This window comes from Shewanella loihica PV-4 (assembly GCF_000016065.1).
Lineage (GTDB): Bacteria > Pseudomonadota > Gammaproteobacteria > Enterobacterales > Shewanellaceae > Shewanella > Shewanella loihica.
The window spans coordinates 4,206,502-4,602,594 of record NC_009092.1; the positions used below are offsets into that span (position 1 = coordinate 4,206,502).

354 protein-coding genes, 1 tRNA gene, 6 rRNA genes and 3 pseudogenes (1 of these 364 only partly in view) are annotated in these 396,093 nt (G+C 53.9%); 158 read left to right on the forward strand and 206 right to left on the reverse strand.

The window, feature by feature from the left end:
- The 10 genes from SHEW_RS18240 to SHEW_RS18285 form a co-directional block, all read left to right on the forward strand.
- A protein-coding gene (locus tag SHEW_RS18240; protein ID WP_011867315.1) for an MMPL family transporter crosses the window boundary here: on the forward strand, positions 1-1,947 show its 3' portion. 579 nt of this gene lie to the left of the window's left edge; the window shows 1,947 of its 2,526 coding nt (coding positions 580-2,526); the start codon falls outside the window, past its left edge; its stop codon occupies positions 1,945-1,947.
- A complete protein-coding gene (locus tag SHEW_RS18245) occupies positions 1,944-3,218 on the forward strand; it encodes an NAD(P)/FAD-dependent oxidoreductase (RefSeq protein ID WP_011867316.1) in 1,275 nt (424 codons plus the stop codon). The genes SHEW_RS18240 and SHEW_RS18245 overlap by 4 nt, the downstream gene beginning before the upstream one ends.
- On the forward strand, positions 3,209-3,781 hold the full coding sequence (locus SHEW_RS18250) for a DUF3261 domain-containing protein (RefSeq protein WP_011867317.1): 573 nt from the start codon (positions 3,209-3,211) through the stop codon (positions 3,779-3,781). The genes SHEW_RS18245 and SHEW_RS18250 overlap by 10 nt, the downstream gene beginning before the upstream one ends.
- 32 nt (positions 3,782-3,813) lie before the next feature.
- A complete protein-coding gene (locus tag SHEW_RS18255; RefSeq protein WP_011867318.1) occupies positions 3,814-5,019 on the forward strand; it encodes a beta-ketoacyl-[acyl-carrier-protein] synthase family protein in 1,206 nt (401 codons plus the stop codon).
- A 53-nt stretch (positions 5,020-5,072) separates the two neighbouring features.
- Positions 5,073-5,612: a hotdog family protein gene (locus SHEW_RS18260; protein ID WP_041406768.1), complete on the forward strand. Its 540-nt coding sequence runs from the start codon at positions 5,073-5,075 to the stop codon at positions 5,610-5,612.
- Entirely contained in the window at positions 5,609-6,334 is a 726-nt protein-coding gene (locus SHEW_RS18265; RefSeq protein WP_011867320.1) for a 3-ketoacyl-ACP reductase FabG2, read from the forward strand. Before SHEW_RS18260 ends, SHEW_RS18265 begins: the two co-directional genes overlap by 4 nt.
- Entirely contained in the window at positions 6,334-7,575 is a 1,242-nt protein-coding gene (locus tag SHEW_RS18270) for a beta-ketoacyl-ACP synthase (RefSeq protein ID WP_011867321.1), read from the forward strand. Before SHEW_RS18265 ends, SHEW_RS18270 begins: the two co-directional genes overlap by 1 nt.
- Positions 7,576-7,692: 117 nt before the next feature.
- The gene (locus tag SHEW_RS18275; protein WP_011867322.1) at positions 7,693-8,148 is read left to right on the forward strand and encodes a GNAT family N-acetyltransferase; all 456 of its coding nucleotides are present in this window, start codon (positions 7,693-7,695) and stop codon (positions 8,146-8,148) included.
- A 143-nt stretch (positions 8,149-8,291) separates the two neighbouring features.
- The gene (locus SHEW_RS18280) at positions 8,292-8,630 is read left to right on the forward strand and encodes a rhodanese-like domain-containing protein (protein ID WP_011867323.1); all 339 of its coding nucleotides are present in this window, start codon (positions 8,292-8,294) and stop codon (positions 8,628-8,630) included.
- Complete coding sequence (locus SHEW_RS18285) at positions 8,623-8,808, forward strand: hypothetical protein (protein ID WP_041406770.1); 186 nt, start codon at positions 8,623-8,625, stop codon at positions 8,806-8,808. Before SHEW_RS18280 ends, SHEW_RS18285 begins: the two co-directional genes overlap by 8 nt.
- A gap of 103 nt (positions 8,809-8,911) precedes the next feature.
- Here the strand turns inward: SHEW_RS18285 and SHEW_RS18290 are convergent, their stop codons facing one another.
- Complete coding sequence (locus tag SHEW_RS18290) at positions 8,912-9,505, reverse strand: FMN-dependent NADH-azoreductase (protein WP_011867324.1); 594 nt, start codon at positions 9,503-9,505, stop codon at positions 8,912-8,914.
- Positions 9,506-9,828: 323 nt separating this feature from the next.
- On the opposite strand from SHEW_RS18290, the gene plsB reads away from it, so the two are divergent.
- Positions 9,829-12,252, forward strand: coding sequence for a glycerol-3-phosphate 1-O-acyltransferase PlsB (gene plsB, locus SHEW_RS18295; protein ID WP_011867325.1), 2,424 nt, complete (start codon positions 9,829-9,831; stop codon positions 12,250-12,252).
- Positions 12,252-13,508, forward strand: a complete 1,257-nt coding sequence (gene mtr / locus SHEW_RS18300) for a tryptophan permease (protein WP_011867326.1) — start codon at positions 12,252-12,254, stop codon at positions 13,506-13,508. The genes plsB and mtr overlap by 1 nt, the downstream gene beginning before the upstream one ends.
- Positions 13,509-13,577: 69 nt before the next feature.
- Here mtr and SHEW_RS18305 read toward each other — a convergent pair whose 3' ends face one another.
- Positions 13,578-13,991, reverse strand: coding sequence for a globin family protein (locus SHEW_RS18305; RefSeq protein ID WP_011867327.1), 414 nt, complete (start codon positions 13,989-13,991; stop codon positions 13,578-13,580).
- Positions 13,992-14,151: 160 nt separating this feature from the next.
- On the opposite strand from SHEW_RS18305, the gene SHEW_RS18310 reads away from it, so the two are divergent.
- A complete protein-coding gene (locus SHEW_RS18310) occupies positions 14,152-14,931 on the forward strand; it encodes a VOC family protein (RefSeq protein WP_011867328.1) in 780 nt (259 codons plus the stop codon).
- Between the two features lie 159 nt (positions 14,932-15,090).
- Entirely contained in the window at positions 15,091-15,243 is a 153-nt protein-coding gene (locus SHEW_RS20870; RefSeq protein WP_186300602.1) for a hypothetical protein, read from the forward strand.
- A 72-nt stretch (positions 15,244-15,315) separates the two neighbouring features.
- Here SHEW_RS20870 and SHEW_RS18315 read toward each other — a convergent pair whose 3' ends face one another.
- The 6 genes from SHEW_RS18315 to SHEW_RS18340 all read right to left on the reverse strand — a co-directional run bounded on the left by SHEW_RS18315 (position 15,316) and on the right by SHEW_RS18340 (position 22,423).
- Positions 15,316-18,459 carry an efflux RND transporter permease subunit gene (locus SHEW_RS18315; protein ID WP_011867329.1) on the reverse strand — a complete coding sequence of 1,048 codons (3,144 nt, stop codon included), beginning with the start codon at positions 18,457-18,459 and terminating at the stop codon, positions 15,316-15,318.
- Between the two features lie 8 nt (positions 18,460-18,467).
- Positions 18,468-20,057 (reverse strand): efflux RND transporter periplasmic adaptor subunit, encoded by a 1,590-nt coding sequence (locus SHEW_RS18320; protein ID WP_011867330.1) that lies wholly within the window; start codon positions 20,055-20,057, stop codon positions 18,468-18,470.
- Positions 20,058-20,080: 23 nt separating this feature from the next.
- Positions 20,081-20,614, reverse strand: coding sequence for a heavy metal-binding domain-containing protein (locus SHEW_RS18325; RefSeq protein ID WP_011867331.1), 534 nt, complete (start codon positions 20,612-20,614; stop codon positions 20,081-20,083).
- A 269-nt stretch (positions 20,615-20,883) separates the two neighbouring features.
- Complete coding sequence (locus SHEW_RS18330; RefSeq protein ID WP_011867332.1) at positions 20,884-21,291, reverse strand: hypothetical protein; 408 nt, start codon at positions 21,289-21,291, stop codon at positions 20,884-20,886.
- Between the two features lie 105 nt (positions 21,292-21,396).
- Positions 21,397-21,834, reverse strand: a complete 438-nt coding sequence (locus tag SHEW_RS18335) for a DUF2057 family protein (protein WP_011867333.1) — start codon at positions 21,832-21,834, stop codon at positions 21,397-21,399.
- A gap of 118 nt (positions 21,835-21,952) precedes the next feature.
- Entirely contained in the window at positions 21,953-22,423 is a 471-nt protein-coding gene (locus SHEW_RS18340; RefSeq protein WP_150099989.1) for a hypothetical protein, read from the reverse strand.
- A 394-nt stretch (positions 22,424-22,817) separates the two neighbouring features.
- On the opposite strand from SHEW_RS18340, the gene SHEW_RS18345 reads away from it, so the two are divergent.
- Positions 22,818-23,381, forward strand: a complete 564-nt coding sequence (locus tag SHEW_RS18345) for a NapC/NirT family cytochrome c (RefSeq protein WP_011867335.1) — start codon at positions 22,818-22,820, stop codon at positions 23,379-23,381.
- Between the two features lie 146 nt (positions 23,382-23,527).
- Here SHEW_RS18345 and SHEW_RS18350 read toward each other — a convergent pair whose 3' ends face one another.
- From SHEW_RS18350 to SHEW_RS18370, 5 genes are all read right to left on the reverse strand, one after another.
- Positions 23,528-23,998 (reverse strand): thioesterase domain-containing protein, encoded by a 471-nt coding sequence (locus SHEW_RS18350; protein WP_011867336.1) that lies wholly within the window; start codon positions 23,996-23,998, stop codon positions 23,528-23,530.
- Between the two features lie 2 nt (positions 23,999-24,000).
- Complete coding sequence (gene dtd / locus SHEW_RS18355) at positions 24,001-24,438, reverse strand: D-aminoacyl-tRNA deacylase (RefSeq protein WP_011867337.1); 438 nt, start codon at positions 24,436-24,438, stop codon at positions 24,001-24,003.
- 29 nt (positions 24,439-24,467) lie between these two features.
- Positions 24,468-25,031, reverse strand: a complete 564-nt coding sequence (locus SHEW_RS18360) for a hypothetical protein (RefSeq protein ID WP_011867338.1) — start codon at positions 25,029-25,031, stop codon at positions 24,468-24,470.
- Between the two features lie 148 nt (positions 25,032-25,179).
- Positions 25,180-26,130 (reverse strand): alpha/beta fold hydrolase, encoded by a 951-nt coding sequence (locus SHEW_RS18365; protein WP_011867339.1) that lies wholly within the window; start codon positions 26,128-26,130, stop codon positions 25,180-25,182.
- Positions 26,127-27,005: a virulence factor BrkB family protein gene (locus SHEW_RS18370; RefSeq protein WP_083764388.1), complete on the reverse strand. Its 879-nt coding sequence runs from the start codon at positions 27,003-27,005 to the stop codon at positions 26,127-26,129. The genes SHEW_RS18365 and SHEW_RS18370 overlap by 4 nt, the downstream gene beginning before the upstream one ends.
- Before the next feature lie 134 nt (positions 27,006-27,139).
- Between SHEW_RS18370 and SHEW_RS18375 the strand changes: the two genes are divergently transcribed.
- From SHEW_RS18375 to SHEW_RS18390, 4 genes are all read left to right on the forward strand, one after another.
- Entirely contained in the window at positions 27,140-27,361 is a 222-nt protein-coding gene (locus SHEW_RS18375) for a hypothetical protein (RefSeq protein WP_011867341.1), read from the forward strand.
- Between the two features lie 24 nt (positions 27,362-27,385).
- On the forward strand, positions 27,386-28,036 hold the full coding sequence (locus SHEW_RS18380; RefSeq protein WP_011867342.1) for a DUF2959 domain-containing protein: 651 nt from the start codon (positions 27,386-27,388) through the stop codon (positions 28,034-28,036).
- A 300-nt stretch (positions 28,037-28,336) separates the two neighbouring features.
- Complete coding sequence (locus tag SHEW_RS18385; protein WP_011867343.1) at positions 28,337-28,954, forward strand: hypothetical protein; 618 nt, start codon at positions 28,337-28,339, stop codon at positions 28,952-28,954.
- Positions 28,955-29,176: 222 nt separating this feature from the next.
- Positions 29,177-30,391 carry a 4Fe-4S binding protein gene (locus SHEW_RS18390; protein WP_011867344.1) on the forward strand — a complete coding sequence of 405 codons (1,215 nt, stop codon included), beginning with the start codon at positions 29,177-29,179 and terminating at the stop codon, positions 30,389-30,391.
- Between the two features lie 1,084 nt (positions 30,392-31,475).
- Here the strand turns inward: SHEW_RS18390 and SHEW_RS18395 are convergent.
- Positions 31,476-32,252 carry an AraC family transcriptional regulator gene (locus SHEW_RS18395; RefSeq protein WP_011867345.1) on the reverse strand — a complete coding sequence of 259 codons (777 nt, stop codon included), beginning with the start codon at positions 32,250-32,252 and terminating at the stop codon, positions 31,476-31,478.
- Between the two features lie 99 nt (positions 32,253-32,351).
- Here SHEW_RS18395 and SHEW_RS18400 point away from each other — a divergent pair, with 99 nt between their 5' ends.
- Together SHEW_RS18400 and SHEW_RS18405 are read left to right on the forward strand one after the other, a co-directional pair.
- A complete protein-coding gene (locus SHEW_RS18400; protein WP_011867346.1) occupies positions 32,352-33,491 on the forward strand; it encodes a multidrug effflux MFS transporter in 1,140 nt (379 codons plus the stop codon).
- Positions 33,492-34,192: 701 nt separating this feature from the next.
- Positions 34,193-35,206, forward strand: a complete 1,014-nt coding sequence (locus tag SHEW_RS18405) for an IS110-like element ISSlo1 family transposase (protein WP_011864733.1) — start codon at positions 34,193-34,195, stop codon at positions 35,204-35,206.
- Positions 35,207-35,793: 587 nt separating this feature from the next.
- On the opposite strand, the gene typA is transcribed toward SHEW_RS18405, so the two are convergent.
- Positions 35,794-37,617 (reverse strand): translational GTPase TypA, encoded by a 1,824-nt coding sequence (typA, locus tag SHEW_RS18410; protein WP_011867347.1) that lies wholly within the window; start codon positions 37,615-37,617, stop codon positions 35,794-35,796.
- A 368-nt stretch (positions 37,618-37,985) separates the two neighbouring features.
- Between typA and glnA the strand changes: the two genes are divergently transcribed.
- Both glnA and SHEW_RS18420 read left to right on the forward strand, forming a co-directional pair.
- Complete coding sequence (gene glnA / locus SHEW_RS18415) at positions 37,986-39,395, forward strand: glutamate--ammonia ligase (protein WP_011867348.1); 1,410 nt, start codon at positions 37,986-37,988, stop codon at positions 39,393-39,395.
- Positions 39,396-39,756: 361 nt separating this feature from the next.
- Positions 39,757-40,581, forward strand: coding sequence for an N-acetyl-ornithine deacetylase (locus SHEW_RS18420; protein ID WP_011867349.1), 825 nt, complete (start codon positions 39,757-39,759; stop codon positions 40,579-40,581).
- 168 nt (positions 40,582-40,749) lie between these two features.
- On the opposite strand, the gene SHEW_RS18425 is transcribed toward SHEW_RS18420, so the two are convergent.
- Together SHEW_RS18425 and SHEW_RS18430 are read right to left on the reverse strand one after the other, a co-directional pair.
- Complete coding sequence (locus SHEW_RS18425; protein WP_011867350.1) at positions 40,750-41,862, reverse strand: aminotransferase class V-fold PLP-dependent enzyme; 1,113 nt, start codon at positions 41,860-41,862, stop codon at positions 40,750-40,752.
- 3 nt (positions 41,863-41,865) lie between these two features.
- Positions 41,866-43,038: a PrnB family protein gene (locus SHEW_RS18430; protein WP_011867351.1), complete on the reverse strand. Its 1,173-nt coding sequence runs from the start codon at positions 43,036-43,038 to the stop codon at positions 41,866-41,868.
- Between the two features lie 187 nt (positions 43,039-43,225).
- Between SHEW_RS18430 and SHEW_RS18435 the strand changes: the two genes are divergently transcribed.
- From SHEW_RS18435 to SHEW_RS18465, 7 genes are all read left to right on the forward strand, one after another.
- Positions 43,226-43,687, forward strand: a complete 462-nt coding sequence (locus tag SHEW_RS18435; RefSeq protein ID WP_011867352.1) for an Lrp/AsnC family transcriptional regulator — start codon at positions 43,226-43,228, stop codon at positions 43,685-43,687.
- Positions 43,688-43,753: 66 nt separating this feature from the next.
- Positions 43,754-44,296: a DUF4124 domain-containing protein gene (locus SHEW_RS18440; RefSeq protein ID WP_041406773.1), complete on the forward strand. Its 543-nt coding sequence runs from the start codon at positions 43,754-43,756 to the stop codon at positions 44,294-44,296.
- A 126-nt stretch (positions 44,297-44,422) separates the two neighbouring features.
- A complete protein-coding gene (gene glnL, locus SHEW_RS18445; protein WP_011867354.1) occupies positions 44,423-45,478 on the forward strand; it encodes a nitrogen regulation protein NR(II) in 1,056 nt (351 codons plus the stop codon).
- 41 nt (positions 45,479-45,519) lie between these two features.
- Positions 45,520-46,929, forward strand: a complete 1,410-nt coding sequence (gene glnG / locus SHEW_RS18450; protein ID WP_011867355.1) for a nitrogen regulation protein NR(I) — start codon at positions 45,520-45,522, stop codon at positions 46,927-46,929.
- A 256-nt stretch (positions 46,930-47,185) separates the two neighbouring features.
- Positions 47,186-48,076, forward strand: a complete 891-nt coding sequence (locus tag SHEW_RS18455) for a LysR family transcriptional regulator (protein ID WP_011867356.1) — start codon at positions 47,186-47,188, stop codon at positions 48,074-48,076.
- A gap of 466 nt (positions 48,077-48,542) precedes the next feature.
- The gene (locus tag SHEW_RS18460; RefSeq protein WP_011867357.1) at positions 48,543-49,400 is read left to right on the forward strand and encodes a lipase family protein; all 858 of its coding nucleotides are present in this window, start codon (positions 48,543-48,545) and stop codon (positions 49,398-49,400) included.
- 10 nt (positions 49,401-49,410) lie between these two features.
- Positions 49,411-50,697, forward strand: a complete 1,287-nt coding sequence (locus SHEW_RS18465) for a DUF4785 domain-containing protein (RefSeq protein WP_011867358.1) — start codon at positions 49,411-49,413, stop codon at positions 50,695-50,697.
- A 70-nt stretch (positions 50,698-50,767) separates the two neighbouring features.
- On the opposite strand, the gene SHEW_RS18470 is transcribed toward SHEW_RS18465, so the two are convergent.
- The 5 genes from SHEW_RS18470 to SHEW_RS18490 form a co-directional block, all read right to left on the reverse strand.
- Positions 50,768-53,878 carry an efflux RND transporter permease subunit gene (locus SHEW_RS18470; protein ID WP_011867359.1) on the reverse strand — a complete coding sequence of 1,037 codons (3,111 nt, stop codon included), beginning with the start codon at positions 53,876-53,878 and terminating at the stop codon, positions 50,768-50,770.
- Entirely contained in the window at positions 53,875-55,182 is a 1,308-nt protein-coding gene (locus SHEW_RS18475; RefSeq protein ID WP_011867360.1) for an efflux RND transporter periplasmic adaptor subunit, read from the reverse strand. The genes SHEW_RS18470 and SHEW_RS18475 overlap by 4 nt, the downstream gene beginning before the upstream one ends.
- Positions 55,175-55,828: a TetR/AcrR family transcriptional regulator gene (locus SHEW_RS18480; RefSeq protein ID WP_011867361.1), complete on the reverse strand. Its 654-nt coding sequence runs from the start codon at positions 55,826-55,828 to the stop codon at positions 55,175-55,177. The genes SHEW_RS18475 and SHEW_RS18480 overlap by 8 nt, the downstream gene beginning before the upstream one ends.
- Positions 55,829-55,961: 133 nt before the next feature.
- Complete coding sequence (fieF, locus tag SHEW_RS18485) at positions 55,962-56,831, reverse strand: cation efflux pump FieF (RefSeq protein ID WP_011867362.1); 870 nt, start codon at positions 56,829-56,831, stop codon at positions 55,962-55,964.
- Between the two features lie 65 nt (positions 56,832-56,896).
- Complete coding sequence (locus SHEW_RS18490; protein ID WP_223294741.1) at positions 56,897-57,379, reverse strand: Spy/CpxP family protein refolding chaperone; 483 nt, start codon at positions 57,377-57,379, stop codon at positions 56,897-56,899.
- 235 nt (positions 57,380-57,614) lie between these two features.
- Here SHEW_RS18490 and SHEW_RS18495 point away from each other — a divergent pair, with 235 nt between their 5' ends.
- Together SHEW_RS18495 and SHEW_RS18500 are read left to right on the forward strand one after the other, a co-directional pair.
- Positions 57,615-58,298, forward strand: coding sequence for a response regulator (locus SHEW_RS18495; RefSeq protein ID WP_011867364.1), 684 nt, complete (start codon positions 57,615-57,617; stop codon positions 58,296-58,298).
- Positions 58,298-59,665 carry an ATP-binding protein gene (locus SHEW_RS18500; RefSeq protein ID WP_011867365.1) on the forward strand — a complete coding sequence of 456 codons (1,368 nt, stop codon included), beginning with the start codon at positions 58,298-58,300 and terminating at the stop codon, positions 59,663-59,665. Before SHEW_RS18495 ends, SHEW_RS18500 begins: the two co-directional genes overlap by 1 nt.
- Before the next feature lie 83 nt (positions 59,666-59,748).
- On the opposite strand, the gene acuI is transcribed toward SHEW_RS18500, so the two are convergent.
- Both acuI and SHEW_RS18510 read right to left on the reverse strand, forming a co-directional pair.
- On the reverse strand, positions 59,749-60,729 hold the full coding sequence (acuI, locus tag SHEW_RS18505; protein WP_011867366.1) for an acrylyl-CoA reductase (NADPH): 981 nt from the start codon (positions 60,727-60,729) through the stop codon (positions 59,749-59,751).
- Between the two features lie 103 nt (positions 60,730-60,832).
- Positions 60,833-62,608, reverse strand: coding sequence for a sigma-54-dependent Fis family transcriptional regulator (locus tag SHEW_RS18510; RefSeq protein ID WP_011867367.1), 1,776 nt, complete (start codon positions 62,606-62,608; stop codon positions 60,833-60,835).
- A 338-nt stretch (positions 62,609-62,946) separates the two neighbouring features.
- On the opposite strand from SHEW_RS18510, the gene exaC reads away from it, so the two are divergent.
- Entirely contained in the window at positions 62,947-64,467 is a 1,521-nt protein-coding gene (gene exaC / locus SHEW_RS18515; protein ID WP_011867368.1) for an acetaldehyde dehydrogenase ExaC, read from the forward strand.
- A 725-nt stretch (positions 64,468-65,192) separates the two neighbouring features.
- Here the strand turns inward: exaC and SHEW_RS18525 are convergent.
- The 4 genes from SHEW_RS18525 to SHEW_RS18540 form a co-directional block, all read right to left on the reverse strand.
- Positions 65,193-65,642: a DUF6174 domain-containing protein gene (locus SHEW_RS18525; protein WP_011867369.1), complete on the reverse strand. Its 450-nt coding sequence runs from the start codon at positions 65,640-65,642 to the stop codon at positions 65,193-65,195.
- A gap of 95 nt (positions 65,643-65,737) precedes the next feature.
- Positions 65,738-66,145: a hypothetical protein gene (locus tag SHEW_RS18530; protein WP_041406781.1), complete on the reverse strand. Its 408-nt coding sequence runs from the start codon at positions 66,143-66,145 to the stop codon at positions 65,738-65,740.
- Between the two features lie 111 nt (positions 66,146-66,256).
- Positions 66,257-66,571, reverse strand: a complete 315-nt coding sequence (locus SHEW_RS18535) for a hypothetical protein (RefSeq protein ID WP_041406783.1) — start codon at positions 66,569-66,571, stop codon at positions 66,257-66,259.
- An 867-nt stretch (positions 66,572-67,438) separates the two neighbouring features.
- A complete protein-coding gene (locus SHEW_RS18540) occupies positions 67,439-68,020 on the reverse strand; it encodes a cysteine dioxygenase family protein (protein WP_041407513.1) in 582 nt (193 codons plus the stop codon).
- Between the two features lie 397 nt (positions 68,021-68,417).
- On the opposite strand from SHEW_RS18540, the gene trmL reads away from it, so the two are divergent.
- Complete coding sequence (trmL, locus tag SHEW_RS18545) at positions 68,418-68,882, forward strand: tRNA (uridine(34)/cytosine(34)/5-carboxymethylaminomethyluridine(34)-2'-O)-methyltransferase TrmL (RefSeq protein WP_011867371.1); 465 nt, start codon at positions 68,418-68,420, stop codon at positions 68,880-68,882.
- Between the two features lie 16 nt (positions 68,883-68,898).
- Here trmL and SHEW_RS18550 read toward each other — a convergent pair whose 3' ends face one another.
- From SHEW_RS18550 to SHEW_RS18565, 4 genes are all read right to left on the reverse strand, one after another.
- On the reverse strand, positions 68,899-69,408 hold the full coding sequence (locus SHEW_RS18550) for a hypothetical protein (protein WP_011867372.1): 510 nt from the start codon (positions 69,406-69,408) through the stop codon (positions 68,899-68,901).
- The gene (locus tag SHEW_RS18555; RefSeq protein WP_011867373.1) at positions 69,392-69,943 is read right to left on the reverse strand and encodes a protein-tyrosine phosphatase family protein; all 552 of its coding nucleotides are present in this window, start codon (positions 69,941-69,943) and stop codon (positions 69,392-69,394) included. The genes SHEW_RS18550 and SHEW_RS18555 overlap by 17 nt, the downstream gene beginning before the upstream one ends.
- Before the next feature lie 211 nt (positions 69,944-70,154).
- On the reverse strand, positions 70,155-71,546 hold the full coding sequence (locus SHEW_RS18560) for a M16 family metallopeptidase (protein WP_398351676.1): 1,392 nt from the start codon (positions 71,544-71,546) through the stop codon (positions 70,155-70,157).
- A gap of 53 nt (positions 71,547-71,599) precedes the next feature.
- Positions 71,600-72,931 (reverse strand): M16 family metallopeptidase, encoded by a 1,332-nt coding sequence (locus tag SHEW_RS18565; RefSeq protein ID WP_041406786.1) that lies wholly within the window; start codon positions 72,929-72,931, stop codon positions 71,600-71,602.
- A gap of 213 nt (positions 72,932-73,144) precedes the next feature.
- Between SHEW_RS18565 and SHEW_RS18570 the strand changes: the two genes are divergently transcribed.
- Positions 73,145-73,855, forward strand: coding sequence for a flagellar brake domain-containing protein (locus SHEW_RS18570; protein ID WP_011867376.1), 711 nt, complete (start codon positions 73,145-73,147; stop codon positions 73,853-73,855).
- A gap of 60 nt (positions 73,856-73,915) precedes the next feature.
- Here SHEW_RS18570 and SHEW_RS18575 read toward each other — a convergent pair whose 3' ends face one another.
- On the reverse strand, positions 73,916-74,551 hold the full coding sequence (locus SHEW_RS18575) for a class I SAM-dependent methyltransferase (RefSeq protein ID WP_011867377.1): 636 nt from the start codon (positions 74,549-74,551) through the stop codon (positions 73,916-73,918).
- Positions 74,552-74,562: 11 nt separating this feature from the next.
- Complete coding sequence (locus tag SHEW_RS18580) at positions 74,563-74,910, reverse strand: hypothetical protein (RefSeq protein ID WP_011867378.1); 348 nt, start codon at positions 74,908-74,910, stop codon at positions 74,563-74,565.
- Between the two features lie 268 nt (positions 74,911-75,178).
- On the opposite strand from SHEW_RS18580, the gene SHEW_RS18585 reads away from it, so the two are divergent.
- The gene (locus SHEW_RS18585) at positions 75,179-77,284 is read left to right on the forward strand and encodes a putative bifunctional diguanylate cyclase/phosphodiesterase (protein WP_011867379.1); all 2,106 of its coding nucleotides are present in this window, start codon (positions 75,179-75,181) and stop codon (positions 77,282-77,284) included.
- A 187-nt stretch (positions 77,285-77,471) separates the two neighbouring features.
- Here the strand turns inward: SHEW_RS18585 and SHEW_RS18590 are convergent, their stop codons facing one another.
- Positions 77,472-78,074 (reverse strand): tRNA-uridine aminocarboxypropyltransferase, encoded by a 603-nt coding sequence (locus SHEW_RS18590; protein WP_011867380.1) that lies wholly within the window; start codon positions 78,072-78,074, stop codon positions 77,472-77,474.
- A 224-nt stretch (positions 78,075-78,298) separates the two neighbouring features.
- Here SHEW_RS18590 and SHEW_RS18595 point away from each other — a divergent pair, with 224 nt between their 5' ends.
- Positions 78,299-79,252 carry a hypothetical protein gene (locus tag SHEW_RS18595; protein WP_011867381.1) on the forward strand — a complete coding sequence of 318 codons (954 nt, stop codon included), beginning with the start codon at positions 78,299-78,301 and terminating at the stop codon, positions 79,250-79,252.
- 79 nt (positions 79,253-79,331) lie between these two features.
- Here SHEW_RS18595 and SHEW_RS18600 read toward each other — a convergent pair whose 3' ends face one another.
- Positions 79,332-80,534: a multidrug effflux MFS transporter gene (locus SHEW_RS18600; RefSeq protein ID WP_011867382.1), complete on the reverse strand. Its 1,203-nt coding sequence runs from the start codon at positions 80,532-80,534 to the stop codon at positions 79,332-79,334.
- Positions 80,535-80,644: 110 nt separating this feature from the next.
- Here SHEW_RS18600 and SHEW_RS18605 point away from each other — a divergent pair, with 110 nt between their 5' ends.
- Both SHEW_RS18605 and SHEW_RS18610 read left to right on the forward strand, forming a co-directional pair.
- On the forward strand, positions 80,645-81,637 hold the full coding sequence (locus SHEW_RS18605) for a LysR substrate-binding domain-containing protein (protein WP_011867383.1): 993 nt from the start codon (positions 80,645-80,647) through the stop codon (positions 81,635-81,637).
- A gap of 141 nt (positions 81,638-81,778) precedes the next feature.
- The gene (locus SHEW_RS18610) at positions 81,779-82,129 is read left to right on the forward strand and encodes a hypothetical protein (protein WP_011867384.1); all 351 of its coding nucleotides are present in this window, start codon (positions 81,779-81,781) and stop codon (positions 82,127-82,129) included.
- Here SHEW_RS18610 and SHEW_RS18615 read toward each other — a convergent pair.
- The 3 genes from SHEW_RS18615 to SHEW_RS18625 all read right to left on the reverse strand — a co-directional run bounded on the left by SHEW_RS18615 (position 82,119) and on the right by SHEW_RS18625 (position 85,659).
- On the reverse strand, positions 82,119-83,402 hold the full coding sequence (locus tag SHEW_RS18615) for a hypothetical protein (protein WP_223294742.1): 1,284 nt from the start codon (positions 83,400-83,402) through the stop codon (positions 82,119-82,121). The genes SHEW_RS18610 and SHEW_RS18615 overlap by 11 nt on opposite strands.
- A gap of 76 nt (positions 83,403-83,478) precedes the next feature.
- Entirely contained in the window at positions 83,479-84,897 is a 1,419-nt protein-coding gene (locus SHEW_RS18620) for a tetratricopeptide repeat protein (protein ID WP_011867386.1), read from the reverse strand.
- Positions 84,898-84,945: 48 nt separating this feature from the next.
- A complete protein-coding gene (locus tag SHEW_RS18625; protein ID WP_041406790.1) occupies positions 84,946-85,659 on the reverse strand; it encodes a hypothetical protein in 714 nt (237 codons plus the stop codon).
- A 165-nt stretch (positions 85,660-85,824) separates the two neighbouring features.
- Here SHEW_RS18625 and SHEW_RS18630 point away from each other — a divergent pair, with 165 nt between their 5' ends.
- Both SHEW_RS18630 and SHEW_RS18635 read left to right on the forward strand, forming a co-directional pair.
- Complete coding sequence (locus tag SHEW_RS18630; protein ID WP_011867388.1) at positions 85,825-86,343, forward strand: DUF2780 domain-containing protein; 519 nt, start codon at positions 85,825-85,827, stop codon at positions 86,341-86,343.
- Positions 86,344-86,434: 91 nt separating this feature from the next.
- On the forward strand, positions 86,435-86,887 hold the full coding sequence (locus SHEW_RS18635; protein ID WP_011867389.1) for a tellurite resistance TerB family protein: 453 nt from the start codon (positions 86,435-86,437) through the stop codon (positions 86,885-86,887).
- 112 nt (positions 86,888-86,999) lie between these two features.
- Here the strand turns inward: SHEW_RS18635 and SHEW_RS18640 are convergent, their stop codons facing one another.
- Entirely contained in the window at positions 87,000-87,725 is a 726-nt protein-coding gene (locus SHEW_RS18640; RefSeq protein WP_011867390.1) for a class I SAM-dependent methyltransferase, read from the reverse strand.
- 156 nt (positions 87,726-87,881) lie between these two features.
- Positions 87,882-89,141 (reverse strand): L-methionine/branched-chain amino acid transporter, encoded by a 1,260-nt coding sequence (yjeH, locus tag SHEW_RS18645; RefSeq protein ID WP_011867391.1) that lies wholly within the window; start codon positions 89,139-89,141, stop codon positions 87,882-87,884.
- Between the two features lie 169 nt (positions 89,142-89,310).
- Here yjeH and SHEW_RS18650 point away from each other — a divergent pair, with 169 nt between their 5' ends.
- The 5 genes from SHEW_RS18650 (at position 89,311) to menE (ending at position 94,905) form a co-directional block, all read left to right on the forward strand.
- A complete protein-coding gene (locus SHEW_RS18650; RefSeq protein WP_011867392.1) occupies positions 89,311-89,739 on the forward strand; it encodes an Lrp/AsnC family transcriptional regulator in 429 nt (142 codons plus the stop codon).
- Positions 89,740-89,838: 99 nt separating this feature from the next.
- Positions 89,839-91,542, forward strand: coding sequence for a 2-succinyl-5-enolpyruvyl-6-hydroxy-3-cyclohexene-1-carboxylic-acid synthase (gene menD / locus SHEW_RS18655; RefSeq protein WP_011867393.1), 1,704 nt, complete (start codon positions 89,839-89,841; stop codon positions 91,540-91,542).
- Positions 91,542-92,339, forward strand: coding sequence for a 2-succinyl-6-hydroxy-2,4-cyclohexadiene-1-carboxylate synthase (menH, locus tag SHEW_RS18660; protein WP_011867394.1), 798 nt, complete (start codon positions 91,542-91,544; stop codon positions 92,337-92,339). Before menD ends, menH begins: the two co-directional genes overlap by 1 nt.
- Positions 92,336-93,394 carry an o-succinylbenzoate synthase gene (gene menC, locus SHEW_RS18665; protein ID WP_011867395.1) on the forward strand — a complete coding sequence of 353 codons (1,059 nt, stop codon included), beginning with the start codon at positions 92,336-92,338 and terminating at the stop codon, positions 93,392-93,394. The genes menH and menC overlap by 4 nt, the downstream gene beginning before the upstream one ends.
- The gene (gene menE / locus SHEW_RS18670) at positions 93,391-94,905 is read left to right on the forward strand and encodes an o-succinylbenzoate--CoA ligase (RefSeq protein ID WP_011867396.1); all 1,515 of its coding nucleotides are present in this window, start codon (positions 93,391-93,393) and stop codon (positions 94,903-94,905) included. The genes menC and menE overlap by 4 nt, the downstream gene beginning before the upstream one ends.
- Positions 94,906-94,944: 39 nt before the next feature.
- Here the strand turns inward: menE and rpoH are convergent, their stop codons facing one another.
- The 4 genes from rpoH to ftsY form a co-directional block, all read right to left on the reverse strand.
- Positions 94,945-95,802, reverse strand: a complete 858-nt coding sequence (rpoH, locus tag SHEW_RS18675; protein ID WP_011867397.1) for an RNA polymerase sigma factor RpoH — start codon at positions 95,800-95,802, stop codon at positions 94,945-94,947.
- Between the two features lie 294 nt (positions 95,803-96,096).
- A complete protein-coding gene (gene ftsX / locus SHEW_RS18680) occupies positions 96,097-97,062 on the reverse strand; it encodes a permease-like cell division protein FtsX (protein WP_011867398.1) in 966 nt (321 codons plus the stop codon).
- A 14-nt stretch (positions 97,063-97,076) separates the two neighbouring features.
- Positions 97,077-97,778, reverse strand: a complete 702-nt coding sequence (gene ftsE / locus SHEW_RS18685) for a cell division ATP-binding protein FtsE (RefSeq protein ID WP_011867399.1) — start codon at positions 97,776-97,778, stop codon at positions 97,077-97,079.
- An 83-nt stretch (positions 97,779-97,861) separates the two neighbouring features.
- On the reverse strand, positions 97,862-99,547 hold the full coding sequence (gene ftsY, locus SHEW_RS18690; RefSeq protein ID WP_011867400.1) for a signal recognition particle-docking protein FtsY: 1,686 nt from the start codon (positions 99,545-99,547) through the stop codon (positions 97,862-97,864).
- A 248-nt stretch (positions 99,548-99,795) separates the two neighbouring features.
- Between ftsY and rsmD the strand changes: the two genes are divergently transcribed.
- Positions 99,796-100,383, forward strand: coding sequence for a 16S rRNA (guanine(966)-N(2))-methyltransferase RsmD (gene rsmD, locus SHEW_RS18695; protein ID WP_011867401.1), 588 nt, complete (start codon positions 99,796-99,798; stop codon positions 100,381-100,383).
- On the forward strand, positions 100,383-100,673 hold the full coding sequence (locus tag SHEW_RS18700) for a DUF1145 domain-containing protein (protein WP_011867402.1): 291 nt from the start codon (positions 100,383-100,385) through the stop codon (positions 100,671-100,673). The genes rsmD and SHEW_RS18700 overlap by 1 nt, the downstream gene beginning before the upstream one ends.
- Before the next feature lie 78 nt (positions 100,674-100,751).
- On the opposite strand, the gene SHEW_RS18705 is transcribed toward SHEW_RS18700, so the two are convergent.
- The 12 genes from SHEW_RS18705 to gspC form a co-directional block, all read right to left on the reverse strand.
- Positions 100,752-101,513, reverse strand: coding sequence for a type II secretion system protein N (locus SHEW_RS18705; RefSeq protein ID WP_011867403.1), 762 nt, complete (start codon positions 101,511-101,513; stop codon positions 100,752-100,754).
- Between the two features lie 20 nt (positions 101,514-101,533).
- On the reverse strand, positions 101,534-102,010 hold the full coding sequence (locus SHEW_RS18710; protein WP_011867404.1) for a type II secretion system protein M: 477 nt from the start codon (positions 102,008-102,010) through the stop codon (positions 101,534-101,536).
- A 1-nt stretch (position 102,011) separates the two neighbouring features.
- Entirely contained in the window at positions 102,012-103,202 is a 1,191-nt protein-coding gene (gene gspL, locus SHEW_RS18715) for a type II secretion system protein GspL (protein WP_011867405.1), read from the reverse strand.
- An 84-nt stretch (positions 103,203-103,286) separates the two neighbouring features.
- Positions 103,287-104,285 (reverse strand): type II secretion system minor pseudopilin GspK, encoded by a 999-nt coding sequence (gspK, locus tag SHEW_RS18720; protein ID WP_011867406.1) that lies wholly within the window; start codon positions 104,283-104,285, stop codon positions 103,287-103,289.
- Positions 104,278-105,057 (reverse strand): type II secretion system minor pseudopilin GspJ, encoded by a 780-nt coding sequence (gspJ, locus tag SHEW_RS18725; protein ID WP_011867407.1) that lies wholly within the window; start codon positions 105,055-105,057, stop codon positions 104,278-104,280. Before gspJ ends, gspK begins: the two co-directional genes overlap by 8 nt.
- The gene (gene gspI / locus SHEW_RS18730; RefSeq protein WP_011867408.1) at positions 105,038-105,442 is read right to left on the reverse strand and encodes a type II secretion system minor pseudopilin GspI; all 405 of its coding nucleotides are present in this window, start codon (positions 105,440-105,442) and stop codon (positions 105,038-105,040) included. Before gspI ends, gspJ begins: the two co-directional genes overlap by 20 nt.
- Complete coding sequence (gene gspH / locus SHEW_RS18735) at positions 105,435-106,013, reverse strand: type II secretion system minor pseudopilin GspH (protein WP_011867409.1); 579 nt, start codon at positions 106,011-106,013, stop codon at positions 105,435-105,437. The genes gspI and gspH overlap by 8 nt, the downstream gene beginning before the upstream one ends.
- Positions 106,014-106,033: 20 nt before the next feature.
- Positions 106,034-106,468: a type II secretion system major pseudopilin GspG gene (gene gspG, locus SHEW_RS18740; protein WP_011867410.1), complete on the reverse strand. Its 435-nt coding sequence runs from the start codon at positions 106,466-106,468 to the stop codon at positions 106,034-106,036.
- 71 nt (positions 106,469-106,539) lie between these two features.
- On the reverse strand, positions 106,540-107,760 hold the full coding sequence (gene gspF, locus SHEW_RS18745; RefSeq protein WP_011867411.1) for a type II secretion system inner membrane protein GspF: 1,221 nt from the start codon (positions 107,758-107,760) through the stop codon (positions 106,540-106,542).
- Positions 107,761-107,762: 2 nt separating this feature from the next.
- Entirely contained in the window at positions 107,763-109,334 is a 1,572-nt protein-coding gene (gene gspE / locus SHEW_RS18750) for a type II secretion system ATPase GspE (protein ID WP_011867412.1), read from the reverse strand.
- Positions 109,327-111,450 (reverse strand): type II secretion system secretin GspD, encoded by a 2,124-nt coding sequence (gene gspD / locus SHEW_RS18755; RefSeq protein ID WP_011867413.1) that lies wholly within the window; start codon positions 111,448-111,450, stop codon positions 109,327-109,329. Before gspD ends, gspE begins: the two co-directional genes overlap by 8 nt.
- Positions 111,451-111,472: 22 nt before the next feature.
- Positions 111,473-112,390: a type II secretion system protein GspC gene (gene gspC, locus SHEW_RS18760; RefSeq protein ID WP_011867414.1), complete on the reverse strand. Its 918-nt coding sequence runs from the start codon at positions 112,388-112,390 to the stop codon at positions 111,473-111,475.
- 262 nt (positions 112,391-112,652) lie between these two features.
- Here gspC and hslR point away from each other — a divergent pair, with 262 nt between their 5' ends.
- The 8 genes from hslR to SHEW_RS18800 all read left to right on the forward strand — a co-directional run bounded on the left by hslR (position 112,653) and on the right by SHEW_RS18800 (position 120,794).
- A complete protein-coding gene (hslR, locus tag SHEW_RS18765) occupies positions 112,653-113,045 on the forward strand; it encodes a ribosome-associated heat shock protein Hsp15 (protein WP_011867415.1) in 393 nt (130 codons plus the stop codon).
- Positions 113,046-113,058: 13 nt separating this feature from the next.
- Positions 113,059-113,919 carry an Hsp33 family molecular chaperone HslO gene (gene hslO / locus SHEW_RS18770; protein ID WP_011867416.1) on the forward strand — a complete coding sequence of 287 codons (861 nt, stop codon included), beginning with the start codon at positions 113,059-113,061 and terminating at the stop codon, positions 113,917-113,919.
- A 190-nt stretch (positions 113,920-114,109) separates the two neighbouring features.
- Positions 114,110-115,651: a phosphoenolpyruvate carboxykinase gene (locus SHEW_RS18775; RefSeq protein ID WP_011867417.1), complete on the forward strand. Its 1,542-nt coding sequence runs from the start codon at positions 114,110-114,112 to the stop codon at positions 115,649-115,651.
- A 208-nt stretch (positions 115,652-115,859) separates the two neighbouring features.
- A complete protein-coding gene (locus tag SHEW_RS18780; protein WP_011867418.1) occupies positions 115,860-117,665 on the forward strand; it encodes a hypothetical protein in 1,806 nt (601 codons plus the stop codon).
- 341 nt (positions 117,666-118,006) lie between these two features.
- Complete coding sequence (locus SHEW_RS18785) at positions 118,007-119,233, forward strand: dicarboxylate/amino acid:cation symporter (protein ID WP_011867419.1); 1,227 nt, start codon at positions 118,007-118,009, stop codon at positions 119,231-119,233.
- 302 nt (positions 119,234-119,535) lie between these two features.
- Complete coding sequence (locus SHEW_RS18790; protein WP_011867420.1) at positions 119,536-119,961, forward strand: hypothetical protein; 426 nt, start codon at positions 119,536-119,538, stop codon at positions 119,959-119,961.
- A complete protein-coding gene (locus tag SHEW_RS18795) occupies positions 119,958-120,155 on the forward strand; it encodes a helix-turn-helix transcriptional regulator (RefSeq protein ID WP_011867421.1) in 198 nt (65 codons plus the stop codon). Before SHEW_RS18790 ends, SHEW_RS18795 begins: the two co-directional genes overlap by 4 nt.
- 156 nt (positions 120,156-120,311) lie before the next feature.
- Positions 120,312-120,794: an MgtC/SapB family protein gene (locus SHEW_RS18800; protein WP_011867422.1), complete on the forward strand. Its 483-nt coding sequence runs from the start codon at positions 120,312-120,314 to the stop codon at positions 120,792-120,794.
- Here the strand turns inward: SHEW_RS18800 and SHEW_RS18805 are convergent.
- Positions 120,788-121,546 (reverse strand): ComFC family protein, encoded by a 759-nt coding sequence (locus tag SHEW_RS18805; RefSeq protein WP_011867423.1) that lies wholly within the window; start codon positions 121,544-121,546, stop codon positions 120,788-120,790. The genes SHEW_RS18800 and SHEW_RS18805 overlap by 7 nt on opposite strands.
- A gap of 31 nt (positions 121,547-121,577) precedes the next feature.
- Between SHEW_RS18805 and bioH the strand changes: the two genes are divergently transcribed.
- Both bioH and SHEW_RS18815 read left to right on the forward strand, forming a co-directional pair.
- Positions 121,578-122,357, forward strand: a complete 780-nt coding sequence (bioH, locus tag SHEW_RS18810) for a pimeloyl-ACP methyl ester esterase BioH (protein ID WP_011867424.1) — start codon at positions 121,578-121,580, stop codon at positions 122,355-122,357.
- Positions 122,358-122,415: 58 nt separating this feature from the next.
- Complete coding sequence (locus SHEW_RS18815) at positions 122,416-122,910, forward strand: hypothetical protein (RefSeq protein ID WP_011867425.1); 495 nt, start codon at positions 122,416-122,418, stop codon at positions 122,908-122,910.
- Here the strand turns inward: SHEW_RS18815 and SHEW_RS18820 are convergent.
- A complete protein-coding gene (locus tag SHEW_RS18820) occupies positions 122,903-124,891 on the reverse strand; it encodes an LTA synthase family protein (protein ID WP_011867426.1) in 1,989 nt (662 codons plus the stop codon). The genes SHEW_RS18815 and SHEW_RS18820 overlap by 8 nt on opposite strands.
- A 492-nt stretch (positions 124,892-125,383) precedes the next feature.
- Here SHEW_RS18820 and SHEW_RS18825 point away from each other — a divergent pair, with 492 nt between their 5' ends.
- Complete coding sequence (locus SHEW_RS18825; RefSeq protein ID WP_011867427.1) at positions 125,384-125,602, forward strand: hypothetical protein; 219 nt, start codon at positions 125,384-125,386, stop codon at positions 125,600-125,602.
- Between the two features lie 87 nt (positions 125,603-125,689).
- Here SHEW_RS18825 and SHEW_RS18830 read toward each other — a convergent pair whose 3' ends face one another.
- The 3 genes from SHEW_RS18830 to greB all read right to left on the reverse strand — a co-directional run bounded on the left by SHEW_RS18830 (position 125,690) and on the right by greB (position 130,709).
- Positions 125,690-128,053, reverse strand: coding sequence for a Tex family protein (locus SHEW_RS18830; RefSeq protein ID WP_011867428.1), 2,364 nt, complete (start codon positions 128,051-128,053; stop codon positions 125,690-125,692).
- A 127-nt stretch (positions 128,054-128,180) separates the two neighbouring features.
- The gene (locus SHEW_RS18835) at positions 128,181-129,992 is read right to left on the reverse strand and encodes a thiamine pyrophosphate-binding protein (protein WP_011867429.1); all 1,812 of its coding nucleotides are present in this window, start codon (positions 129,990-129,992) and stop codon (positions 128,181-128,183) included.
- A 234-nt stretch (positions 129,993-130,226) separates the two neighbouring features.
- The gene (gene greB, locus SHEW_RS18840; RefSeq protein ID WP_011867430.1) at positions 130,227-130,709 is read right to left on the reverse strand and encodes a transcription elongation factor GreB; all 483 of its coding nucleotides are present in this window, start codon (positions 130,707-130,709) and stop codon (positions 130,227-130,229) included.
- A gap of 406 nt (positions 130,710-131,115) precedes the next feature.
- Between greB and ompR the strand changes: the two genes are divergently transcribed.
- The 4 genes from ompR (at position 131,116) to SHEW_RS18860 (ending at position 136,232) form a co-directional block, all read left to right on the forward strand.
- Positions 131,116-131,841 (forward strand): osmolarity response regulator transcription factor OmpR, encoded by a 726-nt coding sequence (gene ompR / locus SHEW_RS18845; protein WP_011867431.1) that lies wholly within the window; start codon positions 131,116-131,118, stop codon positions 131,839-131,841.
- A gap of 21 nt (positions 131,842-131,862) precedes the next feature.
- Complete coding sequence (gene envZ, locus SHEW_RS18850) at positions 131,863-133,173, forward strand: two-component system sensor histidine kinase EnvZ (protein ID WP_011867432.1); 1,311 nt, start codon at positions 131,863-131,865, stop codon at positions 133,171-133,173.
- Between the two features lie 150 nt (positions 133,174-133,323).
- A complete protein-coding gene (locus tag SHEW_RS18855; RefSeq protein ID WP_011867433.1) occupies positions 133,324-135,282 on the forward strand; it encodes a methyl-accepting chemotaxis protein in 1,959 nt (652 codons plus the stop codon).
- A 104-nt stretch (positions 135,283-135,386) separates the two neighbouring features.
- The gene (locus SHEW_RS18860; protein WP_011867434.1) at positions 135,387-136,232 is read left to right on the forward strand and encodes a hypothetical protein; all 846 of its coding nucleotides are present in this window, start codon (positions 135,387-135,389) and stop codon (positions 136,230-136,232) included.
- A gap of 128 nt (positions 136,233-136,360) precedes the next feature.
- Here SHEW_RS18860 and SHEW_RS18865 read toward each other — a convergent pair whose 3' ends face one another.
- The 9 genes from SHEW_RS18865 to SHEW_RS18895 all read right to left on the reverse strand — a co-directional run bounded on the left by SHEW_RS18865 (position 136,361) and on the right by SHEW_RS18895 (position 143,152).
- A complete protein-coding gene (locus tag SHEW_RS18865) occupies positions 136,361-136,834 on the reverse strand; it encodes a peroxiredoxin (protein WP_041406793.1) in 474 nt (157 codons plus the stop codon).
- Between the two features lie 132 nt (positions 136,835-136,966).
- On the reverse strand, positions 136,967-137,512 hold the full coding sequence (locus SHEW_RS18870; RefSeq protein ID WP_011867436.1) for a DUF2937 family protein: 546 nt from the start codon (positions 137,510-137,512) through the stop codon (positions 136,967-136,969).
- 26 nt (positions 137,513-137,538) lie between these two features.
- Positions 137,539-137,808 (reverse strand): DUF7661 family protein, encoded by a 270-nt coding sequence (locus tag SHEW_RS18875; RefSeq protein ID WP_223294743.1) that lies wholly within the window; start codon positions 137,806-137,808, stop codon positions 137,539-137,541.
- Between the two features lie 442 nt (positions 137,809-138,250).
- Positions 138,251-138,844, reverse strand: coding sequence for a hypothetical protein (locus tag SHEW_RS18880; protein ID WP_150099990.1), 594 nt, complete (start codon positions 138,842-138,844; stop codon positions 138,251-138,253).
- Positions 138,845-138,886: 42 nt separating this feature from the next.
- Positions 138,887-139,381 (reverse strand): hypothetical protein, encoded by a 495-nt coding sequence (locus tag SHEW_RS18885; protein ID WP_011867439.1) that lies wholly within the window; start codon positions 139,379-139,381, stop codon positions 138,887-138,889.
- A gap of 168 nt (positions 139,382-139,549) precedes the next feature.
- Positions 139,550-139,900, reverse strand: coding sequence for a hypothetical protein (locus tag SHEW_RS20760; RefSeq protein ID WP_150099991.1), 351 nt, complete (start codon positions 139,898-139,900; stop codon positions 139,550-139,552).
- A 593-nt stretch (positions 139,901-140,493) separates the two neighbouring features.
- The gene (locus tag SHEW_RS20765) at positions 140,494-140,964 is read right to left on the reverse strand and encodes a hypothetical protein (RefSeq protein WP_150099992.1); all 471 of its coding nucleotides are present in this window, start codon (positions 140,962-140,964) and stop codon (positions 140,494-140,496) included.
- 884 nt (positions 140,965-141,848) lie between these two features.
- Positions 141,849-142,199, reverse strand: coding sequence for a hypothetical protein (locus SHEW_RS18890; protein WP_011867440.1), 351 nt, complete (start codon positions 142,197-142,199; stop codon positions 141,849-141,851).
- Positions 142,200-142,372: 173 nt separating this feature from the next.
- Complete coding sequence (locus tag SHEW_RS18895) at positions 142,373-143,152, reverse strand: class I SAM-dependent methyltransferase (RefSeq protein WP_011867441.1); 780 nt, start codon at positions 143,150-143,152, stop codon at positions 142,373-142,375.
- 162 nt (positions 143,153-143,314) lie between these two features.
- On the opposite strand from SHEW_RS18895, the gene SHEW_RS18900 reads away from it, so the two are divergent.
- Positions 143,315-144,154 (forward strand): 23S rRNA (adenine(2030)-N(6))-methyltransferase RlmJ, encoded by an 840-nt coding sequence (locus SHEW_RS18900; RefSeq protein WP_011867442.1) that lies wholly within the window; start codon positions 143,315-143,317, stop codon positions 144,152-144,154.
- Positions 144,155-144,182: 28 nt separating this feature from the next.
- Here SHEW_RS18900 and SHEW_RS18905 read toward each other — a convergent pair whose 3' ends face one another.
- The 5 genes from SHEW_RS18905 to SHEW_RS20770 form a co-directional block, all read right to left on the reverse strand.
- Entirely contained in the window at positions 144,183-144,545 is a 363-nt protein-coding gene (locus SHEW_RS18905) for a nuclear transport factor 2 family protein (RefSeq protein ID WP_011867443.1), read from the reverse strand.
- 5 nt (positions 144,546-144,550) lie between these two features.
- The gene (locus tag SHEW_RS18910; protein ID WP_011867444.1) at positions 144,551-145,282 is read right to left on the reverse strand and encodes a lytic transglycosylase domain-containing protein; all 732 of its coding nucleotides are present in this window, start codon (positions 145,280-145,282) and stop codon (positions 144,551-144,553) included.
- Positions 145,282-146,292 carry a DUF3137 domain-containing protein gene (locus SHEW_RS18915; protein ID WP_011867445.1) on the reverse strand — a complete coding sequence of 337 codons (1,011 nt, stop codon included), beginning with the start codon at positions 146,290-146,292 and terminating at the stop codon, positions 145,282-145,284. Before SHEW_RS18915 ends, SHEW_RS18910 begins: the two co-directional genes overlap by 1 nt.
- A gap of 16 nt (positions 146,293-146,308) precedes the next feature.
- Positions 146,309-146,878 (reverse strand): LemA family protein, encoded by a 570-nt coding sequence (locus tag SHEW_RS18920; protein ID WP_011867446.1) that lies wholly within the window; start codon positions 146,876-146,878, stop codon positions 146,309-146,311.
- Positions 146,879-147,070: 192 nt separating this feature from the next.
- Complete coding sequence (locus SHEW_RS20770; RefSeq protein WP_150099993.1) at positions 147,071-147,274, reverse strand: hypothetical protein; 204 nt, start codon at positions 147,272-147,274, stop codon at positions 147,071-147,073.
- A gap of 479 nt (positions 147,275-147,753) precedes the next feature.
- Here SHEW_RS20770 and SHEW_RS18925 point away from each other — a divergent pair, with 479 nt between their 5' ends.
- Positions 147,754-149,367: an AbgT family transporter gene (locus SHEW_RS18925; protein WP_011867448.1), complete on the forward strand. Its 1,614-nt coding sequence runs from the start codon at positions 147,754-147,756 to the stop codon at positions 149,365-149,367.
- A gap of 86 nt (positions 149,368-149,453) precedes the next feature.
- On the opposite strand, the gene SHEW_RS18930 is transcribed toward SHEW_RS18925, so the two are convergent.
- On the reverse strand, positions 149,454-150,326 hold the full coding sequence (locus SHEW_RS18930; RefSeq protein ID WP_011867449.1) for a LysR family transcriptional regulator: 873 nt from the start codon (positions 150,324-150,326) through the stop codon (positions 149,454-149,456).
- A gap of 93 nt (positions 150,327-150,419) precedes the next feature.
- On the opposite strand from SHEW_RS18930, the gene SHEW_RS18935 reads away from it, so the two are divergent.
- The gene (locus tag SHEW_RS18935; protein ID WP_011867450.1) at positions 150,420-150,923 is read left to right on the forward strand and encodes a lactoylglutathione lyase family protein; all 504 of its coding nucleotides are present in this window, start codon (positions 150,420-150,422) and stop codon (positions 150,921-150,923) included.
- Between the two features lie 85 nt (positions 150,924-151,008).
- Here SHEW_RS18935 and prlC read toward each other — a convergent pair whose 3' ends face one another.
- The gene (gene prlC, locus SHEW_RS18940; protein WP_011867451.1) at positions 151,009-153,048 is read right to left on the reverse strand and encodes an oligopeptidase A; all 2,040 of its coding nucleotides are present in this window, start codon (positions 153,046-153,048) and stop codon (positions 151,009-151,011) included.
- A 326-nt stretch (positions 153,049-153,374) separates the two neighbouring features.
- Here prlC and SHEW_RS18945 point away from each other — a divergent pair, with 326 nt between their 5' ends.
- The 3 genes from SHEW_RS18945 (at position 153,375) to gorA (ending at position 156,301) form a co-directional block, all read left to right on the forward strand.
- Positions 153,375-154,151 (forward strand): hypothetical protein, encoded by a 777-nt coding sequence (locus SHEW_RS18945; protein WP_011867452.1) that lies wholly within the window; start codon positions 153,375-153,377, stop codon positions 154,149-154,151.
- Positions 154,152-154,271: 120 nt separating this feature from the next.
- Entirely contained in the window at positions 154,272-154,814 is a 543-nt protein-coding gene (locus SHEW_RS18950) for a hypothetical protein (protein ID WP_011867453.1), read from the forward strand.
- A gap of 131 nt (positions 154,815-154,945) precedes the next feature.
- Positions 154,946-156,301, forward strand: a complete 1,356-nt coding sequence (gene gorA / locus SHEW_RS18955; RefSeq protein WP_011867454.1) for a glutathione-disulfide reductase — start codon at positions 154,946-154,948, stop codon at positions 156,299-156,301.
- A 238-nt stretch (positions 156,302-156,539) separates the two neighbouring features.
- Here the strand turns inward: gorA and SHEW_RS18960 are convergent, their stop codons facing one another.
- The 4 genes from SHEW_RS18960 to SHEW_RS18975 form a co-directional block, all read right to left on the reverse strand.
- Positions 156,540-156,908 carry a hypothetical protein gene (locus SHEW_RS18960; RefSeq protein ID WP_011867455.1) on the reverse strand — a complete coding sequence of 123 codons (369 nt, stop codon included), beginning with the start codon at positions 156,906-156,908 and terminating at the stop codon, positions 156,540-156,542.
- 146 nt (positions 156,909-157,054) lie between these two features.
- Entirely contained in the window at positions 157,055-157,297 is a 243-nt protein-coding gene (locus SHEW_RS18965; protein WP_041406797.1) for a hypothetical protein, read from the reverse strand.
- 155 nt (positions 157,298-157,452) lie between these two features.
- Positions 157,453-158,142: an HNH endonuclease gene (locus tag SHEW_RS18970; protein WP_150099994.1), complete on the reverse strand. Its 690-nt coding sequence runs from the start codon at positions 158,140-158,142 to the stop codon at positions 157,453-157,455.
- A gap of 98 nt (positions 158,143-158,240) precedes the next feature.
- Positions 158,241-159,233 carry a hypothetical protein gene (locus SHEW_RS18975; protein ID WP_011867457.1) on the reverse strand — a complete coding sequence of 331 codons (993 nt, stop codon included), beginning with the start codon at positions 159,231-159,233 and terminating at the stop codon, positions 158,241-158,243.
- 751 nt (positions 159,234-159,984) lie between these two features.
- Between SHEW_RS18975 and rimK the strand changes: the two genes are divergently transcribed.
- The 5 genes from rimK (at position 159,985) to SHEW_RS19000 (ending at position 164,982) form a co-directional block, all read left to right on the forward strand.
- Positions 159,985-160,890 carry a 30S ribosomal protein S6--L-glutamate ligase gene (gene rimK / locus SHEW_RS18980; RefSeq protein WP_011867458.1) on the forward strand — a complete coding sequence of 302 codons (906 nt, stop codon included), beginning with the start codon at positions 159,985-159,987 and terminating at the stop codon, positions 160,888-160,890.
- On the forward strand, positions 160,891-161,913 hold the full coding sequence (locus tag SHEW_RS18985; RefSeq protein ID WP_011867459.1) for a succinylglutamate desuccinylase/aspartoacylase family protein: 1,023 nt from the start codon (positions 160,891-160,893) through the stop codon (positions 161,911-161,913). It abuts the gene before it with no gap.
- Between the two features lie 30 nt (positions 161,914-161,943).
- Positions 161,944-162,369: an ATP-dependent zinc protease family protein gene (locus SHEW_RS18990; RefSeq protein WP_011867460.1), complete on the forward strand. Its 426-nt coding sequence runs from the start codon at positions 161,944-161,946 to the stop codon at positions 162,367-162,369.
- Positions 162,370-162,492: 123 nt separating this feature from the next.
- Positions 162,493-163,863 carry a magnesium transporter gene (locus tag SHEW_RS18995; protein ID WP_011867461.1) on the forward strand — a complete coding sequence of 457 codons (1,371 nt, stop codon included), beginning with the start codon at positions 162,493-162,495 and terminating at the stop codon, positions 163,861-163,863.
- 171 nt (positions 163,864-164,034) lie between these two features.
- Positions 164,035-164,982: a YeiH family protein gene (locus tag SHEW_RS19000; protein ID WP_049766549.1), complete on the forward strand. Its 948-nt coding sequence runs from the start codon at positions 164,035-164,037 to the stop codon at positions 164,980-164,982.
- Here the strand turns inward: SHEW_RS19000 and SHEW_RS20780 are convergent.
- The 9 genes from SHEW_RS20780 to SHEW_RS19045 all read right to left on the reverse strand — a co-directional run bounded on the left by SHEW_RS20780 (position 164,923) and on the right by SHEW_RS19045 (position 173,304).
- Positions 164,923-165,114 carry a hypothetical protein gene (locus SHEW_RS20780; RefSeq protein ID WP_150099995.1) on the reverse strand — a complete coding sequence of 64 codons (192 nt, stop codon included), beginning with the start codon at positions 165,112-165,114 and terminating at the stop codon, positions 164,923-164,925. The two genes, SHEW_RS19000 and SHEW_RS20780, sit on opposite strands and share 60 nt — an antisense overlap.
- 129 nt (positions 165,115-165,243) lie before the next feature.
- Positions 165,244-165,969, reverse strand: a complete 726-nt coding sequence (locus SHEW_RS19010) for a DJ-1/PfpI family protein (protein WP_011867463.1) — start codon at positions 165,967-165,969, stop codon at positions 165,244-165,246.
- A 129-nt stretch (positions 165,970-166,098) separates the two neighbouring features.
- On the reverse strand, positions 166,099-167,271 hold the full coding sequence (locus SHEW_RS19015) for an HD-GYP domain-containing protein (protein WP_041406802.1): 1,173 nt from the start codon (positions 167,269-167,271) through the stop codon (positions 166,099-166,101).
- Positions 167,272-167,510: 239 nt separating this feature from the next.
- The gene (locus SHEW_RS19020; RefSeq protein ID WP_011867465.1) at positions 167,511-167,717 is read right to left on the reverse strand and encodes a hypothetical protein; all 207 of its coding nucleotides are present in this window, start codon (positions 167,715-167,717) and stop codon (positions 167,511-167,513) included.
- 32 nt (positions 167,718-167,749) lie between these two features.
- Positions 167,750-168,487, reverse strand: a complete 738-nt coding sequence (locus tag SHEW_RS19025; protein ID WP_041407528.1) for a DNA-binding protein — start codon at positions 168,485-168,487, stop codon at positions 167,750-167,752.
- Positions 168,488-168,507: 20 nt separating this feature from the next.
- On the reverse strand, positions 168,508-169,047 hold the full coding sequence (locus SHEW_RS19030) for a hypothetical protein (RefSeq protein WP_011867467.1): 540 nt from the start codon (positions 169,045-169,047) through the stop codon (positions 168,508-168,510).
- 14 nt (positions 169,048-169,061) lie between these two features.
- Positions 169,062-169,733, reverse strand: coding sequence for an energy-coupling factor transporter transmembrane component T (locus SHEW_RS19035; RefSeq protein WP_223294744.1), 672 nt, complete (start codon positions 169,731-169,733; stop codon positions 169,062-169,064).
- Positions 169,723-171,087, reverse strand: coding sequence for an ATP-binding cassette domain-containing protein (locus SHEW_RS19040; protein WP_011867469.1), 1,365 nt, complete (start codon positions 171,085-171,087; stop codon positions 169,723-169,725). The genes SHEW_RS19035 and SHEW_RS19040 overlap by 11 nt, the downstream gene beginning before the upstream one ends.
- Positions 171,088-171,096: 9 nt before the next feature.
- A complete protein-coding gene (locus tag SHEW_RS19045) occupies positions 171,097-173,304 on the reverse strand; it encodes a TonB-dependent receptor (protein WP_011867470.1) in 2,208 nt (735 codons plus the stop codon).
- 390 nt (positions 173,305-173,694) lie between these two features.
- On the opposite strand from SHEW_RS19045, the gene SHEW_RS19050 reads away from it, so the two are divergent.
- Complete coding sequence (locus SHEW_RS19050) at positions 173,695-175,053, forward strand: isochorismate synthase (protein ID WP_011867471.1); 1,359 nt, start codon at positions 173,695-173,697, stop codon at positions 175,051-175,053.
- A gap of 1 nt (position 175,054) precedes the next feature.
- On the opposite strand, the gene SHEW_RS19055 is transcribed toward SHEW_RS19050, so the two are convergent.
- Positions 175,055-175,810: a transporter substrate-binding domain-containing protein gene (locus SHEW_RS19055; RefSeq protein WP_011867472.1), complete on the reverse strand. Its 756-nt coding sequence runs from the start codon at positions 175,808-175,810 to the stop codon at positions 175,055-175,057.
- A 237-nt stretch (positions 175,811-176,047) separates the two neighbouring features.
- On the opposite strand from SHEW_RS19055, the gene SHEW_RS19060 reads away from it, so the two are divergent.
- Both SHEW_RS19060 and SHEW_RS19065 read left to right on the forward strand, forming a co-directional pair.
- Positions 176,048-176,716 carry a 7-cyano-7-deazaguanine/7-aminomethyl-7-deazaguanine transporter gene (locus SHEW_RS19060; protein WP_011867473.1) on the forward strand — a complete coding sequence of 223 codons (669 nt, stop codon included), beginning with the start codon at positions 176,048-176,050 and terminating at the stop codon, positions 176,714-176,716.
- An 80-nt stretch (positions 176,717-176,796) separates the two neighbouring features.
- Positions 176,797-177,258 carry a GNAT family N-acetyltransferase gene (locus tag SHEW_RS19065; protein WP_011867474.1) on the forward strand — a complete coding sequence of 154 codons (462 nt, stop codon included), beginning with the start codon at positions 176,797-176,799 and terminating at the stop codon, positions 177,256-177,258.
- Positions 177,259-177,520: 262 nt separating this feature from the next.
- Here the strand turns inward: SHEW_RS19065 and SHEW_RS19070 are convergent, their stop codons facing one another.
- Together SHEW_RS19070 and SHEW_RS19075 are read right to left on the reverse strand one after the other, a co-directional pair.
- Positions 177,521-179,662, reverse strand: coding sequence for a sensor histidine kinase (locus SHEW_RS19070; RefSeq protein ID WP_011867475.1), 2,142 nt, complete (start codon positions 179,660-179,662; stop codon positions 177,521-177,523).
- A gap of 2 nt (positions 179,663-179,664) precedes the next feature.
- Positions 179,665-181,095, reverse strand: a complete 1,431-nt coding sequence (locus SHEW_RS19075) for a sigma-54-dependent transcriptional regulator (protein WP_011867476.1) — start codon at positions 181,093-181,095, stop codon at positions 179,665-179,667.
- Between the two features lie 229 nt (positions 181,096-181,324).
- On the opposite strand from SHEW_RS19075, the gene SHEW_RS19080 reads away from it, so the two are divergent.
- From SHEW_RS19080 to mutM, 8 genes are all read left to right on the forward strand, one after another.
- On the forward strand, positions 181,325-182,137 hold the full coding sequence (locus SHEW_RS19080; protein WP_011867477.1) for an ABC transporter substrate-binding protein: 813 nt from the start codon (positions 181,325-181,327) through the stop codon (positions 182,135-182,137).
- Positions 182,134-182,841, forward strand: coding sequence for an ABC transporter permease (locus SHEW_RS19085; protein ID WP_011867478.1), 708 nt, complete (start codon positions 182,134-182,136; stop codon positions 182,839-182,841). The genes SHEW_RS19080 and SHEW_RS19085 overlap by 4 nt, the downstream gene beginning before the upstream one ends.
- Positions 182,838-183,560: an ABC transporter ATP-binding protein gene (locus SHEW_RS19090; RefSeq protein ID WP_190272437.1), complete on the forward strand. Its 723-nt coding sequence runs from the start codon at positions 182,838-182,840 to the stop codon at positions 183,558-183,560. Before SHEW_RS19085 ends, SHEW_RS19090 begins: the two co-directional genes overlap by 4 nt.
- Complete coding sequence (mobA, locus tag SHEW_RS19095; protein ID WP_011867480.1) at positions 183,544-184,134, forward strand: molybdenum cofactor guanylyltransferase MobA; 591 nt, start codon at positions 183,544-183,546, stop codon at positions 184,132-184,134. The genes SHEW_RS19090 and mobA overlap by 17 nt, the downstream gene beginning before the upstream one ends.
- 14 nt (positions 184,135-184,148) lie before the next feature.
- Complete coding sequence (locus tag SHEW_RS19100; RefSeq protein ID WP_011867481.1) at positions 184,149-185,948, forward strand: bifunctional molybdopterin-guanine dinucleotide biosynthesis adaptor protein MobB/molybdopterin molybdotransferase MoeA; 1,800 nt, start codon at positions 184,149-184,151, stop codon at positions 185,946-185,948.
- A 59-nt stretch (positions 185,949-186,007) separates the two neighbouring features.
- Positions 186,008-186,994 (forward strand): GTP 3',8-cyclase MoaA, encoded by a 987-nt coding sequence (moaA, locus tag SHEW_RS19105; protein WP_011867482.1) that lies wholly within the window; start codon positions 186,008-186,010, stop codon positions 186,992-186,994.
- A 63-nt stretch (positions 186,995-187,057) separates the two neighbouring features.
- Positions 187,058-187,510, forward strand: coding sequence for a hypothetical protein (locus tag SHEW_RS19110; protein ID WP_011867483.1), 453 nt, complete (start codon positions 187,058-187,060; stop codon positions 187,508-187,510).
- Positions 187,511-187,533: 23 nt separating this feature from the next.
- Entirely contained in the window at positions 187,534-188,349 is an 816-nt protein-coding gene (gene mutM, locus SHEW_RS19115) for a bifunctional DNA-formamidopyrimidine glycosylase/DNA-(apurinic or apyrimidinic site) lyase (protein ID WP_011867484.1), read from the forward strand.
- 151 nt (positions 188,350-188,500) lie between these two features.
- On the opposite strand, the gene SHEW_RS19120 is transcribed toward mutM, so the two are convergent.
- Together SHEW_RS19120 and coaD are read right to left on the reverse strand one after the other, a co-directional pair.
- Positions 188,501-190,006: a capsule assembly Wzi family protein gene (locus tag SHEW_RS19120; RefSeq protein WP_011867485.1), complete on the reverse strand. Its 1,506-nt coding sequence runs from the start codon at positions 190,004-190,006 to the stop codon at positions 188,501-188,503.
- A gap of 10 nt (positions 190,007-190,016) precedes the next feature.
- Positions 190,017-190,493, reverse strand: coding sequence for a pantetheine-phosphate adenylyltransferase (gene coaD, locus SHEW_RS19125; protein ID WP_011867486.1), 477 nt, complete (start codon positions 190,491-190,493; stop codon positions 190,017-190,019).
- A gap of 290 nt (positions 190,494-190,783) precedes the next feature.
- On the opposite strand from coaD, the gene SHEW_RS19130 reads away from it, so the two are divergent.
- Positions 190,784-191,809, forward strand: coding sequence for a glycosyltransferase family 9 protein (locus SHEW_RS19130; RefSeq protein WP_011867487.1), 1,026 nt, complete (start codon positions 190,784-190,786; stop codon positions 191,807-191,809).
- A 45-nt stretch (positions 191,810-191,854) separates the two neighbouring features.
- The gene (gene rfaD / locus SHEW_RS19135; protein WP_011867488.1) at positions 191,855-192,808 is read left to right on the forward strand and encodes an ADP-glyceromanno-heptose 6-epimerase; all 954 of its coding nucleotides are present in this window, start codon (positions 191,855-191,857) and stop codon (positions 192,806-192,808) included.
- Between the two features lie 61 nt (positions 192,809-192,869).
- On the opposite strand, the gene SHEW_RS19140 is transcribed toward rfaD, so the two are convergent.
- Positions 192,870-193,262 carry an FAD synthase family protein gene (locus tag SHEW_RS19140; RefSeq protein ID WP_011867489.1) on the reverse strand — a complete coding sequence of 131 codons (393 nt, stop codon included), beginning with the start codon at positions 193,260-193,262 and terminating at the stop codon, positions 192,870-192,872.
- Complete coding sequence (locus SHEW_RS19145; protein ID WP_150099996.1) at positions 193,259-194,329, reverse strand: CDP-glycerol glycerophosphotransferase family protein; 1,071 nt, start codon at positions 194,327-194,329, stop codon at positions 193,259-193,261. Before SHEW_RS19145 ends, SHEW_RS19140 begins: the two co-directional genes overlap by 4 nt.
- A gap of 315 nt (positions 194,330-194,644) precedes the next feature.
- Between SHEW_RS19145 and SHEW_RS19150 the strand changes: the two genes are divergently transcribed.
- From SHEW_RS19150 to SHEW_RS19160, 3 genes are all read left to right on the forward strand, one after another.
- Positions 194,645-195,817 carry a glycosyltransferase family 9 protein gene (locus tag SHEW_RS19150; protein ID WP_011867491.1) on the forward strand — a complete coding sequence of 391 codons (1,173 nt, stop codon included), beginning with the start codon at positions 194,645-194,647 and terminating at the stop codon, positions 195,815-195,817.
- A 16-nt stretch (positions 195,818-195,833) separates the two neighbouring features.
- On the forward strand, positions 195,834-196,688 hold the full coding sequence (locus SHEW_RS19155; protein ID WP_011867492.1) for a glycosyltransferase: 855 nt from the start codon (positions 195,834-195,836) through the stop codon (positions 196,686-196,688).
- Between the two features lie 249 nt (positions 196,689-196,937).
- Positions 196,938-197,729, forward strand: coding sequence for a glycosyltransferase family 2 protein (locus SHEW_RS19160; RefSeq protein ID WP_011867493.1), 792 nt, complete (start codon positions 196,938-196,940; stop codon positions 197,727-197,729).
- On the opposite strand, the gene SHEW_RS19165 is transcribed toward SHEW_RS19160, so the two are convergent.
- The 3 genes from SHEW_RS19165 to SHEW_RS19175 all read right to left on the reverse strand — a co-directional run bounded on the left by SHEW_RS19165 (position 197,726) and on the right by SHEW_RS19175 (position 201,090).
- Positions 197,726-198,850, reverse strand: coding sequence for a glycosyltransferase (locus tag SHEW_RS19165; RefSeq protein WP_223294745.1), 1,125 nt, complete (start codon positions 198,848-198,850; stop codon positions 197,726-197,728). The two genes, SHEW_RS19160 and SHEW_RS19165, sit on opposite strands and share 4 nt — an antisense overlap.
- Positions 198,816-199,892 (reverse strand): hypothetical protein, encoded by a 1,077-nt coding sequence (locus SHEW_RS19170; protein ID WP_011867495.1) that lies wholly within the window; start codon positions 199,890-199,892, stop codon positions 198,816-198,818. The genes SHEW_RS19165 and SHEW_RS19170 overlap by 35 nt, the downstream gene beginning before the upstream one ends.
- A 118-nt stretch (positions 199,893-200,010) precedes the next feature.
- Complete coding sequence (locus SHEW_RS19175; RefSeq protein ID WP_011867496.1) at positions 200,011-201,090, reverse strand: glycosyltransferase family 9 protein; 1,080 nt, start codon at positions 201,088-201,090, stop codon at positions 200,011-200,013.
- Positions 201,091-201,225: 135 nt separating this feature from the next.
- Here SHEW_RS19175 and rfbC point away from each other — a divergent pair, with 135 nt between their 5' ends.
- The 4 genes from rfbC to SHEW_RS19195 all read left to right on the forward strand — a co-directional run bounded on the left by rfbC (position 201,226) and on the right by SHEW_RS19195 (position 204,586).
- Complete coding sequence (rfbC, locus tag SHEW_RS19180; RefSeq protein ID WP_011867497.1) at positions 201,226-201,774, forward strand: dTDP-4-dehydrorhamnose 3,5-epimerase; 549 nt, start codon at positions 201,226-201,228, stop codon at positions 201,772-201,774.
- Positions 201,767-202,837 carry a dTDP-glucose 4,6-dehydratase gene (gene rfbB / locus SHEW_RS19185; RefSeq protein WP_011867498.1) on the forward strand — a complete coding sequence of 357 codons (1,071 nt, stop codon included), beginning with the start codon at positions 201,767-201,769 and terminating at the stop codon, positions 202,835-202,837. Before rfbC ends, rfbB begins: the two co-directional genes overlap by 8 nt.
- A 28-nt stretch (positions 202,838-202,865) precedes the next feature.
- Positions 202,866-203,795 (forward strand): dTDP-4-dehydrorhamnose reductase, encoded by a 930-nt coding sequence (gene rfbD, locus SHEW_RS19190; RefSeq protein ID WP_011867499.1) that lies wholly within the window; start codon positions 202,866-202,868, stop codon positions 203,793-203,795.
- Positions 203,796-203,860: 65 nt separating this feature from the next.
- A complete protein-coding gene (locus tag SHEW_RS19195) occupies positions 203,861-204,586 on the forward strand; it encodes a 3-deoxy-D-manno-octulosonic acid kinase (protein ID WP_011867500.1) in 726 nt (241 codons plus the stop codon).
- Positions 204,587-204,613: 27 nt separating this feature from the next.
- Here the strand turns inward: SHEW_RS19195 and waaA are convergent, their stop codons facing one another.
- Positions 204,614-205,879, reverse strand: a complete 1,266-nt coding sequence (waaA, locus tag SHEW_RS19200) for a lipid IV(A) 3-deoxy-D-manno-octulosonic acid transferase (protein WP_011867501.1) — start codon at positions 205,877-205,879, stop codon at positions 204,614-204,616.
- A gap of 285 nt (positions 205,880-206,164) precedes the next feature.
- On the opposite strand from waaA, the gene SHEW_RS19205 reads away from it, so the two are divergent.
- The 5 genes from SHEW_RS19205 to glpG all read left to right on the forward strand — a co-directional run bounded on the left by SHEW_RS19205 (position 206,165) and on the right by glpG (position 210,712).
- Positions 206,165-206,818 carry a TetR/AcrR family transcriptional regulator gene (locus tag SHEW_RS19205; RefSeq protein WP_011867502.1) on the forward strand — a complete coding sequence of 218 codons (654 nt, stop codon included), beginning with the start codon at positions 206,165-206,167 and terminating at the stop codon, positions 206,816-206,818.
- Between the two features lie 416 nt (positions 206,819-207,234).
- Positions 207,235-208,428 carry a glycine C-acetyltransferase gene (locus SHEW_RS19210; protein WP_011867503.1) on the forward strand — a complete coding sequence of 398 codons (1,194 nt, stop codon included), beginning with the start codon at positions 207,235-207,237 and terminating at the stop codon, positions 208,426-208,428.
- Positions 208,429-208,438: 10 nt separating this feature from the next.
- Positions 208,439-209,464, forward strand: coding sequence for an L-threonine 3-dehydrogenase (gene tdh / locus SHEW_RS19215; RefSeq protein WP_011867504.1), 1,026 nt, complete (start codon positions 208,439-208,441; stop codon positions 209,462-209,464).
- Positions 209,465-209,552: 88 nt separating this feature from the next.
- Entirely contained in the window at positions 209,553-209,858 is a 306-nt protein-coding gene (gene glpE, locus SHEW_RS19220; protein ID WP_011867505.1) for a thiosulfate sulfurtransferase GlpE, read from the forward strand.
- A 17-nt stretch (positions 209,859-209,875) separates the two neighbouring features.
- On the forward strand, positions 209,876-210,712 hold the full coding sequence (gene glpG / locus SHEW_RS19225; protein ID WP_011867506.1) for a rhomboid family intramembrane serine protease GlpG: 837 nt from the start codon (positions 209,876-209,878) through the stop codon (positions 210,710-210,712).
- Positions 210,713-210,844: 132 nt separating this feature from the next.
- Here the strand turns inward: glpG and elbB are convergent, their stop codons facing one another.
- The gene (gene elbB / locus SHEW_RS19230) at positions 210,845-211,498 is read right to left on the reverse strand and encodes an isoprenoid biosynthesis glyoxalase ElbB (protein ID WP_011867507.1); all 654 of its coding nucleotides are present in this window, start codon (positions 211,496-211,498) and stop codon (positions 210,845-210,847) included.
- Between the two features lie 388 nt (positions 211,499-211,886).
- Between elbB and polA the strand changes: the two genes are divergently transcribed.
- Positions 211,887-214,637 (forward strand): DNA polymerase I, encoded by a 2,751-nt coding sequence (gene polA, locus SHEW_RS19235; protein WP_041406808.1) that lies wholly within the window; start codon positions 211,887-211,889, stop codon positions 214,635-214,637.
- Between the two features lie 781 nt (positions 214,638-215,418).
- Here the strand turns inward: polA and yihA are convergent.
- Positions 215,419-216,075: a ribosome biogenesis GTP-binding protein YihA/YsxC gene (yihA, locus tag SHEW_RS19240; protein ID WP_011867509.1), complete on the reverse strand. Its 657-nt coding sequence runs from the start codon at positions 216,073-216,075 to the stop codon at positions 215,419-215,421.
- 168 nt (positions 216,076-216,243) lie between these two features.
- Between yihA and SHEW_RS19245 the strand changes: the two genes are divergently transcribed.
- From SHEW_RS19245 to hemN, 5 genes are all read left to right on the forward strand, one after another.
- Positions 216,244-216,864, forward strand: a complete 621-nt coding sequence (locus SHEW_RS19245; protein ID WP_011867510.1) for a c-type cytochrome — start codon at positions 216,244-216,246, stop codon at positions 216,862-216,864.
- 774 nt (positions 216,865-217,638) lie between these two features.
- The gene (locus SHEW_RS19250) at positions 217,639-218,307 is read left to right on the forward strand and encodes a methyltransferase domain-containing protein (RefSeq protein ID WP_011867511.1); all 669 of its coding nucleotides are present in this window, start codon (positions 217,639-217,641) and stop codon (positions 218,305-218,307) included.
- A gap of 47 nt (positions 218,308-218,354) precedes the next feature.
- A complete protein-coding gene (gene yihI / locus SHEW_RS19255; protein WP_011867512.1) occupies positions 218,355-218,888 on the forward strand; it encodes a Der GTPase-activating protein YihI in 534 nt (177 codons plus the stop codon).
- Between the two features lie 93 nt (positions 218,889-218,981).
- A complete protein-coding gene (locus SHEW_RS19260; RefSeq protein ID WP_011867513.1) occupies positions 218,982-219,449 on the forward strand; it encodes a DUF2489 domain-containing protein in 468 nt (155 codons plus the stop codon).
- A gap of 172 nt (positions 219,450-219,621) precedes the next feature.
- Positions 219,622-220,998 (forward strand): oxygen-independent coproporphyrinogen III oxidase, encoded by a 1,377-nt coding sequence (hemN, locus tag SHEW_RS19265; RefSeq protein WP_083764367.1) that lies wholly within the window; start codon positions 219,622-219,624, stop codon positions 220,996-220,998.
- A gap of 55 nt (positions 220,999-221,053) precedes the next feature.
- On the opposite strand, the gene add is transcribed toward hemN, so the two are convergent.
- The gene (gene add, locus SHEW_RS19270) at positions 221,054-222,049 is read right to left on the reverse strand and encodes an adenosine deaminase (protein WP_011867515.1); all 996 of its coding nucleotides are present in this window, start codon (positions 222,047-222,049) and stop codon (positions 221,054-221,056) included.
- A gap of 234 nt (positions 222,050-222,283) precedes the next feature.
- Between add and SHEW_RS19275 the strand changes: the two genes are divergently transcribed.
- Together SHEW_RS19275 and SHEW_RS19280 are read left to right on the forward strand one after the other, a co-directional pair.
- Positions 222,284-224,068, forward strand: coding sequence for a DUF885 domain-containing protein (locus SHEW_RS19275; RefSeq protein WP_011867516.1), 1,785 nt, complete (start codon positions 222,284-222,286; stop codon positions 224,066-224,068).
- A 106-nt stretch (positions 224,069-224,174) separates the two neighbouring features.
- The gene (locus SHEW_RS19280; protein WP_011867517.1) at positions 224,175-225,164 is read left to right on the forward strand and encodes an alpha/beta fold hydrolase; all 990 of its coding nucleotides are present in this window, start codon (positions 224,175-224,177) and stop codon (positions 225,162-225,164) included.
- On the opposite strand, the gene SHEW_RS19285 is transcribed toward SHEW_RS19280, so the two are convergent.
- The 5 genes from SHEW_RS19285 to SHEW_RS19305 all read right to left on the reverse strand — a co-directional run bounded on the left by SHEW_RS19285 (position 225,153) and on the right by SHEW_RS19305 (position 233,098).
- The gene (locus SHEW_RS19285) at positions 225,153-227,645 is read right to left on the reverse strand and encodes a putative bifunctional diguanylate cyclase/phosphodiesterase (protein WP_011867518.1); all 2,493 of its coding nucleotides are present in this window, start codon (positions 227,643-227,645) and stop codon (positions 225,153-225,155) included. The genes SHEW_RS19280 and SHEW_RS19285 overlap by 12 nt on opposite strands.
- A gap of 432 nt (positions 227,646-228,077) precedes the next feature.
- Positions 228,078-228,154, reverse strand: a tRNA-Asp gene (locus SHEW_RS19290).
- A gap of 36 nt (positions 228,155-228,190) precedes the next feature.
- Positions 228,191-228,306 (reverse strand): 5S ribosomal RNA (gene rrf / locus SHEW_RS19295).
- Positions 228,307-228,409: 103 nt separating this feature from the next.
- Positions 228,410-231,302, reverse strand: a 23S ribosomal RNA gene (locus SHEW_RS19300).
- Positions 231,303-231,553: 251 nt separating this feature from the next.
- Positions 231,554-233,098 (reverse strand): 16S ribosomal RNA (locus SHEW_RS19305).
- Together the 16S, 23S and 5S rRNA genes with 1 tRNA gene alongside form the textbook arrangement of a ribosomal RNA operon.
- Positions 233,099-233,659: 561 nt before the next feature.
- On the opposite strand from SHEW_RS19305, the gene SHEW_RS19310 reads away from it, so the two are divergent.
- On the forward strand, positions 233,660-234,217 hold the full coding sequence (locus tag SHEW_RS19310; protein WP_011867519.1) for a gamma carbonic anhydrase family protein: 558 nt from the start codon (positions 233,660-233,662) through the stop codon (positions 234,215-234,217).
- Between the two features lie 134 nt (positions 234,218-234,351).
- Here the strand turns inward: SHEW_RS19310 and SHEW_RS19315 are convergent, their stop codons facing one another.
- Entirely contained in the window at positions 234,352-234,624 is a 273-nt protein-coding gene (locus tag SHEW_RS19315; protein WP_011867520.1) for a DUF1488 family protein, read from the reverse strand.
- A 38-nt stretch (positions 234,625-234,662) separates the two neighbouring features.
- On the reverse strand, positions 234,663-235,502 hold the full coding sequence (aroE, locus tag SHEW_RS19320; protein WP_150100068.1) for a shikimate dehydrogenase: 840 nt from the start codon (positions 235,500-235,502) through the stop codon (positions 234,663-234,665).
- Between the two features lie 176 nt (positions 235,503-235,678).
- Between aroE and SHEW_RS19325 the strand changes: the two genes are divergently transcribed.
- Positions 235,679-236,107, forward strand: coding sequence for a group II truncated hemoglobin (locus SHEW_RS19325; RefSeq protein WP_011867522.1), 429 nt, complete (start codon positions 235,679-235,681; stop codon positions 236,105-236,107).
- A 56-nt stretch (positions 236,108-236,163) separates the two neighbouring features.
- Here SHEW_RS19325 and hemF read toward each other — a convergent pair whose 3' ends face one another.
- From hemF to SHEW_RS19340, 3 genes are all read right to left on the reverse strand, one after another.
- Positions 236,164-237,075, reverse strand: coding sequence for an oxygen-dependent coproporphyrinogen oxidase (gene hemF, locus SHEW_RS19330; protein WP_011867523.1), 912 nt, complete (start codon positions 237,073-237,075; stop codon positions 236,164-236,166).
- Positions 237,076-237,093: 18 nt separating this feature from the next.
- The gene (gene tsaC / locus SHEW_RS19335) at positions 237,094-237,651 is read right to left on the reverse strand and encodes an L-threonylcarbamoyladenylate synthase type 1 TsaC (protein WP_011867524.1); all 558 of its coding nucleotides are present in this window, start codon (positions 237,649-237,651) and stop codon (positions 237,094-237,096) included.
- Between the two features lie 101 nt (positions 237,652-237,752).
- Positions 237,753-238,316: a DNA topoisomerase family protein gene (locus tag SHEW_RS19340; RefSeq protein ID WP_011867525.1), complete on the reverse strand. Its 564-nt coding sequence runs from the start codon at positions 238,314-238,316 to the stop codon at positions 237,753-237,755.
- A 137-nt stretch (positions 238,317-238,453) separates the two neighbouring features.
- On the opposite strand from SHEW_RS19340, the gene SHEW_RS19345 reads away from it, so the two are divergent.
- The gene (locus SHEW_RS19345) at positions 238,454-240,265 is read left to right on the forward strand and encodes a collagenase (protein ID WP_011867526.1); all 1,812 of its coding nucleotides are present in this window, start codon (positions 238,454-238,456) and stop codon (positions 240,263-240,265) included.
- Positions 240,266-240,322: 57 nt separating this feature from the next.
- Here the strand turns inward: SHEW_RS19345 and SHEW_RS19350 are convergent, their stop codons facing one another.
- From SHEW_RS19350 to SHEW_RS19360, 3 genes are all read right to left on the reverse strand, one after another.
- Positions 240,323-240,796, reverse strand: a complete 474-nt coding sequence (locus SHEW_RS19350; protein WP_011867527.1) for a DUF494 family protein — start codon at positions 240,794-240,796, stop codon at positions 240,323-240,325.
- A gap of 2 nt (positions 240,797-240,798) precedes the next feature.
- Complete coding sequence (gene dprA, locus SHEW_RS19355; protein ID WP_011867528.1) at positions 240,799-241,818, reverse strand: DNA-processing protein DprA; 1,020 nt, start codon at positions 241,816-241,818, stop codon at positions 240,799-240,801.
- An 88-nt stretch (positions 241,819-241,906) separates the two neighbouring features.
- Complete coding sequence (locus tag SHEW_RS19360; RefSeq protein ID WP_011867529.1) at positions 241,907-243,004, reverse strand: LysM peptidoglycan-binding domain-containing protein; 1,098 nt, start codon at positions 243,002-243,004, stop codon at positions 241,907-241,909.
- A 125-nt stretch (positions 243,005-243,129) separates the two neighbouring features.
- Here SHEW_RS19360 and def point away from each other — a divergent pair, with 125 nt between their 5' ends.
- From def to SHEW_RS19385, 5 genes are read left to right on the forward strand one after another with little or no spacing between them, the layout of a single operon-like run.
- Positions 243,130-243,642, forward strand: coding sequence for a peptide deformylase (gene def, locus SHEW_RS19365; RefSeq protein WP_011867530.1), 513 nt, complete (start codon positions 243,130-243,132; stop codon positions 243,640-243,642).
- A 7-nt stretch (positions 243,643-243,649) separates the two neighbouring features.
- Positions 243,650-244,624: a methionyl-tRNA formyltransferase gene (fmt, locus tag SHEW_RS19370; protein WP_011867531.1), complete on the forward strand. Its 975-nt coding sequence runs from the start codon at positions 243,650-243,652 to the stop codon at positions 244,622-244,624.
- Positions 244,621-245,904, forward strand: a complete 1,284-nt coding sequence (gene rsmB, locus SHEW_RS19375) for a 16S rRNA (cytosine(967)-C(5))-methyltransferase RsmB (RefSeq protein ID WP_011867532.1) — start codon at positions 244,621-244,623, stop codon at positions 245,902-245,904. The genes fmt and rsmB overlap by 4 nt, the downstream gene beginning before the upstream one ends.
- Positions 245,905-245,913: 9 nt before the next feature.
- The gene (gene trkA, locus SHEW_RS19380; protein WP_011867533.1) at positions 245,914-247,323 is read left to right on the forward strand and encodes a Trk system potassium transporter TrkA; all 1,410 of its coding nucleotides are present in this window, start codon (positions 245,914-245,916) and stop codon (positions 247,321-247,323) included.
- A gap of 30 nt (positions 247,324-247,353) precedes the next feature.
- Positions 247,354-248,796 carry a TrkH family potassium uptake protein gene (locus SHEW_RS19385; RefSeq protein WP_011867534.1) on the forward strand — a complete coding sequence of 481 codons (1,443 nt, stop codon included), beginning with the start codon at positions 247,354-247,356 and terminating at the stop codon, positions 248,794-248,796.
- A 21-nt stretch (positions 248,797-248,817) separates the two neighbouring features.
- Here SHEW_RS19385 and rlmF read toward each other — a convergent pair whose 3' ends face one another.
- Together rlmF and SHEW_RS19395 are read right to left on the reverse strand one after the other, a co-directional pair.
- The gene (gene rlmF / locus SHEW_RS19390) at positions 248,818-250,014 is read right to left on the reverse strand and encodes a 23S rRNA (adenine(1618)-N(6))-methyltransferase RlmF (protein WP_011867535.1); all 1,197 of its coding nucleotides are present in this window, start codon (positions 250,012-250,014) and stop codon (positions 248,818-248,820) included.
- A gap of 44 nt (positions 250,015-250,058) precedes the next feature.
- Complete coding sequence (locus tag SHEW_RS19395) at positions 250,059-250,466, reverse strand: flagellar basal body-associated protein FliL (protein WP_011867536.1); 408 nt, start codon at positions 250,464-250,466, stop codon at positions 250,059-250,061.
- A 175-nt stretch (positions 250,467-250,641) separates the two neighbouring features.
- Here SHEW_RS19395 and SHEW_RS19400 point away from each other — a divergent pair, with 175 nt between their 5' ends.
- A complete protein-coding gene (locus SHEW_RS19400; RefSeq protein WP_011867537.1) occupies positions 250,642-251,208 on the forward strand; it encodes a chorismate--pyruvate lyase family protein in 567 nt (188 codons plus the stop codon).
- Between the two features lie 30 nt (positions 251,209-251,238).
- Here SHEW_RS19400 and SHEW_RS19405 read toward each other — a convergent pair whose 3' ends face one another.
- From SHEW_RS19405 to SHEW_RS19415, 3 genes are all read right to left on the reverse strand, one after another.
- A complete protein-coding gene (locus tag SHEW_RS19405) occupies positions 251,239-254,094 on the reverse strand; it encodes an immune inhibitor A domain-containing protein (RefSeq protein WP_011867538.1) in 2,856 nt (951 codons plus the stop codon).
- A 388-nt stretch (positions 254,095-254,482) separates the two neighbouring features.
- Positions 254,483-256,699 carry an MGH1-like glycoside hydrolase domain-containing protein gene (locus SHEW_RS19410; protein ID WP_011867539.1) on the reverse strand — a complete coding sequence of 739 codons (2,217 nt, stop codon included), beginning with the start codon at positions 256,697-256,699 and terminating at the stop codon, positions 254,483-254,485.
- A 203-nt stretch (positions 256,700-256,902) separates the two neighbouring features.
- Positions 256,903-257,496, reverse strand: coding sequence for a YhgN family NAAT transporter (locus SHEW_RS19415; protein WP_011867540.1), 594 nt, complete (start codon positions 257,494-257,496; stop codon positions 256,903-256,905).
- A gap of 228 nt (positions 257,497-257,724) precedes the next feature.
- Here SHEW_RS19415 and SHEW_RS19420 point away from each other — a divergent pair, with 228 nt between their 5' ends.
- Both SHEW_RS19420 and SHEW_RS19425 read left to right on the forward strand, forming a co-directional pair.
- The gene (locus SHEW_RS19420; RefSeq protein WP_011867541.1) at positions 257,725-259,347 is read left to right on the forward strand and encodes a ZIP family metal transporter; all 1,623 of its coding nucleotides are present in this window, start codon (positions 257,725-257,727) and stop codon (positions 259,345-259,347) included.
- Between the two features lie 62 nt (positions 259,348-259,409).
- The gene (locus SHEW_RS19425) at positions 259,410-260,216 is read left to right on the forward strand and encodes an NRDE family protein (RefSeq protein ID WP_011867542.1); all 807 of its coding nucleotides are present in this window, start codon (positions 259,410-259,412) and stop codon (positions 260,214-260,216) included.
- On the opposite strand, the gene SHEW_RS19430 is transcribed toward SHEW_RS19425, so the two are convergent.
- Complete coding sequence (locus tag SHEW_RS19430; protein ID WP_011867543.1) at positions 260,213-260,635, reverse strand: YybH family protein; 423 nt, start codon at positions 260,633-260,635, stop codon at positions 260,213-260,215. The two genes, SHEW_RS19425 and SHEW_RS19430, sit on opposite strands and share 4 nt — an antisense overlap.
- Positions 260,636-260,743: 108 nt before the next feature.
- Here SHEW_RS19430 and SHEW_RS19435 point away from each other — a divergent pair, with 108 nt between their 5' ends.
- Positions 260,744-261,295: a lysophospholipid acyltransferase family protein gene (locus SHEW_RS19435; RefSeq protein WP_011867544.1), complete on the forward strand. Its 552-nt coding sequence runs from the start codon at positions 260,744-260,746 to the stop codon at positions 261,293-261,295.
- Between the two features lie 75 nt (positions 261,296-261,370).
- The gene (locus SHEW_RS19440) at positions 261,371-261,994 is read left to right on the forward strand and encodes a LysE family translocator (protein WP_011867545.1); all 624 of its coding nucleotides are present in this window, start codon (positions 261,371-261,373) and stop codon (positions 261,992-261,994) included.
- On the opposite strand, the gene SHEW_RS19445 is transcribed toward SHEW_RS19440, so the two are convergent.
- Entirely contained in the window at positions 261,991-263,241 is a 1,251-nt protein-coding gene (locus SHEW_RS19445; protein WP_011867546.1) for a mechanosensitive ion channel family protein, read from the reverse strand. The genes SHEW_RS19440 and SHEW_RS19445 overlap by 4 nt on opposite strands.
- 183 nt (positions 263,242-263,424) lie before the next feature.
- Between SHEW_RS19445 and SHEW_RS19450 the strand changes: the two genes are divergently transcribed.
- Together SHEW_RS19450 and SHEW_RS19455 are read left to right on the forward strand one after the other, a co-directional pair.
- Positions 263,425-263,949, forward strand: coding sequence for a putative outer membrane beta-barrel protein (locus SHEW_RS19450; protein WP_011867547.1), 525 nt, complete (start codon positions 263,425-263,427; stop codon positions 263,947-263,949).
- Between the two features lie 93 nt (positions 263,950-264,042).
- The gene (locus tag SHEW_RS19455) at positions 264,043-264,720 is read left to right on the forward strand and encodes a DUF3157 family protein (protein ID WP_011867548.1); all 678 of its coding nucleotides are present in this window, start codon (positions 264,043-264,045) and stop codon (positions 264,718-264,720) included.
- 65 nt (positions 264,721-264,785) lie between these two features.
- Here SHEW_RS19455 and SHEW_RS19460 read toward each other — a convergent pair whose 3' ends face one another.
- The 4 genes from SHEW_RS19460 to hutC form a co-directional block, all read right to left on the reverse strand.
- Positions 264,786-265,265, reverse strand: a complete 480-nt coding sequence (locus SHEW_RS19460; protein ID WP_011867549.1) for a PaaI family thioesterase — start codon at positions 265,263-265,265, stop codon at positions 264,786-264,788.
- 150 nt (positions 265,266-265,415) lie between these two features.
- Positions 265,416-266,948 carry a histidine ammonia-lyase gene (gene hutH, locus SHEW_RS19465; RefSeq protein ID WP_011867550.1) on the reverse strand — a complete coding sequence of 511 codons (1,533 nt, stop codon included), beginning with the start codon at positions 266,946-266,948 and terminating at the stop codon, positions 265,416-265,418.
- A 27-nt stretch (positions 266,949-266,975) separates the two neighbouring features.
- Complete coding sequence (gene hutU, locus SHEW_RS19470; protein WP_011867551.1) at positions 266,976-268,646, reverse strand: urocanate hydratase; 1,671 nt, start codon at positions 268,644-268,646, stop codon at positions 266,976-266,978.
- Between the two features lie 123 nt (positions 268,647-268,769).
- The gene (gene hutC / locus SHEW_RS19475) at positions 268,770-269,477 is read right to left on the reverse strand and encodes a histidine utilization transcriptional repressor HutC (protein WP_011867552.1); all 708 of its coding nucleotides are present in this window, start codon (positions 269,475-269,477) and stop codon (positions 268,770-268,772) included.
- A gap of 183 nt (positions 269,478-269,660) precedes the next feature.
- Between hutC and hutI the strand changes: the two genes are divergently transcribed.
- Complete coding sequence (hutI, locus tag SHEW_RS19480; protein ID WP_011867553.1) at positions 269,661-270,887, forward strand: imidazolonepropionase; 1,227 nt, start codon at positions 269,661-269,663, stop codon at positions 270,885-270,887.
- Positions 270,888-271,331: 444 nt separating this feature from the next.
- Positions 271,332-272,945 (forward strand): KAP family P-loop NTPase fold protein, encoded by a 1,614-nt coding sequence (locus SHEW_RS19485; RefSeq protein WP_223294746.1) that lies wholly within the window; start codon positions 271,332-271,334, stop codon positions 272,943-272,945.
- Between the two features lie 382 nt (positions 272,946-273,327).
- Here the strand turns inward: SHEW_RS19485 and SHEW_RS20980 are convergent, their stop codons facing one another.
- Complete coding sequence (locus SHEW_RS20980; protein WP_011867555.1) at positions 273,328-273,552, reverse strand: GDCCVxC domain-containing (seleno)protein; 225 nt, start codon at positions 273,550-273,552, stop codon at positions 273,328-273,330.
- Positions 273,553-273,865: 313 nt separating this feature from the next.
- Here SHEW_RS20980 and SHEW_RS19495 point away from each other — a divergent pair, with 313 nt between their 5' ends.
- Positions 273,866-274,942, forward strand: coding sequence for a hypothetical protein (locus SHEW_RS19495; protein ID WP_011867556.1), 1,077 nt, complete (start codon positions 273,866-273,868; stop codon positions 274,940-274,942).
- Between the two features lie 31 nt (positions 274,943-274,973).
- Here SHEW_RS19495 and SHEW_RS19500 read toward each other — a convergent pair whose 3' ends face one another.
- Positions 274,974-275,504 (reverse strand): helix-turn-helix transcriptional regulator, encoded by a 531-nt coding sequence (locus SHEW_RS19500; protein ID WP_011867557.1) that lies wholly within the window; start codon positions 275,502-275,504, stop codon positions 274,974-274,976.
- A gap of 236 nt (positions 275,505-275,740) precedes the next feature.
- Here SHEW_RS19500 and SHEW_RS19505 point away from each other — a divergent pair, with 236 nt between their 5' ends.
- The 4 genes from SHEW_RS19505 to SHEW_RS19520 are packed head-to-tail and all read left to right on the forward strand — an operon-like array spanning position 275,741 to position 281,367.
- Complete coding sequence (locus SHEW_RS19505) at positions 275,741-276,973, forward strand: TolC family protein (RefSeq protein ID WP_011867558.1); 1,233 nt, start codon at positions 275,741-275,743, stop codon at positions 276,971-276,973.
- A complete protein-coding gene (locus tag SHEW_RS19510; RefSeq protein ID WP_011867559.1) occupies positions 276,970-278,010 on the forward strand; it encodes an efflux RND transporter periplasmic adaptor subunit in 1,041 nt (346 codons plus the stop codon). Before SHEW_RS19505 ends, SHEW_RS19510 begins: the two co-directional genes overlap by 4 nt.
- 1 nt (position 278,011) lies before the next feature.
- Positions 278,012-281,065, forward strand: coding sequence for an efflux RND transporter permease subunit (locus SHEW_RS19515; protein ID WP_011867560.1), 3,054 nt, complete (start codon positions 278,012-278,014; stop codon positions 281,063-281,065).
- Positions 281,062-281,367: a DUF3240 family protein gene (locus tag SHEW_RS19520; RefSeq protein ID WP_011867561.1), complete on the forward strand. Its 306-nt coding sequence runs from the start codon at positions 281,062-281,064 to the stop codon at positions 281,365-281,367. The genes SHEW_RS19515 and SHEW_RS19520 overlap by 4 nt, the downstream gene beginning before the upstream one ends.
- Positions 281,368-281,423: 56 nt before the next feature.
- Here the strand turns inward: SHEW_RS19520 and SHEW_RS19525 are convergent, their stop codons facing one another.
- From SHEW_RS19525 to SHEW_RS19535, 3 genes are all read right to left on the reverse strand, one after another.
- A complete protein-coding gene (locus tag SHEW_RS19525; RefSeq protein ID WP_011867562.1) occupies positions 281,424-282,371 on the reverse strand; it encodes a PDC sensor domain-containing protein in 948 nt (315 codons plus the stop codon).
- A gap of 273 nt (positions 282,372-282,644) precedes the next feature.
- Positions 282,645-283,796 carry an alpha/beta hydrolase-fold protein gene (locus tag SHEW_RS19530; RefSeq protein ID WP_011867563.1) on the reverse strand — a complete coding sequence of 384 codons (1,152 nt, stop codon included), beginning with the start codon at positions 283,794-283,796 and terminating at the stop codon, positions 282,645-282,647.
- A gap of 43 nt (positions 283,797-283,839) precedes the next feature.
- A complete protein-coding gene (locus tag SHEW_RS19535; RefSeq protein WP_011867564.1) occupies positions 283,840-284,646 on the reverse strand; it encodes a tetratricopeptide repeat protein in 807 nt (268 codons plus the stop codon).
- Between the two features lie 240 nt (positions 284,647-284,886).
- Between SHEW_RS19535 and mtnC the strand changes: the two genes are divergently transcribed.
- Positions 284,887-285,564, forward strand: coding sequence for an acireductone synthase (mtnC, locus tag SHEW_RS19540; protein ID WP_011867565.1), 678 nt, complete (start codon positions 284,887-284,889; stop codon positions 285,562-285,564).
- Between the two features lie 193 nt (positions 285,565-285,757).
- On the forward strand, positions 285,758-286,186 hold the full coding sequence (locus tag SHEW_RS19545) for an acyl-CoA thioesterase (protein ID WP_011867566.1): 429 nt from the start codon (positions 285,758-285,760) through the stop codon (positions 286,184-286,186).
- Positions 286,187-286,203: 17 nt separating this feature from the next.
- Here the strand turns inward: SHEW_RS19545 and SHEW_RS19550 are convergent, their stop codons facing one another.
- On the reverse strand, positions 286,204-287,244 hold the full coding sequence (locus SHEW_RS19550; RefSeq protein WP_011867567.1) for a Solitary outer membrane autotransporter beta-barrel domain: 1,041 nt from the start codon (positions 287,242-287,244) through the stop codon (positions 286,204-286,206).
- Positions 287,245-287,344: 100 nt separating this feature from the next.
- Between SHEW_RS19550 and SHEW_RS19555 the strand changes: the two genes are divergently transcribed.
- A complete protein-coding gene (locus tag SHEW_RS19555) occupies positions 287,345-287,590 on the forward strand; it encodes a GNAT family N-acetyltransferase (RefSeq protein WP_041406816.1) in 246 nt (81 codons plus the stop codon).
- 5 nt (positions 287,591-287,595) lie between these two features.
- Here the strand turns inward: SHEW_RS19555 and SHEW_RS19560 are convergent, their stop codons facing one another.
- From SHEW_RS19560 to SHEW_RS19580, 5 genes are all read right to left on the reverse strand, one after another.
- Positions 287,596-288,000 carry an acyl-CoA thioesterase gene (locus SHEW_RS19560; protein WP_011867569.1) on the reverse strand — a complete coding sequence of 135 codons (405 nt, stop codon included), beginning with the start codon at positions 287,998-288,000 and terminating at the stop codon, positions 287,596-287,598.
- A gap of 159 nt (positions 288,001-288,159) precedes the next feature.
- Positions 288,160-289,956: an AMP-dependent synthetase/ligase gene (locus SHEW_RS19565; RefSeq protein WP_011867570.1), complete on the reverse strand. Its 1,797-nt coding sequence runs from the start codon at positions 289,954-289,956 to the stop codon at positions 288,160-288,162.
- Between the two features lie 127 nt (positions 289,957-290,083).
- Positions 290,084-291,346, reverse strand: a complete 1,263-nt coding sequence (locus SHEW_RS19570; protein WP_011867571.1) for a hypothetical protein — start codon at positions 291,344-291,346, stop codon at positions 290,084-290,086.
- Entirely contained in the window at positions 291,343-292,188 is an 846-nt protein-coding gene (locus SHEW_RS19575) for an ABC transporter ATP-binding protein (RefSeq protein WP_041407547.1), read from the reverse strand. Before SHEW_RS19575 ends, SHEW_RS19570 begins: the two co-directional genes overlap by 4 nt.
- 14 nt (positions 292,189-292,202) lie before the next feature.
- Complete coding sequence (locus SHEW_RS19580; protein WP_011867573.1) at positions 292,203-292,583, reverse strand: GntR family transcriptional regulator; 381 nt, start codon at positions 292,581-292,583, stop codon at positions 292,203-292,205.
- 115 nt (positions 292,584-292,698) lie between these two features.
- Between SHEW_RS19580 and SHEW_RS19585 the strand changes: the two genes are divergently transcribed.
- From SHEW_RS19585 to SHEW_RS19605, 5 genes are all read left to right on the forward strand, one after another.
- Positions 292,699-294,252 carry an alpha/beta hydrolase gene (locus SHEW_RS19585; RefSeq protein ID WP_011867574.1) on the forward strand — a complete coding sequence of 518 codons (1,554 nt, stop codon included), beginning with the start codon at positions 292,699-292,701 and terminating at the stop codon, positions 294,250-294,252.
- Positions 294,245-294,979, forward strand: a complete 735-nt coding sequence (locus tag SHEW_RS19590; protein ID WP_011867575.1) for an ABC transporter ATP-binding protein — start codon at positions 294,245-294,247, stop codon at positions 294,977-294,979. Before SHEW_RS19585 ends, SHEW_RS19590 begins: the two co-directional genes overlap by 8 nt.
- On the forward strand, positions 294,979-296,112 hold the full coding sequence (locus tag SHEW_RS19595; protein ID WP_041407549.1) for an ABC transporter permease: 1,134 nt from the start codon (positions 294,979-294,981) through the stop codon (positions 296,110-296,112). The genes SHEW_RS19590 and SHEW_RS19595 overlap by 1 nt, the downstream gene beginning before the upstream one ends.
- Before the next feature lie 55 nt (positions 296,113-296,167).
- Positions 296,168-296,416 carry a hypothetical protein gene (locus tag SHEW_RS19600; RefSeq protein ID WP_011867577.1) on the forward strand — a complete coding sequence of 83 codons (249 nt, stop codon included), beginning with the start codon at positions 296,168-296,170 and terminating at the stop codon, positions 296,414-296,416.
- 201 nt (positions 296,417-296,617) lie between these two features.
- A complete protein-coding gene (locus SHEW_RS19605) occupies positions 296,618-296,869 on the forward strand; it encodes a hypothetical protein (protein ID WP_011867578.1) in 252 nt (83 codons plus the stop codon).
- Positions 296,870-296,973: 104 nt separating this feature from the next.
- On the opposite strand, the gene SHEW_RS19610 is transcribed toward SHEW_RS19605, so the two are convergent.
- Positions 296,974-297,981: a GlxA family transcriptional regulator gene (locus SHEW_RS19610; RefSeq protein ID WP_011867579.1), complete on the reverse strand. Its 1,008-nt coding sequence runs from the start codon at positions 297,979-297,981 to the stop codon at positions 296,974-296,976.
- A gap of 125 nt (positions 297,982-298,106) precedes the next feature.
- Between SHEW_RS19610 and SHEW_RS19615 the strand changes: the two genes are divergently transcribed.
- Entirely contained in the window at positions 298,107-298,286 is a 180-nt protein-coding gene (locus SHEW_RS19615; RefSeq protein ID WP_011867580.1) for a hypothetical protein, read from the forward strand.
- Between the two features lie 70 nt (positions 298,287-298,356).
- Here SHEW_RS19615 and mog read toward each other — a convergent pair whose 3' ends face one another.
- The 11 genes from mog to SHEW_RS19670 all read right to left on the reverse strand — a co-directional run bounded on the left by mog (position 298,357) and on the right by SHEW_RS19670 (position 312,618).
- The gene (gene mog, locus SHEW_RS19620) at positions 298,357-298,890 is read right to left on the reverse strand and encodes a molybdopterin adenylyltransferase (RefSeq protein WP_011867581.1); all 534 of its coding nucleotides are present in this window, start codon (positions 298,888-298,890) and stop codon (positions 298,357-298,359) included.
- Positions 298,891-299,065: 175 nt separating this feature from the next.
- Positions 299,066-302,194, reverse strand: a complete 3,129-nt coding sequence (locus SHEW_RS20185; RefSeq protein WP_011867582.1) for a hybrid sensor histidine kinase/response regulator — start codon at positions 302,192-302,194, stop codon at positions 299,066-299,068.
- Positions 302,195-302,197: 3 nt separating this feature from the next.
- Entirely contained in the window at positions 302,198-303,160 is a 963-nt protein-coding gene (locus tag SHEW_RS19630) for an ABC transporter substrate-binding protein (protein WP_011867583.1), read from the reverse strand.
- Between the two features lie 13 nt (positions 303,161-303,173).
- Entirely contained in the window at positions 303,174-304,076 is a 903-nt protein-coding gene (locus tag SHEW_RS19635) for a diguanylate cyclase (RefSeq protein WP_011867584.1), read from the reverse strand.
- Positions 304,077-304,305: 229 nt separating this feature from the next.
- Complete coding sequence (locus tag SHEW_RS19640; protein WP_011867585.1) at positions 304,306-304,962, reverse strand: putative outer membrane beta-barrel protein; 657 nt, start codon at positions 304,960-304,962, stop codon at positions 304,306-304,308.
- Between the two features lie 779 nt (positions 304,963-305,741).
- Positions 305,742-306,113 carry a hypothetical protein gene (locus SHEW_RS19645; protein ID WP_011867586.1) on the reverse strand — a complete coding sequence of 124 codons (372 nt, stop codon included), beginning with the start codon at positions 306,111-306,113 and terminating at the stop codon, positions 305,742-305,744.
- A 32-nt stretch (positions 306,114-306,145) separates the two neighbouring features.
- Positions 306,146-307,285 carry a BamA/TamA family outer membrane protein gene (locus tag SHEW_RS19650; protein WP_011867587.1) on the reverse strand — a complete coding sequence of 380 codons (1,140 nt, stop codon included), beginning with the start codon at positions 307,283-307,285 and terminating at the stop codon, positions 306,146-306,148.
- 79 nt (positions 307,286-307,364) lie between these two features.
- A complete protein-coding gene (locus SHEW_RS19655) occupies positions 307,365-307,712 on the reverse strand; it encodes a hypothetical protein (protein ID WP_011867588.1) in 348 nt (115 codons plus the stop codon).
- 120 nt (positions 307,713-307,832) lie between these two features.
- Positions 307,833-308,255, reverse strand: coding sequence for a PACE efflux transporter (locus SHEW_RS19660; RefSeq protein ID WP_011867589.1), 423 nt, complete (start codon positions 308,253-308,255; stop codon positions 307,833-307,835).
- A 97-nt stretch (positions 308,256-308,352) separates the two neighbouring features.
- Complete coding sequence (locus tag SHEW_RS19665) at positions 308,353-311,481, reverse strand: efflux RND transporter permease subunit (protein WP_011867590.1); 3,129 nt, start codon at positions 311,479-311,481, stop codon at positions 308,353-308,355.
- Positions 311,482-311,487: 6 nt separating this feature from the next.
- Positions 311,488-312,618 carry an efflux RND transporter periplasmic adaptor subunit gene (locus tag SHEW_RS19670; protein ID WP_011867591.1) on the reverse strand — a complete coding sequence of 377 codons (1,131 nt, stop codon included), beginning with the start codon at positions 312,616-312,618 and terminating at the stop codon, positions 311,488-311,490.
- 244 nt (positions 312,619-312,862) lie between these two features.
- Here SHEW_RS19670 and SHEW_RS20875 point away from each other — a divergent pair, with 244 nt between their 5' ends.
- Positions 312,863-313,015 carry a hypothetical protein gene (locus SHEW_RS20875; protein WP_190272401.1) on the forward strand — a complete coding sequence of 51 codons (153 nt, stop codon included), beginning with the start codon at positions 312,863-312,865 and terminating at the stop codon, positions 313,013-313,015.
- Between the two features lie 42 nt (positions 313,016-313,057).
- Here SHEW_RS20875 and SHEW_RS19680 read toward each other — a convergent pair whose 3' ends face one another.
- The gene (locus tag SHEW_RS19680) at positions 313,058-313,930 is read right to left on the reverse strand and encodes a LysR family transcriptional regulator (protein ID WP_011867592.1); all 873 of its coding nucleotides are present in this window, start codon (positions 313,928-313,930) and stop codon (positions 313,058-313,060) included.
- A gap of 104 nt (positions 313,931-314,034) precedes the next feature.
- Between SHEW_RS19680 and SHEW_RS19685 the strand changes: the two genes are divergently transcribed.
- Positions 314,035-314,730: a hypothetical protein gene (locus SHEW_RS19685; protein WP_011867593.1), complete on the forward strand. Its 696-nt coding sequence runs from the start codon at positions 314,035-314,037 to the stop codon at positions 314,728-314,730.
- A 62-nt stretch (positions 314,731-314,792) separates the two neighbouring features.
- On the opposite strand, the gene SHEW_RS19690 is transcribed toward SHEW_RS19685, so the two are convergent.
- The 6 genes from SHEW_RS19690 to SHEW_RS19715 form a co-directional block, all read right to left on the reverse strand.
- Entirely contained in the window at positions 314,793-315,893 is a 1,101-nt protein-coding gene (locus SHEW_RS19690; RefSeq protein ID WP_011867594.1) for an MFS transporter, read from the reverse strand.
- A gap of 287 nt (positions 315,894-316,180) precedes the next feature.
- Positions 316,181-318,424 (reverse strand): S41 family peptidase, encoded by a 2,244-nt coding sequence (locus SHEW_RS19695; protein WP_011867595.1) that lies wholly within the window; start codon positions 318,422-318,424, stop codon positions 316,181-316,183.
- Between the two features lie 149 nt (positions 318,425-318,573).
- Positions 318,574-319,758 carry a BaiN/RdsA family NAD(P)/FAD-dependent oxidoreductase gene (locus tag SHEW_RS19700; RefSeq protein WP_011867596.1) on the reverse strand — a complete coding sequence of 395 codons (1,185 nt, stop codon included), beginning with the start codon at positions 319,756-319,758 and terminating at the stop codon, positions 318,574-318,576.
- 254 nt (positions 319,759-320,012) lie between these two features.
- On the reverse strand, positions 320,013-321,032 hold the full coding sequence (gpsA, locus tag SHEW_RS19705) for an NAD(P)H-dependent glycerol-3-phosphate dehydrogenase (RefSeq protein WP_011867597.1): 1,020 nt from the start codon (positions 321,030-321,032) through the stop codon (positions 320,013-320,015).
- A 6-nt stretch (positions 321,033-321,038) separates the two neighbouring features.
- A complete protein-coding gene (secB, locus tag SHEW_RS19710; RefSeq protein ID WP_011867598.1) occupies positions 321,039-321,527 on the reverse strand; it encodes a protein-export chaperone SecB in 489 nt (162 codons plus the stop codon).
- A 207-nt stretch (positions 321,528-321,734) separates the two neighbouring features.
- Positions 321,735-322,169 (reverse strand): rhodanese-like domain-containing protein, encoded by a 435-nt coding sequence (locus SHEW_RS19715; RefSeq protein WP_041406823.1) that lies wholly within the window; start codon positions 322,167-322,169, stop codon positions 321,735-321,737.
- A 241-nt stretch (positions 322,170-322,410) separates the two neighbouring features.
- On the opposite strand from SHEW_RS19715, the gene gpmM reads away from it, so the two are divergent.
- Genes gpmM through SHEW_RS19735 form a run of 4 tightly spaced genes read left to right on the forward strand, consistent with a single transcriptional unit; the run spans position 322,411 to position 327,111 of the window.
- Positions 322,411-323,955 (forward strand): 2,3-bisphosphoglycerate-independent phosphoglycerate mutase, encoded by a 1,545-nt coding sequence (gene gpmM / locus SHEW_RS19720; RefSeq protein WP_011867600.1) that lies wholly within the window; start codon positions 322,411-322,413, stop codon positions 323,953-323,955.
- Positions 323,956-324,013: 58 nt separating this feature from the next.
- Positions 324,014-325,099: a murein hydrolase activator EnvC family protein gene (locus tag SHEW_RS19725; protein WP_011867601.1), complete on the forward strand. Its 1,086-nt coding sequence runs from the start codon at positions 324,014-324,016 to the stop codon at positions 325,097-325,099.
- A 35-nt stretch (positions 325,100-325,134) separates the two neighbouring features.
- The gene (locus SHEW_RS19730; protein ID WP_011867602.1) at positions 325,135-326,340 is read left to right on the forward strand and encodes a S41 family peptidase; all 1,206 of its coding nucleotides are present in this window, start codon (positions 325,135-325,137) and stop codon (positions 326,338-326,340) included.
- Positions 326,341-326,355: 15 nt separating this feature from the next.
- Positions 326,356-327,111, forward strand: coding sequence for a divergent polysaccharide deacetylase family protein (locus SHEW_RS19735; protein WP_011867603.1), 756 nt, complete (start codon positions 326,356-326,358; stop codon positions 327,109-327,111).
- A 21-nt stretch (positions 327,112-327,132) separates the two neighbouring features.
- On the opposite strand, the gene SHEW_RS19740 is transcribed toward SHEW_RS19735, so the two are convergent.
- From SHEW_RS19740 to ccoG, 6 genes are all read right to left on the reverse strand, one after another.
- Positions 327,133-327,585 (reverse strand): Rrf2 family transcriptional regulator, encoded by a 453-nt coding sequence (locus SHEW_RS19740; RefSeq protein WP_011867604.1) that lies wholly within the window; start codon positions 327,583-327,585, stop codon positions 327,133-327,135.
- Positions 327,586-327,595: 10 nt separating this feature from the next.
- The gene (locus tag SHEW_RS20480) at positions 327,596-327,850 is read right to left on the reverse strand and encodes a YkgJ family cysteine cluster protein (protein ID WP_011867605.1); all 255 of its coding nucleotides are present in this window, start codon (positions 327,848-327,850) and stop codon (positions 327,596-327,598) included.
- Between the two features lie 703 nt (positions 327,851-328,553).
- Positions 328,554-328,669: ribosomal RNA gene (rrf, locus tag SHEW_RS19750) — 5S ribosomal RNA — on the reverse strand.
- A gap of 103 nt (positions 328,670-328,772) precedes the next feature.
- Positions 328,773-331,665: ribosomal RNA gene (locus SHEW_RS19755) — 23S ribosomal RNA — on the reverse strand.
- 251 nt (positions 331,666-331,916) lie between these two features.
- Positions 331,917-333,460, reverse strand: a 16S ribosomal RNA gene (locus SHEW_RS19760).
- Positions 333,461-334,093: 633 nt separating this feature from the next.
- Complete coding sequence (gene ccoG / locus SHEW_RS19765) at positions 334,094-335,521, reverse strand: cytochrome c oxidase accessory protein CcoG (protein ID WP_011867606.1); 1,428 nt, start codon at positions 335,519-335,521, stop codon at positions 334,094-334,096.
- 88 nt (positions 335,522-335,609) lie between these two features.
- On the opposite strand from ccoG, the gene SHEW_RS19770 reads away from it, so the two are divergent.
- From SHEW_RS19770 to SHEW_RS19785, 4 genes are all read left to right on the forward strand, one after another.
- Positions 335,610-335,963, forward strand: coding sequence for a hypothetical protein (locus SHEW_RS19770; protein WP_011867607.1), 354 nt, complete (start codon positions 335,610-335,612; stop codon positions 335,961-335,963).
- Between the two features lie 121 nt (positions 335,964-336,084).
- On the forward strand, positions 336,085-336,987 hold the full coding sequence (locus SHEW_RS19775; RefSeq protein WP_011867608.1) for a 1,4-dihydroxy-2-naphthoyl-CoA synthase: 903 nt from the start codon (positions 336,085-336,087) through the stop codon (positions 336,985-336,987).
- A gap of 234 nt (positions 336,988-337,221) precedes the next feature.
- Positions 337,222-337,413 carry a DUF2061 domain-containing protein gene (locus SHEW_RS19780; RefSeq protein ID WP_011867609.1) on the forward strand — a complete coding sequence of 64 codons (192 nt, stop codon included), beginning with the start codon at positions 337,222-337,224 and terminating at the stop codon, positions 337,411-337,413.
- 192 nt (positions 337,414-337,605) lie between these two features.
- The gene (locus SHEW_RS19785; protein WP_011867610.1) at positions 337,606-338,148 is read left to right on the forward strand and encodes a porin family protein; all 543 of its coding nucleotides are present in this window, start codon (positions 337,606-337,608) and stop codon (positions 338,146-338,148) included.
- 102 nt (positions 338,149-338,250) lie between these two features.
- On the opposite strand, the gene SHEW_RS19790 is transcribed toward SHEW_RS19785, so the two are convergent.
- The 6 genes from SHEW_RS19790 to SHEW_RS19815 form a co-directional block, all read right to left on the reverse strand.
- On the reverse strand, positions 338,251-338,601 hold the full coding sequence (locus SHEW_RS19790; RefSeq protein WP_011867611.1) for a cupredoxin domain-containing protein: 351 nt from the start codon (positions 338,599-338,601) through the stop codon (positions 338,251-338,253).
- Positions 338,602-338,610: 9 nt separating this feature from the next.
- Positions 338,611-340,854: a heavy metal translocating P-type ATPase gene (locus tag SHEW_RS19795; RefSeq protein ID WP_011867612.1), complete on the reverse strand. Its 2,244-nt coding sequence runs from the start codon at positions 340,852-340,854 to the stop codon at positions 338,611-338,613.
- 2 nt (positions 340,855-340,856) lie between these two features.
- Positions 340,857-341,318: a MerR family transcriptional regulator gene (locus SHEW_RS19800; protein WP_011867613.1), complete on the reverse strand. Its 462-nt coding sequence runs from the start codon at positions 341,316-341,318 to the stop codon at positions 340,857-340,859.
- A gap of 364 nt (positions 341,319-341,682) precedes the next feature.
- Positions 341,683-342,114, reverse strand: a complete 432-nt coding sequence (locus SHEW_RS19805; protein ID WP_011867614.1) for a hypothetical protein — start codon at positions 342,112-342,114, stop codon at positions 341,683-341,685.
- Between the two features lie 69 nt (positions 342,115-342,183).
- Positions 342,184-344,796 (reverse strand): S8 family peptidase, encoded by a 2,613-nt coding sequence (locus SHEW_RS19810; RefSeq protein WP_011867615.1) that lies wholly within the window; start codon positions 344,794-344,796, stop codon positions 342,184-342,186.
- An 18-nt stretch (positions 344,797-344,814) separates the two neighbouring features.
- On the reverse strand, positions 344,815-345,783 hold the full coding sequence (locus tag SHEW_RS19815) for an AAA family ATPase (RefSeq protein ID WP_011867616.1): 969 nt from the start codon (positions 345,781-345,783) through the stop codon (positions 344,815-344,817).
- 145 nt (positions 345,784-345,928) lie between these two features.
- On the opposite strand from SHEW_RS19815, the gene SHEW_RS19820 reads away from it, so the two are divergent.
- Positions 345,929-346,222, forward strand: coding sequence for a helix-turn-helix domain-containing protein (locus SHEW_RS19820; RefSeq protein WP_011867617.1), 294 nt, complete (start codon positions 345,929-345,931; stop codon positions 346,220-346,222).
- A gap of 30 nt (positions 346,223-346,252) precedes the next feature.
- On the opposite strand, the gene SHEW_RS19825 is transcribed toward SHEW_RS19820, so the two are convergent.
- The 5 genes from SHEW_RS19825 to SHEW_RS19845 are packed head-to-tail and all read right to left on the reverse strand — an operon-like array spanning position 346,253 to position 353,889.
- Positions 346,253-347,851 carry a Tn7-like element transposition protein TnsE gene (locus tag SHEW_RS19825; RefSeq protein WP_011867618.1) on the reverse strand — a complete coding sequence of 533 codons (1,599 nt, stop codon included), beginning with the start codon at positions 347,849-347,851 and terminating at the stop codon, positions 346,253-346,255.
- Positions 347,809-349,353, reverse strand: a complete 1,545-nt coding sequence (locus SHEW_RS19830; RefSeq protein ID WP_011867619.1) for a TnsD family Tn7-like transposition protein — start codon at positions 349,351-349,353, stop codon at positions 347,809-347,811. The genes SHEW_RS19825 and SHEW_RS19830 overlap by 43 nt, the downstream gene beginning before the upstream one ends.
- A complete protein-coding gene (locus SHEW_RS19835; RefSeq protein ID WP_011867620.1) occupies positions 349,354-350,991 on the reverse strand; it encodes an AAA family ATPase in 1,638 nt (545 codons plus the stop codon). It lies immediately after the preceding gene.
- Positions 350,988-353,078 carry a TnsB C-terminal domain-containing protein gene (locus SHEW_RS19840; protein WP_011867621.1) on the reverse strand — a complete coding sequence of 697 codons (2,091 nt, stop codon included), beginning with the start codon at positions 353,076-353,078 and terminating at the stop codon, positions 350,988-350,990. The genes SHEW_RS19835 and SHEW_RS19840 overlap by 4 nt, the downstream gene beginning before the upstream one ends.
- Positions 353,062-353,889 (reverse strand): heteromeric transposase endonuclease subunit TnsA, encoded by an 828-nt coding sequence (locus SHEW_RS19845; RefSeq protein ID WP_011867622.1) that lies wholly within the window; start codon positions 353,887-353,889, stop codon positions 353,062-353,064. Before SHEW_RS19845 ends, SHEW_RS19840 begins: the two co-directional genes overlap by 17 nt.
- Before the next feature lie 157 nt (positions 353,890-354,046).
- Here SHEW_RS19845 and SHEW_RS19855 point away from each other — a divergent pair.
- The 4 genes and pseudogenes from SHEW_RS19855 to SHEW_RS20485 all read left to right on the forward strand — a co-directional run.
- Positions 354,047-355,221 (forward strand): IS3-like element ISSlo2 family transposase gene (locus SHEW_RS19855; protein ID WP_076611522.1). Its coding sequence is split into 2 segments (ribosomal slippage): positions 354,047-354,305 and positions 354,305-355,221, totalling 1,176 coding nucleotides; the frame shifts between segments, so codons are not numbered across the junction.
- A 9-nt stretch (positions 355,222-355,230) separates the two neighbouring features.
- Positions 355,231-355,362 (forward strand): annotated as a pseudogene (locus SHEW_RS20790) (IS5/IS1182 family transposase); the annotation flags it as partial.
- 368 nt (positions 355,363-355,730) lie between these two features.
- A complete protein-coding gene (locus tag SHEW_RS19860) occupies positions 355,731-357,737 on the forward strand; it encodes an alkyl/aryl-sulfatase (protein ID WP_011867625.1) in 2,007 nt (668 codons plus the stop codon).
- 673 nt (positions 357,738-358,410) lie between these two features.
- Positions 358,411-358,692 (forward strand): annotated as a pseudogene (locus SHEW_RS20485) (IS3 family transposase); the annotation flags it as partial.
- Positions 358,693-359,131: 439 nt separating this feature from the next.
- Here the strand turns inward: SHEW_RS20485 and SHEW_RS19870 are convergent.
- From SHEW_RS19870 to ubiG, 24 genes and pseudogenes are all read right to left on the reverse strand, one after another.
- Positions 359,132-359,299, reverse strand: a pseudogene (locus tag SHEW_RS19870) (IS66 family transposase); the annotation flags it as partial.
- 59 nt (positions 359,300-359,358) lie between these two features.
- Entirely contained in the window at positions 359,359-359,712 is a 354-nt protein-coding gene (gene tnpB, locus SHEW_RS19875) for an IS66 family insertion sequence element accessory protein TnpB (RefSeq protein WP_011867627.1), read from the reverse strand.
- Positions 359,709-360,029 carry an IS66 family insertion sequence element accessory protein TnpA gene (tnpA, locus tag SHEW_RS19880; protein ID WP_011867628.1) on the reverse strand — a complete coding sequence of 107 codons (321 nt, stop codon included), beginning with the start codon at positions 360,027-360,029 and terminating at the stop codon, positions 359,709-359,711. Before tnpA ends, tnpB begins: the two co-directional genes overlap by 4 nt.
- Positions 360,030-360,185: 156 nt before the next feature.
- On the reverse strand, positions 360,186-361,166 hold the full coding sequence (locus SHEW_RS19885) for an IS5 family transposase (protein WP_011867629.1): 981 nt from the start codon (positions 361,164-361,166) through the stop codon (positions 360,186-360,188).
- A 1,358-nt stretch (positions 361,167-362,524) separates the two neighbouring features.
- On the reverse strand, positions 362,525-364,354 hold the full coding sequence (glmS, locus tag SHEW_RS19890) for a glutamine--fructose-6-phosphate transaminase (isomerizing) (RefSeq protein ID WP_011867630.1): 1,830 nt from the start codon (positions 364,352-364,354) through the stop codon (positions 362,525-362,527).
- Between the two features lie 35 nt (positions 364,355-364,389).
- Positions 364,390-365,160 (reverse strand): DeoR/GlpR family DNA-binding transcription regulator, encoded by a 771-nt coding sequence (locus SHEW_RS19895; RefSeq protein WP_011867631.1) that lies wholly within the window; start codon positions 365,158-365,160, stop codon positions 364,390-364,392.
- A gap of 145 nt (positions 365,161-365,305) precedes the next feature.
- Entirely contained in the window at positions 365,306-367,444 is a 2,139-nt protein-coding gene (locus tag SHEW_RS19900; RefSeq protein ID WP_011867632.1) for a TonB-dependent receptor, read from the reverse strand.
- Between the two features lie 210 nt (positions 367,445-367,654).
- Complete coding sequence (gene glmU, locus SHEW_RS19905) at positions 367,655-369,019, reverse strand: bifunctional UDP-N-acetylglucosamine diphosphorylase/glucosamine-1-phosphate N-acetyltransferase GlmU (RefSeq protein WP_011867633.1); 1,365 nt, start codon at positions 369,017-369,019, stop codon at positions 367,655-367,657.
- A gap of 111 nt (positions 369,020-369,130) precedes the next feature.
- Positions 369,131-369,484 carry a DsrE/DsrF/TusD sulfur relay family protein gene (locus SHEW_RS19910; protein WP_011867634.1) on the reverse strand — a complete coding sequence of 118 codons (354 nt, stop codon included), beginning with the start codon at positions 369,482-369,484 and terminating at the stop codon, positions 369,131-369,133.
- A gap of 164 nt (positions 369,485-369,648) precedes the next feature.
- The gene (locus SHEW_RS19915) at positions 369,649-370,077 is read right to left on the reverse strand and encodes a F0F1 ATP synthase subunit epsilon (protein WP_011867635.1); all 429 of its coding nucleotides are present in this window, start codon (positions 370,075-370,077) and stop codon (positions 369,649-369,651) included.
- A gap of 33 nt (positions 370,078-370,110) precedes the next feature.
- A complete protein-coding gene (atpD, locus tag SHEW_RS19920; RefSeq protein WP_011867636.1) occupies positions 370,111-371,487 on the reverse strand; it encodes a F0F1 ATP synthase subunit beta in 1,377 nt (458 codons plus the stop codon).
- Positions 371,488-371,522: 35 nt separating this feature from the next.
- Complete coding sequence (gene atpG / locus SHEW_RS19925) at positions 371,523-372,383, reverse strand: F0F1 ATP synthase subunit gamma (RefSeq protein WP_011867637.1); 861 nt, start codon at positions 372,381-372,383, stop codon at positions 371,523-371,525.
- A gap of 49 nt (positions 372,384-372,432) precedes the next feature.
- Positions 372,433-373,974 carry a F0F1 ATP synthase subunit alpha gene (atpA, locus tag SHEW_RS19930; RefSeq protein WP_011867638.1) on the reverse strand — a complete coding sequence of 514 codons (1,542 nt, stop codon included), beginning with the start codon at positions 373,972-373,974 and terminating at the stop codon, positions 372,433-372,435.
- Between the two features lie 14 nt (positions 373,975-373,988).
- Positions 373,989-374,522 carry a F0F1 ATP synthase subunit delta gene (gene atpH / locus SHEW_RS19935; RefSeq protein WP_011867639.1) on the reverse strand — a complete coding sequence of 178 codons (534 nt, stop codon included), beginning with the start codon at positions 374,520-374,522 and terminating at the stop codon, positions 373,989-373,991.
- Between the two features lie 14 nt (positions 374,523-374,536).
- Positions 374,537-375,007, reverse strand: a complete 471-nt coding sequence (gene atpF / locus SHEW_RS19940) for a F0F1 ATP synthase subunit B (RefSeq protein ID WP_011867640.1) — start codon at positions 375,005-375,007, stop codon at positions 374,537-374,539.
- A gap of 37 nt (positions 375,008-375,044) precedes the next feature.
- Positions 375,045-375,296 (reverse strand): F0F1 ATP synthase subunit C, encoded by a 252-nt coding sequence (gene atpE / locus SHEW_RS19945; RefSeq protein ID WP_011639455.1) that lies wholly within the window; start codon positions 375,294-375,296, stop codon positions 375,045-375,047.
- Positions 375,297-375,366: 70 nt separating this feature from the next.
- The gene (gene atpB, locus SHEW_RS19950; RefSeq protein ID WP_011867641.1) at positions 375,367-376,161 is read right to left on the reverse strand and encodes a F0F1 ATP synthase subunit A; all 795 of its coding nucleotides are present in this window, start codon (positions 376,159-376,161) and stop codon (positions 375,367-375,369) included.
- A gap of 12 nt (positions 376,162-376,173) precedes the next feature.
- Positions 376,174-376,557: an ATP synthase subunit I gene (locus tag SHEW_RS19955; protein WP_011867642.1), complete on the reverse strand. Its 384-nt coding sequence runs from the start codon at positions 376,555-376,557 to the stop codon at positions 376,174-376,176.
- Between the two features lie 225 nt (positions 376,558-376,782).
- Entirely contained in the window at positions 376,783-377,661 is an 879-nt protein-coding gene (locus SHEW_RS19960) for a ParB/RepB/Spo0J family partition protein (RefSeq protein ID WP_011867643.1), read from the reverse strand.
- Positions 377,662-377,671: 10 nt separating this feature from the next.
- Positions 377,672-378,460, reverse strand: a complete 789-nt coding sequence (locus SHEW_RS19965; protein ID WP_011867644.1) for a ParA family protein — start codon at positions 378,458-378,460, stop codon at positions 377,672-377,674.
- A gap of 96 nt (positions 378,461-378,556) precedes the next feature.
- The gene (rsmG, locus tag SHEW_RS19970; protein WP_041406831.1) at positions 378,557-379,180 is read right to left on the reverse strand and encodes a 16S rRNA (guanine(527)-N(7))-methyltransferase RsmG; all 624 of its coding nucleotides are present in this window, start codon (positions 379,178-379,180) and stop codon (positions 378,557-378,559) included.
- A 102-nt stretch (positions 379,181-379,282) separates the two neighbouring features.
- Positions 379,283-381,172, reverse strand: a complete 1,890-nt coding sequence (gene mnmG / locus SHEW_RS19975; RefSeq protein WP_011867646.1) for a tRNA uridine-5-carboxymethylaminomethyl(34) synthesis enzyme MnmG — start codon at positions 381,170-381,172, stop codon at positions 379,283-379,285.
- A gap of 491 nt (positions 381,173-381,663) precedes the next feature.
- Entirely contained in the window at positions 381,664-382,104 is a 441-nt protein-coding gene (gene mioC, locus SHEW_RS19980; protein ID WP_011867647.1) for an FMN-binding protein MioC, read from the reverse strand.
- 130 nt (positions 382,105-382,234) lie between these two features.
- Entirely contained in the window at positions 382,235-383,017 is a 783-nt protein-coding gene (gene ubiG / locus SHEW_RS19985; RefSeq protein ID WP_011867648.1) for a bifunctional 2-polyprenyl-6-hydroxyphenol methylase/3-demethylubiquinol 3-O-methyltransferase UbiG, read from the reverse strand.
- A 211-nt stretch (positions 383,018-383,228) separates the two neighbouring features.
- Here ubiG and SHEW_RS19990 point away from each other — a divergent pair, with 211 nt between their 5' ends.
- The gene (locus SHEW_RS19990) at positions 383,229-384,197 is read left to right on the forward strand and encodes a nucleoside hydrolase (RefSeq protein WP_011867649.1); all 969 of its coding nucleotides are present in this window, start codon (positions 383,229-383,231) and stop codon (positions 384,195-384,197) included.
- Positions 384,198-384,234: 37 nt separating this feature from the next.
- On the opposite strand, the gene SHEW_RS19995 is transcribed toward SHEW_RS19990, so the two are convergent.
- Positions 384,235-384,876: a LysE family translocator gene (locus SHEW_RS19995; RefSeq protein WP_011867650.1), complete on the reverse strand. Its 642-nt coding sequence runs from the start codon at positions 384,874-384,876 to the stop codon at positions 384,235-384,237.
- Positions 384,877-385,176: 300 nt separating this feature from the next.
- Between SHEW_RS19995 and SHEW_RS20000 the strand changes: the two genes are divergently transcribed.
- The 4 genes from SHEW_RS20000 to SHEW_RS20015 all read left to right on the forward strand — a co-directional run bounded on the left by SHEW_RS20000 (position 385,177) and on the right by SHEW_RS20015 (position 391,615).
- Positions 385,177-385,776: a sulfotransferase gene (locus SHEW_RS20000; protein ID WP_502577618.1), complete on the forward strand. Its 600-nt coding sequence runs from the start codon at positions 385,177-385,179 to the stop codon at positions 385,774-385,776.
- A gap of 1,622 nt (positions 385,777-387,398) precedes the next feature.
- Entirely contained in the window at positions 387,399-387,983 is a 585-nt protein-coding gene (locus SHEW_RS20005) for a recombinase family protein (RefSeq protein ID WP_011867652.1), read from the forward strand.
- Between the two features lie 78 nt (positions 387,984-388,061).
- Positions 388,062-389,051 carry an AAA family ATPase gene (locus tag SHEW_RS20010; protein WP_011867653.1) on the forward strand — a complete coding sequence of 330 codons (990 nt, stop codon included), beginning with the start codon at positions 388,062-388,064 and terminating at the stop codon, positions 389,049-389,051.
- 20 nt (positions 389,052-389,071) lie between these two features.
- Positions 389,072-391,615 carry a S8 family peptidase gene (locus SHEW_RS20015; RefSeq protein ID WP_011867654.1) on the forward strand — a complete coding sequence of 848 codons (2,544 nt, stop codon included), beginning with the start codon at positions 389,072-389,074 and terminating at the stop codon, positions 391,613-391,615.
- 317 nt (positions 391,616-391,932) lie between these two features.
- Here the strand turns inward: SHEW_RS20015 and mnmE are convergent, their stop codons facing one another.
- The 5 genes from mnmE to rpmH form a co-directional block, all read right to left on the reverse strand.
- Positions 391,933-393,294 (reverse strand): tRNA uridine-5-carboxymethylaminomethyl(34) synthesis GTPase MnmE, encoded by a 1,362-nt coding sequence (gene mnmE / locus SHEW_RS20020; RefSeq protein ID WP_011867655.1) that lies wholly within the window; start codon positions 393,292-393,294, stop codon positions 391,933-391,935.
- A 104-nt stretch (positions 393,295-393,398) separates the two neighbouring features.
- A complete protein-coding gene (gene yidC, locus SHEW_RS20025; RefSeq protein WP_011867656.1) occupies positions 393,399-395,027 on the reverse strand; it encodes a membrane protein insertase YidC in 1,629 nt (542 codons plus the stop codon).
- Between the two features lie 3 nt (positions 395,028-395,030).
- Complete coding sequence (yidD, locus tag SHEW_RS20495; protein WP_011867657.1) at positions 395,031-395,285, reverse strand: membrane protein insertion efficiency factor YidD; 255 nt, start codon at positions 395,283-395,285, stop codon at positions 395,031-395,033.
- Positions 395,252-395,608, reverse strand: a complete 357-nt coding sequence (gene rnpA / locus SHEW_RS20500) for a ribonuclease P protein component (protein WP_086023640.1) — start codon at positions 395,606-395,608, stop codon at positions 395,252-395,254. Before rnpA ends, yidD begins: the two co-directional genes overlap by 34 nt.
- 15 nt (positions 395,609-395,623) lie before the next feature.
- Positions 395,624-395,761, reverse strand: a complete 138-nt coding sequence (gene rpmH, locus SHEW_RS20505; RefSeq protein WP_011867659.1) for a 50S ribosomal protein L34 — start codon at positions 395,759-395,761, stop codon at positions 395,624-395,626.
- Between the last annotated feature and the right edge of the window lie 332 nt (positions 395,762-396,093).

Below are 396,093 nucleotides of genomic sequence, written 5' to 3' on the forward strand. Positions count from 1 at the left end.
CTGGTAGGCCAGGAATTAGCCCAGGAAGCCAGATCAAACAAAGACACGCAAGGAAACAGCGTCGCTATCGTCATGGCCCAGGGAGTCGGCAGCGCCTTCAACCCTAAGGCGCAGGAGCTGCAGTTAGCCAGGCTCGAAGAGGCTATAAGCCAGATGCAGCAGAGCCTTGAGCCTAAGCAAGAAGTGACAGTAATAAAAGGTGGCGCCTTGTTTCATGCCGCGGCGGCAACAACACAGGCGAAGAGAGAGGTCTCCAGCCTGGGACTTGCCTCGCTGATCGGCGTGATCCTGCTGGTATGGCTGGCGTTTCGCTCCATGATGCCGCTCACCATAGCCGCCCTAACCATAGCCACCAGCCTACTGTTCGCCCTGAGTGCGACCCTGTGGATCTTCACCCAGGTTCACCTGCTCACCCTGGTATTCGGTACCAGCCTGATCGGGATCGCCATCGACTACAGCTTCCACTTCTACTGCGAACGCTTGCAAAGCCAGAAAGCCGTTTCAGGGACAGCCACTCAAACCACAGGAATAACCGCGACTGACGCCGTAGCCCGCGTATTCCCCGCCGCCAGTCTGGCACTACTCACCACTGTCATCGCCTATCTGGCCATAGGCTTAACGCCATTCCCCGGTATGCAGCAGGTGGCCGTGTTCTGCGCCGCGGGACTCCTTGGCGCCTATCTGACACTGATCTTCGCCTACCCCAAGCTGGCCAATAGCACCATGAGACCCGGCGATCGCGCGCTCGGTTTGGCGACGCGTTACCTCAATGCCATGCAGACCATAGCGCGGCCCATTAATGGGGCCAAAGGAATAGCAATTGCCCTCGGTCTGCTACTCGTGGCTATATTTGGCCTGAATAGACTCGGGGTGAACGATGATATTCGCGCTCTGCAACAGAGTCCTCTGAGCGTCACCCAAGGCGAGCAGCGACTGCGCCAGGTAATGAGCGGCGGCACAGATAACCAATTTATCCTGGTACGGGCAGAGACCGCCGAGGCGCTGCTGACAAGGCTGGAGGCACTGTCGCCGACGCTCGGCTCACTGCAACACCAGGGCGTGCTAGGTAACTCGGTTAATCTGGCCCACTACCTGCCCAGTCAGGCAAGCCAGCAAGAGGCCTATCGCCTACAAGGGCAGATCTACCACAAGCTGCCTGAGGTGTTAGCGCATCTAGGATTAGATGGCGACTTGGCACCCTCCCTGATGGCGAGCTTCGAGGCCAGCGCCAATGAGACCATCACCCCAGATAAATTCTTCGCCTCCCGTGCCGGTGAACTGTTCGCGCCCCTATGGCTGGCGCCCGATGGGACTGATGCTCAAGCTCAAATGCAAGCACAAACTCAAGCTCAAGCTAAAACACAGCCAAGCGATAAAACCTCTGGCAGTGACGGCGCCACATACGGCGCAATTGTCCTGCTAGGCGGCATCACAGATCTTGACGACTTAACCCAGGCAATCAGCCCATTAAGTGGCGTAACCTTGGTGGATAAGGTGCAGGATATCTCGGATGTGATGGCCAAGTATCGCAGCCTAACCCTGAGCCTGCTGGGCCTGGCGCTCGTCGTCGCTGGGCTTATCTTCTCGCTGCGCTTCGGCCTCAAGATGGCGCTGTGGATCACGGCCGTGCCCGCCCTGGCGGCGCTGCTCACCTTGGCAGGCCTGGGATTAGCCGGCTCACCACTCACCTTGTTTCATGCACTGGCGCTGATCTTGGTCTTTGGCATAGGCGTCGACTACAGTCTGTTTTTCGCCGAGAGCCATAGAGGCGAAGGCGTGATGATGGCGGTATTCATGTCCGCCTGCTCGACCCTGATGGCCTTCGGTCTGCTGGCCTTCAGCCAGACGCCGGCCATCCACTATTTCGGCCTGACATTACTCCTGGGGATAGGCCTGACCTTCGTGCTTTCCCCCTTTATTCACACATTAACAAGGATTGATAAGTGACCCCTTTCGCGCAAACAGCCGCTCAGACGGACCATTATGATGTGATAGTGATAGGTGCGGGCCCCTCGGGCAGCGTTGCCGCCAGCCTGCTGCATCAACAGGGTAAGCGTGTCTTAGTCTTGGAGAAGCAGCATTTTCCGCGCTTCTCCATCGGCGAGAGCCTGCTGCCCTGCTGCATGCAGGTGATTGCCGAGGCGAATATGCTCGATGCAGTCAATCAGGCGGGGTATCAATTCAAGAACGGTGCGGCCTTCAACGCCAATGGCCGCTCGACCTACTTCGACTTTACCGACAAGTTCACCCCGGGGCCGGGCACCACCTTTCAGGTCGAGCGTGGCGACTTCGATAAGCTACTCGCCGACACCGCCGCCAGCCAAGGGGTCGAGATCCGCTATGGCCAGCGCGTCGATGCGGTCGATCTTAGCCATAACCCTAGGCTCACCATCAGCGACGAGCAGGGAGCGAGCTATGAGCTGAGCGCCGACTACCTGCTGGATGCCAGCGGTTTCGGTCGTGTGCTGCCTAGGTTGCTGGACCTGGAGCGTCCCTCCAACCTACCCAGCCGCACGGCGATATTTACCCATATCCAAGACAATATCGACAGCGTCGATATGGGTGACTATCACTTCGATCGCAACAAGATATTGATCAGCGTCCACCCAGATAATCGTGACATCTGGTATTGGCTGATCCCCTTCAGCAACGGCCGCTGCTCGCTAGGCGTGGTGGGTGAGCCTCACCTGCTGGGCCAAGATGCCGATTTAGAGGCCACAAATCTCGAGGCCACACTGATACGCCTGGTGCGAGAAGAGCCGCGCCTCAAGCAGCTACTCAGCCGCGCTGAGATAATACGCAAGCCCGCCAAGCTGGCTGGTTACTCGGCCAACGTCAGCACCCTGGCTAGCGATAAATTTGCCCTGCTGGGCAACGCCGGTGAGTTTCTCGATCCCGTGTTCTCCTCTGGCGTCACTATCGCGATGCAATCAGCCTCTATTGCGGCTAAATGTGTCGTGAAACAGCTCAATGGTGAATCGGTCGACTGGCAGACAGAGTATGCCCAGCCACTGATGCGCGGCGTCGATACCTTCAGAACCTATGTGCAGGCCTGGTACGATGGCCGCTTTCAGGATGTGATCTTCTATCAGGATCCCAACCCTAAGATTAAGCAGATGATCTGCTCTATCCTGGCGGGTTACGCCTGGGACGAGAGTAACCCTTTCGTGGCGGAATCTGAGCGTCGTCTCAACATGGTGGTCGAGCTATGCCGTTAAGGGCGAGTCTCCTCATCTGCGCAGCCCTGCTACTGAGCGCCTGCGCCCACAAGCTGGACAGGCAAACCTGTATGGCCCTGGCTCAGGGGGTCGACTACTGCCTGGCGCCTCTGCCCGACTCGGCGCCCGTCAGTCAGAGCCAGCTGGTCAAACTCAAGGTGAAGCAGGCCAGGCATCAGCTGCTGAGTCAGCTGGATCTGACCCCTGAGTCTCTCACCCTGGTAGGCCTGGCCCCTCTCGGACAGCCTCTGTTTACCCTCAGCTATGACGGCCAGCAGCTGATCAGCGAGCAGAGCGTCTTATTGGGAGATCAATTTAAGGCCGAGTATCTCCTTGGGCTGTTGCAATTGATATACTGGCAGCCAGAGGATGTAAATCACCATTTACAAGGCGCGACACTGGCCGAGTACGCCTGTGATGCAGCCTATTGCAGAAGATTATATGCTAGCGATGGCGAGACAATCATGGATATCCGCTATAGCCGGACGAGCCCCTGGACAGCCGAGGTGACGCTAGATTTTCACCAGGCTCAGCTGACGCTGAACATCCAGCCGCTAGAGTAAACCAGAGCCTAATAGCCAAAAGAACGGACACGATGACACAGATAGCTATCACCCACCTAGGATTATGCACCCCATTGGGGGACGATCCCCAGACCGTCTTACGCCGCCTACTCGATGGCGATACTCAGGGCATGAGGTGGCGTGACGACCTGATCCCTGACAGCCAGGTATTGGTGGGAATGGTCACCACAGAGTTGCCGAGCATAGCACCCGAATTACAAAGATTCGACTGTCGTAACAATCAGTTACTCCAGCGCGCTGCCGAGCAGATCGCCCCGGCGGTCGAGGCGGCCAAGACCCAATACGGCGCAGATCGCATAGGTATAGTGCTAGGCACTAGCACCTCAGGGATCGCCAGGGGCGAGAAGGCACTGGCCTACCGCGCCGAGCATGGTGTATTGCCCGCCGATTACCTCTACTCCAAGCAGGAGCTAGGTAACAGCTGTGACTTTCTGCAGCACTATTTCGACCTCACGGGCCCCTGCTATACGGTATCGACCGCCTGCTCATCCAGCGCCAAGGTATTCGCCAGCGCCAAGCGCCTGCTCCAGGCCGGCGTCTGCGACATGGTGATCGTCGGCGGCGCCGACAGCCTGTGTAAGCTGACCCTGAACGGCTTCCACTCGCTGGAATCTGTCTCCAAGGCCCATTGCCAACCCTTTAGCCGTAACCGCGACGGCATCAATATCGGTGAAGGCGCAGCCCTGTTTACCCTAACCTTAGGCGAGGCCGAGCTGATGCTCGCGGGTGTGGGGGAGTCCAGCGACGCCCACCATATCTCTTCACCCCATCCAGAGGGCGATGGCGCCGTGGTCGCCATCGAGATGGCACTCAAGGATGCAGCCATCGCTCCGTCACAGGTGGGCTACATCAACCTGCACGGCACGGCGACCATAAAGAATGATGCCATGGAGAGTCGGGCCCTGCTAAAGGTGTTCGGCGAGCAACTACCACCAGTGAGTTCTACTAAGCCGCTCACCGGTCATGCCTTGGGCGCCGCCGGTGCATTGGAGGCGGCCTTCTGTCTGCTGATCCTATCAGGTCCAAATAAAGATCACGGGCTGCCACCCCAGGTGGGAGACGGCCTGTGGGATGATGACAATCCGACGCTGCCCTTCGTATCACAGGGGCACAGCACTCGGCCTGAGAATGCCAGGCTCGAATATGTCATGAGCAACTCCTTTGCCTTTGGCGGCAGCAATGCCAGCGTCATCTTCTGCCGGGGAGCCAAGCAATAATGTCAACGCAAGATTTACAGCCAGATTCACATGCTATGTCTAAGCCACAAGCTATGTCTGAGCCACAAGCCATATCTGAGTCACAAGCTATGTCACAGCAAAACACAGCGCTTACCGAGATACCGCTTGAACAGGTGCTGCCCCACCGCGCACCTATGATCTTGATCGACAAGCTGCTCGAGCAGGCGCCAGACACCCTGCTTACCGAGGTGAGCATAAGCTCAAACAGCGCCTACTTCGATGCTGCCAGCCAGTCAGTGCCTAACTATGTGGGCATAGAGTATATGGCCCAGAGCATCGCCGCCCTCGCAGGCCTGGAGGCCAGCGCCCGAGGCGAGCCTATTCGTGTCGGCTTCCTGCTCGGCACGCGCAAATTAACATTCGCAATCCCCGCCTACCGACTCGGCGAGCGTTATCAGACACGAGTCAGCCGCCTCTATCAGGAAGATAACGGTCTGGCGGTGTTTGATTGTAAAATATTCCACAACAATCAACTTGTGGCAGAGGCTAATGTCAATGTATTCCAGCCTCAAGACACCCAGGCCTATATCCTAGAGAGCCAGGCGGGTACAGAAGAAGAGAAAGCAAGATGAATAAACGTGTATTGATCACAGGTGCCAGTCGCGGCATCGGCAAGGCCATCGCCCTTAAGCTGGCCGAGACAGGCTATGATATCGCCCTGCATTTCCACAGCAATCAGGCGGCGGCCGATGCAACCCAGACAGAGCTCGAGGCATTGGGGGCCAAGGTGAGCCGCCTCCAGTTCGACGTGGCCGACCGCGCCGGCGTCAAGGCGGCCATAGAGGCCGATATCTACCAGCACGGCGCCTACTATGGCGTGGTGCTCAACGCTGGGATCACCCGGGACACCGCCTTTCCAGCCATGAGTGACGAAGAGTGGGATGGGGTGATCCACACCAACCTGGATGGCTTCTACAACGTAATCCACCCCTGCACCATGCCGATGATCCAGTCTCGCCAGGGTGGTCGCATCATCACCATGGCGTCTGTCTCAGGCATCGCGGGTAACCGTGGCCAGGTCAACTACAGCGCCTCCAAGGCTGGCATCATAGGCGCCACCAAGGCACTGAGCCTGGAGCTGGCCAAGCGTAAGATCACTGTCAACTGCATCGCCCCCGGGCTGATAGAGACTGACATGGTGGAGTCGTTCCCCCAGGAGATGGTCAAGGAGCTGGTACCTATGCGCCGCATGGGCAAGGCCTCGGAGATCGCCGGCCTGGCCAACTTCCTCATGTCTGATGACGCGGCCTACATCACCCGCCAGGTGATCTCGGTAAATGGTGGCATGATCTGATGAATAACAAGACTCGACGCGTAGTGATCACCGGTGCCGGAGGCGTCACCGCCCTGGGCCACGACTGGCCCAGCATCGCCCAGCGCCTACAGACAATGCAAAACTGTGTGCAGCGCATTGACGAGTGGGACAGGTTCGACGGACTCAACACACGTCTGGCCGCGCCGGTAACAGACTTTGAGAAACCGGCGCACTATTCGCGCAAGAAGATCCGCTCCATGGGGCGCGTCTCTGTCATGGCGGCCTGGGCCAGCGAGAAGGCGCTGATGGATGCCGGCCTACTGGACGATCCCATAGTGACCTCAGGTGCCATGGGCATCGCCTACGGCTCCTCCACCGGCAGTACGGATCCCATCATCGCCTTCGGCGACATGCTCAAAGAGGGCGACATGTCTGGGGTCACGGCCACCAGCTATATCCGCATGATGGCCCATACCACTGCGGTCAATGTCGGTGTCTTCTTCGGCCTCAAGGGCCGGGTGCACACCACCAGCAGCGCCTGTACCTCGGGCAGCCAGGGTATTGGCTACGCCTATGAGGCGATCAAATATGGTCAGCAGGATCTCATGTTGGCCGGCGGCGCCGAGGAGCTCTGCCCCACCGAGGCCGTGGTATTCGATACCCTGTTTGCTACCAGCACCAAGAATGATACGCCAAGCGAGACACCAAGCCCCTTCGATCGTGACAGAGACGGCCTGGTGATCGGCGAAGGCGCCTGCACCCTGGTACTGGAAGAGCTGGAACACGCCAAGGCCCGCGGCGCTAAGATCTACGCCGAGTTAGTGGGTTTCGGCACCAACTCTGATGGCCTGCATGTGACTCAGCCTAACGCCGAGACCATGGAGGTGGCGATTCGCCTGGCCCTGAAAGATGCCGACCTGGACGCCGACAAGATAGGCTATGTCAATGCCCATGGCACAGCCACGGATCGCGGCGATATCGCCGAAACACAGGCCACCCAGGCGGTATTTGGCGAGCGCATGCCCATCTCCTCCCTCAAGAGCTACACGGGCCATACCTTAGGCGCGTGCGGCGCACTGGAGGCCTGGCTCAGTGTCGAGATGATGAATGCCGGCTGGTTTGCCCCCACCCTCAACCTCAAGCATATCGATCCCGCCTGTGGTCAACTGGACTACATCAAGGATGAGGTTCGCAAACTCACTACCGACTATGTGATGAGCAACAACTTCGCTTTCGGCGGTATCAACACCTCGCTGATCTTCAAGCGCTGGCAAGACTAACATCGAAACAACCACCACGGATGATCGCGATCGAGTCATAAGACTCATCGCGGTCGTCGGCGGCTGGCACAGGCTTTGCTGAGGCTTAGGGTCCCTAATTACAAGATGGAGCTTAAGATGCAATTTGTGCTCGGAGTCGTCAGCCACGCCAGCGTCGTCAAGATGCTAGAACAACACCTGGAAGATATGTATGCCACCTCGCCGCCAGAGAGTGTGCACGCGTTAGATTTAAGCGAATTAAAACAAGACGATATTAGATTTTGGACCCTATGGGAGGCCGACCGACTCTGCGGCTGCGGCGCCATCAAGCGCCTCTCGCCAGAGCATGGCGAACTCAAGTCGATGCGGGTCGCCAACTACTATCGCCAACGTGGCATAGGCGAGCGGATCTTGCACCATCTTCAGGCAGATGCCGCCCAAAATGGGATGACGCGCCTCAGCCTGGAAACCGGCAGCATGGGCTTCTTCCTCCCGGCCAGACGCCTGTACCAGAAATTTGGTTTCGTCGAGTGCGCCCCCTTCGGCCGTTACCAGGATGATCCCAACAGCGTCTTCATGACCAAGCGGCTCTGACATAACGCTGGTTTGCACATAGCAGTCCCTTGGCTTGCCCTTATCTGGCAATTGGCTTGCGCTTAACTTGCACTCGGCCATCAATTAGAATAATCTTATTGAAGTAAATCTTATAGACTCGATTCTAATTGTAGGGGCAAACCATGTTTCAATCTCTCTTAGCCAAGCTATCTGGCAGCCATCCCGCCGAGCAATGCTGGCAACTGATCGAACAAGGCGTACAGGTTATCGATGTACGCTCTCCCCAGGAATATGCCGGCGGCCACCTGCCAAATGCACTCAATGTCCCCCTGGATCAACTGGCCCAGTGGCTAACCCAGCACAGCGATAAGCAGACCCCCTTCGTACTCTACTGCGGCGCGGGGATCCGTGCCCAGAAGGGTTGCGACATCTTAAGGGCCAACGGCTTTAGCTGTGCCATCAACGGTGGCGCCCTCAAAGATCTGCTCTGCTATCAGCCACAAAGCGTCGCCAATGGCTAACAGCCAATTAGGGCAGGAAGCCGAGCAGGCTGCGCCTCAGGCCAAACACTCGGCTCCAGAAACGCCCAGGCCCAGATACCAGTTCAGCGCCAATCGCACCCACGGGCGCCACAGGGTGCGCTATGTGGAAACCAGCCAGCAGAGTGACGAGTGCACCCTGTGTGAACTAGCGCAATAGTCGTTCGCTAAATAAAAAAAGGCGCTCAAACTGAGCGCCCTAACCTAGAGATGGGTTAAATGTGGTTGACGATGAAAACCATGGGCTATTAGCGCCCGAAAACTTAAGCTACCAGCTGCTCTATGCTCTGCTTGGCTTGGCTGATCCCCTGCTCATTCGCTTCTGGACCCATGTTGAGGGCTTCGCCGTAAACAGTTTCCACCTCGTCGATACCAATAAAGCCAAGCACTGTCTTGAGGTAAGGCACCACGTGGTCGCTCGCACCATTCTTGTGTACGCCGCCGCGAGTGGTTACCAAGACCGCACGCTTACCTTCTACCAAGCCTTTAGGGCCTGTCTCTGTGTAGGTGAAGGTTACGCCGGCACGGGCCACCAGATCGATCCAGTTTTTCAGCTGGGTCGGAATGCTGAAGTTATACATAGGGGCGGCGATCACCAGGGTGTCGTGTGCCTTCAACTCGGCCACCAACTCGTCTGACAGCGCCAACACCTCTTGTTGACGCGGGCTCAGCTCGTCACCACCACGTAGCCCCATGGCGATCTCGCCATCGAGTACAGGCAGTGGCTGCGCCGCCAGATCCCTGACTGTTACCTCGGCGCCCTGACCCTGCCAGTGTTGCTGCAGGTGGTCGATCAGCTTAGCCGATTGTGAATAGTCCCCTAAGATGCTTGATTTCAATACCAGTACTTTTGCCATAATCTGCTCCAATTCAAATCTCTGTTACAACCAATTGAGGCCAGTTTATCCACCATTTAACCGAAAGATAAGCGCATTAAATGCGAAAATAAGTTCGATTTAATTGAAAGGTTTAGCAATCGGAGAAATTCGAATGAATGACAGAGATACGGCCAAGCCTCTCAGCCACTGGGGTTGGCGCACACCTAAGGCCGATGGGAGATAAAACTCGAGCCTGAGCGGCTGTGATCTCGGCTAACGGACGACGAGACAAATTAGGAACCCCTAACCATTTTCTGGTATTCTATGCCGTTATTAAACATGACTCCTATGCATAAAGAATAATGTCCAAACAAGACTCTCTTTGGTTTAAATCCTTACGTTGGATCCAGAAGAAACTCGTGCACACCATAGTAGTGCCTCAGGATCCCTTTGCCGATCTCAACCTGGATTCAGACAGACCCCTGGTCTATGTGATGAAGACAGAATCGATCAGTGACATCGCCGCACTGAGCGAGGTAACCGACCGACTCGGCCTGCCCAGCCCCTATCAGCCGCTGGATGTCGAGGGTGAACAGGCACCGCGAGTCGTCTGTGTCGAAGGAGCCAAGCCGCTATTAGGCGAACGCGAAGGCAACGAGTTTTACCTCGAAAGCTTCTCGCGCCTGCTGAGTGCCCACAAGAAACATCCTGAGCTGGATATTCAGCTGGTACCCGTCAGCCTCTACTGGGGTCGCACCCCAGGCAAGGAAGATGACAGCATGAAGGCCGCGGTGCTGGAGCGTGAGAGCCCCACCTGGCTACGTAAGTGCCTGATGATCATCTTCCTCGGCCGCCACAACTTTGTGCAATTTTCCAATGCCATGTCACTGCGCTACATGGCCGACGAGCACGGCACCGACAAGCGCATCGCCCAGAAGCTGGCGCGCGTGGCCAGGGTGCACTTCAGCCGTCAACGTAAGGTGATGACAGGCCCAGTACTGCCTAACCGCCAGAACCTGTTCCACGCGCTGCTGAAATCTGAGTCGATGAAGAAGGCGATTCTGGAAGAGGCTCAGAGCAAGAAGATCTCCGAGGCCAAGGCCCGCGAGACCGCCATGGAATACTTAGACGAGATCGCCGCCGACTACTCAGACAGCCTGGTGCGTATCGCCGAGCGTTTCCTCACTTGGCTGTGGAACAAGCTCTACAAGGGGATCAACATCAAGGGCGCCGAGCAGATCCGTCAGCTGCACCACGACGGCCACGAGATCGTCTACGTGCCTTGTCATCGTAGCCACATGGACTACCTGCTGCTCTCATATATCCTCTATTACCAAGGCATGGTACCGCCCCATATCGCCGCCGGTATTAACCTCAACTTCTGGCCCGCCGGCCCCATGTTCCGCCGCGGTGGCGCCTTCTTTATTCGTCGCAGTTTCCGCGGCAATAAGCTTTATACCGCGGTATTCCGTGAGTACCTGGATCAGCTGTTTGCCAAGGGCTATTCGGTGGAGTACTTCACCGAAGGTGGTCGCTCACGTACCGGTCGCCTGCTGGCGCCTAAGACGGGCATGATCGCCATGACGCTGAACAGCGTGCTGCGCGGTGTCGAGCGTCCCGTCACCCTGGTCCCTGTCTATCTGGGCTACGACCATGTGATGGAGGTAGCGACCTATCACAAAGAGCTGAGCGGTAAGAAGAAGCAGAAAGAATCTGTGTGGCAGGTGTTTGGTGCCATACGTAAGCTGGGCAACTTCGGCCAGGGCTATGTTAACTTCGGTGAGCCTATTACCCTGCATAGCTACCTCAACGAGCAGGTGCCCGAGTGGCGCGAAGAGCTGGCCCAGGATCCCGAGCAGAAGCCGAGCTGGCTGACCCCAGTGGTCAACACCCTGGCTAACCGCGTCATGACCCGCATCAACGATGCCGCCGCCGTCAGCTCTATTACCCTGACCAGTTTGGTATTGCTGGCCTCTGAGCAGAATGCCCTGCAGCGCAGTCAGCTTGAGAAGCAGCTGGATCTCTACCTGTCGCTACTCAAGAGCGTACCTTACACGGGTTACACCTCAGTGGTCGAAGGCGACGGTGCCAAGCTGATCGCCCAGGGGCTGGAGCTGAAGAAGCTCAAGCTGGACAGCGACCCCCTGGGTGACATCATCTCCATCGATGAGAGCCTGGCGATTGCCATGACCTACTATCGCAATAACATCATCCACCTGTTGGTGATCCCATCCTTGATCGCCAGCTGCCTGACCCGCCAGGATGAATGTAGCCGCGACGAGATCATCGCCACGGTGAAAGATTTCTACCCGCTGCTGCAGGCCGAGCTGTTCATGGGGATCGATAACCTCGAGACCTATGTAAATCAGCTGCTGGATCAGCTACTGGCCGAAGGCTTAATCGACGAAGACAAGCATTTCAGCGTCAAGCCAGATGGCCTCAATCAGCTGTTACTGCTGGCCGGCACGATCAGCGAAACCATGCAGCGCTACGCCATCATCTTCAACCTGCTGGCGGCCTCGCCTAAGATTGAGCGCTCAGAGCTCGAGAGCGACAGCCACCAGCTGGCCCAGCGTCTGGGCGCGCTCCATGGCATCACTGCACCAGAGTTCTATGACAAGAAACTCTACGGCACCCTGAGCGTCAAGCTCAAGGAGCTGGGTTACCTGGCCGATGACAGCCACAGTGAAGATGTTCAGCGTATCCGCACCCGGGCCAACAGCCTGCTAAGGAGCTCGGTTAGACAGACCATAGTCGACAGCGTCGCTGCGGAGCATCAAGCCTAATGGCCAATCATATGAATGCGGCCAAGCACAAGGCCTCGGGTAAGTCGCTGCTGGGCGGCGCCATGATCATCGCAGGTACGGCCGTGGGCGCAGGGATGTTCTCCCTGCCTGTGGTCGGCGCCGGCATGTGGTTTAGCTACTCTGTACTCATGATGCTGGGCGTCTGGTTCTGCATGCTGGTCTCTGGCCTGCTGCTACTGGAGACCAACCTGCACTATGAGCCGGGTGCCAGCTTCGATACCCTCACCCGGGATACCCTGGGTAACTTCTGGCGTATCGTCAACGGCCTCTCTATCGCCTTCGTGCTCTATATTCTGGCCTATGCCTATATCAGTGGCGGCGGCTCTATCGTCAACCACAGCCTAAGTAGCTTAGGGGTAGAGCTGCCCCAGAGTTTCGCCGGCCTGGTGTTTGCGGTTGGCCTGGCGATTATCGTCTTTATCAGCACCAAGGCGGTGGATCGCATCACCACCATCATGCTGGGCGGGATGATCATCACCTTCTTCCTCGCCATAGGGAATCTGCTTATCGAGGTGGAACCCGCCAAGCTGTTCGTGCCCGATGGTGAGGCCAATTATCTGCCCTATATGCTGGCCGCCATCCCCTTCGGTCTGGTGAGTTTCGGCTATCACGGCAACGTCCCCAGCCTGGTAAAATACTATGGCAAGGACCCAGGCACTATCGTCAAGGCGATCACCTTAGGTACCCTCATCGCCTTCGTGATCTACCTGTGCTGGCTGGTCGCTACCATGGGGAACATCACTCGCAGCGGCTTCGTCGAGGTGATTGCCCAGGGCGGTAACATGGGCGTGCTGGTTGCGGCGCTCTCGGATGTGATGGCCAGCGACTGGCTGACCACAATGCTGACCCTGTTTGCCAACCTGGCGGTCGCCTCCTCCTTCCTCGGGGTGACCCTGGGGCTGTTCGACTATCTCGCCGACCTGTTTGGCTTCGATGAGTCGCGCACCGGACGCCTCAAGACGGCGGCAGTGACCTTCCTGCCACCAACTGTGTTAGGTCTGCTGTTCCCCAACGGCTTTTTGATCGCCATTGGCTTTGCCGCCCTGGCCGCCACCGTATGGGCTGCCATAGTGCCGGCCCTGATGGCCTATCGCGCCAGACAGATGTTCCCAGACAGCCAGAGTTTCAGGGTGCCAGGCGGCACTGTGGTGATCGCCATAGTGATCTTCTACGGCCTGTTGACCGCGGCCTGCCACCTGCTTGCCATGGCAGACCTGCTACCCATGTACGGCTAGCCTAAGGGGTTATCTCTTAAGCAGAAAAAGGCGCTCGATGGGCGCCTTTTTCTTTATTAAAGTCACAAATTACCTGTCCAGCAGCGGCTTCATGGTATCGGCCACCAGATGGATCACCGCCACCCAGGCCTCGCGCACCTCGCGGGTGTAAGCCTCTCCCAGGCCTGTCTTCAGGGTATAAAGCAGGGCGTTACCCACAGGGGTAAAGTGGGATTGCCTGACGCCATAGGCTTGGTGCCTTCGCGCCAGCTCATGCAGCTGAGGCACCAAGGCGTCGAGATCTGTCAGTCCCTCTACCGCCGCCTTCAACATGGCCATCAACTTACGTCCCTGAGACCGAATATCCTGCTTGAACAGTGGCCGCAGATTGGGGTCTATCTGAAACAGGGCATCGTAAAAAACTGCCGCCGCCTGCTCGCTGATCGGCTCGACCTGTTTAAATGAGGTTTGTACAAGATCTATCTGGGTGGACGTCAGGCTCATCGAAACTCCCTCTTCTGAATAACTCTCTCTTCGCAATAACTCTCCCCACAGCATAGACATAAATGGCAAAACAGGCTTAACTAAATTGATATCACGACAGATTTTTCATTAGGGAAGGTGCGAACAAGTCGTCGCACCTTCCTTAACAAAGGACTCAAAGATGAAGATTACTAGCTATCAACATGGCGACCCCTGTTGGATCGAACTGGCCAGTCACGAGGCCGCCTCGGGTAAACATTTCTACAGCGCGCTGTTTGACTGGCAGCTCAAGGATATGCCGATCCCCGATGGTGTCTACACCATGTTTGCCATCGAAGATGACGACATAGGGGCCATGTATCAGCTGCCGCAAAATATGATCGACGACAAGGTGCCGACCCACTGGAGCATCTACTTCGCCGTCGATGATCTCGAGGCCAGCCTGGAGGCTGTTATAGCTAACGGTGGCCAGGTGATCCTAGGCCCTCACAGCGTGGGCGATGCGGGCAAGATGGCCCAATGCCTGGATCCCGAAGGCGCCAGCTTCTCCCTCTGGCAGGCCGGCGCCCATATCGGCTCTATGCGCATGGGCGAGGCTAACACCCTCTGCTGGGCCGAACTCTGCTGTCGCGATACCGCCAAGGCCCAGGCCTTCTACACTAAAGTTATGGGCTGGCAGGTGCGTGAGTCGCAGATGGAAGACTTCACTTATTATGAATGGCTCCAGGGGGAGCGCGCCGTCGGTGGCATGATGGCCATGACCGAGGAGTGGGGCGATATGCCACCACACTGGATGCCCTACATCATGGTAGATAACTGCGATGCCACGGTCGCCAAGGCTACAGAGATAGGCGGTCAGGTGTGTGTGCCGCCGACGGATATCCCCGAGGTGGGACGCTTCTCTGTGATCAACGACCCTCAAGGCGGCACACTGTCAGTCATAAGACTCAACATGACCTAAATCTCTAGTAGTAAAGCGCTAATCTTGAGTCGGGATAGGGATCAAGCATTGTTTTAACCCTTTGTTTTGGTTAGGTTCGTAACATTGCGAATTTATTTTGGCAATGTTGTTAACTACTAATCAGGGATGTAAACCATGCTTAAAAAATGGATGCCTATCATGGCGACGACTCTCGTTATAGGCCTTAGCGGTTGTGCGTCAACCCAAGAGTCTGATACAGAAACCACTGCCGACAACGGCAGCACCAAGGCTAGCCAGCAGTGTAAGAAAGTACGCTCAACCGGCTCCAACATCGGCCGTTGTCAGAAATAACGGTTACCAGATAGAAAAAAAGCACTGCGATTGCAGTGCTTTTTTTTGTACCTAAACTAATCAATATCCGAATCAAGCCTCGGCAGAGTGCTTGAGGCGACGTCCATAGATCAGCAAATAGAGGGCCGGCAGCACAAACAGCGACAGCAGCGGCGCTGTGATCATGCCGCCCACCATAGGCGCGGCAATTTTTTGCATCACATCATTACCCGAGCCTGCACCCCACATGATGGGCAAGAGGCCGAAGAAGATGGTCGCTACCGTCATCGCCTTGGGACGAATACGCATCACGGCGCCTTCTATCAGGGCCTCCTTGAGATCCGCCACATACTCGTAGCCGCCGGTGTCTTTACGGTGCTTGATGGCATTATTGAGATAGACCAGCATCACCACCCCAAACTCCGCCGCCACCCCGGCCAGCGCGATCATCCCCACCGCCACCGCCACCGACATGTTGAAGTCCAGCGCGAACAGCAACCAGGTGCTGCCCACCAAGGCGAAAGGCAGACTCAACATGATGATAGAGGCCTGAAGCGGCGAGCCGAAGGTCATCATCAGCAGGATGAAGATCACCCCAAGTGCCATAGGGATCACCTTCTTCAGCTTGGCATCGACCCGCTGCATATACTCATACTGGCCGGCGAAACTGTAGCTATATCTCGGTGGCACCTTGAGCTGCTGATCCAGCGCCGACTTAGCCTCATCGATATACTCACCGATCGAGGTGTTTTGAATATCCACAAACACCCAGGAGATCAGGCGGCCGTTCTCACTCTTGAGCATAGGCGCGCCGTCGGTGATCTCGATATCGGCCAGGTTGCGCAGCGGCAGATAGTGACCTGACTTAGTGATCACCGGCAGCTCCCTGAGCTTCTCGATATTGTCCCTCAGCGCCCGCGGATAACGCAGGTTGATCGGGTAACGCTCGGCCCCCTGAATCGACTCGCCGATATCCATGCCGCCGATGGCGTAACGCACCACATCCTGAATGTCGGTCAGCGTCATGCCGTAGCGTGAGGCCACATCCAGCTTAGGCGTTATATCCACGTAACGGCCACCGCCCACCCGCTCGGCGTAGGCCGACTTGGTGTTGGGTAGCTGGCTGAGGATCGCCTCGATATCGGCCCCCACTTTCTGCAGCTCGTTGACGTCGGCGCCGGTGATCTTGATCCCCACAGGGGTCTTGATACCGGTAGAGAGCATGTCGATACGCGTCTTGATCGGCTGCACCCAGGCGTTCGTCAAGCCAGGCACCTTGACCGTCTTCTGTAGCTGATCGATCACCCCTTGGAGATCCACACCTTCACGCCACTCCTCTCTGGGCTTGAGCATGATGGTAGTCTCCAGCATGGTGAGCGGCGCGGGGTCGGTCGCCGTCTCGGCGCGTCCCACCTTACCGAAGACCCGCTTCACCTCGGGCACCGTCTTGATCAGCCTGTCTGTCTGTTGCAGCACCTCGGCTGCCTTACTGGCGCTAATGCCAGGCAGGGCCGTCGGCATGTAGAGCAGATCCCCCTCCTCCAGCTCGGGCATGAACTCGCTGCCCATCTTGGTCACAGGATACCAGGCGCTGCCCAGGGCGATCACCGCCAGCATCAGGGTGATCTTGGGGAAGCGCAGCACCATATTGAGCGCCGGCTTATAGAGGGCAATCAACACCCGGCTGATGGGATTGCTGGTCTCCTTGGGGATCTTGCCGCGAATAAAGTAGCCCATCAGGATAGGCACTAAGGTGATCGACAGAATCGCCGCCGCGGCCATGGCAAAGGTCTTGGTGTAGGCCAGCGGGCTAAACAAACGTCCCTCCTGAGCCTCCAAGGCAAACACGGGTACGAAGCTCAGGGTGATGATCAACAGCGAGAAGAACAGCGCCGGGCCCACCTCGATGGAGGCCTTGGCGACGATATGCCAGTGCTCCTTGTTGTCCGGATCCCTGCGGTACTCATCCTTAAAGTGCTCCAGATGCTTGTGCATGTTCTCGATCATCACGATGGCACCATCCACCACGGCGCCGATGGCGATGGCGATACCGCCCAAGCTCATGATGTTGGCGTTCACCCCCATCTTATTCATCACGATGAAGGCGATCAGAATCGACAGCGGAAGGGTGATCACCGCAACCAGGGTCGAGCGGGCATGCAGCAGGAACAGCAGACACACCAGGCCCACCACCAGCATCTCTTCGATCACCTTGTGGAACAGGTTGTCCACCGACTTGTTGATCAGCTCAGATCTGTCATAGGTGGGGATGATCTCCACCCCTTGTGGCAGACCCGCCTTGAGCTGCTCCAGCTTAGCCTTGACCGCGTCTATGGTGGCCAGGGCGTTTTCACCATAGCGCATCACGATAATGCCGCCGACCACCTCGCCTTCACCATCGAGCTCGGCAATACCGCGCCGTGAGGCAGGCCCCTTGCGCACGGTCGCCACATCTTTGAGTAGCAGCGCGGTGCCAGAAGGACTGGTGACCCCCAGAGGGATCTCCCTGAAGTCATCCAGCGTCTGACGATAGCCCTTGGCGCGCACCATATATTCGGCCTCGGCCATCTCGATCACTGAGCCGCCCGCCTCGGTATTGGACTTGTTGATGGCGTTCTTCACCGCAGCGATATCCAGCTTATAGATAGCCAGCTTGTCGGGCTCGATCACTATCTGATAGGTCTGCTCCATGCCGCCGACGGTCGCCACCTCGGATACCCCGGCCACGCTCTGTAGCTCTAGCTTGAGATACCAGTCCTGCAGGCTCTTGAGCTGTGAGAGATCCAGGTTACCCGAGCGATCCACCAAGGCATATTCATAGATCCAGCCGACACCCGATGCGTCTGGCCCCAGCGATGGCTGAAGCCCTTGGGGCAAGCGGCTGCTAACCTGGCTCAGGTATTCCAGCACCCGTGACCGCGCCCAGTAGATATCTGTGCCATCTTCGAAGATCACATAGACATAGGAGTCACCGAAGAAGGAGTAACCCCGCACTGTCTTGGCACCGGGTACCGCCAACATGGCGGTCGACAGAGGGTAGGTCACCTGCTCTTCCACCAGCTTAGGCGCCTGACCTGGATAAGGCGTCTTGATGATCACCTGCACGTCCGACAGATCCGGCAGCGCATCCAAAGGCGTCTTTCTCAGCTCCTGCACGCCCCAGACGGTGATCATCAGTGCGATGATCAACACCATCAATCGCTGGGCGATGGAGGCCTCGATAATTTTCTTTAACATAGCGCCCCCTAGTGCTGATGACCGCTGCTAAGACGCATCAGGCTGCCCTTCAGGCTCGCCTCTGAATCGAGTAGGAACTGACCCGAGGTCACCACCTGTTCGCCTTCCTCGATGCCGCTTAAGATCTCCGCCTTGCCCTGAGACATCATGCCGACGGTGACCTTGCGGGCCAGGAAGCTGCCGTCACCCTGCTTGACGATGACACGGTTCTCTTTACCCGTCTGGATCAGGGCTTCCTGCGGGATCACCAGCACATCCTCATTCGGGCCGCCGTAGATCTCTATCTTGGCCAGGGTATTGGGGCGCAGTGCCACCTCATTGTTGGCCAGCACGATACGCACCCTCAGGCTACGGGTCACGGGATCCAGCTCGGGATAGATGTAATCGATCTTACCCTCGATCCCCTTAAGGTCCATGGCGGGCACTGAAACTTCTGTGGGTTGGCCTATCGCCAGCCAGCTCTGTTCATTCTCGAACACGTCGGCGATCACCCACACCTTAGAGAGATCCACCACAGACATCACCTCTGTGGCGGGTTGAATATACATGCCGTCACGCACCGACAGCGCCTTAACGATACCATCGGCCTTGGCATAGAAAGGCACCCGGTACTGGGTCTGCTTGCTCTTGGCCAGCTGTTTGATCTGGGCCTGATTCATCCCCAGCAGCTCGAGGCGCAGTCCCGCCTTGCGCACCAGATCCTGGTAGTTGCGGCTATCCTTAGAGCTCTGCAGGCTGCTCAGCGCCAGCAGGTAATCGTCCTGGGCGTTGATCAGATCCGGCGAGTAGATCTCATACAAGAGCTGCCCCTTGGAGATCTTGTCACCCACTGAGGTGATGGCCAGCTTCTCTATCCAGCCGTTGACCCTGGCGTGCACATGGTTGATCTGACTCTCGTCATAACCTATCTGGCCTACGGTCTGGACAAACTTCCATAGGGTATCTTTCTCCGCCTTGGCGACCTTAAGTGCCAGGGCTTGCTGCATGCTGCCGGAGACATCTATCTCTATCTGTTGGGTATCTGCCGACATCTCCACCTTTTCCAGGTTCATGCCGCAGATAGGACAGGTACCGGGCACATCGCTGACAATATGGGCGTGCATGGGGCAGACATATTTGATCGACGGCTCGCCGTTGAGCGGCGCGGGCTTGGCCTGGGCCAGGGGATCGTGTTGGCTGTGATCCATCTCGGGCTCAACCTTAGTACTGGTCGACTCCTCTTCCTCTTCGGCCACCAGGAACATGTTGCACTTAGGGCAACGGCTGCCGGGCTCATGGCTGGTCACCTCAGGGTGCATGGGGCAGACGTAGGTCACCTCATGGCCTGCCGTTAAACTTGTCTCGCTTGCATCGGTTTCCTGCTCGACCAGGAACATGTTGCACTTGGGGCAACGACTGCCCGGCTCATGGCTGGTCTCCTCAGGGTGCATTGGGCAGGCATAGGTCTTCTCCCCGGCCTGATGCACATGGGCTTCATGGCCCTGGCTTGCCTTGGCCTCAAGCGCCTGGGTATGACCCAACTGCGGGGTCGCCACCATAAATAGACTCAAAAGATAAGCGAGCTTTTGGCCTCTGTTTTTCGAATTTACCTGACTCATAATGCCTCATCTCCACTCATGTACTAGTGATGCTTGTGGCCGCTTTCGGCGCTCGCCACAGGCTCGAGGAACATGCCACACTTAGGACATGAATCCCCTTTCCCCCCCTTCACTTCGGGATGCATGGGGCAGTGATAGCCTTGCTTGGCCATCTGATGCTGATGTTTAGGACAGTTGTCGCACGACTTGCCTGCCTTAGCCGACTTGGCCTGCTCCAGGTTCATGCCACACTTAGGGCAGGTATCGCCCTTGGCACCTTTTACCTCAGGGTGCATAGGACACTCATAACCGCCTGCCTTATCGGCCTTGGCATGCTGATGGTGAGGACACTTGTCGCAGTCCTTGCCATGGTGTTTGGCCATGGCGTGGTGCGCCGCTGGCTCAAGGTTCATGCCGCACTTAGGACAGGTATCGCCCTTGGCGCCTTTCACTTCGGGATGCATGGGGCAGTCATAACCTTGTTCGGCCGCCGCAGCGTGATGCTGCTCGGCGAAGGCCATTGGGGCCGTACTCACAAAGATAAACGCAGTTAAAATCAGACTGATCAGGGTTTTCATCTATGGACTCCATCAAAGGATGACCGCATAACACGCGCAACGCTTACGCGACTTAAGCCTAAAACAGTTAAATTAAGCTAATTAATATGCGGCTAATATAATTCATTTTTCGTTAAACATCAGTGAAGTAAATATTGAGGCGTACCCGGCAGATGGAAAGACTCCAAGGCAGAGGGATTTATTACGCCAATACACCTAGCAAAACGCTTTATAAAACAAAAGGGTTATCGATTTAAGCTCGGGCAGCCGTAGCCGGGCGCCACAAGGGATCAGGCGATCGGCGGCCGGAAGGCTGAGCCTAAAGAGATAGAGTGGAAATGAGGCATTTGAGTGGCCAGGATAGACTCGGAACCGGCTACGCCAGGCCAGGGCGTAACGGTAAACAGCGTGCCTGTCACAGAGATCACCACGCAGTGGTTACAATCTCCCTTGCAAAATCCTTTGCCTTCACAGCAATGCTGAGCAGCGGGAAGCACATTTTGCTCATCATCGCAGCAGTGAGATTGCATCATAGCGTCGTCATCATGACAGTCGTCGCCATTATTCATCTGCATCATGGGCTGCTCATCCGCCTGCGCATAAGAGACCATTGCCATGCCATTAGCCATCAACACCTGGCCCAGCAGAGCGAGCAGTGTAAAGATGACTAATGTGTGGTGTCTAAGCGTACGACGCATGGTGTAACCCTATAATGAGATGATCCAAGTCTATCACGATATAAAGATTGGGCCTTGATAAAACTCACATTTCCAGCAAGTCAAGGCCCTTCGCCTCAGGCATTCTTATTGTGCTAACCAGATCTTTTCCATCAGTTGTTGATGATTCATCAGGGTTAATTCCTGCTGCTGGCCAGTTTGTGACACCAGGCGAGCCTTAGGCGCACTGATAAAGGCCCGGGCGTCCTGCTGAGTCACTATCTCGGGAAGCACCAGACGGTAGGCATCGTCGCCTTTGACATCTAAGGCAAGATAGAGGGGCTCTGAGGTCACCCAGGCGCCTGAATCATCGGCGTTATCGGCAAAGATATCGCGATATACCAGCTCGACCAGTTGTTTACCCGCATCCAGGCTGAGCACGATCTGCTCATGACCCACTTGCACTTCGCTGCCTTGTACCTGAAGTTCATCGGGTAGGGTGAGGCTGGCGGCGCTGGCGATGTTAACTAAAGTCAGTGCAGCAAAGGCGGCAAATAGGCTGCTAAAGAAATGACGTGTTTTCATAATCGACTCCCATCAGGCATAGACCTGACAAATTGGCTAATTCTTTGGCCACGCCTAGTTAAGTTAATGGCGCGGCAGATTCATGTTCGTGTGCGTAACGCAGGGTGAAGACGAACCATTAACCAATGGGAGGGGGTGATAGGGGAGTGAGATCGGCGGTCTGCAGCGACCAACCAGAGATGACGATAGGACCAGACAGGGGTTGTATGGTCAAAGATGGTACGGCGGCGCTCAGGTTACCTAAGGTCGAGGCGCAGTGGGTCATGCAATCACCTGGGCCCATGGCGGCGCACAAGGCTTCGCAGTCCACCAGCGAGTTATCGCCCGACATCTTGCAGGGCTCACCCTGGTGGGACATCTGCATCCCAGTCTCATGCTTAGCTGAGGCTTGGGTTACGGCTTGGGTTGACGGCGCCATCTCAGGGTTCATGTTCCGAGCTAAGCGCATGTCGCCCTGGTCGAGGGCCATCTCCATATGACCACCATGCATCAGTGACATGAGCGCGCTGGGCATAGCCATGGCTGGTGTCAGAATAAACTGACCCAGAAGGGCGATGATCAGTACAAACTTGCCAAAGATACTTGTCATATAGGGCGCAAAGATGTCGTTAATTGAACCGGGATTACCATGATAGACAGACATCTCTCAAAAAGGTTCAGCGCCAATTAAATTATTTTCCGGCTTCGCGAACAATCGTCATATTAGCGATAGATAATTACCCTCGAAAATCCAACAAAATCATTACGAAATAGTAAAAATGGCGACAAACTTGTCATGCCATGGTCTTTGCTATAACTTTAGTAAATGCGCATATATTATGAGCAATTTCATAAAATCTTGCTTAGGTAAGATAGAGTTAGAGCTAGCTCTCATTTTACGGTTTTAAAGCCAGATCAAGCGGCGTCTTCTGGTTATACTCTCAGCTACAGAGATGCATTAAATATAATAGATATAATAAACATATTATTTTGGAGATAGAGTGATGAACTGGCGTGCACTATTCAAACCTAGCGCGAAATACTCAATATTTGCCCTACTCGTGGTGGGTATTGTAGTCGGTGTTGTGGGCTACTTTGCGACACAACAAACTTTACATGCAACCAGTACAGATGCCTTCTGTATGTCTTGCCACAGCAATCACTCTCTGAAAGATGAAGTGATGGCATCGGCTCACGGCGGCGGACGTGCAGGCATAACTGTACAGTGTCAAGACTGTCACTTGCCACACGGCCCAGTTGACTACCTGATCAAGAAGATCATCGTATCTAAAGATCTATACGGCTTCCTTACTATCGACGGCTTCAACACTCAAGAGTGGTTGGATGAAAACCGTAAAGAGCAAGCTGACCTGGCGCTGAAATACTTCCGCGCGAACGACAGCGCTAACTGTCAGCACTGTCACACTCGTATCTACGAGAACCAGCCTGAAACCATGAAGAAGATGGCGAAGAGAATGCACGCCAACAACTTCAAGAAAGAAGCTGACAAGCGTAAGACCTGTGTAGACTGTCACAAAGGCGTTGCACACGTTTATCCTAAGGGATAATACGCAAGCCTAATCGCTAGTTAGTAAAAAGCCTCACACTGTGAGGCTTTTTTGTATATGACAGTCAGCGTATTTATCCCCGAAGGACTAACCCGCAAACCTCAGACGGCCTGAGAGCGGATTTATTTACCTCTGATGGCCGGGAGCTAATCTGCCTTCGGCAGGCTCACATAGGTGCCCAGGAACTGGGCGCAGCACTGCTCGCCGCAATATAACGCCACCTCCAGCTTCACCTTGGCACGCTTCCCCTGCCCCAGCACACTTAAGTCTGTTTCCGGCCAGCTTACCCGCGCCTGGGGCGACTCACCCACGGGGGCCAGATAACGAATGTCCGCCTGCCCGAGGACGATATCGCCCTCGACACCGGCTAAGCGCTGCTGCAGCCACATCATGCCCCAGCCGGTGAGCGTCATCAGGGTATAGATGCTGCCGGCAAACATGGTGTGATGCAGGTTGATGTTGGGCGTTAGCGGCGCGCTCACACTCAGCGTCTGCGCCTGATAGGCTTCGGGCGCTATCTGCATGAAGGCACTGACGGGGATCGTCTGATGCCAGGTGCGCTGCAGCTCCCCGAGTAACGCCTGTATCTGCTCTGGCTCTTCTGCCTTAGACATCATTATCACACCTGCAGATTAAAGGTGACCGGGCCGTCGTTAACTAGGCTGACCTGCATGTCGGCGGCAAACTCACCCGTCTGCACAGGCACGCCCTGGGCGGCGCAGTAATCTACAAACGCCTGATAGAGCTGCTTCGCCTGCTCCGGGGTACCGGCGCCGGAAAAACTCGGGCGCAGGCCACGGCCGGTATCGGCGGCCAGGGTAAACTGAGATACCACCAAGAGGCTGCCGCCCACCTGCTTAAGGTTAAGGTTCATCTTGCCGTCTTCATCGCTAAATATGCGATAGCTCATCACCTTAGTGGCGAGCTTCTCCATCTTGGCCTGGTCGTCTTCACGCTCCACGCCTAGCAATACCAGCAGCCCCTTGTCGATGGCGCCTATGGTTTGGCCATCCACATCCACCTTGGCCTGTTTGACTCTCTGTATTAAGGCTATCACTGGCCTCTCGACTCCTCTGCTTTACTCATTTAATTCATCGGCATCACGGGAATGGGTTTAATCAGCTGCTCGGTGGTGTTAGGCAGCGCCTGACCCACACGCAGCAGGGCATCGTCGATCCAGATTAGGAAACGACGCAGCTCCTCCAGCTCCAGAGTATCGACGAAGGTCGCCGCGCCCTGTACCTGAATCACCTTGCCCTCCTCCCTCAGGGTGAACTTGGCGAAGTTGAGCTTATGGTTGAGGGTGCCGATGAGCACCATCAGCTCCTGAGTGCCCACCAGCTTAGGGCTCACCGCGTAGAAACGGCTGGCCAGGATGCGATCTATCCCCTCTGGGTTCAGGCTCGGCTGCAACACAAACTGATGATCCCCCAACTGCACGCCCACCTTGTTAGGCCCCACCTTCTTGGCCAGATAGTTCTTGTTGATCAGCGACACCAGTAGGGCATCGGCGGCCAGCTCATCGCTCATGCCGCTAAAATAGACCCGCTCGGGCGCAGGCTGAGGCGTGCGCTCGGTGGCTAACACTTGGGTCGCTAACACTTGGTTGCACACCAGTAGCGTCAACGCTGCGATAAATCTCTTCTTCATGATCCTGCTTCCTCTTAGCTATTAGCTTGGCTTACACGACTGACTGCTAGCTCGTTATTTAATGCTTACTGCGTATTACTTACTGCCTATTGTTTACGGCTTTTTGCTCATTACTGCTCGCCACGCTGCACGCAGCGACATCAATAGATTAGGAACGGCCGGCGGCCAGATAACGCCCCATCTGGGTCACCGCCTCGGCGACCGCCCGGCACATCTTGTTGTCGGCGAGGGTATGATAGCCCCCCTTAACTAGACGTGACCTTAATAGCCTGGGGCCGTGGTTGTCGAGAAACTCATCCACCAGCCTTTGGGGGCAGACCCAGTCCAGCTCTCCCTGCAATATGATGGTCGGGCAGGTGAGATCCCCACCCACCCGCTTCATCAGCTGATAACCACCGAAATAATCGTTGCGGGCATAATGCAGCTCCACTCTCGCCAAGGCTCCGCCTTGCTCGGCCAGGGCCTCACTCAGCTCGAAACCGGGCACCGCCAGTGCCAGCTCCCAACTGAGCCAGCGCATCACGCAGTTGCGGCGCACCTCGGCGTCCCTATGATTAAAGCCATCGGTGAAATGACTAAACAGGCTATCGAGGGTACCACCATGGCCGGCGGCAAACTGGCGATACTGGCTGGAGAAGATCTGCGCGGCGCCGCCACGACCATAGAGCCACTCCATCCCCTCGGCAGAGGGAATAAACATGCCCCAATAGATCTGCGACAACACCCGCTCGGGATAGATGCAGCTATAGAGATAGCCCAGGGTCGCGCCGAAGGAGCCCCCCAGCAGACACCAGGCATCTATGCCCGCCCAGTGACGCACCCGCTCGATATCCTTCACCAGGCTGGGAAAGTCGTTGTTGGCCACCTCGCCGCAAGGCTTAGAGCGACCCGCCGCGCGCTGATCCAGCAGATAGATATGAAAGCCACGGTCGATAAACAGCCTCAACTCCTGGGGGTTACAACCCGCCCCGGGCCCGCCATGAAGATAGAGCACAGGGATCCCCTGGGGATCACCATATTGTGCCAGAAACAGCTGGTGCCCCTCGCCGACATCGATCCAATCCTGACGGATCAGCGGATGCGACTTAGCGGGACTCACCTTTTGTGCTCATCTAAGTGGATCTCCGACTCATCGTCCGCCAGCTCCTTATTCACCAAGTCCATCAGACGCTTATCGAGGTACTCAGGCATGGCGGCGGTGATCTCGGCGCCGATCAGTACGATAATCCAGGAGAGATAGACCCACATAAACAGGATAGGGATAGTCGCCAGCGCGCCATAGATAGCTTCATAGGCGGGAAACTCGGTGAGATAAAGGGCAAAGCCCTTCTTACCCAGCTCAAACAACAGAGCCGCCACGATGGCGCCCAGCAGGGCGTGGAAAAACTTCACCTTGGTATTGGGCACCACCATGTAGATCAGCAGGAAGGTGGCCACAGAGAAGAACATGGGCAGACGCTCAACTAAGAGGGGCACCACACCGCTAAGATCTGTGCCGCTAAACAACTTGAGCGACACCACATAAGAGGTGGCCACCAGGCTGGCACCCATCAACACAGGGCCCAGGGTCAGCACCATCCAATACATGGAGAAGGAGACCACCATGGGGCGCTTCTCCGTGGTGCGCCAGATGCCGTTGAGTGACTTGTCGATATTGGAGATCAGCAGAATAGCCACTACCACCAGGGCGCCGATACCCACGGCCGTACCCTTGGAGGCGTTGGCCACAAACTCGTTGATATACATCTGCACGCTGTCGCCGGCAGAGGGGATAAAATTCTCGTAGATGAAGGTCTCGATATGGCTGCGGATCCCCTTAAACACGGGGAAGGCCGACAGCATAGACATGGTCACTGCCACCATAGGTACCAGAGAGAGCAAGGTAACGTAAGCCAGGTGACCCGCCCGCATATTTATCTGGTCTTCCGTGATACGCTGTTTTAGATGTATCATGAATTGCCAGATACCCAGCATGATCGAACGAAGCAGGCTCACATCTATTTTATTTATCACGTTATTCTCTTGATTCAAGTAGGGTTAACTGCGTATCTTGGTACATTAAGATTACAAGTTTAAAGACACTAGATACAAGTGTAAGGAATAAATTGATGTCCCAACAAGGTTCGGCCGGCAACGTGATTGCCGCCATCGCAAGCTTCTTTTTCCCTGGCCTGGGCCAATTAGTACAAGGACGCATCCTGGCGGCACTCCTCTTCTGTGTCGTCACCATAGTCGGCTACGCCCTGTGGTGGTTGATCGTCCCCGCTATCATAGGCGGTATCGCTCACCTGTGGAGCATTATAGACGCCGCTAAATTCAAGGCCGACTAACCGTCTAACAAGGAAATTGTCAGGATGAGAAAACTATTAACTGCCGCAACCCTGGGCGCCGTCGTCATGCTCAGCGGCTGTCAGAGCGCCTACTATGGTGCCATGGAGAAGGTGGGCTACCATAAGCGCGACATCATGGTGGATAGGGTCAACGCCGCCAAGGAATCCCAGGAGGAGGCCCAGGCGCAATTTAGCTCGGCATTGGAAGAGATGCAGGCCCTGCTCAACCACGATGGTGGCGATCTACAGAGCGCCTACGAGAAGGCCAGAGATGAATATGAGTCCTCACAGGAGGCCGCCGACGAGGTGAGCAGCCGTATCGACAAGGTAGAAGATGTGGCCGAGGCACTGTTTGACGAATGGCAGGCGGAGATTGGCGAGATCAGCAAGGCCAGCCTGCGCCGCAACAGCGAGACCAAGCTACGCGAGACCCGTCGCTCCTACGAGCAGCTGGTGCGTACCATGCGCCGCGCCGAGAGCAAGATGCCGCCCATCCTGACCGCCATGAAAGACAACATGCTCTACCTCAAGCATAATCTCAACGCCCAGGCCATAGGCGCCATCAAGGGCGAGTTTGCCAGCCTGCAGACTGATATCTCCAGCCTGATCAAAGAGATGAACAAATCGATTGCCGAGTCCAACCGCTTCATCGAGTCGATGGAAGGCAACAAGTAACGCCCTAAAGCCCTAACCCTGGTTAGGGCTTTTCTTTTACCGCATCGCGTCAGTTACACCGCTTTTTGTTTAGTCTTACCCCAGGCTCGCAACGACCATCCCCGAAACGTGTCACCTATTCCAGCCAGTCCTCTCTCTCAAAAGAAGCTGCCAAGAGAAGCAACCGCCAAAGCTTATAGTTTAGGTTAAAGGTTCTTTAATCCCTCCTTTTCGGCGCCGACATACAATGAGCTCATCGAAACAACAGGCCGTGATTAAGGCGGTCAGTCAGCCTACAGTCAGCTAGATGAGGACAAACCAATGTCAGCCAAAGTATTCAAGATGTTAACCACCGCAGGTATCGGCATCGCCATGATGACGGGTTGCAGCAGCCTGCCCCACGAGATCGCCTCCGAGCAACTGAGCGACCAGCTCAACAAGCAGTATCATAGCCTGACCGTGTTGGCGGCTCAGACGGATCCCGCCTCACGCAAGATAGTAGAGAGGCAACTAGCCGACGACTTGGCTCAGCACCAGGTCAGCGCGACCCCAAGCTTCGAAAGCCTGCCGGATGCCGCCAAGATCACCGATGAGGCAGCGCTACAGGCCTACGCCGACGGCCAGGCCAACGAAGCGCTGCTGATCCTCAGCGTCACCGACGCGGGCTACGACTACGGCTACGACGACTATCTGGAGACCCGCGGCTGGGTCTACATGCTCGGCGGCGAGCCGGGAGCCGGCACTCAGATTGGCTCACTCGTCGATTGGGCAGGTTCTGGCCAGCAGCAGCTGCATGTACAGGTCTACGACAAGCAGGCCAAGCAGATCATCTGGCAGGCCGATATCGACGCCAATGACAGCGGCTCAGAGGTGCAGAACATTCAGGCACTGACCCGCTTCGTCGTCGACCAGATGCAGGCCCGCGCCATCATCCAATAACCTCTCCCTTTGGCTGGCACACGAGTGTCAGCCTTTTTTATCACCGCTTGTCCATGCCCACTTTTTTATCCCCGCTTTTTTAACGCCATTAGGACCAAGATCACCTAAATTCACATCCAAACCGGCTTTTTAGCGAGCCAGCGCACAGAAGCGATAGCGCACCAGAACTCCGCCCAAATCCCCGACTCTCAGCTATATCCGCCTCATAACTGGTTATTGGCAATGAGTTTTATTGAATCCCTGACCCTGACACTGGCCCTGATCTACAGCTGCAGCCTGCTCTACTGGAGCGGCAAACGCTGGGGCGCCGTGGTGAGCGCTGCCTCCCTGCTGGGCGCGGCACTGGTCACCCTCTACTGGCCACTGTTTGTCGCCTTGCTGCTCGCCGCCGGCGTGCTGGCCCTCGCCCACAGATACCAGGGCGATTTCGTCAAAGGCGAGGTGCGCGCCAACACCCTCAGGGAGGGAATACAACACCTGCTGGCACTCTCCATGTTGCTGGTCGGCATTCAATATGCGGCCAACGCCGTCATGCTCAAGCTGGGCATCACGCCCTACCTGATGCGGCCCGACGTGGGCGACGCCTTCCTGCCCATCGCCGGCGCCATAGAGCTTAAGGCGATCCTCACCCTAGGAATCTGGGATCAGAACCATCCGGCCGCCGCGGTGATGCTCACCGTGGTGATCCTCACGGGTTTGCTGTGTAAGCGCGCCTTCTGCGGCTGGGCCTGCCCCCTGGGACTCGCCGGCGAATACCTGTATAAACTGAGAAAGCGCTTCATCAAGCGTGAACTGCTGCCACCCGCCTGGCTCGACTGGCCGCTGCGCATGCTCAAATACCTGCTACTGGCCGGTCTGCTCTATATCGTGCTCGGCATGCCTTCGGCCAGTATTCCCCACTATCTCGAGGGCAACTACCATAAGATAGCCGACCTTAAGATGGCGCTCTTCTTCGTCACCCCGGGGCTCATCACCCTGGCATGCTTCGCCGTCATACTGCTGCTGGCCGCCTGGCGCCGCCAGGGCTTCTGCCGTTATATCTGCCCCTATGGCGCTCTGCTTGGCCTCACCAGCTTCTTGAGTCCGTTTAAGATCCGCCGTAGCACCCAGCACTGCCTCATCGAGACCAAGGGGATGAACTGCGACAAGTGTACCCGCGCCTGCCCCGCCAACATCAAGGTGCATCAACAAGGCACGGTACGCTCGGACGAATGCCAGGCCTGCATGCGCTGCGTCTCCGCCTGCCCTAAGCAGGAGGCGCTGCACTTCAGCACCCGCAACGGCATCAAGCTCTCCGCCCGTGGCCTCACCATCATGCTGTTACTGCTGCTGTTTATGATCCCGCTGATCGCCTATGTCGGGGGATTCTGGGTCAGCCAAACGCCGACCGAAATTAGGATGTATTTGATACAACATTTGGGGGCCATTGGGCATTAGGTCCTTGGAATAAAGGTGGGGTATTTTTGACTTAGCGTCTGGCATGGTGGTTTACAGGGAAGGCGAAGGTCGTACCTTAATTGCTATCTATTGCCTGCAGTGGGGTTAAGCGGGACGTATTTGATATTTATAAAGTCAGTTTGAAGGCCTCACCTTCAACGCAACCTATCACCTGCGGTGGGGTTAAGGTCGGCAAACTTGGCGTTTATTAACTGTGTTTGAAACCTTACCTTCTCTGCAACTTATAGCCTGCGGCTCGCTTTTGTGCAGATATAGCTGCTACACGCCGTAAATCCTTCCATGGAGGCTCGACGATGGCATCCCTGCCATCGACGTCCGCAGCTACATCTACACCGGGTCATTTCATCTCTTCGATTTGGCTTTGTTTGTAAGGCTAATGGATTTAGCTTTTGAGGGATTATTTGTTTATAAAGTGCGTTTGAAGTCTAGCCTTCCTTGCCACCTACCACCTGCGGTGGGCTAATGTGCAAACACTATTTTGGCACGCAGCGAGTCCATCCATGGATGCTCTGCGAAATCATCCATGATTTCGAAGGCCAAAATCGTGTTCGCACAAGGTATCTAACGCCTCTTCGATTTGGCTGCTTTTGGTAATCAATTGAGTAAAAAAACATTCCCTAAAGGAGTTTGTTAAGACTGGTACTACAATCACAAGCATTCAGAACAATATGGGTTTTGGTCATAAAAATGGGTTTTGCAATACAACAGTAACCCCCACCAAGATAGAGCGAGATTTCGCTTATTTCATAAGAGGGCTAAGACTTTCTCGCATTCTCCAAAGCGAAAGAAGCCGCCACCCTGAACGGCAACAGGTAACGTTTAATCGAAGAGACGTTTAGATAGGGTGTAAGCACGCTTTTGGCTCTCGGCGGCATGGACGCCGCCGTGAAGCCCACAAGGATGTGCTTGCGGCGGGCCAAAAGAGTGCTTGCACATCCCCCGCCGGGCAGGCGATAGGTTAACCATGCGGCCATGGTGTTAAATCGTTCCGCTAAATAACCGTCTCAACCACAAACTACAATATAAAATATTGAAATATGGCCATTTCTAGTGGCCAACCCCCTCAGTATTTTGGCTGCAAATACTGCAGCGGCGTGCTGCCTGTGTGTTGCTTGAAGAAGGCGATAAAGGCGCTGTCGCTAGAGAAGGCCAAACGGTAGGCGACGTCGTTCACCTGATAGCCGCTGGCGAGCAGGGCGATCGCCTGTTGCAGCCGCCACTGCTGACGCCAGTTTTGATAGGGCATTCCCGTCTGCCTGGTGAAGATGCGGCTGATGGTCTTACTGCTGGCACCCAGTTGCTGCCCTAGCTGCTTGAGGGGCGGAACATCCCATGGCGCACGCTGAAGCTCGGCGAGCCAGGTTTGCAGGCGTCTGTCGCTTGGCATAGGCAACACCAGATGACTCTCCTTAGCCTGGGAAAGCTCCTCGAAGAACAGCTGATAGGTATTCACCATAGCCATCGCCGATTTGTCCCAAGGCCAGAAGGCCATACGCTCCACCAGCGCTTGCAACAGGGGGGTCACTTCGAGGATCTGAATGCGATTGGCAATGCTCCCCGTCAACTGCGGCGCAAAGTAGAGGGAGCGGTAATCTACCACCCGATTCATCACCACGCTGTGACGGCACGCCGGCGGGATCCAGGCGGCACGGGTGGGCGGCAACACACAGTGTAATCCGTCCAGTGTGATGGTCATGCAACCCTGAGGGGCATAGAGCAGCTGCGCCTTGGCATGACTGTGCATGCCCGAATCGTGTTGTCCCAGGCGGGCGGCGATCCCCACCACCTCGGTCTCTATGGCATCGGGATCAAATTTACAGGACTCGTCGATAAACGCCATCTGTCCTCATTTCAACATTTATTGTCTTAATCATATTATTAGGACTATAGCAGAGGCCGTTAGACTGCACATCCTTTCGATGACGATGAGCCTAGCACCATGAAAACTACTCCCTCGATCCCCTTGATGGTGATCCTGATGATGTTTCCCCAGATAGTGGAAACCCTCTACAGCCCTGCACTGCCCCACATTGCCGCGGGCTTTGACGTGCCATTGGCCCTGGCGGGCCAGACGCTATCCATCTATTTCCTGGCCTTCGCCTTCGGCGTGGTGTGCTGGGGAATTCTATGCGACCACCTGGGCAGGCGCCGCACCATGCTGTTGGGGCTGGGGCTCTATGGCATCGCGGCCTTTGCCGCCCTATGGGCGCCCAGTTTCCAATGGCTGCTGGCGATGCGCGCCCTCAGTGCCTTCGGCGCCGCCGTGGGTTCTGTGGTCACCCAGACCATGTTGAGAGACAGCTTCGACGGCACTGCTCTGGCCAAGGTGTTCGCCTATATGGGCATGGGAATCGCCATCAGCCCCGTCGTCGGTATGCTCTCTGGCGGATTACTAACAAGCCTAGGCGGCTACCCCGCAGTATTCTTCACCCTATCTCTGATGGCAGTGTTACTCTACGCCGTCTGTCTGCTGCGCCTGCCCGAGACGCGCCCGGCCACCATGCAGCCTCTTCCTCTTTGGGCGCTCGCCAAGCGCCTGGCGACAGATGGCAATATTTGGCACAACGCCTTGCTGGTCGCGGGTTTCAATGTGTTGCTGTTTAGCTACTACCTACAGGGTCCCTTTGTATTTCAACGTCTGGGATTGAGCACACAGGCCTTTGGCTATAGTGGCATCGCACTGGCAATCGGCACTCTGGTCGGCAGCGCGATCAACAAAACGTTACTGCAGCGGGGGGCTTCGCAGCCTCGTTTGCTAAGGCTAGCCAGCCTGCTGGCCTTAGTCGGCGCTGTTGGGGTGTATCTTAGCGAGACCCATCTTGGCTTCCTGCTACCCATGGTATTGATCGTCGCCGCCTTTGGCATCGCCATTCCCAACATTCTCAGCCAAGCCCTAGTGGAGTATCGCGACCAGGCCGGGGCGGCCGGCGCCCTGTTCGGCCTACTCTATTACTTGCTTATCGCCCTGGGACTGGCCATGGTTAGCCTGGCCGAGCAGCTGGGCGGGCCGCTACTCATCACCAGCCTGCTGCTCAGTCTGGCGATAGGAAGAAAACAGTTTGTAGAAATGGTGCGCTGAGCACTAAGCTATGCTTCACTCACCGTGCCAAATGAGTGTTTGCACTTGGGCCTGCCGCAGGCATTAGATTGGCCACCAAGCCTTGCTGTCAAATCACTTGGCCAAACAAGCTTATCAGCCAGAAGCTCAATAGCTAAAGTTCATCACTTCGAACGGCAACAGGTAACGTTTAATCGAAGAGACTTATAGATGCGGGTGTAAACACGCTTTTGGCTCTTGGCGGCATGACCAAAAATGTTCCCTACATTTATTGGCATTCCCTACATCCATGTAGGTCAGTACCGCCGTGAAGCCCACAAGGATGTGCTCAAACAACATCCCTGTTTAACAGCCAGTTCGGCATCCATGCCTCTCGTTCGTGAGCTAGAAGCTGCGCTTCACTCACCGTGTCACAAATGTGTTTGCACTTGGGCCTGCCGCAGCCAATAGATTGACCACCAAGCCATGGTGTCAAATAACTCGGCTAAACAAGCCGTATTAGCCAGAAACTCAATAGCGAAAGCCCAACATCATGCATGTTTACAGTTAACGCTTAATCGAAGAGACGTTTAGATACGGGTGTAAGCACGCTTTTGGCTCTCGGCGGCATGGACGCCGCCGTGAAGCCCACATGGATGATGAGATGGACACCTCTTGTGAAGTCGGCGTCAAAAGCGCCATATTGAATTTACAAGGTTCAATGTCAACAAAAGGTGTCCACTATGAAAGTTACTCTAATTGGTATCGATTTGGCAAAAAATGTTCTTCAGGTTTGCGGTGTCAATCAAGTCGGTAAAACGCTCTTTAATCGCACCGTTAAACGCACTCAACTGTTGAAAACGCTCGTTCAGTATCCAGATGCAGTGATTGCCATGGAAGCCTGTAGTGGCTCAAATTATTGGGGCCGAGAGCTGTTGTCGCGTGGATTTGAGGTAAAACTTATCCCACCACAGCATGTGAAGCCCTTCGTGAAAGGCAATAAAAATGACCGCAATGATGCCTTTGCAATCTGTGAGGCTGCGATGCGCCCCAACATTATCTTCGTTAAGCCAAGAACCTTAGCGCAGGTCGATATCATTATTTCCCATCGAATTCGCGAGCGTCGTATTCGTGTCAGAACCGCGTTGACCAATCAAATACGTGGATTGTTGAGTGAATACGGCATTGTTATTCCCAAAGGCCGCGACCCGCTCAACCTTGCTCTACCTGAGTTACTCGAAGATGCCGATAACTCACTAACCACCACCGCCCGCAGGTATATCAGAGAGTTACTTGATGAGCTATATGCCATCAATGCTTCGATTAAAGCACTGGAAAAAGAGATTCGACTACAGGCAAGAAATCATGAAGATACCAAGCGGTTAACCGCCATACGAGGTGTCGCTGAAATTATTGCTACGGCGTCGGTATCGTTCGCTGGTGATGGTTCTGGGTATCAAAATGGGCGACATTTCTCGGCAAATTTGGGGCTGGTACCGAAAGAATTCTCAAGTGGTGGAAAACAGAAATTAGGAGCTATCACCAAGCGGGGAAACAGCTATCTAAGACGACAGCTGATTCAAGGTGCTTGGTCTGTCATACGCTATGCAAAGAATAATGACGACAGGTTATCTGTCTGGGCAAGAAAGGTCATTGAACGAAGAGGCAAACAGAAAGCGGCGGTAGCTGTGGCCAACAAACTCGCCAGGATAATTTGGGCGATGCTTTACTACAAAACGGAGTACAGACCTAGCTAAACAACAAGAACAATTACATACCCTAAAAACCGAACACAATTAATGAAGTAACAGGTAATACCGGCCTTCGTAAATGCTGAGAGAGCACAAGGTGTTGTAACACCGAACGGACGATAAGCAGCGAAGGCGCGGTTCTCATTAAGGCCAGAGCACAATGATGCTCACAAACAGGTCGGATATACGTACGCAGTATTACTTTCTGTTACTCACAAAATGTTTGATCTATCCGAGGTGTCCATATATGTGCTTGTGGTGTGCCAAAAGAGTGCTTGCACATCCCTCGCCGGGCAGGCGATAGGTTAACCATGCGGCCATGGTGTCAAATAACTCTGCCAAACAAGCGTATCAGCCAGAAGCTCAATAGCTAAAACCCTGCACATTGACCGCCGAGCAGGCGATAGATAAACCACCAAGCCATGGTGTCAAATAACTCAGCTAAATACCTATATCATCTACGCCCCCTAAGGAATCCACCTAGAAGCCAGGACTGAATATCTGGCCAGCTAACGCCAGATACAAAAAACCCCGGCCATCTGCATGGTCGGGGCTTTGGGCTAATCGACTGCACCTAAAAGGTGCGGGTCAGATTAAGCGTCTTTCGAGGCGCGGCTGGCACGCTTACGATCGTTTTCGGTCAGGTGACGCTTACGCACGCGGATGCTCTGCGGAGTCACTTCTACCAATTCGTCGTCATCGATAAACTCGAGCGCCTGCTCTAGGGTCATCTGGATGTGCGGTGTCAGTACCTGAGCTTCGTCGGTACCAGAGGCACGCATGTTGGTCAGCTGCTTACCCTTCAGACAGTTAACTGTCAGGTCGTTGGCACGAGAGTGGATACCCACTACCTGGCCTTCATAAACTTCTGCCGCGTGACCGATCATCAGACGACCACGGTCTTGCAGACCGAACAGGGCGAAGGTCAGTGCCTTACCGGTAGCGTTAGAGATCAACACACCGTTCTGACGTTGACCGATATCGCCACCCTTCACTGGACCATAATGGTCGAATGAGTGGTAGATAAGACCTGTACCAGAAGTGGCTGTCATAAACTCGGTTTGGAAACCGATCAGGCCACGGCTAGGAATGATGAAGTCGATACGCACACGGCCTTTACCGTCTGGCTGCATGTCGCGCATGTCCGCCTTACGGGTACCTAGCTTCTCGATCACCGCACCTTGGTGCTCTTCTTCAACGTCAACGGTCAGCGTCTCGTATGGCTCGCACTTCTCGCCGTCGATCTCTTTAACGATAACTTCAGGACGCGATACGGCCAGCTCGTAGCCTTCACGACGCATGTTTTCGATAAGGATAGACAGGTGAAGTTCACCACGGCCCGATACGCGGAAACGGTCTGGGCTGTCTGTCTCTTCGACGCGCAGTGCCACGTTGTGTACCAGTTCCTGTTGCAGACGCTCAAGGATGTTACGTGAAGTCACGTACTTACCTTCTTTACCAGCGAATGGCGAGGTGTTTACCTGGAAGGTCATGGTCAATGTTGGCTCGTCAACAGACAGAGGTGGCAAGGCTTCGGCGTTGCCCACGGCACATACAGTGTCAGAGATCTTCAGCTCGCCAAGACCTGTGATCGCTACGATGTCGCCGGCATTAGCTTCAGCCACTTCGTGACGGTCCAGACCCATGTAACCAAGTACCTGGCCGATCTTACCGTTACGTGTGGTGCCGTCAGCGCCCACTACGGTAACCTGCTGGTTTACCTTAACGCTGCCGCGCTTGATACGGCCAACGCCGATAACGCCCACGTATGAGTTGTAGTCCAGCTGAGAGATCTGCATCTGGAAGGCACCTTCGGCATCGGCGTCAGGTGAAGATACTTTCTCGACGATGGTCTCGAACAGTGGCGTCATGTCTGCGCCAGTCTCTTCAGGATCCAGAGTCGCGAAACCGTTCAGTGCAGACGCATAAACGATTGGGAAGTCCAGCTGCTCGTCGGTAGCACCCAGGTTGTCGAACAGGTCGAATACTTGATCGATAACCCAATCAGGGCGCGCACCCGGACGGTCGATCTTGTTGATCACTACGATAGGCTTAAGGCCTTGAGCGAAGGCTTTCTTAGTCACGAAACGTGTCTGTGGCATTGGACCATCGACCGCATCAACTAGCAGTAGCACACAGTCAACCATAGAAAGTACACGTTCTACCTCGCCACCGAAATCGGCGTGGCCAGGGGTATCAACGATGTTGATACGGTAATCGTTCCACTTGATGGCAGTATTCTTCGCCAGAATCGTGATTCCACGTTCCTTTTCAAGATCGTTGGAATCCATCACCCGCTCAGCGGCCTCTCCTCGAGTCTCAAGGGTTCCAGACTGTGCCAGCAGCTTATCAACCAGGGTCGTTTTACCATGGTCAACGTGTGCAATAATGGCGATGTTACGTAAATTCTCTAACACGGATAAACCTCTTACCATCGAAAAAATAGGGTATTGATAACAGCCCTAATAATAGCTGTTGCAATAAAAAACGTGCCATTCTACTCTAGCGAGGGGCTCTCGCACAGGATTATTTTTTAGTCAGCTATGAATAGTCATGTTTATATTGGTGCGCACCATATTGGTGAACGCACCATCAAGAGGCATCTATTGCACCTTTATGGTGCAATAACGAGATTCCCGCCACCTACCTTCTTTATTGTTCCCATAAAAATCAATACGTTAAACTTTTGGCACGAGTCTAGCTTTACTCATGCCAGAACCGCGTTGGTCGCAACGCTGAATGATATAAGAAGGGCATCCCCTCTACTCTACTCGGAGACTTTAGAATGTCAGTTGAATCAGTTTTACAACAACTAGAAGAACTTGAAGTTAAGTTTGTTGATTTGCGTTTTACCGATACTAAAGGTAAAGAGCAGCACGTATCTATTCCTGCTCACCAGGTTGATGCCGATTTCTTTGAAGACGGTAAAATGTTCGACGGTTCATCTATTGCTGGTTGGAAAGGCATTAACGAGTCAGACATGGTCCTGATGCCAGACCCAACGACCTTCGTTCTTGACCCATTCACCGAAGAAACCACTGCCCTGATCCGCTGTGACATTCTCGAGCCAGGCACTATGACTGGTTACGACCGCGACCCACGCTCTATCGCTAAGAAAGCCGAAGAGTACATGGTTTCTACCGGCATCGCCGATACCGTACTCATTGGTCCTGAGCCAGAGTTCTTCCTGTTTGATGACGTTAAGTTCGGTACCGACATGTCTGGCTGTTTCGTTAAGCTAGACGCTAAAGAAGCGGCTTGGAACTCAGGCACTCACTACGAAGACGGCAACACAGGTCACCGTCCATTCGTTAAAGGCGGTTACTTCCCAGTAGCACCAGTTGACTCTTCACAAGATCTTCGTAGCGCCATGTGTCTGGTTCTGGAAGAGATGGGTCAAGTGGTTGAAGCTCACCACCACGAAGTGGCGACTGCCGGTCAAAACGAGATCGCGACTCGCTTCAACAAGCTGACTGAAAAGGCTGACGAAATCCAGATCCTTAAGTACGTGGTTCACAACATGGCCCACGCTTACGGCAAGACGGCGACCTTCATGCCTAAGCCAATCGTTGGCGACAACGGTAGCGGTATGCACGTTCACCAATCACTGGCTAAAGATGGTGTCAACCTCTTCTCTGGTGACAAGTATGCGGGTCTGAGTGAGACGGCGCTGTACTACATCGGCGGTATCATCAAGCACGCTCGCGCGCTGAACGCCTTCACTAACCCAAGCACCAACTCGTACAAGCGTCTTGTGCCTCACTTCGAAGCACCAGTCATGCTGGCCTACTCGGCACGTAACCGCTCTGCGTCTATCCGTATCCCAGTAGTACCAAGCCCTAAGGCACGTCGTATCGAGACTCGCTTCCCAGATCCAACGGCTAACCCATACCTGGCGTTCGCTGCACTGCTGATGGCTGGTCTTGACGGTATCCAGAACAAGATCCACCCAGGCGAAGCCATGGACAAAGATCTGTACGATCTGCCAGCGGAAGAAGCGGCTGAGATCCCACAGGTTGCGACCTCTCTTGAGAACGCACTTGAGAACCTGGATGCAGACCGTGAGTTCCTTACCAAAGGCGGCGTATTCTCTGATGACTTCATCGATTCTTACATCGCACTGAAGACTGCAGAAGCAGAGAAAGTGGCTCGCACCACTCACCCAGCAGAATTTGAGCTGTACTACAGCCTATAATCCTTGCCTGTAAGCTAGGATTAGTGCTCAAAGAAGCCGCCACTTAAGGCGGCTTTTTTATGGCTTTCAAAAACGACTTCATCGACTCTTACATCGCGCTGAAGACTGCTGAAGCTTAGAGTCTGGTTCGCACCACTCACCAAGCCGAGTTCGAACTGTACTAATACCTGTAAGCCTGTGATCCTTGCCGCTAAGCTTGGATTAGTGCTCGAAGAAGCCGCCACTTAAGGCGGCTTTTTTATGCCCTTTTACCGGCAGATAAACTTGGCTTAAGCGCCTGACGTCGGGCATAAAATTGATTTAACTTTATGGCCAAACTGCTATCATGATCACGCCGAATCACTTACTTTAGAATCCCATTATGTCTAGCCGCGATCCCTTCCAGTCTTTCACCTGGCACAGCGATATTTTTAGCTGTCAGAGCAATGATATCAGCAGCTTCTATGCCCGCTTAGAAGAGCAGGCCAGCCGCCTCGGGCTACAGGCGCGCAAGCTGGGTGATGCCGGTCCGCATCCGCTGGAACTGTATCAGTCGCCGGCGCAGAAGGCAGATCAGCCATCTATTTTGATCAGCGCCGGCTTTCATGGCGAAGAGGCCGCCGGCCCCTGGGGGCTGCTCTACTTCCTCAACGAACTGGAACCCGAGCTCTTCGGCCAGATCAACCTTAGCCTGCTGCCACTGGTGAACCCCACTGGTTTCAAGCGCGGCCATAGATTCAACAAATTGGGACAAAACCCGAATCGCGGCTTCGTGTTAGAAAACGGCCGTGGCCGTAGCAATCAGGACACCTCTAGCGAGGGCGAGATCCTGCTGGCTCACTCCCAGCTGCTGGCCGCCGCCAGTAAAGATGGCATCCTCACCTGCCATGAAGATGTATTGCTCACAGACACCTACATCTACTCCTTCGAGGCCAACCAGCACCCAGGCCAATTCAGCCGCGAGCTGCGCGACGCCCTGGGGCACTATTTCCCCATCGCCCAGGACGGACTGATCGACGACTGCCCGGTACAAGATGGCATCATCTTCAACCATTTCGACCTCTCCTTCGAGGCCTTCCTGGTACGGCTGGGCGCCAGCGTCGGCGTCTGTAGTGAGACCCCGGGCCAGCAGAGTTTCGATCAACGCATCCTGGCCAACGCCGCCATCATCAAGCGTTTCGTCGAGCTGACATTAGCGAAGCGATAAGGGCATAAGCAAGCGTTAAAAGAATGAGCGAAGCGCTAGAGGCATAAGCTAAGCGATAAGCTCCCCCTTAGATAAAAAAAGCCAGGCACTCGGCCTGGCTTTTTGCTATCTGTTTTACGGTCATTCACTACTGCGGGACTAACGACTGCCGGACTAACGACAACAGGGCTAACGACAGAAAGGCGCCAGGGCCTCAAGCAGCCGCTGCAAATCCTGCTCGCCGTTGTAGATGTGAGGCGAGATCCGCATCCCCTGCTTGCGCACATCCAGGCTGATATCGGCCTGGGTCAACGCTTCGACCACAGCTTGCTGGTCTTCGCCAAAGTCTAAGATGGCAGTGCCGCTACAGCGGGCCGCATCCGAGGGTGAGACCAGAGCATCACCCGCCTGACGCCAGATACGCTGCAGCTGCATCAGGTTGTGCTGACGCACCTTGTCGCTACCCAGCTCGGCAAAATACCCTATGCTGTGGGCCGCAAGGGCGAAAGGCGCCACAGACGGCGTGCCGCCCCAGAACTTGAGCGCCGAGTCATGGTAGCGAAAATCGTGAATGTCGAACTCGAAGGGGTTCTCATGGCTGAACCAACCCACATCCTGGGGTGAGCAATGCACCAGCTGAGCGGCGCTCACCCAGAGGTAGGCCGCCCCCGGCCCGCCGCAGAGCCACTTGACGCTGGAGCCCAACATGAAATCTGGCTTGAGGGCATTAAGATCTAGGGGCAATACCCCGGCGGCCTGGGCCACATCCACCAGAGAGAGCGCCCCCAGCTCGCGCACCTTAGGTATTAGATAATCCAACGGCGCCTGCTGACCCGTATTGGAATAGGCGTGGCTGATAAACACCAGATCGATATCGTCGGTCAGATGTGCCTGCCACACCTCGGCCAGACTCACATCCAGATTAGCCGGGATGAAACGTATCTCAGCCTCAGGCAGCGCCTGACGTAAGGCAAAGCCCATGCTGGGGAAATCATTCTCGCTCATCAGGATCACGGCGCCGGGGCGGCGCAGCCTTGAATGGGACTGCACCAATTTAGTGAGACCGCTGGAAAGGTTAACCTGAGGGCAAAACAGCCGGGTCTCGCTGTTGAACAGCCTAGCGAGCTGGACGCGAAAATCCTCCACCACAGAGAGCCAGTCGCCCCAGGGCTCTCGCCCCGAGCCCTGCCAGGGCAGGAAGAAACGCTCGTCGAACGCCTGGCGCAGACTCTGCAGCGGCCTGCCCACCGAGTGGTTGAGCAGGTAGACCGACTTTGGCATCACAAAATCATTCTGGTACATGGCTTATCCCTCTAGGCTGGCGCGCAGCCTGGCGATGTCGTCGAAACGGGTGCGTATGTCATCGCGCTTGGCGGCGGCGCGTCTGTCTCTGAGTTTCTCCAGCGCCCCCAGCAGCACAGGCAGCGGCGGGCCACTGGCGGTAACCTTGTCGATATGCTGGCTCTCCATCTGCTTGGCAGGCTGAGCGATATACTTCTCCACCAGCTGATCATGGTGTTGTATCGCCCCCTGGCCATGGGCCTCACACACCCGCAGGAACTGCGCTAGATTCTCCTGGTACCAGGGCTGGTCACGCATCTCTATGGCGGCGAGGAAATCGTCCATCAGGCTGGTGCGGCGCATGCAGTCACGCAAGATGCGCTGATCTTCCGGCATCATGTAGAGGAACTTATCCACCAGCAGTTGAGAGTAGGCCGACTCGTTGGCGAAGCAGAGCCCCAGCTGCAGATCGATCACATTGATGCCGGCAAAGTCACCGGCATTGGCGCCGCGATACACCTGCTGGCCGACGCGATAGGGCTTGTAATAGGGACGCACGCTGTTAAAAAACGCCTGAGTGTCGAGGCGCTCGAATAGCGTCTGATTGGAGGCGATCACCTGCTGAAGCGCCACCAGGGCGACCTCTAACAACTCGGCGGTCATGGGGTGGGAGATCCCCAGGGGCTGGATCTTCAGCAGGGCATCGGCCGCCCGCTTGTAGGCGAGGATCCCCTTGGTGTTGTAGTCGACGAACAGCTTCTCGTCGTCGAGATCGGTAAAGCGCTTATAGAGGCCGTTAACGGCGCGATTGTGAGTAGTCAGATGGGCGGTGGCAAAGCGCGGCGTCACCCCGATGGAGGCGCCTATATGCATGGCCAAGGCCGAGGCCTCCAACAGCGGCGAGCTGGTTTCGCGGCTCGGCTCGGTGATCTCGTGGCGACGGCAAGCCGCCATGTAGAGGCCCACGTTACCCAGCAGATCGAAGGCCGCATCGAAACCCTCGTCGGTATTGCCCTCATCCAGCAGCGCCTTGATGAGCGTCCGGCCTTCGGCCTCCAGCCGTGCCTTAAGCTCGTCGCCTATGCCCACCACGTTAGCGGGATCGCTCTGCTGCATGTAGAGGCGCTCCAGCGCCGAGTTAATCTCGACAAACTCCTGCCTGATCCAGTGATCGAAGGCCGCGACATCTTGACTCATAGGGTAGGTATCTCTTGGTTATTTTAATAATGACTCAATAAGCTACCACTAAGCCATTAGCGCAAACCTGCAATATCAATCCGGCAAACAGAGATTTTTTAGTGGATTCCGATAAAAATAACCACTTTAATAAGCTTATCCAACAAACTGACGTTAGAACCCAACCGAGGGACAAGAGATCTAAGCGATGAAACTGGATAGCAAAGACAAGCAGATCTTAAGCATACTGCAGGAGGAGGGACGCCTGCCCGTGGCCGAGTTGGCCAATCGGCTCAACCTCTCCGACACCCCCTGTCTGCGGCGCATCAAGAAGCTGGAGCAGGCGGGCTTTATTCAAGGCTACAGCGCCAGGCTCGACCCTAAGTCGCTGGCACTCAATGTGATTGTCTACGCCTTCGTGCGCCTCACCGAGAACTCCGCCGCCTATGGTGAACAGTTCGAGCAGGAGATGAGCCGTCTGCCTCAGGTGCAGGAATGCTCGGTGATCACCGGCGCTCACGACTACCTACTCAAGATAGTCGCCCACGATCTGCTGGAGTATGAAGGCTTCGTCAAACACTCACTGGGCGGCCTCAAGTGTATTGCCAGCATAGAGTCGACCGTAGTGCTGAAACAGACCTTCTCCCGTCATCAACTACCAATCACTTAGGCCCTGATGCTTTTTACCGCGAAAGCGACTAATCTGTAGCAAAGACAAGGTATAAAAGGAATGCTTATGCGCCCGATATTGCTGTTTACCCTGCTGTTAATGACCCTTGGGGCTCAGGCAGCCATCTATAAATGGGTCGACAAGGATGGCAAGGTTCACTACTCGGATACCCCGGTAGAAAACTCCACCCAGGTCGAGTTTAAGGAAAATACCGAAAATCAGATCAAGCTGCCGCCTCCCGCGGTACGCGAGCCGCTGACCCCCGCCAAGGAGGAGCCTAAGGAGCTCTACAAGCTGAGCATCTCCAGCCCCAGCGAAGAGGAGACCCTGAGGGACAATAACGGCAATATCACAGTGATCGGCTCCATCACCCCAGATCTCGCCGCCGGTCATGTGCTGGTGCTCCTGATGGATGGCAAGGTGGTCAGCACGCCTCAGGCGAGCCCGGTATTTACGCTGGAGAATGTGGATCGCGGCGAGCACAAGTTTGAAATCAAGGCGTTGGCACAAAACGGCAAACAACTTGCATCGACCCCCCCTAGAACCGTATTTCTTCACCGGGCGACCATAAATGCGATTCCTAGGGCGACCCCTCTCGGGGGCGGTTAAAAATTTATATCTTAATTTTTAGCAACTTAGAAAATCACATCTCAAAACAATCCCGGTGAAGATAGCTTGCAGCGTGCACCAAATTGGTGCACCATTATGGTGCAACCTACTTCCCGGGAGTCGTAAATGAACACAGACCCTCTGCTCAATCATCTGGTGACGGCCGTACTCGTCATCTCAGATGATCTCAAGCTGTGCTATGCCAATAGCGCGGCCGAGCAACTGCTTGGGTTAGGCAGTCACCGCCTCACGGAACACAACCTGTTAGACTGCTGCCAGCTGCTGAGCATAGATCATCAACTGCTGCGCACCGCCATTCGCGAACACCAAGGCCTGACGGTCAACACCGCCAACCTGGTGACCCTGGACGGTCAGGGTCACACGGTCGACATGACACTCACCCCGCTTGAAGCCCAGCCGGATCAACCCGAGCAGGGGGTGCTGGAGCTGCGCCAGGTGGATCAGCAAAGGCGAATACATCAGCAGCTGACCCTGGATGCCCAGCAACAGGCGGCCCAATATCTGGTGCGTAACCTGGCCCATGAGATCAAAAACCCCCTGGGCGGCCTCAGAGGCGCGGCCCAGCTGCTGTCCCGCGAGCTGGAAGACGCCGACCAGCGCGAATTTACCGACCTCATCATAGAGCAGGCCGATCGGCTGAGAAACCTGGTGGACCGGCTGCTTGGCCCGCAGAAACCCACCGAGCACAGCCTGCACAACATCCATGCTGTGATCCAGAAGGTGCTCAAGCTGGTAAGCGTCACCCTGCCGGGCAATATCCACCTGATCCAGGACTATGACCCCTCGATCCCGGATATCGAGATGGATCAAGAGCAGCTGCAGCAGGCGGTACTCAATATAGTGCAGAACGCCATCCAGGCGCTGGAGACAGTGGAAGACGGCGGCGAGATCCGCATCAAGACCCGCACCCAGCACCAGGTCACCATAGGCACTACACGCCACAAGCTGGTGCTGGCGCTCTCCATCATAGACGATGGCCCGGGGATCCCACCCGAGCTGATGGATACCCTCTTCTACCCTATGGTCACGGGCAGGGAGCAGGGATCCGGACTTGGGCTCTCGATCGCCCATAACTTTGCCAGACTCCACGGCGGACGCATCGACTGCGCCTCCGTGCCGGGCAAGACAGAATTTACCATACTGCTGCCGCTCAAGAGCTAGCGTAGGTGACCTTAGAGCATTCAACTTAAGAGAGTAGGTGTATGACAGAAAAAGTTTGGGTTCTCGATGATGATAGTTCGATACGTTGGGTCGTCGAACGGGCGCTCAAGGGCGCCAAGATAAGCTGCGCCAGCTTCGCCGCCGCCGAATCCCTGTGGCAGGCATTGGAACAGACCCAACCCCAGGTGATCATCTCGGATATCCGTATGCCGGGTACCGATGGCCTGACCCTGCTGGATCGCCTGCAGCTGCACTATCCCCATATTCCCGTGATCATCATGACGGCCCATTCCGACCTCGACAGCGCCGTCAGCGCCTATCAGGCGGGAGCCTTCGAGTATCTGCCCAAGCCATTCGATATCGACGAGGCGATCGGCCTGGTGGAGCGTGCCCTGAGCCATGCCAAGGAGCAGTCACCCAAGGTCATTAGCCAGCCCGAAGTCAAGGCACCGGAGATCATCGGCGAGGCACCTGCCATGCAGGAGGTATTTCGCGCCATCGGCCGCCTGTCACGCTCCTCCATCAGCGTGTTGATCAACGGTCAGTCGGGCACGGGTAAGGAGCTGGTCGCCGGTGCCCTGCATAAACACAGTCCGCGCAAGGACAAGCCCTTCATCGCCCTCAACATGGCGGCGATCCCCAAGGAACTGATCGAATCTGAGCTGTTCGGCCACGAGAAGGGCGCCTTCACCGGCGCCGCCAACGTGCGTCAGGGCCGCTTCGAGCAGGCCGATGGCGGCACACTGTTTCTCGATGAGATCGGCGACATGCCGCTGGATGTGCAGACCCGTTTGCTGCGGGTATTGGCAGACGGTCAGTTCTATCGTATCGGTGGTCACTCGCCGGTGCAGGTGGATGTGCGCATCATAGCCGCGACCCACCAGAACCTGGAGTCTCTGGTAGCCAAGGGGGATTTTCGTGAGGATCTCTTCCACCGCCTCAACGTGATCCGGGTGCATCTGCCGCCGCTATCACAGCGCCGGGAGGATATTCCTCAGCTGGCACGCCACTTCCTGGCTACCGCCGCCAAGGAGATCAGCGTCGAGCCTAAGATACTCACCAAGGCGACCGCCGACACTCTGGCCAGCCTGCCCTGGCCCGGTAACGTGCGTCAGCTGGAAAACACCTGTCGCTGGCTGATGGTGATGGCCTCGGGCCAGGAGATCTTGCCTCAGGATCTGCCGCCTGAGCTGCTGACACCCAGCAACAGCCACGACAGCTCGCCCCAGGCGGGCAGCGGTGGCTGGCAGGAGGCTCTGACCCAGTGGATAGATCAACGCCTGAGCGAAGGCGAGAGCGATCTGCTGACCCAGATACAGCCTGCGTTTGAAAAGATATTGCTAGAGACGGCGCTGAAACACACCAAGGGACACAAACAGGAAGCAGCTAAGCGCCTGGGCTGGGGTCGTAATACCCTGACGCGTAAGCTGAAAGAACTCGAGATGGATTGAGTGAAAGCACCCAGCCTAGGCTGGGTGCTTTGGCGCCTCTTCCGCAGGCGCATTGTTTGCGCTAACAACAACACTCTCAGACTGACACTCGGACTCAATGACTTCACGTGGCATTGCCGCCTGCCATAAAGCCCCTACCCATAAACTTTGATTCGCTTTCATTAACCTTGCCCTCATTTTGCCAACTGGATCAAAGTAATCTTAAGGCGACTATTAGTAAAATGAATAAATAGTATCCCGTGAATGCCAAATTAGAATGAATATACCAATCAAAACCTTACATTATTTTCTCACCCTGGTTGAAACGGGAAATTTTACCCGGGCGGCGGAAAAGTCTTTTATCACCCAGCCAACCCTGAGCAAGATCATCCAGCGACTGGAGGAAAATCTCGGCCAGCAGCTGCTGCACAGGAATAATCAGAAGATAGAGCTAACCCAGGCAGGCATACTGCTGGAGAACAGCGCCCGGGAGATCTTGGGGCAGTGGCACAGGCTGCAGGAAGACCTTACCAACCTGAGCGGCCTCAAGTCTGGACACCTGCGCCTTGGGGTCTGCCCCATGATGAGCAGCCTGATCATCGACCTGCTCACCGCATTTCGTCAACAATATCCGGGCATAGAACTACAGATGTATGAATATGGCGGCTTCGGCTGCGAGCAGGCGCTGCTTAACAACAGCCTGGATATCGCCTTCACCGCCCTGCCTACCACCCATGATATCGAGCTGGCCAACCGCGCCCTCACCCGCTATCCGCTGCTGGCCTGCCTGCCCAAGGACCATGCCCTCGCCCAACAGGAAGCGGTGACCTGGCAGGACTTCGAGGCCTACCCCTTCATCCTCTACAACGAGGACTTCTCGTTGGCCAAGCTGATCACCCGCCTGAGTCACAAGGCTGGCGTGCAGCTCAACATCGCCTTTCGCAGTGGCCAGTGGGACTTTCTGGCGACCATGGTGGAGGCCCAGATGGGGGTCGCTATACTGCCCGAGCCTATCTGCCACAAGTTGCAGGGCAGCGAGCTGGTCTTCAAGCCTATTCGTCCCAATCTCACCTGGGATCTGGCGCTGATCTGGCGCAAAGACCTGCCGCTGACACCGGCGGCCCAGGCGCTCTTGGATCTCAGCGAGCAGGCCCATCTGCACCCTTGATAGCGGTCAAAATCTACCGGATTTTCAGCCAGCAAAACTAGGTAAGCAGTTATCTAAAACTGAGAAGCGGGTCGCCGACAGATAAAATCACTGGTGATGAGTCTGACGGCGCCCGCTTGCACAACAAAGGTTCAATTTTTTTCGCGCGTTATTCAAACGCGGGCCATGGCCGCTGACGCACCATAATTAGGTGCGCACCTTTTTGTTTAAAACAATCAACCACCTAAGCTTAGTTTAACTGGTACTAAAGTACCGTTAAAAAGCCTTGCCGCCTCACTTTCCTGCCGTTAGTTTCCCTTAAGAGGTCTGACGTCCGACGTCTGACCTCTGTGTCTGAATATTTAAAACCCTGAGTAACTAAAGCCTGAGTAACTGACACCTGAGTAGCTAACACCTAGTTACTGAAACTGGTGATTGAAACCAGGTAACAAAACCTAAAACAACATCAAATAAGAGAAATAAGCCAATGAAGATCTATAAAAAGCTCATGATGCTGGGTCTGTTTGCTGTCAGCCCATTGACTTATGCCGCTTCCGGACTCGTGTTTATCCATGGTACCGGGCATCAGACAGATGCGCTGTCGGACTATTGGACACGGGAATTTGTCGACTCCGTCCGCCAGGGGGCTGCCTCGCCCGATAACTATCTGGTGATCAACTGCGATTTCGACCAATACATGTGGGATGACGCCGCCGCGGGCTGTCTGGCCGGGCAACTCACCCAGTTTATCGAGAGTAAAAACATTAACGATCTTACCCTGCTGACCCACTCTAACGGCGGCAACGTGGTGCGCTGGATCCTCTCCAACCCCACCTGGGACAGTCGCTATCCCAAGATCATCAACGCCACCTCCAGGGTGATCGCCCTGGCGCCTTCAAGCGGCGGCACGCCACTGGCCGATGCAGTCACCCAGGGCAATGTGTTCGAGACCTCTCTGGGTTGGCTGCTGGGCTATGGCAGCGATGCGGTGAAACAGCAGCAGGTGAGCTGGATGAGCAGCTATAACAACAGCTGGCTCTATGGCACCTCGGGTCGCCCTGCGCTGCCCTCGCCCTTCGAGGTCGTGGTGGGCTCAGATGTCGACTCCGCCTTCTGGGACGGCGACAGCTACTGCGCCGGCTATCAGTATCAGGTGGCGCTTGAGACTACACAAAACTGGCTCGACGACTGCTCGGACGGTTTCCTGGAGTGTCAGTCGCAATCGGCTGCGGGCACAGTCTGGTTCAAAGACATTCAGCGCACCGCCGGTAAGGAACCTCTGAGCCATCAGCAGAGCCGCCGCGCCTGCTTCAACCTCGACACCCTGATCCGCGACCATATCTAGGAGCCATAAGATGAAACCATCAATTAAAATGGCGAGTGTGTTCGCCCTGTCCGCCCTGTTGAGCGCCTGTCAAAACGACGAACCTCAGGCAGAAAATACCCCACAGGCCAGCGCAATGACAGTCACTCAGGTGACCCTGCTGGCACCCACCTCTGAGGATCTCACCATAGATACCCTGGCCACCACAGAGCTGCCAGCGGTCAACGGCAATCGCGGCGGCGTCAGTTTTAGCGCGCCCATGGGTGCCACGGTCCAGATCCAGGCCCCAAGCCAGCTTGATCAGAGCAGTAGCGATCAGTATTGGCGCACCGTGTCGGGCGCCGAGCTGAACAAGGGGATCATGCTGGCGGTCAGCCAGAACGATAGCGTGATCCGGGTGGCGCCGCGGGGCGATGCCAGCTCGGGGGCCCTGCAACACAGCCCGGCTATCTCGCCGGATCAGCTGCGCCTCTACAAGGTCGACAAACAGAGCGTGGATAAGTCGGCATCTATGATCCAATCCATGAGCGACCCACAGGCGATGGCGACGGCTGGCATAGTCGATGATTCCAGTGCCTTGAGGCTCTCCAAGCAGGCGACGCCCGGCGTGTATCAGCTACAGGTGGTTAGGCCCCTTGGGGCCAACGACAGCTATCTGGTTAACGTTAAGGAGAAGGGCAGCCCCTATCAGCTGGCCCTGTCGGCGCCTAACCGTCTGAGCAGTCAGGCCCCTAAGCTGGCGTTCGATCTTAAGCTGAGCAACAGCGATATCGCTCTTAGCCCGACCGCGACGCTCAAGCAGAGCGATGGTCGCTACCACAGGCTTGCCCTGGTTAAGCAGGGCGATAACTGGCAGGCCCAGCTACCGGATGAGCTGGCGATGCCCAGCAGCAACCTGGGCCTGAGCGAGATCCAGGTCGACGTCGAGACCCGGGTCAATGGCCTACCACTGATCCGCACCGTCAAGACCGCCTTCAAGCAATATGTGCCTGCGGCCAAGCTGTCGGATCAGGCCAGCATCTATTGGCAGGATAACAAGCCGACCCAGGCGGTGTTCGACCTGCAGGTAGCCAGCCCTGGACGCTATCAAGTGTCAGCCGTGTTGGTGGGCACAGATGCTCAGGGTAAGCAGGCCAATATCCTGCGCGCCGAGACGGCCCAGTGGCTGGATGCTGATGGCCAGGTGAGCCTGAGCTTCGACGCCGAGCAGCTCAAGGCCTCGGGTCTGGGCGCTCCCTACGCCATCAAGGCGCTGGAGCTAAAAGATCAGAGCCAGATGGCGCGTCTGAGTTACCTGGGCGAGGCCGCCTCACTCTAGCTATATGCTAAAAGCGAAAGCGCCCGCTATGGTCACATAGCGGGCGCTTTTTTATTTTCTATTTAACGCCTTACAGCTCGGTATGGGGCTTCACCTTGTCAAAGTCGGCCAGGATGGCGTAGGCACAGGGGATGATAAACAGCACCAGCAGGGTGGAGGCGAAGATACCGAAGACGATCGACACCACCAGAGGCTGCACCACCTGGGCCTGCAGGCTGGTTTCCAGCAGCAGGGGCAAGAGGCCCGCCGCCGTGGTCAGCGAGGTGAGAAACACCGCCCTGAAACGCTCGCGACTGGCGCTCACCACCGCCTGATGCACACTATCTCCCTCATCCACATGGTGGCGTATGTACTGCACCAGCAGGATGGAGTCGTTCACTACGATTCCCGCCAGCGAGATGAAGCCCATGATAGAGGGCATGGAGAGGTTATAGCCCAGCAGCAGATGGCCCCAGAGCACGCCGATCAGCGCCAGCGGGATCGCCAGCATCACCACGGCGGGTTCCAGATAGCTCCTGAACTGAAAACTCAGGATGGCGAACAGGCCAAACAGACCGATGAGGAAGCCTTTGCCCATAGAGCTGCCGGTCTTGGCCGTCTCCTTGGCCGAGCCTTCGAAGTCGACCCTCAGCTGAGGATAGCTCTGCTGCACCTGAGCCAGCCACTCGCGCTTTATCGCGGCTATGGTCTCGTTGGCATTGGCGCGCTGATTGTCCACATCGGCCATCACGGTCACGCTGCGCAGACCATTGATGCGCTGAATACGCACATAGGAGCGCTGATCCTGCAGCAGGGCGATGGAGGAGAGCGGCAGCTGACTGCCATCACTCAGCATGATGGGGAAGTTGGCCAGGGCCTGTAGATCCCCTGCCTGCAACTTGTTGAGCCGCACCTCGATCTCGATATTTTCCGGCCCTACCTGCACCTCGTCGGCCAGCTGACCAAAGTAGGCGCTGCGCAGCTGGGCCGCCACCAGTTGGCCATCAATGCCGAAGCTCTCGGCGCCGGGACGCAGGCTCACCTTGATCTCCTCCTTGCCCGGACGCATGTCGTCGAGTATGCCGCTGATGCCATCAAACTGCCCCAGATAACTCTGCAGCGACACGGATGCCTGTTTCAGCATATCCAGATCGTCGCCCTGCAGGCGGATCTCTATATCCCGCCCCGCCGGCCCCATGGTCGGCTGCTTGAACACCAAGGACAGCGGAATCGCCAGCTCACCCGTCTCGATACGCCAATCGCGGATAAACTCCTCGATCAGGGTATTGCGGGTCTCTGCCGACAACAGATCCAGCCTGACGGTCGCCACATGGGGGCCGCTCTCACCGGCATCGGCGTTAAAGTTGTACTGTGCCGTAATATCCCGGATCAGCTCATGCTCATCCTCCACCTCATGGGTGTATCTGTCGCCCACACGCTTGGCGCTGGCGATCAGTGTCTCGACCACCTTCTGGGTCTGACTCAGGGAGCTACCCGGCGGCAGTATGATACGCGCCTCGGCGATATCGCCATCCAGATCGGGGAAAGGCACAAACTTGAGCGCGCCGCCCACCACTAAAGAGACAGAGACAAGCAGCAGGCCTATGGTGGCGCCGACGCTGACATAGCGCCAGCGCACCATGAAGGTCACCAGAGTCACCAAGCTGTTATTACGAAACGCTTCGAAGCGGGTGAGAAACTTAGCCTTAAGCTCGCCGATGCGGTTAGGCTTGGTCTCCGCCTTGGCGTGTGCCAGTGAGTGATTCAGGTGATTGGGCAGAATCAAGAAGGCCTCGAACAGACTGATGGTCAGCACCATGATCAGCACGGTCGGAATGGCCGACAGTACCGCCCCCATCTGGCCATCCAGCCCCAAGAGCGCGCTGAAGATCAGCACAGTCGTCAGGAATGAGGAGACCACACCTGGGGCGACCTTCTGCACTCCCTTCACCACGGCCTCATGGGGCGCCATGCCTCTGTCTATGTGGGAGGCGATCGACTCGGCGATCACTATGGCGTCATCCATCATGATACCGATAGCCATCAAAAGCCCCACCAGGCTCATGAGGTTGATGGACACGCCGAACAGGCTCATCAAGTAGAGTCCGCCGAGGAAGGCGACCGGCAAACCGGCCGACACCCAGAAGGAGTAGCGCAGGGAGAAAAACAGCCACATGCTGAGGAAGACCAGGATGATCCCCTGCCAGCCGTTGGTGATCATCATCTTCAGCCTGTCTTGCAGCACGGAGGAGAGATCGTTGGTCATGGTCAGGCGCACACCGTCCGGCGCGCGGGCCTGCTCCAGTTCGATAAACTCGCTCACCTTGGCCTTGATCCGCAGCGCGTCGTCGGCCTTGTTCTTCTGCACCTTGATCAGCGCCGCGTTGCTGCCGTTGAACTGAATATGCTCCTCATCCAGCTCGAACCTGTCGCTGATGGTGGCGATATTGCCAAGACGCACCACGCTACCATCGGGATTGGAGGCTATGATGATTTCCGCCAGCGAAGCCGGGGTGACCTTACGCTCATCGAACCTCAGCAGGATATTCTTATCCTTGAGCTCGATATTCCCCGCCGGCATCTTCACGTTCTGACGGCCGACCTTATCGGCAATCTCGGCGGCGGTCAGCCCCAGCCTGCGCATATCCGCCTGATTGAGCTCGATGCGCAGCTGATGATCCGAGAAGCCTGCGATGGAGACCAGGCTCACCCCGGCGTCTATCTTGAGACGACGCTTCACATCCTCGGCATAGCTCTTCAGGTGTGGCCAACTGGTGTCGGCGACGATGGCGATATCCACCACGGGCTCCGCCCAATCCAGCTCCTTGACGATGGGCGGCTCGATCTGCGCCGGGAAGTTCTGAATCGCGTTGATCTGGGTCTGCACATCCACCAGCATGCGCCCCAGATCTGCCTTGGGCTCCAGCTTGAGGCGCATTGAGGCTATCCCCTCCTGTGCGTCACACTTGACCTCTTCGATGTTGGCCAGGCCGTCGACCGCATCCTCCATCCGCAAACAGATGCTCTCCTCCACCTCGACCGGCGAGGCGCCCGGGTAGACCACGGTCGCCATCACATAGGGCGGGGCAAACTCGGGAAAGGTCTCGCGCTTGATGCTGCTCATGTTGAGCAGACCCAGCAGCAGGAAGGCCAACATCAAGAGGTTTGCCAGGGTGGGATGTCTTGTGATGTAGGCGATCACAGCGGCGCCCCTCCCTCATTGGCAACAGGCTTGAGCGACATACCGGGAATGGCCGGGATCAGGTCGTTGAGCACCAGGGCCTCACCCGCCTTCAACTCACCCTCGACGGCCACCTGCTGCTCGTGGCGGAACAGCATCTCGACCGGTTTGATCACCAGCTTCTGCTGGGCATCCATCAGATAGATCTGATCGCCCCGCAGCGCCCGCTCGGGGATCACGAAATGTTCCCTCGGTTTGCCGCTGATCACCGCGCTGACAAACATCCCCTTGGTCAGCGGCGGACGCAGCAGCAGATCCATCTGGCTGAAGTCCTGCTCCACCTCTAAGTAGACACCTATAGTGGCCTGGTTGGGGTTGACCGTCTCGGCGACCCGGGTCACCCGCGCCGGCCAGCTAAAGCTATGATTGCCAGCCTGAAAACTTACCTCCGCCTGCAACTCAAACTCGTCGATAGAGGGCATGCTTCTGGGCTTTGATGCCTGCACCAGGCTGCTTACCAAGGCGCGCATATCCTGCAAGGATAACTCCGCCTTGATCTCGGCTGTGCCTAGCCTGTGGGCCACCAGCATCACGGCGCCAGCAGCCACCACCTGATCTTGCTCGATATTGATGTCCGACACCCGCACATCGAAGGGCAGCACCACCTTGGTCTGGTTAAGGCGGCGCTCGGCGTCCTGCAAGGAGGCCTTGTCGACGCTCAGCTGCGCCTCGCTCACCTTGCGATCGTCGGGGAGCAACTTGAGGGAACTCTGTAGATCTTCCACCAGCTTGGTCTGGGCCAGCAGCGACTGCTTCTGATTCTCCAGCTCAGAGCTCGATACCAGGTTGCGCTTCTTCAGGGTCAGCTTGCGTTGATACTCCTGCTCGGCCAGCACCAGCTTCTGCTCCTCGATCTTCAGGCTGGTATTGAGGTTCTTCTCCTGCTGATCCAGACGGGTCAGCTGCGCCTGGGTGGCATGCATGCTGGCCTGTGCCTGGGCGACCTTTAGCTGGTATTCCAGCGGATCTATCTCGAGCACCAGTGTGCCCTTGGGCAGCATGCGGCCGGTTTCCAGCTGGGGATGGCGATACAACACCTTGCCGCCCACCTCGGCCACCGCCTGCCACACATGCTTGGGTTCGACCCGGCCGAAGCCGATGACTCTGGGTGCTATGGGTTGCTGAGCTAGCGGCATCACCTCGACCGCCCTGGCCTTATCGTATCCGGCCACCAGTGAGGGCGAAGGTTTTAGCAGCGCCGCCAGCACTATGGCCAGCACGCCGACGCCCACACCGACTAATAGATAGCGTTTCTTGTTATTCATCTCTCTCATCCTTCACGTCCATCAGACCACGCTGCAGTAGACGGGTATTTTGCTCGGCAAGTAGTTGTAGAAAGTCCGGCGTAAGTTCTATGCCGACCCTTTCGAGTAAGTTTTCCGGCACGATAAAGGGAAACACCATCATGGCGAAGAAGCTCAGCTGAGCGCAGTGGGCGTCCACATCGTCCTTCAGCAGATTCTTATCCTTTAATCGTTGAAATATGGCGATATTCTCGAAGTTAACCACCTCATAGAAGGCCTTGGTCACCTCGGCATTTTCCGGCAGGCTCTGATCCAGTCCGGCGATGCGCAGCATGAGTCTGGGAAAGTGCGGATGCTTGCTCATGACGCTGTAGTAGGTCTGTAGCAAGGCCGCCGGGCTCTCCTGGCGCGTCTCTCTTCTCGCCTTATGCAGCTGGGCCAGCACGGGCATCGCCGTCTCATGGATCATGGTGGAGAACAACTTCTCCTTGGAGCCGAAGTAGTAACGGATCAGGCCGGGGTCTGTGCCCGCCAGGCTGGCGATCTCGCGGATCGACACCTGAGCATAGGGACGTTCGATAAACAGATTTCTTGCCGCCAGGATCAGCTTATCGCGATTTTGAGTGTCGCCACTGGGACGGCCGACACGACTTTTAGCTTCTGCCATAAAAATTCCTCAGTAGAGGAATTAATACTAGAAGAACTGGATTTGAATTGGCAGGGAAATAATTCCCCTAAAAACGCCATTGTGTAGAATTTTCGGCGGCGAAACCTAGCTCGGCCTCGCCGCCTGAGGCAGCTTAGACGGGGTCTTGGTGGATCAGCACTTCCACGTGCTCGAACAGACTTCTCACCCTTGCCTCGGCGGCATCGGCGATGGCATGGGCCTCCACCAGTGGCAGTCTGCCGTCGAGCTCCAGGTGGCACTGCACGAAGGTGGTCTTGCCCGAAGTGCGGGTACGCAGATCATGAAAACCATTTATGCGCGGGTCTTTCTCTATCGCCTGGACGATTTTGAGCTTGGTATCGGCATCCAGCTCCCGGTCCAGCAGCGACTGCGCCGAGCGGTAACCCAGATCGACCGCCTGCTGACCGATAAACAGGGCGATCAGTATGGCGAACAGGCCATCGGCCCACCACCAGCCAAACTGCGACAAGACCAGGGCCATCAGCACGGCGCTGTTGAGAAACAGATCCGACTTATAGTGCAGGGCGTCGGCCTCCACTATGGTGCTGGAGGTCTTAGCCAAGGCGCGGCGTTGCAGCAGCACCAAGGCCAGAGTCAGCACTATGGCGATCACCGACACCACCACGCCCACCATGGCATGGTTGATGGGGGTTGGATTAATCAGCCTGTCGCTGCCATGTAGTAAGAGCAGCAGCGCCGAGCCCAGGATAAAGGCCGACTGGGCCAGGGCAGCCAGGGGCTCTGCCTTACCGTGACCATACCTATGGTCTTGGTCTGCGGGCACTATGGCGTAACGAATGGCGATGAAGTTGACAATGGAAGCCAGGGCATCGGCGAAGGAGTCGGTGAGCGAAGCCAGCATGCTGGCGGAACCTGAATAGAGCCAGGCCGCCAGCTTGATGACTATCAGGGTGAGCGCGGTCGCCACGGCGGCGCGGCTAGCCAGTTTCACCCAAAAATCGTATTGGGAAGTGTCGGTCATAGGGTCATATTACAGCTAACAATTAGCAGGGGAAGAATATGACCCAATTGTAACTCAGTTATCCCCTATGGGCGATCTCCTTTACGTCCACCACGCTTGGCAAAATTCTCTTTAAATTTAGCCTGCTGCTCAGGGGTAAGCATTTGATAGATTTCGCGTTGCATCTTCATGCGCTCCACCGCGGCCTGCGCTCTCTGCTCACTGCGCTGGGCCGTCATCGCCTTAAGATCGGCCTCGTTGAAGCTGTCCGAGGTGATCATATCCAGCATCTGCTGTTTGTGGGCCGCACGCACCTCGTCCGATGGACGCTTGGCCTGCATCGCCTCGCGGTGCGACTGCATCAGCTCCTTCATCTGAGTGCGCTGGGCATCGGTGAGATCCAGGCCGCGAAACATCTTGTGCATCTCGCCGTGGTAACCTTTGTGATCACCACGCATCTCATGGCGACAACCGCCGTCATCCGGGCCAGCCGCATACACAGCGGGTGCCAACAGGGCGGCGCTGGTCATTAACGCAAATAATCCTGATTTTAGGGTCATCTTATTCATAATCTGCCTCTTACGCTTATCGCGGATAGTTAGTTCGCTCTGGGAGGAGCTTCGACACTAACAGTTTACGCCACCCTATGTAATGCAGGGTTTTCCTTAGGTAAACCTCTGTAAAGTTTGCGCAAAGAGTGACAATCTGCTGCCCGTCACGCCTTTACCTAGACTTACATTCTTAGACTGCAATTGACATCTAAAAGGGTATACTCAAGCTGTTATAGGTGTAGAGAGACGTACCATGAGCCAAATTCTGTTAATCGATGACGATCTAGGGCTAGCGGAACTGCTAGCACAACTGCTTGAACTTGAAGGGTTTAACCTCACACTTGCCCACGATGGCGAGGCGGGGCTGGCCCTGGCGCTGGAACAGCAGTTCGATCTCATCCTGCTCGATGTCATGCTGCCCAAGCTCAACGGCTTCGAGGTACTCAAGGCATTGCGCTCCAAGAAACAGACTCCGGTACTCATGCTCACCGCCCGCGGCGACGAGATAGACAGGGTCGTTGGCCTGGAGATAGGCGCCGACGACTACCTGCCCAAGCCCTTCAACGATCGCGAACTAGTGGCGCGCATCAAGGCGATCATCCGCCGCACCAGCCATCAGATGGACGAACAGCAACCCAGCATACTGGAGTTTGCCGACATCAAGCTCGACCCCAGCCGTCAGGAGGTGCTCTGCCAGGATCAGCTTTTGATCCTCACCGGCACCGAATTTAGCCTGCTGTATCATATGATCCAGCACAGCGGCGAGGTGCTGAGCAAGGATAACCTCAGCGAGAATGTCCTGGGCAAGAAGCTGATGCCCTTCGATCGCAGCCTGGATATGCACTTGTCTAATCTGCGTAAGAAACTGCCCGAACGCGCCGACGGCCGCCCAAGGGTCAAGACCCTCAGAGGCAAGGGCTACATCTGGCTAACCTGATGAAAATTAGTAGTCTTCCCAACCGCATCTTCATCAAGCTGCTGCTGAGCTTCTGGCTCTGTAGCAGCCTGATCATCGCCATCGTCGGCCTGTTGCCGCTGCTGCAGCAGAATCACGATCAGGCCCCTATTCCGCCCCATCTGCAGGGACTGCTGGAACGCGTGGTCGAGCGTATTCAGGAAAGCCCCGAGCTGCTAACCATGAAGCGCGACAAACACTGGCACAGACTCAAGGAGATGGGCAACAAGCCGGTGCGCTTCTATGTGGCCGACGAACAGGGCCAGCTGATCAACAATCAACGTGTCTCCCGCGGCATCCGGCGCTTCATGCTGATGGCCGACGAGGCGGGCCACCCCATCAGCCACCAGTTTAAGAGCGAGCTGCTGTTTGGCCCCATGCCCTTCGAGATAGAGGGCAAACGCTACACCCTCTATGGCCGCTTGGCCGAGATGCACCCGAGGCCCTGGTTCTTCTTCTTCGCCGAGAATATCGCCCTCACGCTGACCCTGGCGATCTTGCTCTCGGGCCTCTTGTGTGGCCTGCTGGCCTGGCACTTGGGTAAGCCCTTGCGCGCACTTAAACAGAGCGCCGAGGCGGTGGCCAGCGGCGATCTCGGCCACAGGGCCGATGCCAGTACCACGGCGCGCAAGGACGAGATAGGCCAGCTGGCGCAGTCCTTTAACGCCATGGCCGATGCCATCGAGTCCATGGTCAACAGTCAGCAGCGACTGATCAGCGATATCTCCCACGAACTCAGGACGCCATTGACCCGACTGCAACTGGCCCTCGCCCTCACCCGCAAGAAGGGACAGGCCTCGACCGAGATAGACCGCATCGGCTACGAGGCCGAGCAGCTGGAGGCGATGATCGCCGAGCTACTCGAGCTGTCGCGGGTGAAGCTGGATATTCATGAGCACAAACATCGGCTATCGCTAGCCGAGACCCTGGGCCAGGTGCTGGACGATGCCGAGTTCGAGGCAGAGCAGCAACAGAAATCCCTGGTGATCGACATAGACGATAGCCTGATGCTGATGCTCAACCCGCGCCCCCTGGCCAGGGCGATTGAGAACCTGCTGCGTAACGCCATCCGCTACGCCGAGCAGGAGATCAGCATCAGCGCCACTGCCGAGCCAGAGCAGGTGATCCTCACCATCAAGGACGACGGCCCAGGCATAGAGGATGAGGCGGATCTGCAGGCGATCTTCGAGCCCTTCTATCGCCCACAATCTGCGCGAGAGCGAGAATCCGGCGGCTGGGGCCTGGGACTGGCCATCGCCAAGGCGGCGATTCAGGCCCATCAGGGCCAAATAGTCGCCAGCAACGCCGCACCCCACGGGCTAGAGATCACCATCAGGCTGCCGCGTTAGTCTCTACACGTTTCTGTTGCTCTCACCGATGAGCAGGCAAAAAAAAGTGGCCAAATGGCCACTTTGTTATCTGAGAGTAAAGGCTACACCTTAACCAATACCCGGCCGGTGACCTTGCCTTTGACTATCTTGTTGGCGTACTCGCCCAATTGCTCCAGGCCTATGGTCTGACAGGCCTGCTGATAGTAGCTTTCGGGTAGGAGATCGAGCACCTGCTGCCAGGCCTTAACGCGCTTGTCGATGGGGCAAGCCACAGAATCGATACCCAAGAGGTTCACGCCGCGCAAAATAAAGGGCATCACAGTCGTTGGCAGGGCAAAACCGCCCGCCAGACCACAGATGGCGGCGCTGCCACCATATTGCATCTGCGCCAGTGCCGTGGCCAGCACCTTGTTGCCTACGGTATCGACCACACCCGCCCAGCGCTGTTTCTCCAGCGGACGGCTGTCCTGTTCAAGCTCGCTGCGATCGATCACCTCGCTGGCGCCCAGGGCTTTTAGCCAGTCGCCATTCACCTCGACCCGGCCCGAGCTGGCAACGACCTTATAACCTAGCTGAGCCAGCAAGGTCACAGCCACCGAGCCTACGCCGCCGCTGGCACCTGTCACTAAGACGTCACCCTGCTCCGGGGTGACGCCGGCCTGTTGCAGCGCCTGCACACATAGCATGGCGGTCAGGCCGGCCGTGCCTATCATCATCGCCTTGGCGCCGTCGCAGCCCTTAGGCATGGGCACCAGCCAGTCGGCCTTCACCCGCGCCTTCTCGGCCATGCCGCCCCAATGGTTCTCACCCACGCCCCAGCCGGTCAGGATCACCTCATCACCGGGCTGAAAACGAGAGTCGGCCGACTCGCTCACCACACCGGCGAAGTCGATACCAGGCACCATGGGGAACTCGCGAATGATCTTGCCAAGGCCGGTGATCGCCAGGCCATCCTTATAGTTGAGCGATGAGTAACTCACCTCCACCAGCACCTCACCCTCGGGCAGATCGCTCTCAGGCAGCAGTTTCACATCGGCTTGGGTCTGTCTATCTAGCTGGGTCAATACGAGCGCCTTGAACATGGGGCCTCCTTAACAACAAAATGGACTGACAGATTAGAGCATCTGCCATCATGAATACACTGCACATTTTGCATGAACGGCATGCAGCTTGCGCATAGCTAGATCAGGGTTTGAGCCCCAGGGCCTTGAGTTTTCGATACAAGGTATTGCGGCTGATCCCTAAGTGTTTGGCACAGCGACTGACATTGCCCTCAAATCTGTGGAAGCTGGAGACGATATTGGCGTTGACCATCAGGCTAAGCTCACTCTCGCAGGCCGCCATCTGCTCGCCCGCCTGCTCAGGCCCCTGCAGCTGGGCCTGCAGGGTGTCGGGCAGGTGCTGCCAGTTAAGTTCGGGATCGCCATCGGCCATCAGACAGGCCACCTGCATCAGGTTATCCAGCTCCCTCAGGTTGCCCGGCCAGTCGTGGGCCAACAGTCGTCTCAGTAGCTGAGGGCAGAGCTGCTGCGGCGCCTGGCGATAGCGCCTATGCAGCTTGTGAATGATGCGTTCGATATCCGCGCGCTGACGCAGGGGCGGCAGTGAGACCTGCAGGCCGTTGAGACGATAGTAGAGATCCTCCCTAAACGCCCCCTCACTCACCAGCTGGCGCAGATCCGCGTGGGTCGCGGCCACCACCTGAATATCCACCTTGTAGCTGCGATTACCGCCCACGGGCACCACCTCGCGCTCCTGCAGCACCCTAAGTAGACGGCTCTGGGTCGCCAGCGGCATCTCGCCTATCTCGTCGAGAAACAGAAAGCCGCCATCGGCCTGACGTATCTTGCCCTCGAACCCCTGACGGGAGGCGCCGGTAAATGCCCCGGCCTGATAGCCAAACAGCTCAGATTCCACCAGTTCTGCGGGCAGTGCGGCGCAGTTGACCGCCACCAGAGGGCGCTGCGCGCGGGTGCTCTGACCATGGAGCTTCTTCACAAACTGCTCCTTGCCCACCCCAGTCTCGCCGCAGATCAGCAGAGGAATGTTGCGTCCCACCACTTTATTGGCCTGCTGCCAGGCGCGCTCTAGCTTAGGGTCGCGAAAGCGCACGCCTATCTGCTGGCTCACCAGCTGGCTGGGCCGGGTTTCGACCAGCTGCTGGGTCTTGAGGTGCAGGCGCTGGTCCTGACACACCTGCTCGCCGCTGTTCCAGCTCGCCCCCAGATGACGGTCGATATCGTCACCGATGCGCGGCCTGTGTAGCAGACGCTTGGCCATGGCGTTGCAGCCTAAGAGCTTGCCATCGACATTGGCCACCACTATCCCCTGCCAACCCGAGGTGATCAGCGACGGCTGCTCGGCCAGATCGATGCGGTAGTGACTGCCGGGCAGATGACACAGCAGCGCCGTCTCTATCTGTTGCACCAGGCTGGCGATGAGCACCAGGGTCTGCTGGGTGTGACGCTGCTGCTCGCTGGTGATGTCGATGGCGCCGAGCAGTTCCCCCTCTGGGGAGAAGATGGGGCTGGCGGTGCAGCTCATAAATCTGTGGTGGCGGATGAAGTGCTGCTCGCCGATCACCGCCACCGTCTGCCTGGCGGTAAGGGCCGTGCCTATGGCGTTGGTGCCCTTATGCTCCTCACGCCAATTGACCCCCACATCCAGGGCGACATTGGCCAGCTTATCCGAGTAGCGGCTGACGCCCCAATGGCAGAGCACATAGCCGTCGCGATCCGAGAGGATCAGTCGGCTCTGGCTGTGGGCCATCATCTGATTAAACAGGGGCAATGCATGCTGTTTGGTGAGATTGATGAGTTGCTTGTTGGCGTGATGCCGCTCGGCGAGCGCCTCGGCGTTGAGTCGTAATTCTTGCGGTAACTTGGCTTCGCTTAACCCTGCGCCCTGACTACGAGACCATGAGTCAGACAACCAAGCCTGTGTCTGTGGAGCTATCGTCATAACAGTGTTCCATTTTGGCACACCCGAGGTGCGCACTTATGTCACAGTGCATGCCAACTGCCAGTGCTACACCATCCTGGACCACGCACATTCGGACATCAAAAATTAGTTTTTCATCATACTGTTACTCCAGCCACATCACAACTCCTGCCAGTTTGGCCCAGGCTTTGCCTTACTCCTAACGATAGCTAACCTGAGTCTGTGCCCTAATGAACACCAGCGTGACACTCAAATGGGGCACAGCTAAAAAATTTAAACCTGTTGTTTTTTAAACATAAAAATAGGGCGCCCGCCAGAGGCGTCTTTCGACAAGACAAAACCATACAAGGAAGCTCAAGATGATCTACAGCAAGCCAGGCACGACAGATGCCATAGTTAACTTCAACAGCCGTTACGACAACTTCATTGGAGGACAGTGGGTCGCGCCTGTGGGCGGGGAATATTTCGATAACCGCTCACCCGTCGACGGCCAGGTGTTTTGTCAGGTGGCCCGCTCGGACGAGCGTGATATCGAGCTGGCGCTGGACGCCGCCCACGCCGCCAAGGATGCCTGGGGCAAGACCTCGGTGACCGAACGCTCCAACTTACTGCTGAAGATCGCCGATCGCGTCGAGCAAAATCTGGAATTTCTGGCCGTGGCCGAGACCTGGGAAAACGGTAAGGCGGTACGCGAAACCCTGAATGCGGATCTGCCGCTGTTTGTGGATCACTTCCGCTACTTCGCCGGTTGTATCCGCGCCCAGGAAGGCAGCGCCGCCGATATCGACAACAACACCGTCAGCTACCACTTCCCCGAGCCGCTGGGCGTCGTCGGCCAGATCATCCCCTGGAACTTCCCGCTGCTGATGGCCGCCTGGAAAATCGCCCCGGCGCTGGCCGCCGGTAACTGCATAGTGCTCAAGCCCGCCGAGCAGACACCCGTCTCCATCCTGGTGATGGTCGAACTCATTCAGGATCTGCTGCCCGCCGGCGTGCTCAATATCGTCAATGGTTTCGGCACCGAGGCGGGTCAGGCACTGGCGGTCAGCAAGCGCATCGCCAAACTGGCCTTTACCGGTTCGACTCAGATTGGCCACCATATCCTCAAGTGCGCCGCCGAGTCGCTGATCCCCTCAACCGTAGAGCTGGGAGGTAAGTCACCCAACATCTACTTTGCCGATGTGATGGAACAGGAAGATGAATATCTGGATAAGGCAGTTGAAGGCATGCTGCTGGCCTTCTTCAACCAGGGCGAGGTCTGTACCTGTCCGTCACGGGTACTGATCGCCGAGTCCATCTACGACAAGTTTATAGACAAGGTGATCGCCCGCGCCAAGACGATCAAGCAGGGCAACCCGCTGGATACCGACACCCAGGTAGGTGCCCAGGCCTCCCAGGAGCAGTTCGATAAGATCCTGAGTTACTTGGAGATAGGTCGCAATGAGGGTGCCGAGGTGCTAATTGGTGGTACCAGCTGTCAGCTATCTGGCGATCAGAGCAGCGGCTTCTATATCGAACCCACCATACTCAAGGGCCACAACAAGATGCGCGTCTTCCAGGAGGAGATCTTCGGCCCGGTTATTTCGGTCACCACCTTCAAAGATGAGGCCGAGGCTTTGGCCATCGCCAACGACACCGAGTATGGCCTGGGCGCCGGCGTCTGGACCCGCGACATGAACCGCGCCCAGCGCATGGGACGTGGCATTCAGGCGGGACGCGTGTGGATCAACTGCTACCACGCCTACCCAGCCCACGCCGCCTTCGGTGGCTACAAGAAGTCAGGCATAGGTCGCGAGACCCACAAGATGATGCTCAGCCACTACCAGAACACCAAGAACCTGCTCGTCAGCTACGACGTCAACCCGCTGGGATTCTTCTAATCTCACTCTCCGTTAAAAGCATAGAGCCTGCCGGGACACAATCCCGGCAGGCTCTATCTTTTCATAAAGATACCGCTAGCTTAGTAAGCTAGCATCAAACTGATTTTAGATTTGGAAGGCTAGCTTGAACTGGATATCTTTATAATTTTGTTACTTCTACCTTTTTTCACATAGTCGATGGATACACATTGCCCATCTTTTAGAAAATTATCCAAGTGATCTTTGCTATGAAAATATAATGGGTCATCATAGTTTGAAAACTCGAAATCAACATTCCCCACATTAAAAGACTCGACAATAGTACCTTGCTTTGGCTTTTTCACCTTGTAATTTGTTAGGCAACCTTTGACATTTGAGTACGTTTTATTTTCGACTATATTTTGCAACTCGACTTGCCTCATATAACTAAAAATAAAGGCTATTACCCAAAAAGCCATTAAACCTGTGAATGCACGAACCAAAGTAACTCTTTTTATTTTGGTTACTTTAGATGCGACCTCCGAGAACACTGGATACTTGAGAACAATCGTGATTAGTAAAAAAATAAAAATTGGTGTTATCAATAAGTCGACACTTGCGTTTGTCGTAACTTCAAAATATATGCTCAAACTATTTCCATCCAGTTAGCGCTTGCATAAGAGACCCCAAAATACTTTTCTAAAATTTTCAACGAAAGAGCACATGCCAAGCATTTTTCGTCCCTTTGAGTAACTTGTTAGAGTTTTCTACTCGAGGACTTTGAATTTACTAATTTCATAAAAGCATTCATCATCTATTGTGTCTTTACTCCAATCAACTTCGATTACTTCTGGAAATCCAAATTTCGGGTGGTATTTAATTTCCATACTTGCAGCTTCAAATAACCCTTTATTTGCAGCTTTAAAAAGATCGTCAATAACCAATTTATGCTCGTGTTCACCAAGTTTCTCAAAAAGTGCTACACCATTTGCGACTAAAACTTTTGAGCCAACTACATACATACAACCTTCTTGGGCGACATAGCTGTACCTTTCAGGTTCATTTTGTTGCCAAATCTCCAATTGACTCGCTATTTTTTCGTGTGTTTGAGAGTTTACCGATTGATGCCCAATTCCCCAAAAACTAAATATTAGGACTATTATCGTTCCTAATACAAAGAAGATTGAATATGGATTGCGGGTATCGAATATTTGCATAAAACTCTAACGCCTTGCTAAGGGGCTGGCGCAACGCGCCAGTCCCACGGAGCCAGCTTTGGCTGGCGAAGTAAACTTGAGCAACTGGTTAGATTTCATTTGCTGAGAATAGGTTCTTTGTTGATGACTTCAACATGTATTAGTTCAGCTTGACCATAACCACCAAGCAAAAGAGGAGGGGCGGTTAGTGTGGCTTTGAGCGTGTAACCTTTTTTCGACATGTCATGTGGACTTTCCAGCCACAGCTGACTGCGTTCTGCTTCAGAAACGTACAGAACTGGATGCCCCTCAAGTCGGACGATACGATTACCCAACAGGTTTTCGAACAACTCTCTATTTTCGATGCTTAGCTCAACAAATTTGTAATGTACCTCTCCGACAAATATAGCCTTGGCCGCTTTGGAGGGAATTCGGTACACTGCAAAACTGACTAGGAACCAAAGCGTCAATGATAGCGCGGTCAGAACAACAAACCATTTGATGAATGTAAGTACAATTCTCATAGAAATCTAACGCTTTGCTAAGGGGCAATTAACAGTTGGCTAAACTTGCGCGAAGCGCCAAGCCAACTGTTAATTGTCCCAGTGAGTTTACGAACGAATTTGAGCAACTTGTTATGTGGGATATACATCATTGCTTAACTCGCCTTGAATTTCTTTTACCGCCTCTAACTTACCACCGCTACCATGATATGTTTCAGCATGTAGGCTAAATATTTGGTTGCAGGATGAACATGAGAAGTAGTTATTGACGAAATCACTCCAACCTCGGCCTGAAGCGATACGTTTAAAAGGATCACCGTAAGCCCCAGCCCCTAAATATTTTAGAGTTCCGTCTTCGATTTTAAGCTTAGCCAGTAAGATTGCCTCTGTAAGATCTCTAGGAACTTTAATAACCTTTTTTATACTCTGGCACTTATCGCAACTCATATACTTCCTGACCACATAACATTTTATTAGTGCGCATGCGCGTCTACCTCGTTGGACCAGTGAAAACGCGCACAGTTAACTATTTGTATACAATGAACTTATCAGAATTTTGCTAAATATACCATCTGGACAAACGCGCACGGATTTAGGCTTAAAATCACCCGAAAGTCACATAATTTAAATATGACTGTGTATCTGTCCAGTTTCTACTTCTTGTGATGAATCGCACAAACAGGACTTAGATAAGAAATTGTTGAGTAGTAAGTTTGCGATTTACTGGCTGACCAACAACTCAATTCGGAGCAAAAATCAGTTAGCTTTCACGTCTTAAATACATCAATACCGCCAAATCGAAGAGACGTTGGATACCGAGTGTAGATACGCCGGTGACCTTCGGTTTCAGGGATGAAACCGCAGAGCGGCCAGGGATGGCGCACAGCGTGTCACAGGCGTATCTGCACATAAGCCCACCGCAGGTGATAGGTTGCCATGACGGTACGACCTTCAACTCATTTAATTAATGATCATGTGGCCAAATGCAAATCAAACAAACAAACAAACAAACAAACAAACTATAGAAATGCCAAACCTTCATTCGAAGGCCAACACACTTTGGGGCATAAATGAGTCAGCGCTTTACCTCCCTTCTCTCCCCAACACCGCCAAATCGAAGAGACGTTTGATACCGAGTGTAAGCACGCTTTTGGCTCTCGGCGGCATGGACGCCGCCGTGAAGCGTATAAGGACATATTCACAGCGTGCCAAAAGAGTGCTTGCACATAAGCCTGCCGCAGGCAATTGATGAAGGTGAAGGTTCGACCTTCAAAATCCCTTCAAATACAAATGCAGCTGGAAGCATCAGCCCGATCACCCCCATATATTCGGCATCACACTATTCGAATACCCAGATATAAATGGCTTCTTACTCCCGGTATCGGGGTCATAAACATGGCGCTGCACCGCACCTATGTTGCCGCCATAGACATGAATGCTAATTGATACTCCCTCCAATAGAGCATTAGAAACCCTATGGATATCGCCGATATCGGGCGAGACCAGATCGACACCGCCAACGGGCAACTCATGACTACCGCTGGCCCGCAAGCAAACCGCAGCCTCGTCCAGCTCATATTCCTCACAGCGCTCGGCGCCGCGCAGTACGCCCACCATGCCCCATACGGTATGGTCATGAACAGGCGTGATCTGCCCCTGTGCCCAGACGAAGCTCACCACAGAGAAACGCTCCATTGGATCGCAGTAGAGCAGATACTGCCGATAGCTCTCAATACTCGGCTGAGCAAAGGCATGGGGTAGCCAGTCATCATGAGCAATAAGCTCCGACAGCAGCGACTTGCCGTCGGAAAAGATACGCGCCTCATCGCAGCCGACCTGCTCGACCAGCCGAGTGAAGGACTGCACAAAATCCCGCAATCTGCCAATGTTTTCCATCACACTCTCTTTGTCCTGAATGTCGTCAATCAAGGCTAGGCGATCCGCCCCAGGCAATAAATAGGCAATAGGTCGATAGCAGATAAAAGCCATAGGATAGAAGAGTAATAGAGGTATCGGGGAAATATCGGCGTTATGTAGGTAAGCTCACCGCCCCTGTGATCACGACATTAGTGCTTGCATATAAAGCCCAGGGCACGATAAAGCCTCGGGCAGGCGATAAGCAACAGCGAAGGTTGCCCCTCCATAATCCCAGCAAACATCAACTCAGCTAAAAGCCTCAACAACTAACCAGCCTCTCCTCATCAATCAGGCCACTACCCTCTGCACAAGGGCTGTTTTCCCCCATCCCCATTTCCCTTATAATCGCCGCTCATCCGTTCAAAGGTAAGCCAAGATGTTCCATATCGCCCTCTATGAGCCAGAGATTGCCCCCAATACCGGCAATATCATCCGCCTGTGCGCCAACAATGGCTGCCAGTTGCACCTTATCGAGCCATTGGGTTTCGATCTTGAAGAGAAGAAGCTGCGCCGCGCCGGGCTGGACTATAGCGATCTGACCCGGGTCACCCGCCACAAGGACTTCGAGAGTTTCTTGAGCGCCATGGCTGGCAAGCGCATCATGGCCTGTACCACCAAGGGCAGTCGCCCCCACAGCGAAATCGCTTTCGAGAAGGATGATGTCTTACTCTTTGGCCCTGAGACCCGCGGCCTGCCGATGCCGATTATCGAGTCTATCCCCACCAGCCAGCGCCTGCGCATCCCCATGGCCGCCAGCAGCCGCAGCCTCAACCTGTCCAACTCGGTCGCCATCATCAGCTATGAGGCCTGGCGTCAGCTCGGCTACGAGGGCGCCTGCTAAACCCTTTATGTGGAATTTATGAGGCAGGATTAAGGGCGATGCCACGATAGACTTGATAGTCGTCATCGTCCTGATCCAGATATTGCACCTTCTGCAGCCATAACCAGCCATCTCCCTGCGGCGCGAAGCTTAAGCGGATCATCGCCGGGCGCTGCTGCACCACACCCTTGCCCAGCAGGGAGAAGCCACTCTCCTCCCGGTACAGGGTAAAGAAGAGAGTCTTATCCGGGTCGACGCCGTTGAAATAGGTGAGCTTTATCTCGCCATCTCCCTCGCGAAACCACCAGGTCTCGCTCAGCGGATGACTGGCGTGTTCGCTCACCGAGAGCGTCAGCTGACGCCGATCGCCGCTACAGAGCCCCTGCACCTGTACCGCTTTTACCTGTCCCTTGGGCCTGGAGGCCTCCCCCTGCCAGCTCCCCGCCAGGGCCTGACAGAAATCGGGCAGGGCTATCTTCTCCGCCAAGGCCATTGATGAAAACAGCATGGCCGAGAATAAAATGAGCGATTTAAAATAGTTCAACATCTTGTTTTGTTTGGTGTAAATGAGTTTCTCGATAGGCGTTTAGCGCCTCGTGTATCGGCACGCCCTCAAGCAGGGCCGCAAACATCTGCCGTTCACAATCGAGAGAATAATGCGCCTGTATCTCCCCTTGCAAGTTCGTCCAGGCCGCCTGGGAGTGGCGCCGCTGCTCATCTCCCAACATGGCCTCCATCAGACTCAGCGCGGTGATCACATGATTCAGCCGCTGAGAGATGCGATCGTAGAACTGAAACGCCATCACCCCGCTGTCGATTGCCTGCATCAGGCTGTCGCTGTGGGCCAGAATCGCCGCTGGCGTATCGGCCGTACCATGAAGGTGGCGATTGACCTCGGTAAGATGCCCGGCCATCTGGGTAAACAGCTGCCCTAGGCCGGTGACGTTATGGTCGCCATCGGTAAGCGATAACTCTATCTGCGCCGTCGCCAATAGCAGCAGCTTAGTGGTCTCCTGCAGGTGACACCAGTCGGCGTCATCACAGGCGCATGTGTCGCAGCGAGGCGGTATAACCTGGGTCATGGGCATCTCCTGATAGGGCTGGGCTAAGACTTGGTTAAGGTGTTAGTTAAGGTGTTAGTTAAGGTGTTAGTTAACCCTAGATGAAAGCCCATCGAAATGCGAACCGCTCACCCGTTTACGCTGGCGCCATTGACCGATAAAAAAGGCCCGCCAGCGTTAGCCGACGAGCCTTTATGATTTAGCCTAACTAGCTATCTCTTATCGAGAAGGCTTATTGCGAGAAACCGACCGCATTGATCTCCACCTGCTTCACCTCACCATACTGGGCGGCGATATCGGCGATCTTGCTGGCGTTGCCAATCAGCACGTATTGCAGCTTGTCCTGTGGGAAGTAGCTGTTCACCAGACGCTGGGTCTCTGCCAGGGTTAGGCCATCGACATTCTTCTGGAAGTCGTTGATGAAGCTGTCATCGAAGCCATAGAGGTACATGCTCGACAGCAGGCCGGCCAGCTGTTCGCTGGTCTCGAACTTAGGCGGGAACTGCCCCTTCACATAGGCCTTGGCCGAGTCCAGGGTCGGCTGATCTATCCCCGTCTGCCACAGACGCGAATAGGTCTTCAGCGCCAGATCGATCGCCTCCTTGGTAGTATCACTCTTGGTGAAGGTACTGATCCTGAATACGCCCCCTTGTGAATAGGGGGTAAAGGCCGATCGGGCACCATAGGTCAGACCGGCGTTCACCCTGAGCTCGTCGTTGAGCCATGAGGTGAAACGGCCACCCAGGATAGTGTTGACCACCTGCAGCCCAACGTAATCTGGATTGTTGCGGCTAATGCCCTTACCACCGATAAGGAAGGTGGTCTCGATGGCATCGCCCTTGTTGACCAAGAGCACCTTGCTGGCATCCAGCGACGGCTGGCCTTTGGCCAGGTCTTGCTTGGCGATCGCCTCGCCGTTGTGCCAATCGCCAAACAGCTTGTCGAGTCTTGCCTTCATCTCGCCTGGCTTAAAATCACCGACGACCGAGATGGCGATGTTTTGTGGCTGATAATAGCTCTTGTGGAAGGCGCGCAGCTGGTTAACCGTCAACTCGGCCAGCGAGTCACGGGTACCCGATGCCGGATTGCCGTAGGGGTGATCGCCAAATACCAGCTTGTCGAAGTAGCGATGGATCACCACGCGTGGGCTCTCCTTCTCCTGGGCCAGGCCCGCCATTTCACGTTGACGCAGCTTGTCGAACTCGCCGCCGTCGAAATCAGGGGCGCGCAGCAGATCCCGCACCAGAGGCAGCATCTTGTCTGTGTCTTTCGCCATGAAGTCGGCATCAATAAAGCTGCCTTCCTTACCCGCATCGGCGGCGATCGAGGCGCCTAAGAAGTCGACCATCTGCTCGATATCTGACTTGCTCTTACCGTTAGCGCCCAGCAACAAGGACTTGGCGGTCATGTTGGCCACCCCAGAGGTGGTGTCCTTGACCGCACCGGCGCGCACCACGGCGCTGACGGTGATCAGCGGCACCTCTGTCTGTGGCATCAGATAGACAGTCATGCCGTTACTCAGTTGATACTGCTCATAGGCGGGCATGCTGAAGCTGCCGGTGTCGACCGTCTGGCTCGTTGTCGTCGCGGCGCAGCCCGAGAGTGCCAGGGCGCCGGCCACCATGGCCGCCGTGCCCAGCTTGGCAAAGCCTTGGGGAATTTGAGTCAATAGGGTCTTCATTGGTCACTCTCCTCTGTGGCCGCCAGTACGGCAACTGTGCGGTTGGCGCGACGTAGATAGGTTTGCGCAACACGCTGAATATCTTCTGGGGTCACCTTGTTATAGGCCTCAGGCGCATTGAACAGCTTGTCGAAGCTGCCGAAATAGAGCTCGTAGGTTCCTAAGGTATTGGCCTTACCGTTAATGGTTTCCATGGCGCGGTAGAAGTTCATCAGTTTGATATTTTTGACTTTCTCAAGCTCATCCTGGGTCACGCCTTCGCGGGCGATACGGTTGATCTCACCGATCATGCCGCTCTCCAGCTCCTGTGCTGTGATGCCAGGGTTGGCAACGCCCATCACATAGAAGAGGTTAGGGTCAAAGCTCATCGGCATATAGGTTTCCACCTCAATGGCCACCTGCTTCTCCACCAAGCCTTGATAGAGGCGCGAGCTGTTGCCCGTGGTCAGGATAGAAGACAACAGATCCAGGGCGTAGTAGTCCTGATTCGAGGTCGCCGGCACATGGTAGGCCAGCATCACGTTCGGCGTGCTGACCGAGGCCTTCTGTACGAAGACGCGGCGCTCACCCTTCTGCAGTGGCTCGACCGTCTTCACCTCGCGGGGCGGCGTCTGGGCGGGGATCGGCGCAAAGTACTTGTTGGCCAAGGCCTTGACTTCGTTAAGCTTCACATCACCGGCAATCACCACCACGGCATTGTTAGGCGCATAGTAGGTCTTGTGGTACTGCACCAGATCGTCCTGGGTCCAGGCGGCGATATCCGACTCATGACCTATGACAGACCAGCTATAGGGGTGTGCGCGAAATGCGGCGCCCTTGATCTCTTCCTGCAGGGTACGCCAGTTAGAGTTTTCCAGGCCTGTGGTGCGCTCAGAGGCGACCACGCCACGCTCGCTCTCTACCATCTCAGGATTGATATCCAGATGGGCGATACGGTCGGCCTCGAGATCGAAGATGGTCTCCAGGGCATTGGCCGGGAACCAGTCGGTGTAGACGGTCAGGTTTTCTGTGGTGTAGGCGTTGTTGGCACCGCCCGCCGCCTCCATGGTGCGGTCGAACATCTTAGGACCAAATTTCTTCGAGCCGTTGAACATCATGTGTTCGAAGAAGTGGGAGATCCCCGTGATGCCAGGCACCTCGTTGCGGGAACCCACCTTCCAAAATAGATACATGTTGGCATTTGGGATCGAGGCGTCTTCTAGCACCATGATTTTCATGCCATTATCTAACGTGAAGCTTTTTATGTCTTCGGCTTGAGTTGCCTGCGCCCCCATGGAGGAGAGGATTCCCCCAATGGAGAGGCACAGTGCGATAATCTTTCGCATCATCTGTCGTTCCCTCATTCGTGAGCAGATAGAATTTTTCTCGGTATCTGGTGGCATCGTTTGTGAGCCCCCAATCATCGACAACTATAAGAGGCGAAATTATAAATAAGATCAAGTCTGTTGTAGCCAGTATCGCGCGAGAGAATTGTAACTTATTGCTTTTGTGCCATGCTAAGACACAAGTATGACGACACCTAACCCAAGGGAGAGTACGCCTTGCCACAAGCCACAGAGATCGATTTAGCCTACCTAAACCGCATCAACTGCAACACAGAGGCCCAGCTGCAAATTCTCACGCCGCTCAGGCCTATCAGGCTCAAGACCCGGCTGATCGGCATAGACCCGGACAACGCCATCATTCTCGCCCTTGGCCAGGACAAATACTGGCAGGCCGCCCAGGACTATATTACCCAGGGACAAGGTGTGGTGGTGCGCCTGATCAACAGCGACGACCCCGAGGCCAACATCCTCGCCTTTCGCAGCCAGATCAAGACCCTGCTCAACAACGCCGGGCGCTGGTTAGTGGTGAAATACCCCAAGGTGCTACAGAGCGTAGCCCTGAGACAACACTGCCGCATTCCGGTCAATCTGGCCGCCTCGATCCATGAGCGCACGGCAGAGAGCCACTCCACCCATGTATGCTCCAGCGGCTTTCTGCAGGATATCTCGGTCAAGGGCGGCGCCTACATAGGTGATGAGATTGAGGGAGGCGCCCTGAATCAGGGCTATCGTTTACAGGTCAAATTTGGGCAGTCGCTGGAGACCCTCAGCGTGCCTATCCTACTCAAGAACATCCAACCTCCAGGCGTGGGGCGCAGCCAGTATCAATATGGCTTCATCTTAGATGAGAGTCAGGATGAGGAGACGTTGGGCGACTTTGCCCAGAAGGTGATCATCAATCACCTAATGCAGCAGCCTAAGGCATAGCCCTAAACATGAGTCTTTAAGGCCACGGCCTGAGACTGAATCTGAGGCTGAATCTGAAGCTTAGGATTTAGTAAAGAAGACCACATCCTTGTCTATCACCTCGAGCCGCCAGTTAAATTGCTTGGCGATCCACTCGAAGGTGGCGGTGCTGTAGAAGCGGATATGGGTCTGATCCTGCTTGTAATGCCAGTTGGCAAAGGCGGCCTCATCCAGCACCCGCTTGGTCATGACAGCCAGGCAGCTGCCCGGCTTCATCATGGCATCCAGCCTCTGCATCAGGGCCGAGGCATCGGCCACATGCTCTATCACCTCTGTCATGGTAATAAAGTCATATTGCTGCTGTAGCAGCTGCTCGTCGGGAAAGTAGTAGAGATCATAGTTGTCCATGGCAATCCCCGCCTCGCCCGCCATCACGCTGATGGTCGGCCCCGGGCCACAGCCAAAATCCAGCCCTCTATGCTCGCTAGTCAATCGCTCACTCAGGGGTAACCAGGTGCGCCCCAGGAAGCGCCGATAGCCCTGATCCTTACTGTCGTTTTGGTGATGGTCGTAAAACGCCTTCTCGGCTTCGGCGCTTAGGAGGTACTGGTCGGGGACGCTCACCAGCTGGCACTGATTACAGATCTCATATGCTCTGTGCTTATCGCGATGAAAGCACGCCAGGTTATCACTATGACAAAGGGGACAAAGACTCACAGGGTTTCCAATTAGCTTTGGGGTTTGGGAATTTTTCTTTCTTGGGCCGCGGCTTCTCGCGCCTCTTTTAAGTACTTAGACTCTCGACTCTCGCGCTCATTAAACTGACGCTGCGCCTTCTCGCGCTGGTCTTCCTGCCATTCACCCGATTGCTGACGTTCGAGCACGGCCTGCTCTCTCGCCTGGGTGGCGTTGGCCGCCTTTCTGGCCTTCTCCAGCTGCTCCGCCTCCGTCTGGCGGGCAATCTTACTGGCCTCCTCGGCCTTAGGGCTCATGCGCTTATGCTCCTTCGCCGCCAGAACGCAACTCAGGCTAGCGAGCAACACCAAGACGATACAAGAAATTAAGCGGGTCAACATGACAGTTATCCTTAACCAGATGAGGGTCTGTGGTGATTCTAGCACTATCGCGAGCGCAAAGCTGAAAAACCTCAGACTCGGCTCCCTTAAGGCATTTGTTAACAAATGTCATAAAAATGACTGAAAAACCATGCGAAAACCTGTCCTTAGGTTTGAGTCTCTTATCGATTCGCGGTATTTTTAACCCAATTGGCACAGAGAAGACCAGCGCAGGCAAGATATAAAGCTGCTCTATGCCCCATTTGCGAGCCATCTCTTGGAGCACCCTATGGGCCCTTGGTTTACCTTATTGGCGCAGCTTCGCAGCGCACAGCCTGAGATTCAGCGGCAACTCGACAGTTGGCGCCAGGATGAGTGCGCTTACCTAGCCGTTCTCAAGGGACACGCCTTCATAGGGGCCAGTCAGGGTACGCTGGATTATTTCGACACCCAGCGCGACAGCTTCATCACGGCCACCCCCTACGACTTCTCCCCAAGGATCCAGGCCAGCGGCATCAACAGCATAGAGGTGGCGCAGCAGCTGATCGAACGCGTCCATCAGGGCGAGGTGGTCAGCATCAACTGGCTGCACATGAGCCAACTGGGACGTGAACTCCCCACCAAGGTCACCATGTTGCCGGCAGATCATGAGGGCAGCCAGGTGATATTGGCGCGTTTCGACCCCGCCGATCGCAGGGCTAAACGGCGCGAGACGGTATCCAACGGATTCGATCGCCTGCCGGCACAGTTGGTCTCCAGCATATTGGAAGACAGCGCCGAAGCCGTCTATATCAGTAACCACCAGCATGAGATCATCGCGGTCAACAAGGCGATGTGCCGCATCTGCGGCTATAGCGCCGACCAACTGTTGAATAAGAGCCCGCTGGATCTACAGGGATTTTGCGAGGCCAGCCAAAGACAAATCGATTTTCTACAGAGCCTGGAAGATCGCGGCAGCTGGCAGGGCGAGACCCTGAAGACCCGCTCCGATGGCAGCCAATTTCCTGCCTGGAAGAGCTGCCGCAAGCTGCAGATAGACGGCGAGATCTTCTATGTCACCCTGTTTAGCGACATCAGCGCCAAGAAGCGGCTGGAGTCGCGCCTGACCGAGCAGGCCATGGTCGACACCCTGACCGGCCTGCCCAATCGCCACCAGCTCAAGCTGCATCTGGATCAGGTGCTGGCCGATGCCACGGAAGTGGGCGGAAAGCCGGGCGCCGTGATGTTTATGGACCTTAACGGCTTCAAGAATGTGAACGATTGCTTCGGCCACGCCACAGGCGACAAGGTACTGCAATTGGTGGCGGCGCGCCTCGAGGCCAGCTGCATCGACAATGCCCATATCGCCCGTCTCGGCGGCGACGAATTTACCTTGGTGCTGAGCGATTGCCAGGACAGCGAGGAGATAGAGGCCGTCTCACAGCAGCTGCTGGCGATATTCGACGCGCCCTTCGAGATCAACGGACAGAAGTTCTTCCTGGGGACCAGCATAGGCATAGCCTGCTTCCCCGAACATAGCGACCAGGCCGCTCAGCTGCTCAGCTTTGCCGATACCGCCATGTATTGCGCCAAGAAGAGCCCTAATCATGTGCTCTTCTACGACAGCCAGATGCACAGGGATGCCCAATACAAGCTGAAGACCATCAACGACCTGCGCCATGCCTTTAGCCTGAACCAGTTCCAGCTGGCCTATCAGGTGATCGTCAATCTCGATGGCAGCCAGGTATTGGGAGTCGAGGCGCTGCTGCGCTGGCACAAGAGTGAGACAGAGATAATCGAAGCCAGCGACTTCGTCCCCCTGCTGGAAGAAACCGGCCTGTTGATCAACATAGGTCAGTGGGTGCTCACCACTGCCTGTGAGCAGGTCGCCAAGTGGCGCAGCGAGATAGATAAACCACTTCAGGCCTGCGTGAATGTGTCGGCGACCCAACTGGAACATCCGGATTTTGTTAAGCAGGTGACCCATGCGCTCGAATCCAGCGGCCTGCCCGCCAACGGCCTGGTACTGGAGATCACCGAATCGGCCCTGCTGCGCCAACCCAAACGGGTGAAAGCCACTCTCAATCACCTCAAGGCTCTAGGGGTGCGTATCGCCATCGACGACTTCGGCGCCGGGCTCTCTTCCCTCAGCAAGTTGGGCAGCCTCCCTATAGACACGCTCAAGATAGATGCGGGCTTCGCCGAGCGACTCAACGATCCCCAAGGGCGCGAGCTCTGCCAGGCCATGATACAGCTGGCTCAGGCGCTAAAGATCCAATTTGTGGTGGAAGGGGTCGAGACGCTGGAGCAGAAGCAGATACTGGCTGGGATGGGCCAAGGATTCGCCCAGGGGTATTTTTATGGTTATCCTACGGCGGCGGAGCAGTTCACCAAGGCAAACTTCATCCTGCATTGAACCGATAACTGTGTCAGCGCCTCGAGGGCATACTGCCTCCCTGCATGGACAGTAAACTGACACAGCTATCTGACCACTCTATCTTGAGTGACTCAGGCTATTAGACCTTAATTCGTTTCAGATTATCGTGATCTACCCCATAGGCTTTTCCGGCAACCTATAGCTGGTTCACAGTTTTATCACCAAGTTATTTGGGCTCGTATCTTTGCCTCACCGCCGCGGGCATGGCCGCCAGACGTTTCTCCACCAGGGCCGCCAAGGCGTCATGAAGTGGCGACACATCGCAGCCTGGCTCTAGCGTCTCTATGGCCAGCGCCGCCGCCTCCAGGGTCGACAGGCTATCGTCGCGTTTAGCCTTACGTATGGTGTACTTGGAAGGGGCGTCGAGATCCAGATGTACCCCGGTAAACTCAAGCAGCCAAGGATTTAGCTGCAACAACTTGTAGGCCTTACGCCAGGTGCCGTCGAGCAGCAATAAGATTGCATCATAGTGCTGCACCGACGCCTCCAGTGGCTGGCTGGTTTCGCTGGGGTAGAGCAGACACACAGGCCTGCTTTGCGCCGCGAGATAGGCCCTCAGGTCGGAAAAATCTTCCGGCGTCTCTCCCACCACCAGCCGCAACTGCTCCCCCATCACAGCCTGCATCAGCTTGACGCTGTTCTTGGCATGGGAAACCTCGCTGGGGTGCTGCAACACGATCACCTCGACGCGGGTAGATAACGGACGAATGCTGTCGCACAGACAGGCATTAACCGGGTATTGGCATTGGGGGCAAACGGGACGGCTCACAAGATCCTCGATAGCGATGGCTGAGTGCTATATCTGACCGAGCTGGCGCACTGCGCGACTCGGCCACTTAAAACTCACGCATAAAAATCAAACCTTTACACAACAATCAATTAACAAATATAATCCAGCGCTGGGCAATGGCTCGTCTTAAAGCAAGATTATAACGGGCAGCTGAGTGTTATCACAGCATGGACGCTGCCAATATAACTACAAGGAAGAAGAACATGAAAAAACAGCTACTCACACTCCCCCTCCTCCTAGGGTTAACGACACAGGCGTTTGCCGGTGAAGCCGTTAATACCTTTCAGCACGAAGCCAATGTGAGCTTCGGCACCGACACAGATCACTTCGAAGACGGTGTTTGGAACCTTGACTACCGTTTCTATTTTAAACCTGTGGAGAATAGCAATGCCCCCCATGCACTGGCGGGATTCCTTGCGCAATCCTCCTATTTAGGCGGTATGTATGCTCAGGAAAACGCCTATGACGATACGGTTCGCTACACAGTAGATGGCCGATATGTGATGGACTCCAAATGGTTTATCGGCGCCAATTATCTCTATCTCGATGTGGCTCAAGACGATTTGATTGCATCGGTTATAGATGAAGATCAAACCGGTTATGGCATCAACTTCGGCTACTATTTTAACGACAGCTCCGAAGTCGCCATCTATTACCAGTATCAAGGTAACTCAGATTCTTGGAGCCTGAGCACAGAGGAAGTCGTTAATTACGATCTAGACAATAGTCTCTATGGCGCTCATATCCGTACCTACTTCCCGCTGCAATCGACCACAGGCTTAGATCTAAAGGCCCAGATCGAATATGGCAAACTAGAAAGCAGCAGTGTCATACCTTCCCAATCGATAGAGAGCCGCTATGAAAATGACACTACTCACGTGAGCCTGAGCGCCGACTGGTATGTCACCCCGGCCTGGTCCGTTGGCGCCGGTTATAGCTGGTTCAATAGCGATGCAAAAGCCCAGTGGCCAACCCTAGAGAATTCCGTTGACACATACAGCTATGATGACAGCATCAATCTGTTTAGCCTGTCGACGAAATATTGGTGGCAAATCTCCAACAACTTCGCCGCTAACTTCGCCGGGGTTAAGCGATTTTCCGATGAAGATTTAGCAGATGAGTTCCTTATCGGTATTGGGGTAAACGCCCGCTTCTAACGTCAGCCCCAAAAAAAGCCTGCATTGAGGTCACTAATGCAGGCTAAAAGGGTGTTGCTAATGGATTAGGTTGCGCCTATCAATGGGCGTGACGCTCCTGGTGCCAGGTGTCTAGTCGACTCATGTTCATGGCAACTAGCAGTAGGCTCGCCAGGCCACCCATGACGACGACTACGGCGTAGGGGGCGGTCAGCGAAGTCTGCTGTACCAGACCCGCCAGAATCGAGGCGCCGCTCATCTGAATGAAGCCAAGCATGGCGGTGGCCGTACCGGCACGCTCACCAAAGCCCGCCAGGGCCATGCTGGTCGCCGGACCAAGTAGCAGGGCGAAACCGATACACAAGAGCATCATAGGCAGCATGAAGCCAAAGGCGGCCGCGAGTCCGGTCTGTGGGCCTGCCCACTGCACCGCAAGCTGCAGCAGTGCCGAGACCAACATGGCGCTCAGGGCGACGATAACGGTAGGGCGATTACCCAGCTTCTGAATCACCACGGGCGCAGCGAAACAGGCGCCGATATTCACCAGGGCATTGAGACCGAACAGGCCACTAAAGGTCAGCTCGGACACGCCTATTGTCTCGATAAGCCACACGGGCGAGTAGGATACATAGGCAAGAATCGCCGCCATGCCCGCCATACAGGCAAAGGCATAAAACATAAAGTGCGGGTCCATCAGCACAGGTTTATAACGCGACCAGCGATAGAGCGGCCCTTCGGTAACCGTGTTGGCCGGACGCGTCTCTGGCAGACGATAGCCGACGATGATCATTATGATGATGGCGTACAGTGTCATAAACACGAAGGTGGATCGCCAGCCAAATTGCAGCGCCAGCAGGCCGCCCAGAGTCGGCGCCAGAGCAGGGATCACGCAGATCACACCGTTAAGATAGCTGTAGTAGCGGGCACCCTCTTTAGGAGTGAAACAGTCTCTGACGGCGCTAAAGACCACGATAGAGGTTGAGCATGCTGCCAGCCCCTGCAGCACTCGCGCCAGTTGCAGCCATTGAAACTCCATCGCCACCGCAGCCAACAGACTACTAGCGATATAGAGCAGCAGGCCCCCCAGGGCTATAGGACGACGACCGTAACGATCCGCCAGCGGGCCGATCAGCACCTGACCGACACCCATGGCAAACAGAAACAGTACCAACGTCGACTGCACCTGACTGGCCGACACGGCAAATTCGGCCGCCATCACGGGCATAGAGGGCAGATAGATGTCGATGGCTAATGGGCTCAAGACCACCATCAACATGAGTATGGGTAACAGGTTCCGACGCATATTTCTCTAATTTTATGTAGGGGTAAAGGTAATGATGCTTATTTTAGACCAGCCAAGTTATGAACAGAAATGGTATAATTTCAAAAGCTAATTTCCTGTAAGGAATATCTATGAATCTCGACAACTTGGCGCGTATCGACCTCAATCTACTGGTGATGTTGCAGGTGTTACTGGAGGAGCGCAGCGTAACCCGCGCCGCCAGCCGCCTGCATCTGAGTCAATCTGCCCTGAGCAAGAGCCTCAACCGACTGCGCGATACCCTGGGGGATCCCCTGTTTATCCGCACCGCCCACGGCCTCAAGCCCACGGCCCACGCCGCCCTGCTGGGCCAGCAGCTGCCTGACATGTTGCAGGGACTCTACCAGCTGACTCAGCCACCGAGTTTCAATCCCGCCAGCAGCAGGCGTCAGTTCTCCTTCGCCATGGTGGAGAGTGCCTATGAGACGCTGATCCCCTACTTCATCGGCCCTTTGCTCAACAACGCCCCCAATCTCAGGCTGGACTCCTACCTGTGGACGGAGAAGTCTCTCTCCTCCCTGCAGAAGGGCCAGATAGATTTCGGCATCACGGGCAGAGACATCAACCCACAGTCGGATCTCATCATCGACAGGCTGCCAGAAGGGATCGCTCACCAGACACTGTTTACCGATCATCAGGTCTGCCTGGTGCGCCAAGGCCACCCCATGCTGCCGGCCATTCGTAATCATCAATGGGATCTCGACATCTATCTGGAGATGTCCCATGTGCAGGTACGCTGCGAGGGCAACGAGTGGTGGGCGCTGGACTATTTCCTGGCGAAATCGGGACAGAGACGTCACCTGAGCACCACAGTGCCCGACTTCTATGGCGCCGCCAGCGTCTGCGCCCATAGCGATCTTATCTTTACCCTGCCCTCCAGCTTCGCCGCCCACGCCCGCAAGCTCTATGCCTTGGAGGAGCTGCCGCTGCCGTTCGACTTCCACTCCCTGGCCTATGTACTGCTGTGGCACGAACGCAACGATGACGAACCCGGGCATAAGTGGATCCGCGAGACCATCTGCAAGCGTGTCGCCCAGGCGGTCAACCAGCCCGAAGATGCGTTATCTGCATCCGGTTCAGCTTAGGTTAACCTTATGGCGGTTAAGATAAGTTTCTGCCACCACCGAGACATTTGGTAACAGTTTACGAAGAAGATTAAACGAATTTAACGTGATCTCGTGGGGCGAATATGGGCACAATCGAGCCATCGCCATGAAGGAGAAACTATGATTTATCATCAATTTCAACAGACGCCTTTCCAGCATAGGTTCTCGGGCACTAAAGGCTGGATGGCCTTCGCTATCGGTTTAGTTGTGATGACATTGGTCTTGCTAGCGCTTCCCTTTGTCATTCTTGTCGGCGCCTTAAGCTTCATCATCCTGAGCCTGTTTGGCCGGGTCTTTCTTAAGCGCCAGCTGGCCAAGTTCCGCCAGCAGGGGAATGCCGCCTTCGGCGGACAGACGCAAGGTTTTGACCAAAAGGGGTTTTCGTCGCGGCCGTTTGAGACCGCTTCGCCCTTTGGCAAGGCCCAAGCCCCACGTCAGGGTCGCACCTTCGAGCACGACCCTAACGAATAATCCCACTCGCCGCCCTTGGCCTTGCTAGCAGGGCGGCAAACACTTCCCAGGCCTGTGCGTTATCACGGACCTGATTCGTAACATATTCCCCGACGCTCGCCTCACCATGGTGATAGTTGAGTACATAGCTACGATTAGCCTGATAGAAACGCACCCGCTGCGCCGCCTTTTCTGGGGTGTAGAGGGCAAATTCCACCAGTAAGCGCGCCGCCTCATCAGCCTGAATCTCGCCGTCGATCAATTGCCTGCACACCAAGGTATCCAGATTAGCCAGGGCTTTGTAGGTCACCATCACCTCATGATAATGCTGCAGATCGCCCGCTATCCCCGCCATGGGCATCAACACCCGCTGCTCGAAATCGATTCTCTCCTCCTTGGTCATCAGCAGCGATAGGCCATAGTTGGCGCTGCCCTCGGAGAGAAACGAGATGGGACTATAGAGGGGATAGATGGCATATTCCCACCAGCCAAGCCCCTTCACCAGTTCATGTTCCTGCAGCAGGTTAAACACGTGATGGCCTGGATAGCCCTCGTGACTGGCCAGCTCCAGGGCGCGATCAAGGTGCAGAGGATGGTCTTGATTGAGCTGGATCAGGCTGGCGTAATCCCCCTGATACCAGTTATAGGCGGTCCAGATCTGATCTTTAACGAACTCGACCCTGAACTGCTCCCCTTCTGGCAGGGCAAGATGACGCTTTGTCAGCAACCTCGCCTGCTCCACCGCGGCGGTAAACACCTGAGGCACTCTGTCGGCCGGCACGATAAACTGGCTCCGGTAGGTGTCAAACCGCTTAGTCAGACTCCCCTCTCCGGGCAGCAGGCTATCGATTCGTGCGAGCACCTCACTGAAGTCACTCAGATTCAGTTTGGGCGCCTGGGTATCGTAGAGTAGCCGCGACTCGACATCGAAACTAAACTCCTGACCCATCAGGCGCTTCAGGTAAGCCGCCACAGCGCCGAGTTGCTTACTCAGGAAGCCATGACGATCCCTAAGGAACTGACAGGACAGGTCCTTACCGGCATTGGCCAGCTGATTCACCAGTGAAGCGCAGCGCGAAGCCAGCTCTGGAAGGGGCAGCATTGAGGCTTCGGCCTGCCACTGGGCGGGACCGTAATAGGCATCCACATAGAGAGGCTCATGATGGCCTATGGCCAACACCAGCTTAACGTATTCTGCGGCGTGTTGGTTGAGAGTGTCGTTGTGCTCGGCGCACTGCGTCAAACAAGGTGTCTGCTGGCAGAGATGGCAGCGAATAGGTTGGATTTGTGACAAGGCGACTCCACACCGGCTGAGAACAGAGGCGCACATTTAGCCACAAATGGATATTGTATGCAATGATTGTTAGCTATTAGGCGGGATCGCTCAGCAGCTCCCGTGCGCGCTGCAGGGCTCTCTGCTCCTCGGCGTCTTGGGTGACACTCAGGACCTTATCGATCTGCAGAGACAGCGACTCCCACAGTGGGGCTATCACCTCACGTTCGCGTTCATTGCCACGCTGGCGCGCCATCCTCAGCAGCGCCGCCGAGCCCACCACGTCGATGCGTCCCAATATGCCGTCGGCCAGGGCGATGCTCAGCTCTATCATGGCCGGCACGCTGTGGCCATATTTCACCGCCTCTCTCAGGTAGCGCTCCGCCAGAGAGAAGTCATTGCCCAGGGCATTCTCGTTGTTGAGCATCTGCTGGGCACAGTGCAGCATGGCATCGAGTTGTCCCTGCTCGGCGGCCTCGGCCATCCACTGCTCGCTGGCCAGGGGATCGGCCTCACAGCCCTCGCCCCGCGCCAACATGAGCGCCAGGTGATACTGGGCATGGGGGAATCCGGCCTGAGCGGCACTGGAGATATAGTGAAACGCCTGGGCATAGTTGGCCTGCTGATAGTAGAGCACGCCGAGGTTAGCCATGGCTTCCGACTGCTCGCGATCCGCCGCCGCCTGCAGGTAACGATAGGCTAGCTGAGTATCTATGCTGATCTGCTCACTACCGACCAAATAGAAATAGCCCAGCAGGGCCATGGCATTCACTACCCCGGCCTTGGCCGCGGCTATGATGGCACTCTCGCCCGCCGCCACGTCCGCCTTGCCAGCATAGCCGTGCAGCAGGCTGACGCCGTGTTCATATTTCGCCTCGGGCAGATGGGGCGCCGCTAGGGCAAACCAGTGGGCCGCCTGCTTGAAGTTGGCCTCGCTCTGAGGGTCAAGCTCTTGCTCCGCCTCGTCATGCAGGGCTTGCTCCTGCTCCTTCTGCATCAGGGCGCGGGTCTTGAGCGACATGCCCACCAGATACTGCGCCTGAGGATCGTTTTCCATCACGGCACGATAACAGAGATCCCGCCCGGCGAAGGCATCGAAAGGCTCGAAGCGATACTCGGGGGCAGGCTCATTGCAGAGCAGCGGATAGAGATCTTCCACCAGCTTGACCAGACGTTCGATAGCCTTCTCGGCCAGCTGCTCGAGCGCCTCGGCGGTGAGGTGATATTTCTCGGGATGGGCCCCACGGTTGCCGTCGCTGCGCAGCCTGTGCAAGGCGCGGGTCAGACGCACGTTGATCACCCGCTGACGGTTGAGCAGTTCGATTCGGTCGTAGAGGTTGGGGCTGTCGAAGACCAGCTGCTGGGAGGCCGCCAGCTTATCGGTCAATCTATGGGTGAAGCTACGCACGTGCAGCAGTGCCTGGGTCGGCACGTCACGCACATAGCTCTTGGCCACACGGTAGTCTTCACCCAGGTCGTGCGAAAATTGGCTAACCAGTTCGATATCGCTGAGCAAGGTGAGGACTCCGTCTGTGCTGTATTTAAAAGGCGCTGCTCTTTAGGATCACACCTGCTCGTCTATGCTGGGACGCGACACCATGTAGAGGCGGAACAGGGCTACGTTGACGAACAGGCCGAAGAAGGCCACCAACACCTCGACCACTAACACCAGCGGGAAGCCTACGGATTGTGCCAGGCTAGACAGGGTGCCGCCGATAAGCGACAGCGGAATATAGAGCATGAGTACCAGCAGGGTCTTAAAGGCGATAGGACCACTAAACTTGAAGCTACCCTTGATCGCTTCCAGCGGCGTCAGACGCTCGACCACCACCATGAAGTTCACATAGGCCAGGCGAGCGAACACATAGATGCTGATCACCAGACCCACCAGCCAGATAGGACCAAAGGCGGCAAACAGCATCACAGGAGCCAGAATAGCCAGGCCAGAGAAGACACCGGCCAGCAGCAGCGGCGGCACGAAACTCAGGCTGGTCTTGAGCAGTATGCCGGTCGACGGCTCATGCCCATGGGATCTCACCTCCATAAACAGCGTCAGGGCGGCGATAAGCAGTGAAAAGACCAACAAGAGCACCATCATAGCGATCATGTGGGGCACGCCAAACTGGGGATTCTCCAGATCTGCGCTATTGATCTCCATGCCTAACCACATCTGAATCCCCACCTGTAGGAATAAGATAGGCACGGTAAGTGCGGCTAACTGGCGGATATGGTTACGAAAGAAGTTATAAGCTTCGGTCAAAATCGCTGATAATGACATGTGACTTTCCATTAGATAGATATAAACCAACTTGTGAGTGCGACAGGATACCGAAATTTCGCCGCCAATGCACAACACATGTCTAAAAATAGATACAAACTTGTTGCCAGGCTAGGCTAGAATAGGTCGCCTATCTAGCACTTAATCACCATGGGATGGCGATTCATGAAATTATCCACTATCAGCGCGGTTATCTTAGGCTCATTACTGCTCAGCAGCCCGGCATCGGCCGGCTGGTTTGACGACCTCACCAAGAAAGAAGAGGCGCCTCAGGTCGCCACCCAGACTCAAAACAACGATCTCGTTGGCACTGTGATGTCTCAGCTCGGTCTCAACCAGACCCAGGCGGAAGGTGGACTGGGTAGCCTGCTATCGCTGGCGAAGACGACCCTCGGCGGCGACAGCTTCGGCCCTATCGCCGAGGCGATTCCTGGCATAGATGGCCTGCTCTCGGCGGCGCCGCAGCTCGACAGCGACTCTGGCATGTCGGGCCTACTCTCTAAGGCGGGCGATCTCGGCAGCTCGCTACAGGGTGGCGCCCAGGTTTATGATTCTTTTGAGAAGCTTGGCATCTCCAAGGAACTGGCTAAGCCTATGGTCGATATCGTTAAGGGGTACCTCGACGCCAACGCCGGCGCCGGTACCACAGATCTGCTGATGCAGGGGCTGGGCGCTCTGCTCTAAAGCCTCGATGAAACAGAGTTCATCTATACAAGATGAACTCTGTCCTTTCCTGGGACTCTAACTTCTACCCAAGTCTTGAAAGGTATGCGCGATGATCGCCAAGCTAAAGCAATTTCTCACCGCCCAGACACATGCAGAATCTCCCGAGGAGAAGGCCAAACACTTGCAGTTGGCCGCCGCCTGTCTGCTGCTGGAAGTGGTCTACGCCGATCAGACCTTAGATGATCAGGAAGCCGCGCTGCTGCCTGAGCTGCTGACCTCGGCGCTATCGCTGAGCATGCAGGAGGCTCAGGCGCTAATTGCCGAGGCCAGGCAGGTGCAGGGCAACGCCACCTCACTGTTTGAATTTACCAAAGAGATCAACGACCAGTGCACGCTGGAGCAGAAACAGCAGCTGATCCTCGCCATGTGGACCCTAGCCTACGCCGATGGCAACCTGTGCCGCTATGAAGATCAGATCATCCGCCGCACCGCCGAACTCCTCTACCTCAAGCACAGCGAACTGATTCAACTGAGAAACGCAGCCATCAACAAGACGCGCTAGGAGTGCCGACTCGCAATCTCAGCACCCAGCTTTCAAACTCGCTCTCAAACTCGCTCTCAAACTCGCTCTCAAAAGCTAAGGCTTCACAAACTAAAGCTTCACAACTAAGGCTTCACAACTTAGGCTTCACAAACATAAGCACGTATCTGCTGGTCTTGCCGCGCACCGCCTCATCGAAGGCCGACAGCGTCAGCTTATCCTCAGGGTTTTCTAGCACAGCCAGGCTCCCTTGCAGCTTAAATCCGGCCGCCTCCATGGCGTCCACCACATGACGCTTGGCCAGGCGGTGCAGCTCATGAGCCGTGTCGGTGTCACTTTCCGGTGCCGCGTCGTGATCGATTATCGCCACGATACCGCCGGGTTTCAGGCTGGTAAACATCTGCTGCAATAGCCTTTCCCTGTCGATGGCCGGCCAACCTGGTTCGTGATAATAGGTGTCGTGGAAGCCCAGAATGAAGAAGATGCGGTCAAAGCTCGCCGCGGGTAGTTGCAGCTCGTCGGCTTCGCTGATAATCACTTCGGCATTGGGCAGACGCTCTTGATAGTGGCGCTCGGCCAGATCTTCCTTGGCAAAGGGCAGATAGGCCTGATTATTGTGTACCAATACACTGCCCTGCTCCCCCACCACACGGGCCAGTAGCTCGCTGTAGTAGCCACCACCGGAGAAGAGATCGAGCACTCTCTGCCCAGGCGCCACCTCGAAGAAGTTCAAGATGGCTTCTGGATGTCGGCTCCCGTCCCGCGCCTTGTCCCTTTCTAGCCTAGCCTCATGATGCACAGCTGCTTCAATTGCCTTCGCGGTATCCTCGGCAATCACTTGCCCTGCCATGCTTAGCATTACGCCTCCTACAAAGTAACTAAATAATCGACTCGAAATATTCACTATGCCCTCATAGTCATTTAACGACAGATAGCCAAGGGTACACATTTCTCATCGGATAGAGGTTACAAATTTGTAATCAAACGTATCCTATGCAGGACATCAATCTACTTATCAGCTTGCCCGACAGGTCTGCTTACGCACCAGGTGAGTCTTCTGCCACCAGAGTAGCGGGGCAAGCACAGACACCAGCATCAGGGCGTAGAGCATGTTAGCGCCCAGCGCCACTGCCATGGCGAGACAGAAGGCCACACCCATGATCACCAGAGGCAGATAGCGCTTACTCAGCAGCCTGGCCGCCGCCAGCATGGAAACCAGATAGATGAGCACAAACACCCCATTGGTCCAAGCGATCAGATGTTCCAGCTCCTGACCTAGCAGATAGGTCAGGCAGATAACCGTGGCCATGGTGAGCAGCACGGCCACCAGCGCCCGCACCGGCACCCTGTGTTGATTGAGCTTGTCGAAATAACGAGGCAGCACGCCTTCGCGACTGAAACTCCAGATCAGCCTGGCCACACTGGCGGTATAGACGTTAACCGTAGAGAGCCCGCCGGCGATCCCCAGAATTCCTATCACCTGAGCACCATAACCGCCAAGCAGATGATCGAAGGCGGTCACCATGGCGAGCCCTTCACCCTTAGGCACAAACAACAGGAGTAAGGTGCAGGTGACATAGACCAGGCCCACCAAGATGGTGCCTATGATCATCGCCGGCAGCATATCTTTGTCCGGACGCTTGAAGTCATTGGCCAGATGGGTCATCGCCTCGATACCGAGAAAACTCCAGAAGGCGATACCGGCCGCCGCCATCACCAGTCCCATATCGCTTCCCGCCTGGGGCGCCGCCAGTTCGAGATCGCCAAGCTTAGCACCACCGGCGCCGAACAGGATCACCACCACGGAGACTATGGCCAGAGTCAGGGCAAACTGCAACTTGGCCGACACCTGTATTCCCTTGAGGTTAAGCGCGAGCAAGAGCAGCAACAGCGCCAGCTCGGTCATCAGCTGCTGCCAACCCACCAGGGGCACCAGGGCATTGATGAACTGAAAGGTCATCAAGATGGCGGCAGGCGTGCCTATGGGCACCACCAGGAGGAAGATGAGTCCGGTCGTGCGCCCGGCGGTGCGGCCGAAGGCCTTCTCGACAAAGTAGGCTGGGCCGGCGGCATGGGGAAATACCCCCGCCAGACGAGCAAATACCAGGGTCACAGGGATGATCGCCAGGGTGAGTAATATCCAGGCTAGCAGGGCACCACTGCCCGCGGTGGCAATCGTCATCTCCGGCAGGATAAATACGCCTGTACCAAGCAAAGTGGTGGCCATAAGACCGGCACCTTGCCAGCGACCAATAGTACCGTGATTATGTTCCATCTTAGGTTCTGTTAGGGTTATCTATGGGGATAGTATAGACTTAGCGAGTCAAACAATCTGTCAAAGATTTCCGCCGAAAATCAAATTAGAGCCGACACTTTGACGGATTTTTATCGATTTACCGACACTTTGTCGGTCATATGCTTGGTCAGATACCAGAGAGGACAGCTTGGACAAGTTTGATAAGGCCATCATCAACGCCCTGAGACAAGACGCCAGACAGAGTGTTTCCAGCATCGCCGAGACCGTCAGCCTGTCGCGCAGCGCGGTTTCCGAACGGATCAAGAAACTGGAACAGACGGGGATTATCCGCGGTTATCAGGTGCTGCTCAGCGAATCTCAGAAAGAGGGCGTTTCCGCCTACTTCGAGATCCAACACCGCTGTCCCCGCTGCGCCGATGTGGTACATGTGTTCCAGTCTATCCCCGAGGTGATCACCTGTCGCGGCATCACGGGAGACATGGATCTCCTGGTCTATGTACAGGCCGACTCCATGCGCAGACTGCACGAGATCCGCGAATATATCGACGCTCAGACCGATATCATCAAGCTCAAGACCCATGTGGTGATGAGCGAATGGATCGACAATCGCGGTTAGTCACAGGACGGAACATGGGTAACAGTTTAGGCCCGTGGATTCCTTTACTATATGCTTAACGATAGACTATCGTTTAACTCTTTCATTGGTTAAACCATTATGCAGATTGAAAAAACCGCCGAATTAAACCTTCTTTGGGGCTCGCTAATCCTCGAGGAGCTGGCACGCCTTGAAGTGCAACATGTCTGCATGGCGCCCGGCTCTCGCTCGACCCCACTCACCCTGGCGGCTGCCAAACAGACCAAGCTCAAACAGCATCTTCATTTCGATGAGCGTGGCCTGGGCTTTCTCGCCCTGGGACTGGCCAAGGCCAGCCGCGCCCCCGTCGCCATCATCACCACCTCGGGCACAGCCGTTGCCAACCTCTATCCGGCCATAGTCGAGGCCTGGCTGACCCAGGTACCGCTAATCGTCCTCTCCGGCGATCGCCCGCCAGAGCTACTGGGCTGCGGCGCCAATCAGGCGATAGTGCAGCCGGCCATCTTTGCCGACTATGCCAAACAGGTCAATCTGCCGACACCGGATATGGCGATACCGCCCCAGGCGCTGCTCACCCTGCTGGATGAGTCGGTTGCCAACGCCAAGGGGCCGATACACGTCAACTGCATGTACCGAGAGCCCCTCTATCCGGGTTCCATGAGCGCCGATTTCACCCACTACCTCAGCCCGCTGGGCAACTGGCAACATAGCGCCCTGCCCTATAACCAGTTTGCCGACGCCCAGCTGGTCAGCGCGCCGACATCCGATGCCCTGGCCCGCTTCGTTCATGGCAAGGGCGTGATCATCGCCGGCACCCTGGCGCCCGAGCAGCAACCCGAGCAGCTTATCGAACTGGCACAGAAGCTCGGCTGGCCGCTGCTGACCGACGCCCAGTCTCAGCTGAGACAACATGGCGCGGCAATCGGCAACATAGATCAACTCCTGCTGCAGCCCAAGGCCAAGGCGCTGCTGCAGGAAGCCGACACTGTGCTGGTGTTCGGCGGACGTCTGCTGTCTAAACGCCTGATTAGCTATCTTAGCGAGCAAAAGTGGAAACGTTACTGGCAGGTGCTGCCCCAGCAGACCCGGCTCGATCCTAGCCATAGCGCCAAGCAGGTGTGGATAAGCCCACTTGCCGCCTTTGCTCAACTGCCCTGGCCGAGATCTTCCGAGGCTAACTGGGCGCTGCAACTGATAGAGGCCAACGAGCAACTGGCCACCCTGTTCCAGCAACAGATTGACGACGCCGAGTTTGGCGAGGCTCAGGTGGTGCGCACCATCGCGGGCCGTGGTGAGCAACAGCTGTTTATCGGTAACAGCCTGCCGGTACGCCTCTACGACATGTACGCCCCCATCACACCCATCGCGCCTCGCGTCTTTACCAACCGCGGCGCCTCGGGTATCGATGGCCTGCTGGCCACCGCCTGCGGGATAGCGGCCCACAAGGCCAGCTCGACCACGCTTGTCATCGGCGACCTGTCACAGCTGCACGATCTCAACTCCCTGGCGCTGGCGGCGAAGCAACAGGGCACTCTGGTGATAGTCATACTCAACAACGACGGCGGCAACATCTTCAATCTACTGCCCGTGCCCGATGAGAAGCTACGTAGCGGCTACTATCGTCTGGCCCACGGCCTGGAGTTTGGCTATGGCGCGGCCATGTTCGGCCTGCCCTATAATCGCGTCGAGGATATAGTGAGTTTCAACGAGGCCTACGACGATGCCCTCGCCTACCCGGGCGCCTCTGTCATCGAGGTCTGTGTGGCGCAAGATCAAGCCAGCGAACAGATCGCCCGCCTCGCCGCCTGGATCAAGCAAAGCTGATGCTGGCCTACCGTTGCGATGGCGACAGCCAAAGGCCCGTCTTAGTCTTATTGCATGGGCTGCTGGGGGATAAAGATGACTGGCAGGCCATCCTCCCTCGGCTCAGTCGCCATTTTTGCTGTATCGCCCTGGACCTTCCAGGTCATGGCGCCAGCCCGGCGCTAGAAGGCGATCCAGACTCGAGCGGCTTTCAGCGGGTCGTGACCCATATTCTCTCGACCCTGGACGAGCTAAAGATAAACCGCTTTCATCTGCTGGGGTATTCCCTGGGTGGCCGCATCGCCCTGCATTTGGCCCAGCATCTTGCAAAACGGTCCCCCGAGCGTCTGCTCAGTCTACATCTGGAATCTTGTCACCCTGGGCTTAGCGATGACGCAGAAAGAGCCCAGAGGCTGGAGCAGGACAGGCGCTGGCAGCAGAAGTTACTGTCGCTGCCCATCACAGATTTTCTCGCCCTCTGGTACAGGCAGGGGGTGTTTGCCTCCCTAAGCGACGCGCAGCGACAGAGACTCATCCAGAAGCGGGCCCATAATAGTCCCGAGGCGCTGGCCAGCATCTACCTGCCCACCTCTCTGGGTCAGCAGGCGGATCTGGCGCAGTTACCCGGTGAGCTGACGATCCCCTGGCACTACTATGTCGGCCTGCAGGACGATAAGTTTCTCGCCCTTGCGAGCGCCTGGCAGGCGAGACAGGGAATATCCCTCACCAAGGTGCCAAAAGCTGGACACAACGTGCATCTGGCGCAGCCAGAGGCCTTCTGCGATGCCCTCATCGCTAATCTCAGGATACAAGCATGATACTCAGCCAAATCAGCCTCTATCGCTATCAGATCCCCTTGGACAAGCTGCTGCCTGTCGGCAAGCAGCGTATCGACAACCGTCAGGGGCTGGTCCTCAGAGCCAGCGCGGTAACCGAGCAGGACGAATCTGTCACAGCCGAGGTAGAAATTGCCCCCCTGAGCGGCCAGGATGTGGACGAACAGCCCCTCAAAGGCTTTAGCCAGGAGTCGCTGAGCCAAGTGATCGACCAGCTCATGCCCCAGCTGGATGAGCTGATAAACCAACCGGTCGACGAGCTGGCAAGACTCGCCCAGGAGACACAACTTCCCTCCCTGGCATTTGGCCTGTCGCTGCTTCACTCCAGACTCTCGGGCCGATTACCCGCCGCCAGACGAGGCGCGCGAACCATCCCCCTTATCTATCAGGCCCAGGATGAATCGCCCCAGGCGCTGGGTGCCCGCATCGATGCCCTGGAAAACTCGACTCATGCGGTGAAGGTCAAGGTGGGACAGACCTCCATGGAGCAAGAGGTCGCCATGATCCATCGCATTCTGGCCCGTCGCCCAGACCTCAAGCTGAGGCTGGACGCCAACCGCAGCTTCAGCCTGGAAGCGGCGATCGATTTCCTCGCCTGTCTGCCGTTGGAGGCGATCGAGTATATCGAGGAGCCTTGTGAAAACCCGGGCGACAACACGGCCCTGTATCAGGCCTTAGGCGTGGGATTTGCCTTGGATGAGACCCTGGGTAGCCCAGGCTACCGATTTACCATGACGCCGGGGCTTAGCGCCCTCATCGTCAAGCCGATGATCTTAGGCTCGCTGGCGGATCTTCAGGCCCTGACTCAGGAGGCCCAAGAGGCGGGCGTGCGGGTGATCCTCAGCGCCAGCCTGGAGGCCAGCCTGGGCATCAATGCACTAAGGGATCTCAGCGAGGCCCTGACCCCGGATGAGGTGCCAGGACTGGATACTCTAAGCGCCTTTAGCGCCGATCTGCTGGTATCTACGGGTAAGAATCGCTGCCTGACGCTAGAAAACCTGATCTGCCTGAAACAGGTCTCCCGGGAGGCGGTTTGAAGCACGGCAAGGAAATTAGCCAGGAAATTAGCCAGGACATTGGTCAGGAAAGCATAGACACCTCACCGCTGCACCTGATGGCGGCCAAGGTGCCCGGGCAAGTTGCCCTGCACCACTGGCATGATGGTGGTTATCACGCCATCGACTATGCTCATCTCGCCCAAAGGGTACGACAGTGCGCGCGCCAGCTGCATGATCTGGGCGTAACATCAGGCGACAAGCTGGCCTGCGTCGACCAAAACTCTCTGGCACTGGTGATCCTCTACTGGGCCTGCATCGATCTCGGCGCCATCTTCTGCCCGTTAAACCCAAGGTTTCCCAAGGCGCAGATAGCCGCGATAGCCGAGCGCTACGGCTTTAACCATTTCTGGGCTGGCCAGGCCTATCAAGCCTTGTTACCGGAGCCAGGCCTGACGCTCAGCTTAAACGCCGAGACTCGCGATAACAAGTTAAAAGCAACCAAGGCAGAAGCAACCAAAGTAGAAGCAATCAGGATAGACACGGCGCGGCCCTGCAACATCATACTCACCTCGGGCAGCAGCGGCATGCCCAAAGCCGCCGTGCACTGCCTCAATAATCATATCGCCAGCGCCCTGGGCTCGACCCAGAAGATCCCCCTTGTTCGCGGGGACAACTGGCTGCTCTCCCTGCCACTGTTTCATATCGGCGGCCTGGCCATAGTCAATCGTTGCGCCTTGGCTGGCGCGGCCCTGACCCTGCCAGCGCCCGATCTGTCGTTGGCAAAGCAGCTAAAGGCAATGCCCCTGACTCACCTCTCCCTGGTGGCCACTCAGCTGGTGAGATTGCTTAACGACGCACCCGAAACCCTCAAAGGGCTCAAGGCGCTGCTGCTGGGTGGCGGCGCCATAGATGAGCAGCTGATCGAACGCCTGACGCCGCTGGGCATCCCCGCCTTTACCAGTTACGGCATGACAGAGATGAGCTCGCAGATCACCACGGCTAGGGCCAATGCCCAGGGCAGTTGCGGGTTTGCCTTGCCCGGACGCGAGCTGAAAATTGTCGATGAGGTGATCTTTGTGCGCGGCGAGACACTGTTTCTCGGTTATCTGAGAGATAAGCCGCCCCATGAGATCAGCAGACCGCTGGATAACGATGGCTGGTTCTGCACCCAAGATCGCGGCCGATTCACGCCCGGTGGTGAGCTGCTCATCCTGGGGCGCACAGACAACATGTTTATCTGTGGCGGCGAAAACGTGCAGCCCGAGGAGATAGAGGCAGTGCTGAGAAGCTATCCCGGCATCGAAGAGGCATTGGTGTTTGGCGTAGCCGACGAGGAGTTTGGCCTGCTGCCGGCGGCCATCATCAAGGGGAAAGTCGCATCGCCTGCAAAACTCGAAGAGTTCCTCTGCCAGCATATCGCCCGCTTTAAACGCCCAAGGCGCTATTTCCCCTGGCCCGAGGTCGAGCAGACGGGGCTCAAGTTGCCCCGCAAGCTCGTGATACAAGCGGTGGCCGAGCGCCATGGATTAGTTACAAAAAAACCTGCTTGATAGCAGGTTTTTTCATTCTTTGTTATTCACCTTAGGGCGTTACATTTCCATGCGGCCCTTGAGCTTGTTCATGGCGTTCTTCTCAAGCTGCCTGATACGCTCGGCAGAAACTTGATAGGTGGCCGCCAGCTCTTGCAGCGTGGTCTTCTCTTCGTCTAACCAACGCGCCTGTAGAATATGCTGACTACGCTCATCAAGGGTCTTGATGGCCGCCAGAAGACGGGTTTGGTTATCGGCTTCGAAGTTGTCATTTTCGACCTGAGAGGCGATATCAGACGAATGATCCTCGAGGTAATGCACAGGGGCATAGTCCTGATCGTCATCGTTGTCGCTGGCCAGATCGAAGGCTGGATCCTGCGCCGCCATGCGTGATTCCATCTCGGTCACGTCGCTCTTCGAGACGCCCAGGTTTTCGGCAACCATGGTCACCTCTTCATCACTGAACCAGCCAAGACGTTTCTTAGCCTTACGCAGATTGAAGAACAGTTTACGCTGCGCCTTGGTGGTCGCGACCTTAACGATACGCCAGTTTTTCAGCACGTATTCGTGGATCTCGGCTTTAATCCAATGCACGGCAAACGAGACAAGACGTACACCCACATCGGGATCAAAGCGCTTTACCGCCTTCATCAGACCAATGTTACCTTCCTGGATCAGATCCGCCTGTGGCAGACCATAACCCGCGTAACCTTTGGCGACATGAATAACGAAACGAAGATGAGACATAATCAACTGCTTCGCAGCCTGAATGTCACCGGTCTCCTGCAGACGTTTCGCCAGCTCATACTCCTCATTCGCCTCCAACATAGGAATGTTGTGCGCAGAATGGATATAAGCCTCTAAGCTACTGCTGCTTTGAGGTACCATTAGTGCCATTGATTGCGTTTGATTTGTCATTAACGCTCCTAACTTCTTATCTAGCTTAAATTTAACGCTTTGTGTGCTCAGCACCGCCTGAAAGCGGCATTCCGTGGGAGTATAAAGAAAGGGGATTACGCCCAGGGACAAGCTGATGAACTATTAACTATCTGACAGTCTATGTCAACACTCGAAGCTGAACAGGGTTTAATTTCACCCGATTCTATAGACATTGCAAGTGAAAATTAGTTCATAAATTCCCGGGAGTCCAACGTCCAAGCCAGCCTATTTCTGCGGCGATAGATGCCAGGCTGACCCCGTGTGGCACAGCCCCTAGGAAGGCTCGATCGCCCTTAGGTGTTGACGCACCGACAGGTAGGAACCTAACCAGCCGAGGAAGGAGGCCAAGAGTATCAGCTCGCCCAGCTCAACCAGGGTCAGCGACTGCATCTCCAGCGTACTGCCATAGAGGCCAAGCAGGCTCGCCAGGGCACCGTCCAGATACCAGACCAGCAGATTGATGATCACCCAGGCCAGTACGCCGCCGATCACCCCAAACCAGATCCCGGTATAGAGGAAGGGACGCTGAATGAAGGCCTCTGTGGCGCCCACCAGCTTCATCACCTCAATCTCGGTGCGGCGATTCATGATCGCCAGACGTATGGTGTTACCTATCACCAGCACCACGGCCAACACCAGCAGGGCGGCGATGGCCATCACGGTGCGCTCCAGCAGCCTCACCACGGCCTGCAGACGCTCCAGCCACTCGATATCCAGGCGACCAAAACTCACCTCAGGCTCTAGCTCCAGCTTCTTTAGCAGCTCGCGGGCGCCATTAGGGCTGGCATGCTTGATGCCCGGGGTTACCGTGATCACCGCAGGTAGCGGGTTCTCATCCAGATAGGCCAAGGCCTCACCGAAACCCGACAGGCGCTGAAACTCCTCCAGGGCCTTGTCGCGGTCGATATAACTGACGGCGCTCACCTCAGGATAGGCGCTGATACGGCTGATGAGGCTCTGTATGCTGCGCTCGCTGCGTCCCTCGTCTATAAACAGGGAGATCTCGGCGGCGCTGTTCCAAGACTGAGTAATGGTCTCGGCGTTCTTCACCAACACCTGCAGGGCCGCTGGCAGGCTAAGGCTTACCCCCAGCACGGCCATGGTCATCAGCGAGGAGACGGGATTGCGCCATAACTCCCCCATGCTGCCCATGGCATGTTGAATGTGACGGATAAAAAACATCACGATACGACCGCTGATAGGCAGCTTACTGCGCACCAATTGAGGTTGCTGACTCATCTGACTCTCCTCAATTATTCGCCAAAGGCGCTGGCAGTTGTGTGAGTGCTCGCCAGCTCGTCACCGCCCAGGATACGCCCCTGCTTCAGAGTCAGGGTGCGATAACGCATTCTGGCTATCAGGCCCAGATCGTGGGTGGCGATCAGCACGGTCGTACCGGCATCGTTAAAGGTTTCAAACAGACGCAGGATATCCATGGACAACTTAGGATCCAGGTTACCCGTAGGCTCATCGGCCAACAGTAGTGGCGGCTTGTTGACGATGGCGCGGGCGATCCCCACCCGCTGCTGCTCACCGCCGGATAACATGATGGGATAGTGACGCTCCTTGCCATACAGACCCACCATATCCAGGGCTGCCAGCACCCGCTTCTTGATCTCATGCAGGGCGAAGCCCTCGATCACCAGAGGCAAGGCTATATTGTCAAAGACGCTGCGGTCCATCAACAGGTGATGGTTTTGGAAGATCATGCCGATATCCCGGCGCAGGAAGGGGACATCCTTGGGTCTGATGTTGGCGATGTCGTGGCCATTGATGGCGACACGACCGGCATTGGCCCGTTCGATCACTGTGATCAACTTAAGCAGGGTACTCTTGCCCGCCCCGGAGTGGCCGGTTAAAAACGCCATCTCACCGCGTTTCAGATGAAAACTCACATCGGTGAGGGCCTTCTGACCACCGGGATAAACCTTGCTAACCTGCTCAAATCGAATCATAAGTACCCAATCTTAGATGCTGCAATAGTGTTTTGATGGACCAGCCGAATTCGGCCGGCCCTGGCTTTACGCCTGGCCGTTTGCTACTTGGCCTCATCCTCATGGCTGAACAGGGCATCGATAAAGTCTTTCGCATCGAAAGGCCTTAGATCGTCAATCTGCTCACCGACACCTATGTGTCTAATTGGTATGCCAAATTTATCTGCAATGGCGAAGATCACACCGCCCTTGGCCGTGCCATCGAGCTTGCTCATGGTGATACCCGTGACGCCAACGGCTTCTTTGAACAGCTGCGCCTGGCTAATGGCATTCTGACCCGTACTCGCATCCAGGGTCAACATCACCTCGTGCGGGGCGCTCTCATCTTGTTTCTTCATCACACGCACTACTTTCTTCAGCTCATCCATCAGATGGGCCTTGTTCTGTAGGCGTCCCGCCGTATCGGCGATCAAGATGTCTATCTTACGGGCACGCGCCGCCTGCAGCGCATCGAACAGTACCGAGGCACTGTCTGCGCCTGTGTGCTGGGCGATCACTGGAATATCGTTGCGCTGACCCCAGACCTGCAGTTGCTCGACGGCCGCGGCGCGGAAGGTGTCACCCGCCGCCAACATCACCGACTTGCCCTGCTGTTGATACTGCTTGGCCAGCTTACCGATAGTGGTGGTCTTACCCACGCCGTTGACGCCGACCATAAGGATAACGAAAGGTCCTTCGCTGTTTTCCGGCACCAGAGGAATGCTCACTGGCTCCAAGGTCTTCTGCATCTCTTCACGCATCAGCTCATAGAGGGCCTCGCCATCTTTAAGCTGCTTACGGCTTGCCTGCTCTGTCAGGCTGGCGATAAGGCGACTGGTGGTTTCTACCCCCACATCGGCGATCAACAGCTGCTCTTCCAACTCTTCGAACAGCTCATCATCGATCTTCTTGCCCTTGAACAGGCCGATGAAGCCACTACCGATATTCTCGCTGGTGCGCTTCAGTCCGCGTTTCAGGCGAGCAAAGAAACCCTCTTTGGTCGGCTTCTGCTGCGGCTCGGGCTGTTGTTCAACCTGCTCCTCTTGCCCTGCCTGTTCTGCTGCCAGACGGGCATTCTCCTCTTCGACGCGAGCCTGCTCTTCAGCTATGCGTTGCTGCTCAGCTTGTTCGGCTGCAAGGCGTTCTTGCTCAGCCTTTTCCGCTGCCAGGCGGGCATTCTCTGCCTCGACGCGGGCCTGTTCATCGGCTAGACGTTGCTGCTCAGCCTGCTCGGCAGCTAGGCGCTCACTCTCTGCTTCAAGACGGGCCTGTTCGGCGGCTTGACGAGCATTCTCCGTTTCGACGCGGGCCTGCTCCTCGGCGATGCGTTGCTGCTCAGCCTGCTCCGCAGCTAGACGCTCCTGCTCAGCTTGTTCGGCAGCTAGGCGCTCACTCTCTGCTTCGAGACGGGCCTGCTCGGCAGCTTGACGGGCATTCTCAACTTCGATGCGAGCCTGCTCCTCGGCAAGGCGTTGCTGCTCAGCCTGCTCGGCGGCTATACGCTGCTGCTCAGCTTGTTCCGCAGCCAGGCGCTCACTCTCTGCTTCGAGACGGGCATTTTCCGCTTCAATACGGGCCTGCTCCTCGGCTAGGCATTCCTGCTCTGCCTGCTCGGCAGCCAGACGTGCATTATCTTCTTCGACGCTAGCCTGTTCGGCATCTGCCTGGGTCGAAACTTCTACTTCTGGTGCCGCCGCTTCCTGCTTAGATTTATCTTTGCGGAACCAAGAAAAAAAACCTTTTTTTGCCATGTGTAATACCAGTACTCAACTAACTGATTCAAAATTCGCTATAAAGTCGTTTTGCGCCCGTTATTATAACCAGATAGCTAGGTTATTGACGCAGAAAAACACGGCATTTTTTTCGCTAATGCCCCGGGCTTTACACCTTTTTATTATGCTTTACGTTAAAATAGCGACCTCAATTTAGCGCAACAGTCTAACACTTAATCTGGTCAGGCCAAATTCCGCTAAATGAATCCACAAAATACAGGTAGAAAATGGCAAGAAATCGACCCGCAAGCGGACAGGTGAGGATCATCGCCGGACAATGGCGTTCCAGAAAACTTCCGATCCAAGATCTCGAGGGGCTAAGGCCCACCACAGACAGAGTCAGGGAAACCCTGTTTAACTGGATCGCGGGGGATCTTCCCGGTGCCCGCGTGCTCGACTGCTTCGGCGGCAGCGGCGCCCTCTGCTTCGAGGCGCTCTCTCGCTACGCCAAGTACGCCAAGGTATTCGAGCTACAGACCGGCGCGGCCAAACAGCTCAAGCAGAATCTTGCCACCCTCAAATGCGACTGCGCCGAGGTGGTACAGGGCGATACCTTAGTGCAGCTCAAGACGCCACCCACCGAGGGCTTCGATGTGGTCTTCATCGATCCACCGTTTCGTAAGGGGTTGGCCCAGGCCTGTATCGACGGCCTGAATGACCAGGCATGGCTCAATGAGGATGCGCTCGTCTATGTGGAGACCGAGCGTGAGCATCCGCCGCTAAACTTGCCTGGCCACTGGCTCCCTCTCAAGGAGAAACAGGCCGGTCAGGTGACCTATCGTCTTTATCGAGTCGAACGTGTGGAGGCTAAATAATGAAAATGGTCATTCTCATCGGCAAGGGGATCACCCTGTTTGCCTGGGCCGTGATGCTCTACAACCTGTTTGTCCCGGCAGAAGGCAACATAGGCATGCTGCTGACGCTACTGCTGGGGATCACCCTGGTGATGCATAGCCTGCAGACGCTGATCTTCCGCACCCTGTTTAAGCCGCTGATGACCATAGGTTACGGCGATTACCTGAGTGTCATGCTCTTTGGCGTCTTCAGCCTGCTGGAATATCGCCAGCGCGTGATGCAGCAAGGCGTCACCGACAATCAGGCCTAAACGCTGGTCTTTTGCTAAAAAAAAGCAGTCATTAAAAAAGCCCCATATAGGGGCTTTTTTATATCTTAATCTTAACCACTAGAGGCCGGGAACCCGTCCCTGATAGTTGATCGGGTAGTAGCCCTGGCTGTCGCGCTTACCGAGGAAGCTTAGCGCCTGCTTAAGATCGTCGGGCTGCGCCTCTGTCTCTTTGATCTTGGCGGTTACCTGCACCAGCTTGTCGGCCTTGAGCAGCGCATGACCACTGAGGCCTAAGGCATTCATGCTGTCATCCGTCTGCACCTTGATGTTGCCATCGACACAGCTCAGCGCCACGGCGACATCACCCAGAGGATACTTACCGAACTGGTTATTCACCTGCAACTGCTGGGCAAAGAGTTTACCCGTGAGCTGCTGACACCAAGGTACGCCCTGCTCCAAGTCTTGCAGCATCAGGCTGAAGTTGCCCCCTACCTGGGTACGAAACGGCAGACGCGCGTTACCCACCAGGAACTCGCTCGGCGCATCGAAACGCACGCCGCTGGCATCGATACCAGACATAGACAGGCTTACGAAACCCTTACCATTTACGGCGGTGGCGCGGCTGCCCACCACGAAGTCTATGTTAGCCCTGCCGGTCAGCAGGCCCCAGGGGCTCAGCTGCCAGCTAACCTGCTCCAGGCGACGCTTCTGCAGCATTAAGCTATCAATCTCACCGGACCAGATGCTGCCAGAGATCCCAGAGGCGCTCACCTGTTTAGGCAGGGGCGCTAACTTAACCGCCAGACTCGCCGGAAACAGGGCGATCAGAAACACCAGATAGACGAAAACGCCGATAACAATTTTTTTCACTAGACTCACAAAAAACCCTTACTACTTTGTTACTGCGAGAACTGGATGCGACGCACCTTGACGAAGCCTTCGGTCTCACCATCGGCCAGATCGATATTCTCCAGGGAGAGCCCCTTCTGTTGTACCAGATCGCTCAGGTAATCCAAGAGCGAATCGAAGGGCACCTCGTCCATCCACACCTGGATCTTATTGCCCTGGGGCTGCATGCGGGTGATCTCCAGACCATAGCTTTTAGCGCTCTGGGTCACCACGGCGCTGAGGCTGCCGGAGAAGCCCTTCTTACCACCAGACTGCTTGAGGCCGGCTATCTTGTTGGCCGTCTGCTTCACATAGTTAAGTGTGCTCTCCTGAGCCGTCAGGTTGCGCTGGGCATCCTCTTCGGCCTGGCTGATCGGCGTCCAGATCCCCCAGTAGAAGATGCCCAGCACCAACACTATGGCGCAAGCCGCCACGAGCTGCTGCTCGCGCAACACTAAGCCATTCCACCACGTCTTAATGTTGTCCATCTTACTTGCTCCTCAGGGTTAAGGTACTGGTCACTTCATCTTCGCCGCTGTTCATGGCGCCAGAATCCACCTGGAAGTGAGGCGAGATCAGCTCCTTAAACTGTTCGATCTGGGCATAGCTCTTGGCGGTGATCTGCATGCGCAGCTCGTTACGACCACCGTCAAAACGCAGGCTGGTCGGCTTGAGCTCAGGCACCTTATCGAAACCAACGGCAAGATCGTCTAGCATGGTGAAGAAGGCCATGCCGCCGCCCGCGCCTTGCAGGGTGCGCAGCTGACTCTCCATCTGCGAGCGCACGTTCACCATGCGCGAGCTACCCATCACCTGCTTGAAGATCTCGCCCGTCTGCTGCTGCAGACCTTCACGCTCGACGTTCAGCTGATGAATATTGAGTCCCTTGTTGACCAGAGCCAACACCAGGGCCACCAGGATGACGATGGCGGCATTACGCCATAAAAGCAGATGCTTGCTGTATTCGCGCTTAGGGGTATAGATACCGCTGAGCAGGTTTAGTGGCGCGTTGAGAATCCCCTTGGCCAACACCAACATGGGCAGATCCAGCGGTTGAGGCTTAACCTCGACCCCTTGAATATCCAGATCGCTGTAGCTCGCCAGGGTGATGGGCGTCTCTTCCTGGGCCTCGGCGAGTCTTGGCAGAGCGGCCTGGAACCAACTGGCATCCAGGCTGACGCCGCTACCCGTGCTGGTACGTAGCAGGTAATCTGGGCCAAATTTCATCGCCGCCCACTGGCATTCCTGTAGCGGTAGCGCCAGACAGTCGGGCACCAGTTGACGCGCCTTGATACCAGCTTCGCTCAACCAAGAGAGCCAGGTCTGCATCTGCTCGTGGGCCACCACGGCAACACTCAGCGACTCGCCATTACGCGGGCCGGGGACAAAATGCAGTTCATCGACATTCTCGGCCAGGGTCTCTTCAAGCATGAAAGGCAGGGCCTTGAGCGCCTGACGCTGGCCCTTCTCCGGTAGCTGCACCGAGGTAAGGGTAATGGCTGAGGCGGGCACCAGAATATCCACCGGACGGTTGCCGGCGCGCTCGGTCAGGGTCGACAGCCCCTGGGCGTCGCTCAGCTCTCCCGAGGCGATGATCTCCTGCTCTTGCTCCGACCATACCAGCCAAGAGCAGCTCTGCTCCGCGCTTCTTCCTAATCGGATAAATAATCTTTCACTCAATGTCTTTCTCCACAAGTCTCATTAAGTTGCTCTCGATGAGCTTGTCCTTTTATTAGCCTAGACGAGCGCTGCTCACCTAAGTGATTATTTTTGGCCGCCATATTGACGGGTCAAGACGTCCAGCTGGTTGTTACCGCCCACACGTAATACACTTTGCATCCTAAAGGTGGCGCTATCAACCTTAGCGCCCGCCTCCAGCAGAAAATACTGACTCTTGAGGCTAAAGCTCGATTCCAGATTTTTGTCCTGGCGCAGCCCTGAGATAGAACCATTAGACCAGAAGTCATCCAGGCTGTCATAGCCGTCACCCGGGCGCTGATTGATGATGCTTTCGGCCTCGCCCACGCTGATCTTATTATCAAACATGCCCGCCAGCAGCGCCGCCTGCTCCACCTCTATGGTGTTGACGTTCAGCACCTGGCGGTCATAGCCGGGTATGACGCAGATATAAGGCGCCAACTTGAGGTAGACCTCCTGGCTGAAGCCGATCACCGCCCGCAGCTCGCTGCGATGGCTCATCAGGGTGTTAGCCGCCCGGTAAGGCACGGTGCGCGACTCATAGTCAGCATCTTCGGCGCCGAACGGGCTGGCGACCGTATCCTCATCGATATAATCTTTCAGCGTATGGGTCAGACGCTCGGCGGAGAAGTCATCCATCCCCAGCGCCACCAACAGCCCCTTAAATTGTACCGCCGGCAGCGGCAGCTTGGGCTGGCCGTTTTCCACCTCTGTGGTCTCGATCGCCAGAGCGTTTAGGTTAAAACAGGCCTGCAGATCGCTGATACGACCGCCTATCTCACCCTGCTCGGCGGGAAACACCACATCGGCCTGGGCCCAATATTGCTGACGATGCACCTTGCCCTCATCGGCATCGTCCAAATCTTGTTTCAACACCTTCTTGGCCAGCTCTTCGGCCGAGATCGCATACCAATAGGCCTGATCGTACTGCGCCAGGTTAATGGTACGGCGCACAGAGATCTGGTTACGGCTGTTGATGTTGGTGGCTATGATGGCGATCATGGCCACGATCAACAAGACGACGATCAGCGCGACCCCACGCTGCTTTCCTGGCAAGCTATTCATCGTCATCTTCCTTGCCACCGGAACCGCCATCTTTACCTCCGTCGCTGTTGCCGCCGGAGTTGTTGCCACCGTTATTACCGTTATTGCTGCCGTTGTTATTGCCGTTATTGTTGCCGTTGTTATTACCGTTATTGTTGCCCGAGCCATTTTCACTCAGCATAGCGCCCAAAGGTAACAGGAACTTGCGCTGTACCTTACCCAGGCCTTCCACCTCAATTTCCATGGCGATCGCCTTGGGCAGGCTAGTGGCATCAAACTTACGCTGCCATTTGTCCTCGACATAGAAGGAATACTCCACAGAGAGGACATTTTTAATCACCACAGTCTTAATCGGCTCGGCGCCAAACTCCGGCTCGGGATAGGGAAAATACCAACGCTCCAGGTTGTTTTCCTGTACCACATAGGCCACCGACTGCAGGCTGCCTCTGGGCAAGAGCCCGTCAGGATTCAACCAGCCGATACGGTAGAAGACGATGGCCTCAGACTCTGAATCGAACAGATCTTTGCCGGTCTGAATCACGGTCGAGCCACGCCCGCCTTCTAACAGACGCGGAGTACGGGCCACCATCTGGCCAAAATCCCGCTCCAGGGCACCGAAGCCCTGTTGCAACGACTTGAGTCGCTGGGCAAACTCGGCGGTGACCTCATCGTTTTTCATTACTGTGCTGAGCACGGCATTCGCCGCCAACCCCAGCATGGCAAAGATGGCGATGGCGATCAGCATCTCCAGCAGGGTAAAGCCCTGTGCCCGCTTAGTCTTGCTTAAGCACATAACTGCTCACCTGGGCGATGATGCGCTTATAGCGCTCATCGTCGCTGACACTGATGCGTATCATTCGAAAATTATCATCTGTGGTTTTCACCACCTCTTTGCGCCAATACCACTCTTTTCCCGCCAGTTCGACGCTGCCGTCTTTACGGCCGAGATCCGGGAATTTCTTCTCCAGGCGGGCATCCACCATCTGGTTGCTGGCCACCCACTGGGCCAGGGTGCGCTCCTCGAGGATCGGCATGTTGGCCATCTGCTCACCCAGGCTCTTGGTGATGGAGACGGCGGCGATGGCAAACACCATGAGGGCCACGATCACCTCGAGCAGGGTCATGCCGGCGCTGCGGTGTCTGCCCTTGAGATTCAGGCCTAGCCTGCGCTTACTCATCGAATCCATCCTTTCTGCCCAGGGTCAGGCGGCCTAAGGCATCGCCAACCACCAGGGCCTCAATCTCCTGGCCACGCTCATCTTTACCGACGAAGGTCAGCTCGAAGACGCTCATCTCGCCGCTGGGAAACAGCAGCACCTGAGGTTCGGGAAACTTTTTCTTTTCATCTTCGCTACGCTCGATAAGCGGCTCATCGAACCAGGATTCATCCTCTTCATCTTCCTGAGTCAGGGGCAGACCGTCGAGCACCAGATGCATCTCGACACCTGGATCCATCTCTTTGGCCGCCAGCAGACGATCTTGCTGCAGCGGCTTCCATTTGCCCTCATCGTAGACGACAAACTCGTAGCGCTGCTTGTCGATGACTATGCCGATGAAATGGCCGCTGAGTATGGTCTCATCCAACACCAGCTCGGTGGCCGCCATAAACTGACGCGCCGTGCGCTCCAGCGCCTTGTGTTGGTCGGCGCCGCTCGTTGTATAAGTCACCGCGGCGGCAGCCAATCCCATCAGCAAGACGACCAGCAGGACCTCTAGCAGGGTGAAACCGAATTGGCGGACGCCACGCATAAACAGACTCGTCTTAAGGCTTATTGGAAATCTTGTAGATTCCAGTTACCGATATCGTCTTCGGTACCCGGTTGACCGTCAGGACCGGCACTGAAGATGTCGATCTTACCCTGCTCGCCTGGGCTCAATAGCAGGTAATCGTTACGCCATGGATCCTGTGGCAGACGCTTCACATAGCCGTCGGCGCGGTAGTTACGGGGCTCGGGTGAGATAGTCGGCTTCTGTACCAGGGCTTCGAGGCCCTGCTCTGTTGTCGGATAGACGCTGTTGTCCAAGCGATACATGTCCAAGGCATTTTCCAGTGCAACAATGTCAGATACCGCCTTTTGGATGTCGGCTTTATCTTTGTTGCCCATAAGGTTAGGCACAACCATAGAAGCAAGGATCCCTAAGATAACGATAACCACCATAACTTCCAGTAGGGTAAAACCTTTTTGCTTGTTTCTTGCTTGCATTAATACTTCCTCTATAAAAAATGCCCTAACATCTGCGGCTAGGACGGCAGTTGGTGATAAACGCTTGGGCGTTAACCACTAATCATGTTGTTGAGTTCTAAGATCGGCTGCAGAATCGCCAGGACGATAAACAGCACCACGGCCGCCATGCTGACCACCAGCATGGGCTCGAACACCCCAAGGGCGATGTTGACGTTAGACTCAAATTCTCTGTCTTGGTTGTCGGCGGCGCGCTCAAGCATCTGCTCCAGCTGACCACTCTTTTCACCCGAGGTGATCATATAGAGCATCATTGGGGGAAAAAGTTTAGTATTGGCAAGCGCCGCGCCTAGGCTAGTCCCTTCACGTACCCTGGCCGTGGCCTCCTCGACCGCCGCCCGTACCCGGACATTCATCAAGACCTCGCTGGCGATACGCATGGCATCGAGCAGAGGAACCGAACTGGCAGTAAGGATACTCAGGGTGCGTGCAAAACGCGCCGTATTCAAGCCCTTACTTACCCGGCCGACAACCGGCATCTTTAATATTGCGCTATCGTACTTCATCCGGTTGGCCGCGCTGCGCAGCAGCTGCTTGGCACCCACCACTAAGGCGATGATGACGCCTATGACGATCAGGCCATAGTCGCGAACAAAATCCGATGAGGCGATCAAAAACTGTGTCGTCCAGGGCAGTTCCTGGCCCATATGCTCGAACTGACCCACCACCTGAGGCACCACGGCGGCCAGCAGGATGGCGATCACACTGATGGCGACCAGGGTCAAAACGATGGGATAGATCATCGCCTGGGTCATCTTGGTCTTTAACTGCTGACGACGCTCGGTATAGTCGGCGAGGCGGTTGAGCACCACCTCGAGATGGCCCGATTTCTCACCCGAGGCAACCATGGCCCGGTAGAGATCGTCGAAGATATGGGGAAATTCGGCCATGGAATCGGCCAGGCTGTAACCCTCGACAACGCGAGAGCGCACCGCCATCACCATGCTGGCGAGACGATCCTTTTCACACTGTTGCCCCACGGCCTTGAGGGCCTCTTCCACCGGCAGGCCGGCGGCCACCAGGGTGGCGATCTGCCGGGTGATCAGTGCCAGCTCGGCGACCGAGATGCCGCGCTTGAAGCTGAAACCACCGCTCTTTGCCTTGGCTTCCTTCTCGACCACTGGGGTGATCTCCAGCGGCATCAGACGCAGCTCGCGCAGTTGCCCCCTGGCATGACGAGCCGTGTCGGCCTCGACAACCCCTTTCTGCTGTTTGCCCTGGGCGTTTAACGCCTTGTACTCAAATGCTGGCATGGCTACTCCTCGCGAGTGACGCGCAGCACTTCTTCCAGCGTAGTCACCCCGGCGAGGACTTTGATCATGCCGTCATGGCGAATGCTAGGTACCGTCTTACGAATATGCTTCTCAATGGCCAGCTCGCCGCGTCCTGTGTGGATAAGCTCGCGTACATAGTCGTCTACCAGCAGCAGCTCGTGGATACCGGTACGGCCACGGTAGCCGTTGTGGCCACAGGCCGAACAACCTGTCGCCCGGTAGATGGTGCGTGGATCGTCTTCGCTGATCCCGAGCAGCTCGCGCTCACGCAGGTCCGGCGTGTGCTCTGTCTTACAGCTAGGGCACAGGGTACGGATCAGGCGCTGCGCCAGCACCCCGAGCAGACTCGAGGATACCAGGAAGGGCTCGACGCCCATGTCCTGCAGACGCGTGATAGCGCCCGAGGCGGTATTGGTATGCAGGGTAGAGATAACCAAGTGACCCGTGAGCGAGGCCTGCACCGCGATCTGCGCGGTTTCCAGATCACGGATCTCACCTATCATCACCACATCCGGGTCTTGACGCAGTATGGCCCTCAGGCCACGGGCGAAGGTCATGTCGACCTTGGTATTGACCTGGGTCTGGCCTATGCCGGGCAGTTCATATTCTATCGGGTCTTCGACCGTCAGAATGTTAGTGTCGATGGCGTTGATCTCGGTCAGACCCGCATACAGTGTGGTACTCTTACCCGAGCCCGTAGGACCTGTAACCAGGATGATGCCATGGGGCTTACGGATCAGTTCGTCGAACTGATGACGTATCTCATCTGTCATCCCCAGCTGTTTAAGATCCAGGTTGCCGGCATTCTTATCCAGCAGACGCAGCACCACGCGCTCGCCGTGGCTGGAAGGCATGGTCGAGACACGCACGTCCACCGCTCGACCTGCGATACGCAGCGAGATGCGGCCATCTTGCGGCACCCGCTTCTCGGCGATATCCAGACGCGCCATTACCTTGATACGCGAAACCAATAGCGAGGAGAGCTTACGATTGGGCTTGAGCACCTCTTTGAGCACGCCGTCGACGCGGAAACGCACCACCAGCTGCTTCTCGTAGGTCTCGATATGGATATCCGAGGCTTCCTCTTTGATCGCCTCGGACAGGAGCGCGTTGATCAGCTTGATGATAGGTGCATCGTCGTCACCCTCAAGCAGATCCTCTGTCTGTGGCAGCTCCTCGGCCAGAGTAAACAGATCCATCTCGTTGCCGATATCTTCCATCAGCTGCTGTGCCTCGGAAGAGTTGGCCTGATAGACCTGAGTCAGCTTGGCCTCGAACACAGAGGGCTCCAGCTGCGCCAGTGCCAGCTCTTTTCCTGTGTAACGGCGCACCTCCAACATAGCGTCGATAGGCGTGTTGACTGTGTGGTACAGGGTTAATCCGGCTTCGTCGTCCTTCTCCAGCACCAACTCGAATCTGTGGGCGAAGGCGAAGGGCAGACGATCCCGGCTGCTTGAGTGAAAGACCTCGTCGGATTCGGCCTCCGAGGCTAGCCCGAGTTCACTCGTTACCTGGGCCAGTTCCTCGTTTTGCGTGGCTTGGATATCACTCATCTTGCTTATCTTGCTGCTTGTTTTCGTTGATCTGTTTCAGCGCAGGATCGGTTTCACGCATCTTGGTGTCTAACCCCTTGCGATCCTTATAACGCTGCAGCACTTCGTTAACTTCAGGCGGCAGGTACTCTGCCTGATTCCACTCTTCCAGGATAGGCACGCTGGTATTTGGCATCAGGTTCACGCCACGTTCCTGCTGCTCGAGCTGCAGGGCACGGAAGTAGTTGTACTTACGACCGGCAATGCCTTCCATGGTCACGCCATCGCGTATGATGGTCGGCTTGATGAAGACCATGAGGTTTTTCTTCTTCTTACCGCTAGAAGAGGACTTAAACAGGTGACCTAAAATAGGGATGTCACCGAGGAAAGGCACCTTCTGCACGCTCTCCTGCACCTCTTCGTTGATCAGACCACCCAGCACCACTATCTGGCCTGAATCGGCCATCACGGTAGTGGTCAGGCGACGGGTCGCGAAGGTCACATCGACCCCTGTCTTCCCGTTGATGCCTGAGACTTCCTGCTCGATGGTGAGCTTAACCGTAGTGCCTTCGTTAATCTGTGGCACCACCTTTAACTTCACGCCCACCTCCTTACGCTCAACCGTCTGGAAGGGGTTGCTGTTACCATTGCTAGAGTTCTGGCTGCCTGTCAGTACCGGCACCTCATCACCCACGATGAAGGAGGCTTCCTGGTTATCCAGGGTAGTGATAGAAGGGGTTGCCAGCACGTTCGACTTGGTATCACTCGATACCGCTTGGATCAGGGCGCCGAAGTCACCCATAGCCACGCCCCATGCCATACCGTTGACCTTGCCCAGCGCCTGGGCCAGCAGGGTGATGTCACCCTTCTTGTCCGGATTATCGGTACAGGTCAGGTTATCACCAGAGCCGGTACAGCTATTACTTGCCTTCTCATCTTGCGCCGCCCAGATACCGGCACCGATCTCGCCGATAGTGGGGCCTAGATTATTAAACTGAGTACCGCCACCGGCCTCTGTGGCCCACTGCACGCCAAAGCCGACATCGTCACCCTCGGCGACCTCGACGATAATGGCTTCCACCAATACTTGCGCGCGGCGTATATCTAACTGGTTGATGACGCTCTCAAGGGTGCGCATCTGATCTGGCTCGGCGCTGATCACCAGTGCGTTGGTGTCTGGGTGGGCCATGATATTAATTTCGTTGCGGCGCTTGCTGCGACCACCCTGGGCCTGACCGCCCTCCTGATCTTTGGCCAGCTTCTCGGCAAAGCCGGTCAGCACTTCCACTAAGTCTTCGGCCTTGGCATAACGCAGGTAACGCACCTTGGTATTACCTGTGGTCGCCTGCTCGGCATCTAACTTCTTAATCAGGGCCACCACGCGCTGACGACTCTTCTCATCACCGCTGACGATTACGGCGTTGGTACGCTCGTCGGCAACCACCTTAGGCGCCTGACCCGGTAGCTGTGACTGGTTGGCGCTGGCGCGATACAGGGTGTCGATAATGCGCACCATCTCGCCGGCAGAGGCGTATTCCAGCGGCACAACCTGTACCTCGGTATCACCCTGCTTATCGACGCGGCGGACAATTTCCACCAGCTTGTTCACCACGGCCGCACGACCAGAGATCATCAAGACGTTTGACGGGTCATAGTTGACCACGTTACCGCCACCGGCGTTGTCATTTAGCTGACGCAGCAAGGGAGCAAGCTGTTTGGCCTCTGTGTTATAGAGCGCGACAATGCGGGTCACCATCTCATCGCCAAGGCCAGGGGTGCTGTCGTCGGCAACGCGGATCGCCGAGGTCTTGGCGTCTTTGTCCTTGATCACCTTGATGATGTTGTTGTCCATCTCGACTACGGCGTAGCCATAGACCTGCAACACGTTAAGGAAGAATTGATAGTACTGCTCGTCGTTAAGCAGATCGTAACTGCGTACGTTGATCTTGCCGCGTACAGTAGGGTCGACGATGATAGTCCGGTTCAGGTTCTTACCAACTATGTTGATAAATTCCTGAATGTCAGTGCCCTTGAAATTAGCCGCGTATTGTTCCGACCACGCCACTTGTGGCGCTAACAGCGAGGCGCCCATCACGACGCTCGCGATAAGATTGCGGCGTATTTTCTTGTTGTTCATTAATGACTTCCCCTAACCCTTTTTATTGCGGCAAACTAAACATGATCTCAACCAGCTGACCCTCTCTTTCAACCATCAGAGAAATTTCGGTCAATTCTGGCAACTGCGCCATCACTTCCAATGCTTGGCTCATATCAGTCAGATCATAGCCGTTCATTGATTTTGCTAAATCGTTGGCCTTAAAGCCAGCCTGTTCAAATAATTGTCTGTCCTTGCCCGGATTCAGGCGATATCCCTGCAGCTCGCCGCCGACATTGACCGGTGAGATGGCAAGGTAATCTGTGATCTTGCTGGGGTCTTCCAGCAGGGCGTCGCGCGACTCTTCCAGCTCTTTAGAGACGGCGCTGTTGCTACGTTTGTCTATGGTGCGTACATCGCGAGAGGAACGCGCCTCTTGCAACTGGCTATTGGCGGCGCCCTGGGTCTCATACTTGAGGCCGTCGAGCATCAGTGTCTCGTAGCGACCACTGTTGGAGATGATGATGCGATCGGCATACACCTCTTTAAGCGAGGCTGAGGTGCCCTTGATCTTGTCGCCCAGGCTATAGGTGTTCTGGCTGCCGCTGGATTCGATCACAGCCAGCCCATGCTGCTCTGCAGTAGAGGCCACCACGCCGGTCAACTGAATCGACAGCGAGGTCTTAGGGGCATCGGTGATCTTCTCTTCCACCACGGGCTTAGGCTTATCCGAATTAGGATCCGTCTTACCGAAGAGGGCTAATTCCTGCAGCGTAGAGACATTCACCTGAGACGATGACTGGCTGCTGGAGACAGGGGTCGCCTGCCATTTTTGTGGGGTTTCTGCGACGGGCACCAACTTCCATGTGATCTGCGCCAAAAGATAGATAGCGGTAATCAAACCGAGCCAGAATACGGCCGAACTCAGAGGCTTCTGCGGCACGGCAGAGGCCTTAGATATTACTTTGTCTAATAAATCCATATTATTGTGGACCCTCTTTGCAGGCCTCTAATCTGATTATGATAATTTCCTAGCTGTGGCTCATGCTAACCTACACAGCTAATCGCAACAAGCCCATAACAGTCTCTTTATTGGCCTATAGAGCCGATTTATGCTAACTTTACGCGCCTAAAAAGGGTGTGAGGTCTGTCGCTATCTCATCTGTTGGCTAACGACAAGTATGGACTATTTTTTCAGCCTGTGAGCTTGCACATCTTTATACACCTAAGGAGACCTGATCACCATGACCTCAGAGAAAGAGCTTGGCGTTCGGCTCGACAAGTGGCTGTGGGCCGCCCGCTTCTACAAGACGCGTGCAATCGCCAAAGAGATGATCAACGGCGGTAAGGTGCACTACAATGGCCAGCGCACTAAGTCGAGCAAGCTGGCCGAAGTCGACGCCGTGATTAGATTACGACAAGGATATGACGAAAAAGAGATCGTCATAAAAAAATTATCCGAGCAACGCCAGAAGGCGGTGGTCGCCCAAACCTTATATGAAGAGACGCCAGAAAGCATAGCCAAACGCGAAACCTATGCCGAGGCAAGACGCTTGAATGTGCTCAACAATCCCGCGCCGGATACCAAGCCAGACAAGAAACAGCGTCGCCAACTAATACGCTTTAAAGAAAGCTAACTGTGAGACACAAATGAGTAAAGATATCTTAAACCGTTACCTATTCGACAACGCCGATGTGCGCGGACAAATCGTACAGCTAGAGAAGAGCTATCAGGAGATCTTGTCGGCCCACACCTACCCTGAGGCCATTGCCCGTCTGCTGGGCGAGCTGATGGCGGCCACCTCTTTACTCACCGCTACACTGAAATTTGATGGCGACATCAGCGTACAGGTTCAGGGCAATGGTCCGGTATCATTGGCGGTGATCAATGGCAACAACCTGCAGCAGCTGCGCGGCGTCGCACGCTGGGAAGGCGAAGTCGCCAAAGACGCCAGCCTGCAACAGCTGATGGGACAGGGACACATGGTGATCACCCTGACCCCGAACAACGGCGAGCGTTATCAAGGCGTAGTGGCGCTGGAGAAGGAAACTCTGGCCGAATGCCTGGAACAATACTTCCTGCAATCTGAGCAGCTGCCTACCGCCATCCGCCTGTTTGCCAACGGCAAGCAGGCCGCCGGCATGTTGCTACAGGTTCTACCGGGCGAGGACGAGCACAACGAAGAGTTCGAACATCTCGAGCAGCTGACCAGCACTATCAAAGCCGAAGAGCTGTTCGAGCTCGAGGCAACAGAAGTATTGCACCGTCTGTATCACCAGGAAGAGGTTCGTTTGTTCGATCCTATCGAGGTCACCTTCTCCTGTACCTGCTCACGCGAGCGTAGCGGTCAGGCACTCAAGACGGTAGCCAAAGAAGAGCTGGACGCCATCCTGGCCGAACAGGGCAAGATCGAGATGGGCTGCGAATACTGCAACAGCAGCTACAGCTTCGATTCTATCGATATCGAGGCGCTATTCAAAAACGCCCCCAAGGCCGATACCCAGCAGTAAATCATTGGCTTAAATTCATGATTAATAGAGGATGCCTGTGCGCATCCTCTTTTTTTCACGATTTTCGCGATCTTCCTCACACATTCAATTCCGCTTAAGTTACAATCGGGCCTCTGCCTATCATGCAGATAAAACAAAAACAAGCTGGCACAGACCGGCCAACCCTACTCGAATGATGGAGACCTTACAGATGGCGGATGGATCTAAGCAAACTCATAAAAATCCCTCTACGGCACAACTAGTTGAGTTTGCACTCGCACGCGGCGAAGGAGAGCTAACGGCGAATGGTGCATTAGTGGCAAAAACCGGCGAGCGTACCGGGCGTTCACCGAACGACCGCTTTATCGTGAAAGAAGCGAGCAGCGAAAATGATATCGATTGGGGCTCGGTCAACAAGCCGTTCGCCATGGATGCCTTTAACGCCCTATGGGATCGCGTCGCAACTTACCTGGCCGACAAAGAAACTTTCGTTTCTGAGCTGGAAGTGGGTGCCGACCCTGAGCACTACCAACCCATTGAAGTTAAAACTGAAACCGCCTGGCATCAGCTCTTTGCCCGTAACCTGTTTATCGTACCTGAGCAGTTTAACGTGGCCAACAAGCCTGTATGGCAGATCATGAACGCACCGGGTTTCGAGTGCGATCCTGCTCGCGATGGCACCAACTCAGACGCCACCGTCATCATCAACTTTGCCGATCGCAAGGTACTGCTGGCTGGCCTGAAGTACGCCGGCGAGATGAAGAAGTCTATGTTCTCTGTGCAAAACTTCCTACTGCCCGCCAAAGGCGTGCTGCCAATGCACTGCTCGGCCAACGTCGGCAGCGAAGGCGACACAACCCTATTCTTCGGCCTGTCAGGCACGGGCAAGACCACACTGTCTGCCGATCCTAAGCGTTTCCTTATCGGCGACGACGAGCATGGCTGGGCACCAGGCGGCGTATTCAATATCGAAGGCGGCTGCTACGCCAAGTGTATCGATCTGAGCCAGAAGAACGAGCCGGTGATTTGGGATGCAATCCGTTTCGGCACCGTACTGGAAAACGTCACCCTGGACGAGCAACGCATCCCTGACTACAGCAACACAGAGCTGACCGAGAACAGCCGCGCGGCCTATCCGCTAGAGCACATCGCTCAGCGTAAGGAAGAGAACCGTGGCGCCGAGCCAAATGCCGTCGTCTTCCTGACCTGTGACGTCTCTGGCGTGCTGCCACCTGTGTCTAAACTCAGCAAAGAGCAGGCGGCCTACCACTTCCTTTCTGGTTACACGGCTAAGGTGGGGTCAACCGAGATGGGCTCTACTTCTGCGATTCAATCAACCTTCTCGACCTGTTTCGGCGCACCATTCTTCCCACGTCCGGCAGGCGTCTACGCCGAGTTGCTGATGAAGCGTATCGAGTCATTCGGTAGCCAGGTTTACCTGGTCAACACCGGCTGGACCGGCGGTCCACACGGCGTAGGTAAGCGTTTCGATATCCCAACGACCCGTGCCATCGTCGATGCCATAGTAAGTGGCGAGCTAAAAGACGTGGAAACGGTTCACATCGACAAGCTGAACCTTGACGTGCCAGTAGCTGTGACTGGCGTCGATGCCAAGCTGCTTAACCCGGTCAACACCTGGGCCGACAAGGCAGAGTACGACAAATATGCTCAGCAGCTGGCCGAAGAGTTTGCCGCCAACTTCACTAAGTACGACGTGTCTGACGCCATCAAGCAGGCTGGCCCTAAGGCGTAAGCCCTGGGTCTGATGACAATATTTAAAATGGCCCGTCGGGGCCATTTTTTATTGCCTAACGCTCAGCAAGCCCTGCCTTCCAACCTACCCGATCGGGTAATGGTAATTTAATCAAAGCCATAGATAATGTCCTTTCAGCCGTATTGGACCTCGGCTAAGTTGTCGTTGTCGGGTCCTTTTCATTGTTAATATTTGTAAGGACACAAATATGCGATTAACTCACCTTAGCTCTCTGCTGCTCGGTACCTGTCTACTCAGTGCCTGCGGCGGCTCCAATAACGATTCAGATACCCCAACCGACGGCGGCACGCCGCCTCCCACGAGTTTCGACCATAGTGTTGTCGGCACTGTGGTGTACCAGGGCGCGGTAGCCGGCGCCGAGGTCTGTGTGGATCTCAACCAAAATGCCAGCTGCGACAGCGATGAACCCAGCGCCATTGCGGATGCCGAAGGTAAATACCAGATAGACTGGAGCAGTGACGTCGAAATGCCCATCTATGATCTGATCGCCAACTGGCAACAGGCAGCAGAAGCCAGCAGCAAGCCAGCCCTGCTCAAAGCAGCTTTTCGTCCGGAATCTCTAAACACCAATGCCTCAAGTACGGCAGCCGAATCCACTAGTACCCAGGCCGTGATCTCCATGGAGGGAGTCGGCAAGTTGGTTGCCCTGCAGGAACACGGCGGTGAGATCAACCCTATGACTCATCTGGAGTATCAGCGCGTCGCCCGCATGCGCGCCGCCGGTACCACCTCCCTTGATATCGCAACCCAGCGCACTCTGCTCGCCGCTCTATTGCTGACTATCTACGATCGCGACGGCAATCCCTATAAACTGAGCACCGAGCAATCCCTCGCCCCTGAATTTATCGACACCTACCGACTGCATCGTCATCTGGAAGCCTTGATCGGCGATCAGCTCAGCGATGTGCTGGCCGTGGATGACATCATGTCAACCATCCGAGACCAGCTAAAGACCCTGGTAGAAGAGAGTGGCATGAGCACCGAGGATTATTTAGCCAGCGACCCCATGGCGGTGCGCTTCCTGGTCAACAATGCACTGATCGCCGAAGAGTATATCGAGACACCAATCGATGCGAAGATCATGTCGGACGCCGACTGGCAGGTGATCAACAGCCACTTCCTTGAGGACGACCAGCTGCATAGCAACTTCACCCTGGCCCCCGCCACACTACGGAGCCTCTTTACCCTCACTTATGGCACGCCCGATCTCACCTTCGTAGGTTCTATCGTCGAGGGCAAGGTCAATGGTCGGGTATTCGATGATCGCGACGGAACTGACACTCCAGAGGAGTGTTGGAACAAGGAGCTAAAACATTGGGTTATCGAAGGCGACAAAGACTATCAGCCGCCCGAAATTAAGTACGAAAACAACACACTCCAGACTGTGTACAGTGGCACCTCGGTACCCATCACAATCGAATTCACTAAATACTCAGGCACTGGTGAGGAGTGGCAGGCCATTCTCAGCACCACGCCACCGGCACTCAAGCTGGCCGAACTCAACTGGCCAAGCCAAGTGTACCGCTACCGTGGAAAACAGGCAGATGACGTGATGTGCCGTGTACGGGGTGAGTTCGCCACCTGGCCCATGCCGAGCCATCAAGATCCAGAGCTCTTGACCACGGCGGATGTCGCTCGCCTCTTCTGGCCAGCCTTCTACCCAGACGATGTAGTGGTCGATGAAGAGAACAAAACCATCAAGCTCAACATCACGGGGGAGGTCACGACTTATCAATGGTCGCTGAGCACCAGTCCAAGCGATGAGCCTGTTCTTCGTCTGAAGCAGATAGACCTGCCAGCCGCCTATGCCGAATTTGTGTCTGTCGATAACTATCTGATCCAAGGCGATAAGCTCATCGAAGTCAGTATCTACGAGGCCACCGACTACAGCGGCAAGCTCGGCGATTACCTCAGCATCAGCTTCGACGGCAATGAAGACAACTTCAACCAGCGCTTCTACAAACACCTAGAGGCGATCGTCAAGGGGCAATAGCCTTAAGCCGGTCGCATTAGAGCTTACTGCTAAGCGAGAGCAAGCCAAGCAAGTCAGCTACATAAAAAGAGGATGGTGAATGCCATCCTCTTTTTATTCCCCAACAGCCCAGCCACAACACGCCGTTTTACCAAAAAAAGCGACTCAACTCTCCACAAAGCCCGCCGCTCGCATCCAATACTTATACTCAATTCTTATGTTAAGCACTTATGTTCAGTACTTGGGCTTTATCCTCAGGGTTAGCCTTAATTCACAGACTCTTCTCCTCGCCCGTGCTACGCTGCGCGCCTGCAAGACTATACTCATTTCAAAAGCATAACTGACGACAAGACGAGGCAAAGGTGAAAACCAAGACAAGTAGGCTATTAGGCAATATCGGGGTGCAGGTGGTGATCGCCATGATTATCGGCGCCGCCGTCGGTTTTATCATGGGTGAGCAGGCCAGCATGTTTGCACCGCTGGGCACCCTATTCATCCACCTGATCAAGATGCTGGTTATCCCTTTGGTGCTGGTCTCCATCATCTCGGGCGCCGCCAGCCTGGGTGACAGCCCCTCTGCGGGCAAGATAGGCATAGGCACCTTCGGCTTCTTCATCATCACCTCGGGCGTGGCCGTCGCCTTGGCACTCCTGCTGGGCTCACTGTTCCAGCCCGGTAACGGCGTCGATTTCACCGCCCACAGCGCCAGCGGCCTGATGAAGGTGACCGAAGAGCATGGCGCCCTGCCCGGCGTGATGGACACCTTTATCGGTATGATCCCCACCAATGTGTTCGAGTCGCTGACCGGCGGCAACATCCTGCAGATCTTGGTCTTTAGCATCTTCTTCGGCATTGCCCTCACCAAGGTGAAGGGAGAAGGCAGCAAGCCGATCTTGGCGGCGCTTAACACCATAGTCGACGCCTTCGTCTGGATGATCAACTGTGTCATGGTGATCGCGCCTATCGGCGTATTTGGCCTGATGGCCGATTCTGTGGGCACCTTCGGCTTCGACGCGCTAGAAGTGGTCTTTAAGCTGTTCGCCGTGTTTGTCCTCGGCATCTTGCTGTTTGGCTTCCTCTTCTTCCCGCTGCTGGTGCAGTTGTTCTCCAACGTCAGCGCCAAGAAGTTCATCAGTGTCATGAAGAAGCCTCAGGTGATGGCACTTTCTACGGCCTCCTCAATGGCCACCCTTCCTGTGAACATGGAGACCTGTGAGGAGGAACTGGGCGTCTCTAAACCCACTGCCTCCTTCGTGCTGCCCCTAGGCGCCACCATCAACATGAGCGGTAACGCCATCTACTACGGCCTGGTGGCCATCTTCTTTGCCCAGATGTACGGCATAGATCTCAGCCTGGGCGCCTACATGGCGATCATCTTCACCTCGACCCTGGGCGCCATAGGCCAAGCCGGCGTACCAGGCCCCTCCTTCCTGGTGGTGGCCGTGCTGTTGGCCGCGGGTATCCCCATCGACGGCCTGCCGCTACTGTTCGCCCTGGACAGGGTGTTTGACATGATCCGCACCTCACTCAACATCACTGGCGATGCAGCCTGTGCGGTGATCCTGGATAAATACACCAAGGCCGAATAACGGGCTAATAATATCTTGGCCGGGTGCCGTTGGCATCCGGCTATCTTTTTCCTGCGACCAACTATCGACCTCCTGCTACCAGCTATCGACTTTCGACCATCGGCACTCGCTATCACCTGTTCAAATGCGCGTTCGCTCAATGCTTTTCTCCCCAAGCGAGTCCAGTCTCAGCGCCATTTTCTACCGCTTAAAAGTCAAACAAACCAAACTTTATGTAAAGCATGCTTGACCTTGATTCTTTTTTAGCCTAACTTGTTATGTAAAGGGTGTTTGACATTTTTAGCAAACGAGAGGAACTGCACATGAAACAGATCATCGACGCCATCTGCTCCAGAGGGCTACCGTCAAGGGATATTCAAAATGCTAACCGGGTGAACCTGCTCGCCCTGCTGTGGGCGCTGAGCCTGGGCGGCACCTCATTCCTTGCCCACCAAGGCTATCTGGCCAGCACCTGGGTCGTGGTAAGCTGCTTCATCCTCCATGGCGCCATCGGCATCTGGATGCTGTTGGCCTTCAAACGCTTCCTGCGCCAACTCGACGAGATGGAGCGCAAGATACAGCTAGATGCCCTGGCCTTGGCCGTCGGCGTCAGCATCATAGGTTTCTCCCTCTACTCGATTCTAGATCTGGCAGACTTGCTGCCGGATCTTAAGGCGGCCTATCTGGTGGTGCTGCTGGCGCTCACCTATATGCTGGGGATCATCTTCGGGAGACTGAGCTACAGATGAAGAACCGTCTAAAACCCCTGCGCGCCGAGCGCAACTGGACCCAGGCCGACCTGGCGGGACTGCTGGATGTATCACGCCAGACCATCAATGCCATCGAGAAGGGCAAGTATGATCCCAGCCTGCCACTGGCCTTTAAGATCGCCCGGCTGTTTCAACTGCCCATAGAGGCGATCTTCGAGGAAGACGAGGCCTAGGCCTCAGGCCTCAGGCCTACTAATATATCCCATGGCCCCTATTGACTCAGGGGCCTTTTAGATCGACACTCGCCGAAAATTGACCCGCAGAATAGCCCAAGACGTCATCCCGCCCGTAAGCCCTCTGCACCAGACATAGTAAATTAGGACCACACCATGAATCTTGATGCTTGGGTAGCTATCGATCCCTTTCGTTGGCGCGAACTCGGCTGCGCCGTGCTCTGCGGCCTCATCATAGGCCTGGAACGCCAACTCAGGGGCAAACCCGTGGGGATACGTACCTCATCGCTGATCGTGCTGGGCACCTATATCTTCATCACCGCCTCCATGGCCGTGGCCACCTCGGTATCGGATCCCTCGCGCATCATAGGCCAGGTGGTCACCGGCATTGGCTTTCTGGGGGCAGGCGTCATGCTGGCCAAGGAAGGAGTAGTTGTGGGTGTGACCTCGGCGGCGGCAATCTGGGCGCTGGCGGCGATTGGCGTCTGCATCGCCGTGGTCGACCCCTTTGTGGGGATCAAGCTCTCCCTGCTGGTGGTCGCCATCCTCTATGGCGTCGATCTGCTGGAGGAATACTCCTCGCTGTTCACCCGCGGGGTACACACCAAGTATCGCAACTGGCGCCGTAACGGCTATTGATCCATAAGGTGGGGCGCCTCGGCGCGCGCCAGACACCACACCTGCACCTGGATGTAGCGCACCTCGAACAGCTTGGCGATCTCCTTGGCCGTGGTGCCGGTAGTCACCACATCGTCGATCAGCGCGACACGCTGAAAATCGAACTCGTCACTTAAACGAAAGGCGCCGGCGAGATTGCGCCGTCGCTGCTTACCCGTCAGCCCCGCCTGGGGCGGCGTATCGCTGAGCCGCTCAAGGGCATCGGGTAGCACAGGCAACTCGAGGGCCCGGCCAAGCTCATGGGCGATAACAAAGGCCTGATTAAAGCCTCGCTCACGCAGTCGATGTGGATGCAAGGGCACGGGCAACAAGGCCTGAGGCAGGCTGATAACCTCCGCTTCAGCCAGCAACCGAATACGCCTCACCAGGGCCTGCACCAAGGGAGTCAGACCGGCGAGCTGTCCCTGATACTTGATAGCCGCCACAGTCTCCCCCAGCCCCTGATGATAACTGGCAGGCGCCACCACCTTGAGGGGCTGGCTCGTCATGCAGCCGCCGCAATAGGCGGTCTGCTGAGGCATAGCTCGGCCACAGCCTAGACAAGTCGGCGATGAATAGAGCCCGGCATCGAGGCAAGTGAGACAGATGCCTCGCTGTGGCAAGACCACCCTTTGATGGCAGATCATACAGCGATTGGGTAGACTAGCCGCCAGCAGTCGCCGCAGTTGCACAAGCCACTGCCAGCGCGATAAATGCAGATGAGTTCTATCCATTTAACTAACCTTACGATCCAGAGGCATCTTAGTGAGTCAGCAATCCTTGCATATTGAAACTATAGGCCAAGGCCGCCCCATCGTCCTGCTGCACGGCTGGGGGGTGAATAGCGCCGTCTTTACCCCCTTGCATCACACGCTCAAAGATCATCAACTCCTGTTAGTCGACCTGCCCGGCTTCGGCGATAGCCCGGCCATAGAGGGAGACCTGGATGCTTGGGTCGATCATCTCATGGAACAGTTGCCAGAGCGGGCTATCTGGGCCGGTTGGTCACTAGGGGGACTGGTCGCCACCCGCGCCGCCCTGCGCTATCCAGAGCGCATCAATGCCCTGCTGACCATAGCCTCCTCCCCTTGCTTCATGGCGCGGGATAACGAGGGCTGGCCGGGGATTCCACCACAAATTCTGGGGCAGTTTGGCGATCAGCTGGAGAAAGATCTCGGCAAGATGATAGAGCGTTTCCTGGCCATCCAGGCCATGGGAAGCGAAACCGCCAAGCAGGATATCAAGCAGCTCAGGGACTTGGTGATGGCCAAGCCGCTGCCGGATGCAGACGCGCTACGCGCCGGCTTGCAGATGCTTAAGGAGGTGGACCTCAGAGACCAGCTCAATGAGATACGCGTGCCCTGGCTCAGGGTGTGGGGAAGGTTGGACGGTCTGGTGTCACGCCGGGTACAGCCGCTGATGCCGGTTTGCGAGTCACGCTTTGTGGATTTCGTGCTGCCTAAGGCCTCCCATGCGCCCTTCTTCTCCCACAGGGATGCCTTTGTTCAAGGGGTCGAGGCCTGGCTGCAGACGCTTAAAGAATAATCACTTTAATTTATAACACTTTTTGGTTATTATTTAGGCAATACGCTGGGAGTTTTCTATGTTAGTGGTGACCAACTATCCGCAAGTGCCTATCGCGACGACCAACGCCGCGACCGATAGCGCGCGGGTAGAGAGTCAGCAACGCCCACCTATCATACCTGCGCCTCAGCTCGCCAAGAGCAACGAAGAGCGCCCCTTCAATCCTCAGAATGAGCGCGCGGCGGATCAGGCCAACATTCAGGCAAAACTCAATGAGAAGGTGCAGGCCAAGCAGCAAGGTCAAGGCCAGCATCAGCAGGAAGGTCAGCAACAACAGCAACAGGCGAAACAAGGCGCAGCCGCCATCATAAGGCCGCTGATGATGAAGCCTGCGCTGGCGCGCCGCGACATACGTAGCGCGCAGACTGAGACGCCAAGAGAGCCTCAGAAACCTAAGACCCGCTTAGAGAACCAGGCCAGCAGCTTCTATCAGAGCGTGTCGGCCCACATCGCCAGCTTCTACCAGACTCAGACCCTCCCCAAGGGAGAGCCCGAGCTATCCACCTTTATCTGATCGACGCTTCATCCGACGACGTGTTCAATGCCGTGCTCTGCTGCGGCGTCTGATACAGCTGTTGCTGGTAAGCCATGCTACCCCACAGCGCCCACGACAAGGCGGTCTGCTTCATCTCATCGCTCTGCGCCTTATGGGTGAGAGTATTGCTGGCAAAGTCATAAGCGTAGCCGGTCGGCTCACGCTCTGGCTGCAGGATCACCACATCGTCACCACGCAGATAGGCCATGTTCTTGTCGTACTGCATCAGGGCGCGACCCGGCCAGTCGTCATCCATCTTGGTCAGATCCCGTCCCAGCATAGGGTAGCTACCCGAGACGCCCATCAGGGACAACAGGGTCGGTGCTAGGTCTATCTGGCTGGCGACACGTTGATCCATCTTGGGGGTGATGCCATCGCCTATGATGATCGCCGGGATGCGGAACTGCTCCACAGGTACCAGAGAGGCACCGCCTACGCGGCTCTCATGGTCGGCCACCACCACAAATAGTGTGTCTTTCCAGTAGCTGGACGCTTTGGCAAGCTTAAAGAACTCACCCACGGCATAATCGGCGTACTTGGCCGTGTTATTACGGGTCTGCTTAGGCTGATCGTAGAGCTCGATACGGTCATCGGGGAACTCGAACGGCTCATGGTTAGAGGAGCTGAACACTAGGCTAAAGAAAGGCTTACCCTCTTTATGGAACTGCTCAAACTCGTTATTGGCCCGCTTGAGCAGATCTTCGTCCGACACGCCCCAAGAACCGACGAACACAGGATCTTTATAGTCGTTCTGATCCACGATATCGCTAAAGCCGTTGCCCAGGAAGAAGCTGCGCATGTTGTCAAAATGGCTCTCGCCGCCATAGATAAACTGGGTCTCATAGCCGTTCATCTTCAGCAGATCGGCGATGGTGAAGAAGTCGGTCTGACTCTTACCTAGCTTGACCACAGAACGTGCCGGGGTCGGCGTAAAGCCGGTGGTAACCGCCTCGATGCCGCGCACCGAACGGGTACCCGTGGCGTACAGACGATTGAAGGCCCAGCCCTCTTGCGCCAAGGCATCGATATTAGGCGTCAGCGGCAGGCCGCCAAGGTAACCAGTAAATCTCGCCCCCAGGCTCTCCTGCAGGATGATCACCAGGTTCTTGGGCTTGCCCTGGAAGCTGGCCTGGTTATAGGTCACGCTCGGCAGAGACTCAGAGGTGAAGGCACTTAGCGGGCGGCCACTGTCTTTACGTATGTTGTCTATAATCTGGCTCTTCTCCAGCTTGCCATACACCTTAGAGGCATTGGCTTCCGCCGCCATCTGATCTATGGCAAACACCAGCGAATAGGAGGAGTTCACCACCAGAGAGTTCACCAGCGGATCGTCGGCGAAGGCCACCATGGCAGGATTAAGTGGTCTGTGACCCAGGCTAGAACGCGCCCCCATCAGGGTCACGGCGATAACCAGTAGGCCAATGGCCGGACGCCAGAACCAGCGCGGATAGACCACCTCTTTCAGTAAGCGCCCACTCAGGCGCCAGCCGCCCCACAGACTCAGGGTGCTGACGATAAGCCCGAGGAAGATCTCTCCCTTACGACTGGTCCACAGCATGGAGAGCACCTCTTTGGGGTAGATGAGGTATTCGATATAGAGACGATTCGGTCTCAGGCCATATTCATCGATAAACGAGGGAGTCGATAGCTCGAGGAAGATCATCAACCAGAGACCCAGTGTCAGCCAGACTCTCAGTACCGACTTCCAGCCACGGCCGACGATGTGGTCGCCACCAAAGATGGTGGTGCCCAGGGCGGCGATGCCCCATAACCAACACAGGGTGGCAAAGTCGACCCTCAGTCCCTGAAGCAGCAGGTGTGGCCAACCATCCACGGCGGCGACCCTATCGGCCTGCCAGATGCCCAAGCCGATACGGCTCAGCATCGTGATGGCCAGGGCTATCAGGCCAAAGTAGACAATGGCCCGCATTGGCCCATGTTTCTTGTGGGACGTCGTCATGGTTTCCTCAATCAAAATCGCTATCGCTTAATGGGTACGAGCATGTTCGCTCGGCAATGTGCCATTTTGACATAAAAGTCAGTAAAAAGTTCGAAAAGTGTAACAGTTAAATAAGACGTGAATTATCAGCTAAATAGTGGATTTCCGCGCTTTTTACCCACAAGAAGCCCCAATAATCTATTAAAAAATCGAATAGTAACTATCTTTCGATCTCCCCCCTCCCTGGGTAGGATAGCGTCAGAAGAGCCAACAACATCATTTAAAACAATCAGATAATAGATGGTTCTCGGCTCTGCGCCGCATAAAGACGATACGCCCAGGGCTCGAAATTGAGTTGCTCATGGCCACCGACCCAGAACAGTGTCTGCCAACAAGCCTTAGGGCCTCGCAAATACATAAAAATAACAACTGGTTATTTTCTAACAGCTTACACACGACAATTCATACGGTTACCCATGCATTCATATCAGAGATTCACGCCGGAGGTGCCCCATGGCTGACTACCTCATTAGCTATAGCTTCGAGTCACCCACGCCGCTAAGCGGCCGTCCCGGCACCAAGGCAAACAAGACACGCCTGGAAAATACCCTCAGTGCCAGCGTGATAGTCAATGCCCGCGGCCTGACGCTCGCCAAGCAGAAGGTGATTGCCAGGGGTAAACAAAATGGCGTCAGGCGGCTCAAGATACTCTCTGCCGAACTCCTGCTCTAGCTGGAGTGCCAGCGACCAAGCAAATCTGTGTGGAATCTAGGCATAAAAAAGGCCGCAAATGCGGCCTTTAAAAACGGTAAAGCGAGACTACTTCTTCAGTTTGGCGAAGGCATCGGCAAAGGCGTTACCCATGGCCGCGTTGGCCGGCGCCTTAGGCTGCTTATACTGGCCCTTAGCCTGGCTCTTGCCCTGTGGGCTTTTACCTTGATGTCCCTTGCCTTGGCCCGCTTTCGCCTGGCCCTTGCCGCCTTGGTGAGACATTTGCTTCTCGCCCGGCTTCTCGTCCAGACGCATGGTCAGGCTGATACGCTTACGCTCGGCGTCGACCTCCATCACCTTGACCTTAACCACGTCGCCCGCCTTCACCACTGTGTGGGGATCGCTGACAAACTTGTCGGTGAGCGACGAGATATGCACCAGGCCATCCTGATGCACGCCGATATCGACGAAGGCGCCGAAGTTGGTGACATTGGTCACCACGCCCTCTAAGATCATCTCCACCTTAAGATCTTTGATCTCCTCAACCCCTTCCTTAAACACGGCAGTCTTAAACTCGCCGCGGGGATCACGACCCGGCTTATCCAGCTCGCTGAGAATATCTTCTATGGTCGGCAGACCAAACTCCTCGGTCACGAACGCCTTGGCATCGATCTGCTTAAGCAGATCTGTGTTGCCTATCAGGGCATCCACCGCCTGCTGCTGCGCCTTGGCGATAGACTCAACCAAGGCATAGGTCTCTGGGTGTACCGCGCTGGCATCCAGCGGGTTGTCACCCTCACGAATACGCAGGAAACCGGCCGCCTGCTCGAATGCCTTGGGGCCGAGACGCGGCACCTTAAGCAGTTGTTTACGCGAGGTAAACTGACCATTCTGGTCGCGATATTCGACGATATTGCGTGCCAGCGTCTTGTTCAGGCCAGCCACCTGAGTCAGCAGCGGCATGGAGGCCATGTTGAGATCCACACCCACGCCGTTTACACAGTCTTCCACCACAGCCTCGAGGGATTGTGACAGCTGACTCTGACTCACGTCATGCTGATACTGACCCACGCCGATAGACTTAGGTTCGATCTTCACCAGCTCCGCCAGCGGATCCTGCAGGCGACGGGCGATAGAGACGGCGCCGCGAATCGAGACGTCCAGCTCGGGGAACTCCTCCGCCGCCAGCTCAGAGGCGGAATAGACGGAGGCGCCCGCCTCGCTCACCATGATCTTGGTGAGTGTCGGCAGCTCGCTCTTCAACTCGGCAATCAGCTCGCCCGCCAGCTTGTCGGTCTCACGTGAGGCGGTGCCATTGCCAATGGCGATCAGCTCCACCTTATGCATCTTCACTAAATTCGCCAGGGTACGGATCGACTTGTCCCACTGGTTTTGCGGTGCATGGGGGAAGATGGTGGTGTGAGCCATCAACTTGCCCGTGTTGTTGACTATGGCCACCTTGACGCCAGTTCTCAGGCCTGGGTCCAGGCCCAGCGTCGCCTTGGCACCGGCAGGCGCCGCCATCAGCAGATCGCCCAGGTTGCGGGCGAAGACATTGATCGCCTCTGTCTCGGCACGCTCGCGCAGCTTGGCGATAAACTCAGTCTCCATCTGCAGCGCGATCTTGATGCGCCAGGTAGAGGTGACCACCAGCTTAAGCCACTGATCCACGGCGGAATCACTCAGCTTGAGGTTAAAGTGATCGGCAATAATCACCTCGCAGTAACTGCCTGACTTGGCCTCGCTATCCGGGTCCGCATTCATACTCAGGCTCAACACGCCCTCGTTGCGACCACGCAACATGGCCAGGGCACGGTGCGAAGGCACATTCATCAGCTTCTCGCTGTGCTCGAAATAGTCTCTGAACTTGGCACCCTCTTTCTCCTTACCCTTCACCACATGGCTCTCGAGCACGGCGATCTGGGTCAGGTGTTGGCGCACCTTCTGCAGCAGCTCGGCGTCTTCGGCGAAACGTTCCATCAGGATGAAGCGCGCGCCATCGAGCACCGCCTTCACCTCATCTAAACCCGCCTCGGCATTGAGGTACTCGCTCGCCAGCGCCTCGATATCTGCCTGACGATCACTGAGCAAACGATCCACCAGGGGCTCGATACCGGCCTCGATGGCGATCTGTCCCTTGGTACGACGCTTAGGCTTGTAGGGCAGATAGAGATCTTCCAGGCGCGTCTTGCTGTCGGCCTGATCTATGGCGGCCTGCAGCTCGGCGGTCAGCTTACCCTGGGCCTGAATGCTGGAGAGGATCACCTGACGGCGATCGTTGAGTTCGCGCAGATAGCCCAGACGGCTATACAGAGTGCGCAGTTGGGTATCGTCTAAACCACCTGTGACCTCTTTACGATAACGCGCCACGAAGGGAACCGTCGCGCCGTCATCCAATAGAGTGATAGTTGCCGTCACTTGCTGCTCACGAACATTAAGTTCCTGAGCGATGATTTTTGCAATATTTTGCATAGATTACGTCGTGCCCAAATAGAGAGTTAAGTGCCGCCAAAGATAACACAGCCCAGGGCCAAGTTGTACGCCCTATCTGTCGCAACCCTAGATAAAGCAGGGTAAATTAGGCGACACGTCTCTCAGTTTAGCCGCGTTTTTCGCATAACTCCTGCCAGCGGCGAGTTGCCTCTGGCTGACCGTTACGATAGCCGATGTAACAGTTGAGCTTCTGGGTGGTATCGCTCTGGAATGACTCCTCGATAGGCGCCGGTACCTCAATAAGATGCAGGCCGCCGCTGGCGATACAGCCACACAGGGTATCGACAAACTCGCCATCGTACCGGCACAGATGTCCCCTGCCACCATAGGCCTGAATCAACAACTTAGGATCGAATCCCTCATGGTTACAGGCGTAGATGGGCGCATCACCCGCCTTACCCAGATGGAAGATGTTGTTGCGCATGTAGACGATAATCAGGTTGGCGCCTTGCTTCTGCAGGTTGATCAACTCGTTCGCCTGGAAGTTGAAGCCACCGTCACCGGTGATCACCACCACGGGCTGGGCGCTGCCCTGCTCGGCGAGCTGATCTACCACGGCTCTGGCATAAGGCAGGCTGGTGCCCATGGCCGCATACCAAGGATTAGCCAGATAGCTGCGGCCGATATCGCTACCCAGTGTGGTCAGCTCGAAGCTGGCAAACAGCGAATTACCCACCTCGGGCACGAAGATGAAGGGGCTCTCGCAGGCCTGCTGCGCTGCGTTGATGCATGCCGCCAGATGGTGATAACCCAGCTCGGCATCGCTGGCGTTCAGAGACGTTGACGCCAAGTTAGATTCGATATCAAGGCTCAGATCCACGGGCGCCGCCTTGATATTAGGCTGCTCGCTCAGCAGCTCCATCACGGCGGCGATATCCGCCTCCCACTGGGCCGTGCCTTTTAGCATGGTCTTGTTGCCATGATTGTCGATGGCGTGGGTCTGGCTGCTAAAGGCATTATTGGTGTCTGAAGGGAAAATCGCCGTACCCAGCTCGAGCACATAGTCGGCCGCAGACTCGATATACTCCTGAGATGGCAAGCGGCTGAATACACCATTGTAGCTACCCAGGCAAAGTGGCTTCGACTCATCCAGCATCCCCTTACCAAACCAGGTGGTAGCATAGGGCAGCTTGTTGTGTTCACAGAAACTTAAAATCTTCGCCAGCAGCGGTGCATTGAGTCTGAGCTTCTCGCCGAGAAATACCAGCGGCGCCTTGGCACGCTGCAGCTGTGTGCTGATCTGGCTAGCGATCAGCTCGGCGCCGCTCAGATTAAGCGCCTGCGGCCTTAACTCACTCGGGCAAGTCGGCAGGCTCAGGGCCTGGGTGGGCTGATAGATAAGATCCCGTGGCACCTCGATATACACGGGCTGACGATTGACATAGGCATGGGTGAGCAGCTGTAGAAACTGCTCCGCCGCCACGTTAGGCTGACCGCTGTGTCGCTGGCCCTGCAAACGCTCGGCGCGCAGGCCCAGCGCCTTGAAAGCGTTGAGCGCCGCATCGAGATCTGTATGCCAGGCCGTATGGGGATGTACGCTGTGGTGCAGCGCCTGACTGTTTATCTCCGCCTCGCCGGGCGCGCCCGAGATAAACACCACGGGCAGGCCTTCGGTGCGCGCCAGGGCCGCCGCCGAGGTGCAGGGCAAGCTACCGACAGTATAAGTGGTCATGCAGACCCCGAGAGGGTTCAGCTCGGCCTGGGCGCAGGCACTGAAACCTGCGTGCATCTCGTTGCTCGAGGGCAATACCGCCACCCGTTTATCCAGGGTGTTGATCAGGTTAGCAACGAAGTCGCCGCCGACACCATAAACACGTTTCACACCGAAGAAGGCCAGCAGCTCGGCAATGCTATCGCCAAGCAGCGGTAGATGGGCGGCGTAGTCGGCGCCAAAGTTAGATTCGATCGATACAGACACGTTAGACTCTCGGGTTGTCCAAAAATGTCTGTAGCCTAGGGGCTGTGGCGCATCTGCGCCTTGATCGAGATCATCAAGACTTAGCGCGCAGTACTATGCCAAGGGCGAACCACAGTGACAAGATATCGTTACAGGGCTCATATTAGGCAGATATTGATTTGTTTATCAGAGCATTAACTGAGGCTGGAGGCGTTAGCCCAGGCTTACACCCGGGCTGAAATCGTGAAGGCAGGCTTAGTCCTCGAACGCCCTATATTGGATCTTGTTGACGTACCACTCCTTCTTACCGGCGGGGGTGTTGACCACCACTTCGTCGTCCACCTGCTTGCCGATCAGCGCCCTCGCCATGGGCGAGTCTATGGTGATATAACCGAGCTTGGTATCCAGCTCATCCTTGCCGACGATACGATAGCGCACTATCTTGCCCGTCTCATCCTCCAGCTCGACCCAGGCGCCGAAGAACACCTTGCCCTCCTGCTGGGGCGAGTAATCGACTATTTGCAGATCTTCCACCCGCTTCACCAGATAGCGCACCCGGCTGTCTATCTGACGTAGCAGACGCTTGTTATAGGTGTAGTCGGCGTTCTCGCTACGGTCGCCCTGGGCCGCCGCCTCCTGCACCTTCTTGGTGATCTCGGGGCGGTACTCTTTCCATAAATACTTAAGCTCTCTGTCGAGCGCTTGCCACCCTTCGCGGGTGATCAACATGGCTTTCATCTTTCTCTCGTCACGACTCAACAAGATGCCAGGCGACCGCCCGCGCATCGAATGATTTTCGGCTGATAATAACCAGCGCAGCCGCTGAAAAACAATAGCCCAGTGGCACGACCTTGGCGAGGCGATAAGCCAAGCCATCCCCCAACCACTCGCCAACTGGCGGTTTCAATTTGGTTACAATTTCCCAGTGGAAAGTTAAAAATCATATAATTTCAATTGGTATCAGTATGTTACGATTGTTTTATTTCTAACACTGTGAAAAATCGCCGCAACTCTGAATGAAATCTCGCTAGGCTTTTAAATAGCAAAGCGGCTATATTAAGCAGGCACATAAGATTAATATTGAAATTCAGCCAGTTGAGCGGTAAACCTCGAGCCGATCGCACTGAAATAAGGGATAGAGAGCATGGGACAAGAAACCTCTAAAATTCTCGTTGTCGATGATGATATGCGCCTAAGAGCCCTGCTAGAGCGTTACCTGATGGAACAGGGTTACCAGGTCAGGAGCGCCGCCAATGCCGAGCAGATGGACAGGCTGCTGGAGCGGGAAAACTTCCACCTGCTGGTGCTGGATCTTATGCTGCCTGGCGAGGATGGCCTCTCTATCTGTCGTCGCCTGCGCCAAAATGGCAATACGATTCCCATAGTTATGCTGACCGCCAAGGGTGACGAGGTGGACCGCATCATAGGCCTGGAGCTGGGCGCCGACGATTACCTGCCCAAGCCTTTCAACCCCAGAGAACTCCTGGCTCGCATCAAGGCGGTCATGCGTCGTCAGGCCCCAGAGGTCCCAGGCGCGCCGACACAGCAGGAAGAGGAGATCACCTTCGGTGAATTTACCCTTAACCTGGCCACCCGCGAGATGTACCACGGCGAAGAGGCAATATCCCTTACCAGCGGCGAATTTGCCGTGCTCAAGGTGTTGGTGAGTCACCCCAGAGAACCGCTGTCGCGGGATAAGTTGATGAACCTGGCCCGCGGCCGTGACTATTCGGCGCTGGAGCGCTCCATCGACGTACAGGTATCGCGCCTGCGTCGCCTGATCGAGAAAGATGCCGCCAACCCAAGATATATCCAGACCGTTTGGGGCCTGGGCTATGTGTTTGTGCCCGACGGTGCCGCGCGGCGTTAGCCCTGGCCATCGTCCCCAATAATGAGCTGGTTTAAACGCTTTCTTCCCCGCAGCGCCTTCAGTCAGACAGTACTGCTGATAGGCTCGCTGCTGCTGGTCAATCAGCTGGTCTCCTATCTCTCGGTGGCTGTGTACTTTATTCAGCCCACCTACCAGCAGATCAACCAGCTGATCGCCCGCCAGGTAAACCTGCTGTTCGTCGACGGCGTAGATGTCGGCCGCGAACACCTCTCCATGGTCGATGCCCTCAACGCCAAGGTGCGCGACGACAGCATGGAGATCTACAACCTTAAGGATGCCCGCGAGGCTGGGGTCGATCGCGCCGCCTACTACAGCCTGCTATCGGCGCAGATGTCGGAGCATCTGGGCGGCAAGGCCGAGGTGCGCATCGCCCAGGGCAAAGAGTTCGAGATCTGGATCCGCCCGCCACAGGCGCCATCGGTATGGATTAAGGTACCTCTGACCGGCTTCAACGAATTTGGGCTCTCGCCCCTGACTCTCTATCTCATGGTGATCGGTGCCCTGAGTGTCGCCGGTGGTTGGTGGTTTGCCCGCAAGCAGAACAAACCGCTCAAGCGCCTGCAGAAGGCGGCGATCTCCGTCTCCCGGGGCGATTATCCCGCGCCCCTGCCCCCCAGTGGCTCCACAGAGATCATCGAGGTGACCAACGCCTTTAACCAGATGTCCCGCAGCATGCAGCAGCTGGAGCAGGACAGGGCCCTGTTGATGGCGGGGATCTCCCACGATCTGCGCACGCCGCTGACCCGCATCCGTCTCGCCTCCGAGATGATGGTGGAAGAAGATGAGTACCTCAAAGAGGGCATAGTGCATGACATCGAGGATATGGACGCCATCATCAACCAGTTTATCGCCTACATACGTCAGGATCAGGAGGCCAACCGCGAACTGGTGCAGATAAACGATCTGCTGCAGGATATCGCCCAGGCCGAAACCAACCGCGACGGCGAGATAGTGCTAGCGCTAAACGAGTGCCCCGAGATCCCCATGCAGGCGGTGGCGGTCAAACGCATCATCAGCAACCTGGTAGAGAATGCCTTCCGCTACGGCAACGGCTGGGTGCAACTGAGTTCCAGTTTCGACGGTCGCCGGGTTGGCTTCGGCGTGGAAGACAACGGTCCAGGCATCCCAAGCGATCAGATCCCCAAGCTGTTCCAGCCCTTTACCCAAGGTGATAGCGCCCGCGGCAGCGTCGGCTCAGGCCTGGGCCTGGCGATCATCAAGCGAATCGTCGACCGTCATCAGGGCCAGGTAGTACTCACCAACCGCCCCGAAGGCGGCCTGCATGCCCAGGTATGGCTGCCGCTGGAATAGCTGCCTCTCGGCCCCTCCTCTAAACCCTGGCAATAGCTCACCCTCTTCTCATACTCAGACGTCATACCTAAGTGCCATACTTGAGTGCTGTGTCATCAATCTGCAACAATTACGTCATATTCTGGCGCAAACTGTCACTGGCGCGCGATCATGAAAATTTCCACCCTCTCCCTCTGGGCCTCTGCCACCCTGTTATTGCTGGCCGCACTCTTGGCCGGTGTCGTCGTATGGAGTAACCAGGAACGCGCCCAGATAGAACAGAAGAATCAGATGCTGGCCGACCTGCAGCAGCAGTTTCTGGTCGAGGTTCGCCGCCAGCTGGAGAGCTACCTGAGTACGGGCAACAGCCAGCAGCTGAGCAGCGCCAAGCAACAGCTTCAGACCATAGCCGCCAGCCTGGACCAGCTTTCTCATGAGGAAGCCAACCGACTACAGGGGTCTATCTCAAACTTTATCAAAGACTTGGACAGCCAATACCGCGCCGCGGGTAAGCTGGCCGGCAATCCCCGTCAGCTGCTGGCCCACGCCGAGAGCGAGATGATCTCCTATAACCAGCACCTGGCCGAGTATGCCGACAAGGGCCTGGCGGAAAACCCAAAACTCGCCAAGCAATACCTGCAGCTGACTCAGAGCCTGCCGCCTCTGGTGTATCAGCTGTCACAGTTAACCCAGGACTATCTGATTGGCAAAGATCAGCGCCTCAAGTCACTGCTGGCGACTCAGATCCAAGCCCTGACCGACTGGCACGACCAACTGGCCAAGCTGCCGCTACTCGGCCTGTATGAAGCCCAGGAGGCGGACGAGTTTGCCCTGGGCGACGACGAGCCGGAACAGATAGAGATAGGCGAAAGCTATTACAGCGAGCTGCTCTCCCTCAGCCAGCGCTATGGCAAAGAGGTGAGCAACACCCACCAGATGCTGACCGCCAACCAGGCTGCCCAGGAAGCCATGATGGCCGCCATCGTCCGCATAGAAGATGAGCTGCTCCAGCTCGGCCAGGCACAGCAGGCGCAAAACCTGCACCTCAAGCAGCAGCTACAGACCCTGCTCTATGGTGTGGTCTCTGTGCTGGCAGTATTTGCCCTGGTCTACCTCTTGTTGCAACAACGCCGGGTGGTTAAGCCCCTCAGACACCTGAATCAGGCCTTCATGCGCCTGAGCGAGTCCAACAACCGCGAGCGCCTGACCATAGAGCGACGCTGTGAAACCGGCCAGATCGCCGGTCACTTCAATCAGCTACTCGATCACTTCGAGGCAGAAGATGCCGCCCAACGCGTCAAGATAGGCCAGATCTCCACCTCGCTGTCGCAGCTGGTACACCGCATTACCGAGCTGACCCAGGGCACAGAGACCACGCTCGGCATAGTCGACACGGCGCAGAATCAGACCGAGCAGGTACGCGCCATCGCCCGAGAGGTGAGCGAGCTCTCCAGCCAGGTCGAGCAGCATGCCCAGCAGACCCATAGCCAGATGCTCGCCAGTCAGGAAGAGGTGCAGGCCTTTATGAGCGCCGCCGACGAGACTCAGCAGGCGGTGAGCCACTGTCACCTCTCTTTAGGCAGCCTGACCACCTCGGTCAACGACGTCTCCACCATACTGGACGTGATTGGCAACATCGCCGAGCAGACCAACCTGCTGGCCCTCAACGCCGCCATCGAGGCCGCCCGCGCCGGCGAGCAGGGACGCGGTTTCGCCGTGGTCGCCGACGAGGTGCGTAACCTGTCTCAACGCACCCAGGAATCCTTGCAGCAGGTGGTGACCATATTGAGTCAGCTCACCGAAGCCAATCAGCAACTGACCCTGAGCGTAGAGGGGATAGCGAGCACCAGCCAGAAGCAGGCCCAGGGGGCGCAGAATCTCTGGCAGGTAACCCAGACGGTACAGCAACAGTCTCAGGAGATGACAGAGACCGCCAAGCAGGGCAGTCGCTTCAGCGTCGATCAGGCCAGCCACCTGGACAGCCTGTCACAGGCGATGGAGTCGCTGAAACAGCACGCCATGGCCGCCGCCAGCCAGAGCGAGGTGATCGCCGATGAGGTGGCTCAAGGGGTCGCCGACATAGAGGCCAGCCTGGGCATCGACGGACAATCTCTGGATAACGCCGCCTAACATAGAGACTCGGGAGCAAACTGGAATCTGGCCAGCAGAAAAGCTGGCCATTTTATGCTAATGTGCGCCGCACCATAACGGATGATGAACCACAGAGGCGCCTCATGAAGACCACGCTCGCACTCGGCCTAGCCGGCCTACTCAGCTTTCCTGCGCTAGCAGACTCAGACAACTCCCCCTTCGCCATGTCACTCATAGCTGGCCTGGAGTCCTATCCGGATTCCGAGTTCAGCTCAATGTCACGTGGTGGTGGCCTGTCGTTTATCTGGGACGACCTGCGTTACGACAATGTCTACCAGCTGGATAACAACTACTTCCGGGTGCGTGGAACCTACTACTACGAGCGCGACTCGGAAAAATATGATGAAGACAGGTTCCGTAACTCCATGGATCTGCGCTTCAACTATCAGCGTCCCTTCGCCCGCTTCGGCGAGCAGCAAGACTACCTGCTGAGTTTCCATGGTCGCTACGAAGGCCACTACAACAGCCAGCAGCTAGAAGAGTTCGAACAGCTGGCCGTCGCCGGGCTGTCACTCAACCGCCGCTTCGGCAACGTCAACCACTATGATCTCGGCCTGACGCTCGGCCTGGGCTACAGCGAAGAAGAGAAGGATGACGACTGGCCGCGTGAGGAGATGGGCCGCACCGAAGAGGAGCTCAACCGCGCCGGTTTTGGCTATTTCTTCGAGTGGAGCAATAAATACACCTTCGCCCACACGGGGGTGCAGCTCGGAGCCAAGTGGAGCCGCTTCGACGGTCAATGGGGCTATGACGCCGACAAGTTCTACACCATGGACAGACTCACCCTGGAGGTGATCATGCCTCTGGCCAATCAGAATAACCTGCTGCACTTCACCACCCAATATATCAACCGCGACTACGAGGTGGATCTACTGGGCTTCGAAGACACCCTCTACCGCGTCGCCGTGGAATATGTGCACTATTTCTAAGGGCTTGTTTTAAGGTGTTGTTTTAGCGCTTTGTTTTATAGCCTTGTTTTAAAAAAGCTGTTTAGTGCCTTTTAACAACTAGCCACAAAAAAGGGAGCCTTAGGGCTCCCTTTTCTATTTGCAGCGGTTTATAACGCCGCCAGTACCACCTCGGCCTTGCTGACCTCGAAGCTCTTGGGCGCCTCGACATTCAGCAGGCTCACCACGCCATTGTCGATTACCATGGCGTAACGCTGAGAGCGAATACCGCCAAAGCCTGCGGTGTCCATCTCCAGCCCCAATGCCTTGGTAAAGCTGGCATCGCCATCGGCCAACATCATCAACTCGCTAGCATTTTGCGCCTCGCCCCAGGCCTTCATCACGAAGGCATCGTTAACCGATACGCAGGCGATGATATCGACCCCTTTGGCCTTAAACTGATCCGCCAGTACTACATAGCCGGGCAGATGCGCCTCTGAGCAGGTTGGGGTAAAGGCGCCGGGTACGGCAAACAGCACCACCTTCTTGTTGGCAAACAGTTCGTTCACATCATGGTTGACCATGCCGTTCTCGGTGAGCTGACCTAAGGTGGCGGCGGGTAATGGTTGTCCTTGGGCTATCATGGAAAAATCCTTATGGTTAACAGTAAACTTAGGTGGCCCAATTTGAGCCTTATTCAATCGCAAACCTAAGCAGGTACCTGAAGCATAGCCGTTATTGGGCGAGACAAACACAGACGAATGTTAGGGTTTCTCTTACCTGTTCTCTGGCTGCGGCTCAGCTTTAGACTTGAGGCGACGATAGGCGCCAAGGCAACAATGGCCGCAGCCGTGTAGCGTCAACTCGCAAAACATGGCAAACAGCAGGCCGAACACCAGACCGAAGGCGATGGCGCGACCATCCAGCAGTATGCTGTGGCTGAAATGCTGCCACACCTGGTCTCGGATCTCAGGCAGAGGCGCAAGCACAAGCCTGTCGAATCCACCGTAGGGTGATTGATTGAACTCAGTCAGCGCTGCAGACAGCAACTGATACCTCTGATACAGCGCCTCTATGCTCTCACCACCGGCGTTAAACACGGCATCGGGATTCTGCTTATAGTGGGCGATCAGCTTGTCGATATCGCCGCCGAAGAAACGGTCGGCATCACGCTGAAACTCGGCCAGACTCTGTTTGGCCTCCTGGGTATGAGCCGCAAGCGCCTTGCCATACTGATCCACAAAGGCCGGCATCTGCACTCCGAGCAGCACGCCGCAGACAAACAGCAAAAGCCTGAGGTAATCCATCAAGCGTCTAATCATCTTTTCTGACCCTCCGGCAAAACGTGCTATTTGCTCTCTAACCTGACCTCAGGGTGCTGGGCACTGGCCTGTTCGTGATAGATATCATCCAGATAACTTAGCAGCTGATCTTCAGCAAGCTCGGGCGGGATCACCACCTCATAGACACGGCTGCGCATCCCGGTTTGCGACTCATTAAACAGCTGCCACTCCTCGCCCACTCGCCGCACCGACATAGATCTGCCAAACACATTCACCCTGATCATTCCACCCACCTTGGTATTATTGATTGCTAACTTAGTTATATTGTCAAACATCTATCGTTACATACACAAGCTGACAGACTAAGCAATATCACACTAAAACATTGTTACAAAATGAATTTTAATTAAGGCCGGAATCATAGAAGCTACAGCAAAAGCCGATTAAACAGAGCAAGCGGCGTAAATCGCTATTTCTTAAATGAAGCTAATCATGAAATCCTTTAGGGAAGTTGCAAATAAGTCCTCGTGGCACTTCGGCTTACAATGCAATTGGCATTCAAGGCGTCTGACTCAAGGCATGCCGGAGCCTGTCAAAGTCAGATGTTACAAAGGGTTATCTGCTGTGAAAGCCCCTAAGGCAGGGCTTACTGGCTTACCTGTTGTGAATGCACCTTCTTGGGCCATTTGCCGCGAATCACACCATGCATCCACTCCTGTAAACCGACGCAGAACACACATAGGGCTTGTTCACACCTTAGCCCACTCACACCAAAAATCAGTGCACTATTTTATACAATTCGTAAGAACCATCAGTCTTAAAAATTTGCACATAGCTTTTTCTGTTATTAACATCACTGCGCAAAACTTCATATTCAGTTTGATTCCTATATGACTTGCTCGAAATTCTTACGATCTCTGTGTTATTGCAAATTTCATTTATGCTAACCCCATTGCTGAAAACATTTTCCTCCAAACTTTCACAAAATTTTTCAAAACTATCTATAAACTCATTAATAATTTCAAAATCTTGTCTATTTGCCATATTTTCAATTGTGACAAAATCTCTTTTCTCCTCGCAATCTACACTCGAGACCTCCCCCCCAAGAAAAGCACTCTTTCTATAATCTACATGGAAATCCACTCCGACCATTTCCAACTCAACAAAATCTCTAAAACACATCCCACGCTCAAGATAAGGATTAAGCTTTAACTTAAAGTTATAATAGCTCTCATGTACTGCCTCACGCTTAACTATAAACGAATCAAACGTAACGCCCTTTTCCAATTCCAAAGTGACAAATTCGCCGTTAGCATAAGCACTGATGTTGATTAAATAGAAAAACATAACAGCATATAGATATTTTTTCATACGCACTCTCACAGCTATAATCTCTGACAAGCGAAGCCAGGCTCATTCCTTTAAAGAAATAAATTCCGTAGCAGTTACACCCAGTTCAAATTTCAAAGCGGAACACTCTTTTAGAAGATTTTGGTCTTCCCAATATACAGACGGAGCCATAAACTTCCATCCATCTTCATATACTAAAGAAAAACCACCAATAACAGCTTTATTTGCGACAAATACACATGCATATTTATCAACAATCTTGGATTGTATAACCTTCCCGCCATTCAGATCTGCTAAGATTAAAAATGGCGCGTTGACCAAAGAGATGTCTACATTGCGCATATCACCTTGGGAAACATCAACCCAATGTGAACTTTTATAAATACTATTTATTTTATTTGAAATAATCTCGCCTTCCTCGACCTGAATCTGTGCAAGATCAACTAAAAAATCTAGCACTATCTCATCTACACGCTCGTGGGTCTCTTCTGCCACGGAGCAAAGACCTAGATTCTCGATACCGAAGGCTAATACCAATATTAACCAATACTTGTTCATCCTTAAGACTCTTTATCCACAGGGAAAATATCGCACTTAATGCACAACCACCGCCGACCATAACCTAACATAAAATATAACCATAAGCTGACAGATAAGAATGTAATGGTCAACTAAAAAGCTTAACCGTTTCTGGCTGGGCTTTGAAGCCAATGGGGATTGCTTAGCTTACCTTGGATGTCCGCTGCAAATAGTTACAATATCTTCACCTCTAACCCAAAAACCATCTTCTTTATTAAAGGAACTATAAATTGCTCCACAGCTATCATTATTTGAAATGGCTTTACAAATTGCTATTTCACTATTCGATTTATAAAACCACTTTAATAAATGACCTTGCTTTATGGAAACAACCTTTGGAAATTGAAGTGTTATCTCAGACTCAACAGTTTCAATATCTAAAAACTCATTCCAGCCTTTCCTATATAATGCAGAACAATCTGCTTCAGTGAGGGCTTGCTTTGAAGCGAAGCACCCTTGAAGTAACAATGTCAGTATTAAAACTCGATATATAGTCATACTCTTCCATTAAAATATTCATCAATTTTTCAGCAGTATCTAGGTCGCCATTTGCAAATGGCAAAATCTATATCTCCAAAAACTTTATAGTGGAATCTCTCGACCCCAGTATTCAATGCATCAATGACTCTTTGAGTTCTATCAGAAAATTTTGATGTTGGTGTTGATATTTTTGGCGCTCGTAAACCCGCGACCATTATTAGATTTTCATTGATACTGCGATTGTCCTTCGCAACTGATGTCGCTAGAAGCATAAAATGGCATAGGCCACCTCTAGCTTTCAATCACTTAGCCAATAGATGCAACCATAACCTAGCATAAAAGATAACCATTAGCTGACCAATAAAGCCTCCTTTGACGCTCATGGTCGCGCCATTTGCTTTTAGTAGATCTGAGATCGTTAAAACTTGAAGATGTCGCTAAACAAACTAGTAACTATCGATTGCACTTGTCACCCCAATTGGCGGCGCAGCGGAACATTGCCTTCCAAGCAAGCACTGAGCACTTCGTCAAGTTGCACAAGCCAGATTGAAAATAAGAAAAATACCTATGTCATAATGACTTAAATTAAGCCTAGTTATATATGACCAACCTCATTTCCAGCAGTCGAATACCTTCTCATCTTTATACTCGAGCTTTCCATCATGTAGGATGTACCACCTCACCTTAGCTGTTCCACAAGTATTAGCATTCACGGCTCCTAACTCAAACCCTGGTCTTCTTAAAAGATCTTTAGATGAACGAGCATATTTAATTTGATATATATCAAAATCTTTATTAACTACTCCACCACAATAAAGCAATCCTTCATAATCAGGACTCCTCGCGGTAAAATCGCCCACATCTCCATGTGAAAAAAACACATCAGCTAAATTAGAGCCTGCATAAAAAACATAAACCCTATTGGCTTTATCAATTATATTGCTGCGACTATGCAAACCATATTCATTGATGCAGTTTAAAATATATCCTTCATATCTATCTTCAACCGTATTTATCCCTGAACTAGTGCAACCAGAAAGCACCATAAAAGCCCAACACAATAAAAGCTTCAATCTATTCATTGAAATACCTTCTTCACAACTTCCCCATCAAGGATGACATTACTAGCAAAAACACCACAAATATGTCCATTAAGACTATGTAGCCGGAAGCATAAGTCAACACAAACCTCTATCACCTTTCAATTGCTTACAAAGATACAGCAAACCAGGGCATATCTTGTGGCAAAATCAGTATCTATAAAGTCCCCCACAGTGAATCAATAACATAGCATCACTTTTTCCAGATTACTCCTATGCGCCCCTAGGAAGAGAACATGAATGAGAACACATATTCAGATGGCTATGAGCGGAGTATCAGATAGGTTGAGTTTGACAGAAAGATAAAAATGTCGCTGGAAGCATAAGCTGACATAGGCAGCCTCCAGCTTTCAACCACTTAGCCAAAAGATGCAACCATAACCTGACATAAAATATAACCATAAGCTGACAAATAAGAGCGGCCTTTTTCAGATCATGATGATGGCATGTACTTTTGCAACATCCGGATATTTTAAGATCCACTGACAACGCTACATAACAATTGGCAAGAAATAACACCGATCACGTACACAAGTAACAGCTCAGGTTCAAATCGCTCCAACTGTGGGCAAGCACGATACGCTTCGGCCAAACAGCAGAAATCAAGTTACAGGAAGGGGGACCCCGATAATACGGGCTTATACAATTTATCTTAGTAGCGGCGCAGGCTCGGATTGCCCCGCCTGCTGGCAGCCACTGACCGCTTCTAATGGCAACGACTGCTCAGACTACTGGTCACATTGCTTAGTTCAAGGCAAGAAAAAGCCCCAAGATTATTGGGGCATATACACAATAAAGCCTAGTTCTAAATGACCGGCTTCGTATCTAACTGGAAGGCGCCTAAGATATCAGTGGCGATTCATAATCTACTCTTTTTTCTCTAAATCATCATTAATAGATTCAATTTTCTTTGCCACTTTCAAACCATAAAAAATATCAATTGTAAACCAAACAGATATCAATAATGAGCTTAAATGTGAAAAGAAAATTAGCCCAACCCCTACCATCAAACCAGTTATAAAGTTATAGGCGATGAACTTGTCCGCCCCATCTATTTGGCTTCTAAACCTCTTAAAAAGAGGGTCAAATACAACTAACAGAAGAGCTATAGCAAAGGTACCTAAAAAATAGAGATACATCCCTTTAAATAACATAACAACAGGAATGATCAATACCGCACTAATATACATAAAATCTCTTGAACTAATTTTTTCCACTTATTGACACCTCATTGGAACTTGACATGTGCTCGTTGCATTAGTCGTTTGCTGTAACCAGCTAAAGCCACCAACAGCATGATCAAGCCCTTGGAAGAATGTATTGTCCAATAGGGGACCTACGCGCATAGTTGCGACATCTACAACTTGAATCGCCACCGATTATCTAGACGCTACTCGCTCTTCATCGCGGCTTTGACGTAGACGTCGAAGCGGTTTTTCTTGGTTTCGATGCGGGTGTTGGGTTTGACGCCGTCGAGATCCTCGGCGTAGTCGGGGCGTTTGACCACTACCCGCTTACTGGCGAGCGCCATGGCGGGGGCCAGCAGGCCGTCGGCGTCGAGATCGGCGCCCACTAGCGATTGGAATACCCGCATCTCCTTCTTCACCAGGGCCGACTTCTCCCTGTGGGGATACATAGGATCCAGATAGACCACATCCACCTGCTCACCCAGTTCGGCCAGCGCCGTCAGGCTGGAGCCATGCACCAGGCGCATGCGTTCCTGCATCCAGGGGCCGATATCGGCATCCTCATAGGCGCGGCGCAGACCATCTTCCAACAGAGCGGCGACCACGGGATTACGCTCCACCATGGTGACATTACAGCCCAGGCTGGCGAGCACGAAGGCGTCTCGCCCCAAGCCTGCGGTACCATCGACGACACTCGGTGTCACCCCCTGCTTAAGGCCGACGGCCTTGGCGATCGCCTGACCCCGGCCACCGCCAAACTTGCGTCTATGGGCCACGGCACCAGAGACGAAATCGACAAATATCCCCTTCAGCTTGGGCTCGTCACGCTTATTCAACACCAGGCAGTTATCTTCGAACACCAGCTCAAACAGGGCGTTTTCGTCGAACACCAACCCCCAACGGTCACACACGGCTTCCAGGGTCGGGTATTGGCGATTAAAAAAGATCCCCACAGAGGCGGGCTGGGTCGATGATGCTGTCACTTTGGCTCGGTCAATTAAGAAATCACGCCGCCATTATGCCAAAACTGCGCCGCGCTGAATATGGCCTTTGTTAGCGAGGCTTACTGCCTGCTGCTGTACCTGGGCTGGCATCCCCCCTATAATCGCCCTATCAGGCTAGCGCCCTCATCATCTGGAATATTCATGTTAAGTTACCGCCACGGCTACCACGCCGGAAACTATGCCGACGTGCTCAAGCACAGCATCTTGCTGCAAACCCTCAAGCTGATGCATAAGAAGAATAAGCCCATGGTGTATATCGACACCCATGCCGGTGCCGGCGGCTATGCGCTATCCGATGAGTTTGCCCAGAAGACGGGCGAGTATCTAGAGGGGGTCGCCAAACTGTGGGACAAGCAGGACCTGCCCGAAGCCCTTAGCCAATACGTAAGCGATATCAAACACTTCAATGGCTCAGATGAGCTGGAGCTCTACCCTGGCTCGCCCGCCTTTGTCGACATGAACCTGAGAGATAATGATCGCATGGTGCTGCATGAGTTGCATGGCACAGACCATCAGCTACTTGAAGAGCAGCTGGGCAGCGACAAGCAGATCAAGGTGATCAAGGGCGATGGCCTCAAAGGGCTGCAGGCCGCCGTGCCACCACTTGAGCGTCGCGGCGTCATCCTCATCGACCCCAGCTACGAGATGAAGAGCGACTACCAGGAGGTCGCCAAGGCGGTGATCAAGGCCCATAAGAAGTTCGCCACCGGCGTCTTCATGATCTGGTATCCCGTGGTGCAGCGCGAGCAGACGGAGGCAATGTTCGAGCTGCTCAAGCAGAGCGGCATCAAGCGTCAGCTACGCATAGAGCAGGCAATAAAACCTGACAGCGAGGAGTTTGGCATGACGGCGGCGGGGCTGTGGGTGATCAATCCTCCCTGGCAGCTGGATGAGATCGCCGAGACGACGCTAGAATATCTGGATCCCTTGCTCAATCAGGGCGGCGGCCATGTGCAGGTCACCTGGGAAGTGGGCGAATAACGCCCTCAATAACGAATACTTTTAGTACTTAGAAGAAGGGCGCGCAGGGCGTGCCCTGATGATAGATCATCTGCCAACGCCCCCCATCGCATTTCCACAGCGAGGTGCGCAGCGAATAGCGCTTATCCACCTCGTTCACCGGCTTAAAACAGGCGCGATAGTTGAGCTGAGCCAGGTTCTCACTCAACAAGCGATACTGCATATCACTTATCTTAAACGCCGGCGGCTTCTCCTTGGGCAGACGCGCCAGCACCTCGGGCTTGCCAAAACTCATCCCGGTAGCGCCCACCTCCAAGAAATCGGCATGGATCAGCTCGTCGAGCACATTGGCATCGCAGCGCACCTCTGGGCTAAGCAGCGCGAGTTCCAGTTCGATAATGGTCTGGCGCATCTCATCTACCCCAGCTTCTGATAGCGTTTCAGCAGTATCTTGACCCGTTTTACATAGGCCTGGGTCTCCGGATAGGGCGGGATCCCCTTGTACTGAGTCACTGTGGTGGGGCCGGCGTTATAGGCGGCGCAAGCCAGATCGATATTGCCGTCGAACCTTGCCAGCATCTTGGCCAGATAGCGGGCGCCGCCGTCGATATTCTGCTCGGGCCGGTAAGGGTTCTTCACCCCCATCGCCTTGGCGGTACCCGGCATCAGCTGCATCAAGCCCATTGCACCGCTGCGTGACAGGGCAAATACGTTGAAGGCGGATTCGGCATGGATCACGGCGCGGATAAGTGCAGGGTCCAGCCCATGGGTCTTGGCGGCCCGTGAGATCAACTCATCATATTCGGCGCTAAACAGCGGCATCTTCTGCCAGTCGAGATCTGAGTCTGGTTTGCAGGCGTAGCACTCATATAACAAGACCCTGAACTCGCTGTCGCCCGGGGCATGGTCGGCAAAGGCCACCACGCCGTTGGCCTGGGTATATTGATAAACCTTGATCTTGCTGTCGTCGGTCTCATCCAGGCGCGGGGCATCGCCGTTGCTTAAGATGCCATGCTTAGAATAGCTCGCCTTGTAGCGCGGCTTCTGTGCCTGCTCGGTGGCACCTAAAGGCAGACACAGTGCCAGGCCGCACCAGAGGCATAGCAGCTTTTGAACAAAATGAGGCGCAAGACGAGCACGGCTAGGCATTAGAATCCAATATTCTGATCGAGTTTAAGTACTTCAATCATAGCAAAAAGCTGCTTCATCTCTCGGTTAATTTGGCTAAATTCGTACTCGAAGGTCGCGCCGTTGAAGATGGAGCCCAGCTCGAAACGGTTGTCGCCGCTCTGCAACATGATCAACAGCTTGTCTTCGTAGAAGGCACACTGGATCTTGCCGGAAAACAGGTTAGCGAGTGACTGCAGACGCTCCATGAAACCTAGGGTGAGCAGGTAGCGCGCCTCGATCTGATCGCTGGAGAAGACATCGAACTGCTTCTCGAATCTGGGATCTTCCAGCTTGACCCGGCTCAGACTCTTAAAGCTGCTGGAGAGAAAATTCACCAGGCCGCCGCGGTTCTTCACCACTACGGTATGGCCCTTAAACCTCTTGTGGCTGCTGAGCTGCACCATGACGCCACGAAAGACGGTTTCTGTCTCTGTGCTCTTCTCGCGTTTGACCTGCTTGGTCAGACACAGCTCGTTGATGGCGATCTCCACCCCCTTGTGGGTGCCCTGCACATAGTCATCAAACTTAGCATTGTCATAGCCAGGCAGCAGCTTGGAGCGTTTGAGCTGAGTCAGGCTCATGTTATGGCTGGTGCTGAAGATAAAGTCGGGGCCGAAATAGCGGAAGATCTTGGGAAACACCTCCTGCTTCACATCCCGCTTGTAGCGCTTGAGTGGACGATAGCTCCACCAGCCAAAGGGGAGGCACAGCACGATGAAGAAGACCCAAGGGATATCCAGGTAACCGGACATACTAAAGATAAGGATCAACAGCGCCAGGCCCAGGAGGATCCCTAAGCTGGTATAGATACGCCCGCGCAGCGCCTTGAGGCTGGCGACCCTATGGTTTTCAAATTTACGGGTGAGCGGCTCGATATGTTCTTCATAATAAGCCTTAAATTGTACCAACTCCTCGGGGTCCGCCCGCAGGCGTTGCGGCTCACGCTGGGCCTTAATCGGCGCCCCGAGGATGAAACTGATGGGGTTCATGGCATCTGAACCCGGCTTACTTCAGGTAATCGGATGCGTCGATCGGCGCCTTGGACGCTTCATCGGCCTCGTAGAAAGGCATCACCTTGACCTTGGCCATAGAGGCAATAATGGAGCCGGGGAAGATCTCCACCGCGGTATTGAGTTCAGACACGGCAGCGTTGTAGAAACGTCTGGCCGCCGAGATATGCTCTTCGACCTCGCTATAGGTCGCCATCGCCTGCACCATAGTCTTGTCAGACTTGAGCTCGGGGTAGTTTTCGACGCTGACCATTAGCTGGCCCATCTTGCTGTTGAGCTGCTCGGCCAGACCCAGATGCTCCTTGATAGCGGCGGCATCGTTAAGATCATAGCCCGCCGTCACCTGAGTACGCAGCGCGGTGATCTCCGTCAGCAGCGACTTCTCGTGATCCATAAATTTCTGTGCAATCTTGAGCATGTTGGGCACCAGGTTGGCGCGCTTCTTCAGCTGCACATCGATACCCGACAAGGCTTCACGCACGGCGTTACGCTTCTTGATCAGGCTGACATACCAGAGGTAGGTGATAATAACGACTAGGCCAAGGCCTAACAGCAAACCTTCCATCTTTGAGTTCCTTCCCTATAGTTATTCTTATATCTCGTTAGTTAACGCACCAGCTTCACCGATTTTCGCGATGATTTCCAGCAATTTATCGTTGCCATTTTCGGCAAGGCGTTGCTGCTATATTCATCTTTTTTCACCGAAAATGATATTTATCACGCCATTTTTGCCGTAAAAGCATCCTTTTTACCTAGCTTAACCGCTTTTAACTCGGCGCGCGGCAAAAAGCACAGCAAGCGGCGAATCAAAGATAAATGGCAATACAAAACAACGCCATATAAATTGATGCAATATTGCCGCATCAAAATCATCCCCCAAGCCAAGGGGCAAAATGACAGGCTTTATCGGCGTTAAGCGAGACATTAGGGCAAAAATCGGTCTATCTGCTGCGTATTTCATAGACACTGTCGCCCCAGCATTCAAACCCAGGCTGCTAGTTGCGCAGAGTTTGACCAGTAAGATCAGGCCTTGCAGGCAGAGGAAGGCCTAATGCACTTTTTCACTTTTTCACCGGTGTTTGTCCAATCGCGGCTCCAGCCTTTAAAGGTGTCACCTGTTCAGTATTCGTACAGCCAACCTGGGCTATTATCTTAATCAACCAAGAGGCAACCCAATCTTCCCTAATTGGGCTTTGGTTTCAATCATCATCCTTTCATTGGCCCGCTTAGACTAAGCTGGGCTTTTTTTTGCCTGAACGAAGCCGCCACAATCGCTTTCAGTACTCTCCATTTGCCACCCGCCATAACCCGCTAAGGGCGGGCAATTATGGCAAATTAAGCTTCAGTTAAAGCAACTCCTTCATCATAAAGTGCTAACACTCCGCCTACAGGCGATCAAAATGATAAGGGCACCCAGATGCCCAAGATGAAGGAAACACCATGAGCTCCAACCAAGAAGATGGTCTGGTGGCCAGTCAGCCCCCAACACCATCGACGACCAAGAAGGGCCTTTTCGTCCGCTTTCTCAACCTGGTCGAACACCTGGGTAACCTCCTGCCCCATCCCATCACCCTCTTCGCCCTGTTTTGCGCCGCCGTCATAGTGATCAGCGGCATCGCCGGCTATTTCGAACTGACGGTCAACGATCCCCGTCCGATCGGCGCGGCGGGACGCAGCGAGGATGGCCTGATCCATGTGATCAGCCTGATGAATGCCGAAGGCCTGAGGATGATAGTCTCCAACCTGGTGACCAACTTCACCGGCTTCACTCCCTTAGGCACTGTACTGGTTGCCCTCTTGGGGGTCGGCATCGCCGATCGCTCCGGCCTGCTATCGGCCGCGATGCGCACTTTGGTGATGGGCGCCTCTAAGCGTCTGGTTACCCTCACCATAGTCTTCGCCGGTATCGTCTCCAACACAGCCGCCGAGCTGGGCTATGTGGTATTGATCCCTATGGCGGCGCTGATCTTCCACTCCCTCGGGCGTCATCCCCTGGCGGGTCTGGCGGCGGCCTTCGCCGGTGTCTCCGGCGGCTACAGCGCCAACCTGCTGTTGGGCACGGTAGACCCTCTGCTGTCGGGCATCACCGAGGCAGCGGCGCAGATGATCGACCCTGACTATTTAGTGGGCCCAGAGGTCAACTGGTACTTCATGTTCGCCTCGACCTTCGTCATCACCATTCTCGGCGCCCTGGTCACGGAGAAGATCGTCGAGCCCAAGCTGGGTAAGTATGATCCCAGCGAGGCCAGCATAGATCTGCACAATCAGAAGATGGATGGCGTCACGCCGCTGGAGATCAAGGGACTGAAGATGGCTGGCCTCTCCATCTTAGTATTGGGCGGCATATTGGCGCTCTCTGTGGTGCCGGAAAACGCGCCGCTGCGTCACCCAGAGACGGGGCTGGTCGCGGGCTCGCCCTTCCTCAAGGGGATAGTGGCCTTCATCTTCATCTGTTTCGCCATTCCTGGCCTGGTGTACGGCAAGGTGGTGGGCACCATGAAGCGAGATAAGGACGTGATCGACGCCATGTCCCACAGCATGAGCACCATGGGCATGTATATCGTGCTGGTGTTCTTCGCCTCCCAGTTTGTCGCCTTCTTCAAGTGGACTAACCTGGGCGCGGTGCTGGCGGTAGCAGGGGCCGATGCCCTCAACGCCATCGGCCTCACGGGCCCGCTGGTGTTCCTGCTGTTTATCATGATGTGCGGCTTCATCAACCTGATGCTGGGCAGCGCCTCGGCCCAGTGGGCGGTGACGGCGCCTATCTTCGTGCCCATGTTGATGTTGGTGGGATACGCCCCAGAGACGATTCAGGCCGCCTATCGTATCGGCGACTCGGTCACCAACCTGATCACCCCCATGATGAGCTACTTCGGCCTGATCCTGGCCGTGGCCTCCCAATACAAGAAGCATCTCGGCATAGGCACCCTAGTCGCCACCATGCTGCCCTACTCGATCGTCTTCTTCATCGGCTGGACCTGTTTCTTCTTCATCTGGGTGTTTGCCCTCGGCCTGCCGGTTGGCCCAGGCGCGGCAACCTACTACACGCCTTAATACCAACTGCGAGGCCGGTGAAACCGCCGGTCTCGTTCATTTTGCTAGGCCAGATCTTTCTAGGCCAAGCAGGCCCTACTCACTTGCTAAGCCAGGCAGGCCTTAATGGCCTCGCTGAGCGAATCGACTCGCCTCGGCAGCACGGCCTGACGTCGGCGGCAAAGATAGATAGTCTCGCTGACGGCTACCGGCAGCCGATGAGCGGTAATCTTATCCTGACGGGCAAAGGCCTCCACCGCATAGGCGGGCAAGACGCTAAAGCCCAAGCCTCGGCTCACCGGCTCTAAGATCAAACCTATCTGATTCGAGAAGCCCCGGTTAGGCAGCTGATCACTGTGCTCGAACTCAGGATAGTTAGCCCCCAGCAGCAACTTGGCATGGTGGGCGCCATCGGGATGATCGATAAAGCCCAGCTGTAGCAAGGCCTCCCAGGAGAGAGACGTTTGGCTAGCTGGCGTCACCAGGAGTAGCGGCTCCTCGGCAATCGCCTCGGCCTGCACCTCGGACAGCTCTGGCTGGCGGGTCATCAGGCCGATATCCGCCTCCATGGCGGCGATGGCGCTCTCTACCCCGGCGTTGGAGGCGAAACGATAATCCAGCGACAACTCGGGGTGGGCGCATTGCAGCTCAAGCAGCTCACCATAGAGCTTGAGGCCGACACTGCCGGGTGACATCAGGCGTACCTCTCCGGCAAAGGGCGGGTCTTGTTTGATTCCCTGCTCAAGCTGAGCCAGGGATTGCAGTATCGCCTGCCCCTGCTGGTATAGCTGACGCCCGGCGTGGGTCAGGGAAAATTTCTTGCCTTCTCTCAGTAGCAGCTGGGTATCAAGCTGCTCCTCCAGCTTGCGCACATGCTGGCTGACACCAGACTGAGTCATATACAGGCGCTCGGCGGTGCGGGTGAAATGCCCCAGTTCCACCAAGGTGCAGAAGCTGCGTAACCAGATGGGATTCATCATCACATTTTGTACTCAAAATGATTAATTTTGATAATTTTACATAATTTAGTTCACTTTGTAATCTGTGCCCAATTCGTTAAACAGGAGCACAGCATGAACAACCCAGCTTACCCAAGAACCTTCTCACACATAGGCATCTCGGTGCCGGACCTCGATGCGGCCGTCGCCTTCTACACTGAGGTACTGGGCTGGTATCTCATCATGAAACCCACAGAAATTGTTGAGGATGACAGCGCCATCGGCGAGATGTGTACCGACGTCTTCGGCGCGGGATGGGGCTCGTTTCGTATCGCCCACCTGGCTACCGGCGACAAGATAGGTGTCGAGCTTTTCCAGTTTGCCAATCAGCAGAACCCGGAAGACAACTTCGAATATTGGAAGACGGGCGTATTCCACTTCAGCGTACAGGACCCGGATCTCGAAGGCCTGGTAGAGAAGATTGTCGCCGCCGGTGGCAAGAAGCGCATGCAGGCGCCGCGTTACTACTACCCAGGCGAGAAGCCTTACCGCATGATCTATATGGAAGATCCCTTCGGTAACATCTTAGAGATCTACAGCCACAGCTATGAGCTGACCTATAGTGCGGGCGCTTACTAATACCAAACACTAGCCCATAAAAAAGGCCAACCCTAATCACAGGGCTGGCCTTTTGGTATCGGTTTAGGCTAGTCAGAACAAGGCATTAGCCTTGAATGCCCGAGTGTCTCAGCAGGGCGTCGATCTCTGGCTCACGGCCTCTGAAGCGCTTAAACAGCTCCATCGGCTCCAGGCTGCCACCCATCTCGAGAATGTTCTCCAGGAAGCTGCGACCGGTATCGGCGTTGAAGATCCCCTCTTCCTCAAAGCGCGAGAAGGCATCGGCCGACAACACCTCGGCCCACTTGTAGCTGTAGTAACCCGCGGCGTAACCACCGGCAAAGATATGGGCGAAGCTGTGTTGGAAACGGTTGAAATCGGCGGCCTTCACCACGGCAACCTGATCTCTCACCTCATCCAACTTGGCCTGAATATGGGCGCCCTCTGCCGGGTCATATTCCAGGTGCAGGCGGAAGTCGAACAGCGAAAACTCCAGCTGACGCAACATCATCATGCCTGACTGAAAGTTCTTCGCCGCCAGCATCTTGTCTAGCATGGCCTTCGGCAATGGCTCATGGGTCTCGAAGTGTCCGGAGATCTCGGCCAGGGCTTCCTCCTCGAAGCACCAGTTTTCCATGAACTGACTCGGCAGCTCCACCGCATCCCAAGGCACACCATTGATACCTGATACGCCCGCCACGTCTATCTTGGTCAGCATATGATGTATACCGTGACCGAATTCGTGGAATAGAGTCGTCACCTCGTCGTGGGTAAACAGCGCAGGCTTACCATTGACCGGGGCATTGAAATTACAGGTGAGGTAGGCCACCGGCTTCTGCAGGCCATGGGCGGTTTGACGACGCACGCGGCAATCGTCCATCCAGGCGCCACCACGCTTGCCCTCGCGAGCATAGAGATCCAGGAAGAAACTGCCTCTGTGCTCGCCCTTGGCATCTTTGATATGGAAGAAGCGCACATCTTTGTGCCAGCTGTCGAAATGTTCCTGCTCCTCTATGGTCAGACCGAACAGGCGCGACACGGTATAGAAGAGGCCTGACAGCACACGATCTTCAGGGAAGTAAGGACGCAGCAGCTCCTGGGAGATCTCGTATCTGTGATGCTTGAGTTTCTCGGCATAATAAGTGAGATCCCATGGGGCCAGCTCGATAACGCCAAACTCTTTCTCGGCGAACGCGGTCAGCTCGGCAAGCTCATTCTGTCCCTGCTGTTTAGAGCGGGCCGCCAACTCGTTAAGGAAATCCAGCACCTGCTGAGGCGACTCGGCCATCTTGGTCGCCAGCGACTTGTGGGCGAAGCTGTCGAAGCCCAGCAGTTTAGCCAGCTGATGACGCAGATCTAAGATCTCATCCATCAGCGGACCGTTGTCGAACTCACCTGCGTTAGGGCCCTGATCCGAGGCGCGGGTCACGAAGGCGCGGTAGCACTCCTCCCGCAGCTGACGGTTGTCGCTGTAGGTCATCACGGGTAGGTAAGAGGGGAAGTCCAGGGTAAACAACCAACCTTGCTGCTCTTTGGCCTCGGCCATCGCCTTGGCTGCGGCAATGGCAGACTCGGGCAAGCCTGCCAGCTCCTGCTCATCGGTCACCAACTTGGTCCAGGCCTGGGTGGCGTCCAACAGCTGATTAGAGAAGCTACTGGTTAACTCAGATAAACGTTTAACCAGTTTTCCATAAGTTTGTTTATCTTCATCGTTTAATCCGATACCAGATAACTCGAAATCACGCAGGCTGTGGGTGATGCTGGTTTGCTGCGCCTGACTTAGCTGGGCAAACTCGTCGGACTCCTTCAGCGCCTTATAGGCCTGATACAGCCCCTGATGCTGACCCACATAGGTGCCATATTCCGACAAGAGCGGCAGGCAGGCATCGTGGGCGGCGCGCCACTCATCAGTGCTGAGCACAGAGTTCATGTGCGACACGGGCGACCAGATCTGGCTCAATTCGTCATCCACCTGCTCGAGCGGTGCGATCAGGTTATCCCAGGTGTAGGGACCGCCACTGGCGAGCACCTCATCGATCTTCTGGCGACAATTAGCAATCCCCTGCTCGACGGCTGGCTGAATATGCTCGGGTTTGATTTGCGAAAATGGCGGTAATTCACTGCCGCTTAGCAAAGGGTTACTCATCTGGTGTCCTCGTCAATCTTAGGGTATTGAGATTATGTATGGGCGATGGCGCGACTATTCAAGCATCTTTAGCAAACTAGCGCGCCGAAGAGAGCTAAACCCAGGATTTAACAGCTAGGTTTATAAACCTAACACTTAAAACCTAGAAGTAAGACCTAGCAGCAGCCTGGATGAAAAACCTTGATCTAGAACAAGGCTATATTTACTTCACATTTACAACACAGATATTGCCAAGCGGATCGCAAATGCAACCAATTCTCATTTATGTTTAATATTTAACCCATTACTATTCATCCCGATCCCAAACTTATTTCAGTGTTACACCCATGAACAGATTGATCAGCCACTCATGCATTATCGGCCTACTGCTGGCCGGTACCGCCAACGCCGCCGACCAGGCCATTACCGGCACTGTCGATGACTCGCATATCAACAACATCATCAGCCACAGTGAAGGCCCGGATACCAACGTCATCCTCGACCTGGGGTGGGACTCGAAGTATATCTCAGAGGGGCGTAGCAACTTAGACAAGGGCGGCATCTACTGGGCAACCGCCGCCGTGCAGATCGACGATCTCACCCTGTTTACCACAGTCGGTCGGGGCGATAGCCAATACTACATAGAATGGAACATGGGGCTGGAATATGGCTTCGAGCTTGGCGACAACTTAAGTGCCGCCCTAGGTTACCAGCGCATCGAGGCCTACGGCGATGAGCGCTGCGGCGATAACGAGCTGTTCGCCACCCTGGAATACACGGGCATCGCCTGGCTAACCCCTTCGCTGACCTACACCTACTCCACCGAGGCGGCGGGTTACTTTGTCGAGGCCAGCCTGCACAGCGAATGGCCTGTCTCAGACAGACTCACACTGACGCCCTATGTCACCCAGGCGTTCGACTTCCAATATGTGACCGAAGCGCACAACGGCCCTAACCATTTTCAGTTTGGTCTCGAGGCCCAATATCAGCTGGCCGACCGCCTGGTACTCTCGGGCCACCTGAGCCGCACCCTGGCCCAGGAAGATATTAAGCAGGAAAACCCAGACACCAAGGGCAGCCTCAACAATACCTATGCGGGCCTACACCTCACCTTCAGTTTCTAAGGCTCTAGCTTTCTAGGCTATAACCTGCAAGACGATGTCCTTCATTGAAAGCTGGCTCGCCATGAACTAGCTTTATCTAAGGCTGGCAAGGAGTGCCAGCCCTGACTTGGAGGACACGGAATGTCTGGCCACTATCGAACGCTTACCTATTTCACCTTAAACGCTATCGCACTCTCGCTGCTATTTATCTGTGCCGCTCAGGCCCAAGATAAAGACGCGCCGCTAAACTCTAAGGCGATAGCTTCCGAGACGATCACCCTGCCCGCCGACGGCGCCCTGGACAGCGAAGGTAATCCACTCCTCATCCCTGACAACCCAACCGGCGCCCTTAACTATCGCGCCAGCCCTACGCAGCCCAAGTCGCGCCGGGATAAGAGAGCCACCCAAAAGCCCAAACAGAAACGCACTAAGAAACTAAGTCAAAAACAGCTAAGCCGTAAACAGCAGCTGGCCAGTCGCCAGCATGTGGCCGACGACCCCAGCTGCCGTTGGCTCGACAAGCGTATGTCGCATCTGGAGAAGAGCCTCAAGCGGCAAGCGAAACAAGATTACGGCTATCAGGACGAGGAGCTACGCGCCCGCCAGAGCGAATGGGTCTGCATGAAATGCGGCGCCGAGGGGCCAAGCCAGAGCGATCACCACAAGTGCCAGTACCGGCGCTAATCGCAAACTCATTTGAAAGTCATACGCCCTGACGCGGGTCTAGTGCTAAAGGGCGCACACACCTCTGGTTTGCTTGTCGCTTTACCCCTACAATGACCCCCATATGCAATCCTTCGAATTTGGAGAAAAAGATGGCTCAACATTTTGACTATATCTGTTTAGGCGCCGGCAGCGGCGGCATCGCCTCGGCCAACCGTGCGGCCATGCGCGGTGCCAAGGTACTGCTGATCGAAGCCAAGGCTCTGGGCGGCACCTGCGTAAACGTCGGCTGCGTCCCTAAGAAAGTCATGTGGTATGGCGCCCAAGTCGCCGAGGCCATGCACCTGTACGCCAAAGACTATGGCTTCGACGTATCGGTCAATAAATTCGATTGGAGCAAGCTGGTCGAGAGCCGCGAGGCCTACATAGAGCGCATCCACGGCGCCTACGACAGAGGCCTGGACAGCAACGGCGTCACCCTGGTGCGCGGCTATGGCCAATTCGTCGACAACAACACCATAGAGGTGAATGGCGAGCACTACAGCGCCGACCATATACTAATCGCCACCGGCGGCACCCCGACCATTCCCAACATTCCGGGCGCCGAATATGGTATCGACTCAGACGGCTTCTTCGCCCTCAACGAACAGCCTAAGCGTGTGGCCGTAGTCGGCGCAGGCTATATCGCCGTCGAGCTGGCGGGTGTACTCCATGCCCTGGGCAGCGAGACTCACCTGTTTGTGCGCAAGCATGCACCGCTGCGCAGCTTCGACCCTATGCTGAGTGAGGCCCTGATGGAGTCTATGGCCACCGACGGCCCTAGCCTACACACCCACAGCATTCCAGAATCTGTCACCAAGAACGCCGACGGCTCACTGACCCTCAAGCTGGAAAATGGCGAGAGCTATGAGATCGATACCCTAATCTGGGCCATCGGCCGTCGTCCATCCACCGACAAGATCGGCCTAGAAAACACAGACGTTAAGCTTAACGACAAAGGTTATGTGGTGGTCGATGCCCAGCAGAACACCACAGCCAAGGGCATCTACTGCGTCGGCGACATCATCGAAGGCGGCATAGAGCTTACCCCGGTTGCCGTGAAGGCGGGTCGCCTGTTGTCAGAGCACCTATTCAACGGCATGACAGATGCCAAGATGGATTACAGCCTGGTGCCAACCGTAGTATTCAGCCACCCTGCCATAGGCACCATGGGCCTCACCGAACCCGAGGCGATCGCCCAATATGGCGAGGAGAACGTCAAGGTCTACAACTCGGGCTTCACCTCTATGTATACGGCGGTCACCGCCCACCGTCAGGCCTGTAAGATGAAGCTGGTGTGCGCCGGTAAAGAGGAGAAGGTCGTGGGCATCCACGGCATCGGCTACGGCATGGATGAGATACTGCAAGGCTTCGGCGTCGCCATCAAGATGGGCGCCACTAAGGCCGACTTCGACGCCGTCGTCGCCATCCACCCCACAGGCGCCGAAGAGTTCGTTACTATGCGTTAATACGCTTGTTGCTTGATTGAGAGAACAGCAAAAGGCCAGACAACTGTCTGGCCTTTTTAATGCTGCCGCGATGAGAGTTGGCACTCATCTTGTGTAGATATCGGCTAAGGCAGCATTAATGTATTAGCAACGCCAACGCGATACCTAAACCATTGCACCGTAAACACGAAATCCAACCTTAATCTTAAAAATCAAGCGTTTGGAATCACTCTGAAATACTTTGTTATAAATACTTTCTCTAGCGATCTTTTCTTTTAAATAGCGACGTTATTCCAGCTCCACCACCAACCGCAAGTGTTGACCCAAGGATGATTTTAACTAGTTCAAATTGCTTCAAGAGCATAGCTGTCATGATCAAAACGAACACCATGCAGAGCAAACCAGACAATACTAAAATCATACGTTTATGCTGCTTGTCTTCCAGTTCAAGATCTAACTGCTCTTGTTTTGCTTTATTATCAAAGTACTTATCGGCAACTGAAAAACCGTTTTCAGCTACCATTTCCACTGTCTTTGCTATTTGCTCGATATGCTTCATTCGAGCATTTAACTGCTCGATATGTGCTGGCAAATCTTTTTCTATTTCTACAACATTGTTTTTACTCAAGTTACCTCCTTGTACTTATTGCCCTATTAAGCTGTGAGCAACGCAATAACGATACCGCTGCATACCACCTTAATCAGTTAAAACCAACGCATACTGAAAATGCCACGCGTCGCGAATCCCTCTTAAACAGTGTGTTATATGTGGAACTAAAAGTCGCCACTTATGTTAATCATAGCCATTTTTACAGAACCCTCAGACTTTCCAATCTTGAGAGTAGGTTTGCGATATGCATCTCGAGTTCGCTCAGCTTCAATTACACTTATGTCTTGTACATCAAATAACTTGAATAATTCTCGATTATTCAAAACGTCTTCATCATCTGTAGAAAAAATTAATTGTAATTCAGGATCTAATTTAGACAATTTATCTAGTAACTCTTTTACTTTCATTGTGACTCCAATTTCAACATTTAGGAAAACATATAACGGCCTGTTAAGGGGGGAGCAACGCAATACCGAAGCACCTGCAAACCACCTTAATCATTGAATACGACGCATAGCAAAAATACACACATTACAAATTACTCCTCAACAGTTTGTTAGGTTTACTCCAGAGTATCATCTGGATTTTCTTTAAATTCTGTTGGAGGGATATATCGAAAGTACATTACATCTGCAGGACTACCATCTTTCTTTTTCAAAGTGTCAGAGTAATACATTGTCACTTCTTCATTTTGAACATAATCCTCTGGAATAGTTACACCTACGGAATTTAATATTGCTTCAAACATTCCTCTTGGGGTTTGATTCCATATTTGATACGCCTTCTCTATTTGTCGTCCTTCGAATGTTGCGGCTTCTGGTATACCCTGAATCTTCTTGAATGCGTCTAAAGCTCCATCGCTAAAATGATACAAATACTCTTCAAGCTGGTTACGCCTGTAGGAGTCAATAACCAGAGCACCCAGATAACCTGTAAATAAATCTATTTTCTCTCCACCTTGTGCATCCATCGGTTGACTGAGATCCGGACGTCCGTTAAAACCGGTATGTGGATCTTTATGGCATACGTGACATAAAGTAATTCCATTTCCGGTTTGAAACTTTAAGTGCTTCCAAAAGCTCTTGCGGATTATGTGGTGAGCAGAAAGTTTCTTCTTCGAGTTACATATAATGCACCTGTGGCCATCTCGCTCTCTTATGAACATACTCCAGAGGCTCAAGCAGTACGAGTTACTCCTTTGTTTTTCTATAGCTTTAACTAACCTGCTATACACAATATCTAAATCAGCCAATTTCTTTGACTCCAATGTAAACCTAGCACATCAATAACCGTCGCAGATTTTCTGCGTCCGGCGCCGAAGGCACGAAGTTGATTGATTTGACATAACCATCATATGAGTGTCTGGAGCTTAGTTAATATTACCTCCGAATATAAGCCTGCTAGTACTCCTATAATCAGCCCACCTGTAAAATCTTCAACTGTAATCGCTTTGTTTGTTTCAGGTTTTCTAGATGCCAACAAACTAATCACCAAGCCTAATGCTAAACTACCAACTAGAATTCCCCAGTTCAGAGCCAAGCCTTCCCCAGACATTAGCGTGCTCTTTATTGCGTACCCAACTGCAGCTCCTACCATTCCCCCGGTAGGGACGGAGAAAGCTGAAGGGTAAATAAATATTCTCGTTGAACTTGAGCGTGTATGAACTACGTCTTCACCCTCAACTCTGTATGAAATTTTAAAAGATAGATCCATCTTTTTCTGCTTCAGCAGATGTGGTGCCTTAAAAGAAAATGGAAAAGAAATAGTGCTGCCTTGGGGAAGGGATACTCCTTTCGAAAAGACTTTGCTCTGTTCTTTTTCTAGCTTAGACATTACACGTTCTAACTTTTCTTTGTTTATTGCGTATGCTTTTGCAAGAAATGAATCTTCATCTTCAAAGCTAATAACTTCCTTTTCTAACTTTTCTACATCTTCCCACTCATCAATCTTTAGCGCCTCTTCTGCCCAGTACGGAGTTGTGGGTTGCGATTTCCGCTTTGAAAAAATTGACGCATAAACATCAACTGCCTCAACAAGCGTAAACGCCAATTGCTCCGATAAAGACTGCTTTTTTCTTCGTTTTCTCGCATAGGCACTTTCTACGGCTCTCTCAAGATCACGAATAAGTCGTCTCTTCTTGTCTTCTAATGCGTTTAAATTCGAAGATTCTAGGCCATTATTGAGCGAAATCTCTCTTCCTGCAGAGAGTGTGTTAAACACCTGTAGATCAGATATTTCTTTACCTGAAGCATTAGTGATATTTAGAGCTACGGCATACTCTTGGCTTCCAGCAATATAATCTTGAGTCGTTAAATTTACTGCAATGTGCTCTGAATTTTTCACCGATGTTCCTTACTGGTTATAACGCTAATTTGCGAGAAAGCGGACATGCACCCCCTGATGCATTTAGCCAAACGTAAATATAAACATCTGAAATATAAATAATAACAGTATGTCATTACTAAAATAAAGTGATCTGCCGCAAAACAATACTCACTTATTTTCAGGAAAGAGCGAGCCCTGTAATACTTCTTATTTAATACAAACAAGGCTATCCAAAACTCTTATTGCTACACAAAGGTCACAGCGAAACATCAAATAGACAGGGTATTAAGCAGATCTATCAGCCTTATCCTTCATTCCAGACTTAGTCTACTCCTGGCGCTGAATCGCTGAACATCAGCCAAAAGTGTGACTTGCACGGCACTGCAAGGTGAGTCAAATCCAGCATAGATAACACTCCCGCCAAGCCTTGGGTTCAGCAACAAAATCCATTGTGGTCACGACAAAAAAAATTAGCTTTTCTCCAGTGGGGTTTATCAATAAGGTCGCGCCCTAAACAGGCGATGGAAAACCTCAGACAATCGAATGAAAACCAAGGAAAAAAGTCAGCGGTGCCACGGTGGTGGCCAATTATGACTATAGTTAAGCCAACTGAGCTTTTCTGCTGGCCGCGCGCCGTGCTTAGGTGACCTCACCCCCACGCGACGCCTAGCGCCGTCGCTGTCGATTGTTCGCCCTGAGGCCAACAATCACTTTGAATTTGAAAGCATTATTTTTTAATTACTTAAAGATTTACACTAAGGAAGTAGAGATGCGTATTGCAATCTTGTCTCGCAATGAAAACTTATACTCCACCCAACGCCTGAAAGAAGCCGGCGAAGCTCGCGGCCACGAGGTGGACATCATAGATACACTGCACTGCTACATGGATATCACCAGCAGCAACCCAACCGTGCGTTACATGGGTAAGGTACTGCCTAAGTATGATGCCGTGATCCCTCGCATCGGCTCGTCGATCACCTTCTACGGTACGGCCGTGGTGCGCCAGTTTGAGATGATGGGCACCTTCTGTGTCAACGAGTCTGTGGCCATCAGCCGTTCTCGCGATAAGCTGAGATCCCTGCAGCTGCTGTCACGCAAGGGCATCGGCCTGCCACGTACCGGATTTGCCAGCAAGCCCGACAAGATCCAGGATTTGATCAAGAACGTGGGCGGCGCGCCCCTGGTGATCAAGCTGCTGGAAGGCACCCAGGGCATAGGCGTGGTCTTGGCCGAAACCAATAAGGCGGCCGAGAGCGTGATCGAGGCCTTCATGGGTCTCAAGGCCAACATTCTGGTGCAGGAGTTCATCAAGGAAGCGGGCGGCGCCGATATCCGCTGCTTCGTGGTGGGTGATAAGGTAGTGGCGGCCATGAAGCGTCAGGCGGCCGAAGGCGAATTTCGCTCTAACCTGCACCGTGGTGGTGTGGCCCAGCTGGTGCGCCTCTCTAAGGATGAGCGTGCGACGGCCCTCAACGCCGCCAAGGCGATGGGGCTAAACCTCTGTGGTGTGGATATCTTGCAATCGAACAACGGCCCAGTGGTGATGGAAGTGAACTCCTCGCCCGGACTGGAAGGGATAGAACAGGCGACCGGTAAGGATGTGGCCGGGCTGATCTATGAATTTATTGAGAAGAAGGCGAAACCCAACGCCAACAGAACTCGCGGAAAAGGCTAAATGAGCGAAGCACTTACCATAGCGGGTGTCGATATCCAGCCCGGCACCCAGCACCAGCTTGAACTACCGGTAGCCAGCCTGTACACGGACACTCAGGTGTCGATACCTGTGCATGTGATCCGCGCTAAGAAAGATGGCCCCAAGGTGTTTGTCAGCGCCGCGGTGCATGGCGATGAGCTCAATGGTATCGAGATCATCCGCCGGTTGATCCAGAGTAAGCTCAAGCTGCTCAAGGGTACCTTGATCTTGGTGCCCATGGTCAATGTCTATGGAGTGCTGAATCAGAGCCGTTACATGCCCGACAGGCGTGACCTTAACCGCTGTTTTCCCGGTTCGCCCAAGGGGTCGCTGGCCGGACGGGTGGCATACACCTTCTTAAACAGCATAGTGCAGCACTGCGACTATGGTATCGACCTGCATACCGGGGCTATCCACAGATCTAACCTGCCACAGATACGTGCCAACCTGGATGACGAGCAGACCCTGGCCCTGGCTCAGGCCTTCGGCGTGCCTGTGCTGCTCAACGCCAACGTGCGCGACGGCTCGCTGCGGGAAGCCGCGGTGAACAAGGGCACCCGGGTGCTGCTGTATGAGGCAGGCCAGGCGCTAAGGTTTGACGAGCTGTCGATACAGACAGGCGAGCGGGGGATCCTCAATGTGCTGTCGTCACTTGGGCTGATCCGTAAACGCCGCCTGCGCAAGAAGATAGAACCCTTCATCGCCAACCGCAGCGACTGGACCCGCGCCTCGGCCAGCGGCTTCGTGTGCGAGTTTGCCAAGCTGGGCGCCTATGTGGAGAAGGGCCAGGTGCTGGCGGAGATCAACAGCCCACTGGGCGAGCTGATCCAGAGCGTGGTATCGAACCGCACGGGTATCGTCATAGGCAAGCAGAATATCCCCCTGGTGCTGGAGGGAGACGCCATGTTCCATGTGGCCTACTTTGGTAGCGCCGCCGACGAGGTGGCGGAACATATTGAGATAATGAACGATCAGATAATGCCGCTGACCACCCAGACCATCTAGGGGCGGCCAAGACATTAAGGGATACAAGCGATGAACAAGATCATCATAGGCAACTTAGAGGCCTGCGATCTGCCGGATCTGGGCATCAAGGATCTGCAGGTACGCATCGACACGGGCGCCAAGACCTCCGCCCTGCACGTGGATAACCTCAAGCGGATCAAGGTGGGCGGGCGGCCCTATGTCGCCTTCGACCTGCATCCGGACGTGTATGACCTGGAGCAGATAGTCCACTGTAAGGCGCCGGTGCGCGACTCGCGCCGCATCAAGTCCTCCAACGGCGAGGTAGAGCAGCGCTGCGTGATAGCGACCACACTCAAGCTGGGGGAGCATGAGTGGCCCATAGAGCTGACCCTGAGCAATCGCCAGGACATGACCTACCTGATGCTGCTGGGCCGTGAGGCCATGGGCGATCGCGTCCTGGTGGATCCCTCCCAGAGTTTTCTGATTAACGGCTAGCCAGTGAGTGCCTGTTATCGCAGGCACTCGCAACACCTTTGCCGACCAAAGGTCAGCGTTTCAATGGTTTAGTTAACGGCTTTCCCTTACACTGTCCCCCAAGCTCAACCAAGGACATCCCCTATGACAATGCCAGACCCAACAGCACAAACCGATCAGGCGGCCAGAGACGATTTACTCGCCCGCGTCATCGACATTGTCAGCCATCCCGAGGCGGAGGAGCTACCCTCCCTCGGCTTTATCAGCGACTATTCCGATGCCGACCTGGCCGACCTGCTGGAGTCGGTGAGCGACCAGTATCGTTCGCCCATCTGCCGTAAGATCCCTATCGACCGCGGCTGGCCCATATTGCACCTGCTGCACTATGAAACCGCCCGCCACGTCTTAGATCTGCTCAGCCCCGAGCAGCTACAAGGGCTGGCACGGCGCATCTCTGAGATAGATATCCTCACCTTCGCCGAGATTCTGCCCGGCGACATAGTCGAAGACTATCTGGATCAGCAAGAAGCCCTCACCACGGAGCAGATGCAGCAGGCGCTGAGCTACCAGGATGAGGCCGTCGGCCGTTACCTCAACAACAATATTCTGCGCTCGCGTCCAACCGCCACGGTCGGCCGGGTGCTGGAGCGCCTGAACAAGCAGAAGCAGCGGGAGTATGTGGCCGTGTATGGCGTCGATGCCGAGGGACAGTTCCACGGCGGCTGTACCCTGGAGCAGCTCTATCGTGAGGATCCCGCCACGCCATTGTCTGAGTGTCTCACCGAACTCGAGGCCGTAGGCGACGAGCTGGATATCACTCAGGCGGCGCAGCAGTTTAATCCGGCGGCAGGCTTTGCCTGGGTGCCGGTGGAGAAAGGCGGCAAGATCATCGGCGCCATCGCCCTGTCGACCCTGATGCACCGCCTCAAGGAGCGAAGCCTGGAGGTGCTGGTGTCTGAGACCCCACAGGATGAGGAAGACCTCTTCACCCCGGTTGGCGTGGCGGCGCGCATGCGAGCCATCTGGCTGACCACCAACCTGCTGACGGCCTTTCTCGCCTCCTGGGTGATCGGCCTGTTTGGCGACGCCCTGCAACAGGTGGTGGCCCTGGCCATACTCATGCCGGTAGTCGCCAGCATGGGCGGCATCGCCGGCAGTCAGACCCTGGCGGTGGCCCTTCGGGGTATCGCGCTGAACCACTTGAAGCGCAGCAACCTCACCCTGCTGCTGGACAAGGAGCTGAAGATCGCCGCCTTCAACGGCGTGCTACTGGGCGCCCTCATAGGTGTGGTGGTCAGTTGGTGGTTCTCCTCCCTGGCGCTGGGGGGCATCATCTTCGTGGCCATCGTCTTCAACAGCCTGGCGGCGGCCTCGTCGGGTACGGTTATTCCCTTTTTGCTCAAGCAGATGCGTATCGACCCTGCGGTGGCGGGCTCGGTGATCCTCACCACAGTCACAGACGTGGTGGGCTTCTTCATCTTCCTCGGCCTGGGTAGCCTGCTCCTGCTGAGCTAGCCCTAGACTTGGTGTTGATATGAGTCGAGGCATGCGGCGTAGCACAAGACGGCGCGGCGAAACCTGACATAGGTAAGGTTAATAGGCTCGAATCTGTGGTAAAACACCCGGCATTCGAAAACGGTGGGCAGGATAAAACCTGCCCATCTGGTTAAACAAGATATGGAACCGATGAAAGCATTGTTTCAAAAGTGGCCCTTTCCCCCCGCTCAGGCGATCTTCTTTGTCGCCGGCGCCCTCTGTCTGACACCGGTGATCTCCTCCCCCATCGCCCTGGTGATCGGCTTCACCCTGGCAAGCCTAGGTTTGGTACCCCACAATCTGGATATCGGCGCCCTGACCAAGAAGCTGCTGGCCTACGCCATTATCGGTCTCGGCTTCGGCATTCAGCTCGACGCTGCCATCAGCGCCAGCAGCCAAAATATCGGGCTGATCTTAGGCTCTATCGTATTCACCCTGCTGCTGGGGACTGCCCTGGGTAGACTGCTCAGAGTCGATGCCAAGCTGAGCCATATGATCGCCTCGGGCACCGCCATCTGTGGTGGCAGCGCTATCGCCGCTGTGGCCCCGGCCATCAAGGCAGACAGCCAGGATACGGCCATAGCGTTGGCGACCGTGTTCGTGCTCAACTCCATCGCCCTATTTCTGTTTCCGGCCCTCGGGCATCTGTTGCAGCTGAGTCAGTATCATTTTGGGGTATGGAGCGCCATCGCCATCCACGACACCTCGTCGGTCGTGGGCGCCGCCTCGGCCTATGGTGACGAGGCGCTGCGCACCGCCACCACGCTCAAGCTGGCCAGGGCCCTGTGGATAGTGCCGGTGGCGCTGGTGAGTGCCATGGCGTTTGGCGGCAATCGACGCAAGATCGCCGTGCCTTTCTTTATCCTCTTCTACTGTCTCGCCATACTGCTGGCGCACTTCCTGCCTCAGGGGCAGGTGCTGTATGACGGCATCTTTGCCTTGTCTAAGCGGGTGTTGGTGCTGTGTCTGTTTATGATCGGCGCGGGGATCACCATAGGTAAGATGCGCCAGGCGGGAATGCGGCCGATGGCCCTGGGATTACTGCTTTGGCTGATTATCGGCGCGGGTTCTCTGCTCTACATCATCAACTTTAGCTGAGACGCTGTAGCGCCACACCAGGGTCACTATGGTGATAAAGGCCACCAGCTCCACCAGGGATCGGGTTAGCCCTGTGGTGAGCCAGGACGCCAACAGGAAGGCGCAACATAAAAGCACTAGCCACTTCTTCATCTTTGCCTCCTTATATTTGACCAAATGGTCTGGCGAAATGATCGAGTGGCTATTATTTATTGCCGCCGAAATCTCAGCAAATATCCGTTTTTACTAACAAATAGCTGAATCGGCTAAGCACTAAATCGACTAACTTATGACGGCGTAGGGATCCTTATCGGCGTCGCTGTTCCATTGATATTCGGTGAGCGTCTCTATCTTCCGCGCCTGAGCCTCGCCATAGGTTTGGGCGATATAGAAGAGGGCTGCATCTATCCCCGCCGACACGCCGGATGAGGTGAGGAAACGGCCATCGTCCACCCAACGGGCGCTGGGCTGCCAGATAACCTTGTCGTTTAATCCTGTCACCCAGGTATAGGCCATCTTGTTGGTGGTGGCGCTCACGCCATCGAGCAGATCGGCCTTGGCCAATAAGGCCGCGCCGGTACAGACGGAGAACACCTTGTTAGAGACCTTCACCTGACGCCTCAGCCAGTCCAACAGGCGAGTGTCGTCCACCAGCTTGCGCGTGCCCATGCCGCCGGGGACCAGCAGGAGATCGCACTCGACCACCTCATCGAGCTGGCGATCGGCCACCACTCGCGGCCCCTGATAGCTGCGCACGATAGACTGGGGGCCGATAAGGGTGATCTCGACGCTGGGCAGATGCCCCAACATCTCTAGCGGGCCATGAAGATCTAAGGTTTCATAGTCGTCAAACACCAGGGCCAGCACCTTGAGCGGCGCCTGGGGTTGATCACCCGACGGTAAATGCTGCTGTATTTGATTCGACGTCGGACTCGCGGCAAAAAGCTTAGGGGAGAGACCGGCGGCGAATACCGCGCCGCCGGCCAGGATAAATTCTCGTCTGTTCATCTATGAGTTAAGCCAGTTTAGGTAAGAGGTTGGCGCCAGTGTAACCGCCCACGACGCGCCATACAGCGCGGCATGGGACTTCTGCTAGCCAGCGCGCAAATCCTGTGAAACCTTGATGCCTGATCCAGATCAGTAGAAAGGCGTAGGATCCACATCCAAACTGCTGGGCGACACGCCGCGCTCGATGAAGAGATCCGATTTAAGCAGATCCACCATGGTCACCTCGGTGTAATGCTTATGCTTCACCGAATAGAAGGTCTTGAGCACGGGATGCAGGGCGTCTCTGTCTTTCGCCTCCCAGACGATGCCAATCCGACCGTCAGAGAGCTGCACCAGTGAACCCACGGGGTAGATACCGACGCAGCGGATAAACTCATACACCAGCTTCTCATCCAGATGGAAGGGGGTCAGGCTGAGTAGAATCTTAAAGGCGGCAGCCGGGCTCATCGCCTCCTTGTAGCAGCGAGTCGCGGTCAGGGCGTCGAAGATATCCACGATACAGCTCATGCGGCCATGGAGGGAGATCTCCTCTCCCTTTAGACCATTGGGATAGCCCTTGCCATCGAGCTTCTCGTGGTGCATCAGACAGACGTCGCGGCTGATCTGCGACAGATCCTCTGTCTCGGCCAGGATCTCCTGAGCATAGACCTGATGCAGCTTCATATGCTCAAACTCTTCCGGCGTCAGGCGCCCCGGCTTGTGCAGTATGCGATTATTGACGCGCACCTTGCCGATATCGTGCAAGATACCGCCCACCGCTAACTGTTTGAGCACGCTACGCTTAAGCTTGAGATAGCGACCAAAGGTCACCAGCAGGAAGGCCACATTGATGGAGTGTTCCAGCAGGTAGGCATCTTTAGAGCGCAGGGCCGAGATACACTTGAAGGCGTCGGCATCGAGCATGACGGATTCGAGCATCTTGTCCGCCAGCGCCTCGAAGGGCTCTACCTTGACCGCCTTACCCTCGAAGGTCTCGGACAAGACCTTCTTGACCAGATCTTTCGCCTCGCTCATCAGGCGTTTGGCCTTCTCCTGGGACTGATCCCGGGTCAGGCGTATTATCTTCTCCGGCTCTTGTTTCGGCCTGAGTCCACACTCTGGCGCCGACCTTTCTACGTCGACCCAGACATACTCGATACCGTTACGCACCAGCTTATCTATGGCTTGTCGATCTTTAATCTGTCCCGGATTGGTGATATTGACTCTTCCCTGATGATCGATAGCCGCAACATACATACCCAGCGCCAGGTTTGGCACCGGCACCTTCATGACATCCGCTTTTTCGTTCACACTTTCGGTCATACCGCTTTCCAAAAAATCACCCGGTTTTCGCATCCGCTCCTTTTTAGCCTAGTCTAAATCCCTTAGCTTCGGTGCGATTGCCTGTGAAAACACTGTGATAGGAGGAAATTATAGTATGCCTGGGCGCGGCAGAACGCCAGAGGCCGGCGAGGATAGTTTCAGGCTGAAGGCCGATTTATCCCCATTTGCCGGCCCCCGAAAATGATGCAAGTTTTTGTAAAGCAAAGACTAATATACTGCTACAAGAAGGTACACTCGATGGCGTCGATCAACCAACGACGACGGGCACAATTAACGCAGGAACGCTCGATATCATCCACCTGCTCATCCTCATCGTCGGCGATGAAGCCGTCGCACTCAGCCGCCAGTTGTCGCGAGGCGGCATAGTCTTCCCCGGTTATGGTCAGTTGCCAGCGCCCCTGGCGTAGTTCAAATGCTTGCTGCATCTTGCTCCTCATCGACTTTACTGTGTGGGCCGTTAATAGTGTTTCAGCTGCTGCTTGAGGGCGTTGCGCCAGCGGCCCTGATCCTCATACACCAGTAGAGAGACCTGATGATCCCGATAGACGGCCTTGACCTTGCCAGACAGATAGAGGAGCGTCTTGAAGCAGAGCTGCTCGCCGCTATTGCTGAGCACACGGTCGACCCCGGTCAGCTCGATCGCCTCACCGACCGAGAGTGACACCTCGCCCGCCTCTAGGCCGGGCAGGTTAAACTGCCCCTTGATGCGACCATCGTTGCCCTGCAGCCTAAGTCCCAGCCCCGCGAGTGCACCTATGATCCCCTGCCCAGTGCCGCCATGTTCACTCAGGTGTATGCCAAGCAGCTCGGCCAGGGCGTAGGCTTGCGCCTTGGTCTTCACCTCTTCCTTAGCCTGCTCGCCGAAGGCGATGAGCGCCTCACGATCACATGAATGCTGCAGATCCAGCAGGGCGATGCCGGGGTCGGACGCCGCGGCGCTCTCGCTACGCAGATGGGCCACGGCTATCTCTAATATCTCATCCTGAGACTTAGCGGTGCGCACCTGAAAACACATGGCGCTGTTATGGGAGGTGTAGGGAATATCAGGGTGCACATAGAGCTGATGCCTAGTCACGAAGGCGCAGCGGCTCAGGTGATTATCGCTCAGCAGATGCGCTATCTCCTCGGCGATCTCCCCGGTTCCCTTGGTGCCGATATCATCGGTATCGTCGATGCACACCAACCAAGATCTCAACCCAGATGCTCTCACCATGCTTATATCTCCTCTCTATCAATCAGGTCGTGGCTACGCAGTCGCTCCAGTACGGGCGGCACCAACATGGCCGCCAACAGGGCGAAGAAGCTGCCAAACAACAGGCTCTTACCGAACTGTAGCGCCACCACTTGGGTGCTCAGCCCCGCCAGCAGCCCCTCGATAAGCCCCTTGCTGGCCCAGGCCAGGGTGCCCACCAGCGCCAGTATGATGCAGCGCCACTTGAGCGCCAGCAGGCTGGGCAGTAGCAGCAGGCAGATATCCATGGCGATAGCCGGCAGGCCAAACTTCACCAGCAGGAAGGGACCGCCCTTGCCGACGCCCAGGGTCATGGCCATCATGCCCGCCAACAGGCCACACAGGCTGATGGCACCGCGCTTACCCACGGCGCCATAGCAAATTAAATAGAAGAAGCTCATCAGGAACATGGAATGTCCCGACAGCCCTAGTTTTAGCCTCAGCATCCCCTTCAGCGCCACCAGCAGGGTGGCACAGAAGCCGATAAACAGGGCGTCATTTAGGTTGAATCCTTTATTGTTCATACGCTTGGTTCTCACTAATAGGGCCAGTGGGTCGGCTTGGGATGACGACCAAACTGGCGCAGCCTGGCCGCTGTGGCCATCTGCTTGGATAGTTTTAACAGCTGGATCAGCAGCGGATAGAGCACGCAGTAGATCAGCTCGCGCCAATGCTTGGGACGCCACAACGACTTGAGGCGAATGTTGGCGCCGCGCATCACCTGCATCTGATAGATCTCCCGCGTCTCCTGCCCTAGGTAAGGCAAGATGCCGAAGCAGGCGGCCAGCACGAAGGCCCACTTGTGGGGCAGACAGAAGCTGAGCACCTCGCCGATTCGCTGGGGCGAGCAGGCCACCGACAGCCACCAGCCGGGGATCATGGCCATCAAGATGCGGCACACGGCGATAATCCCCTCGGGTAGACGCTCGAGTCCGTGCAGCAACAGATAGAGCAGGCTAGTGATCGCCAACTGACTGGTGAAGATCACCAACAGCCCCCTGAGTCGCCCGCCCAGGTAACGACCCTGTATCAGCAACAGCAAGTTCGCCAGGCCCAGGTAATGCAGCCATGACTGGGGCAACAGGAAGGCGCAACTGGAGAGCCCCAGGGCGAGAAGGATGGCGAGCGCGCACCAGCGGGTATCGTTGACCGCGAAGTGGCGTTTAGCACGGCGCACTCCAGGCGCGCGCACGCCGCGTCTAGCCCACACGTGAATACGCCTGTGGCGAGGCCGAGAGAGATTCGAGACGCCCATCCACCACCCGCCAGAGGCGATCCACCGGCAGCGCCGCAATCGGCCTGTGACTGGCGATCACCAGGGCTGTGCCCTGACGGCTCAGCTCGGTCAGCAGCGCCACTATCTTGTCGGTGAAGTGCTCGTCCAGCCCGGCGAACGGGTCATCCAGTAGCAGTAGCTTGGGCCTGAGACAGGCTAGCGACGCCAGGGCGATCAGATGCTGCTGACCGTAGGAGAGCGTATGAGGCGAGTGCCGCGCCAATGTAGTCAACCCAAGTTGCCCCAGGAGTTCGATGGCCCGCTCCAGCGGCAAGCCGAAACGCTTGAGGCTAAACTGCATCTCCTCGATAACGGTATTTTCAAACAGCTGTCGACTCGGCCGCTGGTGCAGCAAGGCAAGGTCGGCGCCGAAGCGTCCCAACTTGGGCTTCTTGCCAAACACCTTGATGCCCAAGGGATCGATATCCGCCTGAATACCGGCCAGACTCTTGAGCAGGGTACTCTTGCCGCAGCCGTTGTCGCCCACCAGGGCGGCAATCTCACCGGGGAAGAGCAGCAGGGAGTCGGCGTCGAACAGCTTCTGGCGCTCACGAAACGCTAAGGTAAAGCCATGACTGTCGATGACGGCGCTACCCTGCGGCCAGGCCGGCGACTCGCGCCAACTTACCTGCTCCGAAGTCGCTTCACACTCCGCCGGCGCTAACGCCTGCAGTTGGCCCTGACTGAGCTGCCATCTGTGGGTAACCAGATCCTTGAAGACGCCTCTGTGATGCTCGACGATCAACAGAGCCACGCCCTGCTGCTTGAGTTGGTGGAGCACGGCCGACAGCTCGGCCACTCCCTGATCGTCCAGCTGCGCCCAGGGCTCATCGAGCAACAAGAGGTCTGGCTCGAGCACCAGCTGGGCGGCGATCATCAGGCGATAACGCTGTCCCAGAGAGAGGCTGGCGATGGGCGTGTCTAGGCTGATATAGAGGCCGACCCGTCTTAGGGCCGAGCGCACCTGCAGCAGCATCTCACTGCTGGCGACGCCTAAGTTTTCCAGGGCGAAGGCCACCTCGGCCCCCAGCGTCTGGCGCAGCAGCTGCACATTGGGGTCCTGCATCACCACGCCCAGGGTCGCCCCCTCGGCGATCTCACGCTCCCCCTCCCAGGGACGCTCCAGGATCCCCTGCAGCAGCTTGAGCAGAGTCGACTTACCACAGCCGGTGTAGCCGTGGATCAGGTGACACTCGCCGGCCGCTATGGTCAGATTAAGATCCTCAAACAGCGGCTGCGCCGCTGTCTGGAAGTTAAAATGGATCTGACTGAGTCGCACCAGGGCCATGGTTTATGCCTATAGCTGCCAGTTCACGCCCAGGAACAACTGACGACCCGCCTGAGGCAGCCCCTCGCTCTGATAGTAACGCTCATCGAGCAGGTTAGTGGCTCTGAGGTAGACAGACAGGGCGTCACCCGCGATAGGCTGGCTCAGCTTGAGATCCACCAGTGTGTAGTCATCCAGCGACTTCTCCACCAGCTGTTTCTGACCGGCCACCTTCTCTTCGGTGTGGAACACCTGGCCCATGATGTGCTCGATATTCAGGTTGATGCGGGTCGCAAAGCTAAACTCGTAATCCGCCTGCAGCCTGAATTTATGACGCGGACGGTACTCTAAGGTATCCAGTCCCGGCGCCGCATCCTTGTCTTCACTATCGAGGAAGCTGTAGCCGAAGCTCAGCGACAGGTTATCGATGCTCTGATCGCGTACCAGGAAGTCGACCCCCTTGAACTGATAGCGGCCCATGTTCTGATAGATGCCATCGACATCCTTGGCGATATAGTTGTCCGCATCCGTGTAGTAGGCCGCCAGGCTCAGATCTGTGTTGCTACCCAGCCCCTGTGCCAGACTCAGCTCCAGGTGTTTAGAGGTCTCAGATTGCAGATCTTGGTTACCCGACGAGAGTGAGTAGAGGTTGCGCATCGATGGGAAACGCACCTTACGGGCCACACCCAGATTGAGGCGAGTCGCTTCGGCGGCCTGCCAGTAGGCTGAGGCCTGCGCCGAGTAGTCGGACTCATCTTCACGCACACGTTGCTGCTCGTGTAGGGCGCCGCCCAGGCTGGCACCGATACTATCCTGTTGATACTGATATTCCGCCGCCAGGGTGTAGAGCCAGGACGAATCGTCGAATGACTCGGCGCCGCCAGAGCCATTACCACCGCCCGTGCCACCGCCGGTTCCTGAGCCAGAACCGCCACCTGTGCCAGATCCGCTACCCGACCCTGTTCCACTGCCTGAACCCGAACCGCTACCGGTTCCCGATCCCGAGCCTGATCCGCCCCCAGTACCTGAGCCCGAACCACCTCCAGTTCCTGTTCCAGATCCGCTGCCGGAGCCAGATCCTAAACCACTACCTGAACCACTGCCGGTGCCACTTCCTGTGCCTGTGCTGCCGGTATCTATCTGATTACTCTCTGACTCCCAGCTCTGGTGCTCGGCGATCAGGGCGCCGGTCAGCAGGTGACCCTTATCGAAGTCGGCGATCAGCTGCAGGTTACCGCCGCTGACCACAGAGCGGCCGTCCAGGCTCTGCTGCAGGCCGGCGAAACTGTCATCCAGATAACGGTTTTCCAGCACGTCAGACTGATTCTGGTAGATGAAGCCCCTCAGGGTCAGCAGCTCGTTGAATCTATGGGCCAGACCCAGTTGCACCGTATGGGCATCATAGTCGTCGACGCGTTCAAATTTGGCCTTACCAGAGGTTGTGCCATCGACGGCGGGCTTGCCCCACTCGCCGCTACGCAGGCTGAGGTTTGCCATCAGCTGGGTATTGTCCGACAGCCAGTAGCTGCCCTGGGCAAACAGGTTGTTGATCGTCTTGTCGCTGTTGAAACGGGTATCGCCCTGCTGCACCTCGGTATCCGGCTGATCGCCAGACACAGGCCAGCCATCGGTCTGCTGACGCGACAGCGATACCAGCCCCTGCCAGCGTTCGCCCGAGCCCGCCACTGTGACGTCGCCGTTGAAGGTATCGTTTTCGCCGCCCTCTAGATGGCCGGAGAAGCCGGGCACATCGGCGCCCTGTTTAGTGCGGATGTTGATCACGCCGCCGGCGCCGCCCGGACCATAGAGCACAGAGGTTGGGCCCATGGAGACGGTGACCGAGGCGATCTGGCTGGCAGGCACCACGCTAGGATCGAACTGACCATCTTCGGCGCCATTGGCCGGCACGCCGTTGATCAGATAGATGACGTGTCTGGCCTTAAAGCCGCGCACATCGACCCTGGGCGTGCCCTGGCCACCGGTACGCACATAGACGCCAGGGGCATTCTTCAGTACCTCGTCCAGGCTCTGGGCACCCATGGCCTGAATTTCATCGGCACTGATGGTCCAGCTACTCGTGGTCTGTTGCAGCGGCGTCGGCTTCTCGCCGGTCACCACTATGACTTCGGCCACATCTAAAATGGGCTCGTGTTTGACTTCCTCGGCCATGACCAGAGGACTGGCGGCAACCGCGGCTGCCACGAGTGATAATTTGAGACTGATTGGTTTGTTTTTCATGTTTTCATCGCTGTGTCATTTCCCTATGGCCGTCATTCTTCCGGCTTACACCTGTAGCAACAAGCTAACGAAAACCAAAAACAAACCCAGATCGACAAATTTGAACAAATGCCGCGGTGACGACGATAGGCAAGGGACATTTTGTCCAGTGTAAAGCCTTGATTAGACAAAAATACACAGGCTTGAAATGCTTCCGAAAAAACTGACAAATCTCTCTTTTCTTGGACAAGCTCACAGCTTAACCGCCTGTAACTTGACAGCTAACAGTCGGCACATTAATTTGTGGTAAAGATTCTTATTACCAATTCAGATAAGTCTCACATTCGCCGCGTTTGATGTCCTTAACCCGCCCTCAAACTCACGCACTTTTTTACCAGGTTGGAGTATTTCTTGAGCGTTTCCTCGCTGCCACAGGCCATACAATCCTTATCCCGCAAACTCGAAAAACTCGACATACACCCCCAGGGTGAGCCGATCATTCAGTTGTCGGTGACGGCCTGTGTAATGCCGATGATCGCCTGGATCGCCAGCCAACCTTGTTATCCCAGGATCTACTGGCATGGCCGCGACACCCAGGAAGAGGTCGCCGCTCTGGGGTGCTGTAAAGATTTCATCTTCGAAGATGCGGTAGACGACAACCAGCTTTCCCAGGCCTATCAGACCCAGAGGTCACTCTCGACCAACCAGGAGATACGCTACTACGGCGGCGTCGCCTTCGATCGTCATACCGAGTGCTGGCCCGAGTATGGCCGCGCCCATTTCATCCTGCCCAGGGTCGAGCTGAGACGCAGTGGCGATGAATACAAGCTGCTGGTCAACCTCAATGTCGAATCCGGCGATATCGAGCAGGAGCGTAACCTGGCGCTGCAGGCCCTCGCCGCTTTGGTACCACCCAAGCCGCTGGCGCCACCGAACAAGATCCAGCTGCTGAGTCGCAGCGATCGTCCCAACAAGCTGCGCTGGCACGAGCTGGTCAACCAGGTCACCCATGACAGGTTTATTCAAGATACGCCTAAGGTGGTGCTGTCACGTCTGACGCAACTTGAGGTGAACGAGAAGGTGGATCCCTGGATGCTGCTGGCCAGCTGGCAGGGTCGCAACCAGAACAGTTTTCAATTTGGCTTTCAGTTCAGCCCGGAGAGCGCCTTTATCTCCTGCACGCCGGAGCGTCTCTACCGACGTCGCCAGCGCGAGGTATTTACCGAGGCCTTAGCGGGCACCACCACACGCGGACTCAACGAGGCCGAAGATGCCATGCTGGCGCAGCAGTTGCTGGACGACACCAAGAACAGCCATGAGAACCAGCTGGTGCGCGAGCATATCGTCGATGCCCTGACCCCACTGAGCAACTATGTGGGCGCCGACGAGCTGGCCAAGGTGTTTAAGCTGAGCCACATCCAGCATCTACACAGAGCCATTCGCGCCGAACTCAAGCCTGGGGTGAACGATTTTCAGATCCTGCAGGCCCTGCACCCCACCCCTGCCGTGGGCGGCCTGCCAAAGGCTTCAGCCATCAACTTTATTCGCCAGCGAGAAGGCTACACCCGTGGCTGGTATGCCGGTGCCTGTGGCTACTTCAACAAGTATGAGAGCGAGTTTGCGGTGGCGATTCGTAGTGCGCTGATCGAACCCGGACGCATCAACTTGTTTGCCGGTGCGGGGATCGTCTCGGGCTCTGAGGCCGAGGCGGAATGGAACGAGCTGGAGAATAAGCTCAAGACCATAATGTCGATCCTGACAGAGGTCTAGGTTAGTTAACTGTCGGCACCCGGGCGCGATAGCTGATGTTGGCCTGAAACAGCCTGTCCAGCTCGCCACTCTCGGCCATACGCGCCATAACACTGTTGAAGATCGCCTTCAGACGCTTGCCCTTCGGAGTCTGGGGAAAGACGAAAAACACCTCTGGATTCAACACGTTTTCCTTTATCACATACTGCTGCGGCCGATTCAGCTGGCTGGCGAGTCCCTGCAGGGAACGCTTGTAGTCGAGCACGGCGTCTATCTTGCCGTTGTTGACATGGTTAAGCATCTGCAGCAGATCGCTGCCCTCCTCGTAATACATGGGCACCTTGATGAAGGTGTCGTAGCGATACTCCAGCAGCGCCTTCACCTTCTTCTTTTTCAGGCTGTTGATATCCTGCCAGATGGCCGCCAGCTCTGGGGTGAGGGCCGCGTCCACCTGATCGACCTCTACCGGCAGGTCGCAGTAATAGTCGGGTTTGACTTCGTCGATGTAGAAGCCCAGCCCCACATCGACCTTTTGCTGCTGCACCATGTAGAGGGCACGGGAGAAAGGCACGAAATCTATCGAAATTTTCCACTTGGGGGCGGGGAAGGCACTTTGCAGCAGCGCGAGATAATAACCCTTGCCATCGGGCGTGCTGTAACCGGGCCAGTTGCCGGTCACGACAGTGATCTCTTCCACCTCTTCGGACACGGCGCGCCAGGGCGTGCTCACTAACAGGCAGGCGCATAAGATGACCACAAGATAACGCCAAGATCTCATCGGCCCCCTCCTCGAAATCATGGTGATAGTCCACCAAGTGTAGTCTCTTTATGTGGTCCAAGCGGGAGCCGGGCAGAGAAAACTGCGCAAAATCCTTGCTCATTTGGTCTTAATGACTATAATTTGCCGCCCTGTCTCCCGGGTCAACCTTGGAAGACGGCTAACCGAGGCGTAAGCCTTATCCAGTTTCTAAGCGGGTTCCCTCACCCCGCGTTAACCCATTAAAAAGGCCACAAGATGTTAATGTTATCCCAAGCGCAGATTCAGCGTGCGCTACTGCTGCTCGTCAGCTTTCATATTGCCATTATCACCGCAAGTAACTACTTGGTTCAGCTACCCTTTCAGCTATTTGGTTTTCATACCACCTGGGGCGCCTTTAGCTTTCCCTTCGTCTATCTGGCCACAGATCTGACGGTGAGAATCTTCGGCCAGCAGTCGGCGCGTAAGATCATCCTCAGGGCCATGATACCTGCGCTGTTGATCTCCTATCTGATCGGCGTGCTCTTCCATCAGGGCAGTTTTCAAGGTGGCGACGCCTTAGCGCAGTTCAACAACTTCGTGTTTCGTATCGCCTTCGCCAGCTTCGCCGCCTATCTGGTGGGCCAGCTGATGGACATTACCGTGTTTGCCCGCCTAAGACAGGCCAAGGCCTGGTGGGTAGCGCCTGCCGCCTCGACGGTTATCGGCAATCTTATCGATACCCTGGTCTTCTTCAGCGTGGCCTTCTATGCCTCGAGCGATCCCTTCATGGCCGAGCACTGGATGGAGATCGCCAGCGTCGACTATGGCTTCAAGCTGATCGTTAGTCTGGGCCTCTTCCTGCCAGCCTACGGCGTCTTGCTCAGGGTATTGCAGGAGCGAATTTTGCGAGAAGGCCAGACAAAATCGCAAAGCAAACTGGCCTGACCAGTTGATTTGTACTATCATCGCGGCACTCAAATTTTCACCAGTGCCGCCTTGCTAGCGACAAACTTTGGAGAGCCAAGATGTACACCACAAGTATCGAGCATCACACCCAACTGAGCGATGAGCTCATCGACACCCTGATTGGCCTGAGCCAGGAGGTGCCCGAATTCGACGGCCGTCATCGTGCTGAAGACTATCAAGCGCGCCTGGGCGGCAAGACGTTTCTGGTGCAGCTGATCCGCATTGAGGGCGAGTTGGCGGGCTACAAGATAGGCTATGGCGAGACCAATGGTGAGTTCTATAGCTGGCTGGGCGCTATTCTGCCTGAGTTTCGTCAGCTGGGGCTGGCCAAGGCATTGATGCAAGATCAGGAAAGCTGGGCCAAGACACAGGGCTTCAACACCCTGGCGGTGAAGACCTATAACCGCTTCGCCAACATGTTGCAGCTGCTGATCCAGCAGGGCTACAAGATCGCCGGATTGGAAAATACCGCGGCCAATATCGATGATAACAAGTTGGTTTTAAACAAGTTACTGAGCTAGAGCCTGTTGATCGTGAATCTTTACACGATAAAAGCTTGCAAACCTAAATGATAATTATTACTATTTAGATGCGTTCCAAAACTCAGTCTGTTTTAAGCACTTCATCTCTGCTTACAATGATGAGTTCGCAAGCACAACATTGCTCACACACTCTTTGTGGCCGGAATATTAGTATTCCGGCTCTTTTTTATCTAAAGTCCAGGCTTATCAGGGAATCTTTACGAATCCCTAAGCCTTACCAATCACTATGCCTTACGTATCCCTAGGCCTCTCGCGCCTTCTTATCTAGCGCACTTGAGAAATGCAGCCCCTCGTAGGGCGGATTGAACTGATCGTCGATCGCCTTATGGTACAGGCCTATGGTAAACAGGGTGCCCTTGCCGACCGTGGAGCTGACCTCTATGGTGCCGCCGATCCGCTTGATGATGCCGTAGCTTAGCGACAGCCCCAATCCGGTACCGTCCTGACGCGTGGTATAGAAAGGATCGAAGATGCGCCCCAGTTGCTCCTCGGGGATCCCCTTACCCTCATCTTCCACCTCTATCTTGACCCCTATGGGCTCACCGCCCTGGACCCAGTCGTAGGTGCGGATCCAGATGCGTCCCTGTCCATCCATGGCATGGGCGGCGTTGACCACCAGGTTGATCAGCACCTGCAATAGCTGAGGACGATTGACCTCGATAGGATAACTGGCGTTGAGATCCTGGATCAGCACCACCTCCTGCTTCTTGATGGAGTGACGCACCAGAATGGCCATCTCCTCGACGATAGGCGTGAGCTGATGCATCTCCAGCGGCGCGTTAAATTCGCCGGGACGACTGTATTGCAACAGGCTGCGAATGATGGTGCTGATACGCCCCACCTGCTCGATGACGATATCAATCTCTTCCTCAACATCCTCGGCCTTGTCGCCCAGCTCAGACTTCAGCAGCTCCATGTTACCCAGGATAACCGCCGTCGGATTGTTGATCTCATGGGCGATACCTGCCGTCAACTCACCCAGGGCGGTCAACTTCTCGTTGGTCACCAGCTGCTGGCGAGTCTCGTTCAGCAGGGCAACGTTACGCTGCAGCTCCTCTGTCTTCTCCTGCAGACTGCGGGTACGCTCCTCGACCTTGACCTCAAGCTGCTCTGCCGCCGCCTGGATCTGCGAGTTGCGTCGCTGCAACAGGTCCAGCATGCGGTCGAACTGCTCGGCCAGATTCGCCAGCTCGTTGTCGCGCTCCAGCCCCAGAGAACCGATTCTCAGGTTACGCCCCGACTGCACCGCCTTCACCACATGGTGAATACGCTCGATCGGCTGTAGCAGGCTGTAGGCGCCACGGTAGACCAGCAGGCCAGAGACCAGCAGCACCAACATGAGGATAGTGCCCAGCTCTATGATGTTCAGCAGATAGTTATGAATAAAGGGAGATTCGGAAAATCCCGTGTAGATCATGCCAATACGCTCACCGCGAATATCCTTGAGCGGCGCATAGGCGGAGATAAACCAGTCGTTGTAGACGAAGGCGCGGTCGACCCACAGCAGCCCCTGCACTAACACCTTCTGACGCACCTCTTCCGACACCAGACTACCCAGCGCTCGGCCGCGCTTCTCGCTGTCCTGGGGGAAGAAGTTCAGCGGCACGTTAGTGCTGATGCGTGTGTTATCGAGGAAGATGGTTACCGTGCCGATGGAGCGCTCTGGCAGCGTGCCCTTGTCATAAACCAGGTCACGAATATGGTCCACGATGCGAATGTCGCGATTAAGCAAGATGCCGCCGTCCAGATACCAGCCCACTGTGCCATCGCTGCCGAGGATCGGCAGCAGGCTGCGACTGAGCATGCCGCGCTTCTCCACATCCTTGCTCGGCTTCTGGGATCTTGGGGTGTCCACCAGGGTGATCACCGCCTCCTGCTCCAGGTTGGGTGCCAAACGGGCCAGACGCTGGGGCTGCAACACCATTAAACCCGAGAAGGGCTGATTGTCCTGTATCTTGGGCAGCATCACCCTAAGATCCGGGTCCTGGGCCGCCTCGGAGACGCTGATCAGCCTGAGGAAGTCCAGGTCGAGCTCGGCCTGCTTTTGCTTGAGCAGCTCGGCCAGCTGAGTTCTGGCGGCCTTGCTGTCGGTATCGAGATCGCGAAATTCGTTTTGAAACTCCCAGGAGGCGCGCACCAGCTCGAGCTGATTTTCCTGCTTCTCCTGCACAGAGATCAGTGTGTTGCTGGCAACGGTAAGGTCGGCCTTCACCTTCATGAAGAGCTGTTTGCCCGTGTAGCTGATGTTCCAGTAGATGGTGATGAACACCAGGCTCACCAAGGTCAGCAAGATGGGCAGCAGGGTAAGGATCAAGATGCGATAACGCACCTTGGCCTGCAGCTGCTGCCAGTTGACACCAAAGAGACGCGAGAAAAAAGACACGGTTATTCTTCCTCGAGATGATTGAGTTCGAACCACTCTTTATATTTACGATCCAGTGTCTTACGGGAAACCCCTAGATCGCGCGCGGCGGCAGACTTGTTGCCCTGATGCAGGTCGACCACTGAGGTCACATGGTGTTTCTCAACTTCCTTGAGCGACCAATCCAGCGGATAACCCAGCTCGCCGGTTGCCTCTGATTTAGGCTGCTGTTTCCAATATTCCGCCGGTGGCTTACCCAGCAAAATACAGCGCTCTATCATGTTGCGCAGCTCACGGATGTTGCCCGGCCACTCATGCTGTTGCAGCTTGAGCATATCCTCGTGGCTCCACACCACCTCTTTAACCCCCAGCTCGGCGGCCAACAGGCGGGTGAAGTGATGGGTCAGCTCCACCACATCTTCGGGGCGCTCCCGCAGCGGGGGTATCACTATGTCTAATACGTTGAGTCGATAGAAGAGATCACGCCTGAAGTTACCGGCCTCCACCTCATCCGCCAGCTTGCGGTTGGTGGCCGCCAGCACCCGGACATCGATATTGATCTCCTTCTCGCTGCCCACGGGGCGTATGGTGCGCTGCTCCAGCACCCTAAGCAGAGCCGTCTGCATCTTGAGCGGCATCTCGCCTATCTCGTCGAGGAAGATGGTGCCGCCCGAGGCGAAGCTGAATAAACCTTCACGGTTGCCCTTGGCGCCGGTGAAGGAACCAGCCGCATGACCGAAGAGTTCACTCTCCAGCAGTTCGGGAGCGATGGCGCCACAGTTGACCGGTACAAAGGGCCCCTGACGACCGCTGAGCAGATGCAGCTGTCTGGCCACCAGCTCCTTACCCGTGCCCGATTCGCCTTCGATCAGAATTACCGCATTGGTGGGTGCCACCCGCTCGATCACATGTTTCACCTCCATCATGGCATCGCTGCTGCCTATGATGGTGGAGGATTGGCCGATGGAGACCTCGCGGCGCAGCATGAGGTTTTCGCGCTTGAGCAGGCGACGTTCGATGCAGCGGTCAACCGCCTTCATCATCTGCTCCAGGTGGAAGGGTTTCATAATAAAGTCAGAGGCGCCGGCGCGCAGCGCCTTGATGGCCACGTCCATATCGGCATAGCCCGTCATGAAGATGATGTCTGAGCGCCGCTCCTGATCGCTCAGCGCCTCGTCCCACTCGATGCCGGAACGACCCGGCAGGCGGATATCGACGATCAGCAGATCGAAGTGACAGCGGCTCCTGAGCTGCTCGGCATCTTCGACGCTACCTGCGGTTTCCACCAGGGCGAACTTCTTCGACAGCGCCTTCTTCAGGAAGCTGCGCATGCCCGGCTCATCGTCGACGATTAGCACAGATACGGCGGATGGTAGGGGCTTCATCTCTTTATTAGGCTGGCTCATATTGTCTTCTTTTGGACATTTTGACTCATATTGAACAGATTCTAGCATCAAACCTCGGCCAATTGGTCACCCTGAACCAGTAGAATCACGCTCTGGGACATTATGTCTGGCGACAATTTGCCGAGCTTGCGATCTGCTTCACACTTTGTTGGCAACTTGTGAGCTTTTTTTACAGATAATGGATTTGGCACTGTTTTTGCTGAAACAGAGTCGTTATTCACACAATCGGCGTGATACCGGCAACATCACGCAAACCAGCAGATGCCAAGGAGCAAAAATGCTAAAGCTAAAATCGATACTCAGCCTAGCGATCGTCGCCAGTGCCCTAACATTAACCTCAGCCCAGGCAGAAGAGATCATTAAACTGGCCACCACCACCAGCACAGAAAACTCTGGCCTACTCAAGCACCTACTGCCTAAGTTCGAGCAGGAGTCTGGCTACAAGGTTCAGGTTATCGCCACAGGCACGGGTAAGGCCCTCAAGCTGGCTCGCCAGGGCGACGTGGACGTGGTGATGACTCACGCCCCAGCTGCCGAAGCCAAATTCGTTAACGAAGGCTACGGCATACTGCCACGCGGCATCATGGAAAACGATTTTGTGATCTTGGGCCCGAAAAATGACCCAGCTAAGATCCGTAGCAGTAAGACAGCCGAAGAGGCCTTTGCTAAAATAGCCGACTCTGGCGCGGGCTTCGTCTCTCGCGGTGACAACTCTGGTACCAACATGAAAGAGTTGATCATCTGGAAAGGCGCCAAGGTTGAGCCAACATTTAACGGCTACCGCGCCGTGGGCCAAGGCATGGGTAAGACACTGCTGATGGCCAACGAGCTACAAGCCTACACACTATCTGACCGCGGCACTTTCGTGGCCTACAAGGCGAAGCTAGATCTCGCGGTTGACTATGATGGCGGTAAGACACTGGCGAATCCTTATCAAATCATGTTGATCAACCCTGAGAAATACCCAGATCTTAACCACAAAGGTGCTAAGGCGCTGAGTGACTGGCTGATCGGCAACGAAGCCCAAGGCATGATTAACAGCTACACCGTACAGGGTGAGCAACTATTTAAGGCAACATATAGCGAATGAGTGAAGGCTGGTTAGCCCTAATACAGCAGGCGTTGAGCCTGCTGTTTTCATTAGATCCCGATGTTTGGTCTATCGTCAGCGTCTCCTTTTCTGTCTCTCTGGCTGCGCTGGCGATCACCCTTATTCCCTCTATGATACTGGGCTTCGTGCTGGCCTTCGCCCGTTTTCCCGGACGCTGGTTTGCAACGAATCTGGTACAGACGACCCAATCTATCCCCACAGTGGTGATCGGCCTCTTGGTCTATCTGATGCTTACCCGCATGGGCCCCCTGGGGGATCTTAAATGGCTATTTACCCAGAAAGGCATGATACTGGGACAGATGATGATCTGCGCCCCCGTGTTAATCGCCATGAGTCAGGCCGCCTTTACCAGCGTGGACAAGCGTGCCTGGGAAACCTCACGCACCTTAGGTGCCTCCTGGCTGCGTTCCGTCTGGCTGGTGTGCCGCGAACTCAAAGTACCGCTGTTGATGGCCATAGTCGCGGCCTTTAGCCGCATTCTCACCGAGGTGGGTTGTTCCATGATGGTGGGCGGCAACATCGCCGGCGTCACCCGCAATATCCCCACCGCCATTGCCCTGGAAACCAGTAAGGGCGACTTCGCCCAGGCTATCGCCCTGGGACTGGTACTGCTTATTCTGGCCTTAGTGCTTAACTTCACGCTCGGCACCCTCAGAGGCAGAGCCGAACCTAGGAGCCTATAGCCATGGTCAAGATCATCGCCAACAACATAGAGATGCGTTTCGGCAGCCGCCTGCTGTACCGTTTCGATCGCCTCAGCCTAGCTCAGCACCAGACCATACACCTGCAGGGCGACAACGGCAGCGGCAAAACCACACTGATGAAGATGCTGGCAGGCCTGCAGGCGCCAAGTAGTGGCGAGATCCACACAGAAGGTTTCGCCCCCAATCCATGGTGGCGCCGCAACCCTTTGCTGGGCAAGGCGGTCTATCTGCATCAACACCCCTATCTGTTTGACGGCAGCGTGGCCTACAACCTCAACTATGTGCAGCCCCTTTGCGACATGACGGAGCAGGAGATCGCCTCGCGTACCCAGACGGCTATCGAGATGGCCCAGCTGGGCAGCCTGCTCAACCAGAGAGCCGCCAGCCTCTCCGGCGGCGAGCGCCAACGTCTTGCCATCGCCCGCGCCTGGATCATGCGTCCACGCCTGCTGATGCTGGACGAACCTACCTCCAACATGGACAAGCTGTCCCAGCAGCTGGTACTGACCATGGTCAGCCACCTGAAACAACAAGGCACAGGCATGCTGATCAGCAGCCATCAAAGCTGTTCACTCACCGGCCTGTGCGAGCAGACCTGGCAGATCCAGGCACAAGCAATTCAGGTAAGCCCGTCGACTCTCGATGAGCGCCCCTTCACCCCATCACAGCAGGAGCTGAGATATGTCACCGCAAATTGATGCCGTGATCCTTGCCGGCGGCATGGCCAGACGCATGGGCGGCAACGATAAGGGACTGGTCGAACTCAACGATCAGCCGATGATAAAACACGCAATCGACAGGATAAAACCTCAGGTTAAGCAGATCCTGATCAACGCAAATCGCAACCAGAATCGCTATGCTGAGTTCGGTTACCCAGTATTGAGTGACGAAGACTCGGGTTATTTAGGGCCGCTGGCCGGCATGATCACCGCAATGGGGCAGACCCAGGCCGACTACCTTCTGGTAGTACCCTGCGACTGCCCGCTGCTGCCGACGGATCTGGTGCAGCGTATGCTGGCGGCGATCACCGCAGAAGACGCCGAGATGGCGGTGGCCAGCGACGGTAAACGAGAACAACCTGTGGTGTTACTGATGAAGCCCGCGCTGCGAGGGTCGATGAAGGCCTTCTTGGATGCCGGCGAGCGTAAGATCGATTTCTGGTACGCCAAACACCACTGCGTGGTGTGTGACTTCTCCGATCAGCCCAACGCCTTCGTGAACGTCAACACGCCAGAACAAAAACAACAACTTTCCGAGGCAATTGCCCACTAAAAATAGAGGTGTACATGAGCGTACCGTTTAACAATCCACTGCCGATCCCCGTCCTCGGATTTTGCGCCTACAGTGGCACAGGCAAGACGACCCTGCTGAAAAAGCTGATCCCCGAACTCAATCGTCGAGGCCTGCGGCTAGCCGTTGTCAAACATGCTCATCACAACTTCGATGTGGATATTCCCGGTAAGGACAGCTACGAGATGCGCAAGGCCGGTGCCCGCCAGATGCTGGTCGCCTCCCATGTGCGTTGGGCGCTGATGACAGAAGATCCGGTAGAGGATGCGCCCGAGCTGCCCCACCTGCTGGCGCAAATTGAAGCCGACAAGGTGGATATCGTCCTGGTAGAGGGCTTCAAGAAGCTGGCCCTGCCTAAGGTGGAGCTGCACCGCGCCGCCCACGGCAAGCCCTTTATCCACCCCCATGACGAGCACATTCAAGCCATCGCCTGCTGCGACGATACCGAGCTGCCCTCAGATCTCAGACGCCTAGATATCAACGATGTGGGCCAGATAGCCGACTTCGTCATCGAATACGCCAACAACTGGCGCCCCAGCACACCATCGCTCCCCCTCGCCCCCGAGTGCGGATGCGAGCTGGACACCAGCAAGACGCTGTCGGTGAGACAAGGGATAGATAAAATTCTTTCTTACGTCACGCCTGTGTCGGCCACCGAAGAGGTCGCCATTGACGACAGCACTGACAGGGTACTGGCTCAAGATGCCATCTCGCCGGTAGACGTGCCACAGCACACCAATTCGGCGATGGATGGCTTCGCGTTTGCCTACTCAGACCCCATGTTAGACAGCTACACTCTGGTAGGCGATGTGATGGCCGGTCATAGCTATCAGGGCACACTCAACCTAGGTGAAGCCGTGCGCATCATGACAGGTGCCCCCATGCCGGACGGCGCCGATACGGTGCAGATGAAGGAAATGGCCGAAGACAGCGGCGACAGCGTCCGCTTCCAGGGTAACATTCGCCTGGGGCAACACGTGCGCCAAGCCGGTGAAGACATCGCCAAGGAGCAGACCGCCCTGAGCGCCGGACACAGACTCAAGGCCGCCCATCAAGGCATGCTGGCCTCCTTGGGCTTTGGCAAGCTGCCCGTATATCGCCGCCCTAAGGTCGCCGTCTTCTCCACTGGCGACGAGGTGTGTCAGCCGGGCGAGCCCTTAAAGCCAAACTGCATATACGACTCCAACCGCTTCACCATCAAGTCCATGGTGAAACAGCTAGGCTGTGAGGTGATCGATCTCGGCATCCTGGAAGATAACGAATCAGCCCTGGTCGACGCCCTACAAGGCGCGGCGCAGCAGGCCGATGTGGTGATAAGCTCAGGCGGCGTCTCGGTGGGCGATGCCGACTTTATCAAATTGGCGCTCGCCAAGGTGGGACAGATCAACTTCTGGCGCATCAACATGCGTCCTGGTCGCCCACTGGCCTTCGGTCAGATTGGTGACAGCCTCTTCTTCGGCCTGCCGGGTAACCCTGTGGCCGTGATGGTCTCCTTCATGCAGTTCGTTCAGCCTGCGCTGCGCAAGTTAGCGGGCGAACTGGAATGGGCGCCGACCTTAGTGCCCGCCATCGCCGACTGCACCCTACGTAGCCGCACCGGCCGCACCGAGTTTACCCGCGGCGTCTATCATCTGGGCGCTGACGGTCGCCTGCATGTGACCAGCACAGGCGCGCAGGGTTCGGGCATGTTGAGCTCAATGGTGAAGGGTAACTGCCTTATCGTGATCGCCGAGAAAGACGAGCAGCTCAACGTGGGTGATACCGTTTATATTCAACCCTTTGCCGATCTCTTATAGTCGACAATGGATTAGCCAGGCGGGTGAGACGAACTCCCCGCCGCCGTAGGTGATTCTGTATGAGTTTGATAGTCGATACCTTTGGCCGCACCGTGGAATATCTGCGTCTCTCGGTGACCGACAGATGCGATTTTCGCTGTGTCTACTGCATGAGTGAAGACCCCTGCTTCCTCGACAGAGAGCAGGTGCTCAGCCTGGAGGAGCTGGCCTGGATAGGTCAGGCCTTTACCGAGCTTGGGGTCAAGAAGATCCGCCTTACCGGCGGTGAGCCTCTGGTGCGCACCGATTGCGACCAATTGGTCAAACTGCTGGGCCAGCTCCCCGGCCTCAAAGAGCTGTCCATGACCACCAATGGCTCACGCCTGAGCAAATTTGCCGGCAAGATGCATGAGGCGGGCCTGAGCCGGCTCAACATCAGCTTAGATACCCTAAAACCCGAGCTGTTTACCCAGCTGACCCGCAACGGCAACCTGGAGCGGGTAATTCAGGGGATCGATGCCGCCAAGGCGGCAGGCTTTAACCGCATCAAAATCAACGCCGTGATCCTGCGTGGCCAAAATGACGATGAGGTATTGGATCTCATCGAGTTTTGCCGCGAGCGCGAACTGGACATCGCCTTCATCGAGGAGATGCCACTAGGGATCATCGACGAGCGCAAGAAGAGCCGTCACTGCAGCAGCGACGAGGTCAAGGCGATCATCAGCCAGCGCTATCCACTCAGCGTCTCTGACAAGCGTACCGGTGGCCCGGCCCGCTACTACACCATGCCCGGCAGCAAGATACACGTGGGCTTCATCTCGCCCCACAGCAACAACTTCTGCCACGAGTGCAACCGGGTGAGGGTCACGGTAGAAGGACGTTTGCTCCTCTGCCTGGGTAACGAAAACTCGGTGGACCTCAAGGCGATTGTCAGGCAGTATCCCGGCGATATCGCGCGCCTGAAACAGGCGATTCTCGAGGCGATCAAGCTCAAACCCAAGGAACATCACTTCGGCCCAGAAGGCGAAACCCAGATCCTACGTTTCATGAATGCCACCGGCGGCTAATGCCCTGGGCCATTTTCGGTGATAGACTCTGACACATCTGATATTGAATGAGTCTGACTCGAGATGGCCCTGACCCGAAGAAAATGGAATAACATCATCATCTTCGCCTCCATCGCCATGGTGGCGATACTCACCTTTTTGGAACGTCACCGCCAGGCGATCCCGGAAGATGCCCAGCCCCTCTTCGATCAACAGGCGCCCTTGTTTCAGCTGCAATATGACGATCTCTGGCTCGCCCAGCAGGGCTTCGGCTGGCAGTGTGATCCTCAGGTGCTCAACTGTCGCCAATGGGCCGAGGCCTGGAGTGGCATCCTGGTCTCGCCAATCGCCAAACCCACTGACATAAGCACACCTGCCCATGAGTTGGTGATCCAGATCCGCGACATAGAGACGCCCCAGCTCTGGCTCATCTATCCCGAGGAGGGACTGCTCAGCTCACCGGCCGGTAACTGGTACCGGATCCCGCCGAGCCTGCGCCCGTCATTACAGCCGATCCTCAGACTCGATAATCCCTAAACCAGCGAAACGAAGAGAAACCTATGCCCGAACTCCCAGAAGTCGAAGTGACCCGCCAAGGGATCTCCCCTCACCTGCTGGATCAGCAGGTCACAGGATTAACCGTGCGTAACGCCTCCCTGCGATGGCCCGTCCCCGAAGTTGCCCAGCAGATTGTCGGACAGACCATCAGAGGCATACGCCGCCGCGCCAAATATCTGCTGCTGGATACCGATGCCGGCACCACCATAGTCCACCTCGGCATGTCGGGCAGCCTGCGAATTCTGCCCAAGTCTACGCCGGTGGAGAAGCATGACCATATCGATTTGGAACTGGCCAGCGGCAAGGTGCTCAGGTTTAACGATCCCAGACGCTTCGGCGCCTGGCTCTGGTGCGAGCTCCCCGAAGCCGCCCATCCCCTGCTGGCCAAACTAGGCCCAGAACCCCTGCAATCGGGCTTCAATGTCGACTACTTGGCCAAGGCACTGGAAGGTAAGAAGAAGGCGGTCAAACTCTGCCTGATGGACAATCATATCGTGGTGGGCGTAGGGAATATCTATGCCAACGAGGCCCTGTTTGCCGCCGGCATACACCCACAGACCGAGGCGGGACGAATCGATAGGGAGCGGCTTACCGTGCTGGTTGCCGAGGTGAAACAGATCTTGGCCCAGGCGATCAAACAGGGCGGTACTACGCTCAAAGACTTCACCAACGCCGATGGCAAACCCGGTTATTTCGCCCAGAAGCTACATGTCTATGGCCGCGGCGGCGAGACCTGTACTCAATGTGGCAACCTGCTGAGCGAGATAAAACTGGGCCAAAGGGCCACAGTCTTCTGCGGCCTGTGTCAGCCACGTTAAGGCCTGCCTAGATAACCCAGCCTGGATAACCCTGCCTGAGCAAATCCCTGCCGCAAAAAGCAAAAAGGCTGACAAGATGTCAGCCTTTTTCTTTACTCGTTTTCAGCTAAAGCCTTAGCTAAACACCTACTCTAAACAACTACTCTAAACATTAGAAGCGATACTCATAGCTGCCGAACAGGGTCGCATTGGTATCCTTGTCATCGGCCTCGAATTCTGACTGAGACACAGTGCCGCCCAGGCTCATCATCCCCTTCCAGATTGGCAGACGATAGCTGAGTTCCAACATCAACAGATCTTCCTTACGTGGCTTTGGTGCCCAACCATTATTGACCGTTTTACCATCCTTGTTTAACTGAGCGAAACGCAGCAGTGAGGTGAAGCCATGGCTATTGGCAAACTGACCGATAAGCCCCAACACATAGACGTTGGCATCGCTATCATAGGTGCTGCCGAGTGAGCGGCCATAGTAGCGCGAGCCACTCTTGTAGGTGCTGTGCTCATAGAAGCAGTTGAAGGCATTCTGGTTTTCGCCGCAGGCCACCATGGTATCTGAATACTCGAAGAAGAGCTTATACTGCTGAGAGTCGAACTCGAAACGGGTATCGGCGCCGAACAGCTTGGCGCAATCGGCCAGATCCCAGGGCATAGGGCCGCTCGAGTCTTCACAGGTACGCTCTAAGTAGAGGCCTACCGGGATATCGAACCAGGTATCGGCGTAACGAATATCGAAGCCCGCCATCTGGTTGCCTATCTTAGATTGCAGCGCAGGGTCACAGCTGGCCTCACCGTTCACACAGGTGGTATTACCGGCGATGGCATCGAACAGGGTCGATAGGCCGCACTCCTCGCCCTCACCGCAGAACATTGTGGTCCAGGAGATGCCCATCTCTAACTGTCTGAAGGGGCGTATGGTGCCGCGGAAGTTCCACAGCAATGGATTGGCGACGGCGCGCTCCTCTTCCAGATAGCTGATGCCGGTTGTCAGTGTCCAGGGGCCAATCCAGGAGAGCCAGGGCGTCTCGAACGCCGCCGCATTGTTGCGGCTCAGCATCAGGCTAGGCAGCGGACGGGCATTGTTGGAGCGATGCAGGGCGGTATCGAATCCCGGTCCCCACCATTGATCCACGGCGCCGGCCGTCACCATCCAGTTACCCAGGGCAACGGCAAAATAAGAGTCATCCAGGCGAATTTCTTTCTCATCCATGGGATCATAGTGGGCCGATGCCGCGACTTTGAAGGCAAATCTGTCACCCAGATACTCGTGAGACGCCTGCACCTCAGCCTTCTCACGATAGTCGGAACCGAAATGCTGGAAGCGCGCCGGGTCGCTGCCACCGGCCAGCTTGATGCGGCTGTTACCACGATTCTCGACCGCATTGCGGTAGTAGAAGTTCACCCGGGCAAACGCCGTGGCGAGACCCGGCGAGAGCACTGAGGGTTCCACCTTACTCAGATCGCTCCCAATACCCGACCACATCAGAGGATAGGTATTGACGGGCACAGTGATCACTCCGGCATCGGCGAGGGCCTGAATGTCGGCTCTGAGATAGATATCGGAAACATCGACCCAAGGGGCCGCGTGGGCTAAGGAGGTGATCATCAGACCTAAGGCCGCGACGCCTCCAACAACATAAGCGCGAGTTTTTTCCATCATAACGGGCAAATTAATCCTTTTTTTGCAGCGCTTTGGCTACTTCTTCATGCACAAATTGACTGACATCACCACCATGTAATGCCACTTCTTTCACCAGCGTAGAAGAGATAAACGAGTTCTCTTCGGCCGGGGTTAAAAATACGCTCTCCAGATCGGCGCTCAGGCGCCTGTTCATATTGGCGAGCTGAAACTCATATTCGAAATCTGATACCGCACGCAGGCCACGCACCAGGACGCTAGCATTCTGCTCCTTGGCAAAGTCCACCAGCAGGCCGCTAAAGCCCACCACCTCGACGTTGTCCAGATGCTCGGTCACCCTTTTGACCAACTTTACCCTCTCCTCCAAGCTGAACCTCGGCTGCTTAGAGGGGTTGGCGGCGATGCCTATCACCACCTGTTTGAACAACTTCGCCGCACGTTCGATAAGGTCGGTATGACCGTTAGTGACGGGGTCGAATGTTCCAGGATAAATCGCTTTCGTGTGCATGGCTCGCAGCCCTTACTTTGGCTTGGTATAAGTTAATGGCGGAATTGCGCCTAGTTTAACGAGTTTCCCCCTCGGATTGAACCACCGGCATCGAATTGTTTATTGTCGAAAAAATCCCTAAAAGTTACAATTTGCATCAATAGTGTAAAAATGCCGTGGGAGAATGCTCGGCAAGACACTCGCCGATGCTATGATAGATGAGATTAACTGTCGTTCTAAGCACGCTTGTTTTAAGCATTCGGCCTTAGGCGCTGTGCCTACTAACAGCCTCCCATCAGATAAGTTTTCATATGATTAAAAGCGTACTAGTCATTCGCAATGATAAAATTGGCGACTTCGTGCTCACCTGGCCCGCGCTCTATGAGCTTAAAATGGCGCTGCCCAACGCCAGCATTGAGGTCTTCGTCGATCCTGTACTGAAAGATTTCGCCATGGCCTGCCCCTACATAGACCATGTGATAGTGGATGATGGCGACGACCAGGCGATCACCAAGGCATTTGCCGAGCGCCATTACGATGCGGTTATCGTGTCACGCTCGCAGATACGCACCTACCGACTGCTACGCAAGCTGGATATTCCCTACAAGCTGGCCCCTAAGCTCAACTGGTATCAGTATCTGTACCAGCACAGAACCAGCATAGAGGTGCCTAAAGGGCTGGGTGGCTGGCGTAAGAGCTGCATGATGGTCGAGCGCTTCTTAGCCGATCACAGAATACCTGTCCCCACACTTCCGACACGCTATTGGGACCTCTCCCACGAGCGGCGCAAGTGGCAAGATCACTATGGCCAACAAGGCGAAGAGCGACTGATCTTCGCTCATCCCGGCACCGGCGGCTCATCGGGCGGCATCTCCCCCAGCGACTTTGCCGGCCTGCTGGCGCAGGTAGACAAGCTGACCGCAATTGAGTGCAAGTTCGTACTGACCTACAGCGGTCAGGAGATCGCCCTGGCCCAGCAGATCTATGACCTGCTCAGTGCCCAAGGGATCAAGGTGGTGATGGCCGAGCCGCTCGCCAGCCTGGCCGACTTTGCCAAGTCTCTGGTCGCCGCCGACATGTTTATGGCGGGCTCTACCGGTCCTCTGCATATCGCCGGCTTACACAATGTGCCGACAGTCGGTTTCTACGCGGGCAGACGCTCTGCGCCTAAGGTGCGTTGGCAGACCCTGACCCAGAGCGAGAGGCGTCTGGCCTTCACTCCGCCCGTCGGCAAGAAGACAGGCAGGAACATGGCGCTCATCGACTTCGATCTGGCTGCCAAGGAGATCGCGGCCTTTTTAGATACCCAATACGCGAGTCAGTCAGCTGTCAGCTAAGCTAGCTGGTGTGACTCTGTTTTTCTCACAAACGGGACAAGTATTATGATCATAGTAACGGGTGCTGCCGGCTTTATCGGTAGCAACTTAGTTAAAGCGCTCAATAATTTAGGGCGTAGTGACATTATCGCCGTAGACGACCTGACCGACGGCACCAAGATGTTTAACCTGGCCGACTGTGAAATTGCCGACTATCTGGATAAAGCCGACTTCATCGAGCAGATCGCCCAGGGTCAGTTCGATGGCAAGGTCGAAGTGATCTTCCATCAGGGTGCCTGCTCGTCGACCACAGAGTGGGACGGCAAGTTCATGATGGCCAACAACTACGAGTATTCCAAGACACTGCTCCACTTCTGCGAGCGTAACGGCAGCCAGTTTATCTACGCCTCATCGGCTTCTGTCTATGGCGGCAGCGATAAGTTTATCGAGCAGCGGGAACTGGAGAAGCCTCTCAACGTCTACGCCTACTCCAAGTTCCTGTTCGACCAATATGTCAGACAGCACAACTTCACCACTCAGGTGGCGGGCCTACGTTACTTCAACGTCTATGGCCCTAGGGAGCAACACAAGGGCGGCATGGCCAGCGTGGCCTTCCACTTCAACAACCAGATCAAGGCAAGCGGCATCTGTCGCCTGTTCCAGGGCCACGACGGCTTCGAAGATGGCAAGCAGCTAAGAGACTTCGTGTACGTGGAAGATGTGGTCAAGGTCAACCTCTGGCTTTGGCAAAACCCAGGGATCTCAGGAGTATACAACTGTGGTACGGGTCAGGCACAGAGCTTCAACGACGTGGCCAATGCGGTGATCGCCTATCATGGTAAGGGAGAAATTGAATATATTCCCTTCCCGGATAAGCTCAAGGGCGCCTATCAGAGCTATACCCAGGCCGACCTCACGCAGCTTAGAGCAGCAGGATATACCCAGGCCTTTAAGACGGTCGAAGAGGGGGTTCCCGAATATCTGGACTGGCTGGCCGCGCAGCACTTTATCGGTCAGTAGTGAACGGTCTGTAAGTTATCGATCAGCAAAAGAAAGCCCCGGGTGATACCTGGGGCTTTTTTTATCTTATCTCCCGCACGACCTCGATCAGCTGGGTCGTCGAGATGGCCGGTGTTCGCGGTAGATAGATCACCTGGCACAGAGGCTTGAGATGGTCGAACTTGCCTTGCCAGTCATCGCCCATCACCAGGATATCGGCCTGATGCGCCTCGATATATTCCGCCTTTAACTCCAGCGATTCCTCCAAAAATACCTCGTCGACACAGGCGAGCGCCTTGACGATGCGCATTCTGTCGCGTTCGTTACAGATGGGGTAGCGCTGTTTCTTGGAGAAATTCAGCGCATCCGAGGAAACGCCCACCGTCAGGTGTTCCCCTAACTCTCTGGCGCGCTCGATAATGTTGAGGTGTCCGATATGAAACATATCGAAGGTCCCGAAAGTAATAATTCTCATGAAGCCTCTTCGGACAAAAGATAATCGACGATGCGCTGACTAGAGTGGCCATCAACCCGACCGGCCAACTCTAGAGTGTACTCTGCCCGCTTGGCAGCAAATGACTCGGGCTGGGCGATCTGTTGATCCACCACGGCTTTGAGCTCCTTGTACGACGCCGCGTGAGCGGCCACACCGGCATAACGGTAGAGATCTTCATCCATGCGATTCTTGAAACGGAAACTTAAGATGCCACGATAACTCCAGCGCAGGTGGTAGAAATCACACCAGACCACGGGCTTATCCAAGGCCGCAAACTCAAACAGCGCCGACGAGGCGTCGCTGATCAAGAGATCGGCACTGGCCATGAAAGGCAAGAGGTTCGCCTGCTCAACAGGTGCCAGGTAGACGTTATCAAAAGTGCCCCAATGTTCCAGCAGTTGCTTCTGTTTCTTATAGCTGGGTTTGCTAAGCGAAAAATAGTGCGGCTTAAGTAAAATGTTGTATTCGCTAAAGGCGCTGGGCCAATCTTTGGCCATCTTCTCTATGCTGCTGGGATAGAAGGTCGGCGCGTAAAGCAGCGTCGGCTTGGCAGGATCTAAGCCTAATGCCGCCAGATCAAGCCCTGCCTCACTGCCCTGCACGATAGGATCTAGCTTGGCATAACCGGTATCGATAAAGGTCTTATGGGGATAAAGCTGCTGCAGGCGCTTGAGGCGGTATTCCCCCTCGACGAAACGCACATCCATATCCGATTCAGACACAGTGTAATAGCAGGCCTTAGGGCCGATACCGTGCTGCATCAGGGCGGTCTTGCAGATCCCTTTTAGTTTCGCAGCCGCATCGAAGCTGTTGCCAAAGATCACCCAGCTGGGCTTCTCCTTCAGGTAGTAGGCGAGCGCCTCCTCCTGAGAGTCGACCCAATGGGCCTCCAGGCTATTCTGCGCCACCAGGGCATCGAGTGCCGCCTGCTGATCCTGACTGCGATAGATCACGAAGCGCACTACTTGTCCCCGAGCCTGCAACTCCTGCATGACGGGCAAATATTGCGGCAAATAGTATGGATGCAGAACATCAAAACAGATCACAATCAATCTTCTCGCTGGTTATCGAAACCTTTGACCCGGCACGAGGGACAGCAGATCGCCGCCAAACACTCAACCTAGCCTCAGTCTATCAATGGGCATACTGGCGCAGATTGTAACACATTCCATTAATACTACAGCCAATTTGTCACCTCGCCAGGCGAAAGCCTGACCAGTAGGCCCGGCGCAATTGGCGCCGAGTCACAAATGAGCAAACTCATAGTCCCGGGTCACTGGCAAATAGCCATTGGCCAAGGTTTTCTCTGTCACCAAAGCCATGTATCCTTAAGCCACTTTAATTTTATCGGCTAGGGCACAATGTCTCTTATTCCAAGTGAACGATTAGCACAGGCAAGACGCCTACTCTTTGTTTCCCCTTTGGCGCTGGGCGATTTTCTCTATATCAAGACCTTTCTGGCCGCCCTCAAACAGCAGCATCCAGCACTCGAGGTGGATATCTGGCTCGACGATAACCGCAACAACCAAGACAGTTGGCGCCTCTCTCGCAGCAAGATCATGCAGCAGTGGATCGCCGCCGAGCCCGCCTTTAGCCGCAGCTATGGTTGCAGCGACAGCAAGGCGATGCAAGATAGACAGGTCGAGGCCGCCAAGGCCCTAGATTACGACCTGGTGATCACTCACTCAGGCAGCAAGAGCGAGCAGTTTTCGGCGCTGGCCAGACGCATCAGTCCCAAGGGCTTTATCGTCACCAGCCTGGCCAAATCCAAATTTGGTGGCCTGCTCGACCCCTGGTTTTTCCGCCACAGCGACAAGACCTTTAAGATAGATGTGGCAGCCCTCGGCGAGCAGCACCATATTACCGATCGCTACTATCAGCTGCTGCACAGAGTTGCCGGGCTGACACTGGACAAATCGGCCTTCATGCCGTCGCTGACCATCACGCCAGAGGTTACCGAGACGGCAAAGGCCTGGCTAAGCAAGACCTTTCACGGTCAGTCTCAAGGCAGGCTCTATTTTCTCAACCATCTGTCGACCAATAAGAAGCGCGACTGGCATCAGTCTCAGCTGTTTGAATTGATCGCCCGTCTCACCGAGCAGGCACCAGACAGTCGCTTCATCGTCAACAGCACCCCAGAAAACTTTAGCGCTCTCGAGCAGGCCATCGCCGATGAGCCTAAGCTGGCGAACAGCCAGGTCGCAGCCTTTACCGTGCAAGACAACTTCTTCGAGCTGCCAGCGATGATCGCCGCCGCCGATATGGTGATCACGGTCGAAACTGCCATCATGCACTTCGCCACCGCCAGTCAGCGCCCGCTTATCGCCATGATGCGGCAGAAGAAGCCCTACTGGGCGCCGCCTGAAACCACCAGCTCCAAGGTGCTATACGCCTCGACGGGCAAGGGCTATGTCTGCGATATCGGCGTCGACGAGGTATTAGCCACACTTGCCCAGATGTCTGGCCCCCAGATGCCTAATACCCAGATATCTGACGACGAGAAGCCAGCCGCCCATTCACAGTTAAGTTCATAACAGCCAAGGCCCCATTATGAAAAAAGCCATCTTCACCCTCGCCATTGGCGACAACCCCATGTACCGCGCGGCGCTAAAAAGCTTCGAGCGCTACGCCGAAAAGGTCGGTGCCGATCTCGTGGTATCGGATCGCCTGCACTACAAGATCCATATCGAGAACCCTAAATACTCGGCCAGCCCGGCTTGGCCCGAAAAGCTCTATACCGCCGAACTATTGAAGCAATACGACAGGGTGCTCTATCTGGATGCGGACATCATGGTGACGCCATGGGCGCGAGATATTTTCGAAGAGTATCAAGATCTTGAAACTGTCTACATGTTCGACGAAGGTCCTTACACAGACCGCACCATTCCAGTCGGGGAGATCAATGCCGCCTTCGACGCCGTCGAAAGCTGGCCGCAAACCGATGGCCACTACAGCTACTACAACTTCGGCATGTTCCTGATCTCTAAGGAGTGCCCCCTGTTTGAGCTCGCCACCCTGGAAGGGATGCAGCAGGTGTGTAACACGGTTAAGTTCTACGATCAGACCTATGTGAATTACGTCATTCAGAAGAACAAGATCAAGAACCAAGGCGTCGATGCGGCATTCAATCGCATGGATCTGCTGGGCAACGAAGATTATCGCAAGGCCGACTTTATTCACTACGCCGGTCGCGGCTACCGTATCAAGTGCCCGAGCCGCGAGATCCGCTACGTGGACGACTACTGCCAGATGTATGGCGATACCCTGACGCCGGCAGAGATCAAGCAGCTCAAGCTCGATGCCTGGAATCTCTATACCGCCAACCTAAAGCGTAAGAGTGGCGTGCCCCAGGGACTGCTTAACTTTATCGGCAAGCCAACTCTGGGACGCAAATGGCTTAAATAAAAGCGGCTTAAATAACGGTTAATATAAATAAGCAATCACTTAAGTTTTAGGGCTGCATACACTAACAGTTGCAGCCCTTTTCATGCCACAGTCCACCAGCCTTTCGTTCACCTTTGAAACCGCAGATTTACCCCGCAGTTACAGCGACACCAGCCCATTAACACAAAACCAGCTAATCAATTGAAAAGATAAAATTTATCGCTTCTAACGAGTAAAATTCCGGCCAAGATTATCACTCGTTAAGGCGCCATGAAGACCTCACTCATCATCACCACCTATAACTGGCCCCAAGCACTAAATACTGTGCTCGCCAGCGTCCAGAGGCAAAGCCAGCTTCCAGACGAGGTGATCATCGCCGACGATGGCTCAGGCCCGGCAACACGCGAGCTTATCGACACACTTAAGGCCAGCTTTCCCGTCCCGCTGATCCACAGCTGGCATGAAGACAGGGGCTTTCGTCTGTCAGCCAGTCGCAATCGCGCCATAGGGCTGGCACGCTTCGACTACATCATAATGATCGACGGCGATCTCGTGCTGCACCCAGACTTTATCGCCGATCACCTTGCCGTCGCCGAGCCCGATTGCCTGGTGACGGGCAAGCGAGTGAAGCTGGGACCGACCTTAAGCCAACGAATATTGACGGGCAACGCACGGCCGAGTCTCTTCTCGCGTGGCATCGCCAGGGGCAGAGAGCAAGCGCTTCGCAGCCGTTGGCTGTGCGAGAAAAGCGGCTGGGGCGCGCCGGACTCGATAAAGGGAATACACGGCTGTAACCTGGGATTCTGGCGGCGAGATGCCCTGGCCATCAACGGCTTTAATCAGGCATTCGAGGGCTGGGGCCCTGAAGATAAGGAGTTTGCCCTGCGCATGTACCACAACGGTAAATGGCGCAAGCGGGTAAAGTTTTATGCCGTCGCCTTTCATCTGCATCACAAGGAGAGCTGTCGCCAGCAGCTGGCCAGCAACAATCTTTTGTTTCAGCACACGCTCACCCAGAGGCCAATTCGCTGCGCCCAGGGCATAAGTGAACTCGGCTCTTAAGGTGACTGGCAGAGACTCAGATAGTCGGCGATTATCTTATCAATTGCCACCTGAGTGAGGATCTCACTGTCGGCAAGGCTTGGATAATGCACCAAGGCCTTATCTAGCTTACGACTCAAGGCCTCACTATCCCGCCTTGGCACCAGATATTCGGCGAGCTCTTTTGTCATGATCTCATCCGGCCCATGGGGGCAGAGGGTGCTGACAACGGGCGTACCACAGATCAAAGACTCGATTAGCACGGTGGGCAGGCCTTCATAATCTGAACTCAGCACTAAGAGGCGCGCCGCCTTGATCCAAGGAAAGGGGTTGGCCTGAAACCCGGGGCAGATGATGCGATCGGCCACGCCATGCTTCTTGGCCAGCTTCATCGCCTTCTTGGGGTTGTTACAGAGCAGCACCAGTGGCAAGGGCTTATGCATCTTAGCAAGCGCCTTGAACAGTATGTCATGACGTTTCTGGCGGGCGACGCGGCCAACATGGATAAGGAATTCCCCCTTGGGGATATCCGGGTTCGCCTCAGCGGCCTTTGCCCTTATCGCCTCGACATCGAAGGGATTGTAGATGGTCCGGATGCTACCGGGCACGATTCGACCGCTTTGGTTGATCTCACCTGCTATCCCCTTGGACACTGTGATCAACGCCTGGCCGTTCAGTGCCCGCTTGGCTCTGAGCATGGTGAGATAAGCGATAGGTCCGAGCTTACGCTCGCGCTTCAACTCCTCTTCGATAGAGTTATGCACCACGATATAGAGCGGCGACACGCTGGCGCGGGTCAGTAATAGGTTACTCTTGTCCAGATTAGACAAAATCAGATCGAACTTGCCATGGGTCTGCTCGAGTCCGACGATCCACTGTTTCACCCTGGCCGCCGAGCGGCCTAATCGCCACCAGGCGATGATATGACGGTCGCGCTCATCGAAACAGACATGCAGGGGAATATCCGCTGGCACGGCATAGTCATAATGTGGGGAAAGTACCAGCAGGTGCGGCTCATGCCCTAGGCGTTTCAGCTCTGCCGCCAGGGTCAGGACAATCTTCTCTGCCCCGCCACCGGCGAGGCTATCTATGGCCAAGCCGATGCGTTTACCGCTCACCGACGAGCCCCAAGAGTCGTTCAATCTCCGCCATGCAGATATCCAGTCCCTTAGCCTCGGCCTCTCTGTCCATTTTTGCCGCAAGCTCCTGAGTAGTTTGCGGCTCGAGCAGGCGCTGCACCTGAGCACACATGGCATCTAGCTCGAGATCACAGCTCAGCGCCAGGCCTCGCTTCACACAGCGCTCAATCCGCTTGGGCTGATCCTTAGAGACGGCCACCGCCAGCGTCGGCACCTTGAGGGCGATCGCCTGTAGCAGTGTGTCGCCGCCACTCAGCACGGCACCCGCGGCGCCATCGAGCAGGTTGATAAACTCAAGGCTAGAGAGTCGCTCTATGGCCACGACGCCCTCTAGCCGACGCAGAGCCTTGGGATAGTTGGGGCCAAACACCATGACACTGGGGATCCCCGTCTCTCGATAACAGGCCTGTGCCACCTGGGCGAAACGCTCGGCCGCCAGGGTCGAGCCGACATAATGTCCGCCAGAGCCGGCGCTATAGAGAAGGTAACCCTTTGGCTCTAGGCCATATTCTTGCTGCAAGGCGTGCTGCAAGGCGCTATCTGGCCGCGCGAAGATAGAGCCGGTAAAGATGGGCTCTGCGCGGTTAATCAGGTTTAACTTAAAGCGCTCGAAACGACTGATATCGCCAATCACAAACTCGGGTTGCACCACCCAATGGCTGTCGGTGACCAGGGCACGCTCGAGTTTCATGCCGCGGGCACGCTTACGCTTGTGTTGGCTGATGAAGACTACCTTGGCGCCGCTACGGTTGGCATGTTTAAGCTGCGCCTTGCGGCCGGCGGCATCGAAGATCACTAAGTCAGGCTTGAGCTGCGATACCAGCTGATTCACCTCTTTCACTCGCTTGGTGGGGGTGTCGTTAACCAGATGGGTCGGATAGGGACAATGTTTGGCATAGGGCGCGCGGCTATTGAGCACGAATTCAACCTGCGCCTGCGGCCAACGCTGCATGATCTCATCGGCCACTATGGTGGAACGCATATATTCACCTATCCCCTCTTCACAGGAGACAGGTACAAACAGAAATTTTGGCGCCACTGACATCGACGATATCCCTAAAAATGAATGGGAAAACCCCATCTTCCCTCATTGCATGACTCAGCCGACGGGGGCCAGATGAGCCAATCAAACCTGAAGTCTACCATTAATCGCCAACCCCTGGCTAATGGCTGGCGTGTTGTTGCGGCTCGCTAACTTGGTCACCGGCGCTTGCTTGCGTCAGGCGATCAAACTCCGCCAGCACGGGCGCCACCTGAATCATCTCCATCAGGTGCTCCCCCTTGGCACGGGTCCCCCAGGGTACATCGCCCGAGTGTTGCTGAGCGATCGCCTGGTCATAGACGCTGACCACGCTGTCTAAACAGGTATAGGGCCCGGTGCGTCCAGGATTAGAGTGGGCGTAGAGGCCGATCACTGGCGTGCCCTGAGTCACCGCCATATGGGCCGGGCCGGTATCTGGTGCCAGGACGATACTCGCCTGTTTCAGAAGCGCCAGAAGCTGGGTCAGCGAGGTCTTGCCCACCTGGTTCTCGATGCGGGGATCGCCATGTGAAAGGATCGCCTCGGCCAGCTCACGCTCAATAGGAACCGGGCCGCCGCAGAGCAGCACGCGATAACCCTTCTCAAGCGCATGGTCCGCCACCTGGGCATAACGCTCGGGCAGCCAGTTGCGCTCGGCCTTACTGGCGGCGGCGCAGATCACTAAGATCTTATCCCCATCTGGGATCAGCTGGCGGGCAAACTCGGTATCGGCGACGGGCACGGGAATCTCCCACTTAGGCTTAAGATCCGTGACACCCACGGCCTTGGCAAAGCCCATGAAACCCTCGAGCACATGCGGCGTCGCCAAGGGCTCCACCCGGCGATTGGTCACCAGCCACTGTCCTTCCTTGGCGCGGGCGCGATCGAAGCCCAGACGCACCTTAGCCGAGATAGCCAAGGATGCAATGGTCGCCCTCAGTGCCACCTGCATATGCAGCAGCAGATCGAAGCGACGTCCCTTGAGGGCTCGGCGCAGATTGAAGTAACTGCGCCAGCCCTGAGATTTATCGAAGATCACAAACTCGACGCCGGGCAGATGCTTGAGCAGCTGATACTCAACCTTGCCAATCACCCAAGTGATCTTAAGATCTGGATACTGGCGCTGAATCGCCTGCACCATGGCCACCGCATGACACACGTCACCGATGGCAGATAAACGTAAGAGACACAAAGAGTGGGCAGTCTGCAAATTCAAGCTCATATAGGGGCCGCTGAGAAATAATTAGGGAGTAAGGATCCGCAACGAGTTTAATGTAGAATGTCACTAGGTTCCATGATTAGGCCGTCATAGGAACGAAAATGAACGAAATTCCCTGTTTACCGGCCGGATGATACGATGAAGATCCTGAATACTTCCATTCCAGACGTTAAGCTGCTCGAGCCTCAGGTGTTCGGCGATGAGCGCGGCTGTTTTTTCGAGACATTTCGTCAGCAGTGGTTTAAGGAACACCTGATGGATCTCGACTTTGTGCAGGAAAATCAAAGCCATTCGCTGCAGGGCACGCTGCGAGGGCTGCACTATCAGCTCAGACAGCCTCAGGGCAAGCTGATCCGCGTGGTTAGCGGCGAAATCTTCGATGTGTGTGTCGATCTACGCCGCACCAGCCCGAGTTTCGGTCAATGGACTGGGCACCACCTGTCGGCAGACAACAAACATCAGCTCTGGGTGCCACCCGGGTTCGCCCACGGCTTCTATGTCGTCTCGCCCGAGGCCCACTGCTTCTATAAGTGCACCGACTATTATGCGCCGAATGATGAACACAGCATCCGCTGGGACGACGACACCTTAGCCATCGATTGGCCGCTACTCAGCACACAATCGCCACTCCTGTCGCCCAAGGACAAGGCCGCGGGCACCTTTGCCGAGGCCGATTACTATGAATAGTGAACAGCATCACCCGTTAGCCGGGCGCAATATCTTGATCACTGGCGGCGCTGGCTTTATCGGCTCGGCCTTGATTCGCCACCTCATCGCGCTAGGCGGTTGCCGCGTCGTGAACTATGACAAGCTTACCTATGCCGGCAATCTGGCGTCGCTAGAATCCATTGCACAAGCTCCCAACTACCATTTCATTCAGGCCGATATCAATGATGGCGATACCCTGGGCGGAGCCCTCAGGCAATACCAGATAGATCTGGTGATCCATCTGGCAGCGGAGACCCATGTGGACCGCTCTATCGAGGGGCCCAGAGCCTTCATCGGCACCAATATTGTCGGCACCTTCGAGCTGCTGCAGCAATGCCTAGACTATTATCGCAAGCTGCCGATCGAGATTGCGGCACGCTTTCGCCTGCACCATGTCTCGACCGATGAAGTATTTGGCGACTTAGGCTCAGACGAGGCGGGATACTTTAGCGAGCAATCTCCCTACGCTCCCAGCTCACCTTATTCCGCCAGTAAGGCCGCGGCGGATCATCTGGTGAGGGCCTGGCATCGCACCTACGGCCTGCCGGTAGTGCTGTCGAACTGCTCCAACAACTATGGCCCCTATCAGTATCCGGAGAAGCTGATCCCCGTGACCCTGCTCAACGCCCTGCAGGGAAAATTGATTCCCGTCTATGGCGACGGCAAGCAGATCCGCGACTGGCTCTATGTGGACGACCACGCCCATGCCCTGTGCCAGGTGGCAGCTCGGGGCGAGCTAGGCGAAAGCTACAACATAGGCGGCATGAATGAGATGACGAATCTCGAAGTCGTCAGCCTCATCTGCGATCTGTTAAATCAAAAAGTCACCGAGAAGCCCTGCGGCATCAGCGACTTCAGGCAACTCATCGGCTTCGTCAAAGACAGGCCCGGGCACGACACCCGCTACGCCATTGACGCCAGCAAGCTGAGCCGCACCTTAGGCTGGCAGCCCAGCGAAAGCTTCGCCAGCGGCCTGGAGAAGACGGTGGACTGGTATCTGACGCACCTGGATTGGTGCCATCAGGTGGCGGGCCAGTCATGATGAGCAAGTCCATTATGGGTCCAGCACGATGAAACCGATATTGGTGATCGGTCGTCATGGGCAGGTTTCCCAGGCGCTCAACGCGACTCAGCCAGATTGCTACCAGGTGGACTATCTGGGCCGAGAGGCGCTGGATGTCCGCGACAGCCAGGCGATTAAGAGGTTATTAGAGCAGCAAGGCTATGGACTGGTTATCAACGCCAGTGGCTATACCCAAGTCGACGCCGCCGAGACAGACAGCCAGGCCGCCTTTGCCCTCAATCACCTGGCGGTAAAGGCATTAGCCGAGCACTGCGGTAAACGTAGCATCCGGCTTATCCACCTTTCCAGCGACTATGTCTATGATGGGGTCTTTGATGGGGTCTTCGATGGGGTATTTGATGAGGCTTTTAAGGGGGAGCTCGATAAACAACATTGCCAGCCCTATCGCCCAACGGATACGCCTAACCCGCTGAGTCGCTACGGCGAATCTAAGTGGCACGGCGAGCAGGCAGCGCTGGAATATGGCCTGGGCCATGCCTTCATAGTGCGCACTTCTTGGCTCTACTCCCCCTTTGGCCATAACTTTGTCAAGACCATGCTGACTCTGATGCGCCAGGGTAAACCGCTTAAGATAGTCGACGATCAATGGGGCACGCCAACTTCGGCCATCACCCTTGGACAATTTATCTGGCAACTCATTCAAGTGACAAAGCCAGAACCCATCTACCACTGGAGCGACCTCGGCGTCACCAGCTGGTATGAGTTTGCACGTCAGATATCGGATAGCGCCTATGCATTGGGGCTTCTCGATAAGCCAGCAAACATCAGCCCCATTAGCACCCAGGAATATGGCGCCCCAGCGCCTCGCCCGCACTACAGCGCCCTGGATACCAGTAGCTCCCAGGCTATTTTGCCCGCAAAACGCTGGCAGGATAATCTCATCCAGGTACTGCAACAACTGGCGAAAGAGGGCTGACAGGGCGTCAATATCGGGTACAATTCCCCATAGCGACCATTTAAGCCTGTTGAGCCAGTGAATCTATGCAAATAAAACCTACCGATGCAGGTTGCATCGTCTTTAGCCAAGCTTCGCTCAAGGCGATCACCCCAGATTGGTTTACCTTCGATTACTGGCAAGACCTAGGGGCCATCACAGGCTCTTCAAAGGGCCGCTACACCACCTGGTTTGTCAATCCAGCTCCTCTGAGTCAGGCGCCCGAGGAGGAGTGGGTACTCAGACACTATTATCGTGGCGGCATGATGGAGAAGTTCAGCCGCGATGCCTATCTCTATACCGGGCTTAAGCGTTGCCGGGCGATCGCCGAATTCAATTTATTGGAGCAGCTGTTTAAGGAAGGATTTGCGGTGCCGGAACCTGTGGCGGCGCAGATCCAGCGCAGCGGCCCCTATTATCGCGGCGATATCATCATCAAGCGGATCCCGGGGGCTCGCGATCTGGTGGCCGAGCTAAGCCAGGGACCTATGTCGGATGAAAAATGGCAGGCGCTCGGTGCCTGTATCGCCAAGTTCCATCGCCGCGGCGTCTACCACGCCGATCTCAATGCCAAGAACATACTGCTGGCCGGAGAGAACTTTACCCTGATCGATTTCGACCGCGGCGAGTTGAAGCAGCCTGACAGCAAGTGGCAACAGTCCAATCTGGATCGCCTGCTCCGCTCCTTCAACAAGGAGAAGGGCAAGGCGCCCGAACTGCACTTTAGCCAGGAAAACTGGCAGCTTCTATTAGCGGGCTACGCCCAGGCCTAGCTAGGCCCACAGCTCATAGACTAGGTACTAAGCCTTAATCAACTCGTTAGCCAAGGCAAACTGGGCCGCAAGTGCCCCCTTATTGGCCTCAACCACCTCGAGCCCGGCCTCTCTGGCGACCAGATAGGCCGCCTTATCGTCAAACTTATGCACCAGCTGCTGCGCCAACTCATCGGCATCTTGCACTAAGGCTAAAGATCCCGCCTCCTTGAGCAGGCCAGTGATCTCGGCAAAATCCCAGTGATGTGGCCCCACATAGACGGGCAGGCCGATAGCCGCCGGCTCCAGTGGATTATGGCCACCATTCTCGATCAGGGTACCGCCGACAAAAGCCTGATCCGCCGCGCCATAGAAGCTGAGCAGCTCACCCATGGTGTCGCCCAGCAGCACCTGAGTCTGGTCATCCACCGCATCTTGTTTACTGCGGCGCGCCAGCACTAGCCCTGCGGCCTTCACCCGGCTGGCCGCCGCGTCAAACTGCTCTGGATGCCTGGGCACCAACACCAGCAGGGCATGGGGGAAGCGTATCAACAGGCTCTTGTGCGCGGCGAGCATGATATCAAACTCCCCCGGATGCACGCTGCCCGCCACCCAGACCGGAGTCTCCATCCGCTGCCAAGTCTTACGCAGCTCTTTTGCCTTCTCTAGCAAGTCTGGCGCTATAGTGAGGTCGAACTTGAGGCTTCCCGTGACCTTTACCGGCTCGGCCTCGACGCCCAGGTCGATGAAACGCTGCGCCGCCTGAGGCGACTGGGCGGCGATCAGATCCAGTGAGCGCAACATGGGCAGCGACAGCTTGGGTCGCCCGCGATACTGGTTGGCGGACTTCTCCGACAGGCGGGCGTTGGCCAGCATCAGCCTAATACCCCGGCGTTTGGCCTGATGAATGAGGTTCGGCCACAGCTCAGTCTCCATGATGATGATCTGCTTTGGCTGCAGCTGGCTCAGGAAACGCGCCACACACAGAGGAAGGTCGAAGGGCAGATAGCAGTGCTGCACGCTGCCCGCAAAAGCCTTTATCACCTCGGCCGAACCTGTCGGACTCGTGGTGGTTATGGTAATACTGAGCTCAGGGTAGGCCGCCTGTATCTGTTTAATCAGCGGAATCGCCGCCAGAGTCTCCCCCATGGAGACAGAATGGATCAACAAATCCGCCCGCGACAGCGTCGACAGACCGAAGCGTTCACCCCAGCGGCCACGATAATCCGGGCTCTTGATCGCCCTAATCGCCAGATAGAGAATCAGCAGAGGGCTTAGCAGATACAGCAAGGCAGAATAGAGGGTACGATTCATAGGGGATGGCACTTACACAGGGTCAATTTACTCATAGGCCTTAATAGTAACATATGCCGCTGGCCGGCGGGCGGCAAACAGACGCAGGCCCAAGAAACCTCACCTTGATTTATAAATAGGCAGAAAAACAGGGGGTTAATCTTAACTGGTCTGAGTAGCCATAGATTGACTTTTACCCGCTGGCTGATAACTTCAACTGGAGCCTTTACTCGAATATAGCCCTATGACTCGCGCGCCAGGCAAGGCCGGCCCACGGGTAATAAACCGACCTGACTTAGGATCAAGATGAAGACCCGCGATAAAATCGTCCACGCCGCCCTTGCCCTGTTTAACGAGCATGGTGAGCGCGCCATCACCACCAACCATATTGCCGCGCATCTGGGGATCAGCCCGGGTAACCTCTACTACCATTTTCGTAATAAAGAAGACATCATCCGCTCCATCTTCAGCCTCTATGAACAGCACTTGGAGACAGGCTTTCAGCCCTATGAAGGCAAGAAGGTCGATGTCGACCTCCTGATCGGCTACTTCGACGCCCTCTTCTACACCCTGTGGCAGTTCCGCTTCATGTACGCCAACCTGGTGATCATCCTCAGCCGCGACGAGGTGCTCAATAAGCAGTATACGGTCACCCATGAGCAGGTACTCAAGCGAGCCACCAGTATCCTTACCCAGCTAAAACAGGATGGCGTATTGGTGATCGACGACGCCGAGATCACGCCACTGGCCGACACCATACGCATGGTGGCCTGCTTCTGGATCAGCAATCAGCTCACCCACTCTGAGGCCACCCAGATCACTAAGACCTCCCTCTACGAGGGGCTACTGCGAGTGTTGATGATCTTCAAGGCCTACGCCAGTGAGTCCGCCAGACCCACCTTCATCAGGCTGGAGCAGCACTACCAGGCCCTGGCTAAGGCGGAACAGGAAGAAGACTAAACAACGGATCTGCCACTCACCTCATCATCTGGCCTCTCGCTAAGCCTGTCGTGATAGGACAGTTGTGATATTTCGCATTATTTTTTGTTATGCGAAAGTTGCACTTGCACTAACTTAGTTAATAGCGCAAAAAAAAATGTGGCGCCGGCCGGGTTTAAGGTTAGAATTCGGCCAGCCTAGCGCGATCCATATCCCAGGCGTCCCCTTTTCCGGCAGGCGTGTCGGCAACAATAGATGGTCGAAACTGAACTAGACTTAATCATTCATCGACGGGGCGATACCTGGCTATGACAAGCCTGACTTATGCGTTAAAGATGGTTCCTAACTTATCGCCTTTCCTCGAGTTTATCTGCCAAGTGAGCAGGCTCGGGCAAAGCATACAAAAATAAAACGAGACAGAAAGAAGGAGACTACAGGTGGCAACGACCTCATTCTACGATCAAATCAATCAGCAGCTGGCTGAAGTTAAAGCGGAAGGCTTATACAAGAGCGAGCGCGTTATTGCCTCTCCTCAGAAGACTGAAATCGAAGTCAACGGCCACGAAGTGATGAACTTCTGCGCCAACAACTACCTTGGCCTGGCAAATCATCCCGAGCTGATCACCGCGGCGCAGCAGGGCCTGAGCGATCACGGCTTCGGCATGGCGTCTGTGCGCTTCATCTGTGGTACCCAAGATATTCATAAACAACTCGAAGCCAGCCTGAGCGAATTCCTCGGCATGGAAGACACTATTCTTTACTCTTCTTGCTTCGATGCGAACGCCGGTCTGTTCGAGACCCTGCTGGACGCCGAAGACGCCATCGTCTCAGATGCCCTGAACCATGCCTCTATCATCGACGGTGTACGTCTGTGTAAGGCCAAGCGTTTCCGCTATGCCAACAACGACATGGCCGATCTGGAGACCCAACTGCAGGCGGCAAAGGCAGCCGGTGCCCGTCATATCTTGATCGCCACCGACGGTGTGTTCTCAATGGATGGCGTGATCGCCAACCTCAAAGGCGTCTGCGATCTAGCCGATAAATATGGCGCCCTGGTCATGGTGGATGACTCTCACGCCGTGGGCTTTATCGGTCAAAACGGCCGCGGTACCCACGAGTATTGCGACGTGATGGACAGAGTCGACATCATCACGGGCACCCTGGGCAAGGCCCTGGGCGGCGCATCGGGTGGATTCACCTCGGCGAAGAAAGAGGTCGTCGACTGGCTACGTCAACGCTCGCGTCCTTACCTCTTCTCTAACTCGCTGGCCCCTTCTATCGTCACCGCCTCGATTCACGTGCTGGAGATGCTAAAGTCAGGCCAGGCACTGCGCGAAGCCGTATGGGAAAACAGCCGTTACTTCCGCGAGAAGATGACTGCGGCAGGCTTTACCCTGGGCGGCGCCGACCACGCCATCATCCCTGTGATGATTGGCGATGCCAAGCTGGCCAGCGACTTTGCTAACCGTCTGTTGGAAGAGAACATCTATGTGATCGGCTTCTCCTTCCCTGTGGTACCTAAGGGCCAGGCCCGTATTCGTACGCAGATGTCGGCCGCTCATACCCGCGAGCAGCTAGATCGCGCCATCGATGCCTTCACCCGCATCGCCAAAGAGATGGGAATTATCTAGGAGTCTATCGATGAAAGCCTTAAGCAAACTCAAGCCTGAAGAAGGCATCTGGATGGTTGATGCGCCAAAACCTGAAGTTGGCCACAACGATCTGCTGATCAAAATACGTAAGACCGCCATCTGCGGTACCGACGTGCATATCTACAACTGGGATGAGTGGTCACAAAACACCATTCCAGTGCCTATGGTAGTCGGCCACGAATATGTGGGCGAAGTGGTCGAGATTGGTCAGGAAGTCCGTGGCTTCCAGATTGGCGATCGCGTCTCTGGCGAAGGTCATATCACCTGTGGCCACTGCCGCAATTGCCGCGCGGGCCGCACTCACCTGTGCCGCAATACCTCTGGTGTGGGTGTTAACCGCGAAGGTGCCTTTGCCGAATACCTGGTGATCCCTGCCTTCAACGCCTTCAAGATCCCTGACGATATCTCTGACGATCTGGCTTCTATTTTCGATCCTTTCGGTAACGCGGTGCACACGGCACTGTCGTTCGACTTGGTCGGCGAAGATGTGCTGATCACAGGTGCAGGCCCTATCGGCATCATGGCCGCCGCAGTTTGTCGCCATGTCGGCGCACGCCACGTGGTGATCACAGACGTGAACGAATACCGCCTCGAGCTGGCCAAGAAGATGGGCGCCACCCGCGCCGTTAACGTGGCCAAGGAGAAGCTGGAAGATGTGATGCAAGATCTCGGCATGACTGAAGGCTTCGATGTGGGCCTTGAGATGTCGGGCGTGCCAGCAGCCTTCCACTCCATGCTGGATACCATGAACCACGGCGGTAAGATCGCCATGCTGGGTATTCCTGGCGGCGACATGGCCATCGACTGGAGCAAGGTGATCTTCAAGGGACTCATCATCAAAGGGATCTACGGCCGTGAGATGTTTGAAACCTGGTACAAGATGGCCAGCCTGATCCAATCGGGTCTGGATATCTCGCCAATCATCACACATCACTACAATGTCGATGATTTCCAAGCCGGTTTCGACGCCATGCGCTCGGGCCAATCGGGCAAGGTGATCCTCAGCTGGGATTAATCCCCCGCACCACTCGCAACCGGGGCTGTACTCTCACGGCCCCATGTTGCACACTTTACTTATCCCTCTTTTTCATTACAGGTTGACTATGTCTGCTTTTCAACACCTGAGTGTCAATCAACTCATCCATATGCTGGAAGACAATACCGAGGTACAGGTAGTCGATATCCGCGACGGCGCCAGCTTCGAGGCGGGACAGATCCCCGGCTCGACCAACCTCAACAACGAAAACCTGGCGCGTTATATTGCCGAGGCCGACATGGACAGCCCCTTAGTCGTGGTCTGCTATCACGGCATCAGCAGCCAAAATGCCGCGCAATATCTGCATGAACAGGGTTTCGATGATGTCTATAGCCTGGATGGTGGCTTCCAGGCTTGGCGCGAAGCCCATTAATTTCCAGAGGTACGCCTATGTTGGAACTTGGTCGTCTCCCCAATGAGCGCGCCGCCCAGGCGCTGATCGATTACCTCAAGGGCCAGGGCATAGATTGCCAGCTGCAACATGCCGAACACGGGGTGATCCTCTATGTCGCCCGAGAGCAAGACTACGCCAAGGCGCGCCGCGAATATGAGCACTTCGTGCGCAACCCCTATGACGACAAGTACCTTCAGGCTTCCTGGGAAAACGGCAGTACAGGCACCAAGTTAGACTATGGCGCGCCTGGACTGCAGCTGATGACTCAGTTCCTGTCCGGGGCCGGCCCCCTGACCCTTATCGTCATGCTCAGCTGCACGCTAATCTATCTCGGCTTCATTTTCGGCTTCGCCAATCCTATCTTCGAGGCACTCTCCTTCTTCGCTGCCGTACCCGGGAGCGACACCAGTCAGATCTGGCGCGTATTTACCCCGAGCCTGATGCACTTCTCCGCCATGCATATCATCTTCAACCTGCTCTGGTGGTGGTATCTGGGGGGCAAGATAGAGAACAAGCTAGGGGTGACTCCACTTTTAACCTTACTGCTGATCGCCGGCACCCTGCCGAACCTGCTGCAATATGCCATAGGTGGTCCCAACTTCGGCGGCCTGTCGGGTGTGGTCTATGCGGTTGTGGGTTACACCTGGATCATGGGAGTCAGACGTCCCGAGAAGGGGATAGGCCTGCCACCTGCCTACATAGGCTTCATGTTGGTCTGGCTGGTGTTTGGCTTTACCGATATGTTCGGCCTATCCATTGCCAACGGCGCCCATGTCGGCGGCTTAATGGTGGGCCTGGCCCAAGGCTTTATCGACAGTCGTCGACGGGTTTAATTAACCTCTAGATAAACATGGGCCTTCAGAGAGGTCACGAGATCAATAAGGGCCCATTAAATGGGCCCTTATTCTATTAGCTAATACCAATCACAATGAGTGATCAATTATTTATTGCGGTTTGGTACGAGTTCACGCCAGCTCAATCACCTTCTTCACCAGCTTATCTATGCCGATATGGGCCTGGGCAATATTCTCGGCCAACATATAAGCCGGCGTACTCACCAGTTTACGCGCCTCATCGACGACGATCTGCTCGACATTGGCCTCCACATGTTCTCCGCCCATCAGGTTAAAGGCATGGGCCGTGTCGCTGTCATGGCCTATGGTGCCCTTGGCCTTCTCGCCATAGAGCTTAGGGATCATCACGGGCGAGATACAGATAAAGCCCACCGGCTTATTCGCCTCGACAAACTCGCTGATGAAGGCCTTCACGCTAGGTGCCACCTCACACTCGCTGCCCACCACGGCAAAATTACACAGATTCTTCGCGGCGCCAAAGCCACCTGGGATCACCAGACCATCGAAGGCCTGGATATCTAACTCGTCCGTTGCCTTGATGTCGCCACGGGCAATACGCGCCGACTCCACCAGCACGTTGCGATGCTCACCCACGGCCACCTCACCTGTGAGGTGATTCACCACGTGCATCTGCTCTATGTTGGGTGCAAAACATTGATAACTTACTCCGGCCTGGGTCAGCGACAGCAGAGTCAATACCGCCTCATGAAGTTCGCTGCCGTCGAACACTCCCGCGCCGCTTAATAAAACAGCAAATTTTTTCATTAAAAACTCCTTTAATAGACCGAATAGTTTTAACAACCAGATAACAAAAGGGTTGATCTGATTATTTTTCATGCTAAGTTAGTTCATCGACTCTAACAAGGCCGAGCAATTTCGCCAAGTCAGAGCATAAATATGGATGACAAAATAAAAAATCCACAAATTAGGAATTTTTACTCGGAAGTAATACCTAGTTCACATAAAAATATAATACAAAAACAAATCAACAAGTTGCATCACCCGCTTATGTTCGTCGTCGTGATCCCTACTCGCTGAAACTTTTTTAGCTCACAGACTTATCCACAGGCTGCTGAGTAATTTGCCGTGGCCGAAATCGCCCTAATATGGCATGCTAGCGCCATCATCGCATACCGAAAAAATAGATAAAATTATGCCTAATATCGCTGAAAACCCACTCATTCTTGTGGATGGTTCTTCCTATCTTTACCGCGCCTACTATGCGCCGCCTCACCTGACCAACTCCAAGGGTGAGGCCACGGGGGCTGTGTATGGCGTGATCAACATGCTACGCAGCCTGCTCAACCAATATAAGCCTACCCAGATGGCGGTGGTGTTCGATGCCAAGGGAAAAACCTTCCGCAATGAGATGTATGCCGAATATAAGGCCCACAGACCCCCCATGCCGGACGATCTCAGGACGCAGATCGAGCCGCTGCATCGCATCATTCGCGCCCTGGGGCTTCCCCTAGTCTGTATTCCCGGCGTCGAGGCCGATGATGTCATAGGCACCATCGCCAGACAGGCGAGCCAGGAAGGCCGCGCCGTGCTGATCAGCACAGGCGATAAAGATATGGCGCAGTTGGTGGATGATAAGATCACCCTGATCAACACTATGACCAACACCATCCTAGGCCCCGATGAGGTGAGCGAGAAGTTTGGTGTCGGCCCTGAGCTGATCATCGACCTACTGGCACTGCAAGGCGATAAGGCAGATAACATCCCCGGCCTGCCCGGTGTCGGTGAGAAGACGGCGCTGGCTATGCTACAGGGTGTAGGCGGCGTCGAAGCCATCCTCGCCAACCCAGAGAAGATGCCGGAGCTCGGCTTTAGGGGTGCTAAGACCATGCCCGCCAAGATCGCCGAACATGGCGACATGCTGAAACTCTCCTATGAGCTGGCGACCATCAAGTGCGATGTCGAACTAGAACAAGACTGGCACCAACTCAACATTCAAGGCGCGGATCGCGACGAACTGATCAAATGCTACGGCGAGATGGAATTCAAACGCTGGCTGGCCGAGGTGTTAGACAACAAGTCGAGTGCCAGCAGCCAAGAAGAGGCCGACGAAGTGCCGGCGCCTCAGGCTATCGATACCCAGTACGACACCATTCTGACCTGGGAAGCCTTAGATGAGTGGCTCAAGGCCCTGGCCGCCGCACCACTATTTGCCCTGGATACCGAAACCACCAGCCTCAACTACATGGAGGCCAAAATGGTAGGGCTCTCGTTTGCCATCGAACCAGGCAAGGCCGCCTATCTGCCGCTGGCACACGATTATGCCGATGCCCCAGAGCAGCTCGACAGCGAGCAGGTACTGGCCAAGCTCAAGCCACTGCTGGAAGATCCTAGCCTTCTCAAGGTGGGACAGAACCTCAAGTATGACATGAGCATACTGGCCAATGTCGGCATCGCCCTCAAGGGCGTGGCCTTCGATACCATGCTCGAGTCATATGTATTTAACTCGGTCGCCTCCAAGCACAACATGGATGACCTGGCGCTGAAATACCTGGGTCATAAGAATATCAGCTTCGAAGAGATCGCCGGCAAGGGCGTTAAGCAGCTGACCTTCAACCAGATCCCGCTGGAAACTGCGGCCCCTTACGCCGCCGAAGACGCCGACATCACACTCAGGCTGCATCAGCATCTCTGGCCGAGACTGCAAAAGGCCAGCGAACTTGCTAGCGTCTTTACCGACATAGAACTGCCTCTGGTCAGCATACTGTCTCAGATTGAACGTCAGGGCGTGTTGATCGACAGCATGCTGCTGGGTCAGCAGAGCGACGAATTGGCGCGCAAGATAGACGAGCTGGAACAGAAGGCCTATGAGATCGCCGGCGAGCCATTTAACCTTGGTTCGACCAAACAGCTGCAGGCCCTCTTCTTCGAGAAGCTGGGTTACCCAGTATTGAAGAAGACCCCTAAGGGCGCACCGTCCACCGCCGAAGAGGTGCTGGTCGAGCTGGCCCTGGACTATCCGCTGCCCAAGATCATCCTGGAGCACAGGAGCTTATCTAAGCTTAAGAGCACCTACACAGACAAGTTGCCGCTGATGGTCGATGGCAAGACTGGCCGGGTACATACCAGCTACCACCAGGCCATCGCCGCCACGGGTCGCCTGTCATCCAGCGAGCCTAACCTGCAGAACATCCCCATCCGCACCGAGGAGGGCCGCCGTATTCGTCACGCCTTCGTGGCGCCAGAGGGACGCAAGATCCTCGCAGCCGACTATTCGCAGATCGAGCTGAGGATCATGGCTCACCTCTCCCAGGATAAGGGGCTGCTGAGCGCCTTCGCAGAGGGCAAGGATATTCACAGAGCTACCGCCGCCGAGGTGTTCGACGTCGACTTCAGTGAAGTCACCAGCGAACAGCGTCGCCGCGCCAAGGCGGTGAACTTCGGTCTCATCTATGGCATGTCGGCCTTTGGCCTGGCCCGCCAGCTGGATATTCCACGTCACGAGGCCCAGCAATATATCGACATCTACTTCAAACGCTATCCAGGCGTGCTCAAGTATATGGAAGATACCCGCGCTGCCGCCGCCGAACAGGGATACGTATCGACCCTCTATGGTCGCAGGCTCTATCTGCCGGCCATCAAGGATAGAAACGCCATGCGCCGTCAGGCAGCGGAGCGCGCCGCGATCAACGCGCCGATGCAGGGCACGGCCGCCGATATCATCAAGAAGGCCATGATCAATATCGCCCAGTGGATCGAGACAGAGACCCAGGGAGAGATCACCATGATCATGCAGGTACACGATGAACTGGTGTTTGAGGTCGACGCCGACAAGGCCGACTCGCTCAAACTCAAGGTGTGTGAACTGATGGCACAGGCAGCCTCATTAGATGTCGAGTTGCTGGCCGAAGCTGGCATTGGCGATAACTGGGAACAGGCGCACTAGCCTTAGGTTTGCGAATATGGCTCAACGGATACTCGGCTCAATGCTCAATTAAATCTGAATTGAGCCACAAAAATGCCTCGACTATGCCCCGGCAGACCGGGGCATTTTTTTATGCTGTGAGAGCCATTCACCTTGGCATCTCGCCCTCTCGACCCGCGAAGCCGTAAAAACCACCAAAAATAGTAATATTTTTTCACTTAAGGGCAGTTTTTAGCTAAACAGCTCTTTTAAAGGCAATTTTGGTAAATTTTAGATCAAAAACCTGTGCTTTTATTGAGCACTTTTTTAGACATTGCTCACATTATTGTCGTTTTTTACAAAAAACAGTTTCCCATATTACGACCAATGAAGTATTATTCTCTGCGTAGGGTACAGAGGTTAAGATGTTCTATCTTTCAGACCTTTTTTTATTTCACGTTAAGTGAAAAGCCAAATTCTGGCGCCCCAGCAAGTTACTTGCTGGGGCTTTTTTTCGTCTGAAATTTATTTTAGAGCAAATACTTTAATTTGGATGGGATTCGGGCTATCCTATGACCACTGAGAACTATTGGTCGATGACCGATAGAACTTGAGTCTTGTTGAAATTTAGCTTCTCCCCAAAAGAGCTAATGTATTTTTTGCCGATGGTGTAGCCGTCGGCATTTTTTTTACCCACCATTACTAATCCACTCAAAGAGTTACCCGCTAATAGCCGTTGCAGCTTAGAGCCTTTGCAACTAAAAACCAGGCATAAAAAAACGCCCCCAATCTGGAGGCGCTCTCTAATCACAAGTGAAAGTTGTTACTCTTGTTCGGCGTCGGCTAAGGCTTCCACCAGCCAATCTGGATGACACCATTCGTTAAGAATCCCCAGCACCTTAGGCTTGCCGGTTCCCTTCAAGGAAGAAAATGGCTCCACCTTCACGCCGTCGCCAAAATCCGCCAAGGCCTTACGCACATCGTTAACCGTCTTCATTCGAGCACTCTGCGCCAACTTGTCACACTTGGTCAGCAAGGCAAGCACGGGAATATCGCAATCCACCGCCCACTCGATCATCTGCATGTCGAGATCCTTGAGGGGATGACGAATGTCCATCAGCACGACCAGGCCACTCAAACAGGCGCGTTCCTGCAGATATTGCCCCAGCGCCTGCTGCCATTTTTTCTTCATGGCCAGCGGTACCTGAGCGAAACCATAGCCAGGCAAATCCACCAGGCGTCTGTGCTCATCGAGCGCGAAGACGTTGATCAACTGGGTACGCCCAGGTGTCTTACTGGTTCTTGCCAGGTTCTTCTGCTCGGTTAATTGGTTTAATGCGCTCGACTTTCCGGCATTAGAGCGGCCGGCAAAGGCGATTTCGACGCCTACATCACCGGGCAAGTGCTCATCCAGATGCGCAATATCCGGCGCACTGATCAAAAACTTGGCCTGTCGAAAATCGATACGAGAATCAGTCACTACCCACCCCAAAATTTGTTATTTCTTCAGTTTAAATATCGAAGACTTGCTTACATTTGCACAATTTCGTGTAAAATATTACCCCGATCACATAAATCATATTTTATCACGCTTGCAGGTCACTCTCGTAAGCTCAGGACAAAAAATTTAACTAAAAGTTGGAACGCCATGAAAAAGTTCGCTATTGCGCTATCGATGTTAGCCACTCTATCAACTCCGGCTCTAGCAGCAGGTGATGCTGAAGCGGGAAAAACTAAAGCAATCATTTGTTCTGCCTGTCACGGTGTTGATGGTAACAGTATGATCGACATGTACCCCAAGATTGCGGGTCAACAAGAAACTTACCTGAAGAAGCAGCTAACCGAGCTGCGTCAAGCTGCCCACACAGGCGGTAAAGAAGGCCGTAACGATCCTATGATGAGCCCAATGGCGGCGGCATTGTCGGATCAGGATATCGAAGATTTAGCGGCTTACTTCTCTTCGCAAAAACTTGCGATGAGCGAAGTCAAAGACGTGCCTGAACTGGGTGAGCAACTATACAAGGGTGGTGACGCCGTACGTGGTGTGACTGCATGTATCGCCTGTCACGGTCCGAGCGGTAAAGGTTCTGAGGCTGCAGGCTTCCCAGCTATCGCGGGCCAACACGCTAACTACATCAAGATCCAGCTGAATAAGTTTCACGATACAAGTCGTAACAACGACCTAAACGGCATGATGCAAGACGTTGCCAAGAAGCTGACCAGCGAAGATATCGAAGCACTATCTAAATATATTTCAAGCATTAAGTAATTAATCGCTGGATAACGAAAGGGTGGTTTATACCACCCTTTTTAACACCCCAAAGTTTACGTTTACGTAAACTGTTGAAAATTGGTGCTTGACATAGATCACAGATTTCGTTTTAATTGTGCCCGTACCGAGGTAAACCCAACTGTTTGTATAAAATCTACCTAATAACAATAAACAGATTTCGGTATGTGATTACATTTAAGATATAAGAATAAAGTTAAGCAAAAATAATAATAATTTTTTGACCACTCACTAAAAATAATAAGAGAAGTACTTCGCATCTGAAGTCGGGTCGTAATAACTTGGTAAGGATATTGGTTAGGAAGGCCAATGCGCTAATTAGCATTTTCCTTACGGTTCAGAAAACAGTTGAACTGCTTACTGCTGAACTTAATGTAAACCGAACAGGGATGGTTTATTAGGCGTCAAAGATGACGATATGGATTGTGATGTGTCAATGAAGACCATCTACGGAAGCTGTGGTCAGGAAGGCGACAGGGAAAGAAAAAAAGCGTCTGGAAGACCGAAAACGAAAATAACTATGCATGGAAAGCAGATTAAAAAATAAGATGGAATCCGACTGGGAGAGTCGCATAGCAAGTAAGGAAACTTGGAATCAGAATTGAGTACCTTTGGTACTTTTTGGAAGGCGACAGTGATACTGTCGCCTTTTTTTATATCCGGCAAAAAATACGCTTCTGTTTCCGCTTGGCCTACAGTAAATTAAACCGGGTAGCAGCAATTAACCCAGCCTTTAAGAGTCATGCCCTAGCCATGCGAAGATGCCCCCTGTGCACCAGCGAAGAGACCGCCCCCTTCTATCAAGATAGAAAACGCTGCATCTATCGCTGTAAGCGCTGCATGCTGCTGTTTGCCGATGCCAACTCTCATCTGCCGCCCAGCGCCGAGGTAAAACGCTACCGCTCGGCCAATAGTAAAGACAAGCCGCTGCAACAATTCCTGTCGAGCCTGATCACTCAGTGTGAGCAGCAGGTTCAGGGCCCACTGCTAGGACTCAACTTCGGCCGACTGCTAAACCCACAGGCGATAGACGCCATCAAGGCCCGAGGCCATCAGCTCAACCAGTATGATCCACACTTCGCCCCGGATCATACCCTGCTAAGACTCGAATACGACTTCATCTGTTGTTATCGCGTCTTCGAGCACTTTCGCTTTCCTGGAAAAGAGTGGCAGCTGCTGTGTTCCCTGCTTAAACCCGGCGGCTGGATGGCGATCAGTACCCAACTGCTCACCGAGCTTCAGGGCTTTCCCAAATGGCACCACAAAAACAATCTGACCCATGTCAGCTTTTATCAGCAAGCCACCTTCCAATATTTGGCAAGCCAGGCCGAGTTTAGGCTATTATTCGCCTCGAAAGATCTCATTTTGGTGCAAAAACCAACAGGATCTGGTATAACACGCGACCCAAGTTCACTTATCTAACCCAGGGTTAGGTAGGTTCACGATTTTTTGTAGTTGAGATTAACGTTATGACCCGTAAGAAATCGCGCAAGATCAATGAGAATGCGCCAAAGCGTCCGCCTAGAACCAAGAAAGAAGACCGTGTCGTCACGGGTAAGAAGCAGAAGTCGGGCAATAAAGCGGGCAGTCGTCATAACGAAAAGCAGATCCAACAGAAGCAATCGGGCACGGCACAGGCCAAAGATCCTCGCCACGGCAGCAAGAAGCCTGTCGCACTTGAGCTTCCGACTAAGGCGCCTGTGGCCAAGCAGCCCAAGGCACCTAAGATGAGCGACGAGCAGAAACTGCTGAAACTAGAGGAAGATCCTAGACTCAACAAGCTGCTCGACATGCTCGAAGAGGGTCGAGATCTCAACGATGCGGATCAGGCCTGGTTAGAGAAGCAACTAACAGAGATCGAGCGCCTGATGGATCGCTTGGGCATCACAGAAGAGGATGACCTCGAGCATGTGATGAAGACCACGGTCGGCTCAGACGACGATCTGCTGGATAAGTTTGAATCTGGCGCTGATCTGCTCAAAGATTATCAAGATAAAGACTAGCCTCAGGCTAACCCAAATGGCATCGATTCGATGCCATTTCTCTATCTCGCCTCTGTGATTAACACCTAGCTAACCAACACCTCGGATTGCATTATGACTACGACACTCCTCATCCTAGGCGCCATCATCATCTTAGGCCTGGCCGCCTATGCCGCCAACCTGTTACTCAAGCTGAAACAGCAAACCGCACGACAAAAAGCGCAACGCGAAGCCCAACAAGCCGCGGCTGACGCCAAGGAGCTGGAACTGCTCGGCAACATTCACTATATCGCCGCCGCCATGCTCGAAGAGCGCTGTGAACTGTCAGAGGGCGTGATGCGTATCGGTAAGCTGTTCAGTATTCTCGGCCACACAGAGCAGGTGAAACACCAGTATCCGGCGCTCTTTAAGCATTATGAGATCATCGAGTCCCACCCTATCATGGAGCAGCGCAAGGCGTTGGCCAAGCAGCAGCGCATGAAGCTAGACTTAGAGAGAATGAAGTCAGAATCGGTCTTGGAAGCCGAGATCATGGCCGAGGTGGCCCTGCTGGCCAAAGCCTATGCCCACCTCAGCCACTGACGTGAGTCGGTGCACAAAAACGGCTTAAGACCAAGACATTTAAGCCGAAAACAAGGATATTCGACAGCTAACATAAATTGCAGTGCTAATTTGCAACCTGGATCAATGTTATTCACTCAATAACATTGCATACTTCGCTAGTTGCTAATTTACCACCCTCGGAGGACACGCCTTGAAGCAGCCCACCCAAATTAGTTGGGATCAGTCAATGATCGAAAAATATAATTACAGCGGTCCTCGTTATACCTCTTACCCGACCGCACTAGAATTTGACGCCTCCTTCACCGAAGAAGACCTGCTCACCTCTATTGCCAACAGTAAGAGCAATAAACTGTCGCTGTATCTACACATTCCTTTCTGCGCCAAGCTCTGCTACTACTGCGGCTGCAACAAGGTGATCACCCGTCACCAGCACAAGGCCGACCAATATATCGAATACCTGGCGGCAGAGATCGTCAAACGCGCACCGCTGTTTAAGCATTATCAGGTCACCCAGATCCACTGGGGTGGCGGTACGCCAACCTTCCTCAGCCCTGAGCAGATCCTAAGGCTGTCGGCGCTGCTCAGAGAGCACTTTAATATTGCCGAAGAGGGTGAATACTCTATCGAAGTCGATCCTCGCGAGATCGAACTCTCTATGCTAGACACCCTCAAAGAAGCAGGCTTCAACCGTATCTCGGTCGGCGTACAGGACTTCAACAAAGAGGTGCAGATTGCCGTTAACCGTGAACAGGACGAGCAGTTTATCTTCGACCTGATAGCCAAGGCTAAGGCCATGGGCTTCGTGTCGACCAACATCGACCTGATCTACGGCCTGCCGCACCAGACACCGGAGAGCTTTGCAGAGACTATGCAGCGCGTACTGGATCTGTCTCCCGACAGACTCTCTGTGTTTAACTACGCTCACCTGCCGGCGCGTTTCGCGGCCCAGCGTAAGATTAAGGACGAGCATCTGCCGACACCACAGCAGAAACTGGAGATGCTACACCAGACTATCGAGACACTGACGGGTGCCGGCTACCAGTACATAGGCATGGACCACTTCGCCAAGCCGGATGACGAGCTTGCCATCCTGCAGAACGAAGGTCGCCTGCACCGTAACTTCCAGGGTTACACTACCCAGGAAGAGTGTGATCTTCTGGGTCTTGGGGTCTCCTCCATCAGCCAGATCGGCGATTGCTACGCCCAGAACCAGAAAGATATCCGCCCTTACTATGAGTCGGTGGATGAGAAGGGTCACGCCCTATGGAAAGGCTGCAAGCTTAATCGTGACGACGAGATCCGCCGCGCCGTGATCAAGCAGCTGATCTGCCACTTCGATCTGGATATGGCCAAGATGGATGAGCGATTAGGGATTAAGTTTGAAGAGTACTTCGCCGAAGATCTCAAACTGCTACAAACCTTTATCGACGACAAGCTGGTCGAAGTCAAAGACAGAAAGATCACAGTTGGCGAAACCGGCCGTCTGCTGATCCGCAACATCTGTATCTGTTTCGACGTCTACTTCCGCGATAAGGCTCGTCAGCAGCAGTTCTCTCGGGTTATCTAAACCCCAAACATGAAAAAGCCGATGAATCATCATCGGCTTTTTTGTTTATGCTTTCTTAGGCCTTGGCGGCATAGAGCGCCTTACGCTCGCTGTCGGAGATAAAGGCCATCTCCACGCCGTTGCGCTGCAGCTGTGCCAGCTCGGCGTCGCTAAAGCCCATCTCCTGCTTCACGGTGCGGTACTCGTGCTTGATGTCGATGGCACTCACGCCCGGATCGTCTGTGTTGAGACCAATCAACACGCCCGCCTCCATGAAGGTACGCAGCGGATGCTCCTGATAACTGGTAACAGTCGAGGTGTGCAGGTTACTGGTTGGGCAGGACTCTATGCCTATCCTGTTGGCAGCCAGATACTCCATCAGCTTAGGATCATGTATCGCATTGACACCATGGCCGATGCGGGTAGCGCCCAGCTCCTGTATTGCCTGCCACATACTCTCGGCGCCAGCAGCCTCACCGGCGTGAGCCGTGATAGCTAACCCTGCGTCACGCACCTTCTTGAAGTGATCGTTAAACAGGGCGCCAGGGAAGCCTAGCTCATCCCCCGCCAGATCCATCGCCACCAGGTGCTGCTTATGGGCAAGCAGGGCCTCTAACTCCTGCATGCAGGCATCCTGCCCGAAAGAGCGAGACATGATGCCAATCAGGTTGATCTTCACCTCATAGTCCTTGAGACCCGCCTTAACACCGTCGATAACAGCTTCGACGACGCCTTCTATCGGCAACTTGTGGTTCATCGCCATATAGTAAGGACTGAATCTCAACTCGGCGTAATCCAGGCCAGAGATCGCCGCATCGGCGACGTTCTCATAGGCCACACGTTTAACCGCATCGAGATCCGCCAGAACGGCAACCATCCAGTCGAGCTTCTTTAGGAAAGCCACCAGACTCGATTCTTTCCCCTGAATTTGAACGAAAGGCGCCAAACCTTCCAAGGTATCGGCAGGTAAAGCAATATTGTGTTGGTGGCCCAGGTCCCAAATCGTTTCCACCCTGACGTTACCATCAAGATGACGATGCAGATCCACCAACGGAATGGATGTATCAATCATATTTAACCCCTATTTGAACCCCTCAGCCAATATTGTTTTTTGTCTGGTCTGAAGTTGTTGCAACTATAACATGCATTTTTTAACGATATGCATGACTTATGTTCAGCTTTCGACTTAACTCTGCTGCAATACCTGCTCACAATTTATCTAGCGCCGTGGGTGACCCGCCAAATTGAATATTGCATAATCGTGAAACCCATTCCTGGGCCCATAATAATGACAACAGGACCACCCATGTATAAACCCTTAGCCCCTTGTCTACTCTTACTCAGCCTCACGGCCTGTCAAATGGCCCCTACGGCGGATGTCGCCACGACGCCTAAAACCAGTGTCAGCCAGAGCCATCAGCAATTACAGCGCATCATGGACGATGCCTGGCAACTTAGATTAGAGTCTAGCCCAGAAATGGCCTACGCACAGGGAGACGAGACGGCGGCGGGTAAACTGGATGACCTCTCACCCGAGGCGCTGGCAAACCATAACCAGGCAGAGCAGGCCCTGTTGGCACGCCTCAATGCCTTAGATTTGGCATCGCTCAATAAGGCCGATCGCATCGACGCTCAGATACTCATCTATCAGTTACAAAACAGTGTCGATCAATACCGTTTCCACGACCATTATCTACCGATCACCGCAGAGAGTGGCTTTCACGCCTATATCGCCTCCATCGCCAAGGGCAACTTCAACAGCGAGGCCGATTACCGCAATTACTTAAGCAAGCTTGAGGCCCTGCCCCGCTATTTTTCGCAGCAGACCTATTGGCTGAAACAGGGTCTGGCCCAAGGCATCACCCCGGCGAGGGTGGTCTTAAACGGCTTCGAAGAGAGCATTAGTGCCTTCATAGTGCCGGTTGAGCAGAGTGGTTATTTCAAGCCCTTCACCCACTTTCCCAAGCACTTTACCCAGGCCCAGAAAGCCGAGTTGACGGAGCAGGGCAAGGCTTTGATTGAGCAGAACGTACTGCCCAGCTATCAGGCCTTCTATGACTTCATGACCCAGGAATATATCCCAGGCGCACGGGAGAGTATTGCCGCCTACGATCTTCCCGACGGTAAAGCCTTCTATGAGAATCGCGTACGCTACTACACTACACTGCCAATGACCGCAGACGAGGTGCACCAACTCGGGCTAAAAGAGGTTAAGCGCATTCGCGCCGAGATGCAGGCGATCATAGATAAGCTCGGCTATCAGGGCAGCTTCGCCGATTTCCTCCACTTCCTGCGCACCGATCCTCAGTTCTACGCCAAGACCCCGGAGCAGCTGTTGAAAGAGGCCGCCTTTATCGCCAAGAAGGCCGATGCCATGCTGCCGAAGTTCTTCGGCAAGCTGCCGCGCACGCCCTACGGCATCCAGGAGGTGCCCGCCGAGATCGCCCCCAAATACACCACGGGGCGTTATTCTGGCGCCAGTGGCGATGACCAACCCGGCTATTACTGGGTCAACACTTATGCCTTGGACAAACGTCCCCTGTATGAATTAGAAGCCCTGACCCTACACGAAGCCGTACCTGGCCATCACCTGCAGATCTCCCTCAACAAGGAGCTGACCTCCCTGCCTAACTTCCGTCGTTACAGCTATATCTCGGCCTTTGGCGAGGGATGGGGACTCTACTCTGAGTATCTCGGACTGGAAGGCGGTTTCTACCAAGACCCCTACAGCAACTTCGGCCGTCTGACCTACGAGATGTGGCGCGCCGCCCGCCTGGTGGTCGACACAGGCATGCACGCCAAGGGTTGGACACGTCAGCAGGCCATCGACTATATGGCCGGCAATACGGCGCTGTCGCTTCACAATGTCACGACGGAGATAGACAGGTATATCTCCTGGCCGGGACAGGCACTGTCCTACAAGATAGGCGAACTCACCATCAAGCGTTTACGCGCCAAGGCCGAACAGGCACTGGGTGAAAAGTTCGACATCCGCGCCTTCCATGACGCCGTCTTGGCCAATGGATCTGTGCCCATGGCGCTGCTGGAACAGCAGATAGATGACTTCATCGCCGCTCAGGCCGCTCGCTAGCCCCTCCAGCGTATTAATGGCTTGAGGAACTTAGCCCCCTCAAGCCATTAATCGCCATAAGATATCGTGTTACACTCAGGCATCTTGTCCCTAATTCAGATCGCCCATGTCCACAGCCCCAGTCTCTACAAGCACTGACACTATCGCCACCTCACTGCCGGCTTTTTCCAGCGAACTGACTGACAATCGTCAGCAGCTAGATGCTTTCTGGCAGGGTGTCGAGCAGGGTTATCTGACGACAGGCGATGGACTCAAGCTGGCCTACTGCGTGGCCGCTCACCCCGAGTCGAATCAGGCGATAGTGATCAGCAGCGGTCGTGTCGAGGCCTACCTTAAGTATCAAGAGCTGATCTTCGATCTCTATCAGCTGGGATATAGCGTCTACGCCCTGGACCACAGAGGACAGGGGCTTTCAGACAGGCTAACCGACAATCCGCACCAGGGGCATGTAGCGAAATTTTCCGACTATGTGGATGACCTTGGCCTCTTCGTCGATACCCTAGTCATCCCCAAGCAACATGACAGGCTGTTTCTGGTGGGGCACTCCATGGGCGGCACCATAGCGACCCTGTATCTACAGCAGGCACCCAAGGTGTTCGATGCGGCAGTGTTATCGGCACCCATGTATGGCATCTGCCTGCCGATGCCTAAGCCCTTCGTGCGTTGGTTGGCCGGACACCTGGACAATGGCTCGAGCAGCAAGCCCAACTACGTCTTAGGGGGCAAGAACTATCAGCCCGTCCCCTTCGAGCAGAACGAGCTCACCCATAGCGCTAAGCGCTATCAAGACTATCGTCGGCTGTATGAGACCTACCCGCAGCTGCAGCTGGGCTCCCCCACCAACCGTTGGCTAACCGAGTCCCTCGATGCCTGCGAGCAAGCAGTAGAAGCCGCGAAACACACTCAGACGCCTATCTTGATCTTACAGGCAGAGGAAGACTCCATCGTCGACAATCGCGCGCAAGATGCTGCCAGGGGAGAGCATTGCCACCTGTTTAAGGTCGCCCATGCCCGTCATGAGATCTTCATCGAAAGGGATAGCGCCCGAAACCAGGCGCTGGGACAACTTGCAGACTTTCTCAGCCTACACGCTTGATAACAGTGGCCTGTCTCCGAGCCTTACCAGCAGACGAGCCAACTCTTCGCCCGGCATAGGACGGTGGAATAGATAACCTTGGTATAGATCGCAGCGATAGGCCTTGAGCTGCTCGAACTGAGACTGGATCTCGACGCCCTCGGCAACAAACTCGAGATTCAGGCTGTGAGACATATCGATCATGGCCTTGACGATAGAGGCAGAGGCATCGCCATTACCCATGTCTCTGATAAAGCTGGCATCTAGCTTGAGGCGATTCAACGGTAGCTCCTGCAGATAACTCAGCGAGCTATAACCCGTGCCGAAATCATCCACGGCGATGCTGACCCCTGCCTCTCTCAATTGCGTCATGGTTTGGCGCACCTGCTGCAGGTCAGTCAATAACACATGCTCGGTAAGCTCGAGTTCGATATGGGCAGGGCTGATCCCTTGATCCTTTAGCATGACCAGTAGCTTAGGTGCAAACTCATCCTGGTGGAACTGACGCGCGCTGACATTGATCGAGACCATAGGTGGGCGAATACCTTGTTCCTGTAACCCACGAATGAAACGGCAAGCCTCCAGCAACACCCACTCACCCAGTTCGACAATCAGGGCGCTACCCTCGGCCACAGGGATAAAGTCGGCCGGCGAAATAGCCCCATGCTGTGGATGGTGCCAGCGCAGCAAGGCCTCGACCGAGGCAATCTCGCCCTTGGCGTTTAGCAGCGGCTGATAGAAGAGAGACAACTGATGACGCGTAACGGCATGCACCAGCTCGGTGCGGATCATCAGATTCTGCGCGGCACGCTTATCCATCTCGCTGCTATAGACCACACAGGCATCGCGTCCACTCTCCTTCGCCTGAGCCAGCGCCATATTGACCCGTTTTAATTGTTGCTCCGGCGGGATCGTCTCGCTTGGATCGATGATGGCGATCCCCACACTGGCGGAGAGATTAAAGGTATGGCCACTGATATGGAAGCTGCGGGCGATCAGCTGACGCATCTGACTCGCCAGGGCCTGTGCACGACGCTGGGCACCGAGGAGATCTTCCGGTAACTTCTTCACTAGAACCACAAACTCATCGGCGGCCACACGGGCGATCAGCGAGTTAGAGGAGAAGTAGCTGGATAACCTGGCAGCAATCTGGATCAGCAGTCTGTCGCCACCATGATGCCCGAGGGCATCGTTGACCACCTTAAAGTTATCCAGGTCCAGCATAAACAAGGCCGTGCAGCTTCCCGACTCATCCTGCTGCTGATACAGGGCGTCCATCAAGGCGCGGCGATTGGCGAGATCCGTGAGCGGGTCGTGCTTGGCCTGATGCATCGCCGCCTTCTGGTTACGAATATCCTCTGTCACATCGGACAGCGTGCCTATCATGCGTAGCGGTTTACCCTTCTCGTTCCACTCGACCGTCATCCCCCTGTCGAGCACCCAGATGTAATGCCCCTGCTGATGACGCAGTCGATGCACGCTCTCAAACTCCTCGGTTTCCCCATTGAGGTAAGCGTTAAGGTTTTTGAGTATCCCCTCTTTGTCCTCGGGGTGCAGCCGGCTCTCCCAGGTTGCCAGCTCGGGCACTAAGTCTTCAGGCCCGTAGCCCAACATATCCTTCCAGCGGTCGGAGAGAAATACGCTATTGTCCTCCAGGTTCCAGTCCCAGATACCGTAACGTGAGACCTCTACGGCAAACAGCCATCTCTGCTCGCTATCCTTAAGCTGTTTCGCCCCCTGCTGGAACCTATCCTTAAAGCGCCTAAGATTCTGCTCTAGGCTATGCAATTCAATGAAGGGAGACTCGATCGGCTTTTGCCTGGAATCGGTTTCACGCTGGCCCAGAGCCGCCGCCTGGCGACTCAGGTAGCGAATCGGCGACAACACGAAATAGTAAAACAGGCCGAGCAAGACTAAGGTGGTCGCCAAGGCAATCGCACCGGTTCGCATCAGGCCTACTAAAACGGTTTCATCGCTAGCGGCCAGCATGGGCGCCATATCATATTCGAGATAGATGAGTTCGGGACGTTCGACCGACAGAGAGGAGAGCTGTGGGGTGATAGGATAATAGGCTTGGATCGACTGACGCTTATCATTGAAGTAGATGCGAGATCTGCCCTCGGCGACGCTGTTTTCGTGGGCCTGGCTCTCGTAACCATCGATCACTAACTGCGCCGAGCTGTCACGCCATACCCCATGATTGGCAAAGCGTATGTTACCCCTGCGATCGATAAGCGTATACACGGAAAGACGAATATCGCTGCCGAGCAGGGCCAGTTCCTCCTCTACCCGCGTGAAGTCTTGCGCCTTGGCCGCCATCGCTACCAGGTGATTCATTCGCATCAATCCCTGAGACAGGTGCTCTACCTGGGAGGCGGACACATAATCTCGACGTTGCTGACGCTCGACAAAGTAGCTACTGGTAATAAAAAACGCAAACAGCAAGACACACACCAGAGGTGCGAAGAGAATGAGCGAGGGACGTGAGAAAAATTTCAGCAAAGCCACTGCACCTAAAAAAGGGTCGTCAGACGTAACACATCTTATCAATACAGGATTAATTGCGTGTGTTTGTGCCGATTATGCCACATTTAAGTTACTTAGTGACTAAACATTATTGCATTTAGCTATAAGCATATAGAGATAAGCTAGGACGGCTTAAACTTGTGAAAGCCAGAAACGAAAAAAGCCCTAGCATTGCTGCTAGGGCTTTCATCTTAATGTTGGTGGGCGCATATCGCAAAGCGATGCGCTCATGCGCGCGAAGTGAAACGAGCAGGGGAAGAGGGGACTCGAACCCGCACTATCGTTTTCTATTGAGACAGAGCCTACAAACTCCATGGAAGCACAGCTGAACTTCTGCTCTCGGCCACGGGCTTTTTGCACACAACGAAAAAAGCCCCAGCATTGCTGCTAGGGCTTTCGTCTTAATGTTGGCGGAGCGGACGGGACTCGAACCCGCGACCCCCGGCGTGACAGGCCGGTATTCTAACCAACTGAACTACCGCTCCTTTAGTAACACGCTTACGCGGGATACTAAATTAGGCGCCTGGAAATGACCTACTCTCACATGGGGAGACCCCACACTACCATCGGCGCGATTGCGTTTCACTTCTGAGTTCGGGATGGGATCAGGTGGGACCACAATGCTATGGTTTCCAGACAAATTTGGAAATTTAGAAAGCTGCTTGAGTTCGCACTTCAATCAAGTACTTTTGTATTCTTTTGATCACGTAAAACCATCGTACGAAACCCTTTTGGGTTGTATGGTTAAGCCTCACGAGTCATTAGTACAGGTTAGCTCAACGCCTCACAACGCTTACACACCCTGCCTATCAACGTCCTAGTCTCGGACGGCTCTTTAGAGACCTTAAAGGTCTAGGGATGACTCATCTTAGGGCTCGCTTCCCGCTTAGATGCTTTCAGCGGTTATCGATTCCGAACGTAGCTACCGGGCAATGCCATTGGCATGACAACCCGAACACCAGCGGTTCGTCCACTCCGGTCCTCTCGTACTAGGAGCAGCTCCCTTCAATCATCCAACGCCCACGGCAGATAGGGACCGAACTGTCTCACGACGTTCTGAACCCAGCTCGCGTACCACTTTAAATGGCGAACAGCCATACCCTTGGGACCGACTTCAGCCCCAGGATGTGATGAGCCGACATCGAGGTGCCAAACACCGCCGTCGATATGAACTCTTGGGCGGTATCAGCCTGTTATCCCCGGAGTACCTTTTATCCGTTGAGCGATGGCCCTTCCATTCAGAACCACCGGATCACTATGACCTGCTTTCGCACCTGCTCGACGTGTATGTCTCGCAGTTAAGCTGGCTTATGCCATTGCACTAACCGTACGATGTCCGACCGTACTTAGCCAACCTTCGTGCTCCTCCGTTACTCTTTGGGAGGAGACCGCCCCAGTCAAACTACCCACCAGGCACTGTCCTCAACCCCGATTCAGGGGCCAGAGTTAGAACATCAACACTACAAGGGTGGTATTTCAAGGATGACTCCACGAGAACTGGCGTTCCCGCTTCAAAGTCTCCCACCTATCCTACACATGTAGGGTCAATGTTCAGTGCCAAGCTATAGTAAAGGTTCACGGGGTCTTTCCGTCTAGCCGCGGGTATACGGCATCTTCACCGCAATTTCAACTTCACTGAGTCTCGGCTGGAGACAGCGTGGCCATCATTACGCCATTCGTGCAGGTCGGAACTTACCCGACAAGGAATTTCGCTACCTTAGGACCGTTATAGTTACGGCCGCCGTTTACCGGGGCTTCGATCATGAGCTTCTCCGAAGATAACCCAATCAATTAACCTTCCGGCACCGGGCAGGCGTCACACCGTATACGTCATCTTGCGATTTTGCACAGTGCTGTGTTTTTGATAAACAGTTGCAGCCACCTGGTATCTGCGACTCCCGTCAGCTTAGAGAGCAAGTCTCATCACCAACAGGAGCGTACCTTCTCCCGAAGTTACGGTACCATTTTGCCTAGTTCCTTCAGCCGAGTTCTCTCAAGCGCCTTGGTATTCTCTACCCGACCACCTGTGTCGGTTTGGGGTACGATTCCTACTAACCTGAAGCTTAGAAGATTTTCCTGGAAGCATGGCATCAACTACTTCATCACCGTAGTGACTCGTCATCAACTCTCAGTATTAGGTGCCCGGATTTGCCTAAGCACCCTACCTACAGCCTTAAACGCGGACAACCAACGCCGCGCTAGCCTAGCCTTCTCCGTCTCTCCATCGCAGTTAGCAGAAGTACGGGAATATTAACCCGTTTCCCATCGACTACGCCTTTCGGCCTCGCCTTAGGGGTCGACTCACCCTGCCCCGATTAACGTTGGACAGGAACCCTTGGTCTTTCGGCGAGGAGGTTTTTCACCCCCTTTATCGTTACTCATGTCAGCATTCGCACTTCTGATACCTCCAGCGTGGGTTACCCCTTCACCTTCAACGGCTTACAGAACGCTCCTCTACCGCACCAGCGCAAGCGCTAGTACCCATAGCTTCGGTGTATTGCTTAGCCCCGTTATATCTTCCGCGCAGGCCGACTCGACTAGTGAGCTATTACGCTTTCTTTAAATGATGGCTGCTTCTAAGCCAACATCCTAGCTGTCTAAGCCTTCCCACATCGTTTCCCACTTAGCAATAACTTTGGGACCTTAGCTGATGGTCTGGGTTGTTTCCCTTTTCACGACGGACGTTAGCACCCGCCGTGTGTCTCCCGAGTAGTACTCATTGGTATTCGGAGTTTGCAAAGGGTTGGTAAGTCGGGATGACCCCCTAGCCTTAACAGTGCTCTACCCCCAATGGTATTCGCTCGAGGCGCTACCTAAATAGCTTTCGAGGAGAACCAGATATCTCCCGGTTTGATTGGCCTTTCACCCCCAGCCACAAGTCATCACCGCATTTTTCAACATACGTGTGTTCGGTCCTCCAGTTGATGTTACTCAACCTTCAACCTGCCCATGGCTAGATCACCGGGTTTCGGGTCTACACCTTGCAACTAAACGCGCAGTTAACACTCGGTTTCCCTACGGCTCCGCTATTCGCTTAACCTCGCTACAAAATGTAAGTCGCTGACCCATTATACAAAAGGTACGCAGTCACGGTCTCAAGAACCGCTCCCACTGCTTGTACGTATACGGTTTCAGGTTCTATTTCACTCCCCTCACAGGGGTTCTTTTCGCCTTTCCCTCACGGTACTGGTTCACTATCGGTCAGTCAGGAGTATTTAGCCTTGGAGGATGGTCCCCCCATATTCGAACAAGATATCACGTGTCCCGTCCTACTCGTTTTCACCTAAAGTTAGTTTTCATGTACGGGGCTATCACCCTGTATCGCTGTGCTTTCCAACACATTCCACTAACACCCTCTAGGCTTAAGGGCTAATCCCCGTTCGCTCGCCGCTACTAGGGGAATCTCGGTTGATTTCTTTTCCTAAGGGTACTTAGATGTTTCAGTTCCCCTCGTTCGCCTCACTAAGCTATGTATTCACTTAGTGATGACACCTTATGGTGCCGGGTTTCCCCATTCGGACATCGTTAGCTCAAATGCTTGTTACTAGCTCGCCAACGCTTTTCGCAAGTTACTACGTCCTTCATCGCCTCTGACTGCCAAGGCATCCACCGTATACGCTTAGTCACTTAACCATACAACCCAAATGAGTTTCATCTGAGTCGCATCGCAACTAACGGTTTCTACTTTCGCCAAAAGAATACTCAAGTCACTTGATTAAAGTGTGTTTTGAGAACTCAATTATTTTTCGCAATAATCTTTCGATTATTACTATCAGCTTTCCAAATTTTTAAAGAACAAGCATCGTCGCTCGGACGTGCCACTCGCTCTAACAAGAACAAGTTATCTGTGTGAACACTCAACAAATATCAGTCAATCGTATAGGTAAGGAGGTGATCCAGCCCCAGGTTCCCCTAGGGCTACCTTGTTACGACTTCACCCCAGTCATGAACCACACCGTGGTAAACGCCCTCCCGAAGGTTAAGCTATCTACTTCTGGTGCAGCCCACTCCCATGGTGTGACGGGCGGTGTGTACAAGGCCCGGGAACGTATTCACCGTGGCATTCTGATCCACGATTACTAGCGATTCCGACTTCATGGAGTCGAGTTGCAGACTCCAATCCGGACTACGACCGGCTTTGTGAGATTAGCTCCACCTCGCGGCTTCGCAACCCTCTGTACCGACCATTGTAGCACGTGTGTAGCCCTACTCGTAAGGGCCATGATGACTTGACGTCGTCCCCACCTTCCTCCGGTTTATCACCGGCAGTCTCCCTAAAGTTCCCGGCATTACCCGCTGGCAAGTAAGGATAAGGGTTGCGCTCGTTGCGGGACTTAACCCAACATTTCACAACACGAGCTGACGACAGCCATGCAGCACCTGTCTCAGAGTTCCCGAAGGCACCAATTCATCTCTGAAAAGTTCTCTGGATGTCAAGAGTAGGTAAGGTTCTTCGCGTTGCATCGAATTAAACCACATGCTCCACCGCTTGTGCGGGCCCCCGTCAATTCATTTGAGTTTTAACCTTGCGGCCGTACTCCCCAGGCGGTCTACTTAATGCGTTAGCTTGAGAACCCAGTGTTCAAGACACCAAATTCCGAGTAGACATCGTTTACGGCGTGGACTACCAGGGTATCTAATCCTGTTTGCTCCCCACGCTTTCGTACCTGAGCGTCAGTCTTTGTCCAGGGGGCCGCCTTCGCCACCGGTATTCCTTCAGATCTCTACGCATTTCACCGCTACACCTGAAATTCTACCCCCCTCTACAAGACTCTAGTTGACCAGTTCGAAATGCAGTTCCCAGGTTAAGCCCGGGGCTTTCACATCTCGCTTAATCAACCGCCTGCGTACGCTTTACGCCCAGTAATTCCGATTAACGCTTGCACCCCTCGTATTACCGCGGCTGCTGGCACGAAGTTAGCCGGTGCTTCTTCTGCGAGTAACGTCACAGCTAACGGGTATTAACCGTTAACCTTTCCTCCTCGCTGAAAGTGCTTTACAACCCGAAGGCCTTCTTCACACACGCGGCATGGCTGCATCAGGCTTGCGCCCATTGTGCAATATTCCCCACTGCTGCCTCCCGTAGGAGTCTGGGCCGTGTCTCAGTCCCAGTGTGGCTGATCATCCTCTCAGAACAGCTAGGGATCGTCGCCTAGGTGAGCCATTACCTCACCTACTAGCTAATCCCACCTAGGTACATCCAATCGCAGAAGGTCCGAAGATCCCCTCTTTTCCCCCGTAGGGCGTATGCGGTATTAGCAGTCGTTTCCAACTGTTATCCCCCTCGACTGGGCAGTTCCCTAGGCATTACTCACCCGTCCGCCGCTCGTCATCTTCAAAAGCAAGCTTTTGAAATGTTACCGCTCGACTTGCATGTGTTAGGCCTGCCGCCAGCGTTCAATCTGAGCCATGATCAAACTCTTCAATTAAAAGTTTTTGTGTTTGGCTTGCGCCAAACGACTCAATGAATTCTGATTCACATAAATGACTCGGAAGAATCATCTACATGTTTGTACATATTGCTATGGACTCTCATCGTTGCATTGAGATTTAAATCGTTTTCGATTAACTCAATACCTGTGAGTGTCCACACAGATTTCTTGTTTTATCTTGTTAAAGAACGTTCGCCTCATACTGGAGTCCAGCGGGCTAGGGCTGCGTATTCTACGCTTCTCCCTGTCGGCGTCAAGCGCTTTTTTCAAAAGATTTTTAAGTGGTTAATTACTGTGCTTTCGCGTTGTAACTACCGGCTTAAAAACTCGAACCGCTTATCGCCTTGACTCGACATTCGTTACTTACTCACTTGGTAAGTAGCGCCGTTTGCCGTGTCAGTGGGAGCGCATTATAGGGAGCCAAATCTTTTTCGCAAGGGCTTTTTTAAAGAAAAGTGCTACTTTTGCATTGTTTGCACGCTTTTTCGCCTGACTAGCTACTTTTTCCCCATTATACTGGGTGACCCTCACTCATTTGGCCGTTTTAAGGACCTAGCCATGACAAAATCTATCCGTGCCTATAAGGGCGTTAGCCCACAATTTGATGCCAGTGTGTATATTGATGAAGCCTGTGTACTCGTCGGCGATATTGCATTAGACACAGATGCCAGCGTCTGGCCCATGGTGGCGGCGCGAGGCGATGTGAATCATATCCGCATTGGTAAACGTTCGAACGTGCAAGATGGCACCATATTACATGTGACCCGTAAGTCGGCCAGCCGTCCCGAGGGACATCCACTGCTTATCGGCGACGATGTCACCATAGGCCATAAGGCGATGTTGCACGGCTGCCAAGTGGGTAACCGTATCCTTATCGGCATGGGCGCTATCATACTGGACGGCGCGGTGATAGAAGATGACGTGATCTTAGGTGCGGGTTCTTTGGTGCCCCCAGGCAAGACACTGGAGAGTGGCCACCTCTATGTAGGCAGCCCGGCCAAGAAGGTGAGAGCGCTGACCGAGGCAGAGATAAAATTCCTCCCCGAATCGGCCGACAACTATGTCCGCCTGAAGAACGAATACATTGAAGAAGCGTTACAGGATTTGCCAACCTAGGCACTTCTCGGCTAACTGGGCTTAGCTAGGCCTAAACTAGCTAAACCTTAAAAAGCCTAGATTTAGATGGCGTCGATATCTCGGCGCCTTTATGACGACTAGAAGAAATCAGTGGCGAAAGATAGCAACGCAAACTAATCGACGCGCTCCACCTGGATATGACCCTGAACGTCGAACGCCTCCTGCTCGATCAACTTTTCAGCCTGCTCCTCAATATCGAAGCGAAACTGCTCAAACAAGGAAAGCGCCTGTTCACTGTTATTAATCTTCTCTGCCGCAAGATGCTCCAGCACCTTTTGCCCTATATAGCAATCTATCACCATCCCTTGCTGCTGCGCCGTAAAGTGAATGGCGCTTAGCTGGACGTCCCAGGTCAGTTGCTCGGTAAATATGATGCTTTGATTCATGGCCCATTACTCCTGTTGCCAATCGATATGAGTGCTTATCACGCCTGCGATGCGAGCTCACTACGCAGCTTTGCCAATACTGGCTCGACAGCGGGCTCTACACCGCGCCAAATAGCGAAGCTCTTAGCAGCCTGTCCCACCAGCATGCCCAGGCCATCGATCGTCTGACTCGCCCCCTGGTCTAAGGCCCAGTGATTAAAGGCGGTGAGCTCTCGGCCATACATCATATCGTAGCAGACGCTATGGGCGGCGATAATCGCCTTGGGCAGACTCGGCAGCTCGCCACTCAAACTGGCTGAGGTTGAGTTGATCACAATATCGAAGCTGTGGGTCAGTTCATCCAAGGTGCTGGCCTTCACCTGACCATAGGCCTTAAATGCCTCGGCCAGTTGCTCCGCCTTGCTATGGGTACGGTTATGTATTGTCAAAGAGTCGATACCGGCATTCAGCAGCGGCAATATGGCGCCGCGCGCCGCACCACCTGCGCCGATGAGCAAGACACTCTTACCGCACAGGCTACCAAGGTGACGCTCGAGATCCGCCACCAGCCCTAAGCCATCGGTATTGTCGCCCTTGATGCGGCCATCGGCCAGGCGAGTGAGGGTGTTGACGGCGCCGGCAAGCTTGGCCTCATCACCCAGGCAATCACACAAGGCGTAGGCCTGCTCTTTGAACGGCAGGGTCACGTTGGCCCCCTTGCCGCCATGTTCGAAGAAAGCTCGCAGAGACTCGGCGAAACCATCGAGGGGCGCCAAGATGGCTTCATATTGCAGCGACTCGCCCGTCGACTTGGCGAACGCCTGATGAATAGCCGGGGATTTGCTATGCCCTATGGGATGGCCAAATACGGCGTATCTATCTTGCACCTGCTGCGTCATGGGGATATGGTCTCTATTTGATTCGATTGCGCTCAGTCTACTGAGCTTTTTCGGTGAAGCAAAGGGTGCCAGCATGCAATCTCTTCAGGGAAACTTGGATTGATTGCGACCGGAGAATCGGCTAGTGTGCCGCATGATACCAAGACCCAGTAAAACAGAGCCCGCGAGAGAGTCAGATGAAGTGGTTAAAAAAGATGATGGCTAAGCCTTCGGCCGAGCGCGATCCTCAGCAATCGAACGCCTATGACAGAATTGGTGGCGAGAAGGTGATCCGCGCGCTTGCCAAGCAGTTTTACCATCAGATGCAGACCAGCCCAGATACCCAAGACTTGCTGGCCATGCACAGATCCCCCATTGCCGAGTCGGAACAGAAGCTGTTCGAGTTCCTCAGCGGCTGGCTGGGCGGCCCGCAGCTGTTTCATCAACGTCATGGGCATCCGGCCCTGCGCGCCAGACACATGCCCTTTAGCATAGACGAGACGATGCGCGATCAATGGCTACTCTGCATGCAGCGGGCATTGGCGATAGAGATCAAAGAGCCGCAACACAGGGAAGCCATCTACCAGGCGATCTCGACGCTCGCCGACCATATGCGCAACCAATAAAATATTGCCATTGTCCTGATTAAAAAAGGGCTCATTCGAGCCCTTTTTTATATTCCTTATGCCTCTAACCACTCTCTCGGCTTGAGAAAATCGCTGTATAGCTTGGCCTCTGGGCTACCCGCCTCTGGAGTATAGGCATACTGCCAGCGCACCAGCGGCGGCATAGACATCAGGATAGACTCGGTACGACCACCTGTCTGCAGGCCAAATAGTGTGCCTCTGTCATACACAAGGTTAAATTCCACGTAGCGGCCACGGCGATAGAGCTGGAAATCACGCTCACGCTCACCGTATGCCGTCTCTTTACGCTTCTCGACGATAGGGGCATAGGCCTTCAAGAAGCCTTCGCCCACAGCCTGCATGAAGGCGAAGCTGTTTTCGAATCCTGGCTCGTTGAGATCGTCGAAGAAGAGGCCGCCGACACCACGGGTCTCGTTACGATGTGGCAGGAAGAAATACTCGTCGCACCATTTCTTATATTTAGGGTAAACGTCTTCACCGAAGGGCTCACACAATGCCTTGGCACTCTGATGCCAGGCCACCACATCCTCTTCAAACGGATAGTAAGGGGTCAGATCGAAGCCGCCGCCAAACCACCAGACGGGATCGGCCCCTTCCTTCTCGGCGATAAAGAAGCGTACGTTGGCGTGGGTCGTCGGCACATAGGGGTTGTTAGGATGGATCACCAGCGAGACGCCCATGGCTTCGAAGCTGCGTCCGGCCAGCTCGGGTCTGTGAGCGGTAGCCGATGCCGGCATGGCCGCACCTGTCACGTGGGAAAAGTTTACTCCGGCCTGCTCAAACACCTTGCCCTTAGTCAATACACGGCTGGTGCCGCCACCGCCCTCTTCCCGCTCCCAGGAGTCGGCGACAAACTTGGCCTCGCCATCGAGTTGTTCCAGGCCTTCACAGATCCTTTGTTGCAGGTCGAGTAAGAATGCTTTGACTTGGGTGGCATCAGGCTTCATAAAAATTCCTTGCTATGGTTATCGTAAAATCTTTCCGCTGATCACATCTATGATGGTCGATGGTTTAGGCTCGGCGCCAAGGCTACCGGCCACCAGACCATCTATCTTGCCATCAAACTGACGTATGACTTCCTCTGGAGTCAAGGCGGGCTCTTCCCCGGTCAGGTTGGCACTGGTCGAGACGATGGGCTTACCCAGCGCCTGACACAGCGCCTGCACGCCAGGATGATTGGAGACGCGCACGGCGAGGGAGTCAAACTGACCACTCAAGAGGCTAGAGAGCCCTGGTCGTTTCGGCATGATGAAGGTAAAGGGGCCTGGCCACTTGTCGAAGGCCGACTGTAGCTGTGCCTCGGTGAGGACAGAACTATCGATATAGGGCGTTAACTGATTGAAATCGCTGGCGACCAAGATCAAACCTTTCTGCCATGGACGCTGCTTTAAATCCAGCAGCTTCTGAATCGCCTCATCGTTGTCGGGGTCACAACCCAGCCCATAAACGGCCTCGGTCGGATAGGCTATGACGCCTCCTTGCAGTACCGTTTCAACTAGGGCAGCGGGATCTTGCTGTAACATGTCGCTTACCTTTCTGTGTTCAACGGGTCGACTTGACCCTATGGGTCGAGATTATACAGACAAAGCTAATACGAACAATGGCGGCAAAGGATAAACAGGCCCTATAGCGGACGCTTATACTTACAACTCTTTTGCGGACATTCCAGGCGCATACCGGCGGCGCCCTTGCGCTCGACTAAGATACCGAAGCCGCAATCGGGGCAGGCTTCCTGCACGGGCGGGTAATTCACCAAGAACTTACATTTAGGATAGGCGCTACAGGCATAGAAGCTTTTGCCGAAGCGGCTGGTTCTATGCTCCATCACCCCTTTATGACAGCTGGGACAGGTGACGGCCTCGGCGGGGTCTTCCTGATCCTGCTTCTCGATATGCTTACAATCAGGGTAGCGGGTACAGCCGATGAAGATACCGAAACGACCCGACTTTACTGCCAACTCGGCGCCACATTCTGGGCACTCTGAGCCTTCGATCACCTGAGTCTCGATCGACTCGTGATGCACCAGAGGCCGGGTGTAGTCACAGCAGGGATAGTTGTTGCAACCGATGAATCCACCATGTTTACTGTTTTTCACCGACAGCTCACAGCCACACTTAGGGCAGAGTTCATACTCTTTCTCCAGTGCATGCTCGTGTGAACTAAACAGTTGATCATCTATCTTAGACATGGTTTTCTCGACAGCCGGTGACTCTAGCTATTTTACCAAGCTCTACAGCGCCTTGGGAATCGAATGTGCACTTAATTTATAGCTAGTCTTCTTTGCGGGATTGAAATATATTGTATGCAAAATAACAAGGAGACCCTATGTTGCGTCAATCCCTCTGCGCCCTCTTGCTCGTCGGCCCCAGCTTCTTGGTGGGCTGCAGCGTCACTGCACCAGGACAGATAACCCCAACCCCAAGACAGATAGACTCGATCTTTATCAATGAGCTAAGCGCCTTGCCGTCACAGCAGCTCTTCAGCCATGACAACCCCCTGCTCGATACCGCCAGCTTAACTAAGGCACTACAAGCCATCATGCAGGCCCAGGATGAGGCGAGCCTAGATGCCCTGCTCTATTACCTAAGGGCCTTTAGCTATTTCGGCCCCATGGATAAGCTGACCGATACCGAATATACCGCTCTGACAGATGCCTTAAGCCGACTTGGCAATAGTCAGTTGATCGCTCAGGCGCCTAGAATACAGGAGCACTTCGCGGTAACCCTGTATCGTTACTATGGAATTGATGACAAAGATGACAAAGTCAATGACCAGCGCGCCCAGCAGCTTGCTAGCTTGCTCCCCCTACTTAATCGGCAACTAAAGAGAACCGCAAAGCAAGCGCCTAGTCAGGCAGCAGATTATGCCCTATGGGAGACACTCAGAGCCTATGGCATGCTGCTAAATATCGCGCGCAAACAGCCCGATCGCGCACTCAATAAGCAGTTGATCGCCGCCGAACTGGATAAGCCCCTGCTCGACTTTGCCGCCTCAGCACTAAGCCTGCATGGTCAGCAAGACTGGCCGAGAGCCAATGCCTATTGGGCACTGGGCCTCTACCGCCTAGCACTCCCCAGCGGCGAAGAGGGCAAGCTCACCCCAGCAGAACAGGCACTGGACGATGCCATGGTAAGACTCGCCGAGCAGGATGTCGCCCAACGTGGTGAGGCTGCCAAGACCACCTATACCTTGGGCTATCATGTGAACGCCTTCGCCGGCCTGGAGGCCTGCAAGGCCCGCAGCAGTGTCTGTCAGATCCCAAAGCTGACACAAGTCTTACCCATACACCATCAATGTTCAGATAGCCTATATATCCTGGCGCAAGATCTCACCCCTAATGAGCTGAGTAGCAGCTGCACTAAGCTCACCTCACAGGAGGCCAACTTTCATCGACTGCTCGAGACTCAGCACCAGCCGACCGCCAACGACAACAATGATGCGCTGCAGGTAGTGGCCTTCAAGAATTGGAGCCAATACAACGCCTACGGCCAGCTGCTGTTCGACATAGGCACGGATAACGGCGGCATGTATATCGAAGGCACGCCGTCAAATCCCGAAAATCAGGCCAGCTTCTTCGCCTATCGACAGTTTTGGATCGCGCCCGAGTTTGCCATCTGGAACCTGAATCATGAATATGTGCACTATCTCGACGGCCGCTTCGTGAAATATGGCGGCTTCGGCCATTTCCCGCGCAAGCTGGTGTGGTGGTCGGAAGGGCTGGCCGAGTACGTCTCCAAGGGCAATGACAATCCATCGACCCTGAAGGTCATCAAGGCTAAACTGGGCGAGGCGCCGGATCTCAAGACCATCTTCGCCACCGAATATAAGGATGGCCTCGACAGAACCTATAAGTGGAGTTACATGGCCATCCGCTTCCTGGCCGAGCACCACCCAGAGGAGTTGGTGCGTCTCAGCCATTACCTGAAGACAGATTATTTCGAGGGCTATGAGAAGCTGCTCGATCAACTCTCAGAGCAGCAAAGTGCCTTTTCAAACTGGCTAACCCAGCAGGTTGCCCAATTTGAGGAGCATGACACGGATAAGGCGCCCAAGATAAACAAGCTTAATCGTTACGCCTATCGCGATTATCTGATGCCAAGCCACCTCAAGTTAGATGGGGCCCATCAACATTTTTAATCAAGCATTAAAAAAGGAGGCTCAGGCCTCCTTTCTTTTAAATCCGAATCGAGTCAATTAGGAATGTAGCCGACCATCGGGTTGCTCGAAGATCAGATCCTCCATCTGCTCATAGGCGGACTCATTGCCCGGCACATTAAACAACACCATGAGGATCACCCACTTAAGGTCTTCCAGGATCAGCGCAGGCTCGTCCAGCTCCATCACGCGATCGATCACCATCTCGCGCAGCTCGACATTGAGTACCTTGATCTGTTCTAAGAAGAGCAGGAAACCACGACACTCGACATCTAACTTCTCCATCTCGGCCTGAGTATAGATACGGAAGGAGTGTTGATCATGATTACATAGGTAGGGTTGATCACTTTCTTGTAGCGATGCCAAGTGTTCTAACCAGGACAAGGCCTTGATAATCGCCGATTGATGAAAACCAGCTCGTGTCAGTTCTTGGGTCAACTCGTCTTCATCGACCAGTAACTCGACCTCACTGTGCACATAGTTTTCGAATAGATACATGAGGATATCGAACATGGCTAGCTCCTCTTAAGTCTTATATAACCACCGGGTACAGCTGAAACCCAACCTTGTAGTTCAAGTTCAAGCAACTGCTCTAATACTAGCTCTATCGTTTTTCCACTATGCTCGACCACCACATCTAATGGTGTGGCCTCATAGCCTACACTAGCTAACAGTGAGGCAAATGGCAAATCAGAAGCTAACTCCTCCCCTATATGGTGACGACGATGCAACTCTTCAAGGTGAAATTTTGATAAAGCTGCAACCTCTTCGATAATATCGGCGGCGCACTCCACCAGTTTAGCGCCATCTCGTAACAAATCATGACAGCCCTGATGATCCCCCGCCAGGATATTGCCCGGCACGGCAAACACCTCGCGGCCCTGCTCCAGCGCAAATCTCGCGGTGATCAACGAGCCACTCTTTCGCGCCGCCTCCACCACGAGCACGCCCAGCGACAGTCCGCTGATGATGCGATTACGCTTAGGAAAGTTACCGGCGTAGGGTTTTATCTGGGGCCAGAACTCGCTGAGCACACAGCCCCTCTGCTGAATCTTCTCGTAGATGGGTTTGTGACGTTTGGGATAGATGACCTCTATGCCTGTGCCCAACACGGCCAGGGTCACGCCATCGGCATCTAATACACCTTGATGAGCCGCGCCGTCGATACCGGCCGCCATGCCGCTGATCACCGCAATTTTAGCTGCGGTTAGCTCCTGGGCCAGTTGATAGCTTGCGGCTAATCCCGACTGAGACGCGGCGCGGCTACCCACCATGGCGATACAGGGATGCACCAAGGCGTTGGGATCGCCTTTGGCAAAGAGAATCGGCGGCGGGTCGTTGAGCTGCAGTAGCAGACTTGGATAGAGAGTATCTTGGGGACAGAGAATATGATGGTGAGGCGCGGCATCTTGCCAAGCTAGCGCCTGTTCGACCAAAGAAAAATCGGGGGACAGCTTAGCCGTCAATAGGCGCTCAGGCAGGGGTAAGGCATCGGGTTCATGCTCCAGCCTTTGCCTGAGCTCTGCTACATCCATGTAGTTTAATAATTGTTTTACCCGGGCCGGTCCTAACCCGGGTACCGCAGAAACAACTAGCCAGTCGACCAGCTTGTCGTCGATGGCACTATTCGCTCGCTAACAGGGTGTCAGGTTGCAGCAACTTGTCATGGACGCGCACAGGCTTCTCGTTGATCAGAATAAGCCCCAAGCTGACACGGTCGAACACCTTGAATACCATCAACTTACCGCGATAGATATCCGGCATCTTGGTGGCATTATCAGATGAGATACTGGCCAGCAGTTCCTCATAGGTGCTGCGATCCTTAGGTTGTACCGGCTTGCCGTCACCATCGATCACCACCTCGGCACCATCACGGAAGATGGAGAACACATGGCCAGTCTCGACGCCGTCTTGGCTACCACGGTCGATATAGACCACATCCAGCTTACCCATTTCGCGCACATCTTTCTCTGAGGCGAGCACCTTGCCAGGCGTCGTCGCCGCCTTAGGCATGAAGTACGCTGACATTAGCGAATCATCTTCGATAGGCAGCACACGATAACCCGCCTTGGTCTCGCGCATATTGCTCAGCAAACGTACCTTAGACACTGGGCCCGACTCTATGACACGGCCGCTGGCGGTCAGAATCACCTCCAGCCCCAGATCATCGCCAGATTCGGCATCTTCAAACTGACGCCCCTTGGCATAGACACCAAACTTGTCACCAAGAGTCAGCTCCCCTTGAATATAGATAACATCGTCGGTCACATGGTGCTTAGACTCGCTCTCGCCCCCCATGACCATAGGCTGCTCATCGAACCACTCGCCATCGACGACTCGGTTTTGCACCAGATAAGGCTGAATCAGGCTGAGATCCACGGCAGGAATCGCGCCGCCTTTAGGCAGGACACGTCCTTCGGGACTCTTACGAATATGAGGCTTGACCACCAATCTGGGTTCACCGTCGATAAAGACCAGGGTCAGTCTGTCTCCGGGATAGATAAGGTGAGGGTTGGCGATCTGTGGGTTAGCGCCCCAGAGCTTAGGCCAGCGCCAGGGATCCTTGAGAAATTGGGCTGAGATGTCCCAAAGGGTATCCCCTTTCTTCACCACATACGAATCGGGATGGCCAGACTTCAATGTCAAGGTATCCGCGACAACAAACGAACTACTAAAAATCATTAAACCGAGTAAAATTAGTCGTTTCATGGGGGTATCCATGCTGTTTGCCCTTTATATAGAGCTTTTACTGTTATTGAATGCCACTAAGGATTAAAATTAACCCATTAGCCTAAGTCAGTATAACCAACTGTCTCGAATTTGACAGACTTGTTAAGAGTTTATGTATGAGTTTACTAAAAGTTTTACGCTTTCCCGATGAGCGCTTACGCACGATTGCGAAGCCCATTACAGAATTTAACGCTGAGCTTCAGACACAAATCGATAATATGTTCGAAACCATGTATGAAGAGAAGGGAATTGGTCTGGCGGCGACCCAGGTAGATTATCATCATCAGTTGATCGTTATGGACCTGCAAGATGACGTAGAACGCCCTAAGGTTTTCATTAATTTAGAGATAATTGAAAAAAGTGGCGATTTTTGCAACGAAGAGGGCTGCCTCTCAGTGCCCGGCATCTACGCCAAGGTCGATCGCGCCGAGTTTGTCACCATCAAGGCACTGGACAGAGATGGCAACGAGTTCACTTTAGAGGCTGATGGCCTGTTCGCCATCTGTCTGCAACATGAGCTTGATCACCTCAATGGCAAACTGTTTGTCGATTACCTCTCGCCCCTCAAGCGTCAGCGTATCAAACAGAAACTCGAAAAAGCCGCGCGCCTCGAAGCCAAACAAGGATAAGCCTCATTTGAAACCACTCAAGATACTCTTTGCGGGTACACCAGATTTTGCCGCCCGCCATCTACAAGCCTTAATCGATTCAGAGCACCAGGTTATCGGAGTTTACTCCCAACCGGACAGACCCGCGGGCCGTGGTAAGAAACTACAGGCAAGCCCGGTCAAAGCCTTGGCACTCGAGCATGATATCCCGGTCTACCAACCCGTGAGCCTGAGAAACGAAGATGCCCAGGCAGAGCTCGCCGCTCTCGGCGCCGACATCATGGTGGTGGTCGCCTATGGTCTGATCTTGCCTCAGGTAGTACTGGACACCCCAAGACTGGGTTGCATCAATGTGCATGGTTCCATCCTGCCTCGCTGGCGTGGCGCAGCGCCGATTCAGCGCGCCCTGTGGGCCGGCGACGCGGCAACCGGCGTCACCATAATGCAGATGGATATAGGTCTGGATACCGGCGACATGCTGCTCAAGACCCATCTGCCAATCGAAGATAGAGACACCTCCGCCAGCCTGTATGAGAAGCTGGCCGAGCAGGGACCAAGCGCCCTGATCCAGGCACTAAAAGGCCTCGCCGAAGGCAGCCTAACGCCTGAGCCACAGGATGAAGCCCTAGCCAACTACGCCGAGAAGCTCAGCAAAGAGGAGGCGCAGCTCGACTGGCGCAAACCGGCCGAGCAGCTGTGGCGTGAAGTTCGCGCCTTCAACCCTTGGCCCGCGAGCCACTTCCCCCATCAGGATGCGGCAATCAAGGTATGGCAGGCCAGCGTGTCAATTGAGGCGGCAAAGCAGGCCCCAGGCACCATCATCCGCGCCGACAAGCAGGGCATAGCGGTCGCCACCGGCGAAGGCGCGCTGGTGCTCGAAACCATTCAGCTGCCGGGCAAGAAGGCCATGGCGGTGGCCGACGTGCTTAACGCCCGCGGCGACTGGTTTACCCCGGGCACCCAATTACAAGGCGTCACCCCAGCAGATGAGGCGCAGGCATGAAGAACCTGCGAGCCCTCGCGGCCAGAGTCGTCTTCCAGGTATTAGAGAAAGGGGTCTCACTGTCCGTGGCCCTGCCCGAACAGCAGCAGCGACTCACCAGTGGGAAAGACAAGGCCCTGTTGGCCGAACTCTGCTATGGCGTGATGCGTCACCTGCCCCAACTCGATAAGCTAGTGAGCGACTGCATGAGCAAGCCACTCAAGGGCAAGCAGCGCATCGTACATCAGCTGCTACTCGTGGGATGTTATCAGCTCTATTTCACCCGTATCCCTGGCCATGCGGCAATCTCGGAAACCGCCGAGGCCTGTCGCCAGCTCAAGTTTGAGGGACTGGTCAAGGTGGTCAACGGCGTGCTGCGCAACTTGCAGCGCAACCAGAAGCCGCTGCCCGAAGACAACGAGACCCTGGCCTTCAACACCCCAGCCTGGTTGATCAAGCGCCTCAAGGCCGCCTATCCAGACAGCTGGCAAGAGATGATCGCCCAGAGCCATCAGCGTCCGCCCATGTGGCTGCGTAACAATCAGTTGTCCCAGACCCGAGAGCAATATCTGACGCTACTCGACGAGCAGGAGATAGCGGCCACACCGGGTGCGAGCAATGACGCCATACTACTGGAGAGCCCGAAAGATGTCGGCATGCTCCCAGGTTTTGCCGATGGTGTCGCCTCGGTACAAGATGGCGCCGCACAATGGGCCGCCAGCCTGTTGGCACCCGAAGCAAATGAACTGATTCTCGATGCCTGCGCCGCCCCCGGCGGCAAGAGCTGTCATCTGCTGGAGAGTCAGCCCAGCATAGATCTGGTGGCGGTCGACTTCGACGCCAAACGCCTGGAGCGGGTGCAGCAGAACCTCGACAGATTAAGCCTCAAGGCCAAGTTGGTGCACGGCGACGCCGCCAAGATAGACTCCTGGTGGCAGGGCGATAAGTTCGACCGCATCCTGCTGGACGCGCCTTGTTCGGCCACCGGCGTGATCCGCCGCCACCCGGACATCAAATGGCTACGAAAGCAGGCCGATATCGAAGAGCTAGCCACATTACAGTCACAAATTTTGGATCATTGCTGGCAGTGGCTTAAACCCGGTGGCACACTCCTGTATGCTACATGCTCAATTTTACCGCAAGAGAACGCCGAGCAGATCGCGGCTTTCTTAGCGAGAACCCAAGACGCAACCCTGATTCCAATCGCACAACAACAAAACAGCGATGACATTGGCTGGCAAATCACGCCGGGCCAAGACAATATGGATGGGTTTTACTACGCTCGCTTGGTTAAGGGATAACGTTAGGCTATGAAAATTATCATATTAGGTGCGGGTCAGGTCGGCGGCACATTAGCGGAAAACCTGGTTGGTGAAAACAACGACATCACCATAGTCGACAATGACCGCGACCGGCTGCGCTCGCTGCAAGACAAATATGACTTGCGGGTAGTGCTGGGCCATGGTGCCCACCCTGGCGTCCTCAAGGACGCGGGGGCCGAAGATGCCGATATGTTAATTGCCGTGACCAATAGCGACGAATGCAACATGGCGGCCTGCCAGATCGCCTTCTCCCTCTATGGTACCCCCACCAAGATCGCCCGTATCCGCTCGGAGCAGTATCTGGCGCTACGGGACAAGCTGTTTATCGACAGCGAGACCAAGCAGAGCGAGAACCGACCTCGTGGTGGCTTCATCATAGACGAGTTGATCGCCCCCGAGCAGCTGGTTACTTCCTACATACGTCGTCTGGTGGAATATCCAGGTGCCCTGCAGGTGCTGGAGTTTGCCGAGGGACGCCTAAGCCTAGTAGCCGTGCGCGCCTATTATGGTGGCCCGCTAGTGGGTAACGCCCTGGCAGCCCTGCGCGAGCACATGCCAAACATCGACACCCGTGTGGCAGCCATCTTCAGACAGGGCCGTCCCATCATGCCAAGGGGTACCACCATCATTGAGGCGGACGACGAGGTATTCTTCGTCGCCGACAGTCGCCATGTGCGCGCCGTGATGAGTGAGATGCAGAAGCTGGACAACTCCTACCGCAATATCATGATCGCCGGCGGCGGTAACATAGGCCTGGGACTGGCCAAGCAGCTACAGCGTAATCATGCGGTCAAGCTGATCGAGCACAGACCGGATCGCGCAGAGGCGCTGTCTGAGAAGCTGGAAAATACCACGGTATTCTGCGGTGACGCTTCAGATCAGGAGCTGCTGCTCGAAGAGCATATCGACCAGACCGACGTATTTATCGCGGTCACCAACGACGACGAGGCCAACATCATGGCCGCCCTGCTGGCCAAGCGTATGGGCGCCAAGAAGGTGATGGTGCTGATCCAGCGTGAAGCCTATGTTGATATCGTCCAAGAGGCAAATATCGATATCGCCATCTCACCGCAACAGGCGACCATCTCGGCACTACTGACCCATATCCGTCAGGGGGATATCTGTAACGTCTACTCGCTGAGACGCGGCGCCGCCGAGGCGATCGAAGCCATCGCACATGGCGATCCCAGCACCTCCAAGGTGGTGGGCAAACAGATCAGCGAGATCAAGCTGCCACCGGGCACTACCATAGGCGCCATCGTCCGCGACGACGAGGTGCTGATGGCCCACGATAAGACGGTCATCGAGCAGGGCGACCATGTGATCTTGTTCCTGGTGAACAAGAAATTTATCGGTGAAGTTGAAAAGCTGTTCCAGCCTAGTGCATTCTTCTTCTAAGCTACTCAAGAAGCCAAGACTTAAATCGCGATGCTAAATTTTCGGCCGCTACTCTTTATCTTAGGCGTGTTCCTGTCGACCCTGACCGCCTTTATGTTTTTTCCGCTGCTCTTCGCCCTACTCTATGGCGAGGAGACGGTGGGCGCCTTCATGATCGCCTCGCTGATCACAGGCACCTGCGCCAGCGCCTGTATGCATCAGGGGCAGAGTGAAAACATCCGCCTCAATATCCGCGATATGTTTCTGCTCACCAGCCTGACTTGGTTTATCGTCAGCCTGTTTGCGGCCATGCCCTTCACCCTCTATCACGGCATCAACTACACAGACGCCTTCTTCGAGACCATGTCGGGGATCACTACCACGGGATCTACCGTACTGTCCGGCCTGGATACCATGGATCACAGCATCCTAATCTGGCGCTCGCTGCTGCAATGGCTGGGGGGGATAGGCTTTATTGTGATGGCGGTTGCCATTCTGCCGTTTCTCAACGTGGGGGGTATGCGGCTGTTTCGTACCGAATCTTCGGACTGGAGCGATAAGGCAGTGCCTCGCACCCAGGATATGGCCAAGCACCTCTTCTATGTCTACATCATACTGACGGTCTGCTGCGGTGTGGCCTACCACCTGGCGGGGATGACCTGGTTTCAGGCTATAAACCATGCCATGACCACACTCTCCACCGGCGGCTACTCCACCTCAGACAGCTCCATGGCGGCCTTCTCCAAGCCCGCCCACTGGGTCGGCACCATCTTCATGGCAGCCGGCGGCTTACCCCTGCTGATGTTCGTCCACAGCCTGTCCCAGCGTTCGCTGCGGATCTGGAACGATGCCCAGGTGAAGGGCTACCTCATCTTCCTGGCATTCGTCTCCTGCAGCCTGGCCTTCTGGCTCTGGCATGGACACGAGATGACGGCAGCCGACGCTCTGCGCCTGGCCAGCTTTAACGTGGTCTCGGTGGTAACGACCACAGGCTATGGCCTCACCGACTACACCTCCTGGGGCGCGGTGGCCAACGTGGCCTTCCTCTTCCTGATGTTTGCCGGCAGCTGTTCGGGCTCTACCTCTGGGGGAATTAAGATCTTCCGTTTCCAGATCGCCATTGCCATCATGCGTGAGCAGCTGAAACAACAGTTCCACCCTAACGGTATCTTCAAGGAGCGCTACAACGGACGCCCCATCACAGAAGATATCGTGCGCTCCCTGGTGACCTTCATCCTACTGTTTATGCTGGTGATAGTGCTCTTGTCGGTGATCTTGGTGTCTACCGGACTCGACCCGACCACCAGCTTTACCGGCGCGGTGACGGCGGTGACCAATGTGGGCCCAGGGCTTGGGCCAGTGATCGGTCCGGCGGGGAACTTCTCCAGCCTGCCGGACATCGCCAAATGGTCACTGGCCATCGGCATGCTGCTGGGGCGTCTGGAGATCCTGACGGTGGCGGTGCTTTTCCACCCTAACTTCTGGAAGTACTAAGCAAACTAGCGCAGGGCCCGACTAAACCCGATACAGGCCCCAGAGACTATGCTGCTCTGGCGTCAGGAAGGTCCAGGCCAGCACTCGAGTCAGCTTATTACCCTGGGCCATCTCAAGGGTCTCTACCCGCTTGGCGCCCACCTGTTCCAGCAGACGATAGCAGGGCTTAAGATTCTCCTTCTTCGACACCAGAGAGGTAAACCAGAGGCACTGCGAGCCGAACTTCTGGCTCTCACGGATCATCTGGCCGAGGAAGGCCTGCTCGCCCCCTTCGCACCAGAGCTCAGCCTTCTGGCCGCCGAAGTTGAGCTTCTCCTTACTCTTCGCAACCTCATGTCCCTTGGCTCGCTTGTTGGCCGCAAGATTCTTCAGCTTGCGTTCGCTGCCCCTGCTCGCCTCCGCAAGAGAGGCATGAAATGGCGGGTTACACAGGGTCAGATCGAACCTGTCCTCGGCCCTGATAATACCGGTAAAGATCTGTTTCGAATCTGACTGCAGGCGTAGGCTCAGCTTACCCGCCAGCTGTGGGTTGTTTGCTATGATCCGCTCGACATTCTTAAGGGACACCGGGTCGATATCACTTGCCACGAAGCGCCAACCGTAGACCTGATGTCCCAGCAGTGGATAGATGCCATTGGCGCCTGTGCCGATATCTAGGGCGACCACTCGCTCCCCCTTGGGCGCTCTCGTCACATTAGGCAGCTTGCGCTTACCCCCCTTGCTCGCGGGAGTCGATTCGGCCAGCAGATCCGCCAGATAATGCAGGTAGTCCACACGACCCGGGATAGGCGGGCAGAGAAAACCCTCGGGAATATCCCAATAGCTCAATCCATAATGCAGCCTGAGCAGCGCCAGATTAAGCAGCTTCACCGCCCTGGGATCGGCAAAGTCGATAGACAAGTTGCCATAGGGATTGGGACGAACGAAGGGCTTAAGCTCTGGTGTGGTATCCATCAGCGCGTCGAAGTCATAACCCTGCCCATGCAGGTTGCGAGGGTGCAGCCCCTTGCTCGCCCCCTGGCTCTTGCCCTCTACTGGCTTAGACTTGGCTTGTGGTTTTGCTTGTGATTTTGCTTGTGGTTTCGATTCTGGCTTAGCTTTTGGCTGAGCTTTTGATTTAGATTGAGACGAAGGCTTTGGCCTTGAGGCCTTAGCAGACGGCTCTTGAGAAACAACTTTCTTGGCGCCGGGACGCGCAGGCTTTCGAGACGGGGTCATCAGGGGGATCCTGGCTGCACGCTCTGCATGCAGCCCATAACACATTAATCGTACAGGTATTTAGTAAACAGCAGGTTGACGATAAGCGGCTTGCCTATCTCCTGCTCCAGCAAACGATTCAGGGTATCGTAGCACTCGCGGCGGATCTCCTCCTTGCCGGTCAGAGACTTCACCTTATCTTCGGTCTGCGCCCCTAAGATCTCTATGATGGCGGCGCGCAGCAGCGGGTCGTGATGTTCCAATACGATCAGATCTTCCGGCACCTTCACCATGAGTTCGACACTGATCTTCACAAAGCCCAGCTTCTTACGATTGGAGATATAGTTAGTCACAATATCGGGCTCGAAACCGTAATAGGCGTAGGTATCGACCACCTCTTCCTCTTCGGCGTATGCCCCCAGGCTCAGTACACTGGTCACTAGCATGAGGCACAGCAGCGCAAACTTTTTCATATTAGACGAATACTCCGTTCATGATTTGATGGTCAACACTCGCTTTCTAGCCAGACGATACCTTATTTAACGGCACCAATACTTAGATGCTTTAGTACTCAAGGCTTTAATTACCGACATCAAAGCCTCGTCATGATAAACTGCTGACGTTTTTGAGTATTGTACCGAGAATTTAATGAGTGTGACCAGGTTAAGCTTCCCCTATGGTGAATCCATTCAATGGCATTCACCGGATCAAATTCCCCAGCTGCCACCGAGCCCTTTCAGGGAGTGGCTGTTAGCTTCCGGTAGTTTAACCCAAAAACTCAAGTCTCACTGCAATCAATTTGAGGTCAAGGTGTTAGGCGAGGCCATGTTGCCTCCCTTCCCGGGCGAATTGCCCCACCAAGGGCAAGCCTGGATTAGAGAAGTGCTGCTCTGTCTCGATGGCATACCTTGGGTATTTGCCCGCACACTCGTGCCCGGCGCCATGATGGACAGCGCCCAGGATAACTTCCTCTCGCTGGGCACCCGGCCCTTGGGCGAGCTGCTGTTCACCAGTGGCGATTTCACCCCGGGCAAGATAGAGGTCGGCGAGTTTACCGCCTGCGACTCCCTCGCCAAACTGATCGATTCGCTCGAGCAGGAGAGTCACCATCCCTTGTGGGGCCGCAGACGCTACTTCAGCCATGGAGACCAGCAGCTGATCGTCAGCGAGATCTTCCTGCCCAAGGCTCGCCAGCTCATCGACCGGCTGGCATAAAAAAACGCCTCTTAATGAGGCGTTTTTTGTTTAGCTTCTGCGGCGCAGTCCCAGGAGCATCAGCAATGACAGGCTGATCCAACCCAGACTACCACCACCCGAATCCTGCTTGGTCTCGACCACCAGCGGCTGCACCACGGGAGCGGTCACCGTCAGCGTCAGGCTCTTTTTCGCCTGATTATTGGCCTCATCGGTCACAGTCAAAGTCACTGTATAGCTACCCGCCGCACCATAGGTGTGTGTCGGCGAGGCGGCCGTGCTCGTCTGCCCATCGCCGAAGTTCCAGCCATAGCTCAGCGAGCCAACCCCTTGATTGGACAGGTTGCTAAAGGTCACCGTCAGATCGCTGGCCTTATAACTGAAATCCGCCACAGGCTGGATGACGACCGTCACCTGAGTGTTGGCCGTGACCGACTCACCGGCGCCATCTGTCACCGTCAGGGTGACTTGATAGCTTCCCGATGCCTGATACACATAGGTTGGCGCCGCCAGGGCGCTAGCAGCGCCGCTGACACCGAAGTTCCAGGCATACTGATAGTTGCCATCACCACCAGTCACGTTGGCGCTGAAGCTAACGCTCGCGCCCTCTTGTGTCTTAGCGATAGAGGCGCTCAATGCCCCAGGCGCTGGCGGAGGCGTCACAGTGCCCGAATACTCGAAGCGTACCTTGGCGCTGCTGGAATCCGTGCTCTGGGTAACCACCTCCATAGTCAGGCCCAGCTCAGGCAGTATGATGCCCGCCTGCGGCTTGAGTGGCGCACTATAGTCCTGGCTGTCATCAAACAGGCTGTTGCCCGCCAGATGGTCATCACCAAAATAGGTGGATTGGTTATACAGGCTAAAGGTGGCATCGCGGATCTGGGTCGCCGTGCCATTGGTGCCGATCAAGTCCTGGTCGGCATCGACCACACCAATAAGGCCACTGCCTGGATGCTTGCTGGAGTTGTTGTCAGACTCGTTGAAGTTCTCCAGCCAGAGCAAGACACCCGGCTCGTAGGCATGACTCTTCAATCCGGCATCGACGCCGTTGTAGCTGCGCAGCTGCACCAGGTAGCGGCGCGGCTTGCCTGGACGGGTGTTATCGATTCTGGCAAAGCCACCGTTGAGCGCCATGGTATTTGGTTCCTCGGCGCCGTCGCTGTAAATAACCGACTCACCGTCGAGCACCTTAAGCTCATCGAACACGAAACCATAGTCGCCCACCGCCTCATCGGTGAAGTAGACGATGCTGATCTGACGATCGCTGCTGCCCGCATAGGCACTGAGGTCGAAACTTAGCTCCACCCAGGAATCGGCGCCTTCGGCACCCGCCACATCAGAAGACTTACCTGTGATGATGTTCTTAGCGTTATTGATGATGTTGCTGGCCTTGGTGTGATTACCGGCTAAGGCCACATCGCCCACCTTCACCTGCACATAGTCATAGTCTGTCTCTATGTTCCAGTGCGCCTTCATCTTCAGGGTCAGGCTACTGCTCGCCGGGAAATCCAGGCTAAAGGAGGCCGCAGTGCTTAGCAGGTTACCCTGGCCCGAATAGTACTGATAGCTGCCGGCATAGGGCTGCTTGAAGGGAATATTGTCCGAAGGCAGAGGAATAGAGATCTGGTTCACCTGGTTGGCATTGACTGCCTCAGCCAGCTGTACCTCCTGACCACCCGTCGGGATAGAGGCCAGATCCACCTGAGTCTCGTTGATCCACTTGCCCTTATACTTGTTTTGCAGGTAAGAGCGGGCATAGGGGCTAAAGCCTGTTGGCTGGCTGCCAGGGATATCCCCGGTCCAGCTACCGCCAGACATGATAGACCAGGAGCCCACGGGCGAGCCGTCGCCGCTGTTGCTGGTGTCGTACTCGTCAGGCAGGCCTAGATCGTGGCCAAATTCATGGGCGACCACACCGGCGGCCGCATCTATGGGCTGAACCGTGTAACCAAACACCTTCTTGCCCGTGCCAGGGATCTCATAGCCAGGCGAATTGCCTTCGTAGACAAAGTAGCGGTGCGACCAGATGGCATCGTCACCCAAGACGCCACCACCGGCCTCTTCGCCTATGCTGGAGTGAAACAGCATCACGTGGTCTATATCGCCGTCGGCCTCATTGAGGTTGCCGTCGCCGTCGAGATCGTAAGGGTCTTCCACGTCGAACGAAGCTATTTCGCTGGGCGTCATGCTAGCCAGCGCCTGGGTCACCGCCTCTTTCACCAGCTCGGGGACCGCCTTGTCGTCATCGTCGTTGTTGGGGTCATTCTGCCCGTAATAGGCCGCATTTTGGTTGGCGGTATACCAGCCATAGACTTTACCGGTGAAATAGAAGCTTCCGCCGGACTCCGCCTGATAGTATTGATACCCGGTCAACAGGTTCTGCCCTTGAGGGCCGGCAAAGCCGGTCGTCGAGAACATGAGATCCTGATAGTGGGCGACAGGGTAGCTCGAGTAATACATGGGTGTATCAGAGGCTGTCAGGCGGTTGTTGTCGTGGGGTAGATCGGGAAAGTCGATCAGCACACCCAGTACCTTCACCGTCTTAGTCACATCGGCGTCGGCCTGGGGCGTCACGAAGGACATCACCCGCGCCTTCTGCTGGGCCTTCTGACGCATACTCTGCTGAGATTCCAGCTTGGCCTGAACCTGACCGCCTTTTTCCTGATAGCCCTTGGCTCTCTGAGTGTAGGCCTTAATTGCGGCGCGCTTCTCCGCCTCGCTGGCATCACTGGCCAACTCACCACGCTTCACCAGCCAATAAAGGATCTGCTGCTCGTTAATCACCCCGGCGTCGGCCACGCCAGTCACTTCCTTCATGGTGATCGGGGCGGCATTTGCCGACGCGCCAATCAGCAGGAGGGAGAGGCTCAATGCGGACACCGCACCGGCATAATACTGTCTCTTCATGCTAAAAATTCCTTGTGCCTGTATTTATCCCCAAACGGAACGCCTTCCCCGCTGGGTGACCCTAAGGCTGCCTAACTTAGATAATTTTAGTGGGGACTTGGGAAGGGGGCTAACTCATCGCTATAGGCATTTAGATTGCCAATAATAATCGACACAAAAACGCGCTGAGTTAAGCGGCCGGTGACTCGGCCAGACGGGTGTTAACGCCCACTTAGCGGCAAACGTAACAACAACACCCAAGGTCCACTACAAGACATTAACAGTATTTTTCCCTGTAGAGTAGAGTAAAAGTGCTATTTTTCACTAAAGAGGTATAGGTCAGCGGCTAAATAGCGAGAAGCGCGGCGAATCGCCACGCCACTCTTATCTCTTCTCTCTTATCTCTGCCTCAATCAGTGCTGAGCCAGCTGCGATAGATGAGCAGCAGCACAGAGGCTGACCAGCTAAAGTTGGTGCAGTGCAGCCCGTCTCCGGTAAGAGGATCATAGTTTTCCCGTATGGGCCCATCACCCAGTACACCGTCGGCCTCATTCACCAGTCGAGTGGCGAGGCGCCGCGCCAGCTCGTCGTGACCATAGCGGGAGACTCCCTGCAGGCCAAACAGCGCCTGATCCAGCCAGACGGGGCCACGCCAGTAACGCCTCGGGGCAAAGGCCGAATTGTCGGCGCTCACAGTAGGAAAGGGCAGTTTAGTCCCGAAGTTCGAAGCATTGAGCTGAGTGGCGATCATCTGCTCCGCCTGAGCCTGACTGGCGGCGCCGGCCCACAGCGGCAACCAGCCCTCGACCCCCTTACCCTCGGCGATCATCAAACGTGAGCGCTCACCCGCTAAGCGTCTGTCGTAGAAGAAGCCACTCTCCTCATCGAAAAACTCGCTGCGGATCAGCTGTCCAAGGCGAGCTGCCTGCTCACGCCAAACCGCCGCCTCGCTATCCAAGTCCAGTAACTCGGCCATCTGCGCCAGATAGCCCTTCTCCGCATACAGGTAGCTGTTGAGATCCACTGACTCCTGGGAGATGGAGTAACCCAGCAGTCGCCCCTTAGCATCATAATTTTCCAGCACCTGGAGCTCATCGCCCATGTCGAAGCGCGGCGCGTTGTCCATGCCCGACTCCCAGGCCGCCGCCTCGATCACCGCCTCCCTGTCCGGCTCACCCGGCTCACCCGGCTCACCCGGCTCACCATGGCGAGGATGTCGATTGGCGCCATATTCCGCCAGGCCGTTGTGGTTATGGTCTCGATTGCGATACCACCATTCATGGTAGGCGACCAGCTTAGGGTAGAGCCTGGTAATCAACGCCTTATCCTGGCTCTGCTGGTAGATCTGCCATACGGCCCAAGCCGCCAATGGTGGCTTGCCGTTACGCTCATTCCAGTTACCCCCCTTGCCGCCGCGGCTGGCATCGGGGTTATAGAAGATGGCGTCGGGCAGGTTACCCGCATCCTCGGGGCGCAGCGGGTCCTTGGCATCGAACTGATAATCAAACATCGCCAGCACGTTCAACTCGGCCAGCGCCACATCGAACTGCGCCAGCGCCACCGCCTGTTTCCAGCTGTCCCAGGCCCAGACACCGTTGAACCACTTATAGGTCACAGATGGCGTGACGGCATCATGCAACAAGGCGCCCGCCGGGCTACGCCAGTTGTGCAGCAGGGTCATCATGCTCTTAGCAGCCAGGCGCCTGGCCGGAAGCTCGCCGCCGCGTACTAGCTTATCCAGCCGCTGCTGCCAACGGGACCGATTAACCGCAAGCTTCGCTGTCACTGTGGGCCAGTCAAGCTTAGCCGCATGCCTGGCCTCAACTTGAGTATGAAAATACTGGTGGGCGGCGCGTAGTACTGTCGCCTCCCCCGGTGCCAGGGTCAACAGCCCACTGTCGGCGCGATAGCCCTGGGGCCCCTCGACCGATAGGGTTACTGCCTGCTCAAACGCCAGCCGATAACTGGCATCGTCCAGCTGCATCTGCCAGGTCTGATCTATGGGGGTAAACTGCCAGGTGACGGCGTCTTCGCTCAGCAGCCGTTTATCGACCAAGCGATACTGCTTCAGCTTAGGATGAGTGGCGAAGGGGCTGCCCGACCAACTCAGGCGCCAGGAACCCGGCTTGTCGCTCAGGTTAATCAGCCTAGTCGAGACGATGGCGGTGCGATTATCGCTATATTCCAAGGTGGTGGAGAGCTCAAGATCCTTGAAACGAAAGCGCTGCACCAGCCCCCAGGGCTCGCTGTAGATCTCAACCTGCTCCGCCTTGGCCAGATCCACACTCTGACCAGACTCACCGGAAAACAGCTGCAGTTTCTGCAGACTATCGCTCAGATGCAGGCTGTACTCCTGGGCGATAAACAGCGGCCCAGTGAAGCCTCCATAGTAGGCGGGCGAGTCCGGCAGATGAAAACCATGCCAAGCGCCCTGGTCCATGTAGACGGCGGGAATCGTCAGATTGCCCTGTGGATCCCGCTGCTCCATATTACTTGGGGTTCCCCGGTAGTTGAGCAGATCCCGATACTCGCTGGCCTGCGCTACAGAAACAGAGGGCAGAGAGCAGAGAAGAGACAGAGAAAGCAGCAGGAGGCGGCGAACAGATAGCGCAGGCAGACGCGTCATGGGATTACTCAAGGGTTAATTGAATACAATATTCAAATAATTCCAGAGTCGCTTGCCAGATGCAAGGAGATCTCTTCTTCTCAGGCTGAGTGTTGGCCCTTAGTCATTGAATTTCAGACAAGCGGTAAGGAGTCCGCAAGACGCGCCAGAAGGGTTAAGCGCAGGCCAGTTCGGCGAGTGCCTAACCCTTACCTTAGATTTTGTTAGCTGGCGTGAGCGATATATTGGGCCACGCCGTCGAGGAACATCTGCACCGAGATCATCACCAGCACCATGCCCATCAGGCGCTCCACCGCCGTCAGCCCCTTCTCACCAAGAAGTTTGGTAAACAGCTTATAGAAGAGCAGAATCACGGCGCTGGCCACCCAGGCAGCAAACAGGGCTATGGTCCAATCCATCATGCGCGAGCTGTCGGTATGGGCCAGCAGGATCAGTGCCGCCAACACAGATGGGCCGGCCATCAGGGGGATCGCCATAGGCACGATAAAGGGCTCTTCTCCGGCCGCCAGCCCCACCACACCACCTGGCTGAGGGAAGATCATCCGAATGGCGATAAGGAAGAGTATGATGCCACCGGCTATGCTGACCGACTCAGATCTCAGGTTTAAGAAGCTGAGAATCGCCTCGCCGGCAAACAGGAAGAGCAGCATGATGATCAGCGCGAAGATCAGCTCCCGCACTAGCACCTTGCGCCGCTTCTTAGGTTCGATATGACGAAGAATCGAGGCGAAAATGGGTAAGTTCCCCAGGGGGTCCATGATCAAAAACAACATTACCGCAGCAGAAAAGATGTCCATAGCTCAATATTCGTCAAAAGTTGAACCTATATTGTATAACTTAATGACAATATTAATCAGTAGCTAAGATAACAAAATCGACACTCTTCCAAGGTTTTTCCGCCGTCGTCGGCGGCGCCATCGGGCGCGCGCCATGTAAATTCTTTTTCCCCTCGGGTTAATTGTTCGATTGGCAGACATAAGACTGATATACTAGCTGGCTTTCTAGGCTCCCTTGTTAACACTTATATGTACTATCTCGTCGCCAGTTGTATTGCACTCCTGTTAGGCCCACTCTTCTATCGTTTCTTTACGACGGGGACAGGTCTGCAAAAAGGCTTGGATGGTTTCATCTTCGTGTCCCTTGGCGGCCTGGTGTTGATCCATATCCTGCCCGAGCTTCTGGAGCACGGCGGTTTCCTCTCCCTGCTGTTTGTTGTCGTCGGCCTCTGGGGCCCGACCCTGAGCGAGCGCTTGTTTCACCGCTATTCAGAGGTCACCCATAATCTGACCCTGACACTCGGCATAGGCGGCCTGCTGTTGCATACCCTCACAGATGGCGGCGCCATGGTGCTGGCCCAACAGGACGGTAACTCCAGCCTGCTGGCCCTGGGGGTGATTCTGCATCGTCTGCCTGTGGGGCTGGCGATCTGGTGGCTGCTCAAGCCTCAGGTAGGTAGTCGCTGGGCATCCATAGTGTTGGGCGGCATGATGCTGCTAACAGGCGTGGGCTATTTCGCCGGCGAGCAGCTGCTGGCGCAGCTAAGCCTGGACAACACCGTCTATCTGCAAGCCTTCGTCACCGGCTCGATTCTGCACGTGGTGCTGCATCAGCCCCATGGGCACACCATAGACGACAAGCAGGGTAAGTATGAATATCAGGCCGGCATAGGCAGCCTTTTGGGTATCGCCCTGCTGTTTGTGCTGCTGGCGTTCGACTCCGGCGGCCACGATCATCACGAACACAGCCACAGCAGCGAGCAACTGCTGGACTGGCTGCTGACCCTGGCGCCAGTGCTCCTGCTGAGCTATAGCCTGGCGGCGATGCGCTATCTGTTTGGCCTGTCGCCTCACCATGAGCGCCTGAGCCAGCGCTGGCTGCAACGCCTGGCGGGGCCAGAGGCTCTGGTGATCACCCTGCTGCTCCTGGGACCTAGCCTGGCATTTATCCAGTTGATCGGCCTGACATTGGTGGGGATCTTACTCACCATGACGCGGGTCGAACCCACAGATCCTCATCTGGGATTACCTAACTCCGCCTGGCGCTTCGGCTTCGCCCACCTGGTGGATCGCAGCGCCCCCTGGATCATCCTCAGCCTGGTGCTGGCCAACCTTATCGGACACCCGTCTGTGCCCCTCACCTCACCTCTGGTGCAGGTTGGCGTATTGCTCCTGCTGCTTCTGCCGATGCGTTTCTGTAATCTCGGCGGCGCGGTATTGGCACTGTCCCTGGCCTACAGCGGCTGGACCATGGAAGCCGTGATGCTGGTGTTGCTGGCGGCCCCCGTCTTTAACCTGGCACAGCTGAAATTGATGGATTGGACCCAGCGTCTGGCACTGGCCGGGGTGATCGGCCTCTGCCTGCTTGGCACCCACTGGTTGATCCCTGAATGGAGCCGGCTGCTCAGCCTGCCCGAGACGGTCAACCAGTTGAGCCTGGCACTGGCCGCCATGCTGTTTGCCGCCAGCCTGCTACGACTGGGGCCGCGCAAGTTTATGGCCCGCATCATGTTGTGGAAGCCTAAGGCTCATGATCACAGCCATTCGCGTACGAATAGTCATGACCACAGCCATGAACCTGCTAACGGTCATGAACACAAGCACAGCCATGAGCACAAACACACACATCATCATGAGCACGGCCAGCACTAGGGGATAGCTTTTCTCGCCACGGGGGGCTAAGTTAGAGACAAACGCCCCCTCTGGAGCCATCCATGTGCATTCTCTTCGTCGCCCTCGAGGTACATCCAAAGTATCCACTGATCCTCTGTGCCAATCGGGACGAGTTTCACCATAGACCCACAGAGCCGGCCCACTTTTGGCCGCCTGACAATCGGCTGCTGGCGGGCAAAGATCTCGAAGCCGGTGGCAGCTGGCTCGGAGTGAATCGCCAGGGCGAGATCGCCGCACTCACCAACATCCGCGCCCCAGAACTGCACGAGGCCAATCGTCACAGCCGGGGCGATCTGGTGATCAAGGCGCTGACCCAGTCCCAGACCATGACCACGGGATGGCTCAGGGAGCACAGCCAACACTACAACCCCTTTAACCTGCTGTTCGGGAAAGACTTGGAGCTCTACTGCTACCACAGCGTCAGTAAGACAGTGAAGCCGCTGTCACCTGGCTTTCATGCCATCAGCAACGGCGCCCTCGACGATATCTGGCCCAAGATGGCCAAGGGAACCCAGGCCCTGGAACGGGAGATCACTCAAAGTGACGAGATAGATATTCAGGCCCTGCTGACCATAATGACAGACGAGCGACAGGCACCCGATGCGGATCTGCCGCAAACCGGCGTCGCCTTGGAGTGGGAGCGGCTACTCTCCTCCATCTATATCAAGCATCCGGAATATGGCACCCGCTCGACCTCCATTCTGCTGCGAGACAGACAGGGCAGATGTGAGTTTGTCGAGGTCAGGTACGATGGTAAGGGGAGAAACCTGGGCAGGCAGGTGTTTAAGTTTGAGACCGGCCCCGAACAAGGGGCCGAAATGGACGGCGAGTCGCCTAAAACGGCCTAATCCGACGAGTGATCGTGCGTGATCACCCACTTGTCGTCTATCTTCTCCACCAAGAGGGTAAATACGCCGTTGGGCTTGTCTTTCACCCGGGTCAGCTGCCAGCGGCCCACGACGATGGCGGCATAATTGCTCAGCATCTTGGTCTCTTCTATGGTGAACTTGAGCTGCCCCAGGGTCGCCTTATCGGGATAGTTCTTCTTGTAGGCCGCCAGCGTCTCCGCCCAGCCATAGCGGAATTTGTTGCCCGAGACGAAACGCATCTTGTCACTCTGCCAGTAGCCTTGCATATAGGCATCCAGATCGCCGCGATTCCAAGCTGCCTCCTGATCCCGCAGGATATTGGCGATATCGTCCGTCGGTACCGCCTGCACCGGGAGTCCCAGCAGCAGGAGCAGTAAAATCCATCCTTTTTTATGCATCATCCTCTCCAGAGGGAAATATTAGTTGTATTATATAATAAATGTTCACTAAGGCATTATCTTCTCTATAAAAATGCCTCGTTAGACCGATTCAGTAGAGCCTAATTTATGTTTCAATCTTTGTGTAAAGCTATCCTCAAACTCAGCGGCTGGACCATAGACGGTCGACTCCCCGAGGCGCCTCAATATATCGCCATCGTCGGCCCCCATACCAGCAACTGGGACTTCATCGTCGGCGTGTTGGCCAGGGGCGCCCTGGGGCAGAAGATCCATTTCCTCGGCAAGCATCAGCTGTTTATTCCCCCCTGGGGCTGGCTGTTCCGCGCCATAGGCGGTACCCCGGTGGATCGCCGCAAGAGCAACAACCTGGTAGACGCCGCGGCGCAACTGTTTCAGCAAGACCCTAATTTCAAGCTGGCCCTGGCACCGGAAGGTACCCGCAGCCCGGTGAAACGCTGGAAGACAGGCTTCTACCACATCGCCACCAAGGCACAGGTGCCCATAGTCACGGTAGCGCTGGATTTTGCCGGTAAGCGAGTGGTGATCCCCGAGGCAATAAGCGTCACCGGCGATATCGACAAGGAGATGGCGCAGATCCTCGACTTCTACCGCACCATCAAGGGCCGCCACGCCAAGGCCATCCCCGACTACCACGCCTAAGACTGCCTAACAGATTGCCAAATCGGGTCGCACTGGTTATAGTGCGGCCATCGGCATTTTGTATACAATTTTCAGATGAACTTAGATACCTGGCTACTCTACCTGGCGGCGATCCTGCTTATCGCCATCTCCCCCGGCACCATGGCGGTGCTGTCCATGAGTCATGGGATCCATTTCGGCAAGGTGCGCAGCCTGGCCACCGCCCTGGGTAGCGTCAGCTCGGCCCTCTTGTTGATGTTTGCCTCAGCCGCCGGCCTGGGTGCGCTGCTGAGCGCCACAGAGTATGGCTTTACCCTACTTAAGTATTGCGGCGCGGCCTACCTTATCTATCTGGGGATCAAGCTGATACTGACCAAGGCCAGTGCCCAGGGGCTGGACCTGCAACACATCAAGGGCAAGGGCTCGCCTAAGCAGATGTTTAAAGAGGCCTTTCTGGTGGGGATAAGCAATCCTAAGGATCTGCTCTTCTTCGGCGCCCTGTTTCCGCAGTTTATCGATATCACGGCGCCCCAAGGGCCACAGCTCGCCATACTGGCGCTCACCTGGGCCCTGGTGGATTTCAGCTTCGTGATGATCTACGCCAGCATGGCAAACGTGTTGGCCCCAAAACTCAGGGCCAGCAACCGTCTGCATTGGTTCGACCGTACCAGTAGCGGCGTATTTCTCTCCCTGGCCGCCATACTGGTGACGAAAGACTAACCCTTAAGACTGCGCACATCGGCGCCGGTCGGTGCCTGGAAGGCCCGCAGGTTAAACTGCGGCAGAATCGCGTAGATATGGTCGAAGATATCCGCCTGAATATCCTCGTAAAACGCCCAGCGGGTATCATTGGTAAAGATATAGATCTCTATGGGTAACCCCTCTGTGGTCGGCGCCAGCTGACGCACCAGCAGGGTCATCTCCTGATGCACCTTAGGGTGCTTACGCATATATTCCAGCAGATAGGCCCTGAAGGTACCGACATTGGTGAGGTTGCGGCTATTCACCGGCATGTCACCATCCTGAATCTTGGCGTTGAACTCGGCAATCTCCACCTCTTTGCGGGCCAGGTACTCCTTGAGCAGGTTGATCTTACCCAGGCGCTTAAGCTGTTCATCACTGAGAAAGGCGATGGAATCGATGTCGATATTCACCGCCCGCTTGATGCGCCGGCCGCCAGACTCTGACATGCCGCGCCAGTTCTTGAAGGCGTCGGACACCAGGGCATAGGCGGGGATCATAGTGATTGTCTTGTCCCAATTCTGCACCTTGACCGTGGTCAGCGAGACCTCTTCCACCGCGCCATCGGCGCCGTACTTATCCATCTGGATCCAGTCACCCGGGCTGACCATGCGGTTGGCCGCCAGCTGAATGCCGGCCACGAACCCCAAGATAGTGTCTTTGAACACCAACATCACCAGGCCCGTGGCGACACCCAGGCCGCTGAGGAAGTAGACCGGCGACTGCTCGGCCAGTACGGAGATCGAGATGACGATGGCGACGAAGAACATAAACAGCTTGAGCAGCTGCACGAAACTCTTGATCGGCAACCGGCGGCTGATCTGGTTGACGTCGGCGATCTCGTTACCCGCGTCCAGCACGCTGTAGACGGCGCGCACGAAGAGGATCACTATCGCCACATCCAGCAATCTATCCGCCAGGCTGCTAAGCAGCGGATGCTCCACCAAGGCCAGCGGCAGCAAGATGTTGAGGATCAAGGCAGGTACCAACTTGGCCAGCTTCTCCAGCACCCTGTGCTGCATGAAGATGTCGTCCCAACGCACCTTAGAGCGCTGGATCACTATGTTCATTGTGCTCACCACGCCGCGTTTCACCACTACATAGCCGATGAAGGCGATCAACAGACAAGCAAAGACCATGACGCCGGTAGAGACCCCGTCCGAGGGGCTATCTATGCCGAAGTGGGTCAACCAGAGCGACACCTGTGCGCGTAATTCTTGATCCAAAATTCTCTCTCCTTGCAAATTCACCTGTTGTGGCTAATCCGATAATGAGCCTGCAACAAGGCCATTTCAGCACACCAACAAAAGCGATACAACTACCTATTTTAAAAGCTATTTTAGCCTATCTGATTGACTGTAATACAGAGATTCTCAACAATCCATTGTCCCGTGATGATGGAGAAAATTATGCTAAAGCCTCTACTCGGCGCCGTCTTACTCGTCGGCGCCAGCCCCCTGTTGGCGGCAGACCAAACCCAGGGGCCAAGCCCCAAGACGGCCATCACCCTGGATTATATTCCGGCCGAGTCGGCGCTCTATGGTATCACCCTGGCACCCAGCCATTATGACAGGAATTATGCCAACTGGGGCGACTATCTGGGCTATGCCCAAAGTCAGAAACGGGACATAGAAGTGGAGGCCCCCAGCGAGGCCTATGCCCAGGATAAACTGTGGCGGTTCGGCCTCAGCTATGGACTCACAGACCATCTCAGTCTCTACGGCGGCGCCAGCGCCTACACCCATGAATACTCCTACACCAACAATATCTCGCCGCGCATCGTCGACGGTAAGCCCACTTGGGAAACGGAGCGAGACACCCGCTGGGGCGGCGAGCTCGGCGTCCGCTATCGACTTGGCCGTCACCTGGTGCTCGGTCTGGGTTATGACTCGGCCAGCCAGTCGGCGCTCTTCAGCCTGGGCTACAGCAACTAAAATCCGCTAATCGCGATCCAGGCATATAGGAATTTAGCGCGAGTTTGACTATGCTAGAGGCCACAGACAAACCGCTAAAACTGGTTAAATTCAATGTATAAAGCACTACAAAGCTGCGCCATCATGGCCCTCTTCCTCCTGATGGCTCCCGCCTTTGCAGCCGATAAGGCTGACGATGCCGTCGCGCTGATCACCCTGGAAAATGGCGCCACCGTCAGACTCAACGCCGACTTCACCTGGGAATATGTGTTCCTAACGCCGCAGGCTAACACGGTAACGACAGAGCCCCAGGCAACTACAGAGACAATCCAGACTCAAACGAGTACAGAGGCTGGACAAGTTGTCGCTCAGGCTCCCAAGGTGCAGCCTGTGGTGATCGCCAGCGGCCCAGTCGTGGGCGGCGCCATGACGGCATCGGCCATGGATCATGCCAACCTGCTGCGTTCCACCGCCAAGGGTGGCGCCAAGGTGAGCTACCTCAAGAGCCAGTGGGACAGCAAGGGGCGCCTGGGACTCAACTTCGAGCTGAGCAGCAACAGCGAAGAGAACTATGTGATCATCGAGATGGAGATCGGCCTGTATGCCGACTCGGGCGAGCTGATCAAGACAGAGACGGTCAACGTCTGGCAGGCTATTTTCCGCGTGCCCGAGACCTATCTGCGTAAGGGACAGACCCGCGACAGCGAGACCTTCTGGATCGAAGGCATAGACAAGGCCAGGTGGAGCAAGGAGCTGATGACGCTGAAGATTATCGACATGAGCTCGCGCTAACCCTGACGGCTTAGCAAAGCAAATCGTTAGTCGAAAAGAAAAACAGGCCTTAATGGCCTGTTTTATTATGCGGACGTAGCGGCCATGGTCTCTGGCATCTTGACCGCCACCATATGGCCGCGGGCACACAGCTTACCGTCTGCCGACAGGGCAATCTCCACCACCACCTTGCGGGGCTTCACCTCTTTGATCTCACCGACAAGCTCCAGCTCCACGCCCATGGGGGTCGGCGCCAGGTAGTCTATGTTGAGGGCGGCGGTGACAAATCTTGGCGGCTCATCCAGCTGCTCCCCCGCCTGTTCGAGCGCTCGCTGGGCGGCGGCGCTTGCACTGCCCGTACCGTGACAATCGATAAGCGAAGCGATAAGGCCGCCATAGACGAAGCCTGGGATCGCCGTATGAAAGGGCTTGGGCATAAAGTGGGCTATGGTCTGCTCGCCGCGCCAATAACTCTTGAGTTGATGCCCCTGCTCGTTGTTGCGTCCACAGCCATAGCAGTGGCTCAGGTCATCCGGGTAGGCATCCTGAAAGGCGATTCCCTGCATAGTAAACTCCTCGACAAATTGGCCTTCTACGCTAACGGGATAGCGTCCCCATGGCAACACAGACTTATGGACTAATACCTATCCTAGTTGGCCCTATACGCCATCCAATAAAAAAGGGCCCTAAGGCCCTTTTCGCTCACAGCATTTCCACTAGAGGCTAGGTAGCACGCCCGCCGGTAGATACTGGTTGTAACTGGCGCTCAATAGCAGGTCGGTAGCCGCCTCGATATCCGGACCGAAGAATCTGTCCTTATCATAGTAGGCCACCACCTCACGTAGCTCGGCCTTAGCCTTAGCCACGGCCGTTGCAGGCTGCAGCGGTGCGCGGAAATCCAGGCCCTGAGCCGCCGCCAGTAGTTCAACTGCCAGCACGCCACGGGTGTTTTCCGACATGTCGCGCAGACGACGCGCCGCAAAGGTCGCCATAGAGACGTGATCTTCCTGGTTGGCCGAGGTCGGCAGGCTGTCGACCGAGGCTGGATGGGCGTAGGTCTTGTTCTCAGAGGCCAGGGCCGCCGCAGTCACCTGGGCGATCATGAAGCCTGAGTTCACCCCGCCGTTTTCCACTAGGAATGGTGGCAGCTTAGAGAGGTTAGAGTCGATCAGCAGGGCGATACGACGCTCGGCGATGGAGCCCAGCTCGGCCAAAGCGATCGCCAGATTGTCCGCCGCCATGGCCACAGGCTCGGCGTGGAAGTTACCGCCCGAGATGATGTCGCCGGTATCCTGGAACACCAGTGGGTTATCGGTTACGCCGTTGGCTTCGGTGGCCAGCACCTCGGCGGCGTGACGGATCTGAGTCAGACAGGCACCCAGCACCTGCGGCTGACAACGCAGCGAATAAGGATCTTGCACCTTCTCACAGTTGATGTGATCCAGGCTGATCTCAGACTCATCACCCAGCAGGTGACGGAACACGGCGGCCGAGTCGATCTGACCCTTCTGACCACGGGCCGCATGGATGCGTGGGTCGAATGGGCTACGACTGCCCATGGCGGCCTCGACGCTCATGGCGCCGATCACTGAGCTGGCCGCAAACAGATCTTCGGCGTTGAACAGACCTTCCAGCGCTAGGGCGGTAGAAGCCTGGGTGCCGTTGAGCAGCGCCAGACCTTCCTTCGCCGCCAGTTCAATCGGCTTAAGGCCGGCAATCTCCAAACCTTCGGCGGCCGAGATGATCTGTCCCTTGTAGCTCATCTCGCCTTCGCCCAGCAGCGGCAGACACATGTGTGACAGCGGTGCCAGGTCGCCCGAGGCGCCTACCGAGCCCTTCTCGGGCACACAGGGGTAAACTTCGGCGTTCACCAGGGCGATCAGGAAGTTGATCACCTCGAGACGAATACCTGAGAAGCCACGGCTCAAGGAGTTGATCTTCAACACCATCATCAGGCGCACGGTCGCGTCTTGCATATACTGGCCTGTACCGGCGGCGTGTGACAACACGATAGAGCGCTGCAGCAGCTGCAGATCCTGCTCACCAATCTTAGTGTTGGCCAGCAGACCGAAGCCTGTGTTGATGCCGTAGACGGTGCGGCCTTCGTCAAGCACCTTCTGTACCAGACCGGCACTGGTGTTGATGTCGGCCACGGCGCTGTCACACAGCTCCAGGCTCACCTTGCCACGGCTGATGGCTCTTAGCTGTGCCAGGCTCAGGGTGCCTGGCTTTAATACTAGATGACTCATTTTTACAACCTCTTGTTCTTATTGTTTTTATAGGTCGAGCATAGGCAAATCCAGGCCCTGCTCCTTGGCGCACTGCTTGGCGATCTCATAGCCAGCATCCGCATGACGCATCACGCCAGTGGCAGGGTCGTTCCACAGCACACGGCCCAGACGCGCCTCGGCCTCGTCGGTACCATCGGCAACGATCACCACACCCGAGTGTTGGCTGAAGCCCATGCCGACGCCGCCGCCATGGTGCAGAGACACCCAGGTCGCGCCGCTTGCCGTGTTAAGTAGGGCGTTCATCAGCGGCCAATCCGATACCGCATCGCTGCCGTCAAGCATAGATTCGGTCTCGCGGTTAGGGCTTGCCACAGAGCCAGAATCCAGATGGTCACGACCGATCACGATTGGCGCCGACAGCTCACCGTTTTTCACCATCTCGTTGAAGGCCTTAGCCAGACGCGCCCTGTCTTTCAGGCCGACCCAGCAGATACGTGCCGGCAGGCCCTGGAAAGCGATGCGCTCACGCGCCATGTCCAGCCAGTTATGCAGGTGTGGGTTGTCTGGGATCAGCTCCTTCACCTTGGCATCTGTCTTGTAGATATCTTCCGGATCGCCAGAGAGCGCCGCCCAGCGGAAGGGACCTATGCCTTCGCAGAAGAGTGGGCGCACATAGGCGGGCACGAAGCCTGGGAAGTCGAAGGCATTTTCCACGCCCTCTTCGAACGCCATCTGGCGAATGTTGTTACCATAGTCTGTGGTGGCCGCACCTGCCGCCTGCAGGGCCAGCATGGCTTTAACCTGTACCGCCATCGACTGCTTGGCCGCCTTAACCACGGCCGCCTCATCTTGCTTACGCATCTCGGCGGCGTATTCCAGGGTCCAACCCTGTGGCAGATAGCCGTTTAGTGGATCGTGGGCCGAGGTCTGGTCGGTCACTACATCCGGGGTGATGCCACGCTCTACCAGCTCGGCGAAGATGTCGGCGGCGTTGGCCAGCAGGCCGACAGACACTGGCTTGCCGCTCTTGTTGGCTTCGTCGATCATCGCCAGCGCCTCATCCAGGCTAGTGGCCTTCTTGTCCACATAACGGGTACGTAGACGGAAGTCGATGCGAGTCTCGTCCACCTCACAGGCCAGTACAGAGTAGCCCGCCATGGTGCCGGCCAGTGGCTGAGCGCCACCCATGCCACCCAGGCCGCCGGTGAGGATCCACTTGCCGCTGGCATCGCCACCAAAGTGTTGCTTGGCCATGGCCACGAAGGTCTCGTAGGTGCCCTGGACAATGCCCTGAGAGCCGATGTAGATCCAAGAACCTGCAGTCATCTGGCCATACATGGCCAGGCCCTTCTTATCCAGCTCGTTGAAGTGTTCCCAGTTGGCCCAGTGTGGCACCAGGTTAGAGTTGGCGATGATGACGCGCGGCGCGTTGCTGTGGGTCTTGAACACGCCCACAGGCTTGCCCGACTGTACCAGCAGGGTCTCATCTTCTTCTAGGCGCTGCAGCACCTCTACGATCTTGTCATAGCATTGCCAGTCACGGGCCGCACGGCCGATACCGCCGTAGACCACCAGGTCTTCCGGACGCTCGGCGACATCTGGGTGCAGGTTGTTCATCAGCATGCGCATCGGCGCCTCGGTGAGCCAGCTCTTACAGCTCAGCGTAGTGCCATGTGGCGCTATGATGCGACGGCTAGGGTCGTGTCTCTTATCCATTCTTGCTTACCTCAATTGTGCTGTCTTGATGACATTATTTTTATCTTTATTCAGTAACTTATTACCTGTTGCAGCCTAAGTGCTGCTAAGGGAAACAGGCCGTTCCCAAATGGGTTTATCGCCTTACCGGTTGAAGGTCAGGTGTCCGCCGAGGCGGAAACGGCTGCCCGGATGCAACAGGCGAGCGAAACTCACCACGCCCTGACGGGACCAGGTGCGACGCAGGATCTGCAGGCAAGGCTCGCTTTGGGTTATCTGTAATCGCTCACGCTGGATATCGTCGGCTACCACGGCCTCTATGGTGTGGCGGGCCTCGGTGAGCGGTGCCACGAAGGAGAGATATTCGTGGGGCGTCTGCAGGCTAAAATCCTGGGCCAGATAGTCGGGCACCAGCTGGGGATTAACGAAACGCTCCTCTAGCTGCAGCGGCGTCCCCTGCTCGCAGTGCACCAGTACGGAGTAGAACACCTCGCTGCCCTCCTCGAGTCCCAGGGCGATGGCGATCTGCGCCGTGGCCTGGGTCTGGGTCAGTGCCAGCTGCTTCACGCTGTAGCCATGACCCCTGTCCTTGATCTCGTCGGCGATGTTGCGGATCGCCATCATGGAGGACTGCGACTTAAGCCCGGCGACGAAGGTGCCCAGCCCCTGGGAGCGCTCGAGCACGCCGGACTCGGTCAGCTCGGTCAGGGCGCGCCGCGCAGTCATGCGGCTACAGTCAAACAGCTCGGCCAGCTGGTTCTCCGACGGCACGCGGCTATGCTGCTGCCACTCGCCGGACTCCACCTTGGTCAAGATAAACTGTTTGATCTCTGCAAACTTGGGCGTCGCCATCTCTGCTCCTTGTGGGCGGCCCGGGTAATGATTACTTCCCAGGCATCGCCGCAAACTCGATTACACTTTTCAAATGCTGAAAATTACCGCTATAATCCTAGCTTGTATATACAAGTAAATACAAGCTAGCTCACATAAATTTATTGCCGCCACCGTTAGGGCGTGCCAGTCGAGGGAAACATCATGTCTTGGGATCAGGTTTGGATTGACGTCAACATCGCCACTATGGACCCTGAAATTTCAGCGCCTTACGGTGCGATCACCGATGCCGCCATCGCCGTCAAGGAGGGCAAGATCGCCTGGATGGGTCCCCGTAGCGAGCTACCCGAGTTCGATGTCTTGTCAACGCCGGTTTACAGAGGCAAGGGCGGCTGGCTCACGCCGGGCCTTATCGATGCCCACACCCACCTGGTGTTCGCTGGCAACCGCGCCAACGAGTTTGAGCTTCGCCTCCAAGGTGCCAGCTATGAAGAGATCGCCCGCGCCGGCGGCGGCATCATCAGCACGGTCAAGGCCTGCCGCGAGGCCAGCGAGGCCGAGCTGTTCGAACTGGGACGCCAACGCCTCAACGCCCTCGCCAAAGAAGGGGTAACCACGGTCGAGATAAAATCTGGCTACGGTCTGGACACAGAAACCGAGCTCAAGCTCCTCAGGGTCGCCCGCGAGCTAGGCAAGCATCATCATGTGGATGTGAAGACCACCTTCCTCGGCGCCCATGCCATTCCGCCCGAGTATAAAGATAACAGCGACGCCTATGTGGACCTGGTGATCGACGAGATGCTGACCGCGGTGATTAACGAAAACCTGGCCGATGCCGTGGATGTCTTCTGTGAAAATATCGCCTTCAGCCTGGAGCAGACAGAGCGGGTGCTGAGCACCGCCAAAGCGGCCGGACTGGATATCAAGCTGCACGCCGAGCAGCTCTCTAACCTGGGCGGGTCGGCCATGGCCGCCAAATTGGGCGCCAAGTCGGTGGATCATATCGAATACCTGGACGAGGTAGGCGTGAAGGCCCTGAGCGAGAGCGGCACCTGTGCCACCCTGCTCCCCGGCGCCTTCTACTTTCTGCGGGAAACCCAGATGCCGCCTATCGACCTGCTGCGCCAATATGAGGTACCTATGGTGCTGGCCAGCGACTATAACCCAGGCTCATCGCCGCTATGCTCTAGCCTGCTGATGCTCAACATGGGCTGCACCCTGTTCCGCCTCACCCCAGAGGAAGCCCTGGCGGGCATGACACGTAACGCCGCCAAGGCGCTGGGAGTCGAGGACTCGGTCGGCGTACTCAAACCTGGCATGCAGGCCGACTTCTGTCTATGGGATATCACCACTCCAGCGGCACTGGCCTACAGCTATGGGGTGGATGTGTGTAAGGAAGTGGTAAAAAACGGAAAGTTGGTTCATCAATAAGATTGTTAGACGCCTGAGCGATGAGGTGTACTCATCGTTTAGGATGGCTCCTGAGCCAAATTTTTCATTTGATAGGTGTTTGAAAACCATAACGCTTTGGCAACCTATCACCTGCGGTGGGCTCATGTGCAAGCACACTTTTGGCACGCAGCAAGCCCATCCCTGGGTGCTCTGCGGTGGCATCCATGCCACCGAAGGCCAAAAGCGTGCTTACACCCGGTCATCTGTCTCTTCGATTTGGCATCATTGCAGAAGTGCCTAACTCTTTTAAGTGAACCCTCTACTCCCCCAAAGGCCAACTCCCACTACCAAGGCGTCCAATAGCTAAAAGGATTGCTGAAACAAATTCTTGTAATAAGGAATATGCAATTGAAATTCATAAATATAAAGACCAAGATGACCTATCAAATGTCACTCGAGATCCAGTAAATGGCGTCACAAATTATGATTGATTGGTCAAGCCCACTTCAAACAGAAGACGGCAGGGAGAACTTCCCTGCCGACCAGCTAGATCGCGCAAAATATGCGGAGTTTCTGACACATTTTTTGGCTTCTAAGGGAGCTGGTAGTTCAGACGAGAGACATAACTATGTATTAAATTTGAACGCCGAATGGGGAGCTGGTAAATCTTACTTCCTGCGTCGCTGGGCGGCAGAATTGAAAGAGAAATACCCCGTTGTTTATGTAGACGCTTGGAAGCAAGACTACTCAGACGATCCCTTAATGACTGTCATCTCATCGATGATAAAGCAGTTAAGAGAACAAGCAGGGAAAAGCGAAGAAGATCCTCTATTTAAAACACCACGTAAATTAATAGGCTTACTCAAAGCTGCCGCGCCAAGCATTGCAAGAGGAGTTGCAACCAAATACTTAGGTATAGATCCCGTAAAAATCATTCAACAAGCTGATGATGACGATATTGGTGAGACGGTTAAAGACCGAAATGGACAAGATATCGATATGGGGCTAGCAGCCTCTAAAATAGTCGAACACTTAATCAAGGATCACGATGCCAAATCTGATGCAATAGCCAGTTTAAAGCTAAGTGTTGAAGAGTGGGTCAGAGCCGTCGCCGGACTTCGAGAAAAGCAGCATCCCGCATTTATATTTATCGATGAACTCGATCGATGCAGGCCTAGTTATGCGGTTGAAATGCTGGAGACGATCAAGCACATTTTCGATATTCCCGGCGTGGTATTTGTCGTTGCCACTGATACAGAACAACTACAACACACAATAAAGGCGATCTACGGCGAAGGCTTCGATGCCCGCACCTACCTTGGCAGGTTCTTTAACAGTCGTTACACCCTAAAGGCACCCTCTTTTGAAAAGTTACTTTCAGTTCATTGTGATATGAAAAAATTATCTGAATCATACTTTAACGATAGAAATATCGAGAACTGGCCAGAACTTGATGTCCAGAGTGAAGGCTCTGATTTAATACCACTCAAAAATCTAACGACCATGTATAACGTCTTTTCGTTATCGGCAAGGCAAGTCATTCAAACAACAGAACGCCTCATTTCTGTTGTCGAAAATCTAAAGACCAATTCACACATAAACCTGCTCTATCTAGCATTCCTGCTCTGTCTGAGAGAGAAAAATCAGATGTTATATGACTTAGTTTTAACAAAGGATTTGATACATCAACTTGATAATAAAAAACAATTACATTACGAATTAATGGAAATAGTTTCGGCCAGTGACCCAGAAAAATTAAGTTTCAACCTAAAGCCGAGTAATTTATTTTCAGTCGGACATGCCAACTATTTAAACTCTATAGCAGACAACCTTATTTCAGATGGGCAATATGAATTAGGTGTTTACCAATTTATAGAGGTCTCACATACTCTCATAAAATCAGTTTCAAGAATCTCAAACCTTAGGAATGAGGCCATTCGTTCTTTGTCAAATAGGAATCAAACTCCAGATATAAAAAATTGGTTTGTTATTATCGCTGAAATTGAAAATAAAAAAAGTAACTATAACAATTCGGCATACAAGGATTTAGTCGAACTCGCTTCCGCACTAGATGTACCTGAATCAAAAATTGCATAAACCCCAAGTGAGAAACGACCATCACTTATATCATCTAAGGGCATCAGCTGAAGGTTAATCGAAGAGACGTTGGATAAGGTGTGTAGGTATGTCTGAGGGTATCGAAAACGGGGCCAAAAATGTTCCCGACATTTTTCGGCATTCCCGACATCCATGTCGGTCAGATGTTTTCGTTAAGCGGCCAGGGATGGCTTTACAGCGTCCCGAAGACGTACCTGCACATAAGCCCGCGGCAGGCGATTAACAGCAATTATGGTAATATTTACAATCACCTATACAAATGACAACTCAGCGCAAAGTTAATAATTTGCTCTTTACCTCACAGGTTCAGATCCAAACCGTTATTAAAGAGAGCCCGCGCTAATCCCCACCATTCTGGGTCTCAGGAAGACCTACCCTGACAACACCCGCCAAGTTGTATTGGCGGACACTTCACCGTACCGTAGGAGCAGAAGACGCAGCAGTCGCCGGGGAGGGGTTTGAGAATCCCGTGGCAGCCATGGCATTCGTAGAAGAATTGGCAGGCGTCCTGGGGCATGGTCTCCACACGCTTGTGACCGCAGTGGGGACAGGTGATCTCAGATTCGAGTCGGATTGAGTTCGCCATAAAAACCTCACACAAGGATCATCACCTCAAGTTACGCCCATCGGGCGCAAATAAACAGCGCCGGGCTCACATTGCAGTAAGCAAGAATATCGACTATTACCTAGCCAAAAACCGCGCGAAACACCAATGGTGGAACAAGATAGTTTCTCAAGCCGTGTAAAGCATTGTGACTCCTCACTGAGCCAAGTGTAACCCCCGATGTACTTGGCTTTGCACATATTTCGCAAGCGGCACAGCCTCTGGCCATAGAGATAGCCACTATACCTAAAAGATCTCCCCTCGCTTGATCAAGCCTGATCGATTAGGAGTCGCTATGAACAGCCACACATTCTCCCGCGCCTATCCCCTGCTAATTGCCAGCCTGCTCGCCGCCGGGCTCACCGTCAGCCCAAGCAGTCAGGCCGACTTGCTATCTGACATCTGGGATAAGCTCAAGACCACGGCAACGGACGCCGCCGACGCCGCAGAGGATGCAGGCAAGACAGTTACCAACACGGTAGATATTCAGGGTAAGGTGCTGATCCTGCAGCAGGCACAGCAGAGCTTTAACGGCTACACCCAACAGATGTTCGACATGATCGAGAATGCCGGCAGTGAAGGCCGCATGGTGATCCAGCAGGAATTTGAGGGGCTGGCCGCCTTCGGTGGCGCCAGCTGCGCCGGGGGTAGCGAGTGCTACCACTTTAAAAACGATCTTATCGCCTTCGTGAGCGACCTGGAATCCACGGGTAACCTGTTGTTTAACATGCAAGACAGCAGCCTGCTCGGCAACATCTATCACTTCGACCCCATGATCAGCCTGATCGATGCCATGCCGGGCTACTCCATCTATCCCCTCTATCGCGCCTTCACGATCGATGGCGGCGCCTTCCAGTCGGGATTCTTCGATGTGTTCCACGAGATGACGACTCATCTGGAAACCCTGAGGCGAGGACTCGGCCCCAATACCAATACAGCCTTCAACAGCAATATCAACAGCCTGGTGGGCGACAGCTGCCAGTTTATCAACAGCGACCCTGCCGAGTTTGAACAGGCCGCCTTCTTCGTCACTGCCGGGGCGGGCTCCATCAAGCTGTTTGGTCAGCTGCTCAAGGCGCTGGGCACCACCAAGATTGAGCCTGTCGCTCAGGTGCACGGCTATGTGGGCGGCACCATAAAGAATAACCCTTTGAAGAAGTTCGGTGAGCTACTCAACGGTATCTCTTCGGCGGCGCTGACGGCCGCCAATTATGGCCATAACAAGCTGAGATACTGCCAAACCCAGGCGATTCAGCAGGCGATCATCGCCAACCAGCAGGAGGTACTGAGCAATCAGGTACGGCTGCTCGAACGTCTGGAGCGCATGGAAAACAGCCTGCCGGCGGGTTGGGCCAGGAAGGGCGGCGAATAACGCTCGGCCGGAGGACGCTGACAAACAGAGGCTAGGCCGCCTCGTTGTTGGCTAGCTCCTGGTTATGATCTTGAATGAAGTCTTCCATAAACCAGGCGCAGAAGGTGTGGCGGCCATCCACCTCGGCCTTACCATAGATGGTGGAGGCCTGCTGGCGCACCGTCTTCTCCTTGGTCTGGCGCACCTCGGCGATCTCCTTAAAGCTGAGCCCCTTGAGGATCAAAAACGCCACCTGCTGCTCGCTCTTGGTGAAGCCCCAGGTATCGAACTGGCTGGCCACCGCCTGGCTATACTCCTGGCGGGCGGCGCGCATCTGAGTCGATAGGTTATCTATCTGCTTATCGGCTTGGGCGAGCCTGTGGGCCAGAGCCTTGACCTGACGGGAGCGACGCATTAGGTCGCGGCTCAGGTAGAGGGTGGCGATCACGGTCAGCAGCACCAAGACACTCTCCTGGGCGATATGCCAGGCGGGGATCTCCAGTTGCACGTCGGCGACAATATCCACCAGCTTAAACAACATGATAAGCACCAAGAGGGCGATGATAACCAGATCCTTTTTCATGGATATTCCTACTCCTATCACGGCCTGCCCACACTCAATTACGCGCCAGACAGCCAAAATCCACAGGCAAATCTACAGCCAAATTCCGATAATACAAAAAAGCGAAGCAACACAAAATCAATAAGTTAGCTTATGGTACATATGTACCATAGGCCGCTTTATGATACATCTCCCTCAAGACAGGGGCGACACAATCACTAGACTGACGGCACACTTTAATACCACAGAAATCGCTTATGTCCGTCGTTAAGTCTTGTATCAAGATATGTCTGTTGACCGCATTAAGTAGCAGTAGTTTCTTTGGCTATGCGGCCTCGACACATCAACTCCACCACCTGCTGAAGATCAGTAAGTCCAGGCTTCCCAATGCCAGCGCCGAGGCGCCCGTCGTCGCGGATGAACGCGCCCAGCAACTGAGCAGCTCAGGCTGGTTGATGGGGCTCCCCAGCATCAGCCTGAGCCATCTGGGCAGCCTGGACAATGGTAACAGCTACGAGCAGGAGGTGTCGCTCAATTTGCCATTAAAGCCCCCCGGCGCCTACGACAGCGACAGCCAGATCAAGCAGTTGTCCCAGGCCATCGGCAGCCAGCAGCAGGCGCTGCAGAATCTCTACCTCTCCGGCCTTATCCGTCAAAGCATCTGGGACTATCGTCTCGCCAGCGTCAAGCTGGCCCAGCTGGAGCGCAAACGTAAGCTGCTGGATAAGCTGCATCAACAGCAGAAGCGCCTCACCGACGTGGGCGAGCTGCCTGTGGCTAATCTGCTGCTACTCGAGCGCGAGCAGGTGGATATCGACCTGCAGCAGATCCAGCTCAAACAGCAACAGGCCGAGGCGGCCTCGCTGTTTTACCGTCTCACGGGCCAGCAGCTGCCACCTGAATCCATCGATGATGAGCCAAGCGCCAAGCTGTGGCAGGTGTCAGAGTTCGACAACCAGCTGGCCCAGCACCCCCTGTGGCAGCTGCAGCGACTACAGCAGCAACAGGCGCGTCTGATGATCGAACGTCAGCAGGCGGGCACACAAGATCCCTGGACCCTCTCACTCACCGCCAAGCGCACCGCCGACGACCAGCTGGACGACAATCAGCTGGGGTTGGGGATCACTGTCCCCCTCGGGGTGAGCTCCGCCCTGTCCCAGAGCGATCTCGCCAGCTGGCAACAGACCAACCAGGAACAACTACTGCAAAGCGATCGCACCTATCTACAACTCAAGACCCAGGCGGAGAAGCTGGCCAAGCAGCAAGAGACGCTCGGCCAGCAGCAGCGACTGCTCAAGCAGGGGCTCTCCCTGAGCCGCACCATCACCGAAGAGCTGGCCAAGGTGAAAGATCAGAACCAGGTGAGCTATGAGATCTGGCTGCGCCGCTATATGGATGCGCTGGATACCGAATCACGCCTGGCGCTGAACCGGGTCAGCCAACAACAACTCCATTCTCAGCAACTACAAGCCTTAGGAATCTCATTATGACGGCCAAGTATGGCGCCAGCCTCCTCTGTTTATCCGCGTTTCTCTCCGCCAGCCTTATGCATCCCGCTCAAGCCGAGCCATTAAGCTTAGAGACCCTAGGCAAGCTTGCCTTAAGCTATGTGCAGCCACAGAAGGTGGCCAGCTACGAGGGCAGCGCCCTGCCCGCCCAGGTCGCCCGCCTACCCGGCAACGATTACTGGGTCAGCACGCCAGAAAATATCCAGCAGGTCACCTTCCTGGTGGGCCAAGGCCAGCCCGTCAGCCAGGGACAGGCCATCGCCAGGCTGACCGGCCCAGAAGTGTTCCACTTCCTGGCCCAGGTCGAGGCCGCCAGCAGCCTGTATCAACTGGCGAAGCAGCGTTACGATCGCAACCGCCCGCTGCTGAAGAACGGTAGCATCAGCGCCGACAAGTGGCGCGAGATCAGCCAGGACTATTTTGCCAGCCACCTCGAATATGAGCATATGCAGCATTTCATGGCCATGGTGCTCGCCAAGGATGAGGCCAGCGAGTCGCTGACCATAGGCGCGCCCGTGGCCGGTATCGTCAAACTCAATCAGCTCGACACCCCCTACCACGCCGGCACACAGCTCTTCTCTCTGGTACCCAGCGATGCCATTCGCGTCCGGGTCAATGTGCCCATGAGCCAGTCAGCCTCGCTGTCTGCAATCAACATCAATGCCTGTCATCTCACCATAGATGCCCAGTCGGCCATCGCCGACGGCGCCTTTATCAACGCCTGGTCTGAGCCGGTTCCTCAAGGCTGTAACTTGTTGCTGGGACAGCAGATCACTGTGATACCCGAGTATCAAAAGGCCGTCTACCTGCTGCCCAAGCATAGCGTCTTCAGCTGGGAGCAGGAGAGTCAGGTATTTACCCAGCAGGCGAGCCAGCTTGAGGCGGTCACCATAGAAATACTGGGATCGACGCCTGAGCAATACATAGTCGCCAGCGATCTGGATCTGAGCCAGATGCAGGTGTTGTCGCAGTCGGTGGCGGCGGTGAAAGGGATCATGCTCGGCCTAGGGGGCGAATAAGATGCTGACCTCGGTAATACGCTTCTCCCTCACCCAGCGCCTGTTTGTGCTGATCGTCGCCGCCATCTTGATGGCCGCCGGCGGCAAGGCCTGGCTGGCGATCCCCTTAGATGCCTTTCCCGATATCTCGCCCACCCAGGTGAAGATCATCCTCAAGGCGCCGGGCATGACGCCCGAAGAGATAGAGGCGCAGATCACTGTGCCCATAGAGACAGAGCTGCTGGGGATCCCCAATCAGGCGATCCTACGCTCGACCACCAAGTACGCCATCAGTGACATCACCCTGGATTTCGCCGAAGGCACAGATATCTACTGGGCGAGGCAGCAGGTGAGCGAACGCCTGGCCGCCGTGTGGGACAGCTTCCCCGAAGGGGTCTCCGGCGGTGTTGCTCCCATGAGTACTCCCTTGAGCGAGATCTTCATGTTCTCCCTGGAAAACCCCAACCTGTCGCTGATGGAACGCAGGCAGCTACTAGAATGGGAGGTGCGTCCTTTGCTGCGCACAGTGCCCGGGGTGGCCGATGTCAACATTCTCGGTGGCTATGCCAAGAGCTTCAGCATCAGCCCCAACCCGGCGGCCATGGCGGCGGCCGGCATAGGCTTTGCGGATCTGCAGCAGGCGATCAAGGACAACAACCACAACGAGGGCGCAGGTAAACTCACCATAGGCACTGACACCATTATCGTGCGCGCCGAGGGCCGCATCGACGATATCGACGAGCTGGGACAACTCGTGGTGAAGGCCGACGATGCCAAGGTCTATCGCCTTAAGGATCTGGCCGAGATCCAGATAGGTCACCTGGCGCGCTACGGCGCGGTCACCAAGGATGGTGATGAGACCGCCGAGGCGTTGATCATCGCCCTGAAAGACACTAATACGGCGCAAGTTGTCGACGGCATTAAGCAGAAGCTAGCGCAGATCCAGACCAGCCTGCCGGAGGGCAGCGTGATCAACACCTTCTACGATCGCGCCAACCTGATCAACACCGCCATAGACACCATCTCCAGCGCCCTCTTCGAGGCGGTGCTCTTGGTGATCGTGCTGTTGGCGCTATTTCTGGGCAATGTGCGCGCCGCTTTGGTGGTGTCCCTGTCGCTGCCGCTGGCGGCTCTGATGACCTTCCTGCTGATGGATCTGTTCGACCTGTCGGCCAACCTGATGAGCCTGGGCGGCCTGGTGATCGCCATCGGCATGTTGGTGGACTCCTCTGTGGTGGTGGTCGAAAACATGGTCAATCAGATCGCCTCCAAACAGCGACTGCCGCGCCTGCACCTGATCTTCCGCGCCACCAAGGATGTCGCCATCCCTGTGGTCTCGGGCACCATCATCGTCATCATAGTCTTCTCGCCCCTGCTGAGCCTCACCGGCCTGGAGGGCAAACTATTTACCCCGGTGGCGGTCACAATAGTGTTCGCCATGCTCTCCTCCCTGGTGCTGGCGCTCACCGTCATCCCTGTGATCGCCTCCTATCTGGTGAACGAGAAGGCGGCCCAGGAGCCCAGGGCGATAGAGAAGCTCAAGGCCGCCTACCTTGGCAGCCTGAAACGCACCTTCGAGGCGAAGAAAGGCTTTATGCTCACCGCCTTCAGCCTGTTGATCGTCAGCCTTGGGCTGTTTAGCCTGGTGGGCAAGACCTTCATGCCCACCCTGGATGAGGGCGATATCATTTTGCAGCTGGAGAAGTCACCCTCTATCTCGCTGGAGGCCTCCATCGCCATCGACAAACAGATACAGCAGACCCTGCTGAGCAAGGTGCCTGAGATAAAACAGATGGTCGCCCGCACCGGCGCCGACGAGATAGGCCTGGATCCTATGGGGCTGAACGAGACGGACGTGTTTCTCGAGCTGGCGCCGCGCAGCGAGTGGCGCTTCGATACCAAGGCAGAGCTTATCGAGGCGATTCGCGGCGAGCTGCTGCAATACGCCGGGGTTAACTTTAACTTCACCCAGCCGATCCAGATGCGGGTCTCCGAGATGTTGACCGGCAGCATAGGCGATGTGGCCATCAAGGTGTTCGGCACAGATATCGACACCCTGGGCACTCTGACCGGCGAGATCCAGCAACTGGTGAGCGCCACAAACGGCAGCGTAGATGTGAAGATGTCGCTTATCGAGGGCAGCCCCTTCATCAACCTCACCCTGGATAACGAGCTGGCGAGAGGCTTCGGCATGAGCACCATGGAGTTTGCCCGCTACCTCAAGAGCCAACTCGAAGGGGTGGCGGTGACCGAGGTGCTGCAGGGCAAGAAGCGCACCCCAGTGCTGATCGCCAGCGGCGAGGGCAAGCTTGGCAGCATCAACGAGCTTAAGCAACAGCTGCTGGTGATGCCGGATCACTCCCTCAGGCGCCTGACCGATGTGGCCAAGCTCAGCTATAAGGAGGGCCCGATACTGATCGAGCGGGAACAGGGGGATCGCTTCTCGGTGATCACCACCAATGTCGAGGGACGGGATATCGTTGGCTTCGTCGAAGAGCTTAACGCCAAGATAGGCGAGCAGATCAAGCTGCCGGCCGGCTACAGCGTCAGCTTCGGCGGCGAGTTTGAGAATCAGCAGCGCGCCACCAACAACCTGCTGCTGGTGATCCCCATCGCCATGGCGCTGATCACCCTGATCCTCTTCACCACCTTCGGCTCCCTCTCCAAGGCTGGGCTGATCCTGGCCAACGTGCCCTTCGCCATGATGGGCGGCATCGTCAGCCTCTACCTGTCGGGGGAATACCTGTCGGTCCCCGCGTCGGTGGGCTTCATCGCCCTCCTGGGGGTGGCCGTGCTCAATGGCGTGGTGATGGTCAGCTACTATGAGCAGACCCGTCACCTGTTTAGCGACCTCTTGACCCGGGTGGAACAGGGCGCCATGCGCCGCCTGCGCCCCATCCTGATGACGGCCACCACCGCCATGTTTGGCCTGATGCCGCTGGTGTTTGCCACCGGCCCTGGTGCCGAGATCCAGAAACCCCTGGCCATAGTGGTGATAGGCGGCCTGCTGACCTCCACCATCACCACCCTCTACCTGTTGCCTATCCTCTACTACTGGCTGGAGAAACGCCGATGAGCAGTGAACAACTACTGGTGCTGATCGCCCAGAACGATATTAAAGACGACATAGTCGACACCCTGATCGAGCTGGATTTTCTTTCCGGCTTCAGCCTTGGCAATATCTGTGGCTTCAGCCGCGAGCACAGCCACTTCAACATCAAGGAGCAGGTGGAGGGCTATCGGGAGTTCTGCAAGTTCGAGATCATGCACCCCAGCAGCCAGCAGCAGGCCCTGCTCGCCGTGCTCGCCAGGGTGTGCCAGCACAACCCCTGTCGCTACTGGATCATGCCGATCCAGCAGACAGGTACCCTCTGTTAACTTTGGATAACGCCTTCGGCCTGTACTCTTTAGCCTATGACTGAAGAGCCAAGGGCCTAAGGCTTACCATTGCCCTGTTTGAGCAGCAGCTCGGCCTTGGCGCCGAGAAACACATAGATCCCCAGCCCCACCAGCAGGCCGACCACGGCGAACATCATGCCGATGGCGGGCTGCACATACTTCATCTCTCCCAGAGAGGCCTTAAACATGGTCAGCAGGGCCTCGATGGAGATGGCGATCAAGATAGTGGAGATAAAGCGGGTGATGGTGCGCCGGGTAGAGCTGTGGCGGAAGATATCCTTGTGCATCAACACCTCCTCTTCGAGGATCGTCTTGCCCAGATCGAACACCGCCAGGGCCAGGGTGATGAAGATGATGATGCTAAAGGGCTTGATTGAGCCACTGGGCACAACTCCCTCGGCGAGCAAGGCGGCGATATCCACGGTCGCCATGCTGATCAGCACCAGCACCATGATAAACAGCCCGACCACCAGCGCGGTATAGACCCCCTTGAACAGGGGCGTCGCCCGCCGTCTGGCCCGATCGCCCATCATAAACTCGATCAACTGAGTGAGATTGATATCCACCACGATAAAACCCCGCCCCGAGTCGTCTTCGATACGATAGGAGGCCGACAGGCAGAGCTGGCCGCTGGCGTTGGAGAGATAGGGAGTGGTGATCTTGAGCAACTGCGTCTCCTGCGCCTTGGAGAAGTAGGGCCTGTGGCTGCGGCTCAGGTTGCGCCCCACGGGGATCGCCTGCACCACACGATTGACTATGGCCACATTGTCGCTGATCTGCACTCCATCACCGTCGAGCACATAGAGCAGCTCGATAAAGGGATAGCTGTTGGCGATCTCGGCCATGGCCCGCACCCGAAAGCCTGGGTCGGACAGCATCAGGGGATCGCTTATCCCCACCAGAATCGACTCCAACAGCTCCTTCACCAGCTGCTCATGTTCATGGTACCGCTCGATCACACTCAAGTAACTCATTGCCGCCATAGACTGCTCCCCTTAGATAACGGCTCTAAGCTTTGCAACTATGGCGCCAATCCCACTCGCGGGCACAGAAACCCGGCGAAGACAGAGGAAAACGCCGCGCCACGGGGCGAAAACCCAGGCAGGAGAAGGCTGATAAGGTGATAAATCGCGCGAGCCTGGGCGTGAAATTCGCTCTGACTGCGCCGAAACGCATAGGCATCTGCACCAAAAGAGGGCAGATGCCGGCGTATTTCAATAAAGGTAAACGGCGGAGATAACCTTATGTAGAATCAATTAGTGCCGCTGCGCCTCTAGCGCCGCCAGGCTCTCGCTGTATTTACGGGTCCAGAAGGGATGGTCTGTCTTGGCCAGCGCCTGCTTCTGCTGGGCTATGGCTAAGTCAAACATCTTTAGCTCGCCATAGGCTCTTGCCAGGGCATCATGGGCGGTGTGGGAGTCAGGATTGGCCTCCACCGCCGCCAGATAAACAGCCAGCCCATTATCTTTATCCTTGGCAAACTCGGCGTCCGCCAGGGCGATCAGCGAATCGGTGGACGGCACGGGGAAGCCATACTTCTGCTGCGACAGGTAACTATAGTGGTCGAGAATCGCCTTCACGCCGCCCTTGGCAATGTCTGAGTCTGGCGAGAGCACCCTGTGGTAGTCGTCGAACAGCCACTCTATGCCGTAGGCGGTCGCCAGGATCGGCTGGGTCATATAGTAGGTGCCGTCGAAACGCTTCACCTTATAGTGCAGCGCCGGATGATTGGTCGTCTCGAGCAGCTCCTCTAAAGCCGCGAAATCCTCCAGCTGACGCTGCTCGAAATCGCTGTCGCTGGTAGTCAGCATCAGGTAGCGTGGCTTGCCCTTGAGCTTCTCCAGCTTATCGGCGGCCGACTTGATCACATAGGCAAAGTCGTCACTCAGTACAGGGCTCGCCGCCAGGTAGGCGTTGAACAACTCGGGGCGATTGAGCAAGGTGTAGAGCACCAGGCCGGCGTTGCCGGTAAAGCCGTTCATGATGCGAAAGCCATTGGTGCGATATTTGGCGTCGATGGCGGGCAGCAGCGACTGCCCCATGAAATCCAGCAGGGCGACGCTGCCTTCCTGCTCTATCGCCTGACTCTTCAACTTGCCCAGCGCCTGGTCACCGTCGGGCGCGGTGACGATTATGGTCTCCAGCCAGGGCCAGTCGCCGTTGTGGCTCATCCAGTCATGCATCCCCTCGAGATAGCCGCGGCTGCGGGGATGGAAGTCGAACAGCAGCACATAGCGCTTATCTAGGTTCTCGCCATAACTGGCGGGCAGAGTAACCTTGAAGGCCATGGGCTTGTCGACACCCGGCGCCTTAACCATCAGCGTTTCAAGGTTGGTCGGCGCCGCCTGAACCAGGTTCAAGCTACTGCCGAGCAGTAAGATAACACCAGCAATCCATTTATTTATCACGTGTATTCCTTGTTATTGTTAAGTGATAGGGCGACCTGAGCCGTTACCAGGTGGACATGAGAAAATCGCGAATACGCTCTCTGTCTTCCTGAGTATTACAGGAGATCATCTCGCCACAGGTACGACCCCGCAGCGAGGTCCCCGTACTACTGATGCCATCGGGCACACGAGCACGCAAAGTGGCGATATGGTAGGAAAAGACCTCTTCCAAACTAGGGGCACGAACCTCGATCACCTCCATCTCATCTGTCGGAGCGGCCTGACTCTTGGGCGTAACCGGCGCCACCTTAGCCTGGCGCTTGACCTCGAGGGCCACCTCGCTAACTTCGGCAAGCAGATTAAGTGTCGGCTCATGACCCGCCTCATAGGCCTTGGTCAGGTAGTCCTTGGCTTTCACCTTGTCCTTCTCCACCAGCTCGCCTTCTACGTAGAGCATTCCCAACAGGTGAGCCGCCTCGTTAAGATCGGCGCGGTTGGCGTCTCGCAGGTAGCGCATCGCCTTGTCGATATCCTGATTCTCACCCTCCTGTAGATAGAGGATGGCCGCCTTGTACTGAGCAAAAGGGTTGCCTAACTTGGCGGCGCGGCGATACCACTTAGTGGATAAGCGCATATCGCTCTCTGTGCCATAGCCCAGACGGTACATCTCGGCCAGCGTGTACATAGCATCGGAATGGCCATAACGGGCCAGCGTCTTGTATTCCTTGAAATGATCGACGCATTCGCCACGCTCACAGCTCTCCAGCTGAATCGGCAGCGGCTTTACTTTGATCTTGGCCGCAAGTGGCAGGCAGTAGCTACCAGCAATCAAGACTAAGCAGCTAATAAATTTGAGGTATTTAACAGTCATTCGCCCTTCCTTGTTTCCCTTTCCATGGTTTACGCCCCAAGCGAATGAGTATGATATTTAAGCAAAAGCAAGTCAAACCTCCCCCCGAAAACGCCAGACCTGTTTCCCCTTGTGACCCGCTGCGCCTTCACTCGTCTTTGGGCGATAATTCACTAGCCAAAGGGGCGTTTTCAGCTTAGGATCTGGCCTGTCATTTAAGCGAATCATTTCTATTAATGCATAGTGGAGTAAGCCAACGTTATGGGTATTCGAGCCATAGTTGTAGATACAGCGGGTACAACAACCGATCTGAACTTTATTCAGGACACCCTTTTTCCCTATTCGTCTAAGGCCCTCGCTGATTTTTTAGAAGAGAATCAAACTAATGTATTGGTCGACAACTGCATCAGCGATGTGAAAGATATCGCGCTGGAGCCGGACGCCTCACTGGAGCGCGTGGTAGAGATACTGCAACAGTGGATTGCCGAAGATCGCAAGGCCACTCCGCTTAAGACGCTGCAAGGCCTAATCTGGAAACAGGGCTACGCCCAAGGCGAATTTAAGGGTCACATCTACCCTGATTTCATCGACAGCGTGAAAGAGATTAAGGCGCAGAACGTGCGTCTCTACAGCTTCTCTTCTGGCTCTGTGGATGCCCAGAAGCTGCTGTTCAGCCACAGCGACGGCGGCGACCTGACCGAATACTTCGATGGCCACTTCGACACCCGTACCGGCAACAAGCTGTTTAAACAGGCCTACCTTAACATCATCAACACCATCAGCCTGGCGCCTAAGCAGGTACTGTTTATCTCGGATGTGCTCGAGGAGCTCAAAGCTGCCGAGCAGGCGGGCATGCGTGTGATGCAGATGGTGCGCGAGACCACCCAGCGTACCGGCGACTACCCGCAGATCACCAACTTTAAAGAGTTGAGCTTCTAATCTGTCGCTTTGGAAAATAAAGGCACCCTAGGGTGCCTTTTTTGTTGCCCGCTCGTCGAACAAATCGAAGAACGCGAGAAAGCCTCATCCTGACTCATTAGCCACTCGAACGCCCTCAGGGATTGGTATTGTGGCGAGATACTGATATCTTAACCCAAAACTAAACACTTGTTTGAAAATTGAAGGTTAAGATATGGAGCAGTTCGCTAGCCAGTTTCCCTTTCACACCCGCATCCCAGTCGCCTGGGGCGAGATGGATGCCCTGAAGCACGTCAACAATGCGGTCTATTTCCGTTACTTCGAGACGGCGCGGATAGACTTCTTTAACCAGCTGTTTCCGCTGGATAAGCTCTACCAATACGGCATGGGCCCAGTGATCAGCGACAACCATGCACGCTACAAGCGCCCGGTCACCTTCCCCGACACCCTATTGATCGGCGTCAGCATCAGCGACATCCACAAGGACCGCTTCACCATGCATTATCAGGTGTTCAGCGAGCAGCAACAGGCGATCACCACTAAGGGCTCCTCGGTCGCCGTCATGTTCGACTTCAACAAGCAAGCCAAGGCAAATCTGCCCGAGGAGTTACTGGCCGTGCTCAAGGATCACTGCATCGACTAACCTCGATTGTGCTTGGCTCACATCTCCTCGTTAAACAGCAACACTATGCCGCCGCCACTCAGGCCGCTGTTGATGTTGAGTGTGATGCCTATCCCTATGTTGCGCAGCCAGGCTGACAGCGAGGGGGTCTGCACCACCCAGCCGGCACCGAACTCATAGTAGTGGCGCGTACCCATGGGGTCGATAACATCGCCGCTAAGATCGATCCGCTTGGCCAGCAGGCGCATCTCGTTCTGACGGTCGAAGAAGTCGGGCAGCCCGTAATGAAACACCAGGGCGTTGCTCAGACGCCCGACCTGAGGCGTCACCGCCTGCATGCCATCGTCGGTCAGCAAGCTGCGTCCTATGCCGTATCTGAGGGTGCTGATAAATTCCCACTTGTTCCCCATGAGGTCACCGGTATAGGTCAGCTCGGCATTGGGGTCGAACATGATGGCGCCATAGCTGGTGTTCACCAGCTTGTCGTCGAGAATGCCACTGACGCTGCGCAGCACGGGGTCGTTATAGATTAGGCGGTTTTCCAGCCAGATAAACTGCGCCCCCAGGCCAAAGACCGCCCGCCACTGCTCATTTATCTGATATTTCCAGCGATACTCGCCCGCCAGCAGATAGCTGGTATCCTTGATCGGGCTGCTGATGGTCTCATCCTCCAGCCCCTGTATGCTGTCGCTGGCATGCACGTAAGAGAGGCGCACCTGGATGCTTTGGGACCACTCGGGCGAGAGCGGCACTGTGTCGCTCTCCCAGGGCAAGGTGTAGGAGGTCAGCTGACTGCGCCGCTTGAGCGACTCTTCATCACCGGCGTTGATATCGCCTATCTCACTCAGGTCCACTATGGTGTTGGGGTTGAAGTCAACTATGCCTAAGGTGATCAGGTTGGCGTCGGTCAGCACCATGGCGCTGGTGATATCCCCCTTCACCTTGGCCTCGACCGCCCCACGAATGTCGATCTCCTGGGCCAAGACAGTGGTGCCGCTCCCTAACAGGAGCGTGAGTCCCAATGCCGCAAGCCCCTGGGCCGCAACGTGCTTTAAACGACTGAAAGATAGGCTTATCAAGCCGCTCCCCCTAAGCTAAATGTTGACCGAATCATCTTGTGACTTATCTCCTCACCCTGTGCTAACGTTAAGAGTCATACAACAAAACGAGAAGCAGACTATGACCCAGGAGACGATATTACACCAGGCCGATCAGCAGCGATTTGTGTTGTCGATTGCAGGCCATGATGCGGTATTAGAATATCAGCGGCAAGGTGATAAGGTGGATTTTGTACGGACCTTCGTGCCGGATCCCCTCAGGGGTCAGGGCGTGGCCGGGCGCCTGGTACGCCATGGGTTGGAGTGGGCCAAGTCCCAGCAACTCGCCATCAGCGCCAGTTGCTGGTACGTGCAGAAGTTTTTGTAACCCGCTTATTCGCCGGTCAGGGTCAGCAGCGCCTGCTTCACCTCTTCCCCTATGGGTCGGCTCTTGTCGATACTGTAGTCGTAATGCACTAAGGTGGTCTTGGCCTCGGCGGTCATCTTGCCGCCCTGCCAGCTCTGCTGCGCCACCTCGAAGCTGGCGTTGCCCACACGGCTGATCCAGGTCTTGATCTCCACCGGCTGGCCATACTGGGTCGGCGAGGTATAGGCGATGGTGAAGCCCGCCACAATCAGGTTCCACTCGGCCAGATTGAGCGAGGGATTGAAGATGGCGAAGATAGGCTCACGCGCCGCCTCAAACCAGACGGGCATCACGGTATTGTTGATATGGCCCAGGCCATCGGTTTCATTGAATCTGGGTTGAATGGTTAAACTGAAAGAGCGTAACGGCACAGGAGCTCCTAAGACTAAGTCGTTATTTTTGTGCCAAAGACGTTAACCGAGATACCAGGGGGATGCAAGATGGACTTTTGGACTACCGATCTCATAGATACTGGCCCCATAGAATAAGGGCGCCTCTGATGAGGCGCCCTTAACATTTAAGCTATTTCGCTATTTCACATACATAGCGTTAATTTCGGTGGCGTACTTATGGTAGATCATCTTACGCCTTAGCTTCATGGTCGGCGTCAGTAGGCCAGCCTCCATGGAAAATGCCTCGGGCAGCAGGGTAAACTTCTTGATCTTCTCGAAGCCCGCCAGCTCCTGCTGCAGATGCTTGAGGCGCTGCTCGAAGTGCTCGATCACATGACTGTGGCGCAGTAGCTCCATGGGCGACTCGTAATGTAGTCCCTTCTCCTCGGCCCAAGCCTCTAACGACTCGAACGCCGGTACGATAAGCGCGGTCACATAGTTTTTCGCATCGGCGATCACCGCCACCTGCTCGATGAAGGGGCAGCAACCTACCTTACCCTCGACCCGCTGCGGCGCTATGTATTTGCCGTTGGAGGTCTTCATCAACTCTTTGATTCTGTCTGTGATAAACAGGTTGCCCTGCTCGTCTATCTGACCTGCATCGCCCGTCTTCAACCAGCCATCTTCGAAGCTGTCGGCGGTCTCCTGAGGGCGGTTGTAGTAGCCGCGCATCACGGTATCGCCGCGCACCAGGATCTCGTTGTCTTTACCCAGCTTGATCTCGACTTCCGGCAGCGTCTTACCGTTAGAGCCGGCGACGCGGTTATCCAGGGTATTACAGGTCACGGTCGCCGTGGTCTCCGTCATGCCGTAGCCACAGAGCACGGGAATATCGATGCCATGGAAGAAGCTGGCCACGTTCTGATCCAGCGCCGCGCCGCCGCAAGGCATAAACTTAAGCCTGCCACCCAGCACCTGCTGCAGCTTGCTGTACACCAGCTTATGGGCCAGTTTCCACTGGGTCTTGAGCCACCAGGAAGCCTTAGCACGCCCCTGGCTGACCTCGAACTGACGCTCACCCACAGACATGGCCCAGGCGAACAGCTTCTTGCGAGTGTCGGGCGCCTTATTCACCTTGTCCTGCACCGCGCTGTAGACCTTCTCCAGGAAACGCGGTACCACGCATAGGGTGTGGGGACGAATATCGACGATCGCCTCTTTCACCGTCATAGGATCTTTGAGGTAGACGTTATGGCCGCCGCGGCACAACACATAGAAGCTCCAGCCCCGTTCGAACACATGACTCAGCGGCAGGAAGGCCAGCGACACATCGCCAGGCGTGAAGGGCAAAATGGTATCGTGCTGGCGGATCACAGAGGCGATATTGCGGTAATCCAGCATCACCCCTTTAGGGTCCCCCGTGGTGCCCGAGGTGTAGATCAGGGTCAGCAGATCGTCCAGGGCCAAGTTAGCCAGACGGTGAGCCAGTTCGGCATCGACCTCGGGCGAATGGGTTTGCGTCAGCAGGCTATCGAAATGAACAGCCGTATCCTCTTGCTTAAGTGCCACCTCGGCATCGAAGACCACTATCTGGGTCAGGCTGGGGCAGATTGCAAGCAGTTCACGGGCCATGCGGTACTGCTCGGCGTCACCGACAAAGATCAGCTTGGCCTGGGCGTCGTCTATGATGTAGCGCGCCTGCTCCAGGGTACTGGTGGGATAGATAGGTACCACCACAGCCTTGGCCTTGAGGACACCGACATCGGCACAGGTCCACTGGGGGCAGTTTTGCGACAGGATCGCCACCTTGTCTTGGGCCGCGAAGCCAGAAGCGATCAGCGCCTTAGCGATCTGGTCACCAATCTCGTCGAATCGTCGCCAACTGATCTGCTGCCAAGGGGCCGATAAGCCGTAGCCTTCCAATGCGATGGCATCGCCACGTTGCTGGCTCTGGGCCTGCATCAGGCTGATGGGATGATACTGTTGGAGCGACATAATTTTCTGACCCTTTTAGCGTACACTTGTACCTGTTTTGGCGCATTTTACTGCAATGGCGGCCAAAAAATAAGAGTTTTTGCTCCAATAATGTTAATTGGAGCACAAAAGCCAGGCGCTAGCAGGATCAGGCCAGGGCCTCACGCCACAACTTTCGCTTGCCCCACCAAAGCGTTAGCAGAGAAAAGGCCACCAGGCCGATATCCAGAGTCACATAGGTGGTGAGGTCTCTGCCCTCGCGCAGTGCCACCAAGGCGGTGGACAACCAGATGGCGTGACAGATCACTACTAACATACTCAGTGAGATATGCATGGCGCTGCGGGCGGCGCAGCCCAGGCCCAGCAAGAAGGCGCAAACGCAGAAGGTGCTGAGTACCAGATGGCTCCAGATGAGCAGGGTAAAGTCGGGTTTGAGTATCAGGGTGCAGGTCGCCAGCAGCGCCATGGTGCCGGTGAAATACCCCAGCAGACGATACTGGGCGCTGGCGAAGGCATCGATCAGCCCCTGTTTACCGTCAAAGCCCGGCAAGATATAGAGGGTCTCAGTCGCCCGCCATCTCTGTACACGACTCCAGTGCACTAAGGTACAGGCAACGGCGCTGAACTGACCCATGATGAAGAGCACGGGCAGCTCGATACCGACAAAATAATTTACCAGCCCCAGCAGCAGCGCCAGTGCAGGCAGTAACACCAGCATCATGGAGAGCATGGGGCCGACGAAGAAGTTTACCGGATGCAGCCACCTGTCCAGACGGTTCATCAGGCTGTTTGAACCCAGATTAGGCAACCAGAACCAGCCCATCTCCAGGCCATTGAGGTAGACAGATCTCGCCTCCAGGTGCCAGACCTCGGCCCTGAGATCAGCACGGATCAGATAGATAAGCCCCACGACGGCCAGCGGCACCAGGTAGAAGCTGAGGCTAGGCAGAAACGCCGTCATCTCAGGTGTAAAGGGCAGCAGCAGAAACAGGGCGAAAGAAAAGTAGAACCCCTTGATGTGTCGGCGACAGAAATAGATGAAGGCGACCCCAGCCAGGCTCGCCAGCAGCACCTGCTGAACCGCCGCCTCGAGGGGCAATAGTATCGCCGCAGTCAGCGAGATCATTGTGGCGATAATGCCCACGATAAGCGCCTGCCATTGAATGCTCTCGGCGTAGCCGGGCACCAGGCTGGCCCACTCGGTGGCCGACAGGCGGTTGAGTTGCCAGGCGATCGCCGCGCAGGTAGAGACCTGCATCATCCCCAGCATGATAGGCATGGCGTCGTATTTGCCCGAGAACGCCAACACCAGCATCATCACCAGCGCCAGCAGTCCGGTGCCGAGAAAGCTGGCGCTGCCCACATCGAACAGCCAGAAGCGCAGCATGCCGCGCAGCGCTTTAGGCATCATCTGTGCAGCTCCATGAAGAGTTGTTCCAGGTTCATTGGCGTCACTGAGGTGAAGCTTGGTGCCATGGCGGCCTCATAGTGATCCACCAGCAGCTTATCCTGCTGTCGGTTGAGCACAACAAGCCCCTCGGGCAGAGACTCGCCCGGCTTGAGACTCACCAGCTGCACGCTCTCCCTGAGGGCATCTATCTCCTTGAAGAGTACCAGCTTGCCCTTGCGCATCAGGGCCACATGGCTGGCGACCCGCTCGAGATCTGAGGTGATGTGTGAAGAGAAGAGCACCGCCGAACCGGCATCCAGCGCCAGGTCGAACAGATCCGACATAAACTCGCGCCGGGCGATAGGGTCCAGGCTGGCAACCGGCTCATCGAGGATCAACAACTTAGGGCGATAGGCCATGGCCATGATCAGCGCCAGCGACTGGCGCTGCCCCACAGACAAGCGCTGTACCTGCTGCGCCCCATCGAGCTGGAAGCGGCTCAACCACTCCTGCTCCAGCGACCCGTCCCAGTTAGGATAGAAGCTGCGATGCAGGGCCAGGGCGCGCTCGACGGTGAAGCCCTCATAACCGAAGGGTTGCTGAGGCACATAGCCGATAAGCTCCTTCTGCGCCGAGCTGATATTGTCGCTGGTGCCGCCCAGTATCTCTATCTGCCCCTCGGTGACATCGAGGATCCCCAGGGCGCAGCGCATCAGGGTCGACTTGCCCGCACCATTTTGCCCCAGCAGGCCCACCACCATGCCGGGATAGAGGGTCATCGACAAGTCATCTATGGCTAGCTGGCCGTCAAAGGCCTTAGTGAGCCCATGAAAGGCTAATATGGCTTGATTGCTCTCTTGCATCTGCATCTGTTCCTTTATTGCGCCTGTTGCCATGCCTTGGCGATGATGGCATTGAGTTCCTCCAGACTAACGCCTAACTGTTTAGCCTGGTTGATGAGTGAATTGACTTGTGGCGCCATCAGATCGGCACTCGAAGTACCCTGGCTGTCGCCACGCTGTGCCACCCGGGTGGGTTGGCCGCGGCGACGCTCGAGCCAACCCTGTTCCACCAACTGCTGAATGGCGCGGGAGACCGTCATGGGGTTGACCGCCAGGTGCTCGGCGATCTGCCGCACCGACGGTAGCACCTCTTGAGGTTGCAGCTGGCCGCCGACGATCAGACGCACTATCTGATCGCTAAGCTGGCGGTAGATGGGATCGCCATTACTGGGGTTGACATTGAGTAAATCTAGCATTAGCCTTTATTCACTGTATTAATACATTGATACACCGATACAGTACTAAATTAACATAGATACGGTAAATTTCAACTAAGGAATCGGTATCATGCTTCAAGGAAAGGTTAAATTGATGGCCAATAGATTCACCCGGCAGCAGCGGCTGGCCGCGCTACTCCTGCCCGCCTGCTTGGCGCTACTGCTGTTATCTCAGCCCACCTGGGCAGACACTCAACCAGCAGATCAGCAAGACAGCAAATCTGAGTCTTGCTATGTAGACGACCTGTCTGATCGTCTGCGCTGCGGCGCCATCACGGTACCGGAAAACTACGCTAAGCCCCAGGGCAAACAGATACAGATCCACTATCTGGTTCTGCCCGCCATCAAGCCCAGTTTCGAGAAAGAAGCGCTATTAGCCATCGCCGGCGGCCCAGGCCAATCGGCCATAGATAACGCCGCCAGCTTCGACAAGATCTTTACCAAGGTGCGCCAGCAGCGAGATATACTGCTGATCGACCAGCGCGGCACAGGCCTCTCCAACCAACTCGTCTGTGAAGGCGCCGGCTTCGAGGGTGGCCTGGCCTTCAACGACGATGAGCTGAATATCGCCACCGAGACCAAGGCCTGCCTCGCCAAGATAGATGCCGATGTCAGCCAGTATGGCAGCGAAACTGCCCTCAAAGATTTCGAGGCGGTCAGGCAAGCCCTGGGATACCAGAAGCTGCACCTGTATGGCATCTCCTACGGTACCCGCATGGCCCAGCTCTATATGCGTCACTACCCAGAGGCCCTGGCTACCGTGACCTTGGACGGCGTGGTGCCCATGCAGCAGAGTGTGCTTAATATCGGCGACGCCATCACCCGCGCCATCGACCTGCTGCTTAAAGATTGCCAGGGCAACGCCCTGTGTCATCAAGAGTTCCCTAATCTCAAAGCTGAACTCGACCAGGTCGAGGCGCAGCTCAGCCAGGGGCCGCAGATCAGTCAGACCCGCGATCCCCTCACCAATGCGCCGACCCAGCTCACCATGACCCGCGCCAAGTTTATGGGCGCCATCCGTATGGCGCTTTATATGCCTAATGTCAGGGCGCTGCTGCCCCACGCCATCCACCAAGCGGCTGAGGGGAATTTTCAGGCCATCATGGGGCTGTACGCCCTCACGATGAACAGCACTGGCATCGCCGCCGGCATGCACTCGGCCGTGGTCTGTGGCGAAGACTGGCACCGCTTCAGCGAAGCCGAGCGTCAGCAGATAGGCCAGAGTTACTTCGGTCGTGAGATGCTTGAGGCCTTCGATCTGAGCTGCCCTATCTGGCATATTCCGGCGGTAGGTGAAGATTTCTCCGCCCCCATAGCCAGCGCCCTGCCGACACTCGTGCTATCGGGACAGATAGACCCGGCCACACCACCGAGTTGGGGCGAGCTGGCCATGGCCAAGCTGACCAATGCCAAGCATTTCGTCGCCCCCTATGCGACCCATGGGGTGGCCTATCAGTCTTGCGCCAACACACTGATCGCGGAGCTTATCAGCAGCGGCAGCGTCGACGGCCTGTCTCAGGAGTGCCTGAGCAAAGATATCAGTCGTAACTTCTACCTCAACGCCAACACGGTTGAGGCCATCCCACAGGACACACTAAGCCATTCCACTCTCGGTGGCGACCAGCAGCAAGGAGCACGCCATGATTAAGGTATCGAATTTATCTAAACGGATCGGCGAGGTGCAGGCACTGAACGACCTCAGTTTCGAGGCGCTGGACGGCCAGATCACCGGCCTGCTGGGCCCTAACGGCGCGGGCAAGACCACCTGTCTGCGCACCGTCTTCGGCCTGCTCAAGCCAGACCTGGGCATCGCCGAGATCGACGGCATAGATGTCGCCAAACAGCCGGTGGCCGCCAAGCAGCAACTGGGCCTGTTCCCAGACCCTTTCGGCCTGTATGAGCGCCTGACGCCGAGAGAATATATCCGCTACTTCGCCGAGCTTAACGGCCTCTCCCGCGAGCAGGCCAAGGCCGCCTCGGCCAAGGTGCTGAGCAAGCTGCACATGGACGATATTGCCGATCGCCGCTGCAAGGGATTCTCCCAAGGGCAGAGAATGAAGACGGCGCTGGCCCAGGCGATAGTGCATGAGCCCACCAATATCATACTCGACGAGCCCACCCGGGGCCTGGACGTGATGAGCACCCGGGTGCTTCGCGACCTGCTCAGGGATCTCAAGCAGGCGGGACACTGCGTACTCTTCTCCAGCCATGTGATGCAGGAGGTCGCTGCCCTGTGCGATCGCGTCATCGTCATGGCCGAGGGACGCGTGGTCGCCGTCGGTAGCCCACAGGAACTCTGCCAACAGACGGGCCAGGCCTCACTGGAAGACGCCTTCATTCAGCTAATCGGTACCGACGAGGGAATCGCAGCATGATAAGTTCAATCATTACTATGGTCAGAAAAGAGCTGACCGATGCCGCCAGGGACAAGCGCTCTGTGATGGCGGGCCTCTACTACGCCATCGGCGCGCCGCTGATGATGTGCGGCATGTTTATGATCCTCATCGGCCAAATCACCAGCCCAGAGGCGCTTAACATCACCATCACCCACGGCGAGCGCGCACCGGATCTAGTGAAGTACCTCGCCAGCAACGAGATAAGCCAGGGTGATGAGGCCGATCGCAAGGAGATAGAACTTGTCATCAGCCCAGACTACGCCGCTAACATGGCCAAGAGTCAGGCCGCCGAGATAGTGCTGATCGCCGACAACTCCAACGAGAAGCTACAGTCTTCTATCCGTCGGCTGGAGAAGGCGCTGCAGCAATACAGCGCCGAGATCGGCAGCCTGCGACTGATCGCCCGCGGCATAGACCCTAAGGTGATGCAGCCAATCAAGGTCAAGGTGGAAGATCAGGCCACCTCAGACTCCAAGGGCGGGATGATCTTAGGCGTCGCCATCTTCATGATGGTCTATGCGGTGTTTATCTCCGGCATGAACCTGGCCATAGACACCAGCGCCGGCGAGCGTGAACGCAACTCGCTGGCCCTGCTGCTCAGCCATCCGGTATCGACCCGGGATATCGTACTGGCCAAGGTGGCGGCGGTGACCATCTTCGCCATGCTGGGGCTGATCCTCACCCTGGTGATCTCTAAGGTCGCCTATGGCTTCGTGCCTTGGCAGGAGCTGGGCTTCTCGGTCAACATCAATGTCGACTTCATCCTCTTGATGTTGGCGATCGGCCTGCCCATCGCCCTGATGGCGGCGGCGCTGCAGCTGTTCGTCTCCTTCATGGCCAAGTCGTTCAAGGAGGCGCAGTCCTACCTGACCATAGTGCTGATCGTGCCCATGATGCTGTCGATGGCGGCGAGCTACAACATAGCGCCAGATACCCTGCAGTGGCTGCCTATCTCGGGACAGATGCAGGCGCTGATCGCCTTCATCAAGGGCAAGGAGATCCCCATGATGCAGCTGGCGCTCTCCAGCGCCATCACCTTCGTCATCGCCCTGGCACTGGCCCTGGGCATGGAGCGCTCACTCAAGAGCGAGAAAATCGTCTTCGGACTCTAACCCCAACTTGTCATCGACAAGGGCCGCCATCGGGTGGCCCTACAAGGAGCATGCTATGGATAAGCAACAAGTGGTTATGATCGTCATGTTGGTCTTGGTGGTCGCCACCAGCCTCAGCGAACTCTATAAATACCGCCTCAGGCAAGAGAGACGCCGCCCTACAGGGGGCGACACGGATGAGATGAGCCGTCTGAGACAGGAAAACCAGCGACTGGCCGAGCGCGTCAGCGTGCTGGAGCGTATTGTCACCGACAGTGACTACCAGCTGAAACAGGAGTTTGCCGAGCTCAATCGCGGTGCTTAAGCTTTTGTCTTAGCTTAGTTTAACTTGGCTTTAGGCTTGGCTTAGTCCCAGGATTAGGCGCTAGTTTAGGCCCTGGACTAGGCAAGGCGCCCAGCAATACCACAAGTTCTTTAGGGTTTTTCACTTGTGCCGCAGGTGGCAAATGGTTTTATAATGGCGGACTAAAACAAATTGCTGTAAAAATCTTATATTCGAGACGATATGACCATAATATCCGCCATCAAACACACTTTCGTTGGCCTATTTGCCCTAGCCAGCCTTTCGGGTTGTGCCAGCGCACTGTGCGACGCCCAGACCGACCATGCCACCAATCCGCTGCAGCGGGAGAATAACCGCCTGGAGTGCCAGCGTCAGGTGATGAACGCCATGGACGAGCATGAACGCAAGAAGAGGAAAGAGAGTGATGCCCAGTTAAAGGCCTATCTGGACAAACACCTCAAAGATACCCACTAACTTAAGACGGGCGCCCTAAGCGCCCGCCTCTAGCTTCCTGCCACCAGTCTCAATAAACAGTCTTAAACAAACAGTCTTAAACAAACAGCCTGATGCGACCGATCTCAACAGCAGCTGTGGGTATTAAATTTTTGCCGATAGGCTCTTGGCGACAGGCTGGTCAACTGAATGAACAGCTTACGAAAGGAGCTGACATCTTCATAGCCGACCCGCTCGACAATCTGCTCCAGCGCCAACTCAGTGGTCTCCAGCAGCCGCTTGGCCTCATCGACCCGCAGACGCTGCATGTAGCTGGCGGGCGTCTCGTTGAGGGCCTTCTTGAAGCGGCGGATCAGGGTGCGCTTACCCAAGGCAAATTTCTGCGCTATCTCATCGAGCAACCAGTTTTGATCTAGATTGGACTGCATCCACTGCTGAATCTTGCTCACCACCTCATCTTGATGCTGCTCAGGGGTGATCGCCATGGTCATGAAGGGCTGCTGGGAGATGCGGTTAGGATCTATAAGCAGAATCTTAGCCATCTGCTGCGCCAGCGCCTCACCCGCCAGCAAGCCCACCAAATGCAGGGCCAGACTCAGGTTAGAGGTGGTCGCCCCGGCGGTGTGAAACTGACCATCTGACACCACCAAAGAGTCCATACAGAGATTTACCCTAGCGAAGTTACGCTCAAACATCTGCGACAGCCACCAGACAGTGGTGGCCCGCCTGTTGTCCAGCAGCCCAGAGGCCGCCAGCATCAGGGTACCCGAGCAGTAGGCGGCGATGGGCTTGCCAGTCTCGGCATAAGCTTTTAACGGCCCAAGCAGGGGCGCAAAGCCCTGGGAGTATTCCTTAAACTCCGCCTTATTAGTCACGAAGGAAGAGGCCAGCACCACGGCATCGGCCGCCTCTAGCTGCGCCGCTTCGCTTAGCCCCGTGGCCGCGAGCTGAAAACCTTGATTGGTGGTGATCGCCTGGCCGTCGCCTGAGACGATATGGCAGTGAAACAGATCTTGGGTCGCCTCGGGATGCAGCCTGCGATAGAGGGCATTGGTAAAGCTGAACACATCGATCAGCCCTACTATGCCACCGGCCACCACATTGCCCGCCGCCAGTATCATGATTGTCTTCATCTCTGCCCCTCATCAACATGTCACTTATCACCCTTAATTTGTCAATAATGACACTTTTGAGCCGTTTGTCGAGTTTTTATACTGACCCCATTGCAGATTTAACGAGAAAGTGAAGGAGTAAGCAGATGAACACACGGACACTACACCTGATGTTGAGCCTGAGTTACCTGGGCGTGAGCTGGACCTTGCTGCTGTGGCTGCACTTTACCACCCAGCCCAATCTCTTCGCCCATTTCATCGCCATCCCCAGCCTACTGCTGTTCAGCGCCTACAGCGCCCACCAGATCATCCGCAAGGGCGTCTGATACTAAAGCCATGGGCATAAAAAGCCCGGCATGAGCCGGGCCTTTCCTTGAGTTGACGGGGCGAAACAGCTTATTTCGCCTTAGGTCTGAAGGGCTTGATCACCGCCTCGTCACACTCCAGATAAGGCCCTTCCATCAGATCGATGCAGTAAGGGATCGCCGGGAACACGGCATCCAGACACTCGCGGATCGACTTAGGCTTGCCGGGCAGGTTGACGATCAGGCTGTCGCCACGCAGGCCGGCGGTTTGACGAGACAGAATGGCGGTAGGCACAAACTTGAGCGACTCGGCGCGCATCAGCTCGCCGAAGCCCGGCATCATGCGATCGCACACCGCCTCGGTCGCCTCTGGGGTCACGTCGCGCTTGGCCGGCCCAGTGCCGCCCGTGGTGACGATGAGGCAACAATCTTGCTGATCGGCCATCTTAATCAGGGTCTGCTCGATAATGGGCTGCTCATCGGGAATGACTTCATAGACAGGTTCCCACTCCGAGGTGAGGTATTCGCCCAAGACCTCGATGATCGCCTTACCGGAAATATCTTCGTACACGCCGGCGCTGGCGCGATCACTGACTGTGACTATGCCTATCTTTGCTTTTGCCATTCCACTTTATCCTTTAGATGTTTGGGTCGTGCGCGGCGCCAAGCGCCCCGCCAGGGTTGCGCCCTAAAATAACATATTTTGCCGATCGCTAAAGTGGCCCAAAAGAGATAAAAGTGGGACAGAGGTCGAATATTAGCGACCTAAGGTGAGCCAAACGGGAAAACCGCGGCGCGGATCAGTGACAGCAGGCCAGGGTATCCTCGAGCAGCTCGAGAAAGGCCTCGCGACCGGCGAGCACCGCCTGCAGATCACCGCGGCGGGCATCGGCCTCCAGCTGGCGGGCAAGCTCCACCAGCGCCGTCATGCTGAGATTACTGGCGGCGCCCTTGATGGCGTGGACGCTGGAGCGAATAGCAGTGCAATCGGCGGCCGCTATCCCCTCGATAAAGGCCTTTCTGTGATCCTGCATCTCCTCGACAAACACCTGCAACACCTCATCCAGCAGCGCCTCATCCCCTGACATTAGCGCCAGGGCGCTGTCGCGATCGAACAGCTGACTCTCGGCTTCGATCGGCGTGGGCAATGTCTCAACATCCGGGTCATGGCCCAGGGCCGCCTCATAATTTTGCTGACTCAGAGAGAACCAGCGATAGAGGCACTCCTTCAGGACGCTAAGCACCAGCGGCTTGGTCAGGTAGTCGTCCATCCCCGCGCGTATGCAGTGCTCCCTGTCGCCCTTCATGGCATTGGCCGTCAGGGCGATGATGGGCAGGGCGCAGAACTGGCTGCCCCCCTGCCCCTCGCGAATCGCCGCCGTCGCCTGAAAGCCATCCATCTCGGGCATCAGGCAATCCATCAGGATCAGCTGATAGGGGTTCCCCTGCAGCGCCGACAGCAGCGCCAGCGCCTCACGGCCATTGCTGGCGACATCGGCCTGCACTCCCAGCTGGTGAAGCATGCCGAGGGCCACCATCTGGTTGACCTTGTTATCTTCCACCAGCAATACCTTGGGCTTGTCCGGCATGCTGGGTTCCACTATCGGCTCTATGACAGGCTCGATCATCTCCTCATCGGCGCGATCAGACAGGGCGCGGATCAGCTGGCGGATATTCAGGGGTCTGCCCAGGTGTGGCACCCTGGCATCCTGTTTCTCGAATTCTGTCTGCTGCCAATAGGAGAGCAGCGGCAGGACTCTGGTATTTGGGCGATCTGCATGCTGCCCCACCAGTTCACGCCAGGCATTTAACTCCTCGACAAAGGCCTCCCGTCGAGGGGCGAAGCTGTAGATGATCACATCCGTCTCGAGGATGGCATCCTCCTCTTCCAGGTAGCTCACCCTGGCACCCCAGCTAGTAAGCAGCTCGCCCAGCATGCGCTCGAAGGCGCCCAGCTGCCCCATGAGGGTCACCCGCTCGGGCGACAGACCAGCGCGCCAATCTATCATCTTGTCGCTGTCGGCCAGCTGCTGAGTCAGGGTAAAGCTGAAGATGCTGCCCACCTCCTGCTGACTCCTGACCTTGATCTCTCCCTGCATCAGCTCGCACAGGCGTTTGGCGATGGAGAGCCCCAGCCCGGTGCCGCCAAACATGCGGGTGGTGGAGCTATCGACCTGTATGAAGGGGTTAAACAACATGGCCAGTTTCTCTTTGGCTATGCCTATGCCGGTATCTTCCACCTCGCAGGAGAGCAGCACCTCGCCCGACTCGCTCAGGCGGTTCGAGAGTCGCAAGGCGATCCAGCCCTCCTCGGTAAACTTGATGGCATTGCCTACCAGATTCACCAGGATCTGACGCAGGCGACTGGGGTCGCCGACCACGTAGCGATACTGCAACTGGGTGATATCCACAAACAGCGGCAGGTGACGCTCCTCCAGCTTGAGGGACACGGACTGCACGAAGAGATCCAACAGCTCCACCAGGTCAAACTCGATCGCCTCAATCTCGAACTTGCCCGACTCTATCTTAGAGAAATCCAGAATATCGTTGAGCAGCGACAGCAGGGAATCGGCGCTGGCCGAGGCCACGTCTACATAACGCTTCTGCATCGGCGACAGCTGGGTCTCCCCCAGCAGCCCCAGAATGCCTATGACACCGTTCATCGGGGTGCGGATCTCATGACTCATGCAGGCGAGAAAATCCTCCTTGGTCTTGGCGGCGACCTCGGCCTTCTCTCGCGCCTCCGACAGCGCCCAGTTACTAAACTCCATCTCCTGGGCGTAGGTTTCTATCTTGCGCTCGTTGAGCTTCATCCGGGTCAGGTCTTCGACACAGATGAAATAGCCCTCCACCTGACCATCGTCACCCACGTCCGGCACATAGGTGATATGGAAGAATCTGGGAGCCTGATCCGCATCTATGGTCTCCGCCTCAAACACCTGCTTATTGCCCGCCAGCACACCTTGCTGATAGGGTTTTATCAGCTGGTAGACATCCGCGGGCTGGACCGCCTCCACCGTCTGATCCAGCACATCCTCTTCGGTCTTGCCGAGCCACTGCAGATAGTGTTGGTTGATGAAACGATAGCGGCTCTGGGCGTCCACATAGGCCAGCTGAATCGGGATCACGTTGGTGATGTTGTCGATATAGCGCCGCGATTTTTGCAGCTCGAGCTGCTTCTGATTACGGGCGCTGACCGCCTCGTTGTAGCTGTTAACCAGCACGCCGAACTCATCGTCGCTGTCCAGGCGTATGGTCTTCTGACCGCCGAAGGCCTCTATCTGACGCCGGATACGGCGAATGGGATCCAGCAGCACTCTGTGCTGCACATAGAGGTTGACCGTGAGCAGTATGGCAAAACCCAGCAGCAGGAAGCTCACATAGTGGATCAGCTCCTCGAGACTATAGGCCTCGATCTCCTTGGCATCGTACCTGACATAGAGCACATAGGCCCGAAGGCGCTGCAACTCGGGAGAGATCAGATACACCTGCTGCACCTGATGCACTATGCTGCCCTGGCGCCAGACCTCCTTGGAACTCTGTTTATCGCTGACCAGCCTGACCATCTCCGCCAGTTCCGGGGCCAGGCTGGTCGACAGCGGACTGCCGAGATACTGCCCCAGGTTATCGGCCACTATCTGTTGCTCGCGGGGATCGAACAGCACCAGACGCTTGATGCTCCCCTGAGCCGCCAGGCCGTTGACCACCCTGCGCATGTTGCTGAAGTCTGTGCTGGCCTCTAGGGCGAGTCGCAGCGACACAGACACTTGGGCGATCTCATAGTCGACCTGATACTGGGTGCGCTCGGTCATCTCTTCATAGTAATAGAGGGCGATAAAGCCTGAGATGATCAGGGCGCACACTAAGGTGGCCAGATTCAGCTTATAGACTATGCCCTGGGCAATCTTGTCCCGATAGTGACGCCACATAGGCTAAGGCGCCCGATAGAAGAGGTTGTCGACATGACGGCAATCGGACTCGATCGCCTCTATCTTGACCAGGGTCTCACAGACGCTGTAGCCCAGCTGAATCAGCTTGTCGTTCTGGGCAAACAGCTTGCGTTGATCCTCGCCACTCAGCAGCTTGAGATCCGCCAGCGCGCCCTTGAAGTCGGCTACCTGAAGCCCTTCACGCTTGGCCATGATGGCCATCGCCTCCTCGGGATCCTGCTGCATATAGTCCATCGCCAGCTGCCAGGCCCGGCGGATCTGCTCCACCAGTTGTGGATGCTCGGCCAGGACGCTGGAGGAGATAGACAGGGTATCTAACACCTCCTCTGGGATCTCCTTGGTGGAGAACAGCTGACGATAGGCGCCGCTGGATTGTATCTCCACCGAATAGGGCGGATAGGTCACCATGGCGGCAATCTTGCCTATGGCCAGAGCGCTCGCCGCCGCCCCCTGCTCCACATTGATCACCTTCACGTCGTCTATGTTCATCTTGTGCTGTCTGAGGGCCCGCTCCAGCACGAAGATCCCTAAGGAGCTGACCTCGCAGCCTATGGTCTCGCCCCTAAGCGCCTGCATATTCTCGAACGCGTCGGGCGCGATAATCACGTCGCCACCGTCAGAGTAGTCCGCCAGCAAGACGATCTTAATCGGCTTGCCCCCCAGAGGTGCCACCTGAATCGCCTCTATCATGGTACTGGCGAAGCCATCCACATAGCCGGTTAAGTAGGCGCGCTGGGCATCGGAGAGGGTCGACACCTGCACCAGCTCGATATTGGCGCCCACCTGCTGAAAGAACCCCTTCTGCTTGGCCAGATAGAGGAGTTCGTAGCCGGGCCAGGGGTTCATGGCGATGGTAATAGGTTCTTCGACCTTCTTCGGCCCGCAGCCGAGCAGAAATAGGGCGAGTAGCGACAGCAATAGTCCAGAAATGATTCCCTTAATCATTTATTATTCTTCCTTAATCATGTTCTACCGTCAGATAGGCGCCATCCTGATAACAGACCACACAGTTGCGCCCATCGGCCTTAGCCTTGTACACGGCCTCGTCTGCCAATACCAAGAGGTGAGAGAGCTCGGCGTTCTGGGGATTGGCAGTCACCACGCCGAAGCTGCCGGTCACCTCCAGCCCCATGGGGTTGAGGCGTGCCAGTTGCTGACGCACATCCTCTGTCTTCTCTCTGGCAATATCCAGGCCGCACTCCATCAGGATGACAAACTCCTCGCCCCCCATTCGCGCCACCACATCTTCCTTGCGAAAGCAGTCCTGCAACAGCTTGGCCACCGCCTGCAGCACGAGATCGCCGATATGGTGGCCATTGAAGTCGTTGATCTTCTTGAAGTGATCCAAATCCAGCATCACGATGGAGAGCTCCTGCTGGTGCCGCACCATGGCGGAGAGACTCTGGGCGGCGCGCTCGGCGAGGAAGTGACGGTTGTAGAGGCCGGTGAGCTGGTCGTGCAGCGCCATGAATTTAAGCTTGTCGCTATGCTGCTTGAGTTGGATATGGGTACTGACCCGGGCGCGCACAATCGCCGGACGGATCGGCTTGGTGATATAGTCCACCGCGCCTATCTCCAGCCCCTTCTGCTCGTCATCGTCCGAGTCTTTGGCGGTCACGAAGATGATGGGGATCTCGGCGGTCTCGGGGTCGGCCTTCAGCTGACGACACACCTGATAGCCGTCCATGCCGGGCATCAGCACATCCAGCAAGATGATGTCGGGTTTCTGCTTGGCGACCCTGAGGCACTCCTCGCCGCTATCGGCGGTCCAAACCTGAAACATCTCCTTCAGACACTGCCTCATGATCAGCACATTGGTCTTCACATCATCAACCACCAGCACTACAGATTGTTCTTCCATGCAATCCCCTAATCAGCCATGAGCAATTAGCCGCAATGTTTCAAATGGATAGAGATATTTTTAAGTGTAGCAGAAAGGATTTTTTCATCCGTAAATCCCATCATTAACATCACAGATGTCAGGACAGATGGCAAGCGGGTTTGCTCCAAGGCGATAGAGGCAAAGATGGTAAGAGCAAAGGCACAAAATGAAAAAGGGCCAACAGGCCCTTTTTTTAAATCATGAATGCTTAGAAGCGGTAGGTTAAGCCGATAACCGACTTGGTTTCCCACTTAGTCGTGTCATTGGCATAAGGCACGGCCAGCTCGCCTGAATCTTCACGGCCCACCTTGACATAGGCAGCCAGGTTGTCGATGAACTCATAGCCGGCAACGGCGAATACGTTGCGGGTATTTGAGTTAACACCTTCGAAACGATCACGTGTGTATGACGCCTCGACACCGGCGAATAAGCCGCTATCGAACTGGTAACCTGTACCCACCTCGGCGCGGTACTCTTTAACAGTCGAGTCAACTATCACTTCGGCACCATTGCCTGTGATATCCATAGGCGCTGCACCATAGACCTTGATGCGGTCTTTGCGCATCGCACGGCCTTCGGCATAGGCATAGAAGTTATCGAAATTAGTCTGTACACGCAGACCACCGCCAAAAGAACCTTCGTTGAAACGCTTGTCTTCATATTGGGTCTCAACTGACGCAAACGGGATCACAGACACGGCGCCGAAGTTGAAATCATAGCCAATTCTGGCTTCCAGGTTAGTCGACTTGTCTTGAGTGGTGTGCTCAGCCTCTACCTTACCGGTAAAGCCGTTTAGCACGTCGGCGTTAGCCGCACCGGCAGATAACGCAAGTAATGTAGCAACAACAATAGCTGACTTTTTCATGTATATTCCCCATATCTATATTTTGATGAATGTCTCTCACGAGCATCAAACCTTGGCTCGTCAGATGGGGGCCATTTTCCTTGCGACTTTTGCAAATATTGAATTAGAAACTATTCGATATTCAAATACATGAAAGACAGTCTTACGTGGCGCCACACAAGCGCCAATGATAATTACATAAATAATTTCAATATCTTATGGTAAATGAAAAATCTTCGATGCCATTTTAAGCAGAGTTCAAAAACGGACGAACAACACTTTCTTAAGGAGGGATCTGTCAGCTTAGGTTCAGGAAACTCATGCCATTTCAGCTAAAACTTATCCTTCTGCGCCTTAAAAATCCCCGCCGCCTCTCCCCATATTTTTATTAAACAGCGACTTAATGGCAGGCCAACTGCCCGTCATCTGACGCTCGGCCGAACTTTTATGGCAGTAAATGAAGCGCTTGGGGCGTTAAATTAATGAGCTTAATGAGACAAATGAGCAAGGCCCTAACGACAAACAGCCCTGGCTCCTATAAAGCTTTCGGCAGATATAAACCAAGGCAAAACGGCTAAGGGGAGTGATTAGCAAAGATAGTCGGCAAAGAAGGTTAGTCTGAGACTAAGTTAATCTGAGACTAGGTTAATCTGAGGCTGAGTTAGTCAGAGTCTGGGTAAGAAACCTGATGAACGGAGATAGTGGCGCGACGAGTACGCAGAAACACAGGGAGGCAGAGGAAATGGATGCAGCAGGGTTAAGCACCAAGAGACTCGAGGCGCTCACCCTGCCACCAGGGGTTATCTTTCACACTCGTCGACGCGAGAATGGTAAGGATCGTCATCGGCAAGACAGAGTCTGTCGGCCTGAAGTTGACGCTGCTTCTGCTCCGCCTGCTCGGCCTTCTTCTGCGCCTCGAACTTAGCCAGGCGCTCGTCCAGCGCACGCTCGATAACATCGTGATTGAGCTCGATGCAGTCATAGTCGCCGGCGGCACATTCCCACTCGGCGCGCACGGGTTGACTGGCAATAATCGACAGCATAAGCGCAATCATCAGGCTGCCCAGCACGCCCACCAGCTTAGAGCGACGCTGCTTGAGTAGCGGCAACTCGGGCAATAGGAATTGCTCTACGCCGCCGACGGGTTCACACACTTTATTTAAATTGGCCATAGGAATTACCTCTTGTGCTAATCAAAAATGACTTACCAGGCCCCACCGACCTGTAAATACAGGGTCCATTCCTCTGGCCCCTTGGCGATATCCATCCCGGTGCGCAGCCCGAGCTGGCGCGCCATCAGGTAACGAAAGCCCACCCCCTGGGTCTTGAGCCAGGGGCTATCGGCAAAACGCTCGTCTGCCATCATCGCCTTACCGGCGCCGGCAAAGCCCAGCAGGGTCCAGCGATCGTCGAGGTCATAACTCACCTCGACCTCTCCCAGGGCGGTATCATCCCCCTGATAACGCATCGCCGGCATGCCGCGCATGTCCAGGTAAGGCAAAGCGTAGAAGGGGGCATCGCCCGAGAGCGACTTGGCATCCAGACGCATGTTGACGCCCCACTTGGCACTTAGTCTGTGATAGGCATGCAGGAAGGCGCTGTCGGTGCGATAGTCGAAGTCGCCGCCGAGTCGTTTGTCGTGCTGGGTACTCTTCAGCCGCGCCTTGATACCGCTGCGGGGCGAGAAATGGTTGTCAGTGCTGTCGTAGGTGAGCTTGACCCCCAGGGCGCCATCGCTATCGACCATGGCACTCTCCTGATTGAGCGGATGCTCGCCGCCCAGGTCGAACTCGGCCTCGGAGCGGGTATAGCTGTATTCGCCGCCGAGGAAGAAATTGCTCTGTCCCAGGCGCACATCGATATCTTGAAACAGGTGCCAGCCTTGCAGCGAGAAACCCATGGCCGGGGCGTCGATACCCGTGTAGGCATTGAGCCTGAGATCGGCGGCAAAGATGCCGCCCAGATATCGCACCCTGTCTTCCAGCCAGTTACCCGAATGAAACAGGCCACCCAGCTTGGTTCCATTATTGGTGCCGGCGGCCACCACACCTGTGACGCTCGGCGGGATCTCGGCCACGGCCAAGGGGTCTTCGAGTCGCTTCTGCCGTTGCGACTCAGACTCATGGAAGAACAGCAGGGCGGCGCCGCCGCCCACCCCTACCGCAGGCTCGGTGATCAGGATCGGCACAGGCATGAAGCCGTGGGCGTTATTGAGGATCCACTGACTGGCATCGACACGGCCATCGGTGGGATCCTTAAACTGATCGGTGAAACCTGCCTGACTGGCACCAGCTAGTAGGCTCAGGCTGAGTGCTATAAGGCGGGGGTAGCTGGGGGTTGCCATAATCTTCTGCCTCGGGAGTTGGGATGACCTTAGCGAGAAACCCTTTCGTCGCTAAGGTCTATGCGGGAAGCGCATTCTGTTAATAACCGTTGATGATGGCGTCATCTATGATCGCATCTTCGATGTAAGCGTCTTCGATCTCTTGCTCTATGATGGCGTCTTCAATGTCTTCGATGTCACGCTTGCAGCGCTCGCGTTTCACCTCGCCTTCCACCAGGCCGTCGATCGCACCTATGGCACCACCGATGGCCGCACCACGCTTGGCGCCTTCACCACCGTCGGCGATGGCCCCGGCGGCGGTGCCGATGAGGCCACCTTCGATGGCACCGGCCACCACATCGCCCAGGGTGTCGTCACAGTAATCGGCCATGGCGAAACCAGAAGCCGCACTCAGGGATAAAGCGAGTAACAAGGGTTTGATTTTCATCTTATGCTCCGAATCATGCTGTTAATGTCGAGGTCATGATAAGAGCAAAAAGCGAATAGCTTTAGTTAGCTATCATTCGATTTGGTAATAGGTTAGTGGGGATGCGCAAAGCGCGAGGCCTTAGCCCCGCGACGCGTAGAAAAATTTCTCGTAGAGGTAGGTGTAGCAGTAGTTGAAAACCAGGTAGAAGACCACGAAGCCGATATCCAGCCAGAAGGCCTGCCATAGTGAGATGGACAGATAGGCCGCCATGATAGGCACAGAGATAAACAGCAGCCCCAACTCAAACAACAGGCTGTGCCAGACTCTGTCTGCCATGGATTTCACCATGGTCGACTTGAAGTAGAGCATGGCTCTGTCGAACAGCAGGTTATAGCCATAGTTCCAGGCCGCGGCAATCAGCGACATGCCTATGGCCAGGGCCAACAAGGCACGAGAATCGACCGAGGTCAGCCAGGCGCCCAGGGGCACGGCTAACACCATGGCCCCCAGCTCGAACCCAACTAGATACCTGATGCGATCGAATCTCGTCTTATGTTGCATGATAACCCCCTGCGCCAACTTGGCAGCAGAATAAAGTGTTCTCCAACCGGCAACGCCGTCAGCCAAAACATTGATACGCCGGCGGAGAACATAAACCTTAAACCGTCACTTCAGTCGCCTCGGGTGAGCGTCTTAGCTCACGCAGGCGTTGCAGTGCGATGAAACAGATTGGCACCAGGAGACAGCCGATCACTGTGGCAATCAACATGCCGCCGAAGCTGGCAATACCCAGGGCGTTACGGCTGGCTGAGCCCGCCCCCGAGGCGATAACCAGAGGCACTACCCCCAGGATGAAGGAGAAGGCCGTCATCAATACCGCTCGCAGACGCAGGGCAATCGCCTGCTTTGCCGCATCCATGATGGAGAGCCCCTTCTCTTCACGCAGCACCTTGGCAAACTCGACAATCAGAATCGCGTTGCGACTCGCCATACCGATAAGCAGTACCAGGCCCACCTGGGTGTAGAGGTTAATACTGCCACCCGCCAAGGCGGTGAAGCCCAGGGCACCAAACAGCGCCGTCGGTACACAGAGGATAATCGCCAGTGGGATCATCCAGCTCTCGTACTGCGCCACCAGGAAGAGGTAGGTGAACAGCAGCGCCAGGGCGAACAGGATAGGCGCCGAATCGCCCGCCTGTAGCTCCTGATAGGTCATGCCGGTCCACTCGTAGGCGTAGCCCTGTGGCAGGCTGGTGTCGGCAATCTGCTCCATGGCGGCGATGGCCTCACCCGAGCTGTAACCGTCGGCCGGAATGGCAATCACCTGCGCCGTGTTGTACAGGTTGTAGCGGGCGGTGTTGTCCGAGCCCACCAGCGGCTTGTAGGTGGCGAAGCTCGACAGCTTGACCATCTCGCCAGACAGGGCGCGTACATAGATCTGCTCCAGGTCTTTCTCTTGCGAGCGGTAAGATTGCTCCGCCTGCAGGTTTACCTGATAGTTCTTACCGAACTTAGTGAAATCATTGACATACATATTGCCCATCATGGCAGACAGCGTGCTGTTGACCTCGTTAAGATCGACGCCCAGCGCCATCGCCTTGGCTCTGTCCACATCCAGATAGAGCTGTGGCACGTTGGCACTATAGGTGGTGAAGGCCATGGCGATCTCGTCGGCATCGTTGAGCGCCGCCAGATAACCATCCAGCGCGGGCGCCATCTGCTCGACGCTGCGACCGCTGAGATCTTCAACCTGCAGGGTCAGACCGCCGGCATTACCCAGGCCGGGAATGGCGGGCATAGAAAACGCCATGCCGGTGACATCTTTGTTCTGATCGATAATCGCCTGTACCTGGGCCACCAGCGCAAACTCTGAGGTTTCTGCCGTCTGACGCTCGCTCCAGTCGTCCAGCACCACGATCATCATGCCAGAGTTAGACGATGAGGCGCCCTTGAGCAGGCTATAACCCTTGGCGGCCACCACATGCTTGACCCCTTCGAGGGCACTGACCTCGCTGATCATCTCATCGACCATCTTGTCGGTTCTGTCCAGCGCCGAGGCTTCCGGTAGATTCATATCCACCATGAATGAGCCCTGATCTTCCGCAGGGATAAAGCCCTTAGGCATGTTGTCGCCCAGCAGCATGATGGCGCCCATCAGCAGGGCCAGCAGCACACCCGAAAGCATCAGACGCTTACCGAAGAAGCCTACCGACGAGACATAACCATTGGTCAGTCTGTTGATGAATTGGTTGAACCAGGCCAATGGGCCACGTGTCTTAGGCGCCTCGTGGCGCATCAGTGCGGCGCACAGGGCTGGCGTCAGGGTGAGGGCGACCACGGTCGAGATCACTGTCGATACCGAGATGGTCACACCAAACTGTTGATACATCTGGCCTACTAGGCCAGGGGCGAAGGAGACTGGACCGAATACCGCCAGCAGCACCAATGCCGAGGCAATTAGGGGGGCTGTCACCTCTTTCATCGCCTTGGAGGTCGCCGCCTTGCTATCGAGATGCTCCTCGCTCATCAGGCGTTCGACGTTTTCGATTACCACGATGGCCGCATCCACCACCACACCGATAGCCAAGATCAGGCCGAACATGGAGATGGTGTTGATATCTATCCCCATGGCCGCCATCACCACGAAGGTGCCGATGAGCGACACGGGAATGGCGATCGAGGGGATCAGGGTCGCACGCCAGCTCTGCAGGAAGAGGAAGGTCACGACAACTACCAGGCCGATGGCGATATAGAGGGTCTCGAACACCTCATCCATAGACACCTCGATAAAGGTGGTGGAGTCGTAGCTGATCACATGCTCCATATCGGCAGGGAAACGCTGACTGAGACGCTCCATCTCGGCACGCACCCCTTCGGCAACCTCGAGGGCGTTGGCACCCGGCGCCTGGTAGATGGCCAGGATAGGGCTCTCATTCTTGCCGTAGGTAGCCATGGCAGAGTATTGCTCCGCCGCCAGCTCGACACGGGCCACGTCTTTCAGTGTGATGAAACCGGCCTGGTTGTCGGCACGCAGTATGATGTTTTCAAACTCCTCGACATCCACCAGGCGGCCCTTGGTCTGAATCGTGTATTGGAATACCTGATTACCGGATGAAGGACGCTCGCCCAGCTTACCGGCGGCAACCGTGGTGTTTTGTGCGCTGATGGCTGCGGCCACATCGTTGGCGGTGATCGCCTTGGCGGCCATCTTCTCTGGGTTGAGCCAGACGCGCATCGAGTAGTTCTGCTCACCGATCACCTGCACCTTGCCCACACCTTTCACCCTCAGCAGGGCGTCTTTGATGTTGAGCGAGGCATAGTTAGACAGGTAGAGGTTGTCATGGCTGCCGTTGGGCGAGTAGGTGTTGACCGTCATCAAGATGGAGTTTGCCACCTTCTCGACCGTCACCCCCTGACGCTTAACCTCTTCGGGCAACTTGGCCATCGCCTTGTTGACCCGGTTCTGCACCAGCACCTGGGCCTTGTCGGGATCTGTGCCAATGGCAAAGGTCACATAGGCCAGGTAGGTGTTATCGTTGTTCGACTTGGACTCGATATAGATCATGTCCTCGACGCCGTTGATCTCCTGTTCGATCACCGAGGCGACCGTGTTGCGTATGGTGTTATGGTCGGCACCAGGGAACACGGCAAACACCTCGATAGAGGGCGGCACTATGCTGGGAAATTGCGATACTGGCATTCTTGCCAGACTGAGTAAGCCGGCCAAGGTCAGCACAATCGAGAGTACGATGGCGAACTTGGGGCGATTAATGAAGAAATCGGCCATGAGTTGTTACCCCTTCTTAGCTAGGGCGACTGGCTGCTGCACGTCGACTTCGACGCCGGCACGCACCGACTGTAGACCACTGAGAATCACGCGCTCACCGGCTTGCAGGCCATCCTGCACTATCCAGGTATTGGCCTGACGCAGACCCAGTTTGACGTAACGAGCCTCGACCACATTGTCCTGGTTAACGGTCAACACGTAGCGACCGCCCTGATCTTCCTGCACCACGGCTTGAGGCACCACCAGCTGTTGCTGGGCCACCTGCTCGCGCGAGGACACGGAGACGAATTGACCAGGCACCAGCAGGCCTTCTGGGTTAGGGAAGGTCACGCGAAAACGGATAGAACCGCTGCGGCTGTCCACATGGTTGTCGATGAAGTCGACCTCACCCTTATGGTTGTACAGGGTGCCGTTGGCCAGTGTCAGCGCCATCTCGGGCGACGCTATCTCCTCGCCCGCCTGCACGCGCTTCTGCAGATCGTTGAGATACTGCTTCTCGTCCAGCTTGATGTCTACATGCATGGCGTCGCTGCTCACCAGAGTGGTGAGTGGCTCGGCATCTGGGCCAACCAGGGCGCCGACACTCACGCGGCTGTCGCTCATGATGCCGTTAAAAGGCGCGTAAATATGGGTGTTTTCCAGATCCAGCTGAGCATAGTTGAGCTCAGCCTTGGCGCTCTGCACCTCGGCCTTCATGCCGAGTAGCTCGGCCTCAATCTGCTCGACCTCCAGGCTGCTCAGGGCATCTTGCGTCAGCAGCGCCTGGGCCTTCTCATGTTTCTTCGCCTGTAGCATCATCTGCGCCGTCTTCTGCGCCAGGTTAGCCTCTAGGCGGGCGACCTCGGCCTGAAACGGCTTAGGGTCGATCTCGAACAGCAGATCACCCTTCTTAACGTGGGCGCCATCGGTATAGACCTGGCTGATCAGGTAACCGGAGATCTTTGGCAAGATCTCCACCTGATCGACCGCCTGGGTCTTACCCATGAACTGTTCGGTGAGTTGGATCAGCTGAGGTTGCATAACCTGAACTGTGACCTTAGGTTGTTCGGTGAACTCCCCGTCGACTTCGGCTTGCTGCGAACAGGCAGCGAGTAGAATTGGAAGGGAAATCGCGATAATTTTGGCTGACGTACCCATAATGACCTCTTCTCAAGCATCGACACTCATGTGCCACAAACGATTAAATTGCGACCACTATACAGAGGAGTTTTTAATACTTTTAACTAGGTATTATTAGGTTATCGAATGGATATTAGACGGGTGTTTGGTGGGGATGAAAAGCGCCAACCTATTCGAAATACAGATGGTTATTAATTAACCGCGGCAACATTGTTAATAGATAATGGCCTCACCAACAGCAACACGTTATATCGAGGTTATCATGTTTAGCAAAAATACCAGCCTGGGCAAGATGGATCAGTTCATGACAGTGATCACCGCCGGCGCCATCATCAGCTTATTTGTGGTTTATGAGTCGTTATTCGGCCAGGACCTGGCCATTCAGCAAGTGGTGATCGAGCTGCTGAGACACTAATCCCCTGTCTCAGCTGCCATGCCTCACCGCTCGCGTGGATGATTAGCGCTTGAGCAGATCGATGAAAAAGCTCTTCGCCGGGCCCAGCTGCGCGGTCGACTTCCACAGCAGATCCACGGTGATCAAGCCGGTCTCCTTCTCGATGACAGGCTTAAAGGTTGAGAGCGTGCCTATGGCCGCCTTCTCTTCATACATGCTCAAGGGGATGATCCCCCAGCCGATGCCCTGTTCCACCAGACGTATCATGTCATCCAGATCTGACGCCTCCCAGGTTTCCTGAGACACGCGCCCAAGCTTGGCCAGATACTCGTTTTGCAACATGCTGGAGCAGACGATCTGCCGCTCGTTGATCAACATCTCGCTGTCTACCGCCTCCAGATCCGCAAACTTATAGTCTGGGCTACAGATACACACCCACTCGATACGTGCAATTCCGATGAAATCCAGATTCTCAGGTACCGCCTCGGACATGATGTTAAAGCCGACATCGACTTCATCGGCTTCGATCGCCCGATTAAGGTGGTTGCCTGTGAGCTTCACCAATTTGACCCGGGTAAAGGGAAACTTCTCCGCCATCTTCTCCAGCGCCGAGTCGAACACTGACATGGGCACCAGAGGGTCGGCGCCGATAACCAGCTGATCTTCGACCGCCTCGATCACCCCCTTGGCATAACTCTCCATGCGAGTCGCCTGGCGCATAAGCGCCTTGGCCTGATGATAGAGTCGTTCCCCCTGCTCGGTGAGCTGAGGATACTTGGTGCTGCGGTCAAACAGCTCGACCCCAAGATCCAGCTCGAGGTTATTCACCCCTATGCTGACCGAGCTCTGGCTCTTGCCTATGTGTCGGGCGGCGGCCGAAAAGGATCCTTTCTCTACGGCGGCAATAAATGCGTTGAGTTGTTCTAGATTTAACATTTGCGACCTATTCGATTACAAGATACTTACTAACTCTAGTGATTAAAGCTCATCGGAGATACTAACGCCAGTACATTTTACAACCAAGACTAGAGATCAAGACTATGAGCAAATTAATCGCAAAAACCTCAATCATAGCAGTCGCTACCTGTGCCCTGCTGTCACTAAACGCTATGGCCGCCGAGGCGCCAGCCGAAGAGAAGGTCAACTATGGTGACCCAACCGCCAGTTTCACCACTGTGGGCGTGTCCACCAGCAAAGATGTTGACCAGATCTCCGGCATGATGGGCGTTGGCAGCAACATCTATCAGTTGGATCTTAACCGCGACAAGAATACCGGCGACTTCAGCGGCCGTGGCCGTTACTTCCACGTCACCGACGGCCTGGGCTACTCTGTGGATGTGATTGGCGATGCCAACACCCAGACCATCTTGGGCGGCATGATCTACAAGTTCCAGCTTAACGACAACGTCTCTATCTTCCCTATGCTGAGTGTGGGTGGCACCCAGACCAAGCGTCCGCTGGAAAATGACAAGTATGACCGTAGCAGCCTGGTACAGGCGGGCGTCTACGCCATGTATGGTTTCGACGCGGGTCACTGGGTCTATGCCAACCCTAAGAGCACCTACCATGTGAAGAACGAGTCCTTCATCAATCAGGTCGAAGTAGGTGGCGGCCTGATGGTAACCGACAACATCTCCATCGGCGCCAAGGTAGAGTACACCGCTCCCTTCGACACCCCACAGGGCCGCATGAAGGAAGACACAGTCACTTGGTTACAGGCCAACTACTACTTCTAAGTCGAAACGAGACAGCCACCTAATGAGGTGGCTGTTTCTTTATGCGTTGTAAATCTTGCCAACTATTGCTGCTTGAGCCGACTGTTGTTATAGATGGCGGGCATGATCAGCAGCAGGGTGATCAGCAGGAAGATCACCAGCTCGAACAACACCCACTCCTTGAGCAGCACAGCCGGAGCCAGCGCAGCGCCGATAGACTGAGCCGCCACCGCCAGACGAATGGCATGCCCCTCAGGATCCGCCTCGGAGATCACCCCCATGAAGAAGGGCAACAGGAAGTTCCACATAAACATGAAACAGCTCACCGCCACGAAGTAGACCAGAGGATCCCGGGTCGAGAATAAGAGCACGATGGCGATACTTTGCCCCAGCACCCCGAAGGTGATCACCCGCTGACGATTGCCATATTTGGCCAACAGCGAGGCGCTCACGGCGCCGAGCAGGCTAAACAGAGTTCCGGTCGCCAGTATCACCCCCTGATCGATCTCGCTGATACCGATACGGGTCGCCACCACGCTCAGCATGGACCATGCCCCCACGTTGGCCAACATGATCATCAAGATGGCAAACAGCGCGGTATAGAGAAACACCTTACCCGTCTTCACTCCTTTGATCTTCGGCATCTGCTGCGCCCGGGTATCCACCGGCAACAGCACCATCAGCAGACAGAAGCCCGCCACCAGCACCAGCAGGCCATCGAATCCCCCCTGTAGCCTCAGCTGAGGGTAGAGGAGGAACAGCAGACCACTGTAGAGCATCTGCATGGCGATCGCCCGGCCGAAGGCGGCATCGGGCAGCTTGTCGTGGGACAGGGTATCGAAGCAGCGCACGATCAAGATGCCGGCAAAGAAACCGGCGGCGAAACGTAAGACCACAAACCACTCCACCGCGCTGCAGAGTGCACTGCCAAGGTGTGCGAGTGCCAGGGCCAGGAAGACACCGCGCTCCGAAATGAAGTTCATTCGCTGCCAGAAGAAGCAGCAGATAGAGGCCAGCGAGAAGCCAACCAGTTCTATGGTCACCACATAGGTGAGCGCCAGCACTGGCTCGGCGAACTGGCGGGAGATCACATCGAAATAGATGGGCAATAACAGGAAGACGCTAGACGCCACCGACATCTTAACGCCGGCATACAGACTAAAGCCCCCTCTGGATGTAGACAATACCCACTCTCCTCACTCAAAACGACCATGACGCCTAGTTAAGTTTATTCATGATCTCGCGAAAAAACCTGTTAAACAGGTAAGTTACCGCCAGCGAGCCAAAAAGCCCAGCCATTATTCGCGTCAGAGGAGGGGAATGTGAGGCGCAGTTAGCGCCGACTTGTGTGGTGCCAATAAACTTTCCCAAAGCTAACTAGTGGTACTGTCGGCAAACAATAAAGATTGAAACTCACATAGAGCAATTTGAAATTAGGGAAGACATCATGGAACTGCTTACTGATATGCCTCTAACGTCCTACCGAACTAGTTTTAATAACCTCAATAGCCGTCTCCACTAACTCATCCCTACCTTCTCTCACCCCTACAATAGTTGGCCTCACCTCTATATCGGGAATGATACCCACTCTTTGAGTTTCTCCACCGTCAGGGTAATAAACGCCAAGACCGGAAAATGCCGTCCTCAGTCCACCCGGCAGATCCAAGCGAACCATATTGCCATCAGCGCCTGACGTTTTACTCCCTATTATCGTAGTGTCTCTACCCGCCCTGAACGCCATCGCTGTAAACTCAGCCTGGCTTTGCGTATTTTCATTCACTAAGACAACTAGCTTTCCTTTAAAAGTCACTTCCGATGGTTTAAGAACCGCTACATTACCAACGCCAAACTCGCCAGGGTTATTTATGTTTGGATAAGTGAATTTCGCAAATGCGCTTTTATCTTCTACGAAAAATGACCCCAAACTATACATTGATGGCGTATTAGGATAATTTCGAATATCAATTATGATGCCTGCCGCATCCTTGAATTGATTTTTTATAGAGTCCACATCCTCTTTTTCAATGGTGGCCAAAGTAACGTAACCAATATCCCCATCGATATTTTTATAGCTCTTTTCACCCTTAGGTTTGCGGTACAAATAGAAATAGTCCAACTCATCCTTTTTGAATAATTTTAGCGACGTATTACCCATTAACTTGTCGCGCCTAAAGCTTATATCTATTTCAGCCTTATTCGACCTCAACAAATCAGGAGCAATATCTCTGAGCCTTGAAGCCTCATTTGATGCCGGGTAATAACGCAGCTTATCCTTTACCAACTTTTCTACGGCGACACCATCGATCTCCGTAATAACATCGCCTATGGACAGGCCGCCCAGGCGAGACATATCGCTGATATTACTCTCGTTGTCGGTATAAAAATCCACCACAACAAGCTCACCCTCAACAAATCTTGTGAAAACTGGAGGGTAAAATTCGCCGCGCATTTTCTCAACCTCACCGCGACCAGCCCACAAATTTGCATGCGTATCCTTAAGCTCAGCGATTAAAGATAGCGTCACTTTTTCATAATCTAACCGATTTTTTGCCCCTAAAAACAATGGAAGATATTCAGCTAAAACACCACTCCACTCCTTATCAGTCAAATACTTATACGGAAAGAAATATTGAACGATGTTCCAGTATCGGTATAAAGCTAATAATCTAAACCCATCATCTGGATACGGCATATTAAAATAAGCTTTTTCATTTGAAAAAATGACCCTACGCCTGCTGTTTGTGGTTACATAAAAGCTCGCGCCTTGTCTCCGGTCCTCATAGACCGAGTTCAATTTTTTGATTAGTTCTTTTGATAGACCGAATTCATAGAACCATCTATGATCTGGCTTCAGAACAGACTCCTGATTTGTCACCTTACAATCAATACACGGAGTCACCTTACCTAAGCGATCGATCCAACCGACCAGACTCTTGTCTCTCTCCTGAACATCCACAGCTGAAAGATAATCGGGAAGAAACCTAAACAATTCATAATCCCAGTTATAATCTCCCCTTCCCACATTGGGATGATGGTATTTCAGAAACCCCCACACCCTCCCTAAAAGGTCTAAGTTTACTAGTGTTGCCTCATCCAACCCCGACAAAACCAACTTAGAACCAGCATCAAATTCATCATCCTTATATGCACGAGGAATCTCACGTAGTTGAGAACTTGTTAATGGCTTATCGTCTATCAATATCTGAAGATCATCGAACCAAACTTTCCCATTACCCGATAACACACCACCAACTGTAATGGCTGAGGCATTTTTGAGATCAACATCCAAACTAATCTCAAAATCCCTCCAATCATTGTCACCGAATAATTTCTGTTCTCGCATATTACTAAAGGCTTGATTAGGGTGAACGTTAAGCATCAACCCCGCCCATCCATCAGTAATACCTTCAGTTTTCACAGCCCCCCTCAGCTTAATGTTTTGCCCCTTTGCTTGGAGAGCCAACCCATAACCAAAGGAGCCAGCGTTAGGTTTATCCCTTTTAAACTCAACCGAAACTGATCGCTGCCCACGTTGAAAAACCTTATCGTCAACCGAAAAGCTATACCCGGCCTCCCCTCCAGATACCCTCCAACCATCAGCAGGAAACTTATCGTAGGTTTCGAAATCTAGATCAGGAATACTTGGCTTAGCCACACCTCCGAAGGCCGCTAACAAAGAAAGCAACAAAACCATGATACGTATACTTGTTTTCATTTATTATTAACTTCCTGAACTTCTTATACGTTTTGTCATAGTTCCACCCGTAGTGTATGAAGCGCGCCTTAACATCTCTAATTAGGTAGCCAAATTCACTATGCCACTTCAAAATGCTCATACGGGCAAACTTTATTGTCTCTGTACACCTACACAGCCTGACCGACGGCGACACCCGATGCCCAGGCCCACTGGAAGTTGAAGCCGCCGAGCCAGCCGCTGACATCCATCACCTCACCGGCAAAATAGAGTCCGGGCACCTTCTTGCTCTGCATATCCTTGGAAGAAAGTTCGTTGGTATCCACGCCACCTAAGGTCACCTCAGCAGTACGATAGCCTTCGGTGCCATTCATCAGCAGCTGCCAGTTGTGGAGATTGTCTACTATCTGATCGCGCTGAGCATGCACCAGCTGATTAAGGGCCATGTTGAGCAGCGCCTCGTCAAATAGCACCTCGACCAGACGTTTCGGCAGCCACTGCGACAGGGTATTGCGCAGGCTCTGCTTGGGATGCTGCTCCTGGGCCTCACTCAATGCCTGGGCGGCGTCGAGCTGGGGCAGCAAGTTGATGGAAATACTCTCACCCGGCTGCCAGTAATTGGAGATCTGCAAAATAGCCGGCCCCGACAGGCCTCTGTGGGTAAACAGCAGCGCCTCGCTAAACTGGGTACCATCTTTGGCGGTAATGGTACTGGGCACCGCAATACCAGAGAGCGGCTCAAATTTCTGCTTCTGCTCGCTGTGCCAGGTAAAGGGCACCAGGCCGGCGTGAGTCGGCAACACATTGAGACCAAACTGCTCGGCAATCTGATAGCCGAAAGGCGAGGCCCCGAGCTTGGGCATGGAGAGCCCGCCGGTTGCCACCACCAGCGACTCACAGCTGTATTCACCCTTGCAGGTCTCCAGCCTGAAAAGGCCGTCATCCTGCTTGATGATAGAAAGAATATCTGTTCTGAGCTGCACCTGAGCGCCCGCCCATTCGCACTCGGTCAGCAGCATGCTGACTATCTCTTTGGCCGAGTCGTTACAGAACAGCTGACCATGATCGCGCTGGTGATACTCGATGCCGTGGCGCTCCACCAGCTCGATAAAATCCTGAGACGAGTATCGTGCCAGGGCCGACTTGACAAAGTGGGGGTTGGCGCAGATAAAGTTAGCCGGCTCCACTTTCTGGTTGGTGAAGTTACAGCGGCCACCGCCACTGATTAAGATCTTGCGCCCCGCCTGTTTGCCGTTATCTAACACCAGAACGTCTCGGCCGCGATAGCCCGCCGTCGCCGCGCACATGAGGCCCGCCGCGCCCGCACCGATAATGATCACGTCATGATGTTTCACTTAAATACCGCCTCAAACAAATTAATAGCAACCAAACGCAGCCCCACTTTGTCCACCGACCTTCACGGATGAAGAAAATGCCATTTGATGTCGGGAACATCAAAGGCCTGGACACCGGGGATAAATACTCAAATTTACAAGTACAAATCCCCTCTTTCACCATCCCTGGTGAGCGGGGATAAGTATGTCCATATACAAAAAAGGGCGCTATTTTAGCACCCTTTGTTATTTTTAGCATGAGTCGCCGATGGCCACTATTCGCTGTCAGTCGTCTCCGACTTTTTCTCTCTCGCCAACAAAGCCTTAGCCGCCTCGTGTGGCGTACCGCCCTGGTAGAGCACCTTATACACCTGCTCGGTGATCGGCATCTCGACACCCAGACGCTTAGCCAGGGTATAGACCTCTTTAGTGTTACGGTAACCTTCGACCACCTGGCCAATCTCGGCCTGAGCGGTATCGACATCCTTACCCTGGCCCAGGGCCAAACCGAAACGACGGTTGCGGGACTGGTTATCGGTACAAGTCAACACCAGGTCGCCAAGACCCGCCATGCCCATAAAGGTAGAAGGTTGAGCGCCGATAGCCTCGCCAAGGCGAGACAGCTCCACCAAGCCACGGGTGATCAATGCTGTGCGGGCATTGGCACCAAAGCCTATGCCGTCTGACATGCCCGCGCTGATGGCGATAACGTTCTTCACCGCGCCGCCAAGTTGCAGACCGATAAAGTCGTCGTTGGCGTAGACACGCAGGCGTTTAGGGCTATGCAGCAACTCCACCAAGTCATTGGTGAAGGCCTCATCGGTACCGGCAACGGAGATTGCAGTGGGCAAGCCTGCCGCCAGCTCTTTGGCGAAGGTCGGACCCGACAATACCGCCAGCGGATACTCGTCACCTAAAATCTCGCGCGCCACTTCCTGCAACAGACGACCGGTTTCCGGCTCCAGCCCCTTGGTCGCCCAGACGATGCGGGCATCTTTGCGCAGCAGCGGCTTAGCCTGCTTGAGCACAAGACCAAACACATGGCTAGGCACGACCACCAACACATTGTTGGAGGCGGCTAATGCGGTTGCAAGGTCGGCTTCGGGAATTAAGAGATCCGGCAGCGGGATACCGGGCAGAAACGCCTCATTGGATCGATCCCTTTTCAGATTCTCGATATGCTCAGGCTCGTGGCCCCAAATAAGGGTTTTGTGTCCGTTACTGGCTAAAGAAATAGCAAGGGCGGTGCCATAAGAGCCCGCCCCCAGTACCGTTATATCGGCAGTGTTGTTCATGCGTAATTAAGCGTTCGCTTCTGCTGCTTCACCGGCAGCTTCTGCCTGCGCCTGACGCTGTTGCACGTATTGCGCGAACAGGGCGTCGAAGTTAACTGGCGCTAGGTTCAGTTGTGGGAAAGTACCACGAGCAACTAGGCTACCAACCGCTTCACGAGCGTATGGGAAAAGTACGTTCGGGCAGTATGCACCCAGTGAGTGAGCCAGCTGCTGATCAGTCAGACCAGAGATAGCGAAGATACCCGCTTGTTGAACTTCACATAGGAAAGCTGTTTCTTCACCGTTTTTAGCCGTAACAGTCAGTGACAGAACAACTTCATATACGTCGTCGGCCAGCTTAGCGCTGCGAGTGTCTAGGTCTAGCTTAACTTCTGGGTTCCACTCTTTCTGGAAAACAGCTGGGCTGTTTGGCGTTTCGAAAGAGATATCTTTAGTGTAAACACGTTGAATGTTGAACTGTGGACCCTGTTGTTCGTTATTTACTGCTTCAGCCATAATTTCCTACCTAATCAATTTTGTTCGATTCGTTCCGTATGGAGAATCATCTTCAGGGCCTTTGTTACTCGAGTCCTAATCTAGACCTCAGCCACCATCCCGATTTTAGTATTTCCTTAAATCCCACCAGATGGGCGATTTAAGCCATTTTTTATAAGAGATGACACTCTAATCAAAGATGCTTAATAAAAGCAAACTTTGTGTGGGTTATCTTTTGGTTTTGGCAACGGGTAAGTTATTTTGTTGCCATTCGCTCATCCCACCCTTGAGGTTATAGACAGTTTCGAAACCTGCTTTAACCATCAATTGAGCCGCTTGCGACGAGGTCATCCCTGCATTGCATACCATTATAATGGGACTGGCTTTAAACTTTTCAAGGGCAGATGTCTTATTATTTTTAATTTCTGCTAAAGGCATGTTAATCGCGTCGACGATATGGCCTTTCTTAAACTCTTCCTTAGAGCGCACATCGACCACCTTGGCGTCTTGCTTGTTAATTAACAAGGTCGCCTGCTGATGATCTACAGTTTTCACTTTCGAGATACTAGACTTAAAAACGCTCACAATAAGCGCAGCAAACAAGCCCACCCAGGCGAGACTCAACATAGGGTTGGCTTTAAAAAATTCGATATATTCTTGCATAGTTTTCGGCCTACTTCTGTGGCTTGAGAGACTGTTCGGGCTGAGAGTATAACCGATTGTCCCGGCAGATTGCAGCATGTAGTTCACCTCTGGCAGAGCGCCGAGATTGAGAGATCCCTAAAATTGTGACGGGCTCGATGAGGGCTATCGGTGTAAATCACTTTTTGATCGCCCCTGTACGTAGTAATATTTATCCAATTTCAGAATTCTAGTTTTCTTTTTAACGTTAATAGGTACCACCATGACGACACGCAAACGCCCATTGGCACTGCTGATCCTCGATGGCTGGGGTTACCGTGAAAATACCCACATGAACGCGGTATATCACGCCAACACACCAGTACTCGATCGCCTCAACAAAGAATACCCCAACAGCCTGATCTCAGGCTCTGGCCTGGATGTCGGCCTGCCCGACGGTCAGATGGGTAACTCAGAAGTTGGCCACATCAACATAGGCTCTGGCCGCGTGGTCTACCAGGAGCTGACCCGCATCGGTAAGTCGATTGAAGATGGCGAGTTTGACTCTAACCCGGCCTTTGTCGACGCCGTAGATAAGGCGATCGCCGCAGACGGCGCCGTACACATCATGGGACTACTGTCACCCGGTGGCGTACACAGCCATGAAAGCCACATCCAGGCCATGTGTAAGATGGCGGTTGCGCGCGGCGCCAAGCAGGTTTACCTGCACGCCTTCCTTGACGGTCGTGACACGCCGCCAAGAAGCGCCAAGGGCAGCCTGCAGGCCTTCAACGAGCTGTTCGCCGAGCTAGGCACAGGCCGCATCGCCTCCTTAATTGGTCGCTACTACGCCATGGACAGAGACAACCGTTGGGATCGCGTCTCGCAAGCCTATGAGCTGATCACTCAGGGCAAGGCGCTGCACCTGTATCAAGACGCCGTGGAGGCGCTCGACGCCGCCTATGGCCGCGATGAAAACGACGAGTTCGTTGCCAGCTCGGCCATCACAGACGCCGACGGCCAGGTTGCGACCCTCAATGACAACGACGCGCTGATCTTCATGAACTTCCGCGCCGACCGTGCCCGTCAGATCACCCGCAGCTTCGTCGACCCAGGATTCGACGGCTTCGAGCGTGCGGTAACCCCTAAGATTAACTTCGTCATGCTGACCGAGTACGCCGCCGACATTAAGGCGCCTGTCGCCTACCCATCGGTGGATCTGGTCAACACCTTAGGCGAAGTGCTGCAAAACAACGGCAAGACGCAGCTGCGTATCTCGGAAACCGAGAAATACGCTCACGTCACCTTCTTCTTCAACGGCGGTAAAGAGGAGCCATTCGAGGGCGAAGACAGGATCCTTATCCAGTCGCCTAAGGTCGCCACCTACGACCTACAGCCAGAGATGAGCTCGACCGAGCTGACCGACAAACTGGTGGAAGCGATCGAGTCGACCCAATATGACGTGATCATCTGTAACTACCCTAACGGTGACATGGTGGGTCATACCGGCAACTTCGATGCCGCCGTCAAGGCCTGTGAGGCAGTCGATGCCTGTATCGGTCGAGTGGTTGAGGCGCTGGCCAAGGTAGATGGTGAGTGTTTGATCACCGCCGACCATGGTAACGCCGAGCAGATGACCGACGAGCAAACTGGCCAGGCGCACACCGCCCACACCAGCGAACTCGTGCCCCTCATCTATGTGGGACGCAAGGGTGAGATCGCACCGAACGGAAGATTAAGTGATTTAGCGCCAACCATGTTAACCTTGATGGGACAAACCGTGCCATCAGAGATGACAGGGCACTCAATCATTACCCTAAGCGAGTAACGACTCTTTGCTTAAACGTTCCGGTTTCTATAAAGCCAGCATACTTGCTGGCTTTATCATGCTCTCTTGTACTGCGCAGGCATCCGACCTGAAGCAGCGTCAATCCGAGCTTGAAGCCATTCAGAAACAGATAAGCAACCAGCAGTCGGCCCTCAAGGACACCAGTCGCCAACATGAGAAGCTGATCTCTCTGCTGAAAAAAGATGAACAGGCGATCGCCGCGGCGGCAAAAAAGGTGACCAATACCAGGGCATCACTGGCACAAACCGACAAGAAACTGGCCGAACTAGATGGCCGCAAGGCAGAGCTTGATACCCTCAAGCAGACGCAACAGAAGACACTGTCCAACCAGCTAGCCAGCGCCTATCTGGCGGGCAACCACGATTACACTAAGATGCTGCTCAATCAGCAGAGTCCAGCCACCATAGAACGCCTGCTCGCCTATTATCAGTTTCTCAACAAGGCGAGAATGGACGCCATCAAGCAGCTGCAACAGACGATGACCGAACTGACGGCCGTCGAGTCTGAGCAGAAGGCCCAGCAAACCAAGCTCAACGAGCTGATCCTCAATCAGGAGCAGCAGGCCAAGGCGCTCACCCAAGAACAACATCAGCGTCAGCAGACCCTGAAGCAGATAGAGCGCACCCTCAATTCACACGGCGCCAAGCTGGAACAACTGCAGATAGAGGAAGCCAGCTTGAAGCGGGTGGTCGAACAGGCGCTAAGGGCCATGAAAGATAACCCCAGCATGGAAGGCCTCTCCAGCCGCCAGAAACTTAGCTGGCCGACCAAGGGCCGCATCCGCGCCGGGTTCGGCAGCCTACGTTCGGGCGAAGTGAAGTGGAAGGGCGTGATGATGGCCGCCCCAGAGGGGCAATCGATCAACGCCATCGCCTCGGGCAAGGTGATCTATGCCGACTGGCTCAGGGGGTTCGGTATGGTGATGGTGGTCGACCACGGCAAGGGCTACATGAGCCTCTATGGCCACGCCCAGACCCTGCTCAAGGATGCCGGCGACAGCGTTAAGAAGGGTGAGACCATCGCCCTGGTCGGACGCTCGGGTGGACAGACAGAACCTGGCCTATACTTTGAAGTAAGGCATAAGGGGCAAGCGGTCGATCCTGCGAGATACTGTAGACGATAACGCGACAACGACCCCGAGTAATGGGGAGGTCGTCCATGTCTCAAATGATCCGCTATTTCACCTGTGTCGCCCTAGGGCTGACCCTAGGTCTCTCTATCACCTTGTTCGGCCACGAGAATGCCAAAGAGTATCAGCCCAAGGTCAATTACCCCCTCCTCATCGACATCATCAGCACGGTAGAGACCTACTACGTAGACAAGATCTCTCAGGAAGATCTGATCCAGGCCGCCATTGAGGGGGTATTCAGCAAGCTAGACCCCTATTCAAACTTCCTCGACAGCCAGGCCTTCTCCGACATCAAGGACGCCAACAAGGGCGAATACTTCGGTTTCGGCATAGAGATAGCAACAGAGCAGAACCAAGTCACCATCATCAGCCCCTTTCCCCATTCACCAGCCGCCAACGCAGGCATTCAGCCCGGAGACCGCATCGTCAAAGTCAATAATGAGGCAGTAACCGCCAAGCAACTCGAAAATGTGCTGGAGGAGATCAAGTTCCACAGTCAGCATAATCTGGCCATCAACCTGTCGTTAAGCCGCGCCAACTCGGAAGCCCTGTTCGACGTGACACTCACCCCTAGTCTTATCGATGTCAACTCGGTAGAGGGCGAGCTGCTCGACAACGGCATAGGCTACATCAAACTCTCCAGCTTTCAGGACGACTCTACCGAAGATCTCATTAAGCTGCTGACCCAATGGCAAAATGAGCCCATGACAGGCCTGATCCTGGATCTGCGTAACAACCCTGGCGGCTTGCTGGATCAGGCGATCAAGATTGCCGACATCTTCCTCGCCAAGGGGCGTATCATATCTACCCGGGGCCGCTTCTTCGACGCTAACTCCGACTACTTCGCCTCACCACAGACCATGTTCTCCAAGCTGCCACTTACCGTGCTAATCAACAAGGGGTCGGCCTCGGCCTCGGAGGTACTGGCGGCAGCGCTTCAGGAAAACAAGCGCGCCACACTGATCGGCGAAAAGAGCTTCGGTAAGGGTACGGTGCAGAGCCTGATCCCCACTCTTATCGAGGGCAATGCCATCAAGCTAACCATAGCCCACTACACCACACCCAAAGGCAGGGACATACACGCCATCGGCATAGAGCCAGATATAAATATCCCGGGCGAGACTATGACTGCCGGACAAAGTATGCCTATAATCGATAAGCAAACACCCCATGAGGGAGCCGCCCACGATAAGGTTATCGAATCGGCGATCTCATGGATAAAAACAAATAGTTAGTGAATAACCAAAACAGTGCGCTTATTACTCTTATTAGCTGTCTTATTTACCACACCACACTGCTTCGCCGCCCAGGTCTCCATCATCATTGACGACATAGGTTATCGTCAGACTGACGAGGCGGTGTTGGCATTGCCAAGCGACATCACCCTCTCCGTATTGCCCCATACCCCTCTGGGCGAAAGGCTTGCCGCCATCGCCCACGACAAGGGCCACGAGATCATGTTGCACCTGCCCATGCAGGCATTAAATGGCAAGGAGATGGGCCCTGGCGGACTGACCAATCAGATGAGCGAACAGGCTCTCAAGCGGGCGGTCGATGACGCCTTTAAGAGTGTCCCCTACGCCAAAGGTGTCAACAACCATATGGGGAGTCTGCTCACACAACTAGACGCGCCCATGACCTGGCTAATGGAGAGCCTGAAGCAGCAAGACAACTACTTTGTCGACAGCATGACCACCAGGTACAGCAAAGCCAGCGACGCAGCCAACAGGCTGGGGATTCCGCTATTGAGAAGACAACTCTTTCTGGATAACGATGTATCGCCGCAGGGGCTTGAGAGACAATTTAACCAGCTGATCCAGCTGGCAAACAAGGAGGGGCAACTTATAGTGATCGCCCACCCCTATCCCGAGACCATCAGCTTCTTAAAGGCGAATCTATCCAGACTCTCGGACGAAGGCATCGCCTTGGTAAATACATCCAGGCTCTTGCCCTATCGCCTCGCACAGAAGGAACCCGCGGCCAGCGACAAGGCGCATTTAAGATAGGCGAACTTAAGAAAGGCTAAGTTAAAGCTCTAAGACTGGGATGGTAAGATCCGGTAGCAAGGCTCTTAACTCGTCACGATTACTGACGACATCTGCCAATGAGTATTTGTCTAGCACGGCCAGATAAGCGTCTACCGCCTCGGCGAGCACGCCCTTGAGCTGACAGGCTGGCGAGAAACGGCAATAGGGCTTGCTGCAATCGATTGGCGACAGCGAATTTTCCAGCGTGCGCACCAGGACACCGATATTGATCTGATCCGCTGGCTTACCTAGCTTAAAACCACCTGCCTTACCGCGTACCGTCTGCAGATAACCTTCTTTACCAAGATGATGCACTATCTTAGACACATGGTTAGCCGATAGATCGAACACCTCGGTGATCTCGGCGATTCTAAACAGGGTTTCTCTCTCTGGCGATAAGGCCAGGTACATTAACGTACGAATACCAAAATCTGTATAACGAGTTAACTGCATAACCTACCTTCTAAGACTGGGTCGCCGCTTCTAAAGATGTAATCAACCAAAGTGCCTCTTCTGCCGTCGAACCACAGACTTCAGGTTCGGCGATGAAACGATCACACAACGCCGGGCGCTCAGGGTGACCGAATATCTTGCAAAGATTCCGCTCATCTAACTGGATGCAACGCACCCCGGCAGGCTTGCCATTGGGCATGCCAGGGATAGGGCTGGTGATAGACGGCGCTATACAACAAGCACCACATCCTAGACGACAATTCATACGGCATTATACCTATATTTGCGTAGCTTGTTAGTCATTAAGATCACAGCATTATTCTGAGATTTCATAAAGCTTAGCCCCACCTAATAGTAAAAGAGATAAAAACACTAAGGTTCTATAGAGAACGCCATACAGATAATGACGTTATCGCTAGAAAGAAGACAACAACTCAGTTGTTTCTATCTAGCGAACTCAAGTTTATTAACTCATTCACCTTATGCCACAGCCTTGTCTTAAGGGTTATCTAAACAGTGCAGTTTATCGGCCTTCACATGAGGTTTTGTAGCGTGAAGCACGAGCAGGGAGTCTTCTACACACAGAAGAAAGGCGCCTGTAAAGGCCAGCTCTGAGGCAGACATCAGATACTAACTCCGTCAATCTCACATGGGGGCGTAAGGCATCCGCTTATCAAGCGCAGCTTGATGGATGACTGGAGCGCGAAGCAGCAATGCTGCGAGCTGAGGGGCCTAATTAATAAAGAGAAAAGGCGCCTGTCATGGCCAGCTTCGAGCAGAGCTCTCCGCGTTCAGCCCTTGCATCAAACTTCGTTTGATAAACGCAAGCGATTCACCCTACTTCACATGGAAATGCACCTCACTACGTTCGGGCTCTTTATATTCCCCATGTTCGAGTAGATATTTCAAAAGCTGTTAAACGAAAAAATCCCCAGCACGTAGTGCTGGGGATTCTTCGTTTATTAGGCGCCTGGAAATGACCTACTCTCACATGGGGAGACCCCACACTACCATCGGCGCGATTGCGTTTCACTTCTGAGTTCGGGATGGGATCAGGTGGGACCACAATGCTATGGTTTCCAGACAAATTTGGAAATTTAGAAAGCTGCTTGAGTTCGCACTTCAATCAAGTACTTTTGTATTCTTTTGATCACGTAAAACCATCGTACGAAACCCTTTTGGGTTGTATGGTTAAGCCTCACGAGTCATTAGTACAGGTTAGCTCAACGCCTCACAACGCTTACACACCCTGCCTATCAACGTCCTAGTCTCGGACGGCTCTTTAGAGACCTTAAAGGTCTAGGGATGACTCATCTTAGGGCTCGCTTCCCGCTTAGATGCTTTCAGCGGTTATCGATTCCGAACGTAGCTACCGGGCAATGCCATTGGCATGACAACCCGAACACCAGCGGTTCGTCCACTCCGGTCCTCTCGTACTAGGAGCAGCTCCCTTCAATCATCCAACGCCCACGGCAGATAGGGACCGAACTGTCTCACGACGTTCTGAACCCAGCTCGCGTACCACTTTAAATGGCGAACAGCCATACCCTTGGGACCGACTTCAGCCCCAGGATGTGATGAGCCGACATCGAGGTGCCAAACACCGCCGTCGATATGAACTCTTGGGCGGTATCAGCCTGTTATCCCCGGAGTACCTTTTATCCGTTGAGCGATGGCCCTTCCATTCAGAACCACCGGATCACTATGACCTGCTTTCGCACCTGCTCGACGTGTATGTCTCGCAGTTAAGCTGGCTTATGCCATTGCACTAACCGTACGATGTCCGACCGTACTTAGCCAACCTTCGTGCTCCTCCGTTACTCTTTGGGAGGAGACCGCCCCAGTCAAACTACCCACCAGGCACTGTCCTCAACCCCGATTCAGGGGCCAGAGTTAGAACATCAACACTACAAGGGTGGTATTTCAAGGATGACTCCACGAGAACTGGCGTTCCCGCTTCAAAGTCTCCCACCTATCCTACACATGTAGGGTCAATGTTCAGTGCCAAGCTATAGTAAAGGTTCACGGGGTCTTTCCGTCTAGCCGCGGGTATACGGCATCTTCACCGCAATTTCAACTTCACTGAGTCTCGGCTGGAGACAGCGTGGCCATCATTACGCCATTCGTGCAGGTCGGAACTTACCCGACAAGGAATTTCGCTACCTTAGGACCGTTATAGTTACGGCCGCCGTTTACCGGGGCTTCGATCATGAGCTTCTCCGAAGATAACCCAATCAATTAACCTTCCGGCACCGGGCAGGCGTCACACCGTATACGTCATCTTGCGATTTTGCACAGTGCTGTGTTTTTGATAAACAGTTGCAGCCACCTGGTATCTGCGACTCCCGTCAGCTTAGAGAGCAAGTCTCATCACCAACAGGAGCGTACCTTCTCCCGAAGTTACGGTACCATTTTGCCTAGTTCCTTCAGCCGAGTTCTCTCAAGCGCCTTGGTATTCTCTACCCGACCACCTGTGTCGGTTTGGGGTACGATTCCTACTAACCTGAAGCTTAGAAGATTTTCCTGGAAGCATGGCATCAACTACTTCATCACCGTAGTGACTCGTCATCAACTCTCAGTATTAGGTGCCCGGATTTGCCTAAGCACCCTACCTACAGCCTTAAACGCGGACAACCAACGCCGCGCTAGCCTAGCCTTCTCCGTCTCTCCATCGCAGTTAGCAGAAGTACGGGAATATTAACCCGTTTCCCATCGACTACGCCTTTCGGCCTCGCCTTAGGGGTCGACTCACCCTGCCCCGATTAACGTTGGACAGGAACCCTTGGTCTTTCGGCGAGGAGGTTTTTCACCCCCTTTATCGTTACTCATGTCAGCATTCGCACTTCTGATACCTCCAGCGTGGGTTACCCCTTCACCTTCAACGGCTTACAGAACGCTCCTCTACCGCACCAGCGCAAGCGCTAGTACCCATAGCTTCGGTGTATTGCTTAGCCCCGTTATATCTTCCGCGCAGGCCGACTCGACTAGTGAGCTATTACGCTTTCTTTAAATGATGGCTGCTTCTAAGCCAACATCCTAGCTGTCTAAGCCTTCCCACATCGTTTCCCACTTAGCAATAACTTTGGGACCTTAGCTGATGGTCTGGGTTGTTTCCCTTTTCACGACGGACGTTAGCACCCGCCGTGTGTCTCCCGAGTAGTACTCATTGGTATTCGGAGTTTGCAAAGGGTTGGTAAGTCGGGATGACCCCCTAGCCTTAACAGTGCTCTACCCCCAATGGTATTCGCTCGAGGCGCTACCTAAATAGCTTTCGAGGAGAACCAGATATCTCCCGGTTTGATTGGCCTTTCACCCCCAGCCACAAGTCATCACCGCATTTTTCAACATACGTGTGTTCGGTCCTCCAGTTGATGTTACTCAACCTTCAACCTGCCCATGGCTAGATCACCGGGTTTCGGGTCTACACCTTGCAACTAAACGCGCAGTTAACACTCGGTTTCCCTACGGCTCCGCTATTCGCTTAACCTCGCTACAAAATGTAAGTCGCTGACCCATTATACAAAAGGTACGCAGTCACGGTCTCAAGAACCGCTCCCACTGCTTGTACGTATACGGTTTCAGGTTCTATTTCACTCCCCTCACAGGGGTTCTTTTCGCCTTTCCCTCACGGTACTGGTTCACTATCGGTCAGTCAGGAGTATTTAGCCTTGGAGGATGGTCCCCCCATATTCGAACAAGATATCACGTGTCCCGTCCTACTCGTTTTCACCTAAAGTTAGTTTTCATGTACGGGGCTATCACCCTGTATCGCTGTGCTTTCCAACACATTCCACTAACACCCTCTAGGCTTAAGGGCTAATCCCCGTTCGCTCGCCGCTACTAGGGGAATCTCGGTTGATTTCTTTTCCTAAGGGTACTTAGATGTTTCAGTTCCCCTCGTTCGCCTCACTAAGCTATGTATTCACTTAGTGATGACACCTTATGGTGCCGGGTTTCCCCATTCGGACATCGTTAGCTCAAATGCTTGTTACTAGCTCGCCAACGCTTTTCGCAAGTTACTACGTCCTTCATCGCCTCTGACTGCCAAGGCATCCACCGTATACGCTTAGTCACTTAACCATACAACCCAAATGAGTTTCATCTGAGTCGCATCGCAACTAACGGTTTCTACTTTCGCCAAAAGAATACTCAAGTCACTTGATTAAAGTGTGTTTTGAGAACTCAATTATTTTTCGCAATAATCTTTCGATTATTACTATCAGCTTTCCAAATTTTTAAAGAACAAGCATCGTCGCTCGGACGTGCCTCTCGCTCTAACAAGAACAAGTTATCTGTGTGAACACTCAACAAATATCAGTCAATCGTATAGGTAAGGAGGTGATCCAGCCCCAGGTTCCCCTAGGGCTACCTTGTTACGACTTCACCCCAGTCATGAACCACACCGTGGTAAACGCCCTCCCGAAGGTTAAGCTATCTACTTCTGGTGCAGCCCACTCCCATGGTGTGACGGGCGGTGTGTACAAGGCCCGGGAACGTATTCACCGTGGCATTCTGATCCACGATTACTAGCGATTCCGACTTCATGGAGTCGAGTTGCAGACTCCAATCCGGACTACGACCGGCTTTGTGAGATTAGCTCCACCTCGCGGCTTCGCAACCCTCTGTACCGACCATTGTAGCACGTGTGTAGCCCTACTCGTAAGGGCCATGATGACTTGACGTCGTCCCCACCTTCCTCCGGTTTATCACCGGCAGTCTCCCTAAAGTTCCCGGCATTACCCGCTGGCAAGTAAGGATAAGGGTTGCGCTCGTTGCGGGACTTAACCCAACATTTCACAACACGAGCTGACGACAGCCATGCAGCACCTGTCTCAGAGTTCCCGAAGGCACCAATTCATCTCTGAAAAGTTCTCTGGATGTCAAGAGTAGGTAAGGTTCTTCGCGTTGCATCGAATTAAACCACATGCTCCACCGCTTGTGCGGGCCCCCGTCAATTCATTTGAGTTTTAACCTTGCGGCCGTACTCCCCAGGCGGTCTACTTAATGCGTTAGCTTGAGAACCCAGTGTTCAAGACACCAAATTCCGAGTAGACATCGTTTACGGCGTGGACTACCAGGGTATCTAATCCTGTTTGCTCCCCACGCTTTCGTACCTGAGCGTCAGTCTTTGTCCAGGGGGCCGCCTTCGCCACCGGTATTCCTTCAGATCTCTACGCATTTCACCGCTACACCTGAAATTCTACCCCCCTCTACAAGACTCTAGTTGACCAGTTCGAAATGCAGTTCCCAGGTTAAGCCCGGGGCTTTCACATCTCGCTTAATCAACCGCCTGCGTACGCTTTACGCCCAGTAATTCCGATTAACGCTTGCACCCCTCGTATTACCGCGGCTGCTGGCACGAAGTTAGCCGGTGCTTCTTCTGCGAGTAACGTCACAGCTAACGGGTATTAACCGTTAACCTTTCCTCCTCGCTGAAAGTGCTTTACAACCCGAAGGCCTTCTTCACACACGCGGCATGGCTGCATCAGGCTTGCGCCCATTGTGCAATATTCCCCACTGCTGCCTCCCGTAGGAGTCTGGGCCGTGTCTCAGTCCCAGTGTGGCTGATCATCCTCTCAGAACAGCTAGGGATCGTCGCCTAGGTGAGCCATTACCTCACCTACTAGCTAATCCCACCTAGGTACATCCAATCGCAGAAGGTCCGAAGATCCCCTCTTTTCCCCCGTAGGGCGTATGCGGTATTAGCAGTCGTTTCCAACTGTTATCCCCCCTCGACTGGGCAGTTCCCTAGGCATTACTCACCCGTCCGCCGCTCGTCAGCAAAGTAGCAAGCTACTTTCTGTTACCGCTCGACTTGCATGTGTTAGGCCTGCCGCCAGCGTTCAATCTGAGCCATGATCAAACTCTTCAATTAAAAGTTTTTGTGGACCTAAGTCCGACTCAATGAATTCTGATTCACATAAATGACTCGGAAGAATCATCTACATGTTTGTACATATTGCTATGAACACTCATCGTTGCATTGAGATTTAAATCGTTTTCGATTAACTCAATACCTGTGAGTGTCCACACAGATTTCTTGTTTTATCTTGTTAAAGAGCATTGCATCGTATTTAATGCCGCCGCTGGCGCCGGGCCGTTGGCTTAGGGATGCGTATTCTACACTTCCCGATGTTGGCGTCAAGGGTTAATTTTAAGAAGTTTTTCAAGCGTCGATTCTTTAATCAGAAGGCGACATTTGAAAGCCTTAAACCACTTTCTGCCCGACTCAACTCATTGCGTTTAACTGCTACTGTAATCGAGTCCCTGACCAGGCTGAACCCCTCTGTTTATCTGGCTTTCACCAGTTGAAGAAGTTGCTGCGCCGTGTCAGTGGATGCGCATTATAGGGGGGCGATTCTTTTACGCAAGGGCTTTTTGAAAGAAAATGACACTTTGATGGCTAAGCGGGCAATTAGTAGGCATTACGTACAAAAAAGGGGCTAAAAAGCCCCTTTTCCTATCTTTCGCTACTTTTTACTATTTACTAGTAATAGTCGCAGCCAGGTTATTGGCTAAAGAAGCGTGACTCTTGGGTCGCCTCGACAGTCTCACCGTCTAATACCGTAGTGACCTTAAAGTCGACTCTGGTCATGGCACGTGACAGTCCAACAGGATCCACGGCGACACTCACCGGCAGGGTCAGCACCTCGCCTCCTTCGATGGTCACAGATTGCGGACCATACCACTGATAGTCAGGCAGACCTTCGACACTGAGTTGATACTCATGCTTGGCTTCCGTCTTATTGAGAATCTTCAGGGTAAAGGTGTTCTCGATTAGACCTTGATCATTTTCCCTAAAGAGCTGGTTACGGTCGCGAATGATATCGATCCGCACAGGCGCTATGGTCACCGTCGCATAGATAAAGACTAAGATCATGAGTGCCAACACGGCACCATAACCCAGGAGCTTAGGTCGTAGTACCTTCTCTTTCACGCCTTCGAGTTTGTTTTCCGTGGTGTAGGCGATTAAGCCTTTGTCGTAACCCATGCGCTCCATGGTGGTATCACAGGCATCGATACAAGAGCCACAGTTGATGCACTCATATTGCAGACCGTTACGAATATCGATACCGGTAGGACACACCTGCACGCAGAGATCGCAGTCGATACAATCGCCCAGGCCAAGGGCCTTAGGATCAGCCTTACGCGAACGGGGACCACGATCTTCACCGCGCTTGGTGTCATAACCCACGATAAAGGTGTTCTTGTCGAACATGGCCGATTGGAAGCGGGCGTATGGGCACATGTGGATACACATGATCTCGCGCATCCAGCCGGCATTACCATAGGTGGCCACAGTAAACAGGGTTACCCAGAAATAGATGGCGCCCGAGGCGCTGCCACTAAAGACGTCGGCATAGACTTCGGTGGTCGGTACGAAATAGGAGACGAAGGTCATGGCGGTGAGTAGCGACACCAACAACCAGGAGAGATGCTTGGCCGTCTTGCGCCAGACCTTATTAAAACTCCATGGCATCTGATCTAACTTCATCCGCTTATTACGGGCACCTTCAAATTTCTCTTCGAACCAGATGAAAATAAAGGTCCACACCGTCTGCGGGCAGGTATAACCACACCAGACACGGCCAAGATAAGTTGTCACAAAAAAGAGACCAAACGCGGCTATCATTAATAATGCAGCGAGTAAGGTAAGGTCTTGGGGCCAAATGGTTAGGCCGAAGATATGAAACTTCTGCTCACCCAGGTTAAACCAGACGGCTTGTCTGTCTCCCCAGGGGATCCAGGGCAAAATGAGGAAAAAGAGCATAGCAACCCAGCCCAAGCGGCGACGTAGCTGAGTCCAAAATCCTTCTATTGCTCTAACATAAATACGATTGCGGGGATTAAAACGATCGGATTTATTCTCGTCCGGCTGATGAATTTTGATCCGCTCAGCCTTGGAATAATCCTTTTTATTTGATTCTGCGTTCATATTTAACAGCCTTACAGCTTTAATATTCCATGAAAACTGGCTTATTATACATTTCTAATACTGATTGTTCACCATGGTTGGATAAATAATGAGAGGCTGGATTATTTTAGGTGCAGGGATAGGATTACTCTATTATCTAGCGACCGAGACAGACAAACTCGATGAGCCCATCGCGCAAACGGATGCCCTGATGAAGCGTATCGAACGTAAACTCGACTCGATGACGGGAACCAAGATCATCCGTGTCGACAAGAACATCGCGATGTTCAAGACGCAGATTGCCGAGCGACTGACTCGAAAAGAGTTAGCGGCACTGGACAATATTCTCGAATCGAAAGAGTCGGTACTCGAGTTTACCGAGAAATATTGCGGCAACAGCAGCAATCGCTTTGACGAACTGAGCAAAGATAACCAGCAATTTATCTGCGACAAGCTCAGATAATCCCTCATAGGCTACAGAAAGCTTTGCCCAGCGCACGGTTTTCTGCAGCCTAATTGATCTCTACTCATAATGAGCCTAGCCTTGGCTCATCTCTCGATGCGACACACATAGGGTTACGAACATGACAGACAAGGTTTCCGATATCTTTGATCCCTCCTTATGGGATCGAGTGTCAGGATTTGATTTCGAAGATATTACCTACCATAGGGCGAAGGATCAGGGCACGGTACGTATCGCCATCGATCGTCCAGATTGCCTCAACTCATTTCGCCCTAAGACGGTCGATGAACTCTATATCGCCCTGGATCATGCCCGTCAATGGTCTGATGTAGGTTGTGTACTCCTGACCGGCAATGGTCCATCGGCCAAGGGACAATGGTCTTTCAGTGCCGGTGGCGACCAGCGTATCCGCGGCAAGGATGGCTACAAGTATGAAGGCGAAGAGACAGATAAGCCCGACTTGGCGCGCATGGGCCGCCTGCATATCTTAGAGGTGCAGCGCCTGATCCGTTTCATGCCTAAGGTGGTAATAGCGGTCGTGCCGGGCTGGGCAGTAGGCGGCGGTCATAGCCTGCATGTGGTCTGCGATCTTACCCTGGCCTCTAAAGAGCATGCGGTATTTAAACAAACCGACCCGGATGTCGGCAGCTTCGACTCAGGGTACGGCAGCGCCTACCTCGCCAAGATGATTGGCCAGAAGCGCGCCCGGGAAATTTTCTTCCTCGGCTTTAATTACAGCGCCGATGAGGCCTTCGATATGGGCATGGTCAATCGCGCCATCCCCCATGCAGAATTGGAAACCGAGGCACTGAGATGGGCCAAAGAGATCAACTCTAAGTCACCTACGGCTATGCGTATGCTGAAGTATGGTTTCAACCTGCCAGACGATGGCTTAGTGGGTCAGCAGCTGTTTGCCGGTGAGGCGACACGCCTGGCCTATGGTACCGACGAGGCGGTAGAAGGACGAGATGCCTTCCTGGAAAAACGGGATCAGGATTTCTCTAAGTTCCCTTGGCATTACTAGTCTCTACGTACGACTCAATCTAAGCGCATTGCTAATCGGTGCGCATTAAGAATCAATAGCCAAATCATACCTATCGTCCCAGAGTGCCAGTTAAGGCATCTGTCACTCTGGGCATTTTTCTCGACTCGCTCATCTTTATTAATCGTCTTACTGCATTAAGCCAATCGCACTCTCCGACTTTACAACTCAAATGATAATAATTATCATTTAATTAAATCTAAGAGGAGACGCATCATGGCTAAGACACTCACCTTTGCAGTACTACACTTCGGTGTCGCATTCGGGATCACCTACCTGTTAACCGGTAGCATTGTGATAGGTGGCGCCGTGGCACTCATAGAACCGGCGATCAATACTGTCGTGTTCTACTTCCACGATAAGGTGTGGCAACACATAGAGAAGCGCTCCCAGCCGCTGTTAGCCTGAGTAGCAACTAGTCACCGCCAACAGTAGCTTTTAACGCTTAAAAGCGGACCATGTTTAGATTAATAATTGAAAAACAACTAATTTAACAGACGATAATTTTAAGCAAAAACAAATTATCTGTACCCTTTGTAGGCGACATCTGCTATAAGTCGGATTCGATATTTTGCCGTTATCAACTTACAAAGGATTGTTATGAAAGCTCTTCTTGCCGCAGCTTGCCTGCTCGTTACACCTCTCTCTTTCGCGTCGGATTACCATCACGCCCTGTCACTAGGGGCTGGCATGGGTGAATCAAGAGTCTCATCGGGCAAAGCCATCGATGGTGATGACATTCAGTCCCATTATGATCTCGCCTACCGTTACCAATTCAGTTCAGAATGGGGGGTAGAAGTGGGTTACATGCGACAGGATGTATTTATCACCAACCTCTTTAGCTTTTATGGCAATCAACTCGATGATGTCGGCAGCTTCCGAGCGGCAGCTCTGTATACACTCCCCCTGTCTCAGAGAAACCGATTGGTATTTAAACTCGGCGCGAACCAATATCGACTGGAGTTTACCGATACAGATGACAACGACCGTAAGTACACAGATGATGGTACCGGCCTACTGGCAGGACTAGGTTGGCGCATGGAATTCGCATCGGGTATGGATCTCGGTCTCACCTATCACTATCAGGCGATGGATTTACTCGATACCCATACCTTTACTTTCGCCCTCGGTTATCGATTCTAAATCACCCGATAAAAAATAGGGCAAACCTGACAATAGCGTTTGCCCTACTATTTATACTAAATCCCTCTATCAGACCTTAATCGACTCTTTCATTCACCCCATTCATTCGACGACTAGCACACCTTTGTACATCTGCATCTGGCAGTGAAATGCATATTCTCCTGGTGTCATGGCCGGAATATTAATAACCGTAGGCTTATCCAATGCCAGCTCCTCACTGATCTCCAGCGTCGGCAGCTGTAGGGTCGCCGAACAGGCTGACTTATCCTGCCTCAAAAAGGTGAGTGAAGTCGCCTGCCCCGAGGGGATCTTGATACGCGACGGCGTATAGACTCCATCCTTGACCACTATCTCTATGCCCTCCTGGCTCACGGGTGCCTCGGGCGAGTAGAGCCAAAACCACCAGACAATAAAACCTATCAGGGCGAGACAGAACAGATTGATAAATAACATACCAGCCTCCTAATGCGCTTTGGCTTTAAACAGACGCAGACGATTGGCGTTGCTCACCACGGTTAGCGATGAGAAGGCCATGGCCGCACCGGCAATCACAGGATTGAGCAGTAAGCCAAACATGGGGTAGAGGATCCCGGCGGCAATGGGAATACCGGCGGCGTTATAGACGAAGGCGCCAAACAGATTCTGTTTGATATTTCTCAGCGTCGCCTTGCTGACCGCAATCGCATCGGCCAAGCCGTGCAAGGAGCCTCGCATCAGGGTGATGTCGGCACTCTCAATGGCCACATCCGTACCCGTACCTATGGCAAAGCCCACATTAGCCAATGCCAGTGCCGGGGCATCGTTGATACCATCCCCCGTCATGCCCACTACCTCACCCTCTTGCTGCAGCTCGGCGACCTTACTGGCCTTATCCTGGGGCATCACCTCGGCAAAAAACGTCTCTATGCCAACCTTAGCCGCCACCGCCGCGGCCGTGGCCTGATTATCTCCGGTTAACATCACCACCTTGATGCCACTGTGCTTGAGCCGGGCGATCGCCTCGGCCGAGTCAGGCTTGATAGGGTCTGCCACCGCTATGATGGCAATAAGCTCATTTTCCTGCGCCAGATACATGGGCGTCTTGGCCTCCGCCGCCAGCTGCTGCGCCTTGGCCTGATAGGCCTGGGTATCCACGCCGAAGTCCTGCATGAGCGCCTGATTACCAAACAGCAGCGTCTGCCCATTCAATTTGGCCTCGACTCCGCGCCCGGAGATGGCATTAAAGTCCTCGACAGCCTCCATCTGTATGCCGCGGCTGTTAGCCGTCTCGACAATCGCCTCGGCCAGGGGATGCTCAGAGTGTCGCTCGATACCGGCCGCCAGGGCCAATACCTCGTCCTCGCCACAGGAAGACACCTGAGTCACCACCACATCTGTAACCTGAGGTGAGCCCTGAGTAATAGTGCCCGTCTTATCCAGTACCATGACACTGATCTTAGAGGCGGTTTGTAGTGCCTCGCCGTTACGGATCAGCACCCCAGATTCGGCCGCCTTGCCCACACCCACCATGACAGACATAGGCGTAGCCAACCCCAGGGCACAGGGACAGGCGATGATCAACACAGTCGTGGCCGAGACGATGGCAAACACCATGGAAGGCTCGGGGCCGAAGTTAAACCACACCATGGCGCTAACGATGGCGATGATCATGATGGCAGGAACGAAATAGCTGGCAATTACATCGGCAAGCCGACCGATTGGCGGCTTAGAGTTCTGCGCCCGCTTCACCATGGCGATGATTCTGGCCAGGGCAGTGTCTTTACCCACTCGGGTCGCGCTAAAGACGATGGAGCCAGACTTGTTTAGGGTCCCCGTGACAACTTCGCTGTCGATAGCCTTCTCAACCGGCATAGGTTCGCCGGTCAGCATAGACTCATCCACCATGGTGGCGCCCTCGATGACCACACCATCGACGGGGATCTTCTCGCCGGGGCGCACCCGTACCTTATCGCCTTGCAGCACCTGAGCGATGTCGATATCCAGCTCCTTGCCGTCGCGTATCACCCGCGCCGTCTTGGCCTGTAAACCGATCAAACGCTTGATTGCCTCCGAGGTCTTGCCCCTGGCCTTTACTTCCAGCGCTAAACCTAAGTTGATCAAACCTATGATCATCGCCGTGGCCTCAAAATAGACGTGACGTGCCATCTCGGGCAGCAGGGTTGGAAAGGCGACCACCAGCATAGAATAGAGCCAGGCTGTGCCTGTGCCTAAGGCGATTAGCGTGTCCATGTTGGCGTTGTGGTGCACAAAGGATTTCCACGCCCCCACATAGAAGTGTTTACCAGACAGGAGCATGATGCTCAGGGTCACCAAGCCCACCAGCCCCCAGGCTAATTGCTCGTTCGTGGTCGTTACCGTCATCTCGCCGATAAACAGACCATAGATCATCAAGGGAATACCCACAGACAAGGCAATAAAGGTATGGCGCAGCAGGCTACGGTAATAGTCGAGATCCGCCTGCTCCTTCTCATCCATGGCATCATTACCCGCCTCGGCCTGCAGCTGGGTCGCGTTATAACCCGCCGCCTCGACGGCCGCAATTAGCTGCTGCGGCGTTGCCGTTCCAGATACTTCGACGATGCGCTCGGCAAAGTTCATCTCGGCCGAGTCGACACCGGGGACAGAATTTAATGCCTTCTCTATCTTACCGACGCAGCTGGCACAGCCGGCGCCTATGATATTGAGTTGTACTCTGTTGGTGTCCATCTTCAATCCTCCAGGCTAGGCATCATGCTTGATTCACGATTGGCATCTAACTGACTGCTTTCTGTATAAGTGCCTTCGATTAGATGGCAGATCATATTGCCGGTCGGCGCCTTGTCCGGCTTGTGGGACCAATCTTCCACAGCATTCGACAGCTTACGTCTCAGCTTCACCATCTCTTCAAACTGCTTCTCTGTCTCCTCTAGCTTCTGCTGAATCATCTGCCGTACCAGGCCACAGGCGCTCTCGCCCTGATCCGTGCGCGAGAAGATCACCTTGATCTCATCGACGCTAAATCCCAGGTTTCTGGCGCTTAAGATGAACTGCATACGCGACTGATCCTTGTCGCTGTAGTCCTTGTAGCCGTTGACCGAAGACTTAGCCGGGCTCAGCAGGCCGATGCGGGTATAGAAGCGCACGGTATCACCCGTGATATTGAGATTCTTTGCTAGTTGATTGACGCGCATATCCACTCCAACAAGACATTTTTTAAGCTCATGCCTTGACTATAAACCTGTGTGTTAGACACAGGTCAAGGAACTCGAGAAGAAAAAATAGAAAGCGTAGTGAAAAAGCGGCAGGCATAAAAAAAAGCAGCCGTTAGAGAGGCTGCTTTTTCTGGTATGGTGTTGGATAGGAATAAAGTTTCATACTAGAAAGTGCTATACAGCCCATTTCTTGGGCGTAAAACTTTCCGCTATAAAAAATATAGTTTCATACTGAACCGTTTTATCGTGCTAAAAAGATCCAAATATGGAGTAATAAAATATCATCCTGAGTAATAAGACAACTAACAATCAACTCATAGTTGTGGCATCGATGAGTGCAGCATCACCCTTTCAGGAGGGACTCTCTCAATTCTTTTACAAGTCGTCTAGACTTGGCGTAAAGCATTTTGTAAGCCCCCGCCAGCTCTTCTTCACTTCTCTTTCCATCACTATGTTCTGGCACACTAGCCTCTTTGTACATGTTGGCTAGCCATGTGAAAAACTCTTCGAGTTCAAGAGCCAATGCGTCGTCATCGGTAAGAACAATTGCTTCGGCTGCGATAGCGTACCCATCGAACGCATTTTCCCTCAAATCACTTTTTCTGCCTAACGTTAGTAATTCAGCTGCTAAATCAGAATATGCCTTTAGGCGCTTTTCTCTCAACCACTTCCTCTTTTCAGCAGATTGTAAAACTTTCTGAAGCCAGAGAGTATCAAGTACCTTTGTCAAAAGGGCTCCGAGTACACCAGAGCCAAGAAGTACCGTCCAATCCATAAACTCTCCTCTGAGAAATACCCGATGACTCAATCCCTGTCGCTATCAGGGCAGCCCTACTCATTACAGCTATGCATTCTGGCTCTGTTTCGACGACACCGTCAATTCCAGCTCATTTTTCACTTCTTCATATATAGGTAGGTCGGTTCCAGGAGTGTCCAATGTAACAACAAGAGCATATGGAACTTCTAGTCCATCAAATCCAGCTCTAGCATTGCAGTGAAGCTGTATAGCCAACTTATCGCCTTTCGTAAAACTCGCGGCCTTAGCACCTAACCGAACCTCATGAAAAACGGTTCCATTTTTCAAGTGATGAAAGTAATAGTCAGGATCGTTTGCATTGATTAATTTAGATGCCGGCGTTGCCCACAGCTGTGCGCCTCTATAATCTTGATGACCATGATTAACTGGAGCCATCCATGCAACGGTTACAATTAAACGACGATTAGCAGTATTTGCAGCGAGACTTGGTGGAAGAGGCAACTCATACTCATGGGCTTCACCATCTCGTACAACTCCCGTGTATATCAATGTAGCTTGATTTGATTGGCACCCATGAATTCGGTTTTCATTAACAACACCAAATCCAAGATATTGATTCAACTCAGACTTAAAAATTCTACTATTACTTTTATTTTTTAGATGTTTTGTAATGACTTCCTTTGTCTGCTCAAGGTGTTCAGCGCCATGAACAAACAGAGCCTTAAGAATTACGGAGTCAGGAGCAAAGGATAATGCACTCGCGTCACCCAGTTCTTTTATTTCCTGCAATGTTTCATATAGAAACGCCAGCCGACGAGAAGCTAACGCGGCAGCATTGCTAGTACCAGATGTAAAGCCGTAACTACTAACATCCCCAGGCGACGACGACGGTAGTGCAGACTTAACGCCAGGGCCAAATCTATTGGTTTGTGAAACAGCTAAAACGACATCATCTTTAGCTAAAAGCGTTTTATTTATGTAGGTTTGTCTTCCACCAGGCATTAATACCTCTGGCTTAACAGAGTTCTTTTTACCAAGTGTAATAGGGTTGATTGGGCTAAACATGCCTTCAGAACAAAAAACATCTATTTGATTAGGTGGGAGATTTCCATCAAAACAATCAGCATGAGACGATTTCACCGTCAAAACGTTTATGGCCTCGGCGGGAGACATCATACGGCGTTCAAATTTTTGCTTAGCAATAGCATTTATAGCATGAGCCTCGATTTCGTCAGGAGAAAGAAGTCTGAAGTCATGTTCGGTCACGCCTTCTAAGAGAAGGCTTTGTGACATATTGCCTGCACTAACAACAAACAGAACGCCATATTTAAACGATAACCAATCGATCATTCTGGCCCAAGGACTCATCTGGGTATCAAATAAACGATATGGGTCACCCACCGATAAATTGATAATTACAATTTCAGGGGCAACGGGACCACTGCCGTTTTCACCTTCTTTAATCCGCTTTACCGCTCTGTGTACGAGATCTAAAGGTAAGTAAGTTGATGGTATTTGCTCAACTCGGGTTCCATTGAGTTGTTGATGTTCCGGCGCCAATATTGGCCTTACATATAACGGGCGATCTAAGGAAAGTTCCCCTCTCTGACTAAGATCACCATGGATAATGATCGATGCCATTGAAGTACCATGCATATGTTCAGATCGCGATTGGTATAAGGATTCAAAATCATCAGGATCATCAACCCAAATTCTTTCTCGCAATGCTTCATGATTTGCTTGAGGCAACCCATCCAACAAGGCAACAATTGGCTGCTGCTGCTCAAATACCAAAGGCTCAAACTTTACACTTTCTTCAAGAGAGTCATTATTTACAGGCATGGCACATTGACCTAATGGCCTGAAAAACATAACTTCATCACAACGCATCAGTTCAAGAGCCGCACCAGCAGTTTCAACGACCGCTTGAACTTGTTCTATAGGTAAACGACCGATTAATCCGTGGTAACTGATACCGTCATGAACAAAACCACCTAAAATTTCACCGCCACATGCACTTATGACACGCCGAATATATCCCTCCGCCTTTGCGCGCAAATCACCAGATGTTCTATACCAAAGCTCGATTTCAAAAGAAACATTCTGACCAAATCCTTGTGCTGCATCTTCTAAGCGATATTGCCAATCTTCAAGTAGGTATGTATTCGCTAATCGGTCCTTAGTTTCCCAAAAACGTATGTCATTAAGCTGAAGAAATGCCTCTCTTAAAGGCGTAAAACCAACCTCGATATAGCCTGATTCTTTAAACTTTCGCCACATCGCATGTAGCGATGCCAATCCAGCCTGATTACTCATTGTTAAATAAGCATTTTTACCAGATGGCTTTATTTTATCTTTATTTAATAAATAGTATTCTTCGTCTTGGAAATCGCTATCAATAATGTACTCAGAAAGAACCTCAAACCCAGGAACTTTTGATAGGGCATTTGCTAGATTTTGAATATTACCCGCGATTTCCAACACCAGAACTTTCTCTGGCAACATTCCATCTGGCGTATCAGATAAATGAATATTTTCCGAAAACTTTTTTGTAAGCTCCTCAATTTTAGGAAATATCTTGTTGGCTTGTGCTGCAATACCAGGCCCATGCAACTCACTACCAACAGGATTAGGTAACTTATTACGTTGTAAATCTTTCTTAGGCTCATAAAAAGTTAATATCGGCTTCCTTTCCATCATACTTCCTAACTTACTATTTTATTTATTTTTTACCCGCTTACTCCAAACATTGAGACAATTTGAAGTAATAGCCTTTATGTTCTTCTCACTTTCCGGCAAACCAAGTACATATTTTCTTTGGACATCCAAGGCAAACTCTTCCAACTCAGCAAAACTTAAGCCCATCAATCGACGAGCCATAGTACTGGGAGCAAGGCCTAAAGAATGTCCAATACGGCATTCAAATTCCTCAAACCATTTTGTAGCCATACGTTGTGTAGGACTAGGGACCTCAATTTGCACTTGGAATCTGCGCCAAATCGCCTTGTCGAGCATTGATTCATGGTTCGTAGCACCAATAACCACAACATGACTTGGTAATAGATCAATCTGTTTCAAAAGTGAGTTAACAACCCGTTTCATCTCACCATTGTCATTTACATCCTCTCTTTCCTTGCCGATAGCATCAAACTCATCAAAGAAAAGAACACATCGTTGGTTTTTTATATGCTCAAACAATTTGTCGATTTGCTGCGCGGTTTCGCCAAGAAATCGATTAATAATCCCTTCATATTTAACAGTAAAAAAGGGAACTGACAGATGATTAGCTAAAGCCTCTGCCAATGTCGTTTTTCCGTTCCCTGGTGGTCCGGACAACAAAATCTTATGTCGAGGCTCTAAATTGTATGAGCGTAGTAAATCTTTACGTGCATGCTCTTCAACAACTTCTTGAAAAGTAGAAACAACTTGTTCCGGAAGAGTAAGATCATCAAACGTTTTTTGCGTCCGAATCTCATAGAACGAATTTTGAAGGCTTGAATCAAATGTGAAGTGACGACCTTCAACCGTGGCTGTACTCGTAAGAATATTTTTTAGCTTGTCAGCCAAATGGTACTGACGACGAGCCGAGGCTTCAGCAGCAATAGCTTCTGCTGTTTTCTTAAAACGAGGCAAATCTCCCTTAATACCCGTTTCAACTAGATTAAGTACCAAATCAGCTCTTGCCATGATGCACCCCAAAAACTACTTCCCGTAGTTTATCAGTCATAAATACGAGTATGAAGTAAAGAAAAAATATATCAATTAATCTGTACATTATAATTCATATAATGAATAATTTCAATTTTTACACCACCACAGAACACACGTAATCATGATGGAATCAGAGATAATCAGAGAAGCATATAGAGCATCAGGCTTAAGCCAAATTGAGTTTGCGGGGCGAATAGGGAAAAGCCAAGCTCAGATTTCGAAATACTTATCAGGAACCAGCTCACCAAAGAAAGAAACAATAATTCACTGTATGAATATTTTAAAAAAGGAATCTTCTAACGAAAGTAATTTTTTCAATCTACTTTTTGAAGTGCTTGAACTTGATGAAGAAAAGCACAGGGAATTTAGATTTGCTTTAACAAAAATAATAAAGGCATATAAATCAAATGCATAACTAATGACATGGGGTTTTATTTACCTACAATTACTCTTCTAACCACACAATCAATCTCTCAGCCCACTTATCAATGTCAGCAGGGTCTATCGATCCCTTATGTTTGCAAGAAGGATGCGACACTCCGGTAAAGTTTCCCTCTCCACAAATTTGTTGCAGGTAGTCACGAGGCCAGCTTATCGACTTTTTGACCAGCAGCTGTTCTAGTTCATCTAGGTGCACGAGCAATTTCTCAGCGTTTTTAAGCCTTAAAATCATTGTAGACAGAGCAGCTTTTGCGTCGGATGTATCCACCTCTACGATATAACACCGCTTTTCCTGATAAGTAAGTTCAATCAGAGCTAAACACCTCGGGTTGGCATTGTCTGCTAACATGTGCTTCTTACAACCTGCAACCTTAGGAAGCTTTCTTAATGGGTATCGATGAACCTGACAGCCATGATTTTTTTCTAGGCGCTCAATCATCTTAAAGAAACAACTAAACTTGTTTGCGTATAGATGGGCATCATCGCTTTCATCATTAGACACATCGAAGTCAGCCCCAGGAATTGATCCAGTAGGAGCATCATCGTTCGGAGATACTTGCGGAGATAATTCACCAGGCTCACTGTCGTCAGGAACACCACGAGGCGTCCTTCTAGACTTGCTAGTCTTCCTATTGGTTTTGAAAGGTTTTTTAAATGTCAGGCTTACCGAGTCAGTATCTAGCACAATTCTATTTTTATTTGGATCTGCATCTTCGTCAGCATCAATTTCGTGAGTATCCAGCCGATCGGGCTTAGCCGCGTAGGCTCCACCGCCTTTCCCAGTAATCGAACGCTCGAAATCTGGATGGAAAAAATCAATGTCGTCGGGCATGTCCGCAGGCAAATCTTCAATACGACGGATTTCCCAGACAAAAAAACTGTCGGTATTCCAATCATGCCATCCTGCAACTTCCAGCTTAACGCCTTCCAAACTCGGCGGTAAAAAAGAAAAATCCCACATCTGATATTGCCCACGACTTTGGTGTTCTTTCATCATCACTTGATGCATGCTTTCAAAAGAAGCACGAGCCTGAGGGTCCATTAAGATCCAACTCAAAAATCGTCTGCATTTCTCATCATTGTACGACGCTAACGGGTAGCTGGAGGAAGGCATTGCCTCAATGAGCCAGCCGCCATCATCCGTATAACTGATATTAAAATCACTCGATAATTTATCGTGTTCTAAACAGATACGAGACATGTAGTTGTCATGAAGGAATAAAACGCGAGCCAACTCAAACTGCGGCAAGTAGATGACTTTTCCGTCTGAATTTGTGATTTCAAAGCACCACTGCTCTGTGTTTTGAACTCGACTGATTAAACTGAGAGCGGGATACTCCTTTAACCGCTTTTTGTTCCATTGTTGTGCATTGTCGACGACAAAAGTCAGCAATTTTCCCTTTGTGGAGTTGGATTGGTTAGCGCTTAAGGTTTTAAATCGCCTAATTAGTGGGGCACCGGCCAATGGGATTGATGGACGGTCGACCTTCTTTGATAAGCTGAGGTTAACCCCCCAATATTGGTTACTATTCTTCTTAAAAAGTGAGCCGATGCCCAAGACTAAGGCATCTTGGGGGATGTGCTTAAATCTGTAGTCGTCCATTTACCTTCCAATATTCCTGACAAAAAACTCTGCGTTAAAGGCTGTAAACGCTCTTCACTAAGTCCAGCACATCGAAGTAATTTCCATCTTTCAATTTTGATATGCCGCTGCAACAAATCTATATACTGGCGGGTCAATCTGCGAATTTGATACTGATAAATCGATTCTGAGTACTTTGATAAAAACGCAGCCGTTAAAGGCAATTTTCTGTATTGCTTCGCTGACAAAGTCCCAAGCCCTAATTGGGATAGTAGATAGGTACTCGATAGCCGAGGAGCATCAAGCACCTCATCGAACCCGTGGAGCAGTCGAAATAATCCTCTGACCAAGGCTCTATCCCTTTGCTGCCAATTTACACGCTTATCTTCATAAGTGATTGTTCTCTGGTAACGTTTATTGATCCTCATCAACCATTCATAATCGTGCCGGTATAACCACATGTATAAATCCTGAGAACCACATAACCGAGCCTGTTTACAACCCAGTTCTTTCAGGAGCCAAAACCACCTTTCTCTATTTGACTTATCTTTTTGATTTATATAATGAATAACTTGAGATATTCTTTTATATTTAGGGTAGGATCTTACTTTTTCCAACACTTCTGAGAGAGGGATGTCTTTACTCAGTAAACAACTCTGTATGATGAAATGCTGAATGAAACTAAAGGACTTACGATGTTTTCTTAAGATTGTTCTCGCCCAGCATGTGTCACTTTGCGTCAATGTCAGTTTGACGTAGGACAACCATTCTTCACGCCATAACGACCTGATGCGCTGCAACACCTCGTCATGCTTAACTTTCTTACCATACTTACAACCAGCATCAACAAGCAACTCATGGTAAAAACAGTCCCATTGAAAATACGTTGGAGATTCTTGAGGCTTAATTTGCATTAATTGAGTCGCAAATTGGCCAATCCGTAGGCTTTCAATTTCATACTCGCCTAAAAGCCTATCTTCAGTAGTCACATCTGCAGCATAAAACAAGTGACGGTGTTCATGATGAGGAACTATCGAAAACGCATACAATGGAGTACTGTGCTTGACACACCAATTAGCGTAGGGGAGCTGCCACATTCTCTCCCAAAACCGTTCTCCGTGCCGCTGTACCTGCTCATTAAAACACTGAGGGCAATAACGCAGAAATTGGCTTCTTTTAACAACTGATGCGTTTATTCCAAGCGCTAAATGAGCTCTGCCGTTGGACTGCAACGCCATCCAATTCATACAATTTTGGCGCCGTTGTTCATCAATGAAGGGCGCATACAGAGGGAACAGCGTATGGTTATACATCAATGAATGTGCAGTCAGGCTCAATGATTCGGGGTATTGATTCGATATAGCAGTTAAATGGCTTGGCAAATCAACGGTAGCAGTAACCTTTCGATTTTCGAAGATTTCATCAAGGAGTTGTTTGGGTGAAGTAATGCCACTATGAGTTCTCGCCCTTGCCACGACGCTATAAATCAGCTCTTCTGGATACGGAACGGGAAAACCAAGCACTCAATTAACCTTTTTTAGGTCTAAGACAAGCCCATTATCTTTAAGCGCTTCGTAAATACTTTCTGATTTTCCTACCTGAGAGTAGATAAACCTTAAGTCATCACTTTCCAACGTGTTCCAATCAGTGCGTTTAACTAAAGCAGCCTTGGCGGGTTTGGGCGCATTAGTAGGCTGTTCTTTTCCATTTTCATACCATTCCAACACTATCGGCATCATATTTCTGAGCGTCAATTTAGGTCGCTCAATAAAAATTTTTTCTACTAAAGGTATTAGCAAATCTGAACGACAATCCATTTGAACAAGCAAATTATAGAGGCGCATAGCTTGCTCATTATTGCTAAACGGTAATTCAGGTTCTTCGGGTAACGCTTGGATTTTTTGATGAAGAGTCAGAAGTCGCTTATCGATGTCCTCGATCCGCAAATCGGAGTACTTAGCAATAAGGTTAGGATTCCCTCGGCGAATCGCATGCAGCATTGGATGTACGGGCTTTAGCTCGGTCTCATAAACAGATCGCAAAACCTTCACCGTTATACGCTCCAATTTGGAAGCTATCGCCCTCAGTTGCGCCAGAACAAAGAGTTTAACGACAATATCTAGCACACCTTGCGATAGCTCATACCAACAATCTCTTATTTCATCGGTAAGGACTTCGTCACGCCGAGTCAACCATTGGTAACGCCATAACTTGTTAGTAAAAGCTTCCCACTCGCTTCTTTCCGCAGGGTTGTCTGGATATTGCGGCATGGGCTGCCAATACAATGAACCAATCCCAGTTGTTCTTCTTGCCGACTGTAACTCGATCTCAAATAAGGGGCGGGCTTTCGGTGTTCCAACAAGTATGACAGGGATCCCAACGGTATTGACTAATTCAACAAAGAATTCCAGCATCTGCTCTCGACCGACGGCCTTACGAATCTTTAACCGCTGGATTTCATCAATCACCAAAACACCAATCGCGCGCTGGTTAGCAACCTGACTCATCAGTGCTAGCAAAGTAGGGACGCCATGTCGTTTCCCGCCATAATCAGACTCATATTTTGTGCCTAGGCGCTTGTCGACTTCCCTAAAAAAGTTCAAACATAGACTTTGCTGTGACCCGTTATTTGGACACTCAATTTTCAGATAACTCAGTTGGAAAAAGTTATGTTTCTCGTGATAAATAACTTGCGGATAAGTGGCCAAAATACGATCGAGAGTCGAGCTTTTGCCACTACCTGAACAACCAATCAGTGATAAGCAGGTTGCAGTCGTTAGCACATTTCTGAACTTATAACTCTGTAATGAGCCAGACATCACACGCTCATAGCCATTTTGAAGATGTTGGTTGAGAGAACCATCCTGAAGGTTCCTGCTCACATATCCTCGGCGGATCATTATGGATATGCGCTCTTCCAATAGAACGTGCTGGGATAGTGGCTGAAAAAAATCATCCAGCAACGAAGCAACCATATGTGCACGCTGACGTGGTTTTTCCCGTAAATACTCCAATGAAAAATCAACTTTGCCTTCCAAGCCTTCTTTTAGCTGTTTGATCTCCATTATTGGAGGAAGAGCCTCAATAAATGGGTTGCCTTTATAGGAGCCGTTGCCAGTATCCTGATAGACTGCAGTAACGTACTCACTTGGCAGACTCATTCGTTACCATCCTCGTCATCAAATAACTCATCAACATAACTAGGGTAATCGTAGTTTTCCTGAACAACATTAGGCAAAGGGATGACCTCTGCCGTTCCTTCAGGATTCTCAGGGACACGAGGTTTTCGCGCTTCCCGCTCATCTTGAAGTTCTGCTTTGCGATTGGGCCTAATTGCAGCTATCCGTTCAGCCTTGGTCAGAGCCGATACATCAGGACTCAATTTTTCTGCCTGTTGAATTTTGTCTATGACTCGACGTTCATGCTCTCTTTTATGCTTGCTAGCTCTAATGCGACTGTTAGCCGCAGTAACCTTCAACTGCTCTTGGCGCTGCCACACTTCCCAAAAGGAACAATTTACAAACTCTCTAGAACGTTCTGAAAGTTTACAAATCCAATGTTCAGCACTATTGGTATAAGGAAATAAATAAATTTCGTACGCAGAATCAGGATCATAGGCAACAACCACTTTTTCAGGTCGAGAAACTTCCTTTGCTCTGTGCATCCAACCTTCTGCAATCATCTCCTGACAAGTGTAATAAACACCGAAAACACAAATTCCTAACGTTGAAACAGTAGCGTTTTCTCTCGGGAGTAAACTCAACCTGATTGACGCTTCTGAAGCGGCGCGCAAACGTCCAGTACGATTCTTCACTCCCCAGTTCCACAATTCTAATGGAACATTGGGAAGATCCACTGGCATATCGGCAGACCGATCATACTTTTTCAACACATGATATTTATTATGATAAATAATTGAAGAAATTATGATTTCTTTAAAATCAGATATAGACAGCTTGGCATCAAGACGATAGTCCTTACCCCCATGTTTTCTTACGGTGTTACCTGTCACAACGCCAGGGGCAAAGGGAGTATAATCAGCCTGCAAGACATTAAAGTTCTGCTCAACAATGCCTTTGGCATCACCACGAAATGGCGGCGTATTTTCAATTCGAATAGAGAAGCTTTTTTCAAGATTTTCTATCTGGTACCCGAGCAGTTCTCCCCGATCAGCTAGAATACAATCCGGTAAGCCAATTGCTGGCCAATCTTCCGCTTCAATATCCAATCCAAACTGATGACAAAGTTCTACTTTGTCAGTCATAGCCGACTTTATGGCCTGGATTGCAGCTACGTAAGATGGGTTTTCAAAGCCGATGTAGAACCCAACGACAAGTCGGCTGAAAACATCAATGACAATGTAGACAACTGGTCGTCCAACAATCCAGCTTCGATTTGCATCAGAGACCACATAAATATCAGCGATGGTCGCGTCAATTTCAAAACGAGAGCCAGGACCTAATGCATGCAAATTTGCAGTGCCTGTCAACGGACGAATGTCTTTGTTGTACTTGTTTCGATTGACTCGGCTTTTAATTTTTTCAACTTGAGAATATTCACGCTGATAGAAATGCTTCATCTGCCAGTTCGTCGGAATTTCCTCTTCTGGAATATCAGGAAAGTAAGCCTCATACATATCCTTAAAGCGCCTGTGGGCATAAGGAAATGAGTAGCCCTTGTCGGTAAGAAGATATTTTTGAATGGCTATCCTGAACAATTTTTCAATGAGTTCATCAACATTGACGCCAGTCCCAGGTTCATACTTCCGAGGACGACCGAGCTTTTTCTCTCCTGGAATTCGCTTTTTGCCCTTCGCGCCAGAGTTTTTATAGTCGGGGAGTAATGCGTTAGGGATCTGGCCTCTTTTCCAATACTGTCGAATAAGCCGATACAACGTTTGCTTAGTTGTCTTATTGTTAGACATCACATCTTCGATGGCTTTAGCTCTGACCTTAGGAAGGAAAAAATCATCGCTCTCAATGATTGGGCCAATCAGCTCGTAATTTTGATCCCTTTTCACTTGGGCTACGCTGCCGTCGGGTGGCGATGACAGTATTAAATCCGTATATGGATCATCAACCCTACGCAAAGCCCCATTATGAATGGCTTCAGTTAACGTATCTAAATCAATTAGCGCGGGGAAATGACTAGGACTGTCGATTGATATCCAAACAAACGCATCTCCCAATCGACGTAGAATTCGAAAACGTTCCTGATCAAACTCCAATACATCATTGATTCGAAACATGACGAGCTCCGATTAAGTTCCCCATATTTTCGGCCACAAGATCTTTACCTATGAGTTGGTGAAATGGCTGAGACATATCAAAATAAAAGCAACGATTTGCGAGTAACTGCCTAATTTCATAGATAGAAGAACCATCTGGTAGGTTATATGTACGGTCAATATCCTTACAAATATCGGTTACGAATTTCCTCTCATTACGGTAAAACACTTCACTGTAATAAGCTGTTTTATCAACTAAAAACTCATCTTCTATGTCATCCTTTTCTAAGGGATAGATCCAGCTAATATTCTGCACAAGGGTCGGAGAAACATCATGCTCAGTCACCAGAAACCAAGGTATTTGTTTCATTTTCCAGAATCGCCGTTCAATTTCTAACTTTTCGAAAATACGAGGATCTTTTAAAGCTTCCGATCGCTTAGCTTGAATGACATATCTAGGACATTGAGGGTCAAGAGAATCAACCAGAAAATCTGACGACATATATAGCTGTACGCCGCTATCTGATGGATGACGAATACCATTTTCAGAGGCAATTATCAGTGTATCCTCTCGTTCAAGCGGAAACTGCTCCCGAATATCGACAACATCCGCCTTCCACTCAAGAGACAAGAAAACAGCTAACTCAACATCAGAAAGTAACTGATGAGTACGTTGACATTTATGGCCAAAGACTCGATGAGAACGGCCATCAGAAGGCACATCTCTAACGGTAAGCCAAGGCAGGTAATTGGCTCCATCACCTTGACCTCGGCCCTCTTTAATCCAACGATTATACTTGGCTTCAGAGGGTGCATATTTGCTTTTTGCCATAATCAGTTTTCAAAATCTGGCGGTTAAAAAAGCATAATTGCAACAACAGCAGTATGCAACTTTATTACTTAGAGTTAGAAGTGTGTAGTGGCATAGTAAATTTGGCCACCTGAATAGAGGAAGTGATAGACTGACTTCCAGAAAAAAGGTGGTAGAAATGAAGAACACAAGACCGACATTCAGTGCAGAGTTCAAGTTAGAAGCTGCACAACTGGTAACGAAACAGGGCTACAGCGTTACTGAGGCAGCAAGCGCGATGGGCGTAAGTAATTCAGCCATGCGAAAGTGGGTTAACCAGCTTCGACAGGAGCAGCAAGGCGTATCACCCAAAGGCGCACCGCTCACCCCCGAACAACAGCGGATCCGCGAGCTGGAGAAGAAAATCCGCCGCATTGAAGAAGAGAACACCATTTTGAAAAAGGCTACGGCTCTCTTGATGTCAGACTCACTGAACAGTTCTCGTTAGTCGAGAAACTCAGGAAGAGCCATAGCGTAAAGCGGATTTGTTCAGTATTTGGTATTCACCGCAGCAGTTACAAGTATTGGCGAGGCAGACCTACCACCATTGACTCGAAACAGGTAAAACTGCACAGCTTGGTGCGGGAGGCTTATGAAGCCAGCAATGGGTCAGCGGGTGCCAGAACCCTGACTGATATGGTAACGACTGCTGGCGTGAGGTTGACGCGCTATCGTGCCACAGGGCTGATGAAGAAGCTGGGGCTAGTGAGCTGCCAGGTGCCGCAACATCGCTACAAAAAGGCAGACAAGGAGCATGTCGCCATCCCTAACCTCCTTGACCGCCAGTTTGCTGTGACGGCTCCCAATCAAGTGTGGTGTGGCGATGTGACCTATGTGTGGACAGGCAAACGATGGGCTTACCTTGCCGTTGTTCTGGACTTGTTTGCACGGAAACCGGTGGGGTGGGCGATGTCATTTTCGCCCGATAGTGCGCTAACAAGCAAGGCACTAGCCATGGCCTTTGAGGCGCGAGGAAGGCCGAAAGACCTAATGTTCCATAGTGACCAAGGAAGCCACTATACCAGCCGCCGCTTCCGCCAACAGCTCTGGCGTTATCAGATTAAGCAGAGCATGAGTCGACGAGGAAACTGCTGGGACAACAGCCCGATGGAGCGCTTCTTTAGAAGCTTAAAAACAGAATGGATACCGATGACCGGCTATCGGGATATCGGTGAGGCTAAGAGTGAAATTTCGCGATATGTGACGGGGTATTACAGTCAGCTAAGACCACATCAATATAACGGTGGGCTGACACCCAATGAGTCAGAGCGAAGATACTGGCTTGAATACAAAACCGTGGCCAATTTTAGTTGACCACTACACTATAAGCAACTCATCAACGGCAAACTGAGTCTTCGTGATTACAACGCTCAAGTCGGTGAAATCATGGCAGGAGTTGCAGCGTTGAACAAAATAAGCAGGCTAGGTATGCCTGTTCGTCAGGTAACTGGATAAATCACAGAAGAGCGTAGGGCTACTACGTTTCTAGTACTGAATTGATCAACAAGGCCTATTATCTTTATTTAAGTTAATGCTGGCTTTGCCATTTATTCGTCGTCATTGAATACATAACCTATACAAAAACAGATTGCCAGTGGCTATTTAATCAGTTGAAAAAAATGACGAGTAGATTGTTAGGTAGTTGTGATCTTGTTATCGTTATCTATTAAAATAAAGAGTGATTATTGGTGGAAACTATGTAGTGGAAATCACTTAGGTCCTGTTTAAAAAAGCGGGATGATGCTCCAAATGCCGGTTGGTCTCAGTAGAGACCAATTTGGAAGCTGAATTTTAATCTTTTAACTTTCTTAGGAAACATTTATATGAAAACGACTCGTATACTCGCGTATTCGGCGCTACTTTCCATGATGGCCGCATCGCAAGCCGTTATGGCTTATGATTTCAACACAAAAACCAAAGAAGCCACCTCGTTTACCAAACAGGCCAATGAAAAAGTTTATCAAGAATTGAATTTCGACGATAAAACCGCTTTTGCAGATGCTGACCGTGGTTTTATTGCCCCGCTGTTGAATGATGGCAATATCGACGGTGTATTTAACGCGACCGCAATGAACTACATGCAGGATAAGAAGTCACCAGATTCAGTTAACCCGAGCTTGTGGCGTCATGCTCAATTGGTTAACCGCGGCGGCCTGTATCAGGTCAGTGAGCATATCTATCAGGTTCGTGGTCAAGATTTGTCAAACCTGACTATCATAGAAACAGACAATGGTGTGGTTTTCTATGATGTAGAGTATTCGGGTAAAGCACTTAATGCGTCTATCGCGCTTTACGAAAAACACCGAGGCAAGCGTGCACTCAAAGGTGTGATCATGTCGCACAGCCATGCCGATCATTTTGGGGGGTTTGAAGGCATTTATGCTGCTGGTCTTGCTACGCCAGAAGATGTCCAGAGTGGTAAGTTACCAGTCATTGCGCCCGTGGGATTCGTTGAAGAAGCGGTGAGTGAGAACGTGATGGGTGGCAACATCATGGCTCGTCGCGCAGGTTATCAATATGGTAATGTGCTTAAAGTGAATGATAAAGGTATTGTGACTGGTGCACTCGGCCCCGCATTGGCCAATGATGAGTCATCTCTGCCCATACCCAATCACTTTATTGAAAAGGATGGTGAAATCGTCAAAATTGACGGTGTGGATTTTGAATTTTACCTAGTACCACATACCGAGGCTCCAGCAGAAATGGTCATGTTTATTCCGAAATGGAATGCAATGTCCTTGGCTGAAGACTTGAATCATTTGCAACACAATATCTATACGCTGCGTGGAGCTCAGATCCGCGATTCAGCAGCTTGGGCCAAATACTTGAATCAAGCGATTGGCCGTTGGGGTGATAAGGTGGAAGTGCAATTTGGGCCGCACACTTGGCCTGTATGGGGTAATGACAAAGTCGTTGAGTACATGAAAGACCAGCGCGACTTGTATCAGTCGCTTTACGACACCACAATGCGTTATGCCAACTACGGCTATGGTCCCGATGAAATTGCAGAAAATGCTAAGTTACCTGAATCTGTGTTCAATAAATGGGATAACCGTCCATACTACGGCAATCTAAAGAACAACTTGAAATCAACTTATATCCGCAACCTAGGTTGGTTTGATGGTAACGCCGCTAAATTGGCAACTTACCCAGATGCGGAGCGTGGCGAACGCTACGTCGAGGCATTTGGTGGAGAGCAGAAAGTCATTGATGCTGCTCTGAACAGTTTCAACAAAGGTGACTACCGTTTCGCCACCGAGTTGCTGAACAACGTCGTTGCGTCGAATCCAGAGAATAAGCAAGCGACATTCTTGATGGCCGACGCGCTTGAGCAATTGGGCTATCAGGATGAAACTACGCTGACTCGAAATCTCTACTTGTCAGGTGCACAGGAGCTACGTATGGGTGGTAACGTACCGAACAACCTATCGACGGCTTCACCAGAAGTTATTGCCGCTCTGTCAGGGGATATGCTGATGCCTTATTTGGGCATGATTATTGACCAAGTCAAAGCTGAGAAAGTGGGTAATTATGTCATTAACCTAAACTTGGCTGATGACAAACAATTTACTGTCGATCTGCACAACGGGGTATTCAATACTCTAGACGTCACAGCCAAGAACGCTGACGTCACACTGGATATCAGTAAGCCGGATCTGTTAACTTTCCTTGCAGGTAAAATATCAATGAACGACCTGATGAAATCAAATAAGGTCAAGGTTGATGGTGATGCCAAGGTATTAGATCATTTGCCCGGTTTGTTCGACTTAAACATTAAGAACGACATGAACCTCGTTCTTCCCCTACAAGCAGACCATCGGATCAAGTAAATTACGTGATGTAAGCTGTGAAGCTATAGGCTCAGCCCTCCGAAACGGAGGGCTTCAATAGCAACGCGTTGTCACTGGAGTAACGAATGTGTAGGACGTCTTGCACAGATCAGATGTATAATTTCTAAGTTGAGAGGAGGATGCAATTTGCGTCCTCTTTTCTATCGGTTAGTTAGGCATCATCCTTTTTAAGAAGCGTTATTTCCGCTTGTAAGCCTTTTCGCTCTTTAGGGGCGTCATATCGATCATTGACGCCCCCAACTACTTTGAACTCGCGGCTCACGTTCAAACACAATTGTTCACGTCATTTTTCAACACTAGCAGGATCTGTATATTTAAGTTCATGATGTCTTGCTGTTTGGACGAAAATCCAAGTTGTTGGAATATTCTCTGACATCAGGAATCCAGTCCAACGAGCTGGCAATGATGATGTAATTTGCATTTCTATCCATAAGGAATATACATCGCTGCTTGGATCGTTTCGGTGAATAGTGCGCTATGCTCATTGAAAGGGTATGTAGATAGTCAAGTGAATACACTCTTTTTGTGGTGCTAATTACGCATAGCATGAGCCTAGCACGCCATTATGATGGCGCTATATCGGTGGCAATATCGAAAAATGCCGCCATGCGGCGGCAAGAGCCGTGATAAGCATTGCCATAAGGGCATCTAGCGCGAGATAACTCGCCAAGAGCTTGATACAAATGTCAAAGACGCTTTTGACAACAGTAAAGTTCGAGATGGTTTGCGACGAATCCCAAAAGAACTGGCCGAGAACGATGATAGTCATAATGTTAAAACCATTGAAGTTAGCATGAAGCGTCAGGACTTAACGCCGAAAGCGGCACGCAAGTTTAAGTGTACAATGGACTGAAAGCATAAGATGCCTGTAGATCCAAACTTGCTAGCTCTAGACTTTAATACAATGGCTCCGAATCAGAAATGGGCGGGTGACCAGAGATGAGATACGCTAAGCGATCTTTGAGTACATTGAGGTTGATTATAATCGGAAGGGAAGGCTATGTGCTCTTGGGTATCTAAGCCCAGTTAACGTTGAACAGCAAAATGTCGCTTAATGCAGCGTCCAGTCTGGCTGGAGCAGATCATGCAGCTAAAGGTCAGAACCCAAGCCCCTAGTTCACTAGCAAGCCTGCTGGAATTGATTCATTCTTACAGGAACACGAAGCTACATTGTCCTAATTCCACACTTGGAAAGAAGGCCTGCCCCTGTAATTCAGGAGTAAAGTTACTAACTTTAATAGTTTGATTTTGCATGGCATTAAGTTAATGCTGCCTATAAAATTACCGTCTTAATTTTCATCAAGCTGGTAGATTTTGTAAAGATATAAGGCATTGTGAAGCCATAAGTTACCAATTATATTTCACTAACACAACTGGCGGTCAAGAGCGAGCTTAAACTGCTCAATTAAGGATTGGCGCTCTTGTTGCCATTGAGCCTCCTTTTCTTGCCAGCCTTTTTGTTCAGACATCAACGCTTTCACCATAGCTTGAAGCTCGGCGATGTCTTGACTCTCAGCGTTAATATTAGGCGTCTTTTTCATGGCATTTATTATACTAAAAAGACCACTCTAAGGCTTGGTACAACTGACTTTTATCGAGATTAACTCATTGTAAAATTGTCTATTTTTATCGGTTTGCGACCGATTATAGTGAAGCCAGATAACAGCCTGTCTAAGTCAAATTGAGTCAGGGTGTATACCTGTTTTTTCTCTTGAGTGGGCCATTTGAATTTGGCTTTTTCCAGCCGCTTATACCACAGAGCGAAGCCTGTTTTATCCCAATACAAGACTTTGATTTTGTCGCGTTGTTTATTGGTAAACAGGAACAGCGCACCGCTTCCGAGCGGTAAATCGGTTTCAGATTCAATAATCGCCGCCAGACCATTAATGGACTTTCTAAAATCCACGAACTCCCGATACAGGTAAACATTAGGGGCACTCAGCATTCTCTTCATGACAGTGCTCCGATTAACTCTGCCAGAAACGAGGCAGGTGTTCCCTGGGGGATGCTGAGTTCAACGTCATTAATCAATAGTGTCATGTTGGCAATCGGTGTTTGGGTCATCTGATAGCGTGTCGTTTTTTCAACGACTTCAGCTTTAACGAATCCACTACTCTTAGGTTGCTCTATGAACTTTAGTTGCTGTCGCTTGGCATGGAAGGTTGAAAGGCTCAGCCCATTTTGTTCACAGAACACGCGTTGAGACAGATGACTGGATTCGTATTGATCGAATAGGGTATGCCATTCTTGAAGAGTGAGTCTTTTTGCCATTTCAAATCTCCTTGTGGTTGGAGATTTGATCTTATGGCGTGCCGAGATTGATTAGAATGTGGGGTTTATGACGCGCTTACGCTCAATGTCTAAATTCGGCCAATTAATGGGCATTTCAGGCCGAATCTTGGTCCTATTCCGGGTTATTCCCGGATTTCAGACAGATCTTGGTTGTCGTCGCAACATTTGGTCTACTGTAAACAGGTTTGCCAAAGTGAATAACATGGCTAACTGTGAGTCATTTTTCATCAGCCCCTTGTAGCGTGCTTTGATGAAGCCGAACTGACATTTGATAATGCGAAACGGGTGTTCTACCTTTGCTCGGATGCTGGCTTTTAAGTATTCGATGTTGATTATTGTCTTGTTCTTGCGTGGGCGCTTTTTCAGTGCCCGGATTTTACCGGGGCGCTCGGCAATCAGCCATTCCACGTTCGTGTCTTTCAATTCTTCCCGTTTCTGTGCGCCTTGATAACCGGCATCGCCGGAAACGAATTCCTCTTCACCGTGAAGCAAATTATCTAATTGGTTCAGATCATGTTCGTTGGCAGCTGTGGTAACCAGCGTATGGGTGAGACCGCTCTTGGCATCCACACCAATGTAGGCTTTCATGCCGAAGTGCCATTGGTTGCCTTTCTTGGTCTGATGCATATCTGGGTCTCGCTCATTGTTTTTATTCTTAGTGGAGCTCGGTGCTTCAATAATCGTAGCATCCACCAACGTACCTTGTGTCATCATCACACCACTATCCGACAGCCATTGATTAACAGTTTTGAATAATTTTCGTGTGAGTTTATGCTTTTCCAGCAAGTGCCTAAAGTTCATGATGGTGGTACGGTCTGGGATCGCTTTATCGAGTGACAATAGTGCAAACTGACGCATTGAAGCAATTTCGTATAACGCATCTTCGGTCGCTTCGTCACTAAGACTGTACCATTGCTGCATACAATGAATGCGGAACATTGTCTCAAGTGGATAAGGACGGCGACCGTTGCCGACTTTGGGGTAAAAGGGTTCAATCACGTCCAGCAGTTGAGACCACGGCAACAGGTTCTCCATCCGGGATAAAAAAATCTCTTTGCGAGTCTGACGACGCTTGCTAGAAAACTCACTATCGGCAAAGGTTAGTTGTTGGCTCATGGGTGTTGGTCGTTGTGATGGACTGTGCCTCTATGATCTCATATTAGGGACTTATTCGCACCTTCCCTAGAGATTTACACCGTAATCCCGATGGTAATGCTAAGTTTTGTTCTTATTGTGGCCAAAAGCTGCCTCATTGTTCTGAATAGAATGGTCGTGCCATTATTTTAATTAAAATAGCCTTAGTCAACTTTATGTTGTGTTACTACAAAGTCACAATTTGATGAAATTCAACACTTTATTATTGTCATACAATACAAGCGGTTAGATTAAGTCTGGCGAAAATATCCATTATCCCGGCAGACCCTCTAATACACCATTCGGAAAAACGCGCATGCGCGTTTTCCAAACCTATTAACTAATTTTGGGAAATTTTATGCGCATGATTTTTAATGGTTTTATAAACTTTAGGCTGGATAAACGCGCAAACTAATGAGTGTAAAAACACTCAAAAGCATCTAAATTTAAATACGACTGTATACCCATACATTGTTAGCCGATTTCTGGTAAGGCCAAACATAGGCAAATAGATAAGAATATGTATCGCAGCAGGTGTGGGAATTTTCGGTTGAACTAATGAGCCGAAACACGGAATGGGGCATTAGCGTGTTACTCGTTCCCATCAGCCCGCACATGGACAGTTTCAGTTCTTTACGCAACTGGTGATTCGCGAGCTGCGTAATAACAGTGAAAGACGCATCTGCTAATCGGCAGTAAACATGTAGATAGAAATGAGCCTCGCATTCGCAAGGCTCAATAATATTTATTTGTAGTACTGGTGACGTCTTTTCGAATTATGCTTCCAGCACTTAGCAACGTCATATACGGATGCAGGATAATCATCCCAAGGATTAGCCAGTAATTTTCCTCTAGCCGCTCGCAGTTTGATTGGATAGTCACGATATTCAACTACATGAAGAAAAAAGTAACTCTTTTCCTGCTTAGTTGAAAAGTGCTTATGAGTCCCACTACGAGCAGAAGGATACACATCCCATAGAAAACACCTATCAGCTTTGATATGGCTTCGGTACTGTTGCTTTAGTTTTTTCATTTACCCTCCAGGTTTACATTACCTAGAAGGGGTCCTCTGCAAAGTAGTTCATTCGTCCACCTTTATGTCCTGCCTGCTTTACTTAGTCTAGCAAATTAGCGTTAGAGCCTGAAATTACAACCAAAGCTTATCAATCAAACCATACTTCTTAAAACACATCGGGGCATTTTCGATTTAGAAATGGCAGCGTATCGACTGCGATCGCTGCCACTTTAGTATGATACTTTAATACTCAGTATGAATCTTTATTACTTTGTATGAGACTTTATTACTCTCTCACATATGGGGCTTAGTTTAAGGGCGCAAATTACTCTACCGTCACCGACTTAGCCAGGTTACGCGGCTGATCCACGTCAGTCCCCTTGATCAGGGCGACATGATAAGAGAGCAGCTGTAACGGGATAGTGTAGATGAGCGGCGCCATGTAGTCATCACAGTGTGGCACTGGGATCACCTTCATGGTGTCATCTGACTCGAACTCGGCGTCCTTGTCGGCAAACACATACATGAGGCCACCACGGGCACGCACCTCTTCGACGTTCGACTTGAGCTTTTCAAGCAGTTCGTTGTTTGGCGCCACAACGATCACCGGCATATCAGCATCGATCAGTGCCAGCGGACCGTGCTTAAGCTCACCAGATGCATAAGCTTCGGCGTGGATGTAAGAGATCTCCTTAAGCTTGAGCGCACCTTCCATCGCGATAGGATATTGATCGCCGCGGCCCAGGAACAGAGCGTGATGCTTATCGGCAAAGTCTTCGGCCAACTCGGCGATAGCATCATCCAGACCCAATGCCTGTTCCACCTTAGCCGGCATAGACTGCAGACTCTGGGTGATCTCGGCCAACATCTCGGGGGACATGCCGTTGTGACGACCGACAGCGGCGGTCAACATCAAGAGACCTGCCAGCTGTACGGTAAAGGCCTTGGTTGAAGCTACGCCGATCTCGGCGCCCGCCTTCATCATGTACGCCATGTCCGACTCGCGCACCAGAGAAGAACCTGGCGCATTACAGATAGTCAGGGTCGCCTTGTAGCCCATCTCTTTGGCCAGACGCAGCGCGGCCAGGGTATCGGCGGTTTCGCCCGACTGAGAGATGGTCACCAACAGGCTATTGGGGAACAGGTGCGATTTTCGGTAACGGAACTCAGAGGCGATCTCGACGTTACAGGAAACCCCAGCCCAATCCTCAAGCCAGTAACGTGCCGCCATACCCGCGTGATAGCTGGTACCACAGGCGATGATCTGCACGTGTTTGATATCTTTTAGGAACTCTGCCGCGTTTTCACCGAAGGCAGAATCCAGCACATGGCCACCGGCAATGCGTCCCTCCAGAGTATGAGCGATAGCGCGAGGCTGCTCATAGATCTCCTTGAGCATATAGTGGCGGTACTCGCCCTTGTCACCCGCATCATGAGTCACTTCTGACTCTTTCACTTCACGCTCGACCGCGTTGCCATCGACATCGAAGATACTCACGGTGCGACGGGTTACCTCGGCCACATCTCCCTCTTCGAGGAAGGCAAAAGAGCGAGTCACGGGCAGCAGTGCCAGCTGATCCGAGGCGACGAAGTTTTCGCCCAGGCCGAAACCTATCACCAGTGGGCTACCTGAGCGGGCGACTATCATGCGCTCGCTGTCACGACGGTCGATAACAACCGTGCCGTAGGCGCCTTCGAGTTGTTTGACCGTGGCCTGCACAGCGCCAAGCAGAGTGCCATGAGACTTAAGCTCATGGTGTACCAGGTGGCAGATCACTTCGGTATCAGTATCTGAGTTAAAGGTGTAACCCAGGCCCTTCAGCATGTCGCGTAGCTTGTTGTGGTTTTCGATGATGCCGTTGTGCACCACGGCAATATCACCGCTAGACTGATGAGGGTGAGCGTTACGCTCACTCGGCTCGCCATGGGTCGCCCAGCGCGTATGTGCGATGCCCGTGCCACCGACAAGTGGTGCCTGCTCTAAGGCACTAGACAGCTCTTGCACCTTTCCTACACGGCGAGTGCTTGCCAGTTCATTGTTATGAATCACCGCCACACCGGCAGAGTCATAACCACGATATTCGAGGCGGCGTAGCCCCTCGAGTAGAATTTCCGCAACATCCCTTTGCGCCACTGCGCCAACGATTCCGCACATAGTTTTTTCCTACTTACTCTTACTAATTTAAAAATTTACTTTGAATAGGGCGCGAGGATCACCTCTACACCCTGCTCGATAATCTGTTCTACCGTCTGCTCATCGACTCTATCGTCGGTCACGAGCACGCTTATCTGCTGCCATGGCAGCTCTAGGTTAGGTATGCGCCTGCCTATCTTGTCTGAATCCACCATGACGATCACCTCACGGGAAACCTCGGCCATCACCTTGCTCAGGCCGGTCAACTCGTTGAAGGTGGTAGTGCCTCTGGCGAGATCTATCCCATCGGCGCCGATAAACAGCTGATCGAAGTTATAGGAGCGAAGCACCTGTTCGGCCACCTGTCCCTGGAAAGATTCTGAATGGGGATCCCAGGTGCCGCCCGTCATCAGTAGCGTCGGCTCGTTTTCCAGCTCGTGTATGGCGTTGGCTAGCTGCAACGAGTTGGTCATCACCACTAAGCCGCGCTTGGTATTGAGTTGCTGTACCAGTCCCGAGGTGGTGCTGCCGCTATCTATGATGATGCGGTTATGATCTTTTATCAGCCTGGCCGCGGCCTCGGCGATAGATAGCTTATTGGGGGCTATCTTAGCGCTGAACTGCTGAGTCACCTCATCGGGGATCGCCACGGCGCCACCGTAACGACGCAGCAGTAGACCGGTTTTTTCCAGCACTGCCAAGTCTTTACGTATGGTGACCTCTGAGGTCTCGAAACGATTAGCCAGCTCATCGACGCTCACCTCGCCAGTCTCATTCAAGACGGCAATAATGCTGTGGCGGCGCTGCTGAGTGTTTCGTTTATTCACAAAGAGTTTCACTTAAGTTTCGTTTCGAAAGATGAATTATAGTGATTCGAAACTTTTTTACCAGCAATAAAGATTGAAAACCGAGCTAAAAACGCAAAAAGCCGCTATCACAGATAGCGGCTTAATGAGTGAAATGAAATTGAGTTTAAAACTTGGCTTGCAGCGCTAAGCCGAAATGACGTCCCTCACCCACGGTAACATCCGTATTGGTACCACCGGCCAGGTAATCGGTATCGAACAGGTTCTTCACATTGAGGCGTACGCTGACATCGCTCCCCATCACATCCATGGTATAGGCGGCGCCGATATCGAAGCGCACATAGGCATCCTTGGTAATGGTGTTATCCGTATTGGCGAAGCGCTCGCCCACATAGATGGCACCAAAGTTAAGTGCTAAGGCCTCTGTCATCTCGTAGCGGGTCCAGATGTTGGCCGACCACTCGGGTGCGTCTACGGGCGTCTTGCCGTTAAGTCTGTCTTCTTGCGGGCGTTGATACTCGGCATCGAGATACATCATAGATCCAGTCATGAACCACTTGTCGCTCAGCTGTCCCTGTGCCCCCATCTCGAAGCCTTTATGACGCTGTTCACCGGATTGAGTGGTGATCGTCTTATCGCCACTGGTCGGGATCACCTCAAGATCTTGGGTCACGGTAACATTGGATACCGTAATATCGAAGACAGCGCCGGTTAGCAGCAGACTGCCATCGAACAGCTCCCACTTGGTACCGACCTCATACTGCTCGCCATACTCTGGGTCCAGATTCATCTGATCGTTCACATCATCCGGATCATTCACCATCCCCTGTGGCGTGAAGCTCTTAGAGTAATTGAAGTAGATACTGCCATTCTCTGCCGGCGAGTAGATCACCCCAAACTTAGGCGATACCGCATAGCTGTTGTTGCCCTTACCATCCTTCTTCTGCTCATCGTAACGTACGCCAGCCAACAACTGCCATTGCTGGTTGATGGTCATTAGATCCTGAATATAGAAGCCATAATGCTTATAGTCGGATTCAGACTTGGTGGTGTCGCGATGATAATCCAAGTCCGGACGAGGCACAGGCTGCCCCGGCATCACCAGCTGGTTCTTATCTCCCGCCTCCTTTAGCTGGCCATAGTAGTAGTCCAGCATATTGGCGCCGATCAACAGCTTGTGCTCGAAGTCACCGGTGCTAAAGTCGCCGGTAAAGTCGATGAAGCCCGTCTTGTGTTGCCAGTCGTCATAACGGTCGAACGGGCTAATGGTGTAACCATCGGTGAAAGGATCTTCCGAGCCTTTTACTAGGCTAGGTGAAGAATCTAAACGCTGACGATTAAACTGCTGGTCGTTATAACCCGCCTTGATCTGCCAATCGTCGCTGAGATGATAGGTTAGCTCGGCGCCCAGGTTTGAGATGGTGTTGTCGGTAAAGGCCCAGGGCTGATCCCAGATGATATCTCTGCCACCTATTAACTCACCATCGCTATTTAACCAGCCACCACGGTCTATGCCCGTCTTATCCTGAGTATGGTCATACTTGAGCGACAGCATAAGATCGTCGGTGATATCGAACTCCAGATTCAGATAGCCTAACCAGCGATCGCGCTCCTGATTGCTGCCGTCCTGATATTCGCGCCAATATTGAGTGTCTTGCTTAACCAGCACTGTGCGGTAGCGTATGGTCTGCGCTTCATTCAGGCTGCCACCGGCATCCAGCTGATAACGGGTCGATCCATGCTCGTCGGTGTCGAAGCCCAGCTCAAACAGGGTGTCATAGGTAGGCTTCTTGGTGACCATGTTGATCAGGCCGCCTGGGCCAGACTGGCCATAGAGCATGCTAGAGGGTCCTTTTAACACCTCTACCTGTTGCAGGGTCTCGATAGGCTGCACATAGTGAGACCACTGCTGCTGACCATTGATCAGATAACCCGAACCCGATGACAGCTCGAAACCGCGGATGTTAAACACCTGACGATTCCACTTCTCGCTGCCGCTGGTGACACTCGAGTCGTTCACCAGTACCTCTGACAGGTTGGTCGCCAACTGCTCGTCGGTCACAAAGTCGGGGATCACAGCCACAGATTGCGGAGTATCCATAAGATCGATATCGCCACGCATGGCGCCGGAGGCAACGCCCACCTTATAGTCATTAAAGGTTCGCCCCGTCACGGTAATACGTTCGATATTAGCCTCAACCAGGCTGTTTTCGGCATCATCGGCCACTGCTGGCGTTGCCGCCAGGGCGGCCAACACGGCAAAACCGACAGGAGAATAGTTAAACGAACCTAGCTTAAATGACATGCAAACCTCACCACTAAACAACAAGTAAACGAAAGTTGCGACAAATATAAATGAGAATTGTTTTTATTTAAGCTTATTTACATCCCTTTACACTGTAGGCCGATCCAGTTCACTAAATTAGCCTTATCAGCAAGAGAATTGGCAGTTATGCAATGAAAACTCGCATAAAAAAAGCGACCATAGAGGTCGCTTCTTCTTACTTTTGAAAGCTTATTTCTTTTGCTTCACAGGACGTGTCCAGCCAGTCAGATGACGCTGTTTCACTCGAGTGATCACCAGCTCATCGGCCGCCACATCACGGGTAATGGTTGAGCCCGCACCTAATGTGGCCCCCTTACCTATGGTCACAGGCGCCACCAGCTGAGTATCGCTGCCCACAAACACGTCGTCTTCGATCACCGTCAGGTGCTTGTTGGCACCATCATAGTTACAGGTAATGGTACCGGCACCTATGTTCACCCCAGCGCCCACCTGAGCATCGCCAATATAGGCCAGGTGACCCGCCTTAGAGCCTTCACCCAGTACAGCCTTCTTCATCTCGACGAAGTTGCCGATATGGGCATCGCGCTTGAGCTCGGCGCCTGGACGCAGGCGGGCGAATGGCCCTGCACTGGCCGCTTCTCCCACAATCGCATTTTCGATAATAGAATAAGGTTTAATCTCGGCGTTATCGCCAATCTCACAGTCGATGAGGATGGCGCCGGCGCCGATAGTCACGTTATTGCCTATGGTCACCTTACCCTGGAATACTACATTGACGTCGATCATCACGTCCATGCCGACCGTGACTTCGCCGCGCACATCGATGCGGGCGGGGTCACGCAGATTAGCACCTTCGAGCATGAGCTTCTCGGCGGCGCGCGCCTGATAGGCGCGCTCCAATTGAGCCAGTTGCACGCGATTGTTCGCCCCCTCCACCTCGATGGCAGATTCAGGCTGCGCCGTGGTGATGCTCACGCCATCACTATGGGCCATAGCCACGATATCGGTAAGATAATATTCGCCCTGGGCATTATCCGACGACAACTGACCCAACCAGGCCTTTAGCTGCTTGCCCGGCGCGGCCATGATGCCCGTGTTGATCTCATTGATCTTAAGCTGTTCCTCATTGGCATCCTTCTGCTCGACGATCCCCACTACCTTACCGGCCTCACGTACGATGCGACCGTAACCGGTTGGATCATGCAGGTTCACGGTAAGAATGGCTAGGCCGTTAGCATCACGTGCCGCCAAAAGGGCTTCCAGTGTCGAGACCTGGATCAGAGGCACGTCACCGTAGAGGATCAGGACAGTATCATCATCGCCAATATTGTCGTTGGCCTGAGCCACGGCATGACCCGTACCCAACTGCTCGGCTTGCAATACCCAATTCAGCGCTTGCTCACCCAGACGGGCCTGAAGCTTATCGGCGCCATAACCATAGACTAGCTGAATCGCCTCGCTCCCCAGTTGATGCGCGGTATCTATCACATGCTGCACCATGCTCTTATGGGCGATGGGATGAAGAACCTTGGGAAGGTCTGAGCGCATGCGAGTCCCTTTGCCTGCGGCCAAAATAACGACGTTCAGTGCCATGGAGATATCCTTGATATGATTACTGCTAATACAGAAAAAAATGCAAATTAAGTGGGCCGATTTTAATAGATTGCGCCGTCAAAAGCGACACGCGGCGCACCTTTAAAGGCGTTAGAAGTTGATCACCTTGTCCGACTGCAGCAGCCAGAGGGCGAGATCGTCCATGGTGGCCTTCACACATCCCTCGATAGCACTCAGATCATTAAGACCGCGAGCCTGCACGCAGGAGGTGCAATACTTCACCTCGGCGCCCTGGGCCAAGATAATCTCCAGCATCTGCTGCAAGTTATAGCCCTCACCCGGTTGCTGCCTGGGTAACACGCCTGTCACGGCATCGGACAAGAGAAACAGCTTAACCTTAGGTGTGGGAATCTGTTCGTTAAGCTGTATCGCCAGACGTAGGGCGTTAAAGAGTTTCTCTGACCCATAAGGCGCATCGTTGACGACGATTAAGACTTGTTGCATGGAATATCCCTTATTAAAAACAAGGGCATCAGCCTATCATTGCCATGAAATTGAAACGCCAGGCTCGATCACGTAAAGGGAGTAGAAAGATAATCGGGGATGGGAAACAGATACAAAAAAGGCGGTCACCCTAGGGCACCGCCTTTTATCATCAAACAATAACCTTATCTGGCAATGTTCTTCTTGATGGTCTCTACAACGCGCAATTGAGCGATAGCCTGAGCTAATTCAATCGCTGCAGCGGCATAGTTAAAGTCTGCGCCAGCGTTAGCCATATGGGCTTCTGCACGACGCTTGGCTTCTACGGCTGCCTGCTCATCAATCTCTTCGGCACGCAATACTACGTCAGCCAATACTGATACTGAGAAAGGTTGCACTTCCAGGATACCACCCGAAAGGTAAAACACTTCCTCTTTACCATCTTGTTTGACGATGCGCGCCATGCCAGGTTTGATATGCGTAAGCAGAGGGGCGTGACCCGGCATAACGCCTAAATCACCCTCAGCACCTGAGACTTGTAGGTGTGCTACCAGACCCGAAAAGATGCTGCTTTCTGCGCTTACAATATCAAGTTGTACTGTCATGGCTGCCATCCGTTCTCCTTAAAATATCAAGCTAACGCCTGATTATTTTTTGTTAGCTCGCTCGATAACTTCGTCGATTGAACCTGCCATGTAGAACGCTTGCTCTGGAATGTGGTCGAACTCACCTTCCAATAGGCCTTTAAAGCCACGGATAGTGTCTTTAAGGGCAACGTACTTACCTGGAGAACCGGTGAATACTTCTGCTACGAAGAATGGCTGAGACAGATATTTTTCAATCTTACGCGCACGGGCAACGGTAGTCTTATCTTCATCAGATAATTCGTCCATACCCAGAATCGCGATGATGTCTTTCAGCTCTTTATAGCGCTGTAGTACGTTCTGTACACCACTTGCTACGTCATAGTGCTCTTGGCCAACAACCTGTGGATCTAGCTGACGTGAAGTCGAATCCAGTGGGTCAACCGCTGGGTAGATACCCAGAGAAGCAATGTTACGTGACAATACAACGGTCGCATCCAAGTGAGCGAAGGTTGTTGCTGGTGACGGATCCGTCAAGTCATCCGCAGGTACGTATACCGCTTGAACAGAGGTAATAGACCCTGTCTTAGTAGAGGTAATACGCTCCTGAAGAACACCCATCTCTTCAGCCAGTGTTGGCTGGTAACCTACCGCTGAAGGCATACGGCCTAGCAGTGCAGATACTTCGGTACCCGCTAGGGTGTAACGATAGATGTTATCGACGAACAATAGTACGTCTTTACCTTCGTCACGGAACTTCTCAGCCATAGTCAGACCGGTCAGTGCCACACGTAGACGGTTTCCTGGAGGCTCGTTCATCTGACCATAAACCATGGCCACTTTGTCGAGTACGCCAGATTCTTCCATCTCGTAGTAGAAGTCGTTACCCTCACGAGTACGCTCACCTACACCGGCGAATACTGACAAACCAGAGTGTGCTTTAGCGATGTTGTTGATCAGTTCCATCATGTTAACTGTCTTACCAACACCCGCACCACCAAACAGACCTACTTTACCACCCTTAGCAAACGGACATACAAGGTCGATTACCTTGATACCAGTTTCTAAAAGCTCAGTAGTGTTTGATTGATCTTCATATGAAGGAGCTTCACGGTGAATAACATAACGCTCATCTTCACCGATAGGACCCGCTTCATCAACTGGCTGACCTAGTACGTTCATGATACGGCCAAGAGTTGCACTCCCAACCGGAACAGTAATAGGTGAACCTGTGTTTACTACCTCGATACCACGACGCAGACCATCTGAAGAACCCATAGCGATGGTACGAACTACACCACCACCAAGCTGCTGCTGAACTTCCAGCACCAAGCCTTCACTTTTGATCTCTAGAGCGTCATAGACCTGAGGTACGGCATCATGTGGAAACTCAACGTCCACAACCGCGCCAATTACTTGGACAACAGTACCTGTGCTCATGATTAATCCTCTAAAACTTGTATTCGTTACCCAGCCTAAACCGCAGCGGCACCAGAAACAATTTCCGACAGTTCTTGCGTAATCGCAGCCTGACGGGCCTTGTTGTAGACCAACTGCAAGTCATCGATAAGTTCACCAGCGTTGTCTGTCGCAGCCTTCATAGCAACCATACGGGCTGCCTGCTCTGATGCGATGTTTTCAACAACACCTTGATACACTTGAGACTCCACATAACGAACCAATAAGGTCTCCAAAAGTTCTTTTGGATCAGGCTCGTATAGGTAATCCCAGTGATGAGAAATCTCATCTTCTTCTGACTTAGGCAAAGGTAGCAGCTGTTCGATCACAGGCGTCTGGCTCATGGTATTCACAAACTTGTTGAATACTACGTACAGACGGTCTAGCGTGCCTTCGTTGTATGCTTTTAGCATTACGCGTACTGTTCCGATCAGGTCAGCGAGCTTAGGAGCATCGCCTAATCCTGACGCGTGAGCAGACACTTTTCCGCCAAAGCTGTTGAAGAATTGTACGCTGCGTGCACCGATTGGGCAGAATTCAACTTCCGCTCCGGCTTCACGCTGCTTCTTCACGTCCGCGACAACCTTCTTAAATAGGTTGACGTTAAGACCACCACAAAGACCACGGTCGGTTGACACAACAATGTAACCAACTCGCTTAGCTTCTCTCACTTCCAAATATGGATGCTTATATTCGAGAGAACCCTGCGCCACGTGACCGATCACCTTACGCATATTTTCCGCGTATGGACGGCTCGCTGCCATGCGATCCTGCGCCTTGCGCATTTTGCTGGCTGCAACCATCTCCATTGCGGATGTGATCTTCTGAGTGTTCTGAACACTCGCGATCTTGGTTTTAATCTCTTTAGCGCCGGCCATCTTTACTCTCCAATCTGGACCTGAGGTGCCTTAAGACACCTCCGTGTCTTTACCAGGTTTGGGTTTCTACGAACTTGTCGAGGCCAGCCTTCAAACCACCTTCGATATCGGCATTGTAGTCGCCAGTCTCGTTGATAGTCTTCATTAGGTCAGCATGCTCGCTGTTCATGTAAGAGAGCAAAGAAGCTTCGAAATCACCGATCTTGTTCAGCTCAACGCCTTTTAGGTAACCTTTTTCAGCTGCGAAAATAGACACAGACTGGTCGGCCACGCTCATTGGCGCGTATTGCTTCTGCTTCATGAGTTCGGTAACACGCTCACCATGCTCAAGCTGAGCACGAGTTGCATCGTCAAGGTCAGATGCAAACTGAGAGAACGCTGCAAGCTCTCGATACTGTGCAAGTGCAGTACGGATACCGCCAGACAGTTTCTTGATGATCTTAGTCTGAGCCGCACCACCAACGCGAGAAACCGAAATACCTGGGTTAACCGCAGGACGTAGGCCTGAGTTAAACAGGTCAGTTTCAAGGAAGATCTGACCATCGGTAATCGAAATTACGTTGGTCGGTACGAATGCAGATACGTCACCCGCTTGAGTTTCAATAATAGGCAGTGCAGTCAAAGAACCAGTTTGGCCCTTAACTTCGCCATTAGTGAACTTCTCAACGTACTCAGCGTTAACGCGTGAAGCACGTTCAAGTAGACGAGAGTGAAGATAGAAAACATCACCTGGGTATGCTTCACGTCCTGGTGGACGCTTCAGTAGCAATGAGATCTGACGGTAAGCAACAGCTTGCTTAGAAAGATCATCATATACGATCAGTGCATCTTCACCACGGTCACGGAAGTATTCACCCATTGAACAACCTGAGTACGGAGCCAGGTATTGTAGCGCCGCAGCTTCAGAAGCTGTTGCCACAACAACCACTGTGTTAGCCAGTGCGCCGTGTTCTTCAAGTTTGCGTACCACGTTAGCAATGGTAGAAGCCTTCTGGCCTACTGCTACGTATACACACTTAATGCCTGAATCTTTTTGGTTGATGATGGCATCGATCGCCAGTGCTGTCTTACCAGTCTGACGGTCACCGATGACCAGCTCACGCTGACCACGACCGATTGGGATCATAGAGTCAACGGCTTTATAACCAGTCTGTACTGGCTGATCAACCGACTTACGTTCAATAACGCCTGGTGCGATCACTTCAACAGGAGAGAAACCATCGTTGTCGATAGGTCCTTTACCGTCGATTGGTTGGCCCAGAGTGTTAACTACGCGGCCAAGTAGACCACGGCCAACAGGCACTTCCAAGATACGACCAGTTGTCTTAACTTTTTGGCCTTCTGCCAGATCGGCATAAGGACCCATAACTACGGCACCGACAGAATCACGTTCTAAGTTCAACGCGATCGCATAACGGTTACCAGGCAGTTCGATCATCTCACCTTGCATTACATCGGCAAGGCCGTGAACGCGAATAATGCCGTCGCTCACTGCAACGATAGTACCTTCGTTGCGAGCTTCACTAACGACTTCGAACTGCTCGATCCGCTGTTTAATCAGATCGCTGATTTCAGTGGAATTCAGTTGCATGCTCAAACTCCCAATTACGACTGCAGCTTTTCAGACAGGCGGTTTAGTTTACCGCTGACCGAGCCATCTATGACCAGGTCACCTGCCGTGATGATTACACCAGCCACCAGGCTGGCATCTACGCTGCAATTCAGCTTAACTTTGCGTGTGAGACGTTTTTCTAGAGAAGCACTAATTTGTTGCTGTTGCTCTGCGCTAAGCTCAGTGGCAGAAACAACAGATGCTTCAACCTCTTTCGCCCACTCGTTGCTGAACTCATGAAAGAGTTCATATACAGCAGGAAGTACTTCCAAACGACCGTTTTCAGCCATTACCTTTATCAGATTTTGACCTTGCTCATTGATCTGCTCACCACACACCTTAATGAAAAGGTCGGCAAGCTGGCTGCTCGAAAGCGCACCAGACAGCAGCGGCTTCATCGTCTCGTTTTCACTGACTTGAGCGGCAAAGCTAAGCATTTCAGCCCAGCTTTCTACTGCATTTTTCTCAATAGCAAAGTCAAATGCTGCCTTTGCGTAAGGACGAGCGATGGTGCTTAATTCAGCCATAACTCACTCCCTAATCAAATTTCAGCAACAAGTTTGTTAACTATGTCACTGTGGGCGGCTTCATCAATCGAACGCTCAAGGATCTTCTCTGCACCGGCGATAGCCAGAGCAGCAACTTGCTTACGCAGGTCTTCTTTCACGCGATTACGTTCAGCTTCAATTTCTGCTTTACCCTGAGCGATGATTTTCGCACGCTCAGCGTCTGCTTCGGCTTTGGCCTCATCGACAATCTGAGCTTTACGCTTGTTAGCTTGCTCAATGATTTCGTTAGCAGTTGCCTTAGCTTCTTTTAGTTGGTCGGTGGCTTTCGCCTGTGCCAACTCTAGGTCTTTTACAGCACGATCAGCATCAGCTAGACCGTCGGCGATCCTTTTTTGGCGCTCTTCGATGGCATTCATCAAAGGGGGCCAAACAAACTTCATGCAGAACCACACGAAGATAATAAAGGCAACCGTCTGACCGATTAGGGTGACGTTGATATTCACAACAGCCTCCTATTTAGATTAAAGACAGAAGCGTTGATTACAGCATTGCACCCAGTGGGTTAGTAAACAGCATAAATAGTGCAATACCTACACCGATCATGGTTACCGCATCCAATAGACCAGCAACAATGAACATCTTAACTTGTAGCATAGGAGCCATTTCTGGTTGACGCGCAGCGCCTTCCAAGAACTTGCCACCTAGTAGGCCGAAACCGATAGCGGTACCTAGAGCACCCATACCAATCAGTAGAGCAACAGCGATAGCTGTCATGCCTAATACAGTTTCCATCTCTATCTCCAATATTCTAAATCTTTAGTTAGTTTGTGATTTAGCTTAAAAAAAATTTCTTCAGCAACCCTTAATGATCTTCATGTGCCATGCTGAGATACACGATCGTCAGCATCATGAAGATAAACGCCTGCAGAGTGATAACCAAAATATGGAAGATTAACCAACCTAGTTGTAGAGTCACACCTAGGGCAGATAACGCCAAGTTAGCACCATACATCAGCGCAATAAGGATGAAGATCAACTCACCTGCGTACAAGTTACCGAACAGACGCAATGCCAATGAAATAGGCTTAGCGATCAGGGTAACCGACTCTAATAGGAGGTTGACGGGTATCATTGCCTTATGGTTAAAAGGCTGTAATGTCAGTTCTTTAACAAAGCCTGAAACGCCCTTGACCTTGATGCTGTAGTAGATAATCAGCACAAACACACCCAGAGCTAAGCTGAAGGTGATGTTTAGGTCGGTAGTTGGTACGACTTTCAGGTGAGTGATCCCGGCCAGGCCAGCAGCCCAAGGCAGCCAATCAACTGGAATCATATCCATGAAGTTCATCATGAATACCCACACAAAAATCGTTAATGCCAACGGAGCAATAACAGGATTGCGGCCATGGAAGGTTTCCTTCACGCTGCCATCGACGAATTCAACGATCATCTCGATAAAGCATTGAAGCTTACCGGGAACACCTGTCGTTGCCTTCTTGCCAACGCTACGGAATAGCCACAAGAATAGAACACCAAGCCCAACCGAAAAGAACAACGAATCAATGTGCCATGTCCAGAAGCCTTCACCAACGTGTAAGTTGGTAAGGTGGTGCTGGATATAGCCCTGCGGTGTTAACGCTTCACCAGTTGCAGCCATGATTCATCCCACTTAACTTTGCTTGAAGTATAAAGGAGCTGTCCAATGCACTATTAGCGCCGAGATATAACAAACAAAAAGCGGCATAAAGACCACTTTAAGATTGATAAATACCAGCGAGAACATTGCTATGGTTAACAGCAACTTTACCGCTTCCCCCCAGTAAAAGGTTTTCATTACCTTTCCTGCTGAACTTGCTCCCGTATGGGAAAAAGCGAGGGTCGCGAATACAAAATTAGGGAGTACAGCAATGGCACCACCTGCTAACGCAGACAGTCCGTACTGAGCTCCCCACACGGCGAAAAAGACAATCGAAACACCCCCAGCCACCGCCGCCTGCATCAACACCAATTTATAGGCAGACCACCGGCCACGACGTGCTAAAACCTTGCTCAATTCATCTTCTCCGCATTCTTACTTTTTGTTTCTATGACCGGACGACAAATTATCAGGCCATCTTAGAGGTACAAAAAGCTTGCGAAAGTATACCTTTTCGCACATTCAAAGCAAGTTTAAGGTAAGTAAAAATGGGGACTTTTAACGTGATCTACGCCAAAAGTCTAAAAGTGAAAGATTAACAGATGTCACAAAGTTACATAATATTACGTTAACTTGGGCTAATTAACGGATTTTCTCAATAATACCATCCAATTCAGCCAAATTTTGATAGTTAATTACCATTTTGCCCTTGCCTTTTTTGTTATGGCTAATGGAAACTTTTGCCCCTAATTTTTCAATTAATTGGCTCTCTAGACGGGCGACATCCTGATCTTTTGCGGGTTTATCGACAATTTCAGGTGGATTTAAGGTTTTATTCACTAATCGTTCAGTTTCACGAACAGTTAGTTCTTTGGCAATCACGGTTCTGGCCAGGTTAGTTTGCTCATCACCAGGCAATGCGAGCAGGGCACGGGCATGCCCCATATCGATATCGCCATATTCCAGCATGCGCTTAACAGGCTCTTCTAAGCCATTCAAACGTAATAGGTTTGATACAGTCGTGCGCGACTTACCCACGGCATCGGCCGTCTGTTGATGGGTCAGTTCGAACTCCTTGATCAGGCGCTCTAGCGCGATAGCCTCTTCCATCGCGTTAAGATCTTCACGCTGAATGTTCTCGATTAAGGCGATAACACCGGCAGCCTCGTCTGGCACCTGTTTGACGATACAGGGCACCTTGTCGAGTTTAGCCAGTTGCGATGCGCGCCAGCGACGCTCACCGGCGATGATCTCATAGCCTTTGTCCGACACCTTACGCACTACGATAGGCTGAATGATCCCCTGGGTCTTGATCGACTCAGCCAGCTCCTCCAGCGCCTCGGGCGACATATCCTTGCGGGGCTGATACTTGCCTGGCTGCAGCAGATCCAGGGCAATCATCTTGAGCTCTTCGTTATTATTCGGCTCGGCCTCTTGCATCGGGGCCTGTCTTGCCGCCGCATGGCTAGTGCTTAACAGTGCGTCTAATCCTTTGCCTAGACCACGTTTTTTGGGTGTCATCTGTTTTTCCTTAAGCTTGCTCTAACTGAGAATGCTGCTCAGCTCGTCGAATGATCTCGCCAGCCAAGGCCAGGTAAGCCTTGGCACCGGCACTAGACTTATCGTAATACATGGCAGGGGCACCAAAACTTGGCGCCTCGGCGAGTCTCACGTTACGCGGGATCACTGTGCGATAAACCTTATCGCCAAAATGCTGTTTTAATTGATCCGACACATCGTTAGCGAGTCGGTTGCGGGGATCGTACATGGTGCGCAGGATCCCTTCGATGGAAAGCCCAGGATTCACCATGGCCGCCAGCTTGCTGATGGTGTCCATCAGGGCGGTCAATCCCTCCAGCGCATAATATTCACACTGCATCGGCACCAAGACAGAATCGGCGGCCGACATGGCGTTAACCGTCAGCATGTTCAGCGATGGCGGGCAATCGATGAAGATAAAATCATAGTAATCTTTGACAGGAGCCAGGGCATTACGCAGGCGGATCTCCCGGGCGAAGAACTCCATCAGCTTGATCTCGGCCGCCGTCACGTCACCATTGCCGGCGATCAGATCGTATTTACCGGCGGTGTCGCGATAAACCACCTCTTCGACCGACTTTTCTTCGACCAAGAGTTCATAGGCGGTGTTTTCGACGCTGTACTTGTCGACACCACTCCCCATAGTCGCATTACCTTGAGGATCGAGATCGATAAGCAACACTTTTCGCTTGGTGGCCGCCAGAGAGGCCGCTAAGTTCACACAAGTTGTTGTTTTTCCGACGCCACCTTTCTGATTGGCCACGGCTATCACTTTACCCACAATATCATCCTGTCTATCACGTTGGTCGATTCGATAGTAAAACGCCCTATCAAATTGCTTGAACTGGTTAAATAATGCAACTCTTAACCCAGGGGACTAAGCCGCTTTGACCACCCGCAGCAGGTGGCGCTGTTCGTCGAGGCGAGGCACCTTGAGCTCGAAGACGTCGGTCAGGGTAAATCCTTCAGGCATGTTCGCCATCTCTTCATCGCTCAACTGTCCCTTCAAGGCATAAAAACAGCCAGTGGGCTTTGGCAGATGGTGGCACCATTGCAACATGTCCTGGATCGACGCGAAGGCGCGGCTGAGCACGCCATCAAACTTCTCTTCGGGTTGATAGGCTTCGACCCGGCTCTCGACCGAACTAATATTACCTATCGCCAGCTCAAATTGAACCTGTTTTTGAAAACGAATCCGCTTGCCCAAGCTATCGAGCAGCACAAACTCTTTATCTGGATTCATGATGGCCAGGGGGATCCCCGGAAGACCAGGTCCAGTGCCCACATCGATGAAACGCTCACCTACCAGGTGAGGACTAGCCGCCAGGCTGTCCATGATATGACGGATCAGCATCTGCTCGGGATCCCGTACGGACGTTAGGTTATAGGCCTTGTTCCATTTGGCAAGCATGGCAACAAAATCAAGCAGTTGCTGTTTCTGCTTCGGAGTAGCCGTCATCTGCATGTCGGCAAGATAGCTGTCTAATTGGGCTGCTAACACAGGAGTATCCTCGATAAACAATGGGATATTATGAAGCCGAGTCGCAGGGATGGGAAGTGCTTGACCTCCCATCCCGGTCATCAAAATAGATTTTTTGCTGGTTTAGGCGCTCTTTCTGAGCAAGCCACGCTTCTTCAGGTGAACGAGTAGAATAGAGATTGCCGCCGGCGTGATCCCCGAGATACGCGAGGCCTGGCCCACGGTATCCGGCTTGTGATCGTTAAGCTTGGCGATCACCTCGTTGGAGAGGCCTGGCACCTCTTGATAGTCGAGATCCTGTGGCAGGCCGGTTTTTTCATGGCGAATCGCCTTGTCTATCTCATCTTGCTGACGCTGGATGTAACCCGAGTATTTCACCTGGATCTGCACCTGCTCGGCGGCGCGTTGATCTTCGATGGCAGGACCAAATCCCTCTACGCTCATCAGCTTAGGGTAATCCAGCTCGGGTCTGCGCAGCAGCTCCTCGAAGGTGGCTTCACGGGTGATAGGCGTGTTGAGATGCGGGTTAAGCGCATCAACCAGCGGCGAGTTAGGGTGGATCCACTGACTACGCAGACGCTGTAACTCGAGCTCGATCGCCTCACGTTTGGCATTGAACTTAGCCCAGCGATCATCATCCACCAGACCTAACTCGCGGCCTTTCTCGGTGAGACGCAGATCGGCATTGTCTTCACGCAGCAGCAGACGGTATTCGGCGCGGCTGGTGAACATGCGGTAGGGTTCTTTGGTACCCAGGGTAGACAGATCGTCGACCAAGACGCCGAGATAAGCCTCGTCACGACGCGGACACCAGGCTTCTTTACCCTGTACCTGCAATGAGGCGTTCATGCCCGCCAACAGGCCTTGGGCACCGGCCTCTTCGTAGCCTGTGGTACCGTTGATTTGCCCTGCGAAGAACAAACCGGAAATTGCCTTGGTTTCTAAAGAGTTTTTCAGATCTCTCGGATCGAAATAGTCGTATTCGATGGCATAACCCGGACGGATGATCTCGGCGTTTTCCATGCCTTGAATCGAACGCACCAGGTTCAGCTGCACATCGAAAGGCAGGCTGGTGGAGATCCCGTTAGGGTAGATCTCGTTGGTGTTCAAGCCTTCGGGCTCGATAAAGATCTGATGCGAGCTCTTGTCGGCGAAGCGATTGATCTTATCTTCGATTGAAGGGCAGTAACGCGGACCTATGCCTTCGATCACCCCTGAATACATGGGGCTTCTGTCTAACCCGCCACGAATGATGTCGTGGGTGCGCTCATTGGTGTGGGTAATAAAACAGGAGATCTGCTTAGGATGATCTTTAACGTCACCGATAAAAGACATCACAGGTAAAGGATCGTCACCTTTCTGCTCAGTCATCAGATCGAAGTTAATGGTGTTGGCATCGATACGTGGTGGCGTACCGGTTTTCAGACGGCCAACACGAATCGGTAATTCACGTAAACGATCGGCAAGGGAGATCGATGGCGGATCGCCGGCACGGCCACCGCTGTAATTTTCCAGACCAATATGGATCTTGCCGCTTAAGAAGGTTCCCGCCGTCAGTACGATTGCAGGAGCCTCGAAGGCCAGTCCCATCTGGGTAACGACCCCGATAACACGATCATTCCCGACGATGAGATCGTCTACCGCTTGTTGGAACAGGCGTAAATTAGGTTGGTTTTGCAGGATCTGTTGGATCTTGGCGCGATAGAGGGCGCGATCCGCCTGTGCACGAGTAGCACGTACCGCTGGGCCTTTACTGGAATTTAAGGTGCGAAACTGAATACCGGCATGATCGGTTGCAACGGCCATGGCGCCACCCAGGGCATCGATCTCCTTAACAAGGTGACCCTTACCAATACCACCAATTGCCGGGTTACAGGACATCTGGCCTAAGGTATCGATATTATGGGTTAACAATAATGTCTTGGACCCCATCCTAGCAGATGCTAATGCTGCTTCGGTTCCTGCATGACCACCGCCAACAACAATTACATCAAACCGCTCATGAAAATGCATCAGATTACCTTAAAACCTATATCGAAAATAAAAATGATATTGCCCATAGATCGGACAGAGTTACTCGATGAGTAGCCGAGTATTTTAGCATCTGGAAAGCCATAGGTGAAAGATCAATTTAGGCCTTTCGATCGCCAAAGGATCTGGCTTATAGATCTTAAGATCTTTATATAGATCTTTATATAGATCTTTTGTTATGTTTACTATTAGGATCGCGATCTTCTGTGGGTAAGTCTATTTACCATTTAAAATCAATAGATAACGAGAGTTCGATCCTGTGATCTGATCGCGATCTAAATGAATTAAGCTTGTGGGTAGATCCCTTACTTATCCACAATGCAGATCTTAGCTGTCGAGGTGGGTTGAATAATGCAGAGTTAGATCAGATCAAAATAATACCTTATCCACATATTTATCATTTTGGATCGTAATTTGTGGATAAGGTAGATCTAATCTGTGGGTGAGATCAGTGTAAAGAGGGAGGAGGGGATCTAAAGCTTATCTTGCCAGCCGCTCAACCACGCCTGGGCGGGCTCTTCGGGGATGGGATCGTATTGCACATCGATCTGGATCTTATCCACATAGACTTGTGCACCGCAATTTTCCATCGCTTCTATCAGTTTTTCCGGCCCCTGACAAAAGGTGTCGTAACTCGAGTCGCCTATGGCGCATAAGGCGTATTTGGTCCGGCTCAGATCCGGCTTTTTGCTGTCGATCTCATCGAAAAATGGCTGCAGATTATCGGGCAGATCGCCTGCGCCATGTGTCGATGAGACGATCAACCACAGGCTCTTGGGATCCAGATCGCTCAGTTCGGCCTTAAGATGTACCTGGGTCTCGTGGCCCCGCTCCTCCAGTTGGGCGGCTAACTCATCGGCGACATACTCGGCGCTTCCTAAGGTGGTGCCGACAATTAGTTCAATTTTTGCCATTATATTTCCTAAATTCAAATAGTTAATCTAGCTAGACAAGCAATGCTGTCAGCAGGCTGATTGCTGCCATCATAAGCCAATTATTGGCGTTGGTCTTCTCTGCTTGCCTCATTTCGCGAGCAGAAGGGGATTAGGCCTCTAAAACCCCAGGTATAGGCTTACTGGCGTAGAGTAGATAGTTGACCGCCGAATTGCTGGTGATCTTCCAGCGGCGGGTGAAGGGATTAAAGGCCATGCCCTCGACCCCTTTGGTCGATAATCCGTGGGGAGTGAGCATCTCGTCCAGCTCTTGGGGGGTAACGAAGTGGTGCCAGTCGTGGGTGCCTGTGGGGAGGTAGCGCATGATGTACTCGGCGCCTATTATGCCGATGAGATAGGATCTCAGGGTGCGATTGAGGGTTGCCATCACCATGAGACCGCCTGGCTTTAACAGGTCACAACAGGAGGCCACCAGCGCCGCCTGATCCTCGACATGTTCGATCACCTCGGTATTTAAGATCACATCATATTGAGGCTGCTCCCTTGGAAGATCGCCTGCCAAGCAATGGCGATACTCTATGGGGATTGACCAGCTGTTAGCGTGGCGGTGTGCCAGGGTGATGTTATGTTCGCTGGCGTCTATGCCCGTTACCCGGGCACCCTGGCTGGCCAAGGGTTCGCACAGCAGGCCGACGCCGCAGCCTATGTCCAATAACGACAGCCCATCGAAGGGGATATCCTGGGTGAGATCGCGTCCAAAATGGCTGGCGATCTGATCTTCTATGGCCGTGAGCCGGGTCTGATTGAAACTGAGCACATGCTTAAACTTGCCGTGGGGATCGCGCCACTCCTTGGCCAGTGCGTCGAACTTGGCGATCTCTGTTTGGCTATCTATCTGGGTCTTGAAGCGGCTCAGTCGGCTTTTGTCTAACATGCTTTAGTTTCTTAATTTAGTTTCTTAATTTAGTTTTTAATCTGTGGCGATACTGGCGGCTACATCCTAAGGGGCTAGCCGCAATTTATCCCTGTATTATAGATGATGCCCCTGGCGATTTTGGTGAGCTAAAAGCTGGATCACGTTAGTTTGGCCGGGGGCAGGCTAAGCTTGTCTCACTTTATACGTCTGCTTAAGGAAGTGAAGTTCAATGGTGCAGAAAATTATTTTAGATACGGATCCAGGCATAGACGATGCGATGGCGATACTGTTCGCTGAGGCACATCCTGGTATCTCGCTCGAGGCGATCACCTGTGTTTATGGCAATGCCACGATAGATAATGCCACGGCCAACGCGCTATTTTTAAAGCAGAAATATGCGCTAAAGGCGGATGTGGTTAAGGGCGCCGACAGGCCTCTGGTGAGACCGCCGGTGGGTCCGACAACTATTGTCCATGGCGAGACAGGCTTTGGCGATTTTCATGCGCCCAGCGTCAAAGATCTTCAGGCGGATCCCAGACCCGCTTATCAATATATTATCGATAGCGTGCGGGCACAGCCCGGCGAGATCACCCTGGTGGCAGTCGGGCCGCTGACCAATTTAGCCCTCGCATTACAGGCGGCGCCGGATATTGTCGATCTGGTAAGAGAGGTGGTGGTGATGGGCGGCGCCTTCGGCGTCAATGGGCATAGGGGCAATGTAACCCCCTATGCCGAGGCCAATATTCATGACGATCCCCATGCGGCAGATCTGGTTTTTACCGCGCGTTGGCCTGTGACCATCATAGGCTTGGATGTAACGCAGCAGAGCTTCTTTACCCGTGAGTATCTCGATGAACTGCGGGATGCGGCAGGGGAGCCGGGGGAGTTTATCTGGACCATTAGCCGCTTCTATCTCAAGTTTTATTCTCAAAAGCTGGGGCTGGAAGGCTGCCATGTACACGACCCATCGGCTATTGCCTATGTGATCGATAAGAGCCTGTTTACCCTGCGAGACGGTCCGGTTCGGGTGGTCACCGATGGGCCGGCCGAAGGCCATACCATACAGAAATTTGATGGTCGTCAGTATCCCCACGACGAGTGGCACGATAAGCCGTCTCAGCGTATAGGGGTTGCGGTGGAAGACAAGCGATTGCTCGCCCTCTATCGGCAGACCTTAGTGGACTATGGCAAGCGTTGATTATGGTAAGAGTGGGCTAATGCCGGCGTGAAGCGCCTTAGCCCACGCTTTGGAGCTGGGAGGCTAGCAGCCAGATGGCCAACAGGAAGAAGATCAGGCCCATGAACTTGTTCTGATTGGTTCTGAACTTCTCGTTGTCGAGTAGATTCTTGCCCAGACTGCCAACCAGAGCCACCAGCAAGAGATTAAAACTTAGCCCCATGATGTTGAGCACTAGCCCCAGGGCCAGCATCTGCTCGGCCGAGCTGGCAGTCAGTTGACTGGAGACAAATTGGGGCAAGAAAAGCACGAAGAAGATCAGCGCCTTAGGGTTTAACAGGTTACTGATCACCGCGCGGCGATAGAGCTGCCTGGCTAATTTTTTCTGCCCGGCGATCTCCGGCGCCTGACTCGGTGTGGCGCGCATACAGTCCCAGCCCATCTTCAGCAGGTAGAGACCACCGGCGATCCTTAATACTTCAAGTGCAATTGGATTGAGGGCGATCAGCGCCGATACCCCCATCGCCGCCAGCAGGGTCAAGATCAAACCCGAGGTGGCATTACCGAAGCTGGCATAGACGCCTACCTTCTTGCCATAGCTAAGACTCGAACTGGCGATGAGTAACATATCGGGCCCGGGGATCAGGAGTAGGGCGATTACCGTGGTTAAATAGAGGGGAAGCAGTGCCAGATCTATCATGGTGTATCTACAAAAATGCCGTCTTAGGTCAAACAAGGCGCGGATTGTACAGGGTTGAAACGAATTTAACAGTGATCTCCTAGTGAAAGCGGCCTCTGTGCTGGCAGCTTGGCTTTACGCTTGTGAATAAACGGCCTAAGGCCCTAAAGTCTGTTTTCCTGCCAAGGTATTTTCACTATACTGCGCCTCCAATTGTACCGAGCCATATCTATGTCGTCTCATCAGCCCGCACCGCCTGCAAGACCCACAAATAAAGTCTTCATCATAGGATTGCCGCGAACCGGCACCACAAGTGTCAGTGTGGCCCTGCTGGAGATGGGACTCAGGGTGGCGCACCAGGCCTTTACCAAACAGGCCGTTATTCTCGCCGATGCCATTTCCGATGCGCCGTGTTTTAGTGATTATCGTCAGCTGCATAGCCTCTATCCGGACGCTAAATTTATCTATCTGGATAGGCCGTTAGATGCCTGGGTGCCTTCGATGCAGATGCTGCTGAGCCGAATGTTGGTGCATCTTGATAAAGAAAGAGGGCGTTTTCACCCTCTGCTTAAGCGCAGTTTCGGCCATACCTTTGGTATCTATCGCGTGGCCGACCCCATGGATGCTGAGCATCTGAAGACTTGTTATCAAGTGCATAAGCAGCAGGTGTTTGATTATTTTCATCAAGATCAGGGGCTCGCGCAGCAGTTCTTGAGTTTACAACTGGATGATCCCCAGAGTTTGCCGCGCTTAGCCAATTTCATTGGGTTGGATGCTCAAGTCGATAGTCCTCAACTTGCTTTTCCCCATCTCAATCGGGGGCGCAATGTCGCCAGCTGGGATGAATATAAGCATGAGCTAAAGATAAGCAGCAACCTGGCCGGGCCTGAAAATCGCAAATATTTCAATTATAAAATTTAGATCAGCGATTGCTTAACTAATAGTTTTCTCGTTTGGTGCTGCCGACGCTATTATCCCGGGTATAAGTCTACCTACAATCGTTGCTGTGACGATTACATTGCTATCTATGGCTCTGCTCTATCAATAGTTCTTCTCTATCTAGTTTCTTTCTACCTCTTCTCTACGAGAGGCTAAATCTGCCTAGTTTCACGTGGAACTCAGCTATCAAGGAGCGAGAGTCATCTCTGCCGGACATAGCTGGCCTGGCTTGGAACATCTGGTTCAAGTTTGGGGGAGACTGGTCGAGGCAAGATTAAGCTCAGGCCAACCCAAGGTAATTGGCACTTAAGGATCTTAAGCTGAGCGTCAGCTATCAGAGTGACAGTACGTGGCTAGTGTGAGTTGCTGAGTCGCCAGCGTAAATCTGGCCTAAAACGCGGGGAACGGCGCGCCTGGTTGGGGGCGCGCGTCAGGTATACGAAAGTCAGCCCAGTGGGAGAGGATACGATCCCAAAAGATCTTATCCAAAATTGACGACATGCTTTTGAGTATAACTTTTTGGTTTAGATCCCGTCGCGGGATCTAAATTTAGCAGCTCGTAAAACAAGCAAGACTAAAAAATTAATATAATCAAAAGATTACATAATAAATTAAGTTATGCACCATTTTTGATCGCAAGGTGAATTACTTGTTGATATCTCTGTTGATTAATTCGATCGCCATCTTGGATGTTTATGCACCAAAATGAGGAAAGATCCCGCTGGGATCTTTCGCTGTTTGTTTAAATAATCTTCTCTGGATACGGCAAAGGCCCTAGCCTTAGGCTATCTGTAGAGGGCAGCATAAATGGCTGTTTGAAAAACGCTCATCTATAGTGCAATAATTTGGCGGCTAAATCTTTAGAAACAGCGTATCTATCATCCGTTTGAAACCAAGCGGAGTTTAGAGCGATTGTTTTTATGGACGTTTGCATTTGCTAGCTCAAGCGTATTGCGTGCAACTTGAGTAATGATTTCGTCCATTCCCCCCATTGCTGCAATTCTAACATTTCGAGCTGCGCCGCCACTAACAATGTTACCGTTCTTTGACATTGTAGGGGTGCACCACGAGTCAGTTTTTTTCATAAAAAATCCCAAGGTTGTCAGATGAACTTAGTAGGGGAAGATTGCGCTTTCTCGATCCAAGAGTTTAGGGCTTTGGCTGACCAGCGTGGGCTGCGTCCAAGCGTTAACGTTGGTTCGGGAAAAGGTGGTAATCCCACGAAGTTGTCATCCTTCCGGACATATGCATTGATAAGAGTTTTCGGATCTTGCCGACGTAATCTCTCAAGTGAAGAACGTGAAATGCAAAGCTTCTTGCAAACGCTATCAATATCGAGAAGAACGTCATCAGAACTGAAATCAAAAACCGCCATACATTTTCCAAAATTTGATGCCAACAGAAGCAATCTGACGCATCCTGATGTATATGTCAATTGCTATCATTGACCATTAGCAAATTATTTTTTTGCTTAGTTACGAGTCTACCTTTTGTCCATAAAACCACCATTTTCTTGACAGTTCATAACTTAGCAAATTGGTTGGAATTTAATCTTATAAATGTGTTAAAATACTTGTATAAAATTCTATGTTAATAAAACGTGCATGAATCAAAAGATTGGCTATGCCAGAGTTTCAACCGACGATCAAAACCTGCATTTGCAGAGAGGTGCGTTGGCTGCTGCTGGTTGCGAGATCATTTACGAGGACAAGGCCAGTGGGAAGAATGCCGCTAGACCCGAACTTGATAACTGCTTAAAGGCTCTTAGACCAGGGGATACGTTGGTCGTTTGGAGGCTAGATAGGTTAGGTCGTAGTTTGGCAGACCTAGTGAACGTTGTTACCCATCTGGTTGATGAGCGACGGGTTGGATTTTTGAGCCTACAAGAACAGATTGAAACGAACAGTGCTTCTGGAAAGCTGGTTTTTCATGTGTTTGCTGCTTTGGCTGAATTTGAGCGAAATTTGATTAGCGAACGTACCAAGGCGGGATTGGAAGCCGCAAGAGCTCGCGGGCGCTTGGGTGGGCGGAAGCCAAAGTTACAGAAAAAAGATATCAGGGAGATTAGGGCATTACTCAAAGATGGTTCTATTCCTGTATCTGATGTTGCTAGGCGATATGGTGTATCTAGAACGACTATTTATAATCATGTAGGGGTGGTGAGTGTACAAAATTCTAGAGGGGATTAAGTGCTTAAACCCTGTCATACTACACAGACTTTATTGTATAAAGTTGGTAAAGTTGCCCCGTCTTATGGAGATTGAATAATGGCTACTGCGGAACAACTAAAAGCGCTTTTAAAGAGTCACGCTGCACGTGACGATCAGCGTTTTTACTCTGTTGCCCTTCAGGTTGCTGCCAAAGAAGCTCGACAGGGGCATAATAAGCTTGCGAGCGATATTAAAAATCTTGTTGAGAAATCTCAGCGTTCTACCAATAAGCTGGGTCTAGCATCGTCTAGAACTATACCTTTTGCGCAACAGAATCAAAGTGAGTTAAAAGGTCTATTAGAGCTCACGCCACACAGTGTTCGTCTTAATGAGCTTGTTCTTTCTGATGACATACAAGAACGTATGGAGAAGGTGATATTAGAACAACGTCAGAAGGACAAACTCAGTCAGTTTGGTTTGCAGCCGCGTAGAAAACTTCTTTTTACTGGTTCTCCTGGAACTGGTAAGACAATGTCTGCATCTATGTTGGCAACAGAGTTAAAATTACCTCTTTATACAATCGTCCTAGATAATCTTATTACACGTTTTATGGGAGAGACTGCTGCAAAGTTGCGTTTGATCTTTGATCATATAAGGCAAACAAGAGCAGTTTATCTTTTTGACGAATTTGATGCTATAGGAACTCAACGAGGTGCACCCAATGATGTTGGGGAAATTCGTAGGGTGTTAAACTCATTTTTGTTATTTGTAGAGCAAGATGCATCAGAGAGTATTATTGTTGCTGCTACAAACCATCCAGAGCTACTAGATCAAGCACTTTATAGAAGATTTGATGACATCATTAAGTTTGAAAAACCAAAATTTGATCAAATATGCCTTCTTATTCAAAATCGTCTATCACTTTTCGATACTGATGATTTTGATTGGGGGATGGTTGCTGAAGCTGCAAATGGTTTGAGCTCTGCTGAGATTACCCGATCTTGTGAAGACGCAGCTAAAGAAGCTGTTTTGAATTTTAATGCAAAAATAACAAGTGAAACACTGTTAAAGGCCTTTTCTAGAAGGCAGTCAGGTAATAACAAATAAAAAGTATATAAGGGAATTGTATGGTTTCTAAAAGGAAGCATTTAGATGTAGCTAGTTTTTTCATTGAGGAAAATTTTAAGTCTAAAAGAACCGGTCGAAACCCAGGAGTTCCTGGACGAAATAGAAACCAACATGGAAGTCACTTAAGAGGTCAATATCAGAATTTAATTGATGCTTATGATCAAAAAAGAGAACATGAAGTTGATACTATAACGGATGATTCAGGGATATATGTTGAAATTATTAGTGTAGATGGGTGTAAGCTTCCGTTAGATAGTTTGGATAACAGAGATTTTAAACTCTGTTCTTGTCAAATGCAGGAAAATAAGGAGTTCGCTTTAGTCTTCATACCTGAAGATCGGCGAGATACTTTCCTTAAAAAAATACAGCAGTATTTAGATCCTCAAAAAGACGGAAAACCAAATAAGGATGGAGTATCTTTTCCTCGAAACCATGCATTAATAGATAGTATTTCTGAGATTAGGCTTGCAAGCTTAGAGTCATTTTGGACAGATCCACCAGAACTTTTTCCCACGGACCGAGACAACGATGTTTGGTGGGAGTTATGGTTGAAAAAAAATGCAATTGATGGTGTTGAAAATATAGCAGCTTCTCTTGCAGAAAGAGTAAATGGTCGTTTAGGAAATACATCCATATCATTTTTCAACTCATTTGTTGTTCTTATTAAATCTTCAGTTCGTAATTTAGAAAAAGCACCAGAATTGATTTCAAATTTAGAAGAAATTCGAAAAGCTAAGGACACACCTGTTCCAATACTTAGTTCTTCACCAAAGGAACAACAAGAGTGGCTGCAGAGCATTTCTGATCGAGTTTCTTTTTCAGAGAATATAACAACTAGTGTATCAATCCTGGATACTGGCGTTAATTATAATAACATGCTGTTAAGTAAAGTGTGTTGTGATGATTTTGCAGTTTCTTGGGATCCTGATTGGCCTAAATATGATCAATATCAACCACTAACACCGTTTAATGAGCATGGTTCGTTGCAAGCAGGACTAGCAGCATTTGGGAATTTGATGGATGTCGTATTGAAAAATAGCGCCATTCAACTGTCACATGTTATTGAGTCAGCGAGAATTTTACCTCCGCAAGGCAACAATGATCCCTTGCTATATGGGGCTATAACGGTAGGAACAGCATACAAACTTGAAGTAGATAGGCCTGATTTAAATAGAGTATATAGTCTTGCTGTTACTTCTGATCATGAGAGAGAAAGTGGCAGACCTTCTTCATGGTCTGCAGAAATTGATCAATTCACTTCTGGTATGCAAGATGGAAAGCGGAGACTTTTTGTTATTTCTGCCGGTAACAATTTAGATATTCGTCCTGACCAAGACTACTGGGATCAAGTAAATCTCGCGCAGATAGAAGATCCAGCTCAAGCATGGAATGCTATTACCGTTGGGGCATATACAGAAATGACAACAAATGATGATCCCTATTTTGAAGGTTGGTCGCCGTTTGCGATGGAGGGAGATGTTGCTCCATCAAGTCGTTCTTCAGTGAATTGGGCATGGAGAAGGCAAGCACCATTTAAACCTGATGTTGTTGCTGAAGGTGGAAATCGGCTTTTGTCACCAGATAGGACGGAAGTTAGTAATGAAGATACGGTTGGATTATTAACAACATCAGGAAGAACCACAGGTCAGGTTTTTGAGCGGGGAAGTGATACAAGCGCTGCATGTGCTTTAGTTTCTCGGTGTGCGGCCCAGTTAACAGCCGAATATCCAGAATTTTGGCCTGAAACTATCCGAGGCTTAATAATCCATTCTGCGGAGTGGACTCCACGAATGATGGAGCGATTTGGGCTACTAAGTGCTGTGCATAGTCCTAAAGTGGCAAAAGAAACCTTGCTACGTACGGTTGGATATGGTGTTACAAATATTGATAAAGCTAGATACAGTGCAGATCATGCACTTACTTTGATCGCTGAGGGGGAGATTCAGCCATTTATAAAACCTCAAAATGCTAGTGCATCATCCGATCCTAAATTAAATCAAATGAAGCTTTATCAGTTACCTTGGCCTTTGACTGAGCTGCAAAACTTACCGCCAGAGTTAGAGGTTAAATTAAAAGTTACGTTATCGTATTTCATAGAGCCTAACCCCGGAAGACGAGGTTATCGTACAAGATATAGCTATCAATCTCATGGTTTAAGGTTTGAAACAATCAGACCAGGGCAGTCACTAGAGAACTTCCGTGCTTACATTAATGGTTTAGCAAATATGGATGATTATGATGGGCCAGAGGGTGATAGTGATGGGTGGTTCTTAGGAGATCAATTGAGAACAAGAGGCTCAGTTCATTCAGATGAATGGACTGGTAGTGCTCAAGATCTAGCTGACATGCACACCATAGCTGTTTTTCCTGTAGGCGGATGGTGGAAGTATAAAACTGCGGAAGAACGGTGGGAAAATAGAGTGCGGTTTAGCCTTCTTGTTAGTATCGAAGTTCCGGATGAAAATGTTGATATTTACTCTGTAATAGAAAATCAGATTCAAGTAGCAATAGAAAATCAGGTTGAAATAGAAATTACAACTTGAAGATTTGCATCAAAAAGCAATCAAAAAAGCGGGTTTCAATAATGATCCCTGAATCGCCATCCATTTCCTAGACACCTTTCGAGTTAGGATTACGCTTGTTTACTGATACCTTCATCTCCGCTCCTTTTTGCTCCCATTACTCCAAAATTCTAACCTGGGAGTAAATAGGGATCAATTTTTAGCAAAGCGGAGCAAAAGCATGTGAAATGCAGCAAAACCGCTTCGCAACAAAAAGTGAATAATTGCCTTTAAAAACAATTGCTTATTTTGATTTGTTTTGAAGGGTTTTACCACGTTTCTCTGATTGATGAGCTACTTCACTTCCCGATACAGAATGAACTGAAGATCTTGCCGAGAAGATCGTCTGAGGTGAACTTTCCGGTGATTTCCGAGAGTGCTAGTTGACACATGCGCAGCTCTTCTGCCAGGAGCTCACCCGCTTGATAGACCTCTAACTGTTCCTGACCCAGTGCCAGATGACTGCTGGCGAGCTCTAATGCTTCTAAGTGACGACGACGAGCCAGGAAACCGCCCTCTAGGTTGCTCTGATAGCCCATTAGGGACTTAAGGTGCGCCTTGAGTTCATCCACGCCCGAGCCTGTCTTGGCAGACAGACGGAATACTTTGTGGCCCTGCTCGTCGGTGGCGTCTAACGACTCACCGGTCAGATCGGCCTTGTTGCGCACCACTGTCACCCCAAGGTTTTTGGGTAGGCGATCGATAAAGTCTGGCCAGATGTCATGGGGATCGACGGCGTCCGTGGTGGTGCCATCCACCATGAAGAGCACTTGATCGGCAGTCTCTATCTCGGCCCAAGCGCGCTCTATCCCTATCTGCTCTACCGTGTCTGTGGTGTCGCGCAGGCCGGCCGTGTCTATGATGTGTAGTGGCATGCCGTCGAGATGGATATGTTCTCGCAGCACGTCTCGGGTGGTGCCGGCGATTTCGGTAACGATAGCCGACTCTTTACCCGCGAGAGCGTTGAGCAGGCTGGACTTGCCCGCGTTGGGACGACCGGCGATCACCACCTTCATCCCTTCGCGTATGATGGCGCCCTGCTTGGCACTGGACTGCACCGAATCGAGCTTGGTGATGATCTTGCCAAGTGAAGCGGCAATCTTACCGTCGGAGAGAAAGTCCACCTCCTCGTCGGGAAAGTCTATCGCGGCTTCCACGTAGAGACGCAGGTTGGTGACCTGATCCACCAGCTCGTGGACCTGAGTGGAGAACTCACCCTGTAGCGAGTTGAGCGCGCTCTTGGCCGCCTGTTCACTGGTGGCATCGATCAGATCGGCTATCGCCTCGGCCTGGGTCAGATCCAGCTTGTCGTTCATGAAGGCCTGCTCGCTGAATTCGCCAGGCTTGGCGATACGCACGCCATCGACATCCATGACACGCTTGATCAGCATATCCAGCACTACCTGGCCACCGTGGCCCTGCAGCTCGAGCACATCTTCGCCGGTGAAGGAGTTAGGGCCCTTGAAGTAGAGGGCGATGCCTTGGTCGATCACCGCGCCATCGGCGGCCTTGAAATCACAGTAGTCGGCATAACGTACTTTAGGCAGATGCCCGAGTACCGCCATGGCTACGTCGCTGGCCTTGTCGCCAGAGACCCTGATGATACCTACGCCGCCGCGGCCTGGTGCGGTTGCTTGTGCCACGATAGTATCTGTCGTCATTACTGTGTTTCCTGCGCTGATGGAGTGAAAGCTGTCTTCATTAAAAAGCAAAAAGCGGTCAATACTGAGTATCCGACCGCTTTTTCATTAGTTGGAGCTAGAGGTTATTTTAACCCTTTTTTCTCCAAACCGGCATAGATGATCTTCTGCTGGGTGATGGCCACCAAGTTACCGACCAACCAGTAAAGTACCAGACCCGCTGGGAACCAGAGGAAGAAGACGGTAAAGATAACTGGCATCCACTGCATCATCTTCTGTTGCATAGGATCCATGGTCGGAGCCATCGGCTGCATCTTCTGCATCAGGAACATAGATACACCCATCAGCAGCGGCAGTACATAGTATGGATCTTGTACCGAAAGGTCGGTGATCCATAGCATGAATGGCGCGTGACGCAGCTCGTAGCTTTCCAGCAGTACCCAGTAGAGGGCGATGAAGATAGGCATCTGTAGCAAGATAGGCAGACAGCCACCCATAGGGTTCACTTTCTCTTTCTTGTACAGTTCCATCATGGCCTGACCCATCTTCTGACGGTCATCGCCGAAGCGTTCTTTCATGTCCTGCAGTTTAGGTTGCAGGTTACGCATCTTGGCCATAGAGGTGTATTGCGCCTTAGTCAGCGGGTACAACATACCACGTACGGTCAGCGTAATTAGGATAATCGCCACACCCCAGTTACCCACGAATGATTGATAGAACATCAACAACCAGTGGATTGGGATTGCCAGCCACCATAGGAAGCCGTAATCAACTACCAGATTCAGCGATTCAGAGATGGCCGATAGGGCCTCTTGATCCTTAGGACCCACGTAGAACTGGGCACTGATAGTCTGCTGTGTACCAGGTGCGACATCATAGACGGCACCACGGAAACCGATATTGGCCAGGCCGCCGGCGCTTACGCTAGAGAAGATGGTGTTTTGATCGTTAGCTGGTGGTACCCAGGCTGATACGAAGTAGTGTTGCAGCATGGCTGCCCAACCACCTAGGGTCTTCTTGTCTAGGTTCTTGTCGGCCATATCTTCGAAGCTGTACTTCTCGTAGCGGGTATCTGCTGTCGAGAAGGCGGCGCCGCGATAGGTCGGCATCATCATGCTGCTTTCGCTTTTCTTGATGCTGTGCTTGATCTGACCATACATCTGCACCTGTAGCTGCTCGGCTGAGGTGTTGTTGATGCGATATTCAACACCGACGTCGAACTTGCCTCTGTGCAGGGTGAACACCTTAGTGTAGGTCACGCCATTGTCGGCAACATAGGTCAGTGGGATCTCCAGGGTATCCTGGCCATCGGCTAGGGTATAGGCCTGTGACTGGCTGCTAAAGTGGGCACGGCCCTTAGTGCTGCTGTCGATGCCGTTACGGCCGATCAGACCACTCTGAGAGATGTAGTAGATATCTTTGGTTTGCTGCAGCAGGACGAAAGGTTCTTCCTTGTCTTGCTCCAGTTTATGACCCACCAGCGCAGAGTAGACGATATCGCCACCCACTGGGTTAATTTTCAGGGTCAGTTGGTCTGTCGTGACGCTAATGAGTTCTTTAGAGGCGGCTACTGCTTCTGGAAGAGCAGCGTCGGCATCGGGAACGTCAGCACTGTGCGCATCTGTGACGGTTGAAGCTACAACTGAAGATTCAGTGGCAACCGGTTGCGGATTTTTGTCTGTTTGCCATTGCTGCCACAGCAAAAAGCTGACAAAAAGCAGACCGATGAGCAATATATTGCGTTGAGATTCCATAGCCTATTTATTACACCTGTTATTTTTTGGAGGGACGGGATCTTCACCGCCCGGATGTAAAGGGTGACATTTTAATACGCGTTTCCCTGCAAACCAACTCCCTTTCACAAATCCGTGCAATCGAATCGCTTCGAGCGCGTAATTGGAACATGTGGGGTGAAAACGGCACTTTGGCCCCAGTATAGGGCTGATAAAGATTTGGTAGCCTCGGATCAGCTTAGTGGCTAGCCATTGTAACGGCGACTGAGCTTGCGCCATAACTTCTCTACCTGTTTGTGCAATGCTGCATTATCCATTTCCAATACACCGTTTCTGACGAGCACGACGATATCGAGCGGCGGTAATTCGTGTTGGTGCAAACGAAAACTGTCGCGGATGATACGTTTAACTCGGTTGCGCTGATTGGCTCGCTTAACATAACGCTTTGCAACAGTTAATCCAATACGAGGATGCTGTAACTCATTAGGGATGGCGAGTAAGGTTATTTCAGCTGAAGAAGCTTTGATGGGATTGGAGAATACAGATTTGAATTGCGCGGGAGTTAACAGACGTAACTCCCGCGTAAAGGTATAGCTGGTCACTTGCATTTCTACTTATTAAGCAGAAAGACGAGCGCGACCTTTTGCACGACGACGTGCGATAACCTTACGGCCACCAACAGTAGCCATACGAGCGCGGAAGCCGTGAGAACGCTTGCGCTTCAGGTTGCTAGGTTGAAAAGTACGTTTACTCATTATGGCAATCCGTCTTTGTTAGGTGAATAAACCTTATCCCTATAAAAGAGGTAAGGGCAAAAAAGAGGCCGAATTGTAATCACTTTAGTTAAGCCCGTCAACAAGCAAAACCCTCAAGTGGGTAAAATCTGCCTCTATATCTTCTTATCAAGTTATCCTTACACACTATCTAGTGTGGATAACTCTGTGAATGGCCACTATATCTTGTGGATCTAGTGATCATTAGCCAGATCGAAGGTCGCCAATTATAGATCGATCTGGATCGCTTAATAAAGCTGAGTTTGCTGCTTTGTCAGATTATTTTGATCGTTAAGGATCGTTTTGGATCTGCG

Excerpts from the sequence above, each read along its gene's own strand:
- SHEW_RS19315 (WP_011867520.1), bottom strand. The coding sequence starts at position 234,624 with ATGAATCAAAGCATCATATTTACCGAGCAACTGACCTGGGACGTCCAG.
- SHEW_RS18550 (WP_011867372.1), bottom strand. The coding sequence starts at position 69,408 with ATGTTGAACTATTTTAAATCGCTCATTTTATTCTCGGCCATGCTGTTT.
- waaA (WP_011867501.1), bottom strand. The coding sequence starts at position 205,879 with ATGAATCGTACCCTCTATTCTGCCTTGCTGTATCTGCTAAGCCCTCTG.
- SHEW_RS19340 (WP_011867525.1), bottom strand. The coding sequence starts at position 238,316 with ATGTCTAAGATAGATGATCAACTGTTTAGTTCACACGAGCATGCACTG.
- SHEW_RS18995 (WP_011867461.1), top strand. The coding sequence starts at position 162,493 with ATGACAATGCCAGACCCAACAGCACAAACCGATCAGGCGGCCAGAGAC.
- add (WP_011867515.1), bottom strand. The coding sequence starts at position 222,049 with ATGATTGATACATCCATTCCGTTGGTGGATCTGCATCGTCATCTTGAT.
- SHEW_RS20980 (WP_011867555.1), bottom strand. The coding sequence starts at position 273,552 with ATGGCGAACTCAATCCGACTCGAATCTGAGATCACCTGTCCCCACTGC.
- SHEW_RS18870 (WP_011867436.1), bottom strand. The coding sequence starts at position 137,512 with ATGATTAGACGCTTGATGGATTACCTCAGGCTTTTGCTGTTTGTCTGC.
- SHEW_RS18425 (WP_011867350.1), bottom strand. The coding sequence starts at position 41,862 with ATGTACCAGAATGATTTTGTGATGCCAAAGTCGGTCTACCTGCTCAAC.
- SHEW_RS19430 (WP_011867543.1), bottom strand. The coding sequence starts at position 260,635 with ATGCATAAAAAAGGATGGATTTTACTGCTCCTGCTGCTGGGACTCCCG.
- SHEW_RS19010 (WP_011867463.1), bottom strand. The coding sequence starts at position 165,969 with ATGAACAGACGAGAATTTATCCTGGCCGGCGGCGCGGTATTCGCCGCC.
- gspC (WP_011867414.1), bottom strand. The coding sequence starts at position 112,390 with ATGGATTTATTAGACAAAGTAATATCTAAGGCCTCTGCCGTGCCGCAG.
- SHEW_RS18380 (WP_011867342.1), top strand. The coding sequence starts at position 27,386 with ATGAGAAAACTATTAACTGCCGCAACCCTGGGCGCCGTCGTCATGCTC.
- SHEW_RS18475 (WP_011867360.1), bottom strand. The coding sequence starts at position 55,182 with ATGAATAACAAGAAACGCTATCTATTAGTCGGTGTGGGCGTCGGCGTG.
- SHEW_RS19195 (WP_011867500.1), top strand. The coding sequence starts at position 203,861 with ATGCAAATAAAACCTACCGATGCAGGTTGCATCGTCTTTAGCCAAGCT.
- SHEW_RS18460 (WP_011867357.1), top strand. The coding sequence starts at position 48,543 with ATGAAGATCTATAAAAAGCTCATGATGCTGGGTCTGTTTGCTGTCAGC.
- SHEW_RS19000 (WP_049766549.1), top strand. The coding sequence starts at position 164,035 with ATGAAAGCATTGTTTCAAAAGTGGCCCTTTCCCCCCGCTCAGGCGATC.
- SHEW_RS19695 (WP_011867595.1), bottom strand. The coding sequence starts at position 318,424 with ATGAAAACAAGTATACGTATCATGGTTTTGTTGCTTTCTTTGTTAGCG.
- SHEW_RS20770 (WP_150099993.1), bottom strand. The coding sequence starts at position 147,274 with ATGAAATACGCAGCAGATAGACCGATTTTTGCCCTAATGTCTCGCTTA.
- SHEW_RS20780 (WP_150099995.1), bottom strand. The coding sequence starts at position 165,114 with ATGAAGAAGTGGCTAGTGCTTTTATGTTGCGCCTTCCTGTTGGCGTCC.
- SHEW_RS19820 (WP_011867617.1), top strand. The coding sequence starts at position 345,929 with ATGATGGAATCAGAGATAATCAGAGAAGCATATAGAGCATCAGGCTTA.
- SHEW_RS19660 (WP_011867589.1), bottom strand. The coding sequence starts at position 308,255 with ATGCAACATAAGACGAGATTCGATCGCATCAGGTATCTAGTTGGGTTC.
- SHEW_RS19455 (WP_011867548.1), top strand. The coding sequence starts at position 264,043 with ATGTATAAAGCACTACAAAGCTGCGCCATCATGGCCCTCTTCCTCCTG.
- SHEW_RS18530 (WP_041406781.1), bottom strand. The coding sequence starts at position 66,145 with ATGAGAATTGTACTTACATTCATCAAATGGTTTGTTGTTCTGACCGCG.
- SHEW_RS19065 (WP_011867474.1), top strand. The coding sequence starts at position 176,797 with ATGTACACCACAAGTATCGAGCATCACACCCAACTGAGCGATGAGCTC.
- SHEW_RS19080 (WP_011867477.1), top strand. The coding sequence starts at position 181,325 with ATGCTAAAGCTAAAATCGATACTCAGCCTAGCGATCGTCGCCAGTGCC.
- gorA (WP_011867454.1), top strand. The coding sequence starts at position 154,946 with ATGGCTCAACATTTTGACTATATCTGTTTAGGCGCCGGCAGCGGCGGC.
- SHEW_RS19260 (WP_011867513.1), top strand. The coding sequence starts at position 218,982 with ATGACTACGACACTCCTCATCCTAGGCGCCATCATCATCTTAGGCCTG.
- SHEW_RS18510 (WP_011867367.1), bottom strand. The coding sequence starts at position 62,608 with ATGACGATAGCTCCACAGACACAGGCTTGGTTGTCTGACTCATGGTCT.
- atpG (WP_011867637.1), bottom strand. The coding sequence starts at position 372,383 with ATGGCCGGCGCTAAAGAGATTAAAACCAAGATCGCGAGTGTTCAGAAC.
- SHEW_RS19640 (WP_011867585.1), bottom strand. The coding sequence starts at position 304,962 with ATGAAAAAGTCAGCTATTGTTGTTGCTACATTACTTGCGTTATCTGCC.
- rpoH (WP_011867397.1), bottom strand. The coding sequence starts at position 95,802 with ATGACAAATCAAACGCAATCAATGGCACTAATGGTACCTCAAAGCAGC.
- trkA (WP_011867533.1), top strand. The coding sequence starts at position 245,914 with ATGAAAATTATCATATTAGGTGCGGGTCAGGTCGGCGGCACATTAGCG.
- SHEW_RS18560 (WP_398351676.1), bottom strand. The coding sequence starts at position 71,546 with ATGGTGGCCGGCGCCCTGGCACTCTCGGGCTGCGCCGCGACGACAACG.
- SHEW_RS18780 (WP_011867418.1), top strand. The coding sequence starts at position 115,860 with ATGCGATTAACTCACCTTAGCTCTCTGCTGCTCGGTACCTGTCTACTC.
- SHEW_RS18255 (WP_011867318.1), top strand. The coding sequence starts at position 3,814 with ATGACACAGATAGCTATCACCCACCTAGGATTATGCACCCCATTGGGG.
- SHEW_RS19205 (WP_011867502.1), top strand. The coding sequence starts at position 206,165 with ATGAAGACCCGCGATAAAATCGTCCACGCCGCCCTTGCCCTGTTTAAC.
- SHEW_RS19680 (WP_011867592.1), bottom strand. The coding sequence starts at position 313,930 with ATGTTAAATCTAGAACAACTCAACGCATTTATTGCCGCCGTAGAGAAA.
- SHEW_RS18310 (WP_011867328.1), top strand. The coding sequence starts at position 14,152 with ATGAAGATTACTAGCTATCAACATGGCGACCCCTGTTGGATCGAACTG.
- SHEW_RS18370 (WP_083764388.1), bottom strand. The coding sequence starts at position 27,005 with ATGCTGGGTATCTGGCAATTCATGATACATCTAAAACAGCGTATCACG.
- SHEW_RS18315 (WP_011867329.1), bottom strand. The coding sequence starts at position 18,459 with ATGTTAAAGAAAATTATCGAGGCCTCCATCGCCCAGCGATTGATGGTG.
- SHEW_RS18595 (WP_011867381.1), top strand. The coding sequence starts at position 78,299 with ATGAAAAAACAGCTACTCACACTCCCCCTCCTCCTAGGGTTAACGACA.
- dprA (WP_011867528.1), bottom strand. The coding sequence starts at position 241,818 with ATGGATGTAGCAGAGCTCAGGCAAAGGCTGGAGCATGAACCCGATGCC.
- SHEW_RS18525 (WP_011867369.1), bottom strand. The coding sequence starts at position 65,642 with ATGCAAATATTCGATACCCGCAATCCATATTCAATCTTCTTTGTATTA.
- SHEW_RS18420 (WP_011867349.1), top strand. The coding sequence starts at position 39,757 with ATGTCTAGCCGCGATCCCTTCCAGTCTTTCACCTGGCACAGCGATATT.
- SHEW_RS19485 (WP_223294746.1), top strand. The coding sequence starts at position 271,332 with ATGATTGATTGGTCAAGCCCACTTCAAACAGAAGACGGCAGGGAGAAC.
- SHEW_RS19615 (WP_011867580.1), top strand. The coding sequence starts at position 298,107 with ATGAACACACGGACACTACACCTGATGTTGAGCCTGAGTTACCTGGGC.
- SHEW_RS19525 (WP_011867562.1), bottom strand. The coding sequence starts at position 282,371 with ATGGCGGCAATGAGTTACTTGAGTGTGATCGAGCGGTACCATGAACAT.
- SHEW_RS19770 (WP_011867607.1), top strand. The coding sequence starts at position 335,610 with ATGAGAGGCTGGATTATTTTAGGTGCAGGGATAGGATTACTCTATTAT.
- acuI (WP_011867366.1), bottom strand. The coding sequence starts at position 60,729 with ATGTTCAAGGCGCTCGTATTGACCCAGCTAGATAGACAGACCCAAGCC.
- SHEW_RS19410 (WP_011867539.1), bottom strand. The coding sequence starts at position 256,699 with ATGACGCGTCTGCCTGCGCTATCTGTTCGCCGCCTCCTGCTGCTTTCT.
- hutC (WP_011867552.1), bottom strand. The coding sequence starts at position 269,477 with ATGGCGACGCCCAAGTTTGCAGAGATCAAACAGTTTATCTTGACCAAG.
- SHEW_RS19910 (WP_011867634.1), bottom strand. The coding sequence starts at position 369,484 with ATGCAACAAGTCTTAATCGTCGTCAACGATGCGCCTTATGGGTCAGAG.
- ftsX (WP_011867398.1), bottom strand. The coding sequence starts at position 97,062 with ATGAGTCAGCAACCTCAATTGGTGCGCAGTAAGCTGCCTATCAGCGGT.
- yihI (WP_011867512.1), top strand. The coding sequence starts at position 218,355 with ATGACCCGTAAGAAATCGCGCAAGATCAATGAGAATGCGCCAAAGCGT.
- SHEW_RS18265 (WP_011867320.1), top strand. The coding sequence starts at position 5,609 with ATGAATAAACGTGTATTGATCACAGGTGCCAGTCGCGGCATCGGCAAG.
- SHEW_RS19420 (WP_011867541.1), top strand. The coding sequence starts at position 257,725 with ATGTACTATCTCGTCGCCAGTTGTATTGCACTCCTGTTAGGCCCACTC.
- SHEW_RS19030 (WP_011867467.1), bottom strand. The coding sequence starts at position 169,047 with ATGAACAATAAAGGATTCAACCTAAATGACGCCCTGTTTATCGGCTTC.
- mnmE (WP_011867655.1), bottom strand. The coding sequence starts at position 393,294 with ATGACGACAGATACTATCGTGGCACAAGCAACCGCACCAGGCCGCGGC.
- SHEW_RS19580 (WP_011867573.1), bottom strand. The coding sequence starts at position 292,583 with ATGCTAGATTTACTCAATGTCAACCCCAGTAATGGCGATCCCATCTAC.
- SHEW_RS18360 (WP_011867338.1), bottom strand. The coding sequence starts at position 25,031 with ATGAAGAAGAGATTTATCGCAGCGTTGACGCTACTGGTGTGCAACCAA.
- rfbD (WP_011867499.1), top strand. The coding sequence starts at position 202,866 with ATGAAACCGATATTGGTGATCGGTCGTCATGGGCAGGTTTCCCAGGCG.
- hemF (WP_011867523.1), bottom strand. The coding sequence starts at position 237,075 with ATGAAGCCTGATGCCACCCAAGTCAAAGCATTCTTACTCGACCTGCAA.
- SHEW_RS18965 (WP_041406797.1), bottom strand. The coding sequence starts at position 157,297 with ATGAAAGTAAAAGAGTTACTAGATAAATTGTCTAAATTAGATCCTGAA.
- hutU (WP_011867551.1), bottom strand. The coding sequence starts at position 268,646 with ATGGATAAGAGACACGACCCTAGCCGTCGCATCATAGCGCCACATGGC.
- atpA (WP_011867638.1), bottom strand. The coding sequence starts at position 373,974 with ATGCAACTGAATTCCACTGAAATCAGCGATCTGATTAAACAGCGGATC.
- SHEW_RS18775 (WP_011867417.1), top strand. The coding sequence starts at position 114,110 with ATGGCGGATGGATCTAAGCAAACTCATAAAAATCCCTCTACGGCACAA.
- SHEW_RS18270 (WP_011867321.1), top strand. The coding sequence starts at position 6,334 with ATGAATAACAAGACTCGACGCGTAGTGATCACCGGTGCCGGAGGCGTC.
- SHEW_RS19885 (WP_011867629.1), bottom strand. The coding sequence starts at position 361,166 with ATGAGCCAACAACTAACCTTTGCCGATAGTGAGTTTTCTAGCAAGCGT.
- SHEW_RS18430 (WP_011867351.1), bottom strand. The coding sequence starts at position 43,038 with ATGAGTCAAGATGTCGCGGCCTTCGATCACTGGATCAGGCAGGAGTTT.
- SHEW_RS19990 (WP_011867649.1), top strand. The coding sequence starts at position 383,229 with ATGGTGCAGAAAATTATTTTAGATACGGATCCAGGCATAGACGATGCG.
- SHEW_RS19785 (WP_011867610.1), top strand. The coding sequence starts at position 337,606 with ATGAAAGCTCTTCTTGCCGCAGCTTGCCTGCTCGTTACACCTCTCTCT.
- SHEW_RS19395 (WP_011867536.1), bottom strand. The coding sequence starts at position 250,466 with ATGAAAAAGTTTGCGCTGCTGTGCCTCATGCTAGTGACCAGTGTACTG.
- SHEW_RS19520 (WP_011867561.1), top strand. The coding sequence starts at position 281,062 with ATGAGCAGTGAACAACTACTGGTGCTGATCGCCCAGAACGATATTAAA.
- SHEW_RS19345 (WP_011867526.1), top strand. The coding sequence starts at position 238,454 with ATGTTGCGTCAATCCCTCTGCGCCCTCTTGCTCGTCGGCCCCAGCTTC.
- SHEW_RS18540 (WP_041407513.1), bottom strand. The coding sequence starts at position 68,020 with ATGGAAAACATTGGCAGATTGCGGGATTTTGTGCAGTCCTTCACTCGG.
- SHEW_RS19275 (WP_011867516.1), top strand. The coding sequence starts at position 222,284 with ATGTATAAACCCTTAGCCCCTTGTCTACTCTTACTCAGCCTCACGGCC.
- SHEW_RS19085 (WP_011867478.1), top strand. The coding sequence starts at position 182,134 with ATGAGTGAAGGCTGGTTAGCCCTAATACAGCAGGCGTTGAGCCTGCTG.
- gpsA (WP_011867597.1), bottom strand. The coding sequence starts at position 321,032 with ATGAACAACACTGCCGATATAACGGTACTGGGGGCGGGCTCTTATGGC.
- SHEW_RS18350 (WP_011867336.1), bottom strand. The coding sequence starts at position 23,998 with ATGATGTCTAAGGCAGAAGAGCCAGAGCAGATACAGGCGTTACTCGGG.
- SHEW_RS19450 (WP_011867547.1), top strand. The coding sequence starts at position 263,425 with ATGCTAAAGCCTCTACTCGGCGCCGTCTTACTCGTCGGCGCCAGCCCC.
- SHEW_RS19325 (WP_011867522.1), top strand. The coding sequence starts at position 235,679 with ATGAAGTGGTTAAAAAAGATGATGGCTAAGCCTTCGGCCGAGCGCGAT.
- coaD (WP_011867486.1), bottom strand. The coding sequence starts at position 190,493 with ATGCACACGAAAGCGATTTATCCTGGAACATTCGACCCCGTCACTAAC.
- SHEW_RS18480 (WP_011867361.1), bottom strand. The coding sequence starts at position 55,828 with ATGGCAGAAGCTAAAAGTCGTGTCGGCCGTCCCAGTGGCGACACTCAA.
- SHEW_RS19650 (WP_011867587.1), bottom strand. The coding sequence starts at position 307,285 with ATGGCAACCCCCAGCTACCCCCGCCTTATAGCACTCAGCCTGAGCCTA.
- SHEW_RS19130 (WP_011867487.1), top strand. The coding sequence starts at position 190,784 with ATGATTAAAAGCGTACTAGTCATTCGCAATGATAAAATTGGCGACTTC.
- SHEW_RS18465 (WP_011867358.1), top strand. The coding sequence starts at position 49,411 with ATGAAACCATCAATTAAAATGGCGAGTGTGTTCGCCCTGTCCGCCCTG.
- yjeH (WP_011867391.1), bottom strand. The coding sequence starts at position 89,141 with ATGGAACATAATCACGGTACTATTGGTCGCTGGCAAGGTGCCGGTCTT.
- SHEW_RS18635 (WP_011867389.1), top strand. The coding sequence starts at position 86,435 with ATGATCGCCAAGCTAAAGCAATTTCTCACCGCCCAGACACATGCAGAA.
- SHEW_RS18800 (WP_011867422.1), top strand. The coding sequence starts at position 120,312 with ATGAATCTTGATGCTTGGGTAGCTATCGATCCCTTTCGTTGGCGCGAA.
- rsmB (WP_011867532.1), top strand. The coding sequence starts at position 244,621 with ATGAAGAACCTGCGAGCCCTCGCGGCCAGAGTCGTCTTCCAGGTATTA.
- gspF (WP_011867411.1), bottom strand. The coding sequence starts at position 107,760 with ATGCCAGCATTTGAGTACAAGGCGTTAAACGCCCAGGGCAAACAGCAG.
- SHEW_RS18815 (WP_011867425.1), top strand. The coding sequence starts at position 122,416 with ATGTTAGTGGTGACCAACTATCCGCAAGTGCCTATCGCGACGACCAAC.
- ubiG (WP_011867648.1), bottom strand. The coding sequence starts at position 383,017 with ATGTTAGACAAAAGCCGACTGAGCCGCTTCAAGACCCAGATAGATAGC.
- SHEW_RS19655 (WP_011867588.1), bottom strand. The coding sequence starts at position 307,712 with ATGAAAATCAAACCCTTGTTACTCGCTTTATCCCTGAGTGCGGCTTCT.
- SHEW_RS20005 (WP_011867652.1), top strand. The coding sequence starts at position 387,399 with ATGAATCAAAAGATTGGCTATGCCAGAGTTTCAACCGACGATCAAAAC.
- SHEW_RS18330 (WP_011867332.1), bottom strand. The coding sequence starts at position 21,291 with ATGCGTCGTACGCTTAGACACCACACATTAGTCATCTTTACACTGCTC.
- SHEW_RS19505 (WP_011867558.1), top strand. The coding sequence starts at position 275,741 with ATGTCCGTCGTTAAGTCTTGTATCAAGATATGTCTGTTGACCGCATTA.
- SHEW_RS18385 (WP_011867343.1), top strand. The coding sequence starts at position 28,337 with ATGTCAGCCAAAGTATTCAAGATGTTAACCACCGCAGGTATCGGCATC.
- mobA (WP_011867480.1), top strand. The coding sequence starts at position 183,544 with ATGTCACCGCAAATTGATGCCGTGATCCTTGCCGGCGGCATGGCCAGA.
- SHEW_RS19155 (WP_011867492.1), top strand. The coding sequence starts at position 195,834 with ATGAAAAAAGCCATCTTCACCCTCGCCATTGGCGACAACCCCATGTAC.
- SHEW_RS19825 (WP_011867618.1), bottom strand. The coding sequence starts at position 347,851 with ATGGACGACTACAGATTTAAGCACATCCCCCAAGATGCCTTAGTCTTG.
- hslO (WP_011867416.1), top strand. The coding sequence starts at position 113,059 with ATGAGTAAAGATATCTTAAACCGTTACCTATTCGACAACGCCGATGTG.
- SHEW_RS19775 (WP_011867608.1), top strand. The coding sequence starts at position 336,085 with ATGACAGACAAGGTTTCCGATATCTTTGATCCCTCCTTATGGGATCGA.
- SHEW_RS18805 (WP_011867423.1), bottom strand. The coding sequence starts at position 121,546 with ATGGATAGAACTCATCTGCATTTATCGCGCTGGCAGTGGCTTGTGCAA.
- mioC (WP_011867647.1), bottom strand. The coding sequence starts at position 382,104 with ATGGCAAAAATTGAACTAATTGTCGGCACCACCTTAGGAAGCGCCGAG.
- SHEW_RS19170 (WP_011867495.1), bottom strand. The coding sequence starts at position 199,892 with ATGTCAGTGGCGCCAAAATTTCTGTTTGTACCTGTCTCCTGTGAAGAG.
- secB (WP_011867598.1), bottom strand. The coding sequence starts at position 321,527 with ATGGCTGAAGCAGTAAATAACGAACAACAGGGTCCACAGTTCAACATT.
- SHEW_RS19175 (WP_011867496.1), bottom strand. The coding sequence starts at position 201,090 with ATGAGCTTGAATTTGCAGACTGCCCACTCTTTGTGTCTCTTACGTTTA.
- gspK (WP_011867406.1), bottom strand. The coding sequence starts at position 104,285 with ATGAATAGCTTGCCAGGAAAGCAGCGTGGGGTCGCGCTGATCGTCGTC.
- yidC (WP_011867656.1), bottom strand. The coding sequence starts at position 395,027 with ATGGAATCTCAACGCAATATATTGCTCATCGGTCTGCTTTTTGTCAGC.
- tsaC (WP_011867524.1), bottom strand. The coding sequence starts at position 237,651 with ATGTTACAGCAAGATCCCGCTGCCCTAGTTGAAACGGTACTGCAAGGA.
- SHEW_RS18605 (WP_011867383.1), top strand. The coding sequence starts at position 80,645 with ATGAATCTCGACAACTTGGCGCGTATCGACCTCAATCTACTGGTGATG.
- SHEW_RS19495 (WP_011867556.1), top strand. The coding sequence starts at position 273,866 with ATGAACAGCCACACATTCTCCCGCGCCTATCCCCTGCTAATTGCCAGC.
- rfaD (WP_011867488.1), top strand. The coding sequence starts at position 191,855 with ATGATCATAGTAACGGGTGCTGCCGGCTTTATCGGTAGCAACTTAGTT.
- SHEW_RS19140 (WP_011867489.1), bottom strand. The coding sequence starts at position 193,262 with ATGAGAATTATTACTTTCGGGACCTTCGATATGTTTCATATCGGACAC.
- glnA (WP_011867348.1), top strand. The coding sequence starts at position 37,986 with ATGTCAGTTGAATCAGTTTTACAACAACTAGAAGAACTTGAAGTTAAG.
- menC (WP_011867395.1), top strand. The coding sequence starts at position 92,336 with ATGATACTCAGCCAAATCAGCCTCTATCGCTATCAGATCCCCTTGGAC.
- SHEW_RS18790 (WP_011867420.1), top strand. The coding sequence starts at position 119,536 with ATGAAACAGATCATCGACGCCATCTGCTCCAGAGGGCTACCGTCAAGG.
- SHEW_RS18495 (WP_011867364.1), top strand. The coding sequence starts at position 57,615 with ATGAGCCAAATTCTGTTAATCGATGACGATCTAGGGCTAGCGGAACTG.
- menD (WP_011867393.1), top strand. The coding sequence starts at position 89,839 with ATGCAGATTGAAAAAACCGCCGAATTAAACCTTCTTTGGGGCTCGCTA.
- SHEW_RS19110 (WP_011867483.1), top strand. The coding sequence starts at position 187,058 with ATGGCCCTGACCCGAAGAAAATGGAATAACATCATCATCTTCGCCTCC.
- hutI (WP_011867553.1), top strand. The coding sequence starts at position 269,661 with ATGTCTTGGGATCAGGTTTGGATTGACGTCAACATCGCCACTATGGAC.
- SHEW_RS19160 (WP_011867493.1), top strand. The coding sequence starts at position 196,938 with ATGAAGACCTCACTCATCATCACCACCTATAACTGGCCCCAAGCACTA.
- polA (WP_041406808.1), top strand. The coding sequence starts at position 211,887 with ATGCCTAATATCGCTGAAAACCCACTCATTCTTGTGGATGGTTCTTCC.
- SHEW_RS19815 (WP_011867616.1), bottom strand. The coding sequence starts at position 345,783 with ATGGCAAGAGCTGATTTGGTACTTAATCTAGTTGAAACGGGTATTAAG.
- SHEW_RS18985 (WP_011867459.1), top strand. The coding sequence starts at position 160,891 with ATGAGCGAAGCACTTACCATAGCGGGTGTCGATATCCAGCCCGGCACC.
- SHEW_RS18945 (WP_011867452.1), top strand. The coding sequence starts at position 153,375 with ATGAACAGATTGATCAGCCACTCATGCATTATCGGCCTACTGCTGGCC.
- SHEW_RS19360 (WP_011867529.1), bottom strand. The coding sequence starts at position 243,004 with ATGGATACCCCCATGAAACGACTAATTTTACTCGGTTTAATGATTTTT.
- aroE (WP_150100068.1), bottom strand. The coding sequence starts at position 235,502 with ATGACGCAGCAGGTGCAAGATAGATACGCCGTATTTGGCCATCCCATA.
- rsmD (WP_011867401.1), top strand. The coding sequence starts at position 99,796 with ATGGCAAGAAATCGACCCGCAAGCGGACAGGTGAGGATCATCGCCGGA.
- SHEW_RS18935 (WP_011867450.1), top strand. The coding sequence starts at position 150,420 with ATGAACAACCCAGCTTACCCAAGAACCTTCTCACACATAGGCATCTCG.
- SHEW_RS19415 (WP_011867540.1), bottom strand. The coding sequence starts at position 257,496 with ATGGACATCTTTTCTGCTGCGGTAATGTTGTTTTTGATCATGGACCCC.
- SHEW_RS18930 (WP_011867449.1), bottom strand. The coding sequence starts at position 150,326 with ATGATGAATCCCATCTGGTTACGCAGCTTCTGCACCTTGGTGGAACTG.
- ccoG (WP_011867606.1), bottom strand. The coding sequence starts at position 335,521 with ATGAACGCAGAATCAAATAAAAAGGATTATTCCAAGGCTGAGCGGATC.
- mtnC (WP_011867565.1), top strand. The coding sequence starts at position 284,887 with ATGGGTATTCGAGCCATAGTTGTAGATACAGCGGGTACAACAACCGAT.
- SHEW_RS18855 (WP_011867433.1), top strand. The coding sequence starts at position 133,324 with ATGAAAATTTCCACCCTCTCCCTCTGGGCCTCTGCCACCCTGTTATTG.
- ftsE (WP_011867399.1), bottom strand. The coding sequence starts at position 97,778 with ATGATTCGATTTGAGCAGGTTAGCAAGGTTTATCCCGGTGGTCAGAAG.
- SHEW_RS18400 (WP_011867346.1), top strand. The coding sequence starts at position 32,352 with ATGAAAACTACTCCCTCGATCCCCTTGATGGTGATCCTGATGATGTTT.
- SHEW_RS19250 (WP_011867511.1), top strand. The coding sequence starts at position 217,639 with ATGCGAAGATGCCCCCTGTGCACCAGCGAAGAGACCGCCCCCTTCTAT.
- SHEW_RS18825 (WP_011867427.1), top strand. The coding sequence starts at position 125,384 with ATGGCTGACTACCTCATTAGCTATAGCTTCGAGTCACCCACGCCGCTA.
- SHEW_RS18275 (WP_011867322.1), top strand. The coding sequence starts at position 7,693 with ATGCAATTTGTGCTCGGAGTCGTCAGCCACGCCAGCGTCGTCAAGATG.
- SHEW_RS18920 (WP_011867446.1), bottom strand. The coding sequence starts at position 146,878 with ATGGAAGGTTTGCTGTTAGGCCTTGGCCTAGTCGTTATTATCACCTAC.
- SHEW_RS18390 (WP_011867344.1), top strand. The coding sequence starts at position 29,177 with ATGAGTTTTATTGAATCCCTGACCCTGACACTGGCCCTGATCTACAGC.
- SHEW_RS19915 (WP_011867635.1), bottom strand. The coding sequence starts at position 370,077 with ATGGCAGCCATGACAGTACAACTTGATATTGTAAGCGCAGAAAGCAGC.
- gspJ (WP_011867407.1), bottom strand. The coding sequence starts at position 105,057 with ATGTGCTTAAGCAAGACTAAGCGGGCACAGGGCTTTACCCTGCTGGAG.
- SHEW_RS19100 (WP_011867481.1), top strand. The coding sequence starts at position 184,149 with ATGAGCGTACCGTTTAACAATCCACTGCCGATCCCCGTCCTCGGATTT.
- SHEW_RS19685 (WP_011867593.1), top strand. The coding sequence starts at position 314,035 with ATGAGCAAATTAATCGCAAAAACCTCAATCATAGCAGTCGCTACCTGT.
- SHEW_RS20480 (WP_011867605.1), bottom strand. The coding sequence starts at position 327,850 with ATGAATTGTCGTCTAGGATGTGGTGCTTGTTGTATAGCGCCGTCTATC.
- elbB (WP_011867507.1), bottom strand. The coding sequence starts at position 211,498 with ATGAAAAAATTTGCTGTTTTATTAAGCGGCGCGGGAGTGTTCGACGGC.
- SHEW_RS19435 (WP_011867544.1), top strand. The coding sequence starts at position 260,744 with ATGTTTCAATCTTTGTGTAAAGCTATCCTCAAACTCAGCGGCTGGACC.
- SHEW_RS18865 (WP_041406793.1), bottom strand. The coding sequence starts at position 136,834 with ATGATAGCCCAAGGACAACCATTACCCGCCGCCACCTTAGGTCAGCTC.
- SHEW_RS18325 (WP_011867331.1), bottom strand. The coding sequence starts at position 20,614 with ATGAAAACCCTGATCAGTCTGATTTTAACTGCGTTTATCTTTGTGAGT.
- SHEW_RS18710 (WP_011867404.1), bottom strand. The coding sequence starts at position 102,010 with ATGGACAACATTAAGACGTGGTGGAATGGCTTAGTGTTGCGCGAGCAG.
- rfbC (WP_011867497.1), top strand. The coding sequence starts at position 201,226 with ATGAAGATCCTGAATACTTCCATTCCAGACGTTAAGCTGCTCGAGCCT.
- SHEW_RS20765 (WP_150099992.1), bottom strand. The coding sequence starts at position 140,964 with ATGAATAGATTGAAGCTTTTATTGTGTTGGGCTTTTATGGTGCTTTCT.
- SHEW_RS18875 (WP_223294743.1), bottom strand. The coding sequence starts at position 137,808 with ATGTTTGACAATATAACTAAGTTAGCAATCAATAATACCAAGGTGGGT.
- SHEW_RS18320 (WP_011867330.1), bottom strand. The coding sequence starts at position 20,057 with ATGAGTCAGGTAAATTCGAAAAACAGAGGCCAAAAGCTCGCTTATCTT.
- SHEW_RS19040 (WP_011867469.1), bottom strand. The coding sequence starts at position 171,087 with ATGGCCCTGGTGCGACTCAGTCAGATCCATTTTAACTTCCAGACAGCG.
- atpD (WP_011867636.1), bottom strand. The coding sequence starts at position 371,487 with ATGAGCACAGGTACTGTTGTCCAAGTAATTGGCGCGGTTGTGGACGTT.
- SHEW_RS19900 (WP_011867632.1), bottom strand. The coding sequence starts at position 367,444 with ATGTCATTTAAGCTAGGTTCGTTTAACTATTCTCCTGTCGGTTTTGCC.
- hslR (WP_011867415.1), top strand. The coding sequence starts at position 112,653 with ATGACCTCAGAGAAAGAGCTTGGCGTTCGGCTCGACAAGTGGCTGTGG.
- SHEW_RS18335 (WP_011867333.1), bottom strand. The coding sequence starts at position 21,834 with ATGAAAACACGTCATTTCTTTAGCAGCCTATTTGCCGCCTTTGCTGCA.
- SHEW_RS18305 (WP_011867327.1), bottom strand. The coding sequence starts at position 13,991 with ATGAGCCTGACGTCCACCCAGATAGATCTTGTACAAACCTCATTTAAA.
- SHEW_RS20875 (WP_190272401.1), top strand. The coding sequence starts at position 312,863 with ATGTTTAGCAAAAATACCAGCCTGGGCAAGATGGATCAGTTCATGACA.
- SHEW_RS18830 (WP_011867428.1), bottom strand. The coding sequence starts at position 128,053 with ATGCAAAATATTGCAAAAATCATCGCTCAGGAACTTAATGTTCGTGAG.
- SHEW_RS18535 (WP_041406783.1), bottom strand. The coding sequence starts at position 66,571 with ATGAGTTGCGATAAGTGCCAGAGTATAAAAAAGGTTATTAAAGTTCCT.
- SHEW_RS19245 (WP_011867510.1), top strand. The coding sequence starts at position 216,244 with ATGAAAAAGTTCGCTATTGCGCTATCGATGTTAGCCACTCTATCAACT.
- SHEW_RS19385 (WP_011867534.1), top strand. The coding sequence starts at position 247,354 with ATGCTAAATTTTCGGCCGCTACTCTTTATCTTAGGCGTGTTCCTGTCG.
- SHEW_RS19860 (WP_011867625.1), top strand. The coding sequence starts at position 355,731 with ATGAAAACGACTCGTATACTCGCGTATTCGGCGCTACTTTCCATGATG.
- SHEW_RS18280 (WP_011867323.1), top strand. The coding sequence starts at position 8,292 with ATGTTTCAATCTCTCTTAGCCAAGCTATCTGGCAGCCATCCCGCCGAG.
- SHEW_RS18860 (WP_011867434.1), top strand. The coding sequence starts at position 135,387 with ATGAAGACCACGCTCGCACTCGGCCTAGCCGGCCTACTCAGCTTTCCT.
- SHEW_RS19810 (WP_011867615.1), bottom strand. The coding sequence starts at position 344,796 with ATGATGGAAAGGAAGCCGATATTAACTTTTTATGAGCCTAAGAAAGAT.
- def (WP_011867530.1), top strand. The coding sequence starts at position 243,130 with ATGAGTTTACTAAAAGTTTTACGCTTTCCCGATGAGCGCTTACGCACG.
- SHEW_RS18455 (WP_011867356.1), top strand. The coding sequence starts at position 47,186 with ATGAATATACCAATCAAAACCTTACATTATTTTCTCACCCTGGTTGAA.
- plsB (WP_011867325.1), top strand. The coding sequence starts at position 9,829 with ATGTCCAAACAAGACTCTCTTTGGTTTAAATCCTTACGTTGGATCCAG.
- greB (WP_011867430.1), bottom strand. The coding sequence starts at position 130,709 with ATGAAAGCCATGTTGATCACCCGCGAAGGGTGGCAAGCGCTCGACAGA.
- SHEW_RS19740 (WP_011867604.1), bottom strand. The coding sequence starts at position 327,585 with ATGCAGTTAACTCGTTATACAGATTTTGGTATTCGTACGTTAATGTAC.
- SHEW_RS18910 (WP_011867444.1), bottom strand. The coding sequence starts at position 145,282 with ATGCCTAGCCGTGCTCGTCTTGCGCCTCATTTTGTTCAAAAGCTGCTA.
- SHEW_RS19670 (WP_011867591.1), bottom strand. The coding sequence starts at position 312,618 with ATGGGTACGTCAGCCAAAATTATCGCGATTTCCCTTCCAATTCTACTC.
- prlC (WP_011867451.1), bottom strand. The coding sequence starts at position 153,048 with ATGAGTAACCCTTTGCTAAGCGGCAGTGAATTACCGCCATTTTCGCAA.
- SHEW_RS18905 (WP_011867443.1), bottom strand. The coding sequence starts at position 144,545 with ATGCGCCAGACCATTATCGAACTGGAACTCGCGCTGCTTAGCCCAGAG.
- SHEW_RS19665 (WP_011867590.1), bottom strand. The coding sequence starts at position 311,481 with ATGGCCGATTTCTTCATTAATCGCCCCAAGTTCGCCATCGTACTCTCG.
- rpmH (WP_011867659.1), bottom strand. The coding sequence starts at position 395,761 with ATGAGTAAACGTACTTTTCAACCTAGCAACCTGAAGCGCAAGCGTTCT.
- SHEW_RS18555 (WP_011867373.1), bottom strand. The coding sequence starts at position 69,943 with ATGACCCAGGTTATACCGCCTCGCTGCGACACATGCGCCTGTGATGAC.
- SHEW_RS19715 (WP_041406823.1), bottom strand. The coding sequence starts at position 322,169 with ATGCAAGAATATATCGAATTTTTTAAAGCCAACCCTATGTTGAGTCTC.
- SHEW_RS19995 (WP_011867650.1), bottom strand. The coding sequence starts at position 384,876 with ATGATAGATCTGGCACTGCTTCCCCTCTATTTAACCACGGTAATCGCC.
- SHEW_RS19120 (WP_011867485.1), bottom strand. The coding sequence starts at position 190,006 with ATGATGGAAAAAACTCGCGCTTATGTTGTTGGAGGCGTCGCGGCCTTA.
- exaC (WP_011867368.1), top strand. The coding sequence starts at position 62,947 with ATGATCTACAGCAAGCCAGGCACGACAGATGCCATAGTTAACTTCAAC.
- SHEW_RS18565 (WP_041406786.1), bottom strand. The coding sequence starts at position 72,931 with ATGATGCGAAAGATTATCGCACTGTGCCTCTCCATTGGGGGAATCCTC.
- SHEW_RS18375 (WP_011867341.1), top strand. The coding sequence starts at position 27,140 with ATGTCCCAACAAGGTTCGGCCGGCAACGTGATTGCCGCCATCGCAAGC.
- SHEW_RS19440 (WP_011867545.1), top strand. The coding sequence starts at position 261,371 with ATGAACTTAGATACCTGGCTACTCTACCTGGCGGCGATCCTGCTTATC.
- SHEW_RS19425 (WP_011867542.1), top strand. The coding sequence starts at position 259,410 with ATGTGCATTCTCTTCGTCGCCCTCGAGGTACATCCAAAGTATCCACTG.
- tdh (WP_011867504.1), top strand. The coding sequence starts at position 208,439 with ATGAAAGCCTTAAGCAAACTCAAGCCTGAAGAAGGCATCTGGATGGTT.
- SHEW_RS18915 (WP_011867445.1), bottom strand. The coding sequence starts at position 146,292 with ATGAACCCCATCAGTTTCATCCTCGGGGCGCCGATTAAGGCCCAGCGT.
- tnpB (WP_011867627.1), bottom strand. The coding sequence starts at position 359,712 with ATGAAGAGAATGCTGAGTGCCCCTAATGTTTACCTGTATCGGGAGTTC.
- SHEW_RS18900 (WP_011867442.1), top strand. The coding sequence starts at position 143,315 with ATGTTAAGTTACCGCCACGGCTACCACGCCGGAAACTATGCCGACGTG.
- hutH (WP_011867550.1), bottom strand. The coding sequence starts at position 266,948 with ATGAGTCATCTAGTATTAAAGCCAGGCACCCTGAGCCTGGCACAGCTA.
- gpmM (WP_011867600.1), top strand. The coding sequence starts at position 322,411 with ATGACGACACGCAAACGCCCATTGGCACTGCTGATCCTCGATGGCTGG.
- SHEW_RS19150 (WP_011867491.1), top strand. The coding sequence starts at position 194,645 with ATGTCTCTTATTCCAAGTGAACGATTAGCACAGGCAAGACGCCTACTC.
- SHEW_RS19570 (WP_011867571.1), bottom strand. The coding sequence starts at position 291,346 with ATGATGCCTAAAGCGCTGCGCGGCATGCTGCGCTTCTGGCTGTTCGAT.
- moaA (WP_011867482.1), top strand. The coding sequence starts at position 186,008 with ATGAGTTTGATAGTCGATACCTTTGGCCGCACCGTGGAATATCTGCGT.
- SHEW_RS18290 (WP_011867324.1), bottom strand. The coding sequence starts at position 9,505 with ATGGCAAAAGTACTGGTATTGAAATCAAGCATCTTAGGGGACTATTCA.
- mutM (WP_011867484.1), top strand. The coding sequence starts at position 187,534 with ATGCCCGAACTCCCAGAAGTCGAAGTGACCCGCCAAGGGATCTCCCCT.
- gspE (WP_011867412.1), bottom strand. The coding sequence starts at position 109,334 with ATGAGTGATATCCAAGCCACGCAAAACGAGGAACTGGCCCAGGTAACG.
- SHEW_RS18820 (WP_011867426.1), bottom strand. The coding sequence starts at position 124,891 with ATGACGACGTCCCACAAGAAACATGGGCCAATGCGGGCCATTGTCTAC.
- SHEW_RS19790 (WP_011867611.1), bottom strand. The coding sequence starts at position 338,601 with ATGTTATTTATCAATCTGTTCTGTCTCGCCCTGATAGGTTTTATTGTC.
- SHEW_RS18285 (WP_041406770.1), top strand. The coding sequence starts at position 8,623 with ATGGCTAACAGCCAATTAGGGCAGGAAGCCGAGCAGGCTGCGCCTCAG.
- SHEW_RS19725 (WP_011867601.1), top strand. The coding sequence starts at position 324,014 with ATGCTCTCTTGTACTGCGCAGGCATCCGACCTGAAGCAGCGTCAATCC.
- mtr (WP_011867326.1), top strand. The coding sequence starts at position 12,252 with ATGGCCAATCATATGAATGCGGCCAAGCACAAGGCCTCGGGTAAGTCG.
- SHEW_RS18625 (WP_041406790.1), bottom strand. The coding sequence starts at position 85,659 with ATGTCATTATCAGCGATTTTGACCGAAGCTTATAACTTCTTTCGTAAC.
- SHEW_RS19645 (WP_011867586.1), bottom strand. The coding sequence starts at position 306,113 with ATGGCCAATTTAAATAAAGTGTGTGAACCCGTCGGCGGCGTAGAGCAA.
- SHEW_RS18880 (WP_150099990.1), bottom strand. The coding sequence starts at position 138,844 with ATGAAAAAATATCTATATGCTGTTATGTTTTTCTATTTAATCAACATC.
- SHEW_RS19515 (WP_011867560.1), top strand. The coding sequence starts at position 278,012 with ATGCTGACCTCGGTAATACGCTTCTCCCTCACCCAGCGCCTGTTTGTG.
- SHEW_RS19555 (WP_041406816.1), top strand. The coding sequence starts at position 287,345 with ATGACCCAGGAGACGATATTACACCAGGCCGATCAGCAGCGATTTGTG.
- SHEW_RS18395 (WP_011867345.1), bottom strand. The coding sequence starts at position 32,252 with ATGGCGTTTATCGACGAGTCCTGTAAATTTGATCCCGATGCCATAGAG.
- gspG (WP_011867410.1), bottom strand. The coding sequence starts at position 106,468 with ATGCAAGCAAGAAACAAGCAAAAAGGTTTTACCCTACTGGAAGTTATG.
- SHEW_RS19585 (WP_011867574.1), top strand. The coding sequence starts at position 292,699 with ATGGCCAATAGATTCACCCGGCAGCAGCGGCTGGCCGCGCTACTCCTG.
- SHEW_RS19500 (WP_011867557.1), bottom strand. The coding sequence starts at position 275,504 with ATGAAAAAGGATCTGGTTATCATCGCCCTCTTGGTGCTTATCATGTTG.
- SHEW_RS19795 (WP_011867612.1), bottom strand. The coding sequence starts at position 340,854 with ATGGACACCAACAGAGTACAACTCAATATCATAGGCGCCGGCTGTGCC.
- SHEW_RS19055 (WP_011867472.1), bottom strand. The coding sequence starts at position 175,810 with ATGAGATCTTGGCGTTATCTTGTGGTCATCTTATGCGCCTGCCTGTTA.
- atpB (WP_011867641.1), bottom strand. The coding sequence starts at position 376,161 with ATGGCTGCAACTGGTGAAGCGTTAACACCGCAGGGCTATATCCAGCAC.
- SHEW_RS19780 (WP_011867609.1), top strand. The coding sequence starts at position 337,222 with ATGGCTAAGACACTCACCTTTGCAGTACTACACTTCGGTGTCGCATTC.
- SHEW_RS20185 (WP_011867582.1), bottom strand. The coding sequence starts at position 302,194 with ATGTGGCGTCACTATCGGGACAAGATTGCCCAGGGCATAGTCTATAAG.
- SHEW_RS20870 (WP_186300602.1), top strand. The coding sequence starts at position 15,091 with ATGGCGACGACTCTCGTTATAGGCCTTAGCGGTTGTGCGTCAACCCAA.
- SHEW_RS19045 (WP_011867470.1), bottom strand. The coding sequence starts at position 173,304 with ATGAAAAACAAACCAATCAGTCTCAAATTATCACTCGTGGCAGCCGCG.
- SHEW_RS19600 (WP_011867577.1), top strand. The coding sequence starts at position 296,168 with ATGGATAAGCAACAAGTGGTTATGATCGTCATGTTGGTCTTGGTGGTC.
- atpE (WP_011639455.1), bottom strand. The coding sequence starts at position 375,296 with ATGGAAACTGTATTAGGCATGACAGCTATCGCTGTTGCTCTACTGATT.
- glnG (WP_011867355.1), top strand. The coding sequence starts at position 45,520 with ATGACAGAAAAAGTTTGGGTTCTCGATGATGATAGTTCGATACGTTGG.
- ompR (WP_011867431.1), top strand. The coding sequence starts at position 131,116 with ATGGGACAAGAAACCTCTAAAATTCTCGTTGTCGATGATGATATGCGC.
- SHEW_RS19400 (WP_011867537.1), top strand. The coding sequence starts at position 250,642 with ATGAGTGTGACCAGGTTAAGCTTCCCCTATGGTGAATCCATTCAATGG.
- atpH (WP_011867639.1), bottom strand. The coding sequence starts at position 374,522 with ATGGCTGAATTAAGCACCATCGCTCGTCCTTACGCAAAGGCAGCATTT.
- SHEW_RS19960 (WP_011867643.1), bottom strand. The coding sequence starts at position 377,661 with ATGACACCCAAAAAACGTGGTCTAGGCAAAGGATTAGACGCACTGTTA.
- SHEW_RS19800 (WP_011867613.1), bottom strand. The coding sequence starts at position 341,318 with ATGCGCGTCAATCAACTAGCAAAGAATCTCAATATCACGGGTGATACC.
- SHEW_RS20760 (WP_150099991.1), bottom strand. The coding sequence starts at position 139,900 with ATGACTATATATCGAGTTTTAATACTGACATTGTTACTTCAAGGGTGC.
- SHEW_RS18885 (WP_011867439.1), bottom strand. The coding sequence starts at position 139,381 with ATGAACAAGTATTGGTTAATATTGGTATTAGCCTTCGGTATCGAGAAT.
- SHEW_RS18260 (WP_041406768.1), top strand. The coding sequence starts at position 5,073 with ATGTCTGAGCCACAAGCCATATCTGAGTCACAAGCTATGTCACAGCAA.
- SHEW_RS19075 (WP_011867476.1), bottom strand. The coding sequence starts at position 181,095 with ATGCTAGAATCTGTTCAATATGAGTCAAAATGTCCAAAAGAAGACAAT.
- SHEW_RS19565 (WP_011867570.1), bottom strand. The coding sequence starts at position 289,956 with ATGTCGCTCCAACAGTATCATCCCATCAGCCTGATGCAGGCCCAGAGC.
- SHEW_RS19020 (WP_011867465.1), bottom strand. The coding sequence starts at position 167,717 with ATGCAGCAAGCATTTGAACTACGCCAGGGGCGCTGGCAACTGACCATA.
- SHEW_RS19840 (WP_011867621.1), bottom strand. The coding sequence starts at position 353,078 with ATGTTTCGAATCAATGATGTATTGGAGTTTGATCAGGAACGTTTTCGA.
- SHEW_RS18630 (WP_011867388.1), top strand. The coding sequence starts at position 85,825 with ATGAAATTATCCACTATCAGCGCGGTTATCTTAGGCTCATTACTGCTC.
- SHEW_RS19015 (WP_041406802.1), bottom strand. The coding sequence starts at position 167,271 with ATGACCGAAAGTGTGAACGAAAAAGCGGATGTCATGAAGGTGCCGGTG.
- SHEW_RS18340 (WP_150099989.1), bottom strand. The coding sequence starts at position 22,423 with ATGACAAGTATCTTTGGCAAGTTTGTACTGATCATCGCCCTTCTGGGT.
- SHEW_RS18405 (WP_011864733.1), top strand. The coding sequence starts at position 34,193 with ATGAAAGTTACTCTAATTGGTATCGATTTGGCAAAAAATGTTCTTCAG.
- SHEW_RS19575 (WP_041407547.1), bottom strand. The coding sequence starts at position 292,188 with ATGCAAGAGAGCAATCAAGCCATATTAGCCTTTCATGGGCTCACTAAG.
- SHEW_RS18925 (WP_011867448.1), top strand. The coding sequence starts at position 147,754 with ATGAGCTCCAACCAAGAAGATGGTCTGGTGGCCAGTCAGCCCCCAACA.
- SHEW_RS18610 (WP_011867384.1), top strand. The coding sequence starts at position 81,779 with ATGATTTATCATCAATTTCAACAGACGCCTTTCCAGCATAGGTTCTCG.
- SHEW_RS19610 (WP_011867579.1), bottom strand. The coding sequence starts at position 297,981 with ATGAAGACAATCATGATACTGGCGGCGGGCAATGTGGTGGCCGGTGGC.
- SHEW_RS19405 (WP_011867538.1), bottom strand. The coding sequence starts at position 254,094 with ATGAAGAGACAGTATTATGCCGGTGCGGTGTCCGCATTGAGCCTCTCC.
- SHEW_RS18585 (WP_011867379.1), top strand. The coding sequence starts at position 75,179 with ATGGGCCCTTGGTTTACCTTATTGGCGCAGCTTCGCAGCGCACAGCCT.
- SHEW_RS18640 (WP_011867390.1), bottom strand. The coding sequence starts at position 87,725 with ATGCTAAGCATGGCAGGGCAAGTGATTGCCGAGGATACCGCGAAGGCA.
- fieF (WP_011867362.1), bottom strand. The coding sequence starts at position 56,831 with ATGACCGACACTTCCCAATACGATTTTTGGGTGAAACTGGCTAGCCGC.
- SHEW_RS19060 (WP_011867473.1), top strand. The coding sequence starts at position 176,048 with ATGTTAATGTTATCCCAAGCGCAGATTCAGCGTGCGCTACTGCTGCTC.
- trmL (WP_011867371.1), top strand. The coding sequence starts at position 68,418 with ATGTTCCATATCGCCCTCTATGAGCCAGAGATTGCCCCCAATACCGGC.
- SHEW_RS18250 (WP_011867317.1), top strand. The coding sequence starts at position 3,209 with ATGCCGTTAAGGGCGAGTCTCCTCATCTGCGCAGCCCTGCTACTGAGC.
- SHEW_RS20010 (WP_011867653.1), top strand. The coding sequence starts at position 388,062 with ATGGCTACTGCGGAACAACTAAAAGCGCTTTTAAAGAGTCACGCTGCA.
- glmS (WP_011867630.1), bottom strand. The coding sequence starts at position 364,354 with ATGTGCGGAATCGTTGGCGCAGTGGCGCAAAGGGATGTTGCGGAAATT.
- glmU (WP_011867633.1), bottom strand. The coding sequence starts at position 369,019 with ATGGCACTGAACGTCGTTATTTTGGCCGCAGGCAAAGGGACTCGCATG.
- SHEW_RS19730 (WP_011867602.1), top strand. The coding sequence starts at position 325,135 with ATGTCTCAAATGATCCGCTATTTCACCTGTGTCGCCCTAGGGCTGACC.
- gspD (WP_011867413.1), bottom strand. The coding sequence starts at position 111,450 with ATGAACAACAAGAAAATACGCCGCAATCTTATCGCGAGCGTCGTGATG.
- SHEW_RS19545 (WP_011867566.1), top strand. The coding sequence starts at position 285,758 with ATGGAGCAGTTCGCTAGCCAGTTTCCCTTTCACACCCGCATCCCAGTC.
- rlmF (WP_011867535.1), bottom strand. The coding sequence starts at position 250,014 with ATGACCCCGTCTCGAAAGCCTGCGCGTCCCGGCGCCAAGAAAGTTGTT.
- SHEW_RS18500 (WP_011867365.1), top strand. The coding sequence starts at position 58,298 with ATGAAAATTAGTAGTCTTCCCAACCGCATCTTCATCAAGCTGCTGCTG.
- gspH (WP_011867409.1), bottom strand. The coding sequence starts at position 106,013 with ATGCGTGGCGTCCGCCAATTCGGTTTCACCCTGCTAGAGGTCCTGCTG.
- glpE (WP_011867505.1), top strand. The coding sequence starts at position 209,553 with ATGTCTGCTTTTCAACACCTGAGTGTCAATCAACTCATCCATATGCTG.
- SHEW_RS18990 (WP_011867460.1), top strand. The coding sequence starts at position 161,944 with ATGAACAAGATCATCATAGGCAACTTAGAGGCCTGCGATCTGCCGGAT.
- SHEW_RS19835 (WP_011867620.1), bottom strand. The coding sequence starts at position 350,991 with ATGAGTCTGCCAAGTGAGTACGTTACTGCAGTCTATCAGGATACTGGC.
- SHEW_RS19510 (WP_011867559.1), top strand. The coding sequence starts at position 276,970 with ATGACGGCCAAGTATGGCGCCAGCCTCCTCTGTTTATCCGCGTTTCTC.
- ftsY (WP_011867400.1), bottom strand. The coding sequence starts at position 99,547 with ATGGCAAAAAAAGGTTTTTTTTCTTGGTTCCGCAAAGATAAATCTAAG.
- envZ (WP_011867432.1), top strand. The coding sequence starts at position 131,863 with ATGAGCTGGTTTAAACGCTTTCTTCCCCGCAGCGCCTTCAGTCAGACA.
- SHEW_RS19460 (WP_011867549.1), bottom strand. The coding sequence starts at position 265,265 with ATGCAGGGAATCGCCTTTCAGGATGCCTACCCGGATGACCTGAGCCAC.
- SHEW_RS18795 (WP_011867421.1), top strand. The coding sequence starts at position 119,958 with ATGAAGAACCGTCTAAAACCCCTGCGCGCCGAGCGCAACTGGACCCAG.
- SHEW_RS18435 (WP_011867352.1), top strand. The coding sequence starts at position 43,226 with ATGAAACTGGATAGCAAAGACAAGCAGATCTTAAGCATACTGCAGGAG.
- mog (WP_011867581.1), bottom strand. The coding sequence starts at position 298,890 with ATGGCAAAAGCAAAGATAGGCATAGTCACAGTCAGTGATCGCGCCAGC.
- rimK (WP_011867458.1), top strand. The coding sequence starts at position 159,985 with ATGCGTATTGCAATCTTGTCTCGCAATGAAAACTTATACTCCACCCAA.
- SHEW_RS18490 (WP_223294741.1), bottom strand. The coding sequence starts at position 57,379 with ATGAATAAGATGACCCTAAAATCAGGATTATTTGCGTTAATGACCAGC.
- SHEW_RS19845 (WP_011867622.1), bottom strand. The coding sequence starts at position 353,889 with ATGGCAAAAAGCAAATATGCACCCTCTGAAGCCAAGTATAATCGTTGG.
- SHEW_RS19535 (WP_011867564.1), bottom strand. The coding sequence starts at position 284,646 with ATGACTGTTAAATACCTCAAATTTATTAGCTGCTTAGTCTTGATTGCT.
- SHEW_RS18950 (WP_011867453.1), top strand. The coding sequence starts at position 154,272 with ATGTCTGGCCACTATCGAACGCTTACCTATTTCACCTTAAACGCTATC.
- SHEW_RS19310 (WP_011867519.1), top strand. The coding sequence starts at position 233,660 with ATGACAAAATCTATCCGTGCCTATAAGGGCGTTAGCCCACAATTTGAT.
- SHEW_RS18600 (WP_011867382.1), bottom strand. The coding sequence starts at position 80,534 with ATGCGTCGGAACCTGTTACCCATACTCATGTTGATGGTGGTCTTGAGC.
- menH (WP_011867394.1), top strand. The coding sequence starts at position 91,542 with ATGCTGGCCTACCGTTGCGATGGCGACAGCCAAAGGCCCGTCTTAGTC.
- yidD (WP_011867657.1), bottom strand. The coding sequence starts at position 395,285 with ATGGCGCAAGCTCAGTCGCCGTTACAATGGCTAGCCACTAAGCTGATC.
- SHEW_RS18580 (WP_011867378.1), bottom strand. The coding sequence starts at position 74,910 with ATGTTGACCCGCTTAATTTCTTGTATCGTCTTGGTGTTGCTCGCTAGC.
- glpG (WP_011867506.1), top strand. The coding sequence starts at position 209,876 with ATGTTGGAACTTGGTCGTCTCCCCAATGAGCGCGCCGCCCAGGCGCTG.
- SHEW_RS19805 (WP_011867614.1), bottom strand. The coding sequence starts at position 342,114 with ATGGATTGGACGGTACTTCTTGGCTCTGGTGTACTCGGAGCCCTTTTG.
- SHEW_RS19630 (WP_011867583.1), bottom strand. The coding sequence starts at position 303,160 with ATGATTAAGGGAATCATTTCTGGACTATTGCTGTCGCTACTCGCCCTA.
- SHEW_RS18440 (WP_041406773.1), top strand. The coding sequence starts at position 43,754 with ATGCGCCCGATATTGCTGTTTACCCTGCTGTTAATGACCCTTGGGGCT.
- SHEW_RS18345 (WP_011867335.1), top strand. The coding sequence starts at position 22,818 with ATGAACTGGCGTGCACTATTCAAACCTAGCGCGAAATACTCAATATTT.
- SHEW_RS19635 (WP_011867584.1), bottom strand. The coding sequence starts at position 304,076 with ATGGAAGAACAATCTGTAGTGCTGGTGGTTGATGATGTGAAGACCAAT.
- SHEW_RS19590 (WP_011867575.1), top strand. The coding sequence starts at position 294,245 with ATGATTAAGGTATCGAATTTATCTAAACGGATCGGCGAGGTGCAGGCA.
- gspI (WP_011867408.1), bottom strand. The coding sequence starts at position 105,442 with ATGAGTAAGCGCAGGCTAGGCCTGAATCTCAAGGGCAGACACCGCAGC.
- SHEW_RS19605 (WP_011867578.1), top strand. The coding sequence starts at position 296,618 with ATGACCATAATATCCGCCATCAAACACACTTTCGTTGGCCTATTTGCC.
- SHEW_RS20015 (WP_011867654.1), top strand. The coding sequence starts at position 389,072 with ATGGTTTCTAAAAGGAAGCATTTAGATGTAGCTAGTTTTTTCATTGAG.
- rfbB (WP_011867498.1), top strand. The coding sequence starts at position 201,767 with ATGAATAGTGAACAGCATCACCCGTTAGCCGGGCGCAATATCTTGATC.
- SHEW_RS18700 (WP_011867402.1), top strand. The coding sequence starts at position 100,383 with ATGAAAATGGTCATTCTCATCGGCAAGGGGATCACCCTGTTTGCCTGG.
- glnL (WP_011867354.1), top strand. The coding sequence starts at position 44,423 with ATGAACACAGACCCTCTGCTCAATCATCTGGTGACGGCCGTACTCGTC.
- SHEW_RS19280 (WP_011867517.1), top strand. The coding sequence starts at position 224,175 with ATGTCCACAGCCCCAGTCTCTACAAGCACTGACACTATCGCCACCTCA.
- mnmG (WP_011867646.1), bottom strand. The coding sequence starts at position 381,172 with ATGCATTTTCATGAGCGGTTTGATGTAATTGTTGTTGGCGGTGGTCAT.
- SHEW_RS19350 (WP_011867527.1), bottom strand. The coding sequence starts at position 240,796 with ATGTTCGATATCCTCATGTATCTATTCGAAAACTATGTGCACAGTGAG.
- tnpA (WP_011867628.1), bottom strand. The coding sequence starts at position 360,029 with ATGGCAAAAAGACTCACTCTTCAAGAATGGCATACCCTATTCGATCAA.